The organism is Variovorax sp., assembly GCF_965279555.1.
Classification (GTDB): domain Bacteria; phylum Pseudomonadota; class Gammaproteobacteria; order Burkholderiales; family Burkholderiaceae_C; genus Variovorax.
Map to the genome: position 1 here is coordinate 388777 of NZ_OZ257247.1, position 443797 is coordinate 832573.

A 443797-nucleotide genomic window follows, 5' to 3' on the forward strand; every position below is an offset into this window, starting at 1 on the left:
GCTGCCGCCGCCCGGCGCGCACGACCATTTCGATCTCGTGACCGACCTGGGCACCTTGCGGCTCAACGACCCGCGCCGCTTCGGTGCCGTCGTCTATGTCGAGAACGAAGACGCGCCCTGGGCCATCAAGCTGCTCGGCGGGCTCGGCATGGAGCCGCTGGGCGAAGACTTCGACCTCGACGTCTTCCATGCCGGCCTCAAGAAGCGCAAGACCGCCGTCAAGCAGGTGCTGCTGGCGGGCGACGTGGTGGTGGGCGTGGGAAATATCTATGCGTCGGAGGCGCTGTTCCAGGCCGGTATCCGGCCGACGCTGTCGGCCGCGCGCATCAGCCGGCCGCGTGCCGCCAAGCTGCATGCGGCGGTGCGCGAGATTCTTGCAAGGGCGGTGGAGAAGGGCGGCAGCACGCTGCGCGACTTCTCGAACATCGACGGCCAGAACGGATATTTCCAGCTCGAGGCGACTGTCTACGGCCGGGCCGGCGAACCCTGTCGGGTCTGCGCAACGCCCATCCGGCTGTTGCGGCAGGGGCAGCGCTCCACCTATTACTGTCCCAACTGCCAGAAATAGCGGCGGGAACCGTCGAGCTAAATAGCCAGGAAACGGTTGTTGCGCGCCTCTCGATGCTATATTTGTAAGCTAGTTTTTACATCTGTCTCTTGAGCCGCTCCTTCAACCAACAACTCGATCAGCACGGCGCCTGGCGAAGCAATTTCGCCCGTCGGCTGCAGTGGCTGTCCCGCTGGCTGACCGAGAACGAGCTGCTCGACCAGGCGGTGGCTGAACGCCTGCGCGGGCTCGAGACGCAGATCCGCACCAGCAAGGTCATGGTCGCGTTCGTGGCGGAGTTTTCGCGCGGCAAGTCGGAGCTGATCAACGCCATCTTCTTTGCCGGCTACGGGCGGCGCATCATGCCCGCGAGCGCCGGCCGCACCACGATGTGCCCGACCGAGCTGGGCTACGACCCCGCGCTCGCGCCGAAGCTGCGGCTGCTGCCCATCGAGACCCGCCTGGAGCCGCACTCGCTCGCGCACTGGCGCGAGAAGCCCACGCGCTGGACCGAGATCGCGATTGACGTGGCCGATGCCGAACAACTGGCGCAGGCCATGAGCAAGGTAGCTGAGGTGCGCTGGGTCGCCAAGGACGAAGCGCGCACGCTTGGCTTCTGGGACGACGAGACGCCCGACGACAACCCGGTGCATGACGCCGAGGGCCGTGTCGAAATTCCACGCTGGCGCCATGCGGTGCTCAACATGCCGCATCCGCTGCTGGAGCAGGGGCTGGTGATTCTCGACACCCCCGGCCTGAACGCGATCGGTGCCGAACCCGAACTCACCGTGAGCCTGATACCGCAGGCGCACGCGGTCGTCTTCATCCTCGGCGCCGAGACCGGCGTGACGCGCTCCGACCTTTCGATCTGGCGCGAACACCTGATCACCGAAGACGAAGGCAACAACACGCGCTTCGTGGTGCTCAACAAGATCGACACCATGTGGGACACGCTGAGCACCCCCGCGCAGATCGCCCAGCAGATCGAGCGCCAGCGCGAAAGCGCGGCCCGCCTGCTCGAGGTGCCGCTGGCGCAGGTGCTGCCGGTGTCCGCGCAGAAGGGCCTGCAGGCCAAGATCCAGCGCGACGTGCCCTTGCTCGACGCCAGCCGCCTGCCCGCGCTCGAAGCGCTGCTGGGCGAAGGCGTGCTCGGCAAGCGCGAGACCATGCTGCGGCTTGCGGTCGATGCCGGCATGAGCGCGCTGCGCGTCGAGGCCGAACGCATACTGAAGGTACGCCAGCGCGACCTGTCAGAGCAGGCGCTCGAGCTGCAGGGGCTGCGCGGCAAGAATGTCTCGGTGATCCGCCACATGCGCGCGCGCATCGACCAGGAGCATGCCGAGTTCGAGGGCAGCAACACGCGCATCCTGGCGCTGCGCTCGGTGCAGGGCAAGCTGCTGCGCGAGGTGTATGCCGTGCTCGGCCGCACCGCGCTCAAGGCCGACATGGTGCGGCTGTCGGCCGCGCTCAAGCGTCCCGGCGTGAAGCTCAACGTGCGCAAGGTGTACGCGGAGACCTTCGACTCGCTGCGCAACAACCTGCGCGAAGTGCAGGCGACGACGGCAGAAATCCAGTCGATGCTGCACGCCACCTTCCGCCAGCTCAACGCCGAGCAGGGCTTCACGCTGCAAGCGCCGGCCGAGCCCGACCTTACCGGCTTCGAGCAGGAGCTCAGCCAGATCGAGCGCAGCCACATCCACTACCTCGGCGTGGGCAACCTGCTGAAGCTCGCGCAAGCCGATTTCTGCGACAAGCTCGTGCGCGCGCTGGCCAGCCGGCTGCGGCTGGTGAACGAAGCCGCCATGACCGAGGTCGAGCGCTGGAGCAAAGGCGCGAGCGCGCAGATCGATGCGCAGCTCAAGGAGCGCCGGCGCAACTTCAGCAAGCGCATCGAGGCCATCGAACGCATCCAGAGCGCGGCGGGCAACCTCGACGAGCGGCTGATGGAGCTCGCCGCGCAAGAAAGCAACCTGGCCGAGCTCCATCTGCGGCTGCGCGAATTCACCACTCTCATTACCCAGCAGGGAAAGCCGCAGGCTGCGGCTGTCGTCGGCGAACTGCGTGCAGCCTGAATCTCCCGACTTCGCCGCGCAGATCGTGGCCTGGCAGCGCAGCCACGGCCGCAGCCAGCTGCCGTGGCAGAACACGCGCGACCCCTACCGCGTCTGGCTGTCGGAGGTGATGCTCCAGCAGACGCAGGTGTCGACGGTGCTCGGCTACTTCGCGCGTTTTCTCGAGCGCTTTCCGGACGTGAAGGCGCTGGCCGCCGGAACCGAAGACGAGGTGTTCGGCCTCTGGAGCGGCCTGGGCTACTACAGCCGCGCGCGCAACATGCACCGCTGCGCGCAAGACGTCGTCGCACGCTTCGGCGGCGAGTTTCCGCGGACGGCGGAAGAACTCGTGACCCTGCCCGGCATCGGCCGCTCCACGGCGGCGGCGATTGCCGCCTTCTGCTTCGGCGAGCGCGTGGCGATCCTCGACGGCAACGTGAAGCGCGTGCTGACGCGCGTGCTCGGCTTCGGCGGCGACATGTCCTCGTCGGCGCAGGAGCGCGCCCTGTGGGATCTGGCGACGCAACTGCTGCCCGCCGCCGAACAGCGCGAGGCCATCGCGCACTACACGCAGGGGCTCATGGACCTCGGCGCCACGGTCTGCCTGCCGCGCAAGCCGAGCTGCATGATCTGCCCGGTCGACAAGCGCTGCGTGGGCCTGCGCGAAGGCGCGCCCGAGCGCTATCCGGTGAAGACCCGCAAGCTCAAGCGCAGCGCCCAGTCGCTCTGGCTGCTGCTGGCGCGCGATGCGCAGGGACGCGTGTGGCTGGAGAAGCGGCCGGCTAAGGGGATCTGGGCGGGGCTGCATTGCCTGCCCGTGTTCGACAGCCGCGACGACCTGCTCGCAGCGCTGCCGCCCGACGCGCAACGCGGCACTGAAGACCTGCCGGCCTTCGTGCATGTGCTGACTCACAAAGACCTTCACCTGCACCCGCTGCTGCTCGAAGGCGCCCAGCCGCTCGGCGAGGGCGCGCGCTGGGTCGACGCGCAGGAGTGGAGCCGGCTGGGCCTGCCGGCCCCGGTGCGCAAGCTGCTGGAGAGCAGCGAGGCCCGATAGAAACCGTCGGTCAGTTCGCGTCGAGTTCGCGGTGCCGCTTGAGCGCACCCCAGCGGGCACCGAACGAACGCGCGAGCTGCTCGACCAGGAACACCGACCGGTGCTGCCCGCCGGTGCAGCCGATGGCCACCGTCACGTAGCTGCGGTGGTCGCGCGCCAGCGCATCGAGCCAGTGCGACAGGAACTGCTCGATGTCGTCGTACATGCGCGCCACGTCGTCATGCTCGCGCAGCCATTCGATCACCGGTTCGTCGCGGCCCGTGAGCGGGCGCAGCGCGGGCACATAGTGCGGGTTCGGCAGCATGCGCACATCGAACACGTAGTCGGCATCCAGCGGCACGCCGCGCTTGAAGGCGAACGACTCGAACACCAGCGTCAGCGCACTTTGCGGCGCCGAGATCAGCGACTTGATGTAGCTCTGCAGCTGCGCAGGCCGGATCAGGCTGGTGTCGATCACGTCGGCGCCGTCGCGCAGATCGGCCAGCAGTTCGCGTTCCAGCTCGATGGCCTGCATCAGCACGCGGTGCTGCTCCGGCACGTCGGTGCGGCCTTCCTGCCGCGAGAGCGGATGGCGGCGGCGCGTTTCCGAATAGCGGCGCAGCAGCGCGTCGGTGGTCGCGTCGAGGAACAGCGAACGCAGCGAGATCCCGCCGTCGCGCCGCAACGCCTCGAGCTGCTGCGGAACGATGGGCAGCGAGACGCCGCTGCGCACGTCCATGGCAATGGCCACGCGCGGCGTCTGCTGTTCGTGCTGTAGCGCGATGAACGCCGTCAGCAGTTCGGGCGGAAGGTTATCGACGCAGTAGTAGCCCGCGTCTTCCAGCGCATGAAGGGCCACCGACTTGCCGGAGCCCGACATGCCGGTGATGAGGACCAGGTCGAGGTTCATGGCGTGGCCGCCGAAGTCTTGTGGCCCAGCATCTCCCGTGCGTGCGCTAGCGAAGTCTGCGAGACCTTCTCGCCGCCCAGCATGCGGGCGATTTCCTTGGCGCGGTTGTCTTCGTCCAGGCGCGACACACCGCTCTCGGTGCGCGGGCCTTCCTTGCCGGCCGCCGCGGTCTGGCGCTTGGCCACCACGAGATGGTGGTCGGCGCACGCAGCCACTTGCGGCAGATGGGTGACGGCGAGCACCTGGCGGTCGCGGCCAAGCTGTTTCATGAGGCGCCCGACCGTCTCCGCGACGGCACCGCCGACGCCGGCATCCACTTCGTCGAAGATCAGCGTCTGCGCGGTGCCGAGCTGGCTGGTCGTCACGGCAATGGCCAGCGCGATGCGCGACAGCTCGCCGCCCGACGCCACCTTGCCGATGGCGCGCGGCGTGCTGCCGGTGTGGCCGGCCACGAGGAAAGCCACTTCTTCAAGGCCGGCGCGGCCGGGCTGCGCCAGCGGCTGCAGATCGACTTCGAAGCGCCCGCCCTGCATGCCCAGGCCCTGCATCGCCTCGGTGACGGCCTGCGCGAGGCGTGGTGCCGCCTGCTTGCGCGACTTGCCGAGCGCCTTGGCTTCCTTCATGTAGGCCTGCTGCGCACTCTGCTCGGCACGCTCCAGGCCGTCGAGATCGCTTTGCGCATCCAGCGCCTGCAGCTCGGCTTGCCAGCCGGCCAGCAATGCCGGCAGGTCGGCCGGCGTGCGCTTGTAGCGGCGCGCGAGCGACATCCACAGGCCCATGCGCTCGTCCAGTTCGGCCAGGCTTTGCGGATCGGCTTCGGCGTCGCGCAGGTAGCCGTGCAGCGAATGGGCCGCGTCGGAGGCCTGTGCCACGCAGGAGGCCAGCACTTCGCCGAGGTTGCGGAATTCGGGTTCGATGTGCTCGCAGTTCTTCAGCAGCGTGGCCGCGCGCGAGAGCGCGGAGAGCGCGCCGTTGTCTTCGTCTTCCAGCGCCTGGCTGGCGCCCTGCGCCGCGTCGATCAGCGCCTGCGCGTTGGAAATGCGCGAATGGTTGGTCGACAGTTCTTCCCACTCGTCGACACCGGGCGCGAGCTTGGCGACCTCGGAAATCTGCCACTGCAGCCGCTCGCGCTCGCGCTGCAGCGAGTCTTGCGCCGAGCGCGCATGTTCGAGCGCGGAGAGGGCCTGCCGCCAGCCATGCCAGGCGGCGTCGAGTGCGTCGCTGCGCACGCCCGCATAGGCGTCGAGCAGGCCGCGCACCGCTTCGGGCCGGGTCAGGCTCTGCCAGGCGTGCTGGCCGTGGATGTCGAGCAGGCGGTCGCCGAGTCCGCGCAGCTGCGTGGCCGTGGCCGGGCTGCCGTTGATCCAGCCGCGGCTGCGGCCCTGCAGGTCGACGGTGCGGCGCAGCAGCAGCGCGTCGCCGGCCTCGAAGCCGCCTTCGTCGAGCCAGGCGGCCAGGGCCGGGTCGGCATCGAATTCGGCGCTCACGTCGAGCCGCTCTGCGCCTTCGCGCACCGCGCCGGCGTCGGCGCGGTTGCCCAGCGCCAGCTGCAGCGCGTCGATCAGGATGGATTTGCCCGCGCCGGTTTCACCGGTCAATACCGTGAAGCCGCCGGACAGGTCGAGTTCGAGTGATCGCACGATCACGAAGTCGCGCAGTGCGATGCGTCGCAGCGCCATTCAGGAGCCTCCCTCGTTCCAATGAAGTTTCTTGCGCAGCGTGTCGAAATAGCTCCAGCCGCGCGGATGCAGGAAGCGCACGCGGAAGTCGGAGCGGCGCACCACCACGCGATCGCCGATCGCCAGCGAGGCGAGCGACTGCATGTCGAAATTGGCGCTGGCATCGCGCCCGCCCACCAGCTCGATGACGATCTCGTCGGCATCGGGCAGCAGCACCGGGCGGTTCGACAGCGTGTGCGGCGCGATCGGCACCAGCACCCAACCCGGCACCGCCGGGTGCAGCAGCGGGCCGCCGGCCGACAGCGCGTAGGCGGTCGAGCCCGTGGGCGTCGCGATGATCAGGCCGTCGGCGCGCTGGTTGGCCACGAAATGCCGGCCGACCGACACGCGCAGCTCGACCATGCCGGAGGTGGCGCCGCGGTTGACGACCACGTCGTTCATGGCCAGTGCGTCGAACACCGAGGCGCCGTCGCGCATGACCCGCGCGTGCATCAGGCTGCGGTGGTCTTCCTCGTATTCGCCGGCCAGCATCGGGATCAGCGTGGCCTGGTAGTTGTCGAGCGGGATGTCTGTGATGAAGCCGAGGCGGCCGCGGTTGATGCCGATCAGCGGAATGCCGTAGCTGGCGAGCTGCCGTCCGATGCCGAGCATCGTGCCGTCGCCGCCGACCACCAGGCCGAGGTCGCAGCGCTGGCCGATTTCCTCGACCGACAGGGCCTCGTAGCGCGGATGGGCGGGAGCGTCGTCGGCGTCGTCCTCGCAGGTCGAGCGCTCGACGAACACCTTGCAGCCCTGGGATTCGAGAAAGGCGCCAATGCCTTCCATCACGCCGTCGCGCGCGTCGGCCTGCGCGCGGGCGCCGGAAGCCTGGTATTTGCCTATGAGGGCGACGTGACGGAAGCGAGAGGTCATATCTCACAAATTACAACACTAAAATCTTGCAATGCTGGACGACCGTGCCAAGTTGCTGCTCAAGACGCTCGTCGAGCGCTACATCGCCGACGGGCAACCCGTCGGCTCCCGCACGCTCTCGCGTTCTTCCGGGCTGGATCTGTCGCCCGCGACCATCCGCAACGTCATGGCGGACCTCGAGGAACTGGGGCTGATCGCCAGCCCGCACACCTCGGCCGGCCGCATCCCGACGCATCGCGGCTACCGCCTGTTCGTCGACACCATGCTCACGGCCCAGCGCGAGCAGATGAGCCCGCCGGCGCTCGCGCCCGACCAGCCGCAGAAGGTGATTGCCAACGCGGCGCACCTGCTGTCGAACCTGTCGCAGTTCGTGGGCGTGGTGATGGCGCCGCGCCGGGCCTCGGTGTTCAAGCAGATCGAATTCCTGCGGCTGTCCGACCGGCGCCTGCTGGTGATCATCGTGTCGCCCGACGGCGACGTGCAGAACCGGGTGATCTTTCCGGAGGCCGACTACTCGCAGTCGCAGCTGGTCGAGGCGTCCAACTACATCAACGCGAACTACGCGGGCCTGACGATCGAGCAGGTGCGCGATCGCCTGCAGTCCGAAGTCGAGAAGCTGCGCGGAGAGATCGCGGCGCTGATGCAGGCCGCCGTGCAGGTCAGCTCCGAGGTGCTCACGGAGGCGCAGGAAGACGACGTGGTGATTTCCGGCGAGCGCAACCTGCTCTCGGTAACCGACTTTTCCAGCGACATGGGGCAGCTGCGCCGCGCCTTCGAGCTTTTCGAGCAGAAGGCGCAGCTGATGCGGCTGCTCGACGTGTCGAGCAAGGCTGAGGGCGTGCGCATCTTCATCGGCGGCGAAAGCCAGGTGGTGCCGTTCGAGGAGCTGTCCATCGTCAGCGCCAATTACGAGGTCGACGGGCAGGTGGTGGGCACTCTGGGCGTGATCGGGCCGACCCGCATGCCCTACGAACGCATGATCCAGATCGTCGATATCACGTCGCGTCTGGTGAGCAATGCGTTGAGCCATCGCAAATAGGCGCCGCGGCGCGAATAGAATCGTTGCGCGTGGGCCGTTAGCTCAGTTGGTTAGAGCAGCGGACTCATAATCCGTTGGTCGATGGTTCAAGCCCATCACGGCCTACCAACTACAAGACCTTATGGTCACTAAAGAGTCTGCTACTAAAAAAAGTAGCAGACTCTTTCTTTTCTTGCCATTATTTCCCCGCAATGTAATGGCCGATGTAAAGGGATTTTGAGGTGCGACCCGGATGCTGCCGCATGCACGTTGATTCCTTCACTGCACGTACTTTTGCGTCCTACGCCCAAGCGCCAATCAGCGGGCGGAAGCACCGCCGTCGATGGGAATGACCGCGCCCGTGATGTAGCTCGAAGCGGGCGATGCAAGGAGCAGCGCCAGACCTTGAATTTCGTGCGGTTGCGCGACACGCCCGAGCGGAATGTAGGTTCGCATGCGTTCCGCGGACTCGGGCAGCTTCAGGCGTCCGCCGTTGATCTCCGTGGCAAACGGGCCCGGCGCGATCGCGTTGATCAGCACGTTGTAGGGCGCCAGCTCGACCGCGGCCTGGCGAACCAGGTTGTTCACCGCGGCTTTGGATGTGACGTAGGCATAGCCCGAAAGCGGCTCGGCACGGAGGCCGGCAATCGAAGACGTGACGATGATGCGTCCCTGGCGCCGCGGCTTCATGTGCCGTACCGAGGCGCGAAGCGTTGCCAGGACGCCATCCAGGTTGATGCGCATGACACGGTCCCACGCAGGGCGCTCGACGTGTTCGAGCTGGCCCGACTCCACCGCAAAGCCGCGGCCCGCGCTGATGCCGGCATTGGCAAAGACGCAGTCGAGTTGGCCGTAGCGATGCACGGCGTCATCCACCACCGCATCCACCGCATCGGGGTCGGCGACATCCAGAACCGCCGCCTCGGCCAGTGGATGGTGCTTGCGAAGCAGCGCGACGCGCGCCTCGAGCGCGTCTTCGTCCACGTCCGTCATCAGCGTGCGCGCGCCCGCAGCGAGAAGGGCCTCGGCAATCGCGGAACCAAGCCCGCTGGCAGCGCCCGTGACCAAGGCGTTCTGGCCGCTGAGATCGAAAAGTCGATGAATGCTCATGCGGCCTGCCTCGTCTTCTTCATGGGCAGGCTCGACTCCCAGTGCTCGGCCGCCTCCACCATGTAGTGAACTGTGAGCACGACCTTCTTGAACATCCACTGGCCATCGACGCGAACGTACTCGTCGTCGAAACGCCCGACCACGTACATGCTGCGATCCCCGTGCACGGGACGTCCGTCCAGGTAGCAGTGGCCGATCGCGGTATCGCCTTTCACTTCGACCTCGTGCTGGTGAATGAACTGTCGTGCGTACTGCACCGGGAAGTTCGCAAAGAACTCGCGGATCGCCTCGCGCCCGAAAACCTCCGGGCGAGCGTTGTAGACAACGCTTGCGTCCTGCGAAAACAGCTCGTGGAGACGCTGGCCTTCGTCTTCATTGACAAGGATGTGATAGCGGGCGCGCAGCGTGCGTATCGCGTCGCGGCTTTCCATCTCGTCGACCCGCGCTTGCAGTCTCGCCAGCCGGTCTTCGAGCTGTGCGAGAGGGTGGGTGTCAGGGTTCATTCAAGTTGCTCCAAAGAATTTGTTGGCAGGGCAGGCGGCGTGTGGACGGACAGACTGCGCGCTTGTCATGGAACACTTGGGTGTTCCGCGTCGAAATCGCCGAGCATCGCGTTCATGCGCCGCCTGATCGAGCCGCCGGTCTGAACGTGCGGCATGACGTAGAAGCGCCCCGCGTGAACCGCTGCGAGCGTGGCGGCTGCAACGTCGGCCGCGTCGATGGGCGAAGCGGCCATTCCGAGGCGCACCCGGTCGTTGTATGCAGCGGCAGGCTCCACGGTGTCGGAGAGGTGGGCCGGCCGGCTTCGTTGCGCCTGATGAATCTGCGTAGGCACCAGCGAAGGGCACAGCACGGAAACTCCGATCGGGTCCCCCGCCTGCTCGAGGTCGCGCGCCAGGCATTCAGAAAAGGCAACGACAGCGTGCTTGCTGGCGCAGTACACGGCGGAGCCCGCGAGCGTGGCCACGCCCGCGGCAGATGCGGTGTTGATCACATGGGCCGGAAGACCCCGGGCCCGCATGCGTGGAACGAAGCTGCGCACGCCGTTGGCAACGCCGCGCAGGTTCACGCCGAGCACCCACTCCCAGTCTGCGTCGGTGGCCGCCCATGCGGGGCCGAGCAAAGCGACCCCCGCGTTGTTGAACAGCCAGTCGACCCCGCCAAAGGCCTTCTCGCAGGAAGCGGCGAAAGCCTCGACGTCGTCGGCGCGAGCGACGTCGCACTTCTGCGCGAGCGTCGGTACGCCCCGTGTGCGCGCGAGCGCTTCGGTGGCCGCGAGGGCCTCCATATCGATGTCGGCCAGCGCGACGGCCATGCCTTCGCGCGCACAGGCCAGCGCCAGTTCCCGTCCGATGCCACTGCCCGCGCCCGTGATCGCGGCAACGCGATGGCCGGTCATTCCAGCGACACCCCTGCGGTGCGCAGCACTTCCGTCCATTTGGCGGCCTCGCGTACCACGTACGCCTGGAACTCCGGGTGGGGCATGTCGATGATGAAGCTGCCCACCGCATCCAGCGAGCTCTTGACTTCGGGCGACCTGAGCGTCTCGGTCACCTCGGCGGACAGGCGCTTGACGATGGCGTCCGGCGTCTTCGCAGGCGCGAAGAGACCTCCCCAACTGAGGGCTTCGATGCCCGGAAAACCCGCTTCGGCCATCGTCGGTACGTCAGGCAGCATCGGCATGCGCTGGCCGCGCGTCACGGCCAGAGCCCGGATCTTGCCGTTGCGGATATGGGGCGCGGAGGTCTGGACAAAGTCGAACATCGCGTCGACGTTGCCCGAGATGAGATCCACCAGCGCAGCCGAACTTGCCTTGTACGGAACGTGGGTGAACCGCGTACCCGTGCGGTTCTGCAGGAGTTCGAGACACAGATGCCCGGACGTGCCGTTGCCGCCGGATCCGAAGTTGAGCTTGCCCGGGCTCTTCCTGGCGTACTCCACCAGTTCGGCCACGGTGCCGATGCCCAGGCGGGGGCTCACCACCAGCACGTTGGCATTGCCGGACAGGCCATGAATTGCCACAAAGTCTTTCACGGGGTCGTAGCGGATGGTCTTGTAGAGCGCGCTGTTGGTGCCCTGGGTGCCCTGCGTGCCCACCAGCAGCGTGTAGCCGTCGGGCGAGGCGCGAGACACGAACTCGGCACCGATCGAGCCGCTCACGCCCACCTTGTTGTCGATCACGAAAGGCTGGCCGAGCCGGGTGCTCAGCACACGAGCGATCACCCGGGTCTGCTGGTCGACGACGCTGCCCGCCGAGAAAGGCACCACCAGGGTGATGGGCCTGCCCGGATAAGCTTCCTGTGCTCGCAGCATGGGCGACAGGGAAAGCAGGCCGGCGGCGGCGGAAAATTGGCGGCGATTGATGGTCATCTGTGCGTCTCCGGCGGATCAGTTCTTGCCCAGTATTTCGGACCATCGGCCGTGGCTGTTCAGCACGTTGCCGTCTTCCAGCTCGACCTCGAAGTTCTCCAGCACCCGGCACACCAGCATGTAGTAGCCGATCGTCATCACGACCTCCATCAGTTGCTGCGGCGGCAGTTGCGCGGCCAGCGCGTCGAACATCCCGGGCGGCGCCTTGACCTGGCGCACCACGACATCGGTGAAGTCGAGCACGCGGCACTCGAGACTGTCGAACGGCTCCCTGTCGACGCTGCCTTGCGGATGGCCGAGCACCGCTTCGACCTGCACGGATGGAACGCCGGCCTGTGCCGCCACGCGCCGATGCTGGGTCACTTCATAGGCGGAGCCGCACAGCGCGCCGACCCGCAGGATCACCAGCTCGCGCAGCCTCACCGGCAGCGAGGAGTGCCGCAGGATGCTGGAGCCCAGGGCGAGGAAGCCCTGCGCGGTGGCGCCGCCGTGGGCGACCATGCGGTAGATGTTGAGCGGAGGTCGCCCGTCCAGCAACGCGTGGAGTTCCGGGGGCGCCTCGGCCAGGTCGAAGTAGGGAATGCGAGCCATGAGTTTTCAATCCAGTCGGATGCCGGCGGTGCGAATCACCTCGCGCCACCTGGCGGTTTCATTGCGTGCGAACTCGGCGAGCGCCTGGGGCGTGCCGCCCTGGGGCTCGATCGTCAGTTCGCGCATGCGGTCGGCCACCGTCGCGTTCTGCAGCGCCCGGTTCACTTCGTGGTTGAGCCTTTCGATGATCGGCGGCGGTGTGCCGCCCGGTGCCCACAGGCCGCCCCAGGCCGCGAGTTCGCAATCGGGCAGGCCCAGTTCCTCGAAAGTCGGCACCTGCGCGAGGAGCGGCAGCCGGCTGCGCGACGTCACGGCCAGCGGGCGAATCTTCTCGCTGCGGATGTACGCGAGGTTGCCGGCCACGTTGTCGAAGATCGCGGGCAACTGGCCGCCCATCACATCGGTGATGGCCGGAGCGCTCCCCTTGTACGGAATGTGCGCCAGCTGCACCTTGGCCGCGCGATTGAGCAGCACCAGCGACAGATGACCGCTGGTGGCGTTTCCAGGCGTGGCCACGGCGATTCGGTCGGGGGCCGAACGGGCCAGCGCGAGAAAGCTCTTCAGGTCCCGCGCCTCGAAGGCCGGGTTGACGCAGAGCACGTTGTAGACCTTGCCTTCGAGCGCGATGGGCGCGAAATCCTTCACCGGGTCGTAGTCCAGTTTCGGATACAGGCTGACGTTCATCGCGTGGGTCGCGTTGGTGCCGTAGAAGAGCGTGTAGCCGTCGGGTGCACTGCGCGCTGCGACGGTGGCCGCGATGTTCCCGGATGCACCGGGCCTGTTGTCCACGACCACCGGCTGGCCCAGCTGGCGAGCCAACTGGTCGGCAAGTCGACGCGAGGACTGGTCTGCCGAGCCTCCCGCCGGGAAGCCCACGACCAGGCGCAATGGCCGGCCGGGATAGGCATCAGCCTGGCCTGCGGTGGCAAAGCCAAGGTGCGGTGCCGCGACAGCGCAAGCGGCCGCCTGAAGGATCCGACGTCGTTGGAGCGTCTGCATGGCTGCACTCAGGCGCGCGGGGCGGCGATGCCGCCGGTCAGGCCGCCGTCGACGACGAGTGCATGACCGTTCACGTAGGAGGCCTCGTGGGACATCAGGAACAAGGCCGCATACGCCACTTCCCAGCCGGTACCCTGGCGTCCGAAAGGCAATGGCATCGCAAGGCGGTCGGACCTGCGGCGTGTCGCCGCGCGACCGATGGGCGTGTCCATCAGGCCGGGCAGGATGCTGTTGCAGCGCACGCCCCTGGCCTGCCCCGCCATTGCGATCGAGCGCGCCAGCGACACCTGGGCGGCCTTGGTGGTTTCGTAGGCCGGGTTGAAGCTGGAGTTGCGCAGCGCGGCGATGGAGGACAGCAGCACGATGGAGCCTCCGGGCGCCATGTGCCGCAAGGCCTGCTGACCGAACAGCATGCAGGAGCGCACGTTGGTCGCGTGCTCGCGGTCCCAGGCTTCAGCGGTCTGGTTGTCCAGCGACAGCCCGCTGGCCACGCCCACCACCATCACCAGGCCGTCCAGTCCGCCCATCTTCTGCACCGCGCGCTCCACTGTCGAAGCGGCAGCGTCCGGCTGCGCGACGTCGGCCACCTCGGCATGGACCGTCGCGCCCGATGCGCGCACCAGATCGCAGGTCTGCTGCAGCGAGTCGGGATTGATGTCCACACAGGTCAGCGTTGCGCCCTCATGCGCGAACAGCAGGGAAATCGCGCGTCCGTTGCCGACGGGTGGATCGGGGTCGTCGATGGCGCGTTGGCCCGCGCCCACCACGAGGATCCGCCGTTGCTCGAGGCGTCCCGCCGAGGGGCGGAAGTCACCGAGTGCTTCAGCGAAGAGCTGGAGCCCGGGCTGGATGGCTGGCGAGGTCATGCATGTTTCCTTTTGGGCGTTGGGTGTGCTCATGGTTCGATTTTGGAAACGTTTCCGAAATGGTGGAAACCCTTGCTGGCTGTCACCTAAGATGCACCCCCATGCTCTTGCCCAAAAGGGAAAGTCCATCCGAATGAATGCAGGAAAACAGAAGATCGATCTGCGCGACGTGGCTCGGCTGGCGGGTGTTTCGCTGGGCAGCGCGTCTCGGGCGATGAACGGCGCCGGTGCGTCGGCGGCCACGCAGGAAAAGGTCAGCCAGGCGGCGGCGGCATTGGGCTACCGGCCGAACCACGCGGCGCGGGTGCTGCGTTCGCGGCTCAGCCGCACCGTCGGTTGCCTGTTGCCCGACATCTCGAATCCGTTGTACGCACAGGTGTTTCGCGCCCTGGAGGACGAATTCCTTCGGCACGACTACCTGCTGCTGCTGGCCAACGGCGCCAACGACGTCGACCGTGAAGTGAAGGCACTGGGAACGTTCACGCAGCGCGGGATGGACGGCGTGATCCTCGCGCCCGGCAACGAGCGCAACGCGGAACTGGTGGAGGCGTTGCGGCTGCTGCCCATGCCGGCCGTCGTGTTCGACCGCGAAGTGAGCGGCGCACACGACGCCGTTCTCATCGATCACGCGGGCGGTGTGCGGCGTGTGGTCGAGCGCTTGATTGGCCTGGGGCACCGGAACATCGCTCTCGTTCTCTGGCAGGGCGACACACGGCCCGTGCGGCGCCGCGTGCAGGGCTTTCGCACCGCGTTTCAGGCCGCGGGATTGCCCGTGCCCGACCTGCTGGTGCAGGCGCGCAGCGTCACGGCCTCAGTCAACGCAGAGGTCACCGAACTGCTCGGACGCCCCGACCGGCCGAGCGCGCTCATCGTGCAGGGCACCCACATGCTCAACAGCGCGCTGCGGGCCATCTCGGCTCGGGGCCTTCAGGTGCCGCGCGATATCTCGGTGGTTGCCATCGGCGACACGCCCTTCGCGGCCGAGCACGACCCTGCAGTGAGCGTGCTCGACATCGACCAGGCCGAAACCGCGCGTTGCCTGGTCGACCTGCTGCTCACCCGGATCGCGGAGAACGGGCTGCCTCAGCGCAAGGCCCGCGTCGGGCTGCGGTACGTGGAGCGCGATTCGGTGGCGCCCCCTGCGCGAGCCTCGCGGTAAAGCCGGGCAGCCGGAAGCCGTCACGCCGGCGCGCTGCCGCGATATTCCCGGCCGAGCGCATCCACCAGTTCTGCGACCGTCGGCACGGCGCGCACGCCGGACACCGAGTGGCCCGCGCTCCAGATGTCGGTCCAGCGCTGGCTGGGCGCCGCATTGGCTCCGCCGCCATAGCGCCTTCTGGCGTCCTCCACCGAAATGGTCTCGTCGAGCGCCGAGATATCGATGCCCAGCCTGCGCGCCGACGGCGCAAGGAAACTGGCGGGCAAGCCGGTGAAGCCGCGGGTGAGCAGCACGTCGTCGATCGAACTGTCGACCAGCATCTGCCGGTACTCGTGGCTCGCCAGGCTCTCCTGCGTGGCAATGAAGCGGGTGCCCATGATGCCGAGGTCGCAGCCGAGCGTCTTCGCGGCTCGCAGGGCCACGCCGTCCGACAGGCCACCGGCCAGCACGATGGGGCCGTCGAACACTTCGCGCACCGCGCGCACGAAGGCGAAGGGGTTCGCCCAACCCGTGTGTCCGCCGGCGCCCGCGGTGAGCAGCACCAGTCCGTCCACGCCCGACTCGATGGCGCGCACGGCATGGTGCAGCGAGGCCACGTCTGCGAACACGCGGCAGCCGGCCTCGTGCAGGCGCGGCACCACGGCGGCGGGCGAGCCGACGCTGGTGATGACCAGTTGCGCGCGGTGGCGAGCGATCAGTTCGACCTCGGCCATCACCCTGGCGGGGTCTCGGCGCATGATGAGATTCGGACAATAGGGCGCCGTGCGTGCCGGCGCGGCGGCGGCTTCATCGTCCAGGCGGGCGAGCCACGCATCGAACTCTTCGAGCGTCTGGCAGTTGGCTGTGGGAAAGGCGCCGATCACGCCGGCCGCGCACGCGGCGGACACCAGTTCGATGCCGGAGACCCGCAGCATGGGCGCGGCGATGAGGGGCAGGGCCAGTCGGTCGAGGAAGGGAAGGGCGTGGGTCATGGCAGTGCAGTCGATGCGGTCAGGTGCGCCAGGGCGGCGCGTGTTTGCTGGATGAGTTCTTCGACGATCGCCGACAGCGGCTGTATGCGCGTGGCAAAGCCGATGGCCGGCCCGAGGGAGAGCATGCCGCTGTGCCAGTCGCCGCCGCCGTAGCAGCGTTCGCGCGCCACGCGGCTGTCGAGCAGGTGGCCGAATGCGGCGTGGTCGGCCGCGCCGGCGCGCTCTATCGCGTCGACCTGAAGTGCCGTGTCGTTGCGCAGCACGCGCCAGGTGTTGCCCAGCGTGTGCAGCAGGCGCATGGTGCTGTGCTCGTCGCAGCCCAGCAAATGATGCTTGTAGGCGGCGTGGGCGGACACCTCCTCGCTCACGAGGAAGCGGCTTCCCATCAACACTCCGTCGGCACCCAGCGCCAGGGCGGCGGCCAGCTGGCCGCCATGGCCGATGCCTCCGCCCAGGACCAGCGGGACATGGAACTGCCGGCGCGCCGTGGCCAGCGCGCCCATCAGCATGGTGGGCAGCTCGTTGGCGCCGGGATGCCCGCCTTCCTCCATGCCGACCAGCGCCACCGCGTCGGCCCCGGCGGCCTGCGCGGCGAGGGCATGCCGCACGCTCGATGCCTTGTGAATCACGACGCCGCCGCCCGCGTGGATGGCCTGGATCAGCGCATCCGGCGCATGGCCGGCGGTCTCGAAGTGGCGCACCCCATGGGCCAGCGCGATCTCCAGCGAGCGGCCCACGCCGGTGTTCGCTTGCGGGCGCGCCGACAGCGTGAGGTTGACGCCGAAGGGGCGACCCGCTGTCACGTCGCTGCAGCGCTGCAACTGGTCGCGCAGCGCATCCTCGCCGTCGAAGGAACGTGGCGTGATGAAGCCCATGCACCCCGCGTTGGTCAGCGCGCCGACATAGCGGGCGTCAGAGAGCCACATCAACCCGCCGCCGAGGACGGGGTAGGCGAGTCCGAAGAGCCGCGTCAGGCGGGTGGACAGCGGCGGCTGGCTCACAGCTGCTGCCGTGCGTTGTCCAGGCCCGGCGCATCGGCCAGCGACGCCGGATCGACGCCCGCCAGCGGCACCGGAAAGCGCACCAGCGACAGCGCACTCGTGCCGTTGAAGAGACCGCGCCCCGCGAACTGCGGCAAGGCGGCCAGCGCGCCGGGGGCCACCACCGGTGCCACGGGCAGGTCGTTGCGCGCCAGGGTCTCGAAGGCTTCCGCCGAATCGCGTTGCGCGAGCTGCTGCGCGATGCAGTCATTGATGGCCTGCGCCTGCTTCTTGCGCGCGCCCAGCGTCCGGTAGGCTTCTTCCGCGAAGTCGCCCATGTCCAGCACCTTGCAAAGGCGTGCCCAGAAATGGTCTTCCAGCGCCGCGACGCTCAGGAACTGCCCGTCACGGCAACGGAAGCTGCCGTAAGCGGGCTTGACCTGCGTGGCGGCGCGCTGGGTTTCGAGGCTCGTCGCGCCGTCGGTGCGGTAGGCGCCCAGCCGCGGGTTCATCCAGTGCAGCACGCAGTCGGCAAGCGCCACGTCCAGGTGCTGGCCCCGGCCCGTGCGGTCGCGCTGCAGCAGCGCTGCCAGCGTGGACGAGAGCGCGTACATCGAGCCGCACAGGTCCGCCACCGGCAGGCCGAAGTTCTGCGTTGGCGGCCCGCCCGGCTCGCCCGAGACCGCCAGGGCCCCCGCCACGGCCAGGTAGTTGATGTCGTGGCCAGGCAGATGAGCCCAGGGGCCTTCCTGCCCATAGCCGCTGAGCGACACGTAGACCAGGCGCGGGAAGCTCTCGCGCAGGCTGGCGTAGTCCAGGCCCAGGCGCGCCATCACGCCGGGGCGGTAGGACTCCACCAGCACATCGGCCTGAGCCACCAGCTCGCGCACGCGGGCGCGTTGCGCTTCGTCCTTCAAGTCCACCAGCAGGCTGAGCTTGCCGCGGTTGACGGCTTCGAAGCCGCCCGGTCCCATGCGCCGCGCGTTGTCTCCGCCGGGCGGCCGCTCGATCTTGATGACGCGCGCGCCCATCTCCGCCAGGTTCTGCGTGAAGAACGGGCCGGGCAGCAGCTCGCTGAAATCGAGGACGGTGATGCCGGCGAGCGGGCCGTGGGCGCTCATGCCACGCCCCTCTCGACGACCACCGCATCCAGGGGCAGGGCGCCTTCGCCCTCGGCGCCGACCCATATCGGGTTGAGGTCCATCTCTTCGATGCGCTCGGCGTTGGCCATCACGAACTCGGACACGCCCATCAGCAAGCGTTCCAGTGCGGGAACGTCGGCCACCGGCCGCCCGCGTGCGCCGGCCAGCACGGGGAAGCAGCGCATCTCGCGCACCATGGATGCGGCGTCGGCGGCGCTCAGCGGCAGCAGGCGGCGGGTGACATCGCGCAGGATTTCCACATAGACCCCGCCCATGCCGAAGGTCATCACATGCCCGAACACCGGGTCGCGCGTCACGCCTGCCATCAGCTCGATGCCGCCGCTTGGCGCCATCTTCTCGATCAGCAGCCCGTCGATGGCGGCGCCCGGCTTGTGATGCCTGGCCGAGGCCATGATGTCGTCCCATGCCAGCTCCACCTGCAGGCCATGCGAAATGCCGACCTTGACGCCGCCGATGTCCGACTTGTGCAGGATGTCCGGGCTGGCGATCTTGGCGACCACCGGGTAGCCCATGCCATCGGCAAGCAGGCGCGCCTCCGCCCTGGTGCGGGCCACGGCCACCGGCAGCAGCGGGATGCCGGCCTGCCCGAGCAGGGTCTTGGCTTCCAGTTCCGACAGGTTGCGAACGGCGCCGGCTGGTGCCTGCGGCATGGAAGCCGGGCGACGGCGAACGGATTGCCCCGCCATGCCGCGGTGCCGTTGGCCCCATTCGGTCCAACGCTTGATGGCGGTGATTGCCTTGCCCACCGAACGCGGCGGCGCGAAGCCTGCCGCCACCAGCATGCGATAGCCCTCGCCCAGCCGGTCGCTCATCCAGATGGGGACGATGGGGCTTTGCACACGTGCCTGCGCGGCGATGATGGTCTGCGCCATGCGGATGGTGGTTTCGCCGTAGTCCAGCGCAATGGGCGCAATCACGCAGCCCAGATTGGGATCCGCGGCGACCGCGCCAAGCGTGCTTTCGATCAGGTCGGCGTCGCTCAGCACGGCTGCCGTCGTGTCGACGGGGTTGTTGACTGCGGCGTAGTCGGGCAGCTTGCTGCGCAGCAGCTCGGTGGTGTGCGGTGCGAACTCCGCCAGCGTCAGCCCGGCCAGTCCGACCGCATCGGCGGTCAGGGCGGTGGTGCCGCCGGACGAGCAATAGACGCCGATCGCCTCGCGCTCGCTCGGCATGGCGCGCGCGAAAAGCCAGGCGGTGTCCACCAGTTCGTCGATGTCGTCCACCTCGATCACGCCGTACTGGCGGAACACCGCGCTGTTGACTTCGGCCGAGCCCGTCAGCGAAGCGGTGTGCGACTGCGCGGCGCGCTGGCCATACTCGGACTTGCCGACCTTCAGCGCGATGACCGGCTTGCCGTTGTCGGCGGCACACTGAAGCGCAGCCAGGAAGCGCGGGCCGTCCTTGATGCCTTCCAGCAAGGTCACGATCACCTTGATGTCCGGCGCGGTCGCCATGTAATGGATGAAGTCGGCCACCTGCAGGTCCACCTCGTTGCCGGTGGACGCCCACAGCCCGATGCCGATGCCGCGCTCCATGGCCTGCATCACGTTGCGTCCCAGTCCGCCGCCTTGCGTGGCCAGGCCGATGGGGCCCTTGACCAGATCGTGCGGGAACGAGGGCGAGAAGGTCATGCCCAGGCGCTGGTTGACATTGGTGAGGCCGGGGCAATTCGGCCCGTAGATGCGCATGCCGGCCTGATCGGCAATTTCCTTGAGGCGGGCCTGTGCCTGCTCTCCCTCGGGACCGGCTTCGCCGAAGCCGGAAGTCAGGATGATGGCGAACGGCACGCGTCTGGCCGCGCATTCCTCCATCACGGCAAGTACGCCCGATGCGGGCACCGCGATGACGGCGACGTCGGGCGTCTGCGGCAGCGACGTGACGCTGGGCCAGCAGCGCCGGCCGCGCAGTTCAGCCTTGGTCGGATTGACCAGGTAGAGCTCGCCGTCGATCTGCGAATGGTCCAGCAGGTTGCTGAGGGTACGTCCGCCGATGCTCTGTGGCCGATCGGACGCCCCGACCAGGGCGATGGAGCGTGGATGGATGAGGCGCGACAGGTCGGTGCTGAAGGTCGGATGGGTCATGCTGTGGAACTCCGGCGACGTTCAGGCAATGGCGGAGATGCCCAGGATCTCGCGCCCGACGATCAAGGTCTGGACTTCGGTCGTGCCTTCCGGAATGGTTCCGCCGCGGGTGTCGCGGAAAATCCGCTCGATCGGGTAGTCCGTGGCGTAGCCCAGGCCGCCGTGCACCTGCAAGGCCATGCTGGCCACTTCGTGAGCGGCTTCGGTGGCGTAGAGCTTGGCGATCGACGCGGCGGTGCGTGCGCCGCTGCCGGAATCCAGTGCGGCGGCGGCACGCAGGCCCAGCGCTCTGGCGGCTTCCACGCGGATCGTCATGTCGACGATCAGCTTCTGCACCAGCTGGAAGCTGCCGATGGGCTTGCCGAACTGCGTGCGCGTGCGCGCGTAGTCAATGGAAAGATCGAGTGCCGATTGCGCGGCGCCAACGGCACCCATGGCGATGTTCACGCGCGCGCTGTCCAGGCCTATCAGCATCTTCTTGAGTGCGCCGCCTTCCTCGCCCAGCAGGTTCTCCCTGGGCACCTTGACGTTGTCGAAGCCCAGTTCCGCCGTACCGGTGCTGCGCAGGACCATGGTGTCCACGCGGCGCATTTCGTAGGGCGACACGTCGCGCTCCACCAGGAAGGTGGAGAGCTGGCCCTGGCAGTCCGGGCTGAAGGTGCGCGCCACGACAATGCCGAAATCGCCGAAGGCGCCGTTCGTGATCCACAGCTTGCGGCCATTGAGCACGTAGTGGTCGCCCTGCAGGTCCGCGCGGGTCTGTACCTGCGCGATGTTGGAGCCCGTGCCGGGCTCGCTGATGGCGCTGAAGCAGCGGCGCTCGTTGGCCAGCAAGGGCTTGAGGAAGCGCTCCTTCTGCGCGGGCGTGGCTTCGGCGGCGAGCTTGTTGATCGCCGCGTTGGTGATGTTGAGCATCGTGCGCAGGGACAACCATGCGTAGCCTGCTTCCTCCATCAGCATGGCCCAGGTGAGTTGGTCCAGGCCCATGCCGCCTTCCTCTTCCGCAAGCCGGCCGCCCAGGTAGCCGAACTCCGCCAGGGGCTTGAGCAGCTCGAAGGGAAAGGTGCGCTCCTGATCGTGGCGGGCAACGACGGGTGCGACTTCGCTCTTCATGAAGCGGCGGATGCTGTCGCGCAGCATGGTTTGTTCTGCAGTCTGGGTGTACACGGGGTCTCCTGGTTTTTGAAGGTGAAGTTGAGCGGCGCTCAAGGCTCGTCTGGAGGCGGGGCCTTGGTGCCGCGGCGGGAAGATGTAGAAGAAGAGGAGGAGGCGGGCGATGACACCGGCTGCTGCTCCCGGAAGACGACGGCCTTGACCTCCTGCAGCGCCTCGATGCAGCGCTCGCGCTGGTCGCGCATGCGGTGGGTCAGGCCGGCCACCGACAGGGCCAGGGTCTCGCCGCCGATCTGGCCGGCCACCGCCACGGCGGTCAGGCCTTCGCTGCCTTCGTTCTCGACCCAGATCCAGCCCTGTTCGCGCGCGCGCGCCACCTGCGCCTCCAGCTCGGACAGGTCGGTGATCGTTCCGGAGGCCAGCGAGCGCAGCGGCTTCAGCCGCAACTGGCGCGCCGCTTCTTCGGGCGTGCCGATCGCGAGGATCGCCTTGCCCAGCGCAGAGACGTGCAGCGCCAGCTTGTCGCCCACGTGCTGCATGTAGCGCAGCGCATGGCGGCCCTCGCTCAGCGCGATGACTTTCACGACGCCGCTCTCCAGCCTGCCGCACAGCCCGGTTTCGCCGGTGCGGTCGCGCAGCAGTTCGCACGCCTCGGCACCCACGGCGTAGAGCGGGTCGCTTGCCGAGATTTCCTTGGCCACCGTCAACAGGCGTGCGGTTGGATAGAAGCGCCGGCTGCGCGCGGTGCGCAGCAGATAGCCCAACTCGTGCAGCGTGTGCAGCAGGTCGGAACAACTGCTCTCGGGCAGGTCCATGAGCCGGGCCAGGTCCGAGTTGGACAGCTCGCGCTTTTCTCGCGCAAAGACTTCGAGCAGGGTCATCGTGCGGGTGGCCGCAGGAACGATGGTGGGCATGAATCCTCCGATAGGTCGTAGAAGTTGTCGATCATAGCGACGACATTTACGACATACACGGAGTTTGCATCCTGAGCGGCGATAAAAAAAGGCAGAAAACACGGTTGTCAAACAACGAAGGGTTGAAGTAGTCTACGTCTATTCGTAGAAAAAACACAAACGAATCGAATTCCAAAACCTGGAGACAACCTTGAAAACCTTCCTCAAAGCCATTGCCGCTTTCGGCTGCGCACTTCTTCTTTCCGCCCCCGGGCACGCCGCCGGCGAGGCCGACGGCTGGCCGTCCAGGCCGCTGACCTTCGTCGTGCCGTTCCCGCCCGGCGGCATCACCGACAACACCTCGCGCCTGCTGGCGCAGAAGCTCGGCGAGAAGCTCGGGCAGCCCGTGGTCGTGGAAAACCGGCCCGGCGCGGGCGGCTCGATCGGTGTGGACTCCGCGGTGCGGCAGCCGGCAGACGGCTACACCCTGATCTACGGCACCCAGGGCACGCACGCCGCCAACCTGGCGCTCTACAAGAACGTGCGCTACGACCCGGTCAAGGACTTCACCGCCGTGCACGGCATGTCGGAGTCGCCGCTGATCCTGGTCATCAACCCGAACAAGCCATTCAAGACGGTGCCCGAACTGGTGGAGTACGCCAAGAAGAACCCCGGCAAGCTCAACTTCGGCTCGGCGGGCGCGGGCACGGCCACGCACCTGACGGCGGAGCTCTTCCAGACGACCGCGGGCATCAAGATGACGCACGTGCCCTACAAGGGCAGTAGTCCCGCGTTGACCGACCTGATCGCCGGCAACCTCGACCTCGCCTTCGACTACGCAGCCGTGGTGCTGCCCTTCGTGCAGTCAGGCAAGCTGAAGGCGCTGGCGGTCACCGGCAAGTCGCGGCTGTCCAGCGCGCCCGACCTGCCGACCGTGGGCGAACTGGGCTATCCCGGCGCTGCGTCGAGCGCTTGGGGCGCGATGTTCGTCTCGTCGAAGACGCCGGCGCCCATCGTCAAGCGCCTTGCCGACGCCATGGCCGAAGCGATCGTGAATCCAGAGCTGCTGGCCGCCACCGAGAAGTTCGGCAGCGTGCCGATGCGCGGCATGCGCGGCGAGAAGCTGGACGCTTTCGTCAAGTCGGAAATGACGCGCTGGCGCGACGTGGTGCAGAGCTCCGGCGCCAAGCTGGAGTAGCCACGCGCTGCCCGCCCTCCGCCCTTTTTACAAACCAGGAAATCAGTTCCATGACCACTGAATTGCGTGGCCTTCAGCCACAGCATCCAACGCTCTACCAGCTCGCGCCCGACGGTGCGTCGCTGGAGTTCTTCTTCGCGCGATGCCCGGCCTGCGGGAAGCTCGTCTTCCCCGCCAACGTGCCCGGCTGCAGCCATTGCGGCGACCTGCTGAGCAACGCCGAGAAGGTGGCGCGACCAGGCGGCGGCAAGCTGCTGGAGTTCGTGACGCTGCACGTGCCGCTGCTCCCCGGCATGGAGGTGCCGCGCATTGCGGCGGACATCCTCATCGAGGACGGAATCATCGAAGAGGGCGTGATGGCCGGATCGGACGAATCGTCCCTGCGGGTCGGCATGGCGCTTCGCGCCGTCGCCGTTGCGTTGCCCGGCGGAGAGACTTTTGCATGCCGCTTCGTGCCGGCCGAAGGAGCGGCGCGATGAGCAACTGGATCGACGACAACGACGGCGTGTACGTGGCCGGTATCGGCATGCATGCGTACCAGTTCCCGAGCGACACGCCCTACACGCACCTGGGGCTCACCGCAATACGGGGCGCGCTGGCAGACGCGGGCCTGGCGTGGCCGCAGGTCCAGAGCGCCTACGTCGGAACCACGTCCATCGGCATGGCTGCGGGGCGCGTGATGTTCCGGCATCTCGGCGCCACGGGGCTGGCGGTCACGCAGGTCGAGAACGCGTCCGCATCAGGGTCGTTCGCGTTTCGCCAGGCATGCATGGAGGTGGCGCGCGGCGTCAGCGACGTGGTGCTGGCCGTCGGGGTGGACAAGCACGGCGACGGCCGGCGCGCCGCCGACAAGGAAGGCTTGGCACGGCTGAGCGATACCGCGACGGTGCCTGCCGTGAAGTTCGCCATGATGGCCCGCACCTATCTGAGGGAGCGCGGTGCCGACGCGGAAGCGATGGCAAAGGTCGCGGTCAAGAACCATGGCAACGCCTCGCGCAACCCGTATGCGCAGTTCCGCAAGCCGCGCACTCTCGAGCAGGTGCTCGGCTCGCCTCGCGTGGCGGGGGATCTGACGGTGCAGCAATGTTGCCCGCGCGGCGAAGGCGCCGCCGCCGCGATCCTGGTGTCGGGCCGCGCGCTGCGCCGCCTGGGCCTGGATGCCGCTCGCTGTGTGCGCGTGCGCGCCTCGGCAGCGTGCAGTGAAACACCGGAAACCACCTACGGCGCCGCTGCCGTCGACCTGGTCCGTGCCAGTGCAAGCGCTGCGCTGGCGCAGGCAGCCATTCCCGCGGCACGTCTGGATCTGCTGGAGTTGCATGACGCTTTTTCGGTGGAAGAGTTGCTCTACAGCGAGGCCGTGGGTGTGTGTGAGCCGGGCGAGGGCGCGGCCTTCCTGCAGCGCGGTGACTCGCAGATCGGCGGCCGCTGCGCGATCAATGCGTCGGGAGGGCTGATCGGCATGGGGCACCCGCTGGGGCCCACCGGCATCGGCCAGATTGCGGAAATCACACGGCAGCTTCGCGGTGAAGCCAGCGGGCGGCAGCACCAAGGTGCCAGCTGGGGCATGGCCCACATGATCGGGCTGGGGTCTGTCGCGATCGCGCACGTGCTGTCGCGCGGGACAGCGTGAACGAAATGGAGACACCCATGACCGACAACACGCATCTCGAGCACGTCGAGCTCCCGACGCTGACTTACGCCGTCCAGGGCCACGTGGCCGTGGTGACGCTCAATCGGCCCGATCGCATGAACACGCTCGGCGGCACGATGAAACCCGACCTTGCGCATGCGTTCTTCGAGCTGGCGCGCGCGGATGCACGCGTGCGCGCGGTGGTGCTCACCGGCGCCGGCGAGCGCGCGTTCTGCGCGGGTGCCGACATCAAGGAGCGCGCGGATCATCAGATCTGCGCGACCGACTTCTTCGTCGCGCAGAAGGCGACGCACGACCTGTTCCGCGGCATCGAAGAGTTCGAGAAGCCCACCATCGCCGCGATCAACGGGGTGGCGCTCGGCGGCGGGCTGGAGCTTGCGCTGTGCTGCGACATCCGGATCGCGGCGGACCACGCCCGCCTGGGGCTTCCCGAAGTCCGCCTGGGCGTCATTCCCGCAGCCGGAGGCACGCAGCGGCTGCCGCGCCTGATCGGCGAGGCGCGCGCCAAGGCGCTGATGCTGACGGCCGCCCAGATCGATGCGGCTCGTGCGCTGGACTACGGGCTGATCACCCAGGTGATGCCGGGTGCCGAGCTGATGTCGGGTGCCCTCGCGCTGGCGCAGCAGATCGGCGAGATGCCGCCGCTGGCCGTGCGCTTCGTCAAGCGTGCCGTCAACCGCGGCATGCAGACCGACCTGGACAGCGGCCTCGAGTACGAGCGTTATGCCGCGGCCCTCCTGGTGGACAGCGAGGACCGCAAGGAGGGCATGCGGGCCTTTGTCGAGAAGCGAAAGCCAGTGTTCCAGGGCCGCTGAGCGCCGTCCGCATCTTCATTCATTCAACAGCAAGGAAAGTACACATGAAACTCGGTTTGGAATCCCAGGTGGCCCTGGTGACCGGAGGCGGGCAGGGCGTCGGACGCCAGATCTGCATCGAGCTCGCCCGCGAAGGCGCGCGCGTGGTGGTCAACGACCTGTTTGCCGAGCGCGCACAGGCCGTTGCGCGCGAGATCGAAAGCGAGGGCGGGAAGGCGCTGGCCGCGCCCGCGGACATCACGCAGGCCGACCAGGTGCAAGGCATGGTGGACGCCGCGGTCCGGCACTTCGATGCGCCCGTGCAGATCCTGGTGAACAACGCAGGGATCATTCCCGAGCGGCGCGAGAAGGGGGGGCGCACGCCGGCCTTCGTCGACATGCCTGTGGCCGATTGGGCCAAGATCGTCAATCTCAACGTCTATGGCACTTTCCATTGCTGCCATGCGGTCCTGCCCGGCATGGTGGCGGCCAAGCAGGGGCGCATCGTCAACATCATCTCGGAGGCGGGCCGGATCGGAGAAGCGAACATGGCCGTCTACTCCGGCGCCAAGGCCGCGATTGCCGGCTTCGCCAAGGCACTGGCGCGCGAACACGGCCGCCATGCGATCACCGTCAATTCCATCGCCCTGGGTGCGGTTTCGCATGAAGGCATCAAGGACGGTCCCCTGCACATTGACGCAACGCCGCAGAACAACGAGTTGCTCGCCAAGATGGTGAACATCTATCCGATCTCCAAAGGCGTCGGGAGGCTGTCCAGGCCGGAGGACGTCTCCGGACTGGTGGCATTTCTCGCGTCCGATCGGGCACTGTTCATCACGGGCCAGACCGTCGGAGCGTCCGGTGGCTTCGCGATGATCTGACGCACAAGCGCAGCCTTATTGCGCCTGCACGGCAGCCGATGCCGCCGCGCGCAGGCCGAGCAGGTAGCTGTCCACGCCGAAGCCGCAGATCTGTCCTTTCACGATTGCCTGCAATTGCGCGTCGATCTCGGCCAGCGTCACCGTGCCGTATTGCTTCGGGTCGCGCTTGCCGAACATGTTGTGGTTGATGCGGTGCAGCATGAGGATCTTCATGGGGGCGTCTCCAGGTCGCCGGGTCAGGCCAGGGGAATGGTCATGCGCTCGCCTTCGAACTTGAGCGCATTGGTGGCGCCGGCGAGCTCGGCGCGTTCGAGCCGTTCGGTGGCCAGTGCATAGGCCTGCAGCTTGAACGGGGCGGTGACGTTCATTCCGCGGCCGCCCGCCGTGCGGAATGCGTGCACGTCGTCGGCGAAGCGCTCCAGCGAGCCTTCGATCGCGCTGTAGTCGATGTCCTGGCCGGTCGCCTGCGCGAAGCTGCCGTGGATCATCGGCGACTTGGTGTGCCCTATCGGGTTGCCGATCACGGCGTACTTGTCGGTCATCGCTGTTTCCTTACTTGCTGTAGAGCACGCCGTCGGCCTGCATGTCGGCGATCTGCGCGGCGTCGAAGCCGAGGCTCGCCGCGATTTCCGCGTTGTGCTCGCGGCGAAGAAATCTTTCACCGTCTGGACATTCGCTTCGCAGCTCATCGTGCTCTCCGTTTTTGTCATATCGGACTCATCCAATCTCACCCGCATAGGCTACGGACCTGCCGCCAAGAACGTGGCGTCTGTATTCGGCCGAGACTGGATTCGAGGCGATATTTAGCAATTCATCAGTCGAACTTGACCAAGTCCTTGAAGATCAACTGACCCCAGCTGTTTCCGCGCGCCTGCACTAGCAGCCCACCTTCGGAAAGCCCGCCAAGCTTGATCGGCGAAAAACCGAGATCTTCCGCAAGCGCACCAATCTCCGCTGCCGCGCTGTCATCGTCGCTCGCCAGGAATACGACTCTCCTGCCACCATTTACAGCCGGGTCTTGATCAAGGACGGCAGCACCCAGATGGTTGAACCCCTTGACCAGTCTTGCACCAGTGAAGGCCTGCGCGACGGCCGCGGACGACGGCTGTCCTCCCAGTTCGTCAGGAGACACGCCGTAGGCATTGGTCACATCGACGATGGTCTTTCCCTTCCAGGTCGACAGCGCCTTCGCTACATCCCGGTGCGCCTCGAAACGGACCGCCAAGAAGACGATGTCCGCCTTGACCGCTTCCGCTAGCTTTTTGGGAATGATCGTGGGTCCGATCGTGGCCGCGGCGGCTGCAAAGCTCTGCGGGTCGCGCGTGGTTGCAACGGACACTTCGATGCCTTTGCGGGCAAAAGCCTTAGCCAGAGCCTGGCCGATCTTGCCGAAGCCAATGATTGCGTAGCTCATATATCTCCTTGGGTTCGTCAGAGTTGGGCAAGGCCGCCATCGACGGCGACCTCGCTGGCGGTCATGAAACTGCTGTCGGCCGAGGCGAGAAAAGCGGCGGCCGCTGCGATTTCGGACGGATCGCCCATACGCTGGAGCGGTGTCATTGCGCCGAAGGCCTTGACTCCTTCTTCGCCCAGGGCTGCTTTCGCGAGGTCGGTCGCCGTCGGCCCAGGGGAGAGCACGTTGACGCGGATGCCGGTGCCCTTGAGGTCTTCTGCCCAGGTCCGCGCAAGATTGCGCACCGCCGCCTTGCTAGCGCTGTAGGCGCTGAATCCCGGTGCGCCCGTGGTGCCGGCGCTCGAGCCGGTCAGGATGATCGAGCCACCCTGTCCCATCAGCGGCAACGCCTGCTGGACCGTAAAGATCGCGCCCTTCACATTGGTGTCGAAGGCTTCGTCGATGTGCTCGGCGGTGATCTTGCCGAGCGGCAGCGGGCCTCCTGCTCCGGCGTTGGCGAAGACGATGTCGAGGGTGCCGCGCTCGGCTTTCACTGCGGCGTAGAGTCGGTCGAGGTCGGCCAGATCGGACACCGAGCCCTTCACTGCGCGGGCATTGGGGCCGAGCTCGGCCACGGCGGCGTCTAGCGCTTCCTGCCGGCGGCCGAAGATGAAGACGAATGCGCCTTCCTCGATGAATCGTTTGGCCGCTGCGAAGCCGATGCCAGTCGCGCCGCCGGTGATCGCGGCGGTCTTTCCATTCAGTCTGTTCATTACGTGCATCTTTCGTTGAAGTTGTCTGGAAGCAGCCCTCTGCTTCCTTGCCAACGAATATGCACTCCTGATAACCTAAGGACAAGTATGCACTTTTTGGTAAGTATGAAAAATGACGACTTCCCCTGAAATCTGCGGCACGGGCTGCGGGCTCAATGCCACGCTCCGCGTCATCTCCGGCAAATGGAAGCCACTGGTCCTGTTCTTCCTTCGCGACGGCCCGAAGCGGTACGGCGAACTGAAGCGACTGGTCGAGGGAGTCAGCGACAAGGTACTCATCCAGTCGCTGAAGGATCTGGAGGCCGATCGGGTGCTGGCGAGGACCAGCTATCACGAAGTACCGCCGCGCGTGGACTACGCGCTGACCCCGCTCGGCCGCAGCCTGGCCGACGCGATCATTCCGCTGTGCACTTGGGGAACCAAGAACGCGGCGGAGATGGCATGCATCTTCGCGGAGCGCGACAGCGTGGTTCCTCAGGAAACCCAATGACCGGTTCAAAGTCACTCATTTAACGCAGCGAGGGACCCCAACGGGCCCAAACCCGAAGTTGGTTAACCCCGAAAAGCGGTCGTTCGGTGCTGCGCTTCAGCGTTCGAGATCAGAACGTCGCGAAGCCGTCTCGCTGCTCATCAGTTGCTTACTCTTCGCCGATCCGCGCTGCGACGAAATCGATGAACAGGCGTACTTTCGGTGTCAGATGCTTGCGGCTGGGATACACGATGGAGATCGGCATCACGGCCATGGACCAAGCCGGGAGGATGATCTTCAATCGCCCGGCTGCGACCTCTGGCTCCGCCAGAAATCCAGGCATGCAGGTCACGCCCATGCCCGCGATAGCGGCGTCTCGCTGGGCACTCGCATTCTCGAAAAATGCGATGGGGTGAGGCGGCACTTCATGGGTGACCCCGTCGGGCCCGAGTAAGCTCCAGCGATGGGGCACGGCTGCCGTCCCGTAGAGCAAGTGTCGGTGGTGTTGCAGGTCACCCAGATGGCGGATGACGGGGTGTCGGGCCAAGTAGGACGGGGCGGCGAATAGCTGGGCGGTCGAGCGTGCAACCACCCTGGAGACCAGGTCGCTCGCAGCGGGCTGCAAGCCGAAGCGCACGGCCAGGTCCAGCCCTTCTTCCACCAGGTCGGCAATGCGGTCGGTAAAGCTGACCTCCACCTGAAGATCAGGCCATCGCTCCAGAAATTCGGCAAGAAGCGGCAGCAGAACCTGCCGGCCATAGGCTTCGGTTGCCGTCATGCGCAGCAGGCCTCTCGGCCGTTCGGCGCGGCCCATCACCATGTTGTGCGCTTCTTCCAGGTCTGCCAGCAACGGAGCGACGCGGTCGTAGAAGCCCTGGCCATCGGCCGTCACGCCGACGTGGCGGGTTGAGCGGTTCAGCAGCCGCACCCCGAGGTGTTCCTCCAGCCTGGCAATGGCCTTGCCGGCAGCCGAGCGCGTCAAGCCGATGCGTTTTGCGCCTTCGACGAAAGAGCCGGACTCGACTACCGAGGTAAACGCCCTGAGGGCGCTGGTGTCGGCCAGGGCGTCTGTAGTGGCGGCTCGGGAAGTGCTGGGCATGGTCGCGATTATGGGGAATGACTGTCCCGAATCCAGGCCATAGAGTGGGCTTTCCTTCCCACTATTCGATAAAAGGCCGCCATGTCCGTCACCGATACCGCTCAAAATTCCAAACTGAAAGCTTGGCAAGCCGCCGCCGGCCCGCTTGGCGATGCCCTGTTGGGTCGACTCGACTGGGCGATCGCTCGCAAGAATTACGTCGACCAGATGCAGGCCGTTTTGCCGGCGCCGGATGGCGTCAGCTTCAGCTCCATCGACATGGACGGCGTGCCGGCGCTGGTCGTCATACCGGACACCGTCGTCGGCAACCGAGCGCTGTTCTACATGCACGGCGGTGGCTATGTGCATGGCGGCCCCGGCATGTACCGGGCCTTGGCCGGCTATTACGCCAAGGGGCTGTCGGCAACGGTCTACATTCCAGACTACCGACAGGCGCCGGAGTTTCCCTTCCCCACGCCGATTGAAGACGTGTTCAAGGCCTACCGGGCGCTGTTCGCGATGGGGCATCGCGCCCACGAACTGGCGATCTCCGGAGACTCTGCCGGAGGCGCCCTGGTTGTGACCATCATGCGGTGGGCAAAACGAGCCGGGGTTCCGCTACCGGTGGCGGGAGTGGCGCTTTCGCCCTGGGCGGACCTCACACATTCAGGGCTCTCGGCCAAAAGCCGCGACGGCTTGGACCCGCTGGTGGGAACCCAGGTGCTCAACCTCCTGGCTCGCACCTTTCTTGGCAAGGAACTCGCCACCCATCCCGACGCATCCCCGGTCTACGCTGACGTGCGGGGCCTGGCACCGGTCCTCATACAGATGGGCGAGAACGAGGTCATGCTTGACGGAGGTATCGCGTTGGCGTCGCGGCTGGCGGAGCAGCGGGTCAGGACCACGCTGGAAGTCTGGCCCGGCATGTTCCACGTATGGCATTCCCTGGTGGGGCATCTGCCCGAAGCAGACGAGGCGTTGGCTAATGCCGTGGCCTTCATCCTGAAGGAGTTAGACAGAAATTCTCAGGTAGGTTGACTCGACCGTGGGGCACAAGTGGCAGGTTCTGGCCCGTTGCTTCTCACCCGTCTTCCCACGCAGCTGAACAGCCGCATCGACGAACTGCTACAGCAGGCTGACCAGCCATTCGAAAACACCGCCACGATGGCGCTGATCGATTGACGTTGGCCCATTTGGCAGTGCGCGCTGGTGTTTCCAAACCGGTCACTTACGAGCACTTCGAAACCAGAACGGGCCTGTTGATCGAGCTGTATCGATGGATCGCGGCTTCACTCGGCATCTCCAAGGGCGTCGTGGCCAAGTACGTCGGCCTCGCCAGCGTCGCGGGCCTGGACTGGCCCACCATTCAAACGCTCAGCGACACGGCGCTGGAGCGTCGTGTCGTGCAAGGCCGGCTGGACCGCCCCTCGCACTACGTGCTGCCCGACTACGGCCGCGTGCACCAGGAGCTGCGGCGTAAGGGCATGACCCTCATGCTGCTGTGGGAGGAGCACGTCGCGGCCCATTCCGGGCAGCCGACCTACCGCTATAGCCAGTTCTGCGAGCGATATCGGCGCTATGCACTGCGCCTGAAGCGCTCGATGCGCCAGATCCACCGCGCCGGCGAGAAGCTCTTCGTCGACTACGCCGGCCCCACGGTCGAGCTCGTCGACGGCAGCCGCGCACACATCTTCGTGGCCGCGCTCGGCGCCTCCAGCTACACCTTCGCCTGCGCCGCCACGCCACGCGAGACCACGCCTGAGGCGGCCTCCAGCACAAAGGCTCGGGCGCTTGTCCGACTTTGAAACCCAAGGGAAGTAGTACTTTAGGCTGTCAAAATTCAAAAAGGCAGCCTGCTCCGCAGTCTGAAGACCAATAGTGCGTATCAAGAAGCCCGATAACCTGGCCGCCATCCGCGCGAAATTCGGGGTACCCGCACGCCGTGGTGGCGCGGTCGAAATCAATGGCCGGCGCGGTGTCATCACCGGGATGAGCGGGGATCTCGTGAAAGTGAAACTCCAGGGGACGGACGCTGGCCTGCCGTTTCATCCGCACGAGATTACTTATCCGCAGTGTTGATCGGGGTTGTCGCAATGGTGGGCGTAAGCCTACAAGTGGGCCGGACGAAGCGTGGAAAGATCCAAGGCAGGGAGCACTGATACCTGCAAGCGGAATCTTGTGTGGAGGAATTTGCAATGCCGATGGATTTCCTGCGTCGCATTGAGGAGGCACCCTTTCCCCTCGCCGTTCTCGAGGAGGCTGACATTCATTGCGCAGCCGTGCTCGCCGCGGCGAACTTCATCGACGCGAATCTTCCGGTGCCTGGCGACCGATCGAAACCCTCCGCCGTCATCCTGCGCATCACCCCGCAGGGTCGAGCAGAACTCAACCGGTTACGAAAGCAATGCACATGAAAAAGCCGCCTCGAGGGCGGCCGGCGGAATGCCGAGCTTCAACCCGTACGCTCAAGGGGGAGCGGATCGGTGCCCAGCGTGCCCGGCTGGGCCGCAAGGTCCGACGCAAAGGTGAACGCCGGGCTCGCCCGGTGCTGCTTGACGTGGTACATCGCCCTGTCCGCCGCGCGCAGCAGCCGCGCCAGGGTGTCGCCGTCGTCCGGACGGCAGGCTATGCCCAGGCTCATGCCGACCGTGACGCTGCGGCCCTCGTACTCGACCGGCTGCGAGCCCGCCTCGATCATGCGCCGGGCCATGAGGCTCAGGGCCTCGCGTGAAGGCGTGCCGAGCACCAGCACCGCGAACTCATCGCCGCCCAGCCTGGCGACCACGTCGTCCTTGCGCAATTGCTCGCGAAGCCGTTGCGCGATGGCGATCAGCACCTGGTCGCCGGCCGCGTGTCCGTGTGCGTCGTTCACGCCCTTGAACCCGTCCAGGTCGAGCAGCATCAGGGCGAACGGCTGGCCCTTGCCCAGCAATTCCTCGCCGCGGCTCTCGAAGCCGGCACGGCTGGCGGCGCCGGTCAGCGCGTCGGTGCCCAGGGCCTCCACCAGCTGCTGAGTGCGCGCGGTGAGCGCCTGCTCGGAGCGCAGCACGAGCTGCAGCCGCGAGCCCATGGCCACGGCGAAAACGATCAGCTCGGCTACCAGCGCGCCTTGCGACACGTTCATCTGGTTCGGTGCCCACTCGATCCAGCCCCAGCTCGCGACCACGATGGCGCCGATGCCGGCCAGCAGCAGCGCCACGCCGAAGAAGTAGAGCACCGCCGGCCAGTAGCGCCGCCGCATCGCGATCAGCGCGCCGATCACCATCACCACGGTCGATGCAATCACCGAGATCTGCACCAGCCGGAAAGTCATCAGCGGATGGGCGCCCCAGTTGGCATAGGGAATGGCCAGCGCGAGCGCGATGGTGAAGGCCTGCACCAGCCAGTCCAGCGGCGGCGCGAAGTGGCGCAGCCGCAGCAGCCGCCTGCCGAACTGCAGCTTGCAGATGGCCCACAGCGCCGGCCCGGCGGTGTAGGCGAAGCCGGCCGCCGCGGGCCAGTGCGCGAACGGGTAGCGCAAGGCGTGGCCATTGATGCTGGCGAGGGCCAGCACGCCGCAGGCGCAAGACAGCATGTAGAAGCCGTACAGCCCCTCGCCGAACACCTTGAACAGGACCAGGCCGTACACCATCAGGCCGATCAGCACGCCGTAGGTCACGCCGTCGAACATGCGCTTGTCCTGCGTGGACTGCAGGTAGTCGGCCGGGTCCCAGACCGAAACGTCGTAGATGCGCGCGAATGTCGACTCGACCCTGAAGTACACGTTGTAGGTGCCCGGCCCGGGCAACCGGAAGCGCCAGGCCATCTGTTCGGACGCGGCCGGGCGGGTCGCCCAGGGGTAGCGCATGCCGGTGGTGACCGGGGCGGCCAGCGCGTGGCCGTCTTCGTCGTAGGGACCGTAGAAGCGCAGGTCATGCGTCGAGACCGTCGGCACCAGCATGAGCCACTCGCGCGAGGCGTCGGCGGGGTCGGCCAGCCGCATCTGCAGCTTGAACCAGAGCACGCGGTCGGATTCCTTGCCCCGCAGCGGATCGTCGGGGAAGGCGAATCTCGCTTCCTGTGGCGGCGTGCGCACCTGCTCGATGCCCAGCGACCGCGTCTTGTCCTCGAACACCTGCAGATGCTGCACGGCCGGCAGCCCGCTCGGCTGGTGCCGTATCTGCAGCGGCCCGCGCTGCGCATCACCGGCCGGCTGGGCGGCGGCGACGGCCGACAGGAACAGCGCGAGCGCGGCGGCCACCAGCAGGCGCCAGGCGCGGCGCGTGTCGGCGGTGCCGCATGGGAAGAGGCGGGACATCATGGGATGTGCGGCGGGAGGGGCGAAAAAAAAGGCGGATTGTCGCCCGGGTGTGTATTTCCTGAGTTCTCCCGCGAGCCCCGACGCAAATGGACCAGCCACGAGCCGCCCCCGCTTCAGGCGGCCCGGGCGCAACCCGTCAAGCCGGCGGTTTCTGCACCACGACGCCGTACCAGCCGAGCCCCCGGTAGCTCTCGTAGCCCGGCGTTGCGGCGAAAGACACGGTGGTGCTCCCGTCGGACGCGCGATAGAAACCGGTGCGCTGCCCCTGGGTAACCAGGCGGAACTGCTCGTTGAGCACGTCCGCCTTGTCCGAGCTCGCGATGATGCGGAACGTCGAGTCGACGATCATGCAGCGCGTGCGCCGCCATTCCTCGTCGCTGAGCCGCACGCCCTTGATGACCGCCGATGCCTGCGCGGCCCAGTCGAAGAAGATCACCAGGGCACCCAGCGGCCGCCCATCCGTGGCGCCGCGCTCGCGGATCGCGGTGGCATATGTGGCGACATGCGCGTTCCCCAGCAGGGGCAAGGCTTCGATGTCGCCGGCCACGAAGTCCGCGCCTGAAGGCGTCTTCATCGCGTCCTTGAACCACCGCGCGCCGGCGATGTTGCGGCCGGTGGCCGAGTAGGCCTGCGGCCGGCCGTTCGCGACCACGGTGCCCGAGGCGTCCACGATCCACAGGTCGAGGTAGACGGTGTAGCTGTCGAGGATCACCGACAGCCGGCGCGACGCATGCTCGCGCGCCGGTGCGCCGCCGTCGGCAAGGCACTCGACCACCGCGGAGTCGGTCGCCCACCAGCGCACGTCGCACGAGCGCTCGTACAGGTTGCGATCGACGATGTCGATCATGTTCAGCGCGAGGTCCGTGCAGCGCTGCCCCTCGTGCGAACGCATCCGCTCGATCATGCTGTCGCCCAGGTCGGTGAGCTTCGACAGCGAGCCGGCGAGTTCCTTGTTGAGCGCGGTGGTGATGTCTGCGATGCGCGTCGACACCTGCTTGACCTGGTTGGCGACGACCGCGAAGCCCTTGCCCGCGTCGCCCGCGCGCGCTGCCTCGATCAGCGCATTGAGCGCGAGGAAGGTGGTTTCCCGGTTGATGTCGTTGATGTCGGAGATCTTCCCGTTGGCAAGCTTCTTGACCTGATGGGTGAGTTCGACGATTTCCTGCGGATTCGACATGGCGTGGCCCTCGGGGTGGATAACGGGTTGTTTTCCACTGCCCAGCAAATATCGGGCCGGGGGCGTGCACTTTCCGATCATGGACTGGTGGGGGTGATCGCCCCTTCTGCGCCGGTTCCCTTGCCGCGATAGGCCAGCACGGCGCCTGTGTGCTGGCCCAGCGTCGGCGCCGCGAAGGGCTCCGGTCCCGGCGTGCGGCCGAACTGCACGGGCCGCGTGAAGCCGCGGTAGGTGCCGAGCGTGGGGTGCGCGAACTCCGTCACCATGTCTTCGGCCAGCACCTGCGGGTTGTCGAACATGTCCTCGACGGTGCGTGCGGCTGCGCAGGGCACGTCTTCGCCGAAGCGCTCTTCCCATTCGAGCGCGCTGCGTTCGGCCAGCGCCGCGCGCAGCCGGGGGACGATCTCGGCGGAATGCTGCGCGCGCTTGCGCACCGAGTCGTAGCGCTCGTCGACCGCCAGCTCTGGCAGCCCGACCTTGGCGCACAGCGCCTGCCAGAAATGCGGCGTATTGGCGGAGATGTACAGGTAGCCCTCGCGCGTGGGATGCAGGCCGGTGATGCCGCCGGAGCGCATGTCGCGCCCCACGTCCTTGGGCTCGCCTTCGGCCCACACCATGCGGGCCGACTGCATCGTGAGCGCGGAGCGCAGCAGCGACACGCCGACGTACTGGCCGACGCCGCTCTTCTCGCGCTCGTACAGGGCCGAGGCCACGCCGGCGGCCACCAGCGCGGCCGCGTAGTAGTCGACCACCGAGCCGTAGAGGATCTCGGGCGGGCCGCCGCGCTGGCCCTGCAGCGCGCACATGCCCGTCATGGTCTGCAGCACCTGGTCGTAGCCTGCCTTCTCGCGCAGCGGCCCGGTCTCGCCGTAGCCGGTAACGGCGCAGTAGATCAGGCGCGGATTCAGCGCCTTCAGCTGTTCGTAGGCAATGCCCAGCCGCGGCGGCACGCTGGGCCGGAAGTTGTGCACCAGCACGTCGGCCGTGCCCACCAGCACCATCAGCGCGGCAAGGTCGTCCGCGTTCTTCAGGTCGAGCACCACGCCGAGCTTGCTGCGGTTCACGCCGATGAAGGCGCGGCTCTCGGCTTCCAGGGTCGATGGGTACTTGCGCAGGTTGTCGCCTGTGGGCGGCTCGATCTTGATGACCTCCGCGCCCTGGTCGGCCAGCAGCGAACAGCCGTACGGGCCCGCGATGTAGGCGCTCAGGTCGAGCACGCGCAAGCCACTCAGCGGGCCCGCAGGGCCGCTGCGCGGGGGCAGGCGCGCGTCGTTGCCGGCATCGTGGGGTGGGGCGTGGCTCATGGGTCTTCTCTTTCTCAGTCTGCGGTGATGTTCTGTTGCCTGGCCAGCTTCTTCCAGCGCTCCACGTCATCGGCGATCACGGTGCCGAACTGCGCCGGCGTGAGCGGCGTGGCGATCGCGCCTTCACGCAGGAAGCTGGCCGCGATCGTCGGGCGGGCCAGGATCTGGTTGACGGCCTGGTTGAGCTTCGCGACCACGTCGCCCGGCGTGCCCGCCGGTGCCAGCAGGCCCCACCAGAGCTCGAACTCGTAGCCGGGCACCGCGACGGCCATCGGCGTGAGATCGGGCGCGACGGGGCTCGGCTTCAGGCTGGTGATGCCGACGGCGCGCAGCTTGCCCGCGCGCACCATCGGCAGCAGCGACGGCCCGCTGGAAATCAGCAGCTGGGTCTGGTTGCCGATCAGGTCGGTCACGGCCGGGCCCATGCCCTTGTACGGGATGTGCGCGATCTGAAGGTCACCCACCTTGGCCTTGAGCAACTCTGTGCCGAACTGGTTGACGCTGCCAGAGCCCGAGGAGGCGTAGTTGTACTGGCCCGGCTTTGCCTTGATGGCTGCGATCAGCTCCGCGGGCGTCTTCGCGGGAAAGTCGTTGTTGACCGCGACGATGAAGGGGCCCTTGGCGAACATGGCCACGGGCGCGAGGCCCTTCACCGGATCGAAAGGCAGCTTCGACTGCACTGCCGCATTGGTCGTCATGCTGGAGGACACCGCCACCAGCGTGTAGCCGTCGGGCGTGGCGCGCGCCACCTGCGCGGTGCCGGTGTTGCCGCTGGCGCCGGGCCGGTTGTCGATGATCACCGGCTGCTTGAGCTCGTCGCCGAGTTCCTTGGCGATCTGGCGCGCGAAGGTGTCGTTCGAGCCGCCCGCGGGGTAGGGCACGACGATCGTGATGGCCTTGGACGGATAGGCTGCCTGTTGTGCGAACGCCGTGCCGACGGGCACGCATGCGCTGGCGAATGCAATGGCCGTGAGGGCGCCTGGGCGAAGAATGGTGGGAATGCGCATGGTGTGTCTTGTCTCCTGGTTCTTGTGTGTATGCGTGCCTCGCCGGGTGCGAGGCCGATGCGATCAACCGGGCAGCAGCCCGAGCCCGCGCGCGCTCTCGACGATGGCGCGTGCGCGAAGCACGAAGGGGATGTCGATCATCTTTCCGTCCACCACGTAGGCACCGATGCCCTTGGCGTCGGCCTCGCGGGCCGCTTCGACCACCTTGCACGCATGCGCGATTTCATCGTCGGTGGGGCGGAACACTTCGTTCGCGATGGCGACCTGGCTCGGATGGATGCAGGTCTTGCCGAGGAAGCCGAGGTTGCGCGCGAGCTTCGCTTCGGCACGAAAGCCTTCGGCATCACGGATGTCGGCGAATGCGCTGTCGTAGGCGTAGACACCGGCTTCGCCAGCGGCGATGCGCACCGCGAACATCGCCTGCTGGACTGCTTCCGGCGCACGCCGCGCGATGCCCAGGGGCTCGAACAGATCGCCGAGGCCCAGCTGGAGCCCCTTCACGCGGGGATGCGCAAGGGCGAGCTGCGAGGCCATGCGCAGGGCGGAAGGCGTTTCGATGTTGAGCAGCAGGCCGATGGGTGACGTCACGCCATGAGTCCGCTCGGCACGCTCGATGGCTTCTGCCGCAGCTTGCACGTGCGCCGGGCTATCGGGCTTGGGAAGGTTGATGAGCTGCACGCCGGGCATCGCCACCGCGGCGATGTCGCGCTCGAAGTGCGGCGTGTCCATCGCGTTGACGCGGACGATCAGGGTCTTGCCGGCGGCCTTGGCATCGACGCCCGCCAGCAACTGGCGCACGCAGTCGCGCGCCTCGTCCTTGCGCGCTTCGGAGACCGCGTCTTCCAGGTCGAGACAAATGCCGTCGGCCGCGCTGTCCAGCGCCTTGGCGAACAACTCGGGGCGTGTGCCGGGAACAAAGAGCTTGCTTCTCATGCATGCAGTGTCCGCAGTCCATGAGATTAGAAAAACACATGCTTTCTATGATCAGATCATAGAAAATCTATCTTCATGGAAACCGCCTACCTGCACAGCTTTCTACTGGTGGTGGAGTCCGGTTCGATGTCGGAGGCCGCGCGCCGGCTCGACCTCACGCCCGCCGCCGTGGCCCAGCAGGTCCGCGCGCTGGAGCGCGAGCTTGGCGCGCCGCTGCTCGCGCGCGCCGGCCGCACGGTGCAGCCCACTGAGGCAGGGCACCAGTTGGTGCAGCGCGGTCGCAACCTGCTCAGGGAGGTGAGCGACATCAAGGCGCTGCTCGGCAGCGATGCCGCCGGCGGCGAACTGCTGGTGGGCACCATCAACACCGCCATTCACAGCCTGCTGCCGGACATCCTGGCGCACTTCGTGAAGACGCACCCGGGCGCCAAGGTGTTCCTGCAGTCGGGCACGACCGCCACGCTCCACAAGGCGCTGCTGCAAGGCGAGCTCGACGCGGCCGTGTGCCTGCACCCGACGTTCGCGCTTCCGAAGACCTTCGACTGGTCGTTGCTGCGCGAAGAGCCCTTGGTACTGCTCGCGCCCAGCCGCCTTGCGCGGCGCGATCCGCACGAATTGCTGAGGACATCGCCGCTGATCCGCTACGACCGCAATCTTGGCGGTGGCAAGCAGGCCGACCGTTACCTGCGTGCCGCGGGCATCGTGCCGCAGGAGCGCTTCGAACTCAGCTCGCTGCTGGCGATTGCAATGATGGTCGACCGCGGGCTCGGCGTTTCGATCGTGCCGGACATCGCATCGCCGCTGCTGGAAGGCCAGCGCATTGCCAAGATCGCGTTGCCGCTGCCTTCGGAGCCTCGGCGCTTCGGCGTGCTGTGGCTGCGCGCATCGCCGCGGCTGAGGCTGATCCAGGGCTTCGTGGACAGCGCGGGGCAGGTCAGCGGAGGCAAGGGCATTTCGCGCAGAACCGCCGTATCCGGGATGGCTCAAAAAAGCAGGCTATAATCGAGAGCTTAGCGGCTGTAGCTCAGTTGGATAGAGTACTTGGCTACGAACCAAGGGGTCGTGGGTTCAATTCCTGCCAGCCGCACCACCTGTTGAAAAGCCCGGAAGATTCGTCTTCCGGGCTTTTTTCTTTGTTGGCTTCGCTTCGTTCGCTCCGGGAATTCCGGAAACGGGCGAAAAAGGCAGGCTATAATTGCAAGCTGTGCGGCTGTAGCTCAGTTGGATAGAGTACTTGGCTACGAACCAAGGGGTCGTGGGTTCAATTCCTGCCAGCCGCACCACTACAAGGAAAGCCCGCAACGCAAGTTGCGGGCTTTTTTCATTTGGAGGATCTGCGTGAGCAAGGCATTCACCAAGGAAACCGAGACAGACGGAGACGACGACGGCGCCGATGGCGCATCGCCTCCGCTGCCCGCGGGCAGCAAGAACTACATCACCCCCGACGGCTACGCGCGGCTGCGCGACGAACTGCTGCACCTGATGGACGAAGAGCGGCCGAAGATCGTCGAAACAGTGCACTGGGCGGCCAAGAACGGCGATCGCTCCGAGAACGGCGACTATCTCTACGGCAAGAAGCGCCTGCGCGAAATCGACCGCCGCATCCGTTTTCTCACCAAGCGTCTCGAAATCGCCGAAATCACCGACCCCTCGGTGCACCACGGCCGAGACCAGGTCTTCTTCGGCGCCACGGTCCGCTATGCCGATGAAACGGGCGACGAGCGGAGCGTCACCATCCTCGGCATCGACGAGGCGGAAAGCGCCAAGTCGCAGGTCAGCTGGATTTCACCGATCGCGCGGGCGCTGCTGAAGGCGCGCGAGGGCGACGTGGTGAAGCTCGTGACGCCGGGCGGCGCGCACGAGGTCGAGATTCTGTCGGTGAGCTATCCGGCACCGCGCCCGGCCGCGACGTAACAACGCCGCTTCAATCCAGGCCCGCTCAGGGGACAGGCACCGTCCTCGATGCCGTCAGCACCGAAGCGGTCCGGCGCGCGGCGCGCAGCACCGCATCGAGATGCGCGCGGTCGCGCACCGCGATCACGAAGCGCAGGTCGGTCGAATCCTGCGGCGTTTCATCGGCCATTTCGACGTGCGTGATGTCGGCTTCGGCGTCGGCCAGCGTGGCGGCGACCCGCGCCAGCACGCCCTTGTCGTTGCGCACCGTGATGACCACGCCGGTCTCGAAGGCACGCGTGGGCTCGTCGGCCCATTCGACGGCGAAGAAGCGCTCGCTGTCCTTGTGGCGCAGGCGCTGGCCCACGCCGCATTCTTCGGTGTGCACCACCAGCCCTTCGCCGTGTCCGAGGTAGCCGACGATCTGGTCGCCGGGAATCGGGCGGCAGCACAGTGCGAAGCGCACCGATGAGTTCTCGCTGCCGTCCAGCGTGACCGCGCCCTGCGACACGGTTTCGTGCGAGATGAAGCGTTCGCGGCTCAGCAGCAGCGCGTCGGGGCGTTCGCCCAGCTCCGAGAGCATGGCCACGAGCCGCTTGGCGACGATGCTGGCAATGCGCTTGCCCAGGCCGATGTCGGTCAGCAACTCAGCGCGGGTGCGGTTGCCGGTGAAGCGCAGCAGCTTTTCCCACAGCGCCTGGTGTTCCTCGTCGTTCTCCGGCAGCTTGCTCAGGCCTTCGGCGCGCAATGCCTGCGCCAGCAGCTTCTCGCCCAGCCCTTCGGACTCGGCGTGCGCCAGCGTCTTGAGGTAATGGCGGATCTTGGAGCGGGCGCGGCCCGTGCGCACGAAGCCGAGCCAGGCCGGATTGGGCGTCGACACCGGCGCGGTGATGACCTCGACCACGTCGCCGTTCTTGAGCTCGGTGCGCAGCGGCACCTGGTCGCCGTTGATGCGCGCGGCCGAGGTGTGGTCGCCGATGTTGCTGTGGATTGCGTAGGCGAAGTCGACCACCGTGGCACCACGCGGCAGCGCCATGATCTGGCTCTTGGGCGTGAACACGTAGACCGCGTCTGGGAACAGGTCGACCTTCACGTGGTCCCAGAACTCGGCGGCGTCGCGGGTTTCGTCCTGGATGTCGAGCAGCGACTGCAGCCACTTGGTGCCCAGGCGGTCGTTGCTGGCTGCGTTCGGCTCGGCGGCCTTGTAGAGCCAGTGCGCGGCCACGCCGGATTCGGCCACCACGTGCATGGCCTCGGTGCGCAGCTGGAATTCGACGCTCACGCCGGCCGGCCCCACGAGCGTGGTGTGCAGCGACTGGTAGCCGTTGAGCTTGGCGATCGCGATGTGGTCCTTGAACTTGCCCGGCAGCGGCTTGTACATCTGGTGCAGGATGCCCAGGCCGGTGTAGCAGGCGATCACGTTCGGCACGATCAGGCGGAAGCCGTAGATGTCGGTCACCTGGGCGAAGCTCAGGTGCTTTTCTTCCATCTTGCGGTAGATCGAATAGAGCGTTTTCTCGCGCCCTGCGATCCGAAGCGTCATGCCGGCGGCCGAGAAGGCGGTCTCGACTTCTTTCTGCACTTTCTGGATCAGGTCGCGGCGTCGGCCGCGGGCCTTGGCCACGGCCTTGGACAGCGTGGCGTAGCGCCACGGCTTCAGGTGCCGGAACGACAGTTCCTGCAGCTCGCGATAGGTCTGGTTGAGCCCGAGCCGGTGCGCGATGGGCGCGTAGATTTCGAGCGTTTCGCGCGAGATGCGCGCCCATTTCTCGCGCGGCGCATCGGCCAGCGTGCGCATGTTGTGCGTGCGGTCCGCCAGCTTGACCAGGATGACGCGCACGTCGCGCGCCATGGCCAGCAGCATCTTGCGGAAGGACTCGGCCTGGTTTTCTTCGCGCGTGTTGAACTGCAGCTTGTCGAGCTTGGTGAGTCCGTCGACCAGTTCGGCCACCGGGGCGCCGAAGCGCTCGATCAGCTCGGGCTTGGTGACGCCGCAATCCTCGATGGCGTCGTGGAGCAGGGCGGCCATCAGGGCCTGCGCGTCTAGCTTCCACTCGGCGCATTGCGCCGCCACTGCTATGGGGTGGGTGATGTAGGGCTCGCCGCTGTTGCGCAGTTGCCCCAGGTGGGCCTCGTCCGCGAAGCGATATGCGCGGCGGACCAGCTCGGTGTCTTCGGGGCTTAGGTAATCGAGCCGCGCCGTCAATGCGGCAAAGCTTGCTGCGGCCGCGTTCAGCGCCGCCGGGCTCGGCTTCGGCGTGCCTTTGGTGGCATGGGACTGATGTTTGGCTACCGCGCTCATGGCTACCACTTTAGCGTGACCGCTCCGTGGACGCGTCCGGACATAAAAAAAGCACCGCATTGCGGTGCCTTTTCGTTGCAGGGCTGCGTCAGATCAGCCCGGCACCTTCTTGAGCATTTCGAGGCCGATCTTGCCTTCGGCGATTTCGCGCAGCGCCGTGACGGCGGGCTTGTTCTTGCTCTCGATCTTGGGGGCGTGGCCCTGGCTCAGCATGCGCGCACGGTACGTGGCGGCCAGCACGAGCTGGAAGCGGTTCGGAATATTGACGAGACAGTCTTCGACGGTGATGCGGGCCATGATGAGAATCTTTCTGTCTGTGAGCGGATGAACTCGGATATCAGGGGATGTTCAGTGCGGCGAATGTGTCGGCACGCGCACGGCGCTGTGCGGAGTACCGGAGCCGCTGAGCGTGGACGATCGCCTTGAGATCGAAAAGCGCGCGCTCAAATAACTCGTTGATTATAACGAAGTCGAATTTCCCCGCCTGCGCCATCTCCTCGGCGGCATTCTTCAGGCGGGTTTCGATCACCGCGGCGCTGTCTTCGCCGCGTCGCTCCAGGCGGGAGCGCAATTCTTCCCAGCTGGGCGGCAGGATGAAGATCATGACCGCGTTGGCAAAAGTCTTGCGGATCTGCAGCGCGCCCTGGAAGTCGATTTCGAGGATGACGTCGGCCCCCTGGGCGATCCGCTCCTCGATGGCTTTCTTGGAAGTGCCGTACTTGTGGCCGTGCACATGTGCCCATTCCACGAAGCCGTCGCCCGCGATCATGGCGTCGAACTCCGTCGGCGAGGCAAAAAAGTACTCGCGGCCGTGCTTTTCCTGACCGCGAGGCGAGCGGGTGGTGTGGGAAACAGAGGGCTGGACGGCTGCGTCCAGCTCCATCAGCGCCTTGACCAGGCTCGATTTGCCGGCGCCGCTGGGCGCCGCCACCACGAAGATATTGCCGGGGTAATCCATGCTTTCGCTCGTCATTCGATGTTCTGGACCTGCTCTCGCATCTGCTCGATCAGGACCTTCATGTCCACGCCAATGCGCGTGAGCTCCAGGGCTGCCGACTTGGAGCCCAGGGTGTTGGCCTCGCGGTGCAGTTCCTGGATCAGGAAGTCGAGCCGCTTGCCGATCTCGCCGCCCTTCTTGAGCAGGCGCTCGATCTCGTCGAGGTGCGAGTTCAGGCGGGTCAGCTCCTCGGCCACGTCGATGCGGATCGCGAAGGCGGTGGCCTCGGTCAGCGCGCGGTCCTGGGCGGCCTCGGGCAGGGTGCCGCCGGTGCTTTCGGTCAGGCCCATGGCCTCTTTCCAGCGCTCCAGGAAGCGGGTGCGCTGCTGTTCGACCAGCTGCGGCACCAGCGGGCCGGCCTGCTGCACCAGGGTGCGCAGCTGGGCCAGGTGGGCCTCGAGCATCTTGGCCAGCCGGGCGCCTTCGCGCTGGCGGGCCGACATCAGGCCGTCGAGTGCCTTGCCGGTCACCTCGAGCAGGTCGGGGCCCCAGTCGCCGCGGGCGGCGCTGTCGCCGCCGGCCAGGCGCAGCACGTCGGCCACGCTCAGGTCGCGGGCGCCGGGCAGCCAGGCCTTGATGCTGTCCTGCACCCCGTTGAGCCGCTGGAGCAGCTTCACGGAGGGCTCGACGACGCCCGCCTGGGCGGTGTTCTCGATGGCCGCGCGCACCTCGACCTTGCCGCGCTTGAGCTTGCCCGTGAGCAGCTCGCGCAGCGCGGTTTCATGCTGGCGCAGTTCCTCCGGCAACTTGAAGGTGAGATCGAGGAAGCGGCTGTTGACCGAGCGGATTTCGACCCCGAGCCGGCCCGCCGCGGAGGGCCGTGCTTCGGCTTCGGAGTGGCTGCCTGCGGACCCATTTTGGCCGCTGGCGTAGCCGGTCATGCTGTAAACTGGCATTGCGCCTCACTGTGGTTTTGCTTGCAAGCACCGAGGCGTCGGCACGGCGTTCGCTTGCCGCACCATCGCCTTCGGGCGAAACTCCCGGATTATGTCAAAGGTCAAGCCTTCGCCCCTGCTGCCCGATACGGTCATTGGCGGATACCGCGTTGTACGCCGGCTTTCCGCGGGTGGTTTCGGTGTCGTCTACCTCGCCATCGACCCTGCCGGACAGCAGGTCGCCATCAAGGAGTATCTGCCTTCGTCGCTCGCCACCCGGGGCCCCGACGAGCTGGCGCCCCAGGTGCCGCCCGAGAAGCTCTCCCTCTACCGCCTGGGGCTCAAGAGCTTCTTCGAAGAGGGCCGCTCGCTCGCGCAAATTTCGCATGCCTCTGTGGTCAGCGTGCTCAATTTCTTCCGCGAGAACGAGACCGTCTACATGGTCATGAACTACCTGGAGGGCGCCACCCTGCAGGATTTCGTGGTCACGGCACGAGACCTGAAAAAGCAGAAGGTGTTCCGCGAGTCCACCATCCGGTCGCTGTTCGACGAAATCCTGCGCGGGCTGCGCATCGTCCATCAGTACAAGATGTTGCACCTGGACATCAAGCCGGCCAACATTTTCGTGACCGACGACGACCGCGCCGTGCTGATCGACTTCGGCGCCGCGCGCGAAGTGCTCAGCAAGGAAGGCATCTTCATCCGCCCCATGTACACCCCCGGCTTCGCAGCTCCCGAGATGTACCGGCGCGACTCTTCCATGGGCCCGTGGACCGACATCTACGCCATCGGCGCCTGCATCTACGCCTGCATGCAGGGCTACCCGCCCAACGACGCCCCCCGGCGCATCGAGAAAGACCGCCTCAGCCTGTCGCTGTCGCGCCTGCGCGGCGTGTATTCCGACAACCTGATCGAGGTGGTCGAGTGGTGCATGTCGCTCGACCCGCTGTCGCGCCCGCAATCGGTCTTCGCGCTGCAGAAGGAACTCAGCCGCGAGGGCGAGCGCCGCTACACCAAGCTCACCGTGGGCGAGAAGGTGCGGCTGTCCATCGACAACATCCGCTCCTTCGACAAGAAGGGCCTGCCCAAGGCTGCCGCGCCCACCACGCGGCCCGCATGACATCACCATGAAATTTTCCGTCTTCCAGGTCAGCCGCAAGGGCGGCCGTCTCAAGAACGAAGACCGCATGGGCTATTGCTACACGCGGGAATCGGGCCTGTTCGTGCTGGCCGACGGCATGGGCGGCCATCCGGAAGGCGAAGTGGCGGCGCAACTGGCCCTGCAGACCATCGCCGCGCTCTACCAGCGCGAGGCACGCCCGATCGTGAAAGACGTGAAAGCCTTCCTGGCCGAATCGGCCATGGCCGCGCACCAGCAGATCATGCGGTACGCCAGCCACAAGGCCATGCTCGATACGCCGCGCACCACCGTCGTCGCGGCCGTGCTCCAGGGCACCACCGCCACCTGGATGCACTGCGGCGACTCGCGCCTGTACGTCGTGCGCGACGGCCGCCTGCTGACCCGCACGCGCGACCACTCCCACGCCGAGCGCCCCAAGCCGCACGGCTCCGACACGCCCGTCAACCGCAACCTGCTGCTGACCTGCCTCGGCTCGCCGACCACGCCGCTGTTCGACGTGTCGAGCCCGCTGCAGCTGCAGCGCGGCGACCGCCTCATGCTGTGCTCCGACGGCGTGTGGGGCGTGCTCGACGACGCGCTCATCGTGCACACGCTTTCTTCCGGCAAGCCCGTGTCCGACGCCGCCCCCGACCTCGCCGAAATGGCGCTGCGCAAGGGCGGCGCCCACAGCGACAACGTCACGCTCATCGCCCTCGAATGGGAGATGCCCGACAGCACGGGCGACGACCGCAGCGGCGTGTCCACCGAAACCATAGAAGACGGCGTGTTCGCCTCCACCATCCAGGCCGGCATGCCGTCGGACAACGAGATCGACGACCTCGACGAAGATGCCATCGAGCGCTCCATCGCCGAGATCAACGAAGCCATTCGCCGCTCGGCCGCCCGCAAGACCTGAGCGCGCCGTTCGTTCCTTGTTCTCCTCTTTCGAGTCTCAAACAATGACTGCTTTCACACGAAGCGGCGGCCGTGCCGCCGACCAGCTGCGCCCGGTGCGCATTACCCGTGGCTTCACCATCCATGCCGAAGGCTCCGTGCTGATCGAGTTCGGCCAGACCCGCGTGCTGTGCACCGCCTCGGTCGAAGAGAAAGTGCCGCCGCACAAGAAGGGCAGCGGCGAAGGCTGGGTCACGGCCGAATACGGCATGCTGCCGCGCGCCACCCACACCCGCAGCAGCCGCGAGGCCGCCAAGGGCAAGCAGACCGGCCGCACGCAGGAAATCCAGCGCCTCATCGGCCGATCGATGCGCGCCGTGTTCGACCTGGCTGCCCTGGGCGAGCGCACCATCCACCTCGACTGCGACGTGCTGCAGGCCGACGGCGGCACGCGCACCGCGGCCATCACCGGCGCCTTCGTGGCCGCGCAAGACGCCGTCAACAAGCTCATCGCCGCGGGCACCCTGGCTGCATCGCCCATCAAGGGCCATGTGGCCGCCATCTCGGTGGGCATCGTCGAAGGCACGCCGCTGCTCGACCTCGAATACACCGAAGATTCCTCCTGCGACACCGACATGAACGTCGTCATGACCGGCGCCGGCCACTTCGTCGAAGTGCAGGGCACGGCCGAAGGCGTGGCCTTCACCCGCGACGAAATGAACAGCCTGCTCGGCCTTGCCGAAAAGGGCATCGGCGAACTCGTGACCCTGCAGAAGCAGGCGCTGCTCGCCGCCAACTGACCACCTCCAGCTACTGGCGCCTGCTTCCAAGGCGGGCGCCACAGCCACTTTGACTTTCTATGAAACTGGTTCTGGCTTCCAACAACGCAGGCAAGCTCGCCGAACTCCAGCAACTGTTCGCGGAACTGGCCGTCACGCTCGTGCCGCAGTCGGCGCTGGGCGTGGGCGAGGCTGAAGAACCTTTCCGCACCTTCGTCGAGAACGCGCTGACCAAGGCGCGCCATGCCAGCGCCGCCACCGGCCTGCCGGCCATCGCCGACGACGCCGGCCTGTGCGTCGACGCCTTCGGCGGCCTGCCGGGCGTCGACACCGCTTACTACGCCACCCAGTTCGGCTACGCCAAGGGCGACGCCAACAACGTGAAGGCGCTGCTCGAACAGATGAGCGGTGTCGTCAACCGGCGCGCCGCGCTCGTCAGCACGCTGGTCGCGCTGCGCAGCCACGACGACCCGGAACCGCTCATTGCCGTGGGCCGCGTCGTCGGCGAGATCGCGCCCGAGCCCGTGGGCGACAACGGCTTCGGCTTCGACCCCGTGATGTACCTGCCGAGCTTCGGCAAGACCTTCGCCCAGCTGACGCCCGAGATCAAGAACGCCAACAGCCACCGTGGCCGCGCGGCGCAGGCCATGCTGGCCCTGATGCGCGAATGCTGGCTGCCCGCGTAATGGCCACCGTCTTCCCGATCCAGCCGGCGCAGCCCACGGGCGCGCCGCAGGCCAACGACGTGCTGCACTGGATGCGGCCCGGCCCGCTGCAGCTCAGCGCGCTGCCGCCGCTTTCGCTCTACATCCACCTGCCGTGGTGCCTGCGCAAGTGCCCGTACTGCGACTTCAACTCGCACGAATGGCGCGCCGCCAGCGAGGCCGACATAGAAGGCATTCCCGAGCAGGCGTACATCGACGCGCTCGTGGCCGACCTCGACGCGGCGCTGCCCCTCATCTGGGGGCGCACCGTGCACACCATCTTCATCGGCGGCGGCACGCCGAGCCTGTTCTCGCCGCAAGCCATCGACCGCCTGCTGGGCGACGTGCGCGCGCGCCTGAAGCTAGCGCCCGACTGCGAGATCACGCTAGAAGCCAACCCCGGCACCTTCGAGCGCAACCGCTTCCGTGCATTCCGCGCCGCGGGCGTCACGCGCCTGTCGGTGGGCGTGCAGAGCTTCAACGACGAGCACCTGAAGGCGCTGGGCCGCGTGCATGACCGTGCGCAGGCCATTGCGGCAGTCGAAGAGGCCGCGAGCGCTTTCGACACCTTCAACCTCGACCTGATGTACGCCCTGCCGGGCCAGACGCTGGAGGGCCTGGAGGCCGACCTTTCGCAAGCCCTGTCGCTCGCGCCGCCGCACCTGTCGGTGTACCACCTGACCATCGAGCCCAACACCTGGTTCGCCAAGTTTCCGCCGACGCTGCCCGAGGACGACATCGCCTACGAGATGCTCGACCGCATCACCGAACGCACCAGCGCCGTCGGCATGACGCGCTACGAAGTGTCGGCCTATGCGCACGAAGGCCATGCCTGCGGGCACAACCGCAACTACTGGGAGTTTGGCGACTACCTTGGCATAGGCGCAGGCGCGCACAGCAAGCTGAGCTTTGCGCACCGCATCGTGCGCCAAGTGCGCTACCGCGAGCCGCGGCTGTACATGGAAAACGCCCGCGCCGGCGCCGCCGTGTCGCAGAGCGATGAGGTGGCGCTGGCCGACCTGCCATTCGAGTTCATGCTCAATGCGCTGAGGCTGAAGGCCGGCTTCACGCTGCCCCAGTTCAGCGAACGCACTGGGCTCGCGATGACCGCCATCCAGCGCGGCCTGGAAGAGGCCGAACGCAAGGGGCTCCTGGCGCGCGACCTGTTCCGGGTGTGGCCCACCGAACGCGGGCTGGACTTTCTGAGCGATCTGCAGGCGATGTTCCTGCCGGACGGAGAGTAGGGTGCCGCCGTCGGCTTAAAATCTTAAGTTCCGGAGAGTTGGGTGAGTGGTTTAAACCAGCAGTCTTGAAAACTGCCGACGTGAAAGCGTCCGTGAGTTCGAATCTCACACTCTCCGCCAGGACAAGCATTTTCAAGATGTCAAAACGCGCCTCAGGGCGCGTTTTTCATTGGGGAAGTGCATATACTCTGCCGCCCTGACCAGCCGTAACATGCCGTGTAAGCGCTTTTGGGATGGCCCGTTGTATGACCGGTCGGGAGCAATGCCAAAGCGATCTCGTGAACTGTCTGCGATGGAGGTTGGCCGCCTGAGGGAAGAGGGCGACCATAACGTGGGCGGCATCCCTGGCCTGTACCTGCAGATCATCAGCGGATCGCGCGCGTGGATTCTGCGCTTCAAGATCGGCACTCGACGCCGGCGCATGGGGTTGGGCGGCTTTCCTGCCGTGCCGCTCTCTCAGGCCCGCGAGCGAGCGCGTGAGGCGCATAAATTGATCGACTCAGGGGAAGCCCCATCGAGGCGCGCGACGCGCTAAAAAAGGCTGCTGCAGCTTCCCAGGCGTGGGCGCTGACGTTCAAGGTGGCGTGCGAAAGGTTCATCGCCGCGAAGGAAAGTGAGTGGCTGAACCCAAAGCACCGGCAGCAGTGGGAGAACACCCTCAAGGACTACGCTGAGCCGGTGCTGGGCCACATGGACGTGGCCGAGATTGGGCAGGATGAGGTGCTGCGCGTCCTCGATCCGATTTGGCGAACAAAGACGGAGACGGCGACCGCGCGCGATCACGCCCTGGGGGGTCTTCGCATTGGGCCTGTCGACGTCGAGGCGCTCGCAGTAGTCGAGCACGGTGTCGAGCTTGTCCTGCCTGCTCATCGGCAGCGGGTGACCGTTGAGCATGTCGTCGATCGCACATGCGCAACGTCCTGCGCGGGCACAAACCTCGGAGTCGCCGATAGACCAGTGAAGGATGTCCTTGTGTTCGTGCTCGAAGGCGCGCATTGCATCAACGCGCGCCAGATTCCAGCTGAGCCAGTCGCCACCGACGGTGCGCACCTTCGGCTTGAGCGGCATGATGATGTCGAACGCCGGCACCCACTGAGGCGGCAGCTCGCCTCGCATGCGTGCATCCATCAACGGTGCGACCTGTGCAACATGCTGGTCGTGCGGAAGGCTGGAACGCCGGCGCATCCAGAAGACTGGATCAGGCGCGGCTTGGCGGGTGGCAACGACGCGCATGGGTTGTCGGCCGCAAGCAGTCGTGTATCAAGATCGGTTTTCGGGAACATGCCCAAGCTTCAGAACAAGAATCCCAGATCGTAGACGTCGGGCCGCAGTTTCAACGTTAACGCTTGGTAAGCCGCCTCTAGAGGTGTGAAATCTACTTCATCATTCTCGATGTTGGCTCTCAACGCTCTTCGGATCTGATACCAACCAACGTCGGGCCGATTCAGCTTGTACTCGTCGCGGATTCGCTTCTCGAAGCGAGTACCGTGGTACTTTTTCCATAGCTTCTGTCCTTCAGCCATCACTACCTTTGCCTCGCTCGAAAGCTTGAGGGTGGCAATGTAGTCGCTCATAAAGCTTGATTCGAATCTACTCGCTGCGCCGACCTGAACCTCCGTGTAGGGGATGAAGTGATTCACGAGAGTCCAGGAGTCGTCGTTCCATTCAAGGCCTTTACATCCCGCGCTCAAGTTCTTGCCTGAAAACAACATGTAGATCAGACAGTCGGACTTGAACTCGCCAGGTAGCGGCAACGAGGGTTGCAAGAATTGGTCGTTGTGATTTAGCCAAGTATGGGCAATCAGAAGGCGTACGGAGAACACAACAGCAACCTCTGCGATGTTCTGGGCGTTGATGTACAGGCCGCCGCCGTTCCCTCCGGTGTAGATTGACGATGTGATTAGCGTCTCCTGCCCTGAGTGCTGCAAGTCGTTGTTGCTTGCATACAGGTAACCAATCATGTCGTCGCACGACCGCTTGAGCCTAGGGTTCGTTGAGATCGTGAATGCATTCGAGAGAGGCAATGCCAATTCCTTGTTGGCTTTCGGCGGAGTAATCCATTTGTTCAGGTAGGTATTGGCAGGGCGGTTCGCGAACACCTTCGTTCCGAGGAGCTCGCCGGTCTTGGTGAGCGCGTCCGTTTCGATGCTGGTGATCGGCTCCTTTTTCGAGGTGTCCCAAACCAGGAAGCCAATAGGAAAATCGCCTTTGATTCCATCAAACGCCTTGCTATGAACAACGAAACCACCAAGGAACTCGGCCTCCCACTGCGCTCGGAACGACTCAAAATTGGGAGCTAGGACGTATTTCAACGTGCTGAACATGGCCAGCGTGGCGTTCGGAAGCTCCTTTTGCACACGCGCCAAGAACTGCACAAACAGTTCCTTGCTCGCATAGCCGAAGTTCATTTGAATGTTGATCTTAGACTGCTCGATGCCTACCTTGTTTGTATCGCCCTTTCCGATGCCTGAGCCTGTCTCGCCATAAGGTGGGTTAATCAAGACGAGGATTTTCTTCGCACCCTTCTTCTTCGTATTCGCATCCTCGATCGCTTGCTTGAGGGCGGAAGGCAGCTTCTTGGACAACGAATAGTCGATCTCCCCGCCATCCGTGATGTCGTCGTTCAAGTAGTCGTATTGAAATTTCTCCGCCGCAACGCAGGTGTGGCTTGCGGTCATCACCTCGATATCGGCCCTGTCCAGCGTGCTCATGAAAATGTTGCGATGGTTCGAATGTTTAACTTCGAGATTCCCAACGCCGCAGCACATGTCCCAAACGACGTAGTTCTTCTGCCAGTTTGTGCCCAACGTCTTAGCCAACAGGTCATAGGCCTTGTCAACGATATGCAGCGGCGTGTAAAAGGCTCCCTTGAAGGTCCGTTCATCGATTGGGAGCAGACTGTCTCTGCGTTCGAGAAGGTAGCCGCGGTACTCTTCTTCGGGCGGTCGATGGTAGATCGCCCAAAATTTCCGATAGCCTCGGTCGCTCGATAACTCGAACGTCTTTCCATTCAACAGAAAGAGCGGACGATCGTCATCGTGCAGCAATCGAGCAGGGAGATCTGCCATCGCGGCCTTCGCACCATCGTGCATGATGTCTGCAAAGAATAGAAGGGCGTAGTCGGATTCGGTAACTCCATCGATCTCCTTGCCGATCATCTCGACCCATTGATCGAATACCTGCCGCAAGTTTGCAGGTGTGATCGGTGTACGGATAAGCTTTCCCGCCTTGATCGCGGTCTTGATTGTGTTGATGAACTCCTTTTCGTGGCTTTCGATCTTGTAGACCACGAAATGAGTTTCGATGTACGGAGCGGCTTGGGCTGCTACCTTTTTGTCCACCTGCGACGCCGACTTCGGCCACTTGATGGACTTGTCCATCATTATCGGCAGAGCCTTAGCAGTTTCCATGATGGCGGCTTTTTCGCGATCAATAACTGCCAGGAACGGCGGTATGTGCTCGCCTTTCTTCCTCGCGTCCCGCACATAGAAGAGAAGCTGGGTGAACATGAGAACGGGAGCGACAGCAACCGACTTCGCCTCAAACCAAATCTCTTCCGCTTGGATATCAATTAATCCCTTCTTGAAACTCTTAAGGCCCAATGCCTTGATGTAAGCGTCCTTAACATCTTCCTCGGATATCGCTTTGGAAAGATCAGTGATTAGGCTCATTGAGTACTCGTGCTGAAAAACGATCGGGGCGGCTGCTGGCCCACCTATGATGAAGTCAGTGTACTGGGATGGTCAGACAAGGCGCGAGAGGCATCGTGCCCGCACGCACTCTCACGCGAACGACGGCTTTGGCGGCGATCTCGGCGTGGCCAGCGGTCGCAGCCGAGTAATCATCGAGGTCGCAATATTTGGCCTCTGGTCGAGCTAAAACGCGATCAACGCATTTCGACGATGTGAACGCGAGGTGTTGTGCCGCGCACGTGGCGGGAATCCAGTCGGCGAACAAATTCTGTTCTCGATGAAACTCGACGTCAGGTCAATCACCCACGTGGCAGGGCCTCCTGCACACGGCGCGTGGCCCTCGCGCGAACTGTCAATCGTCCACGGTCGCGCCTTCCTGGCCTTCCACGCCTTCGGCTTGCTCGGTTTCCAGCGTTAGCTGGCTCGTATAGCCGCTGCCGTCAAGCGAGTGCCGCACGCGGGAGACGATCCACGGTGTTTCGTCAATCTTGCGTTTGTAGCCGGCCACGCGCGCAGGGCGCTGCGGAATGATGCCGGGCGGGAAGTTCCGCATCCTGCACCGCGAGCAGTTCAAGGGTTCGGACTTCGAAGCCCAGGCCGACGCGATCAAGCGAATCCCGCAGCAATACAACGTCATGCACATCGGCATCGACAAGACCGGCCTCGGCGCCGGCGTCTTCCAGATCGTTGAGAAGTTCTTTCCCCAGGTGAAGGGCCACCTGCGCCACCAGCGCGGGGATCGCCGTTTCGTCGGATGCGGGTTCAGGGGATGGTGATGCGGCCGTGTGGCCTATGGGTTGCGATGGATTGGATGCCATGGCGTCGTCTTCCTTTGCCTGCCGGAACTTGCATGTTCTGCCTGCAGCCGAGACGATTTGATGAACGGACCGTAAAGCTGGGTTGAATTTACGAAACCGCTGGTGGCGCAAAGGTGTCGGCGGGTGAGAAGGATTAGCCCGGCATTAGCGCCGGGCCGTCGCGCTCATTCAGTCCTCACTCACTCGATCCTGAAGACGAACTCCTGCGTCGCCACGACCTCGGCATCGCCCGTGGTCTGGCATTCGTAGCGCATCACCGCCGAGCGCACCGCCGATTGATAGACCTTGGGCCCGGAGAGAAAGCGCACCTCCGTCACGCGCCCGCCCTTGATGCGCACCTCGGCCTTGACGACACCGCTGATGCCTTCGTCCAGTGCCTTGCGCGGCATCTCGGGCTTCACCTGCCTGGGGCATGCCACCGCGATGTCGGTGGACACCGCCTGGGACGGGGCGGGAGGCGCGGGCGGTGCCGGCGGCGCGGCGGGCGGCGGCGCCACCGGTTCGGTGTTCTGCACGGCGGTGATGGCGGGCGCGGTGCTCGGCGGCGGCGTCACCGCCGGCGGCGGCACGTAGGCCGGACGCGGCGGCGGCGGTGCCTTCGGCGTCTCCTGCCGGATGATCTTCTTCGGTGGAGGCGGCGGGGGAGGGGGCGGCGGTGGCGGCACCTTCACTTCCGTGATGATGGTCGCGTCCATCGGCTTCTTGATCATCTCGATGGTCTTGCGCGCCAGGCCCGAGACGAGCGCGTAGCCCACCAGCACGTGGAACAGCACCATCACGCCGATGCCCACGGGGCCGAAGCGGGACTTGGGGTCGAAGTCGTTGGCGCGGCTCATGGGATGAACTGCTCCGAGCCCATGATGCCCAGCTTGGTCAGGCCGGAGCGCTGGGCCGAGGCCATCACGCCGGCCACCACGTCGTAGCGGGCCTGCTTGTCGGGGCGCAGGTGCACTTCAGGCTGCACCGGTTGCGCCGCGAGCTGCTCGAAGCGCCGCTCCACCTCGGACAGCTCGGCCACGGCCTCGCCGTTCCACAGCACGGTGCTGTGCTCGTCGATGTCCACGCGCAGCACCTCGGGCTTGATGTCGCTGGGCGGCGGGTTGCCGTTGGGCATGTTCAGGTTCACCGCGTGCAGCTGTATGGGGATGGTGATGATGAGCATGATCAGCAGCACCAGCATCACGTCGATCAGCGGCGTGGTGTTGATGTCCATCATGGGCTCGTCGGTGGGGGTGCCGCTGCGGCGCCCCTGTTTTTCTTTTCGCATGGCTGTGTGTTCTCAGTTGCGCGCGGGCGGCTCGGTGATGAAGCCGACCTTGACGATGCCGGCCGACTGGCACGCGTAGATGATCTTTCCCACCGGCTCGTACACCGAGTGCCAGTCGCCGCGTATGTGCACCTCGGGCTGCGGGTTGAGGGCGGCCACTTTCTTCAGCCGCTCGGCCAGGTTGTTCACGTCGCGCACGGGCGTGTCGTACCAGTAGATGCGCCCGGCCGTGTCCACCGACAGCACGATGGTGTCGGGCTTGCTCTCGCGCACCTCGTTGCGCTGCTTCGGCACTTCCACGGGCACCGAGTAATTGACCACCGGGATGGTGATGAGGAAGATGATCAGCAGCACCAGCATCACGTCGACCAGCGGCGTGGTGTTGATGGCCGCGATGGCCTGTTCCTCGTCGCCGCCGCCGGATGGGATGTTCATCGCCATGGTGTGGCTCGCTTCGCGTGCGGTGGTGGCGCGGCGCTCAGGCGGTGGCCCGGCCCGACAGGATCACGGAGTGCAGCTCGCCGCTGAATTCGCGCACGTCGTCCATCACCGTGATGTTGCGGCGCAGGAGCCAGTTGTAGCCCAGCACCGCGGGCACGGCCACGGCCAGGCCGATGGCGGTCATGATGAGCGACTCGCCCACGGGGCCGGCCACCTTGTCGATCGACGCCTGGCCCGCAATGCCGATGGCGGTGAGCGCGTGGTAGATGCCCCAGACGGTGCCGAACAGGCCCACGAAAGGCGCCGTGGAGCCCACGGTGGCCAGCAGCGACATGCCGTTGCTCAGGCGCCGGTTCACGCGTTCGGTGGCGCGGTGGATGCACAGGTCTACGAAGTCGGCAAAGTCGACCTTGCCGCGCAGGCCGTCATGCTTGCGCGTGGCATGCACGCCCGCATCGGCGATGAAGCGGAAGGGGCTGCCTTCGGCTAGCTTGGCGGTGCCGGCCTGCACGCTGCCTTCGTTCCAGAACTCGTTGTCGACTTCCTTCGCCTGCCGGCCCATGCGCATCTGCTCGAGCAGCTTGGTGACGATGACGTACCAGCTGCCCATCGACATGATCGCCAGGATGGCCAGCACGGCCTTGGCCACCAGGTCGCTCTGCGCCCAGAGCGCGCCGATGCCGTAGGGGTTGTCGACCTTGGTGGCGGCGGCGGCCGGCACCGCGGCCGGCGCCGTGGGTGTGGCGGTGGGCGCAACTGCCGGTGCGGATGCAGGTGCGGGTTCCGTCGTGGCCTGGGCGTTGGCGGCGTGCGGCGCGGCGGTCAGGCAAAGCGCCAGGGCGAGCGGAGCGGCCACGGCCATCAGCTTCGCGAAAAAGGTCTTCATCATGTTTGACTCCAAAAAACAAAACGGAGGGCAATCGGGGCGCGCGGTCAGGCCGCGCGCCAGCCGAGGGCCTTGCCCCACACGGCGTACACGCTCGCACTGCTGCCGCGCACGACGTGGTAGCGGTCGTAGGGGGCCGCGGTCATGCAGGCGTGATGCGGAAGAATGCGCACGCGGCTGCCGATGGGCAGCGCTTCGAACATGGCCTGCAGGTCGTCGTCGCCATCGCCTTCGATGGCGATCAGGCCGTGCTCCTGGTGCAGCTCGGCCACGCGCAGGCCGGGCAACGGCGTGGTGCCGTCCGCGCGGCACACCAGCCCGAAGCCCAGGCCGCCGCGGAACTCGGCCGCCGACTCGTCCTTCGACAGCGCAAGCGCGCCGGCGTCGATGAGCACGCGGCGCGAACGCGGGTTGTGGCCGATCACCGTGGCCAGCACCGACAGCGCGATGTCCTCGATGCCGCAGATGCCGCGCGCGGCCTGGTCCAGGTCGAAGAAGGTGTAGACGCCGGGGCGCATTTCGGTAACGCCGTCTAGCCGCTCGGCACACACCGCGGTTGGCGTGGCGCCCACGCTGACCACATCCACCGTGAAGCCGGCCGCGCGCAGGCACTCGGCGGCGCGCACCGCGCCTGCGCGCTCGGCTTCGGCAATGGCGCGGATCGAATCCAGCCCCTCGGCGTGGTAGCTGTGGCCGGCGTGGGTGAGCACGCCGGCCAGCGTCAGCGATTCGCTGCGTTGCACTTCGGCCGCGATGGCGAGCAGCGTCTCTTCATCGTCGGGCGATACACCGCCGCGGCCGCCGCCGGTGTCGACCTCGATCAGCAGCCCGAAGCTCGCGCCCAGGGCGCGCGCACGCGCGGCCACCGCCCGCACCGCACCAACGCAGTCCGCGAGCAGGTTCACGCGGGCGCCGTGCATGCGCTGCACGCGATGCAGCGCATCGATCTTGCCGGCGCTGATGCCCACCGCATAGGTCAGGTCCAGGAAGCCGTAGCGCGCGAAGTAGTCGGCCTCGGCCACGGTGGACACGGTGATGGCGCCGCTGTGCCCACGGGTGGCCAGGCGCGCCACCTCGGCCGACTTGGAAGTCTTCAGGTGCGGGCGCAGCGCCACGCCGTGCCGCGCCGCGCGCTGCGCCATCGCGTCGCAGTTGCGTTCGAGGACTGCGCTGTCGAGCAACAGCGCCGGCGTGTTCAGCTCGGCCAGCGCCGTTTGTGCGAGCGGCGTCACCGGGCGCATCCGAGCTCCGCCATGACCCAGTCGACTTCTTCGGCAATGCGGTTCACGAAAGGCGGCAGCACCACCAGCGACATGTGCTCGGCGCCCTCGACGCGATGCAGGCGGCTGCGCTTCGACAGCGCCGCATGCGCCTCCTGGTACTCGGGCCAGCGCCGTTGCACTTCTGCGCCTTCCTCGGCACCTGGCGGCAGCTTCGGCATGACCGTGGCCGACAGCACCGACAGCGGCCGCGTGCCCAGGTCCGGCGACGCGCCGGCCTGCCGGGCGACGTGCTGGAGGCCTTCATGTTCCTTCACCATCGTGTCGACGGTTTCCGGCGTGTAGTTCGCGGCCATCTGCCGCAGCACATGGGGCATGTCGGCAAAGATGGCCTGTACCAGCGCGAACTCCGGCGGCGGCAGGCCGCCGGCCTGGAACTCAGCGCGCTTCTTGCGCTCCGGCGCCAACGTTTCCGCCGGCAGGCCCTGGAACGCTTCGAACTGCTCCGGATGGCTGGAGTCGAGCATCACGACGCCGGCTACCTGCTCCGGATACAGGCCGGTGTAGATGCGGTTCAGCAGGCCGCCCAGCGAATGGCCGATCAGCACGATCGGGCCGGTCACGCCGGCCGCGGCCAGCAGCGCATGCAGATGCTGCGCGTTGCGCTTGCCGTCGAAGGGTGCGTCGTCTGCCTCGCTCCAGCCCATGCCGGCGCGGTCGTAGCTGATCACCGGGTACTTGGCCGACAGCGCCTTCTGCAGGCGTGCATAGATAGGCGAGGCGCAGCCGCCGCCGGCTTCGAGCACCAGCGTGGGATGCAGGGCAGTGGCCGGCGCGGGGCCGCTGCGCTGCAGGTGCATCTTGCGGCCGTCGACGGTGTACACCTCGCCCGGCGCGGGCATGCCGCGCCCGTCCAACGACGGTGGCAGTGCACCGGCGGCGCGCTTGGGCTCTTCCACGCGCGGCCAGTAGTCGAGGTCGCGCACGCGGTACGGCAGGTTGGCGAAGTCGGTGCTCAGCGCGGCCGGCGTCGACACGTACAGCACCGACTTGGCGATAGGCCCGAACTCCGCATGGAAGTGCTGCGCCGACTTCACCACGACCAGTTTCTTGGCCGCCAGGTCGATGCCCAGGCCCGTGAAGAGGTCGGACCCGATGACCTGGTTGCGCTTGCTGATGAGCACGATGTCCACGCCGTTCGCTGCCTGCACCCACACGCAGGGGCCCATGGGCGTGTGATTGCCGGGCACGAGGCCGCGCTGCGAATGCGCTTCCCGCACGGCCTTGACGGTCACGTGCAGGTCGATCGGGTCGCCCGAGGCCGGGCCGCACTTGCCGCCCAGCCGCAGCTCGAAGCTGGCGCCGACGCCCGCGTCGCGGCACAGTTGCACCGCGCCCAGGTCCCAGACGCCGCCGAAGGCTACGTTGCCGATGCCGCGCTCGAGCAACGCGCGCAGCACGAAGGTGCTGTCGCTGGTGGCGCCGCCGCCGGCGTTGTCGGCCGTGTCGGCGATCACCACCGGGCCGCCTTGCGTGGCCATGGCCCGCTCCAGCGTCTCGTCGATGGAGAGCGAAGGCACGCCGGTCTGGTGGCGCAGCTCCCAGAACTCGCGGCCCAGTTCGTCGGCCAGCCTGGCGGCCAGCGCGGGGTCGTTGTCCGTCACCACCCACAGCTTGGCGCCGGATTCCGGCACGTCGGCCCAGGGGAAGCCATGGCCCAGCGATACCGACAGCACGCCGGGCAGCTTCTCGCAGGCTTCCATGCGGCGCACGAAGCCGGCCATGGGTTCGCGCGTGGTGTGCCACTTGCCCACCATGCGGCAGTCGTGCACGGCCGTGACCGGCTGCACGCGGCCTTGCGCGGTGTCCACGACGATGCGGACCAGCTCCTGCAGGCGGTCCAGCGCGTCGGTGTGCGGATATTCCTTGTAGCAAATGATCACGTCCGACTCGGTCAGCATCTGCTGCGTGAAGTGGCAGTGCAGGTCGAGCGACACGCCGATGGTCACCTTCGGGCCGACGATGGCGCGCACCCGCGAGATCAGGTCGCCTTCGCAGTCGTCGTAGCCGTCGGCCACCATGGCGCCGTGCAGCACCAGGATCACGCCGTCCACCGGGCCGGCCTTGCGCAGGTCGTCCAGGATCTCGTCGCGCAGGCTCTCGTACACCGGGCGCACGGTGCGCCCAAGCGGCTGGGCGAAGGCCAGCAGGCTCTCGACCAGCTCGTGGCCTTCGGCCGCCAGCTGCTTGCGCACTTCCACCGCGAACATGCCGTAGCCGGATGCGTCGCGCGTGCTGGAGTCGCCGTGGAAGATGCCGTATTCCTCGAAGCTGCCCAGCCCGGTGGGGGCGGACACGAAGGTGTTGGTTTCTGTGGCGAAGAGGGTGGTGAAGAACTTCATGCGTGTTGCTCCTGGCGTGCGAGTTGGATGTTCCGGGTGCGCAGGGTGCTCAGCCGCAGTCCCACGACGCGGCCCTCCTTGCGCTCCACGTTGAGGACCGATTTGCCCATCTGGCTCAGCACCGGGTCGGTCGAGACGAGCGTCATCACGTCGGCCGACAGCGGCGTCAGCACGCAGGCGTGCTGGCCGTGACGGCCATGCACCGTGAGCAGCAGCCTGCCGCCGACCAGCGCCATCTGCGCGGTGGCATCGAGGTCGGCGCTGGTGTAGTCGCCGCACAGCTGCTCGGCCAGCGTGGCGACATCGGGCGCGGCGCCTGCCAGCCGCTCGAAGCGGCGCGGTTGCCCACCTTCGTGCAGCACCAGCGTGTCGGGCGCGCGTTGCGGATCGATGTCGCTGGCGTCGAGCACGAGGTCGTTGACCGGCAGGTCCTGCAGGCCCAGCCACAGCTTGCCTTCGCCCTGATGCATCGGCTTTGCCTCGCCGGCCTGCCACGACATGCACAGCCTGCCCGAGACGTCGGAAAAGCCCATCACGCTGCCGGTGGCCGGCTCGTGGTAGGTCTGGCCGACGAGCGCGGGGAAGGCACTGGCCTGGGGGCGCACTTCAGGCGGCTGCAGCGCGTCGCCCAGCAGCAGCTCGACCACCTTGAGGGCCAGCGGCGAGGGGGCTACAGCGGCGCCGTTCACCATGACGATGATGTCCAGCCCATGGCTGGGCACGCTGAGCATCTGCGACTGGGCGCCGAGCACCGCACCCGCGTGATGGACGATCTCGACCCCGCGGTAGGGATGGCGCGCCAGCCCGAAGCCGTAGGTCACCTTCGAACCCGACGACAGCGTGGTGGCTTCTGACAGCATGGCCCAGCTCTGCGGGCTGCCCACGATCTTCTCGCTGCTGCGCATGTGCGCGAGCCAGCGCAGCATGTCGTCCACCGTCGACACCAGCGAGCCGCCGCCGTCGAGCTCGCACGGGTACAGCCCGCGTTGCCATCCGCCGCGCGGCGACGGGATGTAGAGGCCGGACAGGCCGGGAACCACGTCGAGATCGGTCGCGACCGACGCGGTGTCGGGCATGCCCAGCGGCCCGAAGAGGCGCGCCTTCAGGAAGTCGTTGTAGCTCTGTCCGCTCACGCGCTCGATGATCTTCGCCAGCAGGAAGTAGCCGCCGTTGCTGTAGACCATCTGCGTGCCGGGCTCGAAGTTCAGCTCGCTCTGGCGGACCATCGAGGGCAGCCCCGGGCCGGGCTGCGTGAACGTGAGGCCGTGCGCGATGGCCCACAGCTCGTCGTGGCCGCGCCAGCCGCTGGTGTGGGTCAGCAGGTGGCGCAGCGTGGGGCCGTTGGCGCTCAGCTGTGGCATCTCGGGCAGGTGCTTTTGCACCGCGTCGTCGATGTCGAGCAGGCCGTCTTCCGCCAGCAGCAGGATGGCCATTGCCGTGAAGTGCTTGCTGGTGGATGCGATGCGCATGCGCGTGGTCGGCGTGTTGGCCACGCCCATTTCCAGGCTGGCCATGCCGACGGCGCGGCGGTACAGCAGGCGGCCGTTGCGCGCGATGCCGATGACCATGCCGGGTGCGTCGCTGCGGCTGAAGGGCGCCACCAGTGCGTCGATGGCGGCCAGCGCGGCTGCCTCCGCGGCGGCGGGCGAAGTTGTTGTGTCAGGCAATGAAGGCGAGGGTTGTTGTGACATGGAAGGACAACGAAAGAGGGTGGGAAGAAAGAAGAAAACCGGGCAGGCTCAGGTGGGCCGCGCCGCGCGCATCAGGCGCACGAACGGACCTTCGGTGGCGCGCAGCACCATGGCGCCCATGACGCCGCCGATCAGCGTCGTGGCGACGATGGCCACCGCCAGCCCGTTGGGCACCGACTTGAGGGCGTCCGACAACATGCCGACCACCAGCGGCCCCACCACGCCGAACGGCAGCCCGGCCACGGAGAGCAGCGCGATGGTGCGGGCGCGCAGGTGCGGAGGCGCCGCGTCCTGCAGCACGTTGGGCAGCAGCACCGCGCCGCTGATGAGCGGCACGACCAGCAGCGCCAGCAGCGTGAACGCGTCGGTCGCCGAGCGCGTGAAGAGCAGCAGCGACGACAACAGCGCGGCCGTGAGGTTGCCCAGCATGATGATGCGCAGCGCGGCGGCCGGCCCCATGCGTGGCTGCACGTAGCGCATTGCCGCCACGCCCAGCAGGCCGCCGATCACCGTGCCGCACAGAAAGGCAATGCCCATGCCTTGCCCCATCTGCGCCGGCGTGACGCCGTACTGGCGCGCCGCCATGATCGGCAGCCAGGTGCCGATGGAGCTCATGCCGATGCTCGCCAGGCCCGCGCCGATCACCAGGCCCGCGAAGGTGCGCCAGTGCTGGCGCAGGTGGTCGCGAAAGCTGATGGTGCTGACGGCATCGTCAACATCGTCGGCAGCGGCTTGAATGGCGGCGGGTGCGGCTGCGGGCATGGCGCCAGCCGCCGGAGAAACAGGCGAGGCAGCCTGCGTGCCCCCGCGCCGGGTCCGGCGGATCGACAGCACCAGCAGCGTCACCGGGATGCCGGCGGAGGCCATCACGAAGAAGGTCAGCCGCCATGCCTCCAGCTGCTGCATCGATGCCGGCAGCCAGTGCCGCAGGTCGTCCGTCAGGTGCACCACGGTGCCGCCCAGCAGGGCGCCCAGCGCGCTGCCGAAGATGGCCGACAGCGCGAACACCGCATTGGCCAGCACCCGCTGCGCGCGCGGGAACAGGTCGGGGATCATGCTGTTGGTGATGGGCCCGAGGCCGGCTTCGCCCACGCCCAGGCCGATGGAGGCGATGAACAGCACGCCGTAGTCCATGGCGGTGCCGCGCATGGCCGTGGCGGCGCTCCACAGCAGCACGCAGGCGGCCAGCACCACGCGCCTGTCGTAGCGGTCGCTGAGCCAGCCCAGGGGCAGCGTGGCAATGCCGGTGAACAGCACGATGCCCGCGCCCTGCAACAGCCCCAGTTGCGTGTCGGAGAGCGACAGCGCAATGCGCATCGGCTCCGTCAGCAGCGTGAGGATGACCTTGTCGATCGAGCCCAGCACGGTCGCGATGACCAGCACCGCCAGCGCGTACCAGGCGCTGGCTGGTGCTTTTCTTGCCGTTTCGGGCGCGGCGGCGCTCGCCGCATCCGGCGGCAAAGCGGCCGCCAGCGGATTGATGCTCGACATCTCAGAACGGAACGTTGACGGCCAGGCCGACGGTGCGCGAAGGCGCCAGTGCCGCCTGCACCAGGTTCGGGTTCGCCGTCAGGCCGGTGTCGATCGACAGGAAGCCGCGCTTGTTCGTCAGGTTGCGCACATAGGCCGAGAGGCTGAAACGCTGGAAGTCGATGCCCGCCTGCAGGTCGACCAGCGTGTACGCCGGCATCTTGATGCTCGGAATGGTCGAGCTGCCGGCGTAGCCCGCGTCGCGCTTGCCGGTGTAGCGCGCGCTGACGCCGAAGTAGGCCGGGTGCTCGGCAATGCTGAAGTTGCGCGTCACGCCCAGCGTGGTCGCGAAGCGCGGCGTCTGGGGCAGGCGGGTGCCCGCCTTGGCGTCCAGGCCCTTGGCGTCTTCGGTCAGGCGCGCATCGATGAGCGCGGCGTTGGCGGTGAAGCGCCACTCCTTGCTGGGCTTCCAGGCGAGCGTGAGCTCACCGCCCTTGACGCGGGCGCCGCCGGCGTTGGTGACGAACACGAAGCCGCCGCTCTTGGTCGGCTGCTGCACGTCGCGCCATTCGATGTCGTAGAGGGCGGCTTCCAGCGACAGCTTGCGGTCCAGCAGGTCGGCCTTGTAGCCGAGCTCGTAGCTCCACAACGAGTCGGACTTGTACATCGGCTGCACGATTCTGCGGTCGGTGTCGGCCTTCAGCACGTTCGGACCGCCGGGGCGGTAGCCGCTGGCTGCACGGAAATACACGTTGCTGGTCTCCGACAGCGTGTACTTGGCCGCGGCGAGGTAGGTGGTGGGGCTTTCCGACGAGGTGCCGCTGGCGTTGGCATCGACCGGGCCGACCAGCGTGCCCGACTGCTTGCTGGCGTAGCGCTGGTTGTTGCGCGCCAGCCGCATGCCGCCGGTGAACGAAAGCGCGGGCGTCACGTTCCAGGTGACGTCGCCATAGAAGGCCTCCTCGCGGTAGCGCGAAGACTGCGTCGACGTGAGGAAGGTCTTGCTGCCCAGCCCGCCGTTGAGGTTCGCGCTGAGGGTGCCGTCGTTGGCGCCGCGTTCGCGGTTCAGGTAGATGCCGGCGAGCCACTCGATGGTGGTCCCCGAGCGCGAGGTCAGGCGGAACTCCTGGCTCACGCGGTGCTGCTCCACGGTGCTGGCCAGCGGCGCCGAGGCGGCCGACAGGCGCAGCGCGGCCAGCGCCGGCGCGTAAAGGGCGGTGAGGTCGACCGAGTTGGTGATCTTCACGTCCTGCGCGGAGGTGATCGAGTTCAGCCGCGCCCAGCCGAAGTCGTACTCCACGTCCAGGCCGAACAGCTGTGTCTTGTTGGTGTAGGGCTCGCGGGAAGACAGCTGGCGTGTGCGGTCGAGACCCCATGGGCGAAGGGTGCGCTTGTCGATGTCCTCGAAGCCCAGGCCCTGGCGCTTCACATCCTGCACGGTTCCCGTCAGGCGCACCGTCAGTTCCTTCGTGGGCGTCAGCAGCACCGAGACCCGGCCGCCGTCGGTATGGCCGCGGTCGATGTTGCGCCCCCGTGCCGTGCCGACGGCGTCGTAGCTGCCGCCGAGCTGGTCGGTGAAGGCGGCGAAGCGCACGGCCGCCACGTCTTCCTTGATCGGCACGTTGAGCACCGCTCCGGTCGTGAAGCCCGGGCCGCCGCCCTGCGTCCACGAGGTGCCGAATTTCACCGAGCCCGCGAACTCCATCGTGTCGGGCTGGTTGGTCACGTACTTGAGCACGCCGCTCATGGCGCCGGCGCCGTACAGCGTACCCTGCGGGCCGCGCAGCACCTCGATGTGGTTCAGGTCGAGCATGCCCATGTCCAGCGGCGTGAAGCCGGCGAGCGCGCCGGACGAGCTCAGCCCCGTGGCCACGTCGTCGACATACACGCCGACGGTCGCGATGCCCTGCACGGGGCCGGTGGTCAGCCCGCGCATGGTCAGGATGCCGCCCACGCTGCCGCTGCTCGTCATGGTCACGCCCGGCTGCTCTGCCACGTAGTCGGCCAGGTTCTTGGCGCCGGCGCGCTCCAGCGTTTCGGCCTTCATCACGTTGACCTGCATCGGCACTTCGCGCACCGGCTCGCGGCGGCGCGTAGCCGTGACGGTGACGCTGTCGAGCGACTGGGGCTCTTCGGAGGTCGGCTTTGCCACGACGGGCGCTGCGGTGTAGATCAAGATCGCGCCGTCGTCGCCGCGGCGCGTGAGCAGCGGCGTGCCTTCGAGAATGCGCGACAGCGCCTCCTGCGGCGGCAGCGCGCCCTTCACGCCGCGCGTGACCATGCCTTTCACGTCGTCGACCTTGTAGATCAGCTGCACGCCGCCCTGCGCGATGTAGGCGTCGAGCGCGGCCTTCAGGTCGCCGGCGCCGACGTCGAAGACCTGTTGCGCCTGGACTTGCGACTGGGCCTGCGCCATCACGGGCAGGCCGGTCATCAATGCACACGTGCCGCCGATGACCCAGTGGCGGATCGCCACCGGAAGGCCCGCCGGCCTGCTTTTCTTCTTCGGCTTCTTCTTGGAGGGCAGGCTTGCGGCTTGCTCGATTCGGTTCATGGGTGTCGGTCTCCAGTGTGGCTTTGTTTTGGTATTCACTGAGACGAATGCCCGGTCACATTCCGGTAATAAGCTAGTTTGAAATCCTTGTTTCGTTGCCGCTTTCCTGCACCGAGAGGCCGAAGCCCTGCTTCAGCAATGCCACGAAGCCGCCCATGTTGTTGGCATCGAAGCTGCCGCCGATGCGGATGCGCGCGAGCGCGGGATCGGCGATCACCAGCTTGCGCGTGTTGTAGCGGTTGAACTGCGCGGCCGCGTCGCCCAGCGAGGTCTGGTCGAACACCAGCTTGCCCTTGCGCCAGCTCAGTTCGTCGTCGATCTGCTTCGGCGCCTTCGACATCACCAGCACGTTGTTCGCGCTGGCAACAGCCGCCTGGTTGCGCACGAGCACGGTGGGCTCGCTGCTCTTTGCGCTCTTGTCGGTGCCGCGGTCGTTGCCGGTCGATGCGATCTGCACGCGGCCTTCCTCGACCACCACGTTCACCTGCTCGCCCTCGCGCCGCACCACGAAGCGCGTGCCCAGCACGGTGATGCGGCGGTCGCCGGCGATCACCACGAACGGATGCGCCTTGTCGTGCGCGATGTCGAAGTAGGCCTCGCCGTCTTCGAGCCACACCTTGCGTCCGTTGGCATTCACGACAGTGCGCAGGTGGGTGGCGGTGTTCAGCGTGAGCACCGAGCCGTCGGGCAGCGAGACCGACTGGCGCGCGCCCACGGCGGTGGCGTAGTGCTCGCTCTGCCAGTCCTGCGTGTACTTCCACCCGAGCCAGCTGCAGCCGGCTGCCGCAATCAGCATGCTGGCTGCGATGCGCTGGGTTGAAAAGCGCGGCAGCTGAAACGCGCGGTGCGCACGAGCGCTCGGGCGTGTCGTTGCGGGTGCCGGCAGCGGGATGGGAATGACCCCGGGCGCCGCTGCGGCGGCAGGTGCCGCCGGCGCGCGCAAGGCACCCAGCCGGTCGGCGCGCTCCCAGACGCTGGACAGTCGCAGCCACGCGATGCGGTGCGCGACGGACTCTGCAATCCATGCGTCTAGCTGCTGCTGGTCGGTGTCGGTCCATTTGCCGCCGTCGCGGCGCGCCAGCCATTCGGCGGCGGCGGATTCGATGCGTTCGGCTTCAGTCATGGCGAAAGCCTCTTTTCATTCTGTGCCCGGCCGAAGGCCTTGGTGTCGAGCTGCACGCCGCTGGAGAGCATGGCGTCCGCCAGGGCGCGCACGCCCCGCGACACCTGCCGTTCGACCGTGTCCTCGGTGATGCCGAGCAATATGGCTACGTCGCGCTGCGGCAGGCCGTCGATCTTGCGCAGCTCCACCACGCGGCGGCACTTGGGCGGCAGGGCGTCGAGCGCCGTCTGCAGCAGCCGCAGCTCGCCGCGGCCCGCGGCATGGCGCTCGGGCGTGAGCTCGTCGGCCGAGAAGTCGAGCGCGTCCAGGTCGGCAATGATTTCGATCGACACGATCTGCGCACGCCGCGCGCGGTCGATCAACAGGTTGCGGGCCGTGGCGAAGACAAAGGGCTTCACCAGTTCGGGCATGGCTTTGGCGGCGGATTCATATATGCGCACGTAGACATCCTGGCGCAGGTCGGGTACTTCGGCTTCGTCGCGCCAGTTGCGACGAAGAAAACGCGTGAGCGCCGCCTCCATCGGCAGCACTTCGCTGACGAACCAGTTGTCCAAGTCACTGGGAACCAAAAGAGCGCTCCTGGAAAAATGGCCGGATGGGGATACGGCGCGTCGCCGGGAGTGGCGACACACACTGAGACGAACGGCCAGAAGATTTCCGGTAACGCGCGATGCGGCGCGATTCTAGGAGCACTGAAATGGGGCGCACCGTTACCGGAAAGCGCGCGCGCACTCGTCTCATGGGAGTACGAGAAAAAACAGCTCGCTGGAAATACAAAGACATGAATCGAATCGGGAGGCACAACCCCATCCTTCGCACCGGAATGGCCCGGCGGCGCATTGCCGTCGGCCTGGGATGCGCACTGATCGGGGGCCTCGCATGGGCCGATGCCCGGGATTTCGACGTCGGCGGCGGCGAGCTGCGGCCCGCGCTGGATGTCTACATCGCGCAGTCGGGCGTGCAGTTGATCTACAAGATAGAAGACGTCAAGGGCCTGTCGACGCGCGGCGTCAAGGGCAGGATCGCGCCCGACGCGGCGCTGGAACGCCTGCTGGACGGCACGCGGCTGCGCATACGGCGGGGGCAGGACGGCGCGATGGTGCTCATCGCGCCCGCGCCCACCGCGGCGGCGGCAACCGGAGCCGCCGAAAAGAAGCCGTGACCTTCGGCAGGGGGCGGCGCGGCGGCGGCGCCCTTAACATTCCGACGTGCGGGCCGACCCGCTTTCCATGAAATGACGATTCGCCGCCGCACTCTTGCCCTTCTTCTTCTCTCCGTGCCTGCTGCCGCCCTGGTGGCGGCGGGCGGCTACTGGGGAGCGACCCACCTCAACCTGAACCCGGGCCTCGAGGTGGGTGCCGTGCTCGACGAGTTCAACGGCGTGAAGGTCTATTACAACGGCGGCGTGAACCACTCCGACGGCCGGCTGCTGTCCAGCGACGGCTACAACCTGGGCATCAAGTACCAGTGCGTGGAGTTCATCAAGCGCTACTACTTCGAGCGCTTCGGCCATCGCATGCCCGACCCCTACGGCAACGCGAAGGACTACTTCGACCGCGACACCGCGCACGGCGTGCTCAACGCCAGGCGCAATCTGCTGCAGTACCGCAACGCGCAGGCCGACAGGCCGCGGGTGGAAGACCTGATCGTGTTCAAGCCGACGCTGCTCAACCCGTATGGGCACGTGGCCATCGTCTCCGGCGTGGGCGAGAAAGACATCGAGATCGTGCAGCAGAACCCCGGGCCTTTCGGCGACAGCCGGGCCCGCCTGGCGCTCGATGGGGTCGACGGCCGCTGGACCGTGGCGGGCGGCACGCTGGGCTGGCTGCGGCGCGCGGGCGACAAACCAGCCGCGCCATAGCCGGCAATCGGCTCGCAGCCGTTCTTTCTTTGGGTCTGCCTGGCGAAGCGGCGTAACTTTCGCGCGGGAACGACCGAACTACGTTGCATGGGACGCGGATGCGCATTCCGGCGGGGCCGGTGCATCTTTCGCCAGGCATCCATATGTATCGATGCCGCGTACTCAAAGGTCATCACCCAAGGAATTTGCCATGAACCACCACGGACGCCGCTTCGTTCTCAAGGCCGGCTCATCGACGCTCGGCCTGGCGCTTTTCAACGGTTTCGGCTGGAGCGCCGGCCTGGCGCATGCCGCCGAGCCCGGAAAGTTCGAGATCACCCGCACCGATGCCGAGTGGCGCAAGCTCCTCACGCCCAACCAGTACGCCGTGCTGCGCCAGGAAGGCACCGAGCGGCCCTACTCGAGCCCGCTGAACGACGAGCACCGCGAAGGCCGCTTCGCCTGTGCGGGCTGCTCGCTCGAGGCGTTCTCGTCGAAGACCAAGTTCGACAGCAAGACCGGCTGGCCCAGCTTCTGGCAGCCGCTGCCCAATGCCGTCGGCCAGAAGGTCGACACCTCCGTCGGCATGACGCGCACCGAGGTGCACTGCAGCCGCTGCGGCGGCCACCTGGGCCATGTGTTCGACGACGGCCCCAAGCCGACCGGCCTGCGCTACTGCATGAACGGCGTGGCCATGAAGTTCAACCCGGGCGCCGCCTGATCGCCTGAGCGGCGCACCCCCATGCTGCTGTTCGTCGTTGCCTATATCGGCGGGGTGCTGACCATCCTCAGCCCCTGCATTCTTCCGGTGCTTCCCTTTGTGTTCGCGCGCGGCGACCAGCCTTTTCTCAAGGGCGGCTTGCCGCTGCTGCTCGGCATGGCGCTTACCTTCGCCGGCGTGGCCTCGCTGGCTGCGGTGGGCGGTGGCTGGGCGGTGGAGGCCAACCAGTACGGGCGCATGGGCGCGATCGTGCTGATGGCGCTTTTCGGCGTCACGCTGCTGTTCCCGCAACTGGCGCAGCGGCTCACTCGGCCGCTCGTGAACTGGGGCGAGCGGCTGTCGGCCTCGGCCGGCGGCAACGGCAGCGAGGGGCGAGGCGGACGCTCGTCCTTCGTCACTTCGGTGCTGCTGGGCGTGGCCACGGGACTGCTGTGGGCGCCTTGCGCCGGGCCGATCCTCGGCCTGGTGCTGACCGGCGCGGCGCTGGGCGGCGCGAGCGCGCAGACCTCGCTGCTCCTGCTGGCCTACGCTGCGGGCGCGGCGACTTCCCTGGCGGGTGCGCTGCTGGTCGGCGGGCGCCTGTTCAAGGCCATGAAGAAATCGCTGGGCGCGGGCGAATGGATCCGCCGCGGCATCGGCGCGGCGCTGCTGTGCGGCGTGGCGGCCATCGCCCTGGGGCTGGACACCGGCGTGCTCGCGCAGCTGTCGGTGTCGGGCACCTCGTCTGTGGAGCAGAAGCTGATCGACAAGGTGCGCCCGAAGAAGCCCGTCCGGAGCGTGGAGGACGCTCCCCTGGTGATGACGGGGCCCGGCTCGCCAGTCGGGCCTCAGCCGGCGCCCAGGAGCCACCGGCCTGACGACGGGCAAAGCGCCGCCGGCGCGCCGTTCACCAAGACCTGTTCTTCGTCGAGCCGCGAGGCAGCCGAAGGATCGACGTCGAAGGCGACTTGAAGCGCCTTGCTCACACGCGCGTCTTCGATCGGCAGCTCCCACGTCAGGAACACCAGCGTGCAATCACGTCCGGGCGCGAAGTCGGCCGCATCGAAGCCGTTGCTGCCGCCGCGCGGAATCACGGCATGCGGCTGGCCGGTATCGAAGATCACCGCCGTGCCGCGAACGAGCGGAATGCGAACGTCCGCGAAAGGGAAGTGCAGGTCCAGCCCCTTGTCTTCGCTCATGAAGAGATTGCAGAAGGCCGCGCCGCCGTATTGCGCGCCGTCGTGGTGATACCGCGCGCCGCGGCAAGCCATCAACGCGACATCGCTCGCTGCGAGCACGCCCGGCAGCCCTGGCGCCGCTGTCCAGTCGGCCGCGGCCTGCACGCAGTGCCTGTAGTCCGGCCAGCGCGTGCGTGCGCGCGCCAGCGGCAACTGCTCGACGTCGCCGGGCTCCAGTGCAAGCTGCGTGGAGATCTCGCGTTCCCAGTCCGTGGTCAGGCGCGCGGGAGGTGCGGGTACGTCGAGCGTGCCCGTCAGCACGAGGTCGCTTACGCTGCGGCTGCGCATGGCGTCGCCGCTGCGGTAGCAGGCAGTGAGGCGGTCTAGCGAGCGGTGCGGTGGCGGGGCGGGGCGCATCGGGGCAGTGTAGTGACGCCGCTTACTCGCCGACCACTCGCCGAACCGTCAACAACGCACTGCGCAAGCTCGGCAGCCCCACGGAGCCCAGCGCCAGCCGCAGCGCATGCGGCACGTGCTTCGACGTGGCGAAGGGCTCGGCGGTCGATACCGAGATGCCTTCGCGCATCAGCGCCGCCGCGACGTGGTCGGCGCGCGTTTCCTCGGGCAATGGCAGCCACACGAAGTACGACGACGGATGGCGCACGAAGCGCATGCCCGCGAGCGTTGCGTCGACGATGGCCTGGCGCACCGCGGCGTCGTGCCGCTTCTCCGATTCGAGCCGCTCGACGGTGCCATCTTCCAGCCATGCGCAGGCGATGGCCGTGGTCACGCCGGGCGTGCACCAGGTCGTGGCCCGGATGGCGCGTTCGATCTTCGGCACCCAGGCCTGCGGCGCGACGACGAAGCCCACGCGCAGCCCGGTCGCCACGTTCTTCGACAGGCCCGAGACGTACACGCTCGATTCGGGCAGCAGCGTGGCCAGCGGCGCCGGCGGCATGTCTTGCGGATCGTCGGCCAGGAAGGCGTAGGCCGCGTCCTCTATGACGAGCAGGCCGTGCCTGCGGGCGATGGCTGCCAGCCGGCGGCGGCGGCTCATGCTCATCACCCAGCCCAGCGGGTTGTGCAGCGTCGGCATGGTGTAGACGGCACGGACGCGGCGGCGCGCGCACAGGCGCTCCAGCGCGTCGAGGTCGGGGCCGGCGCCCGATGCCGGGATGGGCGCCAGCTCCAGCCGGTGCGCCTCGGCCAGCACCTTGAAACCGGGGTAGGTGAGGGCATCCACCGCCACCACGTCGCCGGGCTGCAGCAGCGCCATGGCCGTGACCGCGAGGCCGTGCTGCGCGCCGTCGACCAGCAGCACCCGCGACGGGTCGAGCGCGTCGAGCCCGCGTGACGCGAGATGCCGCGCGACACAGGCGCGCTCGTGCATGCGGCCGCCGTGCGGTGCGTAGCGCAGCATCGCGTCGAGTTCGCCGCCGGCGGCCAGTTGCCGCAGCGCACCGCGCAGCAGTTCGGCCTGCCCGGGCAGCGACGGGTAGTTGAAGTTCAGGTCGACCTGGCCCGCCGCCACGGCCTGCTGGTCGATGCCCTTGTCGCGGGGAATGGTCGCTTCGCGCACGAAGGTGCCGCGGCCGACTTCGCCGCTGACCAGGCCCATGGCCTCGAGTTCGGCGTAGACGCGCGATGCGGTCACCAGCGCGAGGCCGTGGCGCTCGGCCAGCCGCCGGTGCGTGGGCAGGCGGGTGCCGGGCTTCAACCGGCCCGCGCGGATTTCGGCGGCGAGTTCATCGACCAGTTGCTTGTATCGGGCTTCGGCCATCGGTGCGATGTATCCATGACAATTTTTTGATTGTATTGATCGTCTTGCCTACGATGGACGAACCCGCTTTCTCACACACACACATACGAACGCCATGCACATCGCCATCCTCACCTTCGACGGCTTCAACGAACTCGACTCGCTCATCGCGCTGGGCGTGCTCAACCGGATCAAGAAACCCGGCTGGCGCGTGACGCTCTGCTGCCCGACGCCGGAGGTCACGTCCATGAACGGCGTTACCGTGCGCGCACAGTCGCTGCTCGAGGAAGCGCGCTCGGCGCAGGCCGTGGTCGTCGGCAGCGGCGTGCGCACGCGCGAGGTCGTCGAGAGCGCGGAGCTGATGGGGCGCCTGGCGCTGGACCCCGCACGCCAACTCATCGCGGCCCAGTGCTCGGGCACCTTGATCCTTGCCAAGCTGGGTCTGCTGGGCAGCGTGCCGGCCTGTACCGACCTGACCACCAAGCCGTGGGTGCAGGCGGCCGGCATCGAAGTGCTGAACCAGCCTTTCTTTGCCAGCGGCAACGTCGCCACGGCGGGCGGCTGCTTCGCCTCGCCCTACCTGGCCGCGTGGATCATCGCCCGCACCGAGGGGCGGGAGGCCGCCGGGGCGGCGCTGCACTACGTGGCGCCGGTCGGTGAAAAAGAGGCCTACGTGAGCAATGCCTTCAGGTACATCGCGCCGTACCTGCCGCAATGACGACGGCGGCCTTCATTTTTCCGCCGCGCCGCCGATATCCCTCTGGCCAACACACAAAGGACGGAGGAAAAACATGCTGACAGCCATCGGGGCAACAGGTTCCGCAGGGGGCGGTAGTGACGTGAGCGCCCAGCTCGCGAAGATCCAGCGGCAGATCACCGACACGCAACAGAAGATCACCGACACGCAGGGCGATCTGCTCAAGGCGCCCAACGACGAGGCGCGCAAGGCGATCCAGATGCAGCTGCAGGCGCTGGCCGCGCAGGTGCTCATGCTTCAGCAGCAGATGAATGTGCTGCGGATGTCGCAGGTCCAGAAGGAAGCGCTGGAATCGGTCTCCAAGGCGGTGCGCAGCGCCAGCAAGTCGGGCGGCGGCATCCGCACCAATGCCGAAGGCGTGCCGATCGGTGGAACGGTGGACGTGCAGGCCTGAGCCTGCCGCTACCTTTCGCCGCTGCCGGCTTCCCGCTCGGGCCAGCGGTGGCGCGTGCCGCCCGAGCGCCGGTCGGCCTTTTCCATGACGACGCCCTGCGCGCTCAGTTCGTTGCCGCGCTGCTCGAGATGGCGCAGGCACTGGAGAAAGATCTCCAGGTGAGCGGGCGTTATGCCCTCGAGCAGTTCGGTATTGAGCCCCGCGATGCGCGGGAACAGCTTGCCGTACAACTGCTCGCCCGAGGCGCTCAGGCGTACGTGCACTTCGCGCCGGTCCTCGGCATCCTGCCGACGCACCACCAGTTTCTTCTCGACGAGGCTGCGCAGCCCGCGCGAGGTGCGCACCCGGTCCAGGTGCAGGTGCGCGGCCAGCGCGGAGGAGGTCATCTCGCCGCGCTGCGCGAGCGTGCCGATCATTCCCCACTCGCGCCGCGTGATGCCGAAGCCACCCTCGACCATGCGGGTCGCCATGCCGCTGCTGGTGCGCATGGCGCGTGACAACCTGTAGAGCAGCAGGTCGTCCAGGGAGCTGGGTGCGCGCAGCGACCCTGCATCGGGAAAAGCTTGCATACGGATGGATTAAGAGTGCTGGGCGTTGTGGTCCGCTAGCCTCGCAGAGCAGTTGATGGATTAGATCAACTGTTTACTGGCTGCGTATAAACCGGTCACAAATTCTCACAGACAGCGATCTGGACCGGCAGGCGATTTTCGCCGTGAAGGCATCGCGCATGTCCGCCCACAACCACAGCTCGCAGGAAACCCGATGGTCGCATTCTTTTCCAGGCGCAAGCTCTTGGCGTGGGGCCTCGCGCTCGCCGCCTGCGCTCCTGTCGTTCATGCTCAAGCCCAGCAGGCGCTGGATGGTCCGCTGACCCTGGTGGTCGGCTATGCGGCGGGCGGCACCACCGACCGCATCGCGCGGCTGCTCGCCGAGCGGCTGGGTCCGAAGCTCGGCGTGGCGGTGACGGTAGAGAACAAGCCGGGCGAGGGCGGCCGGCTGGCGGCCAAGGAAGTGCGGCGCACACCGCCGGGGCAGAACGTGCTGATGCTCGGCAACCCCGCCGTGATGGTGGTCGCGCCCCTGGTCATCAAGGACGTGGGCTACGACCCCGACAAGGACTTCGTGCCCGTGTCGCAGGTCAGCAGCTACGACTTCGCGCTGGCCGTGGGCCAGAAGCTGCAGCTCGACCGCGCCATGTTCCTGGTGGGCCGGCTCTGGGCGCATCCGGAAGAGGCCGTGTTCGGCGTACCCGCTACCGGCAGCCTGCCTCACTTCTTCGGCCTGATGGTGGGCGACGCCCTGAGCGTGCAGCCGCAGATCAAGGGCTACGGCGGATCGGCGCCGCTGTCGGCCGACCTGATCGGCGGCACGCTGCCGATCGCCATCGACACACTGGATTCGCTCTATGCACAGCACCTGGCCGGCAAGGTCCGCATCCTGGCGGTGTCGGGCAAGAAGCGCGCGAGCTTTGCGCCCGCGATCCCGACCTTCCGCGAGGCCGGCATGAAGATCGACGCCGACGGCTGGAACACCTTCTTCGCTCCCAGCACGATGGCTCCGGCCAAGGTGCAACTGGTGGCCGGCGCCATCCGCGACGCAATGCGCGACCCGGGCCTGCAGAAGGCAGCCGAGGCGGCCTACATCACGCCGGTGGTGAGTTCGACGGCGGAGACCGCGCAGATGCTCAAGGCCTTTCGCCAGCAGTGGGAGCCGGTGGTGCGCCGCTCGGGCTTCTCGCCCTGAGGGCGTCCGTACCCCAGGCGCGCCGCACAATCGGGCCATGAACACACACAGCGTCAGGGCCGTCGCGTTGCCGGCTGAGAGCGCGATCGTCCATCTGTTTGGCGGCGCCCACCTTGCGGATGCGTTCGCGGTAACGCTGCCGGCCGGCGCGCCGCAGGACGTGGAGGCGCTGGCCCGTGCCGCGTTCAGCGATCCGGCGCCATGGTTTCGCGCCTTGCTCGCTTGCCGGGACGCCATCGTGCGGCCCTTCGGCTTGAAGACCTCGGGGCAGCTGCGGCGCGATCCGGGCACCGATGCGTCGACGCACATCGACTTCCTTCCCATCGTGAGCCGGCAGCCCGACGAGCTGATCATCGGCGACGACGACAAGCACCTGGACTTCAGGGCTTCGGTATTGCTGCGCCGCGCGGCGAACGGCGAGCCTCGGGAGTTGGTCATGACCACCGCCGTGCATTGCCACAACGCGCTCGGCCGCCTTTACCTGTTCGTGATCTCGCCGTTTCACCGGCTGGTGGTGCGTTCGAACCTGGCCCGGGCCGCGGCCAAGGGTTGGCGTGGCGGTTGAAGCTGCCGCCTTTCAGCGCGTCGCGACGATGAAAAGCCGCGGAAACGGCAGCAGCACGCTGCCGTCCTTCAGCGCCGGGTAGGCCTTCGCGATGACTGCCAGGTAGCTCGCGAGAAAGCCCGCCTGCTGCTCCGCGTCGAGCAGCGCAAGGTAAGGCCGTAGCGCCGAACCCTTGAACCATTCCACGACTGCCGGCGCGCCACCCGCCAGCGGGTGGTAGTAGGTGGTGCGCCACACGTCCACACGGCTGCAGTGCGGTTGCAGCATCTCGTAGTAGTCGATGGCGCCATGCCGCGCCGGGTGGCGCACGTCGCCGATGCGGTCGGCCCAGCGCGGGTCTTTCGCGGTTTCGCGGGCGAGGCGGTGCGCGGGTTCTTCCAGGTTGTCGGGCGTCTGGATCGCGAGGTTGCCGCCGGGCGCGAACTGCTGCGCCAGCCGTGGGTAGAGCGTGGCGTGGTCGGGCAGCCATTGCAGCGATGCGTTGGCGAGGATCACGTCGACCGGCTGCGTGGGCCGCCAGGTGGCGATGTCGGCCACCTCGAAGTTCACGCCGGGCATGCGCTTGCGTGCGGCCTGGATCATGTCGTCGGAGCTGTCCATGCCGCTGACCAGCGCGCCGGGAAAACGCTGCGCCAGCACTTCGGTGGAGTTGCCGGGGCCGCAGCCCAGGTCGACGGCGGTGCGCACTTCGCGCTGCGGCAGGGCGGCCACGAGGTCGCGCACGGGGCGGGTGCGTTCTTCTTCGAAGGTCGAATATTGCTTGGCTGACCAGGTCATCGCGGGGTTCCTTCGCTGTTCTGGCGGCAAGTTTGCCGAGCAGGGGGCGCTACGTAAAATAAATTTATTCTGGCCATTGATTCATAAATCTGATGAAGATCGACATCCTCGGCATCCAGGCTTTCGTGGCCATTGCCGACGAAGGCAGCTTCCAGGCTGCGGCCGGCGCGCTCAACGTCACGCAGACCGCCATCACGCAGCGGCTGCGCAAGCTGGAAGAATTTCTGGGCGTGGCGCTGGTGGAGCGCACCACGCGCTCGGTGGCGCTCACCACCATCGGCCGCGATTTCGTGCCGCGCGCGCGGCGGCTGCTGGTGGAGCTGGCCGATTCGCTGCTCGAGATCCGCGAGACCGGCAAGGCGGAGCGCGGCGACGTGTCGATCGCCTGCGTGCCCACGGCGGGCGTGCAGTTCCTGCCGCGCATCATGAAGGCCTATTCGGCGAAGCACCCGCACAACCGCATCAAGATACTGGACCACTCGTCGTCGGCCGTGGCGAATGCGGTGCTGCACCGCGAGGTCGAGTTCGGCATCGGCATGGCGGGTGCGCACGCGCCCGAGCTGCAGAGCGTGCCGCTGATCGAGGACGAGTACGTGCTCATCTGTCACGAAGCGCATCCGCTGGCGCAGCGCAAGCGCATCGCGTGGCGCCAGCTCGAGCCGCACCCGCTGATCTTCGCGGGCCACGCGAGCGAGAACCGGCCGCTGCTCGACCTGGCGCTGGGCGCGGCCGCCGCCAACCTGAAGCCTTTCTACGAAGTGCAGCGCAGCTCGACCGCCGTGGGGCTGGTCGCGGAGTGCGTGGCGGCTGCCGTGGTGCCCCGGCTCGCGCTGCAGAAAGGCGCCTACCCCACGCTGCGGATCGTCGAACTCACGGAGCCCAAGGTGTCGCGCACGCTGGTGCTGATGACGCGCAAGACGGCGCGGCTCTCGCCGGCCGCTCAGGCGCTGTATGACCTGATCGAGGCGCAGGCCTCGGTGGCGACCGCCTCGCGCCGGCGCTGACAGGACGGTTGCTCAGGCCGCCTGTTTCGTCCCCAGCCTGCTGCCGCCCCAGCGCCCCGCCAGCCGCTTCACCAGCAGGTAGAACAGCGGCACGAAGAAGATGCCCAGCGCGGTGGCCGTCAGCACGCCGCCGAACACGCCGGTGCCGATGGCCACCTGGCTCGCGGAGCCCGCGCCGGTGGCCAGCGCCAGCGGCACCACGCCGGCCAGGAAGGCCAGAGAGGTCATCAGGATCGGCCGCAGCCGCAGGCGCGCGCCCTCGGCCACCGCGTCGAGCAGCGGCACGCCGCGGCGCAGCGCCGCCTCCGCGAACTCGATGATCAGGATCGCGTTCTTGGCCGACAGTCCGATGGTCGCGAGCAGGCCTACCTGGAAGTAGATGTCGTTCGACAGCCCGCGCAGCGACGCCGCGATCACCGCGCCCAGCACACCCAGCGGAATCACCAGCATCACCGAGAAAGGCACCGACCAGCTTTCGTACAGCGCGGCCAGGCACAGGAACACCACGAGGATCGACACCGCGAACAGCAGCGGCGCCTGTCCGCCCGACAGGCGCTCCTGGTAGGAGAGCCCGCTCCATGCGTGGCCGGTGCCCGTCTGCTTCTTGGCAATGGCCTCGACCGCCGACATGGCCGTGCCGGAGCTCGTGCCCTGCGCGGCCGCGCCCTGGATCTGCACCGCGGGCAGGCCGTTGTAGCGCTCCAGCTGCGACGCGCCCTGCGACCAGCGCGTGGTGGCGAAGGCCGAGAACGGCGTCATCGCGCCGGTGCTGCCGCGCACGAACCACTGGCCCATGTCCTCGGGGGCCGAGCGGTAGGGCGCGTCGGCCTGCACGTACACGCGCTTCACGCGGCCGCGGTCGATGAAGTCGTTGACGTAGTTGCCGCCCCAGGCAATGCCCAGCGTGGTGTTCACGTCGTCCAGCGACAGCCGCAACGCCGACGCCTTGACCTGGTCGATGTCGACCTGCAGCTGCGGCGTGTTGGCGATGCTGTTGGCGCGCACCGACTGCATGCGCTTGTCCTTGTTGGCCTCGCGCACCAGCGCCTCGCGCTTTTGCACCAGCTTGTCGGGGCCCATGCCGGAGGTGTCCTGCAGCCAGAACTCGAAGCCGTTTGACTGGCCCAGGCCTTCGATGGGCGGCGGCACCATGCCGTAGACCTCGGCATCGCGCTGCTGCTTCGAGAGCGCCGCGCCCGCGCGCTCGACGATGGCGTGCGCGCGCTTTTCCGGCTCTTTGCGTTCCGACCAGTCCTTGAGCGAGACGAAGGCCATGCCCGTGTGCTGCCCCGAGCCGGCGTAGCTCCAGCCCGCCAGCGTGAAGATGGTGTCGGTGGTGTCCTTCTCGGTTTCCAGGAAGTGCTTCTCGACCGCCCTGTTCACGGCGTCTGTGCGGCTCTGCGTGGCGCCGGCCGGCAGCGAGACCTGCACCATCACGCTGCCCTGGTCTTCCTCCGGCAGGAAGCCGCCGGGCAGGCCGAGGTACAGCAGGCCCATGCCCGCCACGATGGCAACATACACGGCGGTGAAGCGCAGCGGCTTGCGCAGGATGCGGCCCAGCAGGCCCACATAGCGGCCCTGCGCCGCGTCGAAGCGCCGGTTGAACGCACCGAGGAATCCGCGCGTGCGCGGCGGCACGCCCGGCTTCAGGAAGCGCGCGCACAGCGCAGGGATCAGCACGATGGCCACCACCACCGACAGCGCCATCGACGCGATGATCGTCACCGAGAACTGCCGGTAGATCACGCCCACCGAGCCGCCGAAGAAAGTCATCGGCAGGAACACCGCCGACACCACCACCGCAATGCCCACCAGCGCGCCGGTAATCTCCTTCATCGATTTGATGGTGGCGGCTTTCGCATCGAGCCCTTCTTCGTGCATGACGCGCTCGACGTTCTCCACCACCACGATGGCGTCGTCCACCAGCAGGCCGATGGCCAGCACCATGCCGAACAGCGTGAGCACGTTGATCGAGTAGCCGAAGGCCGCGAGCACGCCGAAGGTGCCCAGCAGCACCACCGGCACGGTGATGGCCGGGATCACGGTGGCGCGCCAGTTCTGCAGGAACAGGAACATCACCACCACCACCAGCGCGATGGCCTCCAGCAGCGTCTTGAGCACCGACTGGATCGATATCTTCACGAAGCGGGTGGTGTCCTCCGCGTAGGCCACGCGCAGGCCGGCGGGCAGCGAGGGCTCCATTTCGGCGATGCGTGCCTTCACCGCCTTGGCGGTGGTCAGCGCATTGGCGCCGGGCGCCAGCATGATGGCCGCGCCGGCTGCGGGGTGGCCGTTCAGGCGCGTGGTTTCCGCGTAAGACTCGTTGCCGATCTCCACGCGTGCCACGTCGCCCAGCCGCACCACGGCGCCGTCGGCCTGGGTCTTGAGCACGATGCCGCGGAACTGATCGGGCGTCTGCAGCCGCGAGAGCGCGGTCACGGTCGCGTTGAGCTGCTGGCCGGCGGGCGAAGGCCGCGCGCCGATCTCGCCGACCGACACCTGCGTGTTCTGCGCGGTGATGGCGGCGGTGATGTCCGACGGCATCAGCTGGTAGCTCGCCAGCCGGTGCGGGTCGAGCCAGATGCGCATCGCATACGCCGCGCCGAAGGCCTGCACCGAGCCCACGCCGTCGACGCGGCTCACCGGGTCGCGCAGGTTGCTGGCCATCCAGTCGGCCACGTCGGTGTCGGTGCGGCGGTCGGTCTCGTCGTAGAGCGCCACGATCAGCAGGAAGTTGTTCTGCGACTTGTAGACAGTCACGCCCTGCTGCTGCACCGCCTGCGGCAGCCGGCTGGTGGCCTGGCTGACCTTGTTCTGCACCTGCACTTGCGCCGTGTCGGGGTCGATGCCCTGGCGGAAGGTGATGCTGATGTCGGCGTAGCCGGCCGAACTGCTCGTCGACTTGAAGTAGAGCAGGCCGTCGATGCCCTTGAGCTGCTGCTCGAGCACCTGCGTCACGCTGTTCTCCACCGCCTGCGCCGAGGCGCCGGGGTAGTTGGCGGAGACGACGACGGTAGGCGGCGCGATGTCCGGGTACTGCGACACCGGCAGCGTGCGGATGGCCACGCCGCCGGCCAGCATGATGAGGATGGCGATGACCCATGCGAACACGGGCCGGTGGATGAAGAAATTCGCGATCACGTCGGGTTGCTCAATCTGCGGAAGAAGCCGTGGCGGCGGTCGCCGCCGTCACCGGTACTGGCTTTACCTTGGCTCCGGGTTGGGCGCGCTGCAGCCCGTCGACCACCAGGCGGTCGCCTTCGCGCAGGCCTTTGCTCACGATCCACTGGTCGCCCGTGGTGCTGCGCAGCTCCAGGGCGCGCAGCTCGACCTTGTCGCCCGCGCCTACCACCAGGGCCGTGGGCTCGCCTTTCTCGTTGCGGGCCACGCCGCGCTGCGGCGCCAGGATGGCCTGCCGTTCCACGCCGGACTCGACCTGCGCGCGCACGTACATGCCGGGCAGCAGCAGCCCCTGCGGGTTAGGGAACTCCGCGCGCAGCGTGACCGAGCCCGTGGCCGGATCGACCGAGACTTCCGAGAACTTCATGGTGCCCGTGTGTGAATAGGGCAGGCCGTCTTCCATGCGCAGGCCGACCTGCGTGCTGGCGGGCGCCATGTCGCCCGAGATGAAGCGGCGCTTGAGCCGCGTCAGATCCAGGCTCGACTGCACCACGTCGACATAGATCGGGTCCAGCCGCTGGATGGTGGCAAGCGCCGTTGCCTGGCCAGGTGCGACCAGTGCGCCTTCGGTCACGCTGGAGCGCCCGATGCGTCCCGCGATGGGCGCGGTGATGCGGGTGAAGCCGAGGTTGATGCGCGCCGCCTTCACCGCCGCCTGCGCTGCCTTCACGCCGGCCTCGGCCTGCACCAGCGCGGCCTGCGCCTCTTCATGCTCCTGGCGGCTCACTGCGTTGGCCTTGACCAGTTCGCCGAAGCGGCCGGCCTTGCCCCGCAGGCTCGCGATGCTGGCCTGCGAGGTGGCGAGCGCGGCCTGCGCCTGCTCGTGCGCGGCCTCGAAGGGGCCGGGCTCGATCTCGTACAGCACCTGGCCCGCGCGGACCATGCTGCCTTCCTCGAACAGGCGCTTGCGCACGATGCCGTTGACCTGCGGCCGCACTTCGGACACGCGGAACGCGGCCGTGCGGCCCGCCAGCTCGGTGTGCACCGGCACGTCGGCGGTGTGCAGCGTGACCACGCCGACTTCCGGCGGCGGTGTCTCGGCGGTGGCGGGGGGCTGCTTTGCGCCGCATGCGGCGAGCACGAGCAGGGAAAGCAGCGAAAGGGAAAACAGGAGTTTGGAGGTCATGGCCGTCGAGAAACGCGGTTCGGCGCGAGCCGGAGTCGCCCGGGTCGCGCGGATGTAATTTGCACAATGTTGGTGCATTGTGCCGCTCGTGTTGCGTCGCAACATGAAGGATTCCTTTGCTTCCAAAGGTCAAACCAACGACAAAAAGCCCATGCAGGCACGAGCCCGCCGCCACGTCGATCCGTGGCGGCGGGCCCTGCCGCATGGGCCGCTATGGCGGTGGCTGGCTTGGAGCTAGCTGGCGCTTTGCTGACGCCGTCCCAGTGCGAACACCGAGTTCGGCGCGTCGACGACGAAAGGCTTGCGCGTGGCCGGCTGGCCGGCCGGCGTGCGCCGGCTGTCGGTCCGCGCGGCGGCTTGAACGCCCTTGGCCTTCTGTTCGTCGACCAGGCTTTGCAGCGAGATCGACTTGAGGAACTCGACCGCCCGCAGGTTCACGGTGGCCCAGAGTTCGTCGATTTCGCAACGGCCGGGTTCGCCAGGCGCGTCGGCGCCGCGCTGGCGGTTGGATTCGGCATCGTGTTCCTCGATCGAGAGGACGATGTCGGCCACGGAAATATCCGCAGCCTTGCGGCTCAGAGAATACCCGCCGCCCGGGCCCCGGGTCGATTCGACCAGGTCGTTGCGGCGCAGCTTGCCGAACAGCAACTCCAGGTAGGACAGCGAGACGCGCTGGCGCATGCTGATCGACGCCAGCGTGACCGGACCCGAACGTCCGTGCAGGGCGATGTCGATCATCGCCGTGACCGCGAAGCGGCCTTTGGTGGTGAGGCGCATGGGGAGTTCCTTTCCTTCCTGGGGGTTGTTACTCGTCCCGGCCGCCGGCGATGCCCAGCAGGGCCAGCAGCGACTGGAACACGTTGTAGATGCTGAGGTAGACACCCAGCGTGGCGGAGATGTAGTTGGTCTCCAGGCCGTCCTTCACGCGCTTGAGGTCGTGCAGGATGAAGGCCGAGAAGATGCCGATGGCCAGCACCGACAGCGTCATCATCAGCGCGCTCGACTTCAGGAAAAAGTTGGCGATGCCCGCCACCAGCAGCAGGATGGCGCCGATGAAGAGCCACTTGCCCATGCCCGACAGGTCGCGCTTGATGACCGACGACAGCGTCGCCATGCCCAGGAAGATCGCGCCGGTGCCGGCAAAGGCCGTCATGACCAGGCTGGCGCCGTTCTGCAGGCCGAGCACGGTGCCGACCAGGCGCGACAGCATCAGGCCCATGAAGAAGGTGAAGGCCAGCAGCACCGGCACGCCGGCGGCGGATTCCTTGGTTTTCTCGATGGCGTACATGAAGCCGAAGGCGCCGCCGAGGAACACCATCAGGCCGATGCCCGGCGACATGGCGCGCGAGAAGCCGGTGGAAACGCCGATCCAGGCGCCGAGAACGGTGGGCAGCATCGACAGCGCGAGCAGCCAGTAGGTGTTGCGCAGGACGCGGTTGCGTTCCTGGGGCGAGGCCAGCGGCAGGTCGAGGCTGGCGTAGACGGGAGTGCTGTTGTTCATTGTGATGATTCCTTGATGCTTGTTGGACGACCGGCGCCGTGCGGTGCGAGCTGGCGTGCGCAGCGGCGAACGGCCGGAAAAAACTGGATTGCTGTCTGGGCGATGCCGGGTGCCGCCGAATGGCCGGCAGGCCCGGATCAGGGGAGGCGGGAGCCGTGGCGGCTCCCGGTCGCGCAGGGCCTTGCGGCCTCAGGCGACGAAGAGCGCGGCGCGGGGTGGCCGCTTGGGCCGGGCGAGGAACGGCGAAACCGTGGTGGTCAGCCCGAGCTTGGGTGGCTGCTCCGAAAGAAGGAGCGGCAGGGGAATGTCGTTGCGGGCGTCGACCAGCTCGGCGTGTTCGGAGCCGGCTTCATCGACAGAATTGGCATCGTCAGATGCCGGATCGGCATCCGCGACCAGGGTCTTGCCGTCCGAAAGGGCCTCGTCGGCCAGCGATACGGCGGCGACGAGCGTCTTGGAGGTGAGGGTGGTTTGCGAGGACTGCGCCTGCTGGCCGTGCGAATGGCCGGCACCGATCATGTTGTGGGCAAGCACGGCAAAGCCGTAGCAGGACAACATGATGGCAAGGACAGTAGCGGCAAACCAGCGGTACATGAAGGGGTAATTTTACCTGCCGCGCCCGGGGTTGTCCGGCGCGGCCACTTTCAACCGACCTGATCGCACGGATGCTCGCTCAGGCAGGCGCGGTAGGCGTTTCGCTGCCCGAGGGCTGCAGCCATTCGCTTGCGTGAGCGCGCAAGGCATCGATCTGCAGCCATATCAGAGCCAGTTCGGTGTGGAAAGTTCGCGCCTGCGGGTCGGCCTCGCCGCCGGCGGCCGATGCCGCCAGGGCCAGCGCGGCGCGCGCAGTTTGCTCGGCCGCGGTGTCGCGCGGGCCGTCCACCGAGCCGCTGTCCAGACCCGCCGCCAGCGCCTCGAGTGCCGCGATGGCGCCTTCGGCCGCGCTGCGCAGCACCGCCATCTGCGCCGAGTCGGGCAGCGCCGCGCGGTGCGCGCCCAGTGCCGAGAGATAACTCAACAGCGTATGCGAGCGGATCAGGAAGCGCAGCGCCACGCCCGCGCGCGGCCGCACGTAGCCCGGCTCGCGGAACATGTCGGACACCGCGGTGGACAGCGCGGCGTCGGCGTTGTGGTCGTTGCGGCGGGCCAGGCGGTAGTCGAGGTGGTCGCGCGCGCCGGTGCGGTACTGCTCGACGATCTGCCGCAGGTAGCCCGCATGGCCGCGCATGGCCGTGGCCGCCAGTTCGTTGATGCGGCGTGCCTGCCAGTGCGGCAGCACCAGCAGCACCGCCAGCCCGGCGATCGCGCTGCCGATGGCGGTGTCGACCAGCCGCGGCACCAGCAGCACGCCGCTGTCGCCCACCTGGTTGAAGCACATCAGCACCAGCAGCGTCATCGACGCGGTGGCCAGCAGGTAGCGCGTGGTTCGGGTGGCGAAGAACACCACGCCCGCAGCCACCGCGATCACCGACTGCACCAGCGGCTGCGGAAACAGCTGCAGCAGCGCCCAGCCCGCCACCACGCCCAGCGCCGTGCCCGCGATGCGCTGGCCCATGCGTGCGATGGTGTCGCCGTATGACTGCTGGCAGACGAACAGCGTGGTCAGCAAGATCCAGTAGCCCTGTGCCGGGTGGATGGCGTGCATCACGCCGTAGCCCGCCACCAGCGCGATCGACAGCCGCAGCGCATGGCGGAACAGCGGCGAACGCACCGTGAGTTGCCGCCGCACGCGTTCCACCGCGTCGCGCCAGGAACGCGGCGAGCGGTCGAACAGGCCCATTTCGGTACGGCCGGCGCGCGCCGAAGGCTGGCTCGCGCCCGCCAGTTGCCCGTCGAGCTGCGCGAGGTTGCGCGCCAGCGCCTCGACCGACGCGAGCAGCGCCAGCCGCTCGGGCGTTGCGGCCCGCGCGCGCTCATGCTCGATGGCGCTGCGCAGGTCGGCCAGCGCCAGCACGGTCTCGGTGCCCGTGTCGAAGGGCTCGCGCCGCGCGATCGATTCCGACAGCCGAAGGCATGCCAGCCCCTGCAGGCCCAGCACGCGCTGGCAGCGGTAGAGCAGGTCGCTGTGGAAGAAGGCGTCGGCCAGCGCGTTGTAGTCGTCGTGCGAGGAGCTGGCGCGCTCGTGCACGTCCTGCGCGATCAGGTAGAGGCCGCGGTAGCGCGAGATGCGCCCGGTCGGCGCCCGCGCGCCGATGCGGCGGAAGATGCTTTCCTTGGCCGCGTTGAGCTCGCTCACCACCTCGGCATTGAGCTGCGCGAGCGCGAGCCGCTTGCGCTCGATGTCGATGCCGCGCAGCGGCTCGAACAGCGAGGCCTTGAAGCGCACATAGTTGCCCAGCACCGTGAACAGCGTCACCAGCCGCCCCTGCACCGGCTGCGCCGGAAAGGCCGCGCACCAAAGCACCGAGAACACGCCGTACCAGGCCGCGCCCGCCAGCAGCAGCAGCGGCTCGCGGCCGCGATGGACCATGGTTCCGTGCGAGCTCATGTTCTCGATGCCGAGCGTGGCGTACATCCCCAGGATCAGCGTGGCATAGGCGATGGCCTTGTAGCGTGCCTCCACCGCGCCCAGCATCGTGAGGCTGAAGGCCGCGAGCGCGAGCCCGGTGATGAACAGCCACGGCAGGCCGAACAGCGCCTCTACCGCGAACGCCATTGCCGCGAAGCAGGCCAGCGTGACGATCTGCGCGCGAAGCCGGCCGCGCCAGCTGTCGTCGGTTTCGGCGAGCGCGCTGGCGATGGCGCCAAGGAACAACGGGATCACCGCGTCGGGGTGGCCGGTGTAGCCGCAGGCGGCCATCAGGCTGCCGAGCGTGAGCAGGATGCGCAGCGGCTGCGCGCGGGAAGCAAAAGACCGCAGCCGCTGGCGCAGCGCGTCGGGAGACAGGGGAAGCATGGCGCGATCTTGCACGATGCATGCCACGGGATTTTTACGGCACGGCGTGGCGGCGCAGGAATCCGTGGCGTGGGGCGATCCAGTCGGCCGTGCCGGCGGCGCTGGAGGCGGTGCCGGTGAACAGCGTGCTGTCTTCGGGCAGCAGGAATTGCAGGCCTTCGGCGCCGTTCAGCACCTGCAGCGTGGCACCGCCGAGGTCGAGCCGGTCGCCGGGCTCGGGCTGCACGGCGGACGCTTCGGGCCATGCTTCGCGCACCGCATCTTCCAGCGGCAACGCCTGTGTCGACCAGATCCACCGCACGCGGCCCGGCGCAGCGTTGCACAGCGCCGCGATGTGCCCGGGGCTCGCGGGCGAGGGGTCGATCAGCACGCAGTCGCTGCCTTCGATGCCAGCGAAATAGCTGTGCGGCAGCGCGCCAGTCGCATCGGCCGGCCCCGTGACCCGCCAGACCCGTGGCGACAGCCGCATCACCAGCCCGGTCTCCAGCGCATAGCGCCCGCCGCCTTCGCCGTCCGGGTCGACGCGCCCGACCTCGTCATACGCCGGCTCTTCCATGTTCACCGGCCTCCGGCCTTTGGGCCCGTCCGCGAGCCGGGGCATGACGCGCGGAATGTGCTTCAGCCCGCGCGCATGGTCCATGAGTTCCTGCACGCTCGAGAACTGCGCGAGCTGCTCGAGGATGCGCCGCGTCACGTTCATCAGCTTGAGTCCGCGCGCCGGGGAAACGGCATCGGCAGGCTGCAGCCACATGTGCTCGACCGTCTCGCGGCCGTCGGGCCGCACTGTCTGCGCGTCGGGCATCGGTGCCAGGAAGAAGCGCGTGTCGAAGCGGCGCGGCATGCCCGGCGGCGTAAGCCAGTGCGCGAAATAGGTGAGCCGGTCAGTCGCGAGCTGCCAGCCGTGCGACTCGCACATTGCCAGCAGCGCGTCGGTGCCTTGCTCCGCCGCGTGGCGCATGGCGGCGAGCTCTTCCGGCGGCATGCCGTCCAGCGCCACCAGCCGGCCCTGGCTTGCCTTGTCGGTCGCGAACAGCAGGCCGGCTTCCTCGAAGCATTCGCGGATCGCCGCCGCGTAGTAGTCGAGCCCGCCTTCGGCCACCGCGAGGCGCTCGCTCGCGGCCCTGTCGTCCATGCCGCCGCAGTGGCCATGCAGGCTGCGGTCGTGTGCGTCGATCACGCCGCCCGGGAACACGCTGGCGCCGCTGTTCTGGTCGTTGGCCTTCTCGGCCCGGCGCAGCATCAGCACCTCAAGCCCGCGCGCGCCGTCGCGCAGCACGATGAGCGTGGCTGCGTTGCGCACGGGGCGCGCGGCGGCCGGTTTTTGCGGGGTCTCGTTGTTCTGGGTGTTCATGGTCGGCCATTCTCGCGCCGGCCGGCCGCTGGCACACAGGTGACAACAGGGCCCCGCGGCTGTCGCGTGAAGGACCGTGCGAAAACCGGTGCGCCGCTTAACTTCGAACGCACTTTGTTGAAGGACGCACCATGCATTTCGAATTCACGCCCAAGGTGATCGCGCTGCGCGACGAGTTGCTCAAGTTCATGGACGAGCATGTCTACCCGAACGAAAAGCGCCGCGAGGAAGAGCTGGCCGCCAACGCCCGTGCCGGCCGCCCCTACGCCGAGCTGCCGATGATGGCCGGCCTCAAGGCCAAGGCGCGCGAGCGCGGGCTGTGGAACCTGTTCCTGCCCGAAGCCGAGCACGGCCCGGGCCTGACCAACGTCGAATACGCACCACTGTGCGAGATCATGGGCCATCGTTACTGGTGTGCCGAGATCTTCAACTGCTCCGCCCCCGACACCGGCAACATGGAAGTGCTGGCGCGCTACGGCACCAAGGCCCAGCAGGAGCGCTGGCTCACGCCGCTGCTGGCCGGGGAGATCCGCTCGTCGTTCGCGATGACCGAGCCCGAGGTGGCATCGAGCGACGCCACCAACATCCGCTGCAGCATCCGCCGCGAAGGCGACGAGTACGTCATCAACGGCCGCAAGTGGTACATCACCGGCGCCATGCACGAGCGCTGCGAAATCTTCGTGCTGATGGGCAAGACCGACCCCGACAACGCCGACCGCCACAAGCAGCAGTCGATGATCCTCGTGCCGAAGAACACGCCCGGCGTGACCATCGTGCGCGACATGCAGCTGCTCGGCATGTACGACCCGCCCTTCGGCCACCCCGAGATCGTGTTCGACAACGTGCGCGTGCCGGCCGGGAATATCCTGCTCGGCGAAGGCCGCGGCTTCGAGATTGCGCAGGGCCGCCTCGGCCCCGGCCGCATCCACCACTGCATGCGCGCCATCGGCATGGCCGAGTCGGCGCTGGAGATGATGTGCCAGCGGCTGGTGTCGCGCACCGCGTTCCACAAGCCGCTGTCGGAGCAGGGCGTGTGGCGCGAGCGCATTGCCGAGTCGCGCATGCTCATCGAGCAGTCGCGCTGGATGGTGCTCAACGCCGCCTACCGCATGGACACCGTTGGCAACAAGGTCGCCGCGAAGGAGATCGCGATGATCAAGGTGCTCACGCCCAACAACTGCGCGAAGGTGATCGACTGGGCCATGCAGGCCTTCGGCGCGATGGGCCTGAGCCAGGACACGCTGCTCACCCACTTCTACGCCTACGAGCGCCACCTGCGCGTGGCCGACGGCCCCGACGAGGTGCACCGCAACGCCATCGCCAAGCAGGAGCTGGCGGCGTACCAGTAAGGCAACGGCGCGCAGCGGGAAGATGCCCGGCGCTCAGCCCGGCACCGGCGCTTCCCACGCAAAGCCCACGCCGTAGACCGACCGTATCCAGTCATGCTCCGGCGTCACCGCGCCGAGCTTGCGGCGCAGGTTCTTCACGTGGCTGTCGATGGCGCGCTCGGTCACGTCCACGGTGTCGTCGTAGGCCAGCTCCAGCAGCCGCGCGCGCGAGAAGATGCGCCCCGGGTGCCGCGACAGCACCTGCAGCAGCCCGAATTCGCGCCGCGTGAGGTTCAGCGGCATGCCTTCGAGCGACGCGCGCCAGTGCACGTCGTCCAGCACCAGGCCCGGCGCATCGTTCTGCGAGGAGCCCTGTGCGGGTACGTTGCCGGGCGCGGTGCGCCGCAGCACGGCGCGCACCCGTGCCACCAGCTCGCGCGGCGAGAAGGGCTTGCACACGTAGTCGTCGGCGCCAAGCTCCAGGCCCAGCAGCCGGTCGACCTCCTCGATGCGCGCGGTGAGCATGATGATCGGGTGCGCGGTGTGCTCGCGCGCGCGGCGCAGCACCTCGATGCCGTCCAGCCGCGGCAGCATGATGTCGAGCAGCGTGAGGTCGGGCGGCGCGGCCACGATGCTCTCGAGCGCGCTCTGCCCGTCGGTGAAATGCGTGGTCTCGTAGCCGGCATGGCGCAGGTAGTCCTGCACCACGGAGGCGATGTCGGTTTCGTCTTCGACGATGACGATGCGTGTCATGAGGAGTTGGCCAGTGGCAGGGTGATGGTCACGCGCAGCCCGCCGAGCGGCGAGGCCGACGCTTCGATGGTGCCGCCGTGCGCCTCGATGGTCGCGCGGCAGATCGACAGGCCGAGCCCGGAACCGCCGAGCTCGCGGCTGCGCGAGGTCTCGCCGCGGAACAGCCGGTCGAACAGGCGCGGCAGTTCCTCGTCGGGCACGCCGGGCGTGCTGTCGTCGAACAGCAGCGTGAGGCAGTTGCCGGTCCGGGGGCCTTCGACGATCACGTCAAGCCGCAGCTTCCCGCCCTCGTCGGTGTAGGCCAGCGTGTTCTCCAGCAGGTTCATGAACACCTGGTGCAGCCGGTGCGCGTTGCCTTCGATCACGGGCTGCGCCGGTGCCGTGACGCGGTCGACCGCATGCCGGTCGACCTCGATGCCGCGCTTGGCGAAGCGGTCGCGCGTGTGGTCCAGCGCCTCTTTCAGCAGCGACAGCGGGAACACCGTGGTCATCTGCAGGTCGCCCTGCGGCTCGCGCATGCTGCTGCGCAGGTCGTCGACCAGCTGGCCCAGGCGGATTACCTGGCGGTGCAGCCGCAGCGCCGTGCGCTCGTCGAAGGTGCGAACGCCGTCCTGCAGCGCCTCGATCTCGGCGCGCATGGCGGCCAGCGGCGTGCGCAGTTCATGCGCCGCGTCGGCCAGCCAGGCGCGGCGCGAGGCCTCGACGGTGTCCAGGCGCTGCGCCATGTCGTTGAAGGTCTTGCCCAGCAGCGCGAGTTCGTCGGAGCCCTGCACCGCGACGCGGGTGGACAGCCGCCCGCGCGCCACGTCCTGCGCGGCCTGGGTGAGTTCGTCGATCGGCCTGAACCAGCGGCGCGCGAGCAGCCACGACAGCACCAGCGCGAAGCCCAGGCCGCACAGGCCGGTGAGCACGATCACGCCCGACTGGCGCGCAATGAAGGCGCGGTCGGCTTCGCTTTCCAGGCCCTCCAGCGGGGCGAGCGCGAGGTAGCCGACGACCGACTTGTTGTGCCGGATCGGCATGCGCGCGGCGTTCGCCATGTCGATGTCGGCGCCCACCACGCGCTTGCCGCCCGCGTCGAGCACCGCCAGGCGCTGGAAGATGGAGTCGTGCATGCCGCGCGGATCGGGAAACACCCAGGGCGGCGGTGCGCCGAGCATGCGGCGCGGCATCAGCTCGAGCGGCGGCGGCGGCGGCGGGACGCCGCCCGGGACGCTGTCGGGCGCCGGTTCGGGGCGCATGGTGCGGTATTCGTACCAGGGCGGCAGCCGCCGCTCGTCGCCGCTGGCGGCGGTGTTGTCGAGCAGGCTGGCGAAGCGGCCCATTTCCAGGCGCTGCCAGGCATCGTCGTTGTCGCGCAGGCTCTTCCAGTCGCCGTTGGCCACGTAGTTCTTGAGCACCAGCTGTGCAAGCCAGTCCATGCGCCGGATCTCGATCTCGGCTACGTAGGAGCCCAGGCCCCGCTGCAGCGCAATGATCGACAGCCCCGCGAAGCTGATGAGCAGCACGATCAGCAGGGCGGCCAGCGCCAGGAAGATCTTGCGGGAGAGGGTCAGTTGCGGCATGGGCAAGGCATGGGCATGGCCGCATTCTGCGGCATGCATGACAGTCGGGGGCTCCGGATGACGGAGCGGATGGCGGTGGGCTAAAGAGGGGGCAGCACGCCGATGATGTCGGCGGAATGTGGAGGAAATTGGGAGAAATCCCGGCCGGGCCTCTCCATCTTTCCTCCCACATGCGGCCGCAGCATAAGGGCATGAATCCGGAACTGAGTCTTGCGCTGCTGGGTGCGATCACCGTGTTCCTGGGCCTTGTCGCCCAGGCATGGTGGCTGCTGGTCCTCTGGGCCGAGGGCCGCGCGACGCGGCCGTCTGGCGCGCAGCCCTCCGGCCTCGCCAAGGACGAGAAAGAACAATGACACACCAGGACACATCTTCCATCGGCCGCCGCGGCCTGCTCGCCACCCTGGGCGCCGCCGCGTTGGCCGCCGCCTCTGCACGCCCGGCCGAGGCCGCAGCGCCAAGGCTCCCGCTGACCGCACAGACCACCGAAGGCCCCTACTACCTGGACGTGGCGCAGGTCCGCCGCGACATCACCGAAGGGCTCGAGGGCGTGCCGCTGGACGTGCGCTTCACCGTGTGCGATGCGGCGGGCAAGCCGTTGCCCGGGCTGCGCGTGGATCTTTGGCATTGCGATGCGCAAGGCCGCTATTCGGGCTTCGCGGAGCAGGGCGACGACCGCTCGGGCACCTTCGAAGGCAAGACCTTCCTGCGCGGCAGCCAGTTCACCGGCCGCGACGGCACGGCCGCCTTCACCACCGTCTACCCGGGCTGGTACGTGGGGCGCACCACTCACATCCACATGAAGGTGCTCGACGGAACCCGCGCCGTGCTCACCTCGCAGTTCTTCCTGCCCGATGCGCTCAGCGAGTTTCTCTACACGCAGGTCTCGCTCTACCAGCGATCCCGCGTGCGCGACACGCTCAACAGCATCGACGGCATTGCGTTGAAGGCCGGAGACACGGTGCTCGGCGCCGTGCGCGAGGAGCGCCAGCGCTACGTGGCCACGCTCGCGCTGGTTGTCGATCCGGCCGCCGACCCGGCGATCGACCGGCCGCCTCTTTCGGGCGGCATGCCGCCGGTCGCGGTGCGAGGCATGCAAGGGATGCCCGAAATGCCGGCGATGGGCGTCGGCGGGAGGCCGATGCACCCCCGTGCACTGGAAGGCGCGGCGCGCATCAAGGCGCTGGTGCCGCCGCGCACCACGGGCTGATCCACGGTTTCAGAAAGACGTTCCGATCTGGAACTGGAAGCGCTGCGTGCGGTCGGCCGTGATGTTGTTGGCCGTGTCCGCCTTCTGATAGAGCAGCGGCACCGCATACGCCAGCCGCAGCGGCCCCAGCGGCGAGATCCAGCTGATGCCGATGCCGGTCGACGCGCGCAGGCGGTTCTGCGCCTTCCACTGCGCATCCGTCATGCTGGCGGTGCGGTCGGCGAACACGTTGCCCGCGTCCAGGAAGGTGTAGAGCCGCAGCGTGCGGTCGTTGCCCGCGCCGGGGAAGGGCGTGCTGAACTCCATGTTGAAGATCGCCTTGCGGGTGCCGCCCAGCGCGCCGCCCGTGACGGCATCGGTCGGACCGAGCGAGTTCTGCTCGAAGCCTCGGATCGAGCCCAGGCCGCCGGCATAGAAGTTCTTGAAGATCGGGTAGGTGCTGTCGCCGAGCGCCCGCGCATAGCCGAGCTGCCCGTTGATGGCCAGCGTGTACTGCTTCGAAAGCGGGAAGTACTGCTGGTACTGGTAGTTGGTCTTCAGGTAGCGCAGCTCGCTGCCCACGCCCACTTCGAGATTGGCGCTTTGCAGCTTGCCGCGCGTGGGCACCAGCGCGCTGTCGCGGTCGTCGCGCGACCAGCCCAGCGTGGCCGGAATGCCCACCACGTTCGACTTCGCGCAGGTCACGCTCGGCGCGGTGCCGGTGCATTTGAAGTAGTCGAGGTAGGCCTGCGGCGTGGCGGTGTAGACGTAGGAGCCGTCGACCAGCGCATAGGTGCCGTTGGTGCCGGGCGTGAACGAATAGCGCTCCACGCCGATGCCCAGGTACACCGTGTCCTGCTCGCCCACCGGGAAGCCGAAGCGCACCGAGCCGCCGTCGCTGGCGAGCTTGTAGTTGCCGTCGGCCTCGTAGTAGGGCCGCGTGGTGGTGTGGAACACGTTCAGCGTGCGCGAGATGCCGTCCTTGGTGAAGTACGGATCGGTGGCCGTGAGCGAGATGGTGCGGTTGTACGAACTGGTGTTCACGTTCAGCCCCAGGTAGTTGCCGCTGCCGAACACGTTCTCCTGCGTGATGCCGAAGCTCAGCGACACCTTGTCTGTCGACGAGTAGCCAGCACCCAGCTGCAGAGAGCCGGTCGGCTTCTCCTTCACGTTCACGACAAGGTCGACCTGGTCGGGCGAGCCGGGCACATCGACGGTGTCGATGTTCACGTCGGTGAAGAAGCCCAGGCGGTCGATGCGGTCGCGCGAGGCGCGGATCCTGTTGCCGTCGTACCAGGCGCCTTCGTATTGGCGGAACTCGCGGCGGATCACCTCGTCGCGCGTCTTGGCATTGCCGCCTATGTTGATGCGCCGCACGTAGGCGCGCCGCGAGGCCTGCGCCTTCAGCACGATGGTGACGCGGTTGTTCGCCCGGTCGATCTCCGGCTCCGCCTTTACGCGCGCGAAGGCATAGCCGAAGGTGCCGAAGTAGTCGGTGAAGGCCTTGGTGGTCGCGGCCACGTCCTCGCCGTTGTAGGGCTGGCCGGGGCGGATGGTGACCAGGGTCCTGAACTCGTCGTCGCGGCCCATGTAGTCGCCCGAGAGCTTCACGCCGGCCACCGCGAACTTCTCGCCCTCGGTGATGTTGATGGTCAGCGCGATGGTCTGCCGGTCCGGCGATATGGCCACCTGCGTCGAGTCGATGCGGAACTCCAGGTAGCCGCGCGTGAGGTAGTAGGAGCGCAGCGTCTCCATGTCGCCGTTGAACTTGGTGCGCGAGTACTGGTTCGACTTCGTGTACCACTCGAGCCAGCCGCCGGTGTCCTGGTCGAACAGGTCGAGCAGCGTGCTTTCGCTGAAGGCCTTGTTGCCCACCACGTGCACTTCCTTGATGCGGGCGGGCTCGCCCTCGGTCACGGTGAAGGTCAGGTTCACGCGGTTGTTCTCCAGCGGCGTGACGGTGGTGATCACCTGTGCGTTGTAGAGGCTGCGGCTGATGTACTGCCGCTTGAGCTCCTGCTCGGCGCGGTCGGCCAGTGCCTTGTCGAAGGCCTGCCCCTCGGCCAGGCCGATCTCGCGCAGCGCCTTCTGCAGCGCGGCCTTGTCGAACTCCTTGGCACCGACGAAGTCGACGTCGGCGACGGTCGGGCGCTCCTCGACCACCACCACCAGCACATTGCCGTTCACGTCGATGCGCACGTCCTTGAACAGGCCCAGCTTGAAGAGTTCGCGGATGGCGTTGGCGCCGCGCTCGTCGCTGTAGGTGTCGCCGGTTCGCAGGCCCATGGTGGCGAACACGGTGCCGGGCTCGACGCGCTGCAGGCCCTCGATGCGGATGTCCTTGACGGTGAACGGATCGGTGGCCCATGCAGGGAGGGCCGCCAGCGAGGCAAGCAGCACGGCGGCCGTTGCGAGTGACTTCGGTAAGTGCATCGCCGCATGGTCTGCGTCAATGTCGTAGAAATTTGGGACTCCCCGCGTCCGCCGGGGTTGTGCCGTTTCCCGGCGTTACTGCAGTCTCTCGCGGCAGTTCTGCTCGTGGTCCTCGACTGAAAGCGATCCCTGTATCTCCAGCAGGCGCTCCACCGTGCGGTCGATGCCCTGCGCGTCCAGCAGGCGGTAGGTGCGAGCGGTACGCCCGTTGTTGCGCACCAGGCGTGCGATGTAGGGCAGGTCCTGCTGCGTGATGACCGCGGCGGGCATCACGCCTTCCAGCTCGATACCTTCGCAAGGCAGCAGCACGAAGTACTGCAGCCGCAGGTCGTCGGGCAGCAGGCTGCGCAGCTGCGTTGTCTTGCGCCCGCCCTGCCATGCGGGGTCTTTCACTTCGCGCGCGTTCTTGCAGCCGTTCACCTGCAGGAACCAGCGCGGCGGCGACTGGTCCGACTTCTTGCGGTAGACGAAGGCATTGCGCCAGGCCTTGATCTCGAACAGGTAGATGCCTGTCTCGCATACCACCACGGCATCGATGCGTGCGGTGCGCACGGCGTGCCCTTGCGGCATGGGAATGACGAGGTTGCGAAGAATGCGCAGGTGCGAGAAGGCGGGGCTGAATGCGTTGGCGAGCTGTTGCACGCCCAGCGACGATGCGATGGTGCTTTGCAAGGCAATGGTCATGGATGGGGCTCCTTCGGCCCCGGAGCATTGCGTGGCTTTTGGGAGACTTTTCGTACGAGGTGTTTCCGGCGGTCGCCGCATTCGGTGTGCACGCAAACAACAGTTCGCGCAAAGACGAGGCATTCACAAGATTCCTCCGAATTTGAACGAGACCATGCGTGCCTGCCGCTCGATGTAGAGCGGTTGAAACCGGAGAACCTGAATGAAGAAAACCCTCACGGCATTCGCTGCCCTGGCCGTCTGTGGCCTGGCCTCTGCCCAATCGTCCGTCACGCTGTTCGGTGTCGTCGACGCCGGCGTGACCTACCAGTCGAACACCGCGCGCGACACCGTCACGGGCCTGTCGAACAAGCAAAGCAAGTGGAGCCTGGGTAACTCCGGCTACAACTCCAGCCGCATCGGCTTTCGCGGCACCGAAGACCTCGGCGGCGGCCTGGCCGCGAGCTTCTGGCTCGAAGCGCCCATCACCAACGACGACGGCGCCACAGGCATCTCGACCTTCAGCCGCCGCTCCACCGTGAGCCTGTCGGGCGGCTTCGGCGAACTGCGCCTGGGCCGCGACTACACGCCCACCTTCTGGAACGACACCGTGTTCGATCCGTTCGGCACCAACGGTTCGGGCACCAACGTGATCAGCACCGTCAGCGGCAACACCACCATCAACAACGCCAACTACGTGCGCGCCAGCAACTCGGTGGGCTACTTCCTGCCGCCGAACCTGGGCGGCTTCTACGGCCAGGTGCAGTACAGCTTCGCCGAGAACACCAGCACCAGCGCCACCAGCACCACGGCCGCGACCAGCAGCAGCGCCGGGCGCTACGTGGGCGGGCGTTTCGGCTATGCCAACGGTCCGCTGGACGTGGCGCTAGGCGTGGGCCAGAGCATCGCGGTGGACACCACCACGCTGGAGCGCAAGGTGCAGACCATCAACCTGGGTGCTTCGTACGACTTCGGCCCGGTCAAGCTGTTCGGCGAACTGTCGAGCGTGAAGAACAAGTTCGACACCGCGCTGGGCAACACGCACGACAGCTACAACGGCTACCTGATCGGCGCGACCGTTCCGGTGGGCGCTGGCCTGATCCGCGCGTCGTACTCGCAGGTTCGCTACGACGAAGGCGCGGCCGGCATCACGGGCGAAGACCCGCTGGCACGCAAGCTGGCGATCGGCTACGTGCACAACCTGTCCAAGCGCACTGCGCTGTATGCGACGGTGGCGCGCGTGAACAACCGCAACGACGTGAACTACACGGGCGGCCTGGTGTCGGCCAGCACCACGGGCTACGGCAGCACCGGCGTTGGCTTCTCGGGCCTGCCGCGCTCGTCGACCGGCTACGACTTCGGCATCCGCCACGCGTTCTGACGCGCGGCGCGCACTGTGCGGGGAAAGAGGGCGCATGCCCTCTTTCTTCGTTGCCCGTTCGTTCATCCACAGCAACGAGTTTTCAATGAACCGACTCCGACTCCTCGTGGGCGCCCTGGCAGGCGCAAGCCTCGCGGGCTGCATCGTGCCGCCGCCGCCCATGCCCTATCACTCGCCGCCACCGCCGTTCGGTCCGCGCATGCAGCCGCCGGGCTGGCAGGCCTGCGAAGCGCCGCGCAGCGGCCCCGGCAATGAATGCGCACGCGGTGCCGAGGCACCGCCCGAGGGAGCCCGCTGATGACCGGCGGACTGCAGACCGGCCATCTCGGCACCATCATCGCCGGCGTGATTCTCCTGGGCCTCGGCGGCGTGCTCTGCATGATGGGCTCGCTGTTCTTAGCCAACCTGCGGCAGGGTGCCAGGGCGCGCGAGCTCGCGGCGCAGTCCATGCAGGACATGCGGCAGCGGCTGGGCGCCAGCCGCGTGCAAGACCTGCGGCCGCTGCTCGACGCGGCCTCGGGCGACACGGCCCGCGAGACCATCCGCGTGGACATCCAGATGCCCCAGGAAGCCGTGCCCGTGCTCGCGATCGGGTCGGAGCTTGGCGAGCTGTTCGCCAAGGTCACGGCCTATGCGGCCAGCGTGATGCGTGCCGACGCGACGCTGCAGGTGTCGGCGCATGCGGACGGCAAGCATGCCGTGATCCACTGGCGCGACCTCGATGCCGCCGATGCGAGGCCGCCTCTTGCGCGGTTCTTCGACAGCACGCATGCGGCGATCGTCAGGGCCAGCGCCGATGCCTGCGAACGCATTGCCAGCCACCACGGCGGGCGCATCTATTCGGCACCGCACGCAAGCGGCGTGCTGGGGCTCACACTGCGCCTGCCGCTTCTGCAGCCGCAGGCATAGCGGCCCAACATGGACAAATGGTAATGAAGCGGCGGCGCGTTCCCTGGTTGAATCGCGGCTAGGATCGTCCCGGCGGCGCCCGGATGGACGGTGGGCCGGCCGACTCCATCGCCATGAGCACCAGAACGCAGTCACTCCCCGCTCTCTTTCTTTCGCTGGCCCACTCCGCTGTCTCGCATGATGGCGCGGCGCCGAGGTGCTAGGCGCCACCGCCATGTGGCGCTGCCTCATCGTCGAGGACGACGCCGACAACGCCCGCTACATTGCCGAGGGCTTCCGCTCCCTCGGCCACGTGGCCGTGATAAGCCGCGACGGCACCGATGCGCTCGCGCGCGCGACCGGTGAGTCGTGGGACCTGGTGATCCTCGACCGCATGCTGCCCAACGAGGTCGACGGGTTGTCGATTCTTTCGACGATGCGCGCACTCGGCAAGAAGACGCCGGTGCTGGTGCTCAGCGCACTGAGCGCGCTCGACGAGCGCGTGCGCGGCCTCAAGGCCGGCGGCGACGACTACCTTGCCAAGCCCTTCGCCTTCTCGGAACTCGCGGCGCGGGCCGAGGCGCTGGTGCGGCGTTCGCGCACCGGGCCCGAGATCCGCATGCTGCAGGTTGCCGACCTGACGCTCGACCTCGCGCGGCGCCACGTGGAGCGCGCGGGCCGGCCCATCGCGCTGCAGCCGCGCGAGTTCAGGCTGCTGGCCTACCTGATGATGCATCCGGGCCAGGTGGTCACGCGCACCATGCTGCTCGAGGCCGTGTGGGACTACCAGTTCGACCCGCAGACCAACGTGATCGACGTGCAGGTGAGCCGCCTGCGCGGCAAGCTCGATGCGGGCGGCGCGCCGACGCTGATCCACACCGTGCGCGGCGTGGGCTACACGCTGGCACCGCCGCAATGATCCGCACGCTGCGCCAGCTGTGGCGCTCGGTGGGCTTCCGGCTGGCCTTCTACTACGGGCTGCTGGTCGCGATCACCATGCTCGCGGCGCTGGCCATCGTCTACATGCAGACGGTGGGCGTGCTGCAGCAGCGCATGGTGCGGCAGGTGTCGGCCAGCATGCAGCAGCTGATGGTGCGCTACGACGCGCGCGGCGCCGACGGCGTGGCGGGCGAGATCGGCTACGCACTGGCCGACGGACGCAACTCCGACAACGAGATCTACCTGCTCACCGATCGCGAGGGCCGCAAGCTCGCGGGCAACCTCGACCAGATTCCCTCGATGGCGCCGGATGCCGGCGACGGCGTGCACCGGCGTGTGGTGCGTTCGGGCCAGAGCGCCATCGGCTACATCGTGATGAAGCATCTGCCCGACGGCGGCCTGCTGGTGGTGGGGCACGACCTGCGCGACCAGGAGTCGATCGAGTCGCTGGTCGCGAGCGCCAGCGCGGCGGCGGGCATCGTGGCGGTGCTGCTGCTGATCGGCGGCACCTTCGTCTTCCGCCAGGAGCTGGAGCGCAGCGTGGGCGCGGTGCGGCGCACCGCGGCGCGCATTGCGGCCGGCGAGCTGCAGGAGCGGGTCGAGCCTTCGGGCGAGAAAGACGAGTTCGCGCTGCTGGAGCACGACATCAACGCGATGCTCGACCGCATCCAGTCGCTGATGGACGGCGTGCGGCATGTGTCCAACACCATCGCGCACAACCTGCGCACGCCGCTCACGCGCGTGCTGGTGCGGCTGCGCGCGGCGGAGCAGGGGCTGGGCGCCGACGACCCGCAGCGCGAGGCCGTGGCCGTCGCCATCCGCGAACTCGAGGAACTGGCCGTGGTGTTCGAGAAGCTGCTGCAGATCGCCGAGGTCGAGGCGGGCGCGCGGCGGCAGCAGTTCGCGCAGGTGGCGCTGCACGTCATAGCCGACGACGTGGCCGAGCTGTACGAGGCGGTGGCCGAGATGCGCGGCATCACGCTGCTGCGCGAGCCGGCCGACAGGGCCTTCGCGGTGGGCGACCGCGACCTGCTCGCGGGCGCGGCGGCCAACCTGCTGGACAACGCGCTGAAGTACGCGGGCGGCGGCGCCACGGTGCGCATCGGCACGCACACGGTGGACGGCAGGGCGCAGCTCTTCGTGCAGGACAACGGGCCGGGCGTTCCGCCCGCCGAGTTCGAGCGCATCGGCGTGCGCTTTCATCGCCTGGACCGCAGCACGCCGGGGCACGGGCTGGGGCTGGCGAGCGTGCAGGCCGTGGTCGCGCTGCATGGCGGGCGCCTGCAATTGGGCGACGCCGCGCCTGGCCTGCGCGTGTGCATCGACCTGCCGATGGCCGGCGACTGACGCACACACAGGCTCAGCCAGGTTCCACACATTGCCGAACGGCAATGTTCTGTTCATACACACCAGGCTCCTGAATTCCTAGGATCGGCTGCGCACGTCTTGTGCCGATCAATGCAGTTCCAGGAGACATCAACGGTGAGAATCAAGAGTCAGAGAGACTTCTGCTCAGGCGTACTTTTCAGCGCCTTCGGCGTGGCCTTCGCATGGGGAGCCACGACCTACAACGTCGGCAGCGGCGCCCGCATGGGTCCGGGCTACTTTCCGCTGATCGTGGGCATCCTCATTGCCTTCATGGGCGTGCTGATCACGCTCAAGGCGCTCAGCGTGGAAACGGAAGACGGCGAGCCCGTCGGCCGCATCGCATGGAAGCCGCTGGTCTTCATCATCGGCGCGAACCTGATGTTCGGCGTGCTGCTGGGCGGCCTGCCGAGCATCGGCTTGCCTTCGATGGGGCTCATAGTGGCGATCTACGCGCTGACCTTCATCGCCAGCCTGGCGGGCGACAACTTCGGCTGGAAGGGCGTGACCATCCTCGCGACCATCCTCGCGCTGGGCAGCTACCTGGCCTTCGTGGTGGCGCTCAAGCTGCAGTTCCAGGTGTGGCCGACCTTCATTTCCGGCTGATCCGCGAAGAAGAACAACAAGACCAAAGACAAGACACATGGACCTGATTACCAATCTCTCGATCGGCTTCGGCGTCGCCTTCACGGCGCAGAACCTCGTCTACGCCTTCGTGGGCTGCCTGCTGGGCACCCTGATCGGCGTGCTCCCCGGCATCGGCCCGGTCGCGACCATCGCGATGCTGCTGCCCGCCACCTACGCGCTGCCCCCTGTGTCGGCGCTGATCATGCTGGCCGGCATCTACTACGGCGCGCAGTACGGCGGCTCCACTACCGCGATTCTTGTGAACCTGCCGGGCGAGTCATCGTCGGTGGTGACCGTGATCGACGGCTACCAGATGGCACGCAAAGGCAGGGCCGGTCCGGCACTCGCTGCCGCTGGCCTGGGCTCGTTCTTCGCGGGCTGCGTGGGCACTTTGATCCTGGCCGCCTTCGCGCCGCCGCTCACCGAGCTGGCTTTCAAGTTCGGCCCCGCCGAATACTTCTCGCTGATGATCCTGGGCCTGATCGGCGCCGTGGTGCTGGCCTCGGGCTCGCTGCTCAAGGCCATCACGATGATCCTGCTGGGCCTGGCGCTGGGCCTGGTCGGCACCGACGTGAACTCCGGCGTGGCGCGCTACAGCTTCGACATTCCCGAGCTCACCGACGGCATCGGCTTCATCGCCATCGCCATGGGTGTGTTCGGCTACGGCGAAATCATTGCCAACCTGGCCGTGCCCGAGCATGAGCGCGAAGTGTTCACCGCCAAGGTGAAGGGCCTGTGGCCCACCAAGCAGGACTTCAAGGACATGACGCCCGCCGTGCTGCGCGGCACCGCGCTGGGCTCGGCACTGGGCATCCTGCCGGGCGGCGGTGCGCTGCTGTCGGCCTTCGCGGCCTACACCATCGAGAAGAAGATCAAGCTCAAGCAGGGCGAGGTCGCCTTCGGCAAGGGCAACATCCGCGGCGTGGCCGGCCCCGAATCGGCCAACAACGCCGGTGCGCAAACCTCCTTCATCCCGCTGCTGACGCTGGGCATTCCGCCCAACGCGGTGATGGCGCTGATGGTGGGCGCCATGACCATCCACAACATCCAGCCCGGCCCGCAGGTGATGACCAGCAACCCGGAACTGTTCTGGGGCCTGATCGCCTCGATGTGGATCGGCAACCTGATGCTGATCGTGCTGAATCTGCCGATGATCGGCATCTGGATCAAGCTGCTCACCATCCCCTACAAGTGGCTCTTCCCGTCGATCGTGCTGTTCTGCGCGGTGGGCGTGTACTCGGAGAACAACAACACCTTCGACGTGTGGATGGTGGCGATCTTCGGCATCGTGGGCTACCTGTTCCTCAAGCTCAAGTGCGAGCCCGCGCCGCTGCTGCTGGGCTTCATCCTGGGGCCGATGATGGAAGAGAACCTGCGCCGCGCGCTGCTGCTGTCGCGCGGCGACTGGAGCGTGTTCGTGATGCGGCCGCTGTCGGCGGGCCTGCTGGCCGCCGCCGCGCTGCTGCTGATCGTGGTGCTGCTGCCTTCGGTGAAGGCCAAGCGCGAAGAAGCCTTCGTGGAGGACTGAGGCACCGGGGCCGCCCGGCAGGCCCGGGCGGAGGAGGCAACGGCCCGTGCGGAACTCCGCGTCATACTCGCGGTCCCACGGTGCCGCTGCCTTCCCCCCGATGCCAAACGTGCGATCCACAGTCTCCCTGACCTTTCTCCGGGCGCTCGCCGCGAGCGCCCTTTTCGTCGCCGCCGGCGCCCTGCATGCGCAGGCCCTGCCGCCGGGCGTGCGGCTCGGCATGACGGCCGACGAACTCCAGGCCGCGTTGCCCGCCGCCGAGCGCGTGCAGCGGCCCCAGCGCCTGGGCGGTGGCCTGGTCGGCAGCTGGCGCGGCGAACCCGTGCAGATGGCCGGCCTGCTGTTCGAACCCACTTTCTTCTTTGCTGCCTCCGAGCTGCGCCGCGTCGAGTACGTGGCGGCGGCGCAGGGTGCCTCCGACAGCGGCGCGGCCGCCTTTGCCGCGCTGGTGCAATGGGGCCGCGGCGTGTTCGGCAACGAGCTGGCCTCCCGCGATCCGGGCAGCGCGTATGCCGCATGGGTGAGCAACGACACCGACGTCTACGTGCAGCAGGTCAGCGACCCGCGCCGAGCCAGCGTGCGGCTCGTCTACAAGGCGCGGCAGCTGCGCGACGGCAGCGAACTCTGAACGGCCGCCACAGCCCGCGTCAGGCCGCGCCGCGCTGGTCGAGCTTTTGCAGCGCCACCGCCAGTTCTTCCACATCGACCGGCTTCAGCAGGTGATGGTCGAAGCCGGCCTGCGCAATGCGCAGCCGGTCGTCGGGCTGGCCCCAGCCCGTGAGCGCGATCAGCCCGATGCCATGCAGCCGCGGATGCGCCCGCAGGCGGCGCGCCAGCTCGCAGCCGTCCATGCCGGGCATGCCGATGTCGAGGATGCCGACTGACGGATGGAAGTGCTCGGCCTTCGCCAGCGCATCCAGGCCGTTGAACGCGACGGTGGCTTGCGCACCGAGCAGGCCCAGCAGCGCAGCGAGCGACTCGGCCGCGTCGCGGTTGTCGTCCACCACCAGGATGCGGTGCTGCACCGCCATCGTGGCTTCCGAGGCTCCGGCCTTCGCGCCGGCCCGCACTTCGTGGTCCAGCAGCGGCAGCGACACCGTGAACTCGCTGCCCTGGTTCGCGCCTTCGCTGCTCGCGGTGACCGTGCCGCCGTGCAGTTCCACCATGCTCTTCACCAGCGTGAGGCCGATACCCAGCCCGCCCTGCGCGGCGCGCGCGGTGCCGCTCACCTGCACGAACATGTCGAAGATCGCGCCCAGCATGGCGGCCGGAATGCCTGCACCGGTGTCCTTCACGCGGACCACCGCATGGCCTTGGCCGTCGTTTTCGACGAACACATCGATGCGCCCACCCGCGGGCGTGTACTTGGCGGCGTTGTTCAGCAGGTTCGCGAACACTTGCGTGAGGCGCACGCTGTCGCCTTTCACGGCCAGCGAGGCATCGGCGATGTGCAATTCGAGCGTATGGCGGCCGGCGTCCATCAGCGGGCGGCTGAGTTCCACCGCGCCGCGTATCACCTGTTCGAGCACGAGCTCGTCCAGCTGCAGCTCGATCTTGCCGCGCGTGATGCGCGAGACTTCCATCAGGTCGCTCACCAGCCGCACCATGTGGTCGAGCTGGCGGCCCATGAGGTCGTAGTAGGGCCGGGCGGCTTCCGACGTGAGCGGCTTGCGCTTGAGGATGGCCAGCGCGGTGCTCAGCGGTGCCATCGGGTTGCGCAGCTCGTGCGCCAGGGTGGCCAGGAATTCGGTCTTGCGCCGGTCGGCCTCGTTGAGGTCTTCCAGGATGCGGCGCAGCTCGTACTGCCGCCGCCGGGCGCGCAGCGCGCTGCGCAGTGCGCTCACCAGCGATGCCACGCGGATCGGGCGCTCCAGCACGGTGACGTTGGCCATGCCTTCCATGGCGGTGGTGATGGCGCGCGAGTCGGCGCCTTGCCGCGCGAGTATCAGCACCGGCAGGTCGGACCACGGTGGCTGCACCGCCACGGCCGCGGCGAGTTCGGTGGCGCCGCTGCCCGCGAGCATTTCCTCGGATATCAGCAGCGCGCCGGCGCCGCGCTCCATCTCGCGCAGCAGTTCGGGGAGGTCGGCGCACACCTGTGTCTCGATGCCCGCCTGCAGGAGCACGGCGGCGGCCATCACGGCGTCCTTGGCGGTGGCGGTTCTCATCAGCACGCGCAGCTGCGGATCTCGCAGCTGCGGCAGCTGGATCGTGTGGCCGTCCGTCACCGCGGGGGCGTGGCAATGCCGTCGATCGGCACGGGCACGCCAGTCAGGATGCCTCGGAAATGGCGCAGCGGCTCTCCCACGTTCAGGCCTCGCCGGTCCATCGAGAACGCACGGATGGAGCGCTCGTGCGAGCCGCCGCGCTTCTTGAGCACCGAGATGGCCTGGCGCACTTCGCCTTCGGCCTCGTAGTAGCGCAGCAGCACCACGGCGTCGGCAAGGTAGCTGGCGTCCACGGGTGTCTGCATCTGCATGCCGATGAGCCCGTGCTGCGCGCCGACCAGCAGCGTGGCCACGCCGGACTGCCCGAGGTAGGTGAGCAACTCGTGCAACTGCACGATGAGAAAGCGCTCGTCGGGCATCGCGTTGAGGTAGCCATTCAGGCTGTCGATGACGACCACCTTCGCGCCGTGCCGGGTCACGGCCTGGCGGATCTCGTGCACCAGCTCGCCGGGGGAGAGTTCGGCCGGGTCGACCTGCTTGATGCGGATGCGGCCCGATTGAAGATGGGGCTCCAGCTTCATGCCCAGGCCGGCGCTGCGCGTGCGCAGGGTCTTGACGCTCTCGTCGAATACGAAAAGTGCGGCAGCCTCGCCGCGCTCGGCCGCCGCAATGGCGAATTGCACCGCCACCGAAGACTTGCCCGTGCCCGGCGCGCCGACGAACAGGGTGCTGGTGCCCTGCTCGAGCCCGCCGCCCAGCAGCGTGTCGAGCGCCTCGATGCCGCTGGGCAGCCTGGTCAGCGTGGTGTCGTTGACATGCTCGGCCGCCACCAGGCGCGGAAACACCTGCAGGCCGCCGCGGTGGATCTTGTAGTCGTGGTAGCCGCCGCGAAACGACTGGCCCCGGTATTTCACGACCAGCAGGCGGCGGCGCGCGGAGCCGTAGTCGGAGTTCGATTGCTCCAGCCTCACCACTGCGTGCGCAATGCTCTGCACCTGCAGGTCGTGCTCGGTGGCGGTCATGTCGTCCAGCAGCAGCACCGTGCACTGGCGCCCCGCGAAGAACTGCTTGAGCGCCAGGATCTGCCGGCGGTAGCGCAGCGATGTGCCCGATAGCAGCCGCAGCTCTGAGAGGGAATCGAACACGATGCGCGAAGGCTTGATGGCCTCCACGTCGCTCAGGATGCGCAGCGTGGTTTCGCTCAGCTCCACCTCGGAAGGGTGGAACATGGTGTACTGCTCTTCGGGCTGCAGGCTGTCCTGCGTGGGCAGCATCTCGCGCACGTGGACGTTCGAGATGTCCCAGCCGTGGGAGACGGCCACGCCGCGCAGTTCGTGTTCCGTCTCGGACAGGGTCACGTACAGCACCGACTCGCCGCGCGCCGCGCCTTCGAGCAGGAACTGCATCGCGATGGTCGTCTTGCCGGCGCCCGGCGTGCCTTCGAGCAGGTAGAGCCGGTTGGGCTCGAGGCCGCCGCCGAGCACGTCGTTCAGTCCCGGTACGCCCAGGCTCAGCAGTCGCTGATGGTCAGGCTCCATGGTGGCTTCTCCATTCCATGAGTGAATGAGGTCAATGCCAAATTCAAACATCGAAGCCGTGGGGCCGCGTGCAGGACGGCGCCGCATGGCGCGCCACGCGGCGCGACTATGGGAAATGTCCTGCACGGGGCAGCGGAATCGTCCGGCTGGCCGGGTGGGGCGGATGGAGAAACTGCCTTTCCGGCCCCCGCCGCCCTTCATTCCCAATTTGGCTCTTCAGGAGAAGACGATGCTCGAAGACACAGAGATCCGCATTCCCCAGGACGATGAACGGATCGACGTCACTGACCTCAAGGAGGTCGACTACTGGACCCAGTGGTTCGGCGTGAGCGAGGAGCGCCTGCGCACCGCCGTGGCTTCGGCGGGCACCGTCAAGGACGACCTGCGGGTCTACCTCGGCCTGCCCTGAGCCTTCAGGGCTCTGGCTCTATCAGCCAGCGGCGAGCATGCCGCGCTCTTCGATGAACGCCACCACCTCGGCCACGCCAGTGAGCGTCTTGAGGTTGGTCATCACATAAGGGCGCTGGCGGCGCATGCGTTGCGTGTCCTGTTCCATCACGTCGAGGTTGGCCCCCACGTAGGGTGCGAGGTCGGTCTTGTTGATGACGAACAGGTCGCTCTTGGTGATGCCGGGGCCGCCCTTGCGCGGGATCTTCTCGCCTGCGGCCACGTCGATCACGTAGATCGTGAGGTCCGACAGTTCGGGGCTGAAGGTGGCCGCGAGGTTGTCGCCGCCGGACTCGACGAACACCACGTCGGCATTCGGGAAGTCTTCCAGCATGCGATCGATGGCCTCGAGGTTGATCGAGGCGTCTTCGCGGATGGCGGTGTGCGGGCAGCCGCCCGTTTCCACGCCCATGATGCGCTCGGCCGGCAGCGCGCCGGCCACGGTGAGCAGGCGCTGGTCTTCCTTGGTGTAGATGTCGTTGGTGATGGCGACGAGGTCGTACTTGTCGCGCATCGCCTTGCAGAGCATTTCGAGCAGCGTGGTCTTGCCGGAGCCGACCGGGCCGCCGATGCCCACGCGCAGCGGCGGCAGTTTCTTGGTGCGGTGGGGAATGTGGTGCAGGGCGGAGGTCATGGGGAGGTGTCCGGTTCAGCTTCGGAAGAGGCGGGAATATTGTGTTTCATGGCGGGCCGACAACACCGCCAGCAGGGGCGCGAAGGCCTGGCGTTCGTCGTCGGCGAGGGCCATGGCGCGGGTCACTGCATCGGGGATTTCGTTTGCCAGCCGTCCGAGGATGCGCTGGCCCGCGCTCTGGCCCAGCGGCACGGCCTTGACGGCGGCGGCGACCATGTTCTCGGCCCAGCCGAAGGCGAAGGCCAGGCAGCAGTCGAGCACCGCGGCGTCGGTGCGGCTGGCCGCGAAGGCGAAGGCGATGGGGTAGCTGGCGGGCAGGTCGGCAAAGACTTCCGCCGTGTCGGTGTGGTGCAGCTTGAGCCATTCGACGAAGGAGCGGCCCATCTGCTCGGTCTGCAGGAAGAATTCGGCGGATTCTCGGGTGGCCAGCACCCATTGGTTGAGCCGGCGCACGCGTTGTGTGTCATTGGCCCGCCAGGCTTCCACAGCCTGTGCGAAGACGGCGAGGTCGCCGCGCGCGAAGCTCAGGTGCAACTGGTCGGCGAGCCATTCGGCGGCGCGCGGCTCGGAGTCGATGCCGGCCCATTCGACGGCCGCTTCCACGCCTTCGGAGTAGGAGAAGCCGCCCACGGGGAGTGCGGGAGAGGCCAGCCAGATGAGCTGTAGCAGGCCGTTTGGGCTGGCGGTCATGACCATTGACTCGCGCGCGTCCGGGACGCTGCTGTTCGGGGCGTGTGCACAGGCCGCCGGGTACTCCCCTCCGCGGGAGCGCGCCCTGAACATCCAGCGCGACGAATCGAAAAGCAAGGCCGCATGTCAGTGCGAGTGGCCGTGATGGCCGTGATGGCCGTGGTCATGATCGTGCGGGTGGTCGTCGAGCAGTTCGGGCGCGAGCACCAGCGGCTTCGGGCCTTTGCTGCTGCTGTCGCCATGCGAATGCTTATGGTGGTCATGGCTATGGCCGCCCCCATGCGAATGCTCGTGCGCCCCATAGGCACCGCCCTCGGGCTCGAACGCTTCCTCGACCGCCACGACGATCAGGTGCATCGACCGCAGCATGTCGGCCAGCACATGGTCGGGCTCGATCTTCAGGTGGTCGGGCTTGAGTTCGATCGGCACATGCCGGTTGCCCAGGTGATAGGCCGCGCGCGTCAGGTCGAAAGGCGTGCCGTGGGCAGTGCAATGCGTGATGCGCAGCACCGGCTGCGGCGCCGCGATCACGCGAACCAGGGAGCCGTCTTCGGCCACCAGCACGTCGCCGCCCCGCACCGCCGTGCCGCGCGGCAGGAACACGCCGATCTGGCGGCCCTGTGAATCGGTGGCGTCGAAGCGGCTCTTCTGGCGGACGTCCCAGTCGAGCTCGATGGTGGCGGCGCGCTTGAGCAAAACGGGCGCGAGACCGCGGCCCTGGGGCATGAGTTTGTTGGCGGTGAGCATGATGGCTTGCGGCTCCAAATGAGGCGGACTAATATAACGGCCGTTATAACTTCTGTTCAACGGAGCGTCTCATGTCCGCCCTCAAACTGACCCAGATCGGTAACTCCGTCGGCATCATCTTGCCCAAGGAAGTATTGGCGAGCATGAATGTGGGCAAGGGCGACACCGTCTACCTCACGCAGGCCGCCAACGGCGGGGTCACGATCTCGCCGTACGACGACGAGTTCGAGCGGCAGATGGAAGCGGCACGCCGCGTCATGAAGAAGCGGCGCAACGTCCTGCGCGAGCTTGCCAAATGAGCGCAGCCAACCAGCACTGGGTCTGGCTGAACCTGGCCGTGATTCAACTCGTTCATGAAGAGCAGCTTGTCGAGCACGGTGGCCCGGCCGGTGTGCGTGACGAGGGAATGCTCGCGTCCGCCATGGGTCGGCCGCAGAACCGCGCAACGTACGAATCTCCCGACGCAGCCACGTTGGCCGCGAGCTACGCATTCGGCATCGCCCGCAACCACCCGTTCGTGGACGGCAACAAGAGAACCGCGTTCGTCGAGATGGAGACCTTTCTCGATCTCAATGGCTTCGAGCTCCTCGCGTCCGACGAAGACTGCGTGCTCAAGACACTCGGCCTCGCGGCGGGCGAGATCGACGAAGCCTCTTTCGCCCAGTGGATTCGCGAGCACCTCGCACCGCGCAGCGCCTGACATTCAGAACAAAAAATACCGCTGCGCCATAGGCAGCAGCTTTGCCGGCTCGCAGGTCAGCAGGTGCCCGTCGGCGCGCACCGCGTAGGTCTGCGCGTCGATCTCCATCTTCGGCGTGTAGCCGTTGTGGATCAGGTCCTTCTTGCGCACGTTGCGGATGTTCTTCACCGCGCTCAGGTGCTTGGCCAGGCCGTAGCGCTCCTTGATGCCCGATGCGAGCCCGGCCTGCGAGACGAAAGTGAGCGAGCTCCTGGCGAGCGAGCCGCCGTAGGCGCCGAACATCGGGCGGAAGTGCACCGGCTGCGGCGTTGGGATCGACGCATTCGGGTCGCCCATGGCCGCCATCGCGATGGTTCCGCCCTTCAGGATGGTGAAGGGCTTCACGCCGAAGAAGGCAGGCTTCCAGATCACGATGTCGGCCCACTTGCCGACTTCGAGCGAACCCACCTCGTGCGCGATGCCGTGCGCGATGGCGGGGTTGATCGTGTACTTGGCGACGTAGCGCTTCGCGCGGAAGTTGTCGTTGCGCTCGCTGTCTTCCGGCAGGGTGCCGCGCTGCAGCTTCATCTTGTGCGCGGTCTGCCAGGTGCGGATGATGACTTCGCCGACGCGGCCCATGGCCTGGCTGTCGGAGCTGAACATGCTGATCGCGCCCAGGTCGTGCAGCACGTCTTCGGCGGCGATGGTCTCCTTGCGGATGCGCGATTCGGCAAAGGCCAGGTCTTCGGCGATGCCGGCGTCGAGGTGGTGGCACACCATGAGCATGTCGACGTGTTCGTCGAGCGTGTTCACGGTGTAGGGCATCGTGGGGTTGGTGGAAGAGGGCAGGAAGTTGGCTTCGCCCACCACGCGCAGGATGTCGGGCGCATGGCCGCCGCCCGCGCCTTCGGTGTGGAAGGCGCAGATGGCGCGGCCGCCCACGGCGGCGATGGTGTTCTCGACGAAGCCCGATTCATTGAGCGTGTCGCTGTGAATGGCCACCTGCGTGTCGGTGGCGTCGGCCACGTCCAGGCAGTTGCTGATGGCCGCGGGCGTGGTGCCCCAGTCTTCATGCAGCTTCAGGCCGATGACGCCGGCCTCGATCTGCTCGTGCAGCGCGCCCGGCAGGCTGGCGTTGCCCTTGCCCAGGAAGCCCAGGTTCATCGGGAAGGCGTCGGCCGCCTGCAGCATGCGTTCGATGTGCCAGGGGCCGGGCGTGGAGGTGGTGGCGAAGGTGCCGGTGGCGGGGCCGGTGCCGCCGCCGAGCATGGTGGTCACGCCGGAAGACAGCGCCTCCTCGATCTGCTGCGGGCAGATGAAGTGGATGTGGCTGTCGATGCCGCCTGCGGTGACGATGTTGCCTTCGCAACTGATGATCTCGGTGCCCGGGCCGATGACGATGTCCACGCCCGGCTGCACGTCGGGGTTGCCGGCCTTGCCGATGGCGGCGATGCGGCCGTCTTTCAGGCCGATGTCGGCCTTGACGATGCCCCAGTGGTCGAGGATGAGCGCGTTGGTGAGCACCGTGTCGACGGCGCCCTGCGCGCGGGTGCGCTGCGATTGCGCCATGCCGTCGCGGATCGTCTTGCCGCCGCCGAACTTCACCTCTTCGCCGTAGCCGCCGGCGCGCAGGGTGTAGTCGGCCTCGACCTCGATCAGCAGGTCGGTGTCTGCAAGACGAACGCGGTCGCCCACGGTGGGGCCGAAGATTTCGGCGTACGCACGCCTTCCAATGGTCGCCATCAGAGTTTCCCTTGAACCAGGCCGCGAAAGCCGTAGACGATGCGATCGCCCGAAAAATCGACCAGCTCGACCGTGCGCTGCTGGCCCGGCTCGAAGCGCACCGCGGCGCCCGAGGCAATGTTCAGCCGCATGCCGCGCGCGGCCTCGCGGTCGAAGCCGAGCGCGCCGTTGGTCTCGGCGAAGTGGTAGTGCGAGCCGACCTGGATCGGCCGGTCCGCTGTGTTCTGCACCACCAGCGTGAGGGTGCGGCGGCCGGGGTTGAGCGTGTGCTCGCCGTCGTCGGTGAGGAGTTCGCCGGGGGTCATGGCCAGCCTTGCCTCAGATGGCTTGCGCCAGCAGCGCGGCACCCAGGCCGAGCACCGCGGCGCCGGCCACGCGCGGCAGCCATGCGTTGGCATGGCGCAGCGCCCAGCCCGCCGCGATGCCCGCCACGTGCAGCAGCACCGTCGCGCTGACCATGCCGGCCAGCGTGAGGGCCGCGCCTTCTTCGCTCGCCAGTTCGTAGCCGTGGGCCACGCCGTGGAATACGGCAAACACGCCGACCACGCCCATGGCCACCACCGCCGGCAGGCGCACGCGCGCGGCCACCAGCAGGCCCAGCACCAGCAGCGACGCGGCGATCATCGGTTCGACCGCCGGCAGCTGCACGCCGGCCAGGCCCATCAGCGCGCCCACCAGCAGCATGCCGGCGAAGGCCAGCGGCGCCCACAGCAGATCGGGCCAGGCGCGGCGAGCGGCCAGGGCGCTCCAGAAGCCGACCGCGACCATCGCCGCCAGGTGGTCGGCGCCGGTCAGCGGGTGAAGAAAGCCGGTGGTGAAGCCGTGGTGCATGCCGCCGTCGACGCCCGTGTGGGCACTGGCGGCAAGCGGCAAGGCCGCGACTGCGGCGAGCAAGGCGGTGAGGATGGATCGATGAATGCGCATCAGCAGGTCTCCAATGGGATGAAAGCACTTCCAGGGAACACCACGGAACGGGCTTTGCCCGGCCGTAGGTGTTGCCCCCGGCGAGGGGGTGGGCGAAGCGACACGAAGTGCGCGCAGCCTGGGGGCGGTCATAGGATCGGCTGGTGCACGGTGACCAGCTTGGTGCCGTCCGGGAAGGTGGCTTCGATCTGGATGTCCGGGATCATCTCGGCGATGCCGTCCATCACGTCGGCACGGGTGAGCACGCTGCGCCCGTCGCTCATGAGTTCGGCGACGCTCTTGCCGTCGCGCGCGCCTTCCATCACGGCGGCGGAGATCAGGGCGATGGCTTCGGGGTAGTTCAGCTTCAGGCCGCGCGCCTTGCGGCGTTCGGCGAGCAGCGCCGCGGTGAAGATCAGCAGCTTGTCTTTTTCGCGCGGGGTCAGTTCCATGGGATTGGCATCGGGTGGCGGGGAGAGGCGGCCATTATGGGCAAGCTGGCTTCTTTGCAACAGTCGTGCCCTGTTCGCCAAAAGTCGTACGGATGGCACGGAAGATGCACCGAAACGGTGTGAACACCGAAGCCGCTCCTGCCACCCCGGACGACGCCCCCCAGCGCATCGTCAAGGTGCGGCGCGACTACAACAGCTGGGTCGCCAGCGAAACGCTGGAAGACTACGCCCTGCGCTACACCCCGCAGCGCTTTCGCAAGTGGTCCGAATGGCGGGTGGCCAACACGGCCTTCGGGGCGGCGTCGTTCCTGATCCTGGAGGCGGTGGGCGCCACGCTGCTGGTGCAGTACGGCTTTGCCAACGCCTTCTGGGCGATCCTGGCGACGGGGCTCATCATCTTCCTGGCCGGCCTGCCGATCAGCGTGTACGCGGCGCGCTACGGCGTCGACATGGACCTGCTCACGCGCGGCGCCGGCTTCGGCTACATCGGCTCCACGCTCACTTCGCTGATCTACGCGAGCTTCACCTTCATCTTCTTCGCGCTCGAGGCGGCGGTGATGGCCTATGCGCTGGAGCTGGCACTGGGCATTCCGCCGGTCTGGGGCTACCTGGTTTGCGCGCTGGTGGTGATTCCGCTGGTCACGCACGGGGTGTCTGCCATCAGCCGGCTGCAGCTGTGGACGCAACCGCTGTGGCTGCTGATGCTGGTCGTGCCTTTCGGCTACGTGCTGATGCGCGATCCTGGTGCTTTCGCGGGCATCGTGCACTACAACGGGGTCAGGTCCGGCACGCAGGGCTTCAATCTGCACCTTTTTGGCGCCGCGCTCACGGTCGGCATCGCGCTGATCACGCAGATGGGCGAGCAGGCCGACTACCTGCGCTTCATGCCCGCGCGCACCGCGGCCACGGCGCGCCGCTGGTGGGCCGGGGTGCTGGCCGGCGGCCCGGGCTGGGTGGTGCTGGGCGTGCTCAAGATGCTGGGCGGGGCGCTGCTGGCCTACCTGGCGCTCACGCACATGGTGCCGCCCGAGCGCGCGGTCGACCCGAACCAGATGTACCTGGCGGCCTACGAGTACGTGTTTCCGAACTACGGCTGGGCGGTGGCGGCCACGGCCCTGTTCGTGGTGATCTCGCAGCTCAAGATCAACGTGACCAACGCCTACGCGGGCTCGCTGGCCTGGAGCAACTTCTTCTCGCGCGTGGCGCACAGCCACCCGGGGCGCGTGGTGTGGGTGGTGTTCAACGCGCTGATCGCTTTCATGCTGATGGAGATGAACGTGTTCGAGGCGCTGGGCGACGTGCTCGGCCTGTTCGCCAACATCGCCATCGCCTGGATGATGGCGGTGGTGGCCGACCTCGTCATCAACAAGCCGCTGGGGCTGTCGCCGCCCGGCATCGAGTTCAAGCGGGCGCACCTGTGGGACATCAACCCGGTGGGCGTGGGCGCGATGGCGCTGGCTTCGGTGCTGTCGATCACCGCGCACCTGGGCGTGTTCGGGCCGCTGGCGCAGGCTTTCTCTGCGCTGATCGCGCTCGGCACGGCGCTGGTGGCCTCGCCGCTGCTGGCGTGGGCGACGGGCGGCAAGTACTACCTGGCGCGCGGCTCATGGGCGAACGGCGCCGTGGCCTTCGCGCCCGCGCCGGGCTCGCGCGCGGTGCGCTGGGCGAAGGTGGCGCACGACGACAGCTATCGCCGCCTGACGGTGCAGCACTGCGTGATCTGCGAGCGCGAGTACGAAGGGCCCGACATGGCGCACTGCCCGGCCTACCAGGGCGCGATCTGCTCGCTGTGCTGCACGCTCGACGCCCGCTGCGGCGACCTGTGCAAGCCGCATGCGAGCCTGTCGGCGCAGTGGTCGGCGGTGCTGCGCTGGCTGCTGCCGCGGCGCGGCTGGCGCTACCTGGACACGGGGCTTGGCCACTTCCTGCTGCTGATGCTCATCATCGTGCCGCTGCTGGCGGTGGTGTTCGGCGTGCTCTACCAGCAGGAGCTGCGGGCTTTCGGCGAAGGCGCGCTGGAGCTGGCCTCGCAGGCCGACGTGGCCGCGGCGCTGGCGGGCGTGCAGAAGCTGTCGCTGCGCTCGGGCTTCCTGAAGGCCTACATGGCGCTGCTGGTCATAGCGGGCATCGTTGCGTGGTGGCTGGTGCTCGCGCACCAGAGCCGCAAGGTGGCGCAGGAAGAGTCGAACCGCCAGACGCACCTGCTGGTGCGCGAGATCGAGCTGCACCGCGAAACCGACCGCGCGCTGCAGGCGGCCAAGCAGGCGGCCGACGAGGCGCGCGAAGTGGCGGAGCACGCCAAGCTCGCGGCCGAACTCGCCAAGCAGGCCGCCGACCAGGCCAACCAGGCCAAGAGCCGCTACATCAGCGCCATCAGCCACGAGCTGCGCACGCCGCTCAACAGCATCCTGGGCTATGCGCAGCTGATGGGCGAAGACCAGTCGGTGCCGCCGCACCGGCAGCAGGCGGTGGCGGTCATCAAGCGCGGCGGCGAGCATCTGCTGTCGCTGATCGAAGGCACCCTGGCCATCGCGCACATCGAGGCCGGCAAGCTCACGCTGCATGCGCGGCCGATGCGCTTTGCCGACACGCTGCGCGAGCTGGCCGACATGTTCGAGCTGCAGGCGGCGGAGAAGGGGCTTCAGTTCCGCTTCGAGGCCGCCGGCCCCTTGCCGGAGGTGGTGCGCGCCGACGAAAAACGCGTGCTGCAGATCCTCATCAACCTGCTGGGCAACGCGATCAAGTTCACGGCGGCGGGGCAGGTCACGCTGCGGCTGGCCTATGCGCGCGAATTTGCCTCGGTCGAGATCGAGGACACCGGCCCCGGCATGCCGCCCGAAGACATCGAGCGCATCTTCGAGCCCTTTGCGCGCGGCAATGCCGCGGGCATGTCGGCCGCACCTGGCGCCGGGCTGGGGCTCACCATCGCGAAGATGCTGACCGACCTGATGGGCGGCGAGATGAAGGTGCAAAGCACGCCGGGCGAGGGCTCGCTGTTCTGCGTGCGCCTGTTCCTGCCGCGCGTGCACGACACGGCGGCCGTAACCGGCCGCCCGGTGCCGGTGCAGCGCGCGCGGCGCGGCTACGAAGGCCCGCGCCGCCGCCTGCTGGTGGTCGACAACGAGGAGGCCGACCGCGACCTGCTGGGCCATGTGCTCGCGCCGCTGGGCTTCGAGCTGCGCAGCGCGGCCAGCGGGCACGATGCGCTGGACCTGATCGCCGCCGGCTACAGGCCCGACGCGATGTTCGTCGACCTCGCGATGCCCGGCATCGACGGCTGGGAGACCATCCGCCGCGCGCGCAAGCTGGGGCTGACCGAGGCTTCGGTGGCCATCGTTTCCGCCAACGCTTTCGACAAGGGGCTCGACAACGACGTGGGCATCGCGCCCGAGGATTTCTTCGTCAAGCCGGTGCGGCATACCGAACTGCTCGACTGGCTGGAGCGCAGGCTCGGGCTGCAATGGACCGACACCGCCGCCGCCAAGCCGGCTGCCGCGGTGCCGCCGCGCGCGCTGCGGGCGCCGTCGCTGGCCCGCCTTCGGGCGCTGGAGGAGGCAGTGAGCCTCGGCTACTTCCGCGGCATCATGAACCAGCTCGACGACATCGACGCCGCGCAGCCAGAATGCATGGCGTGGACCGAAGCCCAGCGCGTGCTCGCGCGGCAATTCCAGTTCGAGGCCATGAGCCGCGCGCTGGCCGAGGCGGCGGTGAGCGCGCCATGACCCTGACCAACCCTTCGAGCCCGACCATGGAAACATCGCCGCTTGCCCGGACGCTGCGCGAGCAGCAGGGCGCCAACAGCGACCTCGTGCTGATCGTGGACGACGTGCCCGACAACCTCGCGGTGCTGCACGACGCGCTCGACGAATCGGGCTACACGGTGCTGATCGCCACCAACGGCGAGCAGGCCCTGCAGCGCGCCGCGCAGGCCCGGCCCGACATCGTGCTGCTCGACGCGATGATGCCGGGCATCGACGGCTTCGAGGTGGCGCGCCGGCTCAAGGCCGATGCCGCCACGGCGCACATTCCCATCGTGTTCATGACCGGCCTGACCGAGACCGAGCACCTGGTGGCCGCGCTGGAGGCGGGCGGTGTCGACTACGTCACCAAGCCCATCAAGCCGAAGGAAGTGCTGGCGCGCATGAACGTGCATCTGCAGGGCGCGCGCCGCGCCCGGCAGGACGCGCAGCAGGCCGGCCAGGCGCGCAACGCGCTCGACGCCTTCGGGTACGCGAGCATCACCGTGCGCCTGCCCGAGGGGCGGCTGATCTGGCAGACCGCGCTGGCGCGCGACCTGCTGCAACGCTACTGCGAGACCCGCGCGCCCGAAACGCCGCCCGCCGTGCTCGAGTGGCTGAGCAAGCATGCGCCCGATGCGCGGCAGCGCGGCATCGAGCCGCCGCCCCTGTCGATCGCGCAGGGCGCCGGCAGCCTCACGCTGCGGCTGCACCAGCAGACCGGCAGCGACGACGACGGCGACGAGTGGATGATCATCATGCGGGAGGTGTCCGGCACCGGCGTGATCGAGGCCATGAGCCTGAGCCTGAAGCTCACCGCGCGCGAGGCCGAGGTGCTCTACTGGGTGGTCAAGGGCAAGACCAACAAGGACATCGGCGAAATTCTTGGCAGCAGCCCGGCCACGGCCAAGAAGCACCTGGAGCGGGTGTACGTGAAGCTCGGTGTCGAGACGCGCACGGCCGCGGCCGGCGTGGCCATCAAGCGCATCCGGGAGCTGCAGCCGCAGTTCGAGATCTGAGCGCTCCGGGGGTGCAGCGGCGCCGCGTCATGGCGTCGACTTTCGGCGTCCCTAGAATGGTTCGAGAGCCCCAGGCATGCTCTCCATGAAGAACAACAGGCAACGAACCACAACCCCACCGCTGCCCCGAGGCCGGATGCTTGCCGCTTCCTGCTTTGCATTCGCGAGCCTGGGCGCGCAGGCGTCCGGGCATTTCGATGTCGACGACGCAGGCACGCTCGACCCAGGCCAATGCCAATACGAAACCTGGTGGGGCCGCGCCGGCGCGGAGCCGGTCACGGGCTTTCACTTCGGGCCTGCCTGCCGCGTCGGGCCCGTTGAGCTGGGCTTGAACTTCGACCGCAGCTCGGTGGCGGGCGTTCATTCGCTCACCGTCGGCCCGCAGCTCAAATGGAACTTTCTCGGACAGGCTCCCGACGCGCCGTTCAGCGCAGCCTTGTCGGCGAGCACTGTTTCCGACCTCAAGCGCGGCGGCCGCATGGGCGGGCAGTTCATCGTGCCGATGACCTGGCGGCCCGCCAGCAGCCTGCAGGTGCATGTGAACCTGGGTGCCGACTGGGCGCCGGGCACCGGCGTTCGCACGCCGCGCGGCGGTGCCGCCGTCGAATGGGCCCTGAACGACACCGTGTCTCTCATCGCGGAGCGCAACCGCGCGGCGGGCGAATGGACCTCGCGCATCGGCGGGCGCTTCAGCCTCACGCCGCTCATCAGCGTGGATGTGAGCACCTCGCGCACCGGCTCGCAGGGCGTGCGCGGCTTCGTGGTCGGGCTCAACCACGAGTTCACCTGGAAGTGAAGCGCCCTCAGCGCAGGTAGCGCAGGATCCGCTTTTCGTCTTCGGCCAGTTGCTGGCGCATCAGCGAGATGAAGTCGCGCGCTGTGGCCGACAGCACCTTGCCCGCGGGCATGGCCAGCAGGCAGGTGAAGTACACGTCGACCGAGAACTTGCGCACCACCAGGCCGCGCTCCGCATAGTCGAGCGCGGTGATCGGGTTGACCAGGCCCACCCCCAGGCCGCGCAGCGCTATCTCGCACACGCTTGCCGCGTAGGGCGTCTGCACCAGCACGCGCAGCGCCACGCCGTGCGGAGCCAATGCGGCTTCGAGCCGCTGGTGCGAAGGGTCTTCCGGGTTCAGCGCGATGAAGGGCGCTTCGGCCAGCTGCTCCGGCTTGATGGTCTTGAAGCGCGCGAGCGCATGGTCCGGCGGCATCACCACCACGCCGGGAAAGCGCGCGAAGGTCGAATGGTCGATGCCCTCGAGAGAAAGCTCGTCGGCCATCAGCCCGAAGTCGGAGATGCCCATGGCCACGCGGTCGCGCACGTCCTTGGAGCTCAGCACCTGCAGCGACACCTGCGGCCAGGGGCTGGCGCCGCGGTGCGCCTTCAGCCGTGCCAGCGCGCGCGGCATGAAGCCCAGGCCATAGGCCGGGAAGCAGCTCAGCTCGAGCTGGCTCACGCCGAAATCGCGCAGGCTGCGCACCCGGTGCTCGATGGCGTCCATGCCGATGAACACCCGTTCGACTTCGATCCACAGGGCGCGCGCCTCGGGTGTGGGCACCAGCCGGCCGCCTGTCCGCTCGAAAAGCAGCATGCCCGCCTGTGCTTCGAGACGCTTGAGGGACTGGCTGATGGCAGGCTGCGTCAGATGCAGCAAGGCGGCCGCCTTGCGCGTGGAACCGCCGCGCATCAGGGCCCGGAAGGTCTCGATTTCAGCAAAGCGCATCGATAAGTTTTGTTATCGGTTGAGTATCTGAGGCTGCATAATTTTATTTCTGATTGCATAAGATTTGGGCACGACCTACAACACAAGACGCTCGTGACGACATCGCCAGTTCTGGACTTCAAGTTCGCGGCACCGCCAGCGGATCCTTCGGCCCCTCTTTCTGGCGCTTCGCCGGGCATGGTTCGGGACCGAACGCCCAAGCCCCTGCGCAACCCACGCCTGCGTGGCCTGCAGTGCCTGCGATGCGACGCGCTCTACCCGATCACGCTCGCGCATGACGGCTGCCCGGCCTGCAAGCGCGAGGGCGTTCACGTCGCGCTGCGCGCCAGCTACCTGCCCGACGGCCCGGCCGATGCCATGCCCATGCCCTATGGGCAGGGCTTCACGCTGGGTGAGGGCAACACGCCGCTGCAGCAGATGCCTGAACTGGCAAAGCAGTTCGGCGTCGCCGGCCTGGCCTTCAAGGACGAGTCGTGCAATCCGACCGGCTCGCACAAGGACCGCATGACCGCTGTGGGCGTGACGCAGGCGTTCGATTTCGAGGCCCACACGCTGGTGCTGGCCTCGTCTGGCAACGCGGCCGTGTCGGCGGCGCACTATGCCTGGGCCGCGGGCCTGGGCTGCGAGGTGGCAACCTACGAGGGCATGCCCGCGACCTACTCGCGGCAACTCGATGCGCTGGGCGCGCGGCGCTATGTGTTCGCCGACAACGCAGGCCGCTGGGCCTTCGTGCGCGAGCGTTCGCAGCACTCCGGCTACTTCGCGCTGACCAACTACCGGTTGCCCGCGCTGGGCAGCGCACCGCTGGCGATCGAGGGCTACAAGCCCATCGCCCTCGAATGCGTGAGCGAGGGCGGCCTGCCCGATCACATCGTGATTCCGACCGCCCGGGGCGACCTGGCGTGGGGCATCTACGCGGGCTTTCGCGACCTGCTGGCGGCGGGGCGCATTGCACGCCTGCCGAAGTTGTGGCTCGTGGAGCCCTTCGCGCGGCTTTCGCGTGTGCTGGCGGGCGGCGCGATAAACGGCAGCTACCCCGGCCACACCGCGCAGTTCTCGACCGCCGGCGCCACCGTGACCTATCTGCAATGGCAGGCCGCGACCGCCACCGGTGGCGGTGCCGTGGTGGTGGCCGACGAAGAAGCCCGTGAAGCGCGCCGGCTGCTCACCGCGGCTGGAGTGAGCGCCGAGCTGTGTTCCGCCGGCAGCCTTGCCGCGCTGAAGCAGCTGCGCGAGAGCAATGCCATCGCGGCCGATGCACGCGTCGTGCTGATGCTGACCGCCAGCGCGTCGAGCGACCCGAGCTGGCCTGATTCCGCAGCCTGAACCCGCGGCCTGAACCCGCGGCCTGATTTCAAGCCATCCGTTCCAACGGCGAGCCGCCTGGCGGACTGCAGCTCCGATAGCCGGTCCGGCTATCTGGCGTCGCTGTAGACGGTGGCGCGCGACACGCCCATGTGCGCCGCGGCAATCTCTGCGCCGCGCCGGACTTCCAGCAGGCCCGCCTTCTTCAGATCCCGTACCAGCTGCTTGCGGTCCGCCGGCTTCAGCGAGCGCGAGGTGGTCGCGCGCGCGGCCGCGAATTCGTCGATGCGTGCATGGATGCGGTCCGTGTGGTTGCCGCCGGCCTCGATGTGCTCGTGCACTTGCTTGTCGTCGATGCGGGTGAACTGCGAGATCGCGCCCTGGAAGCTCTGGAACAGCGTGAGGTCGACGTTCAGGCACAGCGCCGCAACGTACTCGCCGCTCTCGTCCTTGATGCCGATCGACGTGCTCTTGACCTTGCGCCCGTCAGGAAAAGTGTTGGCGTAGTTCGCGATCACCGCCGGAAATTCAGGGTCGCCGATGCGCGCCAGGCCCAGTTCGGTGACCGACTGGCCCACCTCGCGGCCACTCAGGCTGTTCTCGATGGCGTAGATCGCGTTCTTCGGGTTGCTCAGGTCGTGCACCACCACTTCGCAGAAGGGCGCGAAGGTTTCGCCCAGGCCTTCGGCCATGTTGCGCAGCATCTCGAGCACCTGCTTGTTCGACTTCTTTTTCATTGCTTGGAATGTATCCAGCGCTGGACTAATAATCCAATTTATATAAAAAGTATAGAACTGGATGTATTATCCAGTTTTATGCATGGAGTCGCGAATGACCTCGAAAGAACGCGCACGCTACGTCGATCCGCGCACCGGCAGGCACCACGAAATATCGGAGCGCCGCTGGCGCTCCGACGACGGCAACCCGATGCTCGTCACGCCACTTCCCGGCATCTCGCGCGACGACATCGATTCGCGAGCGCGTTCGCTTTGGCGCTACCGCGCGTCGCTGCCAGTGGCCATCGAGAACCCGGCGAGCATGGGCGAGGGCTGTACGCCGCTGGTGCAAAAGCGCTGGGGCGGGCTCGAGCCGTACTTCAAGCTCGAATGGTTCAACCCGACCTGCAGCTTCAAGGACCGCGGCGCGGCCGTGATGATGTCGTTCCTGCGCCAGATCGGCGTCGATGCGGTGCTGGAAGACAGCTCGGGCAACGGCGGCGCAGCCATTGCCGCGGCAGGCGCGGCGGCGGGCATGCGAGTGAAGGTGCTGGCGCCCAGCTACACGCCGGCGCCCAAGGTGGCGCAGATCCGCGCTTTCGGGGCGGAGGTGCAACTGGTGCCGGGGCCGCGCGAGGAGTCGGAATACGAGGCGATGCGCCAGTCGGAATCGATCTTCTATGCGAGCCACAATTGGCACCCCTTCTTCCTGCAGGGCACGAAGACGCTGGCCTACGAACTGTGGGAAGACCTGGGCTTCGTGGCGCCCGACAACGTGGTGATTCCTACCGGCGCGGGCAGCAATGTGCTGGGGTGCTGGATCGGCTTCAAGGAGCTGCTGGCGGCTGGGCAGATCAGCAAGCTGCCGCGCATCTTCGTCGCGCAGCCGCTGAACTGCTCGCCGATCGATGCGAGCTTCTCGGCGGGCGTGGACACGCTGGTGGAGCGCGTCGTGCAGCCGACCATTGCCGAAGGCACGGCAATCAAGCGGCCCGTGCGCCTGCAGGAAATCCTGCAGGCGCTGCGCGAGACCAACGGCAAGACGGTGGCGCTGACCGAGGCGCAAATTGCGGCGGCGGTGCGCCGGCTGGCCGCGAGCGGGCTTTATGCGGAGCCGACATCCGCCTCGGCCGCGGCGGCCATCGACGTGCTCGCGCAGCGCGGCGACATCTGCGCCAGCGAGACGACGGTTGCGCTGCTGACCGGCACGGGCCTGAAGTCCACCCAGTTCATGACGGGGTTGTTCGGCGATACCGCCGCGTAGCGAACCGCCGTGGATCGACAGCCGGTCGATGCAGAGGCTGGCTTACTTCCACTTCCAGCCGACGCCGGCGTTGAGGCCCCATTCCTTGCCCGTGGTCGAAAGGCCCGCGCCCCATGACGTCCTGCCGTCCTCGGACAGCGCCTTGAAGGTCAGTGCCACGGCGCTGTAGCCTTTGTAGCTGCCGAGGCCCACGCCCACGGTCTTCTCCCCGGCGGACAGCGTCGGCAGGTAGGTGCCCGACATTGCGAAGGCCATGGCCGTGCCCGAGTAGGCGATGCGGGCCACGTCGCCGACCTGGCTCTTCACCTGGTTCAACTGGTTCATGTTGACTGCGTCGCTTGGCAGGACGCCCGGCGCCACGTTGCCGATGCGCGTGCCGCCCGGCGCCTGGCCCGCGCCCAGCGTGACTTGGCTGTAGTTGACCGAGCCGTCGGGGTTGGTTGCGTATTGCACGCTGCTTGCCCTGACGGCTGCCGCCGAGGCCTTGAGCTGTGCCACGTTGGTCGCGTCGCTGTCGACCGAACCGGCGGCCACGCCGGTGATCTGGCGGTACTGGCGGTTGGCCGCATCGCCCACGGACACGGCGGCCTGCGTGCCGGTGGTCGCCTTGACGGCCGCCTGGTGCTGCGCCGGTGCATTGCCGGGCACGTAGCCGGCCACGCCCGCCGCGGTGGAGGCCACCGAGCTCGCACCCAGCGCGACCCCGCCGCTTTGCTGCACGACCGCGCCGAAGCCGATGGCCGTGCCCTTCAAGACGTTCTGCGCGCGGCTCAGCGGTGTGCCGCCGGCATCCGCGCCGTCGCCCAGGGCCGCGCCACCGCCACCCGCGCGGGCGTCGACGCCGATGGCCTGCGAGCCCGTTGCGAGCGCACCGGTTCCGATGGCGATGGCGTTCGCGCCGGTGGCCTGGGCGCTGGCGCCCAATGCCACCGCGCCGTCGGCCGTCGCTTTCGCGTTGCTGCCGGCCGCGAAGGAGTTGGTGCCGCTGGCCGCCGATTGCGCGCCGATGGCCACCGCCTTCTGGCCGGTGGCAGCCGAGTCGCCGGCCGTCGAGTTGGTGTGGAAGTATTTGGTGCCGGTCTCGTAGATCGACGTGACCTTCGAACTCAGGTTGCCCAGGTTGCTGATGGTGGTGCTCAGGCCGCTCGACAGGCTGTCGACCGTCCCGGATACCGTGTTCAGGCCGGCGGACAGCTTGTTGATGCCGCTGGCGGCGGTGCTCAGGCCGTCCGCGACCGTGGTCGACAGGCTGGCCAGGTTGCTGTTCGTCGTGCTCAGGCTGCCGGACAGCGAAGCCGTCGCGGTCGACAGCTGGCTGACGTTGACGGCATCCGTCGGGGCGGCGCCCGCGGCAACGTTGGTGAGCCTGCGTTCATTGCCGCTCGAGCCCACCGACACTTCCCCGGCCGGCGTCGCGCCGGAGATGGCCGCGCCCGGGAACGCTGTGTAGGCAACTGCGCCTTGCAGCGCAGCGAGCGAATCCGCCGTCTTGCTGCCCGCCCCGAGGGCAACGCTGCCGTCGTACGCAGCGGCAGCCTTGTTGCCCAGGGCCACGGCGCTTTCGCCGGCGGCGTTGGCCTCGGCGCCAATTGCAAGCGCCTGGCTTGCGGACACCGTCGCGGCCTGTCCTATGGCCACGCCCGAAGCCGCGTTGGCCGTTACCGAAGACTGCCCGCCAATGGCGATGCTGTCGGAGGCGGTCGCTTGCGCGCCCTTGATTGCATTGCTGCCGATGGCAACGGCACCGGCGCCCGAAGCCGTCGTGGAATTCGCGGGCGACAGCACCGTGGTTCCGTCGCCGCCCGCGCCGCCGATGGCGATCGAATTGAGGCTTTGAGCGCGCGCTCCGAAACCGAGCGCTGTACTTGCGGTGCCGGCCGCATTGGCGGAGAGGCCGAATGCACTGGCCCACTGGCCGGCATTGCCGTGAAAGCCGAAGACGGCCGCCCCATCTCCGACGCCTTGAGAGTAGGTTCCGAACACCGAGACGGCGTCCAGGCCGTTGCCGCTCGTGTCGCAGCCAAGGATGTTGGACCAGGTGCCGGTCCCGTCGATCGGTTGCGCATTCGTGCCGGTGACCGTCACCTGTCCGATGGTCGCCCTGGTGGTGGAAACACAGCCGTTGCTCGGAGCGAAGTTGGAATAGGTGGATGCGCCGGCATCCGGCGCCGTCATCTGCAAGCCGGCAACCAAGATTGCTGCCGCCAACGCGGAGAGCCTGAAACGAGCCTTCCCGCCGAAGCTCTTGCAATTGCCTCCATGGCCATCAGACTTGACGGTTTCGGCTGCCGCCGCCCATGCACCCAATGATTCATTCCAGACATTGCGATAAATATTGTTCATAAAAACTTGCAAAAGAAAAAGTCTAAAAACAGGCGATCGAGGCTGGCTTCGTGTGAGTGCTTTTTCGAGTGATTGAAATCATCCCGCGCCTTTTTCAAAGCATTTAATGCCATTGAAGCAGGCGTGCCGCACCCCCGCTCGACCTCCAAGGCCGCGGAATGTATCGAGTCGGGAGTGGGGTGGGCAATGAAATTTATTGCCCGTGGATGACCGCCGTGGGCGGTTCGTGCTATTTGAAGAGTTGCGAAATTTTGCTTCGAATAAAGCAGAAAGTCGCGCTATCAAATAATGCGTTGGTGGCGAGTAAGCTCGCTCTGCCTAATTAATTGCCTGTCAATTGCAAGTTGCGGCAATTGATTTCAGGCGGACTTCGCTGGATATGTTTTCTTCTTTTCGTAGAAAAGATCACGATGCCGGCGTGCGTTTATCCGAAGTCTGTTGAACCTCGCTACCAGGGCCACGCGATGCGCGTGCCCGATCCTGTTTCGTCCGCCCGCGCATGCAGCAGGCGCGCGACGGTCAGGTCTTGCAGCGCGAGACCGGTCATGTCGAAGACCGTGATCTCTCCGGGGGCGCGCTGGAAGGGCGTCTTGCCGCTCAGCAGGTCGCCGAGTTCATCGCTGGGTGTATCGGCCGCCCATTGGGTCTCGCCGATCTGCCGTGCCTGGGTGCGGTCGTCGACGAACAGCCGTGCGCGCGCCAGCAGGCCTTCGGGCAGTTCGCGTTTGCCGCGGGTGTCGGCACCGACGCAGTTCAGGTGCGTGCCGGGCTGCACGGCCTCCAGGTCGAAGAGTGCGCCGCCGCCCGGGGTGGCGGTGATCACCACGTCGCTGCGAGCGACGGCCTTATTGCGGTCGCCGGCAGGAGCGATGTTGCAGCGCCCCGCGAATGCAGCTTCGAATGCCGGATTGCGCTGGCCGTCGGAGCTCATATAGAGAACGTCGCTCAGCGAGGGCAGCAGGCGCAGCGCGACGTCGAGCTGGATGCGCGCCTGCACGCCTGTGCCGAACAGGCACAGCCGCGTGCTGTCGTGCCGCGCGAGTTGCTGCAGGCCGAGCCCGCCCGCCGCGCCGGTGCGCACGGTCGTGACCGCGTTGCCGTCGATCACGCACAGGGGGCGGCCGGTGGCGGGGTCGATCAGCAGGATCGTTGCCTGGTGCGGCTCGCCGCCGCGCTGCCGGTTGGCGGGCCAGAAGCCGGCCGCCTTGAAGCCGAGCAGGCCCTGGGCCTGCACGTCGCCCGATTTGATGCCGAACACGCCGCCAGTCTTCAGCGGTTCGCGCACGACCGGGAACACCCGGCCTTCGCGCTCGCTGTGCAGGACGAAGGCCTCGCGGACGGCCAGGAGCGCGTCGTCGGGCAGGAGAAGGGCGTCGATCTGGTTCTTGTCGAGCAGGAGGAGCCGGGCGTCGGCGGGAGCGATAGATGGCGTCATCTGGAAATATTATCTATTTCCAGACAAAAAATATAGACCCTGCCCGCCGAACTCAGCGCCCCGTGTGCACCTTGATGCGGATGCTCGCCACGTCCCAGCCCCGGTTCTTCAGCCGCGTCACCAGCATCGGCGCCAGTTGGCGCAGCTTGGCGGCGGCGGCGCTGCCTTGCACCAGCAGGCACCACACGTCGCCTTCGGCCGGCCCGGCCTGTATGGCCCCGCGCATGGCGGGTGGAATCAGGCCTTCCACGGCTTTCAGCCGCTCCGCCGTGTCGCGGGCGCGCGCCATCAGGCTTCCCAGCGTGGGCGAGCCTTCCGCAGCTTGCTGCAGCGAAATGGCGGGGGGAGTGCGGCGATACATGGGTAATCCAGGGGTTAGAAACAAGACAGCTAAAATGCCCGGTTTGCCGACGTTCGCGCCGGAAAAAGGGCCGCTTGCTTTCATTGAAAGCGCGCCCAACTGCTTTCACCATATCTTAGGGAATCCGGTCGAAGTGCCTGTCGCGTCAGGCGCCCGCCCATCTCCACCCATGGCAACCAACTTCCTGACCCAGATTTTCGGCAGTCGCAACGATCGGCTGCTCAAGCAGTATCGCAAGACGGTGGAACGCATCAATGCGCTCGAACCCGAGTTCGAAAAGCTCAGCGACGACGCACTGCGCGCCAAGACGCAGGAGTTCAAGGACCGCATCGCCAAGGGCGAGACCCTCGACGCCCTGCTGCCGGAGGCTTTCGCCACGGTGCGCGAGGGCTCCAAGCGCGTCATGAAGATGCGCCACTTCGACGTGCAGCTGCTGGGCGGCATGGCGCTGCACAACGGCAAGATTTCCGAAATGCGCACCGGCGAAGGCAAGACGCTGACCGCCACGCTGCCGGTGTACCTGAACGCGCTGTCCGGCAAGGGCGTGCACGTGGTCACGGTGAACGACTACCTGGCCAACCGCGACGCGACCTGGATGGGCCGCCTCTACAACTTCCTCGGCCTCACCGTCGGCATCAACCTGCCTCAGATGCCGCGCGAGGAGAAGCAGCAGGCCTACGGCAGCGACATCACGTACGGCACCAACAACGAGTACGGCTTCGACTACCTGCGCGACAACATGGTCTACGAGCCCGGCGACCGGGTTCAGCGCGGCCTGAACTACGCCATCGTCGACGAAGTGGACTCGATCCTGATCGACGAGGCCCGCACGCCGCTGATCATCAGCGGCCAGGCCGAAGACCACACCGACCTCTACCTGGCCATCAACAAGGTGGTACCCCTGCTGACAAAGCAGGAAGGCGAGGCCGATCCGCGCACCGGCGAAGGCGTCACGGTGCCCGGCGACTTCACGGTCGACGAGAAGACCCACCAGGTGTTCCTGACCGAAGACGGCCACGAGAACGCCGAGCGCATCCTTGGCGAGTTCAAGCTGCTGCCCGAGGGCGCGTCGCTCTACGACCCGGCCAACATCACGCTGATGCACCACCTGAACGCGGCGCTGCGCGCCCGGCACCTGTACCACCGCGACCAGCATTACGTGGTGCAGCAGGGCGAAGTGGTCATCGTCGACGAATTCACCGGCCGCCTCATGACCGGCCGCCGCTGGAGCGACGGCCTGCACCAGGCCGTTGAAGCCAAGGAAGGCGTTGAGATCCAGGCCGAGAACCAGACGCTGGCCTCGATCACCTTCCAGAACTACTTCCGCCTGTACGGCAAGCTCGCCGGCATGACCGGCACGGCCGACACCGAAGCCTACGAGTTCCAGGAAATCTATGGTCTGGAGACCATGATCATTCCGCCGAACCGCATCAGCAAGCGCGACGACCAGCTCGACCGCGTCTACAAGACCACGCGCGAGAAGTACGAAGCGGCCATCCAGGACATCCGCGAGTGCTACGAGCGCGGCCAGCCGGTGCTGGTGGGTACTTCGTCCATCGAGAACTCCGAAATCATCGACGGCCTGCTGACGCAGGCGGGCCTGCCGCACCAGGTGCTGAACGCCAAGCAGCACGCACGCGAAGCCGACATCGTGGCGCAGGCCGGCCGCACGAAGATGATCACCATCGCGACCAACATGGCCGGCCGCGGCACCGACATCGTGCTGGGCGGCAACATCGAGAAGATGATCGAGGCCATCGAGAACGACGAAGGCCGCGACGAAGCCACGAAGAAGGCCGACATCGAGCACGTGCGCGCCGAATGGGCCAAGGACCACGAGTTCGTGAAGTCGCTCGGCGGCCTGCGCATCATCGCGACCGAACGCCATGAATCGCGCCGCATCGACAACCAGCTGCGTGGCCGTTCGGGCCGCCAGGGCGACCCGGGTTCGTCGCGCTTCTACCTGAGCCTGGACGATCCGCTGATGCGCATCTTCGCGGGCGACCGCGTGAAGGCGATCATGGACCGCCTGAAGATGCCCGACGGCGAAGCCATCGAGGCGGGCATCGTCACGCGCAGCATCGAAAGCGCGCAGCGCAAGGTCGAGGCACGCAACTTCGACATCCGCAAGCAGCTGCTCGAGTACGACGACGTGTCGAACGACCAGCGCAAGGTGATCTACCAGCAGCGCAACGACATCCTCGACGCGGGCGACCTCACGGCGCAGATCGCCGGCCTGCGCGAAGGCTGCTTCACCGACCTCGTGCGCCAGTACGTGCCGAGCGAATCGGTCGAGGAGCAGTGGGACCTGGAAGGCCTCGAGAAGACGCTCTTCACCGAGTGGGGCATCGACATGCCGCTCAAGAAGGAGGTCGAGGCCTCGGAAGCCATCGCCGACGAGGACATCGTCGATAAGGTGCTCAAGCATGCCAACGAGACCTTCGAAGCGAAGGTGGCGCTGATCGGCCAGGAGAACTTCACCCAGTTCGAACGCATGGTGCTGCTGCAGAGCATCGACACGCACTGGCGCGAACACCTGGCCTCGCTCGACTACCTGCGCCAGGGTATCCACCTGCGCGGCTATGCGCAGAAGCAGCCCAAGCAGGAATACAAGCGCGAAGCCTTCGAGCTCTTCGGCCAGTTGCTCGACTCGGTCAAGAACGAAGTCACGCGCCAGCTGATGACGGTGCGCGTGCAGTCGGGCGAACAGCTCGAGGAAGCCGCCGAGGCGCTCGAAAGCCGCGGCGAGAACGTCACCAACATCACCTACACCGCGCCGACGGAAACCGGCGAGGTCGAGGTGCGCGTCGACGAGGAAAGCCAGCGCCGCACGGCGGCCGCGGGTGCGGGCGCCCTGAGCGCCGAAGCCCTGGCCTTTGCCCGCGTCGGCCGCAACGATCCGTGCCCCTGCGGCAGCGGCAAGAAGTACAAGCAATGCCACGGCAAGCTCAGCTGACCAGACCCGGAACCTAAGAAAAGACATCCCATGCCTGTGAACCTGTCTGCTCCCGATCCCGCCGCCCTGTTCGCGGTGCCTGGTGTCCGAATCGGCGTGGCCGAAGCGGGCGTGCGCAAGGCCAATCGCAAGGACCTGACCGTCGTGCTGATCGACGAAGGCTCCGCCGTCGGCGGCGTGTTCACCCAGAACCGTTTCTGCGCCGCGCCGGTGCAGGTCTGCCGCGAGCACCTGGCCGCGAACCACGGCATCCGTGCGATGGTGATCAACACCGGCAACGCGAACGCCGGCACGGGCGAAGACGGGCTGATGCGCACGCGCTCCACCTGCATCGCGCTCGCGCGCAAGCTGGAAATCTCGCCCGAGCAGATCCTGCCGTTCTCGACCGGCGTGATCATGGAGCCGCTGCCGGTCGATCGCATCGAAGCCGGCCTGCCGGCTGCGCTGGCCGATGCTTCCGCGGACCACTGGGCGCGCGCGGCCGAGGGCATCATGACCACCGACACCATCCCGAAGGCCTTCAGCCAGCGGGCCCAGGTCGGCGGCGCGACGGTCACCATCACCGGCATCAGCAAGGGCGCCGGCATGATCCGCCCGAACATGGCGACCATGCTCGGCTTCGTGGCGACGGACGCGAAGATCGATCCCTCGCTGATCCAGCCGCTGGCCAAGCTGCTGGCCGATGCCTCGTTCAACCGCGTGACCATCGACGGCGACACCTCCACCAACGACTCGTTCGTGGTCATCGCTACGCAGAAAGCGGCCAACGCCACCATCACTTCGCTCGACTCGGCCGACGGCAAGGCGCTGGTGGCCGCCATGCAGGACGTGGCGCGCCAACTGGCGCAGGCCATCGTGCGCGACGGCGAAGGCGCGACCAAGTTCATCACCATCCAGGTCGATGGCGGCCGCAACGCTGCGGAGTGCAAGCAGGTGGCCTACGCCGTGGCGCATTCGCCGCTGGTCAAGACGGCCTTCTACGCCAGCGACCCGAACCTGGGCCGCATCCTGGCTGCAGTCGGCTATGCGGGCATCGACGACCTCGACCAGACCGGCATCGACCTGTTCCTCGACGACGTGCACGTGGCGGTCAAGGGCGGCCGCAATCCGTCGTATCGGGAAGAAGACGGCCAGCGCGTGATGAAGCAGAGCGAGATCACGGTGCGCATCGGCCTGGGCCGCGGCGACGCCAGCGAAACCGTGTGGACCTGCGACTTCAGCCACGAATACGTGACCATCAACGCCGACTACAGATCATGACGGCCCCCACGCTCCGCACTTCGTGTCGTAGCTGCCCCCCGGAGGGGCGCAGATGAACGAGCAGTTCCAGAGGCTGATCGAGCGCGCCGAGCAGCTCATCAATCGCATCGAATCGATCCTGCCGCAGCCGCTGGCCGCGCCGGCCGACTGGAACGCATCCATCGCCTGGCGCTACCGCCGCCGCAGCTCGGGCCACGGCGTGCTCGAGCCGGTGAAGCACGTGGCCGCGATGTCGCTCGATTCGCTCAAGGAAATCGACGTCCAGAAGGAAAAGATCGCGCGCAACACGCAGCAGTTCGTCGAAGGCAAGCCCGCCAACAACGTGCTGCTGACGGGCGCGCGCGGCACCGGCAAGTCGTCGCTCATCCGCGCCTGCCTGCAGACCTATGCGCCGCAGGGGTTGCGCCTGATCGAGGTCGACAAGGCCGAGCTGACCGACCTGCCCGACATCGTCGAGGTTGTCTCGCAGCGGCCCGAGAAGTTCATCGTGTTCAGCGACGACCTGAGCTTCGACGAGGGCGAGCCGGGCTACAAGGCGCTGAAGTCGATCCTCGACGGCTCGATCGCGGCATCGACGCCCAATGTGCTGATCTACGCGACCAGCAACCGGCGCCACCTGCTGCCCGAGTACATGAAGGACAACCTCTCGTACACCCACACGGAAGACGGCGAGGTCCATCCGGGCGAGGTGATCGAGGAAAAGATTTCGCTGTCGGAGCGCTTCGGCCTCTGGGTGAGCTTCTATCCGTTCAGCCAGAACGAGTACCTGACGATCGTGGGGCAGTGGCTCTCGTCGTTCGGCGTGGACGAGGCGGCCATTGCCGCGGCGCGGGCGGAGGCGCTGGTCTGGGCGCTGGAGCGCGGTTCGCGCAGCGGCCGCGTGGCCTACCAGTTCGCGCGGGACTACGCGGGTCGGAGCAACGCGTGAACGAGCCGCGCAAGCACACGGAAGTCGCCGTCGGCGTGCTGATCCGCCTGTCGGACGACGCACTGCTGCTCTCGACCCGGCCCGAAGGCAAGGCCTACGCGGGCTACTGGGAGTTTCCCGGCGGCAAGATCGAGGCTGGCGAAACGGTCGAACAGGCGCTGCGGCGCGAGCTGCAGGAAGAACTCGGCATCACCATCGACGGTGCCGAGGTCTGGAAGATCACCGAGCATGACTACCCGCATGCGCTGGTGCGCCTGCACTGGTGCAAGGTGACGGCCTGGACCGGCGAATTCGAGATGCGCGAGGGCCAGCAGATGGCCTGGCAGCAGTTGCCGCTGGACGTGACACCGGTATTGCCGGGCGCGTTGCCCGTGCTGCAGTGGCTGTCCGAGGAGCGTGGGCTGCCGTTCGCGCAGCAAGCAGCGGCCTAGACCCGTGCCGGGCGTACTGGCGCTTCTTTCTAATCTGAAAGATGGAGGCATGACACCCGGATATTCAATGGACCTCTCGACTGATTGATGCACCCCAAGTACCGTCCAGACATCGATGGCTTGCGTGCGGTCGCGGTAGCGTCCGTGGTGCTCTATCACGCGTTCCCGAGCGTACTGCCGGGCGGGTTCATCGGCGTTGACATCTTTTTCGTGATCTCGGGCTTCCTGATCACGACCATCATTCTGCAGAGCCTTGCGGCGGGCGACTTCAGCTTCAAGGACTTTTACGCACGACGGGTAAGGCGCATATTTCCAGCGCTGGCCATAGTGCTGCTCGTTACGCTGTGCGCCGGGTGGTACCTGCTGTTGTCCGATGAGTTCGCCGAACTCGGCACTCAGACGGTCGGCGGGGCCAGCTTCGTTGCGAATCTGGTTTTTTGGGGCGAGGCGGGCTACTTCGACACGGCAGCGGAGACCAAGCCGCTGCTGCATCTCTGGTCGCTGGGCATCGAGGAGCAGTTCTATATTTTCTGGCCGTTGCTGCTGGGTCTTGCCTGGCGCAGGCAGTGGCGGATCGTGCGCGTGATATCGGGAATTGCGGCCATCTCGCTGCTGGTCAATGTCGCGACGGTGCATCCCTTCCCGACGGCATCGTTCTATTCGCCGGCTTCACGGTTCTGGGAGCTGATGGTCGGGGGCATTCTGGCCTGCATGCGACTGCGGCCGCCAAGCCACGCTCCTTGGCGCAGCCACCTGCAATCCGTGCTCGGTATCGGGCTGATCGTGCTGGGGCTGGTGATGATCCGCGCCATCAAGGCGTTCCCGGGCTGGTGGGCGCTGTTGCCTACGCTGGGTGCAATGAGTTGCATCGCTGCAGGGCCGACAGGTGTGCTGAACCGGTACCTGCTCTCCAACCGCGTGGTGGTATGGATCGGACTCATCAGTTATCCGCTGTACCTTTGGCACTGGCCGCTGCTGGTGTACGTCCGGCTTGTCGAAAATGATCCGCTCCATCATTCGGTGACCGCCAGAATCGCCGCCGTGATCGGCAGCGTAGTGCTGGCCTGGGCGACCTATCGATTCGTCGAGCGCTTCGTCAGGCACCGGCAGACCACGGGGGTCTTGCGGGGGCTGGTGGTCTCCATGCTCGCATTGGCGGCAGCGGGCGCAGTGATTGCGTTCGGCATTCCTTCTTCGCGCAACAGCAACGCGCAACTCCAGGCCGTGGCCAATGCCACGGTGGATGCCGACTACTACGACGGCCTCACGCGGGAGATGGTCGGTGACCAGCGGGTCTACAAGGCTGGAGCGGGCGCGGCCGATACATTTTTTGTAGGGGATAGCCATGTGCAGCAGTACGCGCCACGGGCACTGGCCGTGACACAAGCATTCCCCGAGGACACACGCACCGCCTACTTCGCGACTCTGGGTTCATGCCCGCCGGTGCCCGGTGTCTTTGCGGACAAGAATGTCGATTGCCCGGAGCGGCGCAACAAGACCCTGGCCTTTGCCTACGATCCCCAGATCAAGACGGTCGTGATCGGTGGCTGCTGGAATTGCTACTTTCTTGAATCGGGAGCGGTGGACTATTACTTCCGTGGCTCCGATGGCGTGGTACATCCTTTCCAGAACGGAGACGGCATTGCCCGATCTCTCGCTTCGCTGGAGGCACTTCTGCGCGATCTGTCCCAGAAAAAGAAGGTGTACCTGCTGCTGGACAATCCAGGCGGCGAGCATTTCACGCCAAGGCGATTGATCCAGGGCAACAGGCTGAGGCACATTACCGCCGCGCCGACCACGCCGACGGCACCGCTTCCTGCCAACCAGAAGCAGCTCAACGACCGGCTGCTGGAGATCGCGGCTGCAAGCGGTGCGGAGCCCATCAATGCAGTAGCCGCCCTATGCAAGAACAACGAGTGCTTGCGAACCATGCCGAATGGCGATCCTTCGTACAAGGACGGGGACCATCTTCGCCTGGAGTTCACGCGAGACCACGCCACCTACGTCGATCGAGTGCTGCGCAAGAGCGACCCAGTCCGGCCTGCCAGGTAGCCAAGGACCGATTTCACAATGCATCCCAAGTACCGCCCGGACATTGACGGCCTGCGCGCCATCGCGGTGGGCTCGGTGCTGGTCTACCACGCGTTCCCGAGCCTGTTGCCCGGGGGGTTCATCGGAGTCGACATCTTCTTCGTGATCTCGGGTTTCCTGATCACGACCATTCTTCTGCAGGGGCTGGCGGCCGGCGATTTCAGCTACCGGGATTTCTACGCGAGACGCATCAGGCGCATCTTCCCTGCGTTGGTGCTTGTCTTGCTGGCCACGCTGGCTTTCGGCTGGTATGTGCTGTTGCCGGGGGAATTTTCGCAACTCGGCAAGCAGATCACGGGCGGTGCCGCTTTCTTCGCCAACCTGGTGTTCCTGGGCGAGTCCGGCTATTTCGACGCCACTGCGGAGACCAAGCCGCTTCTTCACCTGTGGTCGCTTGGCATCGAGGAACAGTTCTACATTTTTTGGCCGCTTCTGTTGGGGCTGGCCTGGCGCAAGCGTTGGCCCATCCTGCGCGTGACCCTGGCGGTGGCGGCGATTTCTTTCTTGGTCAATGTGCTGACGGTGCAGCCGCATCGTGCGGCCGCCTTTTATTCGCCGCTGTCGCGTGCCTGGGAATTGATGGCTGGCGGCTTGCTCGCGGCGATGCGGCTCCAGGCTGCGAACGGGGCGGCGCACTCACGGTCGTGGGCGAGGCATGTGCAATCGATCGTTGGCGTGGGGCTGATCGTGCTGGGCCTGGCAATGACGCGCAGCACGAAGGCGTTTCCAGGGTGGTGGGCGCTGCTGCCGGTGCTGGGTGCAGTGAGCTGCATCGCAGCGGGACCAAACGGTGTGCTCAACCGATATTTGCTGTCGAACCGCCTCATGGTGTGGGTCGGGCTGATCAGCTATCCGCTTTATCTGTGGCATTGGCCGCTATTGTCGTACGCGCGCATCATTGAAGGAGGGGAGCCCTCGCTCGAATTGCGCGTGGTGCTCGTCGTTGCGGCCATCGTGCTTGGATGGGGGACCTACAGATTCGTTGAGCGCTTTGTCAAGCTTCATCTGTCGATGAGGCTGCTGCGCGGCCTGGCGGGCGGCGGCGCAGCGCTGGCACTGGCTGGCGTGCTGGTTTTTCTGGGAATACCGTCCCCCCGCAACGGCAGCCAAGCGCTGCAAGCCGTGGCGGACGCGACGCAAGAAGACAACTACTACGACGGCTTTCAGGAGGATGCACTGGGCGGACAATTCGTTTACCGCACCGGCCAGGGAAAGCACAACGTGCTCCTGATCGGGGACAGCCATGTCGAGCAATATGCGCCCCGCGCCCTGGAACTGGTGCGCACTGAGCCAGCCAAGGCGCGCACCGTCTACTTCGCGACGAAAGGCTCCTGTCCGCCAGTGCCGGGGTTGTTCTCCCGGCTCGACGCCGGCGCCGACTGCGACGAGCGGAGAGCAGCGGTGCTCGAGTTGGCGCTGCAGCCGCAGATCGACACAGTCGTGCTCGGCGCCTGCTGGAGCTGCTACTTCACGGGCACTGGCCTCCTCGTGAACTACTTTCTGAACGACAGCAAAGCCGTGCATCCGCTCGTGAACGGGGACGGTGTAGATCTTTCGTTGAAATCGCTAGGCGAGGTGTTGAAGCGGCTCTCGGCGCGCAAGAAGGTCTATCTAGTGCTGGGCAACCCGGTGGGCCTGGATTTCGATCCGCTGAAGCAGATTCAGGGCAGCCGCCTGGGAACGATGACAGCGTCGTCCGGGCGCCTCACGGCCCCGGTGCCGCAGGATCAGGCGGAACTCAATGCGCGGTTGAAGCGGTTGGCATTGGAAAACGGCGCGCGGGTCATCGAGCCCTTCGCCAGCCTCTGTGCCTCAGGCGCCTGTATCCGCAGCATGCCGGACGACGATTCCCCGGCGTACAAGGACATCGGTCACTTACGGCCCAAATACACACGCAGCTTCGCGACGTATATCGATCCGGCGCTCCTGAACGAAGACGCAAACGGGAAATAGCCTGCGCGTACTTATTGGATCTTTGGATCGCCGAAAGGCTCTTCGTCCGGCGGTGCCTCGGCCGCCATCCTGAATTCCTCGCTGGCCCAGGCACCCAGGTCGATGCCCTTGCAGCGTGCGCTGCAGAACGGCCTGTAGGCATTGCTTGGCGCGTAGATGCTGTCGCCGCCGCACGTGGGGCAGCGGACGATCCGCTCGCCTTTGTCGTTCACGCCGGTCATGCGCAGAGGGTCAGCTCGAAAGGCGCGTCGTCCGAGCTTTGATGCAGGCGGTCGTCCTTGTCGTGGCGCATGAGGCGCACCGACACCATGAGGCGATTGCCGCTGATTTCAGGAATGAGGCCCAGCTTGGGGTCGATGCGCAGGCGCAGCAACTGGAAGCTGCGGCCCTGGGGCAGGTTCTGCTGGAACTGGCCGTTGGTGGCGATCACCTTGTAGGGCACGTCGGCGTCGCGCAGCAGCTTGAGCAGCAGGTAGATCGACGAGGCCAGCGGCGAGAGCGTGTTCGACCAGCGTTCGAGGTCGGCACGGCGGCTGGCCGGCGGGCGATGCTGCCAGGCGTAGTAGGCGGGCAGGTCGAATTCGCAGGTGCCGCCCGGAATGCCGGCGCGGCTGCGGATGCTCATGAGCCACTCGTTTTCCGTCAACGCCTGCCCGGCCTTGCCGGCCACGCCGTTGAGGGTGGTGAAGTTGCGCTCGAGCTGGCCGATGACCTGGTCGAGCACCGTTTCGGCAATGGCCGGGTTGCCGCGGTAGCTGTTGAAGACGCTCTTGTGCTTGTCGAGGTCGCGCAGGACATCGGCCTTGAGGTCGGCCCGCGCGGCGACGTCCATGATCTCGAAGATCGTGATCAGGGCGTAGTGGTGGGATAGCGGCGATTCAGCGGGCACCAGCTCGCCCAGGCGGCGAAACAGGTGCTCCAGCCGCAGGTAGGTGCGGATGCGCTCGTTGAAGGGGTACTCGTAAAGGATCACGCGTATCGTTTTTTCACGTCAGGTTCGAGCTCATTGCGACTTGGCTGCCGGTGGCGGAAACACTTGTCGCACAGCCTCCAGCATACGCTGACCGAAAAGAATGTATCCGCGGGTCGAGACATGGGTTTCGTTGGCGGGGAAAAGGTCCATGACCTTGAAGCGGTTCTGCTCCGCGAGCGCGAACAGGTCCGGCCCGATATTTTGCGGGTTGAACGCGGCCCTGAACTCGTCGGCATGGTTTTGTTGCAAATACACCGTGCTCTTGTTCGGAACCACCATCCAGACGACCTTGTATGGCGCCGCGGTGGCCTCGAAGTTTTTCATGAACTGGGCCGACTTGACCGACAGCGCCGGGTTGACGCGGTCTTCGGCGGTCATCAGCAGCTTGTTGCAGGCGTGGTGGCTGAACTGCTTGCAGCCGTCGGGCACGACACGCGCGTCGATCAGCGGGCCCCAGCGCTCGGGCGTGTTGGTCCAGCTGTCGGAGGCCAGGATTGCCCTGGTGTTGTGGTACGTGTACCAGCCGCTGAGCAGTTCGGCGTCCCAGTTGAGCTGGAAGCCGGGTGCGGGCTTGGCCGGGTTTTCGAAGGGGGGCGGGGTCGGCTTGAAGGCGTGCTTCATGGTCCCGCACGACTCGGATTTTTCGATGCGGTCCTCGAGCAGCCGCTCGATGCTCTCGATGATCACGACCTTGCCCTTGAAGCCGGACTTTTCGAGCCAGCCCGAGAAATCGCCGCACACCACGCCGCCGAGGTTGTCCCAGTGTGTGGTGGTCATCTTGTAGCCCGCGCCCACCAGTGCCGATTGCCAGGCGTAGCGCACCGAGAAGCTGTCCCCGATCACCAGGATGTCGGACTCGTTGATCGGCCAGGTCTTGACGTCAGCATCCGGAATGGGCGGCGGCGGCTCGTGCCAGCCGAATTCGCGCTCGGAGATGCGCCCGATGCGGGTCAGGTCGCCATAGGGAATGGGTGTGAAGAGGCTGGTCAGCAGCAGTGCGCAGCACACCAGGTAGCCCGCGGCGAAGATGCGAAGCCAAACCTTGGCCGATTTCGTGTCTTCCATGTCAGAACTGGAAATAGAGGAACGGGCTGTAGCTGCCGAACTTCGACAGGCACAGGCCAAAAAGATAGACACAGCCCAGGCCCGTGACCCAGGTGGCCAGGCGCTGCAGGTGCGGCCGGCCGGCCAGGCCGGCGACGTTCGGGATCCAGCGGTCGAGCGTGATGGTGGGCGGCAGCGCCAGGCAGATCACCAGGCCGGCCAGGATGGTCTGGAAGAACTCCGGCTTGCGGAACGGGACCTTGAACTCGCTGAACGCCGAAACGGGCGCGCCGTGCATGCCCAGCATGCCCTTGTAGATCTCGATGGCGGCCGACATGCTGTCGGCGCGGAACACGACCCAGGCGATCATGACGCAGACAAAAGTGATGAACCATCCGACCACGCGTCCGAGGACCGTGCTGGTGGTCTTGCCACGCCGCACCTTGGCGTTCCAGAAGTGGTTGACCATGAGGTAGGCGCCATGCAGCGCGCCCCAGATCACGAAGGTCCAGGCCGCGCCGTGCCACAGGCCGCCCAGCAGCATCGTGAGGAACAGGTTGATGTAGCGGCGCGCCGGCCCCTTGCGGTTGCCGCCCAGCGGCACGTAGAGGTAGTCGCGCAGGAAGGTCGACAGCGAGATGTGCCAGCGGCGCCAGAACTCGATCATGTTGGTCGACTTGTACGGCGACCGGAAATTGAGCGGCAGCTGCACGCCCACGCACAGCGACAGCCCGACGGCCATGTCCGAATAGCCGGAGAAGTCGAAGTAGATCTGCAGCGTATAGGCCAGCACGCCGAACCAGGCCGTGTACAGCGAGGGCAGCACGCCTTCGTGCACGCCCTTGAACATCATGTCGGCGTACTGGCCCAGCGGGTCGGCGATCAGCATCTTCTTGGACAGGCCGAAGACGAAGATGCCCAGCCCCAGCGCCAGGTTGCGGGCGTTGATCTTGTAGGTGGCCGGGTTGTTGAACTGCGGCATCATCTGCGCGTGATGCAGCACGGGGCCCGCGATCAGGTGCGGGAAGTAGGTCACGAACAGGACGTAGTGAATGAAGCTGCGCTCGTGCACCTTGCCTTGCCAGCAGTCGACCAGGAAGGCGATCTGCGTGAAGGTGTAGAACGAGATGCCGATCGGCAGCACGATGTGCACCAGGTCGATCTGCGAGAAGCCCGCGGCGGCCAGGCCGGCGTCGATGTTCTCCAGGAAGAAGTTGGCGTACTTGAAGATGGCCAGCACACCCAGGTTGATCACCAGCGCGATGATCAGCAGGGCCTTGCGGTGCTTGTCTTCTCGGCCGGGAGACGGCGTGAGCCGCAGGCCGAACCAGTAGTTGATGCAGATCGACCCCAGCAGCAGCGGCAGCGCCTTGACGCTCCACCAGCCGTAGAAGAAGAGCGAGGCCAGTGCCAGGAAACCCGCCGCCGACCGGGGACTGCGCGCGCCGATCAGGAAGAAGCCGATCAGGACCAGCGGGAAAAATACAAAGATGAAAGGGTACGAATTGAAAAGCATCGTGAGGGGCGCTGAGGCGTGCGCCGTTTGACGTGATCGTCGTGTAGCCGTCGCGGCGTCAATCGTTAATTATCGCGTGCCCGTCCGAACCCACCGTTCCCAGAGACCCCGCACCTGCGCACCGAGTTCCTCCAGGGTCAGGTCGTCGTTGTAGATGACGGCGTCCGCGGCTGCCCGGCGTGCCTTGCGCGGGGCTTGCTGGGCGATCACCGCCCTGGTCGCCTCGGGTGCCCACCCCGAGCGGGCAATCACCCGTTTGAGCTGGGTCTCTTCGCGGGCGTCGACCACCAGCACCCGGTCCACGATGGCGCGCCAGCGACCGGACTCGACCAGCAGCGGAACGTCGAAGACGACGACGGCATCCGGGCCGGCCGCCGCGGCCTGGCGCCGGGTTTCCGCGCCGATCAGCGGGTGCAGGATGGATTCGAGCCGGGTCTTGGCGCCAGCGTCCGCGAACACGATCTGGCGCATGGCGGCCCGGTCCATGCCGCCGTCGGGTGCGATCACGCCGGGGCCGAAGGCGGCCTCCAGGGCCGGCATGGCGATGCCGCCCGGCTGCGCGATCGAGCGCGCGATGGCGTCGGTGTCGACCAGGACCGCGCCCTGCGCGACCAGCAGCGCGGCGACCGTGCTCTTGCCGCTGCCGATGCCGCCTGTCAGCCCGATGCGCCGCACCATGGCCTTGCCGGTCAATGCACCAGCGCGCCCAGCGGGAACGCGAACGGGATCCACTGCTTCACGAGCTCCGGACCCGCCACCAGGCAGACCAGGCCCGCGCCGGCCAGGAACGGGCCGAAGGCGATGGGGATGTCCTTGTGCGCCAGCTTGCCGGCGAAGCGCAGTGTCAGGCCGATCACGGCGCCCACCAGCGACGAGACGAGGATGATCGCGATGAGGTAGTCGGCGCCCAGCCAAGCTCCCAGCGCGGCGAGCAGTTTGAAGTCGCCATAGCCCATGCCTTCCTTGCCCGTGATCAGGCGAAAGCCATGGTACACAAGCCACAGGCTCAGGTAGCCGAACACCGCGCCCCAGACGGCGGCGTTGAGCGAGACGCCGGTCCAGCCCATGGCCGCGCCGACGAGGCCTAGCCACAGCAGCGGGTAGTTGAGCGAATCGGGCAGGAACTGGGTGTCGAAGTCGATCAGGAACTGGCACACCAGCAGCGCCCCGAACGCGGCCCACAGGACGCCTGCGGGGGTGATGCCGAAGCGATAGGCGCACAAGGCAAAGAGCCCGGCGGTGATCAACTCGACCAGCGGGTAGCGCGGGCTGATCCTCGTCTTGCAGGATGCGCAGCGGCCGCGCAGCAGCACATAGCTCAGCACGGGAATGTTCTGGTACCAGCGGATCTCGTGGCCGCAGCTTCCGCAGCGCGATGCCGGGCGCATGAGGTTGAAGGGGGGCAGGGCCTCGATGGCCGTTGCCGCCTTGTCGGCCGCCGCCTCGAGCCCCGCCGGAGGCGCGGCTTTCGGCCCGAAGACCAGCGACCAGAGCGACGGCATGTCCTTGGACGACATCAGGTTGGCCACGGCCTCGGACAGCCAGTCCCGATACATCATCACCGGAACGCGGTAGATGACGACGTTGAGAAAACTGCCGATCAATAGCCCCAGGACACCGGCGAAAGCGGTGTCGATCTCCCGCGAAACGAGCATCAGACGACCTGGCCGAGCTTGAAGATGGGCAGGTACATCGAGACCACGATGCCGCCGATGATGGTGCCCAGGAACACGATGATGATGGGCTCCATCAGGCTCGAAAGGCCCGCGACCATGTCGTCCACTTCGGATTCGTAGAAGTCGGCGGCCTTGCCGAGCATGTGGTCGATGGAGCCGGATTCCTCGCCGATGGCGGTCATCTGGATGACCATCGAGGGGAAGAGATTGGCGTTGGTCATGGCCGCCGTGAGACTGGTGCCGGTCGAGACTTCCTGCTGGATCTTGGCCGTGGCGTCTCCATATACGGAGTTGCCCGAGGCGCCGCCCACGGAGTCGAGAGCTTCCACCAGCGGCACACCGGCGGCAAACATCGTTGCCAGCGTGCGGGTCCAGCGAGCCACGCAGGATTTTTCGATCAGTGCGCCGAAGATCGGGATGCGAAGCAGCACACGGTCCATGACCTTCTGGAAGCGCTCGTTGCGTTTCCAGGCTTGCAGGAAGAAGTAAACGCCGCCGCCGATGCCGCCGAAGATGAGCCACCAGTACGAAACGAAGTACTCGCTGATCGCCATCACGAACAGCGTGGGTGCCGGCAGGTCGGCGCCGAACGAGGTGAACACCTGCTTGAACGCCGGAATCACGAAGATCATGATGATGGCCACCACAACGAAGGCCACCACGACCACCGAAGTCGGGTACATGAGGGCCGACTTGATCTTGGACTTGATCGCCTCGGTCTTTTCCATGTACGTGGCCAGCCGGTCCAGCAGGTCTTCCAGGATACCGGCGGCCTCGCCGGCCTCCACCAGGTTGCAGTAGAGATTGTCGAAGTACTTCGGAAACTTGCGGAAGGCCGCCGAAAGGGACGTACCCGTTTCCACGTCGCTGCGGATGTCGTTCAGCAGCTTGGCCACGCTCGCGTTCGCGTTGCCGCGCCCGACGATGTCGAAGGACTGCATCAGCGGCACGCCGGCCTTCATCATCGTTGCCAGCTGTCGCGTGAAGATGGCAATGTCCTTGGGCTTGATCTTCTTGCCCGAGCGCATCCGCCGCTTCTTGATCTTCGAAGCGAGCACGCCCTGGCGGCGCAACGCAGCCTGCACCTGGTTTTCGCCGGCGGCCCGAAGTTCGCCACGCACCAGCTTGCCGTTGCGGTCCTTGCCTTCCCACTCGAAGACAAATTCCTTGTGTGTGGGCTGGGAGCGGGAGGATGCCACTGTTGCCATTCGATCTCCGGATTTCAGTGTGTGCGTTATTCGTTGGTGCAGGCCACGACTTCTTCGAGCGAAGTCAGGCCCTGCATGACCTTGCGCAGGCCGGACTGGCGCAGCGAGCGTACGCCTTCTCTCTCGGACTGCTGTGCGATGTCGAGTGCGCTGCCGTCGCGCAGGATGATTTCCTGGATGGCCTCAGAGATCGGCATCACCTGGTAGATGCCGACACGGCCCTTGTAGCCGCCGCTGCATGCCGGGCAGCCGACGGGGCGATAGGGCTTCCAGCTGCCGTCCAGTTGCTCTTCCTGGAACCCCGCGTCGAGGAGGGCTTCGCGCGGCACGTCCGCGGGCGCGCGGCAGACGGTGCACAGCCGCCGCGCAAGGCGCTGCGCGGTGATCAGGATCACGCTCGATGCGATGTTGAACGGCGCGATGCCCATGTTGCGCATGCGCGTGAGCGTGGTCGGCGCGTCGTTGGTGTGCAGCGTCGAGAGCACCAGGTGGCCCGTCTGCGCCGCCTTGATCGAGATGTCGGCGGTTTCGAGGTCGCGGATTTCACCGACCATGATGATGTCGGGATCCTGCCGCAGGAACGCGCGCAGCGCGGCGGCGAAAGTCAGCCCCGCGCGTTCGTTGACGTTGACCTGGTTGACGCCCGGCAGGTTGATTTCAGACGGGTCTTCCGCCGTCGCGATGTTCACGCCCGGCTGGTTCAGCAGGTTCAGGCAGGTATAGAGCGACACCGTCTTGCCGGAGCCCGTCGGGCCGGTCACCAGCACCATGCCGTAGGGGCGGCCGATGGCATGCAGAAGCCGCGCCTTCTCGTCGGCGTCGTAGCCCAGCGCATCGATGCCCAGGCGCGCACTGCTGGGGTCGAGAATACGAACGACGATCTTCTCGCCGAACAGCGTGGGCAGCGTGCTCACGCGAAAGTCGATCACGCGGTCGGGGCCGATCTTGAGCTTCATGCGGCCGTCCTGCGGCACGCGCTTCTCGGAGATGTCGAGCCTCGAAATCACCTTGATGCGGGAGGCGAGCTTGTCCTTGATGACGGTCGGCGGGCTGGCGACCTCGCGCAGTTCGCCGTCGACGCGAAAACGCACGCGGTAGTTGTGCTCGTAGGGCTCGAAGTGAATGTCCGATGCCCGCATGCTGACGGCGTCGAGCAGCATCTTGTGCAGGAACCGCACCACCGGCGCGTCTTCTACTTCGGCAATCGCCTGCTCGTTGGCGTCTCCAGAGGTGTCGGGCGTGACTTCGTCGAACTCGAACTCGCTGCCGACGATGCTGTTGATGGTCTCGGCCGCGCTCACGGCGGCGGCTTCGATCATGCGCGAGAGCTTGTCGTATTCCGCGATGACCCAGTCGACGCCCATCTGCGACGCGAACTTGATCTTCTCCGCCGCCTGCTGGTCCGAAGGGTCGGCCGTGGCAACGATCAGCCGGTTGTTGCGCTTGCTGAGAACGACGATGCGGTAGGCGTGGCAGAGCTTCGGGTCGAGCAGGTCCTTGGGCAGGCGCTGGTGGTCGATGGCGTCGAGGTCGAGCAGCGGGGCGCCGAATGCGCTGGAAAGGGTATGGGCAAGGTCCGCGGCCGACACGGCGCCCGTGCCGGTCAGTTCCGCGATGAAGCTGGTGCGGCCACTCAGTGACTTCTGGTAGATGTCTTCCGCCGTCTTGGCGGCCAGCTTGCCGGCCGAAACCAGGGCGCGTGCGAGCCCTGGAAGCGCTATCTGCGCGGATTCTTTGACTGGAAGTTCGGCAGCGGCCATTCAGCGAATGCAAAAGATGTGAAAAAGTGCTTCACGATCATCGCTGAACACTCCTGTGCTGTAAATCGCTACACAGCAACAGGCATGGCCATTTATTTATGCCAGCCAAAGGCTGGTCGGGGTGAGAGGATTCGAACCTCCGGCCTCTACGTCCCGAACGTAGCGCTCTACCAGGCTAAGCTACACCCCGATGGTTGCAAGAAAAGAGAAGTCGTCCTAGATGTCAACTCAGGTGAGGTGTTCAGGCACGTCGCTCAAGCAACTGAGCCGCTAATTGTAGCAAACCTGAAGCGTGCAAATTGGACGGAAAGCCATTCAATGCATGAATTGCTCGTTGTGCCTCTGCAGCAGCGGCTTCGCGGGAAGCATCCAGCGCCCCGGTTTCGCGAACGATCTCGACTACCTTGCCCAGTTGGGCAGTATCTCCGGCCTCGATGGCGGCGCGCACGAGCTGGCTCTGCGCAGGCGTTCCGCGCTGCATCGCAAAGATGAGCGGCAGCGTGGTCTTGCCTTCGCGCAGATCGTCGCCGACGTTCTTTCCTGTCTCGTTGGCGTCGCCGGCATAGTCCAGCACGTCGTCGATCACCTGGAAGGCGGTGCCCAGCGCCTGCCCGTAGGTGGCGCAGGCTTCCTCGACCTCGGGCGTGGCGCCGGCCAGCACGGCGGCGAGCCGGGTGCTGGCTTCGAAAAGCTTGGCGGTCTTCGAGCGGATAACGCGCAGGTAGGCGGCTTCATCCAGCGAAGCGTCGTGCATGTTCATCAGCTGCAGCACTTCGCCTTCGGCGATCACGTTGGTCGCCTCGGCCAGGATCTGCATCACGCGCATGTTGTTGGCGTCCAACATCATCTGGAAGGCGCGCGAGTAGAGGAAGTCGCCGACCAGCACGCTGGCCGGATTGCCGAACGATTCGTTGGCCGTTGCGCGTCCGCGGCGCAGGGTCGATTCGTCGACCACGTCGTCGTGCAGCAGCGTCGCGGTATGGATGAACTCCACCACTGCCGCCAGATTGAAGCGCTGCTCGCCGGTGTATCCCAGCGCGCCTGACATCAACAGCAGAAGCGCCGGCCGCAGGCGCTTGCCGCCCGCGGAGATGATGTATTTGGAGACCTGGCTGACCAGCGGCACACCTGTGTCGAGGCGGCGGGCGATGACACGATCGACTTCGACCATGTCGCCGGCAATCAGGTCCAGCACGGTGGCGGTGGGGGTGGTGTCGGCGGCGGGAACTGGCAAAGCGGAGGCGCGGAGCGCTGCTGAAAGTAAGGGCGGCCCAGGGGCCGGGACGCGCAAATTATAGGGAGCCGTTACCTTCCGCAGGCAGCGTGCCAGGGGCGGGGTGGTTAGCGAACACAAACCGCGCTATAATCTTGGGCTCTGCGGAATTCGCCGCGGGGACTCAATTTCTAAGAGGTTTACATGTACGCGGTCATAAAAACCGGCGGCAAGCAGTATCGCGTTGCTTCCGGCGAAAAAATTAAAGTAGAACAGATTGCTGCGGACGTAGGCCAGGAAATCGTGATCGACCAGGTTCTGGCTGTCGGAAACGGCGCTGAAATCAAGGTCGGCACGCCCCTGGTGTCCGGCGCAACGGTGACAGTCACGGTACTGTCGCACGGCAAGCACGACAAGGTTCGCATCTTCAAGATGCGCCGTCGCAAGCACTATCAGAAACGTCAAGGCCATCGCCAGCAGTTCACCGAACTGCAAATCGGCGCGATCGCCGGCTAAGGAGAAGATTCCATGGCACAGAAAAAAGGCGGCGGCTCAACGCGAAACGGGCGCGATTCCAAGCCCAAGATGCTCGGCGTGAAGGCCTTCGGCGGCGAACTGATCAGCGCAGGCTCGATCATCGTGCGCCAGCGCGGCACCCAGTTCCACCCCGGCGTGAACGTCGGCGTGGGCAAGGACCACACGCTCTTCGCCCTGGTCGACGGCCACGTGTCGTTCGGTCAAAAGGGTGCACTGAACAAGCACACGGTCAACGTGACGCCCGCGGCGTAAGCCTCGAGTCACTTCGATCAGCCCGAGGCCCCGCATTGCCGGGGCTTCTTCATTTGTAAACTGGACATCCCATGAAGTTCGTCGACGAAGCCTTCATCGACATCGCCGCGGGCGATGGCGGCAACGGCTGCGTGTCGTTCCGTCATGAGAAATACAAAGAGTTCGGCGGCCCCAACGGCGGCGACGGAGGCCGGGGTGGCCATGTCTTCGCGGTGGCCGACTCGAATCTGAATACTCTTGTCGATTTCCGCTACTCGCGCCGCCACGAGGCCAAGCGCGGAGAGCACGGCATGGGCTCCGACATGTTCGGCGCCGCGGGCGAGGACATCACGCTCAGGATGCCGGTCGGCACGATCATCTCCGACGCAGAAACCGGCGAGGTGCTGTTCGAGCTCCTGGCGGAAGGCGAAGTCATCACCATTGCCAAGGGTGGCGACGGTGGCTTCGGCAACATGCGCTTCAAGAGCGCCATCAACCGCGCCCCGCGCCAGAAGACGCCCGGCTGGCCCGGCGAGAAGCGCAGTCTCAAGCTCGAACTCAAGGTACTGGCCGACGTGGGCCTGCTGGGCATGCCGAATGCCGGCAAGTCGACGCTGATCAGCGCCATCTCGAATGCCCGTCCGCGCATCGCGGACTACCCCTTCACCACGCTGCACCCGAACCTCGGCGTCGTGCGCGTCGGGCCGGAGCAGAGCTTCGTGGTGGCCGACCTGCCCGGGTTGATCGAGGGTGCTTCCGACGGTGCCGGCCTCGGCCATCTTTTCCTGCGTCACCTGCAGCGCACCCGTCTGCTGCTGCACGTGATCGACATGGCGCCGTTCGACGACAGCATCGACCCGGTGGCGCAAGCCAAGGCCATCGTCGGCGAACTGAAGAAGTACGACGCCGCGCTCTACGAGAAGCCGCGCTGGCTCGTGCTCAACAAGCTCGACATGGTGCCCGCCGACGAGCGTGCCGCGCGCGTCAAGGACTTCGTCAAGCGCCTGCGCTTCAAGGGGCCGGTGTTCGAAATCTCTGCACTCACGCGTGAAGGCTGCGAGCACCTGGTGCAGGCCATCTATCAGCAGGTCAAGGCGCAGCAGGTGGCGGAGCATGCGCCGGTCGAGGTAGATCCGCGCTTCATTCCGCTGCCGCCCGAAGGCGCCTGAGCAGCGGCAGAGCATCGAAAGATGCTACAAATCAGATAGCAATCAACGCAGCATCCACGACCGCTACAGCCGAAATGACTTCGAATTCTGGATCCACCGCCTTGCGGGATGCCCGCCGTATCGTCGTCAAGGTGGGCTCCAGCCTCGTGACCAACGAGGGGCGCGGTCTCGATGAAGCGGCCATCGGCGAATGGTGCCGCCAACTGGCGGAACTCGTGCGCGACGGCCGCGAGGTCGTCATGGTGTCGAGCGGTGCCATTGCCGAAGGCATGAAGCGGCTCGGCTGGCGCACCCGCCCGCACGAAATCCATGAGTTGCAGGCGGCAGCGGCGGTCGGGCAGATGGGCCTGGCCCAGATGTACGAGACCAAGCTGCGCGAGAACCAGATCGGCAGCGCCCAGGTACTGCTGACGCACGCCGACCTCGCCGACCGCGAGCGCTATCTCAATGCGCGTTCGACCCTCGTCACGCTGCTGCGGCTGGGCGTCGTCCCGGTCATCAACGAGAACGACACCGTCGTCAACGACGAGATCAAGTTCGGCGACAACGACACGCTTGGCGCGCTCGTGGCCAACCTGGTCGAAGCCGATGCGTTGGTCATCCTCACGGACCAGAAAGGCCTCTACACGGCCGATCCGCGCAAGGACCCGGAAGCGAAGTTCGTGCACGAAGCCGCGGCGGGCGATCCGGCGCTCGAGGCAATGGCCGGCGGTGCGGGGTCGAGCATCGGCAAGGGCGGCATGATCACCAAGATCCTCGCGGCCAAGCGCGCCGCGGGCTCGGGCGCCTCCACCGTCATTGCCTGGGGGCGAGAAGCGGATGCGCTGCTGCGCCTGGCGAAGGGCGAATCCATCGGCACGCTGCTGGTGGCGCAGACCGCCAAGCACCAGGCCCGCAAGCGCTGGATGGCCGACCATCTGCAATTGCGCGGCGCCGTTGTTGTCGACGCAGGGGCGGCTGCCAAGGTGCGGGCCGAGGGCAAGAGCCTGCTGCCGATCGGCATGACGGGGGTGTCGGGCGAGTTCTCGCGCGGCGACGTGATCGCGGTGCGCGATACCGAGGGCGTGGAGTTGGCTCGTGGCCTGGCCAACTATTCGAGCGTGGAAGCGCGGCTGCTCTGCCGCAAGCCCTCGTCCGAATTCGAGCGCCTGCTCGGCTACGTGGCGGAGCCTGAGATGGTCCACCGCGACAACATGGTGCTGATGCCCGGCTAAGGCTGAAAACGACAACGGGGCGCGAGGCCCCGTTTGTTTTTGGTTTACTGCACTTCCCGGACGGGGTTCCGGATGTTCTGGACCATTTCTCCGACCGATGCGCGCGGGGCATTGCCGCGGCACAGTGCCTGGCCGGCCAGCGCCTTGGTGTAGCTGGAGTTCAGGTCGTAGAACCGCTTCCACTCGGGCTTTTCGTTCTCGTGCCAGCTGCCTTCGTTGTAGCGGGCGTAGCTTTTCATCTCCGAGGTCGAGCAGCGCACGCCTTCGTAGAAGGCATTGACGGCGCCGCCGGAACGGTTGTGCGCCACCACCACATAGCGCACGATGCCGTCGTCCGTGATGGCGATCGTGTTCGGGTCTATGCCGAACTGCAGGCTCATGTACGGCGGCATCGAGATCTGCAGCAAGCGGCTTTCGCTGAACGCCGGGGGCGGCGGAACGGCGGTTTCGGCCCACTCCTTGTCCGTCTCGGAGCGCTTGGGCGGCGGCGGCATGCCGGCCTGGGCCCAGTCGGCGTTGTCGGTGTCGTGGTTGCCCGAGGCGCAGCCTGCGAGGATGCCGAAGCAGGCGAGCAGGAGCGCGCGTTCAGCGTTGCGTCGGAAGGAAGGGCGCGTTGTGGTTGGGAGAGGGGTCATCGCTCACTGAAGGAATGTCTGGATGCGGATCGAAGCTGCCGCCCGGCGGCAGGTCCAGTCCGGGAGGCGCCCCGGTGTCCAGCGAGTGGCGCTCGAATTCTCGGGCGCGCACGTTGCTGCGCAGGAAGCGGTTGCGGAAATCCTGCCGTGGCAGGTAGCGAGCAAGCTCGGTGAGCGCCATCTCGTAGACGCCGCGCTTGAACTCGACGACAACGTCGAGCGGCACCCAGTAGTCATGCCAGCGCCAGGCGTCGAATTCAGGATGGTCGGTTGCACGCAGGTTGAGATCCCAATCGTGGCCGACGAGTTGCAGTAAATACCAGATTTGTTTCTGGCCCTTGTAGTGGCCCCGTGCGTCACGGCGGATGAACCGATCCGGCACCTCGTAGCGCAACCAGTCGCGGGTACGGGCCACGATGCGCACATGCTCCGGATGGAGCCCCACTTCCTCGTGCAGTTCCCGGAACATGGCTTGCTCGGGACTTTCGCCGCGGTCTATGCCGCCTTGCGGAAACTGCCAGGAATGCGTGCGTATGCGTTTGCCCCAGAAAACCTGGTTTCTCTGGTTGAGCAGGATGATGCCGACGTTGGGCCTGAAGCCGTCCCGGTCGAGCATAATCAAACCCCAATTTTTGAACTGAGTCGATTATGCATGCCGGGGTGCCCTCGGCAAGCTGCGATGCAGGCTCTCAGGGTCTCTCCGGGGGAGCAGTTCCCCACTTCCATTTCGTTTCCATCACCGCGATCCCGATGAAAGCTTCCCGATTTTTTGTCTCCACCCTCAAGGAAGCGCCCGCTGACGCAGAGGTCGCGAGCCACCGGCTCATGATGCGTGCCGGCATGATCAAGAAGCTCGGTACGGGCATCTACACCTACATGCCCATGGGGCTGCGCGTGATCCGCAAAGTCGAGGCGATCGTGCGCGAGGAAATGAACCGCGCCGGCGCCGTCGAAATGACGATGCCGGTGGTGCAGCCGGCCGAGTTCTGGCAGGAGACAGGCCGCTTCGAGAAGATGGGCCCCGAGCTGCTGCGCATCAAGGACCGGCATGACCGGGACTTCGTGATCCAGCCGACCAGCGAAGAAGTGGTCACCGACATCGCCCGCCAGGAAATCCGCAGCTACAAGCAGCTGCCGAAGAATTTCTACCAGATCCAGACCAAGTTCCGTGACGAGCGCCGTCCGCGCTTCGGCCTGATGCGCGGGCGCGAGTTCATCATGAAGGACGCCTACAGCTTCGACCGCGACCTCGACGCGGCCAAGGCCAGCTACCAGGTGATGGCGCAGGCCTACCGCAACATCTTCGACCGCTTCGGCCTGCGCTACCGCGCCGTGGCGGCCGACAGCGGCGCCATCGGCGGCGACCTGAGCGAAGAGTTCCAGGTGATCGCCGCCACCGGAGAGGACGCCATCGTCTACTGCCCCGACAGCGACTACGCCGCCAACATGGAAAAGGCCGAGGCGCTCGCCCCGGCCGGCCCGCGCCCCGCTGCCGCCAAGGCGCTCGAAAAGACGCCGACCCCCGGCAAGAGCACCTGCGCCGACGTGGCCGAACTGCTGGGCGTGCCGCTTTCCACCACCATCAAGTCGCTGGTGCTGGCCACCGACATCCTCGACGAGGCCGGCAATCCCAAGGGCTCGCAGGTCTGGCTGCTGCTGCTGCGCGGCGACCACGACATGAACGAGATCAAGGTCGGCAAGCTGCCTGGACTGAACCAGGGCTTCCGCTTCGCCACGCTCGCCGAAATCGACGAGCACTTCGGCTGCAAGCCCGGCTACCTGGGTCCGCTGAACCTCAAGAAGCCCGTCAAGCTCGTGGCCGACCGCGAGGCCGCCGTGCTGGCCGACTGGATCACCGGCGCGAACGAAGTCGACTTCCACATGACCGGCGTCAACTGGGGCCGCGATCTGCCCGAGCCCGACTTGGTGGCCGACATCCGCAACGTGGTCGCCGGCGACGCGTCGCCCGATGGCAAGGGCGTGCTGGCCATCGAGCGCGGTATCGAGGTGGGCCACGTGTTCGTGCTGGGCACCAAGTACAGCAAGGACATGAACGCCACCTACCTCGACGAAGGCGGCAAGCCGCAATTCCTCGAGATGGGCTGTTACGGCATCGGCATCACGCGCCTGCCCGCCGCCGCCATCGAACAGAACCACGACGAGCGCGGCATCATCTGGCCCGACGCGCTGGCACCGTTCACCGTGGTGGTCTGCCCGATCGGCATGGACCGCAGCCCCGAGGTCAAGGTGGCGGCCGAAGCGCTCTACGAAGAACTGCTCGCCAAGGGCGTCGACGTGCTGCTCGACGACCGCGGCGAGCGCCCCGGCGCGATGTTCGCCGACTGGGAACTCATCGGTGTGCCGCACCGCGTGGTCATCTCCGACCGCGGCCTGAAGGAAGGCCAGCTCGAATACCAGGGCCGGCGCGACACCGCGGCCACCAAGGTACCTGTGGCCGGCATCGCCGAATTCATCAGCGGCAAGCTCGCGAAATGAGCCTGGAGGGCGGCCTCTCGCGACGCCATTGCCTGGGCGGCGCCATGACGGCAGGCGCCCTCGCGGTGTTGTCGCTGCCCCGGACCGCCCAGGCCGGCGCGCAGATCGAGGAGCCGCTGATCGACTCGGTGCGCACCGCGCTGAGCTCGGCCATCCACAACAAGGCGCCGCCGGTGCCAGAGTTCCCGAACACCGAGGCCCGGCTGGTCTATCTGCGCTGGCTCGGCGAAATGAGCGAGCGGCTCAAGAAGAAGATCCCCGACTGGCCGTCGCGCAAGGAATTCCTGCAGACCGCCTGGTACGAGTCCAAGCGCTCGGGCCTCGAGGTGAGCCTTGTGCTGGGGCTCGTGCAGGTCGAGAGCAATTTCCGCAAGTTTGCGGTGTCGAGCGCCGGCGCGCGCGGCTACATGCAGGTGATGCCGTTCTGGACGCGCGTGATCGGCGACTCCGACCCCGGCAAGCTGTTCCACATGCAGACCAACCTGCGCTTCGGCTGTGTCATCTTGCGCCACTATCTCGACCGCGAGAACGGCGATCTGTTCATGACGCTCGGCCGCTACAACGGCAGCCGCGGCAAGTCGCCTTACCCGAACGCGGTATTTGCCAACCAGCGGCTCTGGGTGTTCAACGACAGGGACCGCGAGCGCGACCGCTCGGCCGCCTGACGCCTGACGCCTGACGTTCAGGCCGCCGGCGCTTTCGCGGTACCGGAGCCCTTGGTGACCATCACCTGGTCGATGCGGTAGCTGTCCACGTCCATCACCTCGAAGGTGTAGCCGCCCCAGCTCACGTTGTCGGTGCGCTTGGGCACCCGGCGCAGCATCACCATCAGGAAGCCCGCGAGGGTCTCGTATTCCTCCGAATGCGGCAGCTCGTCGATGTGCAGCGCGCGCTGCACGTCCTGGATGGGCGTGATGCCGTCGATGAGCCACGAGTTCTCGTCGCGCTGCACGATCTGCTCTTCGTCGGGCATCGACACCAGGTCGCCCATCACCGTGCTCATCACGTCGTTGAGGGTGATAACGCCCACCACCAGGCTGTATTCGTTGACGATGATCGCGAAGTCTTCGTGCGCCTGCTGGAACTGCTCGAGCACCTCGGTGAGCGACAGCCGGTCGGGAATGACCAGCGCCTTGTGTAGCGGCAGGCCCTGGTCGAAGGCCAGCGGCTGGCCGCTGAGCACGCGCTGGAACATGTCCTTGGCGTCCACGTAGCCCAGCACGTGGTCGATGTCGCCGTCGCACACCGGGTAGGCCGAGAAGGGCTCGGCGACGATGCGCGCGCGCAGCACCGACTCGGGGTCGTCGTGCAGGAACCACGCGATGCTCTCGCGTGCCGTCATCACGCTGCTCACCAGCCGCGTCTCCAGCTCGAACACATTGGCGATCACCTGCTGCTCGCGCACCGCGAGCACGCCGGCCCGCGCGCCGGCTTCGGTCATCGCGAGAATGTCGGCCGAGGTGATCTTGTCGTCGCGTGCCATCGGCATGCCCAGCGCCTTGAAAAGCAGGTCGGTGCATCGCGTGAAGAACCACACAAGCGGCTTGAAGGTGGTGATCAGCAGCAGCATCGGCCCGACCATGCGCACCGCCAGCTGCTCGGGGTTGCTCATGCCCAGCCGCTTGGGGAACAGGTCGGCGAACACCAGGAACACCGCGATGACGATCACGAACGAGCACAGGAACGCCACGTTGCCCGAGGCCTCCACGCTCAGCCATTTCTCGAAGAAGACGGCGAAGTAGGGGCTGAGCGACCCTTCGCCCACCACGCCGCCGAGGATGGCCACGGCATTGAGGCCGATCTGCACCACGGTGAAATAGTGGCCCGGCTGCTCCTGCACCCGCAGCACCTTCTCGGCCCGAGGGTCGCCTTCGTCGGCCATCTGGCGCAGGCGCAGGCGGCGCGAGGCTGCCAGGGTGATTTCGGCAAGGGAGAAGAACGCGCTCAGCGCGATCAGCAGGACGATGATGAGCAGGCTTTGGGTCAGGGTCATGGTGGCACGGCGAAGACCGTCATGGTGCCATGACTAAGGGACTATTCCAGCGACACGAAGTGCGCGAAGCCTGGGAGAGGGCTTATATCCCGCCGTGCGGATGGGTCGGGTCGACCCAGAGTACGGATTCGGGCTTTTCGACAGGTTCGATGTCGAGATTCACCGCCACCGCCTCGCCATCGCTGCGGCACAGCACGCATTCCAGCGTCTCGGTGGCGCTGGCGTTGATTTCCTGGTGCGGCACGTAGGGCGGCACGTAGATGAAGTCGCCCGGCCCGGCCTCGGCAGTGAACTCGAGCTTCTCGCCCCAGCGCATGCGGGCCCGGCCGCGCACGACGTAGATCACCGATTCGAGATGCCCGTGATGGTGCGCTCCGGTCTTGGCATCGGCGTGGATGGTCACGGTGCCGGCCCACAGCTTCTGCGCGCCGACGCGGGCGAAATTGATGGCCGCCGCCCGGTTCATGCCGGGCGTCTGGGCGGTGTTCACGTCGAGCTGGTTGGCGGCGACCACGCGCACGCCGTCGTGCTTCCAGGCCGGTTCGCCTTCGTGCGGATGGCCATGTGAATGGCCGTGCGAGTGGCCGTGATCGTGGCTCATCGTGGAGCCCGCCGGATCAGGCCGAAGCGCCGCCGCCGATGACCTGCTGCAGCTCGCCCGACTCGTACATCTCCATCATGATGTCCGAGCCGCCGACGAACTCGCCCTTGACGTAGAGCTGCGGGATGGTGGGCCAGTTGCTGTATTCCTTGATGCCCTGGCGGATGCCGTCGTCTTCGAGCACGTTGACGGTCTTGAGCGCCTTGGTGTCGACGCCGACCGCCTTGAGGATCTGGATCGCGCGGCCGGAAAACCCGCACATCGGGAAACTTGCGTTGCCCTTCATGAAGAGCACGAGGTCGTTGGTCTTGACGAGGTCGTCGATACGTTGCTGGGCGTCGGACATGGGGACTCCTGAAAAGTGGGCTGAAGGGATTATTTCACCGTGCGCCAGATTCCGCCGGAGCAGCGCTGGATGCCGGCGAGGTCGTCGCGGCTTTGCACTTCGGCGAAACCGCGTTCGGCGAGCAGTTGGCGCACCGCGGCGGCCTGGTCGTGGCCGTGTTCGAGCAAGAGCCAGCCCCCTTCCGCGAGGTGCGCGGGGGCGTGCCGGACGATCTGGCGGATGTCGTCGAGCCCGTCGGCACCCGCGACCAGCGCGGAGACGGGCTCGTGCCGCAGGGCGGGCAGGTGCGGGTCGTTGGCGGCGATGTATGGCGGATTGCTGGCGATGACCGTGTAGCCGGTCTCGGCGCCGTCGAGCCAGTTGGCCAGGGCGAAGCGCACCGGCAGGCCCAGGCGCCGGGCGTTGGCCTGCGCGACCGCCAGCGCGTCGGCGCTGGCATCGACCGCGTCGACCCGCGCATCGGCGCGTGCGTGCTGCAGGGCCAGTGCGATCGCGCCACTGCCCGTGCCGAGGTCGAGCACGCGCGGCGCGGCGCGGCCTTCGAGGCACTGCAAGGCCCATTCGACCAGCGTCTCGGTGTCGGGCCGTGGCACCAGCACCCGTGCGTCGACCCGCAGGTCGAGCCCGTGGAATTCCTTCTCGCCGAGCAGGTACGCCACCGGTTCGCCAGCGATGCGGCGCGACAGCTGCGCGGAGAGCGCGGACCATGCGGCGTCCGGCATCGCGTCGGTGTCGTGCGCCAGCAGCCATGCGCGGTCGTGCGGCGCGCGGCCGAGCGCACGCAGCAGCAGCAACTGCGCGTCGAGCCGGTCGATGCCCAGAGCGATGCCGGCGGCCAGCGCCTGCGCCACGGTGGACGGCTTCGGGTCGTCGGTGCTCATCACGCCGGCAGGCTCGATTCCAGCTCGGCCAGCTGCTCGGCTTCGCGCGCTGCGCGCAGGGCGTCTAGCACGTCGCCGAGGTCGCCTTCCATGATGGCCAGCAGCTTGTAGAGCGTGAGGTTGATGCGGTGGTCGGTGAGCCGGCCCTGCGGAAAGTTGTAGGTGCGAATGCGGTCCGAGCGGTCGCCGCTGCCGATCAACCCCTTGCGCATGGCGGCGTCCTTGGCGGCGCGCTCGCTGCGCTCCTTCTCCTGGATGCGCGCCGACAGCACCTGCAGCGCCTTGGCCTTGTTGCGGTGCTGGCTGCGGTCGTCCTGGCACTCGGCCACGATGCCGGTCGGGATGTGCGTGATGCGCACGGCCGAGTCGGTCTTGTTGATGTGCTGCCCGCCCGCGCCGCTGGCACGGTAGGTGTCGATGCGCAGGTCGGCCGGGTTGATCTGCACGGCCACGGTTTCGTCGGGCTCGGCCAGCACGGCGACCGTGCAGGCGCTGGTGTGGATGCGGCCCTGTGTCTCGGTGGCCGGTACGCGCTGCACGCGATGGCCGCCCGACTCGAAGCGCAGGTGGCCGAACACGTCGTCGCCGGAGATGCGCACCACCACTTCCTTGTAGCCGCCGAGTTCGCTCTCGCTCTCGCTCACGATCTCGCAGCGCCAGCCGGCGCGCTCGCAGTAGCGCGTGTACATGCGCAGCAGGTCGCCCGCGAACAGCGCCGACTCGTCGCCGCCCGTGCCCGCGCGGATTTCGAGGAAGGCGTTGCGCGCGTCGTCCGGGTCCTTGGGCAGCAGAAGGCGCTGCAGCTCTTCCTCGAGCTGCACCAGCTCGGCCTCGGCGCCGGAGATTTCCTCGCGCGCCATCTCGGCCATGTCGGGGTCGTCGAGCATTTCCCTGGCGCCAGCGATGTCGGCCTCGCGTTGCTTGTGGCGCTCGTAGCGGCCGGCGATCTGGGTGACTTCGGCATGCTCGCGCGAGATGGTGCGGTACTGCGCCATGTCGCTCATGATGTCTTCGCGCGAGAGCAGGAAGTCGAGCTCGCCGAGGCGCTGGGCGTAGCGTTCGAGTTGGTGGCGCAGAAAGGATTTCACGGCGGAAGGGGGCTCGAAAAAATGGGAGGAAGCCGCAATGCAGCGGCAGGCGCAATGAAGGCTGCGGCCGGCCAGGAGAAGGCTGTGGCCGGGCCGCTGGCGAGCGTCGCTAACGCTCTTTGCGCAGGAACAGCCGCGAGATGGTCTGTGCCGTCTGCTCGCGCGAGGTGGCGTCGCCCGCGTGCAGTTCGGCCAGCGCGCCGTGCATCATCTTCTGCGTGAGCCCGCGCGACATGGCCTCGAGCACTGCCTCGACCGATTCGCCCTTGGCCAGCAGCTTGCGGGCACGCGCCATCTCCGCGGCACGCCATTCATCGGCCTGTGCGTTGAGCTGCTGGATCAGCGGCACGGTGCCGCGCTGGCCCAGCCAGTGCATGAAGCTCTGCACGCCGGCGTCGATGATGACTTCGGCCTGCGCCACGGCGGCCTGCCGGTTGGCGTGGCCCTGCTGCACCACCTGCGCGAGGTCGTCGACGGTGTAGAGGTACACGTCCTCGAGCGCCTTCACTTCGGGTTCGATGTCGCGCGGCACGGCCAGGTCGACCATGAACATCGGGCGGTGCTTGCGTGCCTTGAGCGCACGCTCGACGGCACCCAGGCCGATGATCGGCAGCGTGCTCGCTGTGCAGCTCACGACGATGTCGAACTCGGCCAGCCGCGCGGGCAGGTCGGCCAGCCGCATGGCTTCGCCGCCGAAGCGCGAGGCCAGCTTTTCGCCGCGTTCGAGCGTGCGGTTGGCGATGCCGATGGACTTCGGTTCCTTGGCCGCGAAGTGCGTGGCCGCGAGGTCGATCATTTCGCCGGCACCGACGAACAGCACGCGCGTCTTGCGCAGATCTTCGAAGAGTTGTCCGGCCAGGCGCACGGCCGCGGCGGCCATGCTGATGGAATGCGCGCCGATCTCGGTGGCGGTACGTACTTCCTTGGCCACGGCAAAGGAGCGCTGGAACAGCTGGTTGAGCGTGCTGCCGAGTGCGCCGGCGGTTTCGGCCGCGCGCACCGCGTCTTTCATCTGGCCCAGGATCTGGGCCTCGCCCAGCACCATCGAGTCGAGCCCGCTGGCCACGCGGAAGGCGTGGCGCGCGGCTTCGTCGTCATGCAGGGTGTAGGCATGCGAGCGCAGCAGGGCGGGTGCCACGCCGCCGCTCTGGGCCAGCCAGCCGAAAGTGTGGTCGAGCGCGGCGTGTTCGGACGCGCAATAGATCTCGGTGCGGTTGCACGTGGAGATGATCGCGGCCTCGACCTGGGGATGGCGGCCGGTGCCGAAAGAACTGCGCAGGCTCTGCAGCGTGGGGGCGATCTGGTCGAGCGCGAACGCAAAACGACCGCGCAGATCAAGCGGCGCGGTCGTGTGGTTCAAGCCAAGAGCCCAGACAGACATGCCCATGATTATAAAATCAGCAACCGCACCGGGCTTGCGCAGGGACAAATGGCTTTCCCTATGACAGCCATAAGCCCCGCCGCATGACCTCCCGCACGCATGCGGCCCCCCATGGACCTGCTCGACCTTCTCGATCACCTGCTCAATTTCGTTGCACCGGCCGCCTTCATGGCGCTGGCGCTGGTGTTCGCGGGCCGCTACCTGGGCGGCAGGCGTGCCGGCGTGCCGCGCTGGTGGGCGCAACTGGCGCTCGTGTTTGCGGCCGGTGTCGCGGTGCTGGTGGCCGGCCTGGCGGTGTTCGGCCACGACGGGATGATGGCGACCTACGCCGCGCTCGTGGTGGTCTGCGGCACCGTGCAATGGCTGGCGATGCGCGGCTGGCGCCGCTGAAAGCCGCTCAGGCCGGGTTCAGGCCGGGTTCAAGCCGGCGGATCATGTAGACCGACCGGCCGGGGTAGGTGGCGAGCCGGGCCTGTTGCTCGGCACCCTCGGGTTGCGTTGCCGCATAGCCCTGGCGCTCCCAGAAACCGACCGAAGACTGCACCGACACCAGCGTCGAATGCCGCCATCCGGCCAGCGCCGCATGCGCCCAGGCATGGCGCACCAGCCGTGGACCGAGACCCAGCCCCGAAGCATCGGGGTGTACTGCCAGGTCGTGCAGGTACAGCGAATCGGCCTGCGGGGCCACTTCGAACTCGCCGTGCAGCGGCGTCAGCTTGCCGGCCACCGACGGATAGCCCGCCAGATAGGCCCGCACGCCGCCGCCATGCTCGGCGACCCAGCCCGTATGGGGCGCGGCCGCGAGCCGGCGCGCGATCAGTTCGCCGTCTTCCACGAAGCCCGCGCCGTAGCAGGCGAGCTGGATCGCCAGCACGGCGTCGAGGTCGGCGGCGCGCATGTCGCGCACGAAGGCGGCGTCCGACACGATCAGGCCAGCAGCAGCTTGTCGTCGTCCAGCTTCTCCCCGCGGGTCTGCTCGAACATGCGCAGCAGGTCGGGCACGTCGAGGCCGGCGCGCTGGGGGCCGGCCACGTCGAGGATCACCTGGCCCTCGTGCAGCATCACCGTGCGCGAACCGTAGTCCAGCGCCTGGCGCATGCTGTGCGTCACCATCATCGCGGTCAGCTGGCCGGCCTCGACGATCTTGGCCGTCAGCTCCAGCACGAAGGCGGCGGTCTTGGGGTCGAGCGCGGCGGTGTGCTCGTCGAGCAGCAGGATGCGCGAGGGCTTGAGCGAGGCCATCAGCAGGCTCACCGCCTGCCGCTGGCCGCCCGACAGCAGGCCGATGCGGTCGGCCAGCCGGTTCTCCAGCCCCAGCTTCAGGATCGACAGCTTCTCGCGGAACAGCTCGCGCAGGTTGCGGTTCAGCGCGAAGCCGAAGGCCCGGCGTTCGCCGCGCTTCCATGCCAGCGCCATGTTTTCCTCGATGGTCAGCGCCTCGCAGGTGCCGGCCATCGGGTCCTGGAACACGCGGGCCACCATGCCCGAGCGCTGCCAGGCGTTCATGCGGGTCACGTCCTTGCCGTCGATCTCGATGCCGCCCTTGTCGACGATCAGGTCGCCGCTCACCGCATTGAGAAAGGTCGACTTGCCCGCGCCGTTCGAGCCGATCACGGTAACGAACTGGCCGGTGGGAATCTCCAGGCCGAGCCCGCGCAGCACGCGGTTCTCGATCGGCGTGCCCGGGTTGAAGGTCATCTCGAGTTGTTGGGCGCGCAGCATCAGTTCTTCCCCTTGAAAAGCGCGCGCAGCTTGCGCTTGTAGGCCGGCACCAGCAGCGCGAACGCCACCAGCACGGCGGTGACCAGGTTCAGGTCTTGCGCCTGCAGGCCCATGAAATCGGTGTTCAGCGCCATCGCAATGAAGAAGCGGTACAGCAGCGCGCCCAGCACGCAGGCCAGCGTGGTGATGACCATGCTGCGCGCGGGCAGCAGCGTCTCGCCGATGATCACCGCGGCCAGGCCGATCACGATCGTGCCCACGCCCATCGAGATGTCGGCCGTGCCCTGGCTCTGCGCGAACAGCGCACCGGCCAGCGCCACCAGCGCGTTCGACAGCGCCAGGCCGGCCATGGTGTGGAAGTCGGTCGAGATGCCCTGGGCCCGCGCCATGCGCGCGTTGCCGCCGGTGGCGCGCATCGCCAAACCGGCTTCGGAGGCGAAGAACATGTCGACCAGGATCTTGGCGACGATCACGATCAGCAGCAGCAACAGCGGCTTGGCCCACTGCTCCGGCATGCCGCCGAAGTCGACCATGCTGAACACAGTCGGTTCGGTGATGAGCGCCACGTTGGGCTTGCCCATCACGCGCAGGTTGATGGAGTACAGCGCGATCATCACCAGGATGCTCGCGAGCAATTGCATGATCTTCAGCTTGACGTTGAGCCAGGCCGTGACCCAGCCCGCGGCGGCGCCGGCCACGCAGGCAACCGCGGTGGCGGCCACCGGGTTCCAGCCGGCGACGATCAGCGTCGCGGCCACGGCGGCGCCCAGCGGGAAGCTGCCGTCCACCGTGAGGTCGGGAAAGTTGATGATGCGAAACGACATGAAGACGCCCAGCGCGACCAGTCCGAATATCAGACCGATCTCGATGGCGCCCAGCGAAGCGATGAGGGACATGTTGGGAGGCTTCCGGCAGGCGGCGAGGCAAAAACAGGTGCGCCCCGGTGGATGAAACCGGGGCGCGGGCCCGTCGAAGGGCTTACTTGGTGCTCACGACCTTCGCCGTCTTCAGCAGCTCGTCGGACAGCGTCACGCCCTGCAGCTTGGCCGCGCCCGGGTTCACCACCAGCTCGAAGTTGGTGCTGGTCTGCGAGGCGATGGTGCCGGGCTTCTCGCCCTTGAGGATGCGCACCACGATCTTGCCGGTCTGGCGGCCGATGTCGCTGTAGTTCAGGCCCAGTGCGGCCACTGCTCCGCGCTCGACTGTGGCCGTGTCGGCTGCCACCACTGGCAGCTTGGCCTGCTGGGCCACCTTCACGATGCCTTCGAAGGCCGAGACCACGTTGTTGTCGGTCGGCGTGTAGATCACGTCGGCCTTGCCGACCAGGCTCTGTGCGGCGGTCGGCACGTCCACCGTGCGGGCGGCAGCGGCTTCGACCACGGTCATGCCCGCGGCCGAGGCGGCCTTCTTGAGCGACTCGACGATGGCCACCGAGTTGGCTTCACCGGGGCTGTAGATCACGCCGATGCGCTTGGCGTTGGGCACCACCTGCTTGATGAGGCCAACGTGCTTTTCCAGCGGCGACAGGTCGGACACGCCCGTCACGTTGGTGCCGGTGGCGTCCCAGTTCTTCACCAGCTTGGCCGCCACCGGGTCGGTGATGGCCGAGTACACGACCGGGATGGTCTTGGTGGAAGCGACCACGGCCTGGGCCGACGGGGTGGCGATGGCGACGATCACGTCGGGCGCGTCGCCCACGTACTTGCGGGCGATCTGGGCGGCGGTGCCCACGTTGCCCTGTGCGCTCTGGTAGGTGAACTTGAGGTTCTTGCCCTCTTCGTAGCCGGAGGCCTTGAGTTCGGCCTTCACGCCGTCGCGCACGGCGTCCAGCGCCGGATGCTCCACGATGGCCGTCACGGCCACCGACTTGGTGTCGGCCGCGAACGAAGGCGCGGCGGCCAGCATGCCGAGGGCCAGGGCCATTGCGCTGAAGGGTGTGCGAAGCAAAGCGTTTTTCACGTAGGGGTCTCCGGAGGGGAAATGGATGCGTCTGAGTGCGCCGCCGGCGGAGCCGGGGCAGGAAATCCAGCGGGCCGGGAATGCGGGCAGCAATCCCGGCGCTCGGAGTCTAGATCGTACTTTGCACAATTAAGGTGCATGAAAGGTCCGGACTTACCCCGCTTTGCACCATAAAATTGCATCCGTAAAGGATGAAGAGAAATGAAATTGCATGACGTCGAACTCGACAGGATCGACCGTCGGATTCTCGAGCACCTGCAGACGAACGGCCGGGCGTCGAATCTGGAGCTGGCGGAGGTGGCCAATCTTTCGCCCGCCCAGTGCCTGCGGCGCCATCGGCGGCTCGAAGAACTGGGGCTGGTCCACGGCTACGCGGCGCGGCTGAATGCGCGCCGGGTCGGTCTTGGAGTGATCGCCTTCATCCACGTGACCATGGCGCGCGGCCATGTCGACGAACTGCCCAAGTTCCAGGACCTGATCGCCGACATGAAGCAGATCCTGGAGTGCTATTCGGTGACTGGCGACTTCGACTACGTGCTCAAGGTCGTCGCGCAGGACCTGGAGTCGCTCTCGCAGTTCCTGATGCACACGCTGATGCACATGCCCGGGGTGTCGGCGGTGCGTTCGAGCGTGTGCCTCAACGAGATCAAGTTCACCACGGCGCTGCCGCTGGAGTGAGCACGGCGCGGCGCTTCGATCAGCTCTGCACGCCGGGAATCGGCGAGGCGGGCGACGACGGCACGATGGGCGCCGGGGCCTCGGGAGCGGCCGCCATCACCATCGTCGGCACCGCGAGCGGCAGCGAGGCCTTCTTCAGCTCGTCGAGGATCACGAACAGCAGGTCGCTGCGCACCCCGCCCGCCAGCCGGGGGCTCGCCACGTAGGCAATGGCCTGGAAGATCAGCAGCCCGTTCTCTATGCCTTCGAGCGTGAGCGACGGTGCCGGGGTTTCCAGCACGCCTTCATGCGCCTTGCAGGCCGTCAGGATCAGATCGCGCACGCGCTGCGCGTCGGTGGTCAGCGGCATCGGCAGGCGGATCAGCACGCGGCCCTCGGCGTTGGCCAGGGTCATGTTGCGCACGGTCTTGGTGATGAACTCCGAATTCGGCACGATCAGCGTGGAGCGGTCGCCCAGCTGGATCTCGGTGGCGCGCACGTTGATGCGGCGCACGTCGCCCTCGGCCGTGCCCAGCACCACCCAGTCGCCCACCTTCACCGGCTGCTCCGCCAGCAGGATCAGCCCCGAGATGAAGTTCTGCACGATCGCCTGCAGGCCGAAGCCGATACCCACCGACAGCGCGCTCGCCACCCACGCGATGCGTTCGATGCCGATGCCCAGCGCCGACAGCGTGAACGCGATCACCATGATGCCGCCGACATAGCCCAGCAGCGTGGTGATGGAGCTTTGCATGCCCGGCTCGAACTGCGTGTTCGGCAGGTAGCTGCGCGTGAGCCAGCGCTTGAACACCCGCAGCACGATGAAGCCCACCACCGCCACCGTCAGCGCGCTGAGGATCGCGCCCGGCACCAGCTGGAATTCGCCCACCTTCACGCCGGAGCCGAGCTTGCCGCCGCGCTGGAACACCTCGCCCGGCGATGTGCCCAGCGGCGCGGCCAGCGCGATCAGCATGTACACGAACAGCGCGACGCGGCTGATGCCCGACAGCACCGTGGCCGCCTGGTCCAGCGTCTGCGGCGCGAGGCCGAAGCTCTTCTGCAGCTTCTGGCCGAAGGTGCTGCGCGACGACACGATGGCCATGAAAACGTCGTCGGCGAACTTGAACAGCACGTAGAAGGCCGCCGCCACGATGCCGGTCCAGGTGAGCTGCGAGGCCAGGAAGCTGCCCAGCGCCACATAGCCCAACCCCACCAGCACCCAGATGGCGATCATCAGCGCGCCGATCAGCGCCACCAGCAGGCCGACCCACATCGGCCGCTCGGGCAGGCCGGCCTCGGGAGCGTCCGCGCGCAGGGCCTTGAGCCGGTAGATCACCGTGCCGACCAGCGCGGTGAGGATGAGCGCAGTGAGCACGTGCGTGGCCACCACGGCTGCAAAGCTGGCGTCGATCAGCGCGTTGATTTCGGCCGGCGTCCAGGCCAGCGCCGCCACCAGCGCCACCAGCCAGGGCAACGCGGCGAGCCTGCTGGCCGTGGCATTGGGAATCGGCGGCAGTCGCCACGACGGCCGGGAAGTGGCCAGCAGCGCGCGGCCCAGACCGATGACGAAGGCCATGAAGGTCAGCGCCTGCGCCGCCGATTGCAGCGCCTTGCGCGCCTGCGGGTCCCAGGTGGCGTGCGCCTTGAGCACCTCCACGAAGCCATGCGCGGCCACGGCCACCAGCAGCACATGGCTGCCCACGATCCCGATCACCAGCAGCGAGCGTCGCAGCCGGCCGGCGGGCAGCATCCGGGTCGCGAGCCGGGTGAGCAGGCGCTCGGCGCCCCAGACGCCCAGCCACGCCAGCAGCAACGCGCCGATGAGTGTGGCGATCACCAGCGGGAGCGACGCGGGTGCCAGCGCCTGGTCGAAACCCGCGCTGAGCGCCGAGCCCATGACCCGCAGCCGTTCCAGGTCGTCGGGCCATGCGTCCTGCAGATCGGTCCAGAACTCGCCTGTCAGCGGCGAGGCGGCGCGCTCGGTGAGTTGCGCCTCGAACAGCTCCCGGCGCTGGGTGACGAGGTCGGTGCCACGCTGGCGCACATCGACCGATAACAGGCGCGCGAGCCGGATGTCGGCGTCCAGCGCGTTGCGCTCCTTGGTCAGGCGCGCGCGCTGGCGGGTGATGTCGGGGTCTTCGGTGGCGCCGGCCGCGGGCGGATTGCCGAGTTCGCCCAGCCGGGCGTTCAGGTCGGCCAGCTCGCCGGTGCGCGCAGCGACGAACTTGTCGGCCTGCGTGCCGATGTCGTTGATCTGCGCGAGCAGCTTGCGCGCGTCATCGTCGGTCTCCGCGGCGGCACTGAGCTTGTTGAACTGGGCACGCAGCTCGGAGACCGTGGGCGACGCAGCGGCGGCTGTGGCGGTGCCGCTGTTGTTGCTGCTGTCGGGCTGCGCCATTGCGCCGCCGCACATCAGCAGCGCGGCAAGGCAGAAGGTCGCGAAACGTAGGGTCCAACTCATGGCCGCATCATAGAAGCCGCCATTTCGTAAGAGCCGGTAAGAAATGCAGCCTCAGCCGGCCGGAGGAAAGAGGTCGACCCGGTCGGTGATGATGCCGTCGGTGCCGAGGTCGATCAGCCGCTGCGCGGCCCACTCGTCGTTCACCGTGTAGCTCAGGGCGCGCATGCCGGCGCCGTGCACCTGTGCCACCACGTCGGCGTCCCACAGCGCATGGTTGCAGACGATCGCCACGCAGCCGAGCTGCCGGGCGTCTTCGAGCCAGCCCTTGCGGAGCGAGTCGAGCAGCAGGCCGCGCGGCAGCTCGGGCTGGGCCGCCTGCGCGCCTCTCAGCGAATCGACCTGGAACGAGGTGAGCAGCGGCGGCACGGCCGCGCCCTGCCACAGGCGAGCGGCTTCGCGCGCCACCACTTCGCCGGTCTCGCGCTCGACGCCCGGCGTCGGCTTGATCTCGATGTTCAGCAGGTGGCCGTTGGCCCGGCAGAAGCGCGCGATGTTCTGCAGCGTGGGCAACGGCTCCCCTGCATAGCCGCGCGAATGCCAGCTGCCGGCGTCGAGCTGAGACAGCGCGCTCCAGGGCTGCTCGCCGCCGATGCCGCGGCCGCTGGTGGTGCGGTCGAGCTTGGCGTCGTGCATCAGGAAGGGCACGCCGTCGGCGCTGAGCTTGGCGTCGCACTCGAACATGCGATAGCCGTGGGCCGCGCCCAGCTTGAAGGCGGCCAGCGTGTTTTCAGGCGCCAGCTTGCCGGCGCCGCGGTGGGCGACCCAGCGGGGGTAGGGCCAGCGGGGGTAGGGCCAGGGCTTCAGCGCGGTCATCGGTCAATCAGCGCGTTTGCCGGAGCCGGCGTCGAACCAATGCAGCTTTTCTTCGCGCGCGGCGATCTTCACCGTGTCGCCGGCCACCGGCGGGCGGTCGCCTTCGTCGGTGCGCATGATGATCTGCTCGTCGCCGATGCGGCCGTACACCAGGCGCTCGGCGCCCAGCAGCTCGACCTGCTCGACCTGCACCGACCAGCCGCTTTCGTCGAGCTTCATGTGCTCGGGGCGGATGCCCAGGATCTGGCCCGGGCGCACGCCCGGCGCGTGCTTGAGCAGGTTCATGGGCGGCGAGCCGATGAAGCTGGCCACGAAGGTGGTGGCGGGGCGGTTGTACACCTCCTCGGGCGTAGCGAACTGGTCCATCACGCCGCCGTTCATCACGATGATGCGCTGCGCCAGCGTCATGGCCTCGACCTGGTCGTGCGTGACGAACAGCGAGGTGATGCCGAGCTCGCGGTGCAGCTTCTGGATTTCCAGGCGGGTCTGTGCGCGCAGCTTGGCGTCGAGGTTCGACAGCGGCTCGTCGAACAGGAACACCTGCGGCTGGCGCACGATGGCGCGGCCCATGGCCACGCGCTGGCGCTGGCCGCCGGAGAGTTCGCGCGGCTTGCGCTCGAGCAGGTGGCCCAGCTCGAGGATCTTCGCGGCCTTGTCGACGCGCGCCTTGATCTCGGGCACCGGCACCTTGAGGATCTTCAGGCCGTAGGCCATGTTGGCGAACACCGTCATGTGCGGGTAGAGCGCGTAGTTCTGGAACACCATCGCGATGTCGCGCTCGGACGGTTCGAGGTTGTTCACCACGCGATTGCCGATGGAGATTTCACCGGCCGAGATTTCCTCGAGCCCGGCCACCATGCGCAGCAGCGTCGACTTGCCGCAGCCCGAGGGGCCGACGATGACGATGAATTCGTGGTCGGCGATCTCGGCGCTCACACCGTGGATGACCTGGTTGGCTTTCGGCCCGTGGCCGTAGCGCTTGATGACGTTGCGTAGAGAGAGAGCAGCCATGTTTCGTTCGTTCTGCGTTTATTTGTCGGTATCTACCAGGCCCTTGACGAACCACTTCTGCATCAGCACCACCACGATGCCAGGCGGCAGCATGGCCAGGACGGCGGTGGCCATGACCACGTTCCAGTCCACCGGCGATTCGCCGTTGCCGGTCATGGCCTTGATGCCGACCACGATCGGGTACATGTTCTCGCTGGTCGCGGCGATCAGCGGCCAGAGGTACTGGTTCCAGCCGTAGATGAACTGGATCACGAACAGCGCCGCGATGCTGGTCTTCGACAGCGGCAGCAGGATGTCCTTGAAGAAGCGCATCGCGCCGGCGCCGTCCACCCGGGCGGCTTCCACAAGCTCGTCGGGTACCGTCAGGAAGAACTGGCGGAACAGGAAGGTGGCCGTGGCCGAGGCGATCAGCGGCACCGAGAGCCCGGCGAAGGTGTTGATCATGCCCAGGCTGGCAACCACCTGGTAGGTCGGGCCGATGCGCACTTCGACCGGCAGCATCAGCGTGATGAAGATCAGCCAGAAGCACAGGCTGCGCAGCGGGAAGCGGAAGTACACCACCGCGAAGGCCGACAGCAGCGAGATGCTGATCTTGCCGAAGGTGATGATGAAGGTGATGACCGTGCTGACCCAGATCATGCGGGCCACCGACACGTTGGTGCTGGTGCGCCCGCCGCCGGTCAGCGCGGCCTTGTAGCTTTCCCAGAAATTGGCGCCGGGCAGGATCGGCATCGGCGCCTGCATGATTTCCTGCGGCGTGTGCGTGGAGGCGACGAAGGCCAGGTAGATCGGGAAGACCACCAGCAGCACGCCGATGATCATGATCGCGTGCGCGAGGATGCCGAGGGAGGGGCGGCGCTCAACCATGGCGGGCCTCCGTGGCTTGGAGAGTGAGTTGCATGAGGGAGTAGGTCATCAGTACTGCACCTTCTTTTCGACGTAGCGGAACTGCAGCACCGTGAGACAGATGACGATGGCCATCAGCACCACCGACTGCGCGGCCGCGCCGCCGAAGTCCATGCCGCGGAAGCCGTCGAAGTACACGCGGTAGACCAGCGTGGCGGTGTCCTTGCCGGGACCGCCCTGCGTGGTGGCGTCGATGATCGCGAAGGTGTCGAAGAAGGCGTACACCATGTTGATCACCAGCAGGAAGAAGGTGGTGGGCGTGAGGAGCGGGAACTGGATGGTCCAGAAGCGGCGCATCGGGCGCGCGCCGTCGATGGCCGCGGCCTCGATCAGCGACTTGGGGATCGACTGCAGGCCTGCCAGGAAGAACAGGAAGTTGTACGAGATCTGCTTCCAGACCGCCGCCATCACGACCAGCGCCATCGCGTCGCCGCCGTTGAGCAGGTGGTTCCAGCTGAAGCCCATTTTCTTGAGCCAGTAGGCGACGATGCCGATCGACGAGGAAAACATGAACGACCACAGCAGGCCGGTGACGACCGGCGCCACCGCGTACGGCAGGATCAGCACGCTGCGGTAGAAGCGCGAGCCACGCACCACGCGGTCGGCAAAGACGGCCAGCACCAGCGCGATGGCCAGGCCCAGCACCGTCACCAGCGTCGAAAAGATCAGCGTGGTCTGGAACGACGCCATGTAGGTGCTGTCGTTCCACAGCGTCACGAAGTTGTCGAGGCCGACCCATGTGACCGAGTTGCCGAAGGCATCCTGCTGCTGCAGCGATTGCACCAGCGCCTGGCCGGCGGGCCAGAAAAAGAAGACGCCGACGATGATCAGCTGCGGGGCGAGTAAAGCCCAGGGCAGCCAGCTCGAGCGGAAGAGGACGCGTTTTTCCATGGGAGGGACGTTCAGGTCACAGACACACTAAATAAGCAAACAGCCAGCACTGCACGGGGGCAGGCTGGCTTGCGATGTTAAAACGAACCGAAACGAACATTCGTTCGCGCCGATTCGCCGGGTGCAGAGCTTACTTGTTTGCGGCCTGGAATTTCACCAAAAGTTCGTTTCCGCGCTTGACGGCGCTGTCCAGGGCTTCCTTCGGGGTCTTCTTGCCGGTCCAGATCAGCTCGGTTTCCTCGTCTTCGATCGCGCGGATCTGGGGCAGGTTGCCCAGGCGCACGCCACGCGACTTGTCGGTGGTCTTCTTGATCATCTGGTTCACGGCCACGTCGGTGCCCGGGTTTTCCTTGTAGAAGCCGGTCTTCTCGGTCAGCTCATAGGAAGCCATGGTGATCGGCAGGTAGCCGGTGCGCATGTGGCTCTCGGACTGGACCTTGGGGCTCGACAGGAAGCTGAAGAACGCGGCCACGCCCTTGTAGTTGGCGGCCGGCTTGCCCGACATCACCCACAGGCTGGCGCCACCGACGATGGTGTTCTGGGGCGCGCCCTGCACGTCCGGGTAGTACGGCAGCGCCGACTCGGCGAACTTGAACTTGGCGTCGCGCTTCACGCTGGCGTAGCTGCCGGACGAGCCGATGAACATTGCGCATTCACCCGAGGTGAACGAGGTGATGGGCTTGCTGGCGCGGCCCTTGTAGACGAACAGGCCCTGCTTGGACATGTTGGCCAGGTTCTCGAAGTGACGGACGTGCAGCGGCGAGTTGAATTCCAGGCGGGCGTCGAGGCCGCCGAAGCCGTTGTTCTTGGTGGCGTACGAGGTGTTGTGCCAGGCCGAGAAGCTCTCGAGCTGGGCCCAGCTCATCCACGAGGTGGTGAACGGGCACTGGTTGCCGCTGGCCTTGAGCTTGGCGGCGGCCGCAACGACTTCAGGCCAGGTGGCGGGGGCCTTTTCGGGGTCCAGGCCGGCGGTCTTGAAGGCGTCCTTGTTGTAATAGAACACGGTGGTCGAGCTGTTGAACGGGAACGACAGCATCTGGCCGTTGGGGGCCGTGTAGTAGCCGGCCACGGCGGGAATGTAGGCCTTGGGGTCGAACTTCTGGCCGCCTTCCTTCATGACGTCGGCCACGGGCTTGATGGCGCCCTTGGAGTACATCATGGTGGCGGTGCCCACTTCGAACACCTGGAGGATGTCGGGCGCGTTGCCCGAGCGGAAGGCGGCAATGCCGGCGGCCATGGACTGGTCGTATTCGCCCTTGTAGGTGGGAACGACCTTGTAGTCCTTCTGGCTCTCGTTGAACTGCTTGGCCAGGTCGTTGACCCAGTCGTTCAGGGCGCCATCCATCGAATGCCACCACTGGATTTCAGTCTGGGCCTGGGCGAGAACTGGCATCACCAGCGAGGTGGCCAGCGCCGAAGCGATGGCGAGCGTCTTGAAGCGCATGAAGAAAACTCCTGAGGGGTTTGAGAAACCCGCGATATTAGGTTACGAATATGAACGTTTCGCGGCGATTGTTTTCGCATGAACGCGATTTCACTCAAACCGGGGAAACCCTTTTGACCATCCGCGCTCCTGTCTGGTGCATCGGCTTGCTGCGCTGCACCATGCTAGCCTTCGAGGATGAGCAAAACCTCTCTCGACAAAAGCAAGATCAAGTTCCTTCTTCTTGAGGGCATTCATCCTTCGGCCATCGAGGTGATCCGCGAGGCTGGCTACAGTCAGATCGAGACCCTGCCCAAGGCCTTGCAGGGCGAAGAGCTCAAGGCCAAGCTGGCCGACGTGCACTTCCTGGGCATCCGGTCGCAAAGCCAGCTCACGGCCGACGTGCTGTCGGCCGCGCCCAAGCTGGTGGCGGTGGGCTGCTTCTGCATCGGCACCAACCAGGTCGATCTGGACGCCGCCCGCGAGCGCGGCGTGGCGGTTTTCAACGCTCCCTACTCCAACACCCGCTCGGTGGCCGAACTGGTGCTGGCCGAGGCAATCCTGCTGCTGCGCGGCATCCCGGAGAAAAATGCCCTGGCGCACCGCGGCGGCTGGCTCAAATCGGCCGTCAATTCGCACGAAATCCGCGGCAAGACGCTCGGCATCGTGGGCTACGGCTCCATCGGCACCCAGCTTTCCGTGCTGGCCGAGGCGCTGGGCATGCACGTGGCGTTCTACGACGTGGTCAGCAAGCTGCCGCTGGGCAATGCCCGCCAGGTGCCCAAGCTGCACGACCTGCTGGCGCAGAGCGACATCGTGACACTGCACGTGCCCGAGCTGCCCTCCACCAAGTGGATGATCGGCGAGGCCGAAATCGCCGCCATGAAGCCGGGCGGCATCCTGATCAACGCCGCGCGCGGCACCGTGGTCGAAATCGATGCCCTGGCCAGCGCCATCAAGGCCAAGAAGCTCTGGGGCGCCGCCATCGACGTGTTCCCGGTCGAGCCGGGCAGCAACAAGGACGAGTTCGTGTCCCCGCTGCGCGGCCTGGACAACGTGATCCTGACCCCGCACGTCGGCGGCTCGACCATGGAGGCGCAGGCCAACATCGGCGGCGAAGTGGCCGAGAAGCTGGTCAAGTACAGCGACAACGGCACCTCTATCTCGTCGGTCAACTTCCCCGAGGTGGCGCTGCCCGCGCACCCCGGCAAGCACCGGCTGCTGCACATCCACAGGAACGTGCCGGGCGTGCTGTCCGAGATCAACAAGATCTTCTCCGACAACAACATCAACATCGCCTCGCAGTACCTGCAGACCAACGAGAAGGTCGGCTACGTGGTGATGGACATCGATGCCGCTTCGTCCGACCTGGCGCTGGAGAAGCTGGCCAAGGTGAACGGCACCATCCGCAGCCGCGTGCTGTTCTGAATCCGAGTCTTCCGGGGGCGTGGGGGGCTGGGGCGCCGCCACCAACGCCGCGCCTGGCACCAGGCCGCAGCAAGGACCACGCGGCAAGACCCCAGTCGCTGCCCTAAAATCTCCGGCCCGGCTGAATGGGCGCGCAGCGCCTGGCCGAGGCGCCACCCCGATGAATGCTCCGACCGCGTTGAATACGCTGTTGTCACAGGCCGCAGAGCCTGTGCGACTGCGCGAGATCCCGTACAACTACACCAGTTTCTCCGACCGCGAGATCGTGATTCGCCTGCTCGGCGAACGCGGCTGGGACCTGCTCCAGACCCTGCGCGCCGAGCGCCGCACCGGCCGATCGGCGCGCATGCTCTACGAGGTGCTGGGCGACATCTGGGTCGTGCAGCGCAACCCCTACCTCGTCGACGACCTGCTCGACAACCCGCGCCGGCGCGGCCAGCTGGTCGATGCCCTGAAGCACCGCCTGGCCGAAGTGCAAAAGCGCCGCACCCCCGACAGCGACCTGCCGCGCGACCAGCTCGTGGGCGAGCTCACCGGCCTGGTGGGCGACGCTGTGGCGGCCTTCGACACCCGGTTCCGCGACGTTGCCGCCATGCGCCGCAAGGCCACGCGGGTGCTGCGCCGGCTTACGGCCAAGGACAACATCAAGTTCGACGGCCTGTCGCGCGTGTCTCATGTGACGGACGCCACCGACTGGCGCGTGGAGTACCCCTTCGTCGTGCTGTGCCCCGACACCGAGGCCGAGATGGCGCTGCTGGTCAAGGGCTGCATCGAGCTGGGCCTGACCATCATCCCGCGCGGGGGTGGCACCGGCTACACCGGCGGCGCCATTCCGCTGACCTGGAAGAGCGTGGTCATCAACACCGAGAAGCTCGAGGCGATGACCGAGGTCGAGCATGTGTCGCTGCCCGGCCTCGAGGCGCCCGTGCCCACCATCTGGACAGAGGCCGGCGTGGTCACTCAGCGCGTGGCCGACGCGGCCGAGCGCGCGGGCTTCGTGTTCGCGGTCGATCCGACCTCGGCGGAAGCCTCGTGCGTGGGCGGCAACGTCGCCATGAACGCGGGCGGCAAGAAGGCCGTGCTCTGGGGCACGGCGCTCGACAACCTCGCCTCGTGGCGCATGGTGACGCCGCAGGCCGAATGGCTCGAAGTCACGCGCATCGGCCACAACCTCGGCAAGATCCACGACGCCGAAAACGCCGTGTTCGAGCTGCAGTACTACGCGGCCGACGGCAAGACGAAGCTGCGCACCGAGCGCCTGGACATCCCGGGGCGCACCTTCCGCAAGGAAGGCCTCGGCAAGGACGTGACCGACAAATTCCTCTCCGGCCTGCCGGGCATCCAGAAAGAGGGCTGCGACGGCCTCATCACCAGCTGCCGCTGGGTGGTGCACCGCATGCCGGCGCACACCCGCACCGTCTGCCTCGAATTCTTCGGCAACGCCAAGGACGCGGTGCCCAGCATCGTCGAGATCAAGGACTTCATGTTCGCCGAGCAGAAGCGCTCGGGCGTGCTGCTGGCCGGCCTGGAGCACCTTGACGACCGCTATCTGAAGGCCGTGGGCTATGCCACCAAGTCGAAGAAGCATGGTGGCCTGCCGAAGATGGTGCTGTTCGGCGACATCGCCGGCGACGACGCCGATGCGGTGGCCCGTGTCACCTCGGAAGTGGTGCGCATCGCCAATTCGCGCAGCGGCGAAGGCTTCATCGCCATCAGCCCCGAGGCGCGCAAGAAGTTCTGGCTCGACCGCAAGCGCACGGCCGCCATCAGCAAGCACACCAACGCTTTCAAGATCAACGAAGACGTGGTGATCCCGCTGCCGCGCATGGCCGAGTACAGCGACGGCATCGAGCGCATCAACATCGAGCTGTCGCTGCAGAACAAGCTCGCGCTGACCGACGAGCTCGAAGCATTCCTCACCCGCGGCAACCTGCCGCTGGGCAAGACCGACGACGCGCACGAGATTCCCGCGGCCGAGCTGCTCGAAGACCGCGTGGCTCAGGCCGTGGCGCTGGTGCACGAGGTGCGCGCGCTGTGGGCCGGCTGGCTGAGCAATGTCGACGCGCAGTTCGCGCAGCTGCAGGACCACACCCTGCGCGCGAGCTGGAAGACGCAGCTGCGCCAGCCGCTGCAGGAGATTTTCTCGGGCGCCGAGTTCGCGCCGATCCTGGCCGAATGCACGGCCATCCACAAGCGCGTGCTCAAGGGCCGCGTGTGGGTCGCGCTGCACATGCACGCGGGCGACGGCAACGTGCACACCAACATCCCGGTCAACAGCGACAACTACGAGATGCTGCAGACCGCGCATGCCGCGGTGGTGCGCATCATGGCGCTGGCACGCAGCCTCGACGGCGTGATCTCTGGCGAGCACGGCATCGGCATCACCAAGCTCGAGTTCCTGAGCGACGAAGAGCTGCGCCCGTTCACCGAGTACAAGGCCAGGGTCGACCCCGAAGGCCGCTTCAACAAGGGCAAGCTGCTGCGCGCTCCCGCCGGCCAGGTCGAGACCCTGCATGCCGACCTGACCAACGCCTACACGCCGAGCTTCGGCCTCATGGGCCACGAGTCGCTGATCATGCAGCAGAGCGACATCGGCGCCATTGCCGACAGCGTGAAAGACTGCCTGCGCTGCGGCAAGTGCAAGCCCGTGTGCGCCACGCACGTGCCGCGCGCCAACCTGCTCTACAGCCCGCGCAACAAGATCCTCGCGACCTCGCTGCTGGTGGAGGCCTTCCTCTACGAAGAGCAGACGCGGCGCGGCGTGAGCATCAAGCACTGGGAAGAGTTCGAGGACGTGGCCGACCACTGCACCGTGTGCCACAAGTGCCTCACGCCGTGCCCGGTGAAGATCGACTTCGGCGACGTGTCGATGAACATGCGCAACCTGCTGCGCAAGATGGGCCAGAAGAGCTTCAGGCCCGGCAACGCGGCCGCGATGTTCTTCCTCAACGCGACCAATCCGCAGACCATCAAGATGATGCGCGCGGGCATGGTGGGCGTGGGCTTCAAGGCGCAGCGGCTGGCCAACGACCTGCTGCGCGGCCTTGCCAGGAAGCAGACATCGGCACCGCCGGCGTCGCTGGGCGCGGCGCCGATCAAGGAGCAGGTGGTCCACTTCATCAACAAGAAGATGCCGGGTGGCCTTCCGAAGCAGACGGCGCGCGCGCTGCTCGACATCGAGGATGCCGACTACGTGCCGATCATCCGCAACCCGAAGGCGACCACCTCCGAGACAGAGGCCGTCTTCTACTTTCCGGGCTGCGGTTCGGAGCGCCTGTTCTCGCAGGTGGGGCTGGCGACGCAGGCCATGCTGTGGCACGCGGGCGTGCAGACGGTGCTGCCGCCGGGCTACCTGTGCTGCGGCTATCCGCAACGCGGCAGCGGCCAGTTCGACAAGGCCGAGAAGATGATCACGGACAACCGCGTGCTCTTCCACCGCGTGGCCAACACGCTCAACTACCTCGACATCAAGACGGTGGTGGTGAGCTGCGGCACCTGCTACGACCAGCTGCAGGGCTACCAGTTCGACAAGATCTTCCCGGGCTGCCGCATCATCGACATTCACGAGTACCTGCTGGAGAAGGGCATCACGCTGGCCGATGCCGGCGGTGGCGGCTACCTGTACCACGACCCCTGCCATTCGCCGATGAAGCAGCAGGACCCGATGAAGACCGTGAAGGCGCTGGTCGGCGACAACGTGCTCAAGAACGACCGCTGCTGCGGCGAGTCGGGCACGCTGGGCGTTTCGCGGCCCGACATCTCCACGCAGATCCGCTTCCGCAAGGAAGAAGAGCTGAAGAAGGGCGAGGCCGCGTTGCGCGACTCCGGCAAGGTCGGTGCACAGGACAACGTGAAGATCCTCACCAGCTGCCCGAGTTGCCTGCAGGGCCTCTCGCGCTACGGCAACGACCTGAACAACGGCCTGCTCGAAGCCGACTACATCGTGGTCGAGATGGCCAACAAGATCCTCGGCACCGACTGGATGCCGGCCTACGTGGCTGCCGCCAACCAGGGCGGCATCGAGCGGGTGCTGGTATGACGGGGGCGGTGCAGCAAGGCTGCGTGCTCTGCGAAGGCGCTGGCGGGCGCCTCGTGTTCGAGGGCGCGAAGCTGCGCGTCATCCATGCGGAGGAGGCGGGCTTCCCGGCCTTCTATCGCGTGATCTGGCGCGACCATGCGGCAGAGTTTTCCGACCTGGACGCAGCCGATCGCGTGCTGTGCATGGAGGCGGTGACCGTGGTCGAGCAGTGCATGCGCGAGCGGCTCAAGCCGGCCAAGATGAACATCGCCGCGCTCGGCAACATGGTGCCGCATCTGCACTGGCACGTGATTGCGCGCTTTGCCGACGACAGCCATTTCCCCGGCTCCGTGTGGGCCCAGGTGCAGCGCGAGCGCAATGCGGCACATGAGGCGGAGATCGCCTCGCAGCTGCAGGCCCTGGAGGCTGCGATGATCGAGCGACTGGGTACAAGGAGTTTCTGATGGCAGGCTTGAAACCGGGCGCACCGACGCCGCAATCGATCACCGTTCATGGCCAGTCGCGCGTGCTCGAGGTGGGCTTCTCGGACGGCGCGAGCTTTCGCATCCCCTTCGAGCTGATGCGCATCTACTCGCCGTCGGCCGAGGTGCAGGGCCATGGCCCGGGCCAGGAAATCCTGCAGACCGGCAAGCGCAACGTGGAGCTTGTCGACCTCGAGGCCGTCGGCAACTATGCAGTGCAGCCGACCTTCAGCGACGGCCACAACACCGGCATCTACTCGTGGGACCTGCTCTACGAACTGGGCGCGAAGCAGGCCGAACTGTGGGCCGCGTACGAGCACAGGCTGGCCGAGGCGGGCGTCGATCGCGACGCGCCGATGATCGAGCAGGGCGGACACGGCTGCAGCAGCCACTGAGTGCGCGCTATCGCCGCGAAAATCCGCGCGGTGCTATTGAAAAGATAGCCCTACCCTCATGAAGGGCGGGCGGAAAAAGCAACAAATGTCCGCCGTGCGCGCGGGGTCGTCGGCTTGATGTGAAGGCTTCCGGCCTAACATCGGTTGCATGAGCACCACACACTTCGGCTTCGAAACAGTCGACGAAAGCGAGAAGGCGCAACGCGTACGCGGCGTCTTCGACTCGGTCGCCTCGCGCTACGACATCATGAACGACCTGATGTCCGCGGGCCTGCACCGTGCATGGAAGGCCTATACCGTGATGGTCGCGAACGTGGGCGAAGGCTCGCGTGTCCTCGACATCGCGGGCGGCACCGGCGACCTCGCCCTGGCCTTCGCCAAGAAGGTCGGCGCCTCCGGCCAGGTGGTCCACACCGACATCAACGAAGCCATGCTGCGCACGGGCCGCGACCGCCTGCTCGACGCCGGCGTGTCTTTGCCCACGATGGTCTGCGACGCCGAGAAGCTGCCTTTTCCCGACAACCACTTCGACGTGGTCACGGTGGCCTTCGGCCTGCGCAACATGACGCACAAGGACATCGCGCTCAAGGAAATGAACCGCGTGCTCAAGCCGCGCGGCAAGCTGCTCGTGCTGGAGTTCTCGAAGGTCGCCAAGCCGCTGGCCAAGGCCTACGACTGGTACTCCTTCAACGTGCTGCCTCGCCTGGGCAAGCTCGTGGCCGGCGACGACGCGAGCTATCGCTACCTGGCCGAATCGATCCGGATGCACCCCTCGCAAGAGGAGCTCAAGACCCTCATGAAAGAGGGCGGTTTCGGACATGTGGACTATCACAACATGACTGGGGGCATCGCTGCCCTCCATGTTGGAATCAAATGTTGATGAGGCGAATCTTTCGCTCAAGAGGAGACGACATGAAGAGTTTGGGTTCTTTGTTCTTGGCGGTCGCGCTGGTACTGGGCAGTGTCCAGGCCGAAGCTGCCCGCATGGGTGGCGGCAAGTCGGTGGGACGCCAGTCGTCCAACGTGACGCAGCGCCAGGCCACCCCGCCGGCAGCGCCCGGCGCACCCGCGCAGCAAGGCGCGTCCAACGCAGCAGCGGCCAAGCCGGGTGCCGCCGCTCCCGCGGCCGCTGCACCGAAGCGCCCCTGGGGCGCAATGCTCGGCGGCCTAGCGGCCGGCCTGGGCCTCGCATGGCTCGCACATTCGCTCGGCCTCGGCGCGGGCTTCGGCAACATCCTGCTGATCGGCCTGCTCGTGCTGGCAGGCGTGGTGGTGTGGCGCATGATCAAGGCGCGCTCGCAGCAGGCCTCGGGCGCCAGCCGCCAGGGCGGCTTCGCGTTCCAGGGCGCGGGCGCCAGCCCGAGCAATGCCAGCGCACCCGTGCAGTACAGCCCGGCCAACGTGGGCAACGATGCATCGGCGCGCCCATGGGAGCGCAATGCGACCGCATTCGACGCAACGCCTGCGGCCGGTCACGGCAGCAGCCTTTCCGCGGCAGGTGCGGCGGCCGGCGGCAGCATGATCGGCTCGGCACTGGGTGGTTCGCAGTCGTGGGGTATTCCCGCCGGCTTCGACGTCGAGGGCTTCCTCGGTGCCGCCAAGCGCAACTTCGTGACGCTGCAGGACGCATGGGACCGCGCCGACGTGTCGATGCTGCGCTCCATGATGACCGACAGCATGGTCGACGAGATCCGCTCGCAGCTGGCCGATCGTGCCAGCCACACCGGTGGCGCATCGAACAAGACCGAGGTCGTGATGCTCGACGCCAAGCTGCTCGGCATCGAGGAACTGCCCGACGCCTATATGGCCAGCGTGGAGTTCTCCGGCATGATCCGCGAAGACGCCTCTGCAGGCCCCGGCCCGTTCCGCGAAGTCTGGAACATGACCAAGCCCATCAGCGGCACCAGCGGCTGGTTGGTGGCCGGCGTGCAGGCTCTGCAGTAAAGCTCGCCCCCAGGCTTCGTGTACTTCGTGTCGCTTCTCCTTCCCCCTGCCGGGGGCAACACCGGCAGCCCGGCAAAGCCGGTTCTGCGGTGTTTCTGGAAAAGGGCATGCGGTCCATGAGTCGCGGGGCGCTGCAGTGACAGGATAATGGGGACCATGGCCACACCATCGTCCCCTTTTTCTTTTCTCGGCGACCTCTTCAATCGCATCGGCGAACGCCTCCAGCCGCCTGACTGGGCAGTCCACGAGATCCAGCACCGCGCGGTCCTGTTCCTGAACCACGTGCTGCAGCAGGAGCCTGAAGCCCAGCAGCGGCTTCTGCGCCAGCAGGGGCGTGTGGTGCGCTTCCAGTGGCGCTTCGTGACCATGGAGCTGGTGGCCACGCCGGCCGGCCTGCTCGACCTGGCCCCGGCAGGTTCGGTGCCCGAGCTCACGCTCACCGTCACCGAAGCCTCCCCCTTCGACATCGCCCGCGCCACGCTGCGCGGCGACAAGCCCTCGGTGCAGATCATCGGCGACGTGCAGCTGGCCGCCGAGGTCAACTGGCTGGTCGATCACGTGCGCTGGGACATCGAGGACGACCTTGCCCGCGTGATCGGCGACGTGCCCGCGCACACGCTCGGCAACGCCGTGCGGCGCGTGGCGGGCGCGCTGCGCCAGTTCGTCGGCGACCGCACGGCGCGCGCCGGCGCTTCGACGACCGGCTCGGCGAGCAACGCCGAATGAGGCGCTTCTATCGCGGCTTGTTCATCGTCTGGGTCGCGCTGCGCTACGGCCTCGACGAGCTCGTGCTCACGAGCTTCCAGAAGCCCTGGCTGCGCGTGGTCGCGCGCATCGTGTCCTTCGGCCGCAACCTCGACGCGCCGCGCGGCCAGCGGCTGCGAGAGGCGCTCGAGAGGCTGGGCCCCATCTTCGTGAAGTTCGGCCAGGTGCTGTCGACCCGGCGCGACCTGCTGCCGCCCGACATCGCCGACGAGCTGGCCTTCCTGCAGGACCGCGTGCCGCCGTTCCCATCGGCGGTTGCCATTGCCACCATCGAGCGCGCGTTCCGCCGTCCGGTGGGCGACGTGTTCGTGCAGTTCGACGAGACGCCCATCGCCAGCGCATCGATCGCCCAGGTGCATTTCGCGACCATCCGCACCAATGACGGCGAACTGCGCGAGGTCGCGGTCAAGGTGCTGCGCCCCAACATGCGCGGCGTGATCGAGAAAGACCTCGCGCTCATGGCCATGATGGCCGGCTGGGTCGAAGGCCTTTCGGCGGACGGCAAGCGCCTGAAGCCGCGCGAGGTGGTCGGCGAGTTCGACAAGTACCTGCACGACGAACTCGACCTGGTGCGCGAGGCCGCCAACGCGGCCCAGCTGCGTCGCAACATGTCCGAGCTCGACCTGGTGCTGATCCCCGAGATGTTCTGGGACTTCTGCCATCCCGAGGTCATCGTGATGGAGCGCATGAAGGGCGTGCCCATCGCGCAGATGGACCGCCTGCGCGCGGCCGGCGTCGACATTCCCAAGCTGGCGCGCGACGGCGTCACGATCTTCTTCACGCAGGTGTTCCGCGACGGCTTCTTTCATGCCGACATGCACCCCGGCAACATCCAGGTGAGCCTGGAGCCCGAGACCTTCGGGCGCTACATCTCGCTGGACTTCGGGATCATCGGCACGCTGACCGAGTCGGACAAGGAATACCTCGCGCAGAACTTCGTGGCCTTCTTCCGGCGCGACTACAAGCGCGTGGCCGAGCTGCACCTCGAAAGCGGATGGGTGCCGGTAGGCACCCGCATCGACGAGCTGGAGGCGGCCATCCGCACTGTCTGCGAGCCGTACTTCGACCGGCCGTTGAAGGAAATCTCGCTGGGCATGGTGCTGATGCGCCTGTTCCAGACCTCGCGCCGCTTCCATGTCGAGATCCAGCCGCAGCTGGTGCTGCTGCAGAAGACACTGCTCAACATCGAGGGACTGGGCCGCAACATCGACCCCGAGCTGGATCTCTGGGCCACCGCCAAGCCTTTCCTGGAAAAATGGATGGTCGACCAGATCGGCCCCAAGAAGCTGTTCCAGCAGCTCAGGGCCGAAGCGCCCAGGTACGCCAAATTGCTGCCCCAATTGCCGCGGCTGCTGCACGATTTCCTTGAAAATCGGCCCGCCGACAACCGCCGCGAGCTGCTCGAACTGCTGGCCGAGCAGAAGCGCACGAATCGGTTGTTACAAACCATCGTCTACGGTGGCATAGGTTTTGTATTGGGGTTGCTCGCCATGCAGTTGCTGGTGCGCGTGCGTCTGTTCTAGAGGAGTTTCCGTCGTGCTGCTGACGTTGGTCATCGTCTATCTGCTTGTCACCATCGCGATCGGCCTCTACGCCGCCAAGCGGGTGAAGAACACCACCGACTTCGCCATTGCCGGGCGGCACCTGCCGCTGTTCATGATCGTCACGACCACGTTCGCCACGTGGTTCGGCTCCGAAACGGTGCTCGGCATCCCGGCCAAGTTCATCGAGGGCGGGCTCAACGGCGTGGTCGAAGACCCGTTCGGCGCGGGCACCTGCCTGATCCTGGTGGGCCTGTTCTTCGCGGGCAAGCTCTACCGCATGACCCTGCTGACCATCAGCGACTACTACCGCGAGCGCTATGGCCGCACGGTGGAAGTGGCGTGTTCGCTGATCATCATGCTGAGCTACCTGGGATGGGTGTCGGCGCAGGTCACGGCGCTGGGGCTGGTGTTCAACCTGCTGTCGGCCGGCGTCATCAGCATCCCGATGGGCATGGTGATCGGCGTGATCTCGATCCTGGCCTACACGCTGTTCGGCGGCATGTGGTCGGTGGCCGTGACCGACTTCATCCAGATGATCATCCTGGTGGCCGGCCTGGCCGTGATCGCCATGTTCGCGGGCTCCATGGCCGGCGGCGCCGACAAGGTGGTGGCCTTCGCGGTCAGCAAGGACCTGTTCAAGTTCTGGCCCGAGCCCAGCTGGCACGACATGGTGTTCTTCTTCGCGGCCGCCATCACCATGATGCTCGGCTCCATTCCGCAGCAGGACGTGTTCCAGCGCGTGATGTCGGCCAACAGCGTGAAGGCTGCCACGCGCGGCCCGGTCATCGGCGGCCTGGCGTACATCCTGTTCGCCTTCGTGCCGATGTTCCTGGTGGCCAGCGCACTGCTGATCATGCCGGAGCAGACCGCCACGCTGCTCAAGGAAGATCCGCAGAAGGTGCTGCCCACGCTGGTGCTGCAGAAGATGCCGTTCGTGATGCAGGTGCTGTTCTTCGGCGCGCTGCTGTCGGCCATCAAGTCGACCGCCTCGGCCACCTTGCTGGCGCCCAGCGTCACTTTCACCGAGAACATCTGGCGCCAGTTCCGCCCGGCCGGCACCGACCGCCAGAACCTCATGACGATGCGCATCACAGTGCTGCTGTTCAGCGCCGCGGTGCTGGCCTATGCCATCCGCATGCAGGGCACGCCGATCTACGAACTGGTGTCGGGTGCCTACCAAGTGCCGCTGGTGGGTGCCTTCGTGCCGCTGGTCTGCGGCCTTTACTGGCGCCGCGCCACCACGCAGGGCGCCATCGCCTCCATCGCGCTGGGCATCGGCGTGTGGCTGCTGTTCCTGGCCGTGCCGGCCTGGGGCGCTGTGTTTCCGGCGCAACTGGCGGGCGTGCTGTGCTCGTTCGCGGGCATGGTGGCCGGTTCGCTGCTGCCGCAATGGCTAGTGGACACTCACACGCCGCATCGGCCTTTGGCCACGGAACCGGCTTGAGACTGAGGCCCGGCGCCCATGCCGGGCCCTCTTTGGCGGGGGCGCCCCTATAATCGAGGGCTTTGCGAGCGGCAGCTGCGCCGCTTTTTCCCCACCCGATTTCCCATGCCCATCTACGCCTACAAGTGCAGCGCCTGCGGCTTTGCCAAAGACGCTTTGCAGAAGATGTCCGACGCGCCCCTGACGGTGTGCCCGGCGTGCGGCGCGAGCGCGTTCGAGAAACAGGTCACCGCCGCCGGCTTCCAGCTCAAGGGCTCGGGCTGGTACGTGACCGACTTCCGCGATGGCGGCGGCAAGAAGTCCGAGCCCGCCACGGCGCCCGCCTCGAGCGACGGTGCCAAGCCCGCCGACTCCGCGCCGGCCGCGTCCTCACCCACCGCCGCCCCGAGCCCCGCTCCTGCGGCCCCGGCGCCCGCGCCGGCCCCCGCAAGCAGCGACTGATCGACCGCCATGCTCGCCCTGCGCAAATGGTTGTTCTCCGGCTTGCTGGTGATCGTTCCGCTGTTCATCACCCTGGCGGTGCTGAAGTGGATCATCGACACGCTGGACCAGACGCTCTGGGTGCTGCCCGGCGCCTGGCAGCGCTGGCTGTACGACAACAACATCCGCGGGCTGGGCGTGCTGCTCACGCTGGCCATCCTGCTGGTGGTCGGCGCCATCGCCAGCAACTTCGTGGGCAAGCGCCTGCTCGGCTGGGGCGACGCCGTGGTGCGCCGCATTCCGGTCGTGCGCTCCATCTATTCCAGCGTCAAGCAAGTCTCGGACACGCTGTTCTCCGAGAACGGCAATGCGTTCCGCACGGCAGTGCTGATCCAGTGGCCGCGCGAAAACGTCTGGACCATCGCCTTCGTGACCGGTGCGCCGGGCAACGAAGTGGCTGCGCACCTGGGCAACGAGGACTTCCTCAGCGTCTACGTGCCCACCACGCCCAACCCCACGGGCGGCTATTTCGTGATGCTCAAGCGCAGCGACTGCATCGAACTCAAGATGAGCGTGGACGAAGCGCTCAAGTACATCGTCTCGATGGGGGTGGTCGTTCCCGGCGGCCCCGCCGTGCTGGCGACCAAGCCATCCAACTCATAAAAACGAACGCGCCGCCAAGGCGCCGGAAGTCCTCTCTATGGCCATGCGTACTCACTATTGCGGTCTCGTGACCGAAGCCCTGATGGGCCAAACCGTTACCCTGTGCGGCTGGGTCAACCGTCGCCGCGACCACGGCGGCGTGATCTTCGTCGACGTGCGCGACCGCGAAGGCTATGTGCAGGTGGTGTGCGACCCGGATCGTGCCTCCACCTTTGCCGTGGCGGAGAACCTGCGCAACGAGTTCTGCGTGCAGATCACCGGCCTGGTGCGCGCGCGCCCTGAAGGCACGACCAACGACCAGCTCAAGAGCGGCAAGATCGAAGTGCTGTGCCACGAGCTGAAGGTGCTGAACCCCTCGGTCACGCCCCCGTTCCTGCTGGACGACGACAACCTGTCGGAGACCACCCGCCTCACGCACCGCGTGCTCGACCTGCGCCGCCCGGCCATGCAGCGCAACATGATGCTGCGCTACAAGGTGACGATGGAAACCCGCAAGTTCCTCGATGCCAACGGCTTCATCGACATCGAGACGCCGATGCTCGGCAAGTCCACGCCCGAAGGCGCGCGCGACTACCTCGTGCCCAGCCGCGTGCATGACGGCAGCTTCTTCGCGCTGCCGCAGTCGCCCCAGCTGTTCAAGCAGTTGCTGATGGTGGCCGGCTACGACCGCTACTACCAGATCGTGAAGTGCTTCCGCGACGAAGACCTGCGCGCCGACCGCCAGCCCGAATTCACGCAGATCGACATCGAGACCTCCTTCCTCGCCGAAGAAGAAATCCGCGAGATGTTCGAAGGCATGATCCGCAACGTGTTCCGCAACGCGGCGGGCATCGATCTGCCGGTGTTCCCGACCATGACGTACGCGGACGCGATGTTCAAGTACGGCTCCGACAAGCCCGACCTGCGCGTGAAGCTCGAGTTCACCGAACTCACCGAGCTGATGAAGCGCGTGGAGTTCAAGGTGTTCTCCAACGCAGCCACCATGGCCGGCGGCCGCGTGGTCGCGCTGCGCGTGCCTGGCGGCGGTGCCGAGGGCGGCCTGTCGCGCGGTGAAATCGACGCGTACCAGGAATTCGTCAAGATCTACGGCGCCAAGGGCCTGGCCTACATCAAGGTCAACGACGCCGCAGCCGGCCGCGAAGGCCTGCAAAGCCCCATCGTCAAGAACCTCGACGACAACGCGCTGGCCGAGATCATCGCCCGCACGGGTGCGCGCAACGGCGACATCCTGTTCTTCGGCGCCGACAAGGAAAAGGTCGTCAACGACGCCATCGGCGCGCTGCGCATCAAGATCGGCCACAGCGCCTTCGGCAAGAAGAGCGGCCTGTTCGACGACCGCTGGGCACCGCTGTGGGTGGTCGACTTCCCGATGTTCGAGTTCGACGAGGAAGGCCAGCGCTGGAGCGCCGTGCACCACCCGTTCACCGCGCCGAAGGACGGCCATGAAGACCTCATGGACACCGCCCCCGAGAAGTGCATCGCCAAGGCCTACGACATGGTGCTCAACGGCATCGAGATGGGCGGCGGTTCGGTGCGTATCCACCGCGAGGAAGTGCAGAGCAAGGTGTTCCGCGCGCTGAAAATCAGCGCCGAGGACGCGCAGCTCAAGTTCGGCTTCCTGCTGGATGCGCTGCAGTACGGCGCCCCGCCGCACGGCGGCATCGCCATCGGCCTGGACCGCCTGGTCATGCTGATGACCGGCGCCGAATCGATCCGCGACGTGATCGCCTTCCCCAAGACCCAGCGCGCGCAAGACCTGCTGACGCAGGCGCCGAGCCCGGTCGACGAGAAGCAGCTGCGCGAGCTGCACATCAAGCTGCGGAACACGCCCCAGGCGGCTTGACGCAGCCATGACGACCAGCCCCCGGCCCTGGAAGATCCCGGAGTCGGTGCTGGTCGTGATCCACACGCCGGCGCTCGATGTGCTGCTGATCCGGCGTGCGGACGCCGAAACCGACTTCTGGCAGTCGGTCACCGGCAGCAAGGACCTGGCCGACGAGCCGCTGGCGCTTACAGCGGCGCGCGAGGTGGCCGAGGAAACCGGCATCCAGTGCGGCGAAGGCACGGCGCTGGCCTCGCAGTTGGTCGACTGGCAGCTGCGCAACGTCTACGAGATCTATCCCCGCTGGCGCTCCCGCTACGCGCCCGGCGTCACGCACAACACCGAGCACCTGTTCGGCCTCTGCGTGCCCGAGCGGCTGGTGCCGGTGCTGGAGCCCCGCGAGCACACCGCGTGGCAATGGCTGCCCTACCAGCAAGCCGCGGACGCCTGTTTTTCCCCGTCGAACGCCGAAGCCATTCTGTTGCTGCCAGAATTTGCGCGATGAACCAGCCGGCAGCACCAGCAGCACCAGCAGCACCAGCGCAAAGCCTCCGGGTCGCGACCTACAACATCCACAAGGGTGTGCAGGGCATCGGACCGGCGCGCAGGCTCGAGATCCACAACCTGGGCCATGCCATCGAGCAGCTCGACGCCGACATCGTCTGCCTGCAGGAAGTGCGCAAGATGAACCGGCAGGCCGCAGCCCGCTTCGCGCACTGGCCCGAACTGCCGCAGGCCGATTTCCTCGCACCCGAGGGCTACACCGCCGTCTACGAGACCAACGCCGTCACCCGCCACGGCGAGCACGGCAATGCGCTGCTGACGCGCTGGCCGGTGCTGCGCACCAGCCACCAGGACATTTCCGACCACCGTTTCGAGCAGCGCGGCCTTCTGCACGTGGTGATCGACGTGGAGGGCCGGCGTGTGCACGCCATCGTGGTGCACCTGGGGCTCATCAAGGGCAGCCGGGTGCGGCAGGTCGCCCGTTTGCGCGAGTTCATCGACCGCGAGGTGCCGCCCGACGAGGCCGTGGTGGTGGCGGGCGACTTCAACGACTGGGGCGCGCGCATGCGCTACGCCATGAACGCCATGGGCCTGCGCGACACCAGCGACCTGCGCGGTCCGCGCACGCTCACTTACCCGTCTCGCCTGCCGGTGGCGCAGCTCGATTTCGTCTATGGACGCAGGCTGGAGCCGCTGGCCTGCACGGTGCCGCGCGGTCCCATCTGGGCCCGCATGTCCGACCACCTGCCGCTGGTGGCCGATTTCACGCTCCTTAATTGATAGCATCGCTCCAAGAAGGGACGGGCGTTGCGGCCCCGAATGTCTGGAGCCATTCACTGGTACGATCCCCGCCATGCTGAGGAAAACCGACGTCGAACCCCTTCCCGATCGAAAAGACGACGACGAGGGTACGCCCGTCTCCGTCAAGATCCGCGAGCGCATCACCGCCGCGCGCAAGCGCTTCAATGCCAACGACAACATCGCCGAGTTCATCGAGCCCGGCGAACTGGAAGCGTTGCTCGACGAGGTCGAGGTCAAGATGAAGGGCGTGCTCCAGAGCCTGGTCATCGACGTCGAGAACGACCACAACACCGACAACACCGCGCGCCGCGTCGCCAAGATGTATGTCAACGAGGTGTTCCGCGGCCGCTACGTGGCGCCGCCCTCGCTCACCGAATTCCCCAACGCCGAGCACCTGAACGAGCTGATGATCGTCGGCCCGATCACCGTGCGCAGCGCCTGCTCGCATCACTTCTGCCCGATCATCGGCAAGCTCTGGATCGGCGTGATGCCCAACGAGCACACCAACGTGATCGGCCTGTCGAAGTACGCGCGCCTGGCCGAATGGGTCATGGGCCGTCCCCAGATCCAGGAAGAAGCCGTGGTGCAACTGGCCGACCTGATCCAGGAAAAGACCCAGCCGGACGGCCTGGCCCTCGTCATGGAAGCCGAGCATTTCTGCATGGCCTGGCGCGGCGTCAAGGAAATGGACAGCAAGATGATCAACTCCGTGATGCGCGGCGTGTTCCTCAAAGACCCGAGCCTGCGCCGCGAATTCCTTTCTCTCCTTCCCCGAAAGAGCTGAGCCATGCTGGTCCGACTTCTCTACGCCAGCCGCGCCGTCGACACCAGCCCCCAGGCCATCGAGTCGATCCTCGCGCAATCGCGCACGCACAACACCACCTGCGGCATTACCGGCATCCTCTGCTATGGCGCGGGCACTTTCCTGCAGGCCATCGAGGGTGGCCGCATGGCCATCAGCGAGCTCTACGGACATATCCAGCGCGACGCACGCCACAAGGACGTGGTGCTGCTGCACTACGAGGAAATCTCCGAACGCCGCTTCGGCGGCTGGACGATGGGGCAGGTCAACCTGTCGAAGCTCAATGCCTCGACGCTGCTGAAGTACTCCGAGAAACCCGAACTCAACCCCTACGCGGTGTCTGGCAAGGTCTCGCTGGCGCTGCTCGAAGAACTGATGGCCACCGCCGCCATCGTCGGCCGCCACTGATCCAGGGGTGCCGCTCTCCGCATTCGCGCTGATCCTGCTGGCCGGGATCATCCATGCCGGCTGGAACATCGTCGCCAAGAAGGCGAACGGCGATTCGCGCTTCAGCTTCCAGACCAGCGTGTTCAACATGCTCATCTGGGCGCCGGTGGGCATCACGCTGGGCTGGAACGTGGTGCCCGGCTGGGGCGTGGCCGAGTGGGGCTTCGTCGTGCTCAGCGGCGTGCTGCACATCTTCTATTTCGTCGTGCTGCTGCGCGGCTACCGCAAGTCGGACCTGACCGTGGTCTATCCGCTTGCGCGCGGCTCGGGGCCGCTGCTGTCGTCGCTGGTGGCGGTGCTCTTCCTGGGCGAAAAGATCAGCCTCCTGGGCGTGGCGGGCATCGCGGGCGTGGTGCTCGGCGTCTTCCTGGTGGCGGGCGGCCCGAAGCTGTGGCGCAAGGCGCATGACCCGGTACAGCGTGAGCGGGTCCACAAGGGCATTCGCTACGGCGTGCTGACGGGCGGCTTCATCGCGGCCTACACGGTGGCCGACAGCTATGCGGTCAAGTTCCTCGCCATGTCGCCGATCCTGCTGGACTACTTCGGCAACCTCGTGCGCATCGTGCTGCTGCTGCCCGTCGCGCTGAAGGACCCGTCCACGACCGCGCGAATGTGGCGCTCGCAGTGGAAATATGCGCTGCTGGTGGCGGCGGTCAGCCCGGTGTCGTATGTGCTGGTGCTCTATGCCGTGCAGCAGGCGCCGATCTCGCACGTCGCGCCCGCGCGCGAGGTGTCGATGCTGTTCGCGGCGCTGATCGGCGGGCACCTGCTGCGCGAAGGCGACCGGCTGCTGCGGCTGCTGGGCGCGATGTTCATCGCCGCCGGCGTGGTGGCCCTCGCGCTGGGCTGAGGCGGCGCGATGCTGTTCGGTTGCGATTTCTCGAGCGCGCCGTCCGCGCGCAAGCCCATCGTCGTTGCCATCGGTGAACTGCAGGAGGGTGGCGTCGTGGTGCTCGACGGCCTGCGGCGCTTTGCCTCGCTCGACGCTTGGGGCGATTGGCTGTGCAGCACGCCCGCCTGGGTCGGCGGGTTCGACTTTCCGTTCAGCCTGCCGCGCGAGCTGCTCGAGCACCTCGGCTGGCCGCTGCAATGGGAGCCGCTGATGCTGCATTACGCCGGCCTGAGCCGCGCGCAGATCCGCGACACCTTCGCGGCTTTCTGTGCGTCCCGCCCAGTCGGCGGCAAGTTCGCGCACCGCGCGGCCGACCTGCCCGCGGGGTCGAGCCCGTCGATGAAGTGGGTCAACCCGCCGGTCGCGTACATGCTGCATGCAGGCGTTCCGCGCCTCCTGGCTTCGGGGGCACGGATTCCGGGGCTGCACCCCGGCAGCCATGAAGGCCGCGTCGCGCTGGAGGCTTACCCCGGCCTGCTGGCGCGCGAGTTGATCGGCCGCCGCAGCTACAAGAGCGACGACCGGCGCAAGCAGACGCCCGAGCGCCTTGCCGCGCGCATCGATCTGATGGCCGCGCTCGAAGCCGGTACCTCGCGGCTCGACCTGCGGCTCGGCGTCACGGCGTCGCAACGCGCCGAGCTGATGGCCGATGCGCGCGGCGACGACATCGACGCCGTGCTGTGTCTTCTGCAGGCCGCATGGGGCCTGCAGCGCGCCGACAGCACGGGCCCTGGCCACGGCCTGCCACAGGGCGTCGATCCTCTTGAAGGATGGATCGTCTCCGCCTGAGCCTTGTTGTCCTACATGGCTTCGGGCTTCCCGCCACGTCCGGGGTCGCGGGCCAACGCCTAGATTGAAATCAGTGGGTCATATCGGCCCACGGTATTTCACCCACCCTCAAAGGAAGGAAGCGACATGAACAAGGACCAAGTGGCAGGACGCGTCGAAGAAGCCAAGGGCAAGATCAAGGAAGCGGCCGGCAAGGTCGTCGGCAATGAAAAGCTCCAGGGCGAAGGCCTCGCCGACCAGGCCGCCGGCAAGGTGCAGAAGACCTACGGCGACGTGAAGGAAAAGACCAAGGACGCGATCAAGTCGGGCGCCGACAAGCTCTGACCCCGCTATGTAGGGCTGTGCGCCGGGTGCGCGCAGCCCTTTTTTCTTTGCAGAGAGCGAACGGAGGAAATCAAATGAACAAGCATCCAGAACCCGCCACCATGCCGCATTCGCGCGCATGGCTTGCCGTGCTGGTGGCGGGCGCCGCGCTGACGCTGGCCGCCTGCGACAAGTCGGACAATCGCACCGCGGGCGAGAAGCTCGACAGCGCCGTCGCCAAGACCGAGCAGGCTGCCGATACCGCCGCCGCCAAGACCGGCGAGGCCGTGCGCGAAGCCAAGGCCAAGGTCGACGCATCCGGCACCACCGCAGAGGTCAAGCAGGGCGTGGCCAACGTCACCGAAGCCGCCAAGGAGGCGGGTGCCGCCGTGAGCGCGAAGGTCGACGATGCCGCCATCACCGCCTCGGTTTCCGCCGGCCTGGCGAAGGACCCGGACCTGAGCGCCATCAAGATCAATGTCGACACCAAGGGCGGTGCCGTGAGCCTGAAGGGCCCGGCGCCCACTGCCGCCGCGAAGGCACGGGCAGAAGAGATCGCCAAGGGCGTGCAGGGCGTGACGTCTGTGGACAACCAGCTTGAAGTGAAGAGCTGATTCCCGCGATTCGCCGCAAAAGAAAGAGCCCGGAAGTTCCGGGCTCTTTCTTTTGCGGACCCCTTTTCAGGGCCCCGAGAGATCAGGTGTGCTCAGTGCCCGAGCCAGTCCTTCAGCTCGTCGGCATGCTCTTCCTCGTCGGCGAGGATGTCTTCGAGCATGCGGCGGGTGGTCGGGTCCTTGTCGCCGATCAGGGCGATCATCTGGCGGTACGACTCGACCGCGATGCGCTCGGCAATCAGGTTGGCGCGCACCATCGACTGCAGGTCGGTGGATTCGTCATAAGCCGCGTGGCTGCGCTCCAGCAGGTGATTGGGTGCGAAGTCGGGTTCGCCGCCCAGTTGCACGATGCGCTCGGCAATGCGGTCGGCATGGCCGGATTCTTCGTTCGCATGCACCAGGAATTCGTCGGCGATGGCCGGAGATTCCACACCGTTGGCGGTGAAGTAGTGGCGCTTGTAGCGCAGCACGCAGACCAGTTCGGTGGCCAGCGCGTCGTTCAGCAGCTTGACCACGTCGTCGCGCCAGGGGCCGTAGCTGGGCGTGACGGCACCGTCGTCCAGGCTGTTGCGCGCGGCATCCAGGCCGCTCTGGTCGAGCACCAGGTGCTTGTGTTCCGTGGCCTTGCTGGATGAGGAAACATCGGCTTTCATGGAGGATCCTTTCGTGGGGGGCTTGTGTTCTTCTGCATCAACGTGTTGACGACGTCAGCCACGTCGGATGTCTTCAGTACCGCAGCCAGCACAGCCGTTACCGACAAGAGGCGCCACGGCCTCACCAGTACCAGCACCGCGCCGGTGGCCGCGGCAATGGCCATCAGCTTGGCGGGCTGCTTGCGGGCGTAGTGCTCGAGCACCGGCCGGGCCAGCTGTCCTGCCGCATGGGCGGGGTGGCGGCGCCACCAGCGCTGCACGATGCTGCGCCCCAGCGGCAACCAGACGCCGCCGAAGCTCGGGGAGCGGTCCGCGCGACCTGCTAGCGCGGCGTCGTGGTGTTCGTATTCCAGATCGTCGTCCGGGTCGCTCGCGGGGGCGTGATTCAGAAACGCGTCGTGCGTGTCTTCGCCGCCGCCGTTGAGCTGCCGCACCAGCGCGCGGCGCGAGAGGGCCAGGCGTTGCTGCGGGGTCAGGGGTGTGCGTTCAGCGCTGGCCATGATGGGCTCCGGCGTCATGCAAGGCCTGGAGGTCGGCCTCGAGTTGCGAGCGCAGGTCGTCGAAACCGTGGCTCGGGCTGGGGCGCGTCGCGTACCAGGCGCAGAACGCCGCGATCACCACGGCCACGGCCGGTACGGCCACGAGCACCCAGTGAAAGCTGCCGTGCAGCACGCCCAGCAGCACGGCCACGCCGATCAGCCCGAGGGCCAGCATGGCGCTGGCCGCGGCCAGCACCCCCGCGACGATGCGGGCGACGAGGCCGCGCCCCGCCTGCGCAGTTTCCTGGCGGACGAGGGCGGCATAGTTGGCGAGGTGTTCAGCGACGAGTTCCGGATGCCCGAGCACCGTGGAAAAAATCGGATGAAGCATGGTGCCGGGAATCGGTGGAACGAACGCTCAGCGGATCAGTAGTCGTCCCGGCTGCGGCGGCTGGCCAGCACGATGAGCGCGGTGATGGCGGCGCCGGCTGCGGCGGCGATCAGCACCGAACGCACGGGCTGGTCGGAGATGTAGCGGCCGGTGACGTCGGCAGCCTGCTCGATGCGGCGCTGGGCGCGTGCGCTGGTGGTGGAGGCTGCGTCCAGGCCGCGCTGGACGGCTTGCTGCACACGGGCTGCGAGCTGCTCGACGGCCGGTTCGGCGTCGCGGCGCAGTTCGCGGACCTTTTCGCCCGCCGCATTCACCGCATTCTGTGCATAGGCGCGGGTCGTTTCGACCGCTTCATTGGCGGTCTGGCGGGCGTCGTCGGCGAGCTGCGAGGGAGTCTTGGTCGTGTTCATGTGAAAGTCCTTTCCGGGAAGATGAAATGCGGGAGCCTGTTTATCGTAACTACGCTACTTGCGTCGGAGCAAGCCGCCCAGGAAGCTTGCGATGGCAAGAATGGCGAAGATCACGAACAGGATCTTGGCGATGCCGACCGCGCTGGCGGCGATGCCGCCGAACCCGAACAGGGCGGCGATGAGCGCGATGACCAGAAACACCACGGCGTAATGCAGCATGTGGAACTCCTTCGAGGCTTCCCTCGTTGTTTTGAAAAACGGCACATCCGCGGGCTTCGAAACGAGGGAGTCAGGAAGCTGCGAATGGCACAGGAGCAACCTTAAGTGCCCCCTTGGCCCGGACCTGTCAGCGGTCGGGGGCGGGGTGCGTAGGAGATGGCCGAGTAGACGGCCGGGCCGAGGGCGGCGCCAGCCTCAGGCGGGGCGCACCACCGGCAGCATGGCGCTCAGGCGCGTGCCCTGGCCGGGTGTCGACGAGACCGTCAGCTTGCCGCGCGCGGCCTCCACGCGATGCCGCATGCCCGCGAGGCCGTGCGTCGACGGGCGCGTGCGCAGGGTGTCGAAGCCCTTGCCGTTGTCCGCCACTTCCACGATCACGTGGTTCTCGTAGTTCTTCAAGACGATGGTGGCCTCGCTGGCCTCCGCGTACTTGCCGATGTTGGTCAGGCTTTCCTGCACCATTCGGTAGATGGTGAGCTGGCGCGACTCGTCCATGGTCACGGGCTCCAGCGCCATCTCGATCTGCAGGCCCGAGCGCTCGGCGAACTCGCGCCCCAGGATCTCCAGCGAAGCGACCAGCCCGAGGTTCGACAGCGACGAAGGCCGCAGGTCCTCGATGATGCGGCGCTTGAGCGCGATGCCGCTGTTGAGCAGTTCGGTCAGATGCTGCAGCCGCTGGATGGCGTCGGGCGCGTCCGCCAGCCGCGACTTCAGGCGCGCCACGTCCAGCTTGGCGGCCGTGAGCAGCGAGCCCAGCTCGTCGTGCAGCTCGCGCGCGAGGTAGCCGCGCTCGGTTTCGCGCACGTCCTGCAAGTGGGTGGCCAGTTCGGCCAGCGAGGCAGTGCGCTCTCGCACCTCGTCTTCCAGTGCATTGCGCTCGCGCTGAAGGGTTTCCTGCTGGCGCTCGCCGATGGAGCGCAGCGCGTGCGTCTGCCGCAGGTACAGGAAGAAGGCGATCAGCGCGGCCAGCGCCACGATGGCGGTGCCTATGCGTGCCAGCCGCAGCGACTTGAGCACCTGCGCCTGGCTCTGGTGCAGCGTGTCGTTGCTGATCCTGACCAGTTCGCCCGCCGTGGCGCGGATCGAATCCATCTCCTCGCGGCCCACGTCGGTCGTGATGACGAACTTCCAGGCGTCCTCCTTGCCGTCCTGGCGCAGGCGCACGCTCATGTCCATCTCGGCCACCTTGCGCAGCACGTGCTTGGAGAGTTCAGTCAATTGGGTGAGCTCGGCCGGCCGGCCGGCGTAGAGCCGGCGCAGCGTCGCGAGATTGCCGTCGACCTGCTTGACCGCGGTGTCGTAGGGTTGTCGGTAGTTCGCCTCGCCGGTCAGCAGGTAGCCTCGCTGGCCGGTTTCCGCGTCCAGCATGTTCTGCAGGATCTGGTTGAGCGTGCTGCGCACCTGCTGCGCCTCTTCGATGTCGGCGAGGGCGCGGCTGGACTGCCGGTAGCCGGCCTCGTTGATACCGACGAGGGCCAGCGCGGCCAGCGCCGCGAGCAGCAGGCTCACGGCCATTCTTGGAGGGGCTAACCAGTGCATGAAACTTTCAGGGCTGCTTGCTACGCAAGTTCGTGAATAATTGACAACAATCAGGGACCCGGCATGTTGCGGCCCGCATGCGCGCAACACAACGACGAAAGTAACAGATGATCAAAATCGGAATTGTGGACGACCACGCCATCGTGCGATCCGGCCTCCGGCAGTTCTTCTCCGAACACGTGGACCTGCGCGTGGCGGGTGAAGCGGCCAGCGGGCGTGAAGCCATCGAACTGGTACGCACCACGGAGTTGGACGTGCTGGTCATGGACCTTTCGATGCCGGGGCAAAGCGGGATCGATGCGCTCGCCATGATCCGCGCCAAGGCGCCGGACGTGGGCATCCTGATCCTGAGCGGCTACCCCGAGGAGCACTACGCGATGAACCTGATCCGTCAGGGCGCGAGCGGCTACCTCAACAAGGAGTGCGATCCCATCGAGATCGTCAACGCCATCCGCACCATTTCGCTGGGCCGGCGCTACATCACGCCCGCCGTGGCCGAACTGCTGGCCCGCCAGCTCGACCGCAAGGACGACGCCGCGCCGCACGAGCAGTTGTCGGAGCGCGAATTCCAGGTGTTCCTGAAGCTGGCCAAGGGCGAGACCGCCGGCGACATCGCCAAGACGCTGTCGCTGTCCGTGAAGACGGTCAGCACCTACCGCACGCGCCTGATGGAGAAGATGAACCTCTCCTCCAACAGCGACCTGACGTACTACGCGCTGAAGAACAAGCTGATCGATTGAGACCGGCAGCGCAGGGGGGAGGGCGCCCCACGCGGCGTCTTCAGCCCGCGGCACGCAATGCGTTCGCCTGCACGAGGCAGAAGTCGACCAGCGCGTCGATTTCGTTCGACTTGTCGAACACCGCGTCGACCCCGAACTCGGCGCAGCGCCGGCGGATGTCCGGCGTGGCGTAGTTGCTGAGCACCACCACCTTCTGGTTCGGGCTGCGTGCCTGGCAGGCCTGAAGCACACCCAGGCCGCTGCCCTGCTTGAGAAACAGATCGACGATGGCGAGGTCCCACTCGCCGACGTGGTCCCGCAGCCATTCGCGCGCGCCGCTTTCCGTCTCGGCGAAGCCGACGACGGTGGCGCAGGTGAGCTCTTCCAGAGTTCCAATAAGGTTTTCACGGATCGTGAGGTTGTCTTCGACGACGTAAGTCTGCAATCTGGGATCCATGCCGAACCGCGCTTCCTCTTACGTTGGCAGGAGCATTCGAAGCGCCCCCGCCTGCGGGAATGCCTGCAAGTGGACACTGAGGCCTTCTTGTCGCGCATCATGCAAGCTTCGTGGACCGGGTGTTGTAGGCGGGTTCCGACGATGCATCCGCAAAGCTTCGCCGTAGGCCATGCCGCACGGTTTCTGCGGTCTCCTGCCGACCCTGGACGGGCCGTACCCAAGGTATCCCATTGAACATGGCAACGAACATCTTTCGCTCCCGGCCCGTCTGGCAGAAGTCGCTGGCTTTCCTCGTGCTGCTGCTGGCCGTGCTGGTGATCGTGCTGGCGTTCTTCCCGTGGGACGTGCTGCGCGAGCCGGTCAACCGCTACGTGAGCGAGAAGACCGGCCGCAAGTTCGAGATCACGCGCCGGCTCGACGTGAACCTCGGGCTGCGGCAGGCAACCGTCAAGTTCGACGGCATCGAATTCGCCAATCCGTCCTGGGCCCGCGACCCCTATCTGGTGAAGGCGGACCGCGCAGAGTTCGACATTCGCATCTGGCCGCTCCTGGCCGGCAAAGTGAACATTCCGCGCCTTGCGCTGTTCTCGCCCACGGTCGGCCTGCAGATGGAGCAGGACGGCCGCCGCACGTGGGCGCTGGGCAAGGACACCTCCGACTCCGGCACGGTGCCGAGCATCGGCCTGCTGCAGGTCGACACCGGGGCCGTCGACTTTCTGGCCAAGCACCTGGGCGTCGACCTGCATGCCGACCTGAGCTATGACACCAGCCGCGGCGAAATGCCGCTCAACTACCGCATCAAGGGCCGCTACAAGGGCCAGCCGCTGACCGCCACCGGCCGCACCGGCAATGTGCTCCAGATCAACGCCGCCGGCGCACCGCCGTTCCCGTTGGAAATCAACGCGGCGGCCGGCCAGACCCAGCTGAAGGCGGCCGGCACCGTGGCTGAGCTGTCGGGGCTCGACGGCATCGACGCCAAGTTCGAGCTCAAGGGCCAGACGCTGGGCGCGCTGTTCCCGCTGCTGGGCATTGCGCTGCCGCAGACCTCGCCCTATGCGCTGAGCGGCGATCTGAGCAAGCGCGGCACGCTCTGGGGCGTGGCCGGCCTCAAGGGCAAGCTGGGCCTGTCCGACATTGCCGGCGACATGCGTTTCGAGCAGTCCGGCAAGCTGCCGTATCTGTCGGGCGAACTGCGCTCGCGCGTGATGGACATGGACGACCTCGGCCCGCTGATCGGCCTGCCGCCCACGGCGCGTACCGCCAACACGGTGGAGGGCGTGGCTCCGCCGCCGACCGTGACGCAGGTCAAGCGGGCGGGCGGCAAGGTGCTGCCCACCGCGCCGCTTGATTTCGAGCGCCTTCGCGCAATGAATGCCGACGTGAAATACACCGCCGACCGCATCCAGAACGTGCGCGACATCCCGCTTGACCGCGGCAGCGTGCAGGTGAAGCTGGACAGCGGCGTGCTCACGCTCGACCCGCTCGACCTGGGCGTGGCCGGCGGCAAGCTGGGTGGGGCGATCCGCATCGACGCATCCAAGAACCCGGCCGACATCCGTGCGTCGCTGGACATGCGCGCCATGCAACTGGCCCGCCTGTTCCCCAAGCTGGAAACCACCGGCAACAGCGTGGGGCGGCTGGACGGGCGCATCAACCTCTCGGGCTCGGGCAGTACCGTGGCCAACTGGCTGGGGGGCGTCTCCGGCGATGTGGCGGTGATTTCGGGTCGTGGCCAGTTCGGCAACCTGCTGCCGGTGTTCGCGACGCTGGTGGGCGGGGACATCATCAAGTTCCTGCTGCGCGGCGATCGCAACGTCGAACTGCGCTGCGCGGCCCTGGCATTCGACGTCAACAAGGGAGTGATGACCGGACGCACGCTGGTGGTGGACACGACCAACGCGGTATTCACCGCCACCGGCCAGGCCAACCTCGCGACAGAAGGGCTGGATTTCGTGATCCGTCCGGAGCCGAAGAGCAAGAACATCCTGTCGATCCGCACGCCCCTGGTGGTGGGTGGCACTTTCGGGGAGCCCAAGGGCGGCCTGCAGGTGGCGCCGCTCGCAGAACGGGGGCTGGCCGCGCTGGCGCTGGGGGCCATCAACCCTCTGCTGGCACTGGCCGCGACCATCGAGACCGGGCCGGGCGAGGACGCCGACTGCAAGGGCGTGCTGGGCGATGCGAACCGCCCGACGGCGGGGGCTGCGGCCAACGGTGCCGCCAGGGCCAAGGGTGCCAAGCAGCCTGTGAAGCAGCCTTGAACGGGTTCTAGGCGGAGGGAGGGGGGCGCTGCGCGCAGATGCTGCAGTGCGGGTCGCGCGCGACCCTCAAGGTGTCGAAGCTGGTGCTGCGCCCGTCGAACATCAACAGCTTGCCCGCCAATGACGGACCGATGCCCGCGAGCAGCTTGAGCGCCTCGCTGGCCTGCAGCGTGCCGATCGTCCCCACCACCGGGCCGAATACCCCCAGCACGGCGCAGCGCGTCTCCTCGAAAGTTGCATCGGGTGGGAACAGGCAGGCGTAGCAGGGAGACGTCGCGTCGCGCGTGTCGTAGACGCTCAATTGCCCGTCGAAGCGGATTGCCGCGCCTGCCGCCAGCGGCCTGGCATGAGCCACGCAGGCACGGTTGACGGCCTGCCGGGTGGCGAAGTTGTCGCAGCAGTCGACCACCACGTCGGCCTGGCTGACCAAGCGGGACAGCAATGCCTCGTCGGCGCGCACGGCGTGCGTCTCGATGGAAATACTCGGGTTGATGTCGCGCATGGCCTGCGCGGCGGATTCGACCTTGGAGCGCCCGACACGCGCATGCGTGTGAGCCACCTGGCGCTGGAGATTGGTGAGATCGACTTCGTCGTCGTCGACCAGCACGATGTGGCCGACCCCTGCCGCGGCAAGGTAGAGCGCCACCGGCGAGCCCAGCCCTCCGGCGCCGATCACGAGAACCCGTCCGGCACTGACGCGCTCCTGGCCGTCAATGCCGAATTCCTCGAGAAGGATATGGCGCGAGTAGCGCAGCAGCTCGTGGTCGTTCATGCTCGCCCACCCCCACCGGGGGCAATACCAGCGGCCCGGCAAAGCCGGTTCCGCGGTATTCCTGAAAGAAAACCAGGCTTATCCAGCTCAGTTCTCTTTCTTTTCTTCCTTGTTGTCGACAATGACCTGCGTCTTGCTCACGAGCACCGGCTGGCCCTTCAGGCGATTGAGCGCCTGCACCAGCGGGAAGTCCTTGTCGGTGCCGAACTCTGGCACCTTGCGGTCCTGCGGCGGCTTCTTGGCTTCTTCCTCGAGGCGCTTGCGGGCTTCGTCGCGGGCCTTTTCGCGTTCCGGGTCCTTGACTTCGGGGCCCTGGCCGCTGGCCAGATGCTTCTCGAGGTCGGCCTCGCGCATGCGCAGGGCGGCGAAGGGGCTGCCCTCGGCGCTTTCGTCGACCAGCACGTTGGGCACGATGCCCTTGGCCTGGATCGAGGTGCCGCTTGGCGTGTAGTAGCGCGCCGTGGTGATCTTCAGGCCGGTGTCCGGGCCGAGCGGGCGAACCGTCTGCACCGAGCCCTTGCCGAAGGTCTGGCTGCCCATGATGGTGGCGCGCTTGTGGTCCTGCAGCGCGCCGGCGACGATTTCGCTGGCCGAGGCCGAGCCTTCGTTCACCAGCACCACCAGCGGAACTGTCTTCAGAGCCGCGGGCAGGCTGCGCAGCGGATCGCTGCCCGAACGGCGCTGGTAGAACTCCGGCGCCGCCTTGTAGATCGACTTGCTTTCGGCCAGCTGGCCGTCGGTGGTAACCACCGTGACGTTCTCGGGCAGGAATGCCGACGACACAGCCACCGCCGCGTCGAGCAAGCCGCCCGGGTCGTTGCGAAGGTCGAGCACCAGGCCCTTGAGGTTCGGGTCTTCCTTGTACATCTCGTCGATCTTCTTGACGAAGTCGTCGACGGTGCGTTCCTGGAACTGCGACAGTCGGATCCAGCCGTAGCCGGGTTCGATGATCTTGCCGCGCACCGACTGCGTGCGGATTTCCTCGCGCGTGATCGTGACCGGGAAGGTGCGGCTCTCGTCCTTGCGGAAGATGGTCAGCAGCACCTTGGTGTTGGCTTCGCCGCGCATGCGCTTGACCGCCTCGTTCAGCGACAGGCCGCGCACGGCGGTGTCGTCGATCTTGGTGATCAGGTCATTGGGCTTGAGGCCGGCGCGGAAGGCCGGGGAGCCTTCGATGGGAGAAACGACCTTGATCAGGCCGTCTTCCTGGGAAATCTCGATGCCCACGCCGACGAATCGGCCGGTCGTGCCTTCCCTGAATTCCTTGAAGGACTTCTTGTCGAAGTACTGGGAATGCGGGTCGAGGCCGGCGACCATGCCGGAAATGGCATCGGAGATGAGCTTTTTCTCGTCGACCGGCTCGACGTAGTCGCTCTTGACCATGCCGAAGACGGCAGCGAGCTGCTGCAATTCCTCGAGCGGCAGTGGCGCAAGCGAACCGCGTGCGACTGTCTGCAACGAGACGGTGGTCAGGACGCCTGCAACGGCGCCGGCGGCGACCCAGCCGGTGATCTTCAGTTTCTGGCCCATCATGAGTGGTTGTCCTTGTCGGCGGCTGTCGAACCAATATACACAGCTTGGAAGCAAATTGCCTGCCGGGGTTCCACGAATGGGCCGGCAGGAGAGGGTTTCTTCAGCCTTTACCCTGCGAGGCCACCGCGGCGGCGGCCTTTTCGGCTGCGGCGGCATCGCCGAGATAGTAGTGGCGCAGGGGCTTGAGATCGTCGTCCAGCTCGTAGACGAGCGGAATGCCGTTCGGGATGTTCAGCCCGACGATCGCGTCGTCGGAGATGCCGTCCAGGTACTTCACGAGAGCGCGGATCGAGTTGCCGTGGGCTGCCACCACCAGGCGGCGCCCGGCGCGGATGGCCGGCGCCATCGATTCGTTCCAGAACGGCAGCACGCGGGCGACAGTGTCCTTCAGGCATTCGGTCAGGGGAATCTGCTCGGGCGACAGCTTGGCGTAGCGCACGTCGGAACGTTCGCTGCGCGGGTCGTTGGCTTCCAGCGGCGGCGGCGGGGTGCTGTAGCTGCGGCGCCAGACCAGCACCTGCTCGTCGCCGTATTTCTTGGCGGTTTCGGCCTTGTTCAGGCCCTGCAGGCCGCCGTAGTGGCGCTCGTTGAGGCGCCAGGAATGCACCACCGGCAGCCAAGTGCGGTCGAGTTCGTCGAGCGTGTGCCACAGGGTGCGGGTGGCGCGCTTCAAAACGCTCGTGTAGGCGACGTCGAAGTCGTAGCCCTCTGCCTTGAGCAGCCGGCCGGCCTGCTTGGCCTGCTCCACGCCGGTCTCGGTGAGGTCGACGTCCGTCCAGCCGGTGAAGCGGTTTTCAAGATTCCAGGTCGATTCACCGTGACGGATCAATACCAGTTTGTGCATGTGGGAGGCCTTTGGCTGCGCTTGCGAAACCTCGCATTCTAAAATCCCCGGTTTGCCATTCAAGGAACCCCCGTGAAATTGATCGAATTCGTCACCGCGAACTGGATGCTGATCCTGATCGCGCTCAGCTCGGGTGCCATGCTGGCCTGGCCGCTGGTGCGGGGGGCGGGCGGCGGAACGCTCACCGCGCAGGGCGCCGTGCAACTCATCAACCGCGAGCGTGCCGTGCTGGTCGACGTGCGCGAACCCGAAGAGTTTGCCGCCGGCCACATGATCGGCGCCAAGAACGTGCCCCTGAACCAGCTGGAGGAAAAGCTGACCGGCGCGGTCAAGAACAAGAACGTGCCGCTGCTGCTGGTCTGCGCCACCGGCGCCCGCGCCCAGCGCGGCGTGGCCATGGCCAAGAAGCTGGGCTACGAGCAGGCCCAAGCCGTGGCTGGCGGGCTCAAGGCCTGGAAAGAGGCTAATCTGCCGGTTGAAAAGGCCTGAACCTCCCCGAGATGAATAGTATGCAAGCAGTCAAGATGTACACCACCGCCGTTTGCCCCTACTGCACGCGTGCGAAGCAAATCCTCAAGTCCAAGGGGGTCGAGCAGATCGAAGAGATCCGAATCGACACCGACCCCCAGGCCCGCAGCACCATGATGGAAATCACCCAGCGCCGCACGGTGCCGCAGATCTTCATCGGCGACACCCACGTGGGCGGCTGCGACGACCTGATGGCCCTCGACAGCCGCGGCGGCCTCGTGCCCCTGCTGCAGGGCGCCTGAAACAGAAAGCCACCGGCGTCGCAGGAGCGACCCGGGCGTCGGGCGATAATCATTCGCCTATTCATCTGCAGCCCGCTGCGGGAACCTCTCCCCGGCGGGCATTGTTTTGATCCTCGAAAGTTCAGCCATGGCCGACCAGCAAGCCCAAGATCCCGTCTTCCAGATCCAGCGCGTCTACCTCAAGGACCTGTCGCTCGAACAACCCAATTCGCCCGCCATCCTGCTTGAGCAGGAACAGCCCACCGTCGACATCCAGCTTGGCGTGGACGCCCAGCCCGTGGCCGACGGCATCTTCGAGATCACCGTGTCGGCCACCGTGCAGACCAAGATCCAGGACAAGACCGTGTTCCTGGTCGAAGCCAAGCAAGCCGGCATCTTCGAGATCCGCAACCTGCCCGAAGAGCAGATGGGCGCCATCCTCGGCATCGCCTGCCCGCAAATCGTGTACCCGTACCTGCGCGGCAACGTTGCCGACGTGATCCAGCGTGGCGGTTTCCCGCCCGTGCACCTCGCCGAAATCAACTTCCAGGCGATGTACGAGCAGCAGCAGGCACAGGCCGCCGGCCAGGCCGCGCCCACCCTGGCACAGTAAGCCGGCACGACGCCGCCAACGCCGATGAAGATCTGCGTTCATGGCGCCGGTGCCTGGGGCACGGCGGTAGCTGTCAACGCGGCGGGCCGCCACGAGGTCACGCTCTGGGCCCGCGACGCGGCCCAGGCCGACGCCATTTCTAAGGCGCGAGAAAACACCCGCTACCTGCCCGGGCTGGCACTGCCGGCCTCGCTCGCCGTGCGCGCGGGCGACATCGGCCAGGCACGGGCCGGCGCGGACCTCGTCATCGTGGCCACGCCCATGGCCGCCCTGCGCGAACAGCTCGTCGCACTGCGCGGCACGACCGCGCCGGTGGCTTGGCTGTGCAAGGGCGTGGAGCCCGCGCTCGACACCTCTCCCGAATCCTTCGGCCTGTTCGCCCACGAGATATGGGCGCAGGTCGCGCCCGACCTGGCCGCGGGCGTGCTCAGCGGCCCCAGCTTCGCGCAGGAGGTCGCCGAAGGGCGGCCGACCGCGCTGGTGGCCGCCAGCCCCCATGCGGCCGTGCGCGATGCGCTCGTCGAGGCTTTCCACGGACCGGCGCTGCGCGTCTATGCCAACGAGGACATCGTGGGCGTGGAAGTGGGCGGCGCCGTCAAGAACGTGCTGGCCATCGCCACCGGCCTGTGCGACGGCCTCGCGCTCGGGCTCAACGCCCGCGCGGCGCTCATCACGCGCGGCCTCGCCGAAATGACGCGCCTGGGCTTGGCGCTCGGCGCCCGCGCCGAGACCTTCATGGGGCTTTCCGGCCTGGGCGACCTGGTGCTGACTTCCACCGGCGACCTGTCGCGCAACCGCAAGGTCGGCTTGCTGCTGGCCCAGGGCCGCACGCTGGCCCAGGCGGTCGATTCGCTGGGCCATGTGGCCGAGGGCGTTTACTGCGCCCGCACCGTGGTGCAGCGCGCGCGCGGCCTCGGCATCGAGATGCCGATCTCCGAGAGCGTGGTTGCGCTGCTCGACGGCCGCGTGGGCCCGCAGGACGCCGTCGCGTCGCTCACCGGCCGCGACCCGGTGCCGGAATCCGTGCCGCCCGCGCCGTCCCCCCGTCATTCCTCCTGAAAAAAGACTGAAGACAGAAAGAGCCATGAGCCTTCGCTTTGATTTTTCAGCGTTGGCCGTGGCCGCGCTGGCCCGCGCCGATGCCGCTCGTGCGTTGCAAGAAGACGTTGCCGACGGCGACCTGACCGCGTCGCTGGTCGATCCCGCCCGCCGGGCCCGCGCCCGCGTGCTGGCGCGCGAATCCGCCTTGGTGTGCGGCGCCCCCTGGGTCGAGGCCACGCTGCGGCAGCTCGACCCCGAGGTGCGCATCGAGTGGCGCTGCGCCGAGGGCGAGCGCTGCGCGGCCGACCAGGTCGTGCTCGAAATCGAAGGCGCGGCCCGCGCGCTGCTGACGGCCGAACGCACCTCGCTCAACTTCCTGCAACTGCTGAGCGCGGTCGCCACCAAGACCGCCCTCTATGCCGACGCGGTGCGCGGCACGCGAGCGCGCATCGTCGACACGCGCAAGACCATTCCGGGCCTGCGCCTGGCGCAGAAGTACGCGGTGCGCACCGGCGGCGGCCTGAACCACCGCATCGGCCTGTACGACGCGGTGCTCATCAAGGAAAACCACATTGCCGCTGCCGGCGGCGTTGCCGCGGCGCTGCGTGCGGTCGCGCCGGTGGCGTCGCAGGCCGCTTTCGTCGAGGTCGAGGTGGAGACGCTGGCCCAGCTGCACGAGGCGCTGGAAGCCGGCGCGCGCATGGTGCTGCTCGACAACATGGACCTGCCCACGCTGCGCGAAGCCGTGCGCATCAACGATGCCGTGGGCGACGACCGCAAGGCCGTGCTGGAAATCTCGGGTGGCGTGACACTCGAAGGCCTGCGCGCCCTGGCCGAGACCGGCGTCGACCGTATTTCCGTCGGCGCATTGACCAAGGACGTGAAAGCCGTCGACTATTCGATGCGCTTTCAGGACAACTGAGCTTCCCCCCATGACGACCGCTTCCGTCATCGACGTCGACTACGAACAGCCCGCCGGATCGCAGGCGGGCTCCGTCTGCGACACCCGCCACGCCTGGGCCCGTGTGCCGCCCGAGCCTTCGCCGGACGAGCGCATTGCATTGAAGGAGCGCATCCGCCGCCTGCTGCGCGAACGCAACGCGGTGATGGTGTCGCACTTCTACGTGCACCCCGACTTGCAGGACCTGGCCGAGGAAACCGGCGGCATCGTGAGCGATTCGCTCGAGATGGCGCGCTTCGGCCGTGACCATGCCGCGCAAACGCTGGTGGTGTCGGGCGTGCGCTTCATGGGCGAGACCTCGAAGATCCTGTCGCCCGAAAAGCGCGTGCTGATGCCCGACCTGGACGCGAACTGCTCGCTCGACCTGGGCTGCCCGGTGGAGCAGTTCAGCGCCTTCTGCGACCAGCACCCCGACCGCACCGTGGTGGTCTACGCCAACACCAGCGCTGCCGTGAAGGCGCGTGCCGACTGGCTCGTCACCTCGAGCTGCGCGCTCGACGTGGTGAACGCGCTGCACGCGGCGGGGCAGAAGATTCTCTGGGGCCCCGACCGCCACCTGGGCGACTACATCCGGCGCCAGACCGGCGCGGACATGGTGAGCTGGAACGGCGCCTGCATCGTGCACGACGAGTTCAAGGCGCTGGAGCTCGAACTGCTCATGAAGGAGCATCCGAAGGCCAGGGTGCTGGTGCACCCCGAGTCGCCATCGGACGTGATCGCGCTGGCGGATGCGGTGGGCTCGACCTCCGCCATCCTGAACGCCGCCCAGCGCATGGATGCGAGCGAATTCATCGTCGCCACCGACAGCGGCATGCTGCACAAGCTGCGCACGCTGAATCCCGGCAAGACCTTCATCGAAGCACCCACGGCGGGCAACGGCGGCACCTGCAAGAGCTGCGCTCATTGCCCATGGATGGCGATGAACGGGCTGGTGGAACTGGCGAACGCGCTGGAAACGGGCGCGGGCGAGATCCATGTCGATCCGGCGCTGGGATTGCGGGCGCGGGTGCCGATTGATCGGATGCTGGCGTTTACGGCGGGGCTGAAGAATGGGCAGGCGCCAGGTAGTTTGGTAGCTGGCATCGGCGCTGCCTGAACCCGCCTAGAACTCCACGGTGCAGCTGTCCCCCAGCGCCTCGCGCCACACCCGCACCCTTGCCAGCGACGCCCTCAAATCCGGCAACGCCTCCGCAATGAACACGCAAAGGTTCTCCAGCGTCGGCGGATGCAGCCCTGGCACGTCGTCCAGCAGGTGATGGTCGAGCTGCTCGCGCACGTCTTCCAGGCGCCGGCGCAGCAGCCCCAGGTCGATCACCATGCCCGTCACCGGATCGCGCTCCCCGGCAAGCCACACCTCCGCGTGGTACGTGTGGCCGTGGATACGGCGGCTGCCTTCGACTTCGATCTCCCGCTTCAGCGTGTGAGCGGCGTCGAAGAAAAAGCGTTGGCTGATGGTGAAGCGCATCGTCAAAAAAGAAACTCGGAGAAAAAAAGAGGCGGCCGCTTCAGCGGATGCCGGTGATCTTGTGGGTCTGCACGCTGAGCCGCCATGCGGGCTGCTTCATGCATTCGGCAATGCAAAGCTCGGTGTTCGCGACCCGGTCGGGCCCGTCCATCGGCTGCAGGAAGCGGTGCGTGAATTCGCCCGTGCGTGCCATCGTGTCGAGGTCGAACTCGGCCTGCGGCCACACCAGCTTCAGTTCCTGGCCGCGCTGCTGCACCCACGGCGCGCCGGCCTTGGGGCTGATGCACAGCCAGTCGATGCCCTCGGGTGCCTCGACCGTGCCGTTGCTCTCCACCGCGATGCGAAAGCGCCGAGCATGCAATGCATCGACCAGTGCCGCATCGACCTGCAGCAGCGGTTCGCCGCCGGTGAGCACCACCAGCCGGTGATCGGCATCGTCGGCGGGCCATTGCGCGGCGATGGTGTCGGCCAGCAGGTCGGCGGTCTTGAACTTGCCGCCCAGCGTGCCGTCGGTGCCGACGAAATCGGTGTCGCAGAAGCGGCAGACGGCGGACGCCCGGTCTTCCTCGCGGCCGCTCCATAGGTTGCAGCCGGCAAATCGGCAGAACACGGCCGGCATGCCGGCCTGGCCGCCTTCGCCCTGCAGGGTGTAGAAGATTTCCTTGACGCTGTAGCTCATGGCGTTGCGAAAGCCTCGATCTCCAGGTTGTCGATCAGCCGCGTGCTGCCAAGGCGCGCCGCGGCCAGTGCCACGAGCGGTTCCCCGGCGGACGGCGCCTGCAGGTCGGAACGGCGCCGCAGCACAAGATAGTCCGGTTGCCAGCCGCGCTGTGCCAGCGACTGCATTGCCCGCGCTTCTATCGCGGCCAAATCGCGCTCCCCCTCGCGCACCGCCTCGGCCATGGCCCGCAGCGCCTTCGACAGCTGCACGGCCTCCGCGCGCTCGTCCTTGCTCAGGTAGCCGTTGCGCGACGACAGCGCCAGCCCGTCGTCGGCGCGGAAGGTCTCGCCGCCCACGATGTCGATGGGCAGCGCGAACTGCCGCACCATGTGGCGGATCATCAGCAGCTGCTGGTAGTCCTTCTTGCCGAACACCGCCACGCGCGGCTGCACGCACTGGAAGAGCTTCATCACCACCGTGCACACGCCGATGAAGAAGCCGGGGCGAAAGTGCCCTTCGAGGATGTCGGCCAGCGCCGGGTCGGGGTGCACCTTGCAGGTCTGGGGCTCCGGGTACAGCACCTTCTCGGTGGGGGCGAACAGCACGTCGCAGCCGGCTGCGCGCAGCTTCTCGCAGTCGCTGTCCCAGGTGCGCGGGTAGGTGTCGAAGTCTTCGTGCGGCAGGAACTGCAGCCGGTTCACGAAGATGCTGGCGACCGTGGCGTCGCCCAGCGGCCTGGCCTGCTTCACCAGCGCGATGTGGCCGTCGTGCAGGTTGCCCATGGTGGGCACGAAGGCGGGGCGCTTGCTGGCGGACAGGAGGCCGCGCAGTTCTTCGATGGTGTGTGCGATGTACACGGAAGCGGTTTCCTTTACCAGGCGTGGAGTCGGTCGTCGGGGAAGCTGCCGTCCTTTACGGCATGCACATAGGCCTTCAGCGCGGGCAGCACGCCCGGCGCATCGGCCATGAAATTGCGCACGAACTTCGGCATCTTCCCGAGGTTGATGCCCAGCATGTCGTGCAACACCAGCACCTGCCCGGCGGTGGCCCGGCCGGCGCCGATGCCGATGGTGGCGCAGTGCTTGAGCTCGGCGGTGAGTTCGGCGGCCAGCGCGGCCGGCACCATCTCGAGGACCAGCATTGCCGCACCCGCTTCCTGCAGCGCATGGGCCTGCTGCTTCAGCAGCGCGCCGGCGGCGTCGCCTTTGCCCTGCACGCGGTAGCCGCCCAGCGCGTGCACCGTCTGCGGTGTCAGCCCGAGGTGGGCGCACACCGGAATGCCGCGCTCGACCAGGAAGCGCACCGTATCTGCGGTCCAGCCGCCGCCTTCGAGCTTGACCATGTGCGCGCCGGCCTGCATCAGCACCGTGGCGCTGCGCAGCGCCTGTTCGCGCGACTCCTGGTAGCTGCCGAAGGGCAGGTCGGCAATCAGCCAGGCCGTGCCCTGCACGCGGCGCAGGCCGCGCGAGACGCTGTCGGTGTGATAGCGCATGGCCTCCAGGCTCACGCCCACCGTGCTGCTCAGGCCCTGGCAGACCATGCCGAGCGAATCGCCGACCAGCAGGCAGTCGATGCCTGCCGCGTCGGCCATGGCCGCGAAGGTGGCGTCGTAGGCCGTGAGCATCGCGATCTTCTCGCCGCGCGCGTGCATGTCGGCCAGGCGCGGCAGGCTCACCGGCTTGCGCAATGCGGGCGGGGAGGCCGGTGGCAGCGTGCCGTAGGGCGAGGCCGATGGCGTTTCGTTGGCGGGTGTGGTGTTCGACATGGTTGGGTTTCTCCCTGCGGGCGTCGGTGGCCGGGCATCCTTGAGTGAAGAAAACGAAGCGGGTGGGTCTAACGGTCGGCCGCAGGCGCCAGCACTGTGGGTGCAGCGCGCTCGGCGAGCGAGGGGTAGTCGCGGCTGAAATGCAGGCCACGGCTTTCGTGGCGGGCCTGCGCGGAGCGCACGATCAGCTCGGCCACCTGTACCAGGTTGCGCAGCTCGAGCAGGTCGCGCGTGACGTGGAAGTTCGCATAGAACTCGTGGATCTCGGCTTGCAGCAGCGCGATGCGGTGGCTCGCGCGCTCCAGGCGCTTGTTGGTGCGCACGATGCCGACGTAGTCCCACATGAAGCGGCGCAGTTCGTCCCAGTTGTGCGAGATGACCACGGCCTCGTCGGCGTCGGTGACGCGGCTGTCGTCCCAGGCCGGCAGATCGGCGCGCTCGCGCATCGGTGCCGAGGCGATGGCACCGGCGGCCGCGCGCGCGAACACCATGCATTCGACCAGCGAGTTGCTGGCCAGCCGGTTGGCGCCGTGCAGGCCGGTGCAGGCGGTCTCGCCGATGGCATAGAGGCCGGGCACGTCGGTGCGCCCGCCCAGGTCGCCGAGCACGCCGCCGCAGGTGTAGTGCGCGGCCGGCACCACGGGAATGGGCTCGCGCGTGATGTCGATGCCCAGCTCCGCGCAGCGCGCAAGGATGTTGGGGAAGTGCTCCTTCAGGAACGCCGCCGGCTGGTGCGAGATGTCGAGGTACACGCAGTCCAGGCCGTGCTTCTTCATCTCGAAGTCGATGGCGCGGGCCACGACGTCGCGCGGCGCGAGCTCGGCGCGTTCGTCGTGCCTGGGCATGAAGCGGGTGCCGTCGGGCAACTTGAGCAGCCCGCCTTCGCCGCGCACCGCCTCGCTGATCAGGAAAGACTTGGCGTGCGGGTGGTACAGGCAGGTCGGGTGGAACTGGATGAACTCCATGTTCGACACCCGGCAGCCCGCGCGCCACGCGGCTGCAATGCCGTCGCCGGTGGCGGTGTCGGGGTTGGTGGTGTACAGGTACACCTTGCCCGCGCCGCCGGTGGCCAGGATGGTGTGCGGCGCACTGAAGGCCAGCACCTCGTCGGTCTGGTCGTCGAGCGCGTAAAGGCCCTGGCAGGCCCGGTCGGCGAGCCCGAGCTTGCGGCCGGTGATCAGGTCGACCAGCGTGTGGTGCTCGAACAGCGTGATGTTCGGCGTGCGGCGCACCCGCTCGATCAGCACCTGCTGTACTGCCGCGCCAGTGGCGTCGGTCACGTGCACGATGCGGCGCTGGCTGTGGCCGCCTTCGCGGGTCAGGTGCAGGCCGCCATCTTCTTCCGAGAAGGGCACGCCCAGTTCGCGCAGCCAGCCGATGGCCTGCGGCGCATGCTCGACCACGAAGCGCGTGGCCTCGACATCGCACAGGCCGGCGCCGGCCACCAGCGTGTCTTCCACGTGCGCGTCGAAGCTGTCGCCCGCCGCCAGCACCGCGGCGATGCCGCCCTGCGCCCAGGCGCTGGAGCCGTCGTTCAGCGCGCGCTTGGTCAGCACGGCCACGCGGTGCGTGGGCGCCAGGTGCAGCGCGGCCGAGAGGCCGGCCAGGCCGCTGCCGACGATGAGGACGTCGAAGTCGCGCGCAGACTGGGGGTGAGCCATCGTTAAGTTGGCGAGTAGGCCAGCCTGACGTAGATGGGAGCAAAGGCCTCGGCCTGCGTGATGTCGATCAGCGTCTCCTTCGCGAGCTCCAGCATCGCGATGAAGGTGACGATCAGCACCGGCGCACCGCGCGACACGTCGAACAGCTTCTCGAACTCCACGAAGCGCTGCCCCTGCAGGTGGCGCAGCACGATGCTCATGTGCTCGCGCACGTTGAGTTCCTCGCGCGAGATCTTGTGGTGCTGCACGAGCTTGGCGCGCTTCATGATGTCGGCCCAGGCGTCGCGCAGCTCGGCCACGTCGACGTCGGGGAAGCGCGGCTTCAGCGACTGCTCGATGTAGACCTGCCCCTTCCAGAAGTCGCGGCCGTAGGTCGGCATGGCGCTGATGGCGGCGGCCTGCAGCTTGGTCTGCTCGTATTCGAGCAGGCGGCGAACCAGTTCGGCGCGGGGGTCTTCGGCTTCCTCGCCGTCGGCCACCTTCTTGGGCGGCAGCAGCATGCGCGACTTGATCTCGATCAGCATCGCGGCCATCAGCAAGTATTCGGCCGCGAGTTCTAGATTCGTCTGGCGGATCTCGTCGACGTAGCTCAGGTACTGCCGCGTGAGCCCCGCCATCGGGATGTCGAGAATGTTGAAGTTCTGCTTGCGGATCAGGTAGAGCAGCAAGTCCAGCGGGCCTTCGAAGGCCTCGAGGAACACCTGCAGCGCCTCGGGCGGGATGTACAGGTCCTTCGGCATCGCGAACAGCGGCTCGCCATAGAGCCTCGCGAGCGCGACCTGGTCGACCACGTCGGGCATGGCGACCACCAGCGTGCCGTTGTCCTCGTCTCCGTTCATCGGTCGATCGCTATCATTTCAATAGCTGTCGGCGCAATGCGGGCGGGCGTTGGATGCCAATTTGGCGTCACTGATGAGTTACTTGGGCTGGGTCTGGTAGACGTACGGCTGCATCGGAACGCGGGCTTCGCTGTATTCCTCGAGCAGGCTGCGGTCGAGGTGCTTGTCCCACAGCAGGGCGCGGCCGGCACGCTGCTCGGCTTCCAGCGTTGGCTTCTTTTCCTTCATCTCCTCGATGAAGTTGGTGATCTCGGAAGAGTAGTGGGGGCGGCGGAAGATGGACATAGACTGGACCTTTATGGCGCGAATTTTACCGGGGACGGCATGAAGCATCGGAGAGGGTGGCGGATCGGCATGGCATCGGCGTTGCTGGCGGCCGTATTGGGGCTCGCGGCCTGCGACTCGAAGAACATCAGCGAACTCGAGGAAGGCGTTGCCACCGAAGCCGACGTGCGCGCCCGTTTCGGCGAGCCCGAGAACATCTGGGACGGCCCGAACCGCGGCCGCATCTTCGAATACAACCGCCAGCCACAGGGCCAGAAGAACTACATGATCACCATCGGCACGGACGGCAAGATGAGCGCGCTGCGCCAGGTGCTGACGCCCGAGAACTTCGCCAGGGTGCAGCCCGGCATGATGATGGAAGACCTGCGCAAGATGCTCGGAAAGCCCGCCAAGGTCACGCCCTACGCGCTCAGGCGCGAGACCGAATGGGAATGGCGCTGGGTGCAGCCGCCGAACTCGTCCATGGTCTTCACCGCCACTCTCAATGACGACCAGCGCGTGGTGCGCAGCGGCTCGTCGCCCGACCGGGGCACCGAGGCGCCCTGATCCACAAGGCAGCCTCAGGCGCCGTGGGCCGCGGCGGGCCGGCCTGTCACCAGTTCCTCCGCAAAGCCGGAGCGCTCGATCACCTCGCGCGGCTGAGGCTGCAGCGACTCGATGCGCAGCAGCCCGCCGCGCGCCAGCACCGCGCGGTGCAACTGCCGCAGCGCGTCGACGCCCGTGGCGTCCAGATAGATCAGGTGCGTGGCGTCGAGCACCACCGTCATGCCGCGCGGCGCGCGCTCGGCGGCGTTCACCGCCTCGTCCAGCTTGGCCGCCGCGCCGAAGAACAGCGCGCCGTAGATGCGGTAGGTCAGTACCGGCGGCTGCAGCGTCACCAGCTCCACGCTGAACAGCCCGCTCATGCGCCGGATGAACAGCGCGCAAGCCAGCACGATGCCGACCTGCACCGCCACCGTCAGGTCGAACACCACCGTGAGGAAGAAGGTGCCGAGCATCAGCAGCCGGTAGTGCCGGCTGAAATGCCGCAGCTGCGTTGGCGTGAACTCGCGCCACTCGCCCATGTTCAGCCCCACGAACACCAGGATGCCCGCCAGCACCGCGAGCGGCACATGGCGCGCTAGCGGCGCGGCCAGCAGCACCACCAGCAGCAAGGTCAGCGCATGCACCATGCCCGCGATCGGCGAAGTGCCGCCCGAGCGGATGTTGGCGACGGTGCGCGCGATGGTGCCCGTGGCCGGCATGCCGCCGAAGAAAGGCGTGACCACGTTCGCGATGCCCTGCGCCATCAGTTCCTGGTTCGGGTCGTGCCGGGGCTGCCCGCTGATCTGGTCGGACACGCGCGCGCACAGCAGCGATTCGATGGCGCCGAGCAGCGCGATGGTCAGCGTGGGCGTGAACAGCTGCTTCACCGTCTCCCATGAAAAGTCTGGCAGCGCGAAGGCCGGCACGCCTTCGGGAATGCCGCCGAAGCGCGTGCCGATAGTTTCCACCGGCAGCTCGAAGCCCCAGGACACCAGCGTGAGCGTGACCAGCGCCACGATCGGCCCAGGCATGCGCGCGCCCACCTGCACGGCCCGCGTGCGCGCCACGCGGCCGCCGACGCGCAGCACCGCGGCTCCGATCTTCGATTCGGCGCGCAGCAGCCGCGGCCACAGCAGCAGGCCCGCCACGCAAGCCACGCCCAGCGCGAAGGCGTACGGGTTGAAGGTGCCGATCTGCAGCGCCATTGCGTGCAGCTGCGAAAACACGTCGGCCGGCATCTTCGCCACCGTCAGGCCGAGCAGGTCTTTGAGTTGCGACAGCAGGATCAGCACCGCGATGCCGTTGGTGAAGCCCACCACGATCGACAGCGGCACGAAGCGCACCAGCCGCCCCAGCCCGAAGAGCCCCGCCATGAACAGCAGCACGCCCGCGCAGGCGGTGGAGATCAGCAGGTTGGCCACGCCATAGCGCTCGACGATGCCGTAGACGATCACGATGAACGCGCCCGCCGGCCCGCCGATCTGCACCGCCGAGCCGCCCAGCAGAGAAATCAGGAAGCCCGCGATGATCGCCGTCCAGATGCCGGCCTCTGGCTTGAGCCCCGACGCGATGGCGAAGGCCATGGCCAGCGGCAGCGCCACGATGCCGACCGTCGCGCCCGCGCCCAGGTCCTTGAAGAAGCGCGCGCGGTTGTAGTCCGCGAGTGCGTCCATCAGGCGTGGACGAAAGCGGTGGAGGTTCAGCGGGGAATGCATGGGCCCGCCGATTGTGGCCCGCGCGCCGCCGCGCCTCGAATTGACCCCGCCCCGCTTGGGAATCAGCGCACGCGCATGCCCGGCGTCGCGCCCGGCCACGGCTCCAGCACGTGGATGCCGGGGTGGGCCTTTTCGTCGCCATGGCTCGCGGCCAGCACCATGCCTTCGCTGATGCCGAACTTCATCTTGCGCGGCGCGAGGTTGGCGACCAGCACCGTGAGCTTGCCCGCGAGCTGCTCGGGCTGGTAGGCGGAGGCGATGCCGCTGAACACGTTACGGGTCTTGCCTTCGCCCGCGTCGAGCGTCAGGCGCAGCAGCTTGGTCGAGCCTTCGACCTTCTCGCAGGCCACGATCTTCGCGATGCGCAGGTCGATCTTCGCGAAGTCGTCGATGGTGATGGTGGGCGCGATGGCTTCGCCGCCGGGCAGCTCCTGCGCTTCCGTCGCGGCGGCGGGTGCTGCTGCGGGCGCCTCGGGCGCGTCGAACAGCTTGTCGACCTGCTTGGGGTCGGCGCGCTGCATCAGGTGCTTGTAGTCGCCGATGGCGTGGCCCGCGGGCAGCGACTGCGCCGCATCGGCCCAGACCAGCGGCGAGGTGTTGAGGAAAGCCTCGACGTTCAGCGCCAGCGCCGGCAGCACCGGCTTCAGGTACAGCGTGAGCAGGCGGAAGGCCTCGATGCACACGGTGCACACGTCGTGCAGGCGCGCCTCGGCGCCTTCCTTCCTGGCCAGCTCCCAGGGCTTGTTCTGGTCGACGTATTCGTTCACCTTGTCGGCCAGCGCCATCACCTCGCGCAGGGCGCGGGCGTAGTCGCGGCCGTCGTACAGCGTGTGGATCTGGGTGGCCGCGTCGCGCAGCGTGAACAGCAGCGCGTCGCCGTCGGCCGACACCTCGCCCAGCTTGCCGCCGAAGCGCTTGCCGATGAAGCCCGCGGCGCGGCTCGCGATGTTGATGTACTTGCCCACGAGGTCGCTGTTGACGCGCGCCACGAAGTCCTCGGGGTTGAAGTCGATGTCTTCGTTGCGGCCGTTGAGCTTGGCGGCGATGTAGTAGCGCAGCCATTCGGGGTCGAGCCCGATCGACAGGTACTTGAGCGGGTCGATGCCGGTGCCGCGGCTCTTGCTCATCTTCTCGCCGCTCACCGTCAGGTGGCCGTGCACGTACACGGCATCGGGTGCCTTGCGGCCGCTGAAGTGCAGCATCGCGGGCCAGAACAGCGTGTGGAAGGTGATGATGTCCTTGCCGATGAAGTGCACCTGCTCCAGGTCGGGGTCGGCCATGTACTCGGTGTACGAGATGCCGTCGCCGCCCAGTTCGATGCAACGCTTGTCCAGCAGGTTCTTCAGCGATGCCAGGTAGCCCACGGGAGCGTCGAGCCACACGTAGAAGTACTTGCCCGGCGCGTCGGGGATCTCGATGCCGAAGTAGGGCGCGTCGCGGCTGATGTCCCAGTCGCCGAGGCCGCCCTTGCCCTCGTCGTCCTTGTAGAGCCATTCGCGGATCTTGTTCTGCACCTCGGACTGCACGTGGCCGGGCGCGGCGGTCCATTCCTTCAGGTAGGCCTCGCAGCGCGGGTCGGAGAGCTTGAAGAAGAAGTGCTCCGAGCTGCGCAGCTCGGGCTTGGCGCCCGACAGGGCCGAGTAGGGGTTGATCAGCTCGGTGGGCGCGTACACGGCGCCGCACACCTCGCAGTTGTCGCCGTACTGGTCCTTCGAGTGGCAGTTGGGGCACTCGCCCTTGATGAAGCGGTCGGCCAGGAACATGCCCTTTTCAGGGTCGTAGAACTGCTCGACGCTCTTGGTGCTGATGAGGCCGTTGGCCCGCAGGTCGCGGTAGATGTCCTGCGCGAGCTGGTGGTTCTCGGGCGCGTCGGTCGAGTGCCAGTTGTCGAAGGAGATGTAGTAGCCGTCGAGGTAGGGCTTGCGGCCCGCGGCGATTTCTGCCACGAAGGCCTGCGGCGTCACGCCGGCCTTGTCGGCCGCGATGGTGATGGCCGCGCCGTGCGCGTCGTCGGCGCAGACGAAGTTGACCTCGGCGCCGTTCATTCGCTGGTTCCGCACCCAGATGTCGGCCTGGATGTATTCCATCATGTGGCCGATATGGAACTTGCCGTTGGCGTACGGCAGGGCGGTGGTAACGAAGAGCTTGCGCGGGGCGGACATCGGGAAGGGCGCTTTCGGAGTGGCTGACGGGGAACCGGGCATTTTAGGTGGCCGCGTCCGCCCATGGGTTTGATGGCAGCATCGCCCCCATGCCGCATGCCTTCGAACTTGCCGACTATGTCGCCGGATTCGCCGCTTCGCCCCTCGCTCCCTGGGCCGCTTCGCTCCCCTGGGAATTGCCGCCGCAAGCGCCCGAAATCGTTCGCCGCCTGCTGGCCGGGCTGCCCGCCGGCGAATACGCCATCGACGGCGAAGTGGCTGTGCACCGCAGCGCGACCGTCGAGCCCGGCGCGGTGCTCAAGGGGCCGCTGATCCTCGGGGCCGGCTGCTTCGTGGCCGCCGGGGCGTACCTGCGCGGCGGCAACTGGGTCGACGCGCGCTGCAGCATCGGGCCGGGCGTGGAGCTGAAATCGTCCTTCGTGTTTGCGGGCACGGCGCTCGCGCACTTCAACTTCGTCGGCGACTCGGTCGTGGGCGCGGGTGTCAACATGGAAGCGGGAAGCATCGTCTGCAACCACCGCAACGAGCGGGCGGACAAGCAGGTCTTTGTGCGCAGCAACGACGGCGGGGCGCTGCTGGGTACGGGCTGCGAGAAGTTCGGCGCTCTCATCGGAGACGGCGTGCGCATCGGCGCCAACGCGGTCATTGCGCCCGGTGCGCTGTTGCTGCCCGGCAGCGTTGTCGGCCGGGCTTCGCTGCTCGATCAGGAGGTGCCCGACGACTCGCGATGAGCTGAAAAATCGGTCCAATCCGCATGGCATCATTTCCGCTCCAAAACACAGGGAGGATTCGATGCACAGTGCTAAGTCATTTGGTTTCAAGGCGATTCTGGGCGCGGTATTTGCAGCCGCGGCGACCACCAGCGCCATCGCCGCTGCACCATCTTTTGCCGATTGCTTCAAGCTGAAGCCCGGCGTGAGCTACACGTTGAGCGACCGCTCGAAGATCCAGATCGTCAAGACCCAGTTCGCGGGCAAGGCGGCCATGAGCGTGGTGAGCACCGACGGCGGCGTCAAGACCGCGAAGTTCTTCGATGAAACCGGCCGCCAGCGGCTGGGTTCCGAGCAATACGGCGTCGCGGCCTTGGGCGGCAACGCCCGCAAGGTCGTCATCAAGGAAGTCTTCTCGGCACCGTTTCCCGAGGTTCCGGCCGACGTCAAGCCGGGCGGCACTTTCAAGCTGGCCGGCAAGGGCGTGAAGACGACGAGCGCGGGCAACGAGACCTTCGACTTCGGGAACAGGTACCAGTCCGAGCATGTCTTCGTGGGCTTCGAGAACCTGGAGCTGAAGCCGAACTACAACGCTCGCACTTTCGAAAACGTCTGCCATGTGCGCTCGCGCGGCGAGGACAACTCGGTCGACTCCTGGTACGCGCCTGAGTACGGTGTCATCAAGATGCAGGTGAAGACCGCCAAGGGCGATTCCCTCTTCAGCTACGAACTCGACGGCCTGGAAGAACGTTGAGGCGTGAAACGAATGCCGGCTGGGAAATCAGCCGCGCATCCCCTGGGGCATAAGGCTTTGGCCCCACGGTGCGGGCACGCCGTGGGATGATCCCGGCGTAGACCGCCCGGCGAGTGCGCGCGACCCCCGCCACACCCGATGCAGGGGAGCCGGTCTCCGCAAGTTCCTCGCCAACCGACCTGAGCGCCCAACCCATGACCACCTCCATTCCCGCAACCCTGATCCCCGGCGACGGCATCGGCCCCGAAATCGTCGACGCCACGCTGGCCGCGCTCGATGCGCTGGGCGCTCCCTTCGAATGGGACCGCCAGATCGCCGGCCTGGGCGGCGTGGTGGCCGCCGGCGACCCGCTGCCGCTGGCCACGCTGGACAGCATCCGCCGCACCCGCCTCGCGCTGAAGGGGCCGCTGGAAACGCCTTCGGGCGGCGGCTACCGCTCGTCGAACGTGCGGCTGCGCGAAGAGTTCCAGCTGTACGCCAACCTGCGCCCCGCGCGCACCATCATTCCGGGCGGCCGCTTCGACAAGATCGACCTGGTGGTCGTGCGCGAGAACCTCGAGGGCCTGTACATCGGCCACGAGCACTACGTGCCCATCGACGGCGACCCGCACGCCGTGGCCATGGCCACCGGCATCAACACCCGCCAGGGCAGCCGCCGCCTGCTGGAATACGCCTTCGAGACAGCCGTGGCCACGGGCCGCAAGAAGGTCACGATCGTGCACAAGGCCAACATCATGAAGGCGCTCACGGGCATCTTCCTGGAGACCGGCCTTGACCTGTACGAGAAGAAGTACAAGGGCAAGTTCGAGCTCGACACGGTCATCATCGACGCCTGCGCCATGAAGCTGGTGCTGAACCCCTGGCAGTTCGACATGCTGGTCACGACCAACCTGTTCGGCGACATCCTGTCCGACCTGGTGGCGGGCCTGGTCGGCGGCCTGGGCATGGCGCCCGGCGCCAACATCGGCGCCGACGCCGCGATCTTCGAGGCGGTGCACGGCTCCGCGCCCGACATCGCCGGCAAGGGCATCGCCAACCCGACCGCGCTGCTGCTGGCCGCCGCGCTCATGCTCGACCACGTCAGGCTGCCGGAGCTGGCCACGCGCCTGCGCACGGCCATCGACGAGACGCTGAACATCGGCAAGGTGCGCACCGGCGACCTGGGCGGCACGGCGGGCACCGAGGCATTCACGAAGGCGCTGGTCGGGCGCATCAAGGGCGGTTGAGTCGAGACATGTCCACTCCGTTGCCCGTCCTGTCCCTTCTCGAAACCCGTGTCCTCGGCGTGCTGGCCGAGAAGCAGCGCACCGTGCCCGACAGCTACCCGCTCACGCTCAATTCGCTGGTGTCGGGCTGCAACCAGAAGACCAGCCGCAACCCGGTGCTCGAACTCACCGAGTCGCAGGTGCAGGCTGCCATCGACAGCCTGAAGGGCTACAGCCTCGTCGCCGAAACCAGCGGTGGGCGCGCCTACCGCTACGAGCACAACATCGACCGCGTGCTGCGCATTCCGTCGCAGTCGGTCATCCTGCTGACCGTGCTGATGCTGCGCGGCCCGCAGACGGCGGGCGAACTGCGCATTGCCTGCGACCGCATGCACAACTTCGCCGACATCTCGTCGGTCGAGGGCTTCCTCAACGAACTGGCGGAACGCCCTGCCGGGGCGCTGGTCGTCAAGCTGGCGCGGCTGCCCGGCGCGCGCGAGAGCCGCTGGGCGCACCTGTTGAGCGGCACGCCGGCGGAAGAAGTCGCGGGGCCGGGGAGCGCGTCGTCCGACGCAGCCTATGCGCCGCACGACGTATCGCTCGGCGAGGTCGCGGCGCTCAAGGCCAACGTGGCGCGGCTCGAAACCGAGGTGGCGTCGCTCAAGGCGCTGCTCGGGCGTGTGTGCTCCGAGCTTGGAATTTCCGAAACGGACTGATTCCGGTACTTCACACGGGCTTCACGCAGCCCGCGCATCCGCTGCCTAACTTCGTGCCCATTGCGAACTCTTCAATGGAGCACCGGACATGGACACCGGACAGATCGTCACCTGGCGCGATCAAATGCCTTTCGACGACATCAGCCGGCGCATGCTCGGCTGGCTCGCGGCGCTGGCCGGCATCGCAAGCCTCTATGCTTTCTTCTGGTGGGCCGCCTCGGCCACCGGCTTCTTTTTCTTCGACGGCTGGTGGAACACCTGGCGCGGCCTGGGCACCGCGCTCGCGTTCCGCGATGCGGACTCGGCGTTCTACCTGCTGAGCTGGGTGCTGTCGGTCTTTGGCGGCCTGTTCGGCTGGGTCGCGCTGATCGGCTTTGCGGTGGCGCACCGGCGCGGCTGGGAGGCGGTGCCGGGGTGGATCAAGGCCGGCTGCCTTGTCGGCGCGGTGGCCGGGCTGGCCTTCGAGCCCGGACGGCTGCTGGCGCTGGCGCCCATCGTGTGCGCGGTGCTGATGCTGCTGCGCTCGATGCTGCCGGCGCAGCCCGCGCGCTGAAGATCGCGTCCTTCGGACTCGTTCCAGGTGTGTTGACGCGGCCCGACTCAGCCCCACGCAGGCACGCGGCGCAAGTACATCCGCACCAGCGTGCCCGCAAAGCCCTTCAGCAAGAATCGTTGCCTGTCCAGGGTGATGAAACCGGCACGTCGAGGCTCAGCTTCACCGGGTCCATCGTCACCAGCGTGCGAAAGCGCTTGACGTTGTTGCTCTGGAAGAAAAGCTGGCGGCTCAGGGCGGTGTATTGCGCCATGTCGCGCACCACGAAGACCAGGATGAAGTCCCACTCGCCCGTCACGTAGTAGCACTGCTGCACCTGCGGGCAGTCGCGGAAGCTCTGCCTCATGGCGTCGAGCAGCTCGATCTGCTCGCTCTCGGTCTCCACCTCGGCCACGATGGTGAGCGGATGGCCCAGCGCGGCGGGCGACAGGACCGCGCCGTAGCGCTGGATCACGCCCTCGTCGAGCATGCGCTTCAGCCGCCGGTTGACGGCCGCCGTCGACAGGTGCACACGTTCGCCGAGTTCGCTCTGCGGCATGCGGCTGTTGGCCTGCACGAGTTCGAGCAGGCGGAGGTCCAGGGCGTCCAGAGGTGTCATGCGAGGGCGGGGTGACGCAAAAACGTTGCGTCAATCGGCACGATTTTGCGCGCCCATACCGCTGTGTTGTCAATAGCATCTCGCCATGAACAATGCAGACACCCCCCTGCGCGACGAACTCACCGGCTGGCGCCGGCAGTTGCACGCCATGCCCGAAACCGGCTTCCAGGAAGCGGAGACCTCCGCCTTCGTGATCCGCGTGCTGAAGGCATTGGGCCTCGAGGTACACACCGGCATCGGCGGCACAGGCCTCGTCGCCAACCTGAAAGTGGGCAGCGGCAAGGGCGTGATCGGCCTGCGCGCCGAGATGGACGCGCTCGACATCGCCGAGCTGCCCACCGACCGCGCCTACGCCTCCACCGTGCCCGGAAAGATGCACGCCTGCGGCCATGACGGCCACATGTCGATCGTGCTGGGCGCCGCGCGGCTGCTGCGCGAGCGGCGCGACTTCGACGGCACCGTGCGCTTCATCTTCCAGCCTGCCGAGGAGCACGGCCGCGGCGCCAAGGCCATGATGGACGACGGCCTGTTCGAACGCTTTCCGGTCGACGAGATCTACGGCCTTCACAACATGCCCGGCATGCGCGCCGGCACCATCGCCACGCGCGTGGGCGGCATCATGGCCAGCGAAGACAACTTCGTGATCCACGTGAAGGGGCGCGGCACGCATGCCGCGCGGCCGCACATGGGCATCGACCCGATCGTCATCGGGGCGGAGATCGTGCTGGCGCTGCAGACCATCGTGTCGCGCACGCTCGACCCCGGCGCGCAGGCGGTGGTCTCGTGCACCGAGTTCATCACCGACGGCATCCGCAACGCGATTCCGTCGAACGTCGTCATCAAGGGCGACACGCGCAGCTACGACCCGGCCGTGCAGCAGATGCTGGCCACGCGCATGCGCGACATCAGCGAAGGCATCTGCCGCATGCACGGCGCCGAATGCGACTTCAGCTACACCCACGAGTTCGCGCCCACCGTGAACTGGGCCGAGTGCGTGACCTTCGCGGTGGCTGCCGCCACAGCCGTGGTGGGGGCCGGGAACGTCGACGCCGATGTGGTGCCGTTGATGGCGTCTGAGGATTTCGGCGCGTTCCTGCGGGCGGTGCCGGGTGCCTTCGTGTTCCTCGGCAACGGGGCCGACGGAGAGCCCGGCGGCACGCCGCTGCACAACAGCAGCTACGACTTCAACGACGAGGTGCTCGCGACGGGCGCCCGCTATTTCGCGGAGATCGTGCGCATGCGCCTTCCCCGATCGACCGGCACCGGGAGCTGAGCAGCATGTTTTTCACCAACCCCCGGGCAAGCCGGCGCGCCTACGACGAATCCCTGCGCGAAGTGATGAGCATCGCGCGCGGCAAGCAAAGCCGGCAGTGGCTGTCGAGCTGGAGCCGGCTTTCGCCGGAGCCGACGCCGGCATGGGCGCTGCCCCGGCTTGCCGCGCAACTGGGCATCGGCGCGCTGACCGTCAAGGACGAATCGAAGCGCTCGGCGCTCGGCAGCTTCAAGGTGCTCGGCGCGCCGGTGGCGCTGCTGCGGCTCGTGCTGCGCCGCTGGCCCGATCGCGGATGGACGCCCGGCGATCTGCTGGCGGGGCGGCATGCCGGGGCGCTGCGCGATTTCGTGGTCGTCAGCGCGACCGACGGCAACCATGGGCGTGCGCTTGCCGCCGCCGCGCAGAGCATCGGCTGCCGCTGCGTGATCGTGCTGCATGCGCAGGTGAGCCAGGAGCGCGAAACGCCCATCGCGCAACTGGGCGCCGAGATCGTCCGCATCGCGGGCAATTACGACGAGTCGGTCGAAGAAGCCGCGCGGCTTGCCGGGGCCAACGGCTGGGAGGTGGTTTCCGACACCTCCTACGACAGCTACGAAGAAGTGCCGCGCGACGTCATGCAGGGCTACGGCATCCTGGCCGACGAACTGCTCGAGCACGCCGCAGGCGACGGGCCGTGTCCGTTCACCCACGTCATCGTGCAGGGTGGCGTGGGCGGGCTGGCGGCCGGCGTGGCCAGCCATTTCTGGGAACGCTACGGCGCCGCGCGCCCGGCCTTCATCGTCGTGGAGCCCGAGCAGGCCGACTGCCTTCTGCAGAGCGCGCGAAGCGGCCGGCCCGCGCGTGCCACGGGCTCGGTCGACTCGGTGATGGCGGGGCTGGCCTGCGGAGAGACCTCGCCGCTCGCGTGGCGCTTCCTGCAGCCTGCGGTCGATCTGTTCATGACGGTGACCGATGCACAGGCAGAGCAGGCAATGCGCACCCTCGCGACCGGCGAGGCGGGCGATGTGCCGGTGCTCAGCGGCGAGTCCGGCGCGGCCGGCCTGGCGGCGCTGCAGGTGCTCGCGGCCGACCCCGATGCGCGCCGTGCCGCCGGCCTGGGCCCCGCGGCGCACGTGCTGCTGGTCAGTACCGAAGGCGCGACCGCGCCCGGCGTGTACCGCGCGATCACCGGGCGCTCGGGCGAAGAGGTGGTCGCGGCACAGGAGCAATGGCTGCTGCGCGAGCAGCGGTAGGCGCAAGCGCGTCCCGGCGCGTTGAGGCAACTGTCATCGACGGGCGTGCATACTCGCGCGCCCTCCACCCCCCGCATTGCTTCAACAAGGATCCCATGTCAGGACACGGCTTTCACGTGCACGGCCCGCACGATCACGAACTCGAACACGCCGCATCGGGCGGCGGCCACGGCCATGGGGCCGGCACCGCGCATGGCGACGGCGCGGCGGCGCAGGCCGGCGGCATGAGCATGACCAGCAAGATCGCGATGTGCACCGCGGTGATCGCCACCTTCGGCGCGATCTTCTCGTACATGGGCGGCGCCACGCAGGCCAACGCCGGGCTCTACAAGAACAACGCCGCGATCAAGAAGACAGAGGCGTCCAACCAGTGGAATTACTTCCAGTCGAAGAGCACCAAGCAGGCGCTGGCCGAGTTCGCGCGCGACACCGATACGGACGACAAGCGCCAGGGCTGGCAGGCCAAGGTGAGCCGCTACGAGCAGGAAAAGACCGAGATCCAGGCGGCCGCGAAGAAGCTGGAAGAAGAGGCGAGCCGCTGGGACGCCCAGTCGGAAGAGCAGATGCACCAGCACCACCGCTGGGCGCAGGCGACCACGGTGCTGCAGGTGTCGATCGCGCTGGCTGCCATTGCGCTGCTCACCAGGAAGAAGTGGCTGGAGCGCGCGATGTTCGGCGTGGCCGCCGCGGGTTTCGCAGTGGGCGTGCTCGCCGCGCTGCACGTCTAGGCCGGGCTTGCAGGGCTGCTCCAGCCGAAGAACCGCAGCACCTCGTCGCGCTGGCGCATGGCGTCGGCGCGGCCCAGCGCCATCAGCTCGCGCGTGTAGGCCGACTCGAACAGCAGGTAGCTGGCGAGTGCGCCGCCCTTCACGTCGGCGGCCACCTTCGAGCCGCCCAGCAGATATCGCACCGCACCGGGCAGGGCGTCGACATGGCGCGCCGCGATCACGTCGAGGCGCTCCGACGGTGAGATCACCAGCAGGTCGAGCGGACGCAGCCCGCTCGCCGCCCGCGCTCCCTCGGGAATGAGGCTCAGCGTGTGGTTCACCCGGTGCAGCCGCTCGATGTCGACCGCCAGCGCATCCAGGAAGATGCTCGACAGCGCATGGCCCGCGATCTGCGCCATCGTCGGATAGCCGGTGTGGGTGTTGGGGCCGGGGGCCTCGCGCGGTTCGTGCATGCGCCCGGCGCCGATCACCACGATGCGCTGTGCGCCCAGGTGGATGGCCGCTGCAATCGGGGCCGACTGGCGCATCGAGCCGTCGCCGAAGTACTCGATGTGGTCCTGCTGCATCGGCAGCGCGGTGGCCGGGAACACGAACGGAATGGCCGACGACGCCAGCAGGTGCGCATGCGTGATGCGGTCGCGCACCGAAATCCGCTGCGAGCGCACCCAGGGCTCCATGGGCACGGCCGCCTCGAAGAAGGTGACGTGCTCGCCCGAGCTGTAGCTAGAGGCGGTCACCGCCAGCGCCTGCACATGGCCGTCTTTCATGAGCTGGGGCAGTCGGTCGAGCTGCACCAGGCGCTGCAGCAGCTCGGCCAGCGGAGAGTTGTCCAGCAGCGACCTGGGCTTCACGCGCATCCAGTTGGCCGCGAAGCGCCCGAGCCCGAGCAGCACGCGCCATCGTGCGCCGCTGCCGATGACTGAAAGCGAGTCGGCCTTGTACACCTGCTCGGCACGGAACTGGCTCCAGACTTCGGCGATGTGCGCCACCACGTGGTCGAAGCTGTCGGCGCCGCAGGCCAGCGCGGCCGCATTGATGGCCCCGGCGGAGGTGCCCGTGATGACCTGGAAGGGATTGCCGGTGCCGGCGGCGGGGCCGACGGCGCGCCGGATCTCGGCGATGGCCTCCAGCACGCCCACCTGGTAGGCGGCCCGGGCGCCGCCCCCGGTGAGCAGGAGGCCGGTGACGGGGCTTGTCTCTGGCATTTTTTGGTTATTGAGGAGCTGTTCGATGAAGGCCCGGAGAGCGCACTAGACTACCGGCCATTCAGGAGTTTGATCAATGGCACTCACCCCAGAAGGGCTGACGGACGCGCTCAAGGCCGTCGCGGACCCTAACACCGGCAAGGAATTCGTGGCGAGCCGGTCGCTCAAAAACCTCCAGGTCTCGGAGGGCGACGTGTCCTTCGACCTCGAGCTCGGCTACCCCGCCAAAAGCCAGCATGCGGCCATCCGCAAGGCGCTGGTGGCGGCCGCCAAGGCGGTGCCGGGCGTGGAGAACGTGTCGGTCAACATCGTCACCAAGGTCATCAGCCATGCGGTGCAGCGCGGCGTGCAGCTGATGCCCAACGTCAAGAACATCATCGCGGTGGCCTCGGGCAAGGGCGGCGTGGGCAAGAGCACCACTGCCGCCAACCTGGCGCTGGCGCTGGCCTCCGAAGGCGCCACCGTGGGCCTGCTCGATGCCGACATCTACGGCCCGAGCCAGCCCATGATGATGGGCATCGAAGGCCGCCCCGACAGCGCCGACGGCAAGACCATGGAACCCATGGAACGCCACGGCGTGCAGGTCATGTCGATCGGCTTCCTGGTCGACCAGGACCAGGCCATGATCTGGCGCGGCCCCATGGCCACGCAGGCCCTGGAGCAGCTGCTGCGCCAGACCAACTGGAAAGACCTCGACTACCTGATCGTCGACATGCCGCCGGGTACCGGCGACATCCAGCTCACGCTGAGCCAGCGCGTGCCGATGACGGGCGCGGTGATCGTCACCACGCCGCAGGACATCGCGCTGCTCGACGCCAAGAAGGGCATCAAGATGTTCGAGAAGGTGGGCGTGCCGATCCTGGGTATCGTCGAGAACATGGCGGTGCACATCTGCTCGAACTGCGGCCATGCCGAACACATCTTCGGCGCCGACGGCGGCAAGAAGATGGCGGCCGAGTACCAGATGGAATACCTCGGCGCGCTGCCGCTGGACATCAAGATCCGCCTGCAGGCCGACAGCGGCGCACCCACGGTGGTGTCCGACCCCGAAGGCGACGTGGCCGGCATCTACAAGGCGGTCGCGCGCCGCGTGGCCGTCGGCATTGCCGAGAAGGCGAAGGACTTTTCCTCCAAGTTCCCCACCATCTCGATCAGCAAGAACACCTAGGCATGAACCTGCTCGCCTCGATGCGCTATCTGGTCGCGCTCAGCGAGCACAAGCATTTCGGCCGCGCCGCGCAGGCCTGCCACATCACCCAGCCGGCCCTGTCCAACGCGCTGCGTGCGCTGGAGAGCGAGTTCGGCGTCGTCATCGTCAAGCGGGCCCGGGTGTACGTGGGCCTCACGCACGAGGGCGAGCGCGTGCTGGCCACCGCGCAGCGCATGCTGCGCGAGAACGACGTGCTGCTGCAGGAGCTGCGCAGTGAAGAGGGCGACCCGCACGGGCGGCTGCGCATGGCGGCCGTGCCCACGGCCGTTCCCATGCTGTCGCGCTTCGCGGCCATGCTGCAGCAGCGGCATCCGGGCATCGTGCCGGCCGTGCTGTCGATGAGTTCGCAGGAACTGGAGACGGGGCTCGAGAGCCTGTCGGTCGACCTCGCGCTCGGCTACACCGAGCGCATGCACCTGCCGGGCATCAAGCTCACGGCCTGGCCGCAGAGCATCGAGCATTACTTCCTGCTGCGGCGTGCGAGTAAAGCGTCGGCCGACCATCTGCGCATCGGCAAGCCCATGCCTTGGGCCGAGGCCGGCAAGCTGCCGCTGTGCCTGCTCACGCCCGACATGCACAACCGCACCATCATCGACCAGGCGCTGCGCGAGGCCGGCGTGCCGGCGGCGCCGGCCATCGAGACCAACTCCGTGCTGTCGCTCGCGCTGGCCGTGAGCGTGGGCACGGTCAGCAGCGTGCTGCCGGGCGCGATGGTGGCGGCGGTGCGCAGCCACCGCGAGCTGGAGGCGCTGCCGCTGGTGTCGCCCGAGGTGCGCACGCCCATCGGCTTCATGACGCAGGACGGCGTGCGAAGTTCGCGCGCGCTCGATGCCGCGCTGGCGTTCCTGCAGACGCCCGAGTGGCAGGCGCAGGTGCAACAGCACAGCGGCACGCTCGGCGCCTAGCGCCTCACTCATTCAAAACTTGAATCTGGCCATGCGCTGATCGAATTTGACGGCGCATGAAGCGCTCACTCACACTCCGCGGCCAACATTCGGCAACAAATTACACATCAGGCGTACAAGGAGAAATATGGCAGGCTCATCTGCAGGCGTTCTTGAGGGAGAGCGCATCGGCGGAGGCGGATTGCAACAGCAACCCGGCTTCCTGGAAAAAGAACGCATCATCGCGGGCCCCGGTTTCAACCGCTGGCTGGTACCCCCGGCCGCACTGGCCATCCACCTGTGCATCGGCATGGCCTACGGCTTCTCGGTGTTCTGGCTGCCGTTGTCGAAGGCGCTCGGCACGGCCGGCACCGGCGCACAGGCCTGCGCCAAGGACATGAGCTTCTTCGCGGAGCTGTTCGCCACCAACTGCGACTGGCGAGTGGCCACGCTCGGCTGGATGTACACGCTGTTCTTCGTCTTCCTCGGCTGCTCCGCGGCCCTGTGGGGCGGCTGGCTCGAACGCGCCGGCCCGCGCAAGGCCGGCGTGGTGTCGGCGCTTTGCTGGTGCGGCGGCATGCTGCTGTCGGCACTGGGCATCCACCTGCACCAGTTCTGGCTGATGATCCTCGGCTCGGGCGTGATCGGCGGCATCGGGCTGGGCCTGGGCTACATCTCTCCGGTGAGCACGCTGATCAAGTGGTTCCCCGACCGCCGCGGCATGGCGACCGGCATGGCCATCATGGGCTTCGGCGGCGGCGCGATGATCGGTTCGCCGCTGGCGGTCGACCTGATGAAGCGCTTCTCCACGGCCACCGACGTGGGCGTGATGCAGACCTTCGTGGTCATGGCCATCGGCTACTTCGTCTTCATGATGGCCGGCGCGCTGGGCTACCGCGTGCCGCCCTCTGGCTGGAAGCCCGAAGGCTGGACGCCGCCCCCGGCGCAGACCAGCAACACCATGATCACGCAGCGCCACGTGCACGTGAAGAAGGTCTGGGGCATTCCGCAGTTCTGGCTCGTGTGGCTGGTGCTGTGCATGAACGTGAGCGCCGGCATCGGCGTGATCGGCATGGCCTCGCCGATGCTGCAGGAAGTGTTCGGCGGCGCGCTGATCGACCTGCCGGCCAAGTACGGCCAGCTCGACAAGGCCCAGCTGGCGGCCATCGCGGTGGTGGCGGGCGGCTTCACGGCGCTGCTGTCGCTGTTCAACATCGGCGGGCGCTTCGTGTGGGCGAGCCTGTCGGACAAGCTGGGCCGCAAGCTCACCTACACGGTGTTCTTCGTGCTCGGTGCCGCTCTGTACGCGAGCATTCCCTCGTCGGCCGGCGCGGGCAGCAAGCTGCTGTTCGTGGGCGCTTGCTGCGTGATCGTGTCGATGTACGGCGGCGGCTTCGCCACGGTGCCGGCGTATCTGGCCGACCTGTTCGGCACGCAGTTCGTGGGCGCCATCCATGGCCGCCTGCTTACCGCGTGGGCCACGGCGGGCATCCTGGGCCCGGTGGTGGTGAACTACATGCGCGAATACCAGCTGGGCCTGGGCCTGCCGCGCGAGCAGGTCTACAACCAGACCATGTACATCCTGGTGGGCATGCTGGTGATCGGCTTCATCGCCAACCTGCTGGTGCGCCCGGTGGCCGACAAGCACTTCATGACCGACGCCGAACTGGCCGTCGAGAAGAAGCTGGCGCACGAGAAGGCCTCCGCGGCCGAAGTCGGCAGCGGCTCTGGCCGCGCCGATGCGGTGAGCCCGCTGGTGGTGGCGCTGGCCTGGGTGGCGGTGGGCATTCCTCTGGCCTGGGGCGTCTACAAGACGCTGGTGAGCGCGGCCAAGTTCTTCAACTGACAGCTGCTCGGGCGACGCCGCTGCGGTCCAGCGGCGCGCCGTGATCGTTCTTGCATGGCGCTGGCGGGCCGCCGCGGGCTGACAATGTCGCCCCGCATTGGTTTACGCTTCGCGCCAACATGAAATCCAAAGTCCAGTTTCGCCTGCGCATCTACCGGGACGACGCCATTGCCATCGGCCCCGGCAAGATCGCGGTGCTCGAAGCCGTGGCTGAAACGGGGTCGATTTCCGCTGCGGCCCGGCTGCTGGGCATGTCGTACCGCCGGGCCTGGATGCTGATCGACGAGATGAACAAGGCTCTGGCCTCGCCGGCCGTGAACACCGCCGCCGGCGGCTCCCGCGGCGGTGGCACGGCGCTGACGCCGGTGGGCGAGGAAATCGTCAAGCACTACCGGGCCATCGAGAATGCCGCGCGCCTTGCCGCATCGGCCGACATTCGCGCGCTGACGCGTCTGCTCGCGCCATGAAGCCCGAAACCCTCGAGCGCGCCGGCTGGTTCGGTGCCAGGCTCGATCAGCCGCCGAGCACGCGATCCGACGACAGGATCGGCTGATCAGGGCGCAGCATCCGCTGCGTTGCGGCGCAATACTTCGCCGATGTCGTTGGCGTCGGCCTCGGCCACCAGGAAAGACTGGCTTTTGCCGTCGGGCGCTGTGATGGACAGTACCAAGCCGGCGGCGTCCATGGCACGCTCGATGCGCCATTCCTGCACCTGCGTCACGTGACGAAGCTCCGGCCTGCCGGAGATCGAACGTACAACGGTATCGTGGGCGGATTGGCGCATGGGTCCAGTGTGTCCAACGCTATATCCGCCAGTATATGAAGACCCGTCGGTTTGCGCACCCCCTTGAGTAATTGAGGGCTCAGCGTGTAACAATCAACGCTGTATTTCAATGAACACGACGAATTCGCTCATCGCCTCGACCGACTGGTTCCCGCTGGTGCTGTCGCTCAAGGTCGCCGCCGTGGCGACCCTTCTGGCGCTCGTCGTCGGCGTGGCGCTGGGCTGGATCTTCGCCCGCAAGAAGTTCTTCGGCAGCACCGTGCTCGAGGCCGTGTTCATGCTGCCGCTGGTGCTGCCGCCAACCGTCATCGGCTACGCCATCCTCGTGGCGGCCGGGCGCCGCAGCCCGCTGGGCGCGTGGCTGCGGGAGCACCTCGACTACACCATCATCTTCAGCTGGCACGGCGCCGTGGTGGCTTCGGCCGTGGTGGCGCTGCCGCTGGTGCTCAAGTCGGCCAGCGCGGCGTTCTCGGGCGTCGACCGTTCGCTCGAAGCCGCGGCCAGCACGCTGCGGCAGTCGCCGTTTTCGGTCTTCCTGCGCGTCACGCTGCCGCTGGCCTGGCCCGGCATCCTGGCCGGCACGCTGCTGGCGTTCGCGCGCGCCATGGGCGAGTTCGGCGCGTCGCTGATGGTGGCCGGCTCAATCCCCAAGCAGACCCAGACGTTGTCGATGGCTATCTACGACGCGGTGCAGGCGGGGCACGACGACCTCGCGCTGCTGCTGGTCATCGTCACTTCGCTGCTGTCGATCGCCGTGCTGGTGATGTCGAACCGCTTCTTCTCGCTTCGCTGATTTCGTGTTTCATTCATACCCATAAGGAGTTGCAATGCGTCCGTTCCGTCTCTTGTCCATCGTCGTTGCGCTCGCGCTGCCGCTGGCCGCAGCCGCGCAGCAGATCACCGTGTCTGCCGCGGCGAGCCTGACCGACGCATTCAAGGAAATCGGCCCCAAGTTCGAGGCCGCCAAGCCGGGCGCCACCGTGCGCTTCAACTTCGCCGCCTCGGGCGTGCTGCTGCAGCAGATCAGCCAGGGCGCGCCGGTGGACGTGTTCGCCAGCGCCGACCAGGACACCATGAACCGCGGCGTGGAGCAGAAGGTCATCGACACCGCCACGCGCAAGGACTTCGTCACCAACAGCCTGGTGCTGATCGAGCCCGCCAGGGACGCCGTGGGCGTGAAGACCCTGCAGGACCTGGGCGGCGCCAGCGTGAAGAAGATCGCCGTGGGCAAGGTCGCCACCGTGCCGGTCGGCCGGTACACCAAGCAGGTGCTCGACGGCGCCAACCTCTGGAGCGCGCTCGAACCCAAGTTCGTGCAGGCCGACAGCGTGCGCCAGGTGCTCGACTACGTGAGCCGCGGCGAGGTCGAGGCCGGCTTCGTCTACCGCACCGACGCGGCCGTGGCCGGCGACAAGGTCAAGATCTCCTTCACCCCCACCGGCCACACGCCCGTGACTTACCCGATCGCCGTGGTGGCCGACAGCAGGCAGAAGGCGCTGGCCGGCGACTTCATCGCGTTCCTGTCGACGCCCGCCGCGCGGGAAGTGCTCACGCGCTACGGATTCGGCAAGCCATGATCGATGTCGATCTGAAGCTCTCGGTGCAGGACGGGGCACGCCGCTTCGACCTGGCCGTGCGCTTTCAGACCGACGTGCCCTTTGCCGCGCTCTACGGCCCGTCGGGCGCGGGCAAGTCGCTCACGCTGCAGGCCATCGCGGGCCTGCTGCAGCCGTCCGCGGGCCATGTGCGGCTCGACGGCCGCACGCTTTACGACGCCGCGCGGGGCATCGACGTGCCCGCGCCGAAGCGCCGCATCGGCTACCTGTTCCAGGACTACGCGCTGTTCCCGCACCTCACGGTTCGCCAGAACGTCGGCTTCGGCCTGACCGCCTGGCATCGCCGCAACCCCCCCGCGAAGGATGCCGAGCGCGTGCAGGCGCTGCTGGAGAGCTTCGGCCTCACGGCGCTGGCCGACAGCCGTCCGGGCAAACTTTCGGGTGGCCAGCAGCAGCGCGTGGCGCTGGCGCGCGCACTGGCCTGCGAGCCGCAGGTGCTGCTGCTCGACGAGCCCTTCGCTGCGCTCAACCCCATGCTGCGCACCGAATTGCGCAACGAACTCGCGCAGGTGCGCAGGCAGTGGGGCATTCCGGTGCTGATGATCACCCACGACATCGAGGACGTGCTCGCGCTGGCCGACGTGGCCTTCGTCTACAAGGACGGCCAGGTGGTGCGCGAGATCGATCTGCACAGCGCCGAAAGCCGCGACTTTGCGCTGAACGACATCGCAGGCGTGCAGGAGGTCGAGGACACGCCGCTGCGCAGAAAGCTGCGTGGGTTGCTGATGCAGGACGTGCGAGGCGCCTGAGGCCGCGCTTCATTTCCGTTTTGAATCGCCGCATGTGCCGATCCAATTTGACGGCAGTCCCTCGCGCGCGAACACTCCCGGCATGAGCGAGCAGAAGATAGAGTTTTACAAGGGCCCCGCCGGCGGCTGGGGCGCTTTGCGCAGCGTCACGAATGCGCTGCTGCGGCAGGACATTCCCATCAAGGGCGCGAAGACGCTGCTCTCGGCCAACCAGCCCGATGGCTTCGACTGCCCCGGCTGCGCCTGGCCCGACCGCAACCACGCCTCCACCTTCGAGTTCTGCGAGAACGGCGTCAAGGCCGTGGCCGCCGAAGCCACCGCGCGCCGCGCCGGCCCCGAGCTGTTCGCGAAACACACCGTGGCCGAGCTGGCCGAGCAGAGCGACTTCTGGCTCGAGGACCAGGGGCGCCTGACGCACCCCATGGCCTACGACGCGGGCAGCGACAAGTACGTACCCATCGAATGGGACGACGCCTTCGCGCGCATCGCGCAGCACCTGAACGCGCTGCCCGACCCGAACCAGGCCATCTTCTACACATCGGGCCGCGCGAGCAACGAGGCCGCCTTCCTGTACCAGCTGTTCGTGCGCGAATACGGCACCAACAATTTCCCCGACTGCTCGAACATGTGCCACGAGCCCAGCGGCAGCGGCATGCGCCCGCAGATCGGCGTGGGCAAGGGCACGGTCACGCTCGACGACTTCGAGAAGGCCGACGCGATCTTCATCTTCGGCCAGAACCCCGGCACCAACCATCCGCGCATGCTGGGCGAGCTGCGTGCGGCCTCCAGGCGCGGAGCGCGCATCGTGAGCTTCAACCCGCTGCGCGAGCGCGGCCTGGAGCGCTTCGCAGATCCGCAGGACAAGCTCGAGATGGCCACCATGGGCTCCACGCCCATCAGCACGCACTACTTCCAGCTGCGCGTGGGCGGCGACTTCTCGGCCATCAAGGGAATGATGAAGCACGTCATCGAGCGCGAGGACGCGGCCGTGGCGCGCGGCGAGCCCTCGGTGCTCGACCATGAATTCATCGCCGCCCACACCGTCGGCTTCGAGTCGCTGGCGGCCGATCTGCGCGCCGAGTCGTGGGACATCCTGGTGCGCGAGTCGGGCCTGAGCGAAGAACAGATCCGCGCCGCTGCCGACGTGTACCTGGGCGCCAGGCGCGTCATCGCCTGCTGGGGCATGGGCATCACGCAGCATCAGCATTCGGTGGCCACCATCCAGATGATCGGCAACTGGCTCATGCTCTGCGGCCACATGGGCCGCGAGGGCGCGGGCGCCTGCCCGGTGCGCGGCCACAGCAACGTACAGGGCGACCGCACCATGGGCATCTGGGAAAAGCCGCCGGCCGCGCTGCTCGACCGGCTGCAGCAGGTGTTCGGCTTCGAGCCGCCGCGCCAGAACGGCGTCGACACCGTCGAGGCGATCCGGCTCATGCTCGACGGCAAGGGCAAGGTGTTCTTCGCGCTCGGCGGCAACTTCGCGGCCGCCACGCCCGACACCTACCAGACCTGGAAGGGCCTGCAGCAGTGCGACCTCACGGTGCACGTGACCACCAAGCTCAACCGCAGCCACGTGATCCACGGGCGCGAGGCCATCATTCTTCCGTGCCTGGGCCGCACCGAGATCGACATGCAGGCCAACGGCCCGCAGGGCGTGACGGTGGAAGACTCGATGAGCATGGTGCACATCTCGATGGGCATCAACCCGCCGGCGTCGGAGCACCTGTTGTCCGAGCCGGCCATCGTGGCGCGGCTCGCAGCCGCCACCATCGGCGCGCGCAGCAAGACGCCGTGGCTCTGGCTGGTGGAAGACTACGCACGCATCCGCGACAAGATCGAAGCCGTGTTCGACGACTTCAAGGACTTCAACACGCGCGTGGCGCACCCGGGCGGCTTCCGCCTGCGCAATACCGCGAGCGAGCGGGTGTGGAACACCGCGTCGAAGAAAGCCGTTTTCTTCACGCACGCCGTGCCGCTGGACACCCATTCGCACCGTGCCCGCGCGCGCTTCGCGAGGAAGGGCGACACCATCGTCTTCACGCTGCTCACCACGCGCTCGCACGACCAGTACAACACCACCATCTACGGCATGGACGACCGCTACCGCGGCGTGTTCGGCCAGCGCCGCGTGGTCTTCATCAACAAGGAAGACATCCGCCAACTGGGCATGAAGGACGGCGACTGGGTCGACATCCAGACCGTGTGGAGCGACGGCCAGGAGCGCCGCGCCGACCGCTTCAGGCTGGTGGCCTACGACATCCCGCGCGGCAACCTCGCCGCCTACTACCCCGAGACCAATCCGCTGGTGCCGCTGTCGTCGGTGGCCGAGAACGCGGGCACGCCGACCTCCAAGTCCATTCCTGTGGTGCTGTCGTTGCATGCGGCGCCTGCCCCGGCCCCGTCAGACGCTGATACCGTGGCGGCATGACCGCCGCCTCCTTCGACGCCGATTCCTTCTCCATCGCCATCCTGCGCGCCCTTGCCGAAGCGCCGGGCGAGGGCGGCATGTCGCTGCCGCGCCTGGGCAAGCGGCTGGGGCAGGGCGCGAGCGTGGTCATGCGCCAGCTCACGCTGATGGGCGATGCCGCTATCGGCGGCGTGCGCGGCCCCGGCTGGGTGCGCGTGGTGCAGCTGGACGACCGCTGGGTCGCGCACCTTACCGATGCCGGGCGCGCACTGGTCGACGCCCTGCCGGCTGACGAAAACCCCGGCTGAGCGGAGAATGGCCGCGGCCATGCAAGACGACCCCATCACCGAATCCGATTCCCTGCCGCCACTTGCGCGGCACGCCGTGCATGTCTTCGGCGAGCGCGGCCTCGCGCCCGAGGGCGCGGTGCGCGACGACACGCTGGCGTCCGAGGTGCCGGTGGCGCTGGTGTTCAACGGCGTCTCGCACGCGGTGATGATGGCCACGCCGCAAGACCTCGAAGCCTTCGCGCTCGGCTTCGCACTGAGCGAAGGCATCCTCGACGGCGCCGCCGATTGCCGTGGCATCGACGTGCGGACGATCGATGCCTCCGATGCCGGCTTGCCCCAGGGCATGCCCGGCATCGAAGTACAACTCGAAATCTCCACACGCAGCTTCGAGCGCCTGAAAGACCGCCGCCGCAGCCTCGCGGGCCGCACCGGCTGCGGCGTGTGCGGCGTCGAGAGCTTCGCGGGGCTCGACCTCACGCCGCAGCGCGTGCCGCAGCGCGACTGGATCGAGCGCATCGACCTGGCGACAGTGCTTCGTGCCTTCGCCGCCATGCCGCCGCGCCAGACACTCAACGCAGAAGCCGGCGCAATCCACGCTGCCGCTTGGGCCACGATCGACGGCGAGCTCACCGATCTGATGGAAGACGTCGGGCGCCACAACGCGCTCGACAAGCTGCTCGGCAAGCTCGCGCTGGCGGGGCGGCTCGAGGAGCCGGGCTTCGTGCTGATGTCCAGCCGCGGCAGCCATGAGCTCGTGCGCAAATGCGCGCGCCTGAGCATCGCCGCGATGGCGACCATCTCCGCGCCGACATCGATGGGCGTGCGCATGGCCGAACTCAGCGGCCTGCGTTTCTGGGGGCTGTGCCGCGCGCCGCGCGGTGTGCTCTATGCCGACGGGCTAAGTAACGGAAGTTGAAGCGTCGCGAGCCGCCTCGCGACATTGCTAACAAGAAGCCGTTTCTTGTTAATTTCGACGCCGTCGATCAATGCGACGGTGTTGCATATCTAACGGATAACTCAAGAATTCTCTAAGTCACTTTTGGCCACAAATGTGCAGCCAAATGCGACATGACAATCCGCGTCCGCAGCGTATTCCTCGCTGCATACGTCCGGGTTTTCATGTTCTTTCGATCACGCTCTCTCGCGCCGCAATCGTTGCGCGCAGTTTCTGTTGCTTGCCTGTGGCTGGGTGCCGCGTCAGGCGCTCTGGCTCAAGCCAACCCTTCTGCACCCAATCCCTTCGTCGAGCAGCTGCGCCAGCAGGAGCGCGAGCGAGCCCTGCGGGAGCAGCAGGAGAAGTCGGTCGACAGCCACCTTCAGCAAGCGACTCAAAAAGATTCGGTCCGCCTGCCCGAGACAGAGTCGCCGTGCTTTCGCGTTGACCGCCTTTTGCTTTCGGGCGAGCGTTCGGCGGAGTTCCAGTGGGTGCTGGATGCCGCCGCGGGCCCCGAGGCGAACGACAGCCCGCTTGGCCGCTGCCTGGGCACGCAGGGCGTCAACACCGTCATGGCGCGGCTCCAGCAGGCGATCATCGCCAGGGGCTTCGTCACTACCCGCGTGCTGGCGGCGCCCCAGGATCTGTCCGCAGGACTGCTGACTTTCACCCTGGTTCCCGGGCGGATCGCCGCCGTCCGTGCCACTCCGGATTCGAACACCCGCTTCGGCAACAACCGTCTGCTGCTCGAGGGTGCGATCCCGGCCCGCCCTGGCGACCTGCTCAACCTGCGTGACATCGAGCAGGGCCTGGAGAACCTCAAGCGCACACCCACCGCCGAAGCGGACATCCAGATCGAGGCCTCGACCGCGCCCGACGCCCAGCCCGGCGACAGCGACCTCGTCGCCAAGTACACGCAAGCCCGCATGCTGCGCGGTACCCTGAGCCTGGACGACAGCGGCACCGGCGCCACCGGGAGGTACCAGGCAGGCGTCACCGTCTCGGCCGACAACCTTTTCGGCCTCAATGATCTTTTTTACGTCAGCGCCAACCACAGCGTGGACGGGCATGTCCTGGGCAACCCTCGCCGCGGCACGGAGGGTCAGACCGTTCATTACTCGCTGCCCTGGGGCTATTGGCAGCTCGGCTTCACCGCATCGAACAGCCACTACCGGCAAACCGTGGCCGGCCTGAACCAGGACTACATCTACGCGGGCAAGACCAACAACGCCGAGCTCAGGCTCTCGCGCCTGGTCTACCGTGACCAGCGCCGCAAGACCACTGTCGCGATCCGCGCCTTTCGCCGCGAGTCGCGCAGCTTCGTCGACGACACCCAGATCGAGAACCAGCACCGCGTGCTCGGCGGTTGGGAGGCGAGCCTGAGCCACAAGGAGTTCATCGGTGAAGCCACGCTGGACGGCACCTTCGCCTTGCGCCAGGGCACCGGCGCCTTCGGCGCCAGGCGAGCACCCGAAGAGGCGTTCGACGAAGGCACCAGCCGCTTCCGGCTGATGACGGCCGACGTGAGCCTCAACCTGCCTTTCAAGCTCGGCGAGCAGAAGTTGCGCTACGCGGGCCAGTGGCGTGCGCAGTGGAACCAGACCCAGCTCACGCCGCAAGACCGCTTCGGTATCGGCGGGCGCTACACCGTGCGCGGCTTCGACGGCGAGACCAGCCTGCTCGGCGAGCGGGGCTGGCTGCTGCGCAACGACATCGGGTGGGCCGCGGGTCAGAGCGGGGCCGAGCTCTATGCGGGCATCGACTACGGCCGCGTGGGCGGCAGGTCGGTCGCATGGCTGCTCGGAAATCACCTGGCGGGTGGCGTGATCGGCGTGCGTGGGGCATGGAGGGGGCTGAACTACGACGTCTTCATCGGCGCTCCGATCAGCAAGCCCGAGAGATATCGCACGGCCAGGGTCACGACGGGGTTCAACCTCAACTTCAGCTTTTGAGGAGGAAGCCGCACCAGAGAAAACCGACATCGCATTCCCCAACCAATCACAACAGATCACACAAGATTCATGAAAAACAAGATTCTCTTTTCGCTCTCATTGCTGTCACTTGGCCTGCTTCACGCTTGCGGTGGAGGCAGCGGCGGTGGAGGCGGCGGCATGCCCATGGCCGCCCTTCCAGCCAACGCCCCGTCCGCGACGGCGGAGGCGGCTGCCGCGGCGCCTGCAGCAGCGGATTCCGGCGCCGTATCGGCACCGTTCGCTCGCGGTGAGCGCGCGCGCTACCTGCTGCTGGGTGTGGGTGCGCAGTCGTTCGGTGTGCTGTCGCAAAGCGAGCAGGCGGCCAGCGGCGCGATGACCCGCCTGAACGACAACACGCTGACGGGATCGAGCGCGACGAAGGAAATCAACGGCGACGCGAACTTCGCGATCGGCCGCTGGACCGCCGGGACGGTCACGCGCAGCTCGGGCGCAGAGACCCTGACCGGCGCCGACAACCGTGCGTATCACTACCTTGCCCTGAACGAGCTGAAGACCCTGCCCGCAAGCGGAACCCCCACCTGCGATGCGGGCGTCTTCACCAGTCCCACTTATGTGAGTGGCAGCAGCGGGGGCGCGGCCAACAGCGGTATCGCAAGCGGCTCTTCGACGCTGGCATTCGGCAGCGAAGGAGCGACCGTCACGGGCGCGGTGAAGGTGACGGTCGGCGATGCCGTCGGCACGGTGAATTTCGACACCAAGGTCAAGTCGCCATCCAGCACGTCTGTGACCGGCAGCTTCCTGAGCGCGGGTGCCGGCGCCGGCATCACGCTGGGTGATCACGGCAGCGGTGCCTATGCGATTGCGGTGGGCTATTCGGCAACGCTTCCTTCCGGCGCGCGGTACATGGGCGTCGCGAAGTTCCGCTGCGCTTGAGATCGTGAGCAGGGAGCCGGGGTGATCGCATCGCTGCGCTCACCGTCGGCTCCCGTCAGGGGCCGAGTTTCCGAGCCATCAGGGAGAAAAAAATGAACAAGCATCTTTACCGGATCATCTTCAACGCCGCGCGCGGCATGCGCATGGTGGTTCAGGAAACGGCCAGCAGCATCGGCAAGGGAGCCTCCAGAGGCACCGTGCCAGCGGCCGCGCTCGTCGGCGTGCTGCTCGCAGGCGCCGTTCGGGCACAGATCGTCGGGGCGCCCAGCGTCGCCGGGCATCTTCGGCCGACCGTGCTCCTGGCACCCAACGGCGTGCCGCTGGTCAACATCCAGACGCCCTCGGCCGCGGGCGTGAGCCGCAACGTCTACAACCAGTTCGACGTGATGCGCAATGGCGCCATCCTGAACAACAGCCGGGTGAATGTGCAGACGCAGCTCGGCGGCTTCGTCCAGGGCAACCCGTGGCTCGCGAGAGGCCCGGCGCGCGTCATCCTCAACGAAATCAATGGTGGCAACCCGACACAGCTGCGTGGTTACGTCGAGGTGGGCGGGCAGCGCGCGGAGGTGATCATTGCCAATCCGGCGGGCATCTCCGTGGATGGCGGCGGCTTCATCAACGCATCGCGCGCGACCCTGACCACCGGCGTGCCACAGCTCAATGCACTGGGCGGGCTCGACAGCTTTCTCGTGCGCGATGGCACCGTGAGCATCGAAGGCGCCGGGTTCGACGCCGGCAAGACGGACTATGCGGCGATCCTCTCGCGGGCCGTGCAGGTCAATGCGGGCATCTGGGCGAATGAACTCCAGGTGGTCGCGGGTGCCAACCAGATCGGCGCCGATCACGGCAGTGTCACGCCCATTGCGGGCAACGGGCCCGCACCTGCATTCGCACTCGACGTTGCGGCGCTGGGCGGCATGTACGCCCGGAAGATCACGCTCATCGGCACCGAGGCGGGGCTTGGCGTGCGCAATGCGGGCAACGTCGGCGCGGGTGCGGGCGGCCTTGTCGTGACGACGCAGGGGCGACTGGAAAACACTGGAACGCTCGAAGGCGCTCGGGTGCAACTCGCCAGCGGCGCGGACATCGACAACCGTGGCGGCACCATCCGGCAGACGAGCATGGCCGGTCTCACGATTGATTCGCCGGTGCTCAGCAATACGAATGGGGGCGTGATCAGCGCGGAGCCTTTTGCGCCGGCAGCGGGTGAGAGCGGTGCGTCTTCCGCCCTCGCCGGGGCACCCGGCGCCATCACCGCCGCAGGCACGATCCGGAACGACGGCGGCCGCATCTACGCCGGCGGCCCGATCACGCTCAAGACGCCGCAGATCGACAACACGGGAGGCACTCTCAGCGTGGCGACCATGGCCGTGACCGGTGCCAGGTTCAGCAACGCGGGTGGCACGCTCGACGTCAGCCGAAGCTTCAGCGCGAACGTCGGCCAGTTCGACAACACAGGCGGCAAGCTCAATGCGGGCAGCCTGCAGATCTCCACCAGCGGCGACCTGATCAACGTGGACGGCACGCTCACCAGCGCCGGCGATGCGAGCCTCGCCGTCGGCGGCCGCGCCGACAACACGCGCGGGATCATCACGGCGGTTGGTCGCCTGACGGCCGATGTGGCGAAGGCCGTCGACAACAGCGCCGGTACGCTGGTTGCAAATGAAGGGCTGTCGCTCGACGCAGGCGCGCTGCGCAACAGCGGGGCGATCCACGCGGGCAACGACATCAGACTCGCTGTCGCCGGTGCGCTTGTCAATGACGGCGGCATCACCGCCGGCGGCAACACCGCGATCACGGCTGGCAGCCTGGCATCCAGCGGCGGCAGCGTGCTCGGTGCCGGCGTTCAAGGCGATGGCAAGCCGGGCCTTGCAGGTGAACTGAGCGTCGCAGCCTCGGGTTCGCTGGTTGCAAATGGCTTGAACCTGGCTGTTGGCGACGCAACGCTGCGAGGCGCGAGCGTCGACCTCTCGGGAAGCCAGACCGGCGCGGCGAACATCTCGGTGACTGCGACGCAGGGCAACGTGAAAACCAGCGACAAGGCCAAGGTGGTGACGCCGGGCGCCTTGAGCATCACTGCCAACGCGCAGGCGGACCAGGCCTTGCTCAACGACGCCGGCGTGCTCAATGCCGGCCGGCTGAATCTGCGGGCATCGAACATCGCCAACACCCGCAGCGGCGAGATCGTGCAGACCGGTGCCGATGCCACCACGCTGGCCGTCTCCGGCATCCTGAACAACGATGGCGGGCGCATTGCCAGCAACGGCCGCGACCTGACGCTGAGTGCTGCCAGGCTGGGAAATGCCGGCGGCGCGGTCGAGCATGCGGGTGAGCAAGCGCGCACCGGCACCTTGCGCATCGCGGGTGGCAGCTTCAGTGGAGCCAGCGGCCGCATCGCCGGCAACGGCGCTCTCGCCATCGAACTGAAGAACGGCTTCGAGCAAGACAACGGCCGTACTGAAGCCAGGCAGATCAGCATCGAGGCCGGTTCATTGAGCAATCGCGGCGGCAAGATCTCGGGGCGCTCGCTGTCGGTCGATACACGCGGCGGGGACCTCGACAACGGCGCCAAGGGCACCATCGCCGCATCGGGAGCGCTCGTGCTGCGATCCGGCGCCTTGAACAACGACTCGGGCTTGATCCAGTCGGGCGAGTCGCTGCGCATCGACACCAACGGCCGGGTCCTCTTCAACACCAACGCGGCCGGCCACCGGACCCAACCGGCAGACATGGCCGGAGGCATCACGAGCGGCGGCACGCTCATCCTGAAGACGGGCGAAGTCAAGAACACGGCCGGTTCCATCGACTCGAAGGGAGCGTTGATTGCCGAAACCCAGGCGTTCACCAACGCCGGCGGCAAGACGCTGGCCGTGGGCAGCCTGGACCTCGATGCCGGCAATGGAACGATCGACAACACCGGCGGATTGGTCCGCGCGAACGGAGCGGCCCGGCTCCGTGCCGGCAGCGTCGTCAATGCCAACACCTCAGGCGACGAGCAAGGCATCGAAGCAAGGAACGTCACGGTTCTTGGCGGGGCGGAACTGAACAACATCTCGGGGCGGATCGCCGCCGTGGAGGCGCTTGACGTCAAGGATCGCAACGCGGGCAACTCCGCGGCCAGGGGCCTGGCCATCACCAACACCGATGGCGTGCTCAAGGCCGGGATACCTGCTGCGCCCGGTGCGGACGGCAAGATGCGCAGTGGTGTCGGAGGCGTGTTCATCGACGCGAAGTCCTTCAGCGGCGACGGCCGGATTGCCTCAGCCAACGACCTGAACGTTGCGCTCGTACAGGACGTCACGAACAACTCGAAGATGGACGTCGACGGCAACCTGAACTTCAGCACCGCCGGCAAGTTCACCAACAACACGAAGTTGTCGGCGGGGCGCAAGCTCACGGTCGATGCAAGCGTCATCGACAACGCGGCGGACGCCGAGATGTCGGGCAAGGACACCGCACTGAAGGCAGTGACGACACTGACCAATCGAGGCTTGATAGACAGCCAGGGCGCGACGCAGATCGACGCGGGCACGCTGCACAACATCGGCACGGGCCGCATCTACGGCAACGCGGTGTCCGCTGCGGTGGGCACGCTCGACAACTCCGCTGAAACCGTCAATGGCATCGCCAAGGCCGCGACCATCGCGGCGCGCGAGTCGCTGAACATCGGTGCCGACATCGTCCGCAACCGCGAGCACGCGTTGATCTTCAGCGCTGGAACGGGCGCGAAGGCACTGAACATCGGCGGCAGGCTCGACGGCAACCGCGAAGCCGCGACCAGCGGCAGTGCCCTGGAAAACCTGAGCGCGCGCATCGAGTCGCTGGGCGACATGACTGTCTCGATGGGGCGCATCGACAACCTGGACACGCGCATCAAGCTCGGGCCGAAGACGACGACCCAGGTGTTCTCCAGAACCATCGGCGTGGAAGGCATCGGCCACTTCAAGCCGGAGGATGTTGTCTACACCCCGGGCAAGGCCAACCTCTTGCTGCGCAACCCCGATGGAAGCTGGAGGCCAGCCAATGGCCATGTCTGGGGAGTTTGGGACAAAACCGTTCTCACGACGACCGACACGGCCATCGACGCCGACCCGGCCGCCATCGTCGCCGGCAGGGACATGACCCTCATTGGCAACGGGCTGAACCGCGACAGCCGGATCACCGCCGGCGCTGTGCTGGACGCGCCCGGCATCAGGAACGAGGCGCTACAGGGGGAGGTCACCACGCAGACCGGCTCTATCGTCCATTGGCGCGCCACCCGGCGGCAGCCGGATGTCATCGAACCCGTGTCGAGACTGAGCAGGGATGTGGGCGCCTACGAGAAAACAGGCAACTTCAACGCCACCAAGGGATACGACGCGGGCAAAGGCTCCGGCGGTGCGAGCGGCCCGAGCCCAGTGGCGACAATCGTCGAAGTGCCGGCCAACGTCGGTGGCGTCGTGAATGCCGGAGGGCGCTCGGTCGATGCCGCCATCACCCAAGCGAGCAACGCCAAGGTGGGGGCCGGCCAGACCGTACCCATGGTCGTGCGCACCAGTTCGCCTCGCATCGATATTCCCCAAGCCAGTCTTTTCAATCTGAATGGCGGGCCGCGGGGCTATCTCGTCGAGGCCGACCCGCGCTTCGCCGGCTACCGGAACTGGCTCAGCAGCGACTACCTGCTGAACAACCTCGGCCAAGACCCCGGCAACACGCTCAAGCGCCTGGGCGACGGCTTCTACGAGCAGAAGCTCATTCGCGAGCAGGTCGCGCAGCTCACCGGCTATCGCTACCTGGGTGGCCACTACAACGACGAGGAGCAGTACACGGCGCTGATGAACAACGGGGCCACCTTCGCGCGGCAGCATGGCTTGCGGCCGGGCATCGGCCTGTCGGAAGTCCAGATGGCGCAGCTCACCAGCGACATCGTCTGGCTGGTCGAGAAGACGGTGACGCTGCCCGAGGGAGTCACCCGGCAAGTACTGGCGCCGCAGCTGTACGTGCGCGTGCGACCCGGAGACATCGACGGCTCTGGTGCACTGCTGAGTGCCGACGCCACCGTCATCAAGGGCGATGGCGATCTGGTCAACACAGGCACCATCGCCGGGCGCACGCTGGTCAAGATAGACAAGGACAACGTCAGGAACCTTGGTGGCCGCATTGCGGGCGGCGACCTTGGAATCCACGCCAAGACCGACCTCGACAACATCGGCGGCAGCATCACTGCCAGCGACTCCGCGACATTGACGGCCGGCAACGACATCAACCTCGTGACGACCACCCGCACGCAGACCGGAGTGCTGACCAGCCGGACGAACATCGACCGCGTGGCGGGGGTCTATGTGAGCAATCCAGAAGGCATCCTCGTGGCTTCGGCCGGGCGGGACGTCCGCCTTGCCGGCGCCATCCTCGCGAATAGCGGCAACGACAGCGGGACGCTGCTGAAGGCCGGGCGGGACATCAGTGTTTCGACGGTCAAGGAAGAAGAGCGTCAGGAGCGAGGCAGCGGCCCGCGCAACTTCTACAGCCAGAGCAGCAGCCGGGAGGTCGGCAGCCAGATTGCCGGCGGCGGCAATGTGACCCTCGACGCCGGAAACAACATCCGCATCCGCGGATCCGTCATCGACGTCGAGGGTGACCTGGCAGTGAAGGCCAGAGAAGGCGATGTGCGCATCGAGACCGGGCGTGCCACCGTCTCGGTCGACTCCGCGAGTGAAGCGAAAAAGAAAGGCTTTCTCTCCAGCAAGACCACCACTCAGCGCGACAGTTCGCGCGAGGAAACAGCCACCGGCAGCTCGCTGGGCGGGCGCAACATCATCGTGTCGGGGCGGGACGTCACCGTGTCGGGCAGCGAGATCATTGCCGACAAGAACGCGGCCATCGTCGCCAGGCGCGACCTCACCATCGAGGCCGCGCAGGACAGCCGCTCCGAGAGCGCCTATCGCGGCATCAGCCAGTCCGGACTCATGGGCTCGGGCGGCTTCGGCTTCACCATCGGCAGCCGCAGCCAGAGCACCGACACCCGAAGCAGCAGCACCAGCGCAATGCGCAGCACGGTGGGCAGCATCGGCGGCAATACCACGCTCATCGCCGGCAATCGGTACACACAGATTGGCAGCGACGTGGTCGCTCCTGACGGAGACGTGACCATCGCCGCGAAGCGCATCGCGATCCGCGAAGCACGCGAAACCAGCCGGACCGAAACCGAGCAGAAGCAGAAGACCGGTGGCCTGACCATTGCGCTTACCGCACCCGTCATCAGCGCGGTACAAGGCATCGGCAGCACGGCCAAGGCCGTGCAGCAAACTGCCAGTGGACGCATGCAGGCGCTGGGTGCCGCCTCCATGGCCGTCGAGGCCAAAGGCGTGGCCGATGCCCTGGCCAACGCCAGTGTCACCAATCCGGCGCAGTCCATGGGTGTCAACCTTTCGATCAGCCTCGGCGGCAGCCAGAACAAGAGCAACCGCACCGAAACCAGGGACACCGCGGCCGGCAGCCGCATCGAGGGCAAGAACGTCAGCATGCTCGCGCTCGGCGGCGGCAAGGACAGCAACATCCTGGTTCAAGGCAGCGACATCGCCGCGCGCGACACGGCGAAGCTCGTCGCGGAAAACCGCATCGATGTTCTTGCGGCCCAGAACACCAGCGAGCGGCATGGCACCAACAAGGGCAGCGGCGGCAGCGTGGGTGTGAGCGTCGGCACCAGCGGCCTGCTGTTCAACGTCGGCGCGAACGCCAGCCGGGGCAAATCGGACGGCACCGATTCGACCTACACCAACAGCCATGTGAGCGCCGGCAACAAGGTGAGCCTTGCGAGCGGTGGCGATATGACGATCAAAGGCGGCGTGATCGAAGCCGACCGGGTGGCCGCCAAGGTGGGCGGCGACCTGAAGATCGAGAGCCTGCAAGACACCGGCACCTCGGCCAGCACGCAGCAGAGCCTGGGCGGTTCCTTGAGCTTGGGGGTGGGCGTGTGGAGCGCAGGCGTGAGCGCAAGCAGCGCCAAGGCCAGCGGCAACTTCGCGAGCGTGAAGGAGCAGTCGGGCATAAAGGCGGGCGACGGCGGCTTCGACGTCGACGTGAAGGGCCGCACCGATCTCAAGGGCGCGGTGATCGAGAGCACGCAGGCGGCGGTGGACAACGCGAGAAACACTTTCAAGTCCGCGAGCCTCACCACCAGCGACATCCAGAACTTCGACAGCTACAAGGCCAGCGGGGCGAGCCTGGGCGTGAACCTCCCGGGGCAGAAGCAGCAGGGCCCTGACTTCAAGGTGGGTGCGGGTGGCAGCGCGGGCGTGGGGAGCGCGTCGGGCTCGCAATCGAGCGTGACCAAGGCCGGCATCAGCGGCATCGCAGGCGACCAGAGCGTGCGCACTGGCGTGGACAGCACGAATGCACTGACGAAGAAATGGGATACGGACAAGCTGGTCGCCGATGTGCAGGCGCAGGTGCAGATCACGCAGGCTGCAATGCCGAAGGCCGCCAAAGCTGTCGGCGAGTATGCGGAACGTCAGACCCGGAAATACGAGCAGGCGCAGCTAGAGGCGGCGGTAGCGCAGCAGGTATTGAGCGATCCGGGCGCCAGCGGGGAGCAGAGAGCTCAGGCGAGTGAAGCTCTGGCGAACGCCAACAGCACGCTTGCCGCGGAACAGCAGAACTACGACAACTGGAAGGAAGGCGGTGCTTCACGCGTGTGGGCGCATGCCTTGATCGGCGGGCTTGCGGGCAACCTGCAAGGCGCGGCGGGTGCGGCGTTGGCGTCGACTGCAGCGCCGGTCATCGATGACTTGACCCGTGATCTGCCCGATGCAGTGAAGGGGGCAGTCGGTGCAGGCCTGGCGGCGGGATTCGGCGCCACGGGTGGAGGCGCTCTAGGGGCTGCTGCGGGGTTCAACGAAGACGCCAACAACAGGCAATTGCACCCGACAGAGGCACAGTTGATTCGTGGCAATGCGCAGGCCTATGCCGCAAAGCGCGGCATTCCCTTGGAGCAGGCAATAACCGAGTTGACCGAACAGAGCCTGCGCCAGATCGACAGTGCCTGGGCCAAGCGCATTGCGGACAACCCGCAGGCCGCGGCCTTCCTGCGGCAGGTCGCGCAGAGCGTTGGGTCGAAGGATGTAGGCGGTGGCGGTCTCTTCGATGCACGAGGCACATCCTCGTACGCCGACCACACAGTCAACGCCGGTGCGTTGGGGCAGACATCGGACTTGTACAACCGGATCACCAATCGCAATGCAAGCGGGATCGTGCCCGGAGTGCGTGGGGCCTATGTTGCCTATGCCGACGCGGGAACGGATCCGCAACTTGCCCGAAAGACGCCTGAACAAGTTCAGCAGTTGCTGGATACAGGGCGGGAACTGAGGCAGCAAGGGCAAACCGTGCAAGAAGGGTTTGCAATCAGTGCGGCCAATCTTGGTGTGTCCCAGACCGTGTTCACCTCGGGGTTGGCGCGCCCGGGCGACGGCAGCAAATTGGCAGACAGGGCGATCGGAGAGACGGGCGAGGCGTTGTTGACGGGGCTGCCCAGCGAGGGTGGTGTGGTGACGACGCCTATGCCCACGCGGAGCATACGTCCGGGCTCAGGGAGCGCAAGTGCGAGTCCTAAGGATCGCCCCGTTGGCGGTCCGGAAGATGTTGGGCCGGCCAACCCGCCGATTTCTGTAGAGCGCGAGCTTGGTGCTACGGACGGGACGGCCAGCAGTCCTTACAGCAGTGCGGGGATGAAATACAGCACTACTACTGTGACTGACGCTGCAGGTAGCGCCTTACCAACCGCGCTAGCTATCAATGGCTCGCCCGGGAAGACTGGTCTCAGGGAATTCAATGAATTACCCCCTAAAGCTCACAGTGGTAATGCGCCGGATACGGTACTTGACAATAATGCGAGAGCCGCGTTAAGCCTGGAGAGAGTTACCGCCCCAATTGATTTCGATCATATCGTGGGGGCCGATTACCAACGCTATCCGGCAAGTAGCCCTTTGGCTGGACGCGTTAGACCCGATACCAACGGAAAAGCGGTTCCGACGGGTGGGCATAGTCTCCTACAGGGAGACGTAAGAATAAAACCTGGCACCGAAACGGCGCCTAACGCGGCTGGCGTTTATAAGGGAGAGCCACAAATGCCGGATCCACTGAACCCTGGTCAATGGATTGATAAACCGGTGGGTTCTGCGGGGCACTCGATGTTTCCAAAAGACTGGACGAATGCAAGAATAAGAGTGGAAGTTGATGCAGCTTGGAATACAAGAGTGGTTCAACCAAATGGGCAGTGGCGTGGAATAACTCCAAGTGGCGTAACCGTGCAAGGCTGGACTGCGCCAAGAGTGACTGCATATCCTGTATATTGACGTTATATTATGAATAATATTGTCGAATTCTTTGTTGAGAAGAATGTGTTTTCTTACCCGAATGCAAGCTATGAAGATTACTGGCGGTTGGCGCGCGTAAAAAATGGATGTGGCACCGATGAAATTAGATACAACAAGTATCTCTGTGCCTGGATTTCGGTCATTTGGCCAAAAAGTAGTTCAGAGTCTTTGTCGAGTATTTTTCGATTTCTTGAGAAATCCAAACGCCTGCAGGAGCATAGAGGAGCGGCGGGGTTTGTTGAATATGGTGATGACGTAAATGTCTCGTTTAGCAATCGAGGGGCACAATTTAGCTGCGCGGTTGATTCATGGGAAGAGGTCTTGGAAGGGCATTTTTCATTGACAGAGGTAATTGCTTTGGTCGAGGCCTGGCGAGAGTTTTTGCAGATGCCAGATTCCGAGCAATCAAAAATGGAAGTTACTCTGCCATGTATTTCTAAATTGCCTTGAAGTATTCGAGAAATGACGCAGAAATTTCTGGAAGAAGACCGCCTGCGATAGTGGGAGGGATGCAGGGGACAGGTGTATGTCATCGTCTCAATGTGATCCATCCATTTTTTATGCAAGTGCCGAGGCCGGGGCTGCGTCAACTCACGGTTATCCGACGGACATGAGTCAATTGCTCACGCAATTGAAGTGTGAGGCTAAGCGGATTCGAACAGCGCCGGATACACCGCGCGGGTGTCTTCGCAGACCAGAGGGATTGACTTCAACGATGAGCAGCGAATGCTTTTTAATTTCCGCCGAAAATTGCTCCTCCAAGCGCCACAATTTCCGTTTAATACCGACCCACGTAGAACCTTACCCTGTCCATTTTTAAAGTAGGGAATCTTAGGAGTGATGGACGTGGCGACATTGAATGTCATCAGTGTTGGGCCCTGCGCGAGCAGGCGTTCATCTGCGAGATGGTTGGGCGTATACCCTGTCTGGCAACACCGCAAAGAACTATCTGCAAGCGGGTGAAGAATGCCCCGCTACGCCGCGCAGAAAAACTCAAGTAAGCTCGATTGCTATACGTAGAAACTCGCAACCTGGCTCTCAATCGAGGCAGCCGTCTATCCTAAACGGTAGAAGATGAAATTAAAATTCTATTGGTATTTTTCTGAGGCATATAAGGACGGCATTCTAAGACCTGCTTGCAGTTGTATCGATGCGGAACAGGAATCAGATGAGTCTCTGGCCAATTATTTGACGGATGATGGTGGTAATTTTTATTTTTATTCCATTTCTTGGGCGGAAGAGGGGTTAAGAAAAATATCGCTTACGGAGAAAAATGAAATTGAGAATTTTCATTATTCGCGCGATGTGTGGGGGGGCTGATTTTTCATCTGAAAATGTTAAAATTTACTCATCTGCACGACGATGATTTTTCTAAGATGATTCCTCTGAAATCAATGAAAATAATTATATTGAGGCGGAAAGAATTTCTTCAAATGAAGCCGTGCATTGAAACGTGTTTCGAGATTGACTTGAATCATTTATCGAGAAGCTGGCTAATAGGCGAGATTGTTTTGGGTGCCTGAAATAATTGCCGAGCGGGAATTGAAATTTCCAAGATTGCCATAGTAGAAAACGATTGGCTCTTCTTGACGGATTTCTTTGTGCTATGGAGCAGCGTTTGACCATGCAGTTTGATCAGCAGAAAAATGAGACCGATATTGGTCTTTGGAAGATCAAGCTGCACGAAGATGATCTAACTCAGCGCGCCAGCCGGGGTCTTGGCTTTATCTGTTGGGCGGCCCGCCGTTGTTCTGATTAATGGCGCTTCGCCGTCAGTAACGCCAAATCAGCCACTCACCCCAGCCTCAACACCGCCTCAGCCACAGCCCCAATCCCCTGATCCGACAGATCAACCGCACCCACGCTCCGGCGCCGTCCCCACGCCCGAAAGTGCAGCTCCTGCGACTTCTCATAGTGCGGGTCGTAATGCAAAGCCATCAGCTCCGCAAACAGATGCGGCAGATCGCCTTCATGCGCCCACTGCTGCCAACGCGCCACCGTCTCCTTGCCCTGCAGTTCCTTCAGCGCTCCCAGCTTGTCGGCCAGTGCGTCGCGGTCTTCGCCCAGGTAGGCGTAGTCACGCAGCAGATACGCCAGCCGCGCCTCTGGCGTAGCGCAGACCTCGATGCACGGCGCCGCGCGCATCCGCGCCACCAGCGACAACGGCAGCGACAGCCGCCCGATGCGGATGCTTTCACCCTCGACATACAGCGGACGCGAAAGATCGACCGTCTCGAGCACCGCCGCGATCAGCGTCTCGAAGTGCTTTTGCGAAGGCTGAGGCACACCTGGCAGTGAACCGAGCAGCGAGCCTTTGTGGCTGGCGAAGTCTTCCAGGTCGAGCACCTGTGCGCCGCGGGCGGCAAGCGCATGCAGCACGCGCGTCTTTGCACTGCCGGTGGCGCCGCAGATCACGCGCAGGTCGAGCTTCGGGGTCAGCGCGTCGATCTGCGAAATGACGTGCCGGCGAAAGCTCTTGTAGCCGCCCGCGAGCTGCTGTGCGTCCCAGCCGACGAGGCGCAGCCACGTCACCATGGAGCCGCTGCGCATGCCGCCGCGCCAGCAGTACACCAGCGGCTTCCAGTTCTCGGGCCGGTCGGCCAGGGTTTCGCGCAGGTGCCGCGCGATGTTGGCGGCGACCATCGCGCCTCCGATGCGCCGCGCCTCGAAAGCGCCGGTCTGCACGTAGACGGTGCCGACGATGTGGCGCTCCTCGTCGTTCAGCACCGGGCAGTTGATGGCGCCGGGAATGTGGTCGAGCGCGAACTCGGCCGGCGAGCGGGCGTCGATCAGCGTGTCGAAGGCGTGGCGGTCGCCGACGCGCACGGGCTGGCGATGACTCATGGCGGGAACCTCATGCCCCGATTGTCAGGCGTATGCAGGTCCGAGGCCACGGCGCAAGCGAGCGCTCGCAAAGTCGACGAAGGTCACCAGCACGAACATCGCGATCAGCACCGTCATCGCCTGCTGCTGCTGGAAGATCGACAGGTGGAAGTACAGCAGCTGCCCCAGCCCGCCGCCGCCCACGAAGCCCAGCACGGCCGCCATGCGGATGTTCATTTCCCAGCGGTAGAGTGCGTAGGCCACCCATTGCGGCAGCACGATGGGCAGGCTGGCGTAGCTGAAGGCGGTGACGGAGTTGGCGCCCGAGAGCACCAACGCATGCTCGGGCTCGCGCGGTGCGTTTTCCAGCGCCTCGGCGAAGAGCCGGCCCAGCACACCCGTGGTGTGCAGCGACAGCGCCAGCGCCCCTGCGAAGGGGCCGATGCCGGCGGCCAGCACCATCAGCGCGGCCCATACCAGCTCGGGCACGCTGCGCAGGAAGTTCAGCACGAAGCGCGAGCCGTGGCGCAACGCACCGCCTGCGCGGCCCGAAGCCGGCAGCGCCAGCAGCGCGCCGGCAACGGCCGCCAGTACCGTGCCGAGCGCCGACACCGCCAGCGTCTGCAACGCGCCATGGCCGACCTTCGAGAGAAAGTCGGGCGACAGGTCGGGTGGGAAGAACTCGGCGATGAACTTGCCCATGAGCCTGAGCGATTCCGACGAGCCCAGAGCGCGGTAGTCGATACCCAGGTAGAAAAAGCTCGCCACCACCGCAGCGCCGATCAGCAGCAGGGCGATGCGGCAGCGCCAGCAAGGCGGCGGGCGCGCAGGCAGCGTAAGGGCCGCCGTCATGCCAGCAGCCTCCGCAGCGCATTGCTCAGCAGGTCGGCCAGCAGCACCAGCGCCAGGAACACCAGCAGGATGCTGCTGGCCTCGCCGCCGTTGAGCATCTTCATCGACTGGTCCATCAGCTGCCCCAGACCGCCCGCGCCGACAAAACCCATCACCACCGACGCGCGCACCGCGCATTCCCAGCGGTACACGGTGTAAGAGGCCAGCTCCTGCGCCGTGTTCGGCAGCAGGCCGTAGCAGAGCGCCGCGAGTCGGCCGCTGCCGCTTTCGAGCAGGGCGCGCGCGGGGCGCGTGTCGGTCGATTCGAGGATCTCGGCGTAGACCTTGCCCAGCATGCCGCCGTAGGTGATGGCCAGCGCCAGCACGCCCGCGGCGGGGCCGAGCCCGAACACGCGCACGAACAGCAGCGCCCAGACTATTTCCGGAATGGCGCGCAGCACCATCAGCAGCCAGCGCGCGGCCTGCCGCACGATGCCGGCCCGCACGCGACCGGGGCCCGGGCCGATGCGCGAGACAGAAAGGGCGCGCGTGGTCACGAAGCCCAGCGGCGCGCCGATCAGCAATGCCAGCGCGGTGCCGGCCGTGGCCATGGCCAGCGTCTCAAGCGTGGCCTTGAAAAGCAGCGCGAGAAAGGCCGGCGAGCCGTCGGGCGGGAAGAAGCCTGCCAGGAAGCCGCCGATGACCGCGAGATTGCCGCCGGTGAACAGCGCCCACGGATTGAATTCGGACAGCGCCAGCATCGGCCATGCGATGACCAGCGCGGCAAGGCAACCGGCCAGCCGCCGCATGGCTTGCGGGTCGCGTCGGATGGCGACGGCGGTGGATGCGGCGGCGTTCAAGGGCAGTCCGGACGAAGAAAAGCCGCTTCGGCCGCGACGGGCTGCGTCGACTTCTGCACCGCCACGCCGCCTTCGCTCGCATAGAGCGCCTCGAGCATCGGGGCCGTCACCTGTGCGGCGGGCAGGTCGAACATCACCAGCCCGTTGCGCATGCCGACGATGCGTGGAAACCAGCGCAGCGCCAGGTCCACCGCATGCAGCGAAGCCACCAGCGTGGCGCCCGTCGATTCGCTCTGCGCGACAAGCTGGCCGATGGCGGCGTCGGCCAGCGTGGGGTCGAGCGCGGACACGGGCTCGTCTGCCAGCAGCAGGGCTGGGCGCTGGTAAAGAACGCGCGCAATGCCCACGCGCTGCAACTGGCCGCCCGAGAGGCGGTCGCAGCGGTCGAACAGGCGGTCTTCCAGCGACAGGCGCGACAGCACTTCGTGAGCACCGGCAATGTCAGAGGGATGGAAGAGCGAGCCCAGCGCGCGCAGCGTCGACCACTCGCCGAGCCGGCCCGCGAGCACCGCGGTGACGACGCGCAGGCGCGGCGCGATGGGCGGTGACTGGTGCACCGTGCCGATGCGGGCGCGAAGCTTCTTCAGCGCTGCGGACGGCAATTGCCAAGGCCCGGCGCCCAAGGCCCGAACCTCGCCCTCCGTAGGCCGCAGCGCCGCGCCGAGCACACGCAGCAGCGTCGTCTTGCCGGCGCCCGAGGGCCCGATGACGGCGATGCGCTCGCCGTCGCGCGCGGCCAGCGTCACCCCGGCCAACGCCCGCTGGCCGTTGGGGTGCATGACACCCACGCCTTCCAGCGAGAAGCTCATCCGCGCAAACTCACTTGATCAGGCCCGCCGACTTGCCCGCCGTCTCGATGCCGTCGTAGTTCGACGACTTGGTCGGGATGAACTTGCTCGCGCGCTGCAGCGCCATGATTTCCTTCTGCGCCGGGTTGGCCGGATCGAGCTTCAGGAAGGCGTCGGTCAGCTTCCTGGTGATGGCCGGATCGAGGCCCGGGCGCACCGTCCAGTTGTAGTCGTAGTAGGTCGGCGTGGTCGCCAGCACGCGCACCTTGGCGGCGTTGGGGTTCTTGGCCTCGACCAGCTTGTCCCACACCGACGCGTTGAGCACGCCCGCTTCGGCGCGCGACGCGGCCACGAAGGCCACCGTGGCGTCGTGCGCGCCCGAGAACGCGACCGTCTTGAAGTCTTTCTCCGGGTTGATGCCCGCCTGCAGCAGGAAGTAGCGCGGCATCAGGCTGCCCGAGGTGGACGACGGCGCGCCGAACGCGAAGGTCTTACCCTTCAGGTCGGCCAGCGTCTTGGCGGTGCTGTCGATGGGCACGATGAACTTGCTGGTGAACACCTCGTCTTCCGCGCGCTGCACGATCGGCACCGCGCCGCCGTTGGTGCGGATGCGCGCCTGCACGAAGGTGAAGCCGCCGAGCCAGGCCAGGTCGATCTTGTTGGTGGCCAGGCCTTCGACCACGGCGGCGTAATCGGTCACGGGCGTGAACTGCACGTCCATGCCGGTTTCCTTCTTGAGGTAGTCGCCCAGCGGCGTGAATTTGCGCTGCAGCTCGGTGGGCGCCTCGTCGGGAATGGCCGAGACGCGCAGCACGCCCTGGGCGAAGGCGCCGAGGCTTGCGACGGAGAAGGTCAGGGCCAGGGTCAGGCGGGTGAGAGTCTTTTTCATGGATGCGCCTCGGGGACGTGCGGTTTTGGGAAGGACGGGATTGTAGAAAGCGGGGCCGCTTCGATAATCGCCCCATGAATCCAACGCTCATGAATCCGCTCGCGCCTTTGCGCCTCACGAGTTTTTCGCATGGCGGCGGCTGCGGCTGCAAGATCGCGCCCGGCGTGCTGTCGCAGATCCTGAAGAACCACGCGGGCGGCATGATCCCGCCCGAGCTCATGGTGGGCATCGAGACCGCTGACGACGCGGCGGTCTACAGGCTCAACGACCAGCAGGCGCTGATCGCGACCACCGACTTCTTCATGCCCATCGTGGATGACCCCTACGAGTTCGGCCGCATCGCCGCCACCAACGCGATCAGCGACGTGTACGCGATGGGTGGCCGGCCGATCATGGCGCTGGCGCTCGTTGCCATGCCCATCAACCAGCTGCCGGTGGAAGTCATCGCCGAGATCGTTCGCGGCGGGCAGGACGTGTGCCGCGCCGCGGGCATTCCGATTGCCGGCGGCCACACCATCGATTCGGTCGAGCCGATCTACGGCCTCGTCGCCATGGGCCTCGTGCACCCCGACCGCGTGCGGCGCAACGCCGACGCGAAGGCGGGCGACGTGCTGGTGCTGGGCAAGCCGCTGGGCGTGGGCGTGCTGTCGGCGGCGCTCAAGAAAGAGCAGCTGTCCGGCATCGGCTACCGCCAGCTGATCGAGAACACGACAAAGCTCAACACCCCCGGCATCGCGCTTGCGGCGCTTGACGGCGTGCATGCGCTGACCGACGTGACGGGCTTCGGCCTGGCCGGCCACACGCTCGAACTGGCGCGTGGCGCGAAGCTCAAGGCGGTGATCGAGTGGTCGAAGGTGCCCCTGCTCGACAACGTGGTGGTGATGGCCGCCGAGGGCATGGTCACCGGTGCCTCGGGGCGCAACTGGGCCGGCTACGGCGCCGACGTGGAGCTGGCCGCCGGCCTGCATCCCACCGCGCAGAACCTGCTGAGCGATCCGCAGACCTCTGGCGGCCTGCTCGTGAGCTGCGCGCCGGAAGCGGTCGATGCGGTGCTGAAGATCTTCCGCGATGAAGGATTCGGGCAGGCGGCGGTCATCGGCCGTGTCGAGGCGGGGGAGCCCTCGCTGCGCGTGGTGCCGTAGTTCCCCGCATTTCTCCCTCCCCCTCTGGGGGAAGGAGCACGACAAAAACGGCGGAAGGGGGAAGGAGTCGAACCTTCCCGGCGACGACTGGCGCCACCAACCGGGTTTGAAGCCCGGCCGCCCCACCAGGGACGATCCCCTCCCATGAATGCTGCTCAAGGCCTCGCCCCGAACAACGACGTATCAGGCCGCAGCAGGTGCGTGTCTTTCACGCGCCGCGTATAGCCCACACGGTCAAAAAACTCCAGCAACTGGATTGCGCGCTTGCGCCCCAGCCCCGTTGCATCGCGAAAACTCGCAGCCTGCAAACCTTCAGGGCCATCGAGGCAATCGCGCGCCAACACCGCCAATCGCTCGATGGTTGCCAGCGGATAGTACAAGTCCTTCACCACCTGGAAGGTCTCGCCACGCCGAGCGAGGCTTGCTAGCGTTTGCCGCGCCATCGGCTCGCTCACAGCGCAGTCCTTCGCAAGATCGCGCACCCACGGTGGATCGAAGCCGCCGTCGGCCAGTCTGGGCAACAACTTCTGCGCGAGCTTCTGTTCGGCTTCACCGAGGCGCGCCGCATGGTCGGGCAGATGCAGCCAGGTGCCGCTGCGCACCAGCGCGCCGCGCGCGACCAGCGCATCGAGCGCATGGCGCCACAGCGCATCGTCGGTGCGCGGTGCGGCAAGGCGCTTGAGGCGGCGCGCATCGGGGCCGACCTCGTCGGGCGCTGTGCGATGGAAGTCCGCGAGCCGCCCGGTGATCTGCGCCTCGAGCGCCTCCAGGTGCCGCTGCGCGATGGACGTGTGCTCGATGCGCACTGCATCGGCGGGCAGCGGCAGGGCGGCTTCGCCGGGCAGCGACAGCGCACGCGCCAGCCGCGCGGTGTCGATGCCCAGCGGCGCGTTGTGCAGCAGTGCAGCCACGCGCGCGGCCCGGTCGTCGATGGCCCAGGCGGCCAGCGTGTGCAGCCGCTCGTGCGTTCGGCGGTAGCGCACCGGCGCGAACGGGTCGAGCACGCGCACGCCGGCCATGGTGCGCGTGGCCGAGGCATCGCGCAGCACGCCCCGGTCGCCATGCCATGCGCCGACACTCTCCTTCGTCACCAGCTGCGCCAGGGCCGTTTCGCCGGGCGCGAGCACGTCGCGGTCGAGCAGCGCGAGCGAAGCCATCACGTCGCTCGCGCCGAGGTGCGCATGCACTGTCGTGCCCGAACGCAGCGGCTTGGCCTCGTCGGGCCACAGCGTGAGCAGCAGGTCGATGCGGTCCGTTGCAAGCGCGATGGCGGGCGTACAGACCCAGTCGCCGCGATGAATCTCGTCCTTGGTGACGCCGGCCAGCGCCAGCGCGCAGCGCTGCCCCGCATGCGCCGATTCGGCCTTCTGGTTCTGCGCATGGATGCCGCGCACGCGCACCGCATGGTCGCCAGGCGCCATGCGCAGTTCGTCGCCGATGCGCACCGTTCCGCTGAAGACCGTGCCGGTGACGACCGTGCCTACGCCCGAGAGCGTGAAAGCCCGATCGACCGCGAGGCGAAACGCCAGGTCGTCTTCGCGCGCATGCTCCTTGCGCGCCACGTCGAGCAGGCGTTCGCGCAGTGCATCGATGCCTTCGCCGGTGGTCGCAGACACCGCGAGCATCGGCGCGCCCGCGAGCGGCGTTGGCGCCAGCAGCGCGGCGATGTCCGCGCGCACCTCGGCCAGCCTCGCCTCGCGCACGGCCTCGTCGATGCGGTCGATCTTGGTGATGGCCACCGTCGCCTCGCGCACGCCCAGCAGTGCCACCACCGCCAGGTGCTCGCGTGTCTGCGGCATCACGCCGTCGTCGGCCGCCACCACCAGCAGTGCGTGGTCGATGCCCGTGGCGCCAGCGAGCATGGTGTGCAGCAGGCGCTCGTGGCCGGGCACGTCGACGAAGCCGAGCGACACGCCGTCGGGCGCATGCAGGTACGCATAGCCGAGTTCGATGGAGATGCCGCGCCGCTTTTCCTCGGGCAGCCGGTCTGTGTCGACGCCCGTGAGCGCGCGCACCAGCGTGGTCTTGCCGTGGTCGATGTGGCCTGCGGTGCCGATGATCATCGTGGGGGCGCCGTCACATGAAGTTGCGGGTGTGCAGGTCGGACAGCCGCTGCGCCTCGTCGCGCTCGAAGCCCAGCCGCGTGAGGCGGGCACGGCGTCCGGCCGCCATGTCGCGCTGCAGCTGCTGCACCGCCGCGTGGCCGCGCGCGATGGCGGCGGGCGAGAGTTCACCGGCCGCCAGCAGCACCAGCGCGTCGAACACTTCCTCGTTGAGGCCCGCCGTGCTGGCCAGCGTGTCGTAGCGCACCTCGATGGCGTTGCGCAGCCGCGCCTGGTAGTCGGGCTGCACCGAGAGCCGGTATTCGAGATGCGCCATGCCGAAGGCGACGTGGCGTGCCTCGTCGCGGGCCGTGAGCCGTGCGATCTGCCGAGTCACGGGGTCAGGCGCATGCGCATGCAGGAAGTTCAGCAGGTTCACGAAGCTGCCCTCGCCGAGCACGGACAGCAGGAAGGTGGCGACGGAGAAATCCGGCGCATCGAACAGCGTGCGCAGCGAAGCCTGTCCGCCGGCCGTCGATAGCGCGGGCTGATTGCCTCGCAGCGTGGCGCGGCGCGTGAACACCTCCACGTGCCGCGCCTCGTCGGCGCATTGCAGCGCCAGCAGTTGCAGCACCTCGCGGAAATGCGGATGGATCTGCCCGAGATGGCGCGCCGGCACCAGCAGCGCGGCGTTCTCGTTCTCGATGAGGTAGGTCATCACCTGCACGACGGCTGCTTCCACGGCGGGCGGCAGGTCGAAGGGCGCATCCCAGTCGATGGCCGTGCCCGGGTCCCATTGGGCTGCTGCTGCTTGCCGGTAGAGCTCGCCGGCCGTCGCGGCCCACACTTCGTCGCGGCGGTGCAGGGCGAAGAAGAAAGGCGGACTGCCGGCCTCCACCGTGGCGCCGCGCGCCGCCAGGCCCCAGCCGGGCGCGGCGTCTTCGGCAGGTGTGCCGTTGGCGTCGCCCTGCGCGGCGCCGGTCGATTGCGCGCCGAGCCAGCGGCCCTCGGCATGCGGGCTGCGCGTGACCACGGCCTCTTCAGCCTCGAAGCGCAGCGGGTGCCCCTGGCTGCGGCACCACGCCTCCAGGTGCATTCGCCAGTCCGGCGATTGCCCGCGCACGCGCAGCTCGCTACCCACCGGCCGTTCGGCCAGCGCGCGGCGAATGAGCAGCAGGGCGCCCTGGTCGAGGCCCAGCGACTCAATATCGATAGTCGGGATTGGTGATGCGGCCATCGCCGTCGTAAAAATGTTCGTCGTCCACCGCGCGTTCGAGAAGCGCATAGCCGCTGGTGCGGCCGGTGCGCCATTCGCGCAGGCCTTCGAGTTCGAGCAGAGGGCGCACCTGCGGATCGTCCCAGCGCATCGCCATCAGCAGGGAGACGAAGCGCTCGATCGATTCGGCCGGCGCATCCGGGCTGGTGGTGAAGTTGCAGTGGTCGTAGGCGCCGGTGCGCGCAATGACGCGCGTGCTGCCCGAAGGCAGCGTGCCATCGAGGCCGAATGCCAGGTGGTTGCCGTCGATGAGGCAGCAGGCATCGACCTCGCCGGCCATCAGCGCGATGGCCGCATCGCGCTCGCCGCCGATGTGGTCGCCGTGCTTGCCGCCGAGCACGTCGAAGTAGCGCACCTGGAAGTCGCGCTGCTTCACCAGGCCTTCGGTGCGCAGGTGGTCGAGCGGGATCAGCGTGGCCTGCGGTGAATCGAGCGCGCCAAGCCCGACGGTCTTGCCGCGCAGATCGGCCAGCGACTGCACCGGGCTGTCGGCACGCACGACGACAGCCGAGCGCAGGTCGCAGTCGGTGTCGCGCATGGCCACGGCCTGCACCTGCTGGCCACGGCTGCGCGCGATGCGATCGGCGCGCACCCAGGCCAATGGCGAATTCCATGCGAGGTGCAGCGTGCCGTCGAACTGCGCCTCGACCTGGCTTTCGTAGTTCGAATAAAGCACGTAGTCGAAGGGCAGGCCGTTCTTCACGAAGAAGGCCTTGAAGCCTTCCCAGATGGTGACGACCTTGGGCGCATAGGCTACGGCGCCCATGATCAGTGTCGGTTCGGACATGGCGCGGTTCCTCAGAACAGAGGCAGGCCGGTGATGGCCTTGCCGATGAAGTCGTACAGCACGTCGGAGGTCGGTGCCATCACGCTCGATGCGCGCGCATCGCGGAACAACCGCTCGATGCCCGCCTCCTTGCGGAAGGCCGCGCCGCCGCACACACGCATGGCGATGTCGGTGACTTCGAGCGCGGCTTCGGCGGCGGCCGCCTTCACTTCGAGTACGCGCAGCATGGTGTCGGGGCGGCCAGCACCGATGGCGGCCACGGTGTCGTCGAGCAGCGCTTGCACCATGTCGGTCTTGATGCGCGCACGTGCCAGGTAGGCGCGAATGGTCGGCAGGTCTGCCAGCGATGAATCGAGGTGCACGTGCCGCGTCTGGCTCACATGGCCGATGGCGCGGCTCAGGGCGCCTTCCATCAGGCCGGTCGAACACGCGGCGCCGAGCACGGAGAACCATGGAAGAACCACGCCCATCATGGTGTCGAAGCCCTTGCCGTCTTCGCCAAGACGGGCGCCGGCCGCGATGCGCACATCCTTCGCGGTGATCGGCGTGGAGGCGTTGCCGCGCAGGCCCAGCCCGTCGAAGCGGCCTGGCTGACTCAGGCCGTCGGACTTGGCATCGACCAGCCACAGCGTGCTCGCGCCTTCGGCCGCCAGCGGCTTGCTCGACCACACGTAGCTGTCGGCCTCGAAGGCGGAGGTGACCCAGCTCTTGCGCGCATCGAGCACCACGTTGTCTCCATCCGCACGGGCGGTGCCGGTGGGTGCCCAGAAGTGGCTGCGCGAATCGGCTTCGGAAAAGGCCAGCGTGCTCAGGTGCTTGCCCTCGGCGATTGCGCGGCGTACGGGCTCCGGGCCGAACTGTTCGAGCACGGCAGTGGCGCAGTAGTGCATGCACACGACCATCGCGGTGGACGGGCAGGTCTGCGCGATGCGAGAGACCACCTGCGCGGCTTCCTTCAGGCCCAGGCCCCGGCCGCCGACCGACGTGGCCGACACCAGGCCGAGCAGGCCGGCCTGGCCCATCGCCTGGATCGTCTCTCGTGGAAAGCGTCCCTCGCTGTCGGTGCGCTGGGCCGAGGGCTGCAGCGTTTGCGTTTCGATACCGGCGAGCACTTCGAGGGGATTCATCGCTTTTTCCTGGAGTACGGGTTGAGGGAGTCGGTCTATTGCAGCCGCTCGCGCAGGGCATCGAGCTGGGCAGTGAAGGGCGCGCTGTCTTCCAGGCAGCGCAGGTCGAGCAGCAAGCGGTCTTCGGCGATGCGGCCGATCACCGGCAGCGGCAGGCCACGCAGGGCGGTGGCGAGGGCGTCGAGCGCCGTGCCCGTGCCCTTCTTCGAGGTGCCGGCCGGCGCGAGCGCAAGGCCCGCCGAGGGCAGGCGCTCGACAGGCAGCGAGCCGGAGCCGATCTGCCCGAGCAGCGGCACGACTTCGACGGTGAAGCGCGGCGACACCGCTGCCTGCACGGGCGCCTTCAACGCCTCGGCCATTTCGCGGATCGCATCGGCGGGCCGTGTGAGCAGCCGCAGCGTGGGCAGGTCTTGCGCAAGGCGCTCGGGCCGCAGGTACAGCGACAGCGTGGCCTCCAGCGCCGCCAGCGGCAGCTTGCTCATGCGCAGCGCGCGCTTCATCGGAAACTTGCGGATGCGGCCCACGGCGGCCTTGCTGCCGACGATGAGCCCGGCTTGCGGACCACCCAGCAGCTTGTCGCCCGAGAAGGTGACGACATCGCAGCCGGCCGCAAGCATCTCCTGCGGCAGTGGCTCGCGCGGCAGGCCGTAGTGGGCCAGGTCGATCAGCGAGCCGCTGCCCAGGTCGGAGGCAAGCGGCACGCCGCGCGCATGCGCAATGCCGGCGAGCGTGGCTTCGTCGACCGCGGCGGTGAAGCCCTGCACGGCGTAGTTGCTGGTGTGCACCTTCATCACCAGCGCGGTGTGTTCGTTGATGGCGCGCTCGTAGTCCTGCGGATGCGTGCGGTTGGTGGTGCCGACCTCGACCATGCGCGCGCCCGCGCTGGCCATCACGTCGGGCATGCGGAAGGCGCCGCCGATCTCCACCAGCTCGCCGCGCGAGACGATCACTTCGCGCTCGCGCGCCAGTGCCGCGATGGTCAGCAGCACGGCGGCCGCGTTGTTGTTGACCACCGTGGCGGCTTCGGCGCCGGTGATGCTGCACAGCAGTTCTTCGACCAGCGAGTCGCGGTCGCCGCGGCTGCCGGTGGCGAGGTCGTACTCGAGGTTGTTGGGCGATGTCATCACCGCGAGCAGCCGCTGCAGCGCCGCGTCGGCCAGCAGCGCGCGGCCGAGGTTGGTGTGGATGACGGTGCCGGTGAGGTTCAGCACCGCGCGCATGCGCGGCGCGAGACGGGCCTGCACGCGCTCGGCGAGTGCGTTGCCGAGCGCCTCTTGCTCGATGTCAGCAGCCGCCAGCTTGCCCGCCACGGCCCGCGCGCGAAGCCCTTCGAGCAGCGCGCGCGCTTCCTTCACCACCAGCGTACGGCCATGCTCGGCCAGCAATGCGCCCGGCACGGCGAGGCGCAGCAGTTGATCGACAGAAGGCAGATCCTGGGGCCTTGCCGTCGAGCCGTGGACCACGGACTCTTCGGGCGCTGCCATCAGCCGCCTCCGCCGTCGTCGGGGATCTCGGGCTCTCCGAACAGCAGCATCAGGTTGTGGCCGCTGCGCTGATGCCCGGCTTCAGAGACGAGCAGGTCGAGCGTGACACTGGCGAGGTCGTCCGCGACGGGCTCGACCTCGGGGTCTTTCTCCATCGCGACCTGCTTGAGATAGTGGCCGCAGGTGTCGCAGCACTCGGCCTTGACTGCGCCTTCGCGCGCGCCGGTGGCCGGCAGTTCCACGCCGGGCTGCGGCGACAGCGATTCGAAGTGGATGCCCTTGGTGCTTTCGCAATGCGTGCACTTGATGCGAACGTAGTGCCACTCGGTGCTGCACAGCGAGCAGTGCAGGTAGCGAAAGCCCGCTTCGTCGGCGCCGATGCGCGTGATGCTCACTGTGGGCGCGCTGCCGCAGCAGGGGCATTCGTTGCCGGGGTCGGTGCGGCCGAAGATGTTCTCGCCTTCGCGGTCGGCCACCTGCAGCACGAGCTGCGTCCAGTAGGCCTGCAGCCCCGCGGCAATCAATGGCGCGGCCGCAAGGTCGAGCCCGAACATGATGCGGCGCGAGAGGCGGTCGGCCTGCTGGTCGATCCATGCATCGTCGGCAGCCACCACGCGGTCGAGCGTGTCGCGCGCGGGGCCTTCAGGCAGCCGGGCGCGGAAGAGACCGAGCAGGCGGCGCAGTTCCCGCAGCCAGACCGGGTCGCGCGTCCATCCGAAGGCGGGCATAGGCGGCTTCAGCACCTTGGCAGCGGCTTCGAGCGCATCGGATGCGGGCAGCGCAACCACCGCGTAGTCCTGCAGCACCTGGTGCTGCGCCTGCGCGAGGTCGGCAATGAAGATCAGGTACTCGCGCATCGGATGCGAGGCCGCGAGCTGGCGCAGTCGAAGCTGCCGGTCGGAGAACGCGAGGGAACGCACCGGCAGGCGCAGGAACGGCATCTGCCGCCCGGCCTGCATTGCAATCTGCTCGGGGTCGAGAACGCGCGTGGTCCGGATCGGCGGCGGGGTGCCGGTTGAACTCGTCATCGGATCAGTATCACTCACCTCGCGTCATTTTGCGATGCCAGAGTGGGTGGTTGAGCTTGGCCCATCCCTCGGTGACGGTGCCGCGCGTCATGGCGCGCAGCGTGCCCTTGACCCAGATGGCCGCGTAGATGTGCGTGATGACCGAAAGAATCAGCACCACCGCGGAAACCGCATGCACCACCACCGCAATGCGCCGCAGCAATATCGGGAAGAAGCCGACGAACCACGGACTCCAGAACATGAAGCCCGTCACCAGCAACAGCAGCAGGCTGACGCCGAAGGCCCAGAACACCAGCTTCTGCCCGGCGTTGTATTTGCCCACCGGCGGCATGCTCGACTTGTCGCCCTTGAGCATCTTCGGCGCATTGGCGATCCACTCGCGATCCGTCTTGTCGAGGATGTTCTCGCGCCACATCGTGAAGAACAGGAACACGAAGCCCAGCACCATCAGCAGCCCCATGAACGGATGCAGGATGCGCGTCCACGGGCCGCCGCCGAACAGGTTGGTCAGGAAGAACAGGGCAGGGTGGAAGAAGGCCAGGCCCGAGAGCGCGGCCGCGAAGAACATGATCGCGACGAACCAGTGGTTCATGCGCGTGGCGTCTCGGTAGCGGCGAAGGTAGTAGCGTGTCATCGCAATCTCCTCATGCACGGGGCGCGGTGGGCGGCGGCGTTCGCGGCGGCTCTTCGATCACCACCACGTCGTCCGGGTGGCCGTCGCGGTCGGCATCGGGATGGTCGTCCTTGGGCTCGATGGGGCCGGTCTTCATGTAGTGGAAGAAGCTGCCCACCACGGCGCCGATCATGGCCACCATCGCGAGCGGCTTGGCCACGCCCTTCCACAGCGACACCAGCGGGCTGATGTGCGGATCTTTCGGCAGGTCTGCGTACAGGCCCGGGCGGTCGGCGTGCTGCAGCACGTACATCACGTGCGTGCCGCCCACGCCGGCCGGGTCGTACACGCCGGCGTTGGCGAAGCCGCGCTCCTTCAGGTCGACGATGCGCTCCGATGCGTATTCGTGCATGTCTTCCTTGGTGCCGAAGTGCAGCGCGCCGGTGGGGCAGGCCTTCACGCAGGCCGGCTCCAAGCCAACGCCCACGCGGTCGGAGCACAGCGAGCACTTGTAGGCCTTGTTGTCGACCTTGCTGATGCGCGGCACGTCGAACGGGCAGCCGGTGACGCAGTTGCCGCAGCCGACGCAATGCTCGCTGATGAAGTCGACGATGCCGTTGGCGTACTTGACGATCGCTCCCGGCGAAGGGCACGACTTCAGGCAGCCGGGGTCGTCGCAGTGCATGCAGCCGTCCTTGCGGATCAGCCATTCGAGCTTGCCCGCCTCGGGCTCCACCTCGGAGAACTTCATCACCGTCCAGGAAGACGGCGTGAGGTCGACCGGGTTGTCGTAGGTGCCGTGGTTGGTGCCGACCTCGTCGCGCAGGTCGTTCCACTGCATGCACGCGACCTGGCAGGCCTTGCAGCCGATGCAGGTCGACACGTCGATCAGCTTCGCCACCTGCTGCACCTGCGGGCGGCTGCGGATCTCTGGCGATGGCGTGGTGGTGGCCGAGCGGGCGGCGATGTCGAGGGTTTGAAGGGAGGACATCGCTCAGGCCTTTTCGATGTTCACGGTGAACGACTTGTACTCGGGCGTCTGCGTGTTCGCATCGCCGACGAAAGGCGTGAGCGTGTTCACCAGATACCCCGGCTTGGCCACGCCGACGAAGCCCCAGTGGTTCGGCAGCCCCACCGTGTGCACCGTGCGGCCGTCGACCTGCAGCCCGACGATGCGCTTGGTCACCACGGCCACCGCCTTGATGAAGCCGCGCTTGCTCGACACCTTCACCATGTCGCCGTGGCCGATGCCCTTTTCCTTTGCCAGCTCCTCGCCGATCTCGACGAACTGCTGCGGCTGGATGATGGCCGAGGTGCGCACGTTCTTGGTCCAGTAGTGGAAGTGCTCGGTGAGCCGGTAGCTGGTTGCCACGTACGGGAAGTCCTTCGGCACGCCGAGCCGTTCCAGGTCGCCCTTGAAGATGCGCGCCGCGGGGTTGGCGCGCGCCTTCTCGTTGTTCGGGTGCATCAGGTTGTTGACCAGCGGCGACTCGAAGGGCTCGTAGTGCTCCGGCAGCGGCCCTTCGGCCATGCCCGTGGGCGCGAACAGCCGGGCCACGCCCTCGGCCGTCATGATGAACGGGCGCACCGCGTCGGCTTCCATCGGGTTGGCGTCGGGCCGAATGTCGGGAATGTCCGAGCCGGTCCACTGCTTGCCGTTCCACGCGATGAGGCTGCGTTTGGCGATCCACGGCTTGCCGGTGGTGGGATCGGTGGAGGCGCCGTTGTAGAGAATGCGCCGGTTCGCGGGCCACGCCCACGCCCAGTTCTGCACCATGCCGATGCCGTACGGGTCGGCGTTGTCGCGCCGCGCCATCTGGTTGCCGGCCTGCGTCCATGCGCCGCTGTAGATCCAGCAGCCGCTGGCGGTGGTGCCGTCGTCGCGCAGCAGGCCGAAGCCGGAGAGCTGTTCGCCCGCCTTGGCTGTCGGCGGCTTGCTCGGGTCTTTCGGATCGACCAGGTCGACCAGCGCGCGGCCGTTGTATTCCATCGCCAGTTCCTGCGCGGAAGGCGAGTGCGGAATCTTGTAGGGCCAGGTCAGCTTGACGATCGGGTCGGGGAAGGCGCCGCCGTCCTTGATGTAGGCCTGGCGCATGCGGTTGAAGATGCCCGCCACGATCTCGATGTCGCCCTTGGCTTCGCCCGGCGGCTCCGCGCCCTTCCAGTGCCACTGCAGCCAGCGGCTGGAGTTGGTGAGCGAGCCGTCTTCCTCCGCGAAGCAGGTGGAAGGCAGGCGGAACACCGTGGTCTGGATGTCGGCGGTCTTGACGTCGTTGAACTCGCCGAAGTTGCGCCAGAACTCGCTGGTCTCCGTCACCAGCGGATCGATGGTGACGAGGAACTTGAGCTTCGAGAGCCCGTCGACGATCTTCTTCTTGTCCGGGAACGAGCCCACCGGGTTGAAGCCCTGGCAGATGTAGCCGTTGAGCTTGCCCTGGTTCATGAGCTCGAAGGCCTGCAGCACGTCGTAGAGCTTGTCGATCTTGGGCAGGTAGTGAAAGGCCCACTCGTTGTCGGCCGTGGCCGCGTCGCCCCACCACGACTTCTGCATGCTGACGAAGAACTTCGGGTAGTTCTGCCAGTAGCTCATCTGGTTGGGCCTGAGCGGCTTCAGCGCGCGGGTCTTGTAGTAGTCCTCCAGCGTCTGCTCGCTGTCACGCGCGAGCGACATGTAGCCCGGCAGCGAGTTCGACAGCAGCCCCAGGTCGGTCAGGCCCTGGATGTTGCTGTGTCCGCGCAGCGCGTTCATGCCGCCGCCCGCCACGCCGATGTTGCCCAGCAGCAGCTGCACGATGGCGCCGGTGCGGATCATCTGCGAGCCCTGGCTGTGCTGCGTCCAGCCCAGCGCGTACATGATGGTCATGGTGCGCGTGGACGTGCTGGTGCTCGCGATGTACTCGCACACCTTCAGGAACTTGTCCTGCGGGGTGCCGGTGATGCGGCTCACCAGCTCGGGCGTGTAGCGCGAATAGTGCCGCTTCATGACTTGCAGCACGCACTGCGGGTCCTGCATGGTCATGTCGACCTTGGCCATGCCCTGCTCGTCGAGCGCGTAGTTCCACGACTTGGGGTCGTAGTTGCGCTTGTCGGCGTTGTAGCCGCTGAATATCCCGTCCTCGAACTTGTAGTCGGGCCCGACGATGAACGGCGCGTTGGTGTAGTTGCGCACGTACTCCGTCTGGATCTTCTCGTTGCTCAGCAGGTAGTTGATGACCCCCGCCAGGAACGCGATGTCCGAGCCGGCGCGCACCGGGGCGTAGTAGTCGGCCATGGCGGCCGAGCGCGTGAAGCGCGGGTCGACCACGACAAGGCGCGCCTTGTTCTGCTTCTTGGCCTCGATGACCCACTTGAAGCCGCACGGATGCGCCTCCGCCGCGTTGCCGCCCATGATCAGCACGACATCCGCGTTCTGGATGTCCTGCCAGTGGTTGGTCATCGCGCCTCTGCCGAACGTCGGGGCCAGACTGGCCACCGTAGGTCCGTGTCAGACGCGTGCCTGGTTGTCGAACACCAGCATTCCGGTCGAGCGGAATGCCTTGTGCGTGATGTATCCGGTTTCGTTGGACGAGGCCGAGGCGCAGAGCATGCCGCTGCTGATCCAGCGGTTCACGGTCTTGCCGTCGGCGTTGGTGGTCTGGAAGTTGGCGTCGCGGTCGGCCTTCAGCAGCTTGGCGATGCGGTCGAGCGCCTCGTCCCAGCCGATGCGCTTCCACTCGGTGCTGCCGGCCTCGCGCACCTCGGGGTACTTCAGCCGGTTGGGGCTGTGCACGAAGTCGAGCAGGCCCGCGCCCTTGGGGCACAGCGTGCCTCGGTTCACGGGGTGGTCGGCATCGCCCTCGATGTGGAGGATGTCGGACACCACGTTCTTCGCCTTGTCGCCCAGGCTGTACATGATGAGCCCGCAGCCCACCGAGCAGTACGGGCAGGTGTTGCGGGTCTCGGTGGTGCGCGCGAGCTTGAAGTTGCGGGCCTCGGCCAGCGCGGCGGTCGGCGAGAAGCCGAGCGCCACGATGCTGGAGCCGACCAGCCCCGCACTGCTGACGCGGAAGAATTGGCGGCGGTTCATGTCCATGACGGAACCTCCTGCATCGCTGAAGTGGGGTGTTTCATCGTGGTGTCTTCTTCTTTGATTTGCGTGGGAAATCTGTAGCAGGCCGGCCGCGCTACTTGGGCGCGGAGCCGTCGCCGCCGCTCGGCGCGGGGGCTGCACCGCCGGAAGTGCCGCCGCCGTTCGGGCCGCTCATGCCGCCGATGGCCGAGCCGCCTTCGGACGGGCCCTTGTGGGCGGCGGACTCGTCGACCTTGTCGCCTGAGTCGGCGGGCTTGATGCCGCTCGGGCTTGCACCCGAACTGCCCGAAGTACCCGCGGACGGCGCGGCGGGGCTGGCCGAGGGTTTGGGATCACATGCACTCAACAGCATGCCGAGGGCCAGGCACAGGCCCAGGGTTTGCAGGCGCTGACATTGCAGCATTGACACTCCTTCGGGGGAAAGGACGGCCAGATAGTGGAATGTTTTTATTTCGCCCGCCGCGACCCGCAATAAATGCCTGATCGGCGCGGTGGGGTGTTTGTCACATCATGCGACAGCGCCATGACGCGGGCAAGTAGGCCAAAACCGGCAATAACCCTTGAATCCGGCCGTGCGCGGGCCTCTGGGCTATCGTCGCGGCCATGAATGCCTCCCTCCGCCTGGGTTGGCGCACGCTCTGGCGCGACCTGCGCGCCGGCGAGCTGCGCCTGTTGATCGTTGCCGTGCTGCTGGCGGTGGCCGCGCTCACGGCCGTCGGCTTCTTCGCCGACCGCCTGCAGGGCGGGCTGCAACGCGATGCGCGCCAGCTGCTGGGCGGCGACGCCGTGGTGGTCAGCGACAACCCGACGCCGGAGGCCTTCGTGGCGCAGGCCAGGTCGCTGGGCCTGGAAGGCACCGGCACCTACGGCTTCCCGACCATGGCCCGGGCCGAAGACGCCCAGGGCGGCGCCAGCAAGCTGGTGGCGCTGAAGGCGGTGACGGCGGGCTACCCGCTGCGCGGCAGCCTGCAGACATCGGCCACCCTCGACGGCCCGGGCGCCGTCACCCGCGACATCCCGCCGCCGGGCGAAGTCTGGGTCGACGCCTCGCTGCTCGACTCGCTGGGCCTGAAGATCGGCGACACCCTGCTGCTGGGCGACACCGGCCTGCGCGTGGGCCGCGTCATCACGCTGGAGCCCGACCGGGGCGCCGGCTTCATGAGCTTTTCTCCGCGCGTCATGCTGAACCAGGCCGACGTGGCGCGCACCGCGCTCGTGCAGCCGGCCAGCCGCGTGGGCTACCGCTATGCCGTGGCGGGCGACGACGCGGCCGTGAAGCGCTTCACCGACTGGGCCGACGCCACGCTCAAGAAGGGCGAACTGCGCGGCGTGCGGCTCGACTCGTTCGAAAGCGGCCGGCCCGAGATGCGCCAGACGCTCGACCGCGCCGAGAAATTCCTGAGCCTGGTCGCGCTGCTCGCGGCGCTGCTGTCGGCCGTGGCCGTTGCGCTGGCCGCGCGCGGCTTCGCCGCCAGCCACCTCGACGACTGCGCGATGCTGCGGGTGTTGGGCCAGAGCCAGCGCACCATCGCCGCGGCCTACACCTTCGAGTTCGCGGTGATCGGCTTGGTCGCGAGCGGGCTGGGCGTGGCCATCGGTTTCGCGGTGCACTACGTGTTCGTGCTGCTGCTGTCGGGCCTGGTCGAGACCGCGCTGCCGGCCGCCACGCTGTGGCCGGTGGCCTTCGGGCTGGGCATGGGGCTCACGCTGCTGTTCGCCTTCGGCCTGCCGCCGGTGCTCCAGCTGGCCCGCGTGCCGCCGCTGCGCGTGATCCGGCGCGACGTGGGCGGGCTCAAGCCGGCCTCGCTGGCGGTGCTGGGCGTGGGCGTGGCGGGCTTCGCGGCGCTGCTCATGGCGGCCAGCAGCGACATCAAGCTGGGGTTGATCGCCGTCGGCGGCTTCGCGGGCGCGGTGGCGGTGTTCGCGCTGCTGAGCTGGCTTGCGGTGAAGGTGCTGCGCCGCAGCGTGAATGAAACCACCGCGCCGCGCTGGCTGGTGCTGGCCACGCGGCAGATTTCGGCGCGGCCGGCCTATGCGGTGGTGCAGGTCAGCGCGCTGGCCGTGGGCCTGCTGGCGCTGGTGCTGCTGGTGCTGCTGCGCACCGACCTGGTGGCGAGCTGGCGCCAGGCCACGCCGCCGGACGCGCCGAACCGCTTCGTCATCAACGTCATGCCCGACCAGAGCGAGGCTTTCCAGAAGTCGCTGCGCGATGCGGGCGTGAGCAAGTTCGACTGGTACCCGATGATCCGCGGCCGCCTCGTCGCCATCAACGACAAGCCGGTCACGCCCGACGACTACGCGGAAGACCGCGCCAAGCGCCTCGTCGACCGCGAGTTCAACCTCAGCAACAGCGTGGAAGCGCCCGCGCACAACAGCATCACCGCCGGCAAGTGGACGCCCGGCGCGAAGAACGAGGTGAGCGTGGAAGAGGGCCTGGCCGAGACGCTCGGCCTGAAGCTGGGCGACACGCTGCGCTTCGACATCGGCGGCATGCAGAACGACGCGCGCATCACCTCGCTGCGCAAGGTCGACTGGGGCTCGCTGCATGCCAACTTCTTCGTGATGTACACAGTGGCCTCGCTGGCCGACGTGCCCACCACCTTCATGGGCGCCTTCCGCGCGCCCGAGACCCGCGGCTTCGACAACGCGCTGGTGCGCAGCTACCCCAACGTGACCAACGTCGACATGAGCGCCACCATCAACCAGGTGCAGCGCGTGCTCGACCAGGTGATCCGCGCTGTCGAGTTCCTGTTCGGCTTCACGCTGGCGGCCGGGCTGGTGGTGCTGTTCGCGGCCGTGACGGCCACGCGCGAGGAGCGTGCGCGCGAGTTCGCGGTGATGCGCGCGGTGGGCGCGCGCGCCAGCCTGCTGCGCCAGGTGCAGCGTGCCGAGCTGGCCGGTGTCGGGTTGCTCGCGGGTTTTCTCGCGAGCATCGTGGCCTCGGTGATTGGCTGGGCGCTGGCGCGCTACGTGTTCGAGTTCAGCTGGACCGCCTCGCCGCTGGTGCCGGTGGCCGGCGCGCTGGCCGGCGCGGTGCTGGCTCTGGGCGCGGGATGGTGGGGCCTGCGCGACGTGCTGCGCCGCCCGGTGGTGGACACCTTGCGCCGCGCGGCCGAGTAGCAATCTTTTTCTTCCGCAGGGGGCCGGACGGGGCCGGGGAATGCAATACATTCCCCGGCCCCGTATTCAATTCCGAAGTGAACCCCCTTACATGCGCTTGGCGTCATTCCAGATCACCAACTTTCGCTCGATCAACGACAGCGGTTCCATCGACTCCACACAGATCACGGCGATCCTCGGTCGAAATGACAGCGGCAAATCGAATCTGCTGCGTGCGCTCCACAGCCTGAACCCGACCGACGGCCTGGTCGAACTCAGCCCCATCAAGGACTTTCCGCGGCATCGCCGCCTCGAGGAGTGCAACGGCGACACGCCGGTCGTCTCCACCCGCTGGGCGCTCGACGAAAGCGAGCAGGCCGCCCTGGCCGAGATCCTGCCGCGCGCAGCGGGCGTGCGCCACGTCACCGCTGGCCGAGGCTACGCCGCTGTGCGCCGGGCCGGGCTCGAAGGCCTGAGTGCGCTGTCGCTCGATGTCGGCGACATCAAGGCCAAGGTCCGCAAGATCGTGCCGGCCGTCAAGGCTGCCGCCGAGAAAGTGACCGAAGAACAGCGTGCCCTGCTCGAGCAGGAGTCCGACACCTTCGACGCCGCGATGATCATGAACCCCGACTACGTCAAGTGGTCGGAAGGCGCCGTGAAGGCGATGCAGGCGCTGCGCAAGGCGCTGGCCGCGGCCGACGCCGAACTCAGCGACAAGCAGGACCAGATGCTGGCCGAGCTCGAGGACATGGCGCGCGCCATTGCCAACGACGAGCCCGCGCTGGCTCGCGCCCGTGCCTGGGTGCTGGAGAAGCTGCCGCGCTTCGTGTACGTGGACGAATACCCGGCGCTGCCGGGCCGCCAGAACATCGCCGAATACCTGGGCCGCGAGGGCTGGGGCCAGCTCACGCCGGAGCAGCAGAGCTTCGGCAAGCTGTGCAAGGTGGCGGGGCTCGATCCGCGCAAGCTGCAGGAGCTGCTCGACAGGAACGACCAGGCCACGCGCAACCAGCTCGCCAACCGCGCCGGTTCGGTGGTGACGGCCGAGATCCGCCGGCTCTGGAAAGACCGCCCGCTGAAGGTGCGCTTCAACCTCGACGGCCAGTACCTCGACACGCTGGTGTCCGACCCGAACGGTGCCTACGAGGTCGAGGTGAACCTGGAGGAGCGCAGCCGCGGCTTCCAGTGGTTCTTCTCGTTCTACATCGCGTTCTTCGCCGACACCCAGGGCGGCCGCGCGGAAGACGCCATCCTGCTGCTGGACGAACCCGGCCTGCACCTGCACGCCCACTCGCAGGCCGACCTGCTGGCGCACTTCGAGAGAGACTTCGGCAACCAGATCATCTACACCACGCATTCGCCGTTCATGGTGCCCGTGCACCGGCTCGACGCGGTGCGCACGGCCAGCCTGGGCGAGACCAGCGGCACCACGGTGAGCAACGCCGCCGAGGGCGACGAGCGCACGCTGTTCCCGCTGAAGGCCGCGCTGGCGCTGAGCCGGCTGGCGAGCGAGGCGGTGAAGGTGGAGACGGCAAGGGTGGAGACGGCGAAGCCTGCCAAGGTGGTCAAGCCCGTGGAGGTGGCGCCTGTCGCGGCAGTCGTCGAACCCGTGGCTCCCGCACCCGCACCCGCACCGGTGCCCGCACCTGCCGAGGCGCCGGTCGCCGAGCAGGTGGAAGCGGGCTGATCATCCGCGCGCTGTCTGCCCCTGAACCGGGGCAGGCAGAACTTCGCCGTTCCCCTTGAACATCCGCGCGCTCGCGAAGTCCACGAACGCCCGCACCTTCGGCGACAGCTGCCGGCTGGACGGCCACAGCGCCGAGAACTGGCCCTGCCGCGAGACGTGCCCGGCCAGCACGCAGCGCAGTTCGCCGCGCCCCAGCGAATCGCGGGCGAGGAAGTCGGGCATGTAGGCCACGCCCAGCCCGGCGACGGCCGCGCCGAGCATGGCTTCCATGTTGTTGCACAGCAGTGTGGCGGGCAGTTGCTCCGGCAGGCCGGGCAAGTCCCATTCCTCGATCTTTCCGCCGGTGACAAACTTGTAGCGCAGGCAGGCATGCTGCGCGAGCTCGGCCGGCACGCGCGGCTCGCCGTGACGCTCCAGATACGCGGGTGACGCGACCAGCACGAACTGGAACGGCCCCAGCCGCCGCGCCACCAGCTGCGAGTCGACCAGTTCGCCGCTGCGGATGGCGACGTCGACGCCCTCGGCGATCACGTCCACCAGCCGGTCGTTGAAGTCGAGGTCGAGTTCGATCTCGGGGTAGGTGGCCTTGAACTCCGGCAGGATCGGCAGCAGGAAGCGGTAGCCGATGGTCGGCAGGCTCACGCGCAACCGGCCGCGCGGCGCGGCGACGGCGTCCTGCATCATGGCCCGCGCGTCGTCCAGTTCGTCGAGGATGCGGCGGCAGCGCTCGTGGAACAGCACGCCTTCCTGGGTGAGCCGCGTGTGGCGCGTGGTGCGGTTGAAGAGCCTCACGCCGAGCTGCTGTTCGAGCCGCGCCACGTTCTTGCCCACCGCCGAGGCCGAAATGCCGAGCTGGCGGCCGGCCTTGGCAAAGCTGAGTTGGTCCGCCGCCCGCACGAAAGATTCGAGCCCGCTGAAACTGTCCATTGATTGGCAACCTGTGGTTGGGAGTCTGAGGATCAATGGTGCCATTCTTATTTCATTGATTCCTTTCTATCTTCTCTTCCTCCTCTTCTTCCGTGCGAAAGTTCTTTTTTCGATGTCCTCGTCTTCCTTGTCCAGGAACTGGCTGCTGGCCGCCGTATGCCTCGCGGCGCTGGGCATGCCGCTGAGCTTCACCGGCCCGGCGGTGGTGCTGCCCGCGATCCGCGACGCGCTCGGCGGCAGCCCGGTGCAGCTCAACTGGGTGACCAACGCCTTCATGCTGAGCTTCGGCGCGACGCTGATGGCGTCCGGTGCGCTGGCCGATGCCTATGGCCGCAAGCGCGTGTTCCTGCTGGGGCTTGCGGTGGTGGCGTTGAGCAGTTCGCTGCTCACGCTGGCGCCCGGCATCGTCGCGTTCGATCTGGCGCGTGCCCTGCAGGGGCTCGGCTCCGCCGCGGCCTTCGCGGCGGGCACGGCGGCGCTGGCGCAGGTGTTCGATGGCGCGGCGCGCACGCGGGCCTTCAGCCTGATCGGCACCTCGTTCGGCGTGGGCTTGTCGTGCGGCTCGATTCTTTCGGGATGGCTCGCGCAGGGCTTCGGTTGGCAGGCGGTGATGCTGAGCCCCGGCGCGGTAAGCCTGCTGGCGCTGTGCATCGCGTCGGTGAGCATGCGCGAGTCGCGCAACCCCAATGCGATGGACCTGGACATGCCGGGCACGCTCAGCTTCACCGCCGCGCTGAGCCTGCTCACGCTGGGCGTGCTGCAGGCGCCCGACAGCGGCTGGGGCAGCCCGTGGGTGCTCGGTGCGCTGGTCGGCGCGGTGCTGATGGGCGCGGCCTTCGTCGCCATCGAGCGGCGCGTGGCGCACCCGATGCTCGACCTGTCGCTGTTCCGCTTTCCGCGCTTCGTCGGCGTGCAACTGCTGGCCGCGGCGCCGGCCTATGGGTTCGTGGTGCTGCTGGTGCTGCTGCCGATCCGCTTCGTGGGGCTCGAGGGACGCAGCGCGATCGAGGCGGGGGCCTTCATGTTCGCGCTTTCGGGGCCGATCCTCGTGGTGCCAACGCTGGCGGCATCGCTCGCACACCGGTTCTCGGCGGGTGCGATCTCCGCCGTGGGGCTGCTGGTATGCGCCACGGGGCTGTTCTGGCTCAGCCGGTGCGCGCCGGGTACGCCGCTGGGCGTGATGGTGTGGCCGCTGCTGCTGATCGGCGCCGGCATCGGCCTGCCCTGGGGCCTGATGGACGGCCTTGCCGTGAGCGTGGTGCCGCGCGAACGGGCGGGCATGGCGTCGGGCATCTTCAACACGGTGCGGGTGGCAGGCGAGGGGATCGCGCTGGCGCTGGTGGGAGCCGGACTGACGGCATTGGTGGCGCTGCAGCTGGGATTGTCTTCAGCCGCGTCGCAGGCAGCGCAACGCGTGACGACGGGCGACCTGTCGCAGGCGCTGGCGTTGTTGCCCGGTGTGGACCGCGCGGCGCTGCTGAATGCGTACGGTGCGGCGTTCGGCATGTTGCTGTGCGTGCTGGCGGGGGTGACTGTGTTGACGGCGCTGGTGGTGTTCGCGTTCTTGCGCGGGGAGACGCATCCGGAAGAGAGCGCTGTTGCGTTGGAGTCGCCGGCCTGTTGATGGGCACTGTCCCGCTCCTTTCCCCTTGCGGGATAAGGCGGGGTCGATTCGCTAAGCGGAGCGTCACAAAACTTCGGGCGGTCTTCCTGTCCAATAGCGGCACCATGGAAAACCAACCGAACGAACTCGAACCGCGCGTGACCGAGCTCGAAATCAAGTCGAGCTACGCCGAAGACCTGCTGGACCAGCTGAACATGACGATCTACCGCCAACAGCAGCAGATCGACCGGCTGATCCTGCAGGTCACGCAGCTCAGGGAACAGAGCCAGAACGCGTCACAGGACGGTGCGGCCCGCAACCCGCGCGACGAACTGCCGCCGCATTACTGACGATCGAGGGCGCTTTCCGGGGACACCGTGGAGCCGGCTTTGCCGGGCCACAGGTGTCGCCCCCAGTGAGGGGGAAGGAGAAGCGACACGAAGTGCGCGAAGCCTGGGGGAGTTACCCATGTGCGTGCCAGAGCACGGCAAAGAAGTGGCAGGTGCTGCCCGCCAGCACGAACAGGTGCCATACCGAGTGGGCGTAGCGCACCTTGTTGTCGAACAGGAACACCACCGCACCGGCGGTGTAGAAAAGGCCGCCGGCTACCAGCCAACCCAGCCCTGCGGCAGACATGCGCTCGTACAGCGGCACCGCCGCCATCAGCGCCATCCAGCCCATCGCCACATAGAGCCCGGTCGACCACAGCGGATGCTGCAGCCGGTTGAACAGCTTGGCGCTCACGCCCAGCGCGGCGGCCGCGCAGATCGCACCGAACAGTGTCCAGCCCAGCGGCCCGCGCAGCACGCCGAACAGGAAGGGCATGTAGCTGCCCGCGATGAACAGGTAGATGGCCGCGTGGTCCAGCCGGTTGAACCAGGCCTTGGCCCGGCCCATCGGCAGCGCGTGGTACAGCGTGGAGATCAGGTACAGCACGATGGCCGTGCCCGCGAACAGGCAGGCGCCGACGATGCCCGCCGCCTGCCCCTTCTGCGCCGCGCTGTAGACCAGGACGGGCAGCGCCGCGATGGCCAGCGCCAGGCCCAGGCCGTGGCTCAGGGCGTTGAAGAGCTCTTCCATCGCGGTCTGGTCGCGGGCCGCCAGCACCGAAGCGCGAGGCGAGGAACGGGTCTGTGCAGGTGCAGTCATCAGGAGCGGAACCTCATGAAAAATGGATTTGCGGCCCCAAGCTTGCCAGAACCGTGCCACGCGTCCTGGCTGCTTGCCCAGCTTGCGACCAAGGGCTTCTTCCCGATCGCGGGACCTACTTGACCTGCTGCTTGCCCAGCTTGCGCGCCAGCGTGCGCCGGTGCATGCCGAGCCTGCGCGCGGTCTCTGAAATATTGAAGCCGGTCTCGGCCAGCGTCTCGTGGATGCGCTCCCATTCGAGCGTCTTGATCGAGGTGGAGCGGTTGGTCAGCTCGACCTCGGTGGTGCCGGCGGCGCGTCCGAAGGCGGCCTCGATGTCGTCGGTGTTCGACGGCTTGGCCAGGTAGTGGCAGGCGCCGAGCTTGATGGCTTCCACCGCAGTGGCAATGCTCGCAAAGCCCGTCAGCACCACGATCAGCATCTTGGCGTTGTGACGGTGCAGCATCTGCACGCAGGCCAGACCCGAGGCTTCGCCGTTGAGCTTGAGGTCGACCACCGCATACCCGGGCGACAGCGTCTCCAGCAAGGCGCCTGTCTCCGCGAGGTTGCTCGCGTGCGTCACGGCATAGCCGCGGCGCTCGAACGAACGGCCGAGCGTGCGCGCGAAGGCATCGTCGTCCTCGACGATCAGCAACTGGCGCTCAGCCTCGGTTTCGGTCATGGCCTTGTGTTTCGGTGGTCCCGTGGTCGAGGGTTTCTTGGGCTTCCTGTCCGCCGTCGTCGTCCTCGTCTTCCTCTTCTTCCAGCACGATGGCCGCCAGCGGCAGCGTGATCTTCACGATCGCACCGCCTTCGGGCCGGTTGCCCGCGGCAACCCGGCCGCCGACAGTGCGCGCCACGTTCACGACCAGGAACAGGCCCAGCCCGCCGCCGGGGCGGCCCTTGCTCGACTGGTAGGGCTTGCCGAACTCCTTCAGGATGGCCGGCAGGAAGCCGGGGCCCGCGTCCGTGACCGTGATCGTCAGCGCGTCGGCGTCGTGTGCCGCCTCCAGGCGCAGCCAGTGCGGCGACGCCTCCAGCGCATTGTCCAGCACGTTGCAGATCATCTGCTTGAGGGCGGAGTCGGAAACCATGGGCAGGTCCCGGCCAAAGTGGTTGTCGTACTCGAAGTCCTCGACGGGGCGGGTGGTGCGCCACTCTTCGATCAGGTCGTCCAGGAAGGTGCTGACGGTGGTTTCCTCGGACGACTCGCCGCGCGCCTCGCCGGCCGACAGCAGGATGCCGCTCACGATGCTCTTGCAGCGCTGGATCTGCAGCTCCATCTCGGCCACCTCGGTCAGCAGCTCGGGGTCGGAGCTGAAGTGCGGCAGCCGGCGCCAGTCGCCCAGGATCACCGCCAGGGTGGCCAGCGGCGTGCCCAGTTCGTGTGCCGCGCCCGAGGCCAGCAGGCCCATGCGCACGATGTGTTCTTCTTCCGAGGCACGCTGGCGCAGGTCGGCCAGCCGCGCGTCGCGGGCGCGCAGGTTGCGGCTGATGCGGGTGATGAAGATGACGAGCAGCGCGGCGTTCAGCGCAAAGCACACCAGCATGCCCTGGATGTAGGGGCTCCAGAGGCCGCGGTTGTGGTCCAGCGGCAGCGCGAGCGGGCGCGAGAACAGCGCCAGCCCGGCAAAGCAGATGCTGGTGATGACCACGATGGTCCAGGTCGACCAGGGCTTCAGCAGCACAGCGCCCAGCGTCACCTGCAGCAGGAACAGGAACACGAAGGGGTTGGTGGCGCCGCCGCTCAGGTAGAGCTGGGCCGTGAGCGTGGCAACGTCGACCAGCAGCGCAAGGAACAGTTCGCCGTTGGTCACGCGCCGGTGGCTGCGCGCGCGCAGCAGGCTCACCATGTTGAAGAGCGCCAGGCAGGTCAGCACCTGCAGCATGTGGTCCAGCGGCAGCCGGATGGCGAAGCCGTAGTGCACCACGAGGATGGTGACGACCTGCCCGACCACGGCAAACCAGCGCAGCTGGATCAGCTGCTGCATGTTCTGGTGGCCGGTGGCGTTGTCGAGGCTGGCGACGCCGGCGCGGGGGGCATGAAGCTCCCCCGCGATCGCGACGGCCTCAGTCGCGGCGGGCATCTTGTGGGGCGTGGCGGGCGTCGGCATCGGCCGCATTTTCGCTGCGGCGTACGAACCAGGCTGCGATCAGCACCATCAGCGCAAGGCCATACCAGGTCAGTGCGTAGACGAGGTGGCTGTTGGGGAAGGCGATGACGGTCAGGCCCGCGGCGGGCCAGGCGTGGGTGTCGGCGGCCTGCGTGCCAGCCGTGGCGGGGGCGGCGGGCGCGGCCTCGGCGTCGATGAAGTAGGGCGCCACGTCGGCCAGGCCGCGCGCGGCGGCAATGGCCTGCACGTCGCGCGAGAACCAGCGGTCGGCCGCCGGGTCGTTCTTGCGCAGGAAGCCGCCCTTGGGCTCCGTGAGGCGCAGCAGGCCGGCGACGGTGGTCTCGCCCTGGGGCTCGGCCGCGGTGCGGGCCGAGCGTTCGCGTGCCTCAGGCGGCACGAAGCCCCGGTTGACCAGCACCACGGTGCCGTCGGCCGCGCGCAGCGGGGTCAGCACCCAGAAGCCGGCGCCGAGCCGGGTGCTGGCCTGCACCAGGGTTTCTTTGTCGTGGAGGAAAGTGCCGGCGATGCGGATGTGCCGGTATTCGTCGTTGGCCGCATTGACGGTGGGCCATTCGTTTCGCCCGGGGGCCGTGGTGGCCGGGGCATGCACGCGCTGGTCGACGCGGGCGATGAGATCGAGCTTCCAGGCCCTGCGCTCGACCTGCCAGGTGCCAAGCGCGAGGAAGCCGCAGAAGGCGATGACGGCAAGGACCGCCAGCGCCACCCGTGCGGCGGTGGAGCGCTGGCGGACTGCCGGCGCCATCAGGGCATGTTCTTCATGTCGTGCATCGAGTGCGGCATCATGTTCGTGTTCATGTGGTACATGACCCACAGCGAACCGGCCAGCGTGATGACCACGACGACGAGCGTGAAGATCAGCGCCAGCATGTTCCAGCCGCCTTCCGACTTGGCGTCCATGTGCAGGAAATAGACCATGTGCACCACGATCTGCACCACGGCGAAAGCCAGGATGACGAGGGCGGTGGTGTTCGGCTTGTCGAACACCTTGGCCATCACGATCCAGAACGGAATGGCGGTGAGGACCACGGCCAGCACGAAGCCGGTCATGTAGCCCTTGAAGGTGCTGTGGCTCACCGGACCATCGTCGTGGTGGTCATGGCTGTCGTGGCCATGTGCGCCATGGCCGGCGGTTTCGATATGCGCGCTCATTGCAGCGATCCCATCAGGTACACGAAGGTGAAGACGCCGATCCAGACCACGTCCAGAAAGTGCCAGAACATCGACAGGCACATCAGGCGGCGGCGGTTGGCGGCGGTGAAGCCGTGCTTGGGCAGTTGGAACATCAGCACGATGAGCCAGACGATGCCGAAGGTCACGTGCAGGCCGTGGGTGCCCACCAGCGCGAAGAACGACGACAGGAACGCGCTGCGTTGCGGGCCGGCGCCTTCGTGGATCAGGTGCGCGAATTCATACAGCTCGAGGCCGATGAAGCCCGCGCCCAGCAGGCCGGTGATGGCCAGCCACACCAGCACGCCGCCCATGCGGCGCTGCTGCATCTGCAGCATGGCAAAGCCGTACGTGATGGACGACAGCAGCAGCAGCGAGGTGTTGATCGCCACCAGCGGCAGGTCGAACAGGTCGGCGCCCGAGGGGCCGGCCGCATAGCTGCGGCCCAGCACGCCGTATACCGCGAACAGGCAGGCGAAGATGAGGCAGTCGCTCATCAGGTAGAGCCAGAACCCCAGCAGGGTTCCGTTCTCCGGATGGTGGTCTTCGTTGCGGACGTTGAAGACTTCGAATGCTGGCGCGTTCACGGCGGCGGAAGAAAGAGCGGTGTTATTAGACATTGGCAGCCAGCAGGCGCGTGCGCGCGTCTTCGGTGCGGACGACTTCTTCCGTGGGGATGTGGTAGTCGCGCTTGTAGTTGAAGGTATGGATGATCGTGGCGGCGAGCATGGCGACGAAGCCGATGCCGGCCACGAGCCACATCTGCCAGATCAGCGCGAAACCGCACGCCGCTGCCAGCGCCGCGATGATGAAGCCGGCAGCCGTGTTCTTGGGCATGTGGATCGGGCTGAAGCCTTCCAGCGGACGCTCGTAGCCTCGTGCCTTCATGTCGGACCAGGCATCGTTGTCGTGCACGCGCGGCGTGAACGCGAAGTTGTAGGCCGGCGGGGGCGACGAGGTCGACCATTCCAGCGTGCGGCCGTTCCACGGGTCGCCCGTGGTGTCGCGCAGCGATTCGCGGCGGATGAAGCTCACCACCAGCTGGATGATGAACGAGGCGATGCCCAGCGCGATCAGCACGGCGCCGAAGGCGGCGACCTGGAACCAGATCTGCAGCGACATGTCCTGGAAGTGGCTCATGCGGCGGGTCACGCCCATCAGGCCCAGGATGTACAGCGGCATGAAGGCGAACCAGAAGCCGACGATCCAGAACCAGAACGAGCACTTGCCCCAGAACGGGTCGAGCTTGTAGCCGAAGGCCTTCGGGAACCAGTAGGTGATACCGGCCAGCATGCCGAACAGCACGCCGCCGATGATCACGTTGTGGAAGTGGGCGATCAGGAACAGGCTGTTGTGCAGCACGAAGTCGGCCGGGGGAACGGCCAGCAGCACGCCGGTCATGCCGCCGATCACGAAGGTGATCATGAAGCCGATGGTCCACATCATGGGCAGCTCGAAACGGATGCGGCCGCGGTACATGGTGAAGAGCCAGTTGAAGATCTTCGCCCCCGTCGGGATCGAGATGATCATCGTCGTGATGCCGAAGAACGAGTTCACGCTGGCGCCGGAGCCCATGGTGAAGAAGTGGTGCAGCCAGACGAGGTACGACAGGATGGTGATCACGACCGTGGCGTAAACCATCGAGGCGTAGCCGAACAGGCGCTTGCCGGAGAAGGTGGAGACCACTTCCGAGAAGATGCCGAAGGCCGGCAGGATCAGGATGTAAACCTCGGGGTGGCCCCAGATCCAGATCAGGTTCACGTACATCATGGCGTTGCCGCCCATGTCGTTCGTGAAGAAGTTGGTGCCTGCGTAGCGGTCGAGCGACAGCAGGGCCAGCACGGCGGTCAGCACCGGGAAGGCGGCGACGATCAGCACGTTGGTGCACAGGGCGGTCCAGGTGAAGACGGGCATCTTCATCATGGTCATGCCGGGCGCGCGCATCTTCACGATGGTCGCCAGCAGGTTCACGCCGGACAGCAACGTGCCCACCCCCGCTATCTGCAACGACCATATGTAGTAGTCGACCCCCACGTCGGGGCTGTAGAGAATGCCCGACAGCGGCGGGTAGGCCAGCCAGCCGGTCTTGGCGAATTCACCGACGAACAGCGACGCCATCACGAGGCCGGCGCCGAAGGTGGTCATCCAGAAGCTGAAGTTGTTCAGGAACGGGAAGGCCACGTCGCGCGCGCCGATCTGCAGCGGCACCACGAAGTTCATGAGGCCCGTGACCAGCGGCATCGCCACGAAGAAGATCATGATCACGCCGTGGGCGGTGAAGACCTGGTCGTAGTGGTGCGGCGGCAGGAAGCCGGCGTTGTCGCCGAAGGCCATGGCCTGCTGGGCCCGCATCATCAGGGCGTCGGCGAAGCCGCGCAGCAGCATCACCAGGCCCAGGATGATGTACATGATGCCGATCTTCTTGTGGTCGATGCTGGTGATCCAGTCGCGCCACAGCATGCCCCACAGCTTGAAGTAGGTCAGAGCGCCGAGGACGGCGATGCCGCCCAGCACCACGCCCGCGAAGGTCGCGAGCAGGATGGGCTCGTGGTAGGGAATCGCCTCCCAGGTGAGGCGGCCGAAGACGAGCTTCGTCAGGTCTAGGTTCTGCAACATCTTATTCTTCGGTGGTGCACATCGCGGTGACGTACTTGCGCTTGGGCGTGTCGAGGGAATCGGTCAGCCAGGCTTGCTTGGTGGCAACGTTGAAGGCGCCGGGCTTGCCCATGCCGCCGTCGGCGTCGATGGCCATCATTTCCTTCATGCACATCTTGTTGCGGTCGACGCACAGGTTGAGGATGGCGTCGTACAGGGCGGGGTCCACGGCGGCGTAGTGGCGCACGGGCTCGCGCTCGCTGGGAGCCTCGAGCTTCTTGTAGAGCTCGCGTGTGAGTTCGCCGTCCTTGCCGGCCTTGACCTTCTGCACCCATTGGTCGAAGTCGCCGTCGCTCAGGCCGTGGAACTTGAAGCGCATGCCCGAGAAGCCGGCGCCGCTGTAGTTGGCGGAGAAGCCGTCGAACTCGCCCGGCTTGTTGATCACCGCGTGCAGCTTGGTCTCCATGCCCGGCATGGCATAGATCTGGCCGGCCAGCGCGGGGATGAAGAAGGAGTTCATGACCGAGGAGGCCGTGATCTTGAAGCTGATCGGGCGGTCCACCGGGGCGGCCAGCTCGTTCACCGTGGCGATGCCCTGCTCGGGGTAGATGAACAGCCACTTCCAGTCGAGCGCCACCACTTCGACCACCAGCGGCTTGGTATCCGCGGGGATCGGGCGCTGGGCGTCGAGGCGGCGCAGCGGCTGGTAGGGGTCGAGCACGTGAGTGCTGATCCAGGTGATCGCGCCCAGCGCGATGATGATGAGCAGCGGCGCCGCCCAGATCGCCAGCTCGAGCTGGGTGGAGTGGTCCCAGTCGGGGCTGTAGGTGGCCTCCTTGTTCGACTGGCGGTACCGCCAGGCGAAGAAGATGGTCAGGGCGATCACCGGGATGATGATGATCAGCATCAGCACGGTGGAGACGACGATGAGTCGTCCCTGCTGGTGGGCGATGTCGCCGGATGGGTTCATCAGCACCGTGTTGCAGCCCGCCAGGAGGACGGCGGGAAGCAGCAGGAGCGATCGGCGAAGGTTCTTGAGGATGTGCATGCCGGGGGAAAAGAGGTGCAGGGGCGACGCAAAAAGACCCCACAATCTACGCCCGAAGACGGGTTTCGCCTATTGGACGTTTTGTCCTATGGCGGTAAATGTGTTTCGGTGAGACGCTATAGGTTGTCCATGATCCCATGTGTCACTTCCCGAGGTGACACCCGAATTACAGAAGCAATGACGACGTCCAGCATCAGTCCGCAAGGCGCCCATCCGCTGCCGAACTCGCCCGAAGCCGGTGCCCGGCAGGGCGACGACCACTCGCACATCGCCCCCGGCGAGATCGCGGTTGGCGTGATCATCGGCCGCGCATCCGAATATTTCGACTTTTTCGTCTACGGCATCGCCTCGGTGCTGGTGTTTCCTGCGGTTTTCTTCCCGTTCGAGCAACATCTTGAAGGTGTTCTCTACTCTTTCCTGATTTTCTCGTTCGCCTTCATCGCGCGTCCGTTCGGAACTGTCATCTCGATGGCCATCCAGCGACGTTTCGGGCGGGAAGCCAAGCTGACCCTGGCGCTTTTCGTGCTCGGCACGTCGACCGCCGGCATCGCCTTCCTGCCGGGCTACGCCAGCCTGGGCTTCACGGCCATCGTGCTGCTCTCGGTTTTCCGCTTCGGCCAGGGGCTGGCGCTGGGCGGCTCGTGGGACGGCCTGCCGTCCCTGCTCGCGCTGAACGCGCCTGCCAACCGCCGTGGCTGGTACGCCATGCTGGGCCAGCTGGGCGCTCCCATCGGCTTCTTCATTGCCAGCGCGCTGTTCGCCTACCTGTATTCGAGCCTGCCGTCGGAAGACTTCCTCGACTGGGGCTGGCGCTACAGCTTCTACGTGGCCTTCGCCATCAACGTGGTGGCGCTGTTCGCCCGCCTGCGCCTGGTGGCCACCGACGAATACTCGCGCCTGCTCGAAGAGCGTGAACTGGAACCCACCAGCGTGACCGAGCTGGTCAGCTCGCAAGGCTCGAACGTCCTGATCGGCGCCTTCGCCGCGCTGGCCAGCTATGCGCTGTTCCACCTGATCACCGTGTTCCCGCTGTCGTGGATCACGCTGTATTCCGACCAGTCCGTCACCGAATTCCTGGTCGTGCAGATGATCGGCGCTGTGCTCGGCGCCGCCGGCATCGTGGCCTCGGGCCTGCTGGCCGACCGCATCGGCCGCCGCTTCACGCTGGGCGGGCTGGCTGCCGTGATCGCCGCGTTCAGCGGCTTCGCACCCACGCTGCTCGATGGCGGGCGCATCGGCCAGGACATCTTCATCCTGGTGGGCTTCGTCATCCTTGGCCTGTCGTACGGCCAGGCAGCCGGCGCCGTGACCTCGAACTTCGCGCCCAAGTACCGCTACGTTGGCGCCGCCCTGACGGCCGACGTGGCATGGCTGGTCGGCGCGGCGTTCGCGCCGCTGGTCGCGCTGGGCCTGTCTGCACACTTTGGCCTGGCCTATGTGAGCGTGTACCTGCTGTCGGGTGCTGTCGCCACGCTGGCCGCGCTGGGGCTGAACCGGGCGCTGGCACGCGACTGACCAGGTCGCCAAGCCGCAGCGCGCGCAGCGGTTGTTTCTTCCAAAGGGGCCGGTTCGGCCCCTTTTTCATTAGGATGCGTCGGATGTTCGCCGCCGCAATTTTTGACATGGACGGGCTGCTGATCGATTCGGAGCGCCCCATCATGGCCGCCTGGATCGAGGCCGCCCGCACGCTCGACATCGAGCTTTCGCACAGCCAGTACCTGCAGGTCGTGGGGCTCTCCACCGTGGAATCCGAACACATCCTCGCGTCGCTGCTGGGCGGTTCGGAGGCCTACCGCCATGCCATCGAGCATGTGCGCCGGTATCTGCAGCTCGAGCGCGCCGACGGCGCGCCGCTCTTTCCCATCAAGCCCGGCGCCGCCGAATTCCTGGGCGCCCTGCGCGAGCGTGGCATCCGATGTGCCGTGGCCTCGTCGTCCACGCGCAGGCAGATCGAGGCCTGCCTCGGCAGCCTCGGCCTGCTGCACCATTTCTCGGCATTTGCGGGCGGCGACGAGGTGACGCGCGCCAAGCCCGATCCGGCGCTCTACCTGCTCGCGGCCGAGCGGCTGGGTGGGGCCCCGGCCGACTGCATCGCCTTCGAGGACAGCGAGAACGGCGCCAAGTCGGCGCTTGCGGCGGGGCTGCGGGTGGTGGTGGTGCCCGACCTCAAGCATCCTCCCGAAGCCATCACCGGCCGGGCGTTCCATGTGCTCGAGTCGCTGCACGACGCGGTGCCGCACCTGCCGCGCTGGTTTCCGTCGCCGGCAGGGACGCGAGGAAAGCAACCCGCATGATCAGGATAGGCACGCTCTGCCATGTGGTCGACAGCTGTTTGGCGTCGCCCTTCACCGAGCGTGCGGTCGGACGGATCGTGGAAGTGGTTTCGCCGCCCTACGAGGCGCCGAGCGAGCGCTACCTGCCCGGCACGTACTACGACGTGCTGTTCGAGGGCTGGACCTTCTATTGCCGCAGCGACAAGCTCGTGCCCATTTCCGATCCCGACGCCGACATCGAGCGCTGGGAAGACGTTTTTCTGGACGAGCCTTCGCCGGCCGTTCAGAGTACTTCGTCGCGCAACTGCGGGAACACCTTCGACACCTTCGCAAGCAGGTAGTCGCCGTAGCGCCCGCTGAAGGCGTGCACGTTGGCGCGGTCCCAGCGCTCGGCGCTGTCGTCGCGCGCTTCGGCGCCCGCCAGGCCTTCGATGCGCTGCACGCGCGCCTCGAAGTTCGGGTCGAAGAACAGCGGAAACGACAGCCGGTCGTGCCCTGACGTGTTGCGCTTCACGCGGTGCGGGGTCGACTTGTAGAGGCCGCCGGTCATGCGGTCGAGCATGTCGCCGATGTTGCAGACGAACGAGCCCGCGACCGGCGGCGCGTCGATCCAGCCGCCGGGCGTGTGCACCGCCAGGCCGCCGATGTGGTCCTGGTGCAGGATCGTGAGCAGCCCGTAGTCGGTGTGCTCGCCCACGCCCCATTGCACGTCCAGGCCTTCGGGCACAGGCTGCGACGGGTAGTTGAACAGGCGAAACAGGATCAGCGGATCGCCCGTGTAGCGCTCGGCGAAGTAGCCGGCCGGCAGGCTCAGGCTCAGCGCGATGCCTTCCATGAGCCGGTGGCCGAGCTGTGTGACGGCCGCCATGTAGTCGAGGATGGTTTCGCGAAAGCCCGGCACGTCGGGGAACAGGTTGGGGCCGTGCACCGGCGTCTTCGCCTGCACCAGCGGGTGGGTGGCGGGGAGTTCGGTGCCGAGGTAGAGGCCTTCCTTCCAGTCGGGCCGGCCCGAGGTCAGCTCGCCCCCCAGCGGAAAGAAGCCGCGCCATGCGCGACCGCCAAGCGCCATGCGCCATTGCATCTTGGTTTCTTCGGGCAGGTCGAAGAACCGGTGGCTCAGCGCTTCGAGCCGCTGCACCAGCGCGGGGTCGACGCCGTGGCCGGTCACGTAGAAGAAGCCGTGCGCGCGGCAGGCGGCGCCGATCTGCGCGGCGACAGTATCGCGCCCGGCGGTGCCTGCCACGAGCGCCGAAACGTCGATGAGTGGGAGTGATGCGTCGGTCATGCGTCTCTCGAGAAAGGGGAGCGGATATCGGACAGGAACTGCTGCGCGCGCGGATGCTGCGGGCGGTTGAAGAAGTCGTCGGGCGTGGCGCGCTCCAGCACCTTGCCTTCGTCCATGAACAGCACGCGGTCGGCCACCTCGCGCGCGAAGCCCATCTCGTGCGTCACGCAGACCATGGTCATGCCGTCGCGCGTGAGGTCGCGCATCACCAGCAGCACCTCGCCGACCATCTCGGGGTCGAGCGCGCTGGTGGGCTCGTCGAACAGCATCAGCGGCGGCTGCATGGCCAGCGCGCGCGCAATGGCCACGCGCTGCTGCTGGCCGCCCGACAGTTCGCTGGGCCATGCGTTGGCCTTGTTCGACAGGCCCACGCGGTGCAGCAGTGCCATCGCGCGCTCGTCGGCTTCCTTGCGCGTGAGGCCGCGCAGCTGCATGGGCGCCATCGTGCAGTTCTGCAGCACCGTGAGATGCGGGAACAGGTTGAACTGCTGAAAGACAAAGCCGATGCGCGAGCGGAAGGCGTTCACGTCCAGGCCCGGCGCATGGATGTCCTGCCCGTCGACCACGATGCGTCCCGACTGAATAGGCTCCAGCCGGTTGAAGGTGCGTATCAGCGTCGACTTGCCCGAGCCCGATGGCCCGCACACCACGACGACTTCGCCCTTGTGGATGGTCTCGGTGATGTCGACCAGCGCGTGGTAGCTGCCGTACCACTTGTTGATTTTTTCGAGTTCGATCATGCGGACACCTTGGCGGTGGCGGTAGAGATGCCGCGGCGCGCGAGCCGGCGCTCGAGCCAGTAGGCGAAGCGCGACAGGCCGAAGCAGAGAATGAAATACGTCCCGCCCAATATCAGGTAGATCTGCGCCGGCTTGGTGAACACCTGCGTGTTGATCTGCGTAGCGATGAACGACACCTCGGCCAGCCCGATGATGTAGCCCAGCGAGGTTTCCTTGATGGTCGAGACGAACTGGTTCACCAGCGAAGGCAGCATGCTGCGCAGCGCCTGCGGCAGCACCACCAGCCGCATCGCGCGGCCGTAGCCCAGGCCCAGCGCGCGGGCGGTTTCCATCTGCCCGCGCGGCAGGCCCTGGATGCCGGCGCGCACGATCTCGGCGAGGTAGGCGGCATCGAACACCACCAGCGCGATCAGCATGGTGGTGAACTGGTCGGTCTTCACACCGGTGACGCTGGGCAGGAAGAAATAGGCCCAGAAGATCACCATCAGGAGCGGAAGCCCGCGCACCACGAACACGAAGCCCGTGACCGGCCAGCGCAGCCAGCGCCACGGGCTCACGCGCGCCAGCCCGAGCAAAATGCCCAGCGGCAGCGCGAGCACCAGCCCGCAGGAGGCCAGCAGCAGCGTGAGCACCAGTCCGCCGAGCGGGCCATTCGGGTACTGCCCGATAAGGAAGTAGACCCAGTAGTCGTTGATGATCTGCAGCATCGCGTCGGGCCTTTAGATCGTCCGCACCGGGAAGCGGTGGTGGTACCAGGTGGCCAGTCCCGTGATGGCCAGCGACACCGTGAGGTATGCAGCGCTGGCGAACGCAAAAGACTCGAAGCTGCGGAAGGTCGCGCTCTCGACCTGCCCGGCCTGGTACATCAGCTCGGCCACGCCGATCACGGTGGCGATGGACGTGTTCTTCCACAGGCTCAGCGTCTGCGAGATGAGCGGCGGAACGGTCACGCGCAGCGCCTGTGGCAGCACCACGCGGCGCATGGTGGCCAGATAGCTGAAGCCCATCGCGCGCCCGGCCTCGAACTGCACCACGGGAATCGCGCGGATGCCGCTGCGGATGTCCTCGGCCATGAAGGCCGCCGTGTACAGCGCCAGCGCGATCACCGCGCTGAAGGCCTCGATGTGCCCCGCGTAGAGCCATTGCTTGATGCCCTCGGGCAGCAACTCGGGCGCGCCGAAGTACCAGAACAGCATGTGCGCGAGCAGCGGGATGTTGCGGATCGACTCCACGTATGCAAAGCCGAGCCATCGCAGCGGCGCGAACGGCGACAGCCGCAGCAGCGCCACCACCAGCGCGATGGGCAGTGCCAGCACCAGCGCGGCCGCGAGCAGCTGCAGCGACAGCAGCAGGCCCGCGACCAGCATGTCGTGGTACTTGCCGGTGAGCAGCAAGGAATAGTCGAACAGGGGCATGGGGGGCGACAGTATCACCGTCGCGCTCGGTCTTGGCTTCCTCCCCCGCTGGGGGAGGGATGGGGTGGGGGCGCGACGGCGTCTGGAAAGATGCGGCGCTCATGCGAAGGCCGCTCGCCCCCATCCCGGCCTTCCCCCAGCGGGGGAAGGAGAAACGCGGGCTCAGTCGATCTTGTCGGAGTCGAGCTTGAAGTCGCGCGTCTGGAAGCCCGACGCCGTGTTCGGGCCGTACCACTTGATGAAGATCTTCTCTGCCTCGCCCGACTTCTCGAGCTCGCGCAGCGTATCGTCCACCACGGCCTTCAGGCCGGCCTCGCCCTTCTTGATGCCGATGGCCAGCGCCTCGGTGCTCAGGTTCTGCTTGAGCACCACGTACTGCGCCTTCTGCGGGCCCAGCTTGGCGTAGCTGCGCAGCAGCGCGGCCTCGTCGTCCACGTAGCCCACGCCCTTGCCTTGCTGCAGCGCCTGGAAGGCCTGCTGGCTGGTGTCGAAGGTCACGACCTCGACGTTGGGCACGGCCTTGCGGATGTTCGGCTCCTGCGTGCCGCCGCGAATGGTCAGCACCTTCTTGCCGGCAAGCTGCGGCACTTCGGTGATGCCGCTGTCCTTCTTCACGATGGCCTTCTGGCCGGTGACGAAGGTGGTGAGCGAGAAATCGATCTGCGCCTCGCGCTCCTTGTTGTGCGTGAGGCCTGCGGCCACCAGGTCGACGTGCCCCTGCTGCAGCTCCGGAATGCGCGCGGCCACCGCGATCTGCTTGAGCACCGGCTTCACGCCGATCTTCTTTGCGATGGCGTTCACCAGGTCGACTTCGTAGCCGACGATCTGGCGAGTCTTCGGATCGATGAAGGTCGCGGGCTCGTCGGTTCCGAGCACGCCGACGACCAGTTCGCCCTTCTTCTTGATGTCGGCCAACTGGTCGGCATGTGCGACGGTGCCGAGCAGCAGGGCGGAGGCGGCAACTGCCGCGGCAATCAGGTTCAAGCGCATGTTCTTCTCCTTTGGGGGAAAGCAGGGCGAGACCATATCAATAAAACTTCGGATTATTAAATGGTCAATTCATATATCGACATGTGCGCGTGGCTATGAGTGGCACGCCGGTGTCTCCGTGCCTGCCATGCCCGTGGGGCTGCTGAAGGCCCGACTTTCGTGCTGGGTTAAATTCACGTCGCCGACCGGCCGGTCGTGAACGAAAGTGTGCTCCCCTCCAGGCATGCCCCGGCCGCTCTTTCCAGATATCCCATCCAGCGAGTTCTCCATGATCATCAAACCGCGTGTGCGCGGCTTCATCTGCGTGACGACCCATCCGGCGGGTTGCGAAGCCAACGTCCGGCAACAGATCGACTACGTCAAGGCCCGGCCGCCCATCGCGGGTGGGCCGAAGAAGGTGCTGGTCATCGGCGCGTCCACCGGCTATGGCCTGGCCGCGCGCATCACCGCCACCTTCGGCTGCGGCGCGGACACGCTCGGCGTGTTCTTCGAGCGCGCGGGCAGCGAGAACCGCCCCGGCTCGCCCGGCTGGTACAACACCGCCGCCTTCCATCGCGCCGCCGAGGCCGAGGGGCGCTATGCGAAGAGCATCAACGGCGACGGCTTCTCCGACGAGGTGAAGCGGCTGACCATCGACGCCATCCGGGCCGATCTGGGCCAGGTCGACCTCGTGGTCTACAGCCTGGCCGCGCCGCGCCGCACGCATCCGAAGACCGGCCAGGTCTTCAACTCTGTGCTCAAGCCCATCGGCAAGTCGGTGAGCCTGCGCGGGCTCGACACCGACAGCGGCACCGTGAAGGAGTCGGTGCTCGAGCCCGCGACGCAGGAAGAGATCGACAACACCGTGGCCGTGATGGGCGGCGAAGACTGGCAGATGTGGATCGACGCGCTGCAGCAGGCCGGCGTGCTGGCCGATGGCGCCAAGACCACCGCCTTCACCTACCTGGGCGAGCAGATCACGCACGACATCTACTGGAACGGCTCCATCGGCGCGGCCAAGAAAGACCTCGACCAGAAGGTGCTGGGCATTCGCGAGACGCTGGCCGCGAAGGGCGGCGACGCGCGCGTGTCGGTGCTCAAGGCGGTCGTCACGCAGGCCAGTTCGGCGATCCCGATGATGCCGCTGTACCTGTCGCTGCTGTTCAAGGTGATGAAGGCGCAGGGCACGCACGAAGGCTGCATCGAGCAGGTGCATGGCCTCTATGCCGACAGCCTCTACGGCAGCGCGCCGCACATCGACGAAGAAGGCCGCCTGCGCGCCGACTACAAGGAACTGGCGCCGCAGGTGCAGGCCCGCGTGCTCGAACTCTGGCCGCAGGTGACCAACGAGAACCTGAACACCATCAGCGACTTCGCGGGCTACAAGACCGAGTTCCTGCGGCTCTTCGGCTTTGCGGTGGAAGGCGTGGACTACGAGGCCGACGTGAACCCCGACGTGGGCATTCCGAATCTCGTGCAGGCCTGAGCACCTGCGGCACGGATACTTGCGCCCATGCAGATTCAAGAAAAGCCGCCCGCCGGCACGCCGTTCGACTGGATCGGCGGCGAACCGAAGGTGGAGGCGCTGGTCGAGCGCTTCTATGACCTGATGGACCTCGAGCCCGCCTACGCGCAACTGCGCGCGGTGCACGGCTCCAGCCTCGACAACGCACGCCAGCGCCTGTTCTGGTTCCTGTGCGGATGGCTCGGCGGCCCGCAGCACTACACCGACCGCTTCGGCCACCCGATGCTGCGCGCGCGGCACCTGCCGCAGAGCATCGGAGGCCACACCATCGGCATCAAGGAACGCGACCAGTGGCTGGCCTGCATGGACCAGGCCATGGGCGAGACGGGCGTGCCTGAAGACCTGCGCGCACGCCTTCGCGATTCCTTCTTCAAGACCGCCGACTGGATGCGGTCATAGGCTCGCCCCCAGGCTTCGCGCACTTCGTGTCGCTTCTCCTTCCCCCTGCCGGGGGCAACGCCAGAGGCCCGGCGGAGCCGGTTCCTCGGCGTTTCTTGAAAAGAGCCGGCTGCTGAGTAACCAAGATACACAACGACTTGAAAGACCTGTCTCCATGAATTCCATCGTCATCATCGGCGGCGGCCACGCCGCGGCCCAGCTTTGCGCCGGCCTTGTCGAAGCCGGGCAGGGCGCTCGCGTGCACCTGGTCTGCGAAGAAGCCTGCGAGCCCTACCACCGCCCGCCGCTGTCCAAGGCCTTCCTGAAGAGCGCAGAGGAAACCACGCAGCCGCACAAGGCCGCCGACTGGTACCGCGAGGCAGGCATCACGCTGCACCTGGGCGATGCGGCCGTGGCCATCGACCGCGAGGCGCACACCGTCACGCTGCGTTCGGGCGCGGTGCTGCCCTGGGAACGGCTTGTGCTGGCCACCGGCACGCGCGCGCGCCAGATGCCCGACCTGAAGCCGGGCCTGGAGAACGTCGCCAGCCTGCGCGCCGCCGACGAGGCGCATCGCCTGCGCACCCGGCTCGCATCGGCCGAGACGGTCACGGTGCTGGGCGGCGGTTTCATCGGGCTCGAAGTGGCGGCAACGGCCAAGGCGCTGGGCAAGTCGGTGCAGGTGATCGAAAGCGCGCCGCGCCTGCTGGGCCGCGCGGTGTCGCCCGAACTGTCGGCACATGTGCTGGCCACGCATCGCGCGGCCGGCATCGACATCGTGCTCGGTGCGCAGACCGGCGCGTTCGAAGTCGAAGGCGACCGGCTGGTGTCGGTGCAGGTCAACGGCGTGAAGCAGCCGGTCGACCTTCTGCTGCTGGGCATCGGCGCCGTGCCCGAGACCGCGCTCGCGCAGGCGGCCGGCATCGAGTGCGCCGACGGCATCGTGGTCGACAGCCACATGCAGACCAGCGCGGCCGACGTGCTGGCCGTTGGCGATTGCACGCGCTTCCCCGATCGCCGTGCGGGCCGCGCGCTGCGGCTCGAGTCGGTACAGAACGCGAATGACCAGGCGCGCACGGCGGTTGCCACGCTGATCGGCGCGGCACGCGACCACGACGCGGTGGCGTGGTTCTGGTCCGACCAGGGCAGCATGCGGCTGCAGATGGTGGGCCTGATGCCGGCAGAAGGCACGCCGGACCTGACCAGCGTGCGCCGCCCCGGTCCGGGCGCGAACCCCAATGCGTTCTCGCTGTTCCACTATGTCGATGGACATCTGGTGTGCGTCGAATCGGTGAACGCGCCGGTCGATCACATGATGAGCCGCAAGCTGCTCGAAGCAGGCCGCAGCCCCGAGCCGGCGGTGATAGCCGATGCGTCAATCCCCCTGAAAAACCACCTGTCGTAATTGCGCCGCAAGTCAGGCTGGGTTCACCAGCCTGTCATTGCGCTTTCAGAGACTGCCTCCTTCTCCAATCCTGCAGAGGGAGCTCTCGATGAAAAAAAACGCAGCGGCCACGTCGCTATTACGCCTCGCCCCCATGTCTACCTGTGCCGCCGTGATAGCTGCCGTGCTGACCGCCTGTGGCGGCGGCAGCGGTGGTGGCGGCACCGTATTTCCCCCGGTCACCTCCACGCCCACGACCGACCCCGCGCCGGCATCCATTGCCAAGGGCACGCGCGCCACGGTCGCCTTGCTGGAGACGACCGACCTGCACGCCAACGTGCGCAGCTACGACTACTTCAAGCTCGCCGAAGACAAGTCGTACGGCTACGAGCGCACCGCCACGCTGATCAACGCGGCGCGCAAGGAATTCCCGAACACGATGCTGTTCGACAACGGCGACACCATCCAGGGCACGGCGCTGGCCGACTACGAGGCCCTGGTGAGCCGCGTTCCGTGCACGCAGCCGCTGTCTATCTACAAGGCCATGAACGCCACCGGCTATGACGCCGGCACGCTGGGCAACCACGAGTTCAACTACGGTCTCGATTTCCTCAACCAGGTGATCGGCGGCGGCCTCGACGTCGAAGGCGTGGACGGCACCAAAAAGTGCGCCGGCCCGACCTTCCCCATGGTGCTGGCCAACGTGCAGAGCGTGAAGAGCGGCAAGCCGCTGCTCGCGCCGTACACCATCGTGACCAAGCAGTTCACCGCCACGGCACCCGACGGCAAGACCGTGACGGTGCCGGTGAAGGTCGGCGTGATCGGCTTCACCACGCCCGGCATCCTGAACTGGGACAAGCGTTTCCTCGAAGGCAAGGTGCGCACCGAAGGCGCCGTCGAGGCCGCCACCAAATACATTCCCGAATTGCGCGCCAAGGGCGCCGACATCGTGGTCGCGCTGCAGCACGGCGGCCTCGATGCATCGCCGTACTCGCCGACGATGGAAAGCCCCGGCCTCTACCTGTCGAAGGTGGCGGGCATCGACGCTCTGATGATGGGCCACCAGCACGGCACGTTCCCCGATCGCGGCACGAAGCCGGGCTACACGCAGGCCGGCGTGGACAACGCCGCAGGCACCGTCAACGGCGTGCCGGCCGTGATGGCCAGCTCGTGGGGCAAGGCGCTGGGCCTGATCAAGCTCGACCTCGTGTATGACGGCAAGGCATGGGGCGTGGACAAGACCAAGACCTTCGTCGAGGCGCGCTCCACGCAGACCGGCAAGGACGGCGCGGGCAAGGCGATCTACGTCGATGCCGAATCGAGCGTCGCGCCGCTGGTCGAAACGCAGCACCAGGCCACCATCGCCTACGTGAAGACGCCGATCGGCACCACCGACTTCCAGATGAGCACCTACTTCGCTGACGTGGGCGACCCCGGCGCGATCCAGATCGTGAACCAGGCGCAGGCCGACTACGTGAAGAACTACATCCAGGCCAACCTGCCGCAGTACGCGAGCCTGCCGGTGCTGTCGGTGAGCGCGCCCTTCAAGTCGGGCTATGAAGGCGCCCGTGACTACACGGACGTGGCGGCCGGCAACGTGGCGATCAACAACGCGGCAGACCTGTACCTGTACCCGAACACGGTGTACGCGGTGAAGGTGACGGGCGCCGAGATCAAGGGCTGGCTCGAAGCCGCCGCCAAGCGCTTCAACAGGATCAACCCCGCGCTGACGACGGACCAGCAGCTGATCAGCACCTTCCCGGGCTACAACTTCGACATGTTCACCACGCCGGATGTGCAGTACGAGATCGACGTGACCCAGGCGGTGGGCAGCCGCATCAAGAACCTGATGTACATGGGCGCACCCATCGACACGGCGAAGGAGTTCGTCATCGCGACGAACAACTACCGTGCGACCAGCGGCGCGAGCTTCATTCCCGCGCTGGACGGCCGCGCGACGATCTACCCGTCTCCCGACGCGAACCGCGACGTGCTGATCGACTACATCAAGGCCAAGAAGACCATCACGCGCGCAACAAACGGTGCAGCGCGCAGCTGGACCTTCACGAAGGTCGCGACGGCGGGCAACGTGGTCTTCTCTTCGGCGCCGAATCAGTTGGGCGCGGCCACGGCCGCGGGATTGACCAACATCTCGCTGCTGGCTGCGGACGACGGTGGCGGCAAGGGTCAATCGCGCTACAAGCTCGACCTGAACCCGTAAGGGGCAAATGAAGGCAGGCTGGTGGCGTCCGGCGGCGTCTCCTGCCTGCCTCGTGGCTCAGCGCCGCGCGGGCGCCAGCAGCACTACCAGCGCCCCGGCGCCGCCCTCCGCCGGCTTTGCCTGCACGAAGGCGAGCACCTCGTTCTTCTGGATCAGCCAGCGCTGCGTCTTGGTCTTGAGCACGGGCTGCTTGCCCGGCGAGCCCAGGCCCTTGCCGTGCACCACGCGCACGCAGCGCAAACCCTGCTTGTAGGCATTGCGGATGAAGCCACCGAGCGCTTCGCGCGCCTCGTCGCTGCGCAGCCCGTGCAGGTCGACCTGCGCCTGGATGGACCAGTCGCCCTTGCGCAGCCGGGCCGTCACGTCGGTGCCGATGCCGGGGCGGCGAAAGCTCATGGCGTCGTCCACGTCGAGCAGCGTGGTCACGTCGAACTCGTCGGACAGCGATTCGCGCAGCACCCGCTGCTCGTCGAGCTGGTGCTGCACCGGGATGGGCGCCGGCGGCTCGGGCGCTAGCGGCACGGCCGCCTTGCGGCGCAGCGGTTCGGTGGCGCCGATGGCGCGGGCGAACAGGTCTTTCTCGGCGGCGCGCTTGCGTTCGGCGGCGGCCTTGGCAGCCGCCTCGGCCGCTTCGCGCTCGCGGGTTTCGGCCAGCACGCGCTGCACCTGCTTGAGGTCGGCGAGATTCTTGAGCGCGGGTGAACGTTGGGGCATCAGAGCAATCCTTTCTCGGCCATCGAGAAGCTCTGGCCGGGGCTCACGATGACATGGTCGAGCACGCGCACGTCGACCAGGGCGAGCGCGGCGCGCAGCGTCTGCGTGAGCGATTCGTCGGCGCGCGACGGCTCGATGCTGCCGCTGGGATGGTTGTGGGCCAGCACCACGGCCGCGGCCTGGTGGTGGATGGCACGCGTGACCACTTCGCGCGGGTAGACGCTGGTCTGCGTGAGCGTGCCACGGAACATTTCTTCCAGCATGATGAGGCGGTGCTGCACGTCGAGGAACACGACCACGAACACCTCGTGCGGCCGCGAGCCGATGTGCAGCTGCAGGTATTGCTTGACCGCCTCGGGCGAGTCGAACACCGTGCGCTCCTTGAGCTTCTCGCCCATGGCGCGCCGCGCCAGTTCGAGCACCGCGATCAGTTCGGAGCGCTTGGCGGTGCCGCCCATGCCCTTGACGGCCTTGAGGTCGTCGGCGCCGGTGTGCAGCAGGCCCGACAGGCCGCCGAAGCGCTCGAGCAGTTGCTGGGCCAGTTGCAGCACGTTCTTGCCCGCCACGCCGGTGCGCAGCAGCAGGGCCAGCAACTCGGCATCCGCCAGCGCGGCGGCGCCTCGCGAGATGAGTTTTTCGCGTGGACGGGCGTCGAGAGGGAGATCCTTGAATGCCATGAAACCCTGGGTGAAACCTTGGCGGAGCCGGGTGGAAGCCCCGGTCCTTAAAATGAGTTCCAGTTTATCGGGACACCTACCTTGTCTTTGCCCACCTCCGCCGCTCCCATGTCCCAAGTCGTGACTTTCGGCTCCTTCCTGACCTTGCACTACCGGCTGGCCGGTCCGGCAGGCGACATCATCAACACTTTCGCCGACAAGCCGGCGACCCTTTCGCTGGGCACCGGCGAGCTTTCGCCCGCCATGGAGCAGCGCCTGATGGGCCTGGAAGAGGGCACCCACGCCACCTTCGAGCTGCCCGCCGGCGAGGCCTTCGGCGAACGCAACCCCGACATGCAGCAGTGGGTGGCCCGCAAGCTGCTCGCCCAGATGGGTGACCCCGACGAGCAGTACGCCGTGGGCGACGTGGTGCAGTTCCCCACCCCCGACGGCACCGGCAGCTATGCCGGCGCGGTGATCGAATCGAACGAGACCGGCGTGCGCTTCGACTTCAACCACCCGCTGGCCGGCCAGCCCGTGACCTTCGAAGTGAAGCTCATCGGGGTGCTATGAACACCGGCATCTCCGAAGTCATCCTGGCCGAGCCGCGCGGCTTCTGCGCGGGCGTGGACCGCGCCATCGAGATCGTCGAGCGCGCCATCGCCAAGTTCGGCGCGCCGATCTACGTGCGCCACGAGATCGTGCACAACACCTACGTGGTGAACGAACTTAAGGCCAAGGGCGCGATCTTCATCGAGGAGCTGTCCGACGTACCGCCCGGCGCCACGCTGGTCTTCAGCGCGCACGGCGTGAGCAAGGCCGTGGAGCAGGAGGCGCGCGACCGCGGCTTCGAGATCTTCGACGCCACCTGCCCGCTCGTGACCAAGGTGCACGTCGAGGTGGCCAAGCTCGCGAAAGAGGGCTACGAATTCATCATGATCGGCCACAAGGGGCACCCCGAGGTCGAGGGCACGATGGGCCAGCTGTCCAGCGGCATCCACCTGGTGGAAGACGTGGCAGACGTGGCCAAGGTCTCGCCGGGCCAGACCGACAAGCTCGCGGTCGTCACCCAGACCACGCTGAGCGTGGACGACGCCGCCGAGATCGCCGCCGCGGTGCGCGCGCGCTTTCCGGCCGTGCGCGAGCCCAAGCAGCAGGACATCTGCTACGCCACCCAGAACCGCCAGGACGCGGTGAAGATCATGAGCCCGCAGGTTGACCTGGTGATCGTGGTCGGCAGCCCCACCAGCTCCAACAGCAACCGGCTGCGCGAACTGGCGCAGCGCCTGGGCACCGAGAGCTACATGGTCGACTCCGCCGAAGAGCTCAAGCCCGAGTGGTTCGAGGGCAAGACGCGCATCGGCCTCACCGCCGGCGCCTCGGCCCCCGAAGTGCTGGTGCGCGAGGTGATCGACCGCGTGCGCGCTTTCGGCGCGGTGTCCGTCCGCAAGATGGACGGCATCGAGGAAACCATCAAGTTTCCGCTCCCCAAGGGCCTCAAGCTCGACGACATCCCCCCTCCCGGACACATCTCTTGAACGACAAGAACACGAACCTCTGGCGCTCCGAAATCGAGAGCGCCGCCGCCAGGCTGGACGCGCGCGCCGGTCATTTCCTGCGCCAGACGCCGCTGTGGAAGCTGCCGGCAGCCGCCTTCGGCGTCACGGCGCCGGGCGCCGAGGTCTGGCTCAAGCTCGAGCAGATGCAGGTCAGCGGGAGCTTCAAGGCGCGCGGCATGATGAACCGGCTGCTGGCCAACGACATTCCCGCGAGCGGCGTGGTCGTGGCCTCGGGCGGCAATGCCGGCATTGCCACCGCAGCCGCCGCACAGGCGCTGGGCGTGCCCTGCCAGGTTTTCCTGCCGGGTGTGTCGCCCGAAGCCAAGCGTGCGCGCCTGCGCGCGCTGGGCGCCGAAGTCGTCGTCGTCGGCCAGCTCTATCCCGATGCGCTGGCGGCATGCCTCACGCGCCAGAAGGAGTCCGGCGCCTTGCTCACGCACGCCTACGACCAGCCCGAAGTGGTGGCCGGCGCCGGCACGCTGGGCCGCGAAATCGAAGCGCAGGGCGGCCTGCCCGACTCGGTGCTCGTGAGCGTTGGCGGCGGCGGCCTGATCGGCGGCCTTGCCGGCTGGTTCGAGAAGCGCGCCCGCGTGGTGGCGCTGGAGCCCGAGAAGGCCCCGACCCTGTTCCGCGCCCGCGAAGCCGGGGAGCCGGTCGACGTCGAAGTGGGCGGCATCGCGGCCGACTCGCTCGGCGCGCGCCGCATCGGCGCCATCGCATGGGAAATCACGCAGCAGCAGGTCGCGCAGGCGCTGCTGCTGTCCGACGAATCCATCCGTGCAGCACAGCAGTGGCTGTGGAAGGAGCTCAAGCTCGCGGTGGAGCCGGCCGCCGCGCTGCCGCTGGCCGCGCTGCAAACGGGCGCCTATGTGCCGCGCGAAGGCGAGAAGGTTTGCCTGATCGTCTGCGGCGCCAACGTCGACCCCGCCACCGTCGCCTGACAAGCCGCCCTCTAAAATCGACCGATGCTCGACATCACCCTGCTCCGCAAAGACCTGGCCTCCGCCGTGGCCGGCCTTGAAAAACGCAAGAAAAACCAGCCTTACCTCGACGTGTCGGCGTTCACCGCGCTCGAGGCCGAGCGCAAGACGCTGCAAACCCGCACCGAGGAAATCCAGGCGCGCCGCAATACGCTGAACAAGCAGATCGGCCCGCTCAAGGCCAGGGACGAGTCGGTCGATGCGCTGATGGCCGAAGTCAACGCGCTCAAGGCCGAGCAGGAATCGCAGTCCAAACGCCTCGAAGAAATCCAGCCCGAGCTGCAGGCCCTGCTGCTCGCCGTGCCCAACCTGCCGCACGCCAGCGTGCCGCTGGGCGAAGACGAGACCGGCAACGTCGAAATGCGCCGCTGGGCCCCGCAGGGCGGCGCTGGCGCCAACGCCAAGCCGCTGGGTTTTGCCGCCAAGGACCACGTCGACCTGGGCGCGCCGCTGGGCCTTGATTTCGAGATGGGCGCCAAGCTCGCGGGCTCGCGCTTCACCGTGATGAAGGGCCCGATCGCCCGCCTGCACCGCGCGCTCGCGCAGTTCATGCTCGACCTGCAGACCGAGAAGCACGGTTACACCGAGTGCTACGTGCCCTACATCGTCAATGCCGCCACGCTCAGCGGCACCGGCCAGTTGCCCAAGTTCGAGGGCGACCTGTTCGCCGCGAAAAAGGGCGGCCAGGACGGCGAGCCGGCGCCCGACCATTCGGCGCTGTACCTCATTCCGACCAGTGAAGTGCCGCTGACCAACTTCGTGCGCGACGAGGTGGTGGCCGAGTCGCAACTGCCGATCAAGGTCACGGCCCACACGCCGTGCTTCCGCTCCGAAGCCGGCAGCGCTGGCCGCGACACGCGCGGCATGATCCGCCAGCACCAGTTCGACAAGGTCGAGATGGTGCAGATCGTGCACCCCGAAAAGAGCTACGAAGCGCTCGAACAGATGACCGGCCACGCCGAGGCCGTGCTGCAGGCGCTGGAGCTGCCGTACCGCGTGGTGCTGCTGTGCTCCGGCGACATGGGTTTCACCGCCGCCAAGACCTACGACCTGGAAGTGTGGCTGCCGGCGCAGGACACCTACCGCGAGATCAGCTCAGTCTCCAACTGCGAAGCCTTCCAGGCGCGTCGCCTGCAGGCTCGTTTCAAGAACGCGCAGGGCAAGAACGAACTCGTGCACACGCTCAACGGTTCCGGCCTGGCAGTGGGCCGCGCGCTGGTGGCCGTGCTGGAGAACCACCAGAACGAAGACGGCTCGATCAACGTGCCGGCCGCGTTGCGGCCGTACATCGGCGGCGCCGAAGTTTTGCGTGCCTGAAGCGCTGGGGCTTCAAATAGCGGAAATTTCTCCGCTATAATCAGAGGCTCGACAGCACCGGAGAGGTGGCAGAGTGGTCGAATGTACCTGACTCGAAATCAGGCGTACTAGCGATAGTACCGAGGGTTCGAATCCCTCCCTCTCCTCCAAGAAGTCAGCATTTACGGGCCTTAACGGCCCGTTTTGCTTTCCGCTCCCACATCCGCACCATCATCCCGCGAACGCGCCCCCATAGCGCTGGCTGCGGCTCAGCGCCTGCGCGGACTGTGCCTGTGAAGCGGCAAGCGCCTGCTTGAGCATGCCGACGGTGGCCACATCGCCGACCGTGAAGTTGTTGACAACGGAGCCGCCGCCTACTTCGCTGTTCGGGGTGATGCGTCCATTGGCGTTGCCCATCATCAGGTACTGCTTGCCGTTCACGTCGAGCAGCTCGGGGCCGTTCTCGTTGACACGGTACATGCTGCCGGCGGACACCGGGCCTCCTACCGCCTTGCCCCAAATCGGCCCAGGCATACCGACGATCGAAGTGATGCCGCTGCCTGCCGTTGCAGTCGGGCTGAACAAGCCCCCAAGCAGGCCCGCCAGCGGCCCGGTGATCTGCTGCTTGATGAAGATCCGAGCGATATCGCCAATGATCGAGTCGGCCAGGCTCTTGAAATCCAGTTTTCCGGTCTTCACGAAGTTGACGATCGCGTCCTCGGCCCCCTTGAATGCACTCCCGAAGGCCTGCTCCGTCAGCTTTGCCGTGTTCTGGGCCTCGGTTGCGTAGTTGGCCAGCGCCTCGGACGCGCCGGTCTGCCAGTTCTTCGAGAGCGCATCGAGAGTGCTGTAAGTCGTCTGATAGGACGCGATGGCCTTGCCTTGGAACTCGTTGATGATCGCGAGCTGCGCGTCATACTGGCGCTGTGCGTCAGGCCCGAAGGAGCCCATAAGCTCAGCCTGCGAGCGCTGGTTTTGCAATGCCTGGCGCTGCTGCCGATACTTGTCTTCGATCTGGGTGATGCCAGCGGCGAAGTCCCGAGCCTTAGATCCCTGTCCCGCGCCATCGATCGCACGCGCGTAGCCCTGGTTCGTCGTGTCGAAGAAGTCCTGCGCAGCCTGCCGGGCAGAGAGGAGCGAAGAGGCAATGCGCTTGTTCGCGGCCTCGCTCTCGATGCCATAGACCTTCGCCTGGGTAGCCGCATCCTCGCGGACCTTCTTCAGCTTGGCCTCTTCGTCGGCGATCTTGCGAGCGTTGTCGATCGCATCCTTGCCGGTCAGCTTCTCCTGTTGCAGGCGAGCAATGGCCTGCTGAGATGCCGACTCTTGCGCGGCCGTCGTGAGGTCCAGCAGGCGCTTCTTTTCTGCGTAGTACTCGCTGTCCTCTGTCAGCCCGGCCGAGCGCAGGGCCGAAAGGATCTTCTCTTGGTTGCTGTAGCTGCTGACGACTGCTGCCTGTGCGTTCTTGATGGCGTCGAGGTCGGCGGCAAGTTGGGCTTTGGCCTCTTGCGCGGAGGCGTCCTTCCCACCCTTGCCTACGGCCCCATTGAATTTAATGTTCGGCTTCGCTTGCGCCGTATCTCCGACCGCTGCAGCCGCTGCGACGGCTTTTTTGGTCGCCTCGATTCGAGCCTTGAGCTTTGCGCCGAAGGTCTCCGGCAGGAGGATGTTATCCACCTCCTCGCCGATCGATCCCATGATGGTCTTCGCTTGAGAGAACTCGCCAGAGGCGGCGGCAGCCGCGGCAGCAGCAGCGCCACCAATTGAAGTACCGACGACACGGAAAACACGCGCCACACCATCAGCGGCATCGAGCACGAAACCGAGCGCACTCACTGCGTTCTCGGCAAAGTCAGCGATGGCCGTGCTGTTCTTCAGAGCATCTGCGCCCTTGCCTACGCCCAGCATCTCCTTGATGGTGTCCGTGAGTGCGCCAGTGAATGCGGTGACGGCGGGCAGCGCCTGGGTGGCGAGGGCTTGGGCGTACTGCTGCAGCTCGGCCTGTGCCTTGGCTTGCTTGTCGGCATACTCGTCGGCCTGGTCGATCTGCTGCTGTGTGAGGATGACGTGCCGGCCGCCCTGCTCATCAAGCGCCTTCAGAAAGGGCAGGAGTTCAGCACCTGACTTCCCGAACAGCGCGGTGGCCACCGCCGTCTTTCCGGCGCCATCGGCGAAGCCCGCCAGTGCCTTGCTGGCAGCGGAGATCTGGTCTTCTGGAGAGAGACTCTTGAAGTCCTTGAGATCGAGCCCCAGTGCCTTCACAGCAGCGCCCGCGGCCTTCGATTCGTCGTCGACGCCGGTCAGGTTCTTGGTCAGTTTGATGCTGGCCTCGGCGACAGCATCCACGGTAGTGCCGGCGGTTCCAGCAGCAGTACCGAAAGACGCGAGCCCCTCGGCACTCGCACCGGTTTTCTCGGCCAGGTCCTGGAAGTCGCCGGCCTTCTTCACCAGCGAGTCGAATGCGGCGAAGGCAGCAACGGCACCCGTGCCAATCGTGGCCAGGGACGCAACGGCCAGCGCCGCGCCATCCCTGATCGCGGTCCCGATCTTCTCGCCGAACTGACGCGCCTGGTACTCGGATTTTGTGAGGCCCTGCGTGTACTCGGCAGCATCGAGGCCGAGCTTAACTACGAGGGAACCAGCGGAAGCAGTCATGTTGATCCTTCAAATGAAAATGCCGGCCACGCGCGCCGTTTTCAGTTCGGTGCGCTGCCGGCTCACGGGGTTTTCGGTATGAACGCCGGGCACTGTCCGTGTGATCCCGAGCCCCAGAGGGCTAGTCGATGAGGTCGCCCACACTGATCGTTTTGAGGTCAGTGCAGAGGATGTAGACGCCGGGTCCGCGCAGCAGCATGCCGACGCCGCGGGGAATGATCTCGACGCCCAACTCAGCGCAGAGCTCGAGGATCATTCGGCGGTGGCCGTGAATGGTCATGCCGGGGTCAGATCGCCCTTGACCATCGCGCCAGGCAGCTGCACTGCCAGGCTCACGCGCTCTTCCATGCGCAGCTTGACCAGGTTTCGGATGAAGTCGTCCTGATCCTGCGTTGCGATGTCCAGCACGAGGTCTTCTCGGTCGTACAGCGTGGCTGCCGTGGCGAAGTCGCCCACCAGGAAGGTGTCGACGGTCATAGCCGTGGTCGTCACCACTGGGCGGCCCCAGAGCGTGCGCGGGTTCGCGCTCGATGGGTCGGCCTTGAGGTAGTCGCCATCGTCGTTCTTCAGCAGCTCAATGGCGGTCCAGTCGTCCGGGTGCAGCACGATGCCATTCGCGTTGTAGTTCGCGTCTTCGAGCTGGCCGATCGCCAGGCGCAGCACGTCCATGCGGTTGGGCGAAGTGATCGTGATGGGCGCAGCGTAGGCCGTGGCGGCGGTGTACAGGCCCAGCAGGTTGTTGCCCACGCCCGAGCCCTTCAGCAGCTGCAGCTCTTCGGCGAACTGCACCATGTAGCGCAGGCGGTTGTCGAGGTAGTTCTGCAGCTGTGCCGAGTCGGCCAGGATCTGCTTCGATGCTTGCAGCCAGGTCGCGATCGTCACCACGTTGGCGGTGACCAGCTCCATGGTCACGCTCGATTCGCCCTTCACCGAGCCTTCGGCCGCCACTGCGGCGCCGTTGGTGCTGGCCGACTCACGCACGTACTCGATGCTGCCGGCGTCGGTGCGCAGGTTCGGCACCAAGTCGCGGATCGTCAGCTTGCGCTGCGCAGGCACGACGAAGCCGGCCAGGCGCTGCGCATTGAGGGCGGCGGCACCCGTGGTGCTGGTGAGTGCAGCCTTGCGGTGCAGCGAGGTCGTCGGCAGCTTGATCTGCGTCGACTTGATGCGTGCGGTCTGCACCATCTTGAAACCCTCATCGACGGCCACGAGAGCCGACATGGTTTCAGCGTCGCCGCCAGTCGTGCCGTCGCCCGAGCCCCCGCGATCTTGCTTCTGCTCGACTTCGCGCACGCGGGCCAGCAGTTCGTCGGTCTTTTCTTTGACCGAGCCGCTGATCTGGTCGAGCTTCTCCTTGATCTGTTCGGGCGTGACTTGCGTCACCTCCCCGGCAAAGCCGAGCATCGCGAGCCCCGCGAACACGTCACGGTGTGCGGCGACGAAGCCGGAAACGTCGACGCCCGAGGCTTGAGCGGCGATCGACACGAAAGCCAGCGCGCAGATGGCGAGGCCAAAGATGGAACGGGTACGGAAGAGTTTCATAGGTCGCTTTCAGAACGAAGCGCCCGTCTTTTCTGATGTTCGACGGACGCGGTTAAGTGACTGGAAAAATCCAGCGGCTTGATCGCATTCCGTCACCGGCCTCGCACCGACCCCAGGAAAGAAACCGAAATTCGCTCCATGGTTCACGGCATCGCACCGAGGCACTTAAGCCTCTGGTGAATCACTTCGCGCGGTTCAGGCGCGAGTATGGCACACCGGCAACGGAAGTGCCAGAAATCAGAGCGTCTTGACGGTGGCGAACACCTGGCGCGAGCCTTCGCGCTCGATACCGACCAGCGCCACGGTGTTGACGGCGCGATGGTCCACCAGCGTTTCGATGCCGACGCTTCCGCCGCCGGCCAGCAGACGTTCGATGGTGTCGAGCTTGTCCTTCGGCAGGTCTTGCAGCATGCACGCCATCAGCTCGCCGTTCGCGCGCAGCGACGCGGCGCAGCGTTGGGAAAGGGTGGCGGCGTCGGCGGTGGGAATGAAGTTGTTCATGAGGTGCTTTCGAGGTTTTCGAGGTGGTTTTCGAGGGTTTTCAGGTCTGCGCCGGCCGATGCCAAGCGCTGTAGGTCATCGATCAGGGACTGGCGGGTGGTGGTCTCGTGGCGGAGCCCGGCCGCATGCGCAAGGCGGTTGATCTGGCTCTTGATTGAGTTGGGCAAAGGCCTGGGACTATCCTTGACCGTTGCGCGCGCGAGCGAATGCGCGCGCACAACGTTTGATTGATGCGTTTTCGTCATGTTGCTATCCTTTTGGAAGTGCCGAAATGGTGCAAAAACATGGCGGCAAGTTGTGGGTTTGCGTTAAAGAAGACCTAAGCGCCGGGTCAGGAGGAAAGAGGGTTTTCAACTTTTGCCCCGCCCCCGGCTGGTTGATGAGAATTCCTCTCATTTAATGCCCTTAGAGAGGAGGCGCTGCATCAGGTTGGAGGCCTTTGCGGAGGGCGTGGAGGCCGTCAACGCCTTGACCTGGGCAATGCCATCGGTCAGCGCCTTGCGCGTCTCCTCGATGCTGATGGGCAGGTCAGTGCGGGCCTCCAGCGCCACCAGCACGGCGTCAATCGTCTTGGTGCAGGGGTTGGCCAGGTACCGGGCGAATGCGAGCCCCAGGGCTATGTCGGTCATGCTGAACCCCCGAGCCCCGGCCTCTGCGCTTGGCGAACACGAGCCTTGTACGCGGCCCATTGCTCCGTCTGGGACCACCTACCGAGCCCCAAGCGCTCACCCTCGGCCTCGACGGCGGACTGTGAGTCGGGATCGTGTGCCGCCATCGTGCTGGCTGCCTCGAGTGGCCGGCGCTGGGCGTACCAATCTGCATTGAAGCCCTGCCATCCGAACTCGCAGCAGGCGGTTATCGCGGCCTCCAGGCTAATGCCCGCCTTGCTTGCCTCGCGCCGCAGGCCTGCCAGTGCAGTGGCTGTCAGCGGCCCGGCCTTCTTGGCCACGCGAACCTTGAGGTAGTCGGCCATCAGGGCTTGAGGGACATCTTCCGGGCATGGTGCCGGATCGCGCTTGCGCGATGCCTGATGCTTCTCTGATGCTTTCATGGTGCTTATTGATGCTTTGGGTCCGTTTGCCGGACGGGTGTAGTCCGTTTGCCGGACGGGTACCAGTCCGTTTCCCGGACGGGTGTGGTCCGTCTCCCGGACCAGTCCGTTTGCCGGACGGGTCCGTTTGGCGGAGTGGTTATCGCTTTTCTGTGGATAAGTCTTCAACTTGTCCACAGCGATGCGGCAGCGGTTGTTTCGGCCTCGGCTGCGCTCGATCGACACGAGCCCCAGACCGTCCAACGCCTTCAAGGCTTCGATGACCGCGGTGCGCTGTAGGCACGTCCACTCGCTTATGCCGGGCACCGAAGGCCATGCAAGCCCCGAGTCATCGCAGCGGTCAGCAAGGCACATCAGCACGGCCTTCTGTGCCGGCGTGAGCCGCACGGGCCTGCATAGGGCGGTCACCTCGTTGCTCACGCAGGCTGCCCCTTAGGAACCTCGCCGATGGAAAGGCTGAGCCAGGTGGATGCCTCAGGCAGCGTGCCGAAAATCCAAGCGCCGCCGCGGCGCGACATCACGATTTTGCCGGCCTTGGTCATCGTGCATTCGAAACCGTGCAGTGCGGCCTTGGCCTGCAGTGTGGGGAAGTCGGAGGCCGGCGTCTTCATGCGGCCGCCTTCTTGGAGTCTTCGAACTGCTCGACCGTCTCCATGCGCCAGTAGGGCATTGCAGTGCCGAACGGGTACTCAGGCGCCGGGATCACCCCCTTGCGCAGGTGGGCGTAGAAAGTGCTGTTGGAGATGCCCCAGCGCTCACGCAGGCGGGGGCCATTGATCCATACAGGTTTGAGGGGCTGTTGCTTGTGAATTTGCATCGCTGTCATCCGCATTGGTTTGGATGACAGCGATGGTGAATTTCATGACCATCAGAGTTAGTTAACTGCCAGGCGATTTTGGGCAGTTACCCAAAAAACTAGGCTTTCTTTCGCGCGATCGCATCCGCAACGAGCTTGAGATGGCTCTCGATCGTGCTCTCACTGATGACCACGCCCTGAGCGTCTGCGAGCGCAGTCACCTTCTTGGCGACACCGGAGGCATAGGCCGCCAAGCTCAAGTCGAAGTCGAGCCCCGTGCACAACACACCGATGATCGCGTGGAGGTTGTTTCGCTCTCGGGTTCCCAGCACTCGATCAACCGCTGGCGTCTTTGCTGAAGACGGCGCCTCTTCGATCTGACGATGCATCCCGGCCGGGTACGGTGATGGCTTGGCATGCTGTTGCGATGCAAAATTGTTTTCCAACGTCGTCGCTGTGATTTCCTGGTGCGGAGCGAATTGAAAAGCCGAGGTCAGTCCATTGCCGGCAAGCCACGTCTCTATTTGCTGAACCTGCAGCGTCGCGCGATATTCCGGGTCTGGGATCGTCGTGATTTGCCACTCTGCCGGCTCGCGGAAGATGGCCGCCATTTCCTGCAGCAGTTCAAACGAGGGCAGGTAGTCTCCCGGCCTTGACACACCAGTGCTCCAGAAACCATCACTCGGAGGCATCTCCTCCGGGAGTTTGTCGTCCAACGAGAGCCACGCCCATTGGTTTGCCCGTTCGATCGCGTCCATCATGGCTCGCTCTATCACCATGGCTTTCGGGTAGTTGGTCGCCTGCTCGACTGTCGGACTTGCAGGATCGATGCCGGCGATTAGGCAAGCGGCCTCGCGCAGCGTCATGACGTGTATCAGCTTCCAAGCCGACAGATCTGGGGATTCCATGCGTACCTCACGCACCTGAAAAGGAGCCGCGCCAGCCCGTCAGGTTCACGGGTTTTCGGGGATCAGCCTAGGCGCGGCAATTCGGTTATAGCGCGGCCGGATCTTCTCTACAGGTGCAACCGGCGTTCATCGTTCCAGCGCCCACACATGCCGCTGATGGCGTTGAGGCTTGCCAGGGCCTGGTCGATCTTCGGAGGGTCGCAACGCAGGCTGCTGGCGGCACTGCTGGCTTGAAGCGAGGCTTCCGAGCGCATCGTGTCGAGGTTGCAAAGAAACGACCGCACAACCTCCATGACGGTGCGCGTTTCGGGGTGCTCTTGCTCGATTGCATGCAGCACTGCGTCGATCTGGCGACGGCTGGCCCACACCACTTTTACGCTGTAATCCTTGGGCTCACCACCGAGCCCCTGGCCTCGCTGAATCCCCCGCAGGATTGGCGGCAACGACACGTCTCCGATGCTCACGATCTCGGAGGTAACGGTCTCCGGAACGAGGTGCGGATCTACCGCCGGAGCCTTCTTGTATGGCGTCCTGAGTACCGGCACTTTCACCAGATCTTCTCCTGCGGGAGCATACAAAGCGCGGCGCAGCGCTTGTGCCTGATTGCTCTTTTGCGGAGCCTTGGATTTCTTGACGGGCGCGTCGCGCGTAACCTTTGTAAACTGCTCAGTAGCCATGATGTGCGGTTCCTTCCACGGTTTGCACGTTGCGGTTAGAGCGGCCGGGGTGTTCCACCACCCTGGCCGTTCGCTTTTGTGCCTCAGATTCGGTCCCTGCGGTGCAGGAACCGACGCCCTGAGGCGCGGCGTCATTCCTTCGGCAACTTGGCCTTATCGATCTTCTCGCGCACCCATGGAGCGCCGCCGAGCTTGCCCAGCTTGTCGCGCTGGTCTGCGGTAAGCCGGATCTGAATGGGCACCGTGGCTTGTGACGGGTCCAGCGATGGACGCCCCGGGCGCTTTTTGCTGGGTGGGTTTTGTGATTCCATGGGGTTAATGTAGCTACTTATTCGATCTGGTGCAATGAATATTTGTAGCCACAAACCCTTACGGGTTTCGCGTGGAACGAGCCCCGGCGAGAGACTTCCGCCAATGGTGGAAGTTGAGATTGCTCAGTTTTGAGCCCATCCTCAGATTGAGGGCGGACGGTGTTCCTCAGGTTGAGGAGGATCGGCGGGAAAGTCCGCCGATGTGGGTCTCCACAGGCTGTGGACACACCCTCAATCTGAGGATGTATCCAGTTTTGGATGCACCCCCACCGGGGGATAACCCGAGCCCCGGCTACATGCGTACAAAGCTGGACACATCCCCCAAAACTGGGGAGGTCTCCTCAAACTGAGGCAACCTCCTGCAATGCAGGGTGTTACCCGCTGGGGGATGCATGATCCACAGTTGGTTCATCTGAGCCCCGGCCACTTCTCCTCAAAACTGAGGGGAAGTCTTAGGCAGCCTTAAACGGCACCACGTTGCCGGCCTTCGGGATCGTGTCGCAGTAGTCGGCCCAGGCCTGCATCATCTTCAGGCGCTTGGCGAGCATGTCGCCCCGGCGGTAGGCGGCCTCCACCTTCGACTCGATGACGTGCGCGAGCGCCATCTCGGCCAGGTCGCGCGGGAAGTTGGTCCGCTCGGCTGCCCAGTCACGGAAGGTGCTGCGGAAGCCATGGGGCACGGCGTCGACCTTCATGCGGCGCATCACGGCGGAGAGCGTCATGTCGCTGAGCATCTGATTCTTTGTCCCGGGAAACACCAGGTCGACCTTGTCGAAGCGGGGGAGGGCCTCCAGCAGCTTGACGGCCTGCGTTGAGAGGGGCACCCGATGCTCCTTCTTGCCCTTCATGCGCTCGGCGGGAATGACCCATTGAGCGGCCTGGAGGTCGATCTCTGACCACAGAGCCCCGCGCACCTCGCCAGAACGCGCAGCCGTCAGGATGGCGAACTCCAACGCACGAGCCCCCATGCCTCCTACCTGGCGCAGCGCGGATGTGAATCCCGACACAGCATCCACATCCACGGCAGCAAAGTGCTTGACCTTCGAGACCTTGCCAGGTTTGGGCAGCAGCTGCTCAAGGTGGCCTTTCCAACGGGCCGGGTTCTCACCTGTGCGGTATCCCCGAACGGTGGCCCAATCGAGTACCGCCTCGATGCGGCCACGCACGCGGGTGGCCGTCTCGGTCTTGTCGCGCCACAGTGGTTTCACCACGTCGAGGACGTGCGTCAGGGTGATGTCGCGCACGTACAGCTCCCCAATGATCGGATCGGCATGGTTCTTGAGGCTGTTGACCCACTGCTGGCGATGCTTGTCGCTGCGCCACTCTTCGCTTTTGTCCTCGAAGAATGCGGCCGAGCACTGTGAAAAGTTCTTGGCCTGGGCTCTGTCAGCCGCGAGACGGGCTCGATCGTCTCTGCGCTTGGCTACAGGGTCCACCCCGTCGGCCACCTGGCCGCGGAGCCGGCGTGCTGCCTCCCTAGCGCCGGCCAGCGTGACATCGGGGAAGCCGCCGAGCCCCATGTCTTTGCGCTTGCCCCCCACCATCGTGCGCAGCACCCAGGACCGAGCCCCGGTGTCGCTGATGAGGAGCTGCAGGCCGGCGACACCGCCGACGGCATACCTGCCCGGTTCTTTGAGGCGTCCCACCTGGAGAGCCCCAAGCTCAACGGCCTTCTTTGGCATCGCCAACTACTCCCACAAAAAAATCTAGATTGTGGTGGAGTGTATTGGAGTCATTGGGATAGGGAAACAGCCAATCTTCGAGGGAGGATGGCCTTTTTATGGATTGCGTCGGATTGTTTTGGAGTCGTTTTCCGGGGACTCCCTCTCCTCCAAAAATGATTCCGCCACTGGCCGCCGACGGCCTGGAATCAGCAGCTAAGCCCCGCTAGACGGGGCTTTTTTGTGCGCGGTTGTCCGGCGACGTCTTTTGACAGCCGGCACAAATCGGGGGCACAGTTGGGGGCATAAACCGCGGTTCGCGCGGGTCCTCCTCGGAAATGCCCCCAGATGCCTCTCACAGACACCGCCTGCAAAAACGCGAAATGCGCCAGCGGCCGGACGTATCAACGCTTCACCGACAGCGGCGGCCTGTACCTCGAGGCCACTGCCACGGGCAGCAAGCTCTGGCGCTGGAAGTACCGCTTCAACGGCAAAGAGAAGCGGCTGGCGGTTGGCATCTACCCCGAGGTGACCCTGGCGCAGGCGCGGCGCGCCCGCGACGACGCGCGGCTGGTCTTGAAGGGCGGTTCCGATCCAGCCCAGACTAAGGCCGACGCGAAGCTCAGCGCGCGGGTCAGCGTCGGCAACACCTTCGAGGCGGTCGCCCGGGCCTGGCACGAGCACTGGAAGGCTGGCAAGTCCGAACGGCACGCCGGCTACGTGCTCACCAGACTGGAGGCCGACGTGTTTCCCGATCTGGGGCGCAGGCCGATCGCGACCATTACGGCGCCGCAACTGCTCGCGGTGGCTAAGAAGATCGAGGCTCGGGGTGCCGTCGACATCGCAAAGCGCGCATGGCAGACCTGCAGCCAGATCTTCAGGTACGGCATCGCGCACGGGATCATCGAGCGCAACCCTGCGAGCGACGTAAAGCCCTCCGACGCCCTCAAACCACGCAGCAAGGGACACTTCGCGCGCATCGAGCCCAAGGAGCTACCCGAACTTCTCCGCAAGATCGAGGCATACCAGGGCACGCCCGTGACCAGGCTGTCCCTAAAGCTGATGGCGCTCACCTTCGTGCGCACCGGGGAACTGATCGGCGCGCGCTGGGAGGAGTTCGACCTCGAGGCGGCCGAGTGGCGCATTCCAGCGGAGCGAATGAAGATGAAGACGCCACACATCGTGCCGCTTTCGGCTCAAGCTGTGGAAGTCCTTGGCGCGATTCACGAGCTCCGCGGCTTGAGCGGTCTGCTATTTCCCGGCGAGCGCGACCACGATAAACCGATGTCCAACGGCACTATCCTGGGCGCGCTCAAGCGAATGGGTTACGCCGGCCGCATGACCGGTCACGGGTTCCGCGGCATCGCGTCGACGATCCTGCACGAGCGAGGGCATCGACACGACATCATCGAGCTCCAACTTGCGCACCAGGAGCGCGACGAGGTGAGCGCGGCCTACAACTTCGCCACGTACCTCCCGCAGCGCCGGAAGATGATGCAAGAGTGGGCTGACCATCTCGACGAGTTGCGTCGGGGAGCGAAGATCTTGGCGTTCAAGGCTGCGTAGCGGTGAGTGGCCGCACCACCACTGACGTTGCCATCGTTGCGCCGGCCACGCAAATCGTTTTCGCGCGCTTCGTGACGATTGACCTGGCCGCGGCCATGACCGGATTCACCCCCGGAGCCATTCGCACCAAGATCGCCAAGAGCGTCTGGCTTGAGGGGCGCCAATGGGTGAAGCGCGATGGCCGCGTGCTGATCGACATGAAGGGGTACGAGGCGTGGGCGCTCGGAACCGATGCAGAGCGGTGAAGAAGCAAGATGACGCTTAGTGAAGTAGGCCCTTGAGGAATGCGATCGCGTCGGGCGCGCTGTCCATGCCCGCCGTCACCAGCTTCTTTGCGATCTCCTTCAGTGCCTCACCCGATAGAGTCGAGATCGCTTTCTTGAGGGCAGATTTCTCTGCTGATGGCAGCGGTGCTGCGTCGACCTTGGCCAGCATCAGTTCGCGGATCGTGTCGGCGTGAAGCTTCACCGTTACCGCGCCGAGAATCGCGGTTAGGCCGCCGTCATCCTCGAGGAAGTCGAGGCCCGCGGCAGTGATCTTCGACGCTGACCATGCGAACTGACCGTTGGTGCTGACGATCACGCCGCCCTTCAGCAAACCGTGCTCCTCAAGGTACATGATGGTTCCCGCGAACTGCTTGTCCCGGAGAGGATCCTGGTCCACTGGCACAAGGGCCTTGGTACGAACCTGGGATGGGTAGGCTTCTCGCAAGCGCTCCAGAATTTCGCGCTGGAGGGTACGGTCGACCTCCATGCTCAGGCCTCCGCCTCTTTCATGCGTGCCTCGATTTTCTCAAGGTACTTGATGAGCATGCGCACCTGGGCCGAGGTCGTGGCGATCGGATATTCGCCGTGCACCGCACGCAGGTTTTCATGGTGGTCGAAGAAGAACAATTCACCATCGATCCAGTTCGCGTAACCCTCATCTGGCATCGCACGCATGCCTGGGATGTCCTCTGCCTCTTCGTCGGGGCCGAGCTGAATCTTGATCATTGCCATGCTGTCTCCTCGCGTTTTGTAGCCGGCATCTTAGGTCCGGTGCGCTCAGGGAACAACTCGACCATGTAGGAGGCCAGATGCTCGACTGCCATCTCCAAGCGCTCAATCTGCACCGCGCGAACGCGGTCGGGGGGGGAGGTGTCGAGGAAGTTCAAAATGCGGCTCGTAACTATTGGGGAAGCGAGATGGAGAAAACTGAGCCGAACGTGGTTCGACTTGAAATGCTGTGGGATGGGCATAGCGCCTGTGTGGTGATGCATCAGGACGGGGAGGCGGTCACGATTCAATCGATCGAACGTCCTGGCCTCGAATCTCTTCCGAGTGACGGTGAGACGTATCGCAGCATCACAGAGGCACACAACCAAGCCTGGTGGCAGTGGAAGGATTCGCTGAAGAAGTAGGCCAATCAAATGCCCAAGCCCACCCGCACCGCTAAACAACTCCAGCAGATGCTGGTACAGCGCATCGAAGCCCTGCCGGGCCTTCGAGGCCAGCAGACCGACGTACACCGGGGCGGCGTCATCGGCTTGGCGCAGGAAGAAGACGGCCCCAACTGGACGGTGCGCGTTGTGAGCGACCGCGGCACGCACCGGGCCGACATTGCGCAGATCATTCGAACACTGCAGATGCAGTTCGACCTCGATGAATGAGCCGCGCGATACTGCGGCCTCTACAACGAGGAGAGAGCCATGCCTTACAAACTGAAGGAAGCGGCAGAAATACAAGCGGAAGTCGAGCGCTTGGTGCGTATGCACCCTGAATTCGTCGAGGACGATCCCTTGTACGCCGTCGGACTTCCAATTGCACTTCGGCCTCCGATCATCGGTGGTGCCAATTGGACGATGCACTTGCCCGGTACTGCATACGAAACCCCTGCCGTGATTGCCGCGATTACGGATGTGGGGGCGCGCTGGAACCTTCGATCGGGACATCATGCGGCTCCTTGAATTGCTAGGGCCATCGCAACGTCGCGTACCCAGATCGGCTGGGCCGACAGCACGAGGGTCTCGCCGCTCATGGCTAGCAGCAGCGTATGCCTGCCTGTCCGGCGCCTAGAAGCTCGCGTATCAGCGAGCCACGCCGATCTTGCGGTAGCCGCTGTTCTTGGGCGGCAACAGAGCCGACACTGGTCGACTCTCTGCCCACTCTTCGACTTCGCGCAGCAGCCACCCGACACGCCGACCCGACAGGACCCGCGGCTTCGGAAACGCGCCTTCGCGCACCAGCCTCTACGGTCGTTTCCGACAGCGTGAGCATCGTGGCCACGCTGGTCTTGTCCAAGAAAAGTGGCCGAATGTTCATCGCGAACTGCCTCGCGCGAAATCACATCTCAATGTCGAACGATTTCAGCCTCGCCGCTAACGGGCAGATCTCGTCGGCCACACTGAGTGCCCAGGCGTTCCATCGCACTCGCTCATGCTGCGCCGGCTTGCCGTCGAGTTGCTCGGCAGCTATGGCCTTGACGTAGTCCCGGATCTGCTGGGCCTGATGCCACCGTGCTGTCTCGCCGATCAACTCCTCTCGACGTGCTGCCTCCGCTGCTCTGGCCGCCGCTTCGATCGCGCGTTCACGTGCCAGGGCCTCGGCGCGCGCTTCGCCCGCGAGCCGGCGCTCGTGTTCAGCCAGAAATTCCTTCTTGCGTTCCCTGGAGAGCACCACGGTCCGGTAGAGGCGACAGAACAGACCGTTGATCTGAGCCTCCAGGCGCAGGCCACCATCTTCCGCGAGCTTGAAGTCGCCGAGGGGGCTGCGCGATACGACCAACGCTAGATGATCGGTCGGTCTGTATCTCTTCTCCTTGCCGAAGATCGGGTAGGCCGGGTTGCTGTCGACGATGTCGAAATCTTGGCGCTCTCGGATCGACATGAGAAAGGACGCGCCGTTCAGCGACAGGCTGAGCTTTCCCGAACTCATGACGACGACACAGCCCCGCTCCTCGGCGGCGAGGAATGCTGCGTTCGCAATCGCGAGCGCTCGAGTGCCCGTCAATTCGGAGACCCGGAAGCAGGTCGGCATCGGTTCGCCGAGCAGGCCGCCCGCGAGCCAGCTGAATTTGAAGTGGTCGAGATTGACTCCCGGACGCACCTGCTTTGCTCGCTTGGCCGCTGCGCGATCGCGCTCCTCTACGGCCTTCCGGCGCTTGTGCACGGCGGCCTCGAGCGTCTTTCTCAGCGGTGCAATTGCCTTGTGCCAATGCGTCGGCTCAAGGTCTACCGTGATGCGATTCTCCGGCTGTTCCTCGAACGCCAGTCGATCTTTCAACCAAGTTTGATCGGTCGGGTCGACGTGCTCCCGCGCCTCGGGTGGGTAGCTCACGAACGATGTGCGCTCCGCGTCAGCAGGGAGCGGCTCTTGAACGACGGAATGCCCGGCAGCGAGCTTGGCCCAATGCCCGGCCCGCGGTAGCGGAATATTCAGGACCTTGCAGATCTTGCGGATGCCGTTGTCTGATAGGCCGTACCTTGGACCAAGCGTCGACAGGGGCGTCGACCAGACCTCTTCGTACAGTGCCTCGCGTTGGAACGTGTGAGCCATGCAAACCTCCAGATGGGCCAGGTCACTCTGCCATATCCGGATGGCTATCCGGTCGGGGGGCGCACTACTTGGACCTTTGCGTTCGCTTCTGCCACAAGAAGGCTTTCCGCTCGGCTCGAACTGCCGCTGCAGCCCTGAGTTCCGCATACGAGCTACCGTCAACTGGGCTTCCGCTCCGAGTCTTCGTCGCTGGATTGATGACTACCGCGTAGTACGTTGGACGCTTGCTGAGCCCAGCGTCGCGACAGATCTGAATCGTCATGCCGGCGTGGGAGTACTCCTCGATCACTTGATCTTTATCCGAAGCTGCCGAGTGCGGCGGCATGAGACTAGGTTCCGGTGCTGAATCGGCCTGGCGGGACGGAGCTCCAGGAGCGGAAGCGAGATTCAGGGCTTTGGGCAGCCCTGCCACCCATTGCTGCAAGTCTTCGATCCGCCAGCGAGACAAGCCTGCAAGTTTCACGGGTGCAGGAAGGTTGCCTGCCTTTACCTCGCGCCAGAAAGTCGATTTCCCGATCGATAGCATCCGTGCAGCTTCAGCGACAGAGACATACAGACGTTGCTGATGGAACGGAGGCGGATCGGCGGTGGCCAGCGCTCGCCGGACCGGTGCTGGCGGTGCCAACGCTTCCTGCAGGCTTGGACCAGTAGGGTGGGTGGCCACAACTGGAAGGGTCGGCAGCACCGGCGGCGTCTGGCGGCGCGGCTTTGCCATCGGCTGCGGCGCGTGCGGCTGGTGCTTCATGCGTCGCTCGTGGGCCTCTTCCCGCGCCTTCTCGGAGAGGAAAAGAAGCAAGTCGGCGTACACGAAGATCCAGCCACGGCCCAGCTTCAGGCCCGGGATCTCTCCGGCGCGCGCGAGCTCTTCCACCTGGTCGGAGGTGCAGCGAAGTAGCTCGGCGCATTGCTCGGAATCGATGACGTCCAATGTGGAAAACATGTTGTTTGAATGCATGGCCTAAAAATCAATTTTTTGCAAGATGATGTTTGTACTCATAACGATTGATTGATGGCCCATCAAATCAAATGCACAATGAAGTCATGTCACCCAACGAACTCATCGGTCGAGGAGGCGCAGGTAGAGGTCAAGGGCGAAAGCCGATCTCCGACGACGCCAGACCTTACAAGCTTCTACTACCAGCCGAATTGCGCGCCAAGTTGGACGAACTTGGTGGAGCAGAGTGGCTCCGATCTCAGTTATCTCTGGCTGTATATCTCGACGAAATCAATCTGGAAAGCGCCATGAACCTTGCAACTCGATACATCAATGCAATGCGGCAATTGCCGCAGTACTTCAGCAATCTGGATTCCCGAGGACCCCTGACTCATGTGATGACAGGGGTGCGGGTATTGCCGCTCGGTGACCTGTCCGACCCTGAGGACCACGGTGGGGTTCTGGAGGTGGTGTATCCAGGTGGTCATCGGGTTGAGGTAAATGGGCACGCGCTGTATCAGATGGCACTGGCCGAAGGCGTCCGATGGGAGATCGATAGCAATGTGGACGACATTCCGCCTCGAAAGCGCGATGTTTATCAGGCACGTATTGCCGACCTCGACGAGCACTTGCGTCGCAAGCATTCGCTGATCTGAGGTCGGCCGTGTAGATGACCTCGCTGGTCAGCCGAGATGCATGCTGACCAAAATCGAACGGCCACAGGGGGTTGGATCCCTGCAGCCGTTCTAACCGCAACGTGCAACCTTGGAAGGAAACGCACATCATGGCTACTCACATTATCGGGCAAGGTGCCACCGCGCCCAGCCCGCTCACCATCACAGGCCTGCCCGAGGGCGCTCGAGCCCTCCTCATCGGCATCGACGATGAGAGGGGGCAGTTCTGCATAAGGCCCATTGCCGCCGGCGAGTCGGTGCTGAACATCAAGCGCGACTTGCTCAAGCATCTCAATGAGTATCCGCACACTATCGAATGGCTCGAGGTGCTGCGTGACTATTGCGATAGCCGGTTGATGGCCCGTACCGAAGCCAGAAGCCGCGGCGCATTCATCACGCCCAAGCCGCGCATGGACTGGGACATGACTTCCATCATCGCTGCCCGAGAGGTGAACAATGGCTGAGCGCACTCGCCTCTATCCTGCTCTCAGCTTCCAGACCAGCGGCCCGCACCTTTCGGACATGGACCTGTTCGACGTGCCGGCTGAGGCGTACATGGACGGCCACTTGACTGGAATCAAAGTCGCATGGGAGCTCCTGCAAGCTGCGGAGCGCGACGATTTGGGCGGTTGCAATCCCGCGGAGGTCATTCGCTGCGCGGTGGAGGCTGCGGTGCAGGTCATTGCGGCGCCGCGCAGCGCCAACCGCATTGACAAGACGGGCGCCGCCGTTGGCTTCCTCAGCGTCGTGTGCGACTCGCTTGCAGCGGCTGTGAAGAACTGGAACTTTCGTCCGTTGCTTGAGGAGAGCCTTGAGAGTTGCCGGAGCGATCTGGTCAGTGTTGCAGAGGAGCTGCGGATCTCCAACGAAGCTTTCATCGCTCAGATGGCCACGTCTTCGGTGACAGCGCGATCGGGGGTGCGCCATGCTTAAACCTTTCGCAGTGGGATCGACAGCCACGAAGCGTGACGGCACGCCAGTGAAGCTCGGCCGGAGCTTCGGTGCGCCGTATTGGGTTTGCGTTGACGGCATCGTGGTGGCCGACTATGGCGACGACGAGGCGGCCGCAGAAGCGCACTACCGACCGCTACTCGACGCACATCGGCTCCGCATGGGGTGGAAGCCTGTTCGGATGGCCGGCCAGAGTAGTGGCGGGCTGGACGCCAATCATGGCTGCTGTACGCCGCGGACCCTGTTATTACCCTAGGCCAGGCATGGCACCATTGATCGCGGCACCGACGGGCGCCAGTGTTTTGCCTCAGCTAGGCCGACGGGCCGAAGAGCGGGAATCCTTCGCCCGCCTGCTGAGGCTTCCCATGAAGGGCGCCGGAAGGGGTGCGCAGTGAAGAGATATCCAAGATCGACCGTCGATGTGATTTTTGGCCCTTACATGAAAGATTCCGTCGAGTTTTCGGCTGACGGTGTCCGCGTGTCTGAAGACTATCGGCGCTTCGATCAAAGCCACGACGATCTGCTGTGGCATCCGGCAAGCGAATTTGAAGGGTTGGAGAACGCTCCTGACGCGTTAGAGGTACCAAATCTTCCAATTCCATTCACCGCCCCGGAACTGACTGCTTTCATGCTGAACGGTGTTGGAGCAATGCTGCCATCGATCTATGGCGACTGGGCAAGCGGGCCTGACGAAGGACTCTTAGCAAACCTCGGAGCGAACGCAGGGATGCCTCGTGAAGCGCTGCGGGCGGCGTATGCCGCGTACCGAGATGCTGAGATGAACGTGGGAAAGCTGGATATCGAACTTCAGCAAAGGGCCCCAACCCTTAGAGAGTTGTACGAGCTCCAGAACGGGCTTGCGAACACGCGCGAAGGAGTGTTTGACCAGCAGGTTTCGCGAGATGAAAGCATCGCAAGAAGGCAACGCGCAAAAGATTCTGTCGCACACCTTTTGTCCGAAGCCAAAGAGGCCGAGCGGTTGGCCAAGTCTGAGTTCGCGCGGTGGCGCAAGGCTATGGTCCTTCATCTCTTGAGGCCCCAATCCGCCGAGGTATCCAAAGTTCGTAAGGTTGGAGCCATGACAGCGCACAGGCAGAATTTGTTGAGAGCTCTAACTGCCCGCAATCTCGATCCGAAAGCGCTACCTGCCTACAAAAACGGCAACATGTCGACGGCTAAGAAGGAGGCGATGCGGGCACTTTGCGTCGAATCAAACACCATGTCTGAGGCCACGTTTGACAAGACGTGGCTGGCATTGCTCAAGGATGGGGAGATTGCTTACGCGTCACCCTAGGAAGTGGCGCCCTCGGACATTTTGGTCCAAGGTGCCAGGTTGATCTTCTCAAGGACAGACCGATGCAATAGCGGCACCAACACAAGGGGCCGCAAATGCCAATCACCGCATCACCTCGCACAACCCAGCCAGCCCAGCCGCTGGAGTCTGCGAACAACCCTGCAGCGCTGCTGCGCTTCTCGACCGTTCAAGCTCTGACTGGGCTCAGTAGGTCGACGATCTACACCCGTATCCGGGAGAAGGCCTTCCCGGAGCCGATCAAGCTCGGCACTCGCTGCACGAGATTCAGGGCGGGAGACGTCACTGCCTGGCTGGAGTCGGCGAAGTGAGTGCAGTAAATGGCACGAACCAAAGCTCCGGCCGATCCGCGCGGCGGTCATGTGCGGCTCTACTGGGCGCTCCTCGACAGCCCGGCATGGCGAGTGCTGACGCATGCGGATGTGCGGGTGTACCTCTCCCTGCGACGCAAGCTCGGACGCACGAACAATGGCGACATCAACGCCACGCTGGCCGAGCTCAAGCATGCGGGCATCTCGAGCAGCTCGACGCTCGCCTCGGCGCTGCGCCGGCTGGAACTTCTGGGCTTCATCGAGAAGACTCGCCAGGGTGGCATTGCGAACGGTGGGAAGCTCTGCAGCCTGTACCGCTTCACGGACGAGCCCACATTCGAACTCAAGAAGGCGGGTGTGTTGGCTGGCGCGGCGACGAACGATTGGCAGCGCTTCACGTCGATGGCGGAGGCTCGTGCGGCGCTTCGGTCAGAGCCGCCAAAAATTGCATCGAAGGTTCGACTATCGAACCGGAGTGCTTCGACTATCGAAGCGGAGAGGCCGTTCTCCGATTCGACTATCGAACACGTGGCCGATTCTCCGGTTCGACCATCGAAGCGGACGAAAAAGGCCTCAATCATCTCGGAACCCGCATGAACGCTGGGTTTGCGACGATTTTCTGTGGTCGATTGCAAAAAAACGCTCCGCTTCGACTATCGAACACCATTGCATGTTGCCAGGGTAAGCGTTGCACGACTGCCTTTCCGGCCAGCAAGGAAGGAGCCCGAGCATGACCAGCCACACGATTCACGGCTTGGAGATCGAGCTCCGAGGATCACAAGCGGAGGGCCGCGAGGTTTTGCTGAAGCAGGAATTTGGCGGCACGATCCACCAAGTCGAGCTGCAGGACCTGCATGTGTGCTGGCTTGCCGAGCAGCTGGGCATCGTTGCCGCCATGGGGGCCGCGGGAAGCACGACCCCCGTGGGCGACCCGCGTGAGCTGCAGCGTGCGGTTCTTCGGTGTTCTGAGATGGCGATCGCTTTGCTCAGAAGCATCGAGGTGACGCATGGCTGTGGCCATGAGGACCTCGAGCCCGAGATCCACCGCGCGAAGGAGCTGAGCGGCTTCCTGACGTTCCTGTGCACCGGTTTCGGCCCCTCCAATGAACCTGCCGCCGCGCAGCCCGCCGCATCTCAACCCAGCAACAGCCCTGGCGGCCTCTTTGCCGAAGGATCGGAGCAATGACCAACATCACCCCTTACAACTTCGAGGGCGCCAGTGTTCGCGCGCTCGAGATCGACGGCGAGCCGTACTTCGTCGGCAAGGATGTCGCAGAAGCGCTGGGTTACGCCCGCCCGAACGATGCGATTCAACAGCATTGCAAGGGAGCGGTGAAACGCCGCCCCCTTCACACGGGCGGTGGAATGCAGGATCTGCGGGTCATCTCCGAGCCCGACGTGTTGCGTCTGATCGTGAACAGCAAACTTCCGGCGGCCGAGCGCTTCGAACGCTGGGTGTTCGAAGAGGTGCTGCCCAGCATCCGCAGGGCCGGCAGCTATTCCGTGAACCTCGCGGACCCGGCTCAGCTGCGGCAGGTGCTTCTCGGGTACACCGAGAAGGTGATCGCGCTGCAGTCACAGGTGTCCGTCATGGAGCCGAAGATCGAAGCGCTCCATCGCCTCGCGATGTCGGAAGGCTCCATGTGCGTGACGGATGCTGCAAAGCACCTGCAGGTGCAGCCGAAGTGGCTTTTTCGCTGGTTGCAAGAGCAGCAGTGGATCTATCGTCGCGCCGGCGGTTCGGGGTTCATCGGCTACCAGAGCCGCATCCAGGTCGGATACCTCGAGCACAAGGTCTCGACGGTGGAGCGATCCGACGGCAGCACGAAGGCCGCGGAGCAGGTGCGCGTGACGGCCAAGGGGCTGACCAAGCTGGCCGAAATGCTCAGCGCGAAGGAGATCGCATGAGCAGCCGTCCGATTGATGATGACGATGGCCTGATCGCAGAGCTCCCTGATCTGCGCATCGAAGTAAGCCACAGCGAGGACCTCGTGATCTTGCAGCAGAGCGGTGGCGGCGGCGACGTCGACCGAATCGCGATCCACCGCTGGCAGGTGCGCATGCTTGCCGAGCACTTCGGGCTGCTGCCTTCTTCTGCGTCTTCCCTGGGCGCCGTGGCCATGCTGGCGCGCCGGCTGCGCAAGCTGCAAGAGCGCATCGACCTCTTGGGCGAACACATCGACCAATTCGTGGACGACGAATTCACCAAGCAGTACTCCTTCGCCACATGCGAGCTCGCGGACGAGTTCCTTGCGGACCTGGAAGAACTGCAGGGCGGGGCTGCATCTGCTCGGCCGGCCAGCGCTGTCGCGGAAGCTAGCGATCAGGTACGCAGCCCGGTACGCGGTGGGTCCGCGGACCGCGCGCGTACTGCACCACCCGCCGAGGCTGGCACGCAGGGTCAGATCCAGGTCTGATCCGGTTGTCCGAGCCCGAATACGGAGAACCATGACCTCAGCACCGGATCACGAATCCCCATCGCCTTGGAGTTTGCTCCCGCAGCCCCAGCCCCAGCCCCAGCCTCGGGCGAGTACGAAGGCCATCGGCATGAGCCGTGAGCGAATACTTCAAGTGGTTGGAGAGTTGCACGCTGCCGGTCGCGTCGTCACGCGAATCGCCGTCAAAGAGATCACCGGTCAGAGCTATGGTGTCGTCGATGACCATCTGAAGCGGCTGTTTGAAGAGGGAGTCGTGCGTCGAATCTTGCCTGGCGTCTACGAGCCAGTTGAGGTGATGCCCCCGCCTCGTGCCATTTCGGTCACTCGCATGCAGGGAGGCTGGGTGAAGATCGAGGCCGGCGATGACATGCTCACGCTGACTCCGGAAGAGGAACGCATGCTAGCGGCCTCCATCGCCGGTGCAGCTGGTCAGTTCCATGCGCTTGCTGCTGGCCGTGACCTGGCGGATCAGATCGCCGACCTGAGGCAGCAGCGCTTTCGCGAGAAGGACGAAGTACGTGCGCAGCCGATGAAGCCTCCTCACGGTGCGATCAAGGGCGCGCCGGATCTTTCCGTGGTGCAGGGCAATGGCTAGTCGCTTTCCAGCATTGCCCGGTGCGCAGTGGTTCGCGCTCAGGTTCGCACCCGAGTTCGCAGCGGAGCGCGTGATCCGGCCTGTCCGACGCACGGCGATCGTCGCCGCAGGGCTCCACCCCATGCGGTTCGTGTCTTCGCACCCACCCCTTCAAAAATGAGCCATTACCTCTGAAAGGTTCCCCAATGGCAAACGACCTTTACAACCCCGCACCACCCCAACTGGGCGTGGTCAATCGCACCGGCAACAGCTATTCCGGCGGCAACGTGTCCGGCCAAGTCTCGATCAATGGCGCTGCGCCTGCCGGTACCTTCAGCACCATTTCCTCCGGTGCCGCACCAGCGCCGCCGCAGCAGGCCTTGACGACGGGAACACCGACTCCCGCTGCGACGCCCGCTTTCAATCCGGCCACCGGCGTTGGCCGGCCGAACGCGCTGGGCAGCCTCGCCGACACAAACGCTCAGATTGCCGCCCTGCGCGGCGAACCTGCGCCAGGTCTTGGCGTGCGCCCTATGACGCCGCCAGTTGCTCCTGCTCCTCTGGGTGTCTCGCGTCCGCCGACGGTACCGCCGTTGCCCGCCTCACCGGTCGCACCGCCTCCAGCTGGCGTCTCGCCGACGCAGCAGTTCTTCGTGGGCGGGGGCCAGATGCAGCAGCCGCAACCTGCGGCCGCTCAAGCTCAGCCTGCAGCGCCTACTCCCGCGCCTCTGCCGGCGCCCGTGCAACGACCTGACCAGGTTCAGGCCTTTCGAGACGGTGGCGTCGTGCGGGGCCCTGGAACCGGCACAAGCGATTCCATTCCCGCGATGTTGTCTCATGGTGAGGCAGTATTGCCGGCCGACACGGTTCGAGCGCTGGGCCCCCGCAACGTGCAGGCGACGATCGCGGCGACGCACCAGCCGACCGGCCTCGGCGTCTTTCGACACGGCCGCCCGGCCTTTGCGGACGGAGGCGTAGTGACTGAGGAGGAACTGCGCCGACGAGCAGCAATGGCTGGACCCGCATCGGCTGCCGCCGCCCTCGCGCCGCAGATGATGACCACCACGGTCCCGCCGCCGGGGGCACCGGGCGCGAGTCAGATTCCAACCGGGCGCGAGGTGTACACGGTGCCGGCCCCTGCAGCATCTGCAGCCGCGGCCGCCGGGCCGGTAGCGGAGCCGCTGGTCGATGCGATGACGGGGTTCGGCGCAACTCCACCCACGCCAGCGGCATCAAACCTGCCGCTGGGCGTGACGCGCAACGGGAACAGCTATTCGGGTGAGAGCGTGAGCGCCTCCCCAGCAGCCACGGGGCCGCTTGGGGGTGCCGAAGATACCAGCGTGCGACTGGCACGGTTCCAGGCGTCCAACGCTACGGTGCCGCAGGGGGGCCTCGCGATCATCGACAACGGCGGTGCGAACCGCAATGCCGACTTCAACGACGGCGCCGCGTTGCGCACTCTGGTTGCTCGTGGCGCGCCCCCGGGCCGCAACGGCGCGCAGGTGTTCGCGGCGCAGCTCGGCGCGACACAAGCACCCATGGAGCAGCGCGCAGGACAGGCGGCCCTCGGCGTTCGCGAGTCGGGCGAAACACAGCGCGCGCTCATCGCCGAGCAGGGGCTGGGGGTTCGAGCTCGCGTCGCGGATGCGCGCCAGCAACAAGCCAATGCGCTCGATCAGCAGCGCCTTGCCATCGACGCGCGTCGAGATGACCGTGCAGCCGTCGGCGCTGCGGCAGAGCAGGCGCAGAAAACACGGCTCGCAACGCTTCAGGACCAAGTGCTGAGCGGCACGCCAGAACAGCGCCGTGCGGCCACCGAGGCCATCGCTGCAATGCAGGGTCGTGAGGTCGCAGGGAACAAGCCGCCGGAGGGCTATCGCCGAACGACTGCCGGCAACCTCGAGGCCATCCCAGGTGGCCCCGCTGACCTGCGCCAGAGCAAAGAGGGCGCTCAGCAGGGCAAGGACACGCAGGACATTTTCGGCATCATCGACCAAGCCACGCCGCTCCTCGGAAGGGCCACGAACAGCCTGGCGGGCGCGGCGACCGACAAGGCAGCGCAGGCCTTCGGAGTCTCGACCGAGGGTGCGATTGCCACCGCGCAGCTGAGTGCATTGCAGGGCGCGCTGATCTCCAAGATGCCGAAGATGAGCGGTCCGCAATCCGACAAGGATGTGCAGCTCTATCGTGAGATGGCCGGCCAGATCGGTGACGCGACCATCCCGCGCGAGCAGCGCCTTGCCGCGCTGCAAACCGTGCGCTCGCTGAACGAGAAGTACCTGCCGGCAGTGAGCAGCGCAGGAGACATCGAAAAACTATCTTCGGGCACCACCTTCAGGGCGCCCGACGGCTCTATTCGGAGGAAGCCGTAATGGCCGAAAACTGGTGGGATCAATACCCTGTCGTTGGTGGAGGTGGCGCGCCAGCACCTGCACCCGCCGCGCAAGCCGCGGCCGCACCCGTTGCCGGCTCGCCTCCTGGCAACTGGTGGGATCAATACCCTGAGGTTGGGCAGCCAGCAAGCGCGGCCCCAGCTTCTGCACCAGCCACCGATTCGTCGACGTCGATGTCCGGCGAGATCGCCCGCCAGGTGGGCCTAACAGCGCGCGCAGGGGTGAAGGGGGCCCTGGCCCTGCCAGGGGTCGTCTCAGACGCCGCAACGGGGCTGCTGAACACTGGCCTGGACGCGACGGTCGGCGAGGGGAATGGCTTTCGATTCCAGCGCGTTGGCGCGGCCGCAGACAGCCTCATGAGCGCCGCCGGTGTGCCGGAACCGAAGAACGCAACGGAGCGCGTTGTGCAGGACGTGGCGGCAGGCATGGCCGGTGGCACGTCTGGCGCGGCCGCTGGCCAAGTCGCAGCACGTCTAGCGCAGAGCGCGGGGGCACCAGTCGCAGAAGCCGTTGGCAACGCCTTGGCGGCGGCACCCGGCATGCAGGTGCTGAGCGGTGGCGCCGGTGCAGGCTCCGCGGGAGTGACGCGGGAAAGCGGCGGCGGCGCGGTCGCGCAGACCGTTGCGGGCCTTGCAGGCGCTATGGCACCCACGACCGTCCCGTTCGCAGCACGCGCAGCTGTCCGCGGTGCCATCCGGGGCGGTGAAGCAGGGCGCTCCGAGATGGCCGGCCGCATCAAGACCTTCGAAGACGCGACCGGCACCACGCCCACGATGGGTCAAGCCACAAGCTCGCGCGCCATCCAGGCCGCGGAGACGGGCCTGTCCAACGTGGTGGGCGGCTCGGGCATCATGATCCGCCGCGGCGAAGCGCAGGCCGAGGCCATGCAACGCAGCGTCCAGGAACTGACGGATGCACTGGCGCCGAACGCAACAGGGACCGACGCCGGCGCAGCGATCGCAAAAGGAGTGAACGCTTTCAAGGACAACGTGAAGACGGTGCAGCAGCGCCTGTACACGGACCTCGACAAGTTCATCCCCGCAGCGACACCGATGGGGGTGGGTCGGACGCAGGTGGTGCTGGAATCGCTGAATGATGGCATCCCAGGTGCGCCGAACATCAGCAACTTCTTCAAGAATGCGCGCATCGGCTCCATCGAGAGCGCGCTGGGCCAAGATCTCGAACTGGCTCGCCGAGCGCAGGCACCTGCGGGCATGTCGAGCACCGGCGCAACGACCTTGCCTGGCCAATTGCCCTACGAAGCCGTGCAGAAGCTCCGCTCGCTCGTGGGCCGCGAGATCTCCGAAAACTCGTTGATGTCCGATGTGCCACGCAGCAAGTGGCGCGCGCTCTACGCCGCGCTGAGCGATGACCTGGGTGACGCAGCAAACACGGCTGGCCCGCAGGCGCGTCAGTCTTGGGAGCGCGCCAACCGCTACACGCGCACCAGCATTGAACGCCTCGAGCAGCTTGAGTCCGTGGTCAACAAGGATGCGCCGGAGAAGATCTTTCGCGCTGCCACCACGGGCCTCGCCGAGGGCGGCACGCAGATCAGCCGCGTCATGAAGTCAATGCCCGTCGAGAACCGGCGTGAGGTCACTGCCGCCGTACTGCAGCGCCTGGGCCGCGCCAAGCCTGGCCAGCAGAACGAGCTCGGCGACGCCTTCAGCTCGGAGACGTTCTTGACGAATCTGTCCGCCATGAGCCCCGCGGCGCGGCGTGCGTTGTTCGGCAGCAGTGGCTACCCAGGCCTTCAGGAGCGTGTGAATCAGCTGGGCGCCGTGGCAAACATGCGACGCGAAGGATCGAAGGTCTTCTCGAACCCGTCTGGTACGGCGCGCCAAGGCGCAATGATCGGATGGGCGGCAGGTCTGGGGACGGCACTCGCAACTGGCAACGCAGCGGCGATCGGGGCTGCGCTGGCGGCGCCTGTCGTGACGAACACCGCGGCGCGACTGCTGGCCAGCCCGACGCGCGTGCGCGCAGCAGCCGAGGTGAACCAGCTCAACGCGGCCGCAGGGCCGGTGAGTGCCGCGGCAGCCGCCGCCGGCGCGGCTTCGTATGACGAGAGGAAGGCTACGAATCTCAGACGCATCAGGGAGATGCGCGAAGGCCGGCGCTGATCAGCGGGCGAAAATTTGGACCAAGCCGATGAAGCCGGCCACGACGACCGCGGCCAGCAGGATGACGGTCAGGCCGAAATGGCCAACCAGCTTGTTGCCCTCGCGCAGCCGCTCGTCGCGATAAGAGGCCTCGAGGAGGCCTTTCATGTTCTCGCCGGTGAAGTTCTTTGGGTCGCGTGCCATGGGCCGAATGTAGCCGAGGTGAGGGCCAATGCGAAGTGAACGCGAAAGTACTGGACTAACTGGTGGATGCTGATCTGGGATCTGGTCCTCGCCCTGGTACTCCGCCCTCGGCGACCGGAAGCCAGAAGTCGAGCACATCGGCCACGGTCTGCGGCACCTCATCCTCGCGTGGGAACATCACCATGATCGCGTGCACGCCTTTGGCGAAGTACGGCAGGGCATGCTGCATCGAGAGCATCATGACCCGCACTTCGTTAATGCCGCCGGCTTTGAAGTGCCTCCACTGATTGATCGCCATCGGCGTCGTGTGCACGTACTGCGAAAGGTAAATGGTGGCGCTGAGGTAGTGCCGATGGTCAATGCCGCCGACCTGATTCCTTTCCCGCTGACTGAGGTAGTACTGGGGGGCATCACCCTGCGCGATCTTTTGCTGCGAGGTTTTTCCGACTCGCGCGAAGAACGGGTGAACTCTCGCGCGAACGCGAAGAGCTAGTGCGTTGGCCCGTATGGTGATGGCTTCCGGTTGCGTCGAGCCGATGAAATCCAACATCTTCGTCCGACGCTCTTGATCATGCAGATCGCTTAACAGCTCTCGGAAATCGCGCTCTTCCTCGGTGACCGCGTCCAACGCGAAGTATGCGAGCGCGTCGTATGCGTCGATCACGCACCGTGCGAGCGCGCACACAGACCCAGCATCCCATAGCTCCCGAGGCCCACCGTCGATCTGCGCAGGCATTAAGCGGCGGAGCGAGATCGCGTGGCAAACCTGCTTGATAAAGATCGGGGCGGCATTTACCTGCGCTTTGGTCTCAGGCACGATGCCATTGAAGCGCCGAGCGAGCTCACGGCTGTACTCGATCAGCGTGTCGAGCTGCCCCAGAATACGCGCGTACCTCACACGCAGATCACTGAGGCTGTCTGGAGCGGGCATGTTTGCTCCTTGCGAGATAGTCAAGCAGTTGTTACAGGCCTCGTGAGTCGAACTCTCCCGCGGATGGCAAGCCATCGCCATAAGAGTGACGTCGGGCGATGCCGGTGGATCGGGCGCTCGATGGCGGCATGGAAGCGCAAGGATGGTTTGCCGCCCGTCGACGTGATGGCGTGATTATCAAATAAGCAAAGCCGCAGCCCCATGGTATGTCAGGCGCCGGAACAAAGGTCCTGGTTAATGAAACCATATGGGCGAAATCCGATTTTCATGGAGAAAATGCGGAACACTGAATGCATTTTTCGTGACGGCGTGTACACTGAGCTGTTAGCAAAGCATCAATGTGGAACACATCTCCGAAGTCCTGAAAATCCTTGACGGCGCGCTCAAGTCGAACGCGAGCTTGGCGATGAACTACGCGGGCCTGTTGGCCGACAAGCTTCATGACCAAGGCGACCGCGCGCAAGCGCGAATGATCAGAGAGCGGCTCGCTCGCGCGCCCGCTGCGGTCGCTTCGGCCCAGGATGCAGAGAGAGGAGTAAGTTTCTCAAGCCTGCCTGTCGATGGTGAAAGCAGGCTTCATACCGTGGATGTCAGCCAACCTCGTAGCGAAGATATTCATCTGGTGCTTCCGAGTGCGCTCGAAAGGCGGGTTGAAGACTTTCTTTCTGGCGTGCGCCACTATGACCAACTCGCGCGCGTTGGCGCGGCGCTTCCCAATCGGATGTTGGTATACGGTCCGCCAGGTACCGGAAAAACGCAACTCGTCAGATGGCTTTCCGCACAATTGAGCCTTCCTCTGCTGACGGTGCGCTGCGACACACTGGTCAGCAGTCTGCTTGGGCAAACCAGTCGAAATCTTCGCCGTGTGTTTGACTACGCGGAACATCGGCCGTGCGTGCTTTTCTTGGATGAGTTCGATGCGCTTGCGGGTGCGCGGGGCAACGAGCGAGATGTAGGTGAACTGCAGCGCGTCGTGATTGCGCTGCTTCAAAACATGGACGCGCTCAGTGCGTCCACCATTCTGGTTGCCGCAACGAACCACGAGCGTCTCTTGGATGCAGCCGTTTGGCGCCGTTTCAGCTTTAACCTGCCGATGCCGCTACCTGCTAGTGATGCACGACGCGCCCTGTGGGGGCGATTCTTGGGCACCATGGTTTCAGAGCCGCAGACCATCGAGGAGCTTGTCGCGGCCTCCCTTGGAGCGTCCGGCGCACTCATCGAGCAAGTCAGCCTGGATGCCAAGCGAGATGCGGTTCTCAAACGTGCTGGATTGATCGATGTTCATGGTCTGTTCCGTCGGTTGGGCATTTCGATGGCGCTGGCAAAGGGCGTTGCGCTGAGCACGGAGGAAGAAGAGATGCAGTGGTTGAGGCAGTGGCAGCCGCAAGTGTTCACGCTTCGTGCGCTCGCTCATCTCTACGATACCTCGACACGGCAGATTACAAATATCACCAAGGAGAAGGCAGATGGCAACTCGGAGGGAAGCGACGCCGCGTCGCGGCGCAAATCGAATCGAACCCGTCACAAGTAATCCGTTTCAGAGAGTTGAGTTTCGAGCTGCAGATCTCACGGGTGTGGCCCCCGGCGGGGACGGGCCCACTGAATTTGTGGATGTCGATCCCCAGTATCGATTACGGCTGGTCCAATCGCTGGATCAAGCGTCCGCTCAAATACATGCCGAAGTGCAGGCGTCGCGAAACAAGCTGGGAACGTTCATTCTTCGGCTTCGGCAGCAAGCCATTGCCAAGAGCCACCGCCCGATTCAGCTGATCGCTGAGACGGGCCTGTTGCCTGCAGGTCATGAGCGAATAGACGAAGTGCTGGTCGCCGCGCATGCCGGTAGCCTCACCACCTTGCGCGACGTAGTTCTCCGGCGCAACACGAAGGCAATTCGTGCCAACCTCAGCGCGATTACGATGATCGAGCCTTGGGGTGCCGAACGGCGTGTTCCTTCAGGACGTCAATCGTTGCGCGCGCGTGGTCGAGCCATCGTGCGCCTTTTTCGATACGGAAACGACCATGCGAATGTGGCCGTCGAAGAAGCTGTCATCGATGAGCTTCGTGGGTTGCATCTGAACGTGCAGCACCTGGATGCGGCAGCGTTTGGATGGTCCATCTTTCGACTCGCAGGACTGGAGGATGCGTCAGATCAAGTCTTGCATCGCTTGTCGCTTCTGGCTGGGATTCGGCGAATCGCGCCGGAACCTATTGCGGTGCCTTCAGCAACGCGCACAGGAACGCCGTCCCGAGTCAGCGGCCCGTCGCCCGCAATAGGCCTTCCTCCAGACGGTCTACCGACGGTTGCTGTGTTTGACACTGGAGTGAGCGCGCAAGCGCAGCAACTTCAACCGTGGGTCGACGGCTTCGACACTTATGTGCTCCCGCCGGATACCGACTATGAGCACGGAACCCATGTGGCCTCATTGGTGGCCAGTTCTCATGCGATGAATGCCAACCACCCCGAACTGCCTGCGTATGGCAGCCTGGTTTATGACGTTTGTGGTCTCGAATCGGGAAGCGCGAACATCGCAGATCTGATCGAGCGCCTGAAGGAAGCCATTCCGAAACGGCCCGATGTGAAGATTTGGAACTTGTCACTGGGCGTTCCTGTGCCTTGTGACGAGCAGTCCTTTAGCGAGTTTGCGATGGCGCTGGATCGGCTGAGCGATCGACACGGCGTCTTGTTTGTGGTGGCTGCGGGAAACTATGTTCAACAGCCGCGCCGGATTTGGCCGGCGGGGGCTCTTCTTCAGGACAGGATCGGCAGTCCTGCCGAATCGATACGGGCATTGACCGTGGGCTCGGTGTGCCATGCTGCGGGGATCGATTCCCTAAATGCCGCGGGAGAACCTGCAGCCTATTCACGCCGGGGCCCGGGGCCGGTGTTCACGCCCAAGCCGGACATCGTCCACGCGGGTGGCAATGTGCACACCCCTTGGAAGACAGGCTCCTCCAGCATGGTTGTTCTCGGAGCGAACGACACCATGGGGCATAGTTTCGGGACGAGCTTTGCCGCGCCGGTGGCTGCAACCATGGCCGCTCACGTGTGGCAATCGTTGGCGGGCGCGGGGCGAACACCGACGCCTTCGTTGGTCAAGGCCTTGATGATTCATGCGGCGCAACTGTCCTCCACCGCCTATTCGCCTGCCGAGCGTCGCTACTTCGGGACCGGTTTGCCGTTGGATGTCATGGACTGTCTGTATGACACGCCAGACAGCTTCACCCTTTTATTCGAAACAAGTCTGGTGCCCGGTATGCGGTGGCGCAGGGCGCCTTATCCGCTACCCGCTTCACTGATACACGAGGACAAGTTCCGCGGTGAGGTGATCATCACTTGTGTCTACGCGCCACCCCTGGACTCCAATGCGGGGGCGGAGTATGTCCGTGCGAATGTCGAATTGAGCTTTGGTGTTTTGTCCGGGGACAACATCACCAGCAAGGTCCCCATGAAGGGCGAAGACTACACCGATGGTTATGAAGCCGCGCAGATTGAACACGGAGGCAAGTGGGCTCCGGTCAAGGTTCACCGAAAGGCGTTCCCTGGCGGGATTTCTGGCAGTGAATGGGCGCTGCAGGCCCGTCCCTACCTTCGCGCCTTCGAGCCGCCGCTGACGCAGCCGATCCAAGCGTACATTGTGTGCACCTTGCGCAGCCTCTCGGGTGACATGTCCGTTCATGCCGACGGCCTGAGGGCGTTGAACGCCACCAACTGGGTCAGCAATCCGGTTCCCGTGCGAGTGCCCGTGCGGATTTAGAGGGCTGCCGCTGGCGTCAGAAGGTGGAGTACCTCACCGCCAAGATCCAAGCCAGGGCAGACGCGAAGGTTAGTGCGGCGGCGGTTAGTGCCGAAGTTAGTGCGCAAAACAAGGTAGCGGCATGAAGCAACCCCTTTTTCTGAGCGATGACGAGCTCGTCCAGCTCACCGGCCGGCGCATGAAGTCGAAGCAGATCACCTGGCTGCGAACTCAGGCCGTTCCATTTCGCGTTTCCGCAACTGGTCACCCTGTTGTAACTCGGGTCGCAATCGAAGGGGCCGCGGCCCCGGCGGAAAGGCCGCGCTGGGTTCCGAAAGTCTTGGCCGGCCAGTTGGATCGGGATTGGTCTTGACGTCCGGCGAGGCGGCTACACGCGATCCCATGCAGCGGTGTCACCAGATTACAACGGCGGGAAAGCTGCCCAGCCTAGAGAAGGCGGGCGTTGCCTTTCAACCTCGGCATCGGGGGCAGCCGCCAAAGTTTGGGGGCATCGTTGGGGGCATTGAAGTCGGAGCACGTTAGCAAAAGTTAGCAGTGATGCGCTCTGCAGCCCGACATGCTGCTGCCTCCCTCCAAGAATGGCCCCGCAAGGGGCTATTTTTTTTGCCCGTTTCATCCCAGGGAAAAACCGTCCCCAGATTCAGGTCGGCTTAAGTTTCCCCCGCGATACTGCGGAAGACGGTCTTTTGGCGTTGGTAGAGGTCGCTTCGGCACCCGCCTTCACGGTGGTTCCTCGAGGCTGGAGGTCGTCAGTTCTTTTGTCCGGCCGGGGGCGCATGCGCGCTCCTTCGGCCGGCTGTCAAAAAGCCCTCGCGGCACATGGCCCGGCATTGAGCGCCTGCCCCCGGAGAACTATTCTTCGAATTGCCATGACCCAAGAACTCCCCGACTTCGATCTGCCCGAAGGCTGGACGTGCTGGGTAGACCTCGCGCAGGCACCGGAAGGTACCTACAGCGGCAAGGCCGAACTGCGCCAGGGCAGGGAGCAGCGCTGTGTGTTCGTGCTGGCTCAGCAGCCGTCGCGCGAAGCTGCGCTTGAACGTGTCCGTTTCCGGGCGAAATATTTTGTCGACGAGTGGATGATCCGCTCGCAAGACGCCGGTTATCAGGTGTAGGAAAAGCGCCGTTTCCGAGCCCGAACGGCAGAGTTTTCCACGCTGCTCATTTCGCAGGCACCGTGTTGCAGGCCACGCCAGGCAACGATTCCGCGCGCAATCCCCCCGGTTTTCCCCAAAGTTGTCCCCAATCGGCGGGGAAAACCCCAAAGCGCCTTGCGGGCTGCCGTCGGGTTGGCTCAGGCCCCGCGCTTACGCCCGGGCCCGCTCTGTTTCCTCGAGCCAGGTGGGCTCGTTGGAGGTGTCTGGAAAGCCGCTGTCGGCCATGGCCGGCGACCCTGCCGATCCCGGCACGTGCCGCAGCTCATACCCCCGTCCATAGACCGAGTGCAGGACGAACTCGCTTTCCTTGTGCAGCGACAGCTTGCGGCGGATGTTCGCCACGCAGCAGTCGAGCACGCGGCTCTTGCGTTCGATCCGTGAATCGACCCACAAAGAGGCCAGCAGCCATTCACGCTCCAGCAGGCGCCCCGCGTTGCGGAACAGCAGCAGCGCCAGTTCGAACTCGCGCGGCTTCAGCCGGATCTCGCTGCCCCGATGCACCACGACCTTGCGGCTGCCGAGGAAGTGATAGTTGCCGAACAGCGCGCTCACCGAATGCGGGTGAAGCAGGGTCTCGTTGCGGCGCAGCGCTTCGCGCACGCGCAGTTCCACCTCGAAATCGTCGACCGGCAGCACCGCGAAGTCGATGCCGGCGCCGGGGGAGTCGCTGCCGGTCACCGCCAGCACCTCGTTCAGCAGGTCGCGTTGCAGCGCATTGACCACCAGGAAGATGGGGATGCGCAGCGCCTTGCACATGGCGGTGAGCACCGGCCAGGCGCCTTCGTCCTTGAGCACGACCAGCAGCAGGTCGAACGGCGCGCCGTGGGTCACGGCGCTCAGGAAATCCGCGCTGGAGTCGAATGGCGCAGGCGTGCAGCCGATCTGCTGCAGGCGCTGGCCCCAGGCCTTCGCCTGGGCTTTGTCGCAGCCCACCATGGCCACATGGCGCGAGCCTTGAGCGTTGTTCATGTCCATAGTTCGAATGCGGTTCGTGGAGAGCAGGCAGCGGTGCCGCTCAGCCCACTGCCAGTCGGCTTCCGCCGCCGGATTGCGTCTTGCGGATGCCGTCCGGGCCGTAGAAGAGTTGTGCGCTGGCCTGCAGGAAATGCAGCGCCTGCTGGGTGAAGTCGAGGTGCGCGTACACCATCGAGCCGTTGCGCAGGTTGTGGCTGCGCGCCTGCACCGCCAGCACCAGCAGTTCGGCCCAGGCCTGCTGCAACTCGGGGCCGCCGCCCGCCGCTGCGGCATCCGCGCCCGCGCGGCCCGGCTCGTAGCCCATGGCCGCCTGCATGGCTTCGCGCTCGCGGTCGAGTTCGGCCATGCGGTCGAGCAGGCGGGTCTTCTCGCTGGCAATGGCCGCGAGGTCGGTAAAAACGCCGGCCGACATGGCCTTGGCCTCCCGGTCCAGCACGGCCAGGAATTCCCCGATGCAGGCTGCTTCCGTGCGCAGCCGGGCCAGCAGAGCCTGGGCGTCGTTCATTGGCCGTCCTTCTTGCCGTCGAGCAGGTCGCGCACGCTGGCCAGCAGGCCGTCGGCAATGCGTTCCGGGCGCACCTGGTAGCGGCCCGCGCGGATGTCCTCGCGGATCGCCGCCACGCGGGCCGCGTCGAAATCGCTGCCATCCGTAGCTGCGGGCAGCGCATGGACGTGCGCGGAGGCCTGCCGCGCAGCTTCCTTGGCTTCCTTGGTGCGCTCGGGCGCGTCGGCGCCGGTCATCGGGGCCGCGCCCGTGGCGGGCGATCGATGGAGGGGAGTGGCCGAAGGGGCGGGTTGATCGATTTTCAAGGTGATTCCTCAGGGGCTGACCGGTATATCGGCAGCCCGGGCAAGAACTTTAGGAATTGCGTGCACGAGGTTGAAACGGGCTCCAGGGGCTACTGCGCGAGCTGGATCTGCCCCTCCTCGTCCGCCACGCCGCTGACCAGCCGGCCCTCCCGGGTCTTGGCCTGCACCACCGCGCCGACCCTCGCCCCGCTCAGGGCCTTGCCCTCGGTGCTGACCACGAATCCTTCGCCCTGGGCCACCAGCTTCACCGCCTGGCCCTGCTGGATGACCGTCACCCCGCGCACCGATTCCTTGCGCAGCGGCGCGCCCGGGCCGATGCGGTTGGCCGCCACCACCCCGACCAGTTCGGCCGCGCTGGTGATGACGGAGCGCGGCAGCCGCGTGAGGTCGCCGGTGCGCTCGGTGACGTCGCCCGCGCCCAGCGGCCGGCCGGTCTCGATGGCGCGCGCGGCCACGAAATAGCTGCCTTCCACCGACACGTGCGCCTGAACGAAGCGCGTCCACGGCCGCTCCGTCTGGCAGCGCACGCCGACCGACACCCGGCCCCAGGGCGTGGCGCCCGGCGGCAGGAAGGCCTCGGGCGCCTCGCAGGGCGGCAGCGCCTCGGTGCCGCGGCCTTCCAGGCTGATCGTGACCTTGCCCGGCAGGCCGGCGGTCTGCACCTGCAGGTATTTCTGGATGGCCGTGCCGGCGGCATCGGCCGCGAGCGCCGAGGCCCACGCGGGAGCCACGCACGCGGCCATCGCCAGCAGTGTCGGCAACAGGGTGCGCAGCAGGCGGGTCCGGAGCTGTAGGAGGTTCATCGGCAGCGTGAGGAAAGGGCAAAAAAACAGGTGGCACGGGAGTCGACGCAGACACGCCGGCGCCGGGCAATTCTAGAAATCCGGTGCCGGGTCGAAGGTGCGAGCAGCAGGCGAAAACCCCCTTTGTTCGGACGATTGCAAACGCAATGCATGCATAGACTCGCTTTCCATCTGTCGCTGCGCCTCGTGCATTGGCGACGCCACAACGGATGGAAAAAAGATGATCGACAAGCTGGATGCGGCGCTTCGCTTCAACCGCGAGGCCCTCAACCTCCGGGCCGAGCGCCAGGAGGTGCTCGCGGCCAATATCGCGCACGCCGACACGCCCAACTACAAGGCGCGCGACTTCGACTTCAGCAGCCGCCTGAGCGAAGCCGTCGAGCGCGGCCGCACGTCGCAGTCGATGTCGCTGGCCACCACCTCGTCGCGCCATCTCGCGGGCCAGGCGCAGGCCATGCCCGACAAGGACTTGCTCTACCGCACGCCCAACCAGTCGAGCCTGGACGGCAACACCGTCGAGATGGACGTGGAGCGCATCGCCTTTGCCGACAACGCGCTGCGCTACGAGTCCAACCTCACCGTCATCAACGCCAAGATCAAGTCGCTGCTCTCGGCGGCACAGCAGTAAGCCATGCCCTTTCCCAGCACTTCCATGAACATCTTCAACGTGGCGGGTTCGGCCATGACCGCGCAATCGCAGCGCATGAACGTGACCGCGAGCAACCTGGCCAACGCCGAAAGCGTGGCCGGCCCCGACGGCATGCCCTATCGCGCCAAGCAGGTGGTGTTCGAGGTCGCGCCTTCGGGCCAACAGGACATCGGCGGCGTGAAGGTCTCGGGCGTCATCGAAGACCCTTCGCCGCCGAAGATGGTGTTCGACCCCAAGAGCCCGCATGCCAACGGCGAAGGCTACGTCGCGATGCCCAACGTCAACGTGGTCGAAGAGATGACCAACATGATCTCGGCCTCGCGCAGCTACCAGGCCAATGTCGAAGTGCTCAACACGGCCAAGACGCTGATGGTCAAGACGCTGACCATCGGCCAGTAAACCCCTCATACCCACACTCCATGGCCATCTCCGACACCTCTTCCATCTCCGGTCAGAACGCATCGAGCGCGACCGGCAACACCGTCTCCAGCCAGGACAACGAGCAGCGCTTCCTCAAGCTGCTGGTCACGCAGCTCAACAACCAGGACCCGCTCAACCCGATGCAGAACGCCGAGCTCACCTCGCAGCTCGCGCAGATGAGCACCGTGACCGGCATCGAGAAGCTAAACACCACGCTCTCGGGCCTGGTGAACCAGACCGGCGCCAACCAGCTGCTGCAGGCGACCTCGCTCATTGGCTACAACGTGCTGTCGCCGGGCGACGTGCTCACCACCAAGAAGCCCGAAGACGGCAAGGACCCCGCCGCGCAGGCCTTCGGCGTGCAGCTGCCGGGCACCGCCGCGGACGTCACGATCAAGATCCTCGACGACAAGGGCAATGTGGTTCGCACCATCGACGCCGGCCCCATGAAGGAAGGCGTCAACGCCGTCACCTGGGACGGCAAGGACGAGGCAGGCAACGCGGTGGCCGCGGGCGCCTACCGCTTCACTGTCGATGCCAAGAACGGCACTGCGGCCGTGACCGCCACCGCGCTGACTTTCTCGCAGGTGGCGGCCGTCAAGCAGGGGGCCAGCGGCGTCACGCTCGAACTGGGCTCGGGCGCCAGCATCGGCCTGTCCGACGTGCGCCTGTTCCTCTGAGGCGTGCGCCTCCTCTCTTTTCCATCGCAGCACTGAACGCATTGAAGTAAGGAACCATCATGAGCTTTTCCCAGGGCATCAGCGGACTCGGCGTGGCCGCGGCCAATCTCGACGTCATCGGCAACAACATCGCCAACTCGGGCACCGTGGGCTACAAGTCCGCCGCCGCCACCTTCCAGGACGTGTATGCCGGCTCGCGCGTCGGCCTGGGCGCCTCGGTGTCGGGCGTGGTGCAGAACTTCACGCAGGGCGTGACCCAGTCGAGCAGCCGCCCGCTGGACGTGGCCATCCTGAACGGCGACGGCTTCTTTCGCCTGAGCAGCGCCACCGGCGAAGTCATGTATTCGCGCAACGGCCAGTTCACGCGCGACAAGGACGGCTACATCGTCAACGCCTCCGGCCTGCGCCTGACCGGCTACGGCGTGAACGCGAGCGGCGGCATCAACGGCGGCACGCCGTCGGCCATCCAGATCCCGACCGCGTCCATGACGCCCAAGGCGACCGGCAACGTCAACGCCGAGTTCAACCTCGACGCGCGTCTCGTGACGCCGACCAAGACGCCGTTCAACCCCGCGGACTCCGCCACCTTCAACTACTCGAACGCCGTCGGTCCTGTGTACGACTCGCTCGGCAACCCGCATGACCTGTCCGTGTACTTCGTGAAGAGCGCCACGCCGGCCAACACCTGGAACGTGTACGGCACCGCCGACGGCGCGCCGCTGAACGCCGGCGCCGCGCTGACCACGCTCACCTTCGACGCCAACGGCGTGATGACCGCGCCCGCCGGCGGCAAGCTGAGCACTGGCGCCATCACCTTCACCAACGGCGCGGCCCCGCTGACCGCGTCGATCGACCTCTCGGGCACCAGCCAGTTCGGCGCCGCCAACGGCATGAGCAAGCTGAGCCAGGACGGCTACCGCTCGGGCGAGCTGACCTCGTTCTCCATCAACCCCGACGGCACCATCACCGGCAAGTTCTCCAACGAGCAGACCAAGCTGCTGGGCCAGGTCGTGCTGTCGTCCTTCGCCAACCCGAACGGCCTGGAGCCCAAGGGCAACAACGTGTGGGCCGAGACGCTGGCTTCGGGCAACGCGCTCACCGGCACCCCGGGCGAAGGCACCAAGCTCGGCTCGCTGCAATCGGGCGCGCTGGAGTCGTCCAACGTCGACCTGACCTCCGAACTCGTCAACCTCATCGTCGCGCAGCGCAACTACCAGGCCAACGCGCAGACCGTGAAGACGCAGGACCAGGTCATGCAGACGCTGATGAACATCCGCTGAGGCGGCATCACCACCGAACGACCGACACCAGGAGCACCCAGTGGATCGAATGTTGTATGTCGCGATGAGCGGCGCCAAGCAGGCCATGGATCAGCAGGCCACCGTGGCCAACAACATGGCGAACGTCTCTACGCCCGGCTTCCGCGCGCAGATCGCCAACTTCCGCGCGGTGCCCGTGGTCGGCCAGGAGGCGCCCACGCGCGCCTTCGTGGCCGCGACCACGCCCGGTGCCGACTTCACTCACGGCCCGCTCACCGAAACCGGCCGCCCGCTCGACGTGGCCGTCAGCGGCCAGGGCTGGCTGGTGGTGCAGACGCCTGACGGCGGCGAGGCCTACACCCGCGTCGGCAACCTGCAGATCGGCGCCGACGGCCAGATCACCACCATGGGCGGACGCGCCGTGATGGGCGACAACGGCGCCATGACCGTGCCGCCCGGCTCGGCCGTGGCCATCGCCCCCAACGGCCTGGTCGGCGCGCGCGACCCGGCCTCGGGCACGCTCACCGGCATTGCCGAAGTGGGCCGCCTGAAGCTGGTCAATCCGCCCACCACCGACCTCGTGCGCGGCGACGACGGGCTCTTCCGCATGCGCGAAGGCCTGCCGCCGGCCGAAGCCGACGAGGCCGTCACGGTCGTCACCGGCGTGGTCGAGGGCAGCAACGTGAACCCGGTCGAGGCGATGGTCGCCATGCTCGCCAACGCGCGCAGCTTCGAGATGCAGATGAAGTCGCTGCAGACCGCAGACATCAACGCGCAGGCGGCCAACAAGCTGCTGGCCTACGGCTGATCGGCCGCACGCACCGCTTTCCGGCCATCACGCGCCCCGCACGCAACACACGCAGGAATTTCAAGAAATGATTCGCTCCCTCTACATCGCCAAGACCGGCCTCGATGCGCAGCAGACGCAGCTCGACGTCGTGTCGAACAACCTGGCCAACGTCGGCACCACCGGCTTCAAGCGCAGCCGCGCCGTGTTCGAAGACCTGGTCTACCAGAACCTGCGCCAGAGCGGCGCCCAGTCGTCCGACCAGACCCGCCTGCCTTCGGGCCTGCAGGTCGGCACCGGCGTGCACGTGGTGGCCACCGAGCGCATCCACTCGCAAGGCAACCTCACCAAGACCGACAAGCCGACCGACGTGGCCATCAGCGGCAGCGGCTTCTTCCAGGTGCTGATGCCCGACGGCACCACCTCGTACACGCGCGACGGCTCGTTCCAGAAAGACCGCGACGGCCAGCTCGTGACCGCCAGCGGCTTCCCGGTGCAGCCCGCCATCACCGTTCCGGCCAACGCCACCAGCATCACGGTGGGCCGCGACGGCATCGTGTCGGTGGTGCAGGCCGGCAGCACGAACACCGTGCAGATCGGCCAGCTGCAGCTCGCGACCTTCGTCAACCCGACGGGCCTGGAAAGCCGCGGCGAGAACCTGTATGCCGAAACCGACGCCTCGGGCGCGCCCAACCAGGTGAACCCCGGCGTCGATGGCGCGGGCACGCTGAGCCAGGGCTACGTCGAGGCTTCGAACGTGAACGTGGTGGAAGAGCTGGTCAACATGATCGCCACCCAGCGCTCGTACGAAATCAACAGCAAGGCGGTCCAGACTTCGGACCAGATGCTGCAGCGCCTGGCACAGCTGTGATGCAGGGTGCGCGTCTTCTTCGTCGGGGCGGCGCCGCCAGGGTGCTGTTGGCGATGCTCGTCGCCACGCTGGCCGCGGGCTGCGCGCAGGTGCCGCGCGAGCCGCTGGTGCACCAGCCGATGACGGCGCGCGCCGAGAGCTATGCGCAGTTGCAGCCGCGGCGCTCGCCCGGCGCGATCTTCCAGGACGGTCCGGGCGCGAACGCGCTGTTCGAGGACCGGCGCCCGCGCAACATCGGCGACATCCTGACCATCGTGATCAACGAGAAGGTCAATGCCACCAAGAACTCGGGCGCGAACGCCAGCCGCGCGGGCAGCACCACGAGCGTGTTCGCGGCGATTCCGAAACTCATCGGCGGCCTGCTCGACGGGCAGGACAACAAGCTCAGCGGCACCAACTCGCTCACCGCCAAGGGCGGCGCCAACGCCAACAACACCTTCAGCGGCGTGATCACGGTCACGGTGGTGGACGTGATGGGCAACGGCAACCTGCTGGTGAGCGGCGAGAAGCAGATGGGCATCAACCAGGGCACGGAGTTCATCCGCTTCTCGGGCGTGGTGAACCCGCGCACCGTGTCGGGCAACAACACCGTGCCTTCGACGCTGGTGGCCGACGCACGCATCGAATACTCGGCCAAGGGCTACATCGACGAGGCCCAGACCATGGGTTGGATGCAGCGCATCTTTCTCAACGTGATGCCATTCTGATTATGAAAAACCCCCAGGCTTCGCGCACTTCGTGTCGCTTCTCCTTCCCCCTTGCAGGGGGCGATGCCTGCGGCCCGGCAAAGCCGGTTCCGCGGCATCCCACGAATTTTTCGGCTCGCTTGCGCATCGCGGCGGTTGCGGTGTTAGCTTCTCTGCTCCTTGCGCCTGCGTATGCGGAGCGGTTGAAAGAGTTGGCGAGCATCCAGGGCGTGCGTGACAACCCGCTGATCGGCTACGGGCTGATGGTGGGCCTGGACGGTACGGGCGACCAGACCATGCAGACGCCGTTCACCACGCAGAGCCTGAACAACATGCTGCAGCAACTGGGCATCACGATTCCGCAAGGCGTGAACATGCAGCTGAAGAACGTGGCGGCGGTCATGGTGACGGCCACGCTGCCTTCGTTCGCGCGGCCGGGCCAGAACATCGACGTGACGGTGTCGTCCATGGGCAATGCGAAGAGCCTGCGCGGCGGCACGCTGCTGATGACGCCGCTGAAGGGCGTGGACGGCGCGACCTACGCTGTGGCGCAGGGCAACATGGTGGTCGGCGGCGCGGGCGCATCGGCCAACGGCAGCAAGGTGCAGGTCAACCAGCTGAGCTCTGGCCGCATTCCGGGCGGCGCGCTGGTCGAACGCACGGTCGAGGCGCCGGTGGGGGGCGAGGGCACGTTCACGCTCGAACTCAACCGCTCGGACTTCGGCACCACGCAGCGCGCGGTCGATGCCATCAACCGGCAGTTCGGCCCGGGCTCGGCCGAGGCGATCGACGCGCGCGTGATCCGCGTGCGTGCGCCCGAACCGCAGCAGCGCGTGGGCTTCCTCGCGAAGCTCGAAGACCTGGAAGTGACGCCGACGCAGGCCGGCGCGCGCGTGGTGGTCAATGCACGCACCGGCTCGGTCGTCATGAACCAGGCGGTGCGGGTGAAGGACTGCGCCATTGCGCACGGCAACCTGTCGGTGGTCATCAATACCGAACCCGTCATCAGCCAGCCGGGTGCGCTCTCCGGCGGCACCACGGTGGCGGCGCAGACCTCGCAGATTTCGGTGAACCAGGGCGGCGGCGCGATGCAGATGGTGCGCGGCGGTGCCTCGCTGTCGGACGTGGTCAAGGGGCTCAATGCCCTGGGCGCGAACCCGCAAGACCTGGTGTCGATCCTGCAGGCCATGAAATCGGCCGGCGCGCTGAGCGCCGAGCTGGAAATCATCTGAGGCCGCGCGCATGACCGTCTCGAACACGAGCGCCGGCGCGGGCGCATGGAACACCTCCGATGCGGCCAGCCGCGCCGGCGCGCTCGACCAACGCTTTGCGCTGGACGTGCAGGGCGTCGATGCGCTGCGCCGCACCGTGCGCGCATCGCCGGAAGAAGGGCTGCAGCAGGTCTCGCGCCAGTTCGAGGCCATGTTCATGAACATGGTGCTCAAGAGCATGCGCGAAGCCACGCCTTCCAGCGGCATGCTCGACAGCCAGAGCCAGAAGGTCTATCAGTCGATGTTCGACCAGCAGCTCGCGCAGAACCTGTCGGGGCGCGGCGTGGGGCTGGCCGAGGCCATGCTCGAGCAACTGCGCCGCACCTTGCCGTCGGGCCCGCCCGATGCCGAGGCGGACGCCGAGATCGGCACCCGGCCGATGCCGCTCGAGCCGCGCGCCAGCGGCCTGCCGTTTTCTCCGCGCGCGGGCATTCCGATAGGCTCCGCGCCCACCGGACGCGTCTCCACGGCGTCCGACCTGGGTGTGTACCAGTACAGCGGCGAGCGCCGTGCACCGGCAGCGAATGCCTCGCTGCAGGGCCAGGTCGACGAATTCGTGGGCCGCATGGGCGCTTCCGCGCAGGTGGCCAGCACCGCCAGCGGCGTGCCCGCGCCGCTGATCCTGGCGCAGGCCGCGCTGGAGTCGGGCTGGGGCAAGCGCGAGATCCGCGCCGACGACGGCACGCAGAGCTTCAACCTGTTCGGCATCAAGGCCGACCGCAGCTGGAAGGGCCCGACGGTCGAGACCACCACCACCGAATACGTCGACGGCGAGCCGCAGAAGGTGCGCGCCAAGTTCCGCGCCTACGCCTCGTACGACGAAGCCTTCACCGACTACGCGCGCTTCATTACGCGAAACCCGCGCTACGCGAACGTGCTGGCCACCGACGACCCGCACGAAGCAGCTCACGGCCTGCAGCGCGCGGGCTACGCCACCGATCCGAAGTACGGCGAGAAGCTGGTTCGCATCATGCAGAAATTCGGCTGAGCCCCGCGCGGCGCAGCCTTGCCCGGTAACGGCCGCCGCATGCGCGGCGAGCCTTTCCCCAACACTGGAATACACAGGAATTCCCATGGCAGAGATCGCAAGCATCCAGCAACGGCAACAGCAGCAGTCCGGCGCTTCCACAGGAGCGGGCCGCCTGGAGGTGGTGACGTTCAAGCTGGGCGAAGAGGAATACGGGATCGACATCCAGAAGGTGCAGGAGCTGCGCGGCTACGACGCGGTAACGCGCATTGCGAACGCGCCGGAATACATCAAGGGTGTGGTGAACCTGCGCGGGATCATCGTTCCGATCATCGACATGCGCATCAAGTTCAAGCTGGGCGACCCGACGTACGACCAGTTCACGGTGGTGATCGTGCTGAACATCGGCGGGCGTGTGGTGGGGATGGTGGTGGACAGTGTGTCGGACGTGATCACGCTGACGGCGGAGCAGATCAAGCCTGCGCCGGAGATGGGTTCGGTGCTGGACGCGGACTACCTGATCGGGCTGGGCACGCTGGACGAGCGGATGCTGATCCTGGTGGACATCGACCGGCTCATGTCGAGCCAGGAAATGGGCCTCATCGAGAAGATGGCGGCCTGAGCGTTCTCCGGGCACCGCATAAAAAAAGACACCAGAGGGTCCGAGAGGAGACAAGCCACATGAAGAATTGGAATACGAGCCAGCGCCTGGGCGCCGGCTTCGCGGTCGTGCTCGCGCTGGTGGTGCTGATCGCCGGAGTCGGCGTGCTGCGCCTGCAGGCGGTGGGCGAGGCCACGAAGGAACTGGCCCGGCAATCGCTGGTGAAGGAGCGCCTGGCCTCGGCCTGGCAACTGGGCACCACCTCCAACAGCGTGCGAACCATCTCGCTGCTCAAGAGCACTGACGCCACGGTGCAGGACTACCTGAAAAAAGGCATTGCCGACACCAGCGCCGGAATTTCCGAGACACAGAAGAAGCTCGAGGGCATGCTGGTCTCCCCCGCAGAGCTGGCGTTGAGCGCCGACATCAAGAGAAAACGCGGCGACTACGTGGAGCTGCGCAACAAGCTGCTCAAGCTGAAGGCCGACGGCCAACCGGAAGAGGCCGCGAAGCTCACCGACACCCAACTGCTGCCCGTGCTCGAAACCTACGATGCCAGCATCCGCGCGATGGCAGCGCTGCAGCAGCAGCAGATCGACAGCACGGCAAGCGACATCGAGGCCCAGTACCAGTCGGGCCGCGTCTACCTGGTCGTGCTGGCGGCGCTTGCCTTGGCGCTGGGCTCGGTCATTGCATGGCTGCTGACGCGCGGCATCGTGCAGCCGATCGGCGAGGCGCTGCTGATCGCAGAGACCGTGGCGTCCGGCGACCTGAGCCAGGAATTCGAGACCGATCGCGGCGGCGACTTCGGCCGGTTGCTGCGCGGCATGGGCGAGATGGAAGACACGCTGACCGACCTGGTGACGCGCATCAAGGCTTCGACGGACGCCATTGCCGTGGCGTCCCGGCAGATCGCGGCGGGCAACGAAGACCTGTCTTCGCGCACCGAGCAGCAGGCGAGTTCGCTGGAGCAGACGGCGGCCTCGATGGAGGAACTCACGAGCACGGTGAAGCAGAACGCGGACAACGCACGCCAGGCGAACCAGCTGGCGGTGTCGGCTTCGGCCGTGGCGGTGAAGGGCGGCAATGTCGTGTCGCAGGTGGTCGACACCATGGGCTCGATCAATGCATCGTCCCGGAAGATCGTGGACATCATCGGCGTGATCGACGGCATTGCGTTCCAGACCAACATCCTCGCCTTGAACGCAGCGGTGGAAGCAGCCCGCGCCGGCGAGCAGGGCAAGGGCTTTGCCGTGGTGGCTTCCGAGGTTCGCAACCTCGCACAGCGCTCGGCATCGGCCGCCAAGGAAATCAAGACCCTCATCGGCGATTCCGTGGAGAAGGTCGAGGAAGGCAGCAAGCAAGTCAGCGAAGCCGGCCGCACGATGGAAGAGATCGTCGGCAGTGTGCGCCGTGTGACGGACATCATGGGCGAGATCACGGCAGCCAGCCAGGAGCAGACCTCCGGCATCGAACAGATCAACCAGGCCATCACGCAGATGGACCAGGTGACACAGCAGAACGCCGCGCTGGTCGAGCAGGCCTCGGCCGCGGCCCAGTCGCTGCAGGAGCAGGCCGACAACCTCGTCAGGGCGGTGAGCACCTTCAAGCTCGACGCCGACGAGGCCGTGGCCGTGGCGGCTTGACAAGGTGTTGTCTCGTGCCCGCCTTTCCCCGAAGTTCGCCCTGCGCCTGGGCGCCGGCATTGCCGTGGTTTTCCTGCTGCTGGCGGTGGCGCTCGGCGTCGGTTTCCAGGCCGGCGCCGGCCTTGCGTGGGCGCGCAACGCGATGCTGGCGCTGGGCGCCGCATCGCTGCTTGCCGGAATTGTCATCGCGTGGTTCATCGCGCGCTCCTTCCACCGTTCCAGCCACAACGCACTGAAGACCGCACAGAGGCTGGACCGGGTTCTTCAAAACGTCAACGCAAGAGATTCTTGAAACACCCATGCGCTCCTTTCTCAATCTACGGATCGGCACCCGTCTGGGTGCGGGTTTTGCCGCCGTTCTGCTGATGCTGGCCGGGGCCATCGGCCTGGGCCTGCAGGCCATGGGCGACGTGCAGTCGCGGCTTGAAGGCATCGTCGGCGGCAACAACGTCAGGGTGGCGGCGGTCAACACCATGGCGGACGCGGTTCGCGATATCGCCATTCTCGACGGCAACCTCATCCTGCTGACCGAAGAAGCGGCAATGCGCGAGGAGTCGAAGAAGATCGTCAGCGCCCGCGAACGCTATGCGGAAGCCCAAAAGACCTTGCAGAAAAAGCTGGCCGCGGAGGAGGGCAAGGCATTGCTGGCCAGGATCGACGAAAAGGCGTCGCTGCTCTTGCCTTTGAATGCCCAATTGTCCGAGCTGGCGCTGCAGAACAAGAACGAGGAAGCGACGCAGGTCTTCATCACGAAGTTCCAGCCCGCCGTGCGCAACTTGCTGACCGAGCTCTACGCCATGGACGCCAGCGAGAGCAGGCAGGCCCAGGCCGCCAGCCGGGAAGCCGCTGAAGGCTATGCCTGGTCGCGCAACCTGATGTTCGCGCTGGGCGGCTTCGCGATCCTGTTCGGCGCGGCGATTGCATGGTTCACCACGCGATCGATCACGCGTCCGATCGGCGAGGCCGTGCAGGTCGCCGAGAAGGTCGCCGCCGGGGACATCACTTCGCGCATCGAGGTGCGCTCGAAGGACGAGACCGGGCGCCTGATGGCGGCGTTGAAGGCCATGAACGAAAGCCTGGTTCGCATCGTGCGCGAAGTGCGCATGGGGACGGACACGATCGCCACGGCTTCGAGCCAGATCGCCTCGGGCAACCAGGACCTGTCTTCGCGCACCGAGGAGCAGGCCAGCTCGCTGGAGCAGACGGCTGCTTCGATGGAAGAGCTGACTTCGACGGTGAAGCAGAACGCGGACAACGCGCGTCAGGCGAACCAGCTGGCCGTGTCTGCTTCCGAAGTGGCGGTGAAGGGCGGCAGCGTCGTCTCCCAAGTGGTCGACACCATGGGATCGATCAACGCCTCGTCCAAGAAGATCGTGGACATCATCGGCGTCATCGACGGCATTGCGTTCCAGACCAACATCCTTGCGCTGAACGCGGCGGTGGAAGCAGCCCGTGCCGGCGAGCAGGGCCGCGGCTTCGCGGTAGTGGCCTCCGAAGTGCGCAGCCTCGCTCAACGCTCGGCAGCAGCAGCCAAGGAAATCAAGACCCTCATCGGCGACTCGGTGGAGAAGGTCGAAGAGGGCAGCAAGCAGGTGGAAGAAGCCGGCCGCACCATGGACGAAATCGTCGGCAGTGTGCGCCGAGTGACGGACATCATGGGAGAGATCACCGCAGCGAGCCAGGAGCAGACCTCCGGCATCGAGCAGATCAACCAGGCCATCACGCAGATGGACCAGGTGACGCAGCAGAACGCCGCGCTGGTCGAGGAAGCCTCCGCCGCCGCCCAGTCGCTGCAGGAGCAGGCCAGCGGCCTCGTGCAGACCGTGAGCATCTTCAAGATCGATGCCAACGCCGTCGCCACGGTGCGCCCCGGCTTTACTCGCATCACCCCCATCCCCAGGCCTGCGAAACCCATGCGGCCGGTGGCGAAGCAGCCGCCCAAGGCACTGCCCGCACGCCGTGCACCGGCCGTCGTTCCGTCGCCTCAGTTGGCGATGGCCGGCGACCCAAAAGGCGATTGGACCGAGTTTTGAGACGAAAGGACTCAAGTCTGGCGATCCGATGCCGATAACAGGATGACGGCGTGGCCGCTTTGCGTGTGACAGCCGCCGTCTCCCGTTATTGAAGGAAGAAGAGAGCAATGAGTTTGAAGGATCTGAAAATCGGCACGCGCCTGGGGCTCGGCTTCGCGGTAATGCTGCTGCTGATGGCTTTCATTGCCGGAACCGGTGTGCTGCGGTTGACCAATGTGGGGCATGCCACCGACGAGATGGTGGAGCAGGCGCTGGTGAAAGAACGCCTGGCCAACGAATGGCTGAGCAACCTCAAGTCGAACACGGTGGCCAACTTCGCGATGGTCAAGACCACCGATCCCGCCATTGCGGCCTATTTCTCCAAGCTCCAGGCGGCCGGATCGGCACGCATCAGTCCGGCGCAGAAGAAGCTCGAATCGATGCTGGACACGCCGGAGGAGAAGGCGCTGTACGCCAAGGTGTCAGCCTCGCGCGCCGTGGTGCTCGAGACGGTCGGTATTCTCAACAAGCTCAAGGACAGCGGCCAGCTCGCCGAAGCGAACACGCTGGTCGACACCAAATTCACCGACGCACTTGGCGTGTACGGCGGCGCCGTCGAGGCGATGGCCCAGCACCAGCGCGAGAAGATCGATGCCGCCGCCAAGCGCATCGGTGCCGACTACGTGGCGGGCCGCACCACGCTGATCGTGCTGGCGTCCATCGCCGTCGTGCTGGGCGCGCTGTTCGCGTGGCGCCTGAGCGTGGGCGTCGTGCGCCCGCTGGGCCATGCGCTGGAGGTGGCCGAGACCGTGGCGGCCGGCGACCTGAGCGCGGACATCCGAGTGGAAAGCCGCGACGAGGCCGGGCAACTGATGCAGGCGCTGAAGAACATGAACGAGAGCCTGGCCAAGGTGGTGGGCGAGGTGCGCACGGGCACCGACACGATTGCGACTGCGTCGAGCCAGATCGCTTCTGGTAACCAGGACCTTTCGTCGCGTACGGAGCAGCAGGCCAGCTCTCTGGAGCAGACGGCAGCCTCGATGGAAGAGCTGACTTCGACCGTGAAGCAGAACGCGGACAACGCGCGCCAGGCCAACCAACTGGCGGTGTCTGCTTCCGAAGTGGCGGTGAAGGGCGGCAGCGTCGTGTCGCAGGTGGTCGACACGATGGGCTCGATCAATGCATCGTCCAAGAAGATCGTCGACATCATCGGCGTGATCGATGGCATCGCGTTCCAGACCAACATCCTCGCACTGAACGCGGCGGTGGAAGCCGCCCGTGCCGGTGAGCAGGGCCGTGGCTTCGCTGTGGTGGCATCAGAAGTCCGCAGCCTCGCGCAGCGCTCTGCAGCAGCAGCCAAGGAAATCAAGACGCTGATCGGCGATTCCGTCGAGAAGGTCGAAGAAGGCAGCAAGCAGGTTGCCGAAGCAGGCCGCACCATGGAAGAGATTGTCGGCAGCGTGAAGCGCGTGACCGACATCATGGGAGAGATCACCGCCGCGAGCCAGGAGCAGACCTCCGGCATCGAGCAGATCAACCAGGCCATCACGCAGATGGATCAGGTCACGCAGCAGAACGCCGCGCTGGTCGAAGAAGCCTCTGCGGCAGCTCAATCGCTGCAGGAGCAGGCAAGCAGCCTGTCGCAAGTCGTCGGCGTGTTCCAGCTCGGCCGCAATCAACTGGCCCTGGCCTGAAAGCGACGACCCGATCATGCGTGTCAATCTGCCAGTCACCGGCATCGAATACGAACTCCCGCAGGACGCCGCCCTGGTGTCCCGTACCGACCTCAAGGGTCGCATCACCTATGTCAACCCGGCCTTCGTCGAGGCCAGCGGCTTTACCGTTGACGAACTCATGGGCAAGGCGCACAACATCGTGCGCCATCCCGACGTGCCGCCAGAAGCCTTTGCTGACCTGTGGCAGACGCTGGGGCAAGGCCTGCCGTGGACCGGCCTCATCAAGAACCGGCGCAGCAACGGCGACTTCTACTGGGTGCTCGCCAATGTCACGCCGATCCGCCGCGACGGCCGCGTACAGGGCTACATGTCCGTGCGCAGCCGGCCCGAGCGCGCCGACGTGGCCGAGGCCGACGCGCTCTACCGCCGGCTGCGCGAAGGCGGGGCCAAGGGCACTACGCTGCAGCAGGGGCAGGTGGTGCAGCGCGGCTGGATGAACCCGCTGGCGCAGCTGCGGCGCATTCCGGTGCGCCAGCGCGTGTTCGGCGTGACCACGGCGGCCGCGCTGCTGTCGCTTGGTTTGGGAATTGCGGGCTGGATGGAGGCGGGCCGGCTGGTCGCGTCCGCCGGCACGCACGGCTGGCTTCCCGGTGCCGTGGCTGCCGGTGGCGTGGGCTTTGCGCTTGCGTGGCTGGGGCTCGGGCAGTTCCTGGGCCGCACCGTCTTCCGTCCGCTGGACGAGGCCCTGCATGTGGCGCGGGCCATAGCCGGCGGTGACCTCGCCAAGTTCGAGATCCGGCCCGGGGACGAGATCACCGGGCTGCTGCGCGCGCTGAACCAGATGAGCGCGAACCTGTTCGCGATCGTCGCGGACGTCGGCACCAACGTGGCGGGCGTGATGTCGGCCTCGAGCCAGATCGCCTCTGGCAACCAGGACCTGTCTTCGCGCACGGAGCAGCAGGCGAGCTCGCTGGAGCAGACGGCCGCTTCCATGGAAGAGCTGACCTCCACGGTGAAGCAGAACGCGGACAACGCGCGCCAGGCCAACCAGCTGGCGGTGTCGGCTTCCGAAGTGGCGGTGAAGGGCGGCAGCGTCGTCTCCCAAGTGGTCGACACCATGGGCTCTATCAATGCGTCGTCCCGCAAGATCGTGGACATCATCGGCGTGATCGACGGCATTGCCTTCCAGACCAACATCCTGGCGCTGAATGCGGCGGTGGAAGCCGCCCGTGCCGGCGAGCAGGGCAAGGGCTTTGCCGTGGTGGCGTCCGAGGTTCGCAGCCTCGCGCAGCGTTCGGCCGCCGCGGCCAAGGAAATCAAGACGCTGATCGGCGATTCCGTCGAGAAGGTCGAGGCCGGCAGCAAGCAGGTCGCGGAAGCGGGCCGCACGATGGAAGAGATCGTGGGCAGCGTGCGCCGCGTGACCGACATCATGGGCGAGATCACTACCGCGAGCCAGGAGCAGACCTCCGGCATCGAGCAGATCAACCAGGCCATCGCGCAGATGGACCAGGTCACACAACAGAACGCCGCACTGGTCGAAGAGGCTTCGGCCACGGCGCAGTCGCTGCAGGAGCAGGCCGACGGCCTGGTCAGGGCCGTGCGCGTGTTCAGGGCCGAAGTGGCCGAGACCCATTAATTTCAAACCGGAGAGAACAGATGCTGACCAAGGCAAAAGACCCCTTGCAACAAGCCGCCTCGGCGCCGTCCCCTTCCACGGGCGGCAGCCGCCTGGAGGTGGTGACGTTCAAGCTGGGCGAAGAGGAATACGGGATCGACATCCAGAAGGTGCAGGAGCTGCGCGGCTACGACGCGGTAACGCGCATTGCGAACGCGCCGGAGTACATCAAGGGTGTGGTGAACCTGCGCGGGATCATCGTTCCGATCATCGACATGCGCATCAAGTTCAAGCTGGGCGACCCGACGTACGACCAGTTCACGGTGGTGATCGTGCTGAACATCGGTGGGCGTGTGGTGGGGATGGTGGTGGACAGCGTGTCGGACGTGATCACGCTGACGGCGGAGCAGATCAAGCCTGCGCCGGAGATGGGTTCGGTGCTGGACGCGGACTACCTGATCGGTCTGGGCACGCTGGACGAGCGGATGCTCATCCTGGTGGACATCGACCGGCTCATGTCGAGCCAGGAAATGGGCCTCATCGAGGCCGCGGCCACCGCCTGATCTTTGCCGCTCCTCGCCTTCTCCATTCAACGCCCGCACCATGAACTTCTTCTCGAACCTGCGCATCGGAACACGGCTTGCCGTAGCCTTTTCCGTCGTCCTCGGCATGGTGGTGATTTCCACCGCCTTCGCGTTGCTGTCCGCGCGCAGCAACGCGGAAGCCACGCGGGTGATGATGGAAAGCCCGTTGGCGAAGGAACGGCTGATCGCCGACTGGTATGTGCTGACCTACTCGGCCATCGCACGCACGTCGATGATCGCGCGCACCACCGACGAGAGCTTGCCCGTCGTCTTCGCCGACGTCATTTCCGACAGCGTGAAGAAGGGCTCGGAGACCATTGCCAAGGTCGAGAAGCTGCTGGTGACCGACGAGGAGAAGGCCACCTTCAAGTCGATCATCGAGCTGCGCGCCAAGTACCAGGCGGCCAAGGAAGAAGTGGGCAAGGCCAAGGCCGGCGGCAACACGGTGGAAACGGCGCGCGTCTTCAAGGAGACCTTCCAGCCGGCAGCCAAGGCCTATGAGAACCGCGTGCTCGAGCTGTTGGCGATCGAGCGCAAGGCGATCGACGACATGAGCGCCGAGATCGACGCGGCGAACTCGCGCAGCTTCAACCTGCGTCTGTTCCTGACGCTGGCGACCGTGGTGGTCGGCGCGATCCTCGCGTTCCTTATCTCGCGCAGCATCGTGCGGCCGCTGGCGCGCGCCGTCGAGGTGGCGGAAACGGTGGCGGCCGGCGACCTGAGCACGAACATCAAGGTGGAAAGCCGCGACGAGGCGGGCCAGTTGATGCAGGCGCTGAAGAACATGAACGAGAGCCTGGCGAAGGTGGTGGGCGAAGTGCGCACGGGCACGGAGACGATCGCGACTGCTTCTGGGCAGATTGCTTCGGGTAACCAGGATCTGTCATCGCGTACCGAGCAGCAGGCCAGTTCGCTGGAGCAGACGGCTGCTTCGATGGAAGAGCTGACTTCGACCGTGAAGCAAAACGCGGACAACGCGCGGCAAGCCAACCAGCTGGCCGTATCTGCTTCGGAAGTCGCCGTGAAGGGCGGCAGCGTCGTGTCGCAGGTGGTCGGCACGATGGGCTCGATCAATGCGTCTTCCAAGAAGATCGTCGACATCATCGGCGTGATCGATGGCATTGCGTTCCAGACCAACATCCTTGCGCTGAACGCGGCGGTCGAAGCAGCCCGTGCAGGCGAGCAGGGCCGCGGCTTCGCGGTCGTCGCTTCGGAAGTGCGCAGCCTCGCACAACGCTCGGCAGCAGCAGCCAAGGAAATCAAGACCCTCATCGGCGATTCGGTGGAGAAGGTCGAAGAGGGCAGCAAGCAGGTGGAAGAGGCCGGCCGCACCATGGACGAGATCGTCGGCAGCGTGAAGCGTGTGACGGACATCATGGGCGAAATCACTGCGGCGAGCCAAGAGCAGACCTCCGGCATCGAGCAGATCAACCAGGCCATCACGCAGATGGACCAGGTGACGCAGCAGAACGCCGCGCTGGTCGAAGAAGCCTCGGCGGCAGCCCAATCGCTGCAGGAGCAGGCAAGCAGCCTGTCGCAGGTGGTCGGCGTGTTTCGCCTGGAAGGCAGCCTTGCTGCCGGCCCGGCGCATCGGTTGGCATTCACTGCATAAGCAGCACAAATCGGAGAAAAGACAATGCAGTGGGTCCAGAATCTTCGCGTCACCGTCCGGCTGATCCTCAGCTTTCTCGTGGTCGCGGCCATCGGTGCGGCAGTGAGCGCACTCGGCATCTTTCACATGGGGCGCATCAGCGCCTCGACCGAAGAGCTCTACGCCAACGAGCTTCGCGCCCTGCAGGCCGTGCAGGAAGCCAACATCCACCTGCTGTACGCCAGCCGCGCCCAGATGACGCTGCTGTCGGCCGGCACGCGCGGAGAGCGCAACGCGGGTGCGAACGAGCTCAAGGCGTCCATGGAAAGCCTCTCGTCGCGCGCCGCCGAGGTCAAGTCGTTCTTCGGCGAGACCGAAGAAGGCACGAAGCTCTTCAGCCAGTTCGAAGGGCTGGTCGCTCCGATGAACACGCACATGAACGACTTCGTGGCGCTGGTGAACAAGCAGCCGCTGGACAGCTCGCAGTTCGACAACCAGGTGACCGAAGACAGCACGCGCCTCCTGAAGGAATCGCGCGGTCTGGAAGAAGTGCTCAAGGGCATGGTCGCGCACAGCAAGGACCTGGCGCGAGTGCGTGCCGAGAAGGCCGATGAGACCTACAAGACCTCCCGGCTGATGATGCTGGTGATGGCGCTGGCCGGCATCGTGGTCAGCGTGGGGCTGGGCGTCGTGGTGGCGCGCCTGATGGGCCGGCAACTCGGCGGCGAGCCGCAGTACGCCGCCGACGTGGTCGGTCGCATCGCCGACGGCGACCTGTCGCTGGCGGTAGAGGCCGATGCCGCGCGTGACGGCAGCCTGCTGCATTCCATCAAGCAGATGCAGGTGCAGCTGACCTCGATCGTCGGGAAGATCAAGGATTCGAGCGAAACCATTGCCAGGGCTTCTGGGCAGATTGCTTCGGGTAACCAGGATCTGTCGTCGCGCACGGAGCAGCAGGCCAGCTCTCTGGAGCAGACGGCAGCCTCGATGGAAGAGCTGACTTCGACCGTGAAGCAGAACGCGGACAACGCGCGCCAGGCCAACCAACTGGCGGTGTCGGCTTCCGAAGTGGCGGTGAAGGGCGGCAGCGTCGTGTCGCAGGTGGTCGACACGATGGGCTCGATCAATGCGTCTTCCAAGAAGATCGTCGACATCATCGGCGTGATCGACGGCATCGCGTTCCAGACCAACATCCTTGCATTGAACGCAGCTGTCGAAGCAGCCCGTGCCGGTGAGCAGGGCCGCGGCTTCGCGGTGGTGGCATCGGAAGTCCGCAGCCTCGCTCAGCGCTCGGCAGCAGCAGCCAAGGAAATCAAGACGCTGATCGGCGATTCCGTCGAGAAGGTCGAAGAAGGCAGCAAGCAGGTTGCCGAAGCAGGCCGCACCATGGAAGAGATCGTCGGCAGCGTGAAGCGCGTGACCGACATCATGGGAGAGATCACCGCGGCGAGCCAGGAACAGACCTCCGGCATCGAGCAGATCAACCAGGCCATCACGCAGATGGACCAGGTGACGCAGCAGAACGCGGCACTGGTGGAGGAAGCCTCCGCCGCCGCCCAGTCACTGCAAGAAGAGGCGGGCAGCCTGGTTCAGGCCGTGAGCATCTTCAAGCTGGACGCGAGCCACCAAGCCGAGTCCGGCGCGCGCGCCCAGGCATTGCCGGCCGCACAAGACAAAAAATCATCGTTGCCCGCCGTGCCGCAGCTTGCCGTGGCCGGTGCTGGCGACTGGCGCGAGTTCTGAGAGGAACGCGCCCGACGCGACAACCCACGTATCGGCTTCGAAGCCACAAGGAAAAATCATTAAAACTTTCTACAACTTCAAGATCGCGACCAAGCTGCTTGTGTCGTTCATTGCCGTCCTTGTTTTGACGGCTTGCGTCGGCGTCATCTCGGTGATGCAACTGGGCAAGGTCCATGACATGTCGACCGACCTGGCGACCAACTGGATGCCGGCCACGCGTTCGCTGCTCGAAATGAAGAACATGGTGTCGCGCTACCGCACGCAGGAGATGCAGCACATCCTGTCGGGTTCGTACGACGAGATGGCGGTTTACGAGAAGGCGATGGACGAGACCTGGACCAGCCTGCAGAAGCACCGCGCGGAATACGAGAGGCTCATCTCCGAGCCGGAAGAGCGCGAGATCTACCCTGAACTCCAGAAGCTGCTGACCCAGTATTCGGTAGAGCACAACAAGATCGTCGCCATCTCCCACACGCAGGAGAACGAGCAGGCGAATGCGCTGATCCGCGGCAAGTCGCTGCAGTTGAGCCGCGATATCAACACGACGCTCGACAAGCTGACCGAGGTCAACGTGGCCGGGGCGATCCGCGCCGGTGAAACCGCCGACACGGTGTACGCGGTGGCGCGGCTCTGGGTGCTGGGCCTGCTGCTGGGCAGCGTGGCGTTGGGCCTGATGCTCGCGCTGTGGATTGCGCGCATCGTCTCGCGGCCCTTGTCGGAGGCGGTGAAGGTGGCGCAGTCGGTGGCTGCCGGCGACCTGACCAGCCGCATCGAGGCGCGCACGACCGACGAGACCGGCCAGTTGCTCGAAGCACTGAAGGGCATGAACGACAGCCTCGCGAAGATCGTCGGCGAGGTGCGCATGGGGACAGACACTATCGCCACGGCGTCCAGCCAGATTGCTTCGGGCAATCAGGATCTGTCTTCGCGTACCGAGGAGCAGGCCAGCTCGCTGGAGCAGACGGCTGCTTCGATGGAAGAGTTGACTTCGACCGTGAAGCAGAACGCGGACAACGCGCGCCAGGCCAATCAACTGGCTGTGTCGGCTTCCGAAGTGGCGGTGAAGGGCGGCAGCGTCGTTTCGCAGGTGGTGGACACGATGGGCTCGATCAACGCCTCGTCCAAGAAGATCGTGGACATCATCGGCGTGATCGATGGCATCGCGTTCCAGACCAACATCCTTGCGCTGAACGCGGCGGTCGAAGCCGCTCGCGCCGGCGAGCAGGGCCGCGGCTTCGCGGTAGTGGCCTCCGAAGTGCGCAGCCTCGCACAACGCTCGGCAGCAGCAGCCAAGGAAATCAAGACCCTCATCGGCGACTCGGTGGATAAGGTCGAAGAGGGCAGCAAGCAGGTGGAAGAAGCCGGCCGCACCATGGACGAGATCGTCGGCAGCGTGAAGCGCGTGACCGACATCATGGGAGAGATCACCGCTGCAAGCCAGGAACAGACCTCCGGTATCGAACAGATCAACCAGGCCATCACGCAGATGGACCAGGTCACGCAGCAGAACGCCGCGCTGGTCGAAGAAGCCTCTGCGGCAGCGCAATCGCTGCAGGAGCAGGCCGGCAGCCTCGTGCAGTCCGTCAGCATCTTCAAGCTCGATGCCAATGCCTTGGCCACGCGCACCAGCTTCACGCGCCTGACGCCGATCCCCAGGCCCGCCGTTGCGGCCAAGCCGGCACCGAAGGGTCCGGCCAAGGCGCTCACCGCGCGCCGCGAGCCGGGTGGTCGCCCCGCACCGCAGCTGGCCATGGCCGGCGACGCGAAGGGCGACTGGACGGAATTTTGATCTTCGAGTGTTCAACCCTGCCGCATCCGTGCCGATAACGAACCCATGGCGCCGCATCCCGCGGCGGGTTTGCTCCAGTTCCGAGAAAGAAGAAGTCAAATGAATTTGAAGAATCTGAAAATCGGCACCCGCCTGGGCTTCGGCTTCGCGGTGGTGCTGCTGCTGATGGCGGCCATCGCTGCCACGGGCATGCTGCGCCTGGGCAAGGTGGGCAAGGCCACGGAAGATCTGATGCAGAACGCGCTGGTCAAGGAGCGCCTGGCCAGCCAGTGGTCCAACCTGCTCGGACCCGCCATCGTGAACTCGTTCGCGATGGTCAAGGCAACGGATCCCAAGGTGGCGGCCTACTTCGAGAAGGGCCGGGCCGACAAGTCGGCGCTGATCAACCCGGTGCAGAAAAAACTCGAGGAACTGCTGACCTCTGCGGAAGAGAAGAAGCTGTATGCCAACGTGGCCGACGCTCGCGCCATCGTGCTGCAGGCCATCGGGCAGATCAACAAGCTCAAGTTGGAAGGCAAGAACGAGGAGGCCATGGACATGGCCGACAACAAGTTCGCGCCCGCGCTTGTCGTCTATGAGGAAGCCGTAGCCAAGCTCGCGGCGTATCAGCGTGATCGCATCGACGAGCTGGCCAAGAGCATCGAGGCCGACCATTCGACCGGCGAGACCACGCTGTTGGCGCTGTCGGTCATCGGCTTGCTGCTGGGGGCGCTGTTGGCCTGGCGGCTGACGCTGAGCATCGTGCGCCCGCTGGGGCATGCCGTGCAGGTAGCGGAAACGGTGGCGGCCGGCGACCTGAGCACGAACATCAAGGTGGAAAGCCGCGACGAGGCGGGCCAGTTGATGCAGGCGCTCAAGAACATGAACGAGAGCCTGGCGAAGGTGGTGGGCGAAGTGCGTACCGGCACGGAGACGATCGCGACTGCTTCTGGGCAGATTGCTTCGGGCAACCAGGACCTGTCTTCGCGCACCGAGGAGCAGGCCAGCTCGCTGGAGCAGACGGCTGCTTCGATGGAAGAGCTGACTTCGACGGTGAAGCAGAACGCGGACAACGCGCGTCAGGCCAATCAACTGGCTGTGTCGGCTTCCGAAGTGGCGGTGAAGGGCGGCAGCGTCGTGTCGCAGGTGGTCGACACCATGGGCTCGATCAACGCCTCGTCCAAGAAGATCGTGGACATCATCGGCGTCATCGACGGCATTGCGTTCCAGACCAACATCCTTGCGCTGAACGCGGCGGTGGAAGCAGCCCGTGCCGGCGAGCAGGGCCGCGGCTTCGCGGTCGTCGCTTCGGAAGTGCGCAGCCTCGCACAACGCTCGGCAGCAGCAGCCAAGGAAATCAAGACGCTGATCGGCGACTCGGTGGAAAAGGTCGAAGAGGGCAGCAAGCAGGTGGAAGAAGCCGGCCGCACCATGGACGAGATCGTCGGCAGCGTGAAGCGCGTGACCGACATCATGGGCGAGATCACCGCAGCCAGCCAGGAGCAGACCTCCGGTATCGAGCAGATCAACCAGGCCATCACGCAGATGGACCAGGTCACGCAGCAGAACGCCGCGCTGGTCGAAGAAGCCTCGGCGGCAGCCCAATCGCTGCAGGAGCAGGCCGGCAGCCTGGTGCAGGCCGTCAGTATCTTCAAGCTCGACGCCAATGCGCTCGCCAATGTGCGCCCCGGCTTCACCCGCATCACCCCTATCCCCAAGCCCGCCAAACCGGCGCCGGCCGCGGCGAAGCGTCCGGCCAAGGCGCTGCCCGCGCGCCGCGAGCCGGGCGGCGGCCCCGCGCCGCAGCTGGCCATGGCCGGCGACGCCAAGGGCGACTGGACAGAGTTCTGACTTCGGCCCTCAACTTTTGGCCGGCGCTGCCGATAAACACAAAGAAGGCGCCTTCGCGGTGCCAGACACACTCTCCAATTGACAGGTAAAGCCTTATGTCCGGAAGCATGTTCTACACAGGTCTGAGCGGCCTCGGCGTCGCCCGCACCGCGCTGATGACCACGGCCCACAACACCGCCAACGTCTACACGGCGGGCTACAGCCGCCAGGTGGCGGAGATTGCCACGGGCAGTGCCATTTCCAGCGGCTCGGGCTACATCGGCACGGGCGCCAACGTCTCGACCGTCTCGCGCAGCTACGACCGCTACCTGACCGCGCAGCTTGCCAACGCGCAGTCGGCCTCGGTCGCGCTTGCCACCAACGGCACGCAGATCAACCGCATCGACACCCTGCTGGCCGACAAGACCTCGGGCATCTCGGCGCTGATGCAGAGCTTCTTCACCAGCATCCAGGGCGTGGCCAACACGCCGGCCGACCCGGCCGCGCGCCAGCAGATGATCAGCTCCGCCCAGGCGCTGGCCAGCAAGTTCCGCACGACCGACCAGTACCTGTCGGACCTGAACTCGTCGGTGAACGAGCAGATCGACGGCAGCGTCGACCAGATCAACGTCTACGCCAGCAAGATCGCGAGCCTGAACCAGCAGATCAGCCAGGCCACGGCCATGGCCAGCGGCCAGCCGCCGAACGACCTGCTCGACCAGCGCGACCTGCTCGTGAGCCAGCTGAGCCAGGTGGTCGACGTCAAGGTGCTGCAGCAGGACAACGGCAAGTACAACGTGTTCATCGCCACCGGCCAGTCGCTGGTGGTGGGGGACTACGCCTCCCAGATGGTCTCGGTCAACTCGGCCGCCGACCCCAGCCGCAAGGCGGTGGCGCTCAAGGGCTTCGGCGGCAACACCGCCGAGCTCGACGACAGCACCTTCAAGGGCGGCGTGCTTGGCGGCCTCATGACCTTCCGCAGCGAAACCCTCATCCCCACGCAAAATTCCATCGGCCGGCTCGCCATGTCGGTGTCCGATGCGGTCAATGCACAGCACAAGCTGGGCGTCGACCTGAACGGCGCGCTGGGCCAGAACTTCTTCAACCAGGCGGTGCCGGGCGTGATGTCCAACGCAAAGAACACAGGCAACCTCGAATTCGGAGCATCGCTGACCGATGCCTCGAAGCTCACGACCAGCGACTACGACGTCAGCGTCACGAACGTGGCGGGCACGCTCACCTACACGGTCACGCGGCTGTCGGACAAGACGTCGATGGGCAGCTTCACCACCTTCCCCATCACCTTCGACGGCGTGAGCCTCACCGCCGCCAGCGGCACCGCGCAGGCCGGCGACTCGTTCCTGGTGCAGCCGACCCGCACCGGCGCGCGCGACCTCGACGTGCTGGTGCTCGATCCCGCCAAGGTGGCGGCCGCGTCGCCGCTGGTCACCGGCAACACCGCGGGCAACAAGGGCAGCGGCGCGCTGGGCACGGCGACTGTCGACGCCTCCTACCCCGGCACGCCGCTGGCGGGCACGGTCACGCTGAGCTTCGACGCCGCCACGGGCAGCCTGACGGGTTTCCCCGCGACCTCGGCCGTTTCGGTGACGCTGCCCAACGGCACCACCACCAACTACCCGGCCGGCACGCCAGTGCCCTACACCGCCGGCGCGAAGATGAGCTTCGACGGCGTCACCGTCAGCATGAGCGGCGCGCCGTCGCAGGGCGACACCTTCAGCATCAAGAAAAACACCTCTGGCGTGTCCGACGGCAGCAATGCGCTGCTGCTGGGCGCACTGCAGCGCAAGACCACGATGGCCAACGGCACGGCGACCTTCAACGGCGCCTACTCGCAGCTGGTCAGCGAAGTCGGCAACCGGGCCATGGCCGTCAAGGTGGCGGCGGCCACGCAAGACAGCGTGACCGGCCAGATCAAGGCCAGCCAGCAAGCCGTCTCCGGCGTCAACCAGGACGAGGAAACCGCCAACCTGCTGATGTTCCAGCAGATGTACCAGGCCAACGCGAAGGTGATCCAGACCGCCTCGACCATGTTCGACGCGATCCTCGGCATCCGCAGCTGAGTCTTTTCACCGAAGCACAGAATCCAGGAGCCGCGATGCGCATCAGCACCTCATCCTTCTACGAGCAGAACGTCAGCGCCATGGGCCTGCAGCAGCAGAAGCTGTTCAGGGTCCAGCAGCAGCTGGCGACCAATTCCAAGTTCCTGTCCGCCGGCGACGATCCGGTCGGCGCGGCGCGCTCCCTGGGCGTCAGCCAGACGCTGTCGGAAAACGCGCAGTACGCCACCAGCCGCCAGCGCGCGAGCCTGGCGCTGTCGACAGAAGAAAACGCGCTGAACTCGGTGACTTCGATCCTGCAGAACATCAAGACGCTGACGGTGAACGCCGGCAACGGCACGCTGACCGATGCAGACCGCGCCTCGCTCGCCACCACCATCCAGAGCGCATACGACCAGCTGGTGGGCGTGGCCAACACAGACGACGGCAACGGCCAGTACCTGTTTGCCGGCTTCAAGAGCGGCAGCCCGCCGTTCGTGGCGGCTGCCGGCGGCGGCGTGCAGTACGTGGGCGACCAGGGCCAGCGGCTGATGCAGGTCGACGTGTCGCGCCAGATGTCCACGGGTGACGACGGACGCAGCATCTTCCAGTCGGTGCAGGGCGGCGCGGGCTACGTGGCTTCGAGCTCGGCCAGCAACACCGGCAGCGGCGTGTTCGGCTCCATCAGCATCGCGGACGCCACGGCAACCAACTACGGCAAGGACTTCACCATCAGCTTCAACGGTGGCAACTACACCGTGATGACCAAGGACGTGCCGCCCGTGGTGGCCGGCGCCGGCGCCTACACGCCCGACTCGCCCATCACCTTCGGCGGCGTGCAGATCAAGTTCACCGGCAAGCCGGCGGACGGCGACAGCTTCGACGTGTCGACCGCGCAGAACGCCGGCACCGACGTGTTCGCGGCCATCGGCCAGCTGGTGACCGCGCTGCGCACACCGCTGGCCGGCGGCGGCGAGGCGGCCAAGGCGCAACTGCAGAACGCCCTGGCCACGGCCAACCGGAAGGTGACGAACGCGCACGACAACGTACTGACGGTGCTGTCCTCGGTCGGCTCGCGGCAGACGGAAATCGATTCGCTGGACACCGGCGGCGCGGCGCGCAAGCTGCAGGAAGAGTCTTATCTTTCTTCCATCGAAGACCTGGACCCGTACAGCGCAATCGCCGAGTTCTACCAGCGCCAGTCTTCGCTGCAGGCTACGCAGATGACGTTTGCCAAGCTGAACAGCATTTCGCTATTCAACTACCTGTGACCGGCGGGGAGGCGGGCGGCCCTGGGGGGCGTGTCCGCCTTCGGTAGGACAATCGGATGAGTTCCATCCGACATTCCACGACCATGCCCCGCCTCGACGACCCCCTCCACGACGCCGAAATCGGCTCCCGCGACAGCACGCTGGACACCACCCGCATCGACGACGTGCGCATCGGCGCCGTTCGTCCGCTCATGACGCCCGCGCTGCTGCAGGAGCGCGTGCCGGTGCGCGACAACACCCTGGCGCTGGTCGAAGGCAGCCGCGCGGCCATTGCCGACGTGCTGCACGGCCGCGACGACCGGCTGGTGGTGGTGGTCGGCCCCTGCTCCATTCACGATCACGACCAGGCCATCGAATACGCGCAGCGCCTGAAGAAGGTTGCCGATTCGCTGCAGGACGACCTGCTGATCGTGATGCGCGCCTACTTCGAGAAGCCGCGCACCACCGTCGGCTGGAAGGGCTACATCAACGACCCGCACCTGGACGGCAGCTTCGCGATCAACGAAGGGCTGGAGCGCGCGCGGCGCCTGCTGCTCGAGCTGACCACACTGGGCCTGCCGACCGGCACCGAATTCCTCGACCTGCTGAGCCCGCAGTTCATTGCCGACCTGATTGCCTGGGGTGCCATCGGCGCCCGCACCACCGAGAGCCAGAGCCACCGGCAGCTCGCGTCGGGCCTGAGCTGCCCGGTCGGCTTCAAGAACGGCACCGACGGCAGCGTCAAGGTCGCGGCCGACGCCATCCTCGCGGCCCGCGCGCCGCATGCCTTCATGGGCATGACCAAGATGGGCATGGCCGCCATCTTCGAGACGCGTGGCAACGACGACTGCCACGTCATCCTGCGCGGCGGCAAGGCGCCCAACTACTCGGCGGCGGATGTCGCGGCCAGCTGCGAAGCGCTGCTGGCGAACGGCCTGCGGCCCCAGGTCATGATCGACGTCTCGCACGGCAACAGCAGCAAGCAGCACCAGCGGCAGGTCGTTGTCGCCGAAGACGTGGCCGCGCAGATCGCGGCCGGCGAGCGGCGCATCACCGGCATCATGATCGAGAGCCATCTCGAGGAAGGCCGGCAGGACCTGAAGCCGGGCGTGCCGCTCAAGCACGGTGTCTCGATCACCGATGCCTGCATCGGCTTTGCGCAGACGGTGCCGGTGCTCGAGGGGCTGGCGACGGCGGTCAAGGCGCGGCGGCGGTCGGCGAAGGGCTAAGGCCGCAGCCCCTGCGTGAACCGCAGCATGTTCGCAATCCCCTGCGCGAACCGCGGCTCCAGGAACGCCGCCAGGTTCGGCATCAGCAGCTGCAGCATGAAGATGCCCGCCAGCAGGGTGAGCGGGAAGCCCACAGCGAAGATGCTGAACTGAGGCGACGCGCGGTTCAGGATGCCCATTGCCAGGTTCAGCGTGAGCAGCGCGGTGATGAGCGGCAGCGACAGCAGCAGCCCGCTGGTGAAGATCTCTCCTCCTGCCAGCACCAGGAACATCCATCCTCCCGCCACCAGCGGCCCGTCCGAAATGGGCAGCGTATTGAAGCTCTCGGCCAGCGCGTTCACGATCAGCAGGTGACCGTCGAGCGCAAGGAAGATCAGCGTCGCCAGCATGTTCAGCAGTCGCGACACCACCATGGTGCTGCCGCGGCTCATGGGGTCGTAGAAGGACGCGAACGACAGGCCCATCTGCAGGCCGATGTATTCGCCCGCCGCCAGCACGGCGGTGAACACCATCCGCATGGTGAAGCCCATGGCCACGCCGATGAGCACCTGCTGCACGATGATCCACAGGCCGCCGGCGGACACCACGGGCACCTCCGGAAACGGACCGATGAGCGGCGAGATCACCAGTGTGAGCATGGCGGCGATGCCCACCTTGACCTGCCGTGGTACCCACGATTCCGCGAAGATCGGCGCGGTGCTCACCAGCGCGAGCATGCGCACGAAGGGCCACAGGAAGGCCACCACCCAGCCCTCGAGCTGGCCCGAAGTGACGGAAAAGATCGAAGGCGTCACGCCAGCATCTGCGGGATGCCGGCGAACAGCGCGCGCATGTAGTCGAGCATGCGGTCGAGCATCCACGGCCCGGCGATGACCAGCGTCGCGAACACGGCCAGCAGCTTGGGAATGAAGGAAAGGGTGGCCTCGTTGATCTGCGTGGCCGCCTGGAAGATGCTGACGATCAGGCCGATGACGAGCGCCACGAGCAGCAGCGGGGCGCCAAGCAGCAGAGAGATTTCCATGGCCCGATGGCCCATGGTCATGACTGATTCGGGTGTCATGTGGCGGTCCTGCCTAGAGATAGAAGCTTTGCGCGAGCGCGCCGATCATCAGCTGCCAGCCGTCGGCCAGCACGAAGAGCATCAGCTTGAAGGGCAGCGCGATGGACGCGGGCGGCACCATCATCATGCCCATCGACATGAGCACGCTGGCCACCACCAGGTCGATGATGAGGAACGGTATGAAGATGGTGAAGCCGATCTGGAAAGCGGTCTTCAGTTCGCTGATGACGAAGGACGGCAGCAGTATGCGCAGCGGCACGTCTTCCGGTCCCTGCATCTCGGGCACCTTGGCGAGCCGGGCGAACAGGGCCAGGTCGGTCTCGCGGGTCTGCTTGAGCATGAAGGTCTTGAAGGGGGCGATGCCGCGCTCCAGCGCTTTTTCGGCGCTGATCTTGTTCTCGGCGAAGGGCTGGTAGGCCTCGGTGTAGGCCTTGTCGAATACCGGCGACATCACGAAGAAGGTGAGGAACAGCGACAACCCCACCAGGATCTGGTTGGGCGGCGATGTCTGCGTGCCGATGGCGGTGCGCAGCAGGCCGAGCACGATCAGGATGCGCGTGAAGCTGGTCATCGACAGCAGCAGCGCGGGCAGGAAGGTGAGCGAGGTCAGCAGCACCAGCGTCTGCACGCTCAACGACCAGGTCTGGCTGCCGGCGGGGCCGGGGGTGCTGGTGAGGCCGGGCAGGCCCTGGGTCCAGGCGGCCAGGGGCAGCGTGGCGGCGAGCAGCAACAACGCGGCACGCAGGCCGCGGCGCAAAGCGGGATGCGTCATGGAGCGGAGTGCGCCTTGCCCGAGAGGGATTCGCGCAGCTTGCGGGCAAATAGTTCGACAGGGCCGTGGGCGCCGGCGGGCGACGCGGCGGCATGGCTGTCCGATGGGGTGGTCTGGGCCGGCAGGGTGTGCAGCGTGTTCACCTGGTTCGCGGTGACGCCGAGCACTACCCAGGTGTCTGCAACCTCGATCACGACCACGCGTTCGCGCTGGCCGACCATGGCGCTGGACACCACCTTCACATGCTGGCCGCCGCCCAGGCGCTGCAGCCCGAAGCGGCGCGCGAGCCAGGCGCACAGGAAGATCAGGCCGACCACCACCGCCATGCCGAAGCCGGCCTGCAGCAGGCTGCCGGCACCGACGGCCGACGGCGCGGCCGAAGCAGCTTCGTGCGGTGTCGAAGGCACGGTGGGCAGCGCGGCCCGCGCGGCCTGCGCGCAGAGCAGGAATGGCAGCAGCAGGGCCGGCGCCGCCGAGCCCCATGCAGGCAGGTGCCGGCGCAGGTTCATGAGCGGGCGAGCTTCTGCATGCGCTCGGAGGGGGTGACGATGTCGGTCAGGCGGATGCCGTACTTCTCGTTCACCACCACCACTTCGCCTTGCGCGATGAGGTAGCCGTTGATCAGCACGTCCAGCGGCTGGCCGGCCAGGCCGTCGAGCTCGACCACCGAGCCCTGCGACAGCTGCAGCAGGTTCTTGATGGTGATGCGGGTGCGGCCGATCTCGGCGGTCAGCTGCACCGGCACGTCGAGCACGCGCGCGATGTCCACGGGGCCGGCGCCCGGGTTCGCGGCGGCGGGCGTGTCCTGGATCTGCTGGAAGACCTGCGCGGTGGCGGGTGCCACGGCCGCGGCTGCCGCCTCGGGCACCGGTGCGGGCGCTGTGGCGGCTGTCTGCTCGGCCAGGGCGGCAGCCCAGTCGTCCGCGTCGCTGCTGGCGGAAGAGTTGTTGTCAGTCATGGTCGTTCTTCAAATCGCTGTCTTGGTGGGAGATCATTTGTTGCACGCGCAGTGCGTAGCGCTCGTTGGAGGTGCCGTAGCCGCACTCCATCACCGGCACGCCGCCGACCTTGGCGACGACGGTCTCGGGCAGCTCGATGGGAATCACGTCGCCGACCTGCAGCTTCATCACCTCGCCCAGCGTCGAGGGCATGGTCACGAAGTCGGCCACCAGCTCGACGTCTGCGGCCTGCATCTGGCGCGACATCTGCTTGACCCAGCGCTTGTCGATCTCGACTTCGTCCTGGATCGGGTTGGACAGCAGGTCGCGGATCGGCTCGATCATCGAGTAGGGCAGGCACACGTGCAGGAAGCCGCCGATGGGGCCGAACTCGATCTGCAGCGTGGTGTTGATGACCACCTCGTTGGGCGCCACGATGTTGGCGAGCTTGCCGTGCATCTCGGCGCGCACGTAGTCGAAGTCGAGCGGGAACACGGGCTGCCACGCTTCGCCGTAGCACTGCAGCGAGATGTCGAGCAGGCGCTTGATGATGCGCTGCTCGGTGCGCGTGAAGTCGCGGCCTTCCACGCGCACGTGGTAGCGGCCGTCGCTGCCGAAGAGGTTGTCCACCACGAGGAACACCAGCTTCGGGTCGAACACGAAGAGGGCGGTGCCGCGCAGCGGCTTCATGTGGATCATGTTGATGTTCGCGGGCACCGGAAGGTGCCGAACGAACTCGCCGAACTGCTGGATCTGGACCTGCCCCACCGAGATGTCGGGGCTGCGGCGCATGAAGTTCAGCAGCGCGCCGCGCAGGCCGCGCGCGAAGCGGTCGTTGATGACCTCCAGCGTGTGCATGCGGTTGCGCACCACGCGGTCGGGCGCGCCGAGGTCGTAGGCCGGCAGGCCGTCCTTGGGCGGGGGCGGCGGGGCCGACGACTGGTCGATGTCTCCGCCGGTGACGCCTTGCAGGAGGGCATCGACCTCGTCCTGGGAAAGCACCTGTTCATACGCCATGGGTCGCTTGTCTGGAGGAAAGGGTGGTCGTCACTGCACGACGAACGTGTTGAACGAGACGCTGGCAATGCCCAGTTCGGGCGCGCCGGCGTTCAGCGGTGCGCTCAGCGCCTTGCGGATCTCCTCGGCCAGCTTGGCCTTGTCTTCCGGCGAGACGACGGAGTCGGGCGCGCGGTTCGACAGCAGCATCAGCAGCCGGCTTCGCACCTCGGGCATGAACTCGACGAGCTGGGCCTTGGTCTGCTCGTCGCGCACACGCAGTGCCATGCCGATCTGCAGGAAGCGGCCGCGGCCCTCGGACTGCAGGTTGACGGTCAGCGGATCGAGCGTCAGGAAGATCGGCTTCTCGGGCACCGGCGCCTTGGCGGTTTCGGCGGTGGCGGGGGTGCCCATGAAGCGGGGAACGAACACGTAGGCGGCCGCGCCCACGGCGATGAGGCCGACGGCGAGCAGCAGCCCGATCATCAGCTTCGAGGAGCGGCGTGAGCCCGGTTCGGCGGGAATGGCGTTGGCGGCGGAAGAGGAGGTAGCCATGGTGAAGCGTTTAACTTGTCCGATCTATTCTTTGCGAAGTCCCTCCTGAATGAACGGCCGAACAAGCGCGAAAAGACGCTTCACATCCGTTCATTGCGCGGCACCGGTGAGGGCGCCGCCGCGGGCGGGGGCAGGTATGGGTTGTCGCCTCAGGCGAAGGTGTCGACTCCCGAGCGCGCGGTGTTGCTGGCAAGGCTGGCGCGTGCGGGCGCTACGGGCTCGGCCACCACGCTGTTGCCGGCACGGCCGGCGCCAGGGTAGGCCGGCGCGCCTTGCTGGCGGGCGGATTGCTGCTGCTGTTGCTGGTTCTGCTGCGCGAATGCCGCGTCCTGGCCGAAGGGTTGGCGGGTTTCCGCGCCGACGGAGGTCTGGCCCAGCGTGATGCCCTGCTCGAAGAGCGAATTGCGCAGCTGCGGCAACGCGGCCTCGACGGCCTTGCGCACGCTTTCATGGGCCGACACGAACATGGCCTGCGCCTGGTTGTCGCCGATGGACAGCGTGACCTTCAGCGGACCGAGCCCGGCGGGGTTGAGGTTGAGTTCGGCCGTGTGATGGCCGGTGGTGCTCATGCGCGCCAGTTGCTGGCCGAGGGCCGGTGCCCACTTCTCGCTGCCGACTTCGGGGGCGATGGTGTGCGCGCCTGGGCGCGTGGCCTGGCTGGCATCGGCGCTGCGTTCGGCCGAGGCCGTCACCGTGGCGGGTTGCTGCACGGCGATGGGCGTTGCGGTGGACGCAGCGTCGTCGCCGCCGGTGGCGGTGGACGTCGCAGCCACGGGCAGCGCGGCGGCCTTGGTTTCTTCGGTAGAGGGCTTCGATTGCGCAGCGCCGGCCAGTTGCTCGGCCATGGTGGCGCTCGCGGTGGTGCGTGCGGAGGCCCGGCCCGAAGCCGCTGTGCCGGTCGGGGCGCCTGCAGCCGTGGCGGGCTTGGTGGCGCCCACGGCGATCGTCTGCGCCGCGACGGCCGCGCTGGCGATGTCGTGCAGCGGCGTGGCCGGTGCGGCGTCGGCAGCCGGTTGGCTGGCTGGCGTGCCGGGCTTGGCGGCGGCGTCCCTGGCCGCGGCCTGGAGATCGGCGGTCTTCGCGGCGTCGGGCGCGGCCTTGGCGTCGGCGCCCAGTGCGGCGCCGTCGGGCAGCGGCTTGGCCAGCGGGTCCTGCACGGCGGTTTCCAGCGCAGCATCGGTAGCGCCCGCGACGGTGGCCGTGGCGGAGGCATCGGCGCCGCGCGCGGCCTGCGCGCTGGCACGTCCCGCCAGCGTCAGCGCGTGCAGCGGCGTGTGCGCCGGCGCCAGGAACGCGAGATTCGGGTCGGCCGGCAGCGGGGCGTCCCTGGTGTCGTCGTCGATGCCGGGCCTGCGCGCGGCCTTGCGGTCGGCGGAGGCGATGTCGGTGGCCGGCGCGGCGCCGTCCTGCGGCGCGGCGGCGGCATTGCGGTTGCCGGCCCGCGAGCGGTCGAGCGCGGCGCCGAAGCTGGCGCCTTGCGTGTCGTCCGCGCCACGGCCTCGCTGGCCTGCCTGGGCGGCCGAAGAAGGCGCCGAAGACCCGTTGGCGACGACGGAGGGCGTGATCATGGGTGGCATGTCGGTTCCTGGAAATTCAAAGGGTCGGGTGCGATGCGCGGTCGAAGAACTTGCGCGCCGCGCGTTCGTCGCTGTCGCGCTGCTCGCGCTTGGCCTCGGCCATCAGCTCCTGCATGCGCACGCGCTCGGCCAGGGTGTCGAACGAACTCAGGCGGCGCTTCTGGTGCTGCCAGTCGGTGCGGCCGTTGTCGAGCCGGGTCTCGGTTTGCGCGGCGATGGCGCGCTGCTGCTCGATGGCGCCGTCGAGCGTGCCGAGGAAGTTGCGGTAGTTGCGCCACTGCGAAGAGGGCAGGCCGCCGCGCATCAGCGCGTCGAGCTGGTCGTGGTAGTCCTGCCGGTACTGCAGCAGCAGTTCCAGCTTCTGGCTGGCGTTGAGGTGTGCGCTCTGCAGGGCGCCCAGGCGCCGCGCAGCATCGTCAGTCTGCGTGTGCGCCAAGTCGATCAGCATGCCGAGGGGGAGCTTGCGTGTCATGTCTGGAACTTCTTGGTGTTGGATGTCCTGGGATCGAAGCCTTGCGCGGACGCGGGCTCGGGCGCAAAGAGGTGCTCGAGCTGCGCTATCGCTTCCTCGTAGCCCGTGCGTTCGTCCATCGACTGCTGCAGGAATGCCTCGATGCGCGGGTACATCGCGATCGCCTTGTCCAGCTGCAGGTCGTGGCCGGGCGCGTAGGCGCCCACGCTGATCAGGTCGCGGTTGCGCTGGTAGCGCGACAGCATCTGCTTGAAGCGGCGCACCGTGTCGAACTGCGAGGACGGGATCAGCGCGGTCATGGCGCGGCTGATGGAGGCCTCGATGTCGATGGCCGGGTAGTGCCCGGCCTCGGCCAGCGTGCGCGAGAGCACCACGTGCCCGTCCAGGATGGCGCGCGCCGAGTCGGCAATCGGGTCCTGCTGGTCGTCGCCTTCGGACAGCACCGTATAGAAGGCGGTGATGGAGCCCCCGCGGCCCTGTGCGTCGCGCGAGCCGTTGCCGGCGCGCTCCACCAGCGCGGGCAGCCGTGCGAACACCGAAGGCGGATAGCCCTTGGTGGCGGGCGGCTCGCCCACGGCCAGCGCGATCTCGCGCTGCGCCATCGCATAGCGGGTGAGCGAGTCCATGATGAGCAACACGTCCTTGCCGCGGTCGCGGAAGTACTCGGCCAGGCAGGTGGCGTAGGCCGCGCCCTGCAGGCGCAGCAGCGGCGAGTTGTCGGCCGGCGCCGCAACCACCACGGCGCGCGCCAGGCCTTCCTCGCCCAGCGTGTTCTCGATGAAGTCCTTCACCTCGCGCCCGCGTTCGCCGATCAGGCCGACCACGATGACTTCGGCGCTGGTGTAGCGCGCCATCATGCCCAGCAGCACGCTCTTGCCCACGCCGGAGCCGGCGAACAGGCCCATGCGCTGGCCGCGGCCGACGGTGAGCATGGCGTTGATGGCGCGCACGCCGACGTCGAGCACCGAATCGATCGGCGCGCGCGACAGCGGGTTGATGGGTGGCGAACTCAGCGGCACCTTGCGCGCCACGTCGAGCGGACCGAGCCCGTCGAGCGGGCGGCCGGCCGCGTCGACCACGCGCCCGAGCATGCCCTCGCCCACCGGCAGGCGCTTGGTGTGGGCGTCGCCGCTGGTGCCGGGCTCCGTTGCGCCGGGCCGCGCGAACACGCGCGCGCCGGGCAAGAGGCCCGCCACTTCGGTCTGGGACATCAGGAACAGGCGGTCGCCCGCGAAGCCCACGACTTCGGCCTCGGCATAGCGCTGCGCATTGCCGGGCGGCAGCTCGATCAGGCAATCGCTGCCCACGGGCAGCTGCAGGCCGACCGCTTCGAGCACCAGCCCGACGGCGCGCGTGAGGCGGCCGGAGGCGGTGGTGGTTTCGCAGCGCGCGACATTGCCGCGCGCCTTTTCCAGCGCGGCGCGCACTGTCTGCAGATGAGGGTTGGCGGGGGCGGCGGTCTGCATGGCGCTCAGAAGGCCTCTGCCTCGCCGTCGTCGCCCGTGCCCCGCACGGCTGCGGCCACGCGCTTCCAGCGGGTCTGCAGCGTGCCGTCGAGTTCGCCGTTGGCGGACTGCACGCGGCAGCCGCCGCGTTCGATGTGGTCGTCGGCGCGCATCTGCCAGCCGGCGGCCTCGATCTCCTCGCCCAGGCTGTTTCTCACCAAGGCAACGTCGTCGGGGTGCAGCAGCAGGCGCGGTTCGCCACGCAGCGCGGGCTCGGTGTTGAGCAGGTCGCGCACCACCGGCAGCACCCATTCGGGCTCGGTCTTCAGCGTGCGGTGCACCACCTGGCGCGCCACGTCGAGCGCAAGCGCCAGCACGGTCTCGGCCAGTTCGCTTTCTGCGCGGTGCAGGGCATCGGGCAGCGACTGCGCCAGCGCGCGCAGGCGTTCCGCATGCACGCTGGCGGCGGCGAGGCCGGTCGCCAGGCCTTCGGTGTGGCCGACCTTGCGGCCTTCGGCCAGCCCCGCGGCGCGGCCCTCGGCCTCGCCGGCGGCGCGTGCGTCCTTGCGGATGCGGGCCAGCTCGGCCAGGTCGATCTTGGGGGCGGGCGGCGGCGCGGGTGGCGGCAGGGCGCTGCCGTTGGCATTGCCGTGTCCGTTGCGCTCGGCGGCCTTGCGCCTGTCGGGCGTCTTGCCGCCGTCGAGCGTGCCCATTTCCCATCGTTCCCAGGCCGAGAGCGCGGGCACGCCGGCGGCGGCCGCGTGGCGCGCGGCGGCCTGGATGGCGGCGAGGCGTTCGCGCGATTCGCCGAACGCGCGTGTGGTGTCAGACGAAGTCATCGGTGCCAGGCGCCGCAATCACGATTTCGCCGGCCTCCGCCAGACGGCGGGCGACCTGCAGGATGGCCTTCTGTTCCGTCTCGACCTGCGAGACGCGCACGGGGCCGCGCAATTCCATGTCCTCGCGCAGCGTCTCGGCGGCGCGTTGCGACATGTTGTTGAGGAACTTGTCGCGCAGCTCCATCGGCGCGCCCTTGAGCGCGATGATGAGCGAGTCGGACTCGATGTCCTTGAGCAGGCGCTGGATGCTGCGGTCTTCCAGGCCCAGCAGGTTCTCGAACACGAACATCTCGTCGACGATGCGCTGTGCCAGCGCCTCGTCCTTCTCGCGGACGTGGGCGATGGCTTCTTCTTCGACCGCGGTGCTCATGAGGTTGACGATCTCGGCCGCCGCGCGCACGCCGCCCAGGCGGCTGCGTCGCACGCCCTGGCCCGCGAGCATTTCGGTCAGCACGTCGGTCAGCTCCTTCAGCGCGGAGGGCTGCACGCCGCCGAGCGTCGCCACGCGCATGATCACGTCGTGGCGCAGGCGCGTGGGCAGCTTCTCCAGCACTTCGGAAGCCTTCATGCGGTCCAGGTGCACCACCAGCGTCGCGAGGATCTGCGGATGCTCGTCGCGGATGAGCTCGGCCACCTCGCCGGCCTCGAGTTCGTTGAGCCGCTCGATGCCGCCGCGCGGCTCGTCGGGCTGCAGGATGTCTTCCAGCAGGTTGCTGGCGCGGTCGTCGCCCAGTGCCTTCTTCAGCACGGCGCGGATGTAGCTGGTCGAGCCCAGGTGCAGGGCCGACAGCTGCTCGGTCTCCTCGCGGAACTCGGCCAGCACAGACGCCAGCTCCTCCTTGGAGACGGAGGTCAGTTTGGACATCGCCAGGCCCAGTGCCTGCACCTCGGAGGTGGGCATCTGGTGCAGTGCGGCGGCCGCGCGGTCTTCGCCCAGCGCCATCAGCAAGATGGCGCTCTTGCGGGTTCCCAGTTCGCTACTCATCGGTGTTCATCCAGTGCTGGATCAGGGCGGCCACCAGCTTCGGATCCTTGTCGGCGAGCTGGTGGGCATAGTCCATGTCGGCCTTCTTGCGGTTGGCCTCGCGTTCACGCAGGCTTTCTTCGGCCGACGGCGCGTCGGCGTCGGGCTCAGCGGCCGGCTCGGCGGCGGCCACGGGGGCCGGTACTGGCGCGGCGGGCGCATGGCGGCGCGTCAGCGGCCGCAGCACGGCCAGCCAGGCGAACAGCGCGAGCAGCGCATACAGCAGGTACTGGCCCACCGTCTTGCCGATCTCGATGTTCTCGCGGTCGCGCCAGAACGGCACTTCGGGTGCGGGACCGCTGTCGGGGTCGCGGGCGAAGGCGCTGTTGACCACGTTGAGCGAGTCGCCGCGGTCCTGGCTGAAGCCCATGGCTTCCTTGGCCAGGTTGCGGATCTGCTCCAGCTCGGCGGGCGTGAGAGCGCGGCTGCTGGTCTTGCCGGCGGCATCGACCGCGTCGCGGTTGTTCACGACCACCGCGACCGACAGCCGCTTCACGCCGCCGGCGGCCTGCTGCACGTGACGGATGGTGCGGTCGAGTTCGTAGTTGGTGGTGGTGTCCTTGCGGGTGCTGCTCGGGCCCGTGGCCGCGCCCGCGGTGGAGGCGGCGGTCGCACCTTGTGCGCCGGGGGTTCCGGGCGCGCCAGGCGTTCCGGGCGGTGGCGTTCCGGGCGGTGGCGTGCCGGGGGCGTTGGGCGCGCGCGGGCCGACGATGGGGGCCGTCGGGTTCACCGGCGGCTGGTTGGTCAGGGCGCCGGGCACGCCGCCGGGCGGGGCGCCGTTGTGCTGCGCCGACTCGCTCGACTGCTGGCTGCGCACGGCTGCCTGCGACGGGTCCTGGTTGGGCTTGTATTTCTCGTCGGTGTGCTCGACCACCGAGAAGTCGATGTCGGCCGCCACCTGGGCGCGCACGTTGTTCGCACCCACGATGGGTTGCAGGATGGCCTCGATGCGGCGGATGTAGTTCTGCTCGATCTCCTGCGCGTACTTGAGCTGGCTCACGTCCAGCCCGCGCTCGGTGCCGCGCGCGGAAGACAGCAGGTTGCCGCGCTGGTCGACCACGGTCACGCTCTTGGCGTCCAGGTCGGGCACGCTGCTGGAGACCATGTGCACGATGGCGCTGACCTGGCCTTCGTCGATGCTGCGCCCGCGCATCAGGTTCAGCACCACGGAGGCCGAAGGCTTCTTCTGGTCGCGCACGAACAGCGAGGGCTTGGGCAGCGCCAGGTGAACCCGGGCCGATTCGATGCTGCCGATGGATTCGATGGAGCGCGCCAGCTCGCCTTCCAGGCCGCGCTGGTAGTTGATCTGCTCGGCGAACTGGCTGGTGCCGAACTTCTGGTTGTCCATCAGTTCGAAGCCGACGCCGCCGGCCTTGGGCAGGCCCTGGGCCGCGAGCTTGAGACGCGTTTCCGCGACCTTGTCCCCGGCGATCAGGATCGCGCCGCCGCCTTCGGCGAACTTGTAGGGAACGTTCATCTGCTGCAGCGACGCGATGATCGCGCCGCCGTCGCGGTCCGACACATTGGTATAGAGCACCTTGTAGTCGGGCGCGCGGCTCCACAGCACGAACGCGGCGGCAGCGGCCACCAGGGCCGCGCCGCCGACGATCAGCGGCAGCTTCGGCTGCGCGCGAAGGCGTTCCAGGATCGGTGGCAGGCCGTTGCCGGCCGCCGGCAGCTCGCCGGCGGGTGCCGCCGTGCTCATGAGAGTACCTTCGTGCTGCGCACTGCGGTGCGAGCTTGCTTGGGGCGGCCCGGCGCTGCGCTCATGCGGGCACCTTGGTCATGGCCGGGCGGCCGCTGAGGTCGAAAGCCATGTCGAGAGAAGAAATTCGGTGTTGAGATGTCATTCCGGATGGCCGGTGATGTCGTCCGCGGCCTTGTCGTTTCGCGAACGATTGTCAACAGACGCAAGGAATTCGATCGGTCGAACAGCCGGGGTTTTTGCCCTCAGTTGGGCGCTTGAATCCGGGTCTTCCCTTGATACGCTGCGTGCCGGCCGAGGGGCTTTGCTCCCTCCTTGTCAAGTCACGCAGAAGTGTTCAAAGAGAAAGAACCCAGCCATGTCGATCAGCGCCATCGAATCCGTCCTGCAACAGATGCGCGTCACCGCGCTCAATACCGGCATCGCGCCCGCGAGCGCCGCGCCCGCCGAGGCCGGCGGCGGCTTCGCCGCGGAGCTCAAGCGCTCGCTCGCCAACATCAGCAACGCCCAGCAAGGCGCCTATGCACAGGCCGAGTCCTTCGAAATGGGCAAGCCCGGCGTGGCGCTCAACGACGTGATGGTCGACCTGCAGAAGGCCAACGTGGCGTTCCAGACCGGTTTGCAGGTGCGCAACCGCCTGGTGGGCGCCTACCAGGAGGTGATGAGCCTGCAGGCCTGATGAGAGGGGGGTTGTGGCGCCCGGCGGCACCGGGAACTTTTTTGTACGCCGCCCTAAATGTTTGAAAGCTCCGGCCGATAACCAAATCAACGATGGCTTGAGTCTCACAGTGGAAGCGGGTCCAGCGTTACGGCCGAAAGCCGGAGTCCACAACCTTTTTTCATCAATCAGGAGTCGAACATGGCGCAAGTCATCAACACGAACAGCCTTTCTCTGCTCACGCAGAACAACCTGAACAAGTCGCAAGCGGCACTGAACAGCGCCATCGGTCGCCTGTCGTCGGGCATGCGCATCAACAGCGCCAAGGACGATGCAGCCGGCCAGGCCATCGCCAACCGCTTCACGGCCAACATCAAGGGCCTGACGCAAGCAACGCGCAACGCCAACGACGGCATCTCGATCGCTCAAACGACCGAAGGCGCACTGACCGAAGTCAACAACAACCTGCAGCGCATCCGTGAACTGTCGGTGCAAGCCGGCACTGGCACGAACTCGGCAACCGACCTCGACTCGATCCAGGGTGAAATCACCCAGCGCCTGGACGAAATCAACCGCGTGTCGAACCAGACCCAGTTCAACGGCGTCAAGGTTCTGTCGGCCAACGCCGGCAAGCTGACCGTGCAAGTCGGCGCGAACGATGGCGAAACCATCGACATCGACCTGCAGGAAATCAGCGCCAAGACCCTGGGCCTGGACGGCTTCAACGTCAACGGCAAGGGCGTTTCGGCCAACACCAAGGCCAACGTCAACGACCTGACCAAGGCCGGCGCTACCGGCACGGGCCCCTACACCGTGACGACCAGCTTCGCCAAGGTGACGGCCGAGCAGGCAGTCGACGCCATGCAAGACGGCAACACCGCCGTCGTGGGCACGACCACCTACAAGTACGACGCAACCGCCGGCAACTTCACCACGACCGCCACGGTCGCCACCGGCGGCCCCACCACGGCTTTCGCTGCAACGCTGCTGCCGACGGCCGGCAACAAGTTCACCGGTACCTTCACGGGCGCCTCGGGCTCCACCAACTTCGAAGTCGACAGCGCAGGCGCGATCACGATCGGCGGCCAGGCTGCCTACATCTCCGGTGGCAACCTGACGACCAACAACGTCGGCGCTCCTCCGGCAGCCACCGCAGCAACGCTGTTCGGCGGTGCCGACACCGGCGCCGGCGCTTCGAGCATCAAGCTCAACGGCACGACCTACAACTTCGCTGCCGGCGCCAACTCCGGCTTCACGTACACCAAGACGGTGTCGAAAGACGACGTCAAGACCGCCGTTGCCGGCGCTGCTTCCACGGTCAACCTCGGCCAAGGCATCTTCGCCTCGACCGTGACGTTCGCTGCGGCCGGTGGCCTGTCCAGCGACACGTACATGGACAACGACAAGGCAATGACCAAGACCGCGTCGTACACCACCGACTACGCCGTCAACGCAGTCAACGGCGAAGTGACCGTTGCCTCGACGACCGGTACCGGCAAGTACGCTGCCCAAGTCGGCGCTACGGCATACATCAACTCGGCCGGCAAGCTGACCACGGACACGACCAGCAAGGGCACCAAGACGGTGGACCCGCTGGCTGCCCTGGACGCGGCCCTGGCCAAGGTCGACACGCTGCGCGGCTCGCTGGGCGCGGTGCAGAACCGTTTCGACTCGGTGATCGCCAACCTCGGCACCACGGTGACCAACCTGTCCTCGTCGCGTTCGCGCATCGAAGACGCCGACTACGCGGTTGAAGTGTCGAACATGACGCGCGCCCAGATCCTGCAGCAAGCAGGTACCTCGGTGCTGTCGCAGGCCAACCAGACCACGCAAGGCGTGCTGTCGCTCCTGCGTTGATCGACAAGGTCTAGTTAGTCAGTAGCAAGGAAATGCCGGGCCCCTCCCGAAAGGGTGGGGTCCGGTGGGCGCAGGCAACCGGAGCAAGCCGGAGCCGCCTGCGCTGTCCTCTGCGGCCATGCCCCAGCGGGCGAGGCCGCAGAGGACAGCGAACCCAGCAAGACAAGGTGGAAATGATGTTGAACCCCGTGCCGGCGAATTCCGTGAAAGACAGCCAGTGGACGCAACTGCTCATCGGCGGTGTTGCGGGCGCCGGCGCGCGCGGCGCGGCCACGGCCGAGAAGGACGACGCGAAGGAAGACGCGACGCCGGTGCAGGTGGAGCACGCGGTGCGCCAGGTGAATGCGGCCCTCGAGCTGCGCGAAGTGGGCTTGCAGTTCGAGGTCGACCAGGACACCGACAAGGTCATCGTCAAGGTGGTGGACCGCGCCAGCGGCGAGGTCATCCGCCAGATCCCCAATGAAGAAGTCGTGCGCATCGCGAAGCTGATGAGCGACGGCAAGGGCCTGCTGGTGGACCACGCGGCCTGAGGCCGCGACACGCGGTTCTTCACTCGCCAGCGGCAGCACTCTCAAATACAGGACAGGAAAGCATTCAAATGGCAACCATCAGCAGCCTCGGCGTCGGCGCCAATCTCGACCTCGCAACCTTGCTCACGAAACTCGAGACAGCCGAGAGCCAGCCCCTGGTGGCGTTGCAGGCCAAGGCCAAGAGCTACACGAGCAAGCTGTCCGCCTACGGCACGGTCCAGAGCGCGCTGAGCACGCTGCAGGCGGCCGCCAAGAAGCTGGGCGACCCGACGCTGTTCCAGAGCGTGACCGGCACGCCCACGATCAGCGGCATCCTGTCCGCGTCTTCCACCGACGTGAGCTCCGCCGGCAACTACACCATCGACGTGGGGCAGCTCGCGCAGGCACAGACGCTGGTCAGCGCTGGCCAGGCCGATACGAAGACCGCCATCGGCAGCGGCAAGATCACCATCGACTTCGGCGCCATCACGGGCGGCACGCTCAACGCCACGACCGGCCAGTACACCGGCGCCACCTTCGCCGCGGACGCGAGCCAGCCCGCCAAGTCGATCACCATCGATTCGAGCAACAACACACTGGAAGGCATCCGCAAGGCGATCAATGACGCCAATGCGGGCGTGACGGCCGCCATCGTGAATGACGGCAGCGGCACGCCCAACCGCCTGGTGCTGACCTCCTCGGCGACCGGCGAGAAGTCGAGCATGCGCATTTCGGTGGACGGCGACGCGGCGCTGCAGAGCCTGCTGAACAACGATCCGGCCGGCACGCAGAACCTGAAGCAGACGGCAGCGGCGCAGAACGCCAAGCTCAACGTCAACGGCATCGACGTTACCAGCGCGACCAATACCGTGAAGGACGCCATCCAGGGCACCACGCTGACGCTGGTGGGCACCGGCAAGACCGGCCTGGCGATGAAGGAGAACTCTGCCGGCGTGAAGACGGCGATCAACGATTTCGTGAAGGCCTACAACAGCCTGCAGAGCACCGCCAAGACGCTGACCGCCTACGACGCCGATACCAAGACGGCCGCCGCGCTGGTGGGCGACAGCACGCTGCGCAACCTGCAGACGCGCATTCGCCAGGCGCTCACCACTCCGCAGGCCGGCGGCGCGAACGACATGAAGGTGCTCACCGAGATCGGCGTGGCCTTCCAGAAGGACGGCACCCTGGCCGTGGACTCCGACAAGCTCGACAAGGCCCTGGCCGGCAACCTGAAGGGCGTGGCCAACCTGTTCTCCAGCGCCACCGGCAGCACTGGCGGCTACGGCAAGCAGATCGACGCGATCGTGACCGACCTCAACGCCAACGCCCTGAAGGTGGCCAGCGACGGCGTGACCTCGACGATCAAGAAGCTCGACGACCAGTACGACGCGATGCAGGTGCGCGTGGACGCCACGGTCGACCGCTACCGCAAGCAGTTCAACCAGCTCGACGTGCTGATCAACAGCCTGAACAACACCAAGAACTACCTCACGCAGCAGTTCGAGGCAATGTCCAGCAGCAGCAAGTAAGCATCCGGAGCACCAGCAGATGTACACGTCCCACAACATGCGCACCGGCGCCGGTGCCTACGCACGCGTCGGCGTGGAAACGAGCGTGATGAGCGCGTCGCCGCACCAGCTCATCGTCATGCTCTTCGACGGCGCCAAGACCGCCATCGGCATGGCCAGGTATCACATGGCGGCCGGCGAGATCGAAGCCAAGGGCAAGGCGATCTCGAAGGCCATCGGCATCGTGGACAACGGCCTGAAGGCCGGACTCGATGCACAGGCAGCCGGCGAGGCCGGTGCCGAACTCGTGGGCAACCTGTCGGCGCTGTACGACTACATCGTCCAGCGTCTGTTCCGGGCCAACCTGCACAACGACGTGCAGTCCCTGGACGAGGCCGACCGGTTGCTCGAGAACATCGCTTCCGCCTGGCGGGAAATCGATGACCGGGCTCGCGGCTGATCCGCGAAAGCAATTGCAGACAGGGAAAGACAGGAAAAAGATGGTAGTCCGGAGTGAGATCGTTCATTGCTACGAGGAGCTTGCCTCCAGCGTCTCTTTGATGCTGGAACTCGCACGCGACAAGGATTGGGGCCGCCTGCCCGAGCTCGAGGCCCGTTGCTCGGCCATCGTCGACCGGCTCAGGGTCATCGAGTCCACGGGGACGCTGGAGGTGGTGGAAGTCGAGCGGGTCCTGTATCTGCTCGACCGCATCCGCGTCGAGCAGACCGAGGTGTCGGACCTGATCAAGCCGCAGCTCGACGAGCTCATCAGCCGCATGGGTTATCTCAGCCAGCAGAAGAATCTGGGCAGGGCCTACGGGCTGACGCACTGATGGCTGCCTGAGAAAGAAGCGTCGCGACCATGAGTGCACTTGCCGGACTTGTCGATGCATTGCTTGCCGCGCGGCTGACGCCGCGGCTGGACGTGCTTGGCATCAAGCCCGAGACCACCATCGGTGCGCCGGGCCCGGCTATTGCGGTCGGCAAGGTCGCGAACGACGTGCGGCTGCCCTCCAACGCGGCGCTCGACCGGCAGATCCCGGCCGGGAGTTCCGGCGGGGCGGCGCATGCGTCTTCAGGGGCGGGGCCCTCGGCCGCGACGCAGCTTTCGCTGGCGGCGCGCGTCATTGGCGCCGTGCTGGCAGACCTGCAGGCGGAACCGGGGCCGGTGCGCGGCGCCGCGCCGTTGTCGGCGGGCCGGCAGCCCGCGAGCGCGCAGGCGCTGGCAGGCACGCTGGCGCAGACGGTGTCGAACAGCGGGCTCTTCTACGAGTCGCACCTTGCGGAGTTCGCCGCGGGCGGACGCTCGCTGGCTCAGATGGCGCAGGAGCCGCAGGCAAAGTGGTCCGTGCCGCTGGCTGCCGCGAGGCCGGCGGCCGCGGCTGCCGTGGCGCAGGCTGTGCTGGCCGACATGCCTGAGATGGCGCCTGTGATGACGACGGCTGCCGGAGCACCCGCTGCTGCTGTAGTGGCACAAACGCCGGCCGGCGTTGCTGGCGCGGTGGTGCCGAATGCGCCCGCCACGGCTGCGGCGCCCGATGCCAGGCCGAATCCAGGTAGTTACGCACCTTCTGGTATGCCCGGTGTGAGCGACGCTTCCGGCACGGCCGACGGTGCGCCGTCTGCCGATGTCGCGCGCGTGCAGGCGGCCTATCGCCAGCCTGAAGCCGTGACTGCCGACGTCATTCAGGCGCATCGCGCGAGCCAGGCGGAAGCTGCAGCACGCCAATCCGACAGCCCGGCCGCCCCGCTTGCGTCGCGCAGCGCGAACAGTGCCGAAGTGATCCATCCGCAAGCGGTGGCGCTCGTGCACCAGCAGCTCGATTTGCTGGCCAGCGCCAATTTCCGCTGGAGCGGACAGGCCTGGCCCGATGTGCCGATGTCGTGGTCGATCGAGGAAGAGCAACGGCAGTCCGACGCACGTGGCGGCGCCGATGCGGAAGACGAGGCCACGCGCCGCTGGTCGACCACCGTGTCGCTGGTGCTGCCGCGCCTGGGCGAGGTCGACCTGCGCCTGAGCCTGACCGGCGCCAGCGTGCAGGCACACCTGTCAGCCCGCGAGGCCGACACCATGGCGCGCCTGCGAGGCGACGCCGGCCGGTTGACCCAGCGTTTCGAGGCCGCCGGCCTGCAGCTGCAGCAGTTGCAGGTCACGGCGAAGGCCTATGCATGAACGGCGCGCCCGCCAACCGGAACAGCGCGGTCGCGCTGTCCTATGCGGACAAGACCAAGGCACCCGTCGTCGTGGCCAAGGGCTATGGCGTGGTCGCCGAATCGATCATGCGGGAGGCGCGCGAGAACGGGCTGTATGTGCACGCGTCCGCGGACCTCGTGAAGCTCCTGATGCAGGTCAATCTCGACCAGCAGATCCCGCCGCAGCTCTATCGCGCGGTTGCCGAAGTGATGGCATGGATCTATGGCTTGGAAGGCCAGGGGGAGTCACACCCCGGACACCAATTGAAAACCTAATCTATTCGAATGCATGAAGATATACAGCATTCAAATAATTAACTGCAATTTCACATGTTACACATGTAATAGTATTTCTCAATACGGTTTGCAAGATGAATAAATTATTGACGAAAAGGGCCTTCGGTAACAAGTGGTTTCAATGCTGAGAATCACTTGCATCGGCGCGGATTCCCCCTCTGTACGAGGGAGAGGTCCTTCCCCCTTGTCAGATTTTTCCTACATTTTTTACCGAGATTCTTAGCAGATACTTCAAAGTGTAAAACTTTGTGTATATAATGTATACACGATTGATTGGAGCACGAAGTGGACGTGAAATCGGAAATGGAAATAGACGTGGAAAATTGCAATCCCAGTGCAAACGGTGTGATTTCGAAAGAAATCGGCGAGATTAATCTGGCCTATATGCTGCTTGCCCAGAAGCTGGTCAAACAAGACCGGGCAGAGGCCATGTTTCGCCTCGGAGTGGGGCGCGAGCTCGCCGATCTGCTGGCGAACATGTCGCTCAGCCAGATCGTCAAGCTGGCTGCATCCAACTTCCTGTTGTGCAGCTTCCGGCTGGATGACAGGCCGATGTTCGCGGTGGTCGGCGAGGGCAAGGAGCCCGCGCTGCAGCAGGCGCATATGTCGATCCTGATGGCGGCGCGCCAGGCGCAGTCGCAAGTGGGGTCGGCATCGCAGATGCGCGAGCCTGGAGCGGCGGTCGCATGACCCGCAAGAGCGTCCTTGGCGAAGTCCGAGAGGTGCAGCTCGCGGTCGAGCTGATCGGGCTGGGTGCCCGCTTGCAGTTCCTGGAAGCTGCCGTCGCGTTGAGCCGGGAACGCTTGATCCGCCTGTACAAGGAACTCAAGGGCGTCTCGCCGCCCAAGGGCCTGCTGCCGTTCTCTACCGACTGGTACATGACCTGGCTGGCCAACATCCACTCGTCGATGTTCTACAACATCTACCGCTTCATGCTCGACGAGGCGGATGAGAGCGAGCTGCCCGCGCTCATCAAGGCCTACCGCCTCTACACCGAGCAGGTCGGCTCGCAGGGCGGCGAGGTGGTGCTCGACTTCACCCGCGCCGAGACGATGGTGCGCTTCTTCGACAGCGACATGCTGCAGCTGAGCACCTGCTGCCGGTGCGGCGGCCACTTCGTGGCGCATGCGCACGACAACAAGAACGGTTATGTGTGTGTCCTGTGCCGTCCGCCTTCGCGCGCGGGCAAGGCACGAAAGCCCAAGGTCGCCGAGGTGCGGCGGGGCGGATTGATCTCCGTGGGGCCGGTGCTTGACATCGGGGGCGCGGTCTAGGTAAGCACCCTGCGCCACGGCGTGGGGTTTTTGGTTTGACGCCCGAGGGCGATAGGGGAAGCGCGTGCTGGTTCTGGTTGGATATCTCGTGGTGATCGGTGCCGTGTTCGGGGGCTATGGCCTCATGGGCGGGCACTTCGGCGTCCTGTTCCAGCCAGTGGAGTTGCTCATGATCGGCGGCTCCGCGCTGGGGGCCTTCATTGCAGGCAACAACGGCAAGACCATCAAGGCGACCATCAAGGAACTGCCGCTCCTGCTGCGCTCCTCCAAGCACAACCGCCAGCTCTACATGGACCTGCTGGCGCTGCTGTACGAGCTGCTCGCCAAGGCCCGCAAGGAGGGCATGATGAAGCTGGAGGCCGACGTCGAGGACCCGGCCTCGAGCGAGATCTTCCTGCGCTATCCGAACATCATTGCGCACGAGGGCGTCACCGTCTTCCTGTGCGACTACCTGCGCCTGGTCATCAGCGGCAACACCGACGCGCACGAGATCGAGGCGCTCATGGACCACGAGATCGAGACCATCCGCCACGAGGCCGAAGTGCCCGGCCACAGCCTCTCGCGCGTGGCCGACGCGTTGCCCGCGCTGGGCATCGTCGCCGCCGTGATGGGCGTGGTGCACGCGCTCGCCTCGGCCGACCTGCCGCCTTCGGAAATGGGCGCGCTCATTGCCCACGCGATGGTCGGCACCTTCCTGGGCGTGCTGCTGGCGTACGGCTTCGTGTCGCCGCTGGCCACGCTGGTCGAACAGAAGGTGGAAGAGGGCATGAAGATCTACCAGTGCGCCAAGGTCACGCTGCTGGCCAGCCTCAATGGCTACGCGCCGCAGCTTGCGGTGGAGTTCGGCCGCAAGGTGCTTTTCTCGACGGAGCGCCCATCGTTCACCGAGCTGGACGACCACGTCCGCGAGGTCAAGGCGCGCTGACGCCCCGCCGAGAGAAGAGCGAACAAGCGAGCGACCATGAGCGAAGGCAAGCCCCAGATCATCATCAAGCACGTCCACAAGGGCGGGGGCGGCGGCCATCATGGTGGCGGCTGGAAGATCGCGTATGCCGACTTCATGACGGCCATGATGGCTTTCTTCCTGGTCATGTGGCTGCTGTCCATCTCGAGCCCCAAGCAGCGCGAAGGCATTGCCGAGCACTTCCGCATGCCGCTGCGCGTGGCGATGCATGGCGGCGACAAGTCCAGCCTGAGCTCCAGCATGATCCCCGGCGGCGGCGCCGACGTGATGCATGTCGAGGGTGAGGTCAAGCAGTCCGACGCCGAGGAAGAAGCCGACGCGAGCCGCCTGGCCGCGATGAAGAAGCAGCTCGACGAGCTGATCGAGAAGAGCCCGGTGTTCCAGCAGTTCCGCTCGCAGATCCTGATCGACATCACCACCGAGGGGCTGCGCCTGCAGATCGTCGACACGGAGAACCGCCCGATGTTCGAGCTGGCCAGCGCCCGCGTGGTGCCGCACATGCGCGCCATCCTGCGCGAGTTGGCACCGGTGCTCAACGGCCTGCCCAACAAGCTGACGCTGTCGGGCCACACCGACGCCATCGTCTACACCAACGACAAGACCTACGGCAACTGGGAGCTGTCGGCCGACCGCGCCAACGCCTCGCGCCGCGAGCTCGTGTCCGGCGGCATGGTCGAGGGCAAGGTGCTGCGCGTGATCGGCCTGGCCGACAGCATGCACCTGGACCGCGCCGACCCGCGCAACCCGATCAACCGGCGCATCAGCATCATCCTGCTCAACCACAAGACCCAGGAACGCATCGAGCGCGAGAACAGCAGCGACGGCGGCGGCAGCACGCGTGTCGGCAAGCCGCCTGCCGCGAACAGCGCGCCCAAGGCCGCGGCGGCGACGGAATAACAACGCAGACAACCCAGGGGACGGCGCCAGCGCCGGCCCGGAGCAACGAGATGGACCTCAGTCAATTCACCCAGGCATTCTTCGTCGAAGCCATCGAGCTTCTCGCGGAGATGGAGCAACTGCTGCTGGAGCTCGACGTCGAGTCTCCCGACAGCGAGCAGCTCAATGCCATCTTCCGCGCCGCGCACTCCATCAAGGGCGGTGCGGCGACGTTCGGTTTCACCGCCTTGACCAACACCACGCACGTGCTCGAAACGCTTCTGGACCGCGCCCGCCACGGGCAGCTGAGCCTGAACGGTCGAATGATCGATGCATTTCTGGAAACGAAGGACGCCTTGCAAGAACAACTCACCGCATACCAGGCCGGCCAGGAGCCGAACCCTGACATGGTCGCGCACATCTGCGGCGTGCTTCAGCAACTCGCGCTGGAAAGCGGCGACGAAAGCCTTGCGGCGCACGCTGCAGCCACCGCGGCCGCACCCGCGCCCGCGCCAGTCGCCGCTGCGGCACCGGCCGAGGCCGCCGCGCCCGCCACTCCCGCCGGTGGCGGCGTGCTGCGCATCCGCTTCGCCCGCCTGTCCGACAGCGAATGCGACCTGCTCGCCGGCGAACTCTCCAATCTCGGCAAGGTGATCTCGCGCACCCGCACCAACGACCAGCTGACGGTGCTGCTCGAGACCACCTGCGACCCCGACGACATCGTTGCCGTGTGCTGCTTCGTCATCGACGAATCGCAGATCGACATCACGCGCGAAGCGGCTGGCGCCGTGGCGGCACCCGAGCCCGCGGCGGCGGCACCGGCCGAGGCGCCCGCGAAGGCACCGGCAGTGGTCGCTGCTGCCGCGCCCGTCGTGCAGGCCGCGCCGGCCGCGCCTGTGGCGGCAGCGCCCGCCGCGGCGTCCGCCGCCAAGGAATCCAGTTCCATCCGCGTCGACGTGGAGAAGGTCGACCAGCTCATCAACCTCGTGGGCGAACTCGTCATCACGCAGTCGATGCTCACGCAGGCCGCGACCATGCTCGACCCTGTGGCCTACGAACGCTTCCTCAGCGGCCTCGGCCACCTGGAGCGCAACGCGCGCGACCTGCAGGAATCGGTCATGTCCATCCGCATGATGCCGATGGACTACGTGTTCAGCCGCTTCCCACGCGTGATCCGCGACGTCAGCGCCAAGCTGGGCAAGCAGGTGCGCCTGGACACCTACGGCAAGGAAACCGAGCTCGACAAGGGCCTGATCGAACGCATCGTCGACCCGCTCACGCACCTGGTGCGCAACAGCCTCGACCACGGCATCGAGACGCCCGAAGTGCGCCTGGCCAAGGGCAAGGACGCCACCGGCCAGCTGCTGCTGTCGGCGCAGCACCACGGCGGCAACATCGTGATCGAGGTGAGCGACGACGGCGCCGGCCTCAACCGCGAACGCATCCTGGCCAAGGCCATGCAGCAGGGCATGGCGGTCAGCGAAACGATGCCCGACGAGGAGGTGTGGCAGCTCATCTTCGCGCCCGGCTTCTCCACCGCCGAGCAGGTCACCGACATCTCGGGCCGCGGCGTGGGCATGGACGTGGTCAAGCGCAACATCCAGGAAATGGGCGGCCATGTGGAAATCCACTCGCGCGGCGGGCAGGGCACCACCACGCGCATCGTGCTGCCGCTGACGCTGGCCATCCTGAACGGCATGTCGGTGAAGGTGGGCGACGAGGCCTACATCCTGCCGCTGAGCTACGTGATCGAGTCGCTGCAGCCGCTGCCGGAGCACCTGCATTCCATCACCGCCGACGGCCACGTGATCCGCGTGCGCGGCGAATACCTGCCGCTGATCGAGCTGCACCGCGTGTTCGACGTGGCGGGCGCGCAGACGCATCCGACGCAGGGCATCCTGGTGATCGTGCAGGCCGACGACAGCCGCTTCGCGCTTCTGGTCGACGAGCTGCTCGGACAGCACCAGGTGGTGGTGAAGAACCTGGAAACCAACTATCGCAAGGTGCCCGGCATCTCGGCCGCCACCATCCTCGGCGACGGCAGCGTGGCCTTCATCATCGACGTGGGCGCCATGCCACGGATCCAGCGCGCGCAAGCCGCGAGCGCGGCTGCCCTGGCGGGAGCCGCCCGGAGGACCGACGCCATCGCACTCTGAGCCCCACGGAGACAGCTGAATGCGTTTCGACTTCTTTAGACGCTCCGGTTCCGGCGACGCCAATGGCGCAGACGGCACCGAAGCCACGCGCGGCCAGGATGCCGGCGTGAATGGCCACGTGGCCTACGCCATGCTGCTCGATGCGCAGCGGCGCGTCGTCGGCTACCGGCTGGCCTGGCGCCCGGCCGGCGAGCAGGCGGCGGCCCAGGCGGGCTCCGGCGTCAAGGCGCTGATGGACACGGCGGCGCAGCACCTCAACCCCGAGGACGGCGGCTGGCAGCTCGGCGCCATGCTGCTGTTCGTGGATGTCTCGGTCGACGCGCTGTTCCAGAGCGAACTGCAGTCGCTGCCGGCGCAGAGCGTGGTGCTGTGCATGGACAGGGAAGACCTGATGGACGCCGAGTTGCGCTCCATCCTGCTGTTCCTGCGCGAACAGGGCTTCGGCTTCATGCTGCGCGGCGCCACGGCGCTGCCGGAGGACCCCGAGCTGCGCGCCATCGTCACCCACTTCGAGGTGGACGCGCTGGACGCCGACACCGTTGTGCGCGTGCGCCAGGAAACCCAGCAGGGCCATCCGCCGGTCGAGCTGGTGGCGCCCCGCGTGAACACCTGGAAGGAATTCGACGCCTGCGCCGCGCGGCGCGTGAACGTGTTCATCGACGGCGCGTTCCGCAATCCGCCGGTGCGCGACGTGGACGACGCCCTGCAGCCAGAGTCATTGCTGATCGTGCAGCTCATGCAGATGATCCAGCGCAATGAAGACGTGCGCGTCATCGAGGCCGCGCTCAAGCACGACGCGGCGCTCACCTACCGGCTGCTGCGCTACATCAATTCGCCATCGGTCGGCATGGCGGTGGAAATCCACTCGCTGCGCCATGCGGTGGCCATGCTCGGCTATTCGCCGCTGTACCGCTGGCTGTCGCTTCTGCTGGCCACCAGCAACAAGGCCAGCTCGCCCTTCATGATGAAGAAGGCCATCCTGCGTGGCCGCTTCGTCGAGCTGATGGGGCAGGGCATGCTGCCGCCCAGCGAATCCGACAACCTGTTCGTGGCGGGCATGTTCTCGCTGCTCGACCAGCTGCTGGGCGTGTCGATGGAAGGCGTGCTGCGCAAGGTGCAGCTCACCGAGTCGGTGCAGCAGGCCATCCTGTCGCGTGGCGGCCTCTACGGCCCGTTCGTGGCGCTGGCCGAGAGCTGCGAGCTCGACGACGGCCAGGCCTCGCGACTGGCGGAGGCGCTTTTCCTGAGCGCGGCGCAGGTCAACGCGGCGCAACTCTCGGCGCTGGTGTGGTCCCAGGACGCGAGTCCGGCCGCGGCGGGCCCCTGACATGACATTGAAATTGCAGGGCTTTTGTGCGTCTGATCGCTCCATTGGAAACGGGGAGCGCTATGTACATTGAAAGCCATGCTTCCAGGCTGGCTGTGAATAACGAGTTCCTCTTTACCGATAGCGACTTCTCCAGAATCCGGACCCTCATCCATCGCCGCGCCGGCATCGCCCTTGGCGACCAGAAGCGGCAGATGGTGTACAGCCGGCTCTCGCGTCGCCTTAGGGAGCTTCAGCTCCCCGAGTTCTCCACGTACCTCGACTGGCTGGAGTCCAGCGCGGATGGTGGGGAGTGGCAGTTGTTCATCAACTCGCTGACCACCAACCTGACATCGTTCTTCCGCGAGGCGCACCACTTTCCGGCGTTGGCCGCGCATGTGCGCAAGATGCCGCAGCCGGTGACGGTGTGGTGCGCGGCGGCGTCGACCGGCGAGGAGCCGTACTCGATCGCCATCACGCTGATGGAGGCGCTGGGCGACAAGGCGGGTTCGGCGCGGGTCATCGCGACCGACATCGACACGGCCGTGCTCGCCAAGGCCGCGGCCGGCGTGTTCACCACCGAGCAGGTCGCGCGGCTGTCGCCGGAGCGGCTGCGGCGCTTCTTCAACAAGGGCACGGGTGCCAACGCCGGCAAGGTGCGCATCCGCCCCGAGGTGGCCGCGCTGGTGAAGTTCTCGCGGCTCAACCTGCTGGACAGCGCCTGGCCTGTGAAGGAGCCGGTCGACGCGATCTTCTGCCGCAACGTGATGATCTATTTCGACAAGCCGACGCAGAAGAAGGTGCTCGACCGCTTCGTGCCGCTGCTCAAGCCGAACGGGCTGCTGTTCGCCGGGCATTCGGAAAACGCGTCGCTGGTCAACCAGGCATTCAAGTCGCTCGGCCAGACGGTGTACGAACTGGCGCGCACGCGCGCCCCGGGCGCGGCATGAGCAATACCAGCCCCAGTGCGCCGGATTCGGTGGCGAGCCACCACTACTTCGACCGCGACGTCGGCCACAAGGCGGTGAAGCTGCTGCCATCGGAGTACTACGTGACGGCGGACGACACCGTGCTGAGCACGGTGCTGGGCTCCTGCGTGGCCGCGTGCCTGCACGACGCCGAAGCCGGCGTGGCCGGCATGAACCATTTCATGCTGCCCGACGACAGCGAGTCCGGCATGCGCGACCCGGTCGACTCCATGCGCTACGGCACCTACGCAATGGACGTGCTGATCCGCGAGCTGGTGCGCGCGGGCGCGCGCCGCGACCGGCTGCAGGCCAAGGTGTTCGGCGGCGGCGCGGTGCTGGCCAACATGACCACGCTCAACATCGGCGACCGCAACGCGGACTTCGTGCTGCGCTATCTGCGCGCCGAGCGCATCGAGGTCGCCGCGCAAGACCTGCGCGGGCCGCACGCGCGGCGCGTGTACTTCATGCCGGCCACCGGCAAGGCGATCGTGCGCAAGCTGCGCGCGCAGACGGAAGTCCGGTCGATCCAGCGCGAGGAGGGCGAACTGCTGCGCAGTCTGTCCGGCCTGCGCGCGGTGCCCGACCTGGAGAAAACAAGCAATGCCCCGGGCGCCCGCATGGCGCCCGTGGCCGCCATCAAAGGAAACCGGTGAGCGTCAAGAAAATAAAAGTGCTTTGTGTCGACGATTCGGCGCTGATCCGCAGCGTGATGACCGAGATCATCAACAGCCAGAGCGACATGACCGTGGTGGGCACGGCGGCCGACCCGCTGGTGGCGCGCGACCTCATCAAGGTCACCAACCCCGACGTGCTCACGCTCGACGTCGAAATGCCGCGCATGGACGGGCTGGAGTTCCTCGAGAAGCTCATGCGACTGCGGCCGATGCCGGTGGTCATGGTGTCTTCGCTGACCGAGCGCGGCTCCGAGATCGCGCTGCGCGCGCTCGAGCTGGGCGCCATCGACTTCGTGACCAAGCCGCGCCTGGGCGTGCGCGACGGCCTGCTCAACTACACCGAGCTGATCGCCGGCAAGATCCGCACGGCCGCCAGCGCGCGGCTGCTGCCGAGCCGGCATGCGGCGGCGGCCAGGTCCGCGTCGGACGCGCCGCAGGAGTCGCTGCTGCGCAGCCCGCTGCTCAGTACCGAGAAGCTGATCATCATCGGCGCCTCCACAGGCGGCACCGAGGCCATCCGCGAAGTGCTGCAGCCGCTGCCGCCCGATTCGCCCGCGGTGCTGATCGCGCAGCACATGCCGGCCGGCTTCACGCGTTCGTTCGCGCAGCGCCTGGACGGCCTGTGCCGCATCAACGTCAAGGAAGCGGAGCACGGCGAGCGCGTGCTGCCGGGCTATGCCTACATCGCGCCGGGCGGCTTTCACCTTTCGCTGGGCCGAAGCGGCGCCAACTACGTGGCGCACCTCGACCAGGAGCCGCCGGTGAACCGCCACCGCCCGTCGATCGACGTGCTGTTCGATTCGGCCGCCAAGTACGCGGGCAAGAACGCCATCGGCATCATCCTGACCGGCATGGGCAAGGACGGCGCCGAGGGCCTGCTGCGCATGAAGCGCGCCGGCGCCCACACGCTGGCGCAGGACGAGGCCAGCTGCGTGGTCTTCGGCATGCCGCGCGAGGCCATCGCGCTGGGTGCGGTGGACGACGTATCCCCTCTGAGTGAAGTGAGTCGCCGGGTTCTGGCGCACCTTCGCACGTTCGGCGAACGTGCGAACCGAGTTTGAAAATCGACCTGTTGGAGTTGGAAATATCGTGATCGACAAGAGCATCAAAATCCTGGTTGTGGACGACTTCCCGACCATGCGCCGCATCGTGCGCAACCTGCTGAAGGAACTGGAGTTCCTCAACGTCGACGAGGCCGAGGACGGCGCGGCCGGTATCGAGAAACTGCGCGGCGGCAATTTCGGCTTCGTGGTGTCCGACTGGAACATGCCGAACATGGACGGCCTGACCATGCTGCAGACCATCCGCGCCGACCCCGAGCTCAAGAAGATCCCGGTGCTGATGGTCACGGCCGAGGCCAAGAAGGAAAACATCGTGGCGGCCGCGCAGGCGGGCGCCAACGGCTACGTGGTGAAGCCCTTCACCGCCGCCACGCTCGAAGAGAAGATCACCAAGATCTTCGAGAAGCTGGCCAAAGAGGCGGCCTGACATGAGCCAGGACGCATCGGTGGCCGCGGACTCCACCAACAACACCGCGGAACAACTGCTCGGCCGCATCGGCCAGCTCACGCGCCAGCTGCGCGAAGGCCTGCGCGAGCTGGGTCTCGACAAGCAGGTGGCCAAGGCCGCCCAGGCCATTCCCGATGCGCGCGACCGCCTGAGCTACGTGGCCGCGACCACCGAGCGCGCGGCGCACCGCGCGCTCAACGCCATCGACGTGGCACAGCCGCTGCAGGAAGCCCTGGCCAGCGACGCCAAGGGCCTGAGCAAGCGCTGGGACCAGTGGTTCGAGAACCCGCTCGAGCTCGACCAGGCGCGCGAGCTGGTGCTGGACACGCGCGGCTACCTCAACGAGGTGCCCGAGCGCGCCGGCGCCATCAACTCGCAGCTGATGGAAATCCTCATGGCGCAGGACTTCCAGGACCTGACCGGCCAGGTCATCAAGAAGATGATGGAAGTGGTCAACGACGTGGAGACGCAGCTGCTCCAGGTGCTGATCGACAACTCCCCGCCCGAGAAGCGCCAGGAAGCCGCCCAGAGCCTGCAGAACGGCCCGCAGGTCAAGCCCGGCAACCCCGAGGCCGTGACCGACCAGGCCCAGGTGGACGACCTGCTGGAGAGCCTGGGCTTCTAGGGCCGGGCAGGGCGGCCCGGCCCTGCTTCATTGGCCGAACTGCAGGGCGATAAGGGCCCTTATCGGCAGATTGTTCCGGACGACCGAATTCAATAATTTGGTCATGAGCAAGGCGTACGTCGCCACTGCTGGTTCGGAGCATGAATGGCTGAGGAAAGCGATCTCGAAAAAACGGAACCCGCCTCCGAGCGGCGCCTGGAAAAGGCGCGCGAGGAAGGCAACGTTGCCCGTTCACGGGAACTCACCACCTTCGTGATGCTGGGTACCGCGAGCGCGGGCCTGTGGTTCAGCGCGGGGCTGCTCGGCGAGAGCATGGACGGCTCGCTGCGCCGCGGCCTGCAGTTCGAGCGCGCCAGCGCGTTCGACACCTCGCACATGCTGGCCCAGACCGGGCTCATGGCGCTGCAGACGCTGATGGCCATCGGCCCGCTGTTCGGAATGATGATGGTCGCGGCCGTGGCCGCGCCGCTGATGCTCGGCGGCTGGATGTTCTCCGCCGAGGCCGTCGCGCCCAAGTTCAGCAAGATCAATCCGCTGGCCGGCATTGCGCGCATGTTCTCGGCGCAGTCGCTGGCCGAGCTGGTCAAGGCGCTGGCCAAGTCGGCGCTGATCGGCGGCGTGGCCTGGTGGGTGATCGCGGGCGACATCGGTACGGTGATGGCGCTCATGGCCCAGCCCGCGCACTACGCGCTGCCGCACGCCCTGGTGCTGGTGGCCAAGCACTGCGTGCTGATCGCGGCCACGCTGTTCCTGGTGGCGCTGGTCGACGTGCCGTTCCAGCTCTGGAGCTACTACCGCAAGCTGCGCATGTCGCGCGAAGACCTGCGCCAGGAGCACAAGGAAAGCGAAGGCGATCCCCACATCAAGGCGCAGATCCGCCGCCAGCAACAGCAGATCGCCAAGCGCCGGATGATGTCCGAGGTGCCCAAGGCCGACATCGTGCTGACCAACCCCACCCACTTCGCGGTGGCGCTGAAGTACCTGGACAGCGACATGCGCGCCCCGCGCGTGGTCGCCAAGGGCACCGACCTGGTGGCCGAGCGCATCCGCGAGCTGGCCAGGGAACACAACGTCGCCATCCTCGAGGCGCCGCCGCTCACGCGTTCGCTCTACAAGCACACCAAGGTGGGCGAAGAAATACCGAGCGGCCTCTACACCGCGGTGGCCGAAGTGCTGGCGTGGGTCTACCAGCTCAAGCGCTGGAAGAGCGAGGGCGGCGACGCCCCGCGCACCCCCACCGACCTGCAAGTGCCGCAAGCCCTTGAATACACAGTGAAAGACACAGCGAAAGCCGCATGAACGCGATGACCAACCTGTTGCGTCTGCCGACGCAGATGTTCTCCGGATCGCAGTTCAAGGGACTGGCCGGGCCGATTCTCATCATCATGATCCTGAGCATGATGGTGCTGCCCCTGCCGCCATTCCTGCTCGACCTGCTGTTCACCTTCAACATCGCCATGTCCGTGATGGTGCTGCTGGTGAGCATGTACACCATGAAGGCGCTCGACTTCGCGGCCTTCCCGGCGGTGCTGCTGTTCTCCACGCTGCTGCGCCTGTCGCTGAACGTGGCCTCCACGCGCGTGGTGCTGATGAACGGCCACACCGGCCCCGACGCGGCGGGCAAGGTGATCGAGGCCTTCGGCCACTTCCTTGTGGGCGGCAACTTCGCGGTGGGCGTGATGGTGTTCATCATCCTCGTGCTCATCAACTTCATGGTGATCACCAAGGGCGCGGGCCGCATCGCCGAGGTGGGCGCGCGCTTCATGCTCGACGCGATGCCGGGCAAGCAGATGGCCATCGACGCCGACCTCAACGCCGGCCTTATCGGCGAGGAAGTGGCCCGCAAGCGCCGCCAGGAAGTGGCGCAGGAAGCCGACTTCTACGGGTCGATGGACGGTGCTAGCAAGTTCGTGCGCGGCGACGCGATCGCAGGCCTGCTCATCATGGTGATCAACATCATCGGCGGGCTGGTCGTCGGCATGGTGCAGCACGGGCTGGACTTCTCCACCGCCGGCAAGACCTACACGCTGCTGGCCATCGGCGACGGCCTGGTGGCGCAGATCCCGGCGCTGGTGATCTCGACCGCGGCCGGCGTGATCGTCTCGCGCGTGACCACCGACGAAGACGTCGGCAGCCAGCTCACCGGACAGCTGTTCTCGAACCCGCAGGTGCTGTTCCTGACGGCCGGCATCGTCGGCCTGCTGGGCATGATTCCCGGCATGCCGAACCTGGCGTTCCTGCTGATCGCGGGCGGCCTGGTGTGGCTGGGCCGCCGCCTGGTGCAGCGCAAGCCGCAGCAGCAGGCATCGCAAGAGGCGGCCGCCGCGCAGGCCGCGAACCTCGCGCCCGGCAGCGAGATGGCCGAGGCCACCTGGGACGACGTGGCCATGGTCGACCCGCTGGGCATGCAGGTCGGCTACCGCCTGATTCCGCTGGTGGACCAGTCGCAGCAGGGCGAGCTGCTGGGCCGCATCAAGAGCATCCGCAAGAAGATCGCGCAGGACATCGGCTTCCTGGTGCCGGTGGTGCACATCCGCGACAACCTCGAGATCAAGCCCAACACCTACGTCATCACCCTGAAGGACGTGGAGATCGGCCGCGGCGAGGCCTTCCCGAACCAGTGGATGGCCATCAACCCCGGCCAGGTGTCGGGCTCGCTGCCCGGCGCGCCCACGCGCGACCCGGCCTTCGGCCTGCCCGCGGTGTGGATCGACGCCAGCCAGCGCCAGCAGGCGCAGGTGTACGGCTACACGGTGGTCGATGCCTGCACCGTGATGGCCACGCACCTGAACCACCTCATACAGACGCATGCCGCCGAACTGCTGGGCCGCCAGGAAGTGCAGCAACTGCTCGACCAGATCGCCAAGACCGCGCCCAAGCTCACCGAAGACCTGGTGCCCAAGGTGCTGTCGCTCAGCACGCTGCACAAGGTGCTGCAGAACCTGCTCGACGAAGAGGTGCCGATCCGCGACATGCGCACCATCCTCGACGTGATGGCCGAGCACGCGCCGACCATCAAGGACCCGACCGAACTCACCACGCTCACGCGCCTGGCGCTGGGCCGCGCCATCACGCAGCAGCTGTTCCCGGGCGATGCGGAGATGCAGGTCATCGGCCTGGACGGCGCGCTCGACGGCGTGCTGCAGCAGGCGCTGAGCAACAGCGGCGGCATCGAGCCCGGCATTGCCGACAACCTGCTGCACCAGGCGCAGGCCGCCATCCAGCGGCAGGAGCAGATGGGGCTGGCCCCGGTGCTCGTCGTGCAGCACTCGCTGCGCGTGCTGCTGTCGCGTTTCCTGCGGCGCAGCCTGCCGCAGCTCAAGGTTCTTTCGCACGCGGAAATCCCTGATTCCCGCACCATCAAGATCACTGCCGCCATTGGAGGACGAGGTTGAATTCCCAGCAGAACGACGTGCGCACCACCGCACGCAAATTCGTCGCGGCCACCAGCCGCGAAGCCCTGAGGCTGGTGCGCGAGGCGCTGGGCGCCGACGCCATCGTGCTCACCCACCGTGCAACCGCCGAGGGCGTCGAGATCGTCGCCATGGTGGAAGGCGACGTGCAGGGCGTGGCGCGCAACGCGGCGCCGGTGGCGGCCGCGGCTGCACCTGTGCCTGTGCCTGTGCCCACACCTGCACCTGTCTCTGCCCCAGTCGCAGCGCCCGTTGCACAGGTCGCGCCGGCTGCTCCGGTTGCGCAGGCCGCACGCCCTGCGCCGCAGCCCGTGGCCGCACCCGCGCCTGCGCCTCACGGCGACACCGTGCTCAACGAGCTGCACTCCATGCGCGGCATGATCGAAGAGCAGCTCGCCAGCGTGGTCTGGAACGACAAGCAGCGCCGCGACCCGGTGCGCGGCCGCCTGCTGCGCACGCTGCTCGGCGCCGGCTTCAGCGCGCGCCTGTCGAAGGCCATGCTCGAGAAGCTGCCCACCGGCCAGACCTACGCCGAGGGCATGGCCTACGTGCGCTCCGAGCTGATCCGCGCGGTTCCCGTGCATGAAGACGAAGATGCCTTGTTCGCGCAGGGCGGCGTCTATGCGCTCATGGGCCCGACCGGCGTCGGCAAGACCACCACCACCGCCAAGCTGGCCGCGCGCTGCGTGATGCGCTTCGGCGCCGACAAGCTCGCGCTGGTCACCACCGACAGCTACCGTATCGGCGCCTACGAGCAGCTGCGCATCTACGGCCAGATCCTCAACGTGCCCGTTTACGCCGTGAAGGACGCCGCCGACCTCCACCTGGTGCTGCAGGACCTGCGCGACAAGCACATGGTGCTGATCGACACCGTCGGCATGAGCCAGCGCGACCGCGCCGTGCCCGAGCAGATCGCCATGCTGGGCCAGAGCCCGCGCCCGGTGAAGCGGCTGCTGCTGCTCAACGCCACCAGCCACGGCGACACGCTCAACGAAGTGGTGCACGCCTACCGCCACGGCAACGACCTGACCGGCTGCATCTTCACCAAGGTCGACGAGTCCACGCACCCGGGCGCGCTGATCGACACCGTCATCCGCCATCGCCTGCCGGTGCACTACATCTCCAGCGGCCAGAAGGTACCCGAGAACCTGATGCAGGCCGACCGCGCGCAACTGGTGGACAGCGTGTTCCAGCCGCGCCAGCACAACCCGCTGTTCGTGCCGGCCGAAAGCGACCTGCAGGAAGAGCCCGCGGGCACCGCCCCGTCGGCCCAGGTGGTGCAGGCGCAGGGCGAGGCCGACCGCCTGCGGCTGAAGTACCAGAACCTGATCCGCGCGATGGCGCACGACGCGCAGGAGCTGGCCACCGCCGCCAGCGCGCTGGCCGGCGCGCAGATCGGCTTCGAGCGCGCGCGCGGGCTGTGGCGCAATGCCGCCGACGAAGACATCGGCCAGAAGGCCGTGCTGCAGGACCTGATGGTGCATGCGCGCGGCGAGATCGCAGCGGGTTGCGAAACCCATGTGCTCGCGCTGTGCGGCCAGGTCGGCCTGCGCTCGAACGAAGGCGGCGACGCCTACGAATGCCACGGCAGCCTGCTGCTGTCGGACCGCAGCGGCCTGCCGCTGGCCGCGCCCAACCAGTGGCTTTCCACCGCCGCCACGCGCGGCATGAAGGACGCCGCCCGCAAGCCGGGCGCGCGCCAGGTGCCGTGGCTGCGGCAGCAGGACTTCGGCAACAAGCCGATGGTGCATGTGCTCACGCGCCTGCCCGGACTCGAATCGATGCTGCAGTGGCAGGCCGCGGGCCAGCGCTGGCTGGCGCGCGCGCCGGGCTCCACGGCGGTGATCGATGCGCGCACCGGCGCGCCGGACACGCTCGCGCGTCTGGACTTCGAGTTCAGCGAAGGCCAACCCGTGCGCTTCCGCGGCAAGGCCGCGCTTCGCTGCGAGGCGCAGGCCGACGTGGTGCTGCGCTTCAATGCGGCAGCAGTGGCGGCGGGCGTCGGGCGCGAGGCCATGCCCGCGCTGCGCTGCGTCGCCACGCGCATGCTCGACGCGCGCAGCGGCAACGTGCTGGCGCAGAGCTATGCGCTCACGAACATCGGCACGGAAGTAGCGGCGCGCCAGCTCGCCCAATGGCAGGCCTGGGCCAACGACGCCGAGCCGTGCTTCCGCCTGCTGCGCGACGGCGTGCAGCAGGTCGGCGGCATCGGCGAGCTGGGCGACCCGAACAACATGAAGCGCCTGCTGATCGCCGGCCAGATGACCACCACCGTGTGGCGCCTGGCGCAGGCCGAGGGCGAATGGGCCGACCGCACGCGCGTGCTGCTGGGCCAGCTGACCGGGCGCCCGGTGCGCAACGGCCGGCTCATGAGCGGCAGCGCGTTGTACGCGGGCGTGGGCAAGCTTTTCCTGTTGCTGGAGGCGCTGGGCACCGAGTCCACCGCGCCCGTCCAGGCGCCGCGCGCGCTGGAGCCGCAGGGTTGAGGAGATCGCAATGAGCAAGATGGTCGCGGACCAGGCCGACGGATTGCGCCGCCTGCTGGCGCAGACGCAGACGCGCGTTGTCGCGGTCGCGAGCATGGGCCCGGGCGCGGGTGCCACCACGGCCGCGATGAACCTGGGCGCCGCGCTGGTGCAGCAGGGCAAGAACGTGCTGCTGCTCGATGAGCACTGCCCCAAGGTCGGTTCGGCGTGCGAGGTCTGGGCCATCGATCCGCTGGGCGGGCTGGCCGACGTGGCCTCCGGCCGGCTCACGCTCGCGGGCGCGGCGGTGCGCGCCGGCAGCGGCGTGCATGTGCTGCCCGCGCCGCCCGGCGTGGCCGACGATGCGACCGACCCGCGCACGATGTGGCGCGACGGCGTGGTCATCGTCGACGCGGCCCTCGACAGCGAAGGCCGCCTGTCGCCGCTGGCGCAGGCCGCCGATGAACTTCTGCTGGTGCTGCAGCCGCAGCCCGCGTCGATCACCACCGCCTATGCGGGCATCAAGCGCCTGCACTACGCGCACGGACTCAGGCAATTGCGTTTTCTCGTCAACGGCGTGGCCGAGGTCGAGGCGGCGCGGCAGATCATGAGCAACCTGGCCAACGCCGGCAGCCGCTACCTGGCGCTGTCGCTGGAGGCGGCCGGCTGGGCCCGCTTCGACGCGCGCGTCGCCGATGCGTGGCGGCTGAAGCAGACCATCGTCGAGGCCTTTCCCGCGAGCGCGGCGGCGGTCGATTTTCGCCGCGTGGCCGACGACATGGGCCGCTGGCCCTGGCGCGCCGGTGCACGCACCGGTGCCTTTCCCGGCAACCCGGCCCCGCCCGTGATGCACGCCGCCGCCGCCGCCTGACCCGGTTCCGGCAGAAAACCGCAAGAGGAAGTCCGTGTACACCGCACAGGGAACCATCGAGAAATCGCACCTGCTGGCGCAGCATCAGCCGCTGGTGCGCCGCATCGCATTGCAGATGATGGCCAAGCTGCCCGCCAGCGTGGAGCTGGACGACCTGATCCAGGCCGGCATGCTGGGCCTGCTGGATGCGTCCAGCCGCTACCAGGACAACCGTGGGGCTCAGTTCGAGACCTTCGTCAGCCAGCGCATCCGCGGCGCCATGCTCGACGAGCTGCGCGCCAGCGACTGGGGCTCGCGCGGCCTGCGCCAGTCGGCTCGTGGCATCGAGAAGGCCATTCATGCGCTCGGCCACCGGCTCGGGCGCGCGCCGAGCGAAGGCGAGATCGCCAAGGAACTGAAGATGGACCTGGAGGCCTACCAGTCCATGCTGCAGGAGATACATGGCTGCCAGCTGCTCTACGTCGAAGACTTCGCGAAGGACGACCCGGACAACCCGTTCCTGGACATCCACTCGCAGGACGCGCGCCGCGACCGGCGCAGTGGCGACGACCCGCTGGAGCAACTGCTGGAAAGCGGCTTCCGCCACCAGCTGGTGGACGCCATTTCGGCGCTGCCGGAGCGCGACCAGCTGCTGCTCAACCTCTACTACGAGGAAGAACTGAACCTGCGCGAGATCGGCGCCATCCTGGAAGTGAGCCAGTCGCGGGTGTGCCAGCTGCACAGCCAGGCGATCAGCAGGCTGCGCGCGAAGCTCAAGGACCTGCTCTGACAACGCAGCCGGCCCCGTCCGGATAGGCGTTGTCCGGCAGCATGTCGCGCCGCTCTCCGGCGCGATGCTGCCGGCCGGCGGGCGAGGCTGTTGGCTTGTCCCAGCAGCCGAAAAATCAACAACTCTCCACGCGCCGGCGGCGTGCCCGCCCGGCACGGCCCATTGCCGACTACGCGCTGATCGGCTCGACCCACAGCGCCGCGCTGGTGCACCTGGGCGGCGACATCGAGTGGCTGTGCCTGCCGCGCTTCGATTCCGCCGCCATGTTCGCGAGCCTGCTCGGCGACGAGCGCAACGGCCGCTGGACGATGCGCGCCAGGAGCGCCAAGGCCCGGGTGACGAGGCGCTACCTGCCCGGCACCATGGTGCTGGAGACCACCATCCACACCGCCAAGGGCACGGCCCTGGTGACCGACTTCATGCCGCGCCCGGCCGCTGGCGGCACGCACGAGGTAGTGCGCATCGTGCAGGGGGTGCGCGGCGCGGTGAACATGCACACCGAGTTGCGAATCCGCTTCAACTACGGCGAGTGGTGCCCCTGGGTCGAGCGGCGCGACGGTGCGGTGCATGCCGTCGCCGGCCCCGACGCGGTGCGGATCAGCTCCGGCGTGCCGCTGGTCAACGAAGACTTCGCGAGCCGTGCCGACTTCACCGTTCTGGCCGGGCAGTCGATCGCGTTCGTGCTCGACTGGTTTCCCTCGCACGAGAAGCCGCCGGTCACGCGCGACGCCAACGCGCTGCTGGCGCAGGCCTGCGCCGAGTGGTGCGCATGGACCGACCGCTGCGGCTACCACGGCGAGTTCCGCGAACCCGTGATGCGTTCGCTGCTCACGCTCAAGGCGCTGACCTACGAGCCCACCGGCGGCATCGTCGCCGCGCCGACCACCTCGCTGCCCGAACTGCCCGGCGGCGAGCGCAACTGGGACTACCGCTTCTGCTGGCTGCGCGACGCCGCGCTCACGCTCTATGCGCTGATCGGCTCCGGCTACGTGGAAGAGGCCAGCGCCTGGCGCTGGTGGCTGATGCGTGCCGTGGGCGGCTCGCCCGAAGAATTGCAGGTGATGTACGGCCTGCACGGTGAACGCTCGCTCACAGAACTGGAGCTCGGCTGGCTGCCGGGCTACGACGACAGCCGGCCGGTGCGCATCGGCAACGGCGCGCACGGGCAGCGCCAGCTCGACGTGTACGGCTCGGTCATCGCGGCGTTCCATGCGGCGCGCAAGGCAGGGCTGGCGGACATGGACAAGGTGTGGCCGCTGGAGCGCGCCATCGCGAAGCATCTGATGGTGCTGTGGAAGCAGCCCGACTGCAGCCTGTGGGAAGTGCGAGGCGAGGCGCGCCACTTCGTGCACTCCAAGATGATGTGCTGGCTGGCCTTCGACCGGATGATCGCGAGCGCGGAAGACTTCGGCCTCGAAGGGCCGGTCGATCACTGGCGCGCGGCGCGCGACGAGATCCATGCCGAGGTCTGCGCGCGCGGCTACGACGCGGCCAGCAATTCCTTCGTGCAGTACTACGGTGCCGACACGGTCGATGCGGCATTGCTGTGGATGCCGCTGATCGGCTTCCTGCCCATCCACGATCCGCGCGTGCAGGGCACCATCGCGCGCGTCGAGAAGGAGCTGATCTTCAACGGGCTGGTGTATCGCTACCGCACCGAGAAGGGCGTCGACGGCCTGGAAGGCGGGGAGGGCGCGTTCCTCGCTTGCAGCTTCTGGCTGACCAACGTGTACGTGGCCATGGGCAAGCTGCGCAAGGCGCGCGCGCTGTTCAAGCGGCTGCTGGCGCTGGGCAACGACCTGGGCCTGTTCGCGGAGGAATACGACCCCGTCGGCCGGCGGCAGCTCGGCAATTTTCCGCAGGCGTTCTCGCACATCGGGCTGATCAACAGCGCGCATGCGCTGGTGTCTGCGGCGGGCGGCGTGTGGGAGCTGGCGGACCTCGACGGCAAGGCGCCGGTCAAACGGCGGCGGCGTCCTTCGCGCGCGGGGTGAGCCGCGCGCCGATGTCGGCCACGATCAGCGCCACGGGCGTGTCGATGGCGGCATGCCACACATCCGTCTCGTTCGCGTCCGGCCGTTCCAGCGTCTGCAACTGGCTGTCGAGCAGGCTGGGCGGCATGTAGTGGCCGGTGCGCCGTTCCAGCCGCTGCCGGATGAGCGCATCGGGCCCGTCCAGAAACACGAACTGAAGCGATGGTGACGCGGCACGCAGCCGGTCGCGGTAGGCGCGCCGCAGTGCGGAGCAGGCCACCACCACGCCGCGCGGCGCGGCGGTGCGGTCGGCCAGGTTGTCACCCACGCGGTCGAGCCAGGGCCTGCGGTCTGCATCGCCGAGCGGCTGGCCGGCCCGCATGCGCGCCACGGCTTCGGGCAGGTGAAGGTCGTCGGCGTCGATCCAGGGCAGCTCGAGCAGTTGCGCCAGCCCCGCCGCCACGCTGCTCTTGCCGGTGCCCGACACGCCCATCACCACCACGCAGGTGGGCTGCTGCGGGGGCATGTGACTACAGGCTCGCGGTGATGCCGCCGTCCACGTACAGGATGTGTCCGTTGACGAAGCTCGAGGCGTCCGACGCCAGGAAGATGGCCGCGCCGCCGAGTTCCTCGACATCGCCCCAGCGGCCGGCCGGCGTGCGCCCCGAGAGCCAGGAAGTGAAGGCCTCGTCGGCCACCAGCGCCTGCGTCAGTTCGGTCTTGAAGTAGCCGGGGCCCAGGCCGTTGACCTGGATGCCGTGCTTGCCCAGGTCGATGGCCATCCCCTTGGTGAGCATCTTCACCGCGCCCTTGGTGGCGGCGTAGGGCGCGATGCCGGGGCGGCCCAGTTCGCTTTGCACAGAGCACACGTTGATGATCTTGCCGCGCTTGCGCTCGATCATGCGTTGCGCCACGAAGCGGCCCACGAGGAACACGCTGTCGATGTTGGTGGTCGTGATCTTGTGCCAGGCGTCGATGGGGAATTCGGTGAACGCGCCGCGGTGCTGCATGCCCGCGTTGTTGACGAGGATGTCGATGGCACCGATGCCGGACTCGACGGCGGCCACGCCGGCCTCGACCGCGGCGGCGTCCGTCACGTCGAAAGCGACCGATTCGGCGGCAATGCCCCGGGCGCGCAGTGCGTCGCGCGCGGCGGTGAGTGCGGTGGCATCGCGTGCGTTGAGCACGACGCGCGCGCCAGCCTGGCCCAGCGCCGCCGCCAGCGCGAAGCCGATGCCCTTGCTGGAGCCGGTGATGAGGGCGGTGCGCCCGGAGAGGTCGAACAGTTTCAAGAAAAGCTCCTGGGAACGGGGCGTGAACGGGGTGCCCCGGTACGTGGCAACGGAAGAAAGTTACCGGTATCTTATGAAAACGTCAATGGGTGAAGCCCGTGCTGGCGTTCCGAGGAGCAATTGGTTAAGGTTACCGGTATCTTTCATGCAGCAGGAGACATCCGCTTGACCGCTACCGCCATTTCCCCGCACGTGCTCCTGGCCGGCGCTTATCCCGAGTGGGACATGGCGCCGATGCGGGCGGCCTACACCCTGCACCACCTGTGGGAGGCGCCGGACCCGGCGGCCTTCGTCCCCGAACATGCGGTCGACATCCGCGCCATCGCCACGCGCGGCGAACTGGGCGCGAGCGCCGGGCTCATCGCGTCGCTCCCGAAGCTGGAACTGGTCGCCTGCTACGGCGTGGGCACCGACGCCATCGATCTCGCAGCCTGCCGCGCGCGCGGCATCCGCGTGACCAACACGCCCGACGTGCTCAACGGCGACGTGGCCGACCTTGCCGTGGGGCTCACGCTTGCACTGCAGCGGCGCATTGCGGCCAGCGACCAGTTCGTGCGCAGCGGCGCGTGGGCGCAAGGCGGCATGCCGCTGGCCACGCGCGTCTTCGGCCAGCGCGTCGGCATTGCCGGTTTCGGCCGCATCGGCAGCACCATCGCGAAGCGGCTCTCGGGCTTCGACGTGGAGCTGGGCTACTTCAGCCGCAGCCCGAAGGCCGACAGCCCGCACCGCCACTTCGCGAGCCTGAGCGCGATGGCCGACTGGTGCGACGTGCTCATCGTCATCCTGCCGGGCGGCGAGGCCACGCGCGGCATCGTGAATGCCGAAGTGCTGCAGGCGCTGGGCCCCAAGGGCTGGCTGGTGAACGTGTCGCGCGGCACCACCGTCGACGAAGCCGCGCTGCTGCAGGCGCTCGAAGCGCGCAGCATTGCCGGTGCGGGGCTCGACGTGTTCCTCAACGAGCCGCGCATCGACCCGCGCTTCGCCGCGCTCGACAACGTGGTGCTGACCCCGCACCATGGCAGCGGCACCGAACAGACGCGCCGTGCCATGGGCGAGCTGGTGCGCCGCAACCTCGAGGCCCACTTCGCGGGCCAGCCTCTCATCACCCCCGTGGCCTGATTGCCCGAAGGAAAGAATCATGCGCTTGCGTTGTATGTGCCTCGTGATCCATGCCCCCGACGACCTGCGGCTGGACGAACAGGACGCCGGGGAAATCGGCCCCGGCCAGGTGTTGGTGAAGGTCGGCATGGGCGGCATCTGCGGCTCCGACCTGCACTACTTTCACAACGGCGGCTTCGGCACCGTGCGCATCAAGGAGCCGATGGTGCTGGGCCACGAGGTGGCCGGCACCGTGGTGGCGGTGGCGCCCGGGGTGGAGAGCGTGCGCATCGGCGACAAGGTGGCCGTCAACCCGAGCCGCCCATGCGGCGCCTGCAAGTTCTGCCTCGAAGGCCTGCCCAACCAGTGCCTGGACATGCGCTTCTACGGCAGCGCGATGCGCACGCCGCACGTGCAGGGCGCGTTCCGCAACATGCTGCTGTGCGAGGCCACGCAGTGCGTGAAGGTGGCCGAGCATGTGCCGCTGCGGCTGGCCGCGCTGGCCGAGCCTTTCTCGGTGGGGCTGCACGGCGTGTCGCGTGCCGGGCCGCTGCTGGGCAAGCGCGTGCTGGTGTCGGGCTGCGGCCCGATCGGCGTGCTGGCCATCGCGGCGGCGCGCGCACACGGCGCGGCCGAGATCACCGCCACCGACGTGGTCGACGAGCCGCTGGCCATTGCACGCGCCATGGGCGCCGACCAGACCATCAACGTCGCGCAGGACAAGACCTGGGTGTCGCGCCATTCGGCCGACAAGGGCACCTTCGACGTGATGCTCGAATGCTCCGGCAATGAACGCGCGCTGCGCGACGGCCTGGAAGTGATGCGCCCGCGCGGCGTGGTCGTGCAACTCGGCCTGGGCGGCGACGTGAGCATTCCGCAGAACATGGTGGTGTCGAAGGAGCTGAGCATCTGCGGCTCGTTCCGCTTCCATGCCGAGTTCGCGCTGGCGGTGCGGCTCATCAACGAAGGGCGGGTCGACCTGTCGCCGGTGGTGACGCACACCTTCCCGATGCTGAAGGCGCGCGAGGCCTTCGAGCTGGCGAGCGACCGCAAGCAGGCGATGAAGGTGCTGATCGACTTTGCGGGAGCTGAAGCGGCCGCCTGAGGTCGCTCAGGAGCTTTCCCTCTGCTCGACGCGAAACGGGATGAGCACCGTCTCCGCGGGCGGCCGGTGCCCGTCCCGCGTGCCGTCGATCACCCGCAGCAGCAGTTCGCCCGCCGCCGTGCCGATGCCCACGCAATCCACCGCCACGGTGGTGATGCGCGGATGGCAGGCGCGCGCGACCTCGAAGTCGCCGAAGCCCGCGATGGCGATGCGGCCGGGTACGTCCCAGCCCTGGCGCTGGCATTCCATCAGCGCGCCGAAGGCCGAGAGGTCGGACACGCAGAGCACCGCATCCACGTCGGGCCACTGGCGCACGAGCTGCGCGATGGCCTCGCCCCCCTGCGCCATCGAGATCGGCGGCTGGCCGAAGCTGATGACGCGCCCGTCAGGCAGCCCCAGTTCTCGGATCGCCTGCGCATAGCCGCGCTGCCGGTCGGCGCCGCGCGTGTCGCGGTTCGAAGTGCCGCCGATGAACGCGATGCGCCGGTAGCCCTTGCCGTGCAGGTGCCGCACCATCGCTGCCGCGGCTTCCGCGTTCGAGAAGCCGACCGTGTGCCCGATGGGCGCGGCGGGCAGGTCCCAGGTTTCGATCACCGGCACGCCGGCGGCCTGCAGCATGGCGCGTGCGGCGGGCGTGTGGGAGCCGCCGGTGAGGATCACGCCCTCCGGCCGGCGTGCGAGCATGGCGCGCAGCAGGCGCTCCTCGGTCTCCACGCGGTAGTCGGTGTAGCCCAGCAGCAGTTGCAGCCCGCGCGATTCCACCGCCGCGGCAATGCCCTGGACGGTCTCCGAGAAGTTGGAGTTGTTGAGCGACGGAATCAGCGCCGCGACGAAGCCCGAGCGCTTGCTGGAGAAGGTGCGCGCGGTCTGGTCGATCACGTAGCCCATCTCTTCGCAGGCCTGCAGGATGCGTTCGCGCAGCGCCTGCGATGTGACGCGGTCGCTGCCCACGCTGCGGCTGAGCGCGCGCGAGACCGTCATCTTCGACACACCGACGCGCGCGGCCACGTCGGCCATGGTGGGCGGGCGGGACGCAGGGGCGGATGCTTTGGTCGGGGGCAATTGACGCTCTCGGGTGGTCGGGGTCGAGGCTCGGCAGCGTGATGCGATACCGATAACGCAAGTATCGCCTCCGCGCCGGCAGCTCAGGCCCGCTCGTTCTTCAACTGCCGCAGGGTGGCCTCGGCATGCATGATGAAGCGGCCGGTCAGCAGCGAGGCCGCGAAGTTGTCGTTGGTGACGGCGAACACGTCGAACGACGGCGCCTTGAGGATCGGCCGGAAGCTCAGCCGGTCGGTCATGCAGCCGCGCGCCGTGAGGTCGTCGACGATGGCCACGCCCGCGCCCGCCGCCGCCAGGGCGCAGGCGGTCTGGCCGGCGCGCACTTCGGTCTGCGCATCGGGCTGGCAGCCGTGCTGCAGGCACCAGTCGGCAATGATGCGGCCCTGCGGCGTGTCGGGGCTGAACGCGATCATGCGTTCGCCCAGGATGTCGGCCGGCTTCAGCGTGCGCCGCGCCTCCAGCGGGTGGCCCTTGGGAAACACGCCGGCCAGCGTCCATTGGCCGATGGGGCGCGCGTTGAGCAGCGGGTCGTCGATGGCCAGGGTGGAGATCGCCACGTCGGCTTCGTGCGCGGCCAGCCGCTTGACCATGTCGCGGGCCATCAGCACCTCGACATAGAAACGGGCGGCGGGGAACTCGCGGCCCAGCGCCGTGAGCGCGCGCGGCACCATGTCGAGCCCGGTGCTCGGGCTGCACAGCACGCGCAGCGTGAGCATCTTGCCGCTCTTGAGCGCCTGCGCGCAGTCATCGATGCGCGCGACGCCGCGATACACCTGCTCGACCTCGGCGAACAGCGCCTGCGCCTCGGGCGTGGCCTGCAGCTTGCCCTTGCGGCGCTCGAACAGGCGCAACCCCAGCTGCAGCTCGATGTGCGACAGCATGCGGCTGATGCCGGGTTGCGACACATGCAGCGAGCGCGCGGCATCGGTGACGGAGCCGGCCAGCATGACGGCGCGGAAGACTTCGATCTGTCGGAGGTTCATGACTTTGCCCCGTGCTTCGGCGTTGTTCGATAACGTGATGTTATGGGCTTGCGACGTGTTGGTATTTGCCGGCCGGGCGCCGCTTTCCTAGCATCGGCCTGTTTCTTCAGTCGATCAAAACCATAAGCAGAGGCATACAAGACATGGTTCACCGTCCAGTCGCGGGCCGGGGTGCGCGGGCACCCGGCGTCACACGCAGAAGCGTTCTCTCCGCCGTGGCGCTCGGCGCCGCCGGCACCCTGGCCGCCGGCCCCTGGCACGGCGCCGGGGCCGCCGAGGCATGGCCCACGAGGCCGGTGCGCATCATCGTGCCCTTCGCTCCGGGCGGCGGCGCCGACGGTTCGGCGCGCGTGCTGGCCGAAGTGCTCGCGCCGCAGTTGGGGCAGGCGGTGATCGTGGAGAACAAGCCGGGCGCGGGCAGCGCCATCGGCGTGGCGGCGGCCCTGCAGAGCCGCGACGGCCACACGCTGCTCATGGGCAGCAACAGCATGGTGATCAACCCTGCGCTGAACCCCAGGCTCACATACGACGTGGCGCGCGACTTCGACGCCATCGGCATGGTCTCGCAGCAGCCGCTGGTGCTGGTCGTGCCGACCGAGTCGAAGGCGATGACGGTGGCCGACCTCGTGGCTCAGGCCAAGGCGCAGCCGGGCAAGCTCAGCGCGGGCAACAGCGGCACCGGCACGCTGGCGCACCTGACGGCCGAGCTGTTCGCGCAGGAGACCGGCACCTCGCTGGTCAGCGTGCCCTACAAGGGCGAGAGCGCGCTGATGCCCGACCTGATCTCCGGGCTGGTGTCGATGGGGTTCCTCAACCTGCCGAGCGTGATCGTGCACATCCGCTCTGGCCGGCTGCGCGCGCTGGCCGTTTCTTCGGCACAGCCGGTGGCCGAACTGCAGGGCGTGCCCACCTTCCGCAGCCTGAAGCTGCAGAGCCTGGAGGTCGAGGGCTGGGCCACGCTGGTCGCGCCCAAGGGATCGATTCCGCCCGAGGGGCTGGCCCGGCTCGAGAAGCTGCTGGCCGCGGCCTTGCAGTCCGACGTGGTGAAGAAGCGCTTCACCGCGCTGAGCCTCGAACCGTTCACCAGCGGCCGCGAGGCCACGGCCAAGTACCTCAAGGCCGAAGGCAGCCGCTGGGGCGAAGTGGTGAAGAGCCGCGGCATCCAGCTGGAAAACTGAAATGAACGACAGCGCGAATCAGGGGCAGTCAAGCAGCCGCATGGTCGAGGCCGACGTGGTGGTGTGCGGCGGCGGCGTCGCCGGCACGATGGCGGCCGTGGCGGCGGCGAGGCAGGGCGCGTCCGTCGTGCTGGTGGAGCGCTACGGGTTCCTCGGCGGCAACGCGACGGCCGGCGCGGTGGCGCAGTTCAACAGCTGGCAGACCGGCAACGGCCGCAAGGTGGTGGCGGGGCTGGCAGAGGAGGTGGTCGATCGGCTGCGCCGCTACGGCGCGGCCCGCGCGCACGAGACCTTCGTGATGTCCACCGGGCACCGCATGGACCGCGTCGAATACGCGCCCGAAGTGCTCAAGCTGGTGCTCGACGACATGGTCGCCGAGGCTGGCGTGCGACCGCTGCTGCATGCCAGCCTGCTCGACGTGGCATGCGAGGACCGCCGCATCGAGTGGGTGAGCGTGCTGACCAAGGGCGGGGTACTGCACCTGCGCCCGGGCGTGCTCGTCGATGCGTCGGGCGACATGGATGCGCTGAAGCGGGCGGGCGCGCGCTTTCTCGAACTCGGCGACGGCGAGGCGCTGCAGCCGGCGACGATGATGTTCCGCTTCGGGCCGATCGACTTCGAGCGCTTCGGTGCGCTGTCGAAGGCCGAGCTTGCCGAACTGGCGGCGCTCGGCTTCGCGCAGGGCCGCCTGGCGCGCGCGGCGCTGCATTCGAGCCGCGATCCCTATTCGGACGACGGCTGGTTCAACATCAGCCGCCTGGGCATCGACGCCACCGACCCGATGGCGCTGGGCGCCGCCGAGATCGAAGGGCGGCGCCAGGCGTGGAAGGCGGCGAGCTTCCTCGCGGATGCGGTGCCCGGCTGCGAGCGCGGCCGGCTGCGGGCCTTCGGCACGCAGGTCGGCGTGCGCGAGACGCGGCGGATGGAGGGCGACCATGTGCTGACAGCGGCCGAACTGCTGGAGCCGGTGCAGTTTCCCGACGCGATTGCCGCGGGCGCATACCCGATCGACATCCATCCGGCGACGGGCGGTGCGCTGCACTACGTGCCGATGGACGGTGACCACGCCTACCAGATCCCGTACCGAAGCCTGGTGCCGAGCGCGCTCGACAACGCGCTGGGGGTGGGCCGCGGCATCTCGGCCAGCCACGAGGCGCTGGCGGCGATCCGGGTGATGACGATTTCGATGGCGGTCGGGCAGGCCGCAGGCATTGCCGCGGCCATGGCCGCCAGGGCGGCGGAGGGCGGCATGGGAGCGCAGGTGCGGAAGGTGCCGGTGCCGGCCCTGCGCGAGGCGCTGCTGCGCGGCGGCGCCGTGCTCGGCTAGCGCCGCCGGCAGCCTGGCGTCAGAGCCAGTTGCCGGTCTGCGGCATCTGCACCTTCTCGGCCGGGTCGTCGCTCGTCACGAACGAGCCGATGACGACGCTCAGGATCGAGATGAAGATGCTCGCGAACAGCGCGGTCCAGAAGCCGGACACGCGGAAGCCCTTCACCAGCGCGGCCACCAGCAGGATCATCAGCGCGTTGATGACCAGCAGGAACAGGCCGAGCGTTACCAGCGTCAGCGGCAGCGTGAGCACGATCAGCAGCGGCTTCACGACGGCATTGGCCAGGCCCAGCAGCAGGGCAGAGACCACCAGCGCGCCGGTGCTCTCGAACTTGATCCCCCGAAACAGATGGCTCGCCACCCAGAGCGAGATGGCCGTGATGGCCCAGTGGATGAGAAAAGGGGCCAAGTTGTTAAACATCTCTGGGGGCTCGTGATTCTTGGAAAGAGGGGCCGGCCATTATCCGTGGCCGGCCTCGCCGACGTTTTCTCTTGTTACGCCATGAAACAACGGACGACACCCCGTTAAGATCCGACCTCTTGGTGCCCCGTGCAGAAGGGGCTTTTTTTGTGGCCGGATAACAAGGGTCATCACCATATGGCCAATGCGTCGATCGCGAGCTTGACACCCGCCCCGGCTTCAGCCGACGAGGCCGAATCATGGGTGCGCGGCGAGCTCATCCGCAGCCTGATGCGCTCCGCGCGCGGCTCCTACTTCGTCTCTGCCGCGCTGATGCCGGCCATGGTCGGCCTCAACTGGGCCTACATACCGCGCTGGGAACTGATCACCTGGCTGGTGGCCGGCATCATCGCCACGGCCTGCCGGGCCTGGGGTGCGCGGGTCTACGCGGTGCGCTATGCCGGGCGCAGCGCCGCGGCGCAGCAGCAGTTCACCGAGCGCTACGGCTTCGTCTGGAGCACCAGCGCGGTGGTGTGGGGCTTCTCGGTACTGCTGTTCTTCGAGCGCACGCCGCAGGTCAACCAGTTCATGAGCTGGCTCATCGTGGCCGGCGTGGGCACCTTCCCGCTCAACGGGCTGGCGCTGCATCCGCCGCTGCTCAAGCGCTACGTCAACACGCTGTTCGTCACGATGCTGGGGGCGGTGGTGCTCCGGCTGTCGGGGATCATGCTGCAGCATCCGCAGTTCCAGTACAGCTACCTGATGCCGATCCTCCCGATCCTGCACTGGTTCCTGCTGCTGCGGGCCGGGCGGCACATCTACGAGACGGCGCGCAACAGCCTCGAACTGCTGTTCCACAACCACATCCTGATCAAGTCGCTCACGCAGCAGCGGCAGGCGGCAGTGTCGGCCGTGGCCATGAAGAACCGCTTCCTGGCCAGCGCCGCGCACGACATGCGACAGCCGGTGCTGGCGCTTTCGCTGTACGCCGACTGGCTGCGCAACGAGCCCGAACTGGTGCTGGAACTCGCCCCGAAGATCGTGCGCGCCACGCATGCTGTGAATGCACTGTTCGACTCGATGTTCGACCTGGCGCGCATCGACTCGGGCCAGGTGCGCCTGCACGTCGAGCGCGTCGACGTGCCCGAGCTGCTGCACGACCTGGAGCTGCAATACCGACCCGTGGCCGAGAGCCGCGGGCTGGACTTCCGGGTGCATGTTTGCGAAGGCTCGTTCCTGACCGACCCGATCCGCGTGCGCCGCATGATCGGCAACCTGCTGGCCAACGCCATCAAGTACACGACCGAAGGCGGCGTGCTGCTGGCCGCGCGGCAGACGCGCGACGGCCTGCGCGTGGAAGTGTGGGACACCGGCATCGGCATCGCGCCCGAGCATCTGCGCGACGTGTTCCTGGAGTTCTACAAGGTGGCGGACCATGCCGGTACCTCCGACGGCTTCGGCCTCGGCCTGGCCATCGTCGCGCGGCTTTCGCACGTGCTGGGCCACCCGGTGAGCGTGCGGTCGAGGCTGGGCAGCGGCAGCGTGTTTCGCGTGGCGCTGCATGACGCGGACGAGGCGGTGGCGCAGGCGCGGGTGACTGCGTCGGGTGGTTGAGCGGCACGCGTCGCCGCAAGCCAGTCCGGCACCCCCGAGTGCCATAGGGGCGCTTAGGAAACCTTCAGTAACATCGTCTACGATCCTTGCCGCATCTAGCGATGCCTCCAGAACCACGATTCTGTGAGCTGGAGACTATTTCTATTGGGGTGGGAGGATCAAATAGATATGAAGAGACAGTTCAAGCACGCCTTGGCTGGGGGTGCCGCGCTTGTGTTGCTGAGTGCGTGTGGCGGCGGTGGTGGTGGTTCTTCCGGGGGCGGCTTTCCGTTTCCCGTGCCTGCACCGGCGCCCGCTCCAGCATCACCGTCCGATCCGGCAGCACCGGTTGCCGTGTTGCCGAAGGCTTCGAGCGGGACGCTGGGGCAGGTCTTTACTCTCGATGGCAGTGCAAGCTCTACGGCAAGCGGAAAGCCCCGTACATACCGTTGGACACTGAAGTCGAAGCCTGGGGCGAGCAAGGCAGCGCTCTCGGATACCGCCAGCGAGAAGCCATTCTTCCTGCTGGATGTTGCAGGAGACTATGTCGTCAGCCTGATCGTGAACGACGGGGAAAGAGACAGCGAGGCGGTGGACGCCACGATTACTGCGGCGGTACCTGCATCCACGGGGCCCGTCCTGAAGTTCGCGCTCGTCGAGACGACCCAGACGCAGGGCCCGGCCAGATCGGGCACTTATCGGCTGTGCGATGCTTATCGACTCGAGAGCCACTTCACCGATTTCTGGTCTCCGGCACTGGACGCAATGACCTGCAACATGGGTACCGGGCTGCCTGCCGACTTCGAAAGGCAAAACTATGGTTTTGGTTCCACGTCGATTTCCTCGGGGGGGCCTCAAGGGCAGTTCGGCGCATACATGACCCTGGCCGCCAGTGCATTCCCGGCGGGCCTGACTCCTACGCCCGTCAGCATGAGCTATGAGGCCGCAGTGAACGCTGCTGGCCTGGCGACCACGCCCATCGGAAAGAGCAACGGCTTCGATCTGTCGTACAGCGTACCCGGCTACGGGATGGTCAACATACCTGACAGCATGACGCCACTGCAGCGGCCCAAAGTCAGCTATCGGATCGTCGGGGCGGCACTTCCTCAAAATGCGCCGCAAGGCTGGGATGCCGTGGTCGAGACCACCGTGCGTATCGAAGTCACGGGTTACGCCTTGCCGGGCAACACCATAAGCTCGCGCTTTGACGCGTACTCCAAGAAATTCAGCGCCGATTTCTCCGAAGATTTCGAAATCGATCTGAATGCGGTGGCCCATCCACAGTTCGTTGGAGACCAGGCGACCTACACCGTGAACGTGTCCCACCAGGTCGCCTACAAGCGAAAGGCCAACTGACGCCTCCCGCGTCCATGAAAGCAAAAAAGAACCGCGCTCGAGGCGCGGTTCTTTTTTGTGAGGCCAGGACGGCACCGCCGAAGCGGTCGCCTTCTTTCTCAGCCTGAAAGCAGCCCGTTCGTGCGCGCATAGTGCAGCGCCTGTGTCCGGCTCTTCACGCCCAGCCGGCGGAACAGCCGCCACAGGTGAACCTTCACCGTGTGCTCGCTGATTTCCAGGTCGGTGGCGATGTCGCGGTTGCTCATGCCCTTGTCGAGCATGGCGATCAGCTGCGTCTGGCGCTTCGAAAGCTTGCCGCTGTTGGCGGCCGGCGGCTCGTCGGCTTCGTCTTCCGAACCCGCCATCAGCAGGCCGCGAAGGGCGGCTGCCAGCTCGTTGGAGCTGGCCGATTTCTCGATGTAGGTGTCTGCACCCGCCTCGATGCAGGCATCTTCCATGTCGGCGGCCGGTGCTGCCGAATACACGGCGATCGGCACGTTGGGATAGACCTGCTTGACCGCGATCACGCCCGACACGCCATTGGTGTCCGGGAGCTTCAGGTCCAGGCAGAAGAGGGTGGGGGCGCCGCGCTGCTGGACAGAGCCCGCGAGCTTGTCGAGGCGCTCGAGCTCGACGATGTTCTCGGCCGGGCGCAAGCGCCGCAAGACCATCACGATCGCGTCGCGCATCAGGGGGTGGTCGTCGATGACATAAATGCTCATGTTTTCTTCCTTTGTGATCGCACCGTCTTCTCTCTTCCTGCTCGCCGGCGGGCAGGCCGGCGGGTTCAGCCGGATCAACTCCCTTGGTTCGTGGGCGTTGCCTCGGGCAGTACCTCCAGCGCCTCGGTGACGGCGCGTGTTCCTTCTGTGTCGATTGGTTCAAGCTGCCCGGCCAGTGCGGCCAATGCCGCGCCGCGCTGCGCCTGCAAGACCGCGATGGTACGGCCCGCCTCTTGCGGCGAGGTGAATCCACGGCTCTGGAGCAGGGTTTCGCCGCGCGCATCGAGCAGCTTGAAATAGAAGAGGCCGTCGGTCTTCTCGCGGTATTGCTTGAAGCTGGGCTTCGCGACCTTGGCCGCCTTGGCGCCGCCCTTGTCCTTGCCGGCCGCGAGATTGCGCAGGCCGACCGCATGGCGCAGCTCGACCATGAAGGGCTTCGACAGCGCGCGTGCCTTCTCGGCACCGATGAGCAGGAGGCGCTCGATCTCGGCCGGGTTGTTCATGAGCGCGTCGTAGCGCTCACGCAGCGGCGCCACCTCGAGGTCGATGCGCTCGAACAGCAGCTGCTTGGCATCCCCCCAGCCGATGCCGTCGGCATAGGCTTTGCGGAGCATCTCGGTCTCGTCGGCGTCGGCAAAGGCCTGGTAGATCTGGAACAGCGCGGAGCCTTCGGTCTCCTTGGGCTCGCCTGGCGCGCGCGAGTCGGTCACGATGCTGGTGATCTGCTTGCGCAGGTACGCGCGCGGCGCGAACAGCGGGATCGTGTTGTTGTAGCTCTTGCTCATCTTGCGGCCGTCGAGGCCGGGCAAGGTAGCGACGGCATCGTCGATCTCGGCGTCGGGCAGCGTGAAGTGCTCGCCGTACTGGTGGTTGAAGCGCTGCGCCATGTCGCGCGCCATCTCGATGTGCTGGACCTGGTCGCGGCCCACGGGCACCTTGTGGGCGTTGAACATCAGGATGTCCGCGCCCATGAGCACCGGGTACATGAAGAGGCCGGCCGTGACGTCGGCGTCGGGGTCTTCGCCCTTGGCGACGTTCTTGTCGATCTGCGCTTTGTAGGCATGCGCGCGGTTGAGCACGCCCTTGCCGGTGACGCAGGTGAGAAACCAGGTGAGCTCGGGAATCTCGGGAATGTCGGACTGGCGGTAGAAGGTGACGTGCTCGGGGTCGAGGCCGCAGGCCAGCCAGCTGGCGGCGATCTCGAGGGTGGAGCGCTGGATCTTTGCCGGCTCCTGCACCTTGATGAGCGCGTGGTAGTCGGCCAGGAAGAAGAAGCTCTGCACACCGGGCGCGACGCTTTGCCGCACCGAATGGCGGATCGAGCCGACGTAGTTGCCGAGGTGGGGCGTGCCCGACGGGGTGATGCCGGTCAGGACGCGCAGGGGAGCTTTGGAAGACGGGGACATGGAACGAGGAACTTAGAGCAGCAATGCCTTGAGCGGGGTGATGACCAGGTTGACGACGTAGTAGCCGACATCCATCAACGGACGCAGCCAGTAGTTGCTGACGACTCCGGCGAGCACCAGCGCCATCACGATGAAGAAGCCGTAGGGCTCGATGCGGGCCAGGAAATTCTGCGCTGGTCCGTTAGGCAGCAGGCCCGCCAGCACGCGGCCGCCGTCCAGTGGTGGCAGCGGGAACAGGTTGAAGGCCCACATCACGAGGTTGACCAGCACGCCACCCTGCGCCATCTTGATGAAAAAGGTTTCGTCGACGCCGGACGCGACCAGCGCCACCAGCACCAGCGCCCAGAGAATGGCCTGGATGAAGTTCGAGGCCGGCCCGGCCAGCGCCACCCACACCATGTCGCGCTTCGGATGGCGCAGCCGCCCGAAGTTGACCGGCACCGGCTTGGCATAGCCGAACAGGAAGGCGCCCGAAGTCGCGAAGTACAGCATCAGCGGCATCAGGATGGTCCCGATGGGGTCGATGTGCTTCATCGGATTGAGCGTGACGCGCCCCATGACCTCGGCGGTGTTGTCGCCGAAATAGCGCGCGACATAGCCATGGGCCGCCTCATGCACGGTAATCGCGAAGATCACCGGCAGTGCGTATATCAGTACGGTCTGTATCAGGTTGGAAATATCCACTGGGCGATTGTGTCAGACGAGAAGTGTTTATCAGTCCGATTTCAGAGGCCGAGCACGGCCAATACCCCGCGCCCCTGGCGCACCACGACGGGGTCGTCGCCAGTGCCCATGGGCGTGAGGTCGACCACCGTGGTGGGCTGCGAGGGGCAGGCCCCGGCATCGATGACGGCGCCGATCTGCTTCTCGAAGCGCTCGCGGATGGTCTGCGCGTCGTTCAGTGCCTCGGTCTCGCCGGGCGCGATCAGCGTGGTGGCCAATAGCGGCGCGCCGTGCAGCGACAGCAGCTCCAGCAGCACCTTGTGGTCGGGTACGCGCAGGCCGATGGTCTTGCGCTGCGGATGGCTCACGCGGCGCGGCACTTCCTTGGTGGCTTCGAGCAGGAAGGTGTAGGGGCCGGGCGTGGCGGCCTTCAGCAGGCGATATTGCTTGTTGTCGACGCGTGCGTAGTTGGCCAGTTCGCTCAGGTCGCGGCACAGCAGCGTGAGGTGGTGCTTGTCGTCGACCTGCCGGATACGACGAAGCTGGTCGACTGCGTCCTTGTCGTCGAGGTGGCAGGCCAGGGCGTAGCTGGAGTCGGTGGGCACGGCCACGATCTCGCCGCGCTCGAGCAGCGCGACGGCCTGCTTGAGCAGGCGCTGCTGCGGGTTCTCGGGGTGGACTTCGAAGTACTGGGCCATTGGAAATATCTCCGGATCAGGATTCCGCGGGTTCGATCGGCACGCGCCGCTCGCGCACGGTGAGCCATGCGCCGGCCGCGCCGCACACGGCGATCATTGCCATGCCGATTAGCGAAAAGCGGTCGGGCACATGGGAAAAGACAAGCCAGCCGCCCAGCATCGCAAAGGCGATCTGCGCATAAAGGTAGGGCGTGAGCGTGGAGGCCGGGGCGCGCTGGTAGGCCAGGATCAGCATGAAGTGGCCCACCGTACCCATGAACCCCATGAGGCACAGCAGCGCCCACCATTCCCACGAAGGCAGCGCGGTCCATGCGAAGGGCACCACCAGCGAGGCGATCAGCGTGCCGACCCAGCCGGTGTAGAAGTGCATGGTCAGCGGGTTCTCGGTCTGCGCGAGCTTGCTGGTGAGCACCTGGAACCAGGCGTTGGTCAGCACCAGCCCCAGCGGCAAAAGAATGGCCCAACTGAACGTGCCGCCGCCCGGGCGCAGGATCACCAGCGTGCCGGCGAAGCCGCCCGCCACCAGAGTCCAGCGCAAGGGCGACACCTGCTCCTTGAGCGTGGTGGCGGCCAGCAGCGTGATGACCAGCGGCGCGATCAGCACGATCGACGTGAACTCCGCCAGCGGCATGTAGCGCAGGCTCAGGAAAGCGAACACGCTCGACGACAGCAGCAACGCACCGCGCAGCGCCTGGTAGCGCGGATGCCGCGTGCGCAGCAGCGCGGTGCCGTGCAGCGGCAGCAGCACGATGGTGGTCGCCACGGCCTGGAAGGCATAGCGGAACCAAACGCCCATGAGAATCGGCACGCCGAGGGTGGAAAACTTGGTGGCGGTGTCGAGCGTGGCGAAGCAGGCCACCGCCAGCAGCACGAGGCCGATGCCCGCGAGGATGCGTTCCGACTCGACGCTGCGGGCCCTTTGTGCCGCCGAGCGTGCACTGGCCAGCGCAACGGTTGCCGCGTTGTCGATGCCGGGCCCGGGGCTCTGGCTCACTGCTGGATGCGGTGGCCGAGCAGTTCCCACACAGGAGTGAGCGCGCCGGGCAACGGCGGCAGCTTGCCGAGATCGCAATGGCTCTCGTCGGGACTGTGGAAATCGCTGCCGCGCGAGGCGGCGAAATCGAACTCGAGCGCCTTGTCCGCGTACTCGACATATTCGGCCGGCGTGTGGCTGCCGGTGACGACTTCGATCGCCTGGCCGCCGTGCGCCTTGAATTCGAGGAACAGCGCATATTCCTCGTTGGCCGAAAACTTGTAGCGGCCCGGGTGCGCGATGACGGCGATGCCCTTGGCGGCGGTGATCCAGTGCACCGCGTCCTTCAGCGAGGCCCAGCGATGCGGCACGTAGCCGGGCTTGCCCTCGGTGAGGAACTTGCGGAACACCTCGGGCGTGTCGCGGCAATGGCCCTGCTCGACCAGGAAGCGGGCGAAGTGCGTGCGCGAGATGAGTTCGGGGTTGCCCACGAACCTGAGCGCGCCTTCGTAGGCGCCATGGATGCCGACCTTGGCCAGCCCCTCGGACATTTCCTGCGCGCGCTTGCCGCGGCCGCCGCGCGTGTCGTAGAGGCCCTGCGTGATGGCCGCGTCGTCCGGGTCGAAACCCAGGCCGACGATGTGCACGGTCTCGCCCGCGAATGTGACGGAAATCTCGGTGCCGGTGAGGTAGCGCATGCCATTGGCGCGGGCTGCCGCGGCGGCGCGGTGCTGGCCGCCGATTTCGTCGTGGTCGGTGAGGGCCCAGAGCTCAACCCCGTTCGCGGCCGCGCGCGCGGCCAGTTCTTCGGGCGTCAGAGTGCCGTCGGAGACCACGGAGTGGCAGTGAAGATCGGCATTGAGGATGGAGGACACCCCACCATTCTAGGGGCTATGGAACATCGGTGCGGGCGCATGGATGCTATGCACGACGCTACTAAATAAATAGCATTACTGGCCCGCTGCATGCGGCTCAGCGCTTCTTGCGAAAAGCCGCCCAGGCCGCCACCGCGGTGAAGCTTGCCACGATGGCGACAACGATCCAGAAGCCGTGTTTGTGATCCGCGAGCGGAATGCCGCCCACGTTCATGCCGAACAGACCGGCCAGGATGTTGATCGGCAGCGCCAGCACCGTGACCACCGTGAGCACGAACAGGCTGCGGTTGTTGTCCTCGTTGACGTTGGCGGCTATTTCTTCCTGCAGCAGCTTGATGCGCTCCTGCAGCGCCTGCATGTCGCGCAGCACTACCGAAAACTCTTCCGTCGAGCCGCGCAGTTCCTGCACGTCGGGTTCGGCCATCCAGGCGGGTGGCCCCTGCAGCAGGCGGAAGAGCGCGGCCGGCTCGGGCGCCAGCAGCCGCTGCAGCCGCACCAGCAGCCGGCGCAGCACGCCGAGCCGCGCGCGCTTGTGGTCGAGACGGCCGGCCAGCAGCTCGTCTTCGATGCGGTCGATGCGCGAGGTGACGCCGCGCACGATCTTCACCAGTACGTCGGCCTGCGCGCGCAGCAGGTGTTCGAGCAGTTCGGTGCTCGAGCGCGGCGCGTCGCCGGCCTTCACGGCCGTGCGCAGCGCATCGACCGAGCGCAGCGGCTTGGTGCGCGCCGTGACCACGAGGCGCGGGCCCACGCTGATCCACAGCGTGGAGATGTCCGAGGGCTCGAAGCTGAACTCGAAGTGCACGTCGTTGATGACCGCGATCAGCGAGTCGTCGGCGCGTTCGATGCGCGTGGAGGGCAGCCCTTCGTGCAGCGTCTCGTAGAAGGTGTCGGAGAGGTTCGCGTGCCGCACCAGCCAGCGCTCGGCGTGCGCATGGCTCAGGTTGAAGTGCAGCCAGACGTACGGCGGGTTTTCTTCGGCGCACTCGCTTTCGCGCTGCTCCGCCAGCCATGCCGCGGCCTGGACGGAGTCGATGGCCCGCGCGGGCTCGGGCGCCGACGCGTCGAACAGGTAGCCGGAGATCAGTCCGGCTTCGTCGCCGCCGTAGGACTGGGCGGCGAGATCATGAAATGCCGACAAGATGCGTGATTCAGAAGATACGAGTGAAAAGCCAGTAGAGCGAACCGGACAGCAGCATCGCCACCGGCAGCGTGAGCACCCAGGCCAGTGCAAGGTTGCGCAGCGTCGACATCTGCAGGCCCGAGCCGCTGGCCGTCATGGTGCCGGCCACGCCGGAGGACAGCACGTGCGTGGTCGACACCGGCAGGCCGTACATGTCGGCCGCGCCGATGGTGATCATGGCCACCACTTCGGCGGAGGCGCCTTGCGCGTAGCTCAGGTGCGTCTTGCCGATCTTCTCGCCCACGGTCACGACGATGCGCTTCCAGCCGATCATCGTGCCCAGGCCCAGCGCAATGGCCACGGCAACCTTGACCCACAGCGGGATGAATCGCGTGGCGGTGTCCAGTTCTTCGCGGAAGGTGCCGACGCGCAGCTTGGTCTCGTTGTCGAACTTGGCGGCGCCGCTTTTCTCCAGATGGCGGATGGCTTCGGAGGCCAGGTACATGTCGTTGCGCACGTTGGCCACGGAATCGGCAGGCACGCCGGCCAGCGAACCGTGTGCCTTGACCTGCTGGCCGATGCTGCCGGCAGCGGCGGCCAGGGCGGGCACGACCGAGGCATTGAACTCCCGCGTGCGCACGTAGGTGGAGAGCGTCTCGCGCGCTGCTTCGGGTTGCAGTGCGGGCAGGGAGGTCGGCACGCTGCGGTTCAGCGCGGTCTGCGCCATCTCGGTCACCGCCACGAACTTGATGGTCTCGTTGGCGGGCATCGCGCGGTTCAGCGCGTAGGCCATCGGCACTGTGCCCACCAGGATCAGCATGATGAGGCCCATGCCCTTCTGCCCGTCGTTCGAGCCGTGCGCGAACGACACGCCGGTGCAGGTAAGGATGAGCAGGCCGCGGATCCACCACGGCGGCGGCTCGCTGCCCTTGGGCTCCTCGTACAGCGCACGATTCTTCACGAAGGCGCGCAGCGCCAGCAGCAGCAGGGCGGCACAGCCGAAGCCGACCATCGGCGAAAGCAGCAGCGAATAGCCCACCTTGGTGGCCTGTCCCCAGTCGACGCCGCTGGTGCCGTCGCGGCCGTGCATGAGCGCATTGGCCACGCCCACGCCGATGATCGAGCCGATCAGCGTGTGCGACGACGATGCCGGCAGCCCGAGCCACCACGTGCCCAGGTTCCAGATGATTGCGGCAATCAGCAGCGCGAACACCATGGCAAAGCCGGCGCTCGAGCCTACCTGCAGGATCAGCTCCACAGGCAGCAGCGCGATGATGCCGAAGGCCACCGCGCCGCTGGAAACCAGCACGCCCAGGAAGTTGAAGAAGCCCGACCACACCACCGCGAAGTTGGGCGGCAGCGAGTGTGTGTAGATGACGGTCGCCACGGCGTTGGCCGTGTCGTGGAAGCCGTTGACGAACTCGAATCCCAGCGCAATCAGCAACGCCACGCCCAGGAGGATATAGGGAACCCAGGTCGTGACCGGCACGCCGGAGGCGGTGACGTCGCCCACCAGGCTCCAGGCCGTGAACAGCAGGCCGGCGGCCAGCAGGCCCACGAAGGTGATCAGCGTGAGCGGACCGGGCTTGGCGTCGAGTTTCGGCCGGTGCGAAGCAGGCGCGGACGGCAACTCGGCATGCGGGGCTGCAAGCGTGTTCATGGGCGATTCTGGGGTGTTGGAATGGCTCCAGATGGTGTTCGCCGCGTGTGACAACTACATGTCAACGGCGTCAAGACCGTCATGTAGTCGTCATACAGGGCGAGCAGCATGCCTTTTCGCCTTATTTCAATCCTTTTCTCCTGCTGCCCCACCATGCTGACGAGCGCACTTCCCGACCATGAAGAACTGATGCAACGCATCGCCCGCGACCTGATCGACAGCTACGACGAAGAGTTGGAACTGGAGATCGAAGACCGCAACATCGACGGCCTCGACCCCTCGGCCGGCACCAGCGCCGCCACCGACAAGGCAGCCCGGCAGGCCTACTTCAAGGAACTGTTCCGCCTGCAGGGCGAGCTGGTCAAGCTGCAGGACTGGGTACAGCACAGCAAGCAGAAAGTAGTCATCCTGTTCGAGGGCCGCGACGCGGCCGGCAAGGGTGGCGTGATCAAGCGCATCACCCAGCGGCTGAACCCGCGCGTGGCCCGCGTGGCCGCGCTGCCGGCGCCCAACGACCGCGAACGGACCCAGTGGTACTTCCAGCGCTATGCCGCGCACCTGCCGGCGGCCGGCGAAATGGTGCTGTTCGACCGCAGCTGGTACAACCGCGCCGGCGTCGAGCGCGTGATGGGCTTCTGCACCGACGACGAGTACGAAGAATTTTTCCGCACCGTGCCCGAGTTCGAGAAGATGCTCGTGCGCTCGGGCATCAAGCTCATCAAGTACTGGTTCTCCATCACCGACGACGAGCAGCACATGCGCTTCCTCGGCCGCATCCACGACCCGCTCAAGCAATGGAAGCTGAGCCCCATGGACCTGGAGAGCCGCCGCCGCTGGGAGGAATACACCAAGGCGAAGGAAATCATGCTGGAGCGCACCCATATTCCGGAAGCGCCGTGGTGGGTGGTGCAGGCGGTCGACAAGAAGAAGGCGCGCCTGAACTGCATCAGCCACCTGCTGGACCAGATGCCCTACAAGGAAGTGCCGCATCCCCCGGTCGAGCTGCCCGAGCGCGTGCGCCATGCGGACTACCTGCGCCAGCCGGTGCCGGCCAGCATGATCGTGCCGGAGATTTACTGACCCCCAGGCTTCGCGCACTTCGTGTCGCTTCTCCTTCCCCCTTGCAGGGGGCGACACCAACGGCCCGGCGGAGCCGGTTCCGTGGTGTCTCTGGACTGGGCCGTTGTTTGGTTGAAGGGCGCTTTGCGTTCACACTGCGCACCATGGCCCGTCGTTCCACCGCTTCCGTTTTCGCCCGCGCTTATGAGCGCAACCTCAAGGCGCTGACCCGGCTCACGCTGAGCAGCAGCAAGCGCGTGGCGGGGCAGGTGCAGCGCGCGACCGCGAAGCGGCTGAAGCCGCCGCCGGGGCGTGGTGATTGGCTCAGTGGCGTGGCGGTAGGGGCAGGCGGGGCCCGGGGCTATCACCTTTTCCGGCCGGCCGGGCTGCAGCTTGCGCCCGGCGAGAAACTGCCGCTCATGGTCATGCTGCATGGTTGTGGCCAGACGGGGCGTGACTTCGCGGCCAGCACGCGCATGAACGCGCTGGCCGTGCGCCAGCGCTTTCTCGTCCTCTACCCCGAGCAGGACCGTTTGGCCCATCCGCAAGGCTGCTGGAACTGGTATGAGCGCCGCTCCGGCAAGGCCGACGCCGAGGCAGCCACGCTGATGGCCGCTGTCGACCAAGCCTGCATGCTCTACCCCGTGGACCGCGACCGCGTGGCGCTGGCCGGGTTGTCGGCGGGTGCCAGCATGGCGGCGCTGGTCGCCACGCGTTACCCGAATCGTTTCCGTGCCGTCGTCATGCATTCGGGTGTCGCGCCCGGCGCCGCCAAGTCGTCGGCCACCGCGCTCGGCGCGATGCGCGGGCAGAACGTGCCGCCCATGCCGGTGACGGCCGTCGGCAAGGCGATGGGCGCCGCGGCCGTCTTCACCACGCTGCCGCCGATGCTGGTGCTGCACGGCGACGCCGACGCGGTGGTCGCGCCCAGCAATGCCGTCAGCAGCGCGGCCGTTTGGGCTACTGCCATGGGCGCGCAGCCGGGCCAGCCGCGCGACATGCAGCGCGGCAAGCGCCGGCCCATGCGGGTGACCGACTTCAAGCGCAAGGGCCGCACGCTCGTCACGCTGTGCGAGATTGCCGGGCTGGGCCACTCATGGAGCGGCGGCGCATCGAAACTGCTGTTCAGCGACCCGAACGGGCCTGACGCCACTCGAATGACCTGGGCCTTCGCCAGCGCGCAGTTCAAGGCTGCGGCAAAGAAGGCCTGATGCGGCGACACTGGAGCGACATGGCCGCCGATCTGCAACAACTGACCCAGGCGCTGCGCGAATTCGCGAGCGAGCGCAACTGGGAAGAATTCCACTCCCCCAAGAACCTCGCCTCGGCCCTTTCCGTGGAGGCTGCCGAACTGCTCGAGCACTTCCAGTGGCTCACCGAAGCCCAGAGCCGCAACCTCCCGCCCGAGAAGCGCGCCGAGATCGGCACCGAGATCGCCGACGTCTTTCTCTACCTGCTGCAGCTTGCGGACAAGCTCGGCATCGACGTGGTCGAGGCGGCGCGCAGCAAGATGCGGGTCAACGCCCGGAAATACCCGCCGCCGCTGCCGCCAATGGCCTGAATACCTCCGTGTACGCCACCCGGCGTATTTCACCTTCGTGGTGCATTCCGCAGACTCCTCTCCACGCCAGCCAAGCGCTGTCGACAAGGTTCAACCAACCCCGGAGCAGGAGTCCACATGCAACGTCGTTTCACACTCAAGGCGCTTACCGCCGCCGTCGCGCTGGCCAGCATTTCTGCTGCGCCCGCATTTGCCGCCGACACCATCAAGGTCGGCGTGCTGCACTCGCTGTCGGGCACGATGGCCATTTCGGAAACCGTGCTCAAAGACACGGTGCTGATGGCCATCGACGACATCAACAAGAAGGGCGGCGTGCTGGGCAAGCAGCTCGAGCCCGTGGTGGTCGACCCGGCCTCCAACTGGCCCCTGTTCGCCGAGAAGACCAAGCAGTTGCTCGGCCAGGACAAGGTCTCGGTGATCTTCGGCTGCTGGACCTCGGTGTCGCGCAAGTCGGTGCTGCCGGTGGTCGAGGAAATGAACGGCCTGCTGTTCTACCCGGTGCAGTACGAGGGCGAAGAACTCTCGAAGAACGTGTTCTACACGGGCGCCGCGCCCAACCAGCAAGCCATTCCGGCCGTCGATTACCTGATGAGCAAGGAAGGCGGCGGCGCCAAGCGCTGGGTGCTGCTGGGCACCGACTACGTGTACCCCCGCACCACCAACAAAATCCTGCGCGCCTACCTCAAGAGCAAGGGCGTGAAGGAAACGGACATCGACGAGAAGTACACCCCCTTCGGCCACAGCGACTACCAGACCATCGTCGCCGACATCAAGAAGTTCTCGGCCGGCGGCAAGACGGCCGTGGTGTCGACCATCAACGGCGACTCCAACGTGCCCTTCTACAAGGAACTGGGCAACGCCGGCCTGAAGGCCAAGGACGTGCCCGTGGTCGCCTTCTCGGTGGGTGAGGAAGAGCTGCGCGGCGTGGACACCAAGCCGCTGGTCGGCCACCTGGCCGCCTGGAACTACTTCATGAGCTTGAAGAACCCGACCAACACGGCGTTCATCAAGGAGTGGAGCGAATACGCCAAGGCCAAGAAGATCCCCGGCCACATGGACAAGCCGCTCACCAACGACCCGATGGAAGCCACCTGGATCGGCATCCACATGTGGAAGCAGGCCGTGGAGAAGGCCAAGTCGACCGACACCGACAAGGTGATCGCGGCCATGGCCGGCCAGACCTTCACCGCGCCCTCGGGCATCGTGTCGAAGATGGACGAGAAAAACCATCACCTGCACAAGAGCGTGTTCATCGGCGAGATCAAGGCCGACGGCCAGTTCAACGTGGTGTGGAAGACGCCGGGTCCGGTGAAGGCCAAGCCGTGGAGCCCGTACATCGAAGGCAACGACAAGAAGCCTGACTATCCGGCTGGCAAGTCGATGTAAGTGTGTTTCCCCCTCCCCCGGAAGGGGAGGGAGCCGACCCAACTTCCATTCTCAACATGCTTCGACGAACCCTTCACTGCGCACTCGCCGCCATGTTCCTCATGGCATCGGCCGCCCACGCGCTGACCGCCGACGAAGCCCGGGCCATCGCCTCAGGCGAATCCGAAGCCCGCATCGCCGCGCTCAACAAGGCCGTGCTCACGGCCGACGACAAGACCGCCGCCTTCATCCAGGCCATGTCCGACGACGCGGTCAAGTACACCGAGGACAAGGTCTTCGTGATGAAGGACGACAAAGGCTACGACCCCGTCACCGGTGCCGAGCTGAAGGTGCCCGACACCGCTGAAGACGTCGTCAACAACAACCTCATGCGCGGCGCGCTCGATGCCGCGCAGGCCGCGCTCAAGCTCACGAGCAAGGACGACGCGGTGCGCGCCGAAGCCGCGCAGGCGCTCTTCAAGGAGCCCGACGAATCGCGCGTGCCCATGGTCGAGAAGGCGCTGGCCGCCGAGACCAACCCCAAGATCAAGGCGCAGCTCGAACTGGTGCGCGCCGCCAGCATGCTCAGCAGCGCCGACAAGGCCAAGCGCCTCGTCGCCGCCAAGGAGCTGGGCAACAACCGCAACCCCGACACCAAGCTGCTGCTCAACCAGCGCCTGGCCGACGAGACCGAGGCCGACGTCAAGGCCGCCATCGTCGCGTCCATCGCCAGCATCGACGGCTCGCTGGTCTGGGGCGACCGCATCAACGCCGTGTTCAGCGGCATCAGCCTGGGCTCCGTGCTGTTGCTGGCCGCGCTGGGCCTGGCCATCACCTACGGGCTGATGGGCGTGATCAACATGGCGCACGGCGAGCTGATGATGATCGGTGCCTACGCCACCTACGTGATGCAGGGCATCTTCCAGAAGTACATGCCCGAGGCGGCCTTCGGCTGGTACCTGGTCGCCGCGATTCCCGTGTCCTTCCTCGCGTCTGCGCTGGTGGGCGCGGTGCTGGAGCGCGGCGTGATCCGCTTCCTCTACGGCCGCCCGCTCGAGACGCTGCTCGCCACCTGGGGCATCAGCCTGATGCTGCAGCAACTGGTGCGCTCGCTGTTCGGCGCGCAGAACGTCGGCGTCGAGAACCCCGGCTGGATGAGCGGCGGCTTCACCATGCTGAGCAACGTCACGCTGCCGTGGAACCGCATCTGCATCATCATCTTCGCAGCCCTGGTGTTGCTTGCGATGGGCTGGCTCATCGGCCGCACGCGCCTGGGCCTCTTCGTGCGCGGCGTTACGCAGAACCGGCCGATCGCCTCTTGCATGGGCGTGAACACCGCGCGCATCGACACCTACGCCTTCGCGCTCGGCTCCGGCATCGCGGGCCTTGCCGGCTGCGCGCTGAGCCAGATCGGCAACGTCGGCCCCGACCTGGGCCAGAGCTACATCGTCGACAGCTTCATGGTGGTCGTGATGGGCGGCGTCGGCCAGCTCGCGGGCACCGTGTATGCGGCACTGGGGCTGGGCATTCTCAACAAGTTCATCGAGGGCTGGGCGGGCGCGGTGCTTGCCAAGATCGCGGTGCTCGTTTTCATCATCATCTTCATCCAGAAGCGGCCGCAGGGCATCTTCGCAATGAAAGGCCGGAGCGCTGAGGCATGAGCAAGGTCGTACTTCCAACCAAGGGGCCGCTGCTGAGCGGCAAGGGCTGGACGGCCTTCTTCGTCGCACTCATCGTGGTGTGCGCGGTGGCGCCCGTGCTCAACATGTCGGTGCCGGTGGACAGCCCGCTGCACATGAGCGACTACGCGGTGGCGCTGGTCGGCAAGATCATGTGCTACGCCATCTGCGCGCTGGCCATGGACCTGATCTGGGGCTACACCGGCATCCTTTCGCTGGGCCACGGCCTGTTCTTCGCGCTTGGCGGCTACATGATGGGCATGTACCTCATGCGCCAGATCGGCCGCGACGGCAACTACAAGAGCGACCTGCCCGACTTCATGGTGTTCCTCGACTGGAAGACGCTGCCCTGGCACTGGACCTTCAGCGACAGCTTCATCGCCACGCTGGTATTGATCGTCGCGGTGCCGGGCCTCATCGCCTTCGTGTTCGGCTTCTTCGCGTTCCGCTCGCGCATCAAGGGCGTGTACTTCTCGATCATCACGCAGGCCATGACCTTCGCGGCCATGCTGCTGTTCTTCCGCAACGAGACCGGCTTCGGCGGCAACAACGGCTTCACCGACTTCAAGCGCATCCTGAATATTCCGATCGCCACGCAGGAAATGCGCATGACGCTGTTCGCGCTCACCGGCGCCACGCTGCTGGGCTTCTTCCTGTTCGCGAAGTGGCTCATCGGCAGCAAGTTCGGCCGCGTGCTGCAGGCCATTCGCGATGCTGAAACGCGCGTGATGTTCTCGGGCTACAACCCGCTGCCGTACAAGCTCACCATATGGGTCATCTCCGCCGTCATGTGCGGCGTGGCCGGCGCGCTGTACGTGCCGCAGGTCGGCATCATCAACCCGGGCGAGATGAGCGCGGCCAACTCCATCGAGATCGCCATCTGGGCGGCGGTGGGCGGGCGTGCGACGCTCATCGGCCCCATCATCGGCGCCTTCATCGTCAACGGCGCCAAGAGCTGGCTCACCGTGGCCTATCCGGAGTACTGGCTGTACTTCCTGGGCGCCTTGTTCATTGCTGTCACGCTGTTCCTGCCGAACGGCATCGTGGGGTTGGTGCGCAAGTGGTTGTCGAGGGAGAAGAAGCAGGCGCTGAGCGAGGAGCCGGTGCAGGACGCACGGCGCGCCGTGGCCGCGGAGCAGGGCGTTGAGCCCGACGCCCTGGCCTCGCTGCCGGTGGACGCGAAGGGAGCACGCGCATGACGCCCGACCTGATGGAAGCCGGCGCCGAGCGCGCCGCACGCGCCAGCGGTATTCACTACGTGAGCGGCAGCACGGAGTCGGGCGGCCGCGCCGCGGACTTCGGCCGCCATGTCACGCCGGGCGAAGTCGACGTCACGCACGGCCGCATCCTGTACCTGGAAGACGTGAGCGTGAGCTTCGACGGCTTCAAGGCCATCAACAAGCTGTCGCTCGACATCGCGCCCGGCGAGCTGCGCTGCATCATCGGCCCCAACGGCGCGGGCAAGACCACGATGATGGACATCATCACCGGCAAGACCCGACCCGATTCGGGCACGGTGTTCTTCGGCAGCACCATCGACCTGCTGCGCCACCGCGAGGCGGAAATCGCGCAGCTCGGCATCGGCCGCAAGTTCCAGAAGCCGACGGTGTTCGAGCACCTGACGGTGTTCGAGAACCTCGAGCTCGCGCTCAAGACGAACAAGGGCGTGCGCGCGTCGATGCTGTTCAAGCTCGATTCGGCTCAGAGCGACCGCCTGGCCGAGGTGCTGGAGACCATCCACCTGGCCGACAGCGTGTCGCGCCTGGCCGGCAACCTGAGCCACGGCCAGAAGCAGTGGCTGGAGATCGGCATGCTGCTGATGCAGGATCCGAAGCTGCTGCTGCTCGACGAGCCAGTCGCCGGCATGACCGACGAAGAGACGGCGCGCACCGCGGAGCTGTTCCTCACCCTCAAGGGCAAGCATTCGCTGATGGTGGTGGAGCACGACATGAGCTTCATCCGCACCATCTCCGAGATCGTCACCGTGCTGTGCGACGGCTCGGTTCTCGCACAAGGCACGCTTGATGAAGTGCAGGCCGATGAGCGTGTTATCGAGGTCTATCTTGGGCGCTGAAGCTGCTGTTGTCCGGGGCTCGGCGACGGGGGCTGTCCCTTTGGGCGGCCGACGTCACCGGCCCTTCGGGCTTCCCTGCGCTGCTCGCGACGGGCGGGGTCTCGCAGAACTCGCTTCGCTCAGACAGCTGCGAGCCCTGATCCGCCCGCCGCTGCGCTGCTCGGCGGTGCCTCAACGGCCGCCCAAAGGGACAGCCCCCGTCGCCGTGGTCGCAGCAGTGCCGCATCCCCTGCCTTCCTCCCTCTCCCTCTGGGAGAGGGCCGGGGTGAGGGCAGACGGCATCAACACCACGACAAGCGCCCGGTATGCGGCGCGGTGTGGGCGGCCCCTCTGTGCCGCCGAGGAGCGCAGCGTTTCGCGGATCAGGGCTCGCAGCTGTTTGAGCGAAGCGAGTTCTGCGAGACCCCGCGAAACGCGAGCACCGCAGGGGAGCCCGAAGGGCCGGCATAGTGGGGCCGCCCGCGCCGTGCCGCGTACCGGGCGCCCTCCAAACGAAACCAGGAAGGAGCCCAGAAAATGCTGACAGTCAAAAACATCCACCAGTACTACGGCGGCTCCCACATCCTCCGGGACGTGAGCTTCGAAGCCAAGCTGGGCAAAGTCACCGTGCTGCTGGGCCGCAACGGCGTAGGCAAGACCACGCTGCTCAAGTCGCTCATGGGCCTCGTGCCCATCAAGAGCGGCAGCATCGAACTCGAAGGCAAGCCCATCCACAAGGCCACGCCCTACGACAGGGCCAGGGCAGGCATAGGCTTCGTCCCCCAGGGCCGTGAGATCTTCGCGAGGCTCACCGTAGAAGAAAACCTGCGCATGGGCCTGGCCTACAAGAGCGGCAGCACGCCCATTCCTTCGGAGCTGTACGACCTGTTCCCCGTGCTCAAGCAAATGATCAACAGAAGAGGCGGCGACCTCTCCGGCGGCCAGCAGCAGCAGCTTGCCATCGCGCGCGCCCTGACCCCCAAGCCCAGGCTGCTCATCCTCGACGAGCCCACCGAAGGCATCCAGCCCAGCATCATCAAGGACATCGGCCGCGTCATCCGCATGCTGGCCGACCGCGGCGACATGGCCATCGTGCTGTGCGAGCAGTACTACGACTTCGCCCAGGAACTGGCCGACGACTACCTCGTGATGGAGCGCGGCGAGGTCATCGCGCGCGGCCTCGGCAAAGACATGGAAGCACAGGGCGTGCGCCAGCTGGTGGCCATCTGAGCCTTGCCGCCCGGGCCTCGCGGCCATGTGAGTACAAGGTCTTCGGCAATTCCGTATCGGTGGAAGTTCAGGGTTAACCCTAAAATCGGGCTTTGCCCGCTGCTGCCGGGCACCTCCCAGGAGCCTGGCCTTGAACGCCTCCCCAACCGCGCCGGACAGCGCGGGCACCGACATTTCCTCCTTTTCCCTGCCTTCCGGCAAGCCCGCCAACTTCCTGCGCGCGGTGCTGGCGCTCGGCGTCGGCGGCTTCGCCATCGGCACCGGCGAATTCGTCATCATGGGCCTGCTGCCCGAAGTCGCCAAGGACATCGGCGTGAGCATTCCGCAGGCCGGGCACGTCATCAGCGCCTATGCGCTCGGCGTGGTCATCGGCGCACCGGTGCTCGCGGTGCTCGCCGCCGGCTGGCGCCGCCGCGCGTTGCTGATCGCGCTCATGGCCGTGTTCGCGGCCGGCAACTTCGCCAGCGCCATTGCGCCCAACTATCTGCTGCTGAACCTGCTGCGCTTTGCCGCCGGCCTGCCGCACGGCACCTACTTCGGCGTGGCCGCGCTGGTGGCCGCCACGCTCGCGCCACCGGGGCGACGCGCGCGGGCCGTGGGGCTCGTCATGCTGGGGCTCACAGGCGCCACGCTGGTCGGCGTGCCCATCGCGGCCTGGCTGGGCCAGATCTTCGGCTGGCGCGCGGCCTTCGTCTTCGTCGGCGTGATCGCGCTGGTGGCGATCGCGCTGCTTCGCCGCGACATCCCGGACATGGCCCCGGCCGCCGGCGCCAGCCCGTGGCGCGAACTCGGCGCGCTCAAGCGCAAGCAGGTGTGGTTCACGCTGGGCATCGGCGCCATCGGCTTCGGCGGCATGTTCGCGGTGTTCAGCTACATCAAGCCCACGCTGATCGAAGTGGCCGGCATGCCGCTGGGCGGCGTGCCCTTCGTGCTGGCGCTGTTTGGCCTCGGCATGGTCATGGGAAACCTCGTGGGCTCGCGGCTGGCCGACAAGTCGCTCATGCGCACCATCGGCGGCCTGCTGGTCTACGCGGCGCTGGTGCTCGCGATGTTCACCTTCGCGGCCCACAACATGGTGACCGCGTCGATCAACGTGTTCCTCATCGGCACCACCGTGGCCATCGGCCCGGCGCTGCAGATCCGCCTGATGGACGTGGCCGGCGACGCGCAGACACTGGCGGCAGCGCTCAACCACTCGGCCTTCAACATGGCCAACGCGCTCGGTGCATGGCTCGGCGGCGTGGCCATTGCGGCCGGGCTGGGCTGGACTTCCACCGGCTGGGTCGGCGCATTGCTTGCGCTGGCGGGCATGGGCGTGTTCGGCTGGGCGATTGCCAGCGCCCGCGCCGACGCGCGTCAGCGGCCGGCGGCCATCGCCTGCTGAGCCATCGGCGCCCGCCCGCTACCTGGTGGGCGCAGGCGCCGCGGAGCGTTCGCGCAGCAGCGCCGCAAAGTTCTGCAGCTCGGCTGCGTTGAGGTCCGACACGGCCCAGGCCTGCATGCCGCCCTGGGTCCAGTGCACCAGCTGATAACCCTGGCGCGCCGAGAGCACCGGCGCCTGCGCCTTGGCATCCGAAGAAGCCGGCCAGACGAACAGGTTGATGACATGCGGCCCCGAGCGGTAGACCAGCGCCGCCACCGTGCGGCCATCCAGATAGTCGAGTCGCCCGCCCGTCAGCGGAAAACCCTCCGCCGCAAGATCGACCACCGGCGGCGAAAAGTCGAGCTTGCCGGCGAACCACGGCTTCACCGTGTGCTGGTCGGAAGATGCCACGTCGGCCAGGTGCGAGGCCATCAGCGAGCGCACATGGTTCGCGGTGACGCTTTCGGCGAGCGCATCCGAAGGCGGCACCGGCGTTGCAAGCAGCACCAGCGCCAGCCCCCATGCCGTTGCCGCGCCGGTCCCGAACCATGCCAGCCCTTGCCACACGCCGTGCCGCCGGGCCACCGGGGCGGGCGCCGTGGGCGCAGCCACCGCCTCGGCACGCACCGCGCGCCCGATGCGCCCGGCCAGGTCCTCGGGCGGTGCGTGCCGTGCGGCATGGCGCCGTATCAGTGTTCCCAGTTCCTCGTCAGACATTGACATGGTGTGTCCTTCCTTGCGCGTCGCCGGGACGTTCGTCGCGCAGGCTCTCGCGCAGCATCGCCCGCGCGCGCGACAGCCGCGACATGACGGTGCCCAGCGGCACGCCCGCGATGCGCGCGATGTCTTCGTAGCGCATCTCTTCCAGTTCGCGCAGCACGATCACCTCGCGGTACACCGGCGGCAGCGCATCGATGGCCGCGTTGACGCGCTCGCCCTGCACGCGGCGCTCCCATTGCCGCGCCGGGTCTCCCGCCTCGGGCGAGGAGGGCGCCGAGGCGGCCTCGCTGTCGCGCAGTTCGTCGAACTCCACCTGGTCGGCCAACTGCCGGTTCTGCCGCATCCAGTCGTAACAGGCATTGCGCACGATGCCCAGCAGCCACGGCCTTGCGCTCTCGCCGCGCAGTCCGTCGAAGAAGCGGAACGCACGCAGGTACGCCTCCTGCACCGCGTCGTCGGCCAGTTGGTCGTCGCGCAGCAGCCAGCGCGCAAGGTTCCATGCCGCGGCCAGATGCGGCAGCGCGGCGGCTTCGAACTGGCGTGTGCGGTGGTCGGTCGACAGGCTCAAGGGCTCCTTCTTCCTGCATGACGTGGCAGCCCGGTGCTTTATTCCAGTTTTTTTGAGTAACGGCTGGAATAAGCAGGGCACGCCATGCGTCATGCCCTCCACGGATTCTGCTTGTTTCGCTTCTCCACAGGAGGTTTTCATCATGATCGCCATACCCGGATTCGCGCGCATCCTCGTCGTTCTTGCGGCTCTGGCAGCCTCTGCGGGCCCGGCGCTCGCCGCCGGCCCCAAGGCCTATGTCGGCAACTTCAAGGACAGCACGGTCAGCGTGATCGACACCGCCTCGGAGCGCGTGGTGGCCACGCTGCCGGTGGCGGCGGGGCCGGACGGCATCGTGATCGCGCCAGACGGGCGCAGCGTGTTCGTGAGCGGCTCCGGCGCCTCGGCCGTGAGCGAGATCGACGCCGCGAGCGACCGCGTGACGCGCGGCATCGAAGTCGGCAAGGGACCGCAGGGCCTGGCCATGACCGCCGACGGCAAATGGCTGCTGGTGGCCGTCAACGGCGACGACCGCGTGGCCTTCGTCGACACCTCGGCGCACGGCGTGAGCGCTGCCGTGCCGGTGCCCAAGCCGCACACCATCGCCATCCGGCCCGACGGCCGGCAGGCCTATGTGGCCTCGCAGGAGCCGGGGCACTTCGCGCTGGTGGTCATCGACATGGCGACGCGCGCCGTGATCACGCAGATTCCGCTCGACAAGCCGCCGCGCGACCTGGAGTTCGACCCCGACGGCAAGTCGCTGTACCTCACGCTGGCCGGCGTGCCCGCAGTGCAGGTGCTCGACGCGGCCACCAACCAGTGGGGCGCGCCCATTCCCACGGGCGTGTCGCCGCACATCGCGCAGCACTTCGCGGGCATGGCGAGCGGCGTGGTGGTGGTGCAGGGGCCGGGCGAGGTCATGCTGTTCGACCCCGCCGCGCGCACGTCGGTGCGCAGCATCGGCGTGGGCAAGCAGCCGCACTGGCTCGACCTGTCGGCGGACGGCAAGAAGCTGTGGGTCAGCAACGAAGGCTCCAACGACGTGAGCGTGGTCGACCTGGGCGGCGGCGCCATGCACACCGTGGCGGTCGGCAACGCGCCGCGCAAGGTGGCGGTGCAGCGCGTGGCGGCCTCGGGCACCGAGCACGCTGGCAGTTCCAGCCATGTCACCATTCGCAACTTCGCCTTCGAGCCCGCGCAGATCACCGTCAAGGCCGGCCAGCGCGTGAGCTGGCAGAACGACGACGGCGCGCCGCACGGGCTGGTGTTCAAGGATGGCGGCACGGGCATCGACCTGCTGCTGCCGGGCAAGAGCTTCGCGCGCACCTTCGACAAGCCGGGCACCTATGACTACGTCTGCTCGGTGCATTCGTACATGACGGCGCGCGTGACGGTCATTTCACCCTGACCTGCGCGCGGGCGACGCCGTGCCTATGATGTTTGCGCGGGCCGTGCATGTGCACGGCCCTTTCGCATCACAGGAGCCAACCCACATGAGCATTCCTACCACGCGGCTCGGCCGCACCGGCCTGACCGTGTCCCGCCTCGCGCTCGGCACCATGACCTTCGGCCTGCAGACCGACGAGACCGTGTCGCACCAGATCCTGGACAAGGCGGCCGAAGGCGGCATCAACTTCCTGGACACGGCTGACGTGTATCCGCTCGGCGGTACGGTCGAGACCACCGGCCGCACGGAAGAAATCATTGGCCGCTGGCTGCAGAAGCAGGGCCCCACGGGCCGCCGCCGTTTCGTTGTCGCCACCAAGGCGGTCGGCAAGGTCGGCCCCAACAGCTGGGACCAGGGTGCGTCGCGCAAGCACCTGCTGGACGCCATCGACGCTTCGCTCAAGCGGCTGCAGACCGACCACGTCGACCTGTACCAGCTGCACAGCGACGACCGGGAGACGCCGCTCGAGGAAAGCCTGGAGGCGCTCGACGTCATCGTGAAGTCGGGCCGTGCGCGCTATGTGGGCGTGTCGAACTTCCTGGCCTACCGGCTGGCCCGTGCGCTGGGCAAGGCCGAGCTGCACAAGCTCACGCGCTATGTGTCGGTGCAGCCGCGCTACAGCCTGCTGTTCCGCGAGATCGAACGCGAACTGCTGCCGCTGGCGGGCGAGGAAGGGCTGGGCGTGATTCCCTACAACCCGCTGGCTGGCGGCCTGCTCACCGGCAAGTACAAGGCCGGCGCCAAGCCCGAGGGCAACACCCGCTTCACGCTCGGCACCGCGGGCAACATGTACCAGGACCGTTACTGGAACGAGCGCAGCTTCAACACCGTGGCGCAACTGCACAAGCTGGCGGACGAAGCCGGCGTGCCGCTGGCCACGCTGGCCGTTGCGTGGGTGATGGCGAACCCGCTGATCACCGCGCCGCTGCTCGGCGCGAGCCGGCCCGACCAGCTCGATGCGACGCTGGCGGCTGCCGAATACAAGCTCGATCCGGCGCTGAAGCAGAAGCTCGACGAGTTGACCGCGGAATATCGCAAGGGCGACGCGCCGCGCTGAGTTCGTCGTGTTGCTCCTTCCCCCGCTGGGGGAAGGCCGGGATGGGGGCAGGCCTTCGGATAAGCACGATGCTTCATCGAGTGCCGCCGTGCCCCCACCCCGACCCTCCCCCAGCGGGGGAGGGAGCAAAACTGAAACTGTCAGACTTGTCAGTTAGTCGACAGCGAGGGGTTTGAGGGGGCTCCTAGAGTGGCCCCATCATGGTCCTCACTGACGCACCCCCCCTATCGCGCGCGGCCCTCGCGCTGGCCGTCCTGCTCCTTGCGGGGTGCGCCGTCGGTCCCGACTACGCCCGCCCGCAGATGGACGTGCCGACCGCCTTCAAGGAAACCGGCGGCCCCTGGAAGACCGCCGCGCCGCAGACCATCGATGCCAACCATCCCTGGTGGGACGCCTATGGCGACAGCACACTCGGCGCGCTGATGGTGCAGGCCAACGCGGCCAACCAGAACATCCGCGTTGCCGAAGCCCAGTACCGCGAGGCGCAGGCCGTCACCGCCGCGGCGCGCGCCAACTTCTTCCCGACCGTCGGCCTGAATGCCGGGGCCGTGCGGGCGCAGAGCAACAGCACCGGCGTCGTCAAGCTGGGCACCGCGGACACGCTGGGCCTGGGCGCGAGCTGGGAACCCGACCTGTGGGGCTCGGTGCGCCGCTCGGTGGAGGCCGGCACCGCCAGCGAGCAGGCCAGCGCCGACGACCTGGCCGGTGCGCGCCTGAGCATCCAGACCACGCTCGCGCAGGACTACCTGCAGATCCGCGTCATCGACCTCGAGCGCGACCTGTACGCCAGCACCACCACCGCCTATGCCAAGGCGCTCGAACTCACGCAGCACCAGTACGCCGCCGGCACCGTGCTGCGCTCCGACGTGGCACTGGCCGAAAGCCAGCTCAAGACCGCGCAGGCGCAGGCGGTCGACCTCGATGCGCAGCGCGCGCAGCTCGAGCACGCCATCGCCGTGCTGACGGGGCAGGCGCCGGCTTCGTTCTCGCTGCCGCCGCTGGAGTCTTCGGGCCAGCCGCAGACGGCCGAGTCGCTTTCCTCGGCCTCGGCGCTGCATGTGCAACTGCCGGTCTCGCCCACGGGACTGCCGTCGGAATTGCTCGAACGCCGGCCCGACATCGCCGGCGCCGAGCGCCGCGTGCAGGCCGCCAACGCCAACATCGGCGTGGCCAAGGCCGCGTACTACCCGCAGATCACGCTCAGCGCCAGCGGCGGCTTCAGCGCGGCCAGCCTTGCCACGCTGTTCAACACGCCCAGCCGCGTGTGGTCGCTGGGCGCCGCGCTCGCGCAGACCGTGTTCGACGGCGGCCTGCGCAAGGCCCGCACCGACCAGGCCGTGGCCGCCTACGACGTCTCCGTCGCCCAATACAAGCAGACCGTGCTCGGCGGCTTCCAGCAGGTGGAAGACAACCTGGCCACCCTGCGCGTGCTCGACAGCGAATCGACGCTGCAGGCCGATGCCGTGCGCGCCGCCCAGCTTGCCGAGCGGCTGGCCCTGGCCCAGTACCGAGCCGGCACGGCCACCTACCTGAGCGTGGTGACGGCGCAGACGCTGTCGCTCACCAACCAGCGCACGGCCGCGCAAGTGCTGGGCCGGCAGCTGGCCGCCAGTGTCTCGCTGATCGCGGCCACGGGTGGCGGCTGGAGTGCCGCCGATGCCGTCGCAAGCGCCGACAAGATTTCCAGGAATTGATGCCATGACGACCATCCCCACCACCGCCACCAGGCACCCCCTGTTCCAGCGCCGATCGACCTGGCTCGCCACCGCCACCCTCGTATTGGTGCTGGGCGGCGGAGCCTGGGCGCTCACCCACCAGTCCGCCCACGCCGCCAAGCCCGAGGCCGCCCAGCCACCGCCGCCGGTGCAGGTGACCACGGCGCGCGTCAAGCAGCAGGAAGTGCAGGTCTACCGCAGCGGCATCGGCACCGTGGCCTCCATGGCCACCGTCACCGTCAAGGCCCGCATCGACGGGCAGCTCGACAAGGTCGGCTTCGTCGAGGGGCAGGACGTGAAGGCCGGCCAGCTGATCGCGCAGCTCGACCCGCGCACGCTGCAGGCGCAGCTCGCGCAGGCGCAGGCCACCAGGGCGAAGGACCAGGCCACGCTCGCCAACGCCCGCGCCGACCTCAAGCGCTACACCACGCTGATCGCGCAGGACGCCGCCACGCAGCAGCAGCTCGACACGCAGAAGGCGCTCGTCAACCAGCTCGAAGCCACCGTGCAGAACGACGCCGCGCAGGTGAAGTACGCCGAGGTGCAGCTGAGCTTCACGCGCATCTCGTCGCCCATGGACGGCCGCGTCGGGGCGCGGCTGGTGGACCCCGGCAACATCGTGCATGCGGCCGACACCAACGGGCTGGTGGTCATCAACCAGATCGACCCCATCGCCGTGCAGTTCACGCTGCCCGAAGACGCGGTGCAGGACATCAACCGCCTGCAGCAGAAAAGCAGCCAGCCGCTGACGGTGGTGGCCTACGACCGCAGCGGCGCGCAGATGCTGGGCACCGGCAAGCTCATCTTGCTGAACAACCAGATCGACACCACCAGCGGCACCGTGCAGCTCAAGGGCAGCTTCGCCAACCCGCAGCACACCCTGTGGCCCGGCCAGTATGTCAACGTGCGGCTGCAGCTCGACCGCCGGCCCGATTCGCTCACCGTGCCCGCCGCCGCCGTGCAGCGCGGCCAGGACAGCACATACGTCTGGGCGGTCGATGACGAGAACAAGGTCAGCAACGTGCCGGTGCACGTGGTGCAGATTGCCGACGGCACGGCCGTGATCGACAAGGGCCTGAGCGCGAACCAGCGCGTGGTGGTGGACGGCCAGTACAAGCTCAAGCCCGGCGCCACCGTCATCGAGCCGCCGCCCGCGCGCAAGGGTGCCAGCGGGAGCGGCAATTGAGCATTTCCGCCACATTCATCAAGCGCCCCATCGGCACCACGCTGCTGGCGCTGGCCATTTTGCTGGTCGGTGCGGCGGTGTTTCCGCTGCTGCCGGTGGCGCCGCTGCCGCAGGTCGACTTTCCGACGATCCAGGTCTCCGCCAGCCTGCCCGGCGCCAGTCCGGAGACCATGGCCTCCAACGTGGCGCAGCCGCTGGAGCGCAACTTCTCGCTGATCGCGGGGCTGTCGCAGATGACATCGACCAGCGGAACGGGCAACACCCAGATCACGCTGCAGTTCGACCTCGACCGCAGCATCGACGCCGCCGCGCTCGACGTGCAGGCCGCCATCAACGCGTCCACCGGCCAGTTGCCGGCCAACCTGCCGAGCCCGCCCACCTTCCGCAAGGTGAACCCGGCGGACGCGCCCATCCTCATCCTGTCGGTGCAGTCGAAGACGCTGCCGCTGACCGAGGTGAACGACTACGCCGACAACATCCTCGCGCAGCAGATCTCGCAGATATCGGGCGTGGGCCTGGTCAACATCGGCGGCGTGCAGAAGCCGGCCGTGCGTATCCAGGTCGACCCGGCCAAGCTCGCCGCGCTGGGCCTGAGCCTGGAAGACGTGCGCACCGTGCTCTCGTCGGCCACCGTGAATGCGCCCAAGGGCACGATCGACGGTGCGAACCAGAGCTTCACCGTCTACACGAATGACCAGCTTCTGAAAGCACAGCCCTGGAACGACGTGGTGCTGGCCTACCGCAACGGCGCGCCGATCCGCGTGCGCGACCTGGGCGTGGCGATCGACGGCCCCGAGAATTCCAAGATTGCCGGCTGGGCCTACGCCGGTGCCGCCGCGCCTGCCGGCAGCAACGTGCAGAACGGCCGCTCCATCGTGCTTGCCATCACCAAGCAGCCGGGCGCCAACGTGATCGAAACCGTGGACCGCATCAACGCGGCGCTGCCGCGGCTGAAGGCGTCGATTCCGCCGACCATCGACGTCAACGCCATCATCGACCGCACGCAGACCATCCGTGCCTCGGTGAAGGACGTGGAGTTCACGCTGCTGCTGACCATCGCGCTGGTGGTGGCCGTGATCTTCGTGTTCCTGCGCAACGTGCCGGCCACGCTCATTCCCAGCGTGACGGTGCCGCTCGCGCTGCTGGGCACGGTGGCGATGATGTACCTGCTGGGCTACAGCCTGGACAACCTCTCGCTCATGGCGCTGACCATCGCGGTCGGCTTCGTGGTGGACGACGCCATCGTGATGCTGGAGAACATCTACCGCTACGTCGAAGAGGGCATGACGGCGATGGAGGCCGCCTACAAGGGCGCGGGCGAAATCGGCTTCACCATCATCTCGATCTCGGTGTCGCTGGTGGCGGTGTTCATTCCGCTGCTGCTCATGGGCGGCATCGTGGGGCGCCTCTTCCGCGAGTTCGCGGTGACTGTCACGCTGACCATCGTGGTGAGCGTGATCATCTCGCTCACGCTGACGCCCATGCTGTGCTCGCGCTTCCTCAAGAATGAACACGGCAGCAAGCACGGGCGGCTGTACCTGCTGTTCGAGCGCGGCTTCGACGCCATGCTCAACGGCTACAAGCGCGGGCTGCACGTGGTGCTGGACCACCAGTTCATCACGCTGATGGTGTTCATTGCCACGGTGGCCGCCACGGGCGTGCTGTTCGCGGTGATTCCCAAGGGCTTCTTCCCGCAGCAGGACACCGGCTTCATCTCGGGCTTTGCCGAGTCGGCGCAGGACGCTTCCTTCGCGTCGATGAACGCCCGCATGATCCAGCTGGCCGACGTGGTGCGCAACGACCCCGACGTGACCGGCTTCGGCATGAACGGCAGTTCTTCCACCTACAACACCGGCAACTTCTACATCAGCCTGAAGCCCAAGGACGAAGGCCGCACCGCCACCGCCGACGAGATCATCACGCGGCTGCGCCCGCAACTGGCCAAGGTGCAGGGCGTGAACCTGTTCCTGCAGGCGGGGCAGGACATCCGCGTGGGCGGCCGCGCTTCGCGCACTCAGTACCAGTACACGGTGACCGACGCCGACCTGGACGAGCTCAACACCTGGGCGCCCAAGCTGCTCGCGCGCTTCAAGCAGCTGCCCGAGCTCACCGACCTGGCCACCGACCAGCAGAACGCCGCCGCGTCGGCCGTGCTGACCATCGACCGCGACCGCGCATCGAGCTTCGGCATCACGCCGGCCACCATCGACGCCACGCTCTACGACGCGATCGGCCAGCGCCAGGTGGCACAGTACTTCACACAGCTCAACAGCTACCACGTGGTGCTGGAGGTAACGCCCAGCCTGCAGCAGGACCCGGCGCTCTTCAGCAAGCTCTACCTGGGCTCGCCCATCACCGGGCAGCAGGTGCCGCTGTCGACCTTCGTGAAGGTGGACACCAGCAAGACGGCTTACCTGTCGATCAGCCACCAGGGGCAGTTCCCGGCGGTGACCATTTCGTTCAACCTGGCGCCGGGCGTTGCGCTGGGCGACGCGGTGAACGCCATCAACAAGGCGCAGGCCGACATGGGCCTGCCGCAGTCGCTGACCGGCTCGTTCCAGGGCACGGCGCAGGCCTTCCAGGATTCGCTGGCCTCGCAGCCCTACCTGATTGCCGCGGCGCTGGTGGCGGTGTACATCGTGCTGGGCCTGCTGTATGAGAGCTACATCCACCCGCTGACGATTCTCTCGACGCTGCCCTCGGCCGGCGTGGGGGCGCTGCTGATATTGATGGCGGGCGGCTACGACCTGAGCGTGATCGCGCTCATCGGCATCATCCTGCTGATCGGCATCGTGAAGAAGAACGGCATCATGATGATCGACTTCGCGCTCAAGGCCGAGCGCGAGCAGGGCATGTCGCCGCAGGACGCCATCTACCAGGCCTGCCTGCTGCGCTTCCGCCCCATCATGATGACGACCATGTGCGCGCTGCTGTCGGGCCTGCCGCTGATGCTGGGCCACGGCTCCGGCTCCGAGCTGCGCCGCCCGCTGGGCTACGCGATGGTCGGCGGGCTGATACTCTCGCAGGCACTCACGCTGTTCACGACCCCGGTGGTCTACCTGTACCTCGACCGCGCCCACTACTGGTACCTGAGCCGCAAGGAAGCGCGCAAGGCCCGCAAGGCCCGAAACGCCCGAAACGCCGAGAAGGAAGGCAAGGCTCCGGTGCCGGCCGAGGCGCACTGACGAGCGCCGGCCGACACCATGGACGGAGACACAGAAAAAGACGCCATGAAGATCCTGATTGTCGAAGACGAACTGAGAACCGCGGACTACCTCTCCAAGGGTCTGACGGAGCAGGGCTGTGCCGTCGACATGGCGCACAACGGCATCGACGGCCAGCACCTGGCGCTCACGCACGACTACGACGTGATCGTGCTCGACGTGATGCTGCCGGGGCAGGACGGCTTCTCGGTGCTGCGCGAGCTGCGCGCCGTGAAGCAGACGCCGGTCATCATGCTCACCGCGCGCGACCGGGTCGAAGACCGCATCAAGGGCCTGCACGAAGGCGCGGACGACTACCTCGTCAAGCCCTTCTCGTTCCTGGAGCTGCTGGCGCGGCTGCAGGCGCTGAACCGGCGCGGCCGCAAGCAGGAGCCGATGCAGCTGCGCATTGCCGACCTGCAGATCGACCTGCTGGCGCGCAAGGCCCTGCGAGGCAACACGCGCATCGACCTCACCGCCAAGGAATTCGCGCTGCTGGCCGTGCTGGCCCGGCGCCAGGGCGAGATCCTGTCGAAGACCGCCATTGCCGAGCTGGTGTGGGACATGAACTTCGACAGCAACACCAACGTGGTCGAGGTGGCCATCAAGCGGCTGCGCGACAAGATCGACGTGCCGTTCAGCCCCAAGCTGCTGCACACCATCCGCGGCATGGGCTACGTGATGGAAGTGCGCGACGCGCAGGCAGAGGGCCAAGCCCCGTGAAACGCTCCATCACCGCCCGGCTGGTGCTCATGTTCGCGGCCGTGGCGCTCGCGACCTTCGCGCTGGCCGGATTCGCGCTGCAGAACGTGCTGGCGCGCGAACTGGAGCGGCACCAGTACGAAGAGCTGGACACCTCGCTCAAGAACCTGCAGTTCTGGATCAAGGCCATCGGCAGCCCCGAGCGCTGGCCGCGCGTGCAGGCGCGCATGGACGCGCTCACGCCCGCCGACGGCAGCGTGCGCTTCTGGGTACTCAGCGACGACCCGCGCTTCCAGTACGGCAAGGGCCTGGCCGAAATAGACGGCCTCACGCGCGAAGCCAACGGCCACGGCAGCATCATCGAGCTGCCCGGGCATGAGCGGCCGTTTCGCACGCTGTCGGTGCACATCGATCCCCTCGACCAGCGGCCGGCGGTGCGGCTGATCGTCGGGCACAACACCGAGCCATATGCGCGCACGCGCCAGGCCTTCCTGACCGCGCTGGTCGGGCTCGGGCTGGCGGCGGTACTGGTGGTGGCCGTGGCCGGCTACTGGATTGCGCGCGTGGGGTTGCGGCCGCTGGAGCGGCTGTCGCGCGAGGCGCAGGCGCTGCGGCCAAAGACGCTGTCGCAGCGGCTGCGCTCCGAGCCCCTGCCGGTGGAGCTGTCGGCGCTGGCCGAAGCCTTCAACGGCGCGCTCGCCCGGCTCGAAGAAGCCTACGGCCAGCTCGAGGCCTTCAATGCCGACGTGGCGCACGAACTGCGCACGCCGCTGGCCAACCTCATCGGCAGCACGCAGGTGGCCCTGTCGCGCCAGCGCAGCGCCGGCGAGTTCCAGGAAGTGCTGCAGGCCAACCTCGAAGACCTGGAGCGGGTGCGCTCCATCGTCAACGACATGCTGTTCCTGGCGCGCGCCGACCGCGGCGAGGTGGCCACCGGCCTGGTGCTCACGCCGGTGGCGCAGGAAGTGCGCAAGACCATCGAGTTCTTCGAGTTCGTGCTCGACGAGGCCCGCACCCAGGTGTCCATCGAGGGCGACGTGCACACCGAGGCCCGGCTGGAAAGCGCGCTGTTCCGCCGCGCGATGTCGAACCTGCTGCAGAACGCCATCGAGCATTCGGAGCCGGGCGCGCACATTGCCGTCACGCTGCGCGAGGAAGAGGCCGTGACCTGGATCACCGTGTCCAACCCCGGCGCGCCCATCGATGCGCAGCATGTGCCGCACCTTTTCGATCGCTTCTACCGTGCAGATGCCTCGCGCAACGACCGGGGCGAGCACCACGGGCACGGGCTGGGGTTGGCCATCGTGAAGGCGGTTGCGAGCATGCACGGCGGGCAGGTCAGTGCGTCGCGCCAGGGCGGCCTGAATACCTTCGGCTTCAGCGTTGCACGGTAGCTCGCCCCGAGGCATGCCGCGAATGTCCGGGGCGCGGTACGTTCTTGGGCCATGCCGGAGAATCGCGGTTCGCATGAACCGCACGCAACCCCCGCAATTTCTTCTGCCGGCATCCGGACAAGGGCAGCCATGGCGCAGCTGATGTCGCTGCTGGTGCAGAACGCGATCCTGGTGGTGTTTGCCGCCAGCTTCGCCGCGCGCCTGGGGTTGCCCGTCCCGGCTGCCGCCGTGCTGGTGCTCACCGGCGCGCTGCTGGCGGCGGGCGACGTGTCCGTGCCCGGTGTGGTGCTGGCCGCGGTTGTTGCCAATCTGCTGGGCGACGCGGCTTGGTTCTATGCGGGCCGGCGCTTCGGCTACCGATTCATGCGCCTCTTGTGCCGCATCTCGCTGTCGCCCGACACCTGCGTGCGGCGCGGCGAATCGCTCATCACCGACTGGGGCGGCCTGTCGCTGGTGGCGGCCAAGTTCGTGCCGGGCGTGTCGGTGGTGGCGCCGCCGATGGCGGGGGCGCTGGGCATGTCGGTGCGGCGCTTCGTCGGCTTCGACATTGGCGCGGCGCTGGTCTGGACCGGCCTGTTCCTCGGGCTGGGCTGGGTCTTCCGCAACCAGATCCAGGAGGTGCTGGCCATCATGGCGCAGGCCGGCGGCATCGCCACGGTGGCGCTGGGCGTGCTGCTGCTGGTCATTCTTGCGGTGCGCTACTGGCGCCGCCGCGCCTTCATGCGGCTCACCGGCATGCCGCGCATTTCTGTCGACGAACTGCACGAACTGCTCAGCAGCGAAGAACCGCCGCTGGTGATCGACGTGCGGGGCAAGGCCGGCATGCAGGTCGATCCGCGCCGCATTCCGGGGGCCATGCCATACACCCTCAAGGCGCTGCAGCAGCGCAACCTCGACCTGTCGCATGCCCTGGGCCGCGACGTGGTGCTGTACTGCAACTGCCCCAACGAGGTCTCGGCCGCACAGGCCGCGCGTGTGCTGCTGGCCCGTGGCGCGCGCCGGGCGCTGCCGCTGACCGGCGGGCTCGACGCATGGGTGGCCTCGGGCCGGCCGACCAGCGTGGATTGAATCCAGGGTTGCCTCGGCGGCCATCTGCAGAAATCGGCCTCCCGTGCTATGGTCCCCGGCCCTCGGGATAACCCTAGAGGTTGCCCTGCAGAAACCGGGATTCCTCGTGTCTTCAACCTCCAAAGCTCCTCATTCACCGGCCGGCCTCACGCCCTTGCTGACGCTGGTCTTCGCCGTGGCCTGCGGCCTGTGCGTGGCC

430 protein-coding genes, 7 tRNA genes and 5 pseudogenes (2 of these 442 running past the window's edge) are annotated in these 443797 nt (G+C 66.7%); 234 read left to right on the forward strand and 208 right to left on the reverse strand.

Going from position 1 to position 443797, the window contains the following annotated elements; genetic code table 11:
- The 3 genes from mutM to mutY all read left to right on the forward strand — a co-directional run.
- Positions 1–568: the 3' portion of a bifunctional DNA-formamidopyrimidine glycosylase/DNA-(apurinic or apyrimidinic site) lyase gene (gene mutM / locus ACQY8B_RS01925; RefSeq protein WP_237675927.1), read on the forward strand. The gene continues 245 nt to the left of window position 1, outside the view; 568 of the gene's 813 nt are visible here — the last part of the coding sequence; its start codon lies beyond the left edge, outside the window; the stop codon is at positions 566–568.
- A gap of 89 nt (positions 569–657) precedes the next feature.
- Positions 658–2619: a dynamin family protein gene (locus ACQY8B_RS01930; protein WP_422085159.1), complete on the forward strand. Its 1962-nt coding sequence runs from the start codon at positions 658–660 to the stop codon at positions 2617–2619.
- Positions 2609–3655, forward strand: a complete 1047-nt coding sequence (gene mutY, locus ACQY8B_RS01935) for an A/G-specific adenine glycosylase (protein ID WP_422085160.1) — start codon at positions 2609–2611, stop codon at positions 3653–3655. The genes ACQY8B_RS01930 and mutY overlap by 11 nt, the downstream gene beginning before the upstream one ends.
- Before the next feature lie 10 nt (positions 3656–3665).
- Here the strand turns inward: mutY and rapZ are convergent, their stop codons facing one another.
- Genes rapZ through ACQY8B_RS01950 form a run of 3 tightly spaced genes read right to left on the reverse strand, consistent with a single transcriptional unit; the run spans position 3666 to position 7135 of the window.
- The gene (gene rapZ / locus ACQY8B_RS01940) at positions 3666–4544 is read right to left on the reverse strand and encodes an RNase adapter RapZ (protein ID WP_422085161.1); all 879 of its coding nucleotides are present in this window, start codon (positions 4542–4544) and stop codon (positions 3666–3668) included.
- The gene (gene recN, locus ACQY8B_RS01945; RefSeq protein WP_422085162.1) at positions 4541–6223 is read right to left on the reverse strand and encodes a DNA repair protein RecN; all 1683 of its coding nucleotides are present in this window, start codon (positions 6221–6223) and stop codon (positions 4541–4543) included. The genes rapZ and recN overlap by 4 nt, the downstream gene beginning before the upstream one ends.
- A complete protein-coding gene (locus ACQY8B_RS01950; RefSeq protein ID WP_106936924.1) occupies positions 6224–7135 on the reverse strand; it encodes an NAD kinase in 912 nt (303 codons plus the stop codon).
- 31 nt (positions 7136–7166) lie between these two features.
- On the opposite strand from ACQY8B_RS01950, the gene hrcA reads away from it, so the two are divergent.
- Together hrcA and ACQY8B_RS01960 are read left to right on the forward strand one after the other, a co-directional pair.
- The gene (gene hrcA / locus ACQY8B_RS01955) at positions 7167–8174 is read left to right on the forward strand and encodes a heat-inducible transcriptional repressor HrcA (protein ID WP_422085163.1); all 1008 of its coding nucleotides are present in this window, start codon (positions 7167–7169) and stop codon (positions 8172–8174) included.
- Between the two features lie 31 nt (positions 8175–8205).
- Positions 8206–8282: transfer RNA gene (locus ACQY8B_RS01960), tRNA-Ile, on the forward strand.
- Between the two features lie 189 nt (positions 8283–8471).
- Here ACQY8B_RS01960 and ACQY8B_RS01965 read toward each other — a convergent pair.
- The 7 genes from ACQY8B_RS01965 to ACQY8B_RS01995 form a co-directional block, all read right to left on the reverse strand.
- Positions 8472–9263, reverse strand: coding sequence for an SDR family NAD(P)-dependent oxidoreductase (locus ACQY8B_RS01965; protein ID WP_422085164.1), 792 nt, complete (start codon positions 9261–9263; stop codon positions 8472–8474).
- Positions 9260–9766: a nuclear transport factor 2 family protein gene (locus tag ACQY8B_RS01970; RefSeq protein ID WP_422085165.1), complete on the reverse strand. Its 507-nt coding sequence runs from the start codon at positions 9764–9766 to the stop codon at positions 9260–9262. Before ACQY8B_RS01970 ends, ACQY8B_RS01965 begins: the two co-directional genes overlap by 4 nt.
- Before the next feature lie 65 nt (positions 9767–9831).
- Positions 9832–10662, reverse strand: coding sequence for an SDR family NAD(P)-dependent oxidoreductase (locus tag ACQY8B_RS01975; protein ID WP_422085166.1), 831 nt, complete (start codon positions 10660–10662; stop codon positions 9832–9834).
- Complete coding sequence (locus ACQY8B_RS01980; protein ID WP_422085167.1) at positions 10659–11633, reverse strand: Bug family tripartite tricarboxylate transporter substrate binding protein; 975 nt, start codon at positions 11631–11633, stop codon at positions 10659–10661. Before ACQY8B_RS01980 ends, ACQY8B_RS01975 begins: the two co-directional genes overlap by 4 nt.
- 18 nt (positions 11634–11651) lie before the next feature.
- Complete coding sequence (locus ACQY8B_RS01985) at positions 11652–12224, reverse strand: carboxymuconolactone decarboxylase family protein (protein ID WP_422085168.1); 573 nt, start codon at positions 12222–12224, stop codon at positions 11652–11654.
- A 6-nt stretch (positions 12225–12230) separates the two neighbouring features.
- A complete protein-coding gene (locus tag ACQY8B_RS01990) occupies positions 12231–13223 on the reverse strand; it encodes a Bug family tripartite tricarboxylate transporter substrate binding protein (RefSeq protein WP_422085169.1) in 993 nt (330 codons plus the stop codon).
- A gap of 8 nt (positions 13224–13231) precedes the next feature.
- Positions 13232–14089: an SDR family NAD(P)-dependent oxidoreductase gene (locus ACQY8B_RS01995; protein ID WP_422085170.1), complete on the reverse strand. Its 858-nt coding sequence runs from the start codon at positions 14087–14089 to the stop codon at positions 13232–13234.
- 133 nt (positions 14090–14222) lie between these two features.
- Between ACQY8B_RS01995 and ACQY8B_RS02000 the strand changes: the two genes are divergently transcribed.
- Positions 14223–15248, forward strand: coding sequence for a substrate-binding domain-containing protein (locus ACQY8B_RS02000; protein ID WP_422085171.1), 1026 nt, complete (start codon positions 14223–14225; stop codon positions 15246–15248).
- Positions 15249–15268: 20 nt separating this feature from the next.
- Here ACQY8B_RS02000 and ACQY8B_RS02005 read toward each other — a convergent pair whose 3' ends face one another.
- From ACQY8B_RS02005 to ACQY8B_RS02030, 6 genes are all read right to left on the reverse strand, one after another.
- Positions 15269–16219 carry an NAD(P)H-dependent flavin oxidoreductase gene (locus ACQY8B_RS02005; RefSeq protein WP_422085172.1) on the reverse strand — a complete coding sequence of 317 codons (951 nt, stop codon included), beginning with the start codon at positions 16217–16219 and terminating at the stop codon, positions 15269–15271.
- Positions 16216–17220, reverse strand: coding sequence for an NAD(P)H-dependent flavin oxidoreductase (locus tag ACQY8B_RS02010; protein WP_422085173.1), 1005 nt, complete (start codon positions 17218–17220; stop codon positions 16216–16218). The genes ACQY8B_RS02005 and ACQY8B_RS02010 overlap by 4 nt, the downstream gene beginning before the upstream one ends.
- Positions 17217–18320, reverse strand: coding sequence for a CaiB/BaiF CoA transferase family protein (locus ACQY8B_RS02015; RefSeq protein WP_422085174.1), 1104 nt, complete (start codon positions 18318–18320; stop codon positions 17217–17219). Before ACQY8B_RS02015 ends, ACQY8B_RS02010 begins: the two co-directional genes overlap by 4 nt.
- Positions 18317–20443, reverse strand: a complete 2127-nt coding sequence (locus ACQY8B_RS02020; RefSeq protein WP_422085175.1) for an acetate--CoA ligase family protein — start codon at positions 20441–20443, stop codon at positions 18317–18319. Before ACQY8B_RS02020 ends, ACQY8B_RS02015 begins: the two co-directional genes overlap by 4 nt.
- Before the next feature lie 21 nt (positions 20444–20464).
- Positions 20465–21583 carry an acyl-CoA dehydrogenase family protein gene (locus tag ACQY8B_RS02025; RefSeq protein WP_422089130.1) on the reverse strand — a complete coding sequence of 373 codons (1119 nt, stop codon included), beginning with the start codon at positions 21581–21583 and terminating at the stop codon, positions 20465–20467.
- A 65-nt stretch (positions 21584–21648) separates the two neighbouring features.
- Complete coding sequence (locus ACQY8B_RS02030) at positions 21649–22470, reverse strand: IclR family transcriptional regulator (protein WP_422085176.1); 822 nt, start codon at positions 22468–22470, stop codon at positions 21649–21651.
- Between the two features lie 190 nt (positions 22471–22660).
- Between ACQY8B_RS02030 and ACQY8B_RS02035 the strand changes: the two genes are divergently transcribed.
- The 5 genes from ACQY8B_RS02035 to ACQY8B_RS02055 are packed head-to-tail and all read left to right on the forward strand — an operon-like array spanning position 22661 to position 26973.
- Positions 22661–23647 (forward strand): Bug family tripartite tricarboxylate transporter substrate binding protein, encoded by a 987-nt coding sequence (locus ACQY8B_RS02035; RefSeq protein WP_422085177.1) that lies wholly within the window; start codon positions 22661–22663, stop codon positions 23645–23647.
- A gap of 50 nt (positions 23648–23697) precedes the next feature.
- Complete coding sequence (locus tag ACQY8B_RS02040; protein WP_422085178.1) at positions 23698–24126, forward strand: Zn-ribbon domain-containing OB-fold protein; 429 nt, start codon at positions 23698–23700, stop codon at positions 24124–24126.
- Positions 24123–25277: a thiolase family protein gene (locus ACQY8B_RS02045; protein WP_422085179.1), complete on the forward strand. Its 1155-nt coding sequence runs from the start codon at positions 24123–24125 to the stop codon at positions 25275–25277. Before ACQY8B_RS02040 ends, ACQY8B_RS02045 begins: the two co-directional genes overlap by 4 nt.
- Positions 25278–25294: 17 nt before the next feature.
- A complete protein-coding gene (locus ACQY8B_RS02050) occupies positions 25295–26113 on the forward strand; it encodes an enoyl-CoA hydratase/isomerase family protein (RefSeq protein ID WP_422085180.1) in 819 nt (272 codons plus the stop codon).
- Between the two features lie 44 nt (positions 26114–26157).
- Positions 26158–26973, forward strand: coding sequence for an SDR family NAD(P)-dependent oxidoreductase (locus tag ACQY8B_RS02055; protein ID WP_422085181.1), 816 nt, complete (start codon positions 26158–26160; stop codon positions 26971–26973).
- Between the two features lie 15 nt (positions 26974–26988).
- On the opposite strand, the gene ACQY8B_RS02060 is transcribed toward ACQY8B_RS02055, so the two are convergent.
- The gene (locus ACQY8B_RS02060; protein WP_422085182.1) at positions 26989–27186 is read right to left on the reverse strand and encodes a type II 3-dehydroquinate dehydratase; all 198 of its coding nucleotides are present in this window, start codon (positions 27184–27186) and stop codon (positions 26989–26991) included.
- Positions 27187–27227: 41 nt separating this feature from the next.
- Positions 27228–27515 (reverse strand): annotated as a pseudogene (gene aroE / locus ACQY8B_RS02065) (shikimate dehydrogenase); the annotation flags it as partial.
- Between aroE and ACQY8B_RS02070 the strand changes: the two are divergent.
- Entirely contained in the window at positions 27505–27780 is a 276-nt protein-coding gene (locus tag ACQY8B_RS02070; protein WP_422085183.1) for a hypothetical protein, read from the forward strand. The pseudogene aroE and the gene ACQY8B_RS02070 overlap by 11 nt on opposite strands.
- 7 nt (positions 27781–27787) lie before the next feature.
- Here ACQY8B_RS02070 and ACQY8B_RS02075 read toward each other — a convergent pair whose 3' ends face one another.
- Positions 27788–28387, reverse strand: coding sequence for an NADPH-dependent F420 reductase (locus ACQY8B_RS02075; protein WP_422085184.1), 600 nt, complete (start codon positions 28385–28387; stop codon positions 27788–27790).
- Between the two features lie 17 nt (positions 28388–28404).
- The gene (locus ACQY8B_RS02080; protein ID WP_422085185.1) at positions 28405–29139 is read right to left on the reverse strand and encodes an SDR family NAD(P)-dependent oxidoreductase; all 735 of its coding nucleotides are present in this window, start codon (positions 29137–29139) and stop codon (positions 28405–28407) included.
- Positions 29140–29251: 112 nt separating this feature from the next.
- Between ACQY8B_RS02080 and ACQY8B_RS02085 the strand changes: the two genes are divergently transcribed.
- Entirely contained in the window at positions 29252–29629 is a 378-nt protein-coding gene (locus ACQY8B_RS02085; RefSeq protein ID WP_422085186.1) for a winged helix-turn-helix transcriptional regulator, read from the forward strand.
- A 148-nt stretch (positions 29630–29777) separates the two neighbouring features.
- Here the strand turns inward: ACQY8B_RS02085 and ACQY8B_RS02090 are convergent, their stop codons facing one another.
- Positions 29778–30707: a LysR family transcriptional regulator gene (locus tag ACQY8B_RS02090; protein ID WP_422085187.1), complete on the reverse strand. Its 930-nt coding sequence runs from the start codon at positions 30705–30707 to the stop codon at positions 29778–29780.
- A gap of 81 nt (positions 30708–30788) precedes the next feature.
- On the opposite strand from ACQY8B_RS02090, the gene ACQY8B_RS02095 reads away from it, so the two are divergent.
- The 4 genes and pseudogenes from ACQY8B_RS02095 to ACQY8B_RS02110 all read left to right on the forward strand — a co-directional run bounded on the left by ACQY8B_RS02095 (position 30789) and on the right by ACQY8B_RS02110 (position 33100).
- Entirely contained in the window at positions 30789–31724 is a 936-nt protein-coding gene (locus ACQY8B_RS02095) for an alpha/beta hydrolase (protein WP_422085188.1), read from the forward strand.
- 218 nt (positions 31725–31942) lie between these two features.
- Positions 31943–32440, forward strand: a pseudogene (locus ACQY8B_RS02100) (IS21 family transposase); the annotation flags it as partial.
- Positions 32441–32564: 124 nt separating this feature from the next.
- Positions 32565–32765 (forward strand): hypothetical protein, encoded by a 201-nt coding sequence (locus ACQY8B_RS02105; protein ID WP_422085189.1) that lies wholly within the window; start codon positions 32565–32567, stop codon positions 32763–32765.
- A gap of 116 nt (positions 32766–32881) precedes the next feature.
- Positions 32882–33100: a hypothetical protein gene (locus ACQY8B_RS02110; RefSeq protein WP_422085190.1), complete on the forward strand. Its 219-nt coding sequence runs from the start codon at positions 32882–32884 to the stop codon at positions 33098–33100.
- A gap of 38 nt (positions 33101–33138) precedes the next feature.
- Here the strand turns inward: ACQY8B_RS02110 and ACQY8B_RS02115 are convergent, their stop codons facing one another.
- The 5 genes from ACQY8B_RS02115 to ACQY8B_RS02135 all read right to left on the reverse strand — a co-directional run bounded on the left by ACQY8B_RS02115 (position 33139) and on the right by ACQY8B_RS02135 (position 39407).
- Entirely contained in the window at positions 33139–34986 is a 1848-nt protein-coding gene (locus tag ACQY8B_RS02115; RefSeq protein WP_422085191.1) for a diguanylate cyclase domain-containing protein, read from the reverse strand.
- Positions 34987–35122: 136 nt separating this feature from the next.
- A complete protein-coding gene (locus ACQY8B_RS02120; RefSeq protein WP_422085192.1) occupies positions 35123–36163 on the reverse strand; it encodes a methyl-accepting chemotaxis protein in 1041 nt (346 codons plus the stop codon).
- Between the two features lie 77 nt (positions 36164–36240).
- Positions 36241–37467 carry a CoA transferase gene (locus ACQY8B_RS02125; protein WP_422085193.1) on the reverse strand — a complete coding sequence of 409 codons (1227 nt, stop codon included), beginning with the start codon at positions 37465–37467 and terminating at the stop codon, positions 36241–36243.
- Between the two features lie 14 nt (positions 37468–37481).
- On the reverse strand, positions 37482–38474 hold the full coding sequence (locus ACQY8B_RS02130; RefSeq protein ID WP_422085194.1) for a tripartite tricarboxylate transporter substrate binding protein: 993 nt from the start codon (positions 38472–38474) through the stop codon (positions 37482–37484).
- Positions 38475–38537: 63 nt separating this feature from the next.
- Positions 38538–39407 carry an HpcH/HpaI aldolase/citrate lyase family protein gene (locus ACQY8B_RS02135; RefSeq protein ID WP_422085195.1) on the reverse strand — a complete coding sequence of 290 codons (870 nt, stop codon included), beginning with the start codon at positions 39405–39407 and terminating at the stop codon, positions 38538–38540.
- 75 nt (positions 39408–39482) lie between these two features.
- Here ACQY8B_RS02135 and ACQY8B_RS02140 point away from each other — a divergent pair, with 75 nt between their 5' ends.
- The 4 genes from ACQY8B_RS02140 to greB all read left to right on the forward strand — a co-directional run bounded on the left by ACQY8B_RS02140 (position 39483) and on the right by greB (position 41321).
- Complete coding sequence (locus tag ACQY8B_RS02140; RefSeq protein WP_422085196.1) at positions 39483–40409, forward strand: LysR family transcriptional regulator; 927 nt, start codon at positions 39483–39485, stop codon at positions 40407–40409.
- Between the two features lie 11 nt (positions 40410–40420).
- A tRNA-Arg gene (locus ACQY8B_RS02145) sits at positions 40421–40497 on the forward strand.
- Positions 40498–40613: 116 nt separating this feature from the next.
- Positions 40614–40690: transfer RNA gene (locus ACQY8B_RS02150), tRNA-Arg, on the forward strand.
- 55 nt (positions 40691–40745) lie between these two features.
- Positions 40746–41321: a transcription elongation factor GreB gene (gene greB, locus ACQY8B_RS02155; protein WP_422085197.1), complete on the forward strand. Its 576-nt coding sequence runs from the start codon at positions 40746–40748 to the stop codon at positions 41319–41321.
- Between the two features lie 25 nt (positions 41322–41346).
- On the opposite strand, the gene ACQY8B_RS02160 is transcribed toward greB, so the two are convergent.
- From ACQY8B_RS02160 to ACQY8B_RS02175, 4 genes are all read right to left on the reverse strand, one after another.
- Positions 41347–43602, reverse strand: a complete 2256-nt coding sequence (locus ACQY8B_RS02160) for a RelA/SpoT family protein (RefSeq protein WP_422085198.1) — start codon at positions 43600–43602, stop codon at positions 41347–41349.
- 93 nt (positions 43603–43695) lie between these two features.
- Positions 43696–43899, reverse strand: coding sequence for a DNA-directed RNA polymerase subunit omega (gene rpoZ / locus ACQY8B_RS02165; RefSeq protein WP_007835875.1), 204 nt, complete (start codon positions 43897–43899; stop codon positions 43696–43698).
- Between the two features lie 40 nt (positions 43900–43939).
- Positions 43940–44560 carry a guanylate kinase gene (gene gmk / locus ACQY8B_RS02170; RefSeq protein ID WP_422089131.1) on the reverse strand — a complete coding sequence of 207 codons (621 nt, stop codon included), beginning with the start codon at positions 44558–44560 and terminating at the stop codon, positions 43940–43942.
- 11 nt (positions 44561–44571) lie between these two features.
- A complete protein-coding gene (locus ACQY8B_RS02175) occupies positions 44572–45495 on the reverse strand; it encodes a YicC/YloC family endoribonuclease (protein ID WP_106936933.1) in 924 nt (307 codons plus the stop codon).
- Between the two features lie 91 nt (positions 45496–45586).
- Between ACQY8B_RS02175 and ACQY8B_RS02180 the strand changes: the two genes are divergently transcribed.
- From ACQY8B_RS02180 to ACQY8B_RS02215, 8 genes are all read left to right on the forward strand, one after another.
- Positions 45587–46594: a serine/threonine protein kinase gene (locus ACQY8B_RS02180; RefSeq protein ID WP_081269837.1), complete on the forward strand. Its 1008-nt coding sequence runs from the start codon at positions 45587–45589 to the stop codon at positions 46592–46594.
- Positions 46595–46601: 7 nt separating this feature from the next.
- Positions 46602–47510, forward strand: coding sequence for a PP2C family protein-serine/threonine phosphatase (locus tag ACQY8B_RS02185; RefSeq protein WP_422085199.1), 909 nt, complete (start codon positions 46602–46604; stop codon positions 47508–47510).
- Positions 47511–47553: 43 nt separating this feature from the next.
- A complete protein-coding gene (gene rph, locus ACQY8B_RS02190; RefSeq protein ID WP_422085200.1) occupies positions 47554–48288 on the forward strand; it encodes a ribonuclease PH in 735 nt (244 codons plus the stop codon).
- Between the two features lie 59 nt (positions 48289–48347).
- On the forward strand, positions 48348–48953 hold the full coding sequence (gene rdgB, locus ACQY8B_RS02195; protein ID WP_422085201.1) for an RdgB/HAM1 family non-canonical purine NTP pyrophosphatase: 606 nt from the start codon (positions 48348–48350) through the stop codon (positions 48951–48953).
- Positions 48953–50215: a radical SAM family heme chaperone HemW gene (gene hemW / locus ACQY8B_RS02200; RefSeq protein WP_422085202.1), complete on the forward strand. Its 1263-nt coding sequence runs from the start codon at positions 48953–48955 to the stop codon at positions 50213–50215. The genes rdgB and hemW overlap by 1 nt, the downstream gene beginning before the upstream one ends.
- Positions 50216–50247: 32 nt before the next feature.
- A tRNA-Ser gene (locus tag ACQY8B_RS02205) sits at positions 50248–50335 on the forward strand.
- Positions 50336–50507: 172 nt separating this feature from the next.
- Positions 50508–50750, forward strand: coding sequence for an Arm DNA-binding domain-containing protein (locus tag ACQY8B_RS02210; RefSeq protein WP_422089132.1), 243 nt, complete (start codon positions 50508–50510; stop codon positions 50748–50750).
- A gap of 44 nt (positions 50751–50794) precedes the next feature.
- The gene (locus tag ACQY8B_RS02215) at positions 50795–51532 is read left to right on the forward strand and encodes a phage integrase central domain-containing protein (RefSeq protein ID WP_422085203.1); all 738 of its coding nucleotides are present in this window, start codon (positions 50795–50797) and stop codon (positions 51530–51532) included.
- On the opposite strand, the gene ACQY8B_RS02220 is transcribed toward ACQY8B_RS02215, so the two are convergent.
- Entirely contained in the window at positions 51508–53886 is a 2379-nt protein-coding gene (locus tag ACQY8B_RS02220) for a hypothetical protein (RefSeq protein WP_422085204.1), read from the reverse strand. The two genes, ACQY8B_RS02215 and ACQY8B_RS02220, sit on opposite strands and share 25 nt — an antisense overlap.
- A gap of 373 nt (positions 53887–54259) precedes the next feature.
- Positions 54260–54415, reverse strand: coding sequence for a hypothetical protein (locus ACQY8B_RS02225; protein ID WP_422085205.1), 156 nt, complete (start codon positions 54413–54415; stop codon positions 54260–54262).
- A gap of 22 nt (positions 54416–54437) precedes the next feature.
- On the opposite strand from ACQY8B_RS02225, the gene ACQY8B_RS02230 reads away from it, so the two are divergent.
- Entirely contained in the window at positions 54438–54683 is a 246-nt protein-coding gene (locus tag ACQY8B_RS02230) for a hypothetical protein (RefSeq protein WP_428744997.1), read from the forward strand.
- 221 nt (positions 54684–54904) lie between these two features.
- Here the strand turns inward: ACQY8B_RS02230 and ACQY8B_RS02235 are convergent, their stop codons facing one another.
- The 12 genes and pseudogenes from ACQY8B_RS02235 to ACQY8B_RS02290 all read right to left on the reverse strand — a co-directional run bounded on the left by ACQY8B_RS02235 (position 54905) and on the right by ACQY8B_RS02290 (position 68333).
- On the reverse strand, positions 54905–55561 hold the full coding sequence (locus ACQY8B_RS02235) for an energy transducer TonB (protein WP_422085206.1): 657 nt from the start codon (positions 55559–55561) through the stop codon (positions 54905–54907).
- Positions 55558–55992: an ExbD/TolR family protein gene (locus tag ACQY8B_RS02240; protein ID WP_422085207.1), complete on the reverse strand. Its 435-nt coding sequence runs from the start codon at positions 55990–55992 to the stop codon at positions 55558–55560. The genes ACQY8B_RS02235 and ACQY8B_RS02240 overlap by 4 nt, the downstream gene beginning before the upstream one ends.
- Before the next feature lie 12 nt (positions 55993–56004).
- Positions 56005–56433, reverse strand: coding sequence for an ExbD/TolR family protein (locus ACQY8B_RS02245; protein ID WP_422085208.1), 429 nt, complete (start codon positions 56431–56433; stop codon positions 56005–56007).
- 37 nt (positions 56434–56470) lie between these two features.
- Complete coding sequence (locus tag ACQY8B_RS02250; RefSeq protein ID WP_422085209.1) at positions 56471–57322, reverse strand: MotA/TolQ/ExbB proton channel family protein; 852 nt, start codon at positions 57320–57322, stop codon at positions 56471–56473.
- A 44-nt stretch (positions 57323–57366) separates the two neighbouring features.
- Positions 57367–58551: an alanine racemase gene (locus tag ACQY8B_RS02255; protein ID WP_422085210.1), complete on the reverse strand. Its 1185-nt coding sequence runs from the start codon at positions 58549–58551 to the stop codon at positions 57367–57369.
- Positions 58548–59441, reverse strand: coding sequence for an alpha/beta fold hydrolase (locus ACQY8B_RS02260; protein ID WP_422089133.1), 894 nt, complete (start codon positions 59439–59441; stop codon positions 58548–58550). The genes ACQY8B_RS02255 and ACQY8B_RS02260 overlap by 4 nt, the downstream gene beginning before the upstream one ends.
- A gap of 60 nt (positions 59442–59501) precedes the next feature.
- A pseudogene (locus tag ACQY8B_RS02265) lies at positions 59502–60941 on the reverse strand (M81 family metallopeptidase); the annotation flags it as partial.
- Entirely contained in the window at positions 60938–62608 is a 1671-nt protein-coding gene (locus ACQY8B_RS02270) for a serine hydrolase domain-containing protein (RefSeq protein ID WP_422085211.1), read from the reverse strand. The pseudogene ACQY8B_RS02265 and the gene ACQY8B_RS02270, both read right to left, overlap by 4 nt.
- 72 nt (positions 62609–62680) lie before the next feature.
- A complete protein-coding gene (locus ACQY8B_RS02275) occupies positions 62681–64123 on the reverse strand; it encodes an MFS transporter (protein WP_422085212.1) in 1443 nt (480 codons plus the stop codon).
- Between the two features lies 1 nt (position 64124).
- Positions 64125–66656 (reverse strand): TonB-dependent receptor domain-containing protein, encoded by a 2532-nt coding sequence (locus ACQY8B_RS02280; protein WP_422085213.1) that lies wholly within the window; start codon positions 66654–66656, stop codon positions 64125–64127.
- A 73-nt stretch (positions 66657–66729) separates the two neighbouring features.
- A complete protein-coding gene (locus ACQY8B_RS02285; protein ID WP_422085214.1) occupies positions 66730–67779 on the reverse strand; it encodes a FecR family protein in 1050 nt (349 codons plus the stop codon).
- On the reverse strand, positions 67776–68333 hold the full coding sequence (locus tag ACQY8B_RS02290; RefSeq protein WP_422085215.1) for an RNA polymerase sigma factor: 558 nt from the start codon (positions 68331–68333) through the stop codon (positions 67776–67778). The genes ACQY8B_RS02285 and ACQY8B_RS02290 overlap by 4 nt, the downstream gene beginning before the upstream one ends.
- A 227-nt stretch (positions 68334–68560) precedes the next feature.
- Here ACQY8B_RS02290 and ACQY8B_RS02295 point away from each other — a divergent pair, with 227 nt between their 5' ends.
- The 4 genes and pseudogenes from ACQY8B_RS02295 to ACQY8B_RS02310 form a co-directional block, all read left to right on the forward strand.
- Positions 68561–68941 carry an STN domain-containing protein gene (locus ACQY8B_RS02295; RefSeq protein ID WP_422085216.1) on the forward strand — a complete coding sequence of 127 codons (381 nt, stop codon included), beginning with the start codon at positions 68561–68563 and terminating at the stop codon, positions 68939–68941.
- A gap of 114 nt (positions 68942–69055) precedes the next feature.
- Complete coding sequence (locus tag ACQY8B_RS02300; protein ID WP_422085217.1) at positions 69056–69640, forward strand: CHAP domain-containing protein; 585 nt, start codon at positions 69056–69058, stop codon at positions 69638–69640.
- Between the two features lie 190 nt (positions 69641–69830).
- Positions 69831–70340 carry a peptide-methionine (R)-S-oxide reductase MsrB gene (msrB, locus tag ACQY8B_RS02305; protein WP_422085218.1) on the forward strand — a complete coding sequence of 170 codons (510 nt, stop codon included), beginning with the start codon at positions 69831–69833 and terminating at the stop codon, positions 70338–70340.
- A 21-nt stretch (positions 70341–70361) separates the two neighbouring features.
- Positions 70362–71261, forward strand: a pseudogene (locus tag ACQY8B_RS02310) (cytochrome c biogenesis CcdA family protein); the annotation flags it as partial.
- On the opposite strand, the gene ACQY8B_RS02315 reads toward ACQY8B_RS02310, so the two are convergent.
- Entirely contained in the window at positions 71168–71914 is a 747-nt protein-coding gene (locus ACQY8B_RS02315) for a hypothetical protein (RefSeq protein ID WP_422085219.1), read from the reverse strand. The pseudogene ACQY8B_RS02310 and the gene ACQY8B_RS02315 sit on opposite strands and share 94 nt — an antisense overlap.
- A gap of 22 nt (positions 71915–71936) precedes the next feature.
- Positions 71937–73277 (reverse strand): PLP-dependent aminotransferase family protein, encoded by a 1341-nt coding sequence (locus tag ACQY8B_RS02320; protein WP_422085220.1) that lies wholly within the window; start codon positions 73275–73277, stop codon positions 71937–71939.
- Between the two features lie 94 nt (positions 73278–73371).
- On the opposite strand from ACQY8B_RS02320, the gene ACQY8B_RS02325 reads away from it, so the two are divergent.
- Both ACQY8B_RS02325 and ACQY8B_RS02330 read left to right on the forward strand, forming a co-directional pair.
- On the forward strand, positions 73372–73974 hold the full coding sequence (locus ACQY8B_RS02325) for a DJ-1/PfpI family protein (RefSeq protein ID WP_422085221.1): 603 nt from the start codon (positions 73372–73374) through the stop codon (positions 73972–73974).
- A 73-nt stretch (positions 73975–74047) separates the two neighbouring features.
- Positions 74048–74407, forward strand: coding sequence for a FlxA-like family protein (locus ACQY8B_RS02330; RefSeq protein ID WP_422085222.1), 360 nt, complete (start codon positions 74048–74050; stop codon positions 74405–74407).
- Between the two features lie 8 nt (positions 74408–74415).
- Here ACQY8B_RS02330 and ACQY8B_RS02335 read toward each other — a convergent pair whose 3' ends face one another.
- Complete coding sequence (locus tag ACQY8B_RS02335; RefSeq protein WP_422085223.1) at positions 74416–74976, reverse strand: MarR family winged helix-turn-helix transcriptional regulator; 561 nt, start codon at positions 74974–74976, stop codon at positions 74416–74418.
- Between the two features lie 193 nt (positions 74977–75169).
- On the opposite strand from ACQY8B_RS02335, the gene ACQY8B_RS02340 reads away from it, so the two are divergent.
- On the forward strand, positions 75170–76150 hold the full coding sequence (locus ACQY8B_RS02340; RefSeq protein ID WP_422085224.1) for a tripartite tricarboxylate transporter substrate-binding protein: 981 nt from the start codon (positions 75170–75172) through the stop codon (positions 76148–76150).
- 37 nt (positions 76151–76187) lie between these two features.
- Positions 76188–76715 (forward strand): DUF2867 domain-containing protein, encoded by a 528-nt coding sequence (locus ACQY8B_RS02345; RefSeq protein WP_422085225.1) that lies wholly within the window; start codon positions 76188–76190, stop codon positions 76713–76715.
- 12 nt (positions 76716–76727) lie between these two features.
- On the opposite strand, the gene tam is transcribed toward ACQY8B_RS02345, so the two are convergent.
- Positions 76728–77492, reverse strand: a complete 765-nt coding sequence (tam, locus tag ACQY8B_RS02350) for a trans-aconitate 2-methyltransferase (RefSeq protein ID WP_422085226.1) — start codon at positions 77490–77492, stop codon at positions 76728–76730.
- A gap of 92 nt (positions 77493–77584) precedes the next feature.
- On the opposite strand from tam, the gene ACQY8B_RS02355 reads away from it, so the two are divergent.
- On the forward strand, positions 77585–78496 hold the full coding sequence (locus tag ACQY8B_RS02355) for a LysR family transcriptional regulator (protein ID WP_422085227.1): 912 nt from the start codon (positions 77585–77587) through the stop codon (positions 78494–78496).
- A 12-nt stretch (positions 78497–78508) separates the two neighbouring features.
- Here the strand turns inward: ACQY8B_RS02355 and ACQY8B_RS02360 are convergent, their stop codons facing one another.
- The 7 genes from ACQY8B_RS02360 to ACQY8B_RS02390 form a co-directional block, all read right to left on the reverse strand.
- Positions 78509–81634 (reverse strand): efflux RND transporter permease subunit, encoded by a 3126-nt coding sequence (locus tag ACQY8B_RS02360; RefSeq protein WP_428745029.1) that lies wholly within the window; start codon positions 81632–81634, stop codon positions 78509–78511.
- Between the two features lie 13 nt (positions 81635–81647).
- The gene (locus ACQY8B_RS02365) at positions 81648–82802 is read right to left on the reverse strand and encodes an efflux RND transporter periplasmic adaptor subunit (protein WP_422085229.1); all 1155 of its coding nucleotides are present in this window, start codon (positions 82800–82802) and stop codon (positions 81648–81650) included.
- Positions 82803–83036: 234 nt separating this feature from the next.
- Positions 83037–83579: an Rrf2 family transcriptional regulator gene (locus tag ACQY8B_RS02370; RefSeq protein WP_422085230.1), complete on the reverse strand. Its 543-nt coding sequence runs from the start codon at positions 83577–83579 to the stop codon at positions 83037–83039.
- 28 nt (positions 83580–83607) lie between these two features.
- Entirely contained in the window at positions 83608–84303 is a 696-nt protein-coding gene (locus ACQY8B_RS02375; RefSeq protein ID WP_422085231.1) for a Bax inhibitor-1/YccA family protein, read from the reverse strand.
- Between the two features lie 189 nt (positions 84304–84492).
- On the reverse strand, positions 84493–84897 hold the full coding sequence (locus ACQY8B_RS02380; RefSeq protein WP_422085232.1) for a hypothetical protein: 405 nt from the start codon (positions 84895–84897) through the stop codon (positions 84493–84495).
- A gap of 79 nt (positions 84898–84976) precedes the next feature.
- A complete protein-coding gene (gene yccS / locus ACQY8B_RS02385; RefSeq protein WP_422085233.1) occupies positions 84977–87199 on the reverse strand; it encodes a YccS family putative transporter in 2223 nt (740 codons plus the stop codon).
- 34 nt (positions 87200–87233) lie between these two features.
- The gene (locus tag ACQY8B_RS02390) at positions 87234–88550 is read right to left on the reverse strand and encodes an NUDIX domain-containing protein (protein WP_422085234.1); all 1317 of its coding nucleotides are present in this window, start codon (positions 88548–88550) and stop codon (positions 87234–87236) included.
- A 131-nt stretch (positions 88551–88681) separates the two neighbouring features.
- On the opposite strand from ACQY8B_RS02390, the gene ACQY8B_RS02395 reads away from it, so the two are divergent.
- Positions 88682–89899 carry an acyl-CoA dehydrogenase family protein gene (locus ACQY8B_RS02395; RefSeq protein ID WP_422085235.1) on the forward strand — a complete coding sequence of 406 codons (1218 nt, stop codon included), beginning with the start codon at positions 88682–88684 and terminating at the stop codon, positions 89897–89899.
- 33 nt (positions 89900–89932) lie between these two features.
- Here ACQY8B_RS02395 and ACQY8B_RS02400 read toward each other — a convergent pair whose 3' ends face one another.
- Both ACQY8B_RS02400 and ACQY8B_RS02405 read right to left on the reverse strand, forming a co-directional pair.
- Positions 89933–90631: a response regulator gene (locus ACQY8B_RS02400; protein WP_422085236.1), complete on the reverse strand. Its 699-nt coding sequence runs from the start codon at positions 90629–90631 to the stop codon at positions 89933–89935.
- Positions 90628–92196 (reverse strand): ATP-binding protein, encoded by a 1569-nt coding sequence (locus ACQY8B_RS02405; RefSeq protein ID WP_422089134.1) that lies wholly within the window; start codon positions 92194–92196, stop codon positions 90628–90630. The genes ACQY8B_RS02400 and ACQY8B_RS02405 overlap by 4 nt, the downstream gene beginning before the upstream one ends.
- A gap of 191 nt (positions 92197–92387) precedes the next feature.
- Between ACQY8B_RS02405 and ACQY8B_RS02410 the strand changes: the two genes are divergently transcribed.
- The gene (locus tag ACQY8B_RS02410) at positions 92388–92549 is read left to right on the forward strand and encodes a hypothetical protein (protein WP_422085237.1); all 162 of its coding nucleotides are present in this window, start codon (positions 92388–92390) and stop codon (positions 92547–92549) included.
- The gene (locus ACQY8B_RS02415; RefSeq protein WP_422085238.1) at positions 92546–93403 is read left to right on the forward strand and encodes an intradiol ring-cleavage dioxygenase; all 858 of its coding nucleotides are present in this window, start codon (positions 92546–92548) and stop codon (positions 93401–93403) included. Before ACQY8B_RS02410 ends, ACQY8B_RS02415 begins: the two co-directional genes overlap by 4 nt.
- A gap of 9 nt (positions 93404–93412) precedes the next feature.
- Here the strand turns inward: ACQY8B_RS02415 and bamA are convergent, their stop codons facing one another.
- Together bamA and ACQY8B_RS02425 are read right to left on the reverse strand one after the other, a co-directional pair.
- Positions 93413–95815 (reverse strand): outer membrane protein assembly factor BamA, encoded by a 2403-nt coding sequence (bamA, locus tag ACQY8B_RS02420; RefSeq protein ID WP_422085239.1) that lies wholly within the window; start codon positions 95813–95815, stop codon positions 93413–93415.
- 75 nt (positions 95816–95890) lie between these two features.
- Positions 95891–96499 (reverse strand): nuclease-related domain-containing protein, encoded by a 609-nt coding sequence (locus tag ACQY8B_RS02425; protein ID WP_422085240.1) that lies wholly within the window; start codon positions 96497–96499, stop codon positions 95891–95893.
- Between the two features lie 202 nt (positions 96500–96701).
- On the opposite strand from ACQY8B_RS02425, the gene ACQY8B_RS02430 reads away from it, so the two are divergent.
- From ACQY8B_RS02430 to ACQY8B_RS02465, 8 genes are all read left to right on the forward strand, one after another.
- Positions 96702–97859, forward strand: a complete 1158-nt coding sequence (locus ACQY8B_RS02430; RefSeq protein WP_422085241.1) for a porin — start codon at positions 96702–96704, stop codon at positions 97857–97859.
- Between the two features lie 85 nt (positions 97860–97944).
- On the forward strand, positions 97945–98157 hold the full coding sequence (locus tag ACQY8B_RS02435; protein WP_422085242.1) for a hypothetical protein: 213 nt from the start codon (positions 97945–97947) through the stop codon (positions 98155–98157).
- Positions 98157–98768 carry an ATP-binding protein gene (locus tag ACQY8B_RS02440; RefSeq protein ID WP_422085243.1) on the forward strand — a complete coding sequence of 204 codons (612 nt, stop codon included), beginning with the start codon at positions 98157–98159 and terminating at the stop codon, positions 98766–98768. Before ACQY8B_RS02435 ends, ACQY8B_RS02440 begins: the two co-directional genes overlap by 1 nt.
- A 214-nt stretch (positions 98769–98982) precedes the next feature.
- Complete coding sequence (locus tag ACQY8B_RS02445) at positions 98983–99666, forward strand: response regulator transcription factor (RefSeq protein ID WP_422085244.1); 684 nt, start codon at positions 98983–98985, stop codon at positions 99664–99666.
- Complete coding sequence (locus ACQY8B_RS02450; protein ID WP_422085245.1) at positions 99663–101033, forward strand: sensor histidine kinase; 1371 nt, start codon at positions 99663–99665, stop codon at positions 101031–101033. Before ACQY8B_RS02445 ends, ACQY8B_RS02450 begins: the two co-directional genes overlap by 4 nt.
- 135 nt (positions 101034–101168) lie before the next feature.
- Complete coding sequence (locus tag ACQY8B_RS02455; protein ID WP_422085246.1) at positions 101169–101657, forward strand: tripartite tricarboxylate transporter TctB family protein; 489 nt, start codon at positions 101169–101171, stop codon at positions 101655–101657.
- A 37-nt stretch (positions 101658–101694) separates the two neighbouring features.
- A complete protein-coding gene (locus ACQY8B_RS02460) occupies positions 101695–103206 on the forward strand; it encodes a tripartite tricarboxylate transporter permease (RefSeq protein ID WP_422085247.1) in 1512 nt (503 codons plus the stop codon).
- Positions 103207–103306: 100 nt separating this feature from the next.
- Positions 103307–103834 (forward strand): hypothetical protein, encoded by a 528-nt coding sequence (locus ACQY8B_RS02465; RefSeq protein ID WP_422085248.1) that lies wholly within the window; start codon positions 103307–103309, stop codon positions 103832–103834.
- A gap of 19 nt (positions 103835–103853) precedes the next feature.
- On the opposite strand, the gene ACQY8B_RS02470 is transcribed toward ACQY8B_RS02465, so the two are convergent.
- On the reverse strand, positions 103854–105434 hold the full coding sequence (locus ACQY8B_RS02470) for a hybrid sensor histidine kinase/response regulator (protein WP_422085249.1): 1581 nt from the start codon (positions 105432–105434) through the stop codon (positions 103854–103856).
- Complete coding sequence (locus tag ACQY8B_RS02475; protein WP_422085250.1) at positions 105431–106912, reverse strand: ATPase domain-containing protein; 1482 nt, start codon at positions 106910–106912, stop codon at positions 105431–105433. Before ACQY8B_RS02475 ends, ACQY8B_RS02470 begins: the two co-directional genes overlap by 4 nt.
- A 229-nt stretch (positions 106913–107141) precedes the next feature.
- On the opposite strand from ACQY8B_RS02475, the gene ACQY8B_RS02480 reads away from it, so the two are divergent.
- Positions 107142–107321, forward strand: a complete 180-nt coding sequence (locus ACQY8B_RS02480; RefSeq protein ID WP_422085251.1) for a DUF3606 domain-containing protein — start codon at positions 107142–107144, stop codon at positions 107319–107321.
- 21 nt (positions 107322–107342) lie between these two features.
- Here the strand turns inward: ACQY8B_RS02480 and ureG are convergent, their stop codons facing one another.
- The 3 genes from ureG to ureE all read right to left on the reverse strand — a co-directional run bounded on the left by ureG (position 107343) and on the right by ureE (position 109430).
- On the reverse strand, positions 107343–107993 hold the full coding sequence (gene ureG / locus ACQY8B_RS02485; RefSeq protein WP_106937010.1) for an urease accessory protein UreG: 651 nt from the start codon (positions 107991–107993) through the stop codon (positions 107343–107345).
- A 15-nt stretch (positions 107994–108008) separates the two neighbouring features.
- Positions 108009–108683 (reverse strand): urease accessory protein UreF, encoded by a 675-nt coding sequence (locus ACQY8B_RS02490; protein ID WP_422085252.1) that lies wholly within the window; start codon positions 108681–108683, stop codon positions 108009–108011.
- A 126-nt stretch (positions 108684–108809) separates the two neighbouring features.
- Entirely contained in the window at positions 108810–109430 is a 621-nt protein-coding gene (ureE, locus tag ACQY8B_RS02495; protein WP_422085253.1) for an urease accessory protein UreE, read from the reverse strand.
- A 71-nt stretch (positions 109431–109501) separates the two neighbouring features.
- Between ureE and ACQY8B_RS02500 the strand changes: the two genes are divergently transcribed.
- Entirely contained in the window at positions 109502–109729 is a 228-nt protein-coding gene (locus ACQY8B_RS02500; RefSeq protein WP_422085254.1) for an AbrB/MazE/SpoVT family DNA-binding domain-containing protein, read from the forward strand.
- Positions 109726–110130 carry a type II toxin-antitoxin system death-on-curing family toxin gene (locus tag ACQY8B_RS02505; RefSeq protein ID WP_422085255.1) on the forward strand — a complete coding sequence of 135 codons (405 nt, stop codon included), beginning with the start codon at positions 109726–109728 and terminating at the stop codon, positions 110128–110130. Before ACQY8B_RS02500 ends, ACQY8B_RS02505 begins: the two co-directional genes overlap by 4 nt.
- A gap of 3 nt (positions 110131–110133) precedes the next feature.
- Here ACQY8B_RS02505 and ureC read toward each other — a convergent pair whose 3' ends face one another.
- The 4 genes from ureC to ACQY8B_RS02525 form a co-directional block, all read right to left on the reverse strand.
- The gene (gene ureC / locus ACQY8B_RS02510; RefSeq protein ID WP_422085256.1) at positions 110134–111852 is read right to left on the reverse strand and encodes an urease subunit alpha; all 1719 of its coding nucleotides are present in this window, start codon (positions 111850–111852) and stop codon (positions 110134–110136) included.
- Positions 111852–112157 carry an urease subunit beta gene (locus ACQY8B_RS02515; protein ID WP_081267911.1) on the reverse strand — a complete coding sequence of 102 codons (306 nt, stop codon included), beginning with the start codon at positions 112155–112157 and terminating at the stop codon, positions 111852–111854. The genes ureC and ACQY8B_RS02515 overlap by 1 nt, the downstream gene beginning before the upstream one ends.
- A gap of 13 nt (positions 112158–112170) precedes the next feature.
- Positions 112171–112776 carry a HupE/UreJ family protein gene (locus ACQY8B_RS02520; RefSeq protein WP_422085257.1) on the reverse strand — a complete coding sequence of 202 codons (606 nt, stop codon included), beginning with the start codon at positions 112774–112776 and terminating at the stop codon, positions 112171–112173.
- Positions 112777–112904: 128 nt separating this feature from the next.
- Entirely contained in the window at positions 112905–113207 is a 303-nt protein-coding gene (locus tag ACQY8B_RS02525; protein WP_422085258.1) for an urease subunit gamma, read from the reverse strand.
- Between the two features lie 104 nt (positions 113208–113311).
- Between ACQY8B_RS02525 and ACQY8B_RS02530 the strand changes: the two genes are divergently transcribed.
- The 3 genes from ACQY8B_RS02530 to ACQY8B_RS02540 all read left to right on the forward strand — a co-directional run bounded on the left by ACQY8B_RS02530 (position 113312) and on the right by ACQY8B_RS02540 (position 118759).
- Positions 113312–116929 carry an ATP-binding protein gene (locus ACQY8B_RS02530; protein WP_422085259.1) on the forward strand — a complete coding sequence of 1206 codons (3618 nt, stop codon included), beginning with the start codon at positions 113312–113314 and terminating at the stop codon, positions 116927–116929.
- A gap of 26 nt (positions 116930–116955) precedes the next feature.
- Positions 116956–117963, forward strand: a complete 1008-nt coding sequence (locus ACQY8B_RS02535; RefSeq protein ID WP_422089135.1) for a response regulator transcription factor — start codon at positions 116956–116958, stop codon at positions 117961–117963.
- 136 nt (positions 117964–118099) lie between these two features.
- Positions 118100–118759 (forward strand): hypothetical protein, encoded by a 660-nt coding sequence (locus tag ACQY8B_RS02540; protein WP_422085260.1) that lies wholly within the window; start codon positions 118100–118102, stop codon positions 118757–118759.
- Positions 118760–118766: 7 nt separating this feature from the next.
- On the opposite strand, the gene ACQY8B_RS02545 is transcribed toward ACQY8B_RS02540, so the two are convergent.
- On the reverse strand, positions 118767–119687 hold the full coding sequence (locus ACQY8B_RS02545; protein ID WP_422085261.1) for a LysR substrate-binding domain-containing protein: 921 nt from the start codon (positions 119685–119687) through the stop codon (positions 118767–118769).
- Between the two features lie 177 nt (positions 119688–119864).
- Here ACQY8B_RS02545 and ACQY8B_RS02550 point away from each other — a divergent pair, with 177 nt between their 5' ends.
- The gene (locus ACQY8B_RS02550) at positions 119865–121013 is read left to right on the forward strand and encodes a pyridoxal-phosphate dependent enzyme (protein WP_422085262.1); all 1149 of its coding nucleotides are present in this window, start codon (positions 119865–119867) and stop codon (positions 121011–121013) included.
- An 89-nt stretch (positions 121014–121102) separates the two neighbouring features.
- Here ACQY8B_RS02550 and ACQY8B_RS02555 read toward each other — a convergent pair whose 3' ends face one another.
- Positions 121103–121729, reverse strand: coding sequence for a helix-turn-helix transcriptional regulator (locus ACQY8B_RS02555; RefSeq protein WP_422085263.1), 627 nt, complete (start codon positions 121727–121729; stop codon positions 121103–121105).
- 94 nt (positions 121730–121823) lie between these two features.
- Here ACQY8B_RS02555 and ACQY8B_RS02560 point away from each other — a divergent pair, with 94 nt between their 5' ends.
- Positions 121824–122972, forward strand: a complete 1149-nt coding sequence (locus ACQY8B_RS02560) for a threonine synthase (protein ID WP_422085264.1) — start codon at positions 121824–121826, stop codon at positions 122970–122972.
- Between the two features lie 42 nt (positions 122973–123014).
- Here the strand turns inward: ACQY8B_RS02560 and ACQY8B_RS02565 are convergent, their stop codons facing one another.
- The 4 genes and pseudogenes from ACQY8B_RS02565 to ACQY8B_RS02580 all read right to left on the reverse strand — a co-directional run bounded on the left by ACQY8B_RS02565 (position 123015) and on the right by ACQY8B_RS02580 (position 127111).
- Positions 123015–125165, reverse strand: a complete 2151-nt coding sequence (locus ACQY8B_RS02565) for a YadA family autotransporter adhesin (RefSeq protein WP_422089136.1) — start codon at positions 125163–125165, stop codon at positions 123015–123017.
- Between the two features lie 66 nt (positions 125166–125231).
- Positions 125232–125315 (reverse strand): annotated as a pseudogene (locus ACQY8B_RS02570) (ESPR-type extended signal peptide-containing protein); the annotation flags it as partial.
- Positions 125316–125763: 448 nt separating this feature from the next.
- The gene (locus tag ACQY8B_RS02575; protein WP_422085265.1) at positions 125764–126750 is read right to left on the reverse strand and encodes an ornithine cyclodeaminase family protein; all 987 of its coding nucleotides are present in this window, start codon (positions 126748–126750) and stop codon (positions 125764–125766) included.
- 52 nt (positions 126751–126802) lie between these two features.
- Positions 126803–127111, reverse strand: a complete 309-nt coding sequence (locus tag ACQY8B_RS02580; protein ID WP_081267917.1) for a hypothetical protein — start codon at positions 127109–127111, stop codon at positions 126803–126805.
- Between the two features lie 169 nt (positions 127112–127280).
- On the opposite strand from ACQY8B_RS02580, the gene secA reads away from it, so the two are divergent.
- The 6 genes from secA to ACQY8B_RS02610 all read left to right on the forward strand — a co-directional run bounded on the left by secA (position 127281) and on the right by ACQY8B_RS02610 (position 136730).
- Positions 127281–130067 carry a preprotein translocase subunit SecA gene (secA, locus tag ACQY8B_RS02585; protein ID WP_422085266.1) on the forward strand — a complete coding sequence of 929 codons (2787 nt, stop codon included), beginning with the start codon at positions 127281–127283 and terminating at the stop codon, positions 130065–130067.
- Between the two features lie 30 nt (positions 130068–130097).
- Positions 130098–131327 carry a bifunctional glutamate N-acetyltransferase/amino-acid acetyltransferase ArgJ gene (argJ, locus tag ACQY8B_RS02590; RefSeq protein WP_422085267.1) on the forward strand — a complete coding sequence of 410 codons (1230 nt, stop codon included), beginning with the start codon at positions 130098–130100 and terminating at the stop codon, positions 131325–131327.
- A 52-nt stretch (positions 131328–131379) separates the two neighbouring features.
- Positions 131380–132255: an ATP-binding protein gene (locus tag ACQY8B_RS02595; RefSeq protein ID WP_422085268.1), complete on the forward strand. Its 876-nt coding sequence runs from the start codon at positions 131380–131382 to the stop codon at positions 132253–132255.
- Entirely contained in the window at positions 132252–132686 is a 435-nt protein-coding gene (locus tag ACQY8B_RS02600; RefSeq protein WP_422085269.1) for an NUDIX domain-containing protein, read from the forward strand. Before ACQY8B_RS02595 ends, ACQY8B_RS02600 begins: the two co-directional genes overlap by 4 nt.
- Before the next feature lie 87 nt (positions 132687–132773).
- A complete protein-coding gene (locus tag ACQY8B_RS02605; protein WP_422089137.1) occupies positions 132774–134738 on the forward strand; it encodes an acyltransferase family protein in 1965 nt (654 codons plus the stop codon).
- 18 nt (positions 134739–134756) lie between these two features.
- A complete protein-coding gene (locus tag ACQY8B_RS02610) occupies positions 134757–136730 on the forward strand; it encodes an acyltransferase family protein (RefSeq protein WP_422085270.1) in 1974 nt (657 codons plus the stop codon).
- Positions 136731–136741: 11 nt separating this feature from the next.
- Here the strand turns inward: ACQY8B_RS02610 and ACQY8B_RS02615 are convergent, their stop codons facing one another.
- The 10 genes from ACQY8B_RS02615 to ACQY8B_RS02660 form a co-directional block, all read right to left on the reverse strand.
- Positions 136742–136951, reverse strand: a complete 210-nt coding sequence (locus tag ACQY8B_RS02615) for a DNA gyrase inhibitor YacG (RefSeq protein WP_422085271.1) — start codon at positions 136949–136951, stop codon at positions 136742–136744.
- Entirely contained in the window at positions 136948–137703 is a 756-nt protein-coding gene (zapD, locus tag ACQY8B_RS02620; RefSeq protein WP_422085272.1) for a cell division protein ZapD, read from the reverse strand. The genes ACQY8B_RS02615 and zapD overlap by 4 nt, the downstream gene beginning before the upstream one ends.
- 30 nt (positions 137704–137733) lie before the next feature.
- Positions 137734–138768 (reverse strand): hypothetical protein, encoded by a 1035-nt coding sequence (locus tag ACQY8B_RS02625; protein ID WP_422085273.1) that lies wholly within the window; start codon positions 138766–138768, stop codon positions 137734–137736.
- 1 nt (position 138769) lies between these two features.
- The gene (locus tag ACQY8B_RS02630; protein WP_422085274.1) at positions 138770–140263 is read right to left on the reverse strand and encodes an MBOAT family O-acyltransferase; all 1494 of its coding nucleotides are present in this window, start codon (positions 140261–140263) and stop codon (positions 138770–138772) included.
- Between the two features lie 69 nt (positions 140264–140332).
- The gene (coaE, locus tag ACQY8B_RS02635; protein WP_422089138.1) at positions 140333–140941 is read right to left on the reverse strand and encodes a dephospho-CoA kinase; all 609 of its coding nucleotides are present in this window, start codon (positions 140939–140941) and stop codon (positions 140333–140335) included.
- 11 nt (positions 140942–140952) lie between these two features.
- Complete coding sequence (locus ACQY8B_RS02640; protein ID WP_422085275.1) at positions 140953–141918, reverse strand: prepilin peptidase; 966 nt, start codon at positions 141916–141918, stop codon at positions 140953–140955.
- A complete protein-coding gene (locus ACQY8B_RS02645) occupies positions 141918–143147 on the reverse strand; it encodes a type II secretion system F family protein (RefSeq protein WP_422085276.1) in 1230 nt (409 codons plus the stop codon). The genes ACQY8B_RS02640 and ACQY8B_RS02645 overlap by 1 nt, the downstream gene beginning before the upstream one ends.
- A 26-nt stretch (positions 143148–143173) precedes the next feature.
- A complete protein-coding gene (pilB, locus tag ACQY8B_RS02650; protein ID WP_422085277.1) occupies positions 143174–144907 on the reverse strand; it encodes a type IV-A pilus assembly ATPase PilB in 1734 nt (577 codons plus the stop codon).
- A 113-nt stretch (positions 144908–145020) separates the two neighbouring features.
- Positions 145021–145097, reverse strand: a tRNA-Pro gene (locus ACQY8B_RS02655).
- Between the two features lie 51 nt (positions 145098–145148).
- Positions 145149–146141 (reverse strand): polyprenyl synthetase family protein, encoded by a 993-nt coding sequence (locus tag ACQY8B_RS02660; protein ID WP_422089139.1) that lies wholly within the window; start codon positions 146139–146141, stop codon positions 145149–145151.
- Positions 146142–146324: 183 nt separating this feature from the next.
- On the opposite strand from ACQY8B_RS02660, the gene rplU reads away from it, so the two are divergent.
- The 4 genes from rplU to proB all read left to right on the forward strand — a co-directional run bounded on the left by rplU (position 146325) and on the right by proB (position 149271).
- Positions 146325–146636: a 50S ribosomal protein L21 gene (rplU, locus tag ACQY8B_RS02665; protein WP_057592097.1), complete on the forward strand. Its 312-nt coding sequence runs from the start codon at positions 146325–146327 to the stop codon at positions 146634–146636.
- Positions 146637–146648: 12 nt separating this feature from the next.
- Positions 146649–146909, forward strand: a complete 261-nt coding sequence (gene rpmA, locus ACQY8B_RS02670) for a 50S ribosomal protein L27 (RefSeq protein WP_081267930.1) — start codon at positions 146649–146651, stop codon at positions 146907–146909.
- A gap of 71 nt (positions 146910–146980) precedes the next feature.
- Positions 146981–148057: an Obg family GTPase CgtA gene (gene cgtA, locus ACQY8B_RS02675; protein WP_422085278.1), complete on the forward strand. Its 1077-nt coding sequence runs from the start codon at positions 146981–146983 to the stop codon at positions 148055–148057.
- A 74-nt stretch (positions 148058–148131) separates the two neighbouring features.
- The gene (proB, locus tag ACQY8B_RS02680) at positions 148132–149271 is read left to right on the forward strand and encodes a glutamate 5-kinase (protein WP_422085279.1); all 1140 of its coding nucleotides are present in this window, start codon (positions 148132–148134) and stop codon (positions 149269–149271) included.
- 44 nt (positions 149272–149315) lie between these two features.
- Here the strand turns inward: proB and ACQY8B_RS02685 are convergent, their stop codons facing one another.
- Positions 149316–149906, reverse strand: coding sequence for a CNP1-like family protein (locus tag ACQY8B_RS02685; RefSeq protein ID WP_422085280.1), 591 nt, complete (start codon positions 149904–149906; stop codon positions 149316–149318).
- The gene (locus ACQY8B_RS02690) at positions 149857–150522 is read right to left on the reverse strand and encodes an RNA pyrophosphohydrolase (RefSeq protein WP_422089140.1); all 666 of its coding nucleotides are present in this window, start codon (positions 150520–150522) and stop codon (positions 149857–149859) included. The genes ACQY8B_RS02685 and ACQY8B_RS02690 overlap by 50 nt, the downstream gene beginning before the upstream one ends.
- A gap of 134 nt (positions 150523–150656) precedes the next feature.
- Between ACQY8B_RS02690 and ACQY8B_RS02695 the strand changes: the two genes are divergently transcribed.
- Both ACQY8B_RS02695 and ACQY8B_RS02700 read left to right on the forward strand, forming a co-directional pair.
- Positions 150657–152402, forward strand: coding sequence for a proline--tRNA ligase (locus tag ACQY8B_RS02695; protein WP_422085281.1), 1746 nt, complete (start codon positions 150657–150659; stop codon positions 152400–152402).
- A complete protein-coding gene (locus ACQY8B_RS02700; RefSeq protein ID WP_422085282.1) occupies positions 152399–153067 on the forward strand; it encodes a lytic transglycosylase domain-containing protein in 669 nt (222 codons plus the stop codon). The genes ACQY8B_RS02695 and ACQY8B_RS02700 overlap by 4 nt, the downstream gene beginning before the upstream one ends.
- 17 nt (positions 153068–153084) lie before the next feature.
- Here ACQY8B_RS02700 and ACQY8B_RS02705 read toward each other — a convergent pair whose 3' ends face one another.
- The 6 genes from ACQY8B_RS02705 to hemA all read right to left on the reverse strand — a co-directional run bounded on the left by ACQY8B_RS02705 (position 153085) and on the right by hemA (position 158692).
- Entirely contained in the window at positions 153085–154395 is a 1311-nt protein-coding gene (locus ACQY8B_RS02705) for a hemolysin family protein (RefSeq protein ID WP_422085283.1), read from the reverse strand.
- Between the two features lie 82 nt (positions 154396–154477).
- Positions 154478–154996, reverse strand: a complete 519-nt coding sequence (locus tag ACQY8B_RS02710) for a cupin domain-containing protein (RefSeq protein ID WP_422085284.1) — start codon at positions 154994–154996, stop codon at positions 154478–154480.
- A gap of 16 nt (positions 154997–155012) precedes the next feature.
- Complete coding sequence (grxD, locus tag ACQY8B_RS02715; protein ID WP_198082926.1) at positions 155013–155342, reverse strand: Grx4 family monothiol glutaredoxin; 330 nt, start codon at positions 155340–155342, stop codon at positions 155013–155015.
- A gap of 29 nt (positions 155343–155371) precedes the next feature.
- Positions 155372–156223 (reverse strand): peptide chain release factor N(5)-glutamine methyltransferase, encoded by an 852-nt coding sequence (gene prmC / locus ACQY8B_RS02720; RefSeq protein WP_422085285.1) that lies wholly within the window; start codon positions 156221–156223, stop codon positions 155372–155374.
- A complete protein-coding gene (gene prfA / locus ACQY8B_RS02725; protein ID WP_422085286.1) occupies positions 156223–157311 on the reverse strand; it encodes a peptide chain release factor 1 in 1089 nt (362 codons plus the stop codon). The genes prmC and prfA overlap by 1 nt, the downstream gene beginning before the upstream one ends.
- 109 nt (positions 157312–157420) lie before the next feature.
- On the reverse strand, positions 157421–158692 hold the full coding sequence (hemA, locus tag ACQY8B_RS02730; protein ID WP_422085287.1) for a glutamyl-tRNA reductase: 1272 nt from the start codon (positions 158690–158692) through the stop codon (positions 157421–157423).
- Positions 158693–158803: 111 nt separating this feature from the next.
- On the opposite strand from hemA, the gene ACQY8B_RS02735 reads away from it, so the two are divergent.
- Entirely contained in the window at positions 158804–159082 is a 279-nt protein-coding gene (locus ACQY8B_RS02735; protein WP_422089141.1) for a hypothetical protein, read from the forward strand.
- A gap of 7 nt (positions 159083–159089) precedes the next feature.
- Here ACQY8B_RS02735 and ACQY8B_RS02740 read toward each other — a convergent pair whose 3' ends face one another.
- From ACQY8B_RS02740 to ACQY8B_RS02755, 4 genes are all read right to left on the reverse strand, one after another.
- Positions 159090–159617: a GNAT family N-acetyltransferase gene (locus ACQY8B_RS02740; protein ID WP_422085288.1), complete on the reverse strand. Its 528-nt coding sequence runs from the start codon at positions 159615–159617 to the stop codon at positions 159090–159092.
- A 2-nt stretch (positions 159618–159619) separates the two neighbouring features.
- Positions 159620–160414 carry an ABC transporter ATP-binding protein gene (locus ACQY8B_RS02745; protein WP_422085289.1) on the reverse strand — a complete coding sequence of 265 codons (795 nt, stop codon included), beginning with the start codon at positions 160412–160414 and terminating at the stop codon, positions 159620–159622.
- Positions 160414–161310 carry an ABC transporter permease gene (locus tag ACQY8B_RS02750; protein WP_422085290.1) on the reverse strand — a complete coding sequence of 299 codons (897 nt, stop codon included), beginning with the start codon at positions 161308–161310 and terminating at the stop codon, positions 160414–160416. Before ACQY8B_RS02750 ends, ACQY8B_RS02745 begins: the two co-directional genes overlap by 1 nt.
- Positions 161311–161392: 82 nt before the next feature.
- Entirely contained in the window at positions 161393–162337 is a 945-nt protein-coding gene (locus tag ACQY8B_RS02755; RefSeq protein WP_422085291.1) for an ABC transporter substrate-binding protein, read from the reverse strand.
- Between the two features lie 243 nt (positions 162338–162580).
- On the opposite strand from ACQY8B_RS02755, the gene ACQY8B_RS02760 reads away from it, so the two are divergent.
- Positions 162581–163051 (forward strand): Lrp/AsnC family transcriptional regulator, encoded by a 471-nt coding sequence (locus tag ACQY8B_RS02760; RefSeq protein WP_155742489.1) that lies wholly within the window; start codon positions 162581–162583, stop codon positions 163049–163051.
- A gap of 19 nt (positions 163052–163070) precedes the next feature.
- On the opposite strand, the gene ACQY8B_RS02765 is transcribed toward ACQY8B_RS02760, so the two are convergent.
- The 6 genes from ACQY8B_RS02765 to ugpB all read right to left on the reverse strand — a co-directional run bounded on the left by ACQY8B_RS02765 (position 163071) and on the right by ugpB (position 170556).
- Positions 163071–165491: a DUF3772 domain-containing protein gene (locus ACQY8B_RS02765; protein WP_422085292.1), complete on the reverse strand. Its 2421-nt coding sequence runs from the start codon at positions 165489–165491 to the stop codon at positions 163071–163073.
- A 51-nt stretch (positions 165492–165542) separates the two neighbouring features.
- Positions 165543–166304, reverse strand: coding sequence for a glycerophosphodiester phosphodiesterase (ugpQ, locus tag ACQY8B_RS02770; RefSeq protein ID WP_422085293.1), 762 nt, complete (start codon positions 166302–166304; stop codon positions 165543–165545).
- Between the two features lie 3 nt (positions 166305–166307).
- Positions 166308–167315: a sn-glycerol-3-phosphate ABC transporter ATP-binding protein UgpC gene (gene ugpC, locus ACQY8B_RS02775; protein WP_422085294.1), complete on the reverse strand. Its 1008-nt coding sequence runs from the start codon at positions 167313–167315 to the stop codon at positions 166308–166310.
- An 18-nt stretch (positions 167316–167333) separates the two neighbouring features.
- Entirely contained in the window at positions 167334–168182 is an 849-nt protein-coding gene (gene ugpE / locus ACQY8B_RS02780) for a sn-glycerol-3-phosphate ABC transporter permease UgpE (RefSeq protein WP_422085295.1), read from the reverse strand.
- A 48-nt stretch (positions 168183–168230) separates the two neighbouring features.
- Positions 168231–169112 (reverse strand): sn-glycerol-3-phosphate ABC transporter permease UgpA, encoded by an 882-nt coding sequence (gene ugpA / locus ACQY8B_RS02785; RefSeq protein WP_422085296.1) that lies wholly within the window; start codon positions 169110–169112, stop codon positions 168231–168233.
- Between the two features lie 130 nt (positions 169113–169242).
- Positions 169243–170556 (reverse strand): sn-glycerol-3-phosphate ABC transporter substrate-binding protein UgpB, encoded by a 1314-nt coding sequence (gene ugpB / locus ACQY8B_RS02790; RefSeq protein WP_422085297.1) that lies wholly within the window; start codon positions 170554–170556, stop codon positions 169243–169245.
- Between the two features lie 177 nt (positions 170557–170733).
- On the opposite strand from ugpB, the gene serA reads away from it, so the two are divergent.
- The 20 genes from serA (at position 170734) to ACQY8B_RS02890 (ending at position 190612) form a co-directional block, all read left to right on the forward strand.
- Positions 170734–171963 carry a phosphoglycerate dehydrogenase gene (gene serA / locus ACQY8B_RS02795; protein ID WP_422085298.1) on the forward strand — a complete coding sequence of 410 codons (1230 nt, stop codon included), beginning with the start codon at positions 170734–170736 and terminating at the stop codon, positions 171961–171963.
- A 160-nt stretch (positions 171964–172123) separates the two neighbouring features.
- Positions 172124–176002, forward strand: a complete 3879-nt coding sequence (locus ACQY8B_RS02800; protein WP_422085299.1) for a DUF3683 domain-containing protein — start codon at positions 172124–172126, stop codon at positions 176000–176002.
- Positions 175999–176445 carry an HIT family protein gene (locus tag ACQY8B_RS02805; protein ID WP_422085300.1) on the forward strand — a complete coding sequence of 149 codons (447 nt, stop codon included), beginning with the start codon at positions 175999–176001 and terminating at the stop codon, positions 176443–176445. Before ACQY8B_RS02800 ends, ACQY8B_RS02805 begins: the two co-directional genes overlap by 4 nt.
- A complete protein-coding gene (locus ACQY8B_RS02810; RefSeq protein ID WP_422085301.1) occupies positions 176445–176858 on the forward strand; it encodes a gamma-butyrobetaine hydroxylase-like domain-containing protein in 414 nt (137 codons plus the stop codon). The genes ACQY8B_RS02805 and ACQY8B_RS02810 overlap by 1 nt, the downstream gene beginning before the upstream one ends.
- 148 nt (positions 176859–177006) lie before the next feature.
- The gene (gene ubiE / locus ACQY8B_RS02815) at positions 177007–177738 is read left to right on the forward strand and encodes a bifunctional demethylmenaquinone methyltransferase/2-methoxy-6-polyprenyl-1,4-benzoquinol methylase UbiE (protein ID WP_422085302.1); all 732 of its coding nucleotides are present in this window, start codon (positions 177007–177009) and stop codon (positions 177736–177738) included.
- A gap of 32 nt (positions 177739–177770) precedes the next feature.
- On the forward strand, positions 177771–178802 hold the full coding sequence (locus tag ACQY8B_RS02820; RefSeq protein ID WP_422085303.1) for a Tim44 domain-containing protein: 1032 nt from the start codon (positions 177771–177773) through the stop codon (positions 178800–178802).
- 156 nt (positions 178803–178958) lie between these two features.
- On the forward strand, positions 178959–179528 hold the full coding sequence (locus ACQY8B_RS02825; RefSeq protein WP_422085304.1) for a ubiquinone biosynthesis accessory factor UbiJ: 570 nt from the start codon (positions 178959–178961) through the stop codon (positions 179526–179528).
- A complete protein-coding gene (gene ubiB / locus ACQY8B_RS02830; protein WP_422085305.1) occupies positions 179525–181090 on the forward strand; it encodes a ubiquinone biosynthesis regulatory protein kinase UbiB in 1566 nt (521 codons plus the stop codon). Before ACQY8B_RS02825 ends, ubiB begins: the two co-directional genes overlap by 4 nt.
- A 13-nt stretch (positions 181091–181103) precedes the next feature.
- Positions 181104–182555 carry a sodium:solute symporter family protein gene (locus tag ACQY8B_RS02835; RefSeq protein WP_422085306.1) on the forward strand — a complete coding sequence of 484 codons (1452 nt, stop codon included), beginning with the start codon at positions 181104–181106 and terminating at the stop codon, positions 182553–182555.
- 105 nt (positions 182556–182660) lie between these two features.
- A complete protein-coding gene (locus ACQY8B_RS02840) occupies positions 182661–182996 on the forward strand; it encodes an FmdB family zinc ribbon protein (protein WP_422085307.1) in 336 nt (111 codons plus the stop codon).
- Positions 182997–183005: 9 nt separating this feature from the next.
- Positions 183006–183638, forward strand: coding sequence for a DUF502 domain-containing protein (locus ACQY8B_RS02845; protein WP_422085308.1), 633 nt, complete (start codon positions 183006–183008; stop codon positions 183636–183638).
- A gap of 37 nt (positions 183639–183675) precedes the next feature.
- Positions 183676–185481: an aspartate--tRNA ligase gene (gene aspS / locus ACQY8B_RS02850; protein WP_422085309.1), complete on the forward strand. Its 1806-nt coding sequence runs from the start codon at positions 183676–183678 to the stop codon at positions 185479–185481.
- 7 nt (positions 185482–185488) lie between these two features.
- Positions 185489–185965: a dihydroneopterin triphosphate diphosphatase gene (gene nudB, locus ACQY8B_RS02855; protein WP_422085310.1), complete on the forward strand. Its 477-nt coding sequence runs from the start codon at positions 185489–185491 to the stop codon at positions 185963–185965.
- Entirely contained in the window at positions 185962–186744 is a 783-nt protein-coding gene (locus ACQY8B_RS02860; RefSeq protein ID WP_422085311.1) for an endonuclease/exonuclease/phosphatase family protein, read from the forward strand. Before nudB ends, ACQY8B_RS02860 begins: the two co-directional genes overlap by 4 nt.
- Positions 186745–186817: 73 nt before the next feature.
- Positions 186818–187549, forward strand: a complete 732-nt coding sequence (gene folE, locus ACQY8B_RS02865; protein WP_081266007.1) for a GTP cyclohydrolase I — start codon at positions 186818–186820, stop codon at positions 187547–187549.
- Positions 187550–187552: 3 nt separating this feature from the next.
- On the forward strand, positions 187553–187975 hold the full coding sequence (locus ACQY8B_RS02870) for a BLUF domain-containing protein (RefSeq protein ID WP_081266006.1): 423 nt from the start codon (positions 187553–187555) through the stop codon (positions 187973–187975).
- Between the two features lie 7 nt (positions 187976–187982).
- Positions 187983–188864 carry an EamA family transporter gene (locus ACQY8B_RS02875; RefSeq protein ID WP_422085312.1) on the forward strand — a complete coding sequence of 294 codons (882 nt, stop codon included), beginning with the start codon at positions 187983–187985 and terminating at the stop codon, positions 188862–188864.
- Between the two features lie 9 nt (positions 188865–188873).
- Positions 188874–189695, forward strand: coding sequence for a DUF429 domain-containing protein (locus ACQY8B_RS02880; RefSeq protein ID WP_422085313.1), 822 nt, complete (start codon positions 188874–188876; stop codon positions 189693–189695).
- Positions 189696–189821: 126 nt separating this feature from the next.
- Positions 189822–190019 (forward strand): CsbD family protein, encoded by a 198-nt coding sequence (locus tag ACQY8B_RS02885; protein ID WP_422085314.1) that lies wholly within the window; start codon positions 189822–189824, stop codon positions 190017–190019.
- A gap of 74 nt (positions 190020–190093) precedes the next feature.
- Positions 190094–190612: a BON domain-containing protein gene (locus ACQY8B_RS02890; protein ID WP_422085315.1), complete on the forward strand. Its 519-nt coding sequence runs from the start codon at positions 190094–190096 to the stop codon at positions 190610–190612.
- 92 nt (positions 190613–190704) lie between these two features.
- On the opposite strand, the gene ACQY8B_RS02895 is transcribed toward ACQY8B_RS02890, so the two are convergent.
- The 6 genes from ACQY8B_RS02895 to ACQY8B_RS02920 form a co-directional block, all read right to left on the reverse strand.
- A complete protein-coding gene (locus ACQY8B_RS02895; protein ID WP_422085316.1) occupies positions 190705–191265 on the reverse strand; it encodes a ferritin-like domain-containing protein in 561 nt (186 codons plus the stop codon).
- Positions 191262–191765 carry a hypothetical protein gene (locus ACQY8B_RS02900; RefSeq protein WP_422085317.1) on the reverse strand — a complete coding sequence of 168 codons (504 nt, stop codon included), beginning with the start codon at positions 191763–191765 and terminating at the stop codon, positions 191262–191264. The genes ACQY8B_RS02895 and ACQY8B_RS02900 overlap by 4 nt, the downstream gene beginning before the upstream one ends.
- Positions 191752–192135 carry a hypothetical protein gene (locus tag ACQY8B_RS02905; RefSeq protein ID WP_422085318.1) on the reverse strand — a complete coding sequence of 128 codons (384 nt, stop codon included), beginning with the start codon at positions 192133–192135 and terminating at the stop codon, positions 191752–191754. Before ACQY8B_RS02905 ends, ACQY8B_RS02900 begins: the two co-directional genes overlap by 14 nt.
- A gap of 35 nt (positions 192136–192170) precedes the next feature.
- Complete coding sequence (locus ACQY8B_RS02910) at positions 192171–192545, reverse strand: hypothetical protein (protein ID WP_081265998.1); 375 nt, start codon at positions 192543–192545, stop codon at positions 192171–192173.
- Positions 192546–192599: 54 nt separating this feature from the next.
- Positions 192600–192764, reverse strand: a complete 165-nt coding sequence (locus ACQY8B_RS02915) for a DUF1328 domain-containing protein (RefSeq protein WP_081265997.1) — start codon at positions 192762–192764, stop codon at positions 192600–192602.
- Between the two features lie 195 nt (positions 192765–192959).
- Entirely contained in the window at positions 192960–194279 is a 1320-nt protein-coding gene (locus ACQY8B_RS02920) for a CHASE3 domain-containing protein (RefSeq protein WP_422085319.1), read from the reverse strand.
- A 131-nt stretch (positions 194280–194410) separates the two neighbouring features.
- On the opposite strand from ACQY8B_RS02920, the gene ACQY8B_RS02925 reads away from it, so the two are divergent.
- Positions 194411–195043, forward strand: coding sequence for a response regulator (locus ACQY8B_RS02925; RefSeq protein ID WP_007837167.1), 633 nt, complete (start codon positions 194411–194413; stop codon positions 195041–195043).
- A gap of 40 nt (positions 195044–195083) precedes the next feature.
- Here ACQY8B_RS02925 and ACQY8B_RS02930 read toward each other — a convergent pair whose 3' ends face one another.
- Entirely contained in the window at positions 195084–195479 is a 396-nt protein-coding gene (locus ACQY8B_RS02930) for a response regulator (RefSeq protein WP_422085320.1), read from the reverse strand.
- Positions 195480–195715: 236 nt separating this feature from the next.
- On the opposite strand from ACQY8B_RS02930, the gene ACQY8B_RS02935 reads away from it, so the two are divergent.
- Entirely contained in the window at positions 195716–197737 is a 2022-nt protein-coding gene (locus ACQY8B_RS02935) for an AsmA family protein (protein WP_422085321.1), read from the forward strand.
- Positions 197738–197744: 7 nt separating this feature from the next.
- Here ACQY8B_RS02935 and ACQY8B_RS02940 read toward each other — a convergent pair whose 3' ends face one another.
- The 3 genes from ACQY8B_RS02940 to gpmA all read right to left on the reverse strand — a co-directional run bounded on the left by ACQY8B_RS02940 (position 197745) and on the right by gpmA (position 200886).
- Positions 197745–198509: a HesA/MoeB/ThiF family protein gene (locus ACQY8B_RS02940; RefSeq protein WP_422085322.1), complete on the reverse strand. Its 765-nt coding sequence runs from the start codon at positions 198507–198509 to the stop codon at positions 197745–197747.
- Between the two features lie 87 nt (positions 198510–198596).
- Positions 198597–200039, reverse strand: coding sequence for a S41 family peptidase (locus ACQY8B_RS02945; protein ID WP_081266027.1), 1443 nt, complete (start codon positions 200037–200039; stop codon positions 198597–198599).
- Between the two features lie 103 nt (positions 200040–200142).
- Positions 200143–200886 (reverse strand): 2,3-diphosphoglycerate-dependent phosphoglycerate mutase, encoded by a 744-nt coding sequence (gene gpmA, locus ACQY8B_RS02950; RefSeq protein WP_422085323.1) that lies wholly within the window; start codon positions 200884–200886, stop codon positions 200143–200145.
- A 105-nt stretch (positions 200887–200991) separates the two neighbouring features.
- Here gpmA and ACQY8B_RS02955 point away from each other — a divergent pair, with 105 nt between their 5' ends.
- The 6 genes from ACQY8B_RS02955 (at position 200992) to nadA (ending at position 205346) form a co-directional block, all read left to right on the forward strand.
- A complete protein-coding gene (locus tag ACQY8B_RS02955; protein WP_422089142.1) occupies positions 200992–201375 on the forward strand; it encodes a rhodanese-like domain-containing protein in 384 nt (127 codons plus the stop codon).
- A 20-nt stretch (positions 201376–201395) separates the two neighbouring features.
- On the forward strand, positions 201396–201656 hold the full coding sequence (gene grxC / locus ACQY8B_RS02960) for a glutaredoxin 3 (protein ID WP_409196135.1): 261 nt from the start codon (positions 201396–201398) through the stop codon (positions 201654–201656).
- Positions 201657–201783: 127 nt separating this feature from the next.
- Positions 201784–202248, forward strand: a complete 465-nt coding sequence (gene secB / locus ACQY8B_RS02965; protein ID WP_339092078.1) for a protein-export chaperone SecB — start codon at positions 201784–201786, stop codon at positions 202246–202248.
- Between the two features lie 24 nt (positions 202249–202272).
- Positions 202273–203307 carry an NAD(P)H-dependent glycerol-3-phosphate dehydrogenase gene (locus tag ACQY8B_RS02970; protein WP_422085324.1) on the forward strand — a complete coding sequence of 345 codons (1035 nt, stop codon included), beginning with the start codon at positions 202273–202275 and terminating at the stop codon, positions 203305–203307.
- Between the two features lie 25 nt (positions 203308–203332).
- Positions 203333–204211: a carboxylating nicotinate-nucleotide diphosphorylase gene (nadC, locus tag ACQY8B_RS02975; RefSeq protein ID WP_422085325.1), complete on the forward strand. Its 879-nt coding sequence runs from the start codon at positions 203333–203335 to the stop codon at positions 204209–204211.
- Between the two features lie 10 nt (positions 204212–204221).
- Positions 204222–205346, forward strand: coding sequence for a quinolinate synthase NadA (nadA, locus tag ACQY8B_RS02980; protein ID WP_422085326.1), 1125 nt, complete (start codon positions 204222–204224; stop codon positions 205344–205346).
- A 6-nt stretch (positions 205347–205352) separates the two neighbouring features.
- Here nadA and ACQY8B_RS02985 read toward each other — a convergent pair whose 3' ends face one another.
- The 7 genes from ACQY8B_RS02985 to ACQY8B_RS03015 all read right to left on the reverse strand — a co-directional run bounded on the left by ACQY8B_RS02985 (position 205353) and on the right by ACQY8B_RS03015 (position 210926).
- Positions 205353–205715 (reverse strand): 6-pyruvoyl trahydropterin synthase family protein, encoded by a 363-nt coding sequence (locus ACQY8B_RS02985; protein ID WP_056578341.1) that lies wholly within the window; start codon positions 205713–205715, stop codon positions 205353–205355.
- A gap of 40 nt (positions 205716–205755) precedes the next feature.
- Entirely contained in the window at positions 205756–206394 is a 639-nt protein-coding gene (gene queE, locus ACQY8B_RS02990; RefSeq protein WP_422085327.1) for a 7-carboxy-7-deazaguanine synthase, read from the reverse strand.
- The gene (panC, locus tag ACQY8B_RS02995) at positions 206391–207233 is read right to left on the reverse strand and encodes a pantoate--beta-alanine ligase (RefSeq protein ID WP_422085329.1); all 843 of its coding nucleotides are present in this window, start codon (positions 207231–207233) and stop codon (positions 206391–206393) included. Before panC ends, queE begins: the two co-directional genes overlap by 4 nt.
- A gap of 14 nt (positions 207234–207247) precedes the next feature.
- The gene (gene panB, locus ACQY8B_RS03000; protein WP_422085330.1) at positions 207248–208141 is read right to left on the reverse strand and encodes a 3-methyl-2-oxobutanoate hydroxymethyltransferase; all 894 of its coding nucleotides are present in this window, start codon (positions 208139–208141) and stop codon (positions 207248–207250) included.
- Positions 208142–208209: 68 nt separating this feature from the next.
- Positions 208210–209802, reverse strand: a complete 1593-nt coding sequence (gene nadB, locus ACQY8B_RS03005; RefSeq protein ID WP_422085331.1) for an L-aspartate oxidase — start codon at positions 209800–209802, stop codon at positions 208210–208212.
- A gap of 2 nt (positions 209803–209804) precedes the next feature.
- Positions 209805–210641, reverse strand: a complete 837-nt coding sequence (locus tag ACQY8B_RS03010) for a segregation and condensation protein A (protein WP_422085332.1) — start codon at positions 210639–210641, stop codon at positions 209805–209807.
- A 78-nt stretch (positions 210642–210719) separates the two neighbouring features.
- Positions 210720–210926, reverse strand: coding sequence for a DUF3460 family protein (locus tag ACQY8B_RS03015; protein WP_081265980.1), 207 nt, complete (start codon positions 210924–210926; stop codon positions 210720–210722).
- Between the two features lie 69 nt (positions 210927–210995).
- On the opposite strand from ACQY8B_RS03015, the gene ACQY8B_RS03020 reads away from it, so the two are divergent.
- Positions 210996–211472 (forward strand): outer membrane protein assembly factor BamE, encoded by a 477-nt coding sequence (locus tag ACQY8B_RS03020; protein ID WP_422085333.1) that lies wholly within the window; start codon positions 210996–210998, stop codon positions 211470–211472.
- Between the two features lie 14 nt (positions 211473–211486).
- Here ACQY8B_RS03020 and ACQY8B_RS03025 read toward each other — a convergent pair whose 3' ends face one another.
- Positions 211487–213166 (reverse strand): SulP family inorganic anion transporter, encoded by a 1680-nt coding sequence (locus ACQY8B_RS03025; RefSeq protein ID WP_422085334.1) that lies wholly within the window; start codon positions 213164–213166, stop codon positions 211487–211489.
- A gap of 62 nt (positions 213167–213228) precedes the next feature.
- On the reverse strand, positions 213229–215328 hold the full coding sequence (gene metG, locus ACQY8B_RS03030) for a methionine--tRNA ligase (RefSeq protein ID WP_422085335.1): 2100 nt from the start codon (positions 215326–215328) through the stop codon (positions 213229–213231).
- Positions 215329–215417: 89 nt separating this feature from the next.
- Between metG and ACQY8B_RS03035 the strand changes: the two genes are divergently transcribed.
- From ACQY8B_RS03035 to ACQY8B_RS03055, 5 genes are all read left to right on the forward strand, one after another.
- Positions 215418–216059, forward strand: a complete 642-nt coding sequence (locus ACQY8B_RS03035) for an LpxA family transferase (protein ID WP_422085337.1) — start codon at positions 215418–215420, stop codon at positions 216057–216059.
- A gap of 61 nt (positions 216060–216120) precedes the next feature.
- Entirely contained in the window at positions 216121–216792 is a 672-nt protein-coding gene (locus ACQY8B_RS03040) for a hypothetical protein (RefSeq protein ID WP_422085338.1), read from the forward strand.
- Positions 216793–216986: 194 nt separating this feature from the next.
- On the forward strand, positions 216987–218018 hold the full coding sequence (locus tag ACQY8B_RS03045; protein WP_422085339.1) for an isocitrate/isopropylmalate dehydrogenase family protein: 1032 nt from the start codon (positions 216987–216989) through the stop codon (positions 218016–218018).
- A gap of 8 nt (positions 218019–218026) precedes the next feature.
- Positions 218027–218713, forward strand: coding sequence for a YceH family protein (locus ACQY8B_RS03050; RefSeq protein ID WP_422085340.1), 687 nt, complete (start codon positions 218027–218029; stop codon positions 218711–218713).
- 88 nt (positions 218714–218801) lie between these two features.
- Positions 218802–219266: a hypothetical protein gene (locus tag ACQY8B_RS03055; protein WP_422085341.1), complete on the forward strand. Its 465-nt coding sequence runs from the start codon at positions 218802–218804 to the stop codon at positions 219264–219266.
- Between the two features lie 106 nt (positions 219267–219372).
- Here the strand turns inward: ACQY8B_RS03055 and ACQY8B_RS03060 are convergent, their stop codons facing one another.
- Positions 219373–219864, reverse strand: coding sequence for an Lrp/AsnC family transcriptional regulator (locus tag ACQY8B_RS03060; protein WP_422085342.1), 492 nt, complete (start codon positions 219862–219864; stop codon positions 219373–219375).
- A gap of 85 nt (positions 219865–219949) precedes the next feature.
- Here ACQY8B_RS03060 and ACQY8B_RS03065 point away from each other — a divergent pair, with 85 nt between their 5' ends.
- The 3 genes from ACQY8B_RS03065 (at position 219950) to ACQY8B_RS03075 (ending at position 223097) form a co-directional block, all read left to right on the forward strand.
- The gene (locus ACQY8B_RS03065) at positions 219950–221137 is read left to right on the forward strand and encodes a M20 aminoacylase family protein (protein WP_422085343.1); all 1188 of its coding nucleotides are present in this window, start codon (positions 219950–219952) and stop codon (positions 221135–221137) included.
- 5 nt (positions 221138–221142) lie between these two features.
- Positions 221143–222369, forward strand: coding sequence for a diaminopropionate ammonia-lyase (locus ACQY8B_RS03070; RefSeq protein ID WP_422085344.1), 1227 nt, complete (start codon positions 221143–221145; stop codon positions 222367–222369).
- A gap of 95 nt (positions 222370–222464) precedes the next feature.
- Complete coding sequence (locus ACQY8B_RS03075; protein WP_422085345.1) at positions 222465–223097, forward strand: DUF4337 domain-containing protein; 633 nt, start codon at positions 222465–222467, stop codon at positions 223095–223097.
- Here ACQY8B_RS03075 and ACQY8B_RS03080 read toward each other — a convergent pair.
- Positions 223094–224302: a patatin-like phospholipase family protein gene (locus tag ACQY8B_RS03080; RefSeq protein ID WP_422085346.1), complete on the reverse strand. Its 1209-nt coding sequence runs from the start codon at positions 224300–224302 to the stop codon at positions 223094–223096. The two genes, ACQY8B_RS03075 and ACQY8B_RS03080, sit on opposite strands and share 4 nt — an antisense overlap.
- Before the next feature lie 76 nt (positions 224303–224378).
- Here ACQY8B_RS03080 and apbC point away from each other — a divergent pair, with 76 nt between their 5' ends.
- From apbC to ACQY8B_RS03100, 4 genes are all read left to right on the forward strand, one after another.
- Positions 224379–225470 (forward strand): iron-sulfur cluster carrier protein ApbC, encoded by a 1092-nt coding sequence (gene apbC / locus ACQY8B_RS03085; protein ID WP_422085347.1) that lies wholly within the window; start codon positions 224379–224381, stop codon positions 225468–225470.
- A gap of 2 nt (positions 225471–225472) precedes the next feature.
- Positions 225473–226417, forward strand: a complete 945-nt coding sequence (locus ACQY8B_RS03090; RefSeq protein WP_422085348.1) for a LysR substrate-binding domain-containing protein — start codon at positions 225473–225475, stop codon at positions 226415–226417.
- Between the two features lie 127 nt (positions 226418–226544).
- Complete coding sequence (locus ACQY8B_RS03095) at positions 226545–228242, forward strand: OFA family MFS transporter (RefSeq protein ID WP_422085349.1); 1698 nt, start codon at positions 226545–226547, stop codon at positions 228240–228242.
- A gap of 119 nt (positions 228243–228361) precedes the next feature.
- Positions 228362–228709, forward strand: a complete 348-nt coding sequence (locus tag ACQY8B_RS03100) for a winged helix-turn-helix domain-containing protein (RefSeq protein ID WP_422085350.1) — start codon at positions 228362–228364, stop codon at positions 228707–228709.
- 86 nt (positions 228710–228795) lie between these two features.
- On the opposite strand, the gene ACQY8B_RS03105 is transcribed toward ACQY8B_RS03100, so the two are convergent.
- Entirely contained in the window at positions 228796–229026 is a 231-nt protein-coding gene (locus ACQY8B_RS03105) for a hypothetical protein (RefSeq protein ID WP_422085351.1), read from the reverse strand.
- A 109-nt stretch (positions 229027–229135) separates the two neighbouring features.
- Here ACQY8B_RS03105 and modB point away from each other — a divergent pair, with 109 nt between their 5' ends.
- The 11 genes from modB to ACQY8B_RS03160 all read left to right on the forward strand — a co-directional run bounded on the left by modB (position 229136) and on the right by ACQY8B_RS03160 (position 248562).
- Entirely contained in the window at positions 229136–229819 is a 684-nt protein-coding gene (modB, locus tag ACQY8B_RS03110) for a molybdate ABC transporter permease subunit (protein ID WP_422085352.1), read from the forward strand.
- Between the two features lie 34 nt (positions 229820–229853).
- Entirely contained in the window at positions 229854–230603 is a 750-nt protein-coding gene (modA, locus tag ACQY8B_RS03115; protein WP_422085353.1) for a molybdate ABC transporter substrate-binding protein, read from the forward strand.
- On the forward strand, positions 230600–231391 hold the full coding sequence (locus tag ACQY8B_RS03120) for an ABC transporter ATP-binding protein (RefSeq protein ID WP_422085354.1): 792 nt from the start codon (positions 230600–230602) through the stop codon (positions 231389–231391). Before modA ends, ACQY8B_RS03120 begins: the two co-directional genes overlap by 4 nt.
- 82 nt (positions 231392–231473) lie before the next feature.
- Positions 231474–233822 carry an FdhF/YdeP family oxidoreductase gene (locus ACQY8B_RS03125; protein ID WP_422085355.1) on the forward strand — a complete coding sequence of 783 codons (2349 nt, stop codon included), beginning with the start codon at positions 231474–231476 and terminating at the stop codon, positions 233820–233822.
- A complete protein-coding gene (locus tag ACQY8B_RS03130) occupies positions 233819–234109 on the forward strand; it encodes a hypothetical protein (protein WP_422085356.1) in 291 nt (96 codons plus the stop codon). Before ACQY8B_RS03125 ends, ACQY8B_RS03130 begins: the two co-directional genes overlap by 4 nt.
- Positions 234110–234128: 19 nt before the next feature.
- On the forward strand, positions 234129–235007 hold the full coding sequence (gene fdhD, locus ACQY8B_RS03135) for a formate dehydrogenase accessory sulfurtransferase FdhD (protein ID WP_422085357.1): 879 nt from the start codon (positions 234129–234131) through the stop codon (positions 235005–235007).
- 239 nt (positions 235008–235246) lie between these two features.
- Positions 235247–236977: a ShlB/FhaC/HecB family hemolysin secretion/activation protein gene (locus tag ACQY8B_RS03140; protein ID WP_428744998.1), complete on the forward strand. Its 1731-nt coding sequence runs from the start codon at positions 235247–235249 to the stop codon at positions 236975–236977.
- 69 nt (positions 236978–237046) lie between these two features.
- A complete protein-coding gene (locus tag ACQY8B_RS03145; RefSeq protein ID WP_422085358.1) occupies positions 237047–237892 on the forward strand; it encodes a hypothetical protein in 846 nt (281 codons plus the stop codon).
- 92 nt (positions 237893–237984) lie between these two features.
- Positions 237985–247221 carry a hemagglutinin repeat-containing protein gene (locus tag ACQY8B_RS03150; protein WP_422085359.1) on the forward strand — a complete coding sequence of 3079 codons (9237 nt, stop codon included), beginning with the start codon at positions 237985–237987 and terminating at the stop codon, positions 247219–247221.
- Positions 247222–247230: 9 nt separating this feature from the next.
- A complete protein-coding gene (locus ACQY8B_RS03155) occupies positions 247231–247692 on the forward strand; it encodes a hypothetical protein (RefSeq protein WP_422085360.1) in 462 nt (153 codons plus the stop codon).
- 624 nt (positions 247693–248316) lie between these two features.
- Entirely contained in the window at positions 248317–248562 is a 246-nt protein-coding gene (locus ACQY8B_RS03160) for a hypothetical protein (RefSeq protein WP_422085361.1), read from the forward strand.
- A gap of 474 nt (positions 248563–249036) precedes the next feature.
- Here the strand turns inward: ACQY8B_RS03160 and mnmH are convergent, their stop codons facing one another.
- From mnmH to ACQY8B_RS03185, 5 genes are read right to left on the reverse strand one after another with little or no spacing between them, the layout of a single operon-like run.
- A complete protein-coding gene (gene mnmH, locus ACQY8B_RS03165; protein ID WP_422085362.1) occupies positions 249037–250086 on the reverse strand; it encodes a tRNA 2-selenouridine(34) synthase MnmH in 1050 nt (349 codons plus the stop codon).
- A gap of 24 nt (positions 250087–250110) precedes the next feature.
- The gene (gene phnE / locus ACQY8B_RS03170; RefSeq protein WP_422085363.1) at positions 250111–250917 is read right to left on the reverse strand and encodes a phosphonate ABC transporter, permease protein PhnE; all 807 of its coding nucleotides are present in this window, start codon (positions 250915–250917) and stop codon (positions 250111–250113) included.
- Positions 250914–251705, reverse strand: coding sequence for a PhnE/PtxC family ABC transporter permease (locus ACQY8B_RS03175; protein ID WP_422089144.1), 792 nt, complete (start codon positions 251703–251705; stop codon positions 250914–250916). The genes phnE and ACQY8B_RS03175 overlap by 4 nt, the downstream gene beginning before the upstream one ends.
- A 47-nt stretch (positions 251706–251752) precedes the next feature.
- The gene (locus tag ACQY8B_RS03180; protein ID WP_422085364.1) at positions 251753–252565 is read right to left on the reverse strand and encodes a phosphonate ABC transporter ATP-binding protein; all 813 of its coding nucleotides are present in this window, start codon (positions 252563–252565) and stop codon (positions 251753–251755) included.
- A gap of 10 nt (positions 252566–252575) precedes the next feature.
- Positions 252576–253433: a putative selenate ABC transporter substrate-binding protein gene (locus ACQY8B_RS03185; RefSeq protein WP_422085365.1), complete on the reverse strand. Its 858-nt coding sequence runs from the start codon at positions 253431–253433 to the stop codon at positions 252576–252578.
- 74 nt (positions 253434–253507) lie between these two features.
- Here ACQY8B_RS03185 and selD point away from each other — a divergent pair, with 74 nt between their 5' ends.
- Positions 253508–254575 (forward strand): selenide, water dikinase SelD, encoded by a 1068-nt coding sequence (selD, locus tag ACQY8B_RS03190; RefSeq protein WP_285412806.1) that lies wholly within the window; start codon positions 253508–253510, stop codon positions 254573–254575.
- 51 nt (positions 254576–254626) lie between these two features.
- On the opposite strand, the gene ACQY8B_RS03195 is transcribed toward selD, so the two are convergent.
- From ACQY8B_RS03195 to ACQY8B_RS03245, 11 genes are all read right to left on the reverse strand, one after another.
- A tRNA-Sec gene (locus ACQY8B_RS03195) sits at positions 254627–254719 on the reverse strand.
- An 11-nt stretch (positions 254720–254730) separates the two neighbouring features.
- Positions 254731–256638, reverse strand: a complete 1908-nt coding sequence (gene selB / locus ACQY8B_RS03200; RefSeq protein WP_422085366.1) for a selenocysteine-specific translation elongation factor — start codon at positions 256636–256638, stop codon at positions 254731–254733.
- A 13-nt stretch (positions 256639–256651) separates the two neighbouring features.
- Positions 256652–257854, reverse strand: a complete 1203-nt coding sequence (locus tag ACQY8B_RS03205) for a ferritin-like domain-containing protein (protein ID WP_422085367.1) — start codon at positions 257852–257854, stop codon at positions 256652–256654.
- Positions 257820–258680: a phosphate/phosphite/phosphonate ABC transporter substrate-binding protein gene (locus tag ACQY8B_RS03210; RefSeq protein WP_422085368.1), complete on the reverse strand. Its 861-nt coding sequence runs from the start codon at positions 258678–258680 to the stop codon at positions 257820–257822. The genes ACQY8B_RS03205 and ACQY8B_RS03210 overlap by 35 nt, the downstream gene beginning before the upstream one ends.
- 11 nt (positions 258681–258691) lie before the next feature.
- On the reverse strand, positions 258692–259807 hold the full coding sequence (locus ACQY8B_RS03215) for an acyl-CoA dehydrogenase family protein (protein ID WP_422085369.1): 1116 nt from the start codon (positions 259805–259807) through the stop codon (positions 258692–258694).
- Positions 259808–259842: 35 nt separating this feature from the next.
- On the reverse strand, positions 259843–261291 hold the full coding sequence (gene selA / locus ACQY8B_RS03220; RefSeq protein ID WP_422085370.1) for an L-seryl-tRNA(Sec) selenium transferase: 1449 nt from the start codon (positions 261289–261291) through the stop codon (positions 259843–259845).
- On the reverse strand, positions 261291–262319 hold the full coding sequence (gene fdhE / locus ACQY8B_RS03225; protein ID WP_422085371.1) for a formate dehydrogenase accessory protein FdhE: 1029 nt from the start codon (positions 262317–262319) through the stop codon (positions 261291–261293). Before fdhE ends, selA begins: the two co-directional genes overlap by 1 nt.
- A gap of 10 nt (positions 262320–262329) precedes the next feature.
- Complete coding sequence (locus tag ACQY8B_RS03230; protein WP_422085372.1) at positions 262330–262953, reverse strand: formate dehydrogenase subunit gamma; 624 nt, start codon at positions 262951–262953, stop codon at positions 262330–262332.
- A gap of 10 nt (positions 262954–262963) precedes the next feature.
- On the reverse strand, positions 262964–263923 hold the full coding sequence (gene fdxH / locus ACQY8B_RS03235) for a formate dehydrogenase subunit beta (protein ID WP_409196114.1): 960 nt from the start codon (positions 263921–263923) through the stop codon (positions 262964–262966).
- A 3-nt stretch (positions 263924–263926) separates the two neighbouring features.
- Positions 263927–267004, reverse strand: a complete 3078-nt coding sequence (fdnG, locus tag ACQY8B_RS03240; protein ID WP_422085373.1) for a formate dehydrogenase-N subunit alpha — start codon at positions 267002–267004, stop codon at positions 263927–263929.
- A 91-nt stretch (positions 267005–267095) separates the two neighbouring features.
- Complete coding sequence (locus ACQY8B_RS03245) at positions 267096–267404, reverse strand: hypothetical protein (protein WP_422085374.1); 309 nt, start codon at positions 267402–267404, stop codon at positions 267096–267098.
- Positions 267405–267604: 200 nt separating this feature from the next.
- On the opposite strand from ACQY8B_RS03245, the gene ACQY8B_RS03250 reads away from it, so the two are divergent.
- Both ACQY8B_RS03250 and ACQY8B_RS03255 read left to right on the forward strand, forming a co-directional pair.
- Entirely contained in the window at positions 267605–270121 is a 2517-nt protein-coding gene (locus ACQY8B_RS03250) for an ABC transporter permease (RefSeq protein WP_422085375.1), read from the forward strand.
- Positions 270122–270212: 91 nt separating this feature from the next.
- A complete protein-coding gene (locus tag ACQY8B_RS03255; RefSeq protein ID WP_422085376.1) occupies positions 270213–271787 on the forward strand; it encodes an AAA family ATPase in 1575 nt (524 codons plus the stop codon).
- Here the strand turns inward: ACQY8B_RS03255 and ACQY8B_RS03260 are convergent, their stop codons facing one another.
- On the reverse strand, positions 271788–272714 hold the full coding sequence (locus ACQY8B_RS03260) for a LysR family transcriptional regulator (protein WP_422085377.1): 927 nt from the start codon (positions 272712–272714) through the stop codon (positions 271788–271790).
- A 112-nt stretch (positions 272715–272826) separates the two neighbouring features.
- Between ACQY8B_RS03260 and ACQY8B_RS03265 the strand changes: the two genes are divergently transcribed.
- Positions 272827–274338, forward strand: a complete 1512-nt coding sequence (locus tag ACQY8B_RS03265) for an MFS transporter (RefSeq protein WP_422085378.1) — start codon at positions 272827–272829, stop codon at positions 274336–274338.
- 104 nt (positions 274339–274442) lie between these two features.
- Positions 274443–274667: a SlyX family protein gene (locus ACQY8B_RS03270; RefSeq protein ID WP_081265935.1), complete on the forward strand. Its 225-nt coding sequence runs from the start codon at positions 274443–274445 to the stop codon at positions 274665–274667.
- 112 nt (positions 274668–274779) lie between these two features.
- Here the strand turns inward: ACQY8B_RS03270 and trhA are convergent, their stop codons facing one another.
- The 8 genes from trhA to cyoA form a co-directional block, all read right to left on the reverse strand.
- On the reverse strand, positions 274780–275466 hold the full coding sequence (trhA, locus tag ACQY8B_RS03275; RefSeq protein WP_422085379.1) for a PAQR family membrane homeostasis protein TrhA: 687 nt from the start codon (positions 275464–275466) through the stop codon (positions 274780–274782).
- A 115-nt stretch (positions 275467–275581) separates the two neighbouring features.
- Entirely contained in the window at positions 275582–276127 is a 546-nt protein-coding gene (locus tag ACQY8B_RS03280) for a response regulator transcription factor (RefSeq protein WP_422085380.1), read from the reverse strand.
- Positions 276108–277532, reverse strand: a complete 1425-nt coding sequence (locus ACQY8B_RS03285; RefSeq protein ID WP_422085381.1) for an ATP-binding protein — start codon at positions 277530–277532, stop codon at positions 276108–276110. The genes ACQY8B_RS03280 and ACQY8B_RS03285 overlap by 20 nt, the downstream gene beginning before the upstream one ends.
- A complete protein-coding gene (locus ACQY8B_RS03290; protein ID WP_422085382.1) occupies positions 277516–278322 on the reverse strand; it encodes an SURF1 family protein in 807 nt (268 codons plus the stop codon). The genes ACQY8B_RS03285 and ACQY8B_RS03290 overlap by 17 nt, the downstream gene beginning before the upstream one ends.
- Positions 278322–278729 carry a cytochrome o ubiquinol oxidase subunit IV gene (cyoD, locus tag ACQY8B_RS03295; protein WP_422085383.1) on the reverse strand — a complete coding sequence of 136 codons (408 nt, stop codon included), beginning with the start codon at positions 278727–278729 and terminating at the stop codon, positions 278322–278324. Before cyoD ends, ACQY8B_RS03290 begins: the two co-directional genes overlap by 1 nt.
- Positions 278726–279367: a cytochrome o ubiquinol oxidase subunit III gene (gene cyoC, locus ACQY8B_RS03300; RefSeq protein WP_422085384.1), complete on the reverse strand. Its 642-nt coding sequence runs from the start codon at positions 279365–279367 to the stop codon at positions 278726–278728. Before cyoC ends, cyoD begins: the two co-directional genes overlap by 4 nt.
- Positions 279360–281363 (reverse strand): cytochrome o ubiquinol oxidase subunit I, encoded by a 2004-nt coding sequence (gene cyoB / locus ACQY8B_RS03305; RefSeq protein ID WP_422085385.1) that lies wholly within the window; start codon positions 281361–281363, stop codon positions 279360–279362. Before cyoB ends, cyoC begins: the two co-directional genes overlap by 8 nt.
- A 1-nt stretch (position 281364) precedes the next feature.
- Positions 281365–282390, reverse strand: coding sequence for a ubiquinol oxidase subunit II (gene cyoA / locus ACQY8B_RS03310; RefSeq protein ID WP_422085386.1), 1026 nt, complete (start codon positions 282388–282390; stop codon positions 281365–281367).
- Positions 282391–282567: 177 nt separating this feature from the next.
- Between cyoA and ACQY8B_RS03315 the strand changes: the two genes are divergently transcribed.
- The 3 genes from ACQY8B_RS03315 (at position 282568) to ACQY8B_RS03325 (ending at position 285004) form a co-directional block, all read left to right on the forward strand.
- Positions 282568–283905: an MFS transporter gene (locus ACQY8B_RS03315; RefSeq protein ID WP_422085387.1), complete on the forward strand. Its 1338-nt coding sequence runs from the start codon at positions 282568–282570 to the stop codon at positions 283903–283905.
- Between the two features lie 83 nt (positions 283906–283988).
- Entirely contained in the window at positions 283989–284684 is a 696-nt protein-coding gene (locus tag ACQY8B_RS03320) for an HAD family hydrolase (RefSeq protein ID WP_422085388.1), read from the forward strand.
- Complete coding sequence (locus ACQY8B_RS03325) at positions 284681–285004, forward strand: hypothetical protein (protein WP_422085389.1); 324 nt, start codon at positions 284681–284683, stop codon at positions 285002–285004. Before ACQY8B_RS03320 ends, ACQY8B_RS03325 begins: the two co-directional genes overlap by 4 nt.
- Here ACQY8B_RS03325 and ACQY8B_RS03330 read toward each other — a convergent pair.
- The 5 genes from ACQY8B_RS03330 to ACQY8B_RS03350 form a co-directional block, all read right to left on the reverse strand.
- Positions 284947–285948 (reverse strand): isopenicillin N synthase family dioxygenase, encoded by a 1002-nt coding sequence (locus ACQY8B_RS03330; RefSeq protein ID WP_422085390.1) that lies wholly within the window; start codon positions 285946–285948, stop codon positions 284947–284949. The genes ACQY8B_RS03325 and ACQY8B_RS03330 overlap by 58 nt on opposite strands.
- A complete protein-coding gene (locus tag ACQY8B_RS03335) occupies positions 285945–286688 on the reverse strand; it encodes an amino acid ABC transporter ATP-binding protein (protein ID WP_422085391.1) in 744 nt (247 codons plus the stop codon). The genes ACQY8B_RS03330 and ACQY8B_RS03335 overlap by 4 nt, the downstream gene beginning before the upstream one ends.
- On the reverse strand, positions 286685–287395 hold the full coding sequence (locus ACQY8B_RS03340) for an amino acid ABC transporter permease (protein ID WP_422085392.1): 711 nt from the start codon (positions 287393–287395) through the stop codon (positions 286685–286687). The genes ACQY8B_RS03335 and ACQY8B_RS03340 overlap by 4 nt, the downstream gene beginning before the upstream one ends.
- Positions 287396–287407: 12 nt before the next feature.
- Positions 287408–288103: an amino acid ABC transporter permease gene (locus ACQY8B_RS03345; protein ID WP_422085393.1), complete on the reverse strand. Its 696-nt coding sequence runs from the start codon at positions 288101–288103 to the stop codon at positions 287408–287410.
- A 162-nt stretch (positions 288104–288265) separates the two neighbouring features.
- Entirely contained in the window at positions 288266–289093 is an 828-nt protein-coding gene (locus tag ACQY8B_RS03350) for an ABC transporter substrate-binding protein (protein WP_422085394.1), read from the reverse strand.
- A gap of 268 nt (positions 289094–289361) precedes the next feature.
- On the opposite strand from ACQY8B_RS03350, the gene fabV reads away from it, so the two are divergent.
- The 4 genes from fabV (at position 289362) to ACQY8B_RS03370 (ending at position 294580) form a co-directional block, all read left to right on the forward strand.
- Entirely contained in the window at positions 289362–290558 is a 1197-nt protein-coding gene (fabV, locus tag ACQY8B_RS03355; RefSeq protein WP_422085395.1) for an enoyl-ACP reductase FabV, read from the forward strand.
- A gap of 27 nt (positions 290559–290585) precedes the next feature.
- Entirely contained in the window at positions 290586–290996 is a 411-nt protein-coding gene (locus ACQY8B_RS03360; RefSeq protein ID WP_422085396.1) for a group II truncated hemoglobin, read from the forward strand.
- Between the two features lie 154 nt (positions 290997–291150).
- On the forward strand, positions 291151–292380 hold the full coding sequence (locus ACQY8B_RS03365) for an NAD(P)/FAD-dependent oxidoreductase (protein WP_422085397.1): 1230 nt from the start codon (positions 291151–291153) through the stop codon (positions 292378–292380).
- A 133-nt stretch (positions 292381–292513) separates the two neighbouring features.
- The gene (locus ACQY8B_RS03370; protein WP_422085398.1) at positions 292514–294580 is read left to right on the forward strand and encodes a bifunctional 2',3'-cyclic-nucleotide 2'-phosphodiesterase/3'-nucleotidase; all 2067 of its coding nucleotides are present in this window, start codon (positions 292514–292516) and stop codon (positions 294578–294580) included.
- 57 nt (positions 294581–294637) lie between these two features.
- Here the strand turns inward: ACQY8B_RS03370 and ACQY8B_RS03375 are convergent, their stop codons facing one another.
- Positions 294638–295294: a Smr/MutS family protein gene (locus ACQY8B_RS03375; RefSeq protein WP_422085399.1), complete on the reverse strand. Its 657-nt coding sequence runs from the start codon at positions 295292–295294 to the stop codon at positions 294638–294640.
- Positions 295294–295971 carry a RadC family protein gene (gene radC, locus ACQY8B_RS03380; RefSeq protein ID WP_422085400.1) on the reverse strand — a complete coding sequence of 226 codons (678 nt, stop codon included), beginning with the start codon at positions 295969–295971 and terminating at the stop codon, positions 295294–295296. Before radC ends, ACQY8B_RS03375 begins: the two co-directional genes overlap by 1 nt.
- Positions 295972–296079: 108 nt before the next feature.
- Here radC and ACQY8B_RS03385 point away from each other — a divergent pair, with 108 nt between their 5' ends.
- The 5 genes from ACQY8B_RS03385 (at position 296080) to ACQY8B_RS03405 (ending at position 299955) form a co-directional block, all read left to right on the forward strand.
- The gene (locus ACQY8B_RS03385; protein ID WP_081265914.1) at positions 296080–296523 is read left to right on the forward strand and encodes an FKBP-type peptidyl-prolyl cis-trans isomerase; all 444 of its coding nucleotides are present in this window, start codon (positions 296080–296082) and stop codon (positions 296521–296523) included.
- A complete protein-coding gene (gene ispH, locus ACQY8B_RS03390; protein ID WP_422085401.1) occupies positions 296520–297488 on the forward strand; it encodes a 4-hydroxy-3-methylbut-2-enyl diphosphate reductase in 969 nt (322 codons plus the stop codon). The genes ACQY8B_RS03385 and ispH overlap by 4 nt, the downstream gene beginning before the upstream one ends.
- Entirely contained in the window at positions 297485–298450 is a 966-nt protein-coding gene (locus tag ACQY8B_RS03395; protein ID WP_422085402.1) for a threonine/serine dehydratase, read from the forward strand. The genes ispH and ACQY8B_RS03395 overlap by 4 nt, the downstream gene beginning before the upstream one ends.
- 24 nt (positions 298451–298474) lie before the next feature.
- On the forward strand, positions 298475–299806 hold the full coding sequence (gene serS, locus ACQY8B_RS03400) for a serine--tRNA ligase (protein ID WP_422085403.1): 1332 nt from the start codon (positions 298475–298477) through the stop codon (positions 299804–299806).
- Between the two features lie 59 nt (positions 299807–299865).
- Positions 299866–299955 (forward strand) — tRNA-Ser (locus tag ACQY8B_RS03405).
- 61 nt (positions 299956–300016) lie between these two features.
- Here ACQY8B_RS03405 and ACQY8B_RS03410 read toward each other — a convergent pair.
- From ACQY8B_RS03410 to ACQY8B_RS03470, 13 genes are all read right to left on the reverse strand, one after another.
- Positions 300017–302440 (reverse strand): phage tail tape measure protein, encoded by a 2424-nt coding sequence (locus ACQY8B_RS03410; protein WP_422085404.1) that lies wholly within the window; start codon positions 302438–302440, stop codon positions 300017–300019.
- Between the two features lie 121 nt (positions 302441–302561).
- Positions 302562–302720 (reverse strand): hypothetical protein, encoded by a 159-nt coding sequence (locus ACQY8B_RS03415; protein ID WP_422085405.1) that lies wholly within the window; start codon positions 302718–302720, stop codon positions 302562–302564.
- Positions 302717–303982 carry a phage major capsid protein gene (locus ACQY8B_RS03420; protein ID WP_422085406.1) on the reverse strand — a complete coding sequence of 422 codons (1266 nt, stop codon included), beginning with the start codon at positions 303980–303982 and terminating at the stop codon, positions 302717–302719. Before ACQY8B_RS03420 ends, ACQY8B_RS03415 begins: the two co-directional genes overlap by 4 nt.
- 237 nt (positions 303983–304219) lie before the next feature.
- The gene (locus ACQY8B_RS03425; RefSeq protein ID WP_422085407.1) at positions 304220–304483 is read right to left on the reverse strand and encodes a hypothetical protein; all 264 of its coding nucleotides are present in this window, start codon (positions 304481–304483) and stop codon (positions 304220–304222) included.
- Positions 304480–304728 (reverse strand): hypothetical protein, encoded by a 249-nt coding sequence (locus tag ACQY8B_RS03430; protein ID WP_422085408.1) that lies wholly within the window; start codon positions 304726–304728, stop codon positions 304480–304482. Before ACQY8B_RS03430 ends, ACQY8B_RS03425 begins: the two co-directional genes overlap by 4 nt.
- 147 nt (positions 304729–304875) lie before the next feature.
- Positions 304876–305112, reverse strand: coding sequence for a hypothetical protein (locus tag ACQY8B_RS03435; RefSeq protein WP_422085409.1), 237 nt, complete (start codon positions 305110–305112; stop codon positions 304876–304878).
- Positions 305109–305954 (reverse strand): helix-turn-helix domain-containing protein, encoded by an 846-nt coding sequence (locus ACQY8B_RS03440; RefSeq protein WP_422085410.1) that lies wholly within the window; start codon positions 305952–305954, stop codon positions 305109–305111. The genes ACQY8B_RS03435 and ACQY8B_RS03440 overlap by 4 nt, the downstream gene beginning before the upstream one ends.
- Complete coding sequence (locus ACQY8B_RS03445) at positions 305951–306145, reverse strand: hypothetical protein (protein WP_422085411.1); 195 nt, start codon at positions 306143–306145, stop codon at positions 305951–305953. Before ACQY8B_RS03445 ends, ACQY8B_RS03440 begins: the two co-directional genes overlap by 4 nt.
- Complete coding sequence (locus ACQY8B_RS03450) at positions 306142–306351, reverse strand: helix-turn-helix transcriptional regulator (protein ID WP_422085412.1); 210 nt, start codon at positions 306349–306351, stop codon at positions 306142–306144. The genes ACQY8B_RS03445 and ACQY8B_RS03450 overlap by 4 nt, the downstream gene beginning before the upstream one ends.
- Positions 306352–306449: 98 nt before the next feature.
- Positions 306450–307238, reverse strand: a complete 789-nt coding sequence (locus tag ACQY8B_RS03455) for a hypothetical protein (protein ID WP_428744999.1) — start codon at positions 307236–307238, stop codon at positions 306450–306452.
- A 107-nt stretch (positions 307239–307345) separates the two neighbouring features.
- The gene (locus ACQY8B_RS03460; RefSeq protein ID WP_422085414.1) at positions 307346–307915 is read right to left on the reverse strand and encodes a hypothetical protein; all 570 of its coding nucleotides are present in this window, start codon (positions 307913–307915) and stop codon (positions 307346–307348) included.
- A 131-nt stretch (positions 307916–308046) separates the two neighbouring features.
- The gene (locus ACQY8B_RS03465; protein WP_422085415.1) at positions 308047–308226 is read right to left on the reverse strand and encodes a hypothetical protein; all 180 of its coding nucleotides are present in this window, start codon (positions 308224–308226) and stop codon (positions 308047–308049) included.
- Between the two features lie 452 nt (positions 308227–308678).
- Positions 308679–309908 carry a tyrosine-type recombinase/integrase gene (locus ACQY8B_RS03470; protein WP_422085416.1) on the reverse strand — a complete coding sequence of 410 codons (1230 nt, stop codon included), beginning with the start codon at positions 309906–309908 and terminating at the stop codon, positions 308679–308681.
- Between the two features lie 327 nt (positions 309909–310235).
- On the opposite strand from ACQY8B_RS03470, the gene ACQY8B_RS03475 reads away from it, so the two are divergent.
- Positions 310236–311453, forward strand: coding sequence for a tyrosine-type recombinase/integrase (locus ACQY8B_RS03475; RefSeq protein WP_422085417.1), 1218 nt, complete (start codon positions 310236–310238; stop codon positions 311451–311453).
- A 2-nt stretch (positions 311454–311455) separates the two neighbouring features.
- A complete protein-coding gene (locus tag ACQY8B_RS03480; RefSeq protein WP_422085418.1) occupies positions 311456–311698 on the forward strand; it encodes an excisionase in 243 nt (80 codons plus the stop codon).
- Between the two features lie 16 nt (positions 311699–311714).
- On the opposite strand, the gene ACQY8B_RS03485 is transcribed toward ACQY8B_RS03480, so the two are convergent.
- Positions 311715–312206: a YjcQ family protein gene (locus ACQY8B_RS03485; RefSeq protein WP_422085419.1), complete on the reverse strand. Its 492-nt coding sequence runs from the start codon at positions 312204–312206 to the stop codon at positions 311715–311717.
- A gap of 2 nt (positions 312207–312208) precedes the next feature.
- Positions 312209–312451: a hypothetical protein gene (locus tag ACQY8B_RS03490; RefSeq protein WP_422085420.1), complete on the reverse strand. Its 243-nt coding sequence runs from the start codon at positions 312449–312451 to the stop codon at positions 312209–312211.
- Between the two features lie 77 nt (positions 312452–312528).
- On the opposite strand from ACQY8B_RS03490, the gene ACQY8B_RS03495 reads away from it, so the two are divergent.
- Genes ACQY8B_RS03495 through ACQY8B_RS03505 form a run of 3 tightly spaced genes read left to right on the forward strand, consistent with a single transcriptional unit; the run spans position 312529 to position 313398 of the window.
- The gene (locus ACQY8B_RS03495; RefSeq protein ID WP_422085421.1) at positions 312529–312852 is read left to right on the forward strand and encodes a hypothetical protein; all 324 of its coding nucleotides are present in this window, start codon (positions 312529–312531) and stop codon (positions 312850–312852) included.
- Positions 312853–312861: 9 nt separating this feature from the next.
- Complete coding sequence (locus tag ACQY8B_RS03500) at positions 312862–313101, forward strand: hypothetical protein (protein WP_422085422.1); 240 nt, start codon at positions 312862–312864, stop codon at positions 313099–313101.
- Positions 313102–313140: 39 nt separating this feature from the next.
- Positions 313141–313398 carry a hypothetical protein gene (locus tag ACQY8B_RS03505; protein WP_422085423.1) on the forward strand — a complete coding sequence of 86 codons (258 nt, stop codon included), beginning with the start codon at positions 313141–313143 and terminating at the stop codon, positions 313396–313398.
- Positions 313399–313518: 120 nt separating this feature from the next.
- Here the strand turns inward: ACQY8B_RS03505 and ACQY8B_RS03510 are convergent, their stop codons facing one another.
- The 3 genes from ACQY8B_RS03510 to ACQY8B_RS03520 form a co-directional block, all read right to left on the reverse strand.
- Positions 313519–313674 carry a helix-turn-helix transcriptional regulator gene (locus ACQY8B_RS03510; RefSeq protein ID WP_422085424.1) on the reverse strand — a complete coding sequence of 52 codons (156 nt, stop codon included), beginning with the start codon at positions 313672–313674 and terminating at the stop codon, positions 313519–313521.
- A gap of 100 nt (positions 313675–313774) precedes the next feature.
- On the reverse strand, positions 313775–314986 hold the full coding sequence (locus ACQY8B_RS03515) for a hypothetical protein (protein WP_422085425.1): 1212 nt from the start codon (positions 314984–314986) through the stop codon (positions 313775–313777).
- A 64-nt stretch (positions 314987–315050) separates the two neighbouring features.
- On the reverse strand, positions 315051–315926 hold the full coding sequence (locus ACQY8B_RS03520; protein WP_422085426.1) for a helix-turn-helix domain-containing protein: 876 nt from the start codon (positions 315924–315926) through the stop codon (positions 315051–315053).
- 101 nt (positions 315927–316027) lie between these two features.
- Between ACQY8B_RS03520 and ACQY8B_RS03525 the strand changes: the two genes are divergently transcribed.
- From ACQY8B_RS03525 to ACQY8B_RS03580, 12 genes are all read left to right on the forward strand, one after another.
- The gene (locus ACQY8B_RS03525; protein ID WP_422085427.1) at positions 316028–316576 is read left to right on the forward strand and encodes a hypothetical protein; all 549 of its coding nucleotides are present in this window, start codon (positions 316028–316030) and stop codon (positions 316574–316576) included.
- Between the two features lie 128 nt (positions 316577–316704).
- Positions 316705–317058, forward strand: coding sequence for a hypothetical protein (locus tag ACQY8B_RS03530; protein ID WP_422085428.1), 354 nt, complete (start codon positions 316705–316707; stop codon positions 317056–317058).
- Positions 317051–317527 carry a hypothetical protein gene (locus ACQY8B_RS03535; RefSeq protein ID WP_422085429.1) on the forward strand — a complete coding sequence of 159 codons (477 nt, stop codon included), beginning with the start codon at positions 317051–317053 and terminating at the stop codon, positions 317525–317527. The genes ACQY8B_RS03530 and ACQY8B_RS03535 overlap by 8 nt, the downstream gene beginning before the upstream one ends.
- A 457-nt stretch (positions 317528–317984) precedes the next feature.
- Entirely contained in the window at positions 317985–318839 is an 855-nt protein-coding gene (locus tag ACQY8B_RS03540) for a hypothetical protein (protein ID WP_422085430.1), read from the forward strand.
- A 95-nt stretch (positions 318840–318934) separates the two neighbouring features.
- Complete coding sequence (locus ACQY8B_RS03545; RefSeq protein ID WP_422085431.1) at positions 318935–319168, forward strand: helix-turn-helix transcriptional regulator; 234 nt, start codon at positions 318935–318937, stop codon at positions 319166–319168.
- A 9-nt stretch (positions 319169–319177) separates the two neighbouring features.
- Positions 319178–319765: a hypothetical protein gene (locus tag ACQY8B_RS03550; protein WP_422085432.1), complete on the forward strand. Its 588-nt coding sequence runs from the start codon at positions 319178–319180 to the stop codon at positions 319763–319765.
- A 133-nt stretch (positions 319766–319898) separates the two neighbouring features.
- Positions 319899–320354 (forward strand): hypothetical protein, encoded by a 456-nt coding sequence (locus ACQY8B_RS03555; RefSeq protein ID WP_422085433.1) that lies wholly within the window; start codon positions 319899–319901, stop codon positions 320352–320354.
- Complete coding sequence (locus ACQY8B_RS03560; protein ID WP_422085434.1) at positions 320351–321076, forward strand: phage antirepressor KilAC domain-containing protein; 726 nt, start codon at positions 320351–320353, stop codon at positions 321074–321076. The genes ACQY8B_RS03555 and ACQY8B_RS03560 overlap by 4 nt, the downstream gene beginning before the upstream one ends.
- The gene (locus tag ACQY8B_RS03565) at positions 321073–321585 is read left to right on the forward strand and encodes a hypothetical protein (protein ID WP_422085435.1); all 513 of its coding nucleotides are present in this window, start codon (positions 321073–321075) and stop codon (positions 321583–321585) included. Before ACQY8B_RS03560 ends, ACQY8B_RS03565 begins: the two co-directional genes overlap by 4 nt.
- 130 nt (positions 321586–321715) lie before the next feature.
- Positions 321716–322201, forward strand: a complete 486-nt coding sequence (locus ACQY8B_RS03570) for a hypothetical protein (RefSeq protein ID WP_422085436.1) — start codon at positions 321716–321718, stop codon at positions 322199–322201.
- 185 nt (positions 322202–322386) lie between these two features.
- Complete coding sequence (locus tag ACQY8B_RS03575) at positions 322387–324552, forward strand: hypothetical protein (protein ID WP_422085437.1); 2166 nt, start codon at positions 322387–322389, stop codon at positions 324550–324552.
- Between the two features lie 194 nt (positions 324553–324746).
- Entirely contained in the window at positions 324747–326696 is a 1950-nt protein-coding gene (locus ACQY8B_RS03580) for a hypothetical protein (protein WP_422085438.1), read from the forward strand.
- Here the strand turns inward: ACQY8B_RS03580 and ACQY8B_RS03585 are convergent, their stop codons facing one another.
- Positions 326697–326879, reverse strand: a complete 183-nt coding sequence (locus ACQY8B_RS03585) for a hypothetical protein (protein ID WP_422085439.1) — start codon at positions 326877–326879, stop codon at positions 326697–326699. It lies immediately after the preceding gene.
- A 55-nt stretch (positions 326880–326934) separates the two neighbouring features.
- Positions 326935–327810 (reverse strand): hypothetical protein, encoded by an 876-nt coding sequence (locus ACQY8B_RS03590; RefSeq protein WP_422085440.1) that lies wholly within the window; start codon positions 327808–327810, stop codon positions 326935–326937.
- Between the two features lie 340 nt (positions 327811–328150).
- On the opposite strand from ACQY8B_RS03590, the gene iteA reads away from it, so the two are divergent.
- The 4 genes from iteA (at position 328151) to ACQY8B_RS03610 (ending at position 332680) form a co-directional block, all read left to right on the forward strand.
- Entirely contained in the window at positions 328151–329341 is a 1191-nt protein-coding gene (gene iteA, locus ACQY8B_RS03595) for an anti-phage ATPase IteA (RefSeq protein ID WP_422085441.1), read from the forward strand.
- Entirely contained in the window at positions 329277–331565 is a 2289-nt protein-coding gene (iteS, locus tag ACQY8B_RS03600; protein WP_422085442.1) for a S8 family anti-phage peptidase IteS, read from the forward strand. The genes iteA and iteS overlap by 65 nt, the downstream gene beginning before the upstream one ends.
- A gap of 121 nt (positions 331566–331686) precedes the next feature.
- Positions 331687–331917: a DUF4224 domain-containing protein gene (locus tag ACQY8B_RS03605; RefSeq protein WP_422085443.1), complete on the forward strand. Its 231-nt coding sequence runs from the start codon at positions 331687–331689 to the stop codon at positions 331915–331917.
- Between the two features lie 517 nt (positions 331918–332434).
- Positions 332435–332680 carry a hypothetical protein gene (locus ACQY8B_RS03610; protein WP_422085444.1) on the forward strand — a complete coding sequence of 82 codons (246 nt, stop codon included), beginning with the start codon at positions 332435–332437 and terminating at the stop codon, positions 332678–332680.
- A gap of 192 nt (positions 332681–332872) precedes the next feature.
- Here ACQY8B_RS03610 and ACQY8B_RS03615 read toward each other — a convergent pair whose 3' ends face one another.
- The 4 genes from ACQY8B_RS03615 to flgA all read right to left on the reverse strand — a co-directional run bounded on the left by ACQY8B_RS03615 (position 332873) and on the right by flgA (position 335310).
- Complete coding sequence (locus tag ACQY8B_RS03615) at positions 332873–333691, reverse strand: winged helix-turn-helix transcriptional regulator (protein WP_422085445.1); 819 nt, start codon at positions 333689–333691, stop codon at positions 332873–332875.
- Between the two features lie 46 nt (positions 333692–333737).
- Entirely contained in the window at positions 333738–334202 is a 465-nt protein-coding gene (locus tag ACQY8B_RS03620) for a flagella synthesis protein FlgN (RefSeq protein ID WP_081265907.1), read from the reverse strand.
- A complete protein-coding gene (gene flgM / locus ACQY8B_RS03625) occupies positions 334199–334507 on the reverse strand; it encodes a flagellar biosynthesis anti-sigma factor FlgM (RefSeq protein WP_081265906.1) in 309 nt (102 codons plus the stop codon). Before flgM ends, ACQY8B_RS03620 begins: the two co-directional genes overlap by 4 nt.
- A gap of 89 nt (positions 334508–334596) precedes the next feature.
- Complete coding sequence (gene flgA / locus ACQY8B_RS03630) at positions 334597–335310, reverse strand: flagellar basal body P-ring formation chaperone FlgA (protein ID WP_422085446.1); 714 nt, start codon at positions 335308–335310, stop codon at positions 334597–334599.
- A 220-nt stretch (positions 335311–335530) separates the two neighbouring features.
- Between flgA and flgB the strand changes: the two genes are divergently transcribed.
- The 23 genes from flgB to ACQY8B_RS03745 all read left to right on the forward strand — a co-directional run bounded on the left by flgB (position 335531) and on the right by ACQY8B_RS03745 (position 362505).
- Positions 335531–335938: a flagellar basal body rod protein FlgB gene (gene flgB / locus ACQY8B_RS03635; RefSeq protein ID WP_422085447.1), complete on the forward strand. Its 408-nt coding sequence runs from the start codon at positions 335531–335533 to the stop codon at positions 335936–335938.
- Positions 335939–335962: 24 nt separating this feature from the next.
- Positions 335963–336358, forward strand: coding sequence for a flagellar basal body rod protein FlgC (gene flgC, locus ACQY8B_RS03640; RefSeq protein WP_422085448.1), 396 nt, complete (start codon positions 335963–335965; stop codon positions 336356–336358).
- A gap of 20 nt (positions 336359–336378) precedes the next feature.
- Positions 336379–337059, forward strand: coding sequence for a flagellar hook assembly protein FlgD (locus ACQY8B_RS03645; RefSeq protein WP_422085449.1), 681 nt, complete (start codon positions 336379–336381; stop codon positions 337057–337059).
- A gap of 59 nt (positions 337060–337118) precedes the next feature.
- Positions 337119–338339: a flagellar hook protein FlgE gene (flgE, locus tag ACQY8B_RS03650; protein ID WP_422085450.1), complete on the forward strand. Its 1221-nt coding sequence runs from the start codon at positions 337119–337121 to the stop codon at positions 338337–338339.
- A 40-nt stretch (positions 338340–338379) separates the two neighbouring features.
- Positions 338380–339126: a flagellar basal body rod protein FlgF gene (locus tag ACQY8B_RS03655; protein WP_422085451.1), complete on the forward strand. Its 747-nt coding sequence runs from the start codon at positions 338380–338382 to the stop codon at positions 339124–339126.
- 67 nt (positions 339127–339193) lie between these two features.
- The gene (flgG, locus tag ACQY8B_RS03660; RefSeq protein ID WP_422085452.1) at positions 339194–339976 is read left to right on the forward strand and encodes a flagellar basal-body rod protein FlgG; all 783 of its coding nucleotides are present in this window, start codon (positions 339194–339196) and stop codon (positions 339974–339976) included.
- The gene (locus ACQY8B_RS03665) at positions 339976–340683 is read left to right on the forward strand and encodes a flagellar basal body L-ring protein FlgH (protein WP_422085453.1); all 708 of its coding nucleotides are present in this window, start codon (positions 339976–339978) and stop codon (positions 340681–340683) included. The genes flgG and ACQY8B_RS03665 overlap by 1 nt, the downstream gene beginning before the upstream one ends.
- Before the next feature lie 119 nt (positions 340684–340802).
- Positions 340803–341894, forward strand: coding sequence for a flagellar basal body P-ring protein FlgI (locus ACQY8B_RS03670; RefSeq protein ID WP_422085454.1), 1092 nt, complete (start codon positions 340803–340805; stop codon positions 341892–341894).
- 10 nt (positions 341895–341904) lie between these two features.
- On the forward strand, positions 341905–342921 hold the full coding sequence (flgJ, locus tag ACQY8B_RS03675) for a flagellar assembly peptidoglycan hydrolase FlgJ (protein WP_422085455.1): 1017 nt from the start codon (positions 341905–341907) through the stop codon (positions 342919–342921).
- An 85-nt stretch (positions 342922–343006) separates the two neighbouring features.
- The gene (locus ACQY8B_RS03680) at positions 343007–343522 is read left to right on the forward strand and encodes a chemotaxis protein CheW (protein WP_422085456.1); all 516 of its coding nucleotides are present in this window, start codon (positions 343007–343009) and stop codon (positions 343520–343522) included.
- Between the two features lie 59 nt (positions 343523–343581).
- Positions 343582–345147, forward strand: coding sequence for a methyl-accepting chemotaxis protein (locus ACQY8B_RS03685; protein ID WP_422085457.1), 1566 nt, complete (start codon positions 343582–343584; stop codon positions 345145–345147).
- A 64-nt stretch (positions 345148–345211) separates the two neighbouring features.
- The gene (locus ACQY8B_RS03690; protein ID WP_422085458.1) at positions 345212–345439 is read left to right on the forward strand and encodes a hypothetical protein; all 228 of its coding nucleotides are present in this window, start codon (positions 345212–345214) and stop codon (positions 345437–345439) included.
- A gap of 7 nt (positions 345440–345446) precedes the next feature.
- A complete protein-coding gene (locus ACQY8B_RS03695; RefSeq protein ID WP_422085459.1) occupies positions 345447–347180 on the forward strand; it encodes a methyl-accepting chemotaxis protein in 1734 nt (577 codons plus the stop codon).
- A gap of 107 nt (positions 347181–347287) precedes the next feature.
- Positions 347288–348853: a methyl-accepting chemotaxis protein gene (locus ACQY8B_RS03700; protein WP_422085460.1), complete on the forward strand. Its 1566-nt coding sequence runs from the start codon at positions 347288–347290 to the stop codon at positions 348851–348853.
- A gap of 16 nt (positions 348854–348869) precedes the next feature.
- On the forward strand, positions 348870–350474 hold the full coding sequence (locus ACQY8B_RS03705) for a methyl-accepting chemotaxis protein (RefSeq protein ID WP_422085461.1): 1605 nt from the start codon (positions 348870–348872) through the stop codon (positions 350472–350474).
- Positions 350475–350494: 20 nt separating this feature from the next.
- Positions 350495–351016, forward strand: a complete 522-nt coding sequence (locus ACQY8B_RS03710; protein WP_422085462.1) for a chemotaxis protein CheW — start codon at positions 350495–350497, stop codon at positions 351014–351016.
- Between the two features lie 40 nt (positions 351017–351056).
- Complete coding sequence (locus ACQY8B_RS03715) at positions 351057–352649, forward strand: methyl-accepting chemotaxis protein (RefSeq protein ID WP_422085463.1); 1593 nt, start codon at positions 351057–351059, stop codon at positions 352647–352649.
- A 24-nt stretch (positions 352650–352673) separates the two neighbouring features.
- Entirely contained in the window at positions 352674–354371 is a 1698-nt protein-coding gene (locus ACQY8B_RS03720; protein ID WP_422085464.1) for a methyl-accepting chemotaxis protein, read from the forward strand.
- Positions 354372–354429: 58 nt separating this feature from the next.
- Complete coding sequence (locus tag ACQY8B_RS03725; RefSeq protein ID WP_428745030.1) at positions 354430–356160, forward strand: methyl-accepting chemotaxis protein; 1731 nt, start codon at positions 354430–354432, stop codon at positions 356158–356160.
- Positions 356161–356259: 99 nt separating this feature from the next.
- On the forward strand, positions 356260–357990 hold the full coding sequence (locus ACQY8B_RS03730; RefSeq protein WP_422085465.1) for a methyl-accepting chemotaxis protein: 1731 nt from the start codon (positions 356260–356262) through the stop codon (positions 357988–357990).
- 107 nt (positions 357991–358097) lie between these two features.
- On the forward strand, positions 358098–360050 hold the full coding sequence (flgK, locus tag ACQY8B_RS03735; protein WP_422085466.1) for a flagellar hook-associated protein FlgK: 1953 nt from the start codon (positions 358098–358100) through the stop codon (positions 360048–360050).
- A 35-nt stretch (positions 360051–360085) separates the two neighbouring features.
- A complete protein-coding gene (gene flgL / locus ACQY8B_RS03740; protein WP_422085467.1) occupies positions 360086–361297 on the forward strand; it encodes a flagellar hook-associated protein FlgL in 1212 nt (403 codons plus the stop codon).
- An 83-nt stretch (positions 361298–361380) separates the two neighbouring features.
- On the forward strand, positions 361381–362505 hold the full coding sequence (locus ACQY8B_RS03745; RefSeq protein WP_422085468.1) for a 3-deoxy-7-phosphoheptulonate synthase: 1125 nt from the start codon (positions 361381–361383) through the stop codon (positions 362503–362505).
- Here the strand turns inward: ACQY8B_RS03745 and fliR are convergent.
- The 13 genes from fliR to fliF form a co-directional block, all read right to left on the reverse strand.
- Positions 362502–363287 (reverse strand): flagellar biosynthetic protein FliR, encoded by a 786-nt coding sequence (gene fliR, locus ACQY8B_RS03750; RefSeq protein WP_422089145.1) that lies wholly within the window; start codon positions 363285–363287, stop codon positions 362502–362504. The genes ACQY8B_RS03745 and fliR overlap by 4 nt on opposite strands.
- Before the next feature lie 8 nt (positions 363288–363295).
- Entirely contained in the window at positions 363296–363565 is a 270-nt protein-coding gene (gene fliQ, locus ACQY8B_RS03755) for a flagellar biosynthesis protein FliQ (RefSeq protein WP_081265887.1), read from the reverse strand.
- Between the two features lie 13 nt (positions 363566–363578).
- Positions 363579–364337 (reverse strand): flagellar type III secretion system pore protein FliP, encoded by a 759-nt coding sequence (fliP, locus tag ACQY8B_RS03760; RefSeq protein WP_422085469.1) that lies wholly within the window; start codon positions 364335–364337, stop codon positions 363579–363581.
- Positions 364334–364846 carry a flagellar biosynthetic protein FliO gene (gene fliO / locus ACQY8B_RS03765; protein WP_422085470.1) on the reverse strand — a complete coding sequence of 171 codons (513 nt, stop codon included), beginning with the start codon at positions 364844–364846 and terminating at the stop codon, positions 364334–364336. The genes fliP and fliO overlap by 4 nt, the downstream gene beginning before the upstream one ends.
- Positions 364843–365295 carry a flagellar motor switch protein FliN gene (gene fliN, locus ACQY8B_RS03770; RefSeq protein ID WP_422085471.1) on the reverse strand — a complete coding sequence of 151 codons (453 nt, stop codon included), beginning with the start codon at positions 365293–365295 and terminating at the stop codon, positions 364843–364845. Before fliN ends, fliO begins: the two co-directional genes overlap by 4 nt.
- Positions 365288–366292: a flagellar motor switch protein FliM gene (gene fliM, locus ACQY8B_RS03775; protein WP_081265883.1), complete on the reverse strand. Its 1005-nt coding sequence runs from the start codon at positions 366290–366292 to the stop codon at positions 365288–365290. The genes fliN and fliM overlap by 8 nt, the downstream gene beginning before the upstream one ends.
- Positions 366293–366322: 30 nt before the next feature.
- Complete coding sequence (gene fliL / locus ACQY8B_RS03780; RefSeq protein WP_422085472.1) at positions 366323–366826, reverse strand: flagellar basal body-associated protein FliL; 504 nt, start codon at positions 366824–366826, stop codon at positions 366323–366325.
- Between the two features lie 149 nt (positions 366827–366975).
- Positions 366976–368403, reverse strand: coding sequence for a flagellar hook-length control protein FliK (locus tag ACQY8B_RS03785; protein WP_422085473.1), 1428 nt, complete (start codon positions 368401–368403; stop codon positions 366976–366978).
- A gap of 16 nt (positions 368404–368419) precedes the next feature.
- A complete protein-coding gene (gene fliJ, locus ACQY8B_RS03790; protein WP_106937127.1) occupies positions 368420–368875 on the reverse strand; it encodes a flagellar export protein FliJ in 456 nt (151 codons plus the stop codon).
- Positions 368872–370341 carry a flagellar protein export ATPase FliI gene (gene fliI / locus ACQY8B_RS03795; protein ID WP_422085474.1) on the reverse strand — a complete coding sequence of 490 codons (1470 nt, stop codon included), beginning with the start codon at positions 370339–370341 and terminating at the stop codon, positions 368872–368874. Before fliI ends, fliJ begins: the two co-directional genes overlap by 4 nt.
- A 5-nt stretch (positions 370342–370346) precedes the next feature.
- Complete coding sequence (gene fliH / locus ACQY8B_RS03800) at positions 370347–371159, reverse strand: flagellar assembly protein FliH (protein WP_422085475.1); 813 nt, start codon at positions 371157–371159, stop codon at positions 370347–370349.
- On the reverse strand, positions 371146–372144 hold the full coding sequence (gene fliG / locus ACQY8B_RS03805) for a flagellar motor switch protein FliG (protein WP_422085476.1): 999 nt from the start codon (positions 372142–372144) through the stop codon (positions 371146–371148). Before fliG ends, fliH begins: the two co-directional genes overlap by 14 nt.
- Positions 372137–373888, reverse strand: a complete 1752-nt coding sequence (gene fliF, locus ACQY8B_RS03810; RefSeq protein WP_422085477.1) for a flagellar basal-body MS-ring/collar protein FliF — start codon at positions 373886–373888, stop codon at positions 372137–372139. Before fliF ends, fliG begins: the two co-directional genes overlap by 8 nt.
- A gap of 358 nt (positions 373889–374246) precedes the next feature.
- On the opposite strand from fliF, the gene fliE reads away from it, so the two are divergent.
- The 25 genes from fliE (at position 374247) to ACQY8B_RS03935 (ending at position 400777) form a co-directional block, all read left to right on the forward strand.
- Positions 374247–374567 carry a flagellar hook-basal body complex protein FliE gene (gene fliE / locus ACQY8B_RS03815; protein WP_081271454.1) on the forward strand — a complete coding sequence of 107 codons (321 nt, stop codon included), beginning with the start codon at positions 374247–374249 and terminating at the stop codon, positions 374565–374567.
- Between the two features lie 180 nt (positions 374568–374747).
- Positions 374748–376403, forward strand: a complete 1656-nt coding sequence (locus ACQY8B_RS03820; RefSeq protein WP_422085478.1) for a FliC/FljB family flagellin — start codon at positions 374748–374750, stop codon at positions 376401–376403.
- A gap of 173 nt (positions 376404–376576) precedes the next feature.
- Positions 376577–376933 (forward strand): flagellar protein FlaG, encoded by a 357-nt coding sequence (locus tag ACQY8B_RS03825; protein WP_422085479.1) that lies wholly within the window; start codon positions 376577–376579, stop codon positions 376931–376933.
- A gap of 68 nt (positions 376934–377001) precedes the next feature.
- Positions 377002–378444, forward strand: a complete 1443-nt coding sequence (gene fliD, locus ACQY8B_RS03830) for a flagellar filament capping protein FliD (RefSeq protein WP_422085480.1) — start codon at positions 377002–377004, stop codon at positions 378442–378444.
- Between the two features lie 19 nt (positions 378445–378463).
- Entirely contained in the window at positions 378464–378883 is a 420-nt protein-coding gene (fliS, locus tag ACQY8B_RS03835; protein WP_422085481.1) for a flagellar export chaperone FliS, read from the forward strand.
- A gap of 100 nt (positions 378884–378983) precedes the next feature.
- On the forward strand, positions 378984–379256 hold the full coding sequence (locus tag ACQY8B_RS03840; protein WP_422085482.1) for a flagellar protein FliT: 273 nt from the start codon (positions 378984–378986) through the stop codon (positions 379254–379256).
- A gap of 29 nt (positions 379257–379285) precedes the next feature.
- Positions 379286–380596, forward strand: coding sequence for a flagellar hook-length control protein FliK (locus ACQY8B_RS03845; protein ID WP_422085483.1), 1311 nt, complete (start codon positions 379286–379288; stop codon positions 380594–380596).
- The gene (locus tag ACQY8B_RS03850) at positions 380593–380892 is read left to right on the forward strand and encodes an EscU/YscU/HrcU family type III secretion system export apparatus switch protein (RefSeq protein ID WP_422085484.1); all 300 of its coding nucleotides are present in this window, start codon (positions 380593–380595) and stop codon (positions 380890–380892) included. Before ACQY8B_RS03845 ends, ACQY8B_RS03850 begins: the two co-directional genes overlap by 4 nt.
- Before the next feature lie 324 nt (positions 380893–381216).
- On the forward strand, positions 381217–381603 hold the full coding sequence (gene flhD, locus ACQY8B_RS03855; RefSeq protein WP_422089146.1) for a flagellar transcriptional regulator FlhD: 387 nt from the start codon (positions 381217–381219) through the stop codon (positions 381601–381603).
- The gene (gene flhC, locus ACQY8B_RS03860; RefSeq protein ID WP_081271448.1) at positions 381600–382187 is read left to right on the forward strand and encodes a flagellar transcriptional regulator FlhC; all 588 of its coding nucleotides are present in this window, start codon (positions 381600–381602) and stop codon (positions 382185–382187) included. The genes flhD and flhC overlap by 4 nt, the downstream gene beginning before the upstream one ends.
- A 64-nt stretch (positions 382188–382251) precedes the next feature.
- Positions 382252–383112, forward strand: coding sequence for a flagellar motor stator protein MotA (gene motA, locus ACQY8B_RS03865; protein WP_422085485.1), 861 nt, complete (start codon positions 382252–382254; stop codon positions 383110–383112).
- Positions 383113–383148: 36 nt separating this feature from the next.
- The gene (gene motB / locus ACQY8B_RS03870; protein WP_422085486.1) at positions 383149–384048 is read left to right on the forward strand and encodes a flagellar motor protein MotB; all 900 of its coding nucleotides are present in this window, start codon (positions 383149–383151) and stop codon (positions 384046–384048) included.
- A 50-nt stretch (positions 384049–384098) separates the two neighbouring features.
- Positions 384099–386183: a chemotaxis protein CheA gene (cheA, locus tag ACQY8B_RS03875; protein WP_422085487.1), complete on the forward strand. Its 2085-nt coding sequence runs from the start codon at positions 384099–384101 to the stop codon at positions 386181–386183.
- A 19-nt stretch (positions 386184–386202) separates the two neighbouring features.
- On the forward strand, positions 386203–387510 hold the full coding sequence (locus ACQY8B_RS03880; RefSeq protein ID WP_422085488.1) for an EAL and HDOD domain-containing protein: 1308 nt from the start codon (positions 386203–386205) through the stop codon (positions 387508–387510).
- 95 nt (positions 387511–387605) lie between these two features.
- Positions 387606–388439: a CheR family methyltransferase gene (locus ACQY8B_RS03885; RefSeq protein WP_422085489.1), complete on the forward strand. Its 834-nt coding sequence runs from the start codon at positions 387606–387608 to the stop codon at positions 388437–388439.
- Entirely contained in the window at positions 388436–389110 is a 675-nt protein-coding gene (cheD, locus tag ACQY8B_RS03890) for a chemoreceptor glutamine deamidase CheD (protein ID WP_422085490.1), read from the forward strand. Before ACQY8B_RS03885 ends, cheD begins: the two co-directional genes overlap by 4 nt.
- 56 nt (positions 389111–389166) lie before the next feature.
- On the forward strand, positions 389167–390192 hold the full coding sequence (locus ACQY8B_RS03895) for a protein-glutamate methylesterase/protein-glutamine glutaminase (protein ID WP_422089147.1): 1026 nt from the start codon (positions 389167–389169) through the stop codon (positions 390190–390192).
- Between the two features lie 31 nt (positions 390193–390223).
- Positions 390224–390619: a chemotaxis response regulator CheY gene (gene cheY / locus ACQY8B_RS03900; protein WP_422089148.1), complete on the forward strand. Its 396-nt coding sequence runs from the start codon at positions 390224–390226 to the stop codon at positions 390617–390619.
- Between the two features lies 1 nt (position 390620).
- Complete coding sequence (gene cheZ / locus ACQY8B_RS03905) at positions 390621–391265, forward strand: protein phosphatase CheZ (RefSeq protein ID WP_422085491.1); 645 nt, start codon at positions 390621–390623, stop codon at positions 391263–391265.
- Positions 391266–391409: 144 nt separating this feature from the next.
- Positions 391410–392564, forward strand: a complete 1155-nt coding sequence (gene flhB, locus ACQY8B_RS03910) for a flagellar biosynthesis protein FlhB (protein WP_422085492.1) — start codon at positions 391410–391412, stop codon at positions 392562–392564.
- Entirely contained in the window at positions 392561–394660 is a 2100-nt protein-coding gene (gene flhA / locus ACQY8B_RS03915; RefSeq protein ID WP_422085493.1) for a flagellar biosynthesis protein FlhA, read from the forward strand. The genes flhB and flhA overlap by 4 nt, the downstream gene beginning before the upstream one ends.
- Complete coding sequence (gene flhF / locus ACQY8B_RS03920) at positions 394657–397164, forward strand: flagellar biosynthesis protein FlhF (RefSeq protein WP_422085494.1); 2508 nt, start codon at positions 394657–394659, stop codon at positions 397162–397164. Before flhA ends, flhF begins: the two co-directional genes overlap by 4 nt.
- A gap of 10 nt (positions 397165–397174) precedes the next feature.
- The gene (locus ACQY8B_RS03925) at positions 397175–398014 is read left to right on the forward strand and encodes a MinD/ParA family ATP-binding protein (RefSeq protein WP_422085495.1); all 840 of its coding nucleotides are present in this window, start codon (positions 397175–397177) and stop codon (positions 398012–398014) included.
- A 34-nt stretch (positions 398015–398048) separates the two neighbouring features.
- Positions 398049–398783 carry an RNA polymerase sigma factor FliA gene (locus ACQY8B_RS03930; protein WP_081266208.1) on the forward strand — a complete coding sequence of 245 codons (735 nt, stop codon included), beginning with the start codon at positions 398049–398051 and terminating at the stop codon, positions 398781–398783.
- Between the two features lie 95 nt (positions 398784–398878).
- Entirely contained in the window at positions 398879–400777 is a 1899-nt protein-coding gene (locus tag ACQY8B_RS03935) for a glycoside hydrolase family 15 protein (protein WP_422085496.1), read from the forward strand.
- On the opposite strand, the gene ACQY8B_RS03940 is transcribed toward ACQY8B_RS03935, so the two are convergent.
- Positions 400743–401282 carry a gluconokinase gene (locus ACQY8B_RS03940; protein WP_422085497.1) on the reverse strand — a complete coding sequence of 180 codons (540 nt, stop codon included), beginning with the start codon at positions 401280–401282 and terminating at the stop codon, positions 400743–400745. The genes ACQY8B_RS03935 and ACQY8B_RS03940 overlap by 35 nt on opposite strands.
- A 4-nt stretch (positions 401283–401286) precedes the next feature.
- Positions 401287–402048: an SDR family oxidoreductase gene (locus tag ACQY8B_RS03945; protein WP_422085498.1), complete on the reverse strand. Its 762-nt coding sequence runs from the start codon at positions 402046–402048 to the stop codon at positions 401287–401289.
- A gap of 165 nt (positions 402049–402213) precedes the next feature.
- Between ACQY8B_RS03945 and ACQY8B_RS03950 the strand changes: the two genes are divergently transcribed.
- Both ACQY8B_RS03950 and ACQY8B_RS03955 read left to right on the forward strand, forming a co-directional pair.
- Positions 402214–403167: a 2-hydroxyacid dehydrogenase gene (locus ACQY8B_RS03950; protein ID WP_422085499.1), complete on the forward strand. Its 954-nt coding sequence runs from the start codon at positions 402214–402216 to the stop codon at positions 403165–403167.
- Between the two features lie 19 nt (positions 403168–403186).
- A complete protein-coding gene (locus ACQY8B_RS03955; RefSeq protein WP_422085500.1) occupies positions 403187–404251 on the forward strand; it encodes an L-idonate 5-dehydrogenase in 1065 nt (354 codons plus the stop codon).
- Positions 404252–404257: 6 nt separating this feature from the next.
- On the opposite strand, the gene ACQY8B_RS03960 is transcribed toward ACQY8B_RS03955, so the two are convergent.
- Entirely contained in the window at positions 404258–405268 is a 1011-nt protein-coding gene (locus ACQY8B_RS03960) for a LacI family DNA-binding transcriptional regulator (RefSeq protein WP_422085501.1), read from the reverse strand.
- A 128-nt stretch (positions 405269–405396) separates the two neighbouring features.
- Positions 405397–406296 (reverse strand): LysR family transcriptional regulator, encoded by a 900-nt coding sequence (locus tag ACQY8B_RS03965; RefSeq protein WP_422085502.1) that lies wholly within the window; start codon positions 406294–406296, stop codon positions 405397–405399.
- A gap of 143 nt (positions 406297–406439) precedes the next feature.
- Between ACQY8B_RS03965 and ACQY8B_RS03970 the strand changes: the two genes are divergently transcribed.
- Together ACQY8B_RS03970 and ACQY8B_RS03975 are read left to right on the forward strand one after the other, a co-directional pair.
- The gene (locus ACQY8B_RS03970) at positions 406440–407474 is read left to right on the forward strand and encodes a Bug family tripartite tricarboxylate transporter substrate binding protein (RefSeq protein WP_422085503.1); all 1035 of its coding nucleotides are present in this window, start codon (positions 406440–406442) and stop codon (positions 407472–407474) included.
- Between the two features lies 1 nt (position 407475).
- Positions 407476–408801, forward strand: a complete 1326-nt coding sequence (locus ACQY8B_RS03975; RefSeq protein ID WP_422085504.1) for an FAD-dependent oxidoreductase — start codon at positions 407476–407478, stop codon at positions 408799–408801.
- 19 nt (positions 408802–408820) lie between these two features.
- On the opposite strand, the gene ACQY8B_RS03980 is transcribed toward ACQY8B_RS03975, so the two are convergent.
- The gene (locus ACQY8B_RS03980; protein ID WP_422085505.1) at positions 408821–409222 is read right to left on the reverse strand and encodes a phage holin family protein; all 402 of its coding nucleotides are present in this window, start codon (positions 409220–409222) and stop codon (positions 408821–408823) included.
- A gap of 177 nt (positions 409223–409399) precedes the next feature.
- On the opposite strand from ACQY8B_RS03980, the gene shkS reads away from it, so the two are divergent.
- Entirely contained in the window at positions 409400–410815 is a 1416-nt protein-coding gene (gene shkS / locus ACQY8B_RS03985; RefSeq protein WP_422085506.1) for a surface-behavior sensor histidine kinase ShkS, read from the forward strand.
- A 168-nt stretch (positions 410816–410983) separates the two neighbouring features.
- A complete protein-coding gene (locus ACQY8B_RS03990; RefSeq protein ID WP_422085507.1) occupies positions 410984–412150 on the forward strand; it encodes a hypothetical protein in 1167 nt (388 codons plus the stop codon).
- A 98-nt stretch (positions 412151–412248) separates the two neighbouring features.
- On the opposite strand, the gene ACQY8B_RS03995 is transcribed toward ACQY8B_RS03990, so the two are convergent.
- The 8 genes from ACQY8B_RS03995 to ACQY8B_RS04030 all read right to left on the reverse strand — a co-directional run bounded on the left by ACQY8B_RS03995 (position 412249) and on the right by ACQY8B_RS04030 (position 420249).
- Positions 412249–412851, reverse strand: a complete 603-nt coding sequence (locus ACQY8B_RS03995; protein WP_081266230.1) for a LuxR C-terminal-related transcriptional regulator — start codon at positions 412849–412851, stop codon at positions 412249–412251.
- 74 nt (positions 412852–412925) lie between these two features.
- Positions 412926–414257, reverse strand: coding sequence for a tryptophan--tRNA ligase (locus tag ACQY8B_RS04000; RefSeq protein WP_422085508.1), 1332 nt, complete (start codon positions 414255–414257; stop codon positions 412926–412928).
- A gap of 12 nt (positions 414258–414269) precedes the next feature.
- Positions 414270–414941 carry a site-2 protease family protein gene (locus ACQY8B_RS04005; protein WP_422085509.1) on the reverse strand — a complete coding sequence of 224 codons (672 nt, stop codon included), beginning with the start codon at positions 414939–414941 and terminating at the stop codon, positions 414270–414272.
- Between the two features lie 41 nt (positions 414942–414982).
- On the reverse strand, positions 414983–415618 hold the full coding sequence (locus tag ACQY8B_RS04010) for an L-threonylcarbamoyladenylate synthase (protein WP_422085510.1): 636 nt from the start codon (positions 415616–415618) through the stop codon (positions 414983–414985).
- Positions 415619–415634: 16 nt separating this feature from the next.
- On the reverse strand, positions 415635–416612 hold the full coding sequence (locus ACQY8B_RS04015; RefSeq protein WP_422085511.1) for a DMT family transporter: 978 nt from the start codon (positions 416610–416612) through the stop codon (positions 415635–415637).
- A complete protein-coding gene (locus ACQY8B_RS04020; protein WP_081266235.1) occupies positions 416609–417466 on the reverse strand; it encodes a 3',5'-nucleoside bisphosphate phosphatase in 858 nt (285 codons plus the stop codon). Before ACQY8B_RS04020 ends, ACQY8B_RS04015 begins: the two co-directional genes overlap by 4 nt.
- A gap of 97 nt (positions 417467–417563) precedes the next feature.
- Positions 417564–418607 (reverse strand): transporter, encoded by a 1044-nt coding sequence (locus tag ACQY8B_RS04025; RefSeq protein WP_422085512.1) that lies wholly within the window; start codon positions 418605–418607, stop codon positions 417564–417566.
- 10 nt (positions 418608–418617) lie between these two features.
- Positions 418618–420249: an inorganic phosphate transporter gene (locus ACQY8B_RS04030; RefSeq protein ID WP_422085513.1), complete on the reverse strand. Its 1632-nt coding sequence runs from the start codon at positions 420247–420249 to the stop codon at positions 418618–418620.
- A gap of 153 nt (positions 420250–420402) precedes the next feature.
- Between ACQY8B_RS04030 and ppk2 the strand changes: the two genes are divergently transcribed.
- From ppk2 to ACQY8B_RS04075, 9 genes are all read left to right on the forward strand, one after another.
- Positions 420403–421329 (forward strand): polyphosphate kinase 2, encoded by a 927-nt coding sequence (ppk2, locus tag ACQY8B_RS04035; protein WP_422085514.1) that lies wholly within the window; start codon positions 420403–420405, stop codon positions 421327–421329.
- A 143-nt stretch (positions 421330–421472) separates the two neighbouring features.
- On the forward strand, positions 421473–422519 hold the full coding sequence (locus ACQY8B_RS04040) for an extracellular catalytic domain type 1 short-chain-length polyhydroxyalkanoate depolymerase (protein ID WP_422085515.1): 1047 nt from the start codon (positions 421473–421475) through the stop codon (positions 422517–422519).
- Positions 422520–422539: 20 nt separating this feature from the next.
- A complete protein-coding gene (locus ACQY8B_RS04045; RefSeq protein WP_422089149.1) occupies positions 422540–422869 on the forward strand; it encodes a nucleotide pyrophosphohydrolase in 330 nt (109 codons plus the stop codon).
- Positions 422870–422986: 117 nt separating this feature from the next.
- Positions 422987–424255 carry an urea ABC transporter substrate-binding protein gene (gene urtA, locus ACQY8B_RS04050; RefSeq protein WP_081270211.1) on the forward strand — a complete coding sequence of 423 codons (1269 nt, stop codon included), beginning with the start codon at positions 422987–422989 and terminating at the stop codon, positions 424253–424255.
- 92 nt (positions 424256–424347) lie between these two features.
- On the forward strand, positions 424348–425895 hold the full coding sequence (gene urtB / locus ACQY8B_RS04055) for an urea ABC transporter permease subunit UrtB (protein WP_422085516.1): 1548 nt from the start codon (positions 424348–424350) through the stop codon (positions 425893–425895).
- Positions 425892–427112 (forward strand): urea ABC transporter permease subunit UrtC, encoded by a 1221-nt coding sequence (gene urtC / locus ACQY8B_RS04060; protein WP_422085517.1) that lies wholly within the window; start codon positions 425892–425894, stop codon positions 427110–427112. Before urtB ends, urtC begins: the two co-directional genes overlap by 4 nt.
- A complete protein-coding gene (gene urtD / locus ACQY8B_RS04065; protein WP_422085518.1) occupies positions 427109–427987 on the forward strand; it encodes an urea ABC transporter ATP-binding protein UrtD in 879 nt (292 codons plus the stop codon). Before urtC ends, urtD begins: the two co-directional genes overlap by 4 nt.
- Before the next feature lie 516 nt (positions 427988–428503).
- Positions 428504–429196: an urea ABC transporter ATP-binding subunit UrtE gene (gene urtE, locus ACQY8B_RS04070; protein WP_422085519.1), complete on the forward strand. Its 693-nt coding sequence runs from the start codon at positions 428504–428506 to the stop codon at positions 429194–429196.
- 130 nt (positions 429197–429326) lie between these two features.
- The gene (locus ACQY8B_RS04075) at positions 429327–430580 is read left to right on the forward strand and encodes an MFS transporter (RefSeq protein ID WP_422085520.1); all 1254 of its coding nucleotides are present in this window, start codon (positions 429327–429329) and stop codon (positions 430578–430580) included.
- Between the two features lie 18 nt (positions 430581–430598).
- Here ACQY8B_RS04075 and ACQY8B_RS04080 read toward each other — a convergent pair whose 3' ends face one another.
- Together ACQY8B_RS04080 and ACQY8B_RS04085 are read right to left on the reverse strand one after the other, a co-directional pair.
- Positions 430599–431282 carry an anti-sigma factor family protein gene (locus tag ACQY8B_RS04080; RefSeq protein ID WP_422085521.1) on the reverse strand — a complete coding sequence of 228 codons (684 nt, stop codon included), beginning with the start codon at positions 431280–431282 and terminating at the stop codon, positions 430599–430601.
- Positions 431269–431847 carry a sigma-70 family RNA polymerase sigma factor gene (locus ACQY8B_RS04085; protein ID WP_422085522.1) on the reverse strand — a complete coding sequence of 193 codons (579 nt, stop codon included), beginning with the start codon at positions 431845–431847 and terminating at the stop codon, positions 431269–431271. The genes ACQY8B_RS04080 and ACQY8B_RS04085 overlap by 14 nt, the downstream gene beginning before the upstream one ends.
- A gap of 142 nt (positions 431848–431989) precedes the next feature.
- Between ACQY8B_RS04085 and ACQY8B_RS04090 the strand changes: the two genes are divergently transcribed.
- From ACQY8B_RS04090 to ACQY8B_RS04130, 9 genes are all read left to right on the forward strand, one after another.
- Positions 431990–433234 carry a plastocyanin/azurin family copper-binding protein gene (locus ACQY8B_RS04090; RefSeq protein ID WP_422085523.1) on the forward strand — a complete coding sequence of 415 codons (1245 nt, stop codon included), beginning with the start codon at positions 431990–431992 and terminating at the stop codon, positions 433232–433234.
- 85 nt (positions 433235–433319) lie between these two features.
- Positions 433320–434330 carry an aldo/keto reductase gene (locus tag ACQY8B_RS04095; protein WP_422085524.1) on the forward strand — a complete coding sequence of 337 codons (1011 nt, stop codon included), beginning with the start codon at positions 433320–433322 and terminating at the stop codon, positions 434328–434330.
- A gap of 200 nt (positions 434331–434530) precedes the next feature.
- Positions 434531–436024, forward strand: coding sequence for an efflux transporter outer membrane subunit (locus ACQY8B_RS04100; protein WP_422085525.1), 1494 nt, complete (start codon positions 434531–434533; stop codon positions 436022–436024).
- A 4-nt stretch (positions 436025–436028) separates the two neighbouring features.
- Positions 436029–437231 (forward strand): efflux RND transporter periplasmic adaptor subunit, encoded by a 1203-nt coding sequence (locus ACQY8B_RS04105; protein WP_422085526.1) that lies wholly within the window; start codon positions 436029–436031, stop codon positions 437229–437231.
- A complete protein-coding gene (locus ACQY8B_RS04110; RefSeq protein WP_422085527.1) occupies positions 437228–440416 on the forward strand; it encodes an efflux RND transporter permease subunit in 3189 nt (1062 codons plus the stop codon). Before ACQY8B_RS04105 ends, ACQY8B_RS04110 begins: the two co-directional genes overlap by 4 nt.
- Before the next feature lie 45 nt (positions 440417–440461).
- Positions 440462–441157 (forward strand): heavy metal response regulator transcription factor, encoded by a 696-nt coding sequence (locus tag ACQY8B_RS04115; RefSeq protein ID WP_422085528.1) that lies wholly within the window; start codon positions 440462–440464, stop codon positions 441155–441157.
- Entirely contained in the window at positions 441154–442530 is a 1377-nt protein-coding gene (locus tag ACQY8B_RS04120) for a heavy metal sensor histidine kinase (protein ID WP_422085529.1), read from the forward strand. Before ACQY8B_RS04115 ends, ACQY8B_RS04120 begins: the two co-directional genes overlap by 4 nt.
- Before the next feature lie 129 nt (positions 442531–442659).
- A complete protein-coding gene (locus ACQY8B_RS04125; RefSeq protein ID WP_422085530.1) occupies positions 442660–443598 on the forward strand; it encodes a DedA family protein/thiosulfate sulfurtransferase GlpE in 939 nt (312 codons plus the stop codon).
- A 154-nt stretch (positions 443599–443752) separates the two neighbouring features.
- On the forward strand, positions 443753–443797 hold the 5' portion of the coding sequence (locus ACQY8B_RS04130) for an MFS transporter (protein WP_422085531.1). Its footprint extends 1125 nt past the window's final position; 45 of the gene's 1170 nt are visible here — the first part of the coding sequence; it begins with the start codon at positions 443753–443755; its stop codon lies beyond the right edge, outside the window.

What these genes read in the sequence shown, in the direction of transcription:
- ACQY8B_RS02325 (WP_422085221.1), top strand. Translation starts at nt 73,372, where the DNA reads ATGCACATCGCCATCCTCACCTTCGACGGCTTCAACGAACTCGACTCG.
- fdhE (WP_422085371.1), bottom strand. Translation starts at nt 262,319, where the DNA reads ATGACGAGTTCAACCGGCACCCCGCCGCCGATCCGGACCACGCGCGTT.
- ACQY8B_RS02530 (WP_422085259.1), top strand. Translation starts at nt 113,312, where the DNA reads ATGCACCGAAACGGTGTGAACACCGAAGCCGCTCCTGCCACCCCGGAC.
- aspS (WP_422085309.1), top strand. Translation starts at nt 183,676, where the DNA reads ATGGCCATGCGTACTCACTATTGCGGTCTCGTGACCGAAGCCCTGATG.
- ACQY8B_RS03895 (WP_422089147.1), top strand. Translation starts at nt 389,167, where the DNA reads ATGACCGAGATCATCAACAGCCAGAGCGACATGACCGTGGTGGGCACG.
- ACQY8B_RS02175 (WP_106936933.1), bottom strand. Translation starts at nt 45,495, where the DNA reads ATGCCAGTTTACAGCATGACCGGCTACGCCAGCGGCCAAAATGGGTCC.
- ACQY8B_RS02925 (WP_007837167.1), top strand. Translation starts at nt 194,411, where the DNA reads ATGATCAAAATCGGAATTGTGGACGACCACGCCATCGTGCGATCCGGC.
- rplU (WP_057592097.1), top strand. Translation starts at nt 146,325, where the DNA reads ATGTACGCGGTCATAAAAACCGGCGGCAAGCAGTATCGCGTTGCTTCC.
- ACQY8B_RS02895 (WP_422085316.1), bottom strand. Translation starts at nt 191,265, where the DNA reads ATGAAAGCCGATGTTTCCTCATCCAGCAAGGCCACGGAACACAAGCAC.
- ACQY8B_RS02610 (WP_422085270.1), top strand. Translation starts at nt 134,757, where the DNA reads ATGCATCCCAAGTACCGCCCGGACATTGACGGCCTGCGCGCCATCGCG.
- ugpE (WP_422085295.1), bottom strand. Translation starts at nt 168,182, where the DNA reads ATGGTTGAGCGCCGCCCCTCCCTCGGCATCCTCGCGCACGCGATCATG.
- ACQY8B_RS02940 (WP_422085322.1), bottom strand. Translation starts at nt 198,509, where the DNA reads ATGAACGACCACGAGCTGCTGCGCTACTCGCGCCATATCCTTCTCGAG.
- ACQY8B_RS03080 (WP_422085346.1), bottom strand. Translation starts at nt 224,302, where the DNA reads ATGCCAGAGACAAGCCCCGTCACCGGCCTCCTGCTCACCGGGGGCGGC.
- ACQY8B_RS03490 (WP_422085420.1), bottom strand. Translation starts at nt 312,451, where the DNA reads ATGGCAATGATCAAGATTCAGCTCGGCCCCGACGAAGAGGCAGAGGAC.
- ACQY8B_RS03940 (WP_422085497.1), bottom strand. Translation starts at nt 401,282, where the DNA reads ATGCCCCCGCAGCAGCCCACCTGCGTGGTGGTGATGGGCGTGTCGGGC.
- ACQY8B_RS03445 (WP_422085411.1), bottom strand. Translation starts at nt 306,145, where the DNA reads ATGAAGACGCCGGCCTCCGACTTCCCCACACTGCAGGCCAAGGCCGCA.
- flgL (WP_422085467.1), top strand. Translation starts at nt 360,086, where the DNA reads ATGCGCATCAGCACCTCATCCTTCTACGAGCAGAACGTCAGCGCCATG.
- flgK (WP_422085466.1), top strand. Translation starts at nt 358,098, where the DNA reads ATGTTCTACACAGGTCTGAGCGGCCTCGGCGTCGCCCGCACCGCGCTG.
- ACQY8B_RS03565 (WP_422085435.1), top strand. Translation starts at nt 321,073, where the DNA reads ATGAGCAGCCGTCCGATTGATGATGACGATGGCCTGATCGCAGAGCTC.
- ACQY8B_RS02605 (WP_422089137.1), top strand. Translation starts at nt 132,774, where the DNA reads ATGCACCCCAAGTACCGTCCAGACATCGATGGCTTGCGTGCGGTCGCG.
- ACQY8B_RS02280 (WP_422085213.1), bottom strand. Translation starts at nt 66,656, where the DNA reads ATGAACCGAATCGAGCAAGCCGCAAGCCTGCCCTCCAAGAAGAAGCCG.
- rph (WP_422085200.1), top strand. Translation starts at nt 47,554, where the DNA reads ATGACTGCTTTCACACGAAGCGGCGGCCGTGCCGCCGACCAGCTGCGC.
- yccS (WP_422085233.1), bottom strand. Translation starts at nt 87,199, where the DNA reads ATGCTTCCCCTGTCTCCCGACGCGCTGCGCCAGCGGCTGCGGTCTTTT.
- ACQY8B_RS01970 (WP_422085165.1), bottom strand. Translation starts at nt 9,766, where the DNA reads ATGAACCCTGACACCCACCCTCTCGCACAGCTCGAAGACCGGCTGGCG.
- ACQY8B_RS02805 (WP_422085300.1), top strand. Translation starts at nt 175,999, where the DNA reads ATGACGGGGGCGGTGCAGCAAGGCTGCGTGCTCTGCGAAGGCGCTGGC.
- ACQY8B_RS03215 (WP_422085369.1), bottom strand. Translation starts at nt 259,807, where the DNA reads ATGAATCCCCTCGAAGTGCTCGCCGGTATCGAAACGCAAACGCTGCAG.
- ACQY8B_RS03560 (WP_422085434.1), top strand. Translation starts at nt 320,351, where the DNA reads ATGACCAACATCACCCCTTACAACTTCGAGGGCGCCAGTGTTCGCGCG.
- ACQY8B_RS03980 (WP_422085505.1), bottom strand. Translation starts at nt 409,222, where the DNA reads ATGTTTAACAACTTGGCCCCTTTTCTCATCCACTGGGCCATCACGGCC.
- ACQY8B_RS03105 (WP_422085351.1), bottom strand. Translation starts at nt 229,026, where the DNA reads ATGCGCCAATCCGCCCACGATACCGTTGTACGTTCGATCTCCGGCAGG.
- grxC (WP_409196135.1), top strand. Translation starts at nt 201,396, where the DNA reads ATGCAAGCAGTCAAGATGTACACCACCGCCGTTTGCCCCTACTGCACG.
- ACQY8B_RS03730 (WP_422085465.1), top strand. Translation starts at nt 356,260, where the DNA reads ATGAATTTGAAGAATCTGAAAATCGGCACCCGCCTGGGCTTCGGCTTC.
- ACQY8B_RS03360 (WP_422085396.1), top strand. Translation starts at nt 290,586, where the DNA reads ATGCAGATTCAAGAAAAGCCGCCCGCCGGCACGCCGTTCGACTGGATC.
- ACQY8B_RS03620 (WP_081265907.1), bottom strand. Translation starts at nt 334,202, where the DNA reads ATGAACGACGCCCAGGCTCTGCTGGCCCGGCTGCGCACGGAAGCAGCC.
- ACQY8B_RS02580 (WP_081267917.1), bottom strand. Translation starts at nt 127,111, where the DNA reads ATGTATCGCCGCACTCCCCCCGCCATTTCGCTGCAGCAAGCTGCGGAA.
- ACQY8B_RS03410 (WP_422085404.1), bottom strand. Translation starts at nt 302,440, where the DNA reads ATGACTGCTTCCGCTGGTTCCCTCGTAGTTAAGCTCGGCCTCGATGCT.
- ACQY8B_RS03130 (WP_422085356.1), top strand. Translation starts at nt 233,819, where the DNA reads ATGACCGCCGCCTCCTTCGACGCCGATTCCTTCTCCATCGCCATCCTG.
- ACQY8B_RS02140 (WP_422085196.1), top strand. Translation starts at nt 39,483, where the DNA reads ATGGAAACCGCCTACCTGCACAGCTTTCTACTGGTGGTGGAGTCCGGT.
- ACQY8B_RS03290 (WP_422085382.1), bottom strand. Translation starts at nt 278,322, where the DNA reads ATGGCGCCGGCAGTCCGCCAGCGCTCCACCGCCGCACGGGTGGCGCTG.
- ACQY8B_RS02345 (WP_422085225.1), top strand. Translation starts at nt 76,188, where the DNA reads ATGAACACACACAGCGTCAGGGCCGTCGCGTTGCCGGCTGAGAGCGCG.
- ACQY8B_RS02545 (WP_422085261.1), bottom strand. Translation starts at nt 119,687, where the DNA reads ATGCGCTTTGCTGAAATCGAGACCTTCCGGGCCCTGATGCGCGGCGGT.
- ACQY8B_RS03280 (WP_422085380.1), bottom strand. Translation starts at nt 276,127, where the DNA reads ATGACCGAAACCGAGGCTGAGCGCCAGTTGCTGATCGTCGAGGACGAC.
- ACQY8B_RS02080 (WP_422085185.1), bottom strand. Translation starts at nt 29,139, where the DNA reads ATGAACAGACTGAATGGAAAGACCGCCGCGATCACCGGCGGCGCGACT.
- cgtA (WP_422085278.1), top strand. Translation starts at nt 146,981, where the DNA reads ATGAAGTTCGTCGACGAAGCCTTCATCGACATCGCCGCGGGCGATGGC.
- ACQY8B_RS02260 (WP_422089133.1), bottom strand. Translation starts at nt 59,441, where the DNA reads ATGCCCGCGCCGGGCGAGGTGTACACCGTCGACGGCCGCAAGATGCAC.
- ACQY8B_RS03705 (WP_422085461.1), top strand. Translation starts at nt 348,870, where the DNA reads ATGCGTGTCAATCTGCCAGTCACCGGCATCGAATACGAACTCCCGCAG.
- ACQY8B_RS02615 (WP_422085271.1), bottom strand. Translation starts at nt 136,951, where the DNA reads ATGACCGGCGTGAACGACAAAGGCGAGCGGATCGTCCGCTGCCCCACG.
- ACQY8B_RS03370 (WP_422085398.1), top strand. Translation starts at nt 292,514, where the DNA reads ATGTCTACCTGTGCCGCCGTGATAGCTGCCGTGCTGACCGCCTGTGGC.
- urtA (WP_081270211.1), top strand. Translation starts at nt 422,987, where the DNA reads ATGCAACGTCGTTTCACACTCAAGGCGCTTACCGCCGCCGTCGCGCTG.
- ACQY8B_RS03845 (WP_422085483.1), top strand. Translation starts at nt 379,286, where the DNA reads ATGAGTGCACTTGCCGGACTTGTCGATGCATTGCTTGCCGCGCGGCTG.
- ACQY8B_RS04030 (WP_422085513.1), bottom strand. Translation starts at nt 420,249, where the DNA reads ATGAACACGCTTGCAGCCCCGCATGCCGAGTTGCCGTCCGCGCCTGCT.
- ACQY8B_RS03055 (WP_422085341.1), top strand. Translation starts at nt 218,802, where the DNA reads ATGGACACCGGACAGATCGTCACCTGGCGCGATCAAATGCCTTTCGAC.
- fliN (WP_422085471.1), bottom strand. Translation starts at nt 365,295, where the DNA reads ATGACTGACAACAACTCTTCCGCCAGCAGCGACGCGGACGACTGGGCT.
- ACQY8B_RS03350 (WP_422085394.1), bottom strand. Translation starts at nt 289,093, where the DNA reads ATGCGCTTGAACCTGATTGCCGCGGCAGTTGCCGCCTCCGCCCTGCTG.
- ACQY8B_RS02930 (WP_422085320.1), bottom strand. Translation starts at nt 195,479, where the DNA reads ATGGATCCCAGATTGCAGACTTACGTCGTCGAAGACAACCTCACGATC.
- ACQY8B_RS02405 (WP_422089134.1), bottom strand. Translation starts at nt 92,196, where the DNA reads ATGCCGCAACTGACCCTCTCCCGCAAGATCTTCCTGGCGCTGGCCGCC.
- fabV (WP_422085395.1), top strand. Translation starts at nt 289,362, where the DNA reads ATGATCATCAAACCGCGTGTGCGCGGCTTCATCTGCGTGACGACCCAT.
- ACQY8B_RS03385 (WP_081265914.1), top strand. Translation starts at nt 296,080, where the DNA reads ATGTCCCAAGTCGTGACTTTCGGCTCCTTCCTGACCTTGCACTACCGG.
- rpmA (WP_081267930.1), top strand. Translation starts at nt 146,649, where the DNA reads ATGGCACAGAAAAAAGGCGGCGGCTCAACGCGAAACGGGCGCGATTCC.
- cyoD (WP_422085383.1), bottom strand. Translation starts at nt 278,729, where the DNA reads ATGAGCGCGCATATCGAAACCGCCGGCCATGGCGCACATGGCCACGAC.
- ACQY8B_RS03120 (WP_422085354.1), top strand. Translation starts at nt 230,600, where the DNA reads ATGATCGATGTCGATCTGAAGCTCTCGGTGCAGGACGGGGCACGCCGC.
- ACQY8B_RS02125 (WP_422085193.1), bottom strand. Translation starts at nt 37,467, where the DNA reads ATGAGCCACGCCCCACCCCACGATGCCGGCAACGACGCGCGCCTGCCC.
- ACQY8B_RS01975 (WP_422085166.1), bottom strand. Translation starts at nt 10,662, where the DNA reads ATGACCGGCCATCGCGTTGCCGCGATCACGGGCGCGGGCAGTGGCATC.
- ACQY8B_RS02845 (WP_422085308.1), top strand. Translation starts at nt 183,006, where the DNA reads ATGCTCGCCCTGCGCAAATGGTTGTTCTCCGGCTTGCTGGTGATCGTT.
- grxD (WP_198082926.1), bottom strand. Translation starts at nt 155,342, where the DNA reads ATGTCCGACGCCCAGCAACGTATCGACGACCTCGTCAAGACCAACGAC.
- flgJ (WP_422085455.1), top strand. Translation starts at nt 341,905, where the DNA reads ATGACCGTCTCGAACACGAGCGCCGGCGCGGGCGCATGGAACACCTCC.
- modB (WP_422085352.1), top strand. Translation starts at nt 229,136, where the DNA reads ATGAACACGACGAATTCGCTCATCGCCTCGACCGACTGGTTCCCGCTG.
- ACQY8B_RS04100 (WP_422085525.1), top strand. Translation starts at nt 434,531, where the DNA reads ATGGTCCTCACTGACGCACCCCCCCTATCGCGCGCGGCCCTCGCGCTG.
- ACQY8B_RS02450 (WP_422085245.1), top strand. Translation starts at nt 99,663, where the DNA reads ATGATCCGCACGCTGCGCCAGCTGTGGCGCTCGGTGGGCTTCCGGCTG.
- tam (WP_422085226.1), bottom strand. Translation starts at nt 77,492, where the DNA reads ATGACCTGGTCAGCCAAGCAATATTCGACCTTCGAAGAAGAACGCACC.
- ACQY8B_RS02355 (WP_422085227.1), top strand. Translation starts at nt 77,585, where the DNA reads ATGAAGATCGACATCCTCGGCATCCAGGCTTTCGTGGCCATTGCCGAC.
- selB (WP_422085366.1), bottom strand. Translation starts at nt 256,638, where the DNA reads ATGATCATCGGCACCGCAGGCCACATCGACCACGGCAAGACCACGCTG.
- serA (WP_422085298.1), top strand. Translation starts at nt 170,734, where the DNA reads ATGAGCAAAACCTCTCTCGACAAAAGCAAGATCAAGTTCCTTCTTCTT.
- ACQY8B_RS02625 (WP_422085273.1), bottom strand. Translation starts at nt 138,768, where the DNA reads ATGGAAGACACGAAATCGGCCAAGGTTTGGCTTCGCATCTTCGCCGCG.
- ACQY8B_RS03505 (WP_422085423.1), top strand. Translation starts at nt 313,141, where the DNA reads ATGCCTTACAAACTGAAGGAAGCGGCAGAAATACAAGCGGAAGTCGAG.
- ACQY8B_RS02765 (WP_422085292.1), bottom strand. Translation starts at nt 165,491, where the DNA reads ATGAGTTGGACCCTACGTTTCGCGACCTTCTGCCTTGCCGCGCTGCTG.
- ACQY8B_RS02550 (WP_422085262.1), top strand. Translation starts at nt 119,865, where the DNA reads ATGGTTCGGGACCGAACGCCCAAGCCCCTGCGCAACCCACGCCTGCGT.
- ACQY8B_RS03645 (WP_422085449.1), top strand. Translation starts at nt 336,379, where the DNA reads ATGGCCATCTCCGACACCTCTTCCATCTCCGGTCAGAACGCATCGAGC.
- ugpB (WP_422085297.1), bottom strand. Translation starts at nt 170,556, where the DNA reads ATGCGCTTCAAGACGCTCGCCATCGCTTCGGCGCTGGCCACCTCGCTG.
- ACQY8B_RS03210 (WP_422085368.1), bottom strand. Translation starts at nt 258,680, where the DNA reads ATGTCCGAACCGACACTGATCATGGGCGCCGTAGCCTATGCGCCCAAG.
- rapZ (WP_422085161.1), bottom strand. Translation starts at nt 4,544, where the DNA reads ATGAACCTCGACCTGGTCCTCATCACCGGCATGTCGGGCTCCGGCAAG.
- ACQY8B_RS03925 (WP_422085495.1), top strand. Translation starts at nt 397,175, where the DNA reads ATGAGCAAGATGGTCGCGGACCAGGCCGACGGATTGCGCCGCCTGCTG.
- ACQY8B_RS03535 (WP_422085429.1), top strand. Translation starts at nt 317,051, where the DNA reads ATGGCTGAGCGCACTCGCCTCTATCCTGCTCTCAGCTTCCAGACCAGC.
- flgG (WP_422085452.1), top strand. Translation starts at nt 339,194, where the DNA reads ATGATTCGCTCCCTCTACATCGCCAAGACCGGCCTCGATGCGCAGCAG.
- urtD (WP_422085518.1), top strand. Translation starts at nt 427,109, where the DNA reads ATGACGCCCGACCTGATGGAAGCCGGCGCCGAGCGCGCCGCACGCGCC.
- panB (WP_422085330.1), bottom strand. Translation starts at nt 208,141, where the DNA reads ATGTCGAACACCACACCCGCCAACGAAACGCCATCGGCCTCGCCCTAC.
- ACQY8B_RS02640 (WP_422085275.1), bottom strand. Translation starts at nt 141,918, where the DNA reads ATGCTCGTTTCGCGGGAGATCGACACCGCTTTCGCCGGTGTCCTGGGG.
- ACQY8B_RS02440 (WP_422085243.1), top strand. Translation starts at nt 98,157, where the DNA reads ATGACCGGCGGACTGCAGACCGGCCATCTCGGCACCATCATCGCCGGC.
- ACQY8B_RS02390 (WP_422085234.1), bottom strand. Translation starts at nt 88,550, where the DNA reads ATGAACACCCAGAACAACGAGACCCCGCAAAAACCGGCCGCCGCGCGC.
- ACQY8B_RS02705 (WP_422085283.1), bottom strand. Translation starts at nt 154,395, where the DNA reads ATGACCCTGACCCAAAGCCTGCTCATCATCGTCCTGCTGATCGCGCTG.
- mnmH (WP_422085362.1), bottom strand. Translation starts at nt 250,086, where the DNA reads ATGAGTCATCGCCAGCCCGTGCGCGTCGGCGACCGCCACGCCTTCGAC.
- ACQY8B_RS02050 (WP_422085180.1), top strand. Translation starts at nt 25,295, where the DNA reads ATGACCGACAACACGCATCTCGAGCACGTCGAGCTCCCGACGCTGACT.
- ACQY8B_RS02985 (WP_056578341.1), bottom strand. Translation starts at nt 205,715, where the DNA reads ATGCGCTTCACCATCAGCCAACGCTTTTTCTTCGACGCCGCTCACACG.
- fliH (WP_422085475.1), bottom strand. Translation starts at nt 371,159, where the DNA reads ATGACTTCGTCTGACACCACACGCGCGTTCGGCGAATCGCGCGAACGC.
- ACQY8B_RS02110 (WP_422085190.1), top strand. Translation starts at nt 32,882, where the DNA reads ATGCCGATGGATTTCCTGCGTCGCATTGAGGAGGCACCCTTTCCCCTC.
- ACQY8B_RS03010 (WP_422085332.1), bottom strand. Translation starts at nt 210,641, where the DNA reads ATGAACGGAGACGAGGACAACGGCACGCTGGTGGTCGCCATGCCCGAC.
- folE (WP_081266007.1), top strand. Translation starts at nt 186,818, where the DNA reads ATGCTGAGGAAAACCGACGTCGAACCCCTTCCCGATCGAAAAGACGAC.
- ACQY8B_RS03615 (WP_422085445.1), bottom strand. Translation starts at nt 333,691, where the DNA reads ATGAACAACGCTCAAGGCTCGCGCCATGTGGCCATGGTGGGCTGCGAC.
- ACQY8B_RS03530 (WP_422085428.1), top strand. Translation starts at nt 316,705, where the DNA reads ATGGCTACTCACATTATCGGGCAAGGTGCCACCGCGCCCAGCCCGCTC.
- rpoZ (WP_007835875.1), bottom strand. Translation starts at nt 43,899, where the DNA reads ATGGCCCGCATCACCGTCGAAGACTGTCTCGTCAATATTCCGAACCGC.
- fliE (WP_081271454.1), top strand. Translation starts at nt 374,247, where the DNA reads ATGTCGATCAGCGCCATCGAATCCGTCCTGCAACAGATGCGCGTCACC.
- ACQY8B_RS03820 (WP_422085478.1), top strand. Translation starts at nt 374,748, where the DNA reads ATGGCGCAAGTCATCAACACGAACAGCCTTTCTCTGCTCACGCAGAAC.
- ACQY8B_RS01990 (WP_422085169.1), bottom strand. Translation starts at nt 13,223, where the DNA reads ATGCAGACGCTCCAACGACGTCGGATCCTTCAGGCGGCCGCTTGCGCT.
- gmk (WP_422089131.1), bottom strand. Translation starts at nt 44,560, where the DNA reads ATGGATTACCCCGGCAATATCTTCGTGGTGGCGGCGCCCAGCGGCGCC.
- radC (WP_422085400.1), bottom strand. Translation starts at nt 295,971, where the DNA reads ATGGCATTCAAGGATCTCCCTCTCGACGCCCGTCCACGCGAAAAACTC.
- ACQY8B_RS03955 (WP_422085500.1), top strand. Translation starts at nt 403,187, where the DNA reads ATGCGCTTGCGTTGTATGTGCCTCGTGATCCATGCCCCCGACGACCTG.
- ACQY8B_RS02430 (WP_422085241.1), top strand. Translation starts at nt 96,702, where the DNA reads ATGAAGAAAACCCTCACGGCATTCGCTGCCCTGGCCGTCTGTGGCCTG.
- cheZ (WP_422085491.1), top strand. Translation starts at nt 390,621, where the DNA reads ATGAGCCAGGACGCATCGGTGGCCGCGGACTCCACCAACAACACCGCG.
- ACQY8B_RS02520 (WP_422085257.1), bottom strand. Translation starts at nt 112,776, where the DNA reads ATGCGCATTCATCGATCCATCCTCACCGCCTTGCTCGCCGCAGTCGCG.
- ACQY8B_RS01980 (WP_422085167.1), bottom strand. Translation starts at nt 11,633, where the DNA reads ATGACCATCAATCGCCGCCAATTTTCCGCCGCCGCCGGCCTGCTTTCC.
- trhA (WP_422085379.1), bottom strand. Translation starts at nt 275,466, where the DNA reads ATGACTGCACCTGCACAGACCCGTTCCTCGCCTCGCGCTTCGGTGCTG.
- ACQY8B_RS02160 (WP_422085198.1), bottom strand. Translation starts at nt 43,602, where the DNA reads ATGAGCGCGGTAGCCAAACATCAGTCCCATGCCACCAAAGGCACGCCG.
- ACQY8B_RS03285 (WP_422085381.1), bottom strand. Translation starts at nt 277,532, where the DNA reads ATGCCCGCCGCGACTGAGGCCGTCGCGATCGCGGGGGAGCTTCATGCC.
- cheD (WP_422085490.1), top strand. Translation starts at nt 388,436, where the DNA reads ATGAGCAATACCAGCCCCAGTGCGCCGGATTCGGTGGCGAGCCACCAC.
- serS (WP_422085403.1), top strand. Translation starts at nt 298,475, where the DNA reads ATGCTCGACATCACCCTGCTCCGCAAAGACCTGGCCTCCGCCGTGGCC.
- ACQY8B_RS02295 (WP_422085216.1), top strand. Translation starts at nt 68,561, where the DNA reads ATGAATCGAATCGGGAGGCACAACCCCATCCTTCGCACCGGAATGGCC.
- cyoC (WP_422085384.1), bottom strand. Translation starts at nt 279,367, where the DNA reads ATGTCTAATAACACCGCTCTTTCTTCCGCCGCCGTGAACGCGCCAGCA.
- ACQY8B_RS02595 (WP_422085268.1), top strand. Translation starts at nt 131,380, where the DNA reads ATGAACGAGCAGTTCCAGAGGCTGATCGAGCGCGCCGAGCAGCTCATC.
- ACQY8B_RS03960 (WP_422085501.1), bottom strand. Translation starts at nt 405,268, where the DNA reads ATGGCCGACGTGGCCGCGCGCGTCGGTGTGTCGAAGATGACGGTCTCG.
- ACQY8B_RS03975 (WP_422085504.1), top strand. Translation starts at nt 407,476, where the DNA reads ATGAACGACAGCGCGAATCAGGGGCAGTCAAGCAGCCGCATGGTCGAG.
- ACQY8B_RS02135 (WP_422085195.1), bottom strand. Translation starts at nt 39,407, where the DNA reads ATGAGAAGCAAGCTCTTTGTTCCCGGCACACGCCCCGAGTTGTTCGCC.
- modA (WP_422085353.1), top strand. Translation starts at nt 229,854, where the DNA reads ATGCGTCCGTTCCGTCTCTTGTCCATCGTCGTTGCGCTCGCGCTGCCG.
- motB (WP_422085486.1), top strand. Translation starts at nt 383,149, where the DNA reads ATGAGCGAAGGCAAGCCCCAGATCATCATCAAGCACGTCCACAAGGGC.
- ACQY8B_RS02040 (WP_422085178.1), top strand. Translation starts at nt 23,698, where the DNA reads ATGACCACTGAATTGCGTGGCCTTCAGCCACAGCATCCAACGCTCTAC.
- ACQY8B_RS03340 (WP_422085392.1), bottom strand. Translation starts at nt 287,395, where the DNA reads ATGCTGCAGATCATCAACGACTACTGGGTCTACTTCCTTATCGGGCAG.
- ACQY8B_RS02900 (WP_422085317.1), bottom strand. Translation starts at nt 191,765, where the DNA reads ATGGCCAGCGCTGAACGCACACCCCTGACCCCGCAGCAACGCCTGGCC.
- urtC (WP_422085517.1), top strand. Translation starts at nt 425,892, where the DNA reads ATGAGCAAGGTCGTACTTCCAACCAAGGGGCCGCTGCTGAGCGGCAAG.
- ACQY8B_RS02090 (WP_422085187.1), bottom strand. Translation starts at nt 30,707, where the DNA reads ATGCCCAGCACTTCCCGAGCCGCCACTACAGACGCCCTGGCCGACACC.
- secB (WP_339092078.1), top strand. Translation starts at nt 201,784, where the DNA reads ATGGCCGACCAGCAAGCCCAAGATCCCGTCTTCCAGATCCAGCGCGTC.
- ACQY8B_RS03015 (WP_081265980.1), bottom strand. Translation starts at nt 210,926, where the DNA reads ATGTCCATCTTCCGCCGCCCCCACTACTCTTCCGAGATCACCAACTTC.
- ACQY8B_RS02095 (WP_422085188.1), top strand. Translation starts at nt 30,789, where the DNA reads ATGTCCGTCACCGATACCGCTCAAAATTCCAAACTGAAAGCTTGGCAA.
- ACQY8B_RS02395 (WP_422085235.1), top strand. Translation starts at nt 88,682, where the DNA reads ATGCATTTCGAATTCACGCCCAAGGTGATCGCGCTGCGCGACGAGTTG.
- ACQY8B_RS02870 (WP_081266006.1), top strand. Translation starts at nt 187,553, where the DNA reads ATGCTGGTCCGACTTCTCTACGCCAGCCGCGCCGTCGACACCAGCCCC.
- ACQY8B_RS03435 (WP_422085409.1), bottom strand. Translation starts at nt 305,112, where the DNA reads ATGACCGACATAGCCCTGGGGCTCGCATTCGCCCGGTACCTGGCCAAC.
- fliJ (WP_106937127.1), bottom strand. Translation starts at nt 368,875, where the DNA reads ATGACACGCAAGCTCCCCCTCGGCATGCTGATCGACTTGGCGCACACG.
- ACQY8B_RS03145 (WP_422085358.1), top strand. Translation starts at nt 237,047, where the DNA reads ATGAAAAACAAGATTCTCTTTTCGCTCTCATTGCTGTCACTTGGCCTG.
- ACQY8B_RS03840 (WP_422085482.1), top strand. Translation starts at nt 378,984, where the DNA reads ATGCTGGAACTCGCACGCGACAAGGATTGGGGCCGCCTGCCCGAGCTC.
- ACQY8B_RS04105 (WP_422085526.1), top strand. Translation starts at nt 436,029, where the DNA reads ATGACGACCATCCCCACCACCGCCACCAGGCACCCCCTGTTCCAGCGC.
- recN (WP_422085162.1), bottom strand. Translation starts at nt 6,223, where the DNA reads ATGGCGCTGCGACGCATCGCACTGCGCGACTTCGTGATCGTGCGATCA.
- urtB (WP_422085516.1), top strand. Translation starts at nt 424,348, where the DNA reads ATGTTCCTCATGGCATCGGCCGCCCACGCGCTGACCGCCGACGAAGCC.
- ACQY8B_RS03710 (WP_422085462.1), top strand. Translation starts at nt 350,495, where the DNA reads ATGCTGACCAAGGCAAAAGACCCCTTGCAACAAGCCGCCTCGGCGCCG.
- ACQY8B_RS03430 (WP_422085408.1), bottom strand. Translation starts at nt 304,728, where the DNA reads ATGACGAAAACGCATCAATCAAACGTTGTGCGCGCGCATTCGCTCGCG.
- ACQY8B_RS02460 (WP_422085247.1), top strand. Translation starts at nt 101,695, where the DNA reads ATGGACCTGATTACCAATCTCTCGATCGGCTTCGGCGTCGCCTTCACG.
- ACQY8B_RS02025 (WP_422089130.1), bottom strand. Translation starts at nt 21,583, where the DNA reads ATGCTGCGCGACAGCATCCGCCGCTTCATGAAGAGCGAAGTCGCACCC.
- ACQY8B_RS03605 (WP_422085443.1), top strand. Translation starts at nt 331,687, where the DNA reads ATGAAGCAACCCCTTTTTCTGAGCGATGACGAGCTCGTCCAGCTCACC.
- ACQY8B_RS04045 (WP_422089149.1), top strand. Translation starts at nt 422,540, where the DNA reads ATGGCCGCCGATCTGCAACAACTGACCCAGGCGCTGCGCGAATTCGCG.
- ACQY8B_RS04080 (WP_422085521.1), bottom strand. Translation starts at nt 431,282, where the DNA reads ATGTCAATGTCTGACGAGGAACTGGGAACACTGATACGGCGCCATGCC.
- ACQY8B_RS03255 (WP_422085376.1), top strand. Translation starts at nt 270,213, where the DNA reads ATGCGCTTGGCGTCATTCCAGATCACCAACTTTCGCTCGATCAACGAC.
- fliI (WP_422085474.1), bottom strand. Translation starts at nt 370,341, where the DNA reads ATGCAGACCGCCGCCCCCGCCAACCCTCATCTGCAGACAGTGCGCGCC.
- ACQY8B_RS03125 (WP_422085355.1), top strand. Translation starts at nt 231,474, where the DNA reads ATGAGCGAGCAGAAGATAGAGTTTTACAAGGGCCCCGCCGGCGGCTGG.
- ACQY8B_RS03265 (WP_422085378.1), top strand. Translation starts at nt 272,827, where the DNA reads ATGTCCTCGTCTTCCTTGTCCAGGAACTGGCTGCTGGCCGCCGTATGC.
- ACQY8B_RS03020 (WP_422085333.1), top strand. Translation starts at nt 210,996, where the DNA reads ATGGCATCGGCGTTGCTGGCGGCCGTATTGGGGCTCGCGGCCTGCGAC.
- ACQY8B_RS02230 (WP_428744997.1), top strand. Translation starts at nt 54,438, where the DNA reads ATGCCGGGCGGGAAGTTCCGCATCCTGCACCGCGAGCAGTTCAAGGGT.
- ACQY8B_RS02890 (WP_422085315.1), top strand. Translation starts at nt 190,094, where the DNA reads ATGAACAAGCATCCAGAACCCGCCACCATGCCGCATTCGCGCGCATGG.
- gpmA (WP_422085323.1), bottom strand. Translation starts at nt 200,886, where the DNA reads ATGCACAAACTGGTATTGATCCGTCACGGTGAATCGACCTGGAATCTT.
- ACQY8B_RS03570 (WP_422085436.1), top strand. Translation starts at nt 321,716, where the DNA reads ATGAGCCGTGAGCGAATACTTCAAGTGGTTGGAGAGTTGCACGCTGCC.
- ACQY8B_RS03060 (WP_422085342.1), bottom strand. Translation starts at nt 219,864, where the DNA reads ATGACACCTCTGGACGCCCTGGACCTCCGCCTGCTCGAACTCGTGCAG.
- ACQY8B_RS02955 (WP_422089142.1), top strand. Translation starts at nt 200,992, where the DNA reads ATGCTGATCCTGATCGCGCTCAGCTCGGGTGCCATGCTGGCCTGGCCG.
- coaE (WP_422089138.1), bottom strand. Translation starts at nt 140,941, where the DNA reads ATGGTGCGGCGCATCGGGCTGACAGGCGGCATCGGCAGCGGCAAGAGC.
- ACQY8B_RS02180 (WP_081269837.1), top strand. Translation starts at nt 45,587, where the DNA reads ATGTCAAAGGTCAAGCCTTCGCCCCTGCTGCCCGATACGGTCATTGGC.
- ACQY8B_RS03315 (WP_422085387.1), top strand. Translation starts at nt 282,568, where the DNA reads ATGACGACGTCCAGCATCAGTCCGCAAGGCGCCCATCCGCTGCCGAAC.
- rdgB (WP_422085201.1), top strand. Translation starts at nt 48,348, where the DNA reads ATGAAACTGGTTCTGGCTTCCAACAACGCAGGCAAGCTCGCCGAACTC.
- ACQY8B_RS03365 (WP_422085397.1), top strand. Translation starts at nt 291,151, where the DNA reads ATGAATTCCATCGTCATCATCGGCGGCGGCCACGCCGCGGCCCAGCTT.
- ACQY8B_RS01985 (WP_422085168.1), bottom strand. Translation starts at nt 12,224, where the DNA reads ATGGCTCGCATTCCCTACTTCGACCTGGCCGAGGCGCCCCCGGAACTC.
- metG (WP_422085335.1), bottom strand. Translation starts at nt 215,328, where the DNA reads ATGTCCGCCCCGCGCAAGCTCTTCGTTACCACCGCCCTGCCGTACGCC.
- ACQY8B_RS03485 (WP_422085419.1), bottom strand. Translation starts at nt 312,206, where the DNA reads ATGGAGGTCGACCGTACCCTCCAGCGCGAAATTCTGGAGCGCTTGCGA.
- fliF (WP_422085477.1), bottom strand. Translation starts at nt 373,888, where the DNA reads ATGAGCACGGCGGCACCCGCCGGCGAGCTGCCGGCGGCCGGCAACGGC.
- ACQY8B_RS03155 (WP_422085360.1), top strand. Translation starts at nt 247,231, where the DNA reads ATGAATAATATTGTCGAATTCTTTGTTGAGAAGAATGTGTTTTCTTAC.
- ACQY8B_RS03525 (WP_422085427.1), top strand. Translation starts at nt 316,028, where the DNA reads ATGTCACCCAACGAACTCATCGGTCGAGGAGGCGCAGGTAGAGGTCAA.
- flgB (WP_422085447.1), top strand. Translation starts at nt 335,531, where the DNA reads ATGATCGACAAGCTGGATGCGGCGCTTCGCTTCAACCGCGAGGCCCTC.
- ACQY8B_RS03500 (WP_422085422.1), top strand. Translation starts at nt 312,862, where the DNA reads ATGCCCAAGCCCACCCGCACCGCTAAACAACTCCAGCAGATGCTGGTA.
- ACQY8B_RS03680 (WP_422085456.1), top strand. Translation starts at nt 343,007, where the DNA reads ATGGCAGAGATCGCAAGCATCCAGCAACGGCAACAGCAGCAGTCCGGC.
- ACQY8B_RS03965 (WP_422085502.1), bottom strand. Translation starts at nt 406,296, where the DNA reads ATGAACCTCCGACAGATCGAAGTCTTCCGCGCCGTCATGCTGGCCGGC.
- shkS (WP_422085506.1), top strand. Translation starts at nt 409,400, where the DNA reads ATGGCCAATGCGTCGATCGCGAGCTTGACACCCGCCCCGGCTTCAGCC.
- flhC (WP_081271448.1), top strand. Translation starts at nt 381,600, where the DNA reads ATGACCCGCAAGAGCGTCCTTGGCGAAGTCCGAGAGGTGCAGCTCGCG.
- ACQY8B_RS02220 (WP_422085204.1), bottom strand. Translation starts at nt 53,886, where the DNA reads ATGAGCCTAATCACTGATCTTTCCAAAGCGATATCCGAGGAAGATGTT.
- ACQY8B_RS02060 (WP_422085182.1), bottom strand. Translation starts at nt 27,186, where the DNA reads ATGAAGATCCTCATGCTGCACCGCATCAACCACAACATGTTCGGCAAG.
- cheA (WP_422085487.1), top strand. Translation starts at nt 384,099, where the DNA reads ATGGACCTCAGTCAATTCACCCAGGCATTCTTCGTCGAAGCCATCGAG.
- ACQY8B_RS04115 (WP_422085528.1), top strand. Translation starts at nt 440,462, where the DNA reads ATGAAGATCCTGATTGTCGAAGACGAACTGAGAACCGCGGACTACCTC.
- ACQY8B_RS03425 (WP_422085407.1), bottom strand. Translation starts at nt 304,483, where the DNA reads ATGAACAACTTCATTCCCACCGCCGACGCCGCCACCCTTTCCCAACGC.
- ACQY8B_RS03455 (WP_428744999.1), bottom strand. Translation starts at nt 307,238, where the DNA reads ATGGAATCCCCAGATCTGTCGGCTTGGAAGCTGATACACGTCATGACG.
- ACQY8B_RS02560 (WP_422085264.1), top strand. Translation starts at nt 121,824, where the DNA reads ATGACCTCGAAAGAACGCGCACGCTACGTCGATCCGCGCACCGGCAGG.
- ACQY8B_RS02735 (WP_422089141.1), top strand. Translation starts at nt 158,804, where the DNA reads ATGGACCTGCTCGACCTTCTCGATCACCTGCTCAATTTCGTTGCACCG.
- ubiB (WP_422085305.1), top strand. Translation starts at nt 179,525, where the DNA reads ATGAGGCGCTTCTATCGCGGCTTGTTCATCGTCTGGGTCGCGCTGCGC.
- ACQY8B_RS03575 (WP_422085437.1), top strand. Translation starts at nt 322,387, where the DNA reads ATGGCAAACGACCTTTACAACCCCGCACCACCCCAACTGGGCGTGGTC.
- ACQY8B_RS02120 (WP_422085192.1), bottom strand. Translation starts at nt 36,163, where the DNA reads ATGTCGAATCCGCAGGAAATCGTCGAACTCACCCATCAGGTCAAGAAG.
- ACQY8B_RS02210 (WP_422089132.1), top strand. Translation starts at nt 50,508, where the DNA reads ATGGAGGTTGGCCGCCTGAGGGAAGAGGGCGACCATAACGTGGGCGGC.
- ureG (WP_106937010.1), bottom strand. Translation starts at nt 107,993, where the DNA reads ATGACCTCCGCCCTGCACCACATTCCCCACCGCACCAAGAAACTGCCG.
- flgE (WP_422085450.1), top strand. Translation starts at nt 337,119, where the DNA reads ATGAGCTTTTCCCAGGGCATCAGCGGACTCGGCGTGGCCGCGGCCAAT.
- ACQY8B_RS02920 (WP_422085319.1), bottom strand. Translation starts at nt 194,279, where the DNA reads ATGGCCGTGAGCCTGCTGCTCGCGGCGCTGGCCGCGCTGGCCCTCGTC.
- ACQY8B_RS04010 (WP_422085510.1), bottom strand. Translation starts at nt 415,618, where the DNA reads ATGGCCCAGTACTTCGAAGTCCACCCCGAGAACCCGCAGCAGCGCCTG.
- nadC (WP_422085325.1), top strand. Translation starts at nt 203,333, where the DNA reads ATGAGCCTTCGCTTTGATTTTTCAGCGTTGGCCGTGGCCGCGCTGGCC.
- ugpC (WP_422085294.1), bottom strand. Translation starts at nt 167,315, where the DNA reads ATGGCTGCTCTCTCTCTACGCAACGTCATCAAGCGCTACGGCCACGGG.
- ACQY8B_RS03040 (WP_422085338.1), top strand. Translation starts at nt 216,121, where the DNA reads ATGCACAGTGCTAAGTCATTTGGTTTCAAGGCGATTCTGGGCGCGGTA.
- ACQY8B_RS02370 (WP_422085230.1), bottom strand. Translation starts at nt 83,579, where the DNA reads ATGCGCCTCACCACCAAAGGCCGCTTCGCGGTCACGGCGATGATCGAC.
- ACQY8B_RS02330 (WP_422085222.1), top strand. Translation starts at nt 74,048, where the DNA reads ATGCTGACAGCCATCGGGGCAACAGGTTCCGCAGGGGGCGGTAGTGAC.
- urtE (WP_422085519.1), top strand. Translation starts at nt 428,504, where the DNA reads ATGCTGACAGTCAAAAACATCCACCAGTACTACGGCGGCTCCCACATC.
- fliQ (WP_081265887.1), bottom strand. Translation starts at nt 363,565, where the DNA reads ATGACACCCGAATCAGTCATGACCATGGGCCATCGGGCCATGGAAATC.
- secA (WP_422085266.1), top strand. Translation starts at nt 127,281, where the DNA reads ATGGCAACCAACTTCCTGACCCAGATTTTCGGCAGTCGCAACGATCGG.
- ACQY8B_RS02375 (WP_422085231.1), bottom strand. Translation starts at nt 84,303, where the DNA reads ATGAACAACAGCACTCCCGTCTACGCCAGCCTCGACCTGCCGCTGGCC.
- ACQY8B_RS03825 (WP_422085479.1), top strand. Translation starts at nt 376,577, where the DNA reads ATGATGTTGAACCCCGTGCCGGCGAATTCCGTGAAAGACAGCCAGTGG.
- ACQY8B_RS02690 (WP_422089140.1), bottom strand. Translation starts at nt 150,522, where the DNA reads ATGCTCGACCGGGACGGCTTCAGGCCCAACGTCGGCATCATCCTGCTC.
- ACQY8B_RS04125 (WP_422085530.1), top strand. Translation starts at nt 442,660, where the DNA reads ATGGCGCAGCTGATGTCGCTGCTGGTGCAGAACGCGATCCTGGTGGTG.
- ACQY8B_RS02400 (WP_422085236.1), bottom strand. Translation starts at nt 90,631, where the DNA reads ATGACACGCATCGTCATCGTCGAAGACGAAACCGACATCGCCTCCGTG.
- prmC (WP_422085285.1), bottom strand. Translation starts at nt 156,223, where the DNA reads ATGAGCACCGACGACCCGAAGCCGTCCACCGTGGCGCAGGCGCTGGCC.
- ACQY8B_RS03715 (WP_422085463.1), top strand. Translation starts at nt 351,057, where the DNA reads ATGAACTTCTTCTCGAACCTGCGCATCGGAACACGGCTTGCCGTAGCC.
- ACQY8B_RS02045 (WP_422085179.1), top strand. Translation starts at nt 24,123, where the DNA reads ATGAGCAACTGGATCGACGACAACGACGGCGTGTACGTGGCCGGTATC.
- ACQY8B_RS02820 (WP_422085303.1), top strand. Translation starts at nt 177,771, where the DNA reads ATGAAGAGTTTGGGTTCTTTGTTCTTGGCGGTCGCGCTGGTACTGGGC.
- ACQY8B_RS01965 (WP_422085164.1), bottom strand. Translation starts at nt 9,263, where the DNA reads ATGAGCATTCATCGACTTTTCGATCTCAGCGGCCAGAACGCCTTGGTC.
- ACQY8B_RS02005 (WP_422085172.1), bottom strand. Translation starts at nt 16,219, where the DNA reads ATGACCCACGCCCTTCCCTTCCTCGACCGACTGGCCCTGCCCCTCATC.
- ACQY8B_RS02945 (WP_081266027.1), bottom strand. Translation starts at nt 200,039, where the DNA reads ATGGGCCAGAAACTGAAGATCACCGGCTGGGTCGCCGCCGGCGCCGTT.
- ACQY8B_RS02365 (WP_422085229.1), bottom strand. Translation starts at nt 82,802, where the DNA reads ATGACCTCCAAACTCCTGTTTTCCCTTTCGCTGCTTTCCCTGCTCGTG.
- hemA (WP_422085287.1), bottom strand. Translation starts at nt 158,692, where the DNA reads ATGTCTGTCTGGGCTCTTGGCTTGAACCACACGACCGCGCCGCTTGAT.
- proB (WP_422085279.1), top strand. Translation starts at nt 148,132, where the DNA reads ATGACTTCGAATTCTGGATCCACCGCCTTGCGGGATGCCCGCCGTATC.
- ACQY8B_RS02115 (WP_422085191.1), bottom strand. Translation starts at nt 34,986, where the DNA reads ATGATGTCCCGCCTCTTCCCATGCGGCACCGCCGACACGCGCCGCGCC.
- ACQY8B_RS01995 (WP_422085170.1), bottom strand. Translation starts at nt 14,089, where the DNA reads ATGACCTCGCCAGCCATCCAGCCCGGGCTCCAGCTCTTCGCTGAAGCA.
- ACQY8B_RS03520 (WP_422085426.1), bottom strand. Translation starts at nt 315,926, where the DNA reads ATGTTTTCCACATTGGACGTCATCGATTCCGAGCAATGCGCCGAGCTA.
- fliG (WP_422085476.1), bottom strand. Translation starts at nt 372,144, where the DNA reads ATGAGTAGCGAACTGGGAACCCGCAAGAGCGCCATCTTGCTGATGGCG.
- flgA (WP_422085446.1), bottom strand. Translation starts at nt 335,310, where the DNA reads ATGAACCTCCTACAGCTCCGGACCCGCCTGCTGCGCACCCTGTTGCCG.
- ACQY8B_RS03540 (WP_422085430.1), top strand. Translation starts at nt 317,985, where the DNA reads ATGAAAGATTCCGTCGAGTTTTCGGCTGACGGTGTCCGCGTGTCTGAA.
- ACQY8B_RS03025 (WP_422085334.1), bottom strand. Translation starts at nt 213,166, where the DNA reads ATGCATTCCCCGCTGAACCTCCACCGCTTTCGTCCACGCCTGATGGAC.
- ACQY8B_RS03270 (WP_081265935.1), top strand. Translation starts at nt 274,443, where the DNA reads ATGGAAAACCAACCGAACGAACTCGAACCGCGCGTGACCGAGCTCGAA.
- selA (WP_422085370.1), bottom strand. Translation starts at nt 261,291, where the DNA reads ATGGCAGCGCCCGAAGAGTCCGTGGTCCACGGCTCGACGGCAAGGCCC.
- ACQY8B_RS03990 (WP_422085507.1), top strand. Translation starts at nt 410,984, where the DNA reads ATGAAGAGACAGTTCAAGCACGCCTTGGCTGGGGGTGCCGCGCTTGTG.
- ACQY8B_RS03185 (WP_422085365.1), bottom strand. Translation starts at nt 253,433, where the DNA reads ATGAAAAAGACTCTCACCCGCCTGACCCTGGCCCTGACCTTCTCCGTC.
- ACQY8B_RS03785 (WP_422085473.1), bottom strand. Translation starts at nt 368,403, where the DNA reads ATGCCACCCATGATCACGCCCTCCGTCGTCGCCAACGGGTCTTCGGCG.
- ACQY8B_RS02130 (WP_422085194.1), bottom strand. Translation starts at nt 38,474, where the DNA reads ATGCGCATTCCCACCATTCTTCGCCCAGGCGCCCTCACGGCCATTGCA.
- ACQY8B_RS03375 (WP_422085399.1), bottom strand. Translation starts at nt 295,294, where the DNA reads ATGCCCCAACGTTCACCCGCGCTCAAGAATCTCGCCGACCTCAAGCAG.
- ACQY8B_RS01950 (WP_106936924.1), bottom strand. Translation starts at nt 7,135, where the DNA reads ATGACCTCTCGCTTCCGTCACGTCGCCCTCATAGGCAAATACCAGGCT.
- ACQY8B_RS02415 (WP_422085238.1), top strand. Translation starts at nt 92,546, where the DNA reads ATGACACACCAGGACACATCTTCCATCGGCCGCCGCGGCCTGCTCGCC.
- ACQY8B_RS02245 (WP_422085208.1), bottom strand. Translation starts at nt 56,433, where the DNA reads ATGGCGATGAACATCCCATCCGGCGGCGGCGACGAGGAACAGGCCATC.
- ACQY8B_RS03450 (WP_422085412.1), bottom strand. Translation starts at nt 306,351, where the DNA reads ATGCAAATTCACAAGCAACAGCCCCTCAAACCTGTATGGATCAATGGC.
- ACQY8B_RS02000 (WP_422085171.1), top strand. Translation starts at nt 14,223, where the DNA reads ATGAATGCAGGAAAACAGAAGATCGATCTGCGCGACGTGGCTCGGCTG.
- flhA (WP_422085493.1), top strand. Translation starts at nt 392,561, where the DNA reads ATGAACGCGATGACCAACCTGTTGCGTCTGCCGACGCAGATGTTCTCC.
- ACQY8B_RS03150 (WP_422085359.1), top strand. Translation starts at nt 237,985, where the DNA reads ATGAACAAGCATCTTTACCGGATCATCTTCAACGCCGCGCGCGGCATG.
- ACQY8B_RS02435 (WP_422085242.1), top strand. Translation starts at nt 97,945, where the DNA reads ATGAACCGACTCCGACTCCTCGTGGGCGCCCTGGCAGGCGCAAGCCTC.
- ACQY8B_RS02750 (WP_422085290.1), bottom strand. Translation starts at nt 161,310, where the DNA reads ATGTCCCTCATCGCTTCGCTGGGCGCCATCGAGATCGGTCTGATATTC.
- ACQY8B_RS03330 (WP_422085390.1), bottom strand. Translation starts at nt 285,948, where the DNA reads ATGACCGACGCATCACTCCCACTCATCGACGTTTCGGCGCTCGTGGCA.
- ureE (WP_422085253.1), bottom strand. Translation starts at nt 109,430, where the DNA reads ATGCTCACCGCCAACAAACTCATGCCCCAGGGCCGCGGTCTCGCGCCC.
- ugpQ (WP_422085293.1), bottom strand. Translation starts at nt 166,304, where the DNA reads ATGACCGCGCTGAAGCCCTGGCCCTACCCCCGCTGGCCCTACCCCCGC.
- ACQY8B_RS03745 (WP_422085468.1), top strand. Translation starts at nt 361,381, where the DNA reads ATGCCCCGCCTCGACGACCCCCTCCACGACGCCGAAATCGGCTCCCGC.
- ACQY8B_RS02085 (WP_422085186.1), top strand. Translation starts at nt 29,252, where the DNA reads ATGACGACTTCCCCTGAAATCTGCGGCACGGGCTGCGGGCTCAATGCC.
- ACQY8B_RS02905 (WP_422085318.1), bottom strand. Translation starts at nt 192,135, where the DNA reads ATGCTTCATCCGATTTTTTCCACGGTGCTCGGGCATCCGGAACTCGTC.
- ACQY8B_RS02885 (WP_422085314.1), top strand. Translation starts at nt 189,822, where the DNA reads ATGAACAAGGACCAAGTGGCAGGACGCGTCGAAGAAGCCAAGGGCAAG.
- ACQY8B_RS03970 (WP_422085503.1), top strand. Translation starts at nt 406,440, where the DNA reads ATGGTTCACCGTCCAGTCGCGGGCCGGGGTGCGCGGGCACCCGGCGTC.
- ACQY8B_RS02465 (WP_422085248.1), top strand. Translation starts at nt 103,307, where the DNA reads ATGCCAAACGTGCGATCCACAGTCTCCCTGACCTTTCTCCGGGCGCTC.
- ACQY8B_RS02490 (WP_422085252.1), bottom strand. Translation starts at nt 108,683, where the DNA reads ATGACCGCCAGCCCAAACGGCCTGCTACAGCTCATCTGGCTGGCCTCT.
- ACQY8B_RS02500 (WP_422085254.1), top strand. Translation starts at nt 109,502, where the DNA reads ATGTCCGCCCTCAAACTGACCCAGATCGGTAACTCCGTCGGCATCATC.
- ACQY8B_RS03325 (WP_422085389.1), top strand. Translation starts at nt 284,681, where the DNA reads ATGATCAGGATAGGCACGCTCTGCCATGTGGTCGACAGCTGTTTGGCG.
- ACQY8B_RS02840 (WP_422085307.1), top strand. Translation starts at nt 182,661, where the DNA reads ATGCCCATCTACGCCTACAAGTGCAGCGCCTGCGGCTTTGCCAAAGAC.
- nadB (WP_422085331.1), bottom strand. Translation starts at nt 209,802, where the DNA reads ATGGCTCACCCCCAGTCTGCGCGCGACTTCGACGTCCTCATCGTCGGC.
- ACQY8B_RS02825 (WP_422085304.1), top strand. Translation starts at nt 178,959, where the DNA reads ATGGCCACACCATCGTCCCCTTTTTCTTTTCTCGGCGACCTCTTCAAT.
- nadA (WP_422085326.1), top strand. Translation starts at nt 204,222, where the DNA reads ATGACGACCGCTTCCGTCATCGACGTCGACTACGAACAGCCCGCCGGA.
- ACQY8B_RS03460 (WP_422085414.1), bottom strand. Translation starts at nt 307,915, where the DNA reads ATGGCTACTGAGCAGTTTACAAAGGTTACGCGCGACGCGCCCGTCAAG.
- ACQY8B_RS03720 (WP_422085464.1), top strand. Translation starts at nt 352,674, where the DNA reads ATGCAGTGGGTCCAGAATCTTCGCGTCACCGTCCGGCTGATCCTCAGC.
- ACQY8B_RS03515 (WP_422085425.1), bottom strand. Translation starts at nt 314,986, where the DNA reads ATGGCTCACACGTTCCAACGCGAGGCACTGTACGAAGAGGTCTGGTCG.
- cyoB (WP_422085385.1), bottom strand. Translation starts at nt 281,363, where the DNA reads ATGTTGCAGAACCTAGACCTGACGAAGCTCGTCTTCGGCCGCCTCACC.
- ACQY8B_RS02810 (WP_422085301.1), top strand. Translation starts at nt 176,445, where the DNA reads ATGGCAGGCTTGAAACCGGGCGCACCGACGCCGCAATCGATCACCGTT.
- fliL (WP_422085472.1), bottom strand. Translation starts at nt 366,826, where the DNA reads ATGGCTACCTCCTCTTCCGCCGCCAACGCCATTCCCGCCGAACCGGGC.
- ACQY8B_RS02915 (WP_081265997.1), bottom strand. Translation starts at nt 192,764, where the DNA reads ATGCTGCATTACGCCGTGGTGTTTCTGGTCATCGCGCTCATCGCCGCC.
- ACQY8B_RS02285 (WP_422085214.1), bottom strand. Translation starts at nt 67,779, where the DNA reads ATGACTGAAGCCGAACGCATCGAATCCGCCGCCGCCGAATGGCTGGCG.
- ACQY8B_RS04090 (WP_422085523.1), top strand. Translation starts at nt 431,990, where the DNA reads ATGATCGCCATACCCGGATTCGCGCGCATCCTCGTCGTTCTTGCGGCT.
- ACQY8B_RS03880 (WP_422085488.1), top strand. Translation starts at nt 386,203, where the DNA reads ATGCGTTTCGACTTCTTTAGACGCTCCGGTTCCGGCGACGCCAATGGC.
- ACQY8B_RS02030 (WP_422085176.1), bottom strand. Translation starts at nt 22,470, where the DNA reads ATGCCCACCATCGTTCCTGCGGCCACCCGCACGATGACCCTGCTCGAA.
- ACQY8B_RS03420 (WP_422085406.1), bottom strand. Translation starts at nt 303,982, where the DNA reads ATGAAACTCTTCCGTACCCGTTCCATCTTTGGCCTCGCCATCTGCGCG.
- ACQY8B_RS02630 (WP_422085274.1), bottom strand. Translation starts at nt 140,263, where the DNA reads ATGCTTTTCAATTCGTACCCTTTCATCTTTGTATTTTTCCCGCTGGTC.
- fliP (WP_422085469.1), bottom strand. Translation starts at nt 364,337, where the DNA reads ATGACGCATCCCGCTTTGCGCCGCGGCCTGCGTGCCGCGTTGTTGCTG.
- ACQY8B_RS02525 (WP_422085258.1), bottom strand. Translation starts at nt 113,207, where the DNA reads ATGGAACTGACCCCGCGCGAAAAAGACAAGCTGCTGATCTTCACCGCG.
- ACQY8B_RS03415 (WP_422085405.1), bottom strand. Translation starts at nt 302,720, where the DNA reads ATGACCATTCACGGCCACCGCCGAATGATCCTCGAGCTCTGCGCTGAG.
- ACQY8B_RS02240 (WP_422085207.1), bottom strand. Translation starts at nt 55,992, where the DNA reads ATGCGAAAAGAAAAACAGGGGCGCCGCAGCGGCACCCCCACCGACGAG.
- ACQY8B_RS03250 (WP_422085375.1), top strand. Translation starts at nt 267,605, where the DNA reads ATGAATGCCTCCCTCCGCCTGGGTTGGCGCACGCTCTGGCGCGACCTG.
- ACQY8B_RS04000 (WP_422085508.1), bottom strand. Translation starts at nt 414,257, where the DNA reads ATGTCCCCGTCTTCCAAAGCTCCCCTGCGCGTCCTGACCGGCATCACC.
- queE (WP_422085327.1), bottom strand. Translation starts at nt 206,394, where the DNA reads ATGAGCTACAGCGTCAAGGAAATCTTCTACACCCTGCAGGGCGAAGGC.
- ACQY8B_RS03260 (WP_422085377.1), bottom strand. Translation starts at nt 272,714, where the DNA reads ATGGACAGTTTCAGCGGGCTCGAATCTTTCGTGCGGGCGGCGGACCAA.
- ACQY8B_RS02880 (WP_422085313.1), top strand. Translation starts at nt 188,874, where the DNA reads ATGCTGTTCGGTTGCGATTTCTCGAGCGCGCCGTCCGCGCGCAAGCCC.
- ACQY8B_RS03160 (WP_422085361.1), top strand. Translation starts at nt 248,317, where the DNA reads ATGAAATTAAAATTCTATTGGTATTTTTCTGAGGCATATAAGGACGGC.
- ACQY8B_RS02235 (WP_422085206.1), bottom strand. Translation starts at nt 55,561, where the DNA reads ATGAGCCGCGCCAACGACTTCGACCCCAAGTCCCGCTTCGGCCCCGTG.
- ACQY8B_RS03555 (WP_422085433.1), top strand. Translation starts at nt 319,899, where the DNA reads ATGACCAGCCACACGATTCACGGCTTGGAGATCGAGCTCCGAGGATCA.
- ACQY8B_RS03245 (WP_422085374.1), bottom strand. Translation starts at nt 267,404, where the DNA reads ATGCTGCAATGTCAGCGCCTGCAAACCCTGGGCCTGTGCCTGGCCCTC.
- ACQY8B_RS02515 (WP_081267911.1), bottom strand. Translation starts at nt 112,157, where the DNA reads ATGACCCCCGGCGAACTCCTCACCGACGACGGCGAGCACACGCTCAAC.
- hemW (WP_422085202.1), top strand. Translation starts at nt 48,953, where the DNA reads ATGGCCACCGTCTTCCCGATCCAGCCGGCGCAGCCCACGGGCGCGCCG.
- ACQY8B_RS02275 (WP_422085212.1), bottom strand. Translation starts at nt 64,123, where the DNA reads ATGTCGAGCATCAATCCGCTGGCGGCCGCTTTGCCGCCGGATGCGGCG.
- ACQY8B_RS03175 (WP_422089144.1), bottom strand. Translation starts at nt 251,705, where the DNA reads ATGCGGCGGCTGGCCGGTTGCCTTGCCGCGCTGGTCATCGCATGGCCG.
- ACQY8B_RS03100 (WP_422085350.1), top strand. Translation starts at nt 228,362, where the DNA reads ATGAAATCCAAAGTCCAGTTTCGCCTGCGCATCTACCGGGACGACGCC.
- ACQY8B_RS02540 (WP_422085260.1), top strand. Translation starts at nt 118,100, where the DNA reads ATGCTTGCCGCTTCCTGCTTTGCATTCGCGAGCCTGGGCGCGCAGGCG.
- ACQY8B_RS02935 (WP_422085321.1), top strand. Translation starts at nt 195,716, where the DNA reads ATGGCAACGAACATCTTTCGCTCCCGGCCCGTCTGGCAGAAGTCGCTG.
- ACQY8B_RS02185 (WP_422085199.1), top strand. Translation starts at nt 46,602, where the DNA reads ATGAAATTTTCCGTCTTCCAGGTCAGCCGCAAGGGCGGCCGTCTCAAG.
- flhB (WP_422085492.1), top strand. Translation starts at nt 391,410, where the DNA reads ATGGCTGAGGAAAGCGATCTCGAAAAAACGGAACCCGCCTCCGAGCGG.
- ACQY8B_RS02535 (WP_422089135.1), top strand. Translation starts at nt 116,956, where the DNA reads ATGGAAACATCGCCGCTTGCCCGGACGCTGCGCGAGCAGCAGGGCGCC.
- fliM (WP_081265883.1), bottom strand. Translation starts at nt 366,292, where the DNA reads ATGGCGTATGAACAGGTGCTTTCCCAGGACGAGGTCGATGCCCTCCTG.
- ACQY8B_RS02320 (WP_422085220.1), bottom strand. Translation starts at nt 73,277, where the DNA reads ATGGCCGAAGCCCGATACAAGCAACTGGTCGATGAACTCGCCGCCGAA.
- nudB (WP_422085310.1), top strand. Translation starts at nt 185,489, where the DNA reads ATGACGACCAGCCCCCGGCCCTGGAAGATCCCGGAGTCGGTGCTGGTC.
- fliD (WP_422085480.1), top strand. Translation starts at nt 377,002, where the DNA reads ATGGCAACCATCAGCAGCCTCGGCGTCGGCGCCAATCTCGACCTCGCA.
- cyoA (WP_422085386.1), bottom strand. Translation starts at nt 282,390, where the DNA reads ATGCACATCCTCAAGAACCTTCGCCGATCGCTCCTGCTGCTTCCCGCC.
- ACQY8B_RS03850 (WP_422085484.1), top strand. Translation starts at nt 380,593, where the DNA reads ATGAACGGCGCGCCCGCCAACCGGAACAGCGCGGTCGCGCTGTCCTAT.
- ACQY8B_RS03700 (WP_422085460.1), top strand. Translation starts at nt 347,288, where the DNA reads ATGAGTTTGAAGGATCTGAAAATCGGCACGCGCCTGGGGCTCGGCTTC.
- ACQY8B_RS02480 (WP_422085251.1), top strand. Translation starts at nt 107,142, where the DNA reads ATGCTCGAAGACACAGAGATCCGCATTCCCCAGGACGATGAACGGATC.
- ACQY8B_RS03090 (WP_422085348.1), top strand. Translation starts at nt 225,473, where the DNA reads ATGAACCTGCTCGCCTCGATGCGCTATCTGGTCGCGCTCAGCGAGCAC.
- ACQY8B_RS02710 (WP_422085284.1), bottom strand. Translation starts at nt 154,996, where the DNA reads ATGAGCCACGATCACGGCCACTCGCACGGCCATTCACATGGCCATCCG.
- phnE (WP_422085363.1), bottom strand. Translation starts at nt 250,917, where the DNA reads ATGACGGCGGCCCTTACGCTGCCTGCGCGCCCGCCGCCTTGCTGGCGC.
- pilB (WP_422085277.1), bottom strand. Translation starts at nt 144,907, where the DNA reads ATGGCCGCTGCCGAACTTCCAGTCAAAGAATCCGCGCAGATAGCGCTT.
- ACQY8B_RS03345 (WP_422085393.1), bottom strand. Translation starts at nt 288,103, where the DNA reads ATGCCCCTGTTCGACTATTCCTTGCTGCTCACCGGCAAGTACCACGAC.
- fdhD (WP_422085357.1), top strand. Translation starts at nt 234,129, where the DNA reads ATGCAAGACGACCCCATCACCGAATCCGATTCCCTGCCGCCACTTGCG.
- ACQY8B_RS02315 (WP_422085219.1), bottom strand. Translation starts at nt 71,914, where the DNA reads ATGCGCCCCGCCCCGCCACCGCACCGCTCGCTAGACCGCCTCACTGCC.
- ACQY8B_RS03230 (WP_422085372.1), bottom strand. Translation starts at nt 262,953, where the DNA reads ATGACACGCTACTACCTTCGCCGCTACCGAGACGCCACGCGCATGAAC.
- ACQY8B_RS02755 (WP_422085291.1), bottom strand. Translation starts at nt 162,337, where the DNA reads ATGGCCCTGGCCCTCGGCATGCTGGCCGCCGCGCCTTCGTTCGCGGCC.
- ACQY8B_RS02445 (WP_422085244.1), top strand. Translation starts at nt 98,983, where the DNA reads ATGTGGCGCTGCCTCATCGTCGAGGACGACGCCGACAACGCCCGCTAC.
- apbC (WP_422085347.1), top strand. Translation starts at nt 224,379, where the DNA reads ATGGCACTCACCCCAGAAGGGCTGACGGACGCGCTCAAGGCCGTCGCG.
- ispH (WP_422085401.1), top strand. Translation starts at nt 296,520, where the DNA reads ATGAACACCGGCATCTCCGAAGTCATCCTGGCCGAGCCGCGCGGCTTC.
- ACQY8B_RS03610 (WP_422085444.1), top strand. Translation starts at nt 332,435, where the DNA reads ATGACCCAAGAACTCCCCGACTTCGATCTGCCCGAAGGCTGGACGTGC.
- ACQY8B_RS02910 (WP_081265998.1), bottom strand. Translation starts at nt 192,545, where the DNA reads ATGAACACGACCAAGACTCCCTCGCAGCTCGCCGACGACGCCCGCCAG.
- ACQY8B_RS03320 (WP_422085388.1), top strand. Translation starts at nt 283,989, where the DNA reads ATGTTCGCCGCCGCAATTTTTGACATGGACGGGCTGCTGATCGATTCG.
- ACQY8B_RS03075 (WP_422085345.1), top strand. Translation starts at nt 222,465, where the DNA reads ATGTCAGGACACGGCTTTCACGTGCACGGCCCGCACGATCACGAACTC.
- flgC (WP_422085448.1), top strand. Translation starts at nt 335,963, where the DNA reads ATGAACATCTTCAACGTGGCGGGTTCGGCCATGACCGCGCAATCGCAG.
- ACQY8B_RS03695 (WP_422085459.1), top strand. Translation starts at nt 345,447, where the DNA reads ATGCGCTCCTTTCTCAATCTACGGATCGGCACCCGTCTGGGTGCGGGT.
- ACQY8B_RS02800 (WP_422085299.1), top strand. Translation starts at nt 172,124, where the DNA reads ATGAATGCTCCGACCGCGTTGAATACGCTGTTGTCACAGGCCGCAGAG.
- ACQY8B_RS02970 (WP_422085324.1), top strand. Translation starts at nt 202,273, where the DNA reads ATGAAGATCTGCGTTCATGGCGCCGGTGCCTGGGGCACGGCGGTAGCT.
- bamA (WP_422085239.1), bottom strand. Translation starts at nt 95,815, where the DNA reads ATGCACTTACCGAAGTCACTCGCAACGGCCGCCGTGCTGCTTGCCTCG.
- argJ (WP_422085267.1), top strand. Translation starts at nt 130,098, where the DNA reads ATGCCTGTGAACCTGTCTGCTCCCGATCCCGCCGCCCTGTTCGCGGTG.
- ACQY8B_RS02685 (WP_422085280.1), bottom strand. Translation starts at nt 149,906, where the DNA reads ATGACCCCTCTCCCAACCACAACGCGCCCTTCCTTCCGACGCAACGCT.
- ACQY8B_RS02860 (WP_422085311.1), top strand. Translation starts at nt 185,962, where the DNA reads ATGAACCAGCCGGCAGCACCAGCAGCACCAGCAGCACCAGCGCAAAGC.
- ACQY8B_RS02745 (WP_422085289.1), bottom strand. Translation starts at nt 160,414, where the DNA reads ATGCTGCGCGCCCAACAACTCGAGATGACCTTCAACCCGGGCACGCCG.
- ACQY8B_RS02410 (WP_422085237.1), top strand. Translation starts at nt 92,388, where the DNA reads ATGAATCCGGAACTGAGTCTTGCGCTGCTGGGTGCGATCACCGTGTTC.
- ACQY8B_RS03050 (WP_422085340.1), top strand. Translation starts at nt 218,027, where the DNA reads ATGTCCACTCCGTTGCCCGTCCTGTCCCTTCTCGAAACCCGTGTCCTC.
- hrcA (WP_422085163.1), top strand. Translation starts at nt 7,167, where the DNA reads ATGCTGGACGACCGTGCCAAGTTGCTGCTCAAGACGCTCGTCGAGCGC.
- ACQY8B_RS02075 (WP_422085184.1), bottom strand. Translation starts at nt 28,387, where the DNA reads ATGAGCTACGCAATCATTGGCTTCGGCAAGATCGGCCAGGCTCTGGCT.
- ACQY8B_RS02015 (WP_422085174.1), bottom strand. Translation starts at nt 18,320, where the DNA reads ATGAGCGCCCACGGCCCGCTCGCCGGCATCACCGTCCTCGATTTCAGC.
- msrB (WP_422085218.1), top strand. Translation starts at nt 69,831, where the DNA reads ATGAACCACCACGGACGCCGCTTCGTTCTCAAGGCCGGCTCATCGACG.
- ACQY8B_RS02055 (WP_422085181.1), top strand. Translation starts at nt 26,158, where the DNA reads ATGAAACTCGGTTTGGAATCCCAGGTGGCCCTGGTGACCGGAGGCGGG.
- ACQY8B_RS03095 (WP_422085349.1), top strand. Translation starts at nt 226,545, where the DNA reads ATGGCAGGCTCATCTGCAGGCGTTCTTGAGGGAGAGCGCATCGGCGGA.
- ugpA (WP_422085296.1), bottom strand. Translation starts at nt 169,112, where the DNA reads ATGGAAAAACGCGTCCTCTTCCGCTCGAGCTGGCTGCCCTGGGCTTTA.
- ubiE (WP_422085302.1), top strand. Translation starts at nt 177,007, where the DNA reads ATGAGCACCACACACTTCGGCTTCGAAACAGTCGACGAAAGCGAGAAG.
- ACQY8B_RS02340 (WP_422085224.1), top strand. Translation starts at nt 75,170, where the DNA reads ATGGTCGCATTCTTTTCCAGGCGCAAGCTCTTGGCGTGGGGCCTCGCG.
- ACQY8B_RS03045 (WP_422085339.1), top strand. Translation starts at nt 216,987, where the DNA reads ATGACCACCTCCATTCCCGCAACCCTGATCCCCGGCGACGGCATCGGC.
- ACQY8B_RS03685 (WP_422085457.1), top strand. Translation starts at nt 343,582, where the DNA reads ATGAAGAATTGGAATACGAGCCAGCGCCTGGGCGCCGGCTTCGCGGTC.
- ACQY8B_RS03585 (WP_422085439.1), bottom strand. Translation starts at nt 326,879, where the DNA reads ATGGCACGCGACCCAAAGAACTTCACCGGCGAGAACATGAAAGGCCTC.
- ACQY8B_RS02695 (WP_422085281.1), top strand. Translation starts at nt 150,657, where the DNA reads ATGAAAGCTTCCCGATTTTTTGTCTCCACCCTCAAGGAAGCGCCCGCT.
- ACQY8B_RS03470 (WP_422085416.1), bottom strand. Translation starts at nt 309,908, where the DNA reads ATGCCAAAGAAGGCCGTTGAGCTTGGGGCTCTCCAGGTGGGACGCCTC.
- ACQY8B_RS03035 (WP_422085337.1), top strand. Translation starts at nt 215,418, where the DNA reads ATGCCGCATGCCTTCGAACTTGCCGACTATGTCGCCGGATTCGCCGCT.
- selD (WP_285412806.1), top strand. Translation starts at nt 253,508, where the DNA reads ATGAATCCAACGCTCATGAATCCGCTCGCGCCTTTGCGCCTCACGAGT.
- ACQY8B_RS02700 (WP_422085282.1), top strand. Translation starts at nt 152,399, where the DNA reads ATGAGCCTGGAGGGCGGCCTCTCGCGACGCCATTGCCTGGGCGGCGCC.
- ACQY8B_RS02020 (WP_422085175.1), bottom strand. Translation starts at nt 20,443, where the DNA reads ATGACCCATCCGACCTTCAGCACCGACCTGTCGCGCCTCATCCATCCA.
- ACQY8B_RS02380 (WP_422085232.1), bottom strand. Translation starts at nt 84,897, where the DNA reads ATGTACCGCTGGTTTGCCGCTACTGTCCTTGCCATCATGTTGTCCTGC.
- ACQY8B_RS03205 (WP_422085367.1), bottom strand. Translation starts at nt 257,854, where the DNA reads ATGGCCGCATCACCAATCCCGACTATCGATATTGAGTCGCTGGGCCTC.
- fliS (WP_422085481.1), top strand. Translation starts at nt 378,464, where the DNA reads ATGTACACGTCCCACAACATGCGCACCGGCGCCGGTGCCTACGCACGC.
- iteS (WP_422085442.1), top strand. Translation starts at nt 329,277, where the DNA reads ATGGCAACTCGGAGGGAAGCGACGCCGCGTCGCGGCGCAAATCGAATC.
- ACQY8B_RS03995 (WP_081266230.1), bottom strand. Translation starts at nt 412,851, where the DNA reads ATGAGCATTTATGTCATCGACGACCACCCCCTGATGCGCGACGCGATC.
- ppk2 (WP_422085514.1), top strand. Translation starts at nt 420,403, where the DNA reads ATGCTGACGAGCGCACTTCCCGACCATGAAGAACTGATGCAACGCATC.
- ACQY8B_RS03495 (WP_422085421.1), top strand. Translation starts at nt 312,529, where the DNA reads ATGCTCGACTGCCATCTCCAAGCGCTCAATCTGCACCGCGCGAACGCG.
- ACQY8B_RS03065 (WP_422085343.1), top strand. Translation starts at nt 219,950, where the DNA reads ATGAACAATGCAGACACCCCCCTGCGCGACGAACTCACCGGCTGGCGC.
- ACQY8B_RS03545 (WP_422085431.1), top strand. Translation starts at nt 318,935, where the DNA reads ATGCCAATCACCGCATCACCTCGCACAACCCAGCCAGCCCAGCCGCTG.
- ACQY8B_RS03590 (WP_422085440.1), bottom strand. Translation starts at nt 327,810, where the DNA reads ATGCCCGCTCCAGACAGCCTCAGTGATCTGCGTGTGAGGTACGCGCGT.
- fliO (WP_422085470.1), bottom strand. Translation starts at nt 364,846, where the DNA reads ATGAACCTGCGCCGGCACCTGCCTGCATGGGGCTCGGCGGCGCCGGCC.
- ACQY8B_RS03335 (WP_422085391.1), bottom strand. Translation starts at nt 286,688, where the DNA reads ATGATCGAACTCGAAAAAATCAACAAGTGGTACGGCAGCTACCACGCG.
- flhD (WP_422089146.1), top strand. Translation starts at nt 381,217, where the DNA reads ATGGAAATAGACGTGGAAAATTGCAATCCCAGTGCAAACGGTGTGATT.
- ACQY8B_RS02505 (WP_422085255.1), top strand. Translation starts at nt 109,726, where the DNA reads ATGAGCGCAGCCAACCAGCACTGGGTCTGGCTGAACCTGGCCGTGATT.
- ACQY8B_RS03475 (WP_422085417.1), top strand. Translation starts at nt 310,236, where the DNA reads ATGCCTCTCACAGACACCGCCTGCAAAAACGCGAAATGCGCCAGCGGC.
- ACQY8B_RS03580 (WP_422085438.1), top strand. Translation starts at nt 324,747, where the DNA reads ATGTCCGGCGAGATCGCCCGCCAGGTGGGCCTAACAGCGCGCGCAGGG.
- ACQY8B_RS03465 (WP_422085415.1), bottom strand. Translation starts at nt 308,226, where the DNA reads ATGGAATCACAAAACCCACCCAGCAAAAAGCGCCCGGGGCGTCCATCG.
- ACQY8B_RS03070 (WP_422085344.1), top strand. Translation starts at nt 221,143, where the DNA reads ATGTTTTTCACCAACCCCCGGGCAAGCCGGCGCGCCTACGACGAATCC.
- fdxH (WP_409196114.1), bottom strand. Translation starts at nt 263,923, where the DNA reads ATGTCCTCCCTTCAAACCCTCGACATCGCCGCCCGCTCGGCCACCACC.
- ACQY8B_RS03550 (WP_422085432.1), top strand. Translation starts at nt 319,178, where the DNA reads ATGGCACGAACCAAAGCTCCGGCCGATCCGCGCGGCGGTCATGTGCGG.
- ACQY8B_RS03665 (WP_422085453.1), top strand. Translation starts at nt 339,976, where the DNA reads ATGCAGGGTGCGCGTCTTCTTCGTCGGGGCGGCGCCGCCAGGGTGCTG.
- ureC (WP_422085256.1), bottom strand. Translation starts at nt 111,852, where the DNA reads ATGGCGACCATTGGAAGGCGTGCGTACGCCGAAATCTTCGGCCCCACC.
- ACQY8B_RS04040 (WP_422085515.1), top strand. Translation starts at nt 421,473, where the DNA reads ATGGCCCGTCGTTCCACCGCTTCCGTTTTCGCCCGCGCTTATGAGCGC.
- ACQY8B_RS02335 (WP_422085223.1), bottom strand. Translation starts at nt 74,976, where the DNA reads ATGCAAGCTTTTCCCGATGCAGGGTCGCTGCGCGCACCCAGCTCCCTG.
- ACQY8B_RS02555 (WP_422085263.1), bottom strand. Translation starts at nt 121,729, where the DNA reads ATGAAAAAGAAGTCGAACAAGCAGGTGCTCGAGATGCTGCGCAACATG.
- ACQY8B_RS02645 (WP_422085276.1), bottom strand. Translation starts at nt 143,147, where the DNA reads ATGGCAACAGTGGCATCCTCCCGCTCCCAGCCCACACACAAGGAATTT.
- ACQY8B_RS04095 (WP_422085524.1), top strand. Translation starts at nt 433,320, where the DNA reads ATGAGCATTCCTACCACGCGGCTCGGCCGCACCGGCCTGACCGTGTCC.
- ACQY8B_RS02475 (WP_422085250.1), bottom strand. Translation starts at nt 106,912, where the DNA reads ATGGAGCCTGACCATCAGCGACTGCTGAGCCTGGGCGTACCGGGACTG.
- ACQY8B_RS02250 (WP_422085209.1), bottom strand. Translation starts at nt 57,322, where the DNA reads ATGATGAAGACCTTTTTCGCGAAGCTGATGGCCGTGGCCGCTCCGCTC.
- ACQY8B_RS03180 (WP_422085364.1), bottom strand. Translation starts at nt 252,565, where the DNA reads ATGAGCTTCTCGCTGGAAGGCGTGGGTGTCATGCACCCCAACGGCCAG.
- ACQY8B_RS02425 (WP_422085240.1), bottom strand. Translation starts at nt 96,499, where the DNA reads ATGACCATTGCCTTGCAAAGCACCATCGCATCGTCGCTGGGCGTGCAA.
- ACQY8B_RS02575 (WP_422085265.1), bottom strand. Translation starts at nt 126,750, where the DNA reads ATGACGCCATCTATCGCTCCCGCCGACGCCCGGCTCCTCCTGCTCGAC.